Below are 376,634 nucleotides of genomic sequence, written 5' to 3' on the forward strand. Positions count from 1 at the left end.
CACGTAGGCATCCCCCGCATGCGTTGACAGGTGTCCATGTGTAACAGAGGGCACTGACACAAGCAGATCGGGCACAGAGATGGCCAGTTCCAAGATCTTGAGCGATCGCTATCGGTTATAGGTTTGACAGGATCGATCAATGTCGGTCCAGTAGGGGTCGTGGAAACCAAACGGGTGCTCGGGAACATCGCTGGTGTCGCCGTAGGGGACTTCTTCAATGGCCGACGTGAGGTGCTGGGCGCCAAGCTTCACCAGACCAACCAGAAAGGCATCTCCTGGCTCAAGGATGACCAGGATGACCTGCCAGTCGCGGACGCCATCGTGCTCAACGGTGGGTACGTGGATGACGACGACCAATGGACCTTCATGAGGTACACGGGGGCGTCGGAGGGAAAGGATCGGGACTCCACTACGGGCCGGCTTATGTGCAGCCAGTCGTGGGAGCTCGTCGACAACGCCGCCCTCAAGCGCAGCTACGAGCGCAAGTATCCGATTCGCGTCATACGTGGCTATGAGGGTGATAAGCGTTATTCGCCACTCAAAGGCTATCGGTTCGATGGTTTGTTTGGCATTACGGCCATTCGTACGGCCATTTCGACGTGGCCTGCGCCTAATGGGTCCCCAGTCGAAATTTGCCAGTTTGATCTGGAGCGACTGCCTGACTCAGAGCAAGCTCTCGTGCCTGCGGGGGAGCGAGACGCCGAAGCCCTCGAAGCGGTGGAACAAGTCCTCGACGAACCCGGTGAGGAGAACTATCCCGAGGTGCGAACCGTGGAGGTTCTGCGCCTCATGCGGAGCGTTGCAAGGTCACGTCGTGTGAAGGATCTCTACGGCGGACAGTGCCAACTCTGTGGCCTTCGTTTGCTTGGGCCGGATGGCAAGCCGCATAGCCAAGGTGCTCACATCAGGCCCTTGGGCAGGCCTCACAACGGACCCGATGTCGAGCCGAACATTCTCTGTGTCTGCCCCAACTGCCATGTCCGCCTGGACGTTGGGGCTGTCGTGGTGGACGAGGACGGGTCGATCATTGAGCGGATGGCAACGCTCGGAGCACCTATGTTGCCGAAGCTCAAGACCAAGGGTGCGCATCGAGTACACCCGGACTACCTGCGATATCACCGTGAGTGGTGGGAGAAGCGTGGGACATCCGAGCAGGGGTCGTAGAGCCTCACCTCACGGTACGGCCGCCAAGAACGCATCGAGCTTGGCGGCCGTAGAGCGCCCTGTGGATCAAAGTTGCTGGCCGTGACACTCCTCATACCCCCGCCCCGACCCACACCAACAAGAAGCCCCCCGCTGCGGCGGCCACACCACAGCCCGGCCCCGCGCAGCCAGTGTCGTGGCGTACTGCGGCAGCAGGTCGACGTCTCCCGGTGAGGTTCCCTCCGACGCGGCGAACGCCTCGTACGAGGGGACCGTTCCCGTCACGATGCCCAGGTTCGGGGTGCCCGAGGCGGCCAGCTCGCGCAGCGAACCCTCTATCGTCGCGAGGTGCTCCTCGTGCGACGGGTACTCCGCGGTGAGGGGCTCGTACGCCGCGACCAGTTCGGCCAACTCTCCCTCGGGCCAGTGGAGTACGGCCACCGGGAAGGGGCGCGACAACGCCTCCCGGTACGCGCCCAGCTCCGCCCGCAGCCGCGAGATCTCGGCCTCCAGCTCCGCCGGGTTGTCGGACCCGAGTGACCACACCCGCTTCGGGTCGTGCAGCTCGTCCAGCGACACCGACGACGAGTGCAGCGTGTCCGCCAGCGTGTCCCACTCGTCGTGCGACACGCCCAGCATGCGGCGCACGCGGTGTCGGCCGAAGAGCAACGGGTGGGTGGAGTAAGGGGGTTCGGGGATGTCGGTGAGGAGGAGGGTCACGGCCTCCGTGAACGTCTCCTGCGCCGCCTCCAGCTCGTCGTGGGACTCCAGGGACTCCGCGACGATCACCCACGGCGCCGGATCGCGCGGGGCTCCCGCGCGGATGCCGTCGATGATGGCCCTGGCCTCGGCCTCGTGGCCGTACTCCCAGAGGTTCGAGGCCTTGAGGGCCCGTACCAGATGCGGGGTTTCCAGGGACTCCGCCGACGACAGCAGGCGGTCGTAGAGCGCGGTGGCGGCGGGGCGGTCGCCGGCCAGTTCCAGGTGGGCCGCGGCCTGGAGGAGCAGGGCCTCGGCGTCCTCGGGGTACAAGGAGGCGGTCCGTTCGAGGCGGGCCGCTTCGGCGGGGTGGTCGACGTTCTCGGCGGGCGTGTCGGGGCGCATGAACGACACGGTACTGCCGATGCCCGCGCAGATGGAGGCAAGGGCGGAGATATGCCCAGGTCGGCCGGTGAGAGTGGGGTGAGGGTGGGGTGGGAGCGGAGGCGGCGTCGGCGCGGAGCCGCTCCGCTGGGAACACCGGGTGGCTTCCGGGTGTCCGCAGGTTTTACGACCGCCCGCCCCGCTCAACCCGTCCGCCCTCGCCCGTCTACGCCCCTTACCTCCCGCTGCCCCGCCGGCCCCGCACCTCTACGCCCCTCACCTCTCGCAGCCCGCCCGCCTCTCCCATCTGCCCTCTCCTTTCTGCCCTTTCCCTTCTCCACCTCCCACCCCTCCCACAGCCATCCACGCCGCCACCCCCATCACGCCCACCCCGGCCGTCACGATCCCCGCGCCCACGAACAAGGGAGCCGCGTACCCGAACCCCGCGCTGATCACGAGGCCGCCCGCCCACGCTCCGAGCGCGTTGCCCACGTTCGACGCGGAGACGTTCGCGCTCGCGGCCAGCGGTACGCCGCCCGCCGCGTCCGTGACCCGCGTGATCATCCCGGGGACCGTGGCGAAGCCGAACGCACCGAGGAGGAAGACCAGGACCACCGACGCCCCCCGGCTGCTCGCCAGCACGCCGAACACCGCCAACGTGGCCGTCAGGCCCGCCAGTGACACGAGCAGGGTCGCGTCGCGGTCGCGGTCCGCGCCCCGCCCGCCCGCGGCGTTGCCGACGACCAGCCCGGTGCCGTAGACCACCAGCAGCCAGGACACGTCCGTCGTCGAGAACCCCGCGACCCGCGTGAAGGTGTACGCGAGGTAGCTGAACGCGCCGAACATGCCGCCGTAGCCGAGGGCCGTGGCCGTCAGGGTCAGCCAGACCTGGGCGGAGCGGAAGGCGCGCGCCTGAGCGCGGAGGTCCGTCCGGCCACCCCTCGTCCCTGCCGCCGCCCCTGCGCCCGCGTCCGCCCCGTCGCCTCCCGTTCCCGCCCATCCCGGCACCAGGACCGCGATGCCGATCAGCGCCACCGCCCCGATCACCGTGATCGCCCAGAACGTCGCCCGCCACCCCCACCGTTCGCCGACGAGCGCGCCGAAGGGGACGCCCAGGACGTTGGCCACCGTCAGGCCGGCGAACATCGACGCCACTGCCCGCGAGGCCCGTTCGGGCGGGACCAGGCGGCGGGCGACGAGGGAGCCGATGCCGAAGAACGAGCCGTGGCACAGCGCCGCCACGACTCTGCCGAGCAGCATCACCCCGTACGTCGGGGCCAGCGCCGACAGCAGGTTCCCTGCGACGAACAGCGCCAACAGGCCCACCAGTACCGGTTTTCGGGCCAGGCCCGCCGTCGCCGCCGTCACCGCTATCGCGCCCACCGCGACCGTCAGGGCGTAGCCCGAGATCAGCCAGCCTGCCGTGGCCGTGGACACGGTGAGGCTCCGGGCCACCTGCGGCAGCAGTCCTGCGATCACGAACTCGGTCAGTCCGATGCCGAAACCGCCGAGTGCCAGCGCGGGCAGGCCCAACCGCCCGCCCGCGCGAGGGAGTTCGGCGGTCAGATCACCACCCCGTCGATCTGCAGCGTCTGCACCGCCCCGGCCGCGAACGCCGCACTCACCGTCTTGCCGCTCACGTATGTGTCCGAGTGGGCGGTGTACAGATCGCCGCCGCCACCGGTCACCGTGTTCCAGCGCGGGACCAGACCGCTCGAACCACCCGCCACCGTGGTGAACCTGGAGAGGTCGAAGGTCAGGGTCGTCGACGACGAGCCGGTGTTCGCGGCGACGATCACCAGCCGCTTCGCGCTCGCGTCGTAGGCCGCCGCCGCGTAGCTCACGCCCGTGTCGAGGATCGTCATGCCGGGTCGGATGTGGCGGCTGAACTGGGCCATCACGTAGTACTTCGTCTGCACCGCGCCCGCGGTGAGCGTGCTCTGGTCGTACGCGATCATCGCCCAGCCCGAACTCGGGTCCATGACCTGCCAGTACGTCCAGGCGGTGGGGTGCAGCCAGCGGAAGTCGTACAGCAGGTTGCTCGCCATCGTCAGGCCGGTGGAGTCGCTGTCGCCCGTCTCGGAGTTCCAGAGGGCCTTGCCCGCCGTCGTCACCACGTCCGTGTACAGGAGGTCCCTACGGCCGCCCGAGCCCTGGTAGCCATGGACGTTGACCCGGTTCACATACCCCTTCGTGGTCGCGCTGAAGGAGTTCCACGTGGTCCGCGCGAGGTCGTAACTCGTCTCGTCGGACGCCGAGATCTTCGTGCCCGTCAGGCCGCGGCTGTCCAACTCGCTGCGGACGTAGGGGAGTACGGCCGCCTGGACGGTCGAGTCCATGTGGCAGCCCTCCTGCGTACCGGTCGCCGTCCACCAGCTCGACGAGGGCTCGTTGAAGGCCTCGACCGTCGCGAAGTTCACGCCCCAGTTGTTCTTCGCGTAGAGGGCCACGGACGCCAGATGGGAGGCGTGCTGGCGGTAGTTCCAGGACTGGAGGTTGTTGCCGCCGCCGGACGCGCCCGAGGGGTTGTGGTTCAGGCACATCCACCACATGGGGGAGTTGGCGAAGAGTTCGGTCGTCGCCCCGCGCGCCGTCGCCTTCACCAGCATCGCCCGCTGGGTCGCGTCGGCGGTCCAGTCCCAGGCCGAGGACGTCGGGTCCTCGTTGTTCCAGTCCTGCCAGTAGCCCTCGATCTGCTTGAACGCCGGGATGTTGGCCGAGGCCACCATCGACTCGCCGTTCACCGTGTTCCAGCTGCACGCGCCGAGGTTGTACCGGGCGATGTTCAGGCCCAGGCCGGGCAGTGACGTGCCTTTGTACGTCGTCGACTTGGTGGTGAAGAAGATGTCGGCGAAGTCGTCCCGGGCGCCGAAGACGTTCGCCCACCAGGCGAGGGACGTGCCCCAGCCCTCCCAGGTGCCGTACGTCGTCCCCGGGTTGACCGCGATCGTCGCGTCGGCCCGTGCGGTGCCGGTCGCCAGGGCGGTGCCGAGGAGACCACCGCCCGCCGCGGCCAGCAGGGTTCTGCGTCGGATCATCTCTACTCCCGATTCGCTCAACCGCCGGTCGTCCCACCGGCGTCGGCCATCCCCCGGCTCGTGCCACCAGGAAGCATCGGGTGTGCCGCGTGAGGTTGTCGAGGGTTGTGACACCCCTTTCTAAAACCCGTGTACGAAGGATCGAACGGCCGCCCTCGCCGCCAACGGCCGCCGAATGTTCGGTGAGTTCGCGGGCGGATTCTCTGGTGAGTTCGCGAACCCGCCCTTATCGTGCGGCCCATGCGGGTCCCCGTCGTGCAGCACCACAGCCGTAGACGCCGTGCGCTGGGCCGACGCGCCCTGTGGACCGGCGGCGAGTTCCTCGTCACCGCCGGGGTGGTCCTGCTGCTCCTCGTCGTCCACCAGCTGTGGTGGACCAACCGGGAGGCGCGCCAGGGCGCGGAGCATCAAGTGCGGTCACTGGAACGGCAATGGGCGACCCAGGCGCCGGCACCGGGTGCGGTGAGCGGGGCCGCTCCGTCGGCCAACACGGGGACGGGCAAAGGCGGTTCGCCCGGCCGGAGCGCGACCGGCACCACGAACCCGGCCACCGTCACTCCCCACCGCTCCCAGGCCTACGCCGTCCTCACCATCCCCCGTCTCCACCTCCGGGTCCCCGTCGCGGAGGGTGTCAGCAAGCAGAACGTGCTGAACAAGGGGTACGTCGGCCACTACCCCGGCACGCAACAGCCGGGCCAGGAGGGCAACTTCGCGCTCGCCGGGCACCGCAACACCCACGGCGAGCCGTTCCGGTATCTCCCGAGCCTGCGGGTGAAGGACACCGTCCAGGTCGAGACGAGCGCGGCCGTCTTCACGTACACCGTCGACAAGATCCTCCCGCAGACCTCGGCCGCCGACTCGGGCGTCATCCGGCCGGTCCCGCGCTCGATCGTCAGACCGTCCTACGGCTACAGCCTGCCCGGCCACTACATCACCCTCACCACCTGCACCCCGGACTTCACCTCCCGGTACCGCATGGCGGTCTGGGGCACGCTCACGTCCACGCGCCCCCGGTGACCGAGCCGCCGGCGGGGCCGGTGGCGCCGACGAGACAAGGGAAGCCGTAAGTCCCGTACCACAGAAGCGAGTTCACGCCCGGTCCCGCAACCCCACCACGGTCACCGCGGCCAGCACCGCGAGTCCCGCCGACACCGTCATCGCGATGTCCGCCCCGCGCGCGAGACCGCTCCCCGCCGACGTGGCGATCGCGATGGTCAGCGCGACGCCCGCGCAGGACCCGATGTACCGGAACGTCTGCTGCGCCCCCGACCCCATCGCCGCGCGCGCGGCCGGCACGGACTCCACGGAGAGCAGCGGCAGCGCGGCGTTCAGGAGCCCGCTGCCGACGCCCGCGATCACCAGGCCCGGCAGCAGTCGTGGCCAGGAGCCGGAGTCCAGGGCGCCGAGCATCGTCAGGACGCCGGCCGCGTGGAGGAGGAATCCCAGGGCGAGTTGGTGCCGGGAGGAGACACGGCCCGCGAGGCGGCGGGCCTGGAGGGCGACGGCGAAGGACAGGCCCGACCAGAGGAGGAACAGCCAGGCCGTGTCCATCGCGGACAGGCCGAGTGTCTGCTGCAGCAGTGCCGGCAGGAAGCTGAAGAGGCCGATCACCGCGAGGCCCGTGAACAGGCCGCTCGCGGAGGAGGCCAGGAAGGGGCGGTGGCGCAGCAGGCTCAGGTCGATCATCGGGGTCGTGCCCCGGCGCTCGACCAGGGCGAAGACGCCGACCAGCACCACGGCCGCGAGCAGCAGCAGGCCCACCGGTGCGCGCAGCCAGCCGTCCCGGCCCAGGGTCAGCGCGGCGACCAGGGCGACCAGCGCGAGTCCGAAGGTGACGGCTCCGGCGAGGTCGGGGCGTCCGCCGCGCGGCGCGCGGGACTCGGACAGGGTGCGGACACCCAGGGCGGCCACGACGAGCGCGGCGGCGCCGAGGACGGCGTAGGCCACGCGCCAGTCGGGCATCGCGCCCGCGACGAGCGGGCCGACGGCTATGCCGCCGCTGACGAAGGCGCCCCAGACGCCGGTCGCGTGCAGACGGCCGCGCGGGGTCGGGAAGGCGTGCACGATCAGGCCCAGACCGCTGGCCAGCAGGGCGGCGCTGGACGCGCCCTGCGCGACGCGGGTCAGGGTGAAGAGCAAGGTCGAGGACGTGAGCGCCGAGAGCGCGGTGGTGATGCCCAGCGCGAAGGTGCCGGCGAGGAAGATCCGGCGGCGGCCGTAGTCGTCGGCGAGGCTGCCGGCGACCAGGAGCAGTGCGGCGAGGCCCAGCGGGGTGCCGTTCAGGAGCCAGGCCTGCGCGGAGAGCGGGGTGTGCAGGGCGGCGGCGACGTCGGGGAGCGTGACCATCGGAGCGGTGTACGTCATGAGCGCCACGGCGGTGGCCGCGCTGGTCAGGGCGAGGGTGGCGCGGGGGTGCGGCACGCCGGGGGCGGAGGCCCCGGGTGGCTCCGGTGCCGGGTGCGGTGCGGTCGTCTCGGAATCCTCGATGAGGGTTCGTTCATTGAACCTATCCATGAGGAGTACGGTAGCACCGTAGGTTCGTTCATTGAACCCAGTGTCGGAAAGTGGCTAAGGTGGAGGCATGGCACTCGGCAAGGACTACGCGGGACAGGACTGCTCGATGGCCCGCGCGCTGGAGGTGGTCGGGGAGCGCTGGACGCTGCTCGTCGTCCGGGACGCCCTCTACGGCGTGCGGCGCTACAACGACTTCCTCGGCCACCTCGGCATCCCGCGCGCGGTCCTCGCCGCCCGCCTCCAGGCGCTCACCGCCGAGGGCATCCTCGAGAAGCGCCGGTACCAGGAGTCCCCGCCGCGCGACGAGTACGTCATCACCGAGCGCGGGATCGCCCTGTGGCCGGTGGTGCGCTCGCTCGGCCTGTGGAACCGCGTGCAGTACGGGGAGACCCAGCGGCGCTTCTTCCGGCACGTGGACTGCGGCACCGAACTCGGCTCCTACGGCGAGTGCCCCGCCTGCGCCGTCGTCGTCCCCGTCGGCGACGTCGTCATGCACCCGGGTCCAGGACTCGACCAGGACCCGGGCGACCCGGTCGGCCGGGCACTCCTCAAGCCGAGGCGCCTGCTCGAACCGATCGAGGCCGATCCGGTATAACGGACCGTACGGGCACAGCAGTTGGAGAGGGGGCGGACCATGCGGCACAGCCGGACGATCGCCCTGCTGCTCCTGTTCCTGCTCCCGATGGTGCTGCTCGACACCGCCGGCCTGCCCGCCGCCGTCGCGCTCGCCGCGACCGGCACCGCCCTCGCCGTCTGCGCCCTTCTCACCGCGCGCAGCGCACCCGCCGTACCGCCCACCCGGGTCCGTACGGCCATCCGCGACCGGGCCCGCCGTACGGCCTTCCTGCCCCAGCGCGACCCCGACGCCTCGGGCCGGCCCCGCCCCCGAGCCCCCGGACACACCCTCCGGACGACCACCGCGTAGGCATCCATCGAAGCCTCTCCCGCCTCCGCGCGGGGTCGTCCCGTCGCCATGCCCACTCCCGGCACGACGAGACCCACGGAGGGCTCACCCATGTCCGTCTTCACCACCCTGGTCGAGCAACTCGCCGACCTGCTCCACCCGTTGTTCGGCGCGACCGCCGCAGCCGCCGCGATCGTCCTGTTCACCGCTCTCGTACGACTCCTCGTGCACCCCCTGGCGCGGGCCGCCGCACGCGGCCGGCGGGCGCGGGCCCGACTCCAGCCGCGCGTCGCCGAGTTGCGGAAGCGGTACGCGAAGCAGCCCGAGAAGCTGCAGAAGGCCGTACTGGAACTGCACGCGAAGGAGAAGGTCTCCCCGTTCTCCGGACTGCTGCCGAGCCTGCTCCAACTCCCGGCGTTCTTCCTCCTCTACCGCCTCTTCTCCGGCGGCGGCGACGGCGGCCTGCTCTCCCACCGGCTGTTCGCCGCCCCGCTCGACGGCCGCTGGGCCGACGCGCTCGCCGCCGACGGACCGTTCGGACCGGCCGGACTCGTCCACGTCGGCCTGTTCCTCGCCGTCGCCGCGGTCGCGACCTTCACCTACGTCCGCACCCGGCGCACGACAGCCGCCGCCCCGGCCGGCCCCGGCACCGGCGCCCTCGGCAAGGTGCTGCCCCTCCTCTCCTACGGCACGCTGGTCACCGTCGCCGTCGTGCCGCTGGCCGTCGCGCTCTACGTGGTGACCAGCGCGGCCTGGAGCGCCGTGGAACGGGTCGTGCTCTCCACCTGACCGGCCGAGGTGACGGTCCAGTCCGTGAACCGGGTATTGCGGACTGGACCGTGAGCTTGGAGGATCGACCAGTCCTCCGATGGCTGCACCCATCGGTCGACCGCCCGCGATCGATGGAGATGGTGAACATGAAGCTGCTGCGAGTCGGTACGGCAGGGGCGGAGCGGCCCGCGCTGCTCGACGCCGGGGGAACCCTGCGCGACCTGTCCGGCATCGTCCCGGACATCGACGGGCCACTGCTCGACGACAGCGCCGCGCTCGGCCGGATCCGCGCCGCCGCCGACGCCGGGGAACTGCCCGCGCTCGACGCCGACGGACTGCGGATCGGGCCGCCGCTGGCCCGGATCGGCAAGGTCGTGTGCATCGGGCTGAACTACCACGACCACGCCCGCGAGACCGGCGCCGAGCCGCCCGCCGAGCCGGTCGTCTTCTTCAAGGCCGCGGACACGGTGGTCGGGCCGCACGACACCGTGCTGGTGCCCCGCGGGTCGGTGAAGACCGACTGGGAGGTCGAACTCGCCGTCGTCATCGGGCGTACGGCCCGCTATCTGGAGTCCCACGAGGAGGCGCTCGCGCATGTCGCGGGGTACGCCGTCGCGCACGACGTGTCCGAGCGGGAGTTCCAGATCGAGCGGGGCGGGACGTGGGACAAGGGGAAGAACTGCGAGACGTTCAATCCGCTCGGGCCGTGGCTGGTGACGGCGGACGAGGTCCCGGACCCGCAGGCGCTCTCGCTGAAGCTGTGGGTGAACGGCGAGCTGAAGCAGGACGGGACCACGGCCGAGCAGATCTTCCCGGTCGCCGAAGTCGTCCGCTACGTCAGCCGGTTCATGACGCTCTACCCCGGGGACGTCATCAACACCGGGACGCCCGCGGGAGTCGCCATGGGGCAGCCCGAGCCCAAGCCGTACCTGCGGGCCGGTGATGTCGTGGAGCTGGAGATCGCGGGACTGGGCAGGCAGCGGCAGGAGTTCAAGGACGCCTGACGGGCGGGGCCCTGCCGGTTCGCGGGTGCGCGGCCGGTGCGGCCGGCCGCGCGGTTCCCCGCGCCCCTGAGGAACGCCTACTTCAGCAGGGAGGCGAGGGTGCGCCAGGCCTCTCGGGGAAGGTCTTCGCGGGAGCCGCCGTCCACGACCTGCAGGGCCACGTGGTCCGCACCCGCCGCCAGGAAGGCGTCGATCCGCGCGCGGATCGAGGATTCGTCGCCCCAGGCGAAGACCGCGTCGACCAGGCGGTCGCTGCCGCCGTCCGCGAGGTCGGACTCCGTGAAGCCGTTGCGGAGGAAGTTGTTGGTGTAGTTGGGCAGGGTCAGGTACATGGCCAGGTAGTCGCGGGCCAGGGTGCGGGCGCGGGCCGGGTCCGTCTCCAGGACCACCTTCAACTCGGGCGCCAGCAACGGGGCTTCGCCCAGGACGGCGCGGGCGTCGGCCGTGTGCTCGGGGGTGACCAGATACGGGATCGAGCCGGCCGAGCGGTCCCGCGCCAGCTCCAGGGTCTTCGGGCCCAGGGCGGCCAGCAGGCGGCGGTCGGCGGGGACTCCGGCGGTGTCCAGCGCGTCCAGGTAGGCCACCAGCGCCGAGTACGGGCGGCGGTACTGGTCCGCGAGCTTTGCGTGGCTCACCCCCAGGCCGAGCAGGAAGCGGCCGGGGTGGGCCGCCTCCAACTCCGCGTAATTTGCGGCGCTCTCGGCCGCGTCGTACTGCCAGATGCTCTGGATGCTGGTGCCGACGGCGAGCGTCGAGGTCGCCTCGATCAGCGGCACGGCGTGCCGGGCGGCGCTGCTGCCGCCCAACCAGACGGCGCCGTAACCGAGTTGCTCCAACTCGGCCGCCGCTTCCGCCAGTTCGCCGCGCCGGGCCGGATCCTCGGTGCGCAGGCCGACGCTCCAGATGCCGTGGCGTCCGACCGTCTCCCTGAGGTTCCCCGGTGTCTCGTTGCTCATCGCTGCTGTTCCCTCCGCCGTCGGGCCGTCCACGCCTGTGACCGTGCCAACCGGAGCCGGGCCCCGCTTAATCCCGGGGCGCGACGTCCAGGAACTGTTCCAGCGCCGCCACCACGAAACGGTGGTCCTGCAACTGGGGCAGACCGCTCACCGTCACCGTGCCGATCACACCGGCGCCCTCGACCCTGATCGGGAACGAGCCGCCGTGGGCCGCGTACTCGTCCGGGTCGAGACGGGAGGAGTCCTCGAACGTGGTGCCCTTCGCGCGGTAGCGGGTACCGACCAGGTAGGAGGCGGAGCCGAAGCGCTCGACCACCTTGCGCTTGCGGTCGATCCACGCGTCGTTGTCGGGCACCGAGCCCGGCAGCGCCGCGTGGAAGAGCTGCTGGCCACCGCGCCGGATGTCGATGGCGACCGGCGCCTGGCTCTCCCGGGCCCGCTCCACCAGGAGCGAACCCAGGGCCCACGCGTCGTCGTAGGTGAAGCGCTGGAACACCAACCGGCGCTCCTGCGCCTCCAGTTCCTCCACCGTCGGGGTGATCTCGGGGGCGATCCGCTGGGTGATCGCGGGCTTGTGCTGGGTCACAGGGTCACCGTCACTCCGTCGCGGGCGCTGCGGCGCGCGGCTTCCAGTACGTCGAGGGTGGCGGCCGCCTCCAGGGCGGTCACCGGGTTGGGGGCGCCGTCACGGAGGGCGGCGGCGACGGCCGCGTAGTACGCGGGGTAGTCGCCGGGGAGGGTCGGCTCGGGGCGGCCACCGCCGGTGAGCGGGGACTCGCCCGCGCCGACCCGGCCGTAGGCCGACTCGGGTTCCCGGCCCCAGCCGTCCGACGTGCCCGGGCGCCTGCCGTCGCGCAGGTCGGCCTCCTGGGGGTCGAGGCCGTACTTGACGTAGCCCGCCTTGGAGCCCAGCACGCGGAAGCGCGGGCCCAGTTGGGCGGTGGTCGCGGAGACGTACAGGTGGGAGCGGACGCCGTTCGCGTGGGTCACGGCGAAGAACGTGTCGTCGTCCGTCTCCGCGCCCGGGCGGCGGATGTCCGACTCGGCGTACACGGAGGCGGCGGGGCCGAAGAGGGCCAGGGCCTGGTCCACGACGTGGCTGCCGAGGTCGTAGAGGAGACCTCCGATCTCTGTCGGGTCGCCGGACTCGCGCCAGCCGCCCTTGGGCTGCGGGCGCCAGCGCTCGAAACGGGACTCGAAGCGCTGGACGTCGCCCAGCTCGCCCTCGGCGATGAGCTTGCGGAGGGTCAGGAAGTCGTTGTCCCAGCGGCGGTTCTGGAAGACCGAGAGCAGCAGGCCGTGCTGTTCGGCGAGGGCTGCCAGCTCACGGGCCTCGGCGGCGGTGCCGGCGATCGGCTTGTCCACGACGACCGGCAGACCGGCCTTCAGGGCCGTCGTCGCGAGCGGCACGTGCGTCTTGTTCGGGGACGCGACGACGACCAGGTCCAGGTCGTCGGCGCGGGCGAAGAGGTCGTCGGGGGTCGCGACGGTGCGGACGTCCGGGAACTCCGCGCGGGCCTGTTCCTGCCGCTCCGGGTTCGAGGTGACGACCGTGTCGAGGGCGAGGCCCTCGGTGGCGGCGATCAGCGGGGCGTGGAAGACGGAGCCGGCGAGGCCGTAGCCGACGAGGCCGACGCGGAGGGGTGTGCGAGTCGTACGTCCAGTCATGTCCACCACTTTCGCAACGCTGTTGCCAAAGTGCAAGTGGTGGGGAGAATGGGTGCGTGGACAACGGTGTGGTGGGTGGGGCAGAGGCGGGTGCGAGGACCCGGGTGGGTTCGGCCGGCGCCCGTGCGGGTGCGGGTGTCGTGGCGGGCCGGGGTGCGAGCGCGGCGGGGGCCAATCTGCCGGCCCTGCGCAGCCACAACACCGCGCTGGTCCTCGACCTGCTGCGGACGGCCGGTACGGACGGGATCAGCCGCCTCGAACTCGCCGACCGCACCGGGCTCACCCCGCAGGCCGTCAGCAAGATCACCGCCCGCCTGCGCGACTCCGGCCTCGCGGCCGAGGCGGGGCGGCGCGCGTCCACCGGCGGCAAGCCGCGCACGGTCCTGCGGCTGGTGCCGGGCGCCGGGCATGCGGTGGGCGTGCATCTGGACCGCGACGAACTGCGGGTGGTGCTCGTGGATCTCACGGGGGCGGTGGTGGGGGAGCGGGGCGCGCCGCTGGACCTGGGGGCGGGGGCCGCGGTGGTCGTGGAGGCGGTGGCCCGGGAGGTCGAGGGACTCGTCGGGGGCCTGGTCGGGGGCGGGGTCGGTGAGCCGCTCGCCCGGGGCGCTCGGTCGCCGGCGCCCGACCCGGTTCGGGGTCTGCTCGGGGTGGGTGTCGCGCTTCCCGGCCCCCTGGACCACACCCGTGGAGTGCTGCACCGCGTCACCGGGTTTCCCGAGTGGGACGGGTTCGCCCTGCGGGAGGCGCTGGCCCGGCGGCTCGGGGTGGCTGTCGTCGTGGACAAGGACACGAACGCCGCCGCGTTGGGGCTGGCCGCGGCCGGGGAGGGCGGGTCCTTCGCCTATCTGCATCTCGGGACCGGGCTCGGCGCCGGGCTGGTGATCGGCGGGGGCGTGCACCGGGGCGCGCGGACCGGGGCCGGGGAGTTCGGGCACCAGGTCATCCAGCTGGACGGGCCGCCCTGCGACTGCGGGAACCGGGGCTGTATCGAGGCCCTGTGCCTGGCCGCCGTGGCGCGAGGCGACCTGGGCGAGGCGGCGCGGGTGCTCGGTGCCGGCGCCGCGAACCTCGTGGGCCTGCTCGACATCGACCTGGTGCTGCTGGGCGGCCGTACCGTCGCCGCCGATCCGGAACCCTTCGTGCGCGGAGTCGCCGCCGTCCTCGGCGCACGCGCCCGGCGCGAGGGCGCCCGCGAGGCCGCCGTACCCGTACGGGTCGCCCCCGGAGGGGCGCGCGGGGTCGCGGAGGGGGCGGCGCAGTTGCTGCTCGCGCCGCTGTTCGGGCGGGCGGACGGGTAGCGGGTGGCCCGAGCGGCCGGGGTAGCCGGGGCGGCCGTAGTACGTCGGGGTGGCCGGGGCGGCCGTAACCGGTGGGTCGGCGCGGCCCCGGCGGGTCGGCGGAGGCCGCGCGCCTCCGCCGAACAGGCGTCCTCCCGCGCCCGTTCGAGGCATTCGCGGCCCCGGCCCGGCACGGCAGCCCTGATCGACCGCACCCGTCCGGCACGCTCATGTGCTTATGCGACTGCCCCTGAGACCGCGCACCCCACTGCGCGCACCCCTGTCCCTCTGCCTCGCCGCAGCCGCCCCCCTCCTCCTCACCTCCGTACCACCCGCCCACGCGGCAGCGGCCGTCCCCGCCTGCGCCGCCCCCGACGCCCACGCCTTCCCCCTCACCACCCGCATCCACGACGGCCCCGACTCCTACCCGGCCGGCGGCGACTACGGCACCTGGTATCTCGACCTCACCAACACCACCGCCCGCCGCTGCACGGCGATCCACCCGGTCGTCGTCCTGGTCGACCGGCGCCGCGCCCTGAAACCGTCGCAGGCCAGGCTCGACTTCTACGACGGCACCGGCGCCCGCCCCCACCCGGTCCGCTTCGAGCGGACCGACGAGGCCGAACTCGTCGGCGCCTTCGACGACGGCTTCCCGGGCTTCACCGTCGACCCCGGCAGGACCCTCACGGTGAAGGTGCGGCTCGCGCTCGCCCCGGACACCGCGGCGAACGAGATCACCGTCAACGCGGCCGTCGTGCAACGGCACGCCGACGACGGCGACTGGGTCGGCCAGTCGAACGACTACCGCTTCGACGTCGAACCCGCCGACCCCGCCACCACGGAAACCGCCCCCGCGGCCACCTCCCCGGCCACCCCGGTCCCCTCCGCCCTCCCCTCGCCCTCCGCCGGGGGAGACCTCTCCTTCGCCGACGAACTCGCCCGCACCGGCATCGGCACCGAACACCTCGTCCTCGCCGCCACCTCCGCCCTGCTCATCACCACCGGCGCCCTGCTCGTGGCCCGGAGGCGCCGCTGACGCACCCCGTCGCCTCTGCGACGATCTCCGTGTGGACTACCCCAACGACCAGGCCCCCGGCGCCCCCGTGCGCTCCGGTATCCCGGAGCACGGCCGAATCCCCAAGTACTACGCGGTGAAGGCCCAGATCGCCGCACTCCTCGACGAGTTGGGGGAGGGCGGCCTGATCCCGACCGAGCGCGACCTCTCCGAGCGGTACGAGGTCGCCCGCGAGACCGTGCGGCAGGCGCTGCGCGAACTCGTGCTGGAGGGCAGGCTGCGCCGGCAGGGCCGGGGCACGGTCGTCGCGGGTCCCAAGCTGGAGCAGCCGCTGTCCCTGGCCAGCTACACCGAGGGCGTACGGCGGCAGGGGCGCACCCCGGGCCGCAGCCTGGTCACCCTCGACCGCTTCCCCTGCACCGACGCACTGGCCGCCGAGACCGGGCTGACCCGCGGCGAACCCGTCTGGCACCTGGAGCGCGTCCTGCTCGCCGACGACGAGCGCGTCGGCCTCGAAAGCACCTACGTCTCCGTCGCCCGGGTCCCGCACCTCGACACCGACTTCGAGCCCGATTCGTCCTTCTACGGTTACCTCAACGCGCGCGGCATCCACTTCGGCGACGCCGACGAACGCATCGAGACCGTGCTCGCCACCCCGCGCGAGGCCCTCCTCATCGGCACCCCGCCCGCCCTCCCGATGCTGCTGATCCACCGGGTGTCCCGGGACACCGAGGGGCAGCCGCTGGAACGGGTCCGGGGCCTGTACCGGGGTGACCGCTTCTCCTTCACCACCCATCACAGGGGCTGACACCGGCCACAGCGGCTGACGCACCGGGCCGCCAAGAAGCTCTCGATTATCACGGATGCATAACGGGTCTAGCCCAAACGTGATGGGTCGTTCACGCTTTCGTTGGGAGCCGGACCTTTCCGGTTCCCGGATCCGGAGGAGCGTGACCGTCGTGAGAGTGACAGTCGTCGGAGGCGGCGTGGTGGGAACCATGCACGCCTGGCAAGCAGTGGAACGCGGCCACGAGGTCGTACAGATCGAGCGCGAGGCGGAGGCTCGCGGTGCTTCGTTGCGCAACTTCGGCCAGATCTGGGTGAGTGGCCGCGCAGGCGGTGAGGAACTCGAAACCGCCCTGCGCGCACGGGAGTTGTGGCAGGAGATCGGCGCCCGCGTCCCCGGGCTCGGCTTCCGTGCGAACGGATCGCTGACCCCGGTCAGGGGCGACCGCGAACTCGCCGTCGCCGAGGCCGCCGTGGCGCGGGAGGACTCGGCCGCGCGCGGCTACAAGCTCCTCACCCCCACCGAGGCCCGCGCCGTCAACCCCGCCCTGCGCGGCGACTTCACCGCCGCCCTGTACTGCGAGCGCGACGCGGCCGTCGAACCCCGCACCGCCCAACTCGCCCTGCGCGCCGAGCTGTCGAAGTCCCCGAACTACACCTTCCTGCCGGGCCGCGAGGTCCGCGAGGTCATCGGCGAGCACGCGGTGCGCGACGACCACGGCGACGTGCACGCCTCCGACACGGTCGTGCTGTGCACCGGCGCCTGGCTCGGCGGACTCGTCCGCGAACTCGCCGGGCCCGAACTCCCCGTCCGCCGCGTCCGGTTGCAGATGATGCAGACCGACCCGCTCGGCGAACCCCTCACCACCTCGGTCGCCGACGCGGACAGCTTCCGCTACTACCCCGCCTACCGCGGCCAGGCCCTGGACCGGCTCAACGCCGACCAACCGCAGCCGCCGACCCCGGCCGCGCACGCCATGCAACTCCTCATGGTGCAGCGCGCCGACGGCGGACTCACCATCGGCGACACCCACGAGTACGAGCACCCCTTCGCCTTCGACACCACCGAGGACCCCTACGACCATCTCGCCGAGGTCGTCGAGTCGTTCCTCGGCCGCCCGCTCCCGAAGATCCGCCGCCGCTGGGCCGGGGTGTACGCGCAGTGCACCGACCCCGCCCGCGTCGTCCACCGCCAACAGGTGCGCGACGGCGTCTGGCTGGTCACCGGACCGGGCGGCCGTGGCATGACCTGCTCCCCGGCGATCGCCGAGACCACCGCGAACGAACTGGACTGGTGACCCCCGTGACCTCCCTCATGAACCCCGTGACCCCCGACATCCGTCTCGTCGTCCTCGACATGGCCGGCACCACCGTCGCCGACGGCGGCCTCGTCGAGGAGGCGTTCACGGCCGCCGCCCGGCACCTGGGCGAGGAGCCCGCCGGCATGCTCGACCACGTCCGCGCCACCATGGGCGAGTCCAAGATCTCCGTCTTCCGCCACCTGTTCGGCGAGGAGAGCAGGGCCCAGGACGCCAACAAGGCCTTCGAGGCGGCGTACGCCGACCTCGTCGACGGCGGCCGGGTCGCCGCCCTGCCCGGCGCCCGCGAGACCATCGAGACCCTCAGGTCCCAGGGCCGTACGGTCGTGCTGACGACCGGCTTCGCCCGCGCCACCCAGGACGCGATCCTCGCCGCGCTCGGCTGGCAGGACCTCGCCGACCTCACCCTGTGCCCCGCCGACGCCGGCGGCCGGGGACGCCCGTACCCGGACATGGTGCTGACCGCCTTCCTCCGTACGGCGGTCGCGGCGGACGTACGCGAGACGGCCGTCGTCGGCGACACCTCGTTCGACATGCTCAGCGGGGTCCGCGCGGGCGCCGGTCTGGTCGCCGGTGTGCTGACCGGCGCGCACGGCGCGGACGCGCTGCGGGCGGCCGGGGCGCACCATGTCCTGGACGGCGTCGGGCAGTTGCCCGGAGTCCTCGCATGACGAACGGCATCCGCTTCGACTCCGTCACCGTCGCCTACGACGGCACCGTCGTCCTCGACGCCCTCGACCTCACCGTCGAACCCGGCGAGGTCATGGCCCTGCTCGGACCGTCCGGCTCCGGCAAGACCACCGCGCTGCGGGCGGTCGCGGGGTTCGTACGGCCGGTGTCGGGACGGGTGTTCCTCGGCGGCCGTGACGTCACCGGCCTGCCGCCCCACCGGCGGGGCGTCGGCATGGTCGTCCAGCAGTACGCGCTCTTTCCGCATCTGCGGGTCGAGGACAACGTGGCCTTCGGGCTCAAGGCACGGAAGGTGCCGCGGGGGGAGATCCGCCCGCGGGTCGCCGAGGCGCTGGAGATGGTCGGCATGGGCGAGTACGCCCGCCGCCATCCAAGGGAGTTGTCCGGCGGGCAGCAGCAACGGGTGGCCATCGCACGGGCGTTGGCCGTCCGGCCCGGGGTCCTCCTCCTCGACGAGCCCCTCTCCGCGCTCGACGCGCAGCTGCGCTCCGGGATGCTCGCCGAACTCGCGCGACTGCACCGCGAGTTGCCCGAGGTGTCGATCCTCTACGTCACCCACGACCAGGTCGAGGCGCTCACTCTGGCCGACCGGATCGCCGTCATGAACCGGGCCCGGCTCCAGGAGTGCGGGACACCGCGCGAGCTGTACCGGTCGCCCGAGAGCGAGTTCACGGCCTCCTTCGTCGGCAGCGCGAACCTGCTGCCGGTGAGCGTGGGGGAGCGGGGGGTGTTCCTCGGGGAGCGGCGGGTCGAGGCGCGGGGGGAGGTTCCGGGCGGCAGGGCGACCTTGTGCGTACGGCCGCATCTGGTCGGGCTCGGCGACGGGCCCAACCAACTCGCCGGTGTCGTACGGGAGATCCAGTGGCGCGGGGCCACGCACCGGCTGTACGTCGAGGTGGACGGGCGGCGGGTCATGGCCGACGTGCCGGAGCTGAGGAAGCCGCCCGTGTACGGGGACGAGGTGACACTGCACTTCGCGCCGGAGGACGCGGTGTTGCTCTCCGCCGGAGTCGGCGATGAGTGAGGTGGTCCGTCGGCCGCGCCCACGCGGTGGCAGCCGCATGCCGACCACGGCCCCGCGCTCCTGGGGATTCGCCCTGGTGCCCGTCGCCCTGCTCGGCCTCTTCTTCCTCTATCCACTCGCCCTCGTCGTCCGGCAGTCCTTCCAGCCGGCCGGCGCCTACGCCGACGTCTTCTCGTCCGAGTTGTTCCGTACCGCTCTGTGGACCACCGTGTGGATCGCCGTCGTGTCGACGATCGGGTGTCTGGTCCTCGGGTTCGTGCTCGCGCTGGTCATCGCGTTCGTGCCCTTCCCCGGAGCCAGGACGGTCGCCCGCTTCATCGACGTCTACCTCTCCTTTCCCTCCTTCCTCATCACGCTCGCCCTGCTCTTCATCTACGGCACGACCGGGATCGTCGGCTCGTTCCAGTTCCTCGCCACGCCGTGGGGGGTGCTGCTCGCGGAGATCACGTACTTCACGCCGTTCGTCATGCGGCCCCTGCTCGCCGCGTTCTCGCAGGTGGACACCGCGCAGCTGGAGGCGGCCAGTTCCCTCGGTGCGCGGGCTCCCCGGATCATCCGGCAGGTGATCCTGCCGGAGGCGCTGCCCGCGCTCGCGGCCGGCGGAAGTCTCGTGCTGGTGCTCTGTCTGAACGAGTTCGGGATCGTGCTGTTCACCGGCGCCAAAGGCGTCACGACGCTCCCCATGCTCGTCTACAGCAAGGCCATCCTGGAGTCGGACTACCCGGGCGCGTGTGTGGTCGCCGTCGTCAACGTCCTTCTGTCTGTGGGGCTCTACGGCCTCTACCGGGTGGTGAGCCGTCGTGCTGGTGCATAGCCGCAAGGCGAAGTGGACCGTGTGGCTGGTCTTCGCCGTCCTCTTCCTGCCGCTCTTCGCGCTGCCGCTCCTCGTCGTCCTCGGCGCCTCGTTCGCCACCAACTGGTCGGGTGTGCTGCCCTCCGGGTTCACCGGCTCCCACTACTCCGCCGCCACCCGGGGCGAGTCCCTCCAGGCGCTCACCACCAGCCTGCTCACCGCGCTCACCGCGAGTCTGCTGGCGCTGGGCATCGGGACCTGGACCGCGCTCGCCGCCGCAGGACTGGGCAAGCGCCAACGCCGCCTGATGGACGCGCTGTTCGTGCTGCCGGTCGCCGTGCCGTCCGTGGTGGTCGGGCTCGCGATCCTGGTCGCGTTCTCCAGGCCGCCGATGCTGCTCAACGGCACCCGGTGGATCGTGATCCTCGCCCACACCGTGCTCGTGACCGCCTTCGCCCACCAGTCCGTGTCCGCCGCGATCGTCCGGCTCGACCCGGCCTACGAACAGGCCGCCGCCTCACTCGGCGCCCGGCCGCTGTACGTCCTGTGGCGGATCCGGCTGCCGTTGCTGCTGCCGTCGCTCACCGCCGCCGCCGGACTCTGCTTCGCCCTGTCCATGGGGGAGTTGAGCGCCACGATGATGCTCTATCCGCCCGACTGGACCACGCTTCCGGTCCTCATTTACTCGGCCACCGACCGCGGTGCCCTGTTCGCCGGGTCCGCGCTCGCCGTGGTCCTCATGACGGCGACCCTGCTCGTGCTGCTCGTCGTCTCCCGGGTCCGGACCCGGGCCGTGTACCGCTGATCCCTTCGCACCACCTCAACCGACCTCACCACGCCAGGAGTTGGCCTCGCCATGCCCAGAACCACGCTCAAGATCGCCGTAGCCGTCTCGCTCTGCGCCACCCCGCTGCTCACCGCCTGCGGCGGCACCTCCGCCGCCTCCGACGCCAAGGTCGTCACCGTCTACAGCGCGGACGGCCTCAAGGGGGAGAACGGCGACGGCTGGTACGACCGGATCTTCAAGGACTTCGAGAAGCGGACCGGCATCCAGGTCAAGTACGTCGAGGGCGGCTCCGGCGAGATGGTGCAGCGCGCCGTCCGGGAGAAGAGCAACCCGCAGGCCGATGTCCTCGTCACCCTGCCGCCGTTCATCCAGCAGGCCGACGGCAAGGGGCTGCTGCAGAAGTACACCCCGGCCGGCGCCGACCGGGTGAGCGGCGCCGACAAGGCTGCCGACGGGACCTGGACGTCGGTCGTCAACAACTACTTCGGGTTCGTCTACAACAGGAAGCAGCTCACCCAGGCGCCGACCACCTGGGACGAACTCCTCGACGGCAAGTACAAGAACAAGCTCCAGTACTCCACGCCCGGGGTCGCCGGTGACGGAACGGCCGTCCTGATCAAGGCCATGCACGACTTCGGCGGCAAGGACGCGGCCCTCGCCTATCTGAAGAAGCTGCAGTCCAACAACGTCGGCCCGTCCGCCTCCACCGGCAAGCTCGCGCCCAAGGTCGACAAGGGTGAACTCCTCGTCGCCAACGGCGATGTGCAGATGAACTACGCCCAGTCCAAGACCATGCCGAACCTCGGCATCTGGTTCCCGGCGCAGCAGGGCGGCAGGCCCACCACCTTCGCCCTCCCGTACGCGGCCGGCCTCGTCACCAAGGCCCCGCACAGCGCCAACGGCAAAAAGCTCCTCGACTTCATGCTCAGCGCCGGGGCCCAGCAGCAGGTCAGCTCGATCGGCGGCGGCTTCAGCGCCCGCCAGGACGTCAAGGCCACCGACGCCAACGCGACCGCCCTGAGCGCGCTGATGAACGGCGTCGAGGTCTTCCAGCCGGACTGGGCGGACATCGAGAAGAACCTCACGTCGTACGTCGAGGACTGGCAGTCCGCCACCGGCAGCTGAGCAACGGCCCCTCAGGCACCGGCAGTTGATCCACCCGTCACCTACGGAGGTCCCCGTGTCGTCCCGTATGTCCCGCCGTACGTTCCTCGTCTCCGCCGCCGCGGTCGCCACCGCCGCCGGTCCGCTCAGCGGGCTCGTCCGCGCCGCGACCCGCACCCCCAAGGTCCTCGTCGTAGGACTCGACGGCTGTCTGCTCAGCCGCGTCAAGGACGCCGACGCCCCGAACCTGGACGCCCTGATGGCGGCCGGGCTCACCGCGCCCAGCAGCATCTACGCCGACCCGCTCGCGCCCACCCTCTCCGGGCCCGGCTGGTCCACGATCATCACCGGGGTCTGGCCCGACAAGCACCTCGTCAAGGACAACGCCTTCACCGGCGCCCAGTTCACCCGGTACCCCGACTTCCTCACCCGCGTCGAGACGGCCAAGCCCCAGCTCGTGACGTACGCGGTCGCGTCCTGGGCGCCGATCACCGACACCGTGTTCTCGTCCGCGGTGGACACCCGGGTCTCCACCCCGAGCGCCGAGTACGACACCGGCACCACCTCCCGCGCGGTCGCACGACTGCGGGACGGCAACCCGGACGCGGTGTTCGTGCACCTCGACAACATCGACCACGCGGGCCACAGTTACGGCGCCGCCTCCCAGCAGTACCTGGACGCCATCCACACCGCCGACGCCCAACTCGGCCAGATCGTCGCCGCGTTGAAGGCCCGGCCGACCTACGCGGCCGAGGACTGGCTGATCATGGTCACCGCCGACCACGGCCACACCGACCCGGGCGGCCACGGCGGCTCCACGCTCCAGGAGCGGCAGACCTTCCTGATCGCGAACGGGCCGACCGTGGCGGCCGGTTCGGTGCGCTACGACGTGAAGATGCCCGACGTCGCCGTCTCCGCGCTCGCCCACCTCGGCGTCGCCGTCGACCCGGCCTGGGGACTCGACGGGCGCCCGCTCCAGCAGCCGCAGCCGGACGAGTTCGACGCCCTGCGCGGCCGGCTGACGGCCCGCGTCGACGAGACCGGCATCCCCGCGGGCGTCCTCGGCTTCACCCACACCCCGCCGGCCGGCTGGTCGGTGGACAACACGGCGATGGGCACCGGCGGGGTCACCGAGTGGCGCGGCTGGTCCTTCACCACCGACGAGTTCTGGACCCAGGCCCAGCGCGACCAGAGCCGCGAGTCCAACGTCCGCGCCCGCAACGTCTTCGCGGTCGCCGACGGCGACGAGTGGAGCGACAAGGCACTCTCCGGCACCTTCGACTCCACCCTCGTCAGCCCGGCCTACCCGGTGACCGGCGGCCGGGCCGCGACCCTCACGTACACCACGTACTACCGGCAGGAGTCCCCGCAGAAGGGCGAGGTACTCGTCTCCTACGACGGCGCGGCGCCCGTCTCCGTCCGCACCTACACGGCCGACGTGCCCTCGCGCACCGAGACGGTCACGCTCCAGATCCCGGCCGGCGTGACCACGGCCCGGCTGCGTTTCCGCTACACCGGCGGCAACAACTGGTACTGGGTGATCGACGGAGTCCGGCTGAGCCAGTCCTGACTAGGGTGGGGGGCGTCGGTACGGCGCGGTTCCGGCACTCCCCGCCCACCGCAGGCACGCAACGCCAGGAGACAGAGCACATGGCAGACCGCAAGCCCATCGAATCGTGGCTCACCGACATGGACGGTGTCCTCATCCACGAGGGCGTACCGATCCCCGGCGCCGACGCCTTCCTCAAGAAGCTGCGGGAGTCCGGCCGGCCCTTCCTGGTGCTGACCAACAACTCGATCTACACCCCGCGCGACCTGCACGCCCGGCTGCGCCGGATGGGCCTGGAGGTGCCGGTCGAGTCGATCTGGACCTCGGCGCTCGCCACCGCCCGCTTCCTGGACGACCAGCGCCCGGGCGGCACGGCGTACGTCATCGGCGAGGCCGGTCTCACCACCGCGCTGCACGACATCGGCTACATCCTCACCGACCACGAGCCCGACTACGTCGTCCTCGGCGAGACCCGCACCTACTCCTTCGAGGCCATGACGAAGGCGGTACGGCTGATCGAGGCGGGCGCCCGCTTCATCTGCACCAACCCGGACGAGACCGGCCCCTCCACCGAGGGCCCGCTGCCCGCGACCGGCGCGGTGGCCGCCCTGATCACCAAGGCGACCGGCAAGCAGCCGTACTTCGCGGGCAAGCCCAACCCGCTGATGATGCGCACCGGGCTGAACGCGATCGGCGCGCACTCCGAGACCAGCGCGATGATCGGCGACCGCATGGACACCGACGTCCTGGCCGGCATGGAGGCCGGAATGCAGACGTTCCTGGTGCTCACCGGTCTGACCCGGCCCGAGCAGGTGGAGAACTTCCCCTACCGCCCGTCCAAGGTCGTCGACTCCATCGCGGACCTGGTCGACCGCATCTGACCCACCCCGTTCCGCACTCGCCCGTTCGGAGCAACGGAACGCCGTCAGGGATGCGCGCGGCGGCGGCGAGGAGGAGTCTCCAGATATCTGGAGGTTCACGATGGGTTCACTGAAAGTCACTCTCTGTGCCGGTGTCGCGGTGGTCCTCGCGGCACTCACCCCCACGGCGTACGCGGCGGACGGAGGCGGAGGCGGAGTCTCGGTGACCCCCGCCTCCCCGGCCCCCGGCGCCGACGTCGCCCTCAGGATCAGCGGCTGCGCCGGTACGACGGGCACCGCGGCCTCGGCCGCCTTCGTCGCCGACGCGCACCTCACGGGCGCGTCCGGCACCCTCGCCGGCGAGACCCGGGTCCGCGGCACGCTGGAGCCGGGCAGCTACGACGTGAAGATCACCTGCGGGAGCCTGACGGTCAAGGGCGCCATCAAGGTCGTGGACGGCGCCTCTCCGCCCGCGACGGCACAGCCCTCGGGGCAGCCGCCCGCCTCGCCCGTCGCCCCCGTGCACGCGGGCGGCGGCGGTACGGCACCCATGGCGGCCGTGGACGCGCGGGCCGCCGGTCCCGGGACCGCGCACGCGGTGGTGGGTCTCCTGCTGGCCGGTGTCGCCGCGGCGGCCGTGGCGCTGCGCAGCGCCCGCCGGAGCCGCAGGACGGGCTGACCCGCCATGTTCGATCACGACGGGCCCGCCGAGCACGGGCGCTCCGCCGGCACCGGACGGCTGCTGACCGGGGTCGCCTGGGCCGTGCTGCTGCTCGGGCTGTGGCTGTGGGGGCAGCACCTGACCGACATCCGGCAGGGAATGTCGGCGCCGGCGACCGGAGACATGGCGGCCGTCGGCCGGCCCCCGGAGGCCGAACTCCCGCCCGCCGCCAAGCCGTTGGGCAACGCGCTGCCGCAGCGCGTCGACATCCCCCAACTCGCCGTACAGGCACCGGTGGTGGCCCGCCCGCTCGACGCGCAGGGCGCGATCGATCCACCGCCCTTCGACCAGCCCGGCGTGGTCGGCTGGTACGCCGGCGGCGTACGGCCGGGCGCCGCGGGGACCGCGCTGCTGGTCGGGCACGTCGACACCGAGACCAGCCCCGCCGTGTTCTACAGGCTCAGCACGCTCCGTCCGGGCCGCACGATCCGGGTGATCCGCGACGACGGCAAGGTCGCCGAGTTCACCGTCGACGACGTACGCGTCCTGACCCGCGACCACTTCGACGCCCAACAGGCCTACGGCACACGGCAGTCGGGCCGGGCCGAGCTGCGGCTGATCACCTGCGGCGGCTCCTTCGACCGGGCCAGCCGCAGCTACACGGCGAACGTGGTCGTGTCCGCCTATCTCACCGGCACCGGAGTGTGACAACCGGGCCCGGCCGACGGCCCGCTCCCCCCTGAAGCCGCCGACCGGGCTGGTCCTCGACCGCACACGCACGGGCTGCGGGAGTAACCCGGCGAACGGTGCGGGAGGTCTGGAAAACTCGTGGACGAAGTGGACTGGCCGGGGGCCGGGGCCGTCGGAAAAGACTCTAGAACGAATGGGCGTCCGGGCCTAGAGGGCGAATGACCTCTCGTCCCGCACCAGTTGCTCTGTGTCATATGCGCTGGTCACTGTCGATCCGCCGGACCCCGCACCGAGCCACCGCGAACCCCGGACGGGTCCCTCCCCGCGCCCCGCCCGGACCACCCGCCAGCGCTCGGCGAGCATCCCCTTCGCCTGCTCGATCCGCACCCGGCTCGACAGGGCCTCCTGCAACTGCCCCGCCAGGGAACGGCATCGGGTGTACGCCCGCTGGTTCTCCAGACCCAGCGCGGCGGCGTCGGCGAGCGCCTGCGCCATCAGCACCTCCGAACTCCCCACGCCGGAAGCCCTGTCGGGCGTGCTCGGCACGAACACGTTGAGCGCGCCGAGCAGGGTGTCCCGCCGCCGCACCGGCACCGCGAAGGTCGCCACGATGCCGTGCCGCAGCGCCCGCTCGGTGAACTCCGGCGAGCGGGCCGCCGCGTGGGCAACACCGATCGCCACGGGCGGAACGGCGCGCCCGGAGCCGTAACACTCCAGACAGGGCCCGCCGGAGTGCTGGGCGGCCAGCAGATCGAGGGCGAGGTCCTCCCGGCGGCTGCTGCCGGCCAGCGACACCGGCTCACCGGCGTCGATCAGCATGACCCCGGCGGCCCGGGCGGGCACCAGCTCCACGCAGTGATCGGCCAGCCGCCGCAGATGGGCCCCGGTGTCGAAGCTGTCCGTCAGGGTGTCGGCGATCTCCAGCAGCGCCGCGGCGAACCGCCCCTCCCGGGTCCTGTGCTCCATGACGGCCGCCTCTCCCTGCCCGGCCCGAGGCCGGTGCAGGCGTCAACTCCTCGTGGGGCGCGGGTCATACGCGTTCGTTGGGGACGGCGCGGGGTTCCTGCGGCGCGGTCGTGGACAGTCGTGTGCGGACGTTGTCGAAGTGCTCCCTTATGGCGTTCTCGGCCCGCTTCGCATCCCCGGAGCGGACCGCGTCGAGGATCTCCCGGTGCTGGCGGCAGGTGACCCCGGGGTCCTGCGGGCCGGTCGCGAGATCGGTGTGGACGCGGTGGAAGGCGTCCCAGAACGCGTCCAGGACCTCGCTCAGCAGCGCGTTGTCCAGCCCTCGGTAGAGCGTGGCGTGGAAGGCGCGGTCGGTGGCCGCGAGACCGATCCCCTCGGCGGCCTCCCGCTCCATCCGCCGTACCAGCGCGTCGAGTTCGGCCAGGTCCCGGTCGGGCAGCCGTCCCGCGAGCCGGGCGACGAGGCCCGACTCCACGGCCTCCCGCAGTTCGAGCAGCTGGAGCAGGCTGTCCTCGCCCCGGTGGTGCCCGGCGACCGTACGGAACGCGAGGCCCTCGACCATCGGCGCGAGCGACATCGGGCCGACGTACGTCCCGAACCCGTGCCGGATCTCGACGATGCCCATCGCCTGCAGCGCCTTGAGCGCCTCGCGCACCGAGTTCCGGCTCGCGCCGAGGAACACCATCAGCTCGGGCTCGGTCGGCAGCGGGGCCCCGGAGGGCAGCCGACGGTCGAGGATGAGCTTCTTGATTCGCTCTTGCAGGTCACGGGCTGCCATGGCCAGAGGGTATCCGGCCAATCGGGGGGAGAGCGGTGTTCCGCCCGCACGGATGTTCCCGCCACCGGGAGACACCGCCCACGCAAAAGGCCCTCCGGCGATGCGGAGGGCCTTTGCTGTCTGTGCGCCGCCAGGGACTCGAACCCCGGACCCGCTGATTAAGAGTCAGCTGCTCTAACCAACTGAGCTAGCGGCGCCTGCTGACCTGGACAACTCTACCGGACGGTGAAGGGTGCTCCGGACCACGCTCCTCCCGCCGTCCCGGCCGGTGTACATCATTCGGACCGTCAACATGCGAGTCCGGAAGACAGTTGAGAAACTGGCGGACGTGCACGAGCGCGCATATTTCCACCTGGAGTGTGAGGGGCATCGCATGGAGACTCCGGTATTCGAGGAATTCGATCCCGCGAGCGATTGCGACTGCCCCGGATGTGTTCAGCGGCGACGCCTCACGCCGTGTTCCGCGACCGGCCGTACCGGCGGTCACCTCGCCACCCGGCGGGTCCTCGTGATCGCCGCCGCCGCGTCCGCCGCGATCACCGCGGGGCACACCGCACCGGCCGCGGCGGCCCCCCACGCACCGGCCCGACCCGGCGCTCCCGCAGCTGACAACGGTGACGAACCCGCCACCCCGCAGGGCACCAAGGCCCCCCTCCACGGCCCGGGCGGGAAGCCGGCCGGTGCCCTCAAGGCCCCCACGACCACCCGCGCGGAGATCATCAACCGGGCCAAGACCTGGATCGCGGCGCAGGTGCCGTACAGCATGAACGCGTACTGGTCGGACGGTTACCGGCAGGACTGCTCGGGGTTCGTCTCGATGGCCTGGGGGCTGCCGGGGAACGAATGGACCGGAAGTCTCGACCAGTACGGGGTGCGTATTTCCAAGGAGGAACTGGAGCCCGGCGACATTCTCCTGTTCCACAATCCGGCGAACCCCGAGAAAGGCTCGCACGTCGTCATTTTCGGCGGCTGGACCGACTACACGCACACCTACTACATCGCCCTGGAGGAGACCCCTTCGCACGCCCGCCGGCAGTCCACCCCGTACGCGTACTGGAGCCACTCGGAGAGCTATGTCCCCTACCGCTACAAGGGCCTGACGGGCGGCACGGAAGGGGCCACCCCGGTGACGCCGGTGGACGCCGGCAAGGTGACCACGCCGTATCCGGGAGCGTCGTTCTTCGGCCCCGGCGCCGACAACAAGTACGTCACCCAGCTCGGCACGATGCTCGTGGCCCGGGGCGCCGGCTCGTACTACACGTCGGGTCCCGGCCCGCGCTGGTCGGACGCGGACCGCCGGGCCACCCAGGCCTTCCAGCTCGCCCAGGGCTGGACCGGCGCGGACGCGGACGGCCTGCCCGGCCCGCAGACCTGGAACCTGCTCGTCACCGGCAAGGGCAGGAACATCGGCGGCACGGCGCCCGTGGGAGCGGCGGGCCCGCCCGCACCGTCCTCGCACGGTGTCCCCGGCTACCCGGGCAAGGCGATGTTCCGCCCCGGCGCGAACAACAAGTACGTCACCCAGCTGGGAAAGCAGCTGGTCAAGAAGGGCTTCGGCAGGTACTACACGACCGGCCCGGGTCCGCGCTGGGGCGAGCCGGACCGGCGCAACGTCGAGGCCTTCCAGCGCGCCCAGGGCTGGCGCGGCGGCGCGGCGGACGGCTATCCGGGCCCGGAGACCTGGCGCCGCCTCTTCTCGTGAGCCCACACACCCGAGCACTGTCATCACGCATCTGGCGCGGAGGCTGGAGGCACCTATGAGCACGACGACCACTTCACAGACGCCCGAGAACGAGGGCCCGCCCGAGGGGCCGAGCCGTCCCGCGCGGCTCATCCAGAACGAGGCGACCACCGAGATCCCCGTCCACCTGCTGTTCCGCGACGACCCCGACCCGGTCTCGGTGCCGCTCAGGCCCGCGGTCGTGGCGCGCCGCCGCGGCACCAGCGAGCAGCCCCGCTTCCGCCGCCCGGTCCCGGCCAGGCCGCGCCCGGCCCCGGAGGTCGACCCCGACCTGGTGGAACGTCCCGCCCGGGTGCTGCCGGGAGCGGCGGGCGTGCTCGCCGGTTCGTGCGGAGTGGCCGGCTGTCTCGCCACCTCGTGGTGGGCGGGCATGCTGCCCCCGCTCGCGACGGAGGCGCTGCGCCTGCCGTTCTACGCCGGTGCCGGACTCGGTCCCGCGCAGTGGGCCGCGTACGCCGGTGCGGGCGCGCTCGGGCTGTTCGGCTTCGGCGGGCTGGCCCGGGGCCGTACCGGGCGGGCCTGGGTGCTCGGTCTGTTCGGCCGCTACCGGGGGACCGTCCGGCGCACCGGCCTGATGTGGGTCAACCCGCTGCTGCTGCGCCGTCGGGTCGACGTCCGGCTGCGGCACTGGCGCGGTGAGCCGATGCCGGCGGCCGACGCGAACGGGGTCGCGCTGCGGGTGGTGACGCTGGTGGTGTGGCGGGTGCGGGACACCGCGCGGGCCACGCTCGGGGTCGAGGACCACGAGACGTATCTGCGCGAGTGCGTGGAGGCGGCGCTCGCCCGGGTGCCGGTGGAGCCGCCGGGCGGTGGCGCGAAGGGCGCCGCCGGCCTGGCCGCCGACGCGCTGACCCGGCTGGTCGCGGCGGACGCGGCGCCGGTCGGCATCGAGGTGTTCTCGGTGCGCCCGGTCCGGGTGGAGTACGCCCCGGAGGTCGCCGCCGCGATGACCCGCCGCCGTATCGCCACGCTGGACGCGCAGCAGCGGGCGACGATGCTCACGTCGGTCGTCGACTCCGTGGAGGACACGGTGACGCGGCTGACCATGCGGGGTCTGGTGGAGCTGGACGACTACGAACGCAAGGCGTTGGTCAAGGACTTGACCGTCGCGTTCTGCTCGGGACGGGGAGAAGCCACGCCGTGAGCGGTATGGACACGGTCAAGTAAGGGCAATAATCTGGGACTTGGTCTAGACCTGCACGGCTCACGGAACTCCCCACACGTTCTCCAGGAGCGGCAGCATGCGCAAAAAGACCAAGTGGTACGCCGGTGTGCTCGGGCTCACCACGGCCGGGGCCGTCGTGCTCTCGTCCGGTGCCGCCAGCAGCCACGGCTACACCGACCTCCCCATCAGCAGGCAGAAGCTCTGCGCCAACGGCACGGTGACGAACTGCGGTGACATCCAGTACGAGCCGCAGAGCGTCGAGGGCCCCAAGGGCTTCCCGGGGGCAGGCCCCGCCGACGGCCAGATCTGCAACGGCGGGATCAGCCGTTTCGCCCAGCTCAGCGCGCCGAAGACGCCGTCCGGCGGCGCGTGGCCGACGACCAGGGTGACGGGCGGTCAGTCGTACACGTTCCGCTGGCAGTTCACCGCGATCCACGCCACCACGGACTTCAAGTACTACGTCACCAAGGCGGGTTGGAACCAGAACCACAACCTGGCCCGCTCGGACCTCAACACCACCCCGTTCCTCACCGTCCCCTACAACGGCCAGCGCCCCTCGTCGTCCACCATCTCCCACACCGGCACACTGCCGTCCGGGCTCTCCGGCCACCACGTGATCGTCGCGGTGTGGACGATCGCGGACACGACCAACGCGTTCTACTCCTGCTCGGACGTCACCTTCTGAGCACCGCCTGAGCCGGTCCGGTGTCCTCCGGGGACGGGTTCCCGCCAACGGGCGGTTCCTGACCTCGGAGGACACCGGGGAAACGCCGACGACTTCCCGGGTCCGCGCTCTCCACATCTGACGGTACGTCAACTACCGTGCGCCTCCATGGAGTCCACGAGGCGTACCGTCGCGGAACTCGTCCGGGCGCGGTGGGGTGACCACCGGCCGGGGCTGTGGTGCGGACAGCGGGTGCTCACGCACCACGAGGTGGCGGCCGGCGCCGCGGCCAGAGCCGCGCTCCTCACCGACCTGCTGCCGCCCGGCGCGCCGCCGCACATCGGCGTCCTGCTCGACAACACCCCCGAATATCCGCTGTGGTTGAGCGCGGCGGCCCTCGCGGGCGCGGCCGTCGCCGGTGTCAACCCCACCCGCCGCGGTCCCGAGCTCGCCCGCGACATCCTGCACACCGAGTGCCGGATCCTGGTCACCGAACACACCCACCTCCCGCTCCTCGTGGACCTTCGACTCCCGGACGTGGACGTGCTGGTGACGGACTCCCAGCCCTACGCCGACCTCCTCGCCCCCTACGCGGACGCGCGACCGGACGCCTTCGACCGGGCCACCCCCGACGACCGCCTCCTGCTCTACTTCACCTCCGGTTCCACCGGCGCCCCGAAGGCCGCGATCTGCACCCAGGGCCGCCTGGCGGCAGCGGGGAAGTCCCTGGTCGACAGCTTCGGGGTCCGTCCGGACGACGTGCACTACGTCTGCATGCCGATGTTCCACGGCAACGCGGTCATCGCCGACTGGGCGCCCGCGCTGGCCGCCGGGGCGGGGGTGGCGCTGCGGCGGCGGTTCTCGGCGTCGCGGTTCCTGGACGACGTACGGACGTACAGGGCCACGTACTTCACCTACGTCGGCCGTGCCGTCCAGTACGTGCTGGCCACCGAGGAGCGCGCCGACGACCGGGACAACCCGCTGCGCATGGGCTTCGGCACGGAGGCGGGGGCGGTGGACGCGGCGGCGTTCGAGCGGCGGTTCGGGGTGCGGCTGGTGGAGGGGTACGGGTCCTCGGAGGGCGGGGCCGCGGTGCAGTGGTCGCCGGGGACACCGGCCGGGGCGGTCGGCCGGGCGGCGCCCGGGCTCGCCGTACTCGATCCGCGGACGCGGGCCGAATGCCCGCCCGCGGCCTTCGACGCGTCCGGGCGGCTGCTCAACGGGGAAGCGGCGATAGGGGAGTTGGTCAACCGCGCGCCCAACCCCTTCGAGGGGTACTGGCGCAATCCCGAGGCGGACGCGGAGCGGCGCAGGGCGGGCTGGTACTGGACCGGCGACCTCTTCTACCGCGACACCGACGGCTACCTCTACTTCGCCGGCCGCACCGACGACCGCCTCCGCGTCGACGGCGAGAACCTCGCCGCCGCAATGATCGAGAACATCCTCGCCCGGTACGACGGCGCCGATGCCGTGGCCGTCTACGCCGTACCGGACCCGGTCACCGGCGACCAGGTCATGGCGACCGTCGCGGGCCGCTTCGACCCCCTCGACTTCGCGGAGTTCCTGCTGGCCCAGCCCGACCTGGGCACGAAGATGGCACCCCGGTTCGTGCGGGTGGTCGAGCGGATGCCGGTCACCGCGACCAACAAGATCCACCGGGCGGGGCTCAGGAGGGAGGGGATCCGGTGCGCCGATCCGGTGTGGTGGCGGCCTGCGGGGGAGACGTCCTACCGTCGGCTGACCCCGGAGGACGCCGAAGCATGGTGTGCGCACACGACGACGGCGGGGCAGGTCCGCGTCGTCCGCGAACCTGCCCCGCCGTCGTCATCGTGCGCCGCCAGGGACTCGAACCCCGGACCCGCTGATTAAGAGTCAGCTGCTCTAACCAACTGAGCTAGCGGCGCGTGACTCACGCCTCCCGCTGGATCTGTGTCTCGCGGAGGGCGACGAGAAAATACTACCTGGTCCGGAGGGGTGCTCCGAACCAGGTCTCAGATGGTCAGGGAGAGCAGGAGCGGACCCGCCTCCCGGTTCAGGGTGTCGGCCGCCTGGCGCAGGCGGTGGGCGTGCTCGACCGGGAGCGAGAGGGCGAGGCAGCCCACCGAGGCACCGGCCGTGATCGGGACGGCCGCGCAGACCGTGCCCACCGCGTACTCCTGGAGGTCGAGGTGGGGGACGGTCGGCGGCTGGTTCTCCAGCCGGGAGAGCAGCAGCCGGTCACTGGTGATCGTGCGCGAGGTGAGCCGGGCCATCTTGTGCCGGGAGAGATGGTCCCGCCGGCCGTTGTGGTCGAGCTGGCCCAGCAGGCTCTTGCCGAGCGCGGTCGCGTGCGCGGAGACGCGGAAGTCGACCCACTCGTTGACCGCCGGGGTGGTGGGCCCGGCCGCGTACTGGGTGATCGTGACCTCGCCGTCGACGTACCGGCTGACGTAGACCGCCGCGCCGAGCGAGTCCCGCAGCCGGTCCAGGGTCCGCTGGACCTGCTCGCGCACCGCCAGCTCCCGGCCGGACGCGGAGCCGAGCCGGCTGAGGGACTCCCCGGTGACGTAGGCGCCGTCGCTGAGCTGCTCGACGTAGCCCTCGCGGCGCAGGGTCCGCAGCAGTATCGTCAGGCGGTCCTTGCCGAGGCCGGTGGTGCGGGCGAGTTCGGTGTCCGTGACACCGGTGGAGTGCCCGGCGACTGTCTCCAGGATGCGCAGTGCGTCCTGTACCGAGTGGTGGGGCGCGGTCGGCTCGTGCATCAGCGCCACGGTGTTTCTCCCTGCGCTCGCTTTTCTGGACCGTGATACCGGACAGCGAATCCCTTCCACGATAGCTGTCAAACGGCCGAAGTGGAGCGGCTGTTGGCGAGAATGTGGCCCGCCCCGCACCCTCCGAACTGCGGCGCGAATCCTTTGGCATATGTCTTCGTCATGCCACGTGACGTGGACCTTGGGTGTTCGAATGCTCACCCGACGTAGTTGAACAATTGTCAAAGAATGGCGCCGAGAAATTCCCGCGTCCGTTCTTGTTCCGGATCGCCGAAGATCCGCTCCGGCGGACCCGATTCGATGACCTTCCCCGAGTCGAACATCAGCACCTGGTCTGAAATGTCCCGGGCGAAATTCATCTCGTGGGTCACGCAGAGCATCGTGATGTCGGTGGTGCGGGCGATGTCCCGCAGCACGTCGAGCACGCCCGCGACCAGCTCCGGGTCGAGCGCGGAGGTCACCTCGTCCAGCAGGAGGATCTGCGGCCGCATCGCCAGCGCCCGCGCGATGGCGACACGCTGCTGCTGGCCGCCGGAGAGCTGGGTCGGGCGGGCGCCCGCCTTGTCGGCGAGGCCGACCAGGTCCAGCAGTTCCAGGGCGCGCGCCTCCGCCTCCTCCTTGGGCAGGCCGAGGACGGTGACCGGCGCCTCGGTGACATTGCGCAGCACGGTCATGTTCGGGAACAGGTTGAACTGCTGGAAGACCATCCCGATCTTCTTGCGGATCTCCCGGACCTGCTTCTCCGGCGCGGGGAAGAGCTGCTCGCCGTCGACGGTGATCGTGCCCTCGTCCGGCTTGGTCAGGGTCATCAGCAGCCGCAGGATCGTGGTCTTGCCCGACCCGGACGGTCCGATCAGCGTGACGTGCTTGCCGGACTCCACGGAGAAGTCGAGGTCGTCGAGCACGGTGTTGGACCCGAAGCGCTTGGTGACATGGTCCAGGCGGATCAACTCGCTGCCGTCCACCGGGGGGTTGGCGTGGGCGTCGGGTTCCTTCATCAGGGGCGTGTCAGCGGACAAGGCGTCGCTCCAGGGCTCGGATCAGCAGGGAGGCGGGATAGGAGATGAGGATGAAGGCCACACCGATCACCGTGATGGGCTCGGTGAACTGGAAGTGGTCCTGGGAGAACAGCCGGGCCCGGCCCATCAGTTCGAGCACGGTGATCACCATGAGGATCGGGGTGTCCTTGAGCATCGCGATCACGTAGTTGCCGAGCGCAGGGACCACCCGGCGGATCGCCTGCGGCAGGATCACGGCCGTCCAGGTCCTGCGCACCGGCAGGTTCAGCGCGGTCGCCGCCTCCCACTGGCCGACCGGCACCGCCTCGATGCCCGCGCGGTAGACCTGCATCGTGTACGTCGAGTAGTGCAGCCCGATCGCGCAGACACCGGTGGTCAGCGCCGAGAAGGTCAGGCCCCACTCGGGCAGCACGTAGAAGAGGAAGAAGAGCTGGACCAGCAGCGGGGTGTCCCGGACGAACTCGGTGACGATCCCGACCGGCCAGCGCACCCAGCGCGTCGGCGTCCGCATCAGCAGCGCCCACACCAGCCCGAGGGCGAACGAGATCAGCGATCCGAGGACCAGGATCTGCAGGGTGACCTTCAGGCCGTCCCAGAAGTACGGCATGAAGTCGCTCACGGCGTTCCAGTCCCACTTCACGAGACCCCACCTCCGACACCCACGGTCCGGCCCCGCCGGGACTCGGTGCTCGCGGGCCCCTTGCCGACGCCCGCCTTCAGCTTCTTCTCCAGCCCGCGCATCAGCCGGGTGAGGGCGAACGCGATCACGAAGTAGATCAGCAGGACGTACGTGTAGATCTCCGCGCTCTGCTGCAGCGCGAGGCGCACCAGGTTGGCGCTGAAGGAGAGATCGCCCATGCCCATGACCGAGACCAGGGCGGTGCCCTTGAGGAGTTCGATCAGGAGGTTGGAGAAGGGCGGGATCATCTCGGGGACCGCCTGCGGCAGCAGGATCAGCCGCATCCGCTGCCAGGGCGTGAAGCTCAGCGCGACCCCGCCCTCCTGCTGCGCCGGGTCGACCGCGTTCAGCGCGCCGCGCACGATCTCCGTGCCGTAGGCGCCGTAGGTCAGACCGAGGGCGAGGGTGCCGGCCCACAGGGGGACCAGCTGCCAGCCGAAGGCGACCGGGAGGACGAAGAACACCCAGAAGATCATGACGAGGGCGGAGGTGCCCCGGAACACCTCGGTGTAGAAGCCCGCGAGGAAGCGGACGATCCACAGCCGGTGGGTGCGGGCGATGCCGACGACGAACGCCACGGCGGTCGCCAACAGCGCGCTGAACACGAGGAGTTGGACGGTGGTCCAGACCCCCTTGAGGACGAGTTCCCAAAGGCCTGAGGTCATCCGCCGCAGAGCTCCTTCGCGGTGAGGTCCGTCATCTCGGCCTGGGTGAACCCGAAGGGCCGCAGAATACGGAGGAGTTCGCCGCTTTTCTTGAGCTTGCGCAGCTCGACGTTGAAGGCGTCCCGCAGCCTGGTCTCGGTCTGCCGGAACGCGAACGCGCCGCCGTCGATGTGGGGTTTGCCGTCGACCAGCGGTGCGAAGGCGTCGGTCGCCTCCGCCTTCGCCGACTTCCGCACGACCGCGCGGGTGGTGACCGCCGTACCGGCGAAGGCGTCGACGCGGCCCGCCTCCACGGCGTTCAGCCCGGCGACCTGGTCCGGCACGATCAGGATGTCGCTCTGCTTGTACCCGGCCTCGACCGCGTACTGGATCTCCGCGTACCCGGTCCCGGTCGCGAACCTGGCCTTCTTCTCGACGACGTCCTTGTAGGTGTGGAGCCCCTTCGGATTCCCCTTGCGGACGATGAAGGAGTCGAGCATCTGGTAGTCCGGGTCGGCGAAGATGACCTGCGCGCAGCGCTCCGGGTTCACGTACATCCCGGCGGCCACGACGTCGAACTGCTGCGAGTTCAGGCCGGGTATGAGGGAGCCGAACTCGGTGGGCACGGGCTGCACCCTGTCCACGCCGAGCCGCTTGAAGATCGCCTCGGCCAGCTTCGGCGCCTCACCGGTCAGCCGGCCGTCCTTGTCGATGTACCCGAACGGGATCTCGCCCGCGATCCCCAGCCGTACGACGCCCTGCGCCTTCAGCCGGGCGAGCAGATCACCGCCGTTCGCCGTCGACGCGGTGGCCACCCGGCTGCAGCCGGCCGCGCCCAGCGCACCGGCCGCCGCCACCCCGCCGAGCAGTGCCCGGCGGGTGGGGCCCGGCGTGTGACCGGATGTGTGTCTGTCGTTCCCAATTGGTGGAGCCATGGGCGCGCAGCTACCCGACCGCTCCCGGGTTATGCACCCTGGACGGCATGACGGATCACTTCATCGAGGTCTCACTCGCAAAGCGGAACGTCCATTGCCGGGCAGAACTGCTGGTGGAACGCGCGCCGCTGACGTGCGCGGCGATCTGGAACGCACTCCCGCTCGTCGGCGACGTCTACCACGCCAAGTACGCACGCAACGAGATCTACGCCCTTTTCCCGCCATTCGCGGAATCGGAACCCCCGCTGGAAAACCCCACGGTCACTCCCATACCGGGCGATCTCTGCTATTTCGCCTTCGCCGGCACGGAACTCGGCACGAAGGCCTACGGCTACGACCGCGAGGTCCGCGCCGGCACCACGGTCGTCGACCTGGCCCTGTTCTACGAACGCAACAACCTCCTCCTCAACGGCGACGTGGGCTGGGTCCCCGGCATCGTCTGGGGCCAGGTGGTCGAGGGCCTGGACGAGATGGCGGAGGCCTGCAACGACCTGTGGCGGACGGGGGCGGCGGGGGAGAGCCTCAGCTTCCGGCGGGCCTGACCTCGCAGGGCGCGGCCCCGTCCAGCGCGTGGGCCGCGCGCAGCACCAGCTCGTCCCGGTGCCGGGCCGCCACGATCTGCATCCCGACCGGCAGCCCGTCGCCGTCGCTCCCCACGGGGACGGTGACGGCGGGCTGCTGGGTCAGGTTGAAGGGATAGGTGAACGGGGTCCAGCCGGTCCAGCGGCGGTACCCGGAACCCTTCGGCACCTCGACCCCCGCCTCGAAGGCGGTGATCGGGAGCGTCGGCGTGACCAGGAGGTCGTAGCGCTCGTGGAACAGGCCCATCCTGCGGCCGAGTTCCATACGGGCGTCCACCGCCGCCAGATAGTCCAGCGCGGAGAGACGCGCTCCCGCCGCGCAGATCTCCCGCAGCCCGGGATCGAGCAACTCCCGCTGCCGCGGGGAGAGTTTCTGCGTTACCCGGGCCGCGCCGCTGAACCACAGCGTGTGGAAGGCGTCCACCGGGTCGCTGAAGTCGGGGTCGGTCTCCTCGACGTACGCGCCGAGCGCGGCCAGCCGCTCCACGCCCCGCCGTACCGCCGCCGCGACCGCCGGACGCACCGCGACCTGGCCGCCGAGCGACGGCGAGTACGCGATCCGCAGCCCGCGCACACCGTCCGCGAGGCCCTCGCCGTACCGGCCCGGCGGCCGGTCGAGGCCCGACCAGTCGCGGGCGTCCGGGACACCGATCACGTCCAGCAGCAGCGCCGCGTCCGCCGCGTCCCGCGCCATCGGCCCGACGTGCGACAGCGTGCCGAACGCGCTCGCCGGGTACAGCGGCACCCTGCCGTACGTCGGCTTCAGCCCCACGATCCCGCAGAACGAGGCGGGGATACGGACACTGCCGCCGCCGTCCGTGCCCAGCGACAGCGGACCGGCGCCGAGGGCAACGGCCGCCGCGCTCCCGCCACTTGAGCCGCCCGCCGTGCGCGCGGGGTCGTGCGGGTTGCGGGTGACGCCCGTCAGCGGGGAGTCCGTGACCCCCTTCCAGCCGAACTCCGGGGTCGTCGTCCGGCCGATGAACACCGCCCCGTGCTCCCGGAGCCGGGCCACGGAGGGCGCGTCCTCGTCCCAACTTCCCTGCTCGGCAATGGTCCTGGAGCCGCGCAGGGTGGGCGTGCCGCGCTGCAGCAGGATGTCCTTCACGGTGACCGGCACCCCGTCGAGGAGCCCGGCCGGTTCCCCGCGCCGCCAGCGCTCCGCCGACGCGGAGGCCTGCGCCAGCGCGCCCTCCGCGTCGATCCGTACGAACGCGTTCACGACGGGCTGGATCTCCTCGGCCCGTGCCAGGGTCGCCCGGGTCGCCTCCACGGGACCGAACTCCCCTCTGCGGTAACCGTCCAGGAGTTCCACGGCGGTCAGCTCGGTGAGTTCGGTCGTCATCCGGCCCTCCAGAGTGGGGAGTTCAGTGCCCCGGTACGTACCCGCGCTTCTTGTCGACCACGTTCGGCAGCGGCTTTCCCGCCTCCCATCTCTCGTACGCCGCGACGAACTGCGTCCCGAGCTCGTCCCGCCAGCCGACCGTGTCGCCGCTCATGTGCGGGGACACGATCAGCCCCGGGACCTGCCACAACGGGCTCTCGGGGGTGAGGGGTTCGGCCTCGAAGACGTCCAGGGCGGCGCCCGCGATCCAGCGCTTGGCCAACGCCTCGGCGAGCGCGTCCTGCACGACGAGTTGGCCCCGGCCGACGTTGATGAACCGCGCCGAGGGCTGCATGCAGCCGAAGCGGCGGGCGTCGAACATGCCCCGGGTGTCGTCGGTCAGCGGGGCCGCCGCGATCACCCAGTCGGCGCGGGCCATCAGCCGGTCGAGCTCGCCGGGGCCGTGGACACCGGTGCGCGGGGTGCGGCCGACGAGCGCCGTCGTCACCCCAAGTGCCTTGAGAGTGCGGACGATCGCCCGGCCGATCGGCCCGGAGCCGACCACGCAGGCGCGCGTCCCGGCCACCCGCTGCGCCTCGCGGTGCCGCCAGGTCCGTTCCCGCTGGAGCTCCAGCGTCCGGGGCAGGTCCTTGGCCATCGCCAGGACGAGGGCGGCGACGTACTCGGCGATCGGCTGGTCGAAGACGCCCCGCGCGTTCGTCACCACCGTGTCGGAGTCCGCGAGTTCGGGACACATCAGATGGTCCACCCCCGCGCTCGCCGTGTGCACCCAGCGCGGCCGGGGACCCTCGCCGGGCCACGCGGAGCGCACCGCGTGCGAGGTGAAGTCCCACACCAACAGGACGTCGGCGGACGGGAGTCGCTCGGCGAGGGTGGAGGCGTCGGCGTGCTCGACGCGCACCCGGCCGGTGAGCTTCCCGAGGCGGGGCAGCGGATCGGCGTCCAGCACGAGAACGGTGGGCAGGGCGGCGGGAGTTGCGGTCATGCGAAGCCGTTTCTCGCGGGGGAGCACAGGGCGCGGCCGTCTGACATGCGTGGATTGACCACGCTCGCACTCGAACCTACCTTCGTCAACACGGACGCCCGCACGGACCGTTGTCCCCCCGTTTCTCTCGGTGAGGCCGGTGTAGCCATGCATGTTTCCTTCCTGGGCGGACCCCACCCGCAGCGCGGTGTCGGTGTCGTCGCCCCCTTCGACTTCGCGCTGGACCGCGAGTTGTGGCGCTGGGTCCCCGACGACGTCTCCCTGCACCTCACGCGGACGCCGTTCGTGCCCGTCGAGGTCAGCCTCGACCTGGCCCGGCTGGTCAGCGAGCACGAGACGCTGCACGACGCCGTCCGCACGCTGAACGCGATCACCCCCGAGGTCGTCGCGTACGCCTGCACCTCCGGGAGCTTCGTCGGCGGGATCGCCGGGGAGCGCGCGATGTGCGAGGCGATGACCCGGGCCGGCGAGGTGCCGTCCCTGACCACCTCGGGCGCCCTGCTGGCCGCCCTCGCCGAACTGGGCGCCCGCCGGATCGCCCTGGTCACGCCGTACACGGTGTCCGTCACCCAGTCCCTGGAGGAGTACCTCGCCGAGGCCGGCGTCGCGGTCACCGGCCGCGCCTACATGGGCCTGACCCGGCACATCTGGAAGGTGCCGTACCGCGACGTCGTCGACATGGCCCACCGGGCCGTCACGGGCGCCGCCGACGCGCTCTTCATCAGCTGCACCAACCTTCCGACGTACGACGTGATCCCCCAGCTGGAGGCGGAACTGCGGATACCGGTCGTATCGGCCAACCAGGTCACGATGTGGGCAGCCCTCCGCCGACTGGGTACGCGTGCGGTGGGCCCCTATCAGGCACTGCTCGACGAGACGGCGCGCCACCGGGGGCCGGTACTGCCCGAAGAACACCAGGAAGGCTGGTCATGACCGCACTCGGATTCCTCTACCCGGGCCACTCCGCCGAGGACGACTACCCGCGCATGGAACAGCTCCTCGGCAGCGACGTCCGCCTCGACCTGGTCCACACGGACATCGGCGAGGACGCGCACCGCGTCGACGTGCTCCTGGAGATGGGCTCCCCCGAGCGGCTCACGGCCGGCGTCGAACAACTCCGCATGTCCGGCGCCGAGGCCGTCGTCTGGGCCTGCACCAGCGGCAGTTTCGTCTACGGCTGGGAGGGCGCCCAGGGCCAGGTCCGCGCCCTCGCCCGGTCCGCGGGCCTGCCCGCGTCGTCGACGTCGTTCGCCTTCGTGCACGCGGCGCGGGAACTCGGGCTGCGACGGGTGGCCGTAGGGGCCACCTACCCGGACGACGTGACGGCCCTGTTCGCCGCCTTCCTGCGCGCCGGAGGAGTGGAACCGGTCACCCTGCACGCCTCCGGCATCGTCACCGCCGCCGAGGTCGGCACCTGGGGCCACGACGAGGTGCTCGCCCTGGCCCGGGCGGTGGACGGCCCGGACGCCGAGGCGATCCTCCTCCCGGACACGGCCCTGCACACGGCCGCCCACCTCCCCGACCTGGAGAAGCAGCTCGGCAAGCCGGTCCTCACCGCCAACCAGGTCACCGTCTGGGAGGCCCTGCGGCTGACGGACCGCAAGGTCAACGCGCCGGATCTCGGCGCGCTGTTCACGAAGGAACCGCTGGTGCAGGCGGGCTGAGCCGCTGGCGGGGGCGCCGCGCCGCCCTCAAGGGGCGCGGGGAACTGCGCGACCAGCCACGGCGCAGCCGCACACACGGAACAACGCACCCCGCACCCCGCTCCGGGAATAAACCGGAGACAGCCTCCTGTTACGCGGTGAAGGAGCGGAGAACGACACCGCGCAGCTCACAACAGGAGGCACCCACCGTGGCGGCAGACGACGAGGTCCGGGGCACGGCCGACGAGATCCGGGGGACCGCACAGGGCACCGCCCCCGTCCCCCTCTCCGTACTGGACCTGGTGACCGTCGGCGCCGGCCGCACGGCCACGGACGCGCTGCGCACCAGCGTCCGGATCGCCCGCCTCGCGGAGTCCCGCGGCTTCCACCGCTACTGGGTCGCCGAACACCACTCGATGCCGGGCGTCGCCTCCTCCTCGCCCGCCGTGATCCTCGCCCACCTCGCCGCCCACACCGAGCGCATCCGCCTCGGCTCGGGCGGGGTCATGCTCCCCAACCACGCGCCGCTCGTCATCGCCGAACAGTTCGGCACCCTCGAAGCGCTCGCCCCGCACCGCGTCGACCTCGGCCTCGGCCGCGCCCCCGGCACCGACGGCGCCACCGCCGCCGCCCTGCGCCGCACCGACCGGCTGAACGAGGGCGCCGACGACTTCCCCGAACAGCTCGCCGAACTCACCCGCTTCCTGGACGACGACTTCCCCTCCGGCCACCCCTACGCCCGCATCCACGCGGTCCCCGGCCCGATCCAGTCGACCTCGCCCGGCGGCGTCCAGTCCCCGCACCGCCCGCCGATCTGGCTGCTCGGCTCCTCCGGCTTCAGCGCCCGGCTCGCCGGCATGCTCGGCCTGCCGTTCGCCTTCGCCCACCACTTCTCCGCGCAGAACACCATCCCGGCGCTCGACCTCTACCGCGAGTCGTTCCGCCCGAGCGCCGTGCTCGACGCGCCGTACGCCCTGATCGGCGTCTCCGCCCTCGCCACCGACGACGAGCGGGAGGCCCGCCGCCAGGTACTGGCCGCCGCCCTCAACATGGTCCGGCTGCGCACCGGCCGCCCCGGACTCGTGCCCACCCCCGAAGAGGCCGAGGCATACGAATTCAGCCCCATGGAGCGGGAGTTCATCACCTCCTGGAACGCCAACGTCATCCACGGCACCGCCGACGAGGTCCGATCGGGCCTCGACGACCTCCAGAAGCGCACGGGCGCCGACGAGTTGATGCTCACGTCGCACGCCCACAACGGTGACCTGCGCCTGCGCTCGTACGAACTGATCGCGGACGCCTACGGATTGACGGTGGATCAGGAAGCCTGATTGCAGGCTTCCGTCCCCAGCAGCTCGGAGATACGATCCGGCGCCACCGGACGGGAGTACAGCCACCCCTGTCCGGTGTCGCAGCCGATCCGGCGCAGCCGGGTCGCCTGCGCCGAGGTCTCCACGCACTCGGCGGTCACCGAGAGCCCCAGCCGGTGGGCGAGCTGGATCATCGCCTCGACGATGACCTCGTCCGCCGGGTTCGGCGCGACGCCCTCGCCCTCGTACTGGAAGCCGCGCACGAAGGAACCGTCCAGCTTCAGGACGGAGACCGGGAGCCGGCTCAGATACGCGAGGTTCGAGTAGCCGGTGCCGAAGTCGTCGATGGCGATGTGCACGCCCATGTCGCTCAGCGCCTGGAGCGCCTGCAACGGCCGCCCCGCCGACCCCATCACCGCGGACTCGGTCAGCTCCAACTGCAGCAGATGCGGGGCGAGTCCGGTCTCGGCCAGGGTCTCCGCCACATCCGCGACCAGGTCAGAGTCCCACACCTGCCGGACGGCCACGTTGACGCTCACGAAGATCGGCGGCTCGTCCGGGTGGTCCAGCTGCCACTGCCTGGCCTGACGGCAGGCGGTGACCAGGACCCAGCGGCCGAGCTGCACGATCGAGCCGTCCTCCTCGGCCAGCGCGATGAACCGATTCGGCGTCAGCATGCCGAACTGCGGGTGGTTCCAGCGCACCAACGCCTCGACACCGCGCAGCCGTCCGCTCTCCATCCCCACCAACGGCTGGTACTCCAGGGTGAATTCACCCCGCTCGATGGCGGGCCGGAGCGTGGACGCCAGCGCCTGACGGGTCATCCGGTGCGCGTTGCGCTCCGGATCGAACAGCGTCCAGCGGGACTTGCCGTCGGCCTTCGCCCAGTACAGCGTGGTGTCGGCGGCCTGCATCAGACCGGTGGCCGTCGTACCGGACGCGTGCCGCTCCACCACACCGATCGACGCCGACAGCGACAGCCGCTGCCCGGACAGGTCGAACGGCGCCTGCAACGCCTTCAGCACCGACTCGGCCAGATCGGCGAGTTGGTCGGTCCCGGTCGAGTCCTCGACGAGCAGCGCGAACTCGTCCCCGCCGAGCCGGGCCACCAGCGGCGAACTCGCCCGGGCGTACCCGGCCTCGTCCGCGCACCGCGTCAACCGCTCGGCCACGGCGGCGAGCAGCCGGTCGCCGACGCGGTGTCCGAGGGTGTCGTTGACCGCCTTGAAGCCGTCCAGGTCCAGATAGCACAGGCCGATCCGCCCGGTACCGCCCTGCTCGTACGACTCCGCCTCCAGCGCGGCCGACAGCCGCTCGAAGAACAGGGTGCGGTTGGGCAGCCGGGTCACCGGGTCGTGCATCTCCAAGTGCCGCAGCCGCGCCTGGAGTTCACGGCGGGCACTGATGTCGGTGAGCGACAGCAGCACACCGTGCTCCTCGGTGGCCAGCGGAGCGGCACTCACCTGCACCCACAGCACATGCCCGTCGGGATGCTTGACCCGCCGGGTGCAGCTCAGCTTGGCCTGCCGCCCGCGCAACACCTCGCGGTACGCGTGCCAGGTCCGCGCGTCCGACTTCAGATCCGTCAGCTCGGCCGCGACCAGCCCGACCAGCGCGGCCCCGGGCTTCCCGAGCAGCGAGCCGAACGTGTCGTTGGCGCTGACCACAAGACCGTCACGGTCCACGACGGCCATGGCGAGAGGAGCAGCGGAAAAGGCGGAACCGTAGCGCCCGGCGCCGGGGGAGCCGAGAGGCTCGCCGGGGTCAGCGAGCGCGCCGGACTCGACGGACGTGCCGGACTCGGCCGACTCGCAGGGTCCGTTGGACTCGACGGACGTGCTGGATTCGACGGGTGTCCCGTACGGGCCCGGACGGCTGGGGTCGCCGGGGTGGGCTGTTCCGGCCGGTTCGGCGGAACGGCTGGACCCGACCGGTTCGTCGGACGGCGGTCGCTCGGACGGCGGTCGCTCGGGCGGCTCGTCGGACGGGCCGGACCTGGGGGACCGGTCGGGATCGGGGAGACCGGACCGCTCGGACCCGGTGAAATCCGTGCGAGGTGATGCCCCGCTTTTACTCTCTGTGACGGCTGGCCGGATGAGGTCTGCCGCGGGCGCCGGCCCTTCGGACGTTCCGCTCACCGCTCGCTCCCGCAGTGCACTCGATCTTCGGATGGGTCTCGTCGGGATGGCCGACCGGGTGGGGGGCCGCCGTGCCGTGTCCGTGCAGGAAAGTGTGCCGATCATAGAGGTTGGCCCCCGGCCCTTCCAGCCACTCTCCAGTGTCCCGGAACAACGGCCCTTTCCGGCAGATCGATTCCGCCCGCACCTGGGCGGGTTCTTCAAATGGCCGATCACATGTGACGTTCCGTGAGTGTTTCCGGATGTGGGTCCGGGCGTGTCCTCGCCGTCCGGGCCCCGCCCCTCACCCTTCTGGTGCAGATAAACAGGGCGTACCTCAACAAACCCGCACAGGCTGGGTGTCGGTGTCCCGCGAACCCGCTCCCGGAGGTCCACGTGCCGTGTCAGCTCCCCCTCAAGGGGCTCTCCCGTACGGCGCTCAGGGGGCTCACCCGCTGGCGGACGCGACCCGGACTGCGCGGCACCGCCGCCGTGTTCACCACGATGTCCGCCCTCGCCGCGACCTCGATCATGTCCAGCCAGTCGGTCGCCGAGCCGTTCTCGACCACACCCTGTGCCCTCAAGCGCACCGAGGCCCACCACTCGGAGGGCGTGGACACCTGGAACTCCGCCTACGTGCGCCCCACCCGCCCGCTCAACGCGGTGATGGTCTTCCTCTCCTTCCCGGACGCGACCCCGCGGACCACCCCCGCCGAACTCGCCGCCGACCACTTCCCGGCCACCACCCGCTTCTACGAACGCGCCTCCTACGGCAGGTTCACGCTCCGCCCGCACCCGCTCCGGCACTGGATCCGCATGCCCCACCCGTCCACGTCGTACGCCATACAGCGCGACTGGAACCCGGTGAACCGGGCCGCGTACCTCCGCGACGCGCTCGCCGTCTCCGACCCCGAGGTCGACTTCTCGCGCTACGACATCGTCTACTTCGTCGCCGACCCGGACGCGCCCGGCGTCGACTCGGACGCGACGAAGGTCGTCAACCTGGACACCCCGCTGCGGGCCGACGGCACGGACATCCGACGGGTCGTCACGGTCTTCGAGAAGCACCCGCCGGACCGGCTCGTCCTCGCCCACGAGACCGGCCATGTCTTCGACCTGCCCGACCTCTACCACCGGCCGGTGGACGGCAAGGGCGACTGGGACACCTACGTCGGCGACTGGGACCTGATGGGCAGCCAGTTCGGGCTCTCCCCGGACCTGTTCGCCTGGCACAAGTGGAAGCTGGGCTGGCTGGATCCGCGCCAGGTGGTCTGCGTACGGGGCACCGCGCCGACCCGCCTGACCCTGGAACCCGTGGCCGCCGGACCGGGCACCTCGGGCGGCGGTACGGCGGGCTCGCCGGCGTTCGGGCTCGGCCTCGGGACCAAGCTCGCGGTGGTGCGCACCGGCACCGACAGCGCACTGGCCTTCGAGGCGCGCAGCCCGGTCGGCAACGACAGCACGGCCTGCAAGCAGGGCGTCCTCGTGTACCGGGTGCACGACGGCGCGGCCTCCGGGAACGGCCCGATCGAGGTCGTCGACGCCCACCCGCGCACCGAGGCCTGCTGGGAGACCTCGGTCTACCCGCCGCTCGCCGACGCCCCCGTCTCCCTCGGCGAGAGCTTCACCGTGCCCGGCGACGACGTGAAGGTCGAGGTCGAGGGCAGGACCGCCGCGGGCTCCTGGACGGTGGTGATCACCCCCGGCCCCGAGAGCTGAGGCACCGCTCGGCCGCGCGGCCGTCCGCTCCAGTCGTCCTGAGCCCGCGCTGTAGCGCTTCTGCTCATTCTTTCCGGAGGCGAGGCGACAGGGGTGGGGAGGCGGGCGGCATGGGTGGGGGAACCGGAGGCACGTGGTGGGGCCGGCGCGTGGCCGCGTTCCGCGCATGGTGCGACGACCTGCTGCTGGCGTTCGGACTGCCGTACCTCTGCGCGTGCGCCGACGACGATCTTCAGGAACCGCCTGCCGGACACCCGGAACGACTGCGTCCGGACCGCCCGCTCACCGCGTACGAGCTGTGGCTGACGGACCATCTCACCCAGGCCCCGGACATGCGAAAGGCGCCCTCGGATAACCGAGGACGCCCAGGTCAGCGACCTAATCGCTAGTGCGCCGCCAGGGACTCGAACCCCGGACCCGCTGATTAAGAGTCAGCTGCTCTAACCAACTGAGCTAGCGGCGCCTGCTGACGTCGTAGACCTTAGCATCCTGATCGGCGGGAGGAAAAATCGATATCCGTACGGCCGTCCGGGCCGCCCGTACGGCCGCCCAGAGCAGGATTTCGGCGCCGGGCAGCCAGGGCCGGCGGGTGTCCGGGGCGACCAGCCAGCGCGCGTCGAACGGGGCCGGTGCGGCCCCGCCCACCAGTGCCGGGACGGTCACCGCGTCGCCCTTGCCGTGACACAGCAGCGGCGGGACCGACCCCGTACGGGTGTGCTCCCCGGGATGCGTGCCCCACTCCTCCCACCCCAGCAGCGAGGGCAGCCGCTGGGCGGTGCCGGGGGTGGCGAACAGGAGCATCCGGCCCCGGTACGTGGCCACGGGTCCCGAGCCGGGGCCCTCCTCCCACAAGCGGTCGACCATGCGGCGGCCGAAGACCGCCGGGGCGCTCACGATGTCGAAGGCGGAGCCGCAGGGGAGGACGACCGGGGCGCCCGGGCGTTCCGTCCAGAGGGCGAGGGTGCTGCGCGGATACGTTCCTGCCGAGGCGAGCCAGGCGGCACCGTCCGAGGTGACGCCCGAGATGTCGAAGCGGTCGGCGAAGGGCTCGTCCTGTGTGCTGCTCATGCCGCATACATCTACCGGCCGTGACCGCCCGCTCTCCGAGGGTTGGCGGAAACCGGGACAGGAGGGGTGGGGAGGGAGTATCTTGCCCAACCGGCATATGCCAGAAATTCTTTCTGACACCGGGGCGGAGTCACACCGGGTCGACGGCTCCGCTGTCCCTGCCCTCGCTGCCGCGCAGCAGATCGCGGCCGAACTCGACCATCTTCTTCGCGTAGTCCTCGGTCCACTCGGCGCGCTCGGCGATGTCCGCCGTCGTCAGCCGGTCGAAGCGGCGCGGGTCGGCGAGCTGGGCCGCCGCGATGGCCTGGAACTCCACCGCGCGGTCGGCCGCGGCGCGGAACGCGTGGGTCAGCTCCGTCGCCCGCGTCAGCAGCTCGCGGGGGTCGTCCATCGACTCCAGGTCGAAGAAGTGCTCCGGGTCCTCGGCCGCCTGCGCGGGCTCGAAGAGCAGGGGCGCGGGGCGTAGCCGCGATTCATTGCGACGCGGCGTGTGCTCCGCCATGTCTTCTCCTCCTCGTACGTCATGAATGACCCGCCCGACGAGCCGGACCACCGTCCATTGTCCCCCGACCGCGCAAGTGGCCCTGGGCATACTCCCGAGGCACCGCTCCCGCACCGACTCCTTGCTGCCCAGCCGCCCGCCGCCCTATTCATCCCCGGCCGCCCGGACCCCGCGGAGCCGCCGGTCAGGGTCTCCAGACCACCCGATGTTCCGACAGGTGTGCGAGCACCGCGTGGTTGGCCTCCCAGCCGTCCGGGAACTTCACCGTGACTCCCAGTCGCACCGGCTCCGTCGACGGGTGGTCGTCCAGGAGGTCGGTCACGCCTGCGCGGCAGATGACGATGCAGGCGTGGCGGTGGCGGGAGGCGAGGACGCAGAGGCGGCCCGTCTCCAGGTGGAAGGCGGTGGCGTCGGGGCGGCCGGAGAGGGGGTGGAGGACCACCGTGACGTCGAACTCCCGGCCCTGGAGCCGGTTCGCGGTGTCCACGGTGACGTCCGTGACACCCAGCTCGCCCAGCGCCGCGCGGACCGCCGCCGCCTGGTCCCGGTGCGCGGTGCCCACCGCGATGCGGTCGGCGGTCAGGGGAGTGGGGTCCGGTGAGCGCTCCGACGTGGCCGCGCCGCCCCGGTCCAGGAGGCGTCGTACGACCGTCGCCACCGCCCGGACCGCCTCCGGGTCCGTACGGGGCGTGTGGCGGGCGGGGAGTTCCAGCAGGCCCCAGCCCGACTCCGCGGCCTCGTCGATGACCTGGTCGGGACCCGAGCCGTCCGACGGGACGCCGAAGGCGAGCCGCCGGTCGCCGTGGCCGGTGCCGCTGCGGAAGCGGGTGTACGGGTAGAACGCGTCCGACACGAGGGGCGCAGCCGACGCCGGGAGCCGCCAGGACACCGGCAGGCGGTGCTGCGGCAGTTCGGGGTTGTGGGCCAGGAGTGTCGTCACCGCCGAGGCCGAGGGGTCGTAGGACAGGCCCGCCCACTGCTCCGCGCCGACGATGGCGAACGGGTCCAACTGCCCCGGGTCGCCGACGAACAGCGCCCGCTCGAACAGCCCGGCCACGGCCAGCAGCGAGTCCGAGCGCATCTGGTACGCCTCGTCGACGATCGCGTGCCGCCACGGCTCGTCCACCGTGACGTGCGCCCACTTCGCCGCCGTGGAGATGACGACCGGCAGCCCGGCCAGCTCGCCCGCCTTCGCCGACTTCCGTACGTTCGGCAGGTCGTCCAGTGCCTTGTCGTACGGGTCGGCGTCACTGCTGTGGAGGCGGCCGACGGGCAGCTCGCCGTTCTTCTCGGCGAGGCGTACGACGAGGTCGTCGACCTGCGCGTTGGTCTGCGCGACCACCATCAACGGGCGCCCGGCGTCGGCCAGTTCGAGAGCCGCGCGGACGACGAGGGTGGACTTGCCGGCCCCGGGCGGGGAGTCGACGACGACTCCGCGTGCCGTGCCGTGCAGGGTGTCGTGCAGGATCGCGTCGGTGGCGCGGCCGGCCTCGGCACCGGGGTCGAACACGGTCGTCACAGGACGTCCTCCTCGGTCACCGGGTCGGCGGACTCCTGGACGGCGCTCTCCTCGCCCGGCGGGCCCCCGTGCGTCCACGGTGTCTCCTCCGGGTCGGGCAGTTTCGCGCCGCCCCGCTGCTCGTGCTCGAAGAGCGTGAAGCAGATCCGGTCGCCCTTCTCCGGGAGCGACCCGGTCTCCGGCTCCTTGCCGCGCCCCATCTTGTCGACGATCCGCAGCACGACCACGGCGCCGTCCTCCTCGTGTCCCACGAACTCCGCCGACTGCGGCTTCCCGTCCAGCGAGCGGAACACCTTCACCCGCTCCCCGAGATGCGGCCGGTCGTCCGTGCGCACGGTCACCAGCGGGCGCGGGCGGGGGCTCCTGCTCTCGCTGTACGCCATGACGACATCCGTGACCTCGCCCGCGAACGCCTCCCCGGCGAGCCGCCGCCCGGCCATCACCAGCGGGTCGTCCAGGGCCTCCTGGGCGTCCAGGCGGGCCTGTTCGCGCTCGCGTGTGGCCAGCTTGTTCGCCGCGGTGACCGCGTCGTCGCGGCGCGGCTGCGGGGGTTCGCCGGCGACGATCCGGTCCCGGTGGCCGGTGAACGACCAGCGGTCCCGGGTCCACCGGTCGGCGGCGTGCGCGCCCTCCGGCAGGGTCCTCAGCAGGTCGACGCCGTGCCACACCGCGTCCCAGGTGGGCCGGGTCCGGCTCTCGACGAGGGAGCTGATCTCCCGCTCGGCGGCGGTGAGTTCACCGAGCCGGTCGTCCGCCTCCAGGCCGTCCTCGGCGGCGGCGAGCGCGGTACGGGCGCGGTCGTAGCGCTCGATGGCCGGGGCGAGCAGCTTGTTGTCGAACGCCGGGTCCGTGGCCGGGCCGGCCGGTGGGCACACCAACTGGCCCTGGGCGTCCCGCCGCAGCTCCGCGTCGAGCGCCGCCTCGGCGCCGGAGCTGCCGTCCGGTGGGGCGATCCAGGCGAGGAGAGCGCCCAAGTGCTGGTCCTCCAGGCTGGATTGGCCGGTGGCCCAGTGCCGGCCGAGCACCTCGGTGAGCGCGAGCAGCAGCGCGGACCCGGGGACCCGGGCCCGCTCCCCGAAGTGCGTCAGCCAACGCCCCAGCAACGGCACGCGCGGAGGCGCGGGATGCGGGGTCTCCGGGTCCTGCTCGGCGGTCCTGCGGAACCGCATCGAACGCCCCAGCAGCCGTACCAGCTCGACGCCCGCACGGCTCGGCACGATCAACTGCGGTGCGTCCGCGCACAGTTCGACCTCGACCTTGACCCGCTTGCCGGTCTCGGGGTCGGTCTCGTTGCGCTCGGCGGCCTCCACGTCGTCCGCGAACGTGTCGATGTACGGCAGGACCACGTCCGCGAGTTCGGCCAGGAACGTGAACCTGAGGTCCCGGTCGCGCGGCTGCGGTACGACGAGCAGGCGCGGCGCGTCCCGGTCGGTGCCGACGAGCGCGCCGAGGGGCGCCCCGGCCTCACCGGCGGTGGTGAGCGGTACGAGGACGAGGGGCCGCGCGGAGAGGTGCCGGTGCAGGACGGTGGCGGTGGGCTGGGCCCGGCCGCTGTGGGCGGCCTCCAGGCGGGCGAGGGTCGAGATCAGCGACACGGGGTCCCCTCGGGGTGGGTGACCGGGAACGGGGTGCGGTGGCGCGGGGCGGGCGGGAGCGCGGGTGCCGTGTGGTGCGCTGCCGTGCCGTAGCGGATCACGGTCATCGCGCGCCACCGCCCGTCACGCTCTCCAGGGGGTCGAGCCGCGGTCCGGCCGGGTCTCCCGGCGACCGTCCTCGCCGCTCGGCCGCGTCCCTCAGCGCCTCGGCGCGCAGGGCCGCCGCCCTCCGCAGCGCCGCCACCGCCGGGTCGTCCGGGTCGCCGGACTCCCCGTGGGCCGCCGACAGCACCTCGTCGACCGTCGTCAGGTCGCCCAGATCGGCGCGCAGCGAGCGGCCGAGGGTGGTGACCGCGCCCGCGGCACGGGAGCGGTCGCGGCAGTGGAAGGCCAGCTCGCAGGCGGCCAGGCACTCGGGGGCGTAGGCCGCGGGGACCGACTCGACGGCGGCGGTCAGCTCGGCCGGCGGGCGGTCGGGGGCGAAGCAGATGCCCTCGGGGAGGGTGTCGGCGATGTCCTCGATGCGGGTGAGGCGGGCCAACTGGCGTCCGGTGACCGCGTGTTGCTTGCGGACGTCGACGGCGGACGCGGTCGGCAGGTTCGAGAAGTCCTTCGGGCAGACCAGCAGGACGCGGTGCCGGACCCGGGGCGCGGGCTCCAGCCGGGCCGCCACCTCCTCCAGGGCCAGCACGTACACCGCCGACTGGCGGGCGGCGGCGCCGACCTTCGCCGGGTCCGCCGAACCGTCCAGCATCGGGAAGGACTTGATCTCCACGACCGTCCAGCTGCCGTCCGGGTGCACCACCACCGCGTCCGGCTCCAGGAACGCCGGGGAACCCGCCACGTCCAGGGCGAGCATCGGATGGTCGAGCAGGGTCCAGGCCGCGGCCTCGGAGGCCTCGCGCAGCGCGAGCGCCGTACGCGCCGCGCGTCCCTCCGGGCCGAGCGCGGTCAGCTCGGGAACCCGCGCGCGGGTCGGCGGCTCGGCGCCCGGGTCCAGCTTCTCGTGCACCAGCCGCAGCAGCTCCGCGCCGCCGTCCGCCTTCACCCGGGCCTCGAACGCGTTGCCCCGCATGAAGGCGAACTGGGACTGACCGAAGGCCGAGGGGGAGCCGAGCGCGTCGGCCAGCACCGCCTTGTTCACCCCCGCGCCGTCCAGGATCGCGCGGCGCCTGCACCCCGGGTTCGCGGCCAGGGCCGCGAGGGCGCGCGCGTCCAGCGCCTTGGCCGGGACGTCGGGGCCGCGCAGCTCAGCGAGCCGTTGCCGGAGCGCCGTCCCCCGCGTCCGTGGGGGAGGCACCCGGCTCGGTTCCGGTACCGAGCTGTGACTCGCGCTGCCGTGGAATTCGCTCACCCGGGGAAGTCTGGCATCCGCCACTGACAATTGAGGTTTCTGAGCCGTGAGAGGCAGCACGGGAAGCGTCCCGGGCGGCGTCGCGCGAGCGGGCCGCGATGAACGAGCCGCGTCCCTCGAACCGTGTCCTGATCCGGTCCGCGGCCTTCATCACCCGCGGCGCCAGCACGAACCCGAGCCCCATCACGGCCACGCCCGCGACCGCGTCCAGGAGGTAGTGGTTCGCGGTGCCCATGACCACGATCGCGGTCAGCAGCGGATAGGCGACCCCGACGACCTTGGTCAGCCGGTTCCCGCCGTGGCGCCAGAGCATCACACCGCACCACAGGGCCCAGCCGCAGTGCAGGCTCGGCATCGCCGCGTACTGGTTCGTCATGCCGCCGAGCCCGCGCGGCGCGCTCGCGTCGCCGCCCCACCATCCGTACGAGCTGTACTTGGCCATCGTGTCGACGAAGCCGTAGCCGGGGGAGAGGAGGCGGGGCGGGCAGGTCGGGAGGAGGGTGAAGCCGATCAGGCCGATGAACGTGGACGTCATCAGCCAGGTGCGGGCCGCGCGGTAGACCTGCGCGCGCGACCGGAACAGCCAGATGAGGATCGCGGGGGTCACCAGGTAGTGCAGTGACGCGTACCAGAAGTCCGCGGGTATCCCGAGCCAGGCCTCGCGCGTGAACAGCCGGTTCAGCGGGTGCTCGGCGTTGATGTGCAGGACCTTCTCGATGCGCAGGATCGCCAGGCCGTGGTCGACGGCGCTCGCCGTGTCGCCCCTGGCCAGCAGCCGGCCCGCCGAGTACGAGGCGTACACCAGGAGGATCAGCGGCAGCTCGGTCCACCAGCGCAGCCGGCTTCGCCGGTCCGCCTCGATGCCTGGTGTCTCGGTCTGCGGCATCCGATCGCCCTCCCCCTTCTGTACTGGTGCGCTGCCATGGTCCGGCTTCCCGACAGCCCGGTCGGGACACTTTACGGCGTATGTGCGCGCCCTGTTTCGGGCGCCCCGGACCTCAAAGACGCAGAGATCGCCCCCTGGGTTGCCCTTCTCCAGGGTGAGCGATGATGGAGTGATCCGCCTCTCGTTTCTCCCGGATCTCCCGGAAAGGTCTCTCATGGCACCGCGCATCCTGCTGGCCCGGCACGGACAGACCGCATGGTCACTGTCCGGGAAGCACACCGGCAGGACCGACGTCCCGCTCCTCGAGGAGGGCCGGCGCGGCGCCAAGGTGCTCGGGGAGCGACTGCACCGGCCGCCTTTCGACGGCCTCCCCGGGGCGGAGGTCCGCACCAGCCCGCTGGCACGCGCGCGTGAGACCTGCGAACTCGCCGGCTTCGGCGACCGGGCCACCGACTGGGACACCCTCATGGAGTGGGACTACGGCGCCTACGAGGGCATGACCCCCGAGGAGATCCGTTCCGGACGCCCCGACTGGCTGATCTGGCGCGACGGCGTCCCCGAGGGGGAGACCCTCGCCGAGGTCACCGCCCGCGCGGACGAGGTCGTCGGCTGGGCCCGCGCCGAGGACCGCGACGTCCTGGTCTTCGCCCACGGCCACATCCTGCGCTCGATCGGCGCCCGCTGGCTCGGCCTGCCGATCGGCTTCGCGGCCCGGATACGGCTGAATCCGACGTCCCTGTCCGTACTGGGCTGGGCCTACGGAGACCCGGCGATCGAGAGCTGGAACGACGTGGGCCACCTGGTGGGCTGAGCGATCGAGCGCCCGGGCGACTAGACCGCGGTACGAGGCAGGCCCGAGTGTCTCTCCAGGAAGGCCGACACCCCCGACGCCCTCTTGTGCGGCAACAGCACCCGCGCGGTCCCCGCCAGCATGGTCTGGATCCGTGACGACTGCACCAGGTCCAGAAGATCCAGCACCCGCATCCCCGCGGTGGCCGCCTCGTCGGGACGCCCGCCTCGGGCGAGGTCGTCCGCGAGCTCGGCCGTGTACAGCGCGATGTTCCGGGTGAAGTGCGGGTCCTGGAGCTGCGCCGCCCGCCGGGCGTGCCGCGCCGCCCGCGGCCAGTCACCCAGGGTGGACCAGCACTGCGCTTCGAGCCCCTCCAGTTCGGCCTCTCCGTAGAAGCTCATCCACTCCGGGTCGGCGTCCGAGTGCCCCCGGGAGAACAGCGCCTGCGCCCGCGCCAGCGCCTGCTCGCAGCCGGTGCGGTCGGCGAGCCCGGCCCAGCCCCCGGCCTCCCGCAGCGCGAGCAGCGACATCAGGCGGGCGGACCCGAGCGGCCGTCCGACCCGCTGCGCGGCCTGCGCGGCGCGCACCGCCTCGCGCGGCCGGCCGGCGTCCCGCGCGAGGAACGCCGTGTTGCAGAAGGCGTGTGCCTCCAGGCCGGGGTCCCCGGTCATCCGGGCCGTGGCCAGGGCCTCCGCGTAGTGCGAGCGGGCGTCGTCGAAGCGGCCGGAGTCATGGGCCAGCCAGCCCACGGAGATGGCGAGTTCACCGGCGCCGGAGTGGAGTCTCTCGGCGACGGACTGCCGGGTGGTGCCCGCGTCGAGCAGGGCGTACGCGGCGCGCAGCGGGGCCGCCGCGCGCCGGTAGAGGCCGTCGGCGCCGTGCCGGTCGTCGAGCAGCCGGATTCTGCGGACGGCCTCTTCCAGGGCGCCCGCCTCGCTCGTACCGGGACGGCGGACGGAACGTTCCGCTGCCCCGGCGTCGAAGGCGAGCCCGAGCGGGCCCAGCGTGCCTGCGGCCACCGTGACGGTGCCGCCCCTCATGAATGCGCGACGCAGCACGTCGCTCTCCTCGTGGTTCTCGTGGTTCTCATGGTTCTCGTGCGCTTCGTACGGGTCCTGCGTGTCATACGGCTCGTACACCCTCCGCGTCTCATCCGCCCCGGCCGCGTCAGCCGTGACGAGGGCCGGGCTCGTGGGGTGTGCGGGGGGCGTGTCCTCGGCGGTGCGCGCCCCGCGTCCGCGTACGGACGAGCGGGGCGCGAAGCCGAGGTCCGCGAGCGTGCGGCCGGGGAACATGTGCAGGAACACCCGTTCGTACGCGTAGTTGGGGCAACGGATCTCACCGGCCTCGACCCGGCCGACGTAGCGCGCGTCGCAGCTGACCCGCTCGCCGATCTCCCGCGCGGACCGGCGTACGGCCGCGGCGAACTCCGCCGGTGAGCGCTGTCCGCGCAGCCGCCGGAAGGCGAGATTGGGTCGTGGTGGTCGGGGGAAAGGGGACGGGGTCACCATCGATGACGCCATGGCCGGGTCCTCTCGTGCGAACCGTCGAACCATGCCGGATTCAGGGTGACTTGTTGAGTGACGCCCTGTTTCCAGCGGGCAAGAACGTACCCGCTGTGCACGGTCCGCCACGCAGGGTTTGGCTACAAACCGGATATCCCATCCGCGATCTGCCATGAACTGCCATCCTTTGCGGCTGACGCCGGCCGTAGCCGTTGACGCCCCGGCGCGTTGAACTCCACGGACCGGGAGCCACCCGACTCCCGACCCGCTCGCCCAAGGAGGGGTTCCGTGGTGGAGACCGGGATGGAGACACGGCAGAGCGTCGATCCTCGAATGCCGAGCGCGGAGTGCAGTGCGCCACCGTTCGCGGACTCCGCCTGCGATCTGGTGACCGTGCCGACGCGGCAGGGCCTGGAGGCGGTGGACATCCTGCGGCGCGGCGCGTGCGACGGGGTCGGACCCGTTCTGCACGACGACGGCGACGACACCCTCGGCTTCCTGGTCCCGCCGGGCACGGCCGCCGCGTGGGACCTGCCGGGCAGCACGTGTACGGAGACCAATGGCCGGGGTCTGCGGCTCGTCCCCGACCCCGAGCCGCCGGTCGAGGGCTCCGACTGGCTGCTGCCCCCCGGGGACGCCGACCTGGCGACCGACCCGGAGGTGTTGCGGGCGGCGCTCGGCGAGGCGGCTCGGTTGATCGAGGCGGCGGACGGCTGCCGGTGATCAATCCGCCGGCCGGTGAGGGCCGGTCGCGCAGTTCCCCGCGCCCCTTGGGCGCCCGGATGTCGCGCCGGACCACTCCCGCCCGCCGATAATGGGCCAATGGGAAAGTCCAGGAACACGCGGCGCGGTGGTGCCGGCGCCGCCGAGGCCGTCGTCGAACCCGTCGACGGTGGACTCGCCGAGCTGATACCCGATCGGGAACGCGCGCGTGCCTGGACGCTGCTGATCGACGGGGCGCCGCAGTCCTACGTCGATCTCGACGACCCCGCGTACCTGTCCTTCGAGTACCAGCGCAGGCTCGGGCACGTCATCGATCTCGCCGCGCCCGCCGGGAAGCCGATCCACGCCGTGCACCTCGGCGGCGGAGCCCTCACCCTCGCCCGGTACGTCGCCGCGACCCGCCCCCGTTCCACCCAGCAGGTCGTCGAGTTCGACGCGGCGCTCGTCCAACTGGTCCGGCGCGAGCTGCCGTTGGACCCGAACGCGCGGATCAGGGTGCGGTCCACCGACGCCCGCGCGGGGCTCGCGAAGGTGCCCGACGGATGGGCCGACCTCGTCGTGGCCGATGTCTTCAGCGGAGCCCGCACACCCGCCCACCTGACGTCCACCGAGTTCCTCGACGAGGTGCGCCGGGCGCTCGGACCCGGCGGGATCTACGCCGCGAACCTCGCCGACGGGCCGCCGCTCGCGCATCTCCGGGGCCAGATCGCCACCGTGGCCGCTCGGTTCGCGGAACGCGCGCTGATCGCCGACCCGACCGTGCTGCGCGGCAAGCGGTTCGGCAACGCCGTGCTCGTCGCCTCCGAACACCCGCTGCCGATCGCCGAGCTGACCCGCCGCGCCGCCTCCGACCCGCACCCCGGCAGGCTCGAACACGGCCGGGAACTCACCGACTTCACCGGCGGCGCCGCCCCGGTCACGGACGCCGCGGCCGTCGCCTCACCGGCACCGCCCCCGTCCGTTTTCCGCTAGGTCCCACCCGGAACTCGCCGGGACGGGCTAGTAGTTGCCGATGTCCACCCGCGGCGCGCCGTCGTGCCACGTGCAGATCACCGACACCTTGTCCGTGTCCTTGGTGAACTCCACCCGCAGCCACGAGTCCGTCTTCCACACCTGCATCGCCCAGCCCGTGCCCGGCGTCGCCGACACCAGCGTCACGTAGTCCGGGGCGAGATCCAGCACCACCCGCCCGCCGTCCGTGGCGTAGCTCTTGACCTGGCCCGAGGCGGACGCGGACGTGGTCGGGGACGGGCTCGTGGCCGCCGTCCTCGTCGGGGCCGGGCTCGGGCTGCGGGTCGGCCTCGGGGTGCTCGACGGGCTCGGCGACGACTCGGGGCGCGGGGTCGCCGGGGCCGGCGGCGTCGCCTCCCGCGCGGTCGCGCCGGCCGCCGCGATGGGCAGGGCGCGCGGCGGGTCGTAGGCCGTGCCGGTCATGACCGTGTGGACGCCCCACCAGGACAGCGTGACGGCCGCGCCGGTGGCCAGTGACCACGCCAGCACGTGGACGAGTCCGTTGACGAGTCCTCTGCGCATCGCCGCCATACTGCCTCACGCGGCCCACAGGTGTCCCGTCGGCCTCCCCTCGGCCGTCCACAGGCGGGGAGTTGTCCACAGGCCCGGATGCCGGTCGCCCGCATGGCGTACGGTGCGGCGCATGGCAAGTGTGCTCGTGGTCGAGGACGACCAGTTCGTACGCTCGGCCCTCATCCGGCATCTGACCGATGCGGCGCACACGGTGCGCAGCGTCGGTACGGCCCTTGAGGCGCTGCGCGAGGTCGCCCATTTCCGTTTCGACGTGGTCGTCCTCGACCTCGGACTGCCCGATCTGGACGGGTCCGAGGCGCTGAAGATGCTGCGCGGGATCACCGACGTCCCGGTGATCATCGCCACCGCGCGGGACGACGAGTCCGAGATCGTCCGGCTGCTCAACGCGGGCGCGGACGACTACCTCACCAAGCCCTTCTCGGTCGACCACCTCTCCGCCCGCATGTCCGCGGTCCTGCGCCGCTCCCGCGCCACCACCGGCGAGGCACCCCCGTCCTCGGTGATCCGCGTCGGCGGCCTGGCCGTGGACCCGCTGCGCCGCCAGGCCGAGCTGGACGGCGTCCGACTCGACCTCACCCGCCGCGAGTTCGACCTCCTCGCCTTCCTCGCCGGCCGCCCCGGTGTGGTCGTCCCGCGCAAGGAACTCCTCGCCGAGGTCTGGCAGCAGTCCTACGGCGACGACCAGACCATCGACGTCCATCTGTCGTGGCTGCGCCGGAAGCTGGGGGAGACCGCGGCCCGGCCGCGCTATCTGCACACCCTGCGCGGGGTCGGCGTGAAGCTGGAGCCACCGGGAGCGGAGCCGCTGCGATGAGATGGGCGCTGGTCAGAGTCTGTCTGGCGATCGCGGCGATGGTCGTCGTCGCCTTCGCGGTGCCGCTCGGTCTGGTCATCAAGGAGATGGCCCGCGACCGGGCCTTCTCGAACGCCGAGCGGGAGGCCGCCGCCGTCGCCCCCGCCCTGTCCATCACCACCGACCGCACCGAGTTGGAGAAGGTCGTCGCCTCGGCGGGCTCGAATTCCGGCGCGGACTCAGGGATGGCCGTCCACATACCGGCCGGGGACGGCGAGGCCGCCGTCGACATCGGCCCGCAGCGCGCCGCCGACAAGGACATCGCGACCGTACGGAAGCTGGGCCGCGCCTCCACCACCGAGGTGCCCGGCGGCTCCGTCCTGCTCCAGCCGGTCGCGCTCAGCTCCGGCGAGATATCCGTCGTCGAGGTCTACGTCCCGGAGGCCGAGGTCAGCAACGGCGTGGGCACGGCCTGGGCGGTGCTCGCGGGCGTCGGCATCGCGCTGATCGTCGGGTCCGTCGCGGTCGCCGACCGGCTGGGCGTACGGATGGTGCAGCCCGCGCAGCGCCTGGTCGAGGGCGCGCACGAGCTGGGGGAGGGGAAGCTGGGCGCACGCGTCCCCGAGGAGGGGCCGACCGAACTGCGGCTGGCGGCGGTGGCGTTCAACTCCATGGCCGACCAGGTCGTACAACTGCTCGCCAATGAGCGGGAGTTGGCGGCCGATCTGTCGCACCGGCTGCGGACACCGCTCACCGTGCTGCGGCTCAACGCGGCCTCGCTCGGGGAGGGGCCCGCCGCCGAGCAGACGCGGACCGCCGTCGCGCAGCTGGAGAAGGAGGTCGACACGATCATCCGGACCGCGCGCGAGGCCAAGCCGCAGACCGTGGCGGCCGGACCCGGTGCCGGGTGCGACGCGGCCGAGGTGGTGCGCGAGCGGATGCGGTTCTGGTCCGCGCTCGCCGAGGACGAGGGCCGCAAGGTGCGGGTGGCCGGGGTGGAGCGGCCGGTGCGGATACCCGTGGCCCGCGCCGACCTGGTCGCCGCCCTGGACGCCCTGCTGGGCAATGTGTTCCGGCACACCCCCGAGGGCACGGCCTTCGCGGTCGACGTGCACAACGCCGAGGACGCGGTGATCATGCTCGTCTCGGACGCGGGCTCCGGGATCCGCGACCCCGAGGCGGCGATGGCCCGCGGGCGCGGTTCCGGCAGCGCGGGGTCGACCGGGCTCGGGCTGGACATCGTGCGCAGGCTCGCGGAGGCGACCGGCGGGGACGTCCGGATCGGTTCCTCGGTGCTCGGCGGCACCGAGGTGCGGATCTGGATCCAGCTCGACGGACGCGAGCCCGAGCGCAACGGCCACCGCGGAGCCGTACGACGGCGTCGGCGCGGCCGGTCGGCCCCGACCTTTAACCGTTCCCGATCTCTTCCTTAAGCGCACCCTAAGATCGCCAACCCCCGCCCGGAACAGGCGCTTTGCCTGATTCCGGATCGCTAGCGTGCTGCCGCACCCACCCCCGTACGGCGAAAGCAGGCACGCGATGAGCACCCACCGGCGCAGGATCAGCAAGCGGAACAAGGTGATCGGCGGAGTGGTCGCCGCGGCGGTGGTCGGTGGCGGCGCGATCCTGCTGACCGGCAGCGCCCAGGCGGCAAGCGTCGGCGCCGCGTACACCAGGACCAGCGAGTGGTCGACGGGATACACCGCGCAGTACGTCGTCACCAACACGACCGGTGCCAGAGAGAAGGACTGGACGCTGGAGTTCGACCTGCCGTCCGGCTCGACGCTCAGCTCGCTGTGGGACGCCGAGTCGAGCGTGAGCGGGCAGCACGTCACCGTGAAGCCGCCGAAGTGGGACACCGACGGTCTCGCGGCCGGCGAGTCCGTCACCGTCGGCTTCGTGGTCAGCGGCACCGGCCAGCCGACCGGCTGCCTCATCGACAACGCCAGGTGCTCGACGGACAGCACCGCGACCCCCGAGCCGAGCGGCCGCCCGACCGGGACGCCCACACCGACCGCCACCCCCACGGCCAAGCCGACCGCCACGCCCAAGCCCACCCCGACGCCCACCGCGTCCACCGCCTCCCCGACCCAGAGCAGCGGCACCGGCACGACGGCCGCCGGCGCGGGCTTCGCCCCGTACGTCGACACCTCCCTCTACCCGGCGTTCGACCTGCTCGGCAACGTCACCGCGACCGGCGTGAAGAACTACAACCTCGCCTTCGTCACCGACGGCGGCGGCTGCACCCCGAAGTGGGGCGGCGTCACGGACCTGGCGAGCGACGGCGTGGCCTCCCAGATCGGCGCGCTGCGCGCCAAGGGCGGCGACGTGCGGGTCTCCTTCGGCGGCGCGTCCGGCTCCGAGCTGGCGACGACCTGCGGTTCGGCGAGCGCGCTGGCGACGGCGTACGGCAAGGCCGTGGACGCCTACGGCCTCACCAAGGCCGACTTCGACATCGAGGGCGGCGCGCTGCCCAACACGGCGGCGAACACCCTCCGCGCCCAGGCGATAGCGAAGCTCCAGCAGCAGCACCCGAACCTGGACGTCTCCTTCACGCTCCCGGTCATGCCCGAGGGCCTCACCCAGGACGGCGTGAACCTGCTGTCCAATGCCAAGGCCAACGGCGTGAAGATCAGCACGGTCAACATCATGGCCATGGACTACGGCCCCGCGTACAGCGGCGACATGGGCACCTACGCCACCCAGGCCGCGACGGCGACCCAGGCCCAGGTGAAGAGCGTGCTGGGCCTGTCCGACAGCGCCGCCTGGAAGGCCGTGGCGGTCACCCCGATGATCGGCGTCAACGACGTCGCGTCCGAGATCTTCACGGTCGACGACGCGACCCAGCTGGTCGACTTCGCCAAGTCCAAGGGCCTGGGCGGCCTGTCGATGTGGTCCGCGACCCGCGACAAGCAGTGCGCCGGCGGCGCCAAGCCCGCGGCGGACGCGACCTGCAGCTCGATCGTCCAGGGCGCGAGCGCCTTCTCCAAGGCGTTCGCCGCGTTCCAGTAGGACCGCGGAGCGGGGAGGCCGGGCGCACCGGAGGTCACCGGTGCGCCCGGCCTCCGTGCCCACGGCACGGGTCAGCGGTGCAGCGCCCCCACCATCCCCTCCACGACCTCCAACACCTCACCGCTCCGCACGAGTTCGGCGATGTGCTCGATGTCCGTGTGGAAGACGCGGTCCTCGTCGACGGTCGGCACGGTCTCCCGGACGCGGGCCCGGAGCGCCTCCGCCGCCGGGGACGGGGCGAGCGGGGCGAGGAGATCGAGGGCCTGCACCGCGCACATCAGCTCGACGGCTATGACGTAGGCGAGTTTGCGGGTCGCGCGGTACGCCTTCAGGGCGGCCAGGTAGGCGTTGCCCACGGTGTCCTCCTGGTTGGCGGACGTGGTGACGTTGTCGGCGGACGCGGGAACGGCCAGGTTGCGCAGTTCCATGGTGAGGGCGGCGGCCGTGTACTGGGCGATCATGTAGCCGCTGTTCAGGCCCGGTTCGCGGACCAGGAAGGCCGGCAGTTCGCTGAAGTTGCTGTTGACCATGCGGTCGGTACGGCGTTCGGAGATCTTGGCGAGGACCGTCATCGCGTTGACCATGGTGTCGGCCTGGATGCCGACGTAGGTGCTGTCGCAGTTCGCCCCGCTCAGCGCGACCCCGTCCTCGCCCTCCTCCTCCGGATGGACGACCGGGTTGTCGCCCACGGAGTGCAGCTCCTCGACGACCACCTCCCGCGCCTGCGCCAGCGCCCGCTTCGCGCCGCCGTGCATCTGCGGAACGGCCCGCAGGGACAGGCTGTCCTGGAGCCGGTGGTCGACGAACTCGGCGCAGATCGCGCTGGATCCGGTCAGCCGCCGCAGGTTCTCGGCGACGGCGGCCTGCTCGGGGTGCCGCTTCCGCGCCTGGATCCGGGCGTCGTAGGCGCGGACCGTGCCCTTGAGCGCCTGCACCGAAAGGCTCGCGGCCACGTCCGCCGTGGTGGCCGCGATCCCCGCGTCATGGACGGCCAGTACGGCGATGGCGGTGACCGAGTGCGTCCCGTTCGTCAGCGACAGCCCCTCCTTGCAGGCGAGCCGGGCCGGCCGCTCGCCGATCCGGGCCAACGCCTCGGCGCCGGGCAGGAGTTCGCCGCCGTACCAGGCCCGGCCCTCGCCCAGGAGGACGAGCGCCATGTGCGCCTCGGGAGCCAGATAGCCGACGGAACCCTCGCCGGGGACGTACGGGGTGACCCCGGAGTTGAGCATCCGCCGGATCAGCTCCAGCGTCTCCAAGCGGATGCCGGAGAACCCCTCCCCGAGCCCGACCAGCTCCATCAGCGCGACGGCCCGGACGACCTCGACCGGCAGCGGCTCCCCGACCGACACGGCGTGCGACCGCACGATGTTCCGCTGCAGCCGCTCGGCGTCCGCCGGGTCGATCACCTCCGTGACGTTGTCGCCGAACCCGGTGGTGACGCCGTAGACCGGGCGGTTCTCGGCGAGGAAGCGTTCCACCAGCGCGCGGGACTTGTGGACCCGGTCGACGTAGACCGTGTCGAACTCGACCCGGGCGCCGTGCCGCGCGACCGCGACGAACTGCTCGACGGTGATCGGCTCCCGGCCCAGGGTGACGGCCACGGACATCTCCTCGCGCTTGACGTGTATCCATTCACTTGCCGGATGAATGAATCACTCTGTTAAGCGCGTGGCAAGGGCGGTACGCGCCGGGGCGCGGCACGCCCCCCATGGCATGCCGCGCCCCGCCCCCGTCCCCCGGTTTCCCCGTGGGTCAGGCGTCCTCCGCCGAGGGGAGCGTGCCCGTGCGGGCCGCCTCGCCGTACCACCGGGCGCTCGACTTGGGCGTACGGGCGAGCGTCGCGTAGTCGACGTGCACCGCGCCGAACCGCTTCTCGTATCCGTACGCCCACTCGAAGTTGTCCATCAGGGACCACAGGTAGTAGCCCCGCACGTCCGCGCCGTCCGCCATCGCCCGCCGCACCGCCGCCAGATGACCGCGCAGATAGGCGATCCGCTCCGGGTCGTGGACGTTGCCCTCCGGGTCGGGCTTGTCGTCGTAGGCCGCGCCGTTCTCCGTGACGTACAGCGGCAGGCCCGGTGCCTCCCGCGTGTACCGGTGGATCAGGTCGTAGAGGCCCGTCGGATCGATCGTCCAGCCCATCTCCGTGCGCTCGCCCGGGGTCTGGAGGAACGCCACGTCGTCCGCGCCCGGCCAGGGCGAGAACGCGCTCAGGCCGTGGCCGTCGGCGCGCGGACTGCCCGCCGGGGCCGCCTCGGTCGCCTCCACCAGGGTCGGGGTGTAGTAGTTCAACCCCAGCGCGTCCAGCGGCTGGTGAATGAGCGTCAGATCGCCGTCCCGGACGTGCGACCAGTCCGTGACCGAGCGGGTCGCGTCGAGCAGCGACTGCGGATACGACCCGTGCAGCATCGGCCCGTGGAACACCCCGTTGGCCAGGTCGTCGATCTTGCGGGCCGCCGCCAGGTCCTCCGGGGACAGCGAAGCGGGCCTGACCACCGAGGAGTTGAGGCTCACCGCGACCGAGCCGCGGGCCGGCAGCGCGGTGCGCAGCGCCGAAGTCGCCAGCCCGTGGCCCAGGTTGAGGTGATGCGCGGCCCGCAGCGAGGCCGCCGGGTCCGTACGGCCCGGCGCGTGCACGCCCGAGCCGTAGCCCAGGAACGCGCTGCACCAGGGCTCGTTGAGCGTGATCCACTGCTCCACGCGGTCGCCCAGCGCGTCGCCCACGATCTGCGCGTACTCGGCGAAGCGGTACGCCGTGTCTCGCTCGGGCCAGCCGCCCGCGTCCTCCAGCTCCTGCGGCAGGTCCCAGTGGTAGAGGGTCAGCGCGGGCTTGATGCCGCGCGCGAGCAGCTCGTCGACCAGGCGGCGGTAGAAGTCCAGGCCCACCTGGACCGCCGGACCGCGGCCGGTCGGCTGCACCCGCGGCCAGGAGACCGAGAAGCGGTACGCGGTCAGACCCAGGTCCGCCATCATCGCCACGTCGTCGCGGTAGCGGTGGTAGTGGTCGACGGCGACGTCACCGTGGTCACCACCGGCCGTGCGGCCCGGCGTATGACTGAACGTGTCCCAGATCGAGGGCGTACGGCCGCCCTCCCGCACCGCCCCCTCGATCTGGTAGGCGGAGGTCGCGGCGCCCCAGAGGAAGGCAGGGGGAAAGGCCGCGGTCGTCAGGTCGGGCATGGAACCGCTCCCATGGGTCGAGTGGCGCCCATTATGCATGGGAGCGCTCCCATGGGTAAAGGGGGTAGCACCCCCGACGTCTCCCGCGCCGACCCGGCGCCCTACGCCCGCGCCGACCCGGCGCCTTGCGTCCTCGCCGACCCGGTGCCTCACGCCCGCACCGCACCCGCGCCCGGCGACGCCACCGCTCAGGCGGCGCCATCGCTCACGCGAGGCTCCCGCTCACGCGGACTCCCGCACCACCAGCCGCGTGGGCAGCACCACTTGGCGGTGGCCGTCGCCGCGGTGGGCGATCTCGTCCAGCAGGATGCTCGCCATCGTGCGGCCCATCTCCTCCAGCGGCTGGCGGACGCTGGTCAGCGGGGGATCGATGTGCCGGGCCACGATCGAGTCGTCGAAGCCGACGACGGCGACGTCGTCCGGCACCCGGCGGCCGGACGCGCGTAGCTCCAGCACCGCACCCGACGCCATCACGTCGGACGCGGCGAAGACGGCGTCGAGACCGGGCCGTCTGCGCAGCAGCTCCCGCATGGCCGCGCGCCCGCCCTCCTCGCGGAAGTCGCCGTACGCGATCAGCTCCTCGTCGACGGTGCGACCCGTGCCCGCCAACGCCTCGCGGTAGCCGTCGAGCCGGGCCTGGGCGGCCTCCATGTCCAGGGGGCCGGTGATGGTGGCGACGGTCCGGCGCCCGGTGGCCAGCAGATGCTCGACCGCGATCCTGGCCCCGCCGTTGTTGTCCGCGCGGACGTGCCCCAGCGGCTCCCCGTGGCCGCGCCGGCCGGCCAGCACGGTCGGCACGGCGAGTTCGTGCAGCCGGTCGGGCAGTGTGTCGCCGCGGTGGACCGCGAGGATCAGTACGCCGTCCACGCGGTGCGCGGAGAGGTAGGTGGCCAGCCGTGCGTACTCCTTCTCGTCCGGTGTGAGGACCAGCAGCAACTGCATCTGGGCGATGGCGAGTTGGGCCGATACGCCACGGATGATGCCGGAGAAGTACGGCTCGGAGAAGAGCCGGTCCTCGCCCTCGGGGACGACCACGGCGACCGCGTCGGTGCGCCGGGTGGCCAGGGAGCGGGCGGCGGGGTTCGGGACGTAGCCGAGTTCGTCGATCGCCCGCTCCACGGCCGCGCGGGCGTGGTCGCTCACCTTGGGGGAGCCGTTGATGACCCGGGAGACCGTGCCGCGGCCGACGCCTGCGAGCGCGGCCACGGCGTTGAGCGTCGGGCGCCGGACGTCCGCGCGCCGGGGCGGCTGCTCGGCAGGGCTCATCGTTCACCTTCCGGCGATCAGTGGGGACTTGCCTCATTCTTGCCCAGAAATTCGCGTGGCGGCCCGGCCGGGCGGCCGAGCTGTCCGGCCCGCGCGGCGACGCCGTGGATCACCTGCGTGAATCCTGTGCGCGACGGGTCCGTGTCCGGCCCGTGACGTCAGGTGGAGCGACACATTCACGTGACGTACGGAACACGCTTGCGCAACAAGCCCGTTTTCAAGTCTTGACACCCGGCCCGGCACGAAGGAGTCTTCCGGCATGCCGCGTGGGAGCGGTCCCACGGAACCTCGGGGGCCTCCTCCCATGTGGAGGAAACCACCAACGGCCCGTCCCTCTAACTCGCATGGCACACCGTTGACCAGCACCTTTTCACTGCACGTCCAGTGCCGTGGGCTGGCCGCTGCTCGAAACGAGAGGGCAGGTCCGGATCGTCGAGCCCCGGCGGTCCGATTCCTGAGACCCCGTTCCCCACTGGAACAAGGAGTAGTGGAATGCGCATCACCCGTACCGGCGGCGGCCAAGGCCGCAGAGCAGCGGCCCTGACCACGACGGTCCTGACGGCCTCGGCCCTGTTGCTGACCGGCTGCAGTAGCGACAGCTCCTCGGACGCCAAGGACTCGAACGGGAACATCACTCTCACGGTGGCCGACTACGGGCAGTTCGGTTACAAGGAAGCCGGCCTGTTCGCCCAGTACCACAAGCTGCACCCGAACATCACGGTGAAGGAGAACGTCACCGCCAACGAGGCCGACTACTACCCGAAGATGCTTCAGCAGCTGAACACGGGCAGTGGCCTCGCCGACGTCCAGGGCATCGAGGTCGGCCGCATCAAGGAGGTCGTCGACACCCAGGCGGCCAAGTTCACCGACCTGAGCAAGTCGATCAACGTGAGCGACTGGGTCTCCTGGAAGGAGAAGCAGGCCACCGCGTCGGACGGCTCGGTCATAGGCGCCGGTACCGACATCGGCCCGATGTCCCTGTGCTACCGCTCGGACCTCTTCAAGGCCGCGGGCCTGCCGAGCGACCGTGACGCGGTCGCCAAGGCCGTCGCCGGCGGCTGGGAGGACTACCTCAAGCTCGGCGAGAAGTACAAGGCGAAGGCGCCCAAGGGCACCTACTTCATGGACTCCGCGAGCGCCATGTACAACGCGGTCGTCAGCTCCTCCGCGGAGCAGTACTACGACGCTTCCGGCAAGGCGATCTACAAGAACAGCCCGGCCGTGCAGCAGGGCTGGAACCTGGCCGCCGAAGCCGCGTCCAAGAAGCTGACCGAAGGCCTGCCCCAGTTCACCGACGCCTGGACGGCGGCCCTGCGCAAGGGCACCGTCGCCACCGTGGCGTGCCCCGCGTGGATGGCCGGCCAGATCTCCATCAACTCCGGTGACGCCTACAAGGGCAAGTGGGACATCGCCCGTGCGCCCGGCACCAGCGCGGGCAACTGGGGCGGTTCCTTCCTGGCCGTGCCCAAGAGCGGCAAGAACGTCAAGGCGGCCACCGACCTGGTCAAGTGGCTGACCGCTCCCGCGCAGCAGGCCGCGGTGTTCAAGGCGATCGGCGTCTTCCCGTCCAACAAGGGCGCCTACGACCTCGACAGCGTGAAGAACGCGACGCTGCCGTACTTCAACAACGCCCCGATCGGCCAGATCTACGCCGACGAGGCCAAGGCCATCCCCGAGGCCGTGCTCGGCGCGAAGGACGGCACGATCAAGGACACGATCTCCACGCAGATCAACAACATGGAGGAGCGCGGCACCAAGCCCGACAAGGCGTGGAAGGCCGCGACCGACTCGATCGACAAGGTGATCGGCTGACACAGGCCGCGGTGCGGGTGGCCCGGCGGCCACCCGCACCGCGCTGCGTGCGTGCGGCCGCGTGGCGGCTTCCGTCGTAGGCGCGGGGTCGTCCGCGGCGGCCCCGGTCGTCAACTGACGGTCTTCTCCGCGGTGTTCGGCGCACACTCACCGGACGCCGCCGCACCGTGTCCGCCGGACCGACGGCGACGACGTGTCCCGGGCCGGGTGCCCGGCCCCGCGCCCGCCCCCTGCCCGTACCCGGCCGAGATCCAGGGAAGGACCCCCTCCGTGGCAACCACAACCCCCACCCGGGGCGCCCCGACCCCGCCACCCGGCGGCGTCGGCGCCGTGCCGAAAGAACCCAGCGCGTGGCGCACCCGTCTGTGGCGCCTCGACGACAAGGCGTCGCCGTACGCGTACATCGCCCCCTTCTTCCTCATCTTCGGTGCCTTCGGCCTCTACCCGATGCTCTACACGGGCTGGATAGCCATGCACCGGGTGGAGATGACGAGCCTGAGCCAGTCCGAGTGGGTCGGCTGGGACAACTTCGCCAAGATCCTCCAGGACTCCGAGTTCTGGACGGCCGTCTCCAACACCTTCGTGATCGGCGTCATCTCGACCGTCCCGCAGCTGCTGATGGCCCTGGGCCTGGCCCACCTGCTCAACTACAAGCTGCGCGCCAGCACGTTCTGGCGGACGGTGATCCTCACCCCGTACGCCACCTCGGTGGCGACCGCGGCCCTCGTCTTCGCCCTGGTCTTCCGCGCCGACGGCGGCCTGCTCAACTGGGTGCTGCACTTCGTCGGCATCGGCAACACCGACTGGGGCAACGGCCAGTGGTCGTCCAAGCTGGCCATCTCGGCCATCGTGATCTGGCGCTGGACCGGCTACAACACCCTGATCTACCTCGCGGCCATGCAGGCCGTGCCCGCGGACCTGTACGAAGCGGCCTCGATCGACGGGGCGACGCGCTGGCAGCAGTTCCGCAAGGTGACCATCCCCTCGCTGCGGCCGACGATCCTCTTCACGATCGTCATCTCGACCATCGGTTCCATGCAGCTGTTCGGTGAGCCGCTGCTGCTGCAGGGCGGCACGCTCGGCTCCACCGGAGGCAGCGAGCACCAGTACGAGACGCTCAGCATCTACCTCTTCAACTACGGCTGGAAGCTCGGGCACCTGGGCCCGGCCGCTGCCGTCGCCTGGGCCATGCTCGTCCTCCTGCTGCTCATTGCCCTGATCAACCTGATCGTCGGCCGGGTCCTGCGCAAGAGCGCGGCGTGACGGGAGCGATATCGATGACCACGACCAGCACCACCCCGACCGCGCCCGACCTCGATCCGGCGCCGCTTCCCGTCACCCCCGGCACCGGCCGCCGACGCTTCAAGATCGGCGCGGGCCAGCAGCTCAAGGGCGGCCCGTTCACCTACGCGGCCCTGATCATCGTCGGCCTCGGCTCCGTGTTCCCGCTGTACTGGACGCTGGTGGCCGCCTCGCACGACCAGCAGCGGGTCCTCGACAGCCCGCCGCCGCTCCTGCCGGGCGGCCGGCTGTGGACCAACCTCCAGTCGGCCTGGGACCAGGCCCACCTGGGCAAGGCCATCGTCAACACCGTCATCGTGGCCGGCTCCATCACCGCGGCCACGCTGTTCTTCTGCACCCTCGCCGGGTACGCCTTCGCCAAGATGCGCTTCCGCGGCCGGGGCGCCCTGATGACCGCGGTCATCGCGACCCTGACGATCCCGCCGCAGCTCAGCGTCGTACCGCTGTTCATGATGATGGCGGACATCGGCTGGGGCGGAAAACTGGAGTCGGTGATCTTCCCGACCCTCGTCGGTGCCTTCGGCGTCTTCTTCATGCGCCAGTACCTGCTGGAGGCCCTGCCCTACGAGCTGATCGAGGCGGCCAAGGTGGACGGCGCGACCAACATCCGCATCGTCTGGAACGTGGTCCTGCCCGCCGCCCGCCCCGCGATGATGGTGCTCGGGATGCTCACCTTCGTGCAGGCGTGGAACGACTTCTTCTGGCCCTTCCTCGCGCTGAACCAGGACAACCCCACCATCCAGGTCGCGCTCGGCCAGCTCAGCGCCTCCTACACCCCCGACCAGAGCATCGTCATGGCCGGTGCGCTGATCAGCACCCTGCCGCTGCTCCTGGTGTTCGTGATCTTCGGCAAGCAGATCATCGGAGGCATCATGGCGGGCGCCGTCAAGGGCTGACCCGGGCTGCCGACCGCGCCCGAGGCGCGGTCTCCCCTCTCTTCTGGCCTTCCGTCCCTTCGTCCTTCCGTCCTTCCGTACGGCCCGCCGCGCACGCGGGCCGTACCCGGCCGGGCGCCCGCCGCCGTGCCCCGACCGCTTCCCCTCACCGCCGGACCACCGTCCGGCTTTTACTCACTCCACTTCGGGAGCGCTCACATGACCGCCGTACGACACGAGACCAAGGCCGAACCGGCCGCCGCCACCGCCTTCCCCCCGGGCTTCGTCTGGGGTGCCGCCACCGCCGCCTACCAGGTCGAGGGCGCCGCCGCGGAGGACGGCCGCACCCCCTCCATCTGGGACACCTTCAGCCACACCCCGGGGAAGGTGCGCAACGGCGACACCGGTGACATCGCCGCCGACCACTACCACCGGTACCGCGACGACGTGGCGCTGATGAAGGACCTCGGCCTGAAGGCGTACCGGTTCTCCGTCTCCTGGTCCCGGGTCCAGCCCACCGGCCGGGGGCCCGCCGTGGAGCGCGGACTCGACTTCTACCGCAGGCTCGCCGACGAACTCCTCGCGGCCGGCATCACCCCCGTCGCCACCCTCTACCACTGGGACCTGCCGCAGGAGCTGGAGGACGCGGGCGGCTGGCCGCAGCGGGACACCGCGTACCGCTTCGCCGAGTACGCCGAGATCATGGGCCGTGCCCTGGGCGACCGCGTCGGCCTGTGGACCACCCTCAACGAGCCCTGGTGCAGCGCGTTCCTCGGCTACGGCTCCGGCGTGCACGCCCCCGGCCGCACCGACCCGGCGGCCACCCTGCGCGCCGCCCACCACCTCAACCTGGGCCACGGCCTGGCGATCGGGGCCCTGCGCGAGGTGCTGCCGGCCACCGCGCAGACCTCCATCACCCTCAACCTGCACCAGGTGCGCGCCCTCACCGGCAGCCCCGAGGACGCGGAGGCCGCCCGCCGCATCGACGCGGTCGGCAACCGGATCTTCACCGGCCCGCTGCTCGACGGCGCCTACCCCGAGGACCTGCTCGCCGACACCGCGCACCTCGTCGACTGGACGGAGCTGGTGCGGGACGGCGACCTGGCCGAGATCTCCCGGCCCATCGACGTGCTCGGCGTCAACTACTACGCCCCGACCGTCGTCTCGGCCGGCTCCGGCGACGGCACCACCAAGAACGACGGCCACGGCGCGAGCGACCACTCCCCGTGGACCGGCTCCGACAACGTCGACTTCCACCTCGCCAACGACCAGCTCACGGCGATGAACTGGGCGATCGACCCCAGCGGCCTGCACACCCTGCTGACCGACCTGGCCGCCTCGCACCCCGGGCTGCCGCTGATGGTCACGGAGAACGGCGCCGCGTTCGACGACTACGTCTCCCCCGAGGGCCTGGTCAACGACCCGCAGCGCATCGCCTACCTCCACGCCCACCTCGACGCCGTCCGCAGGGCGGTCGCCGACGGAGCGGACGTCCGCGGCTACTTCCTCTGGTCGCTGCTCGACAACTTCGAATGGTCCTACGGCTATTCGAAGCGCTTCGGTGCCGTCTACGTCGACTACGCCACCCAGCGCCGCATCCCCAAGGCCAGCGCCCACTGGTACGCCGGGGTGATCCGGGCCAACGCGCTGCCCCCGGCCGGCGAGGCCGGGTGAGGCCCGGCCGCCCGGTCTGAGGGGCGCCGCCCGGGCAGCGAGGGTGTCCGGCGTCCCGCCGTGCCGATCCGCGGCCCGGCGGGCGGGGACCCTGGTCGACGAGGGACGATGGAGGCGGGGCGTCCGGGCCCCGGCTGTTACATTCCTGGCCTGAAAGCTGCGAACGGAAGGCGGCGACCATGGCGGTCAGCGGTGGGCGGAACCGGGGCGGCAGACGGCCGACCCTGGAGGAAGTCGCCGCCCGTGCCGGGGTGGGCCGCGGCACGGTGTCCCGGGTGATCAACGGCTCGCCCCGGGTCAGCGACGCGACCCGCGCCGCCGTCGAGGCGGCGGTCGCGGAGCTCGAGTACGTCCCGAACACGGCGGCCCGGGCGCTGGCCGCCAACCGCACGGACGCCATCGCCCTGGTCGTCCCCGAGCCGGAGACCCGCTTCTTCGCGGAGCCGTACTTCTCGGACATGCTCAAGGGCGTCGGCACCCAACTGGCCGACACGGAAATGCAGTTGCTGCTCATCTTCGCGGGCAGCGACCGGGAGCGGCAGCGTCTCGCCCAGTACCTGGCCGCCCACCGGGTGGACGGCGTCCTGCTGGTCTCGGTCCACGCGGACGACCCGCTGCCCGACCTGCTGGCCGACCTGGAGATCCCGGCGGTGATCAGCGGCCCCCGCTCGGCCACCGAACCCCTGACCTCCGTCGACTCGGACAACTACGGCGGAGCCCGCTCGGCCGTCGAACACCTGCTGTCCCGGGGCCGCACCCGCATCGCCCACATCACCGGCCGCCTCGACGTCTACGGCGCCCAGCGGCGCGTCGACGGCTACCGCGAGGCGCTGCTCGACGCGGGCCACGAAGTGGACGAACACCTCATCCAGCCGGGCGACTTCACCGAGGAGGGCGGCCGGCGCGCGATGACGGAACTGCTGGCCCGCCGCCCCGACGTCGACGCGGTCTTCGCCGGCTCGGACGTGATGGCGGCGGGCGCCCGCCAGGTCCTGCGCGAGGAAGGCCGCCGCATACCGGAGGACGTGGCCCTCGTCGGCTACGACGACTCGGCCATCGCCCGGCACATGGACCCGCCGCTCACCAGCGTCCGCCAGCCGATCGAGGAGATGGGCCGCTCGATGATCGACCTGCTGCTCGCGGAGATCGCGGACCGCCGCCCGGCCGCGACCGGCGGCCCGGAGCGCCGACAGGCGGTCCTGGCAACGGAGTTGGTGACGAGAGCGTCCTCGTAGGGGTCGCCGCGCGGCCGGTGCGGACCCCGGCCGCTAGCCGGGTCGTACGGCGTCCCAGCCCCGCTCCAGCAGGTCGAACGCGGCGTCCAGCGTGGCCCTCGGGTCCGGCGAGGACTCGGCGAGGGTGCGGGCCTCCAGGGCGAAGTGGGCCAGGGCCGCGCAGCGGGGGTCGTCGGCGGGGGCGCCGGAGGCCTCGGCGATCACGGCCGCCACCGCGTGCTGGTGGCGCATCCACATACGGCGGTGGTACTCGGTCAACGCCGGTGTGCCGCGCACGAGTCGGTGGAAGGTGGCGAGCTGCTCGCTGCCCTCGGCGGAGAAGAACAGCGCGCCCAGCAGATGATCGCGCAGCGCCCGCGGGACCGACGTCCCCGGGGCCCGCTCGCGCACCGCCGCGACCAGGGCGGCCTCCTGGTCCGCGTCCAGGTCGAAGACCAGCGCCTCCTTGCTGGGGAAGTGCTTGAAGAGGGTCGTCGTCGAGACGTCCGCCGCCTCGGCGACATCGCGGATGCTCACCTGGTCGTAGCCGTGCTCCAGGAACAGCTCCAGCGCCGCGTCGGCCAGCGCCTGCCGGGTGGCGGCCTTCTTCCGCTCGCGGCGGCCCATCGTCGGTACGGTGGTCGGCGTCTCGCTCATGGACTCCAGCCTACCGCTCGGTTGCCTCGCTCCAAGAGTCCACTCGTTCCACTTATGCGGTCCCTGTCCCTTCCCGGCGGCCCCACGGAAAGGAGCACTCCTCTGCCCGGTCCCCACCCCCTCCTCGGCGTCGACGGCATCCCCGCGACCGAGCCGTACCTCCGCTCGGTGGGCACACTCTTCCGGGCCTTCCGCGACCAGGACTCCGGCTGCGTCTCCTACGGCGTCCAACTCCCGGACGGCGAACGCTGGTTCGTGAAGGAGGCGACAACTCCCGCCGCCCAGGCCTCACTCGACCGCGCCTGGACCTTCCACCGCGCGGTCCGGCACCCGGCGATCGTCCCCCAGCTCCACCGCATCACCGTCGCGGGCGCCCACACGGCGGCCGTCATGCCCTGGCACCCCGGCGAGTCCCTCTACGGCCCCGCCCGCGCCCGCTTCCGCGCCCTGCCGCTGGCCTCCGTCCTGCGCGCGGTCGACCGCGTCCTGGACGCGCACCTCGCGGTGGAGGCCGCGGGCATGGTCGCCGTCGACCTCTACGACGGCGCCTTCCTGCACGACTTCGGCGCCGACGTCCTCCGCCTGATCGACCTCGACGAGTACCGCCCCGGCCCCTTCGTCCTCCAGGAGGACCGCCTCCCGGGCTCGGCCCGCTTCATGGCCCCCGAGGAGTGGCACCACGGCGCCCGCATCGACATCCGCACCACGGTCTACGCCCTCGCCCGCACCGCCCGCCTCCTCCTCGACGCCGGAGACGGCGAACGGGCCTGGCGCGGCACGCCGGCCCAGCTCGCCGTACTGGACCGGGCCACCCGCCCCGACCCGGCCGAACGCTTCGCTGGAGTAAGGGAGTTCACGGCCGCGTGGCGCGCCGCCACCTGATCTCGTCGCCGTGGGCCGCGCCGGAAAACGAATCAGCCGGTGACTCCGTTTCCGGAGTCACCGGCTGATTACTCAGGGTGAGTGACGGGACTTGAACCCGCGACTTCCTGGACCACAACCAGGTGCTCTACCAGCTGAGCTACACCCACCATGCCCGGTCGTTCACTCGAAGGCTTACCGACCGGCCGAGAAAAAGTGTACAGGGTCCGAAGGGGTGCTCGCGCACGCCTTTTACTGCGCCGGCAGGACGTGCTTGGCGGCGATCGTGCGGGCCGTCTCCGAGTCGGGTCCGGGCTGCGGGACGAAGATCGCCTCGCGGTAATAGCGCAGCTCGGCGATGGATTCGCGGATGTCGGCGAGGGCCCGGTGGTTGCCCTTCTTCTCGGGGCTGTTGAAGTACGCCCGCGGGTACCAGCGGCGGGCCAGCTCCTTCACCGAGGACACGTCCACGATGCGGTAGTGGAGGTACTCCTCCAGGGTCGGCATGTCACGGAGCAGGAAACCGCGGTCGGTGCCGACCGAGTTGCCGCACAGCGGGGCCTTGCCCGGCTCCTTGACGTGTTCCCGGATGTACGCCAGGACCAGTTCCTCGGCGTCGGCCAGCGTCGTGCCGCCCGCCAGTTCGTCGAGCAGGCCGGACGCGGTGTGCATCTGGCGCACTACGTCCGGCATCGTCTCCAGTGCCCGGTCCGGCGGGCGGACGACGATGTCCACCCCCTCGCCGAGCACGTTCAGCTCGGAGTCCGTGACGAGGGCGGCCACCTCGATGAGAGCGTCGTCTGACAGCGAGAGGCCGGTCATCTCGCAGTCGATCCACACCATGCGATCGTTCATGTGTCTCACCCTAAGGTGCGGGCCGCCCGGCTGGGCCGATCGTGCGCCCGCCTTGTGGTCCGGGGGCACGCGAAAACTCCCGGAGGCCCCTCGGGGAGGCCTCCGGGAGAGTCCCGTCACACCTGTGGCGGACCTAGGTCGCGCTCCGCTGGCCGGGCAGGCTCGCCGCCCGGCTGGTGGCGTACGCCTCACGGCCGTTCTCCACCGAGGCGGTGGTCGCCGCCGACAGCGCGCTCGCCGCCGTACGCCGTGACTGCATCGGCACCGGGCCGTCCGGGTGCAGCGCGGGCGGCAGGCCCGCCGGACCCAGCGACGCCGGGCCGCCGGGCTGGCCGGGAGTGCCGTCGGCGTCCACCTGCTTGTCGCCCTGGGGCCTGCGGGCCCGGTACGCGGCCCGGTAGGCGGCGGGCGACGAGCCCAGCTGCCGCCGGAAGTGTCCCCGCAGGGCCACCGGCGAGCGGAAGCCGCAGCGGCCCGCGACCTCGTCCACCGAGTAGTCCGACGTCTCCAGCAGGCGCTGCGCCTGGAGCACCCGCTGCGTGATCAGCCACTGCAGGGGAGCGCTCCCGGTGAGCGAGCGGAAGCGGCGGTCGAACGTACGCCTGCTCATGTACGCGCGAGCCGCCAGGGTCTCCACGTCGAACTGTTCGTGGAGGTGCTCCAGCGCCCAGGCGACGACCTCCGCGAGCGGGTCGGCGCCGATCTCCTCTGGTAAAGACCGGTCGAGGTAGCGCTCCTGACCGCCGCTTCGGCGCGGGGGGACCACCAGCCGGCGGGCGAGCGCGCCGGCCGCCTCGTTGCCGTGGTCCGTCCGCACGATGTGGAGACAGAGATCGATTCCGGCCGCCGTGCCGGCCGACGTCAGGACGTCCCCGTCGTCGACGAAGAGCTCTCTGGGGTCGACGTGCACCGACGGATAGCGCTTGGCCAGCGTCGGCGCGTACATCCAGTGGGTGGTGGCCGGGCGGCCGTCCAGCAGGCCCGCGGCGGCCAGCACGAAGGCGCCGGTGCACAGGCCGACGATGCGGGCCCCTTCCTCGTGCGCGCGGCGGATGGCGTCGAGCGCCTCCTCCGGCGGTGGCGAGGTGATCGACCGCCAGGCCGGCACGACGACGGTGCCCGCCCGTGAGATCGCTTCCAGCCCATGCGGTGTGGTGAGTTCCAGCCCGCCGGTGGTGCGCAGCGGTCCTTCTTCGCCACCGCACACAAGAAGGCGGTAGCGCGGAACCCCGGCGTCCTGCCGGTCGATCCCGAACACCGACAGCGGTATGGAACTCTCGAAGATGGGGCCGCCGCTGAACAGCAGCACCGCGACGATCTCCTTGCGGCGTCGCCCGGAAAGCTTCCGGGCAGCGGCTTCCGGCGCGGCAGTGGAGTCGTGGCTCATACTGCTAAGCCCCCCTCGGTGGTCGCGTCGCCCCTAACTTGTCGGGCTTGTCGCTCCAGCACGTTTCCCCTCGGTCCTGCACGAGTCCCCCGCCGTAAGACGTCAAGATCGAATCTACTGTGTCCAGTGGTGCCGGGGTGACCAGTTCGGCAACCGGCACATTGTCGACATGGCAACTTGGCGTGAAGCATTCGATCACGAAGCGTTGCACTCGTGGGCCGTGCAGGGAAGTACGCCTCGTCGTAGTGGCCAATCCCCGTAGGGTGCGCACGCCCTCCCAGACCCTTTCGGTGCAGGTGGAACGGGGGTTGGGGGGTGGTTCGGACAACAGATGTGCGGTGACCGGAAGTTGGCTGAAAAGCGTCGGGCGCGTGCGCGGAAACCGGTCAGTCGACCGGTGTACTTCCCCCGGCGCGCCGGCCGCCCCTGCGCGCCCCCGCCCCGGCCCGGTGCCGGTGGCCGCGGAGCGGGGGCTGTTCTTCGGCCAGCAGTCGTACGGTGCTCCGCTCGGACCGGCGCAGCAGCACCCGGCAGGCGGCGGTGACGGCTGCCAGGCCCAGTGCCGTCCCCGTGGCACCGGCGAGGGAGGTGCCGTACCAGAGGAGGACGAGGGGGACCAGGACACAGCTGAAGACCGCCCAGCGCACCACATCGGTCGCGGTGTCCGGGCCGGGGTGTGACTCGGAGGTCGTCGTACGGTGTCCGGACATGGCGTGCTCCCTGGGGCGGCGGCTCGCCGGGTTCAACGCGTGTTCGATCCGTCGGTCACTGTAGGGCAGTCCATCGGTGTGTGCGGATAAGTGAATCCTGTGCAAACCGCCTGTACGGGGCAGCAACCATTGCGTTACGGGCGCCCCTCGTGCATGCTCCGGGGAACTCCGCCGGAGCGTGCGCGGGATATGGGCTAAGGAGGAGTGCCGCCGTACCCTTGGGGGTATGGGCTTGGGAAGATGATTCCCGGACACAGCTCCGCCGCACCCTGCTGTCCCCTCCCAAGAGGATCAAAACGCCGAGACACCCATGGCCGGTCACGAATCTTTCGAACCCGCGGACCGCAAGCGGCCCGTCGCCGATCCCACGGCGGCCGAGCCCCTGGCGGCGGAAGAAGCACGTCATTCCTGCGACCCCGCGTTCAAGCACGGTGTGGTCGTCGGCTTCGACGGCTCCACGTCCAGTGAGCGTGCCCTCGCCTACGCGATCGGCATGGCCCACCGCTCGGGCTCGGGGCTGATCATCGTCCATGTCGCCAACCGGCTGCCCACCACGGTGTGGGCGGGCTGCGAGCCACCGGTCTTCGTCGACGTCCCGGACCACCGCACCGAGGTGCTGGGTCTGGAGCTGGCGTGCGCCGAGTACCTGGCGGAGGTGCCCTGGATCCTGGTCGAGCGCGGCGGCGACATCTGCCACGAACTCGAAGAGGTGGGGCGGGAGTACGAGGCGGACGCGATCGTCGTGGGCTCCACGCACGGCATCGTCGGACGCATCTTCGGCTCCGTCGCCGGGCGGCTCGCCAAGCGGGCGCAGCGGCCGGTCATCGTCATCCCCTGACCTGCCGCCGGGATGCCCCGCGGCCTTGTCCGCGTTCTTCGGCCGTCCCTGAATTCCCTGCTGCGCAGAGGTGTTTGTGCCCTTGTGAAGGGCATATATCGGTCACACGCACCAACGCGCATGCATGAAGGGAGCCCGCCGTGGACAATGACGTCTCCGCGGGAAGCACCACCTCGATCGTCGGCCGACTCGCCCTGGGAATCACCCTGTTGGCCTTCGGCCTCGGGTACACCGATGTCATCAACGGCGTCTCCACGGCTGATGCCGTGTCAGTCGCCCATTACGTGGGCGGAGTCGCCCTCTTCCTCGTCGGACTGCTCGCCTTCCGCGACGGCGACACGGCCAGTGGTACGGCGTTCACCGCGTTCGGCGCGCTCTGGTTCACCTGGGCCGTCTCCGCGGGCAACTCCGCGTCGGACAACGCGGCGGGGCTGTTCCTGGTCCTGTTCGCCCTCGTCGCGCTCTCGGTGACGCTCGCGGGCGGCGACCAACTCACGCAGGGAACCTACGGGTTGTTCTTCGTGTCGCTCGTGCTGCTCGCGATCGCCCAGTTCGCCGGGAACGACGGGCTGGGGAAGGTCGGGGGATGGTTCGGGGTCGCCGCGGGGGCTGTCGCCTGGTATGCGGCGACGGCGGCCCTGGCGCACTGGCCGACGGTTCTCCCTCGACGGGCTGCTGGTCGGGGCGTGACGGCGACTGGCTGACCGGCAGCTGAGAGGACCCCCGCGTGTGTGAGGCGACACGTGGGGGTCCTCTTTGTCTCGTCGGCCGGTGCGGGGACGCTTACTCCACCGTGACCGACTTCGCGAGGTTCCTGGGCTTGTCGATGTCCCGGCCCAGCGCCAACGCCGTGTGGTATGCGAGGAGTTGGAGCGGGATGCCCATCAGGATCGGGTCCAGCTCGTCCTCGTTCTTGGGGACGACGACGGTCTGGTCGGCCTTCTCCTGGTGCTGGTGGGCCACCGCGAGGATGCGGCCGCTGCGGGCCTTGATCTCCTCCAGGGCGGCGCGGTTCTTCTCCAGGAGGTCGTCGTCGGGGACGATCGCGACCGTGGGGAGGGCCGGCTCGATCAGCGCGAGGGGGCCGTGCTTCAACTCCGAGGCGGGGTAGGCCTCGGCGTGGATGTACGAGACCTCTTTGAGCTTCAGGGAGGCCTCGCGGGCCACCGGGTAGCCGCGGACCCGGCCGATGAAGAGCATGGAGCGGGCCTCGGCGTACTCGGCGGCCAGCTTCTTGATCTCCTCCTCCTGGTCGAGGATCTCGGTGATCTGGGCCGGGAGCTTGCGGAGGCCCTCGATGATGCGCTTGCCGTCGCGGACCGAGAGGTCGCGGGTGCGGCCGAGGTGCAGGGCCAGCAGGGCGAAGGCGACCGTGGTGTTGGTGAAGCACTTGGTCGAGACGACGCAGACCTCGGGGCCCGCGTGGACGTACATGCCGCCGTCCGCCTCGCGCGCGATGGCCGAGCCGACGACGTTCACCACGCCGAGGACGCGGGCGCCCTTGCGCTTGAGCTCCTGGACCGCCGCCAGCACGTCGTACGTCTCGCCGGACTGGGAGACCGCGATGTACAGGGTGTCCGGGTCGACGACGGCGTTGCGGTAGCGGAACTCCGAGGCGGGCTCGGCGTCCGCGGGGATGCGGGCCAGTTCCTCGATCATCTGGGCGCCGATCATGCCCGCGTGGTACGAGGTGCCGCAGCCGAGGATCTTGACGCGGCGGATCTGCCGGGCCTCGCGGGCGTCCAGGTTGAGGCCGCCGAGGTGCACGGTGGAGAAGCGGTCGTCGATGCGGCCGCGCAGCACGCGGTCCACGGCGTCGGCCTGCTCGAAGATCTCCTTGTGCATGTAGGTGTCGTGGCCGCCCATGTCGTAGGAGGCGGCCTCCCACTCGACGGTGGTCGGCTCGGACGTGGTGCGGGTGCCCTCGGTCGTGTATGTCCGGAAGTCGTCGGCCTTGAGGGTGGCCATCTCGCCGTCGTCCAGGGTCACGATCTGGCGGGTGTGCGTCACCAGTGCGGCGATGTCCGAGGCGACGAACATCTCCTTCTCGCCGATCCCGAGGACCACCGGGGAGCCGTTTCGAGCCACCACGATGCGGTCGGGGAAGTCCGCGTGCAGGACGGCGATGCCGTAGGTGCCCTCGATCACGCGGAGCGCGTCGCGGACCTTGTCCTCCAGTTTCTCCTGCTGGGAGCGGGCGACGAGGTGGGTGAGGACCTCGGTGTCGGTCTCGGAGAGGAACTCGACGCCGTCCGCCTCCAGCTTCTTCCGGAGGTCGGACGCGTTGTCGATGATGCCGTTGTGGACGACGGCGACCTTGCTGTCCGCGGACATGTGCGGGTGGGCGTTCACGTCGGAGGGGGCGCCGTGCGTGGCCCAGCGGGTGTGGGCGATTCCGGTGGTGCCCTTGAAGCGTGCCGGGACCTTGGCCTCCAGGTCGCGGACCCGGCCCTTGGCCTTGACCATCTTCAGGCCGGCCGTCTTCGGGGTGGTGACGACGATGCCCGCGGAGTCGTAGCCGCGGTACTCCAGCCGCTGGAGGCCCTCCAGCAGGAGCGGAGCCACGTCACGCCTGCCGATGTATCCGACGATTCCGCACATGTATAGGTATTCCTAGCCGTAGACGATCCGGCGCAGCTGCCGGAGCGTCAGCTCCGGCGGGGCCACGGCCCGGTATTTCAGGTCCGCCTCGATCCGGTCGAAGATCGTCGCGTTCACCAGGCCCTGGGCCTGGAGCTCGCGGTGGCGGCGACGGACGTATTCCTCGGTCGTCTCGTCGAAGTAGGCGAGCACGTCCTGGATCACCCGCAGTGCCTCGCCCCGGTTGAGGGTCGTGGAGCGCGTCAGATGATCAACGAGTTCGTCGTGCACCCGGTTGATCCTGGGGTACCGGAGGAAGGTTTGCAAGAATCCTGCCCGATATCGGGCAACGGGCTGTTGAAAGTCTTATGGGGCTCTGTTCGTAAGCTGTCCATCCTGTGTCTTGCGCGCGGTCGCCCATGTCGACGAGTTTCAGTCGCCATGGACATTCCTCGTATGGGAGTACCCGCCGAGCTCGCCGAGCGCATGAGCATGGCGGAACAGCACGAGTACCTGCGCGCGAGATTCTCGCGGCGCACGATGATCAGGGGCGGCGCCGTGACCCTCGGCGCCGTCGCGGGCGGCGTGTTCGTGCCGGGCGCCGTCGCCCAGGCGGCCGTCCCCACCCAGGCTTCTGCCACCTACGCCTCCGCCTCCACCGCGTCGGCGGCCGACGGCGCCCTCGTCTCCCCGTTCGGCCGGCACCTCGCCTTCGGCAACGACCCGGGCACGGAGGTGACGGTCTCCTGGCAGGTCCCGACCAACGTCAGGAAACCGTTCGTCCGCATCGGCGCGCACCCCTGGGACCTCTCCCGCAAGATCGAGGCCGAGGTGCGCACGCTGTACACCCCGGCGGGCGTCGGCGCGAGCGGTGACCACACCCAGTACTACCTGCACGCCAAACTGACCCACCTGCGCCCGGGCCGCACCTACTACTACGGCGTCGGCCACGCGGGCTTCGACCCGGCCGAGCCCCACCTGCTGGGCACCCTGGGCACCTTCACCACCGCCCCCGACCACAAGAAGCCGTTCACCTTCACGGCCTTCGGCGACGAGGGCGTCGGCTACCACGGCCTCGCCAACGACAGCCTGCTGCTCGCCCAGAACCCGGCCTTCCACCTGCACGCCGGCGACATCGCGTACGCCGACCCGGCGGGCCAGGGCCAGACCGCCGACACCGGCTTCGACTCGCGCATCTGGGACCAGTTCCTCGCGCAGACCGAGTCCGTCGCCAAGTCCGTGCCGTGGATGCCCGCCTACGGCAACCACGACATGGAGGCCTGGTACTCGCCCAACGGCTACGGCGGCGAGGACGCCCGCTGGAACCTGCCGGACAACGGCCCCGACAAGAAGAACCTGCCGGGCGTCTACTCCTTCGTCTACGGCAACACGGCGGTCATCTCGCTGGACGCCAACGACGTGTCCTTCGAGATCCCGGCCAACCTCGGCATCTCCGGCGGCACCCAGACCACGTGGCTGGAGGCGCAGCTCAAGAAGTTCCGCGCGTCCAAGGACATCGACTTCGTGGTGATCTTCTTCCACCACTGCGCGTACTGCACCTCGACGGCGCACTCCTCGGAGGGGGGAGTGCGCAACGAGTGGGTACCGCTGTTCGAGAAGTACACGGTGGACCTGGTCATCAACGGCCACAACCACCAGTACGAGCGCACCGACGTCATCAAGAAGAACGCGGTCACCAAGAAGCTGCCGATCGGCGGCACGGCGTACCCGGAGACCGAGGGCGTCGTCTACGTGACGGCGGGCGCGGCCGGCCGCAGCCTGTACGCGTTCTCCGCCCCCGACTCCTACGAGGGCCACCTCAACGAGGTCGACTCCGTCGCCGCCTTCATCAACACGAAGGACGGCAAGGTCAACGAGACGGTCGCCTGGTCGCGTGTGCGCTACCTCAACTACTCGTTCCTCCGCGTCGACGTCGAGCCCGCCCCGAGGGGCCGTACGACCACCCTGACGGTCCGCGGCATCGCCGAGACCGGCGCCGAGGTCGACCGCTTCACGGTCGCCCGCAAGGCCAAGTAGCCCTGAGACACCACGAGTTACGCCCGGAAGGCAGGGCGCGACCCGTCCGGCGGGCGGTCCTCACATACGTTTGAGGACCGCCTGTTTGGCCATCGCGAACTCGTCGTCCGTGAGCACCCCGTCCCGGTGCAGCTCCCCGAGCTCCCGCAGCCGCCGCAGCAGCGCGTCATGCCCGTCCCCCGCCGCGTCCGCCAACTGCCCCACGGACACCGGCTGTTCAGGGCGTACGTCGGCCTCGGCCGCAGGATGCGGCAGACGGGCCTGGACGGCCGCGGCGATCAGCGCCATCAGCGGATCCTTCTTGAAGCCCCACAGCTCGACCGAGTTGGGGTCGTACTTGGGCGGCGCCTTCGTCGGCGCGTTGCGCACGGTGAAGCGGATGTAGCCGTTCTCCAGACCGGCCGACGGCCGCCACTCCACGCCGACGAGATCCGCGACGGCCAGCGTGCGGACGCCGGCCGCGGACTTGGCGTCCTCGGTCTTCCAGTTCCACTCCAGCCGTACGCGCTCGCCGTCGAAGCTCGCCGTGCCGTCCCCGGCGGACACCGACAGCGGAACGGCCGGGCCCGGCAGCAGATACGCGTCCACCGGACCGGCCGGCACCCGGTCGAGCAGCAGGGCGCTCCGCACCTCGTCCACGAAGTACTCGGCGACCCCGTACCGGTCCGACTCGACGGGGAGCTGATACGGGTCGTCGCCCTCGGCGAGCCGGCCGCCGGTGGCGTGCAGCAGCGGGTCCGCGCCGTCGCGCAGCCGCAGTCTCAGCCGCCCGGACCTGCGGCCCTGCTCGAAGGAGACCCCCGCCAACGCGCCCAGCGGGACCACGAGTTCGCCGAGAGTCTTGCGGAACAGGCCGACGTTCTTGTCCCGCCCGGGAGTCAGCCGCAGGGCGTCGCCGTCGAAGACCCAGGTGCCGTCCTTCTGGATGATTTCCGCCATAGAGGGGATTGTTCCATCGCCCAGCCGACAGAATGGTCTGTACCTGTCCGGACGCACAGGAAGTCCAAAGGAAGGGACCGCTTGTGAGACACCTTGTGAGACAGCGCCGCCGGACGACCCGGCTCCTCGGTTCGCTGCTGCTCGTCGCCGCCGCGAGCGTCTCCGTCGCCGGTGCCGCACCCCCGGCCGGAGCCGCGGCAGCCGTCACCCCGCTGGGCCGGGTGATCCCCGCGCCCGCCAAGGTCGCGCCCGCCGGGCAGCCGTACCGGATCACCGGCGTCACCCGCATCCGGGTGGGCGAATCGCGGGAGTCGCGGCGGATCGGCGAGTACCTCGCGGGCATCCTGCGGCCCTCCACCGGCTACCGGCTGCCGGTCACCACCCGCGGCAAGGGCGGCATCCAACTCCGCCTGGCCAAAGGCACGTTCGGCGACGAGGGATACCGGCTCAACAGCACACCCGGCGGCGTCACCATCACCGCGAGCAGGCCCGCGGGACTCTTCCACGGCGTGCAGACCCTGCGCCAACTCCTGCCCGCCGCCGTCGAGAAGACCTCACGGCAGCCCGGCCCCTGGCGGATCGCGGGCGGCACCATCGAGGACTCCCCGCGCTACGCCTACCGCGGAGCGATGCTCGACGTCTCCCGGCACTTCTTCACCGTCGGCCAAGTCAAGCGCTACATCGACGAGTTGGCCCTCTACAAGATCAACGAACTGCATCTGCACCTCAGCGACGACCAGGGCTGGCGCATCGCCGTCGACTCCTGGCCCCGCCTGGCGTCCTACGGCGGCTCGACCGAGGTCGGCGGCGGCACCGGCGGCCACTACACCAAGGCCGACTACCGGGAGATCGTCCGCTACGCTTCCTCGCGCTTCCTCGAAGTGGTGCCCGAGATCGACATGCCGGGCCACACGAACGCGGCCCTCGCCTCCTACGCCGACCTGAACTGCGACGGCGTCGCACCCCCGCTCTACACGGGCACGGAGGTCGGCTTCAGCTCGCTCTGCGTCGGCAAGGACCTCACGTACCGCTTCGTGGACGACGTGGTCCGCGAGCTCGCCGCGATCACACCGGGCCGCTATCTCCACATCGGCGGCGACGAGGCGCACTCCACCAGCCATGACGACTACGTCAAGTTCATGGACCGGGTGCAGCCGATCGTCACCAAGTACGGCAAGACGGTGATCGCCTGGCACCAGATCACCGGCGCCCACCCCGTGCCGGGCGCCCTCGCCCAGTACTGGGGACTCGACGACACCGACGCCGCCGAGAAGGCACAGGTCGCCGAGGCCGCGCGGAACGGCACCGGGCTGATCCTCTCGCCCGCCGACCGCGTCTACCTCGACATGAAGTACACCGAGGACACCCCGCTCGGCCAGGACTGGGCCGGACTCGTCGAGGTCAAGCGGTCCTACGACTGGAACCCGGGCAACTACCTGGCCGGAGTGCCGGGTTCGGCGATCCGGGGCGTCGAGGCACCGCTGTGGTCGGAGACGCTGGTGACCAGCGCGAACCTCGATCACATGGCCTTCCCCAGGCTCCCGGGCGTGGCCGAGCTGGGCTGGTCGCCGGCGTCGACGCACGACTGGGACGCCTACAAGGTGCGGCTCGCGGCCCAGGCGCCACGCTGGGACGCGCTCGGGATCGACTACTACCGCTCGCCCCAAGTGCCCTGGCCCGCCCGGTAGTCGACACGCGAACCGCCTGATCACGGCGCAGGGGCGGGCACCCCGGGGGACCGTACCCCGGGGTGCCCGCCTGTCTGTGCGGTCAGAACCCGGCGATGGGGTTCTTCAGGGTGCCGACGAGCTGGAGCGCGCCGGAGGGGTCCGCCAGATCCACCATCTGCTGGTTGTCGCGCAGTTGGAGGCGGTTGAGGCAGGACAGCGAGAACTCGGGGGCGAACATGTCGTACTGCCGGAACTTGTCGGCGAGTTCGGGTGCCGCGTCCTGGTACGCGCGCGTGACGTCGGCGACCGTACGCCAGAAGGCGTCCTCCTCCAGGATGCCCTCGGCGGCCAGGTCGGCGGCGAGGAAGCGGAAGAAGCAGTCGAAGACGTCGGTGAAGATCGACAGCAGTTTCTTGTCCTCGGGAACCTCGACGCGCAGCCGCTCCACCGTCGGCGGCAGCACCGCGTCCGGGTCCATGACGGCGATCTCCTCGGCGATGTCCTTGTAGATCGCGCGCTCGACCACACCGTCCTTCAGGACGAGGATGACGTTCTCGCCGTGCGGCATGAACACCAGGTCGTAGGCGTAGAAGCTGTGCAGCAGCGGGGTGAAGTACGCCCGCAGATACCGCCGCAGCCACTCCACCGGAGTCAGCCCCGACCGCTCGATCAGCGCGCCGGCGAACGACGCGCCCTCGTGGTCCCGGTGCACCAGCGAGGCCATCGTCGCCAGCGACTCGCCCTCCCGGAGCGAGGAGACCGGGCTCTCGCGCCACAGCGCGGCGAGCATCTTGCGGTACGGCGAGTAGCGGTCCGTCGCCGCCTCGTACTCCAGGTGGCGGTAGCCGACGGCGGCCCGCTCGCGGATGATCGACAGGCCGGTGGACCTCAGCACCGGGTCGTTGTCGATGAGCTGGGCGAGCCAGTCGTTGATGGCCGGGGTCGCCTCCATGTACGCGGCCGAAAGACCGCGCATGAAGCCCATGTTGATGACGGACAGGGCCGTCTTCACATAGTGCTTCTCGGGGTTCGACCGGTTGAAGAAGGTCCGGATGGACTGCTGGGCGAGGTACTCGTCGTCGCCCTCGCCGAGGCACACGAGATGGCCGCGGGCGACCTCGGCGGCGAAGGTGACGGTCAGCTTGTTCCACCACTGCCAGGGGTGGACGGGGATGAGGAGGAAGTCGTCGGGGTCCAGGCCCCGGTCGGCCAGGGTCCGCCCGAACCGTTCGACGGTCCCGGCGCCCAACTCGGCCCGTACGAACGACTCGTACTCGATGCCCACACCCGCCGTGAACGCGGCCCGGGAGCGGTGCGCGGCCAGCCACACCAGCCGGACCGGGCTCGCGGTCTCGGGGGCGTACGAGAGGTACTCGTGGATGCCGAAGCCGAGGCGGCCGTTGTTGGCGACGAAGCAGGGGTGGCCCTCGGTCATCCCCGTCTCGATGGCCTGGAAGTCGCTCTTCACCAGCTCGGCGACCGGGAGCTGCGGCTTGGTGAGCTTGTAGCAGGTGCCGGAGAGGGTGGAGGAGATCTCCTCCAGGTAGACCGGCAGGATCTCCTCGCTCAGCCCGAGCGCCTTCTGCAGCTCGATGAAGAAGTCCAGCGCGGCCAGCGGGAGTTCGGCGCCGTCGCGGTGCCGGGTGATGGACTCGGCGTCGACCTGCCAGTGGTCGAGGGCGTACCGGGTGGCGGCGAACCGGTAGCGGGTCAGCCCGTCGTCGCTGCGGACGACGTACGAGCCGCCGTCCTTCTCGTCCGGTTCGGGAGTGATCAGCCGCTCGTGCGCGAACTCGGCGAGGGCCTTGCGGATCAGGAGGCGGTTGGCCTTCTCCCAGCGCTCGGGGGAGAGGTGGGCCACGGCGTCGACGAGGCTCATGAGGACACCGCCGTCGCCGCCGTCGCCGCCGTCGCCGCCGTCGCGGTCAGGAACTGCTCCCGTGTGCAGAAGCTCAACAAGGCTTTCTTCTCCGGCTTCCGGATCTCTCGCTCGGGCACGAACCCGACCGTCTCGTTCAGGGCGTGCACGGCGGTGTTCGACACGTCCGGCTCCACGACGACACGCGCCACGGCCGGGTCCTCGAAGAGCCGGGCCATCACCGCGGTGATCACCGCGCGCGTGAACCCGTGGACCGGCGCCTCGGTGGCCGGCGTCAGGAAGTGCATCCCGATGTCACCGGGCGACGGCTCGTACAGACCGACCAGTTCGCGGTGGCGCGGGTCGTAGTACTCCATCAGGAAGACGGGCACACCGTCCCCGTCGAGCCCCAGCAGCGCGTGCTGGTGCTCGTCGGCCGCGATCTCCATGTAGGCCCGCTCGACGTCCTCCAGCCGCGCGTCCTGCATCATCCAGTAGGCGGCTTTGGGATGGGTGACCCAGCGGTGCAGCAACTCGGCGTCCTGGAGGGGGTCCAGGGGGCGGAAGGTGAAGCTGCCGACGTGGAAGACGGCGCTCATCGGGGTCTCCTTGTGCTCTTTCATGAAAACAGCGCCAGGCCGCCGTGGGGACGGCTAGCGTTTGAAGAATGGAGACTCTGCGCGTGAAGCGGGCATTCAAGTACCGCTTCTATCCGACCACGGAGCAGGCTGTTGAGCTGCTCCGGACGTTCGGGTGTGTACGCAAGGTCTACAACATGGCATTGGACGTTCGTAGTCGGGCGTGGACGGAGGAGAAGCGGAGAGTCTCCTACGCGGCCACGTCTTCGATGTTGACGGAATGGAAGAAGGAAGAAGACCTGGCCTTCCTGGCCGAAGTGTCTTCTGTGCCGCTCCAGCAGTCGCTGAGACATTTGCAGGCGGCGTTCTCGAACTTCTTCACGAAGCGCGCACAGTACCCGCGGTTCAAATCGAGGAAGAAGTCTCGGGCGGCTGCCGAATACACCCGGTCGGCGTTCACGTGGCGCGACGGTCGTCTGACCCTCGCCAAAATGGACACTCCGCTCGATATCCGATGGTCGCGCCGTCTGCCCGACGGCGCGGAGCCGAGCACCGTGACCGTGTCGCGCGACTCGGCCGGGCGCTGGTTCGTGTCCATCCTGGTGGAGGATGCCGGAGTACGGGCTCTTCCTGCCGGGGACAGTGCCATCGGGATCGATGTCGGAATCAACAGCCTGATCGCTCTGTCCACGGGCGAGAAGGTGACCAACCCGAGATTTCACAAAAGAGACACGGCTCGTCTGGCCGCAGCTCAGAGAGAGCTCGCCCGTAAGGAAAAGGGTTCCAGGAACCAGGCGAAGGCCCGTGAGAAGGTAGCGAGAATTCACGCGCGGATCGCCGATCGGCGGCGTGATCACCTGCACAAGCTGACCACTCGACTCGTCCAGGAAAACCAACTGGTGGTGATCGAGGATCTGCCTGTCCGCGGCCTCATGAGAAATCACACGCTGGCACGCACCATCGCGGATGCCTCGTGGGCCGAGCTGCGGTCGATGTTGGACTACAAGTGTGCCTGGTACGGGCGCGAACTCGTCGTGGTCGATCGCTTCTTCCCGTCGAGCAGGACATGCGCGCTGTGCGGTCTGATCCGGGAGGCACTGCCGCTCGGCGTCCGGCAATGGACGTGCGAAGGATGCGGCACGTGCCATGACCGGGACCACAACGCCGCTGAGAACATTCTGGCCGCCGGGCTGGCGGTGTCGGCCTGTGGAGCCGGTGTGAGACCTCAACGGAATTCCTCCGGGCGGGCTGTCGGCGACGAAGCAGGAAAGACCATGGCGCAAGCTGTGGGAGCCCCGCCCCCAAGGGCGGGGAGACGTCAAACGGCGAACTCCTGGAAGGCGATGGTCTGTTCGACCGGGTAGTACTCGGTGCCGAGCAGTTCGCGGATGATGTACGCGTTGCGGTACGCGCCCATGCCCAGGTCGGGGGACGTGATGCTGTGGGTGTGGACGCCGGCGTTCTGGAGGAAGACGCCGCGGCCCGTGGTGTCGATGGAGTAGTTGCGCGCGATGTCGAAGTTGCCCCGTGAGTCGTAGCGCAGCCGCTCGTGGACGGGCTTGAGGAACTCCGGCTCGGCGTACTTGTAGCCGGTCGCGAGGATCAGGCCCTGCGAGCGCAGGCTGTAGTCCTTCTCCTGCTCCTCCTGGCGGAGGCCCAGTTCGTACGCTCCGTCGCGGTAGGTGGCGCTGTTCAGCGCGGAGTTGGTGAGCAGCCGGGTGGGGACGGCGCCGCCGACCCGCTTCTGGTAGAGCAGGTCGAAGATGTCGTTGACGAGGTCGCCGTCGATGCCCTTGAAGAGGCCCTTCTGCTCGGCCGTGAGGCGGTAGCGGGTCTGTTCCGGCAGCGCGTGGAAGTAGTCGATGTACTCCGGAGAGGTCATCTCCAGCGTGAGTTTCGTGTACTCCAGCGGGAAGAAGCGCGGCGAGCGCGTCACCCAGTTCAACTCGTAGCCGTGGACGTCGATCTCGCTGAGCAGGTCGTAGTAGATCTCGGCGGCGGACTGGCCGCTGCCGACCAGCGTGATCGACTCCTTGGCCTGCAGCTCCGCCTTGTGCTGCACGTAGCGGGAGTTGTGGATGAAGTCGCCGCCCAGACCCGCGACGGCCTCGGGGAGGTACGGCGGGGTGCCGGTGCCCAGGACCAGGTGCCGGGCGCGGAACACGTCGCCGGCCTCGGTGTGGACGACGTAGACCCCGTCCTCGTACGTCACCTCCGAAACCGTCGTGCTGAAGCGCACGTTGGTGAGCCGGTCGGCGGCCCAGCGGCAGTAGTCGTCGTACTCGACGCGCAGCGGGTAGAAGTTCTCGCGGATGTAGAAGGGGTACAGACGCCCCTTCTCCTTCAGGTAGTTGAGGAAGGAGTACGGCGAGGTCGGGTCGGCGAGGGTGACGAGGTCCGACATGAACGGCGTCTGGAGGTGGGCGCCGTCGAGGAACATCCCGGCGTGCCACTCGAAGGCGGGCTTCGAGTCCAGGAAGAGACCGTCGAGTTCGGCGATGGGTTCGGTGAGGCAGGCGAGGCCGAGGTTGAAGGGACCGAGCCCGATGCCCACGAAGTCGTGGACCGTGGTGGCGGGTTCAGGAAGCGCGGTCAAGGGAGTCTCCCAGGTACTGCTCGGCGTGGCCGGCGATCAGGTCGAGGACGGCGGCGATGTCGTCGGTCGTCGTCTCGGGGTTGAGCAGGGTGAACTTCAGGTAGTGGCGGCCCGCGACCTTGGTGCCCGCGACCACCGCGTCACCGGAGGCGAACAGGGCCTTGCGGGCGTAGAGGTTGGCGCGGTCGATCTCGGCCGGGTCGGTGACGGCGGCCGGGATGTAGCGGTAGACGAGCGTGGAGAGCGAGGGCTCGACGACGACGTCGAAGCGCGGGTCGGCGGCCAGCAGCTTCCACCCCTCGGCGGCCAACTCGCAGACCTCGTCGAAGAGTTGGCCGATCCCGTCGGCGCCCATCACGCGCAGCGTCATCCACAGCTTGAGCGCGTCGAAGCGGCGGGTGGTCTGGAGGGACTTGTCGACCTGGTTGGGGATGCGCTCCTGCACCATGCGGCGCGGGTTGAGGTAGTCCGCGTGATAGGTCGCGTGCCGCAGGGTGTCGGCGTCGCGGACCAGCAGGGCGGACGAACTCACGGGCTGGAAGAAGGACTTGTGGTAGTCCACGGTGACCGAGTCGGCGCGCTCGATGCCGTCGATCCGGTTCCGGTGCTTCAGCGAGGCGAGCAGTCCGCAGCCGTAGGCCGCGTCGACGTGCATCCACACGCCGAACTGCTCGCAGAGGGCGGCGATTTCGGGCAGCGGGTCGATGGAGCCGAAGTCGGTGGTGCCGGCGGTGGCGACGACGGCCATGGGGACCAGTCCGGCGTCCTTGCAGCGGTGCAGCTCGCGGGCGAGCGCGACCGTCTGCATGCGCTTGTCGGCGCCGACGGGTATCGAGACGACGGCGTCCGGTCCGAGGCCCAGCAGTTTCGCCGACTTCTTCACGCTGAAGTGGCTCACCTCGGAGGCGAAGACGCGCAGTGTGGCCGGGCTGTCGGTCTTGGCCTCCTCGCGGGCCAGCAGCAGCGCCTGGAGGTTGGACTGGCTGCCGCCGGAGGTGAACACCCCGTCGGCGTGCGGTCCGAGGCCGATCCGTTCGTTGGTCCAGTCGATCAGTTTGCGCTCGATGAGGGTGCCGCCGGCCGACTGGTCCCAGGTGTCCAGGGAGGAGTTGACGGCGGAGAGCACCGCCTCGCCGAGGACCGCGGGGATCACGACCGGGCAGTTGAGGTGGGCGAGGTAGCGCGGGTGGTGGAAGTAGATCGCGTCGCGCAGGTAGACCTCGTCCAGTTCGTCGAGCACCGCGGTGGTGTCGTGCAGCGGGCGGTCGAGGTCGATGCGGTCGATGAGGGAGGAGAGGGCGTCGACCGTGACGCCGGTGAACGGTCGTTCGGTGGTGGCGAGTTTGGCCGCCACCCGCTCCACGCCTTCCGTCACGGAGCGGCGGTAGTGCTCCGCAGTCGTGTCATTGAGCAGGTGCGAGCGCATGTGGGGGTCCTCCGGTGGGGAAGTCCGTGCGGGACAGTGAGCGGCGGGGTTCCGCAACATCAACTTAGGTAAGCCTAACCTAACTTAACGTCGAGACGGCGCACCGCTCCCGTGACAGCCGTCACTCACGCCACGGCGGTCCCGCGTGCCGTCACCCGGCCTCGCGCACCTGCTCCTCGCCGAACCCCTGCCGCCAGTACCCGGCAAAGGTCACCCGGCGCCGGTCGATCGCCCGCTCACCCGCGAAGTGCCGCCGCAGCGCCTTGACCTGACCGGACTCGCCCGCGATCCACACGTACGGCCGCTCGGCGGAGGGGGGCGGGCGGCACGAAGGGCGCCGAGAGCCAAGGGGGGTCCTCGCGGTCCCAGACCCGGGCGCGCAGGCCCGCGGGCGGCCCTTCGAGGATGGCGGACACGGCCGGCGGGGCGGTCTCGTCGCCCCGGGTGACTACCGGATCGGTGTCCTCCGGCGGCCGGAACCGGATCGCCCGGTTGTCCGCGACGACGGGCCCGAGCAGCACCACCCGGTCACCCGCACCGGCACGCGAGGCCCAGCGGGAGGCGGGCACGGAGTGCCCCGGATGCGGCAGGAGCAACGACAGGGACTGGTCGCACCCGTCGGAGAGGAAGGACGCCGGATCGTCCCCGGCGAAGGTCACCCGGACCAGGGACGGCCCGAGCCGCTCCGTCCGCACGACGTGGAGAGAGAAGATGCGGAACGGGGCGGCAAGGGCCGTGGTCATGGGGGTGACTCCTGGGTCGGCGTCAGGGATGCGCACCCGGGGGAGCGAGGAACCGCGCGACCGGCCGCCGCCGGCGCGCAGCGCCCCACCGGAGTGCGGCCACCTCAGGGCTAGCTGACCTTCTTCGCGCTCTCGATCGCCTTGGCCAGGTCCTCGAGCAGGGGCGCGCACTTGTCGTAGGACAGGATCGGCTCGGGGTTGCGGGCGATGACCTGCCCGGCCTTCACTGCGGGCAGCTTCTTCCAGGTGCCCTCGGTGATGTCGGCGGGCTGGATCGCCGAGGTCCGGTTGTCCATCATGATGACGTCCGCCCCGTACTTGTCGACGTTCTCCCAGCTCAGGTTCTCGTACCAGCCGCCACTCGCCTTGAGCGCGGAGGCGGCCGGCTCGACGAAGTTCACGCCGAGCGCCTTGAAGTACTCCAGGTCGATGGAGAGGTTGGACCCGGAGACGTAGAAGATGTCCTGGCTCGCGGACCCCACGAGCACCTTGATGCCGGGCTTGGCCTTGGCCGCGGCGCGCAGCCGGGCCGCCGCGTCCTCGAACCGCTTCTTCGCCGCGGTGATGGTGGCCGACGTGGTGTCCGCGCCGAGGGACTTGGCGAGTTCGAGCATCCGCTGCAACGGCGTCGGCAGCTGCACGTCGTACACCGAGATGCCGACGGACGGCGCTCCCACGGCGAGGATCTTCTTCTTCGACTCCTCCGGGACGTACCAGAGCGTGCCCGCCGAGTCGAACATCGTGCTGATGAGGACGTCGGGCGCCAGGGCCGCGTACTTCTCGATGTTGAACTGGCCCCACTCGTTGCCGATGACGGTGACCTTGCTGATGTCCAGGTCGCCGGCCTGCACGTCGGCCTTGCCGTCCTTCAGCCTGGTCGGTCCGAAGACGCCCTTGGACTCGATGCCGTAGTCGTGCAGCGCGGCGGCGACACCGATGAACGAGACGATGGTCGCCGGGGTCGTGTCCGTCCTCGCGGTCTGGCCGCGGTCGTCCTTGAAGGTCCAGGGGCCGGACTTGGCGGCCGTCGTCTCCTTGTCCGAGCCACCGCTTTTCGCGTCGTCGTCGCCGCAGGCCGCGAGCACGGCGCCGAGGCCGAGGGCGCCGCCCGCGGCGAGGATGCCGCGGCGGGAGAGGTGAGTGGCACGGGCGTTGGACATGTATGGCTGCTTTCGAACAGGGCGGAGCGCCCGCCGGACAATTCGAAGGTAGGTTAGCCTAACCTCACCAAGTGTCCAGTGGGCGGGTCGCCGCCGCCCTCGTCCACACCGCCCCTGAGGCCGCCTTCCGCCCGGCCCGCACCCGGCTCGTGGGTCGCGCCCCGGCCGATGTGGCCGTCAACCGCCTTGTCCCGCACACCCGTTGTGATCAAGATCCTGCACAGGGCAGTCAGCGCGCGGGTGTTCGGTCGTCGGCGGAGGGGCAACCACGATGGACGCGACGGACGTGCAAGCGGTCGTACGGAGTGACGCGGCCCTCCTGGAGGACGACCTCGCCGCGTTCCTCGACACGCTGACCGCCCCGGCGCGGGCGGCACCCGGCTCCGTCCACGACACCGCCCTGCGCCGCGCGCTCCACGAACCGGTCGCCGACGCCCTCGGCTCCAAGACCGGCCAGCAGGCGCTCGCCCCCGCGCCCGGCGCACCCGGCGGCCGGACCCCGCTGCGGCCCTCGCTGGTGTACTGGGCCTACCGCAACTACCGGGGTTTCCCCCAGGAGCCGGAGAGCGGCGCCGACCTCGCGGTGATCCGGCGCACCGCGGTCGCCGTGCGGATCCTGCTGAAGGCCGCGGTCGCCCTCGACGACATCCAGGACGGCAGCGACGTCCGCTACGGCGAACCCGCCCTGCACACCACCCACGGCACCCCGCTCGCCCTCAACACCGGCGCCTGGCTGATCATGTCCGCGCTCCGGCACGCGGCCGACCCCGCCGTCGTGGACAGCCTGGTGCGCGCGGTCGGCGACGGTTTCACCGGACAGGCCGCCGACCTGTCCTCGCGTACGGCGCTCACCCGCGCGGAGCTGTCGGCGGCCCCGCGCGCCGCCCGGGTCGACTTCTGGGAGTCGACGGCCGCCCTCAAGACCGGCACCCTGTTCCGGATGCCGCTCGACGCGGCGGTCGCCGGGCTGCGGGTGGTCGAGGACGACCGGCTCGCCCTGGACCGCGCGATGCGCCAACTGGGCCTCGCCAGCCAGCTGTTCAACGACCTCACCGTCTTCGTCCCCGAACTCGGCGGCGCGCACGCCCGCGAGGACGTCGACGGCCCGGGCAACCGGGTCGTCCTCGAACTCCTCGGCGCGGACGGCGGCCCGCCGCCCGGCGAGGACGTCACACCGCACGTTCTCGGCCACCCCCACCTGCGGCGCACGCTGCTCGCGCTCGCCGAGGAGGCCGTGACGCTGAAGCGGGCCGCGAAGGACACCGTGCACGGCGTGTGCCGCTCCGAGCGCAGCGCCGCCTACTTCGACGTGACGATCGAACGCAAGGGCCACCTCGTCGACCGTCTGCTCGCGACGCTCCGGCGGCGCGGCGGCGCGTGACGGACGGCGGCGCGGGACGGGCCCCGCCGGGCGCGTCGGCCGCGCGCCCGGCGAGCCCGTCGTACGGGAGAGGGCGGTGGCCGCCGTCTCCTCAGCCGACGAGGCCCAGCTCGCGGGCGATCAGCATCCGCTGGACCTCGCTCGTGCCCTCGCCGATCTCCAGGATCTTGGAGTCGCGCCACATGCGGGCCACCGGGTACTCGTTCATGAAGCCGTAGCCGCCGTGGACCTGGGTGGCGTCACGGGCGTTGTCGACGGCGATCGTGGAGGAGTACAGCTTGGCGAGGGCCGCCTCCTTCTTGAAGGGCTCGCCCGCGACCAGGCGGGAGGCCGCGTCGCGCCAGGAGAGGCGGGAGGTGTGGGCCTTCATCTCCATGTCCGCGATCTTGAACTGGATGGCCTGGTTGGCGCCGATCGGCCGCCCGAACGCGTGCCGTTCCCTGGCGTACTTCACCGACTCGTCGACGCAGCCCTGCGCGAGACCGGTCGCGAGCGCCGCGATGGCGATGCGGCCCTCGTCCAGGATGCGGAGGAACTGGGCGTAGCCGCGGCCCTGTTCGCCGAGCAGGTTGGCCGCCGGGACGCGGACGTCCGCGAAGGACAGCTCGCGGGTGTCCGAGGCGTTCCAGCCGACCTTCGAGTACGGTGCCGCGACCGTGAAGCCGGGCGTCCCGGACGGCACGATGATCGACGAGATCAGGGGCTTGCCGTCGGGCTTGCGGCCGGTGACGGCGGTGACCGTGACCAGGCCGGTGATGTCCGTGCCGGAGTTGGTGATGAAGCACTTGGAGCCGTTGATCACCCATTCGTCGGTGTCCGGGTCCAGGCGGGCCGTCGTCCGGGTCGCGCCCGCGTCGGAGCCGCCGTCCGGCTCGGTCAGGCCGAAGGCGCCGAGCATCTCGCCGGAGCAGAGCCGGGGCAGCCACTCGGCCTTCTGGGCGTCGGTGCCGAAGAGGTGGATCGGCATCGCGCCCAGCGACACCCCGGCCTCCAGGGTGATCGCGACCGACGAGTCGACCCGGGCCAGTTCCTCCAGGGCCAGGCCGAGCGCGAGGTAGTCGCCGCCCATCCCGCCGTACTCCTCGGGGAACGGCAGGCCGAACAGGCCCATGCGGCCCATCTCGCGGACGATCTCGTACGGGAACTCGTGCCGCTCGTAGAAGTCGCCGATCTTCGGCGCGACGACGTCGTGCGCGAACTCCTCGACCGTACGGCGGAGTTCTTCCAGCTCGGGGGAGAGACGGTGGTCCATGGCGGTCACTGGTCCTTGTGGGAGAGGGCGCGGACGGTGCGGGACGGGCTGGGTCGGCCCAGTTGATCGGCCATCCACACGCTGGTGGCGGTGAGACGGTCGAGGTCGACTCCGGACTCGATGCCGAGACCCCGGAGCATCCACACCAGGTCCTCGGTGGCGAGGTTGCCGGTGGCGGACTTGGCGTACGGGCAGCCGCCGAGGCCGCCCGCGGAGGCGTCCACGGTGGTGACGCCGTGCTGGAGAGCGGCCAGGGTGTTGGCGAGCGCCTGGCCGTAGGTGTCGTGGAAGTGCACGCCCAACACCGGGGTGGGGACGCCCTGTTCGTTGAGCGCGGCCAGCAGCTCCAGGACGTGGCCCGGAGTCGCGACGCCGATCGTGTCGCCGAGGCTCAGCTCGTCGCAGCCCATCTCCAGCAGGGACGTGCAGACATGGACGACCTGGTGGATCGGGACGGCGCCCTCCCAGGGGTCGCCGAAGCACATCGACAGATAGCCGCGCACCTGCGCGTCCGCCTTCTTCGCCCGCGTCACCACCGGCTCGAACATGGCCAGCGCGTCGTCCACCGTGCGGTTCAGGTTGGCCTTGGCGAAGGCCTCGGTGGCGCTGGCGAACACGGCGATACGGCGGGCGCCGAGCGCGAGGGCGCGGTCGAGGCCGCGTTCGTTCGGCACGAGCACCGGGAGTTCGACCCCGGGCAGATCGCGCACGAGCGGGAACAGCTCCTCGGCGTCCGCCAGTTGGGGAACCCACTTGGGGTGCACGAAGCTCGTCGCCTCGATCCTGGTCAGCCCCGCGTCGGCGAGCCGCCGGACGAACTCGGCCTTCACCTCCGTGGGCACGGTCGCCTTCTCGTTCTGCAGCCCGTCCCGCGCGCCCACCTCGTGGATGCGCACCCGGGCGGGCAGACCGGGGGCCGGCACGACCATCGGGAGCGCCTCCGGCCCGCCTGTCTCCGGCCCGTGTGTCTCCGGTCCGCGTGTCACTGGTCCTCCTCCACCGGGGTGACGACCGCCAGCACCTGGTCCATGGCGACCGTCGCGCCTGGCGTCACATCGAGTTCGGCGACCGTGCCCGCGTGCGGCGCGGAGACGACGTGCTCCATCTTCATCGCCTCGACCACCAACAGGCTCTGCCCCGCGGTCACTTGATCCCCCACGGCGACCTTCACCACGGTCACCGTCCCCGGCATCGGCGCGGTCAGCGAACCGGCGCCGGAGCGGTCGGCGCCGCTGAGCGAGGCGGCCACCGGGTCGTGGTCCCGTACCTGCCAGGCGTCCCCGTCCCGGCCCAGCCAGCTGCCGTCCGGCAGGGCGGTGAAGGTGTGCACGAGTCCGTCGAGCCACAGGGTGAACCGGCCGTCGGGCCCGGCCGCCCCGGAGCCGGCCAGGGGCTTCCCCGCGCCGTCCGGCAGCAGCTCGGTCCCGCCCCCGGGTGTGCGGCGCACGCGCACGGTCACCGGGTCGTGGCCCGGCACCTGGAGCGGATGCGCCGTCCAGGCCCGCTCCCCGCCCAGCCGCCAGCCGTCGGCGGCGCCGAACGGGTCGGCCCAGCCGGAGCCCCGCCCGGGCGCGAGCGCCGCGTGCCGCAGCAGCGCCGCCGCCGCGTAGACCTCCACCGGCACCTCGCCGGGCACCAGTCCGTCCGCCTCCCGCTCGACGAGCCCGGTGTCCAACTCGCCCGCCACGACCGCCGGATGGGCCAGCAGCCGCCGCAGGAAACCGGCGTTCGTCGGCACGCCCAGGGTCACCGTGTCCGCGAGGGCCGCCCGGAGTCTCCTGAGCGCGGTCGCGCGGTCGGGGCCGTAGGCGATGACCTTGGAGAGCATCGGGTCGTAGAGGCTGCCGACCTCGGTGCCCTCGGAGAGGCCGGAGTCGGTGCGGACACCGTCGCCGGAGGGCTCGTCCAGCTTCAGGACGGTCCCGCCGGACGGCAGGAACCCGCGCGCGGGGTCCTCCGCGCAGATCCGCGCCTCCACCGCGTGCCCGGTGAGGGTGATGTCCTCCTGCGCGAAGGACAGCCGCTCGCCCGCCGCCACCCGCAGCTGCCACTCCACCAGATCGAGCCCGGTCACCCACTCCGTGACCGGATGCTCCACTTGGAGACGGGTGTTCATCTCCATGAAGTAGTACGACGACGGGTCGTTGCCCGGGACGATGAACTCGACCGTGCCCGCGCCCGCGTACCCGCACGAGCGGGCCGCCTGTACGGCCGCCTCGCCCATCGCCGCGCGCGTGGCCTCGTCCAGCAGCACGCTCGGGGCCTCTTCCACCACCTTCTGGTGGCGGCGCTGCAGGGAGCACTCGCGCTCGCCGAGGTGGACGACGTTGCCATGGGTGTCGGCCAGCACCTGGATCTCGATGTGCCGGGGGCGGTCGACCCAGCGCTCGACCAGAAGGGTGTCGTCGCCGAAGGAGGCGCGGGCCTCGCGGCGGGCGGCGGCGATCTCCTCCTCCAGGAGGGCGAGGTCGCGGACCAGGCGCATGCCCTTGCCGCCGCCGCCCGCCGACGGCTTCAGGAGGACGGGTGCGCCCAACTGGTGTGCCGCCTCGGCGAGTTCGGGGTCACGGCCGCCGGGGACGACCGGGACGCCGGCCGCCTGGACGGTCTCCTTGGCGCGGATCTTGTCGCCCATGAGGGCGATCGCGTCGGCCGGGGGACCGATGAAGACGAGCCCGGCGTCGGCGCACGCGCGCGCGAACGCCGCGTTCTCGGCGAGGAAGCCGTAGCCCGGGTGCACGGCCTGCGCGCCGGAGCGGGCCGCCGCCTCCAGGAGCCGCTCGACCGACAGATAGCTCTCGGCCGCCGGCGCGGGACCCAGCCGCACCGCCGTGTCGGCCTCGCGGACGTGCCGGGCGTCCGCGTCGGCGTCGGAGAAGACGGCCACCGAGCGCACACCGAGCGAGCGCAGGGTGCGGATCACGCGGACCGCGATCTCGCCCCGGTTGGCCACGAGGACCGTGTCGAACATCCCGGGTGCCGCGGGCGTCCCGGAAATCGCGAAGCTGTCGACCATCTCGGGCATCCTCATCACATCCGGAAGACGCCGAACTGGGGGTCCCCCAGCGGCGCGTTGGCACAGGCGGTCAGGGCCAGACCCAGCACCTGGCGGGTCTCCGTCGGGTCGATGACCCCGTCGTCCCAGAGGCGGGCGGTCGCGTAGTAGGCGCTGCCCTGGCGCTCGTACTGCTGCCGGACGGGGGCCTTGAAGGACTCCTCGTCCTCGGCGGGCCACTCCTCGCCGCGCGCCTCCAACTGGTCCCGCTTCACGGTCGCGAGGACCGAGGCGGCCTGCTCGCCGCCCATCACGGAGATCTTGGCGCCGGGCCACATCCACAGGAAGCGCGGGGAGTACGCCCGGCCGCACATCGAGTAGTTGCCCGCGCCGTACGAGCCGCCGACCACCACCGTCAGCTTCGGCACGCGCGCGCAGGCGACGGCGGTGACCATCTTCGCGCCGTGCTTGGCGATACCGCCCGCCTCGTAGTCCTTGCCGACCATGAACCCCGAGACGTTCTGCAGGAAGACCAGGGGGATGCCGCGCTGGTCGCACAGCTCGATGAAGTGGGCGCCCTTCTGGGCGGACTCGGAGAACAGGATGCCGTTGTTGGCGACGACGCCGACCGGGTGCCCGTGGATCCGGGCGAAGCCGGTGACCAGGGTCTGCCCGAACTCGGCCTTGAACTCGGCGAAGCGCGAGCCGTCGACCACGCGCGCGATGATCTCCCGCACGTCGTAGGGGGTGCGGGAGTCGACAGGGACGGCGCCGTAGATCCCGTACGGGTCGACCTTCGGCTCCACCGGCTCCGTGACCTCCCAGGGGAGGGGCCCGCGCGCGGGGAGCGTGGCGGCGATGTTCCGGACGATCCGCAGGGCGTGCGCGTCGTCCTCCGCGAGGTGGTCGGTGACGCCCGACACGCGTGCGTGCACGTCGCCGCCGCCCAGCTCCTCGGCGGTGACGACCTCCCCGGTGGCGGCCTTCACCAGGGGCGGCCCGCCGAGGAAGATCGTCCCCTGGCCGCGGACGATCACCGCTTCGTCGCTCATGGCGGGGACGTACGCCCCACCGGCGGTGCAGGACCCGAGGACGGCCGCGATCTGCGGAATCCCCGCCCCCGACATCCGGGCCTGGTTGTAGAAGATCCGCCCGAAGTGCTCACGGTCCGGGAACACCTCGTCCTGCATGGGCAGGAACGCGCCTCCCGAGTCGACCAGATAGATGCAGGGGAGGCGGTTCTCCAGGGCGATCTCCTGGGCGCGCAGATGCTTCTTCACGGTCATCGGGTAGTACGTCCCGCCCTTGACCGTGGCGTCATTGGCGACGACCACGCACTCGCGCCCGCTCACCCGCCCGATCCCGGCGATGACACCGGCGGCGGGGGCGGCCCCGTCGTACATCCCGTCGGCGGCCAGGGGAGCCAGCTCCAGGAAGGGCGAGCCCGGGTCGAGGAGGGTGTCGACGCGGTCGCGGGGGAGCAGCTTGCCGCGCGCGGTGTGCCGGTCCCGGGCGCGCTCGCCGCCGCCGAGCCGGGCCGCGGCCAGCTTCCGGCGCAGCTCCTCGCCCAGCGCGCGGTGCGCCGCCTCGTTGGCCCGCCACGCGTCCGACGCGGGGTCCGCCGCGCTCGTCAGCTCCGGTGCCTCTTGCATTCTCTGGGTCCCCTCGCACAGCGATCGGCTGCTCTCGACCGTTAATGAGCGTTAACCATTTCCTTCAGGTTAACGACCGCTAACCTCCCTGTCTAGAATTGCTTCCATGACCACGAGAACCGACGCCCCCACCCGGCGCGAGCAGATCCTCAAGGAGGCCGCGCGGCTCTTCGCCGAGCGGGGTTTCCACGGCGTCGGCGTCGACGAGATAGGCGCGGCCGTCGGCATCAGCGGCCCCGGTCTGTACCGGCACTTCCCGGGCAAGGACGCGATGCTCGCGGAGCTGCTGGTCGGCATCAGTGGCCGGCTCCTGACGGGCGCGAAGCGCCGCCTGGCGGAGGCGGAGGGCGCGACCTCCGCCGGACCGCTCCTCGACTCGCTCATCGAGGGCCACATCGACTTCGCCCTCGACGACCGCCCCCTGATCACCCTGCACGACCGCGAGCTGGACCGCCTCCGCGACACCGACCGCAAGCTGGTACGCCAACTCCAGCGCCAGTACGTCGAGTTGTGGGTGGAGGTGGTCCGCGAGGTCTACCCGGACCTGGCCGAGCCCAGCGCACGGTCCGCGGTCCACTCGGTCTTCGGCCTCCTCAACTCGACCCCCCACCTGGGCCGCCCCGGCTCCCTCCCCGGCCGCGGCGCGACGGCGCGACTGCTGCACCGGATGGCGCGGGGAGCGTTCGGGGCGGCGGAGAGGGAGAGCTGAGGACCGGGGTCCGGGGCGGAGCCCCGTGGCGGGTGGGGTGCTGGGCCGGGTGGTCGTGGCGAGCCGCGGGGCTTGGGCGGGGTCCGGGGCGGAGCCCCGTGGCGGGGTGGCCTGGCCCGCCGAGTCGGTCGGGCGGGTGGGCAAGCGCGTGGAGGATGAGCGGGTCACGGCGTGACGAGCGTTACGTACAGGTTCCGCTGGACGCTGGATCTACTCGCCGGTACCGTGAACTTCTGAGCAAGCGCTTAGACATGGACCCCGAGCTAGCTGGAGGTGGCGGCGGTGCGCCGTACGGTGTTTGACGAGGACCACGAGGCGTTCCGGGAGACCCTCCGGGCCTTCATCGAGGCCGAGGTCGTCCCCGTCTACGACGAGTGGTTCGCGGCCGGCCAGGCGCCGCGCGACTTCTACTACAAGCTCGCCGAGCTCGGCGTCTTCGGCATCCGCGTCGACGAGGAGTACGGCGGCGCGGGCATCGACTCGTACAAGTTCGAGGCCGTCCTCTACGAGGAGACCGCGCGCGCGGGCGTCACCTTCGGCGGCTCCGGCGTACACGTGCTGCTCGGCCTGCCCTACATCAAGCTGCTCGCCACCGACGAGCAGAAGAAGCGCTTCCTGCCGAAGTTCGTCTCCGGCGAGGAGATGTGGGCGATCGCGATGACCGAGCCGGGCACCGGCTCCGACCTCGCGGGCATGAAGACCACCGCCAAGCTCTCCGAGGACGGCACGCACTACGTCCTCAACGGCGCCAAGACCTTCATCACGGGTGGCGTGCACGCCGACCGCATGATCGTCTGCGCCCGCACCTCCCCGTCCACCAAGGAGGACCGCCGGCACGGCATCTCCCTCTTCGTGGTGGACACCAAGGCCGAGGGCTACTCGGTCGGCCGCAAGCTCGACAAGCTCGGCCTGAAGACCTCCGACACCGCCGAGCTGGCGTTCGTCGACGTGAAGGTCCCCGCCGAGGACCTCCTCGGCGAGGAGAACAAGGGCTTCTACTACCTCGGCCACAACCTCGCCTCCGAGCGCTGGGGCATCGCCTTCGGCGCGTACGCGCAGGCCAAGGCCGCCGTCCGGTTCGCGAAGCAGTACGTCCAGGACCGCGTGGTCTTCGGCCAGCCCGTCGCCGCGTTCCAGAACACCAAGTTCGAACTGGCCGCCTGCCAGGCCGAGGTGGACGCCGCCGAGGCCGTCGTCGACCGCGCGACCGAGGCCCTGGACGCCGGTGAGCTGACCCCCGCCGAGGCGGCCAGCGCCAAGCTGTTCACCACCGAGGTCGCCCACCGCGTGATCGACCGCTGCCTCCAGCTGCACGGCGGCTACGGCTTCATGAACGAGTACCCGATCGCCCGCCTGTACGCGGACAACCGCGTCAACCGCATCTACGGCGGCACCAGCGAGATCATGAAGACGATCATCGCCAAGGACATGGGCCTGTAAGGTCCCGGCAATTACCGCCAGGTACAACTGAACGCCATGAACGAGGCACTACAGGATCTCCTCGATCTGCTCGACCTGGAGCAGATCGAGGAGAACATCTTCCGCGGCCAGTCCCGCTCCGCCGTCGTCCCCCGTGTCTTCGGGGGCCAGGTGGCGGCGCAGGCGCTGGTCGCCGCCGGGCGCACGGTCCCCGCCGACCGCCACGCCCACTCCCTGCACGCCTACTTCCTGCGCATGGGCGACCCGGGCGCACCCATCGTCTACAACGTCGAGCGCATGCGCGACGGCCGCTCCTTCACCACCCGCCGCGCGGTCGCCGTCCAGCACGGCCGGCCGATCTTCGCGCTGTCGGCGTCCTTCCAGACGTACGAGGAGGGCCTCGACCACCAGGCCCCCATGCCGCCCGCCCCCGACCCGGAGACGGTCCCCACCGGCCAGGAGCGACTGCTCGGCTACGACCATCTCGACCAGGGAATCGTTCAACGATTCCTGGAGGCGCGTGAGGCGATCGACCTCCGGTACGTCGACGACCCGCCCTACGGCCGCTTCGGCGAGCCCCGCGAACCGCACTCCCAGGTGTGGTTCCGCACCAACGGCAAGCTCGACGGACCCGTGGACCAGCCCCTGCTCCACGTGGTGCTCGCGACCTACGTCTCCGACATGACCCTCCTGGACTCCGTGCTCCTCGCGCACGGCCGCGGCGGCTGGGCCGTAGGCGATGTCGTAGGGGCCTCGCTCGACCACGCGATGTGGTTCCACCGGCCGTTCCGCGCGGACGAGTGGCTGCTCTACGACCAGGAGTCGCCGTCGGCGTCCGGCGGGCGCGGGCTCGGGCAGGCGCGGATCTACACCCAGGACGGGCGGCTGGCCGTCTCCGTCATCCAGGAGGGCGTGGTCCGGGTTCCTCGGGAACACTGAGGGCATGGCAGAGACAGAGGAGAACGACGGTGGCGGCGAGTCCACCGCCACCGTGATCGTCGCGGCCGTCGCCAACCTGGGCATCGCGCTCGCCAAGGCGGTCGCCGGCGTCATCAGCGGCTCCAGCGCGATGCTGTCGGAGGCCGCGCACTCCGTCGCCGACACCGTCACCGAACTCCTCCTGCTGACCGCCCTCAAGCGCAGCGGCAAACCCGCCGACGAGGACCACCCCCTGGGCTACGGCCCCGAACGCTACATCTGGGCCATGCTCGCCGCCGTCGCCACCTTCGTCGGCGGCGCGGTCTTCTCGATCTACGACGGCGTGCACACCCTCGTCGCCGGCGAGGACCTCGGCGACCCGCTCGTCTCGTACATCGTGCTCGGCGTCGCCTTCCTCCTGGAGGGCTACTCCCTGCGCACGGGCGTACGCCAGGCGCGCGGCGAGGCGGCCCGCTTCGACGCCTCCTTCAAGCGCTACCTCCGCTACACCCCCGACACCGCGGTGAAGGCCGTCGTCCTGGAGGACTCCGCCGCGCTCGTCGGCCTGGTCCTCGCGGCGGGCGGCCTGCTCGGCGGCCAGCTCACGGGCTCCGGCGCCTGGGACGGCGCCGCCTCGCTGTGCATCGGCGCCCTGCTGCTCTACGTCGCCTGGGTGCTGGGCCGCTCCAACGCGGAACTCCTCATCGGCCGCCCGCTGCCCAGGGCCGTGCGGGAGCGGATCAAGGAGGAGCTGCTCGGGGTCGAACACATCGAGGCCGTACTGGAGTTGACGACCCTCGTGCAGGGCCCGCGTGAGGCGCTGGTGGCCGCGAAGATCGACTTCCGGGACCGGTCGAGCGCCGCGCAGATCGAGTGGGCCTGCGAACAGGCCGAGCAGCGGCTGCGGGAGGCGTTCCCGGCGGTCAGCCGGGTCTACCTGGACCCGACGCCGGGCTACGCGCAGCGCCGGGCGGAGGGGCTCAACCCCTGGCCGTGACCGGGGACCCGAGCCCGGTCGCTCAGGCCGACAGCCCGGCCTCGGCCAGCAGATAGGCCGTCATCGGGTCGTAGTGCCGGGGGCTGACGACGTGGTCGTCGAGCGGGACCGCCACCTGCACGGTGCCCTCGGACTCGGCGAGGAAGAGCGCGGGGTCGTTGCAGTCGGCGTAGCCCACGGAGTCGACGCCGTGGCGCCCCGCACAGCCCGCCCAGCCGTGGTCGGCGACGACCAGGTCGGGCAGCGGGCGGCCCTCGCGCTCCAGGGCGGTCAGGATCGCCTTCATCGGCTCACCGGAGTGCGTGTGCCAGAGCGTCGCGCCGTGCTCCAGGACGGCCACGTCCGCGAACTGCATGACGTACCCCTCCTCCGTCTGCAGCCCCTCCGGGATCACGACGATCTCGCAGCCCGCCGTGCGCAGGGCGGCGGCCGTGGCGCGGTGCACGTCCAGCAGACCGCCCGGGTGACCGGTCGCGAAGAGCACCCGCTGCTGCCCGTCGGCCGCCTTGCGCAGCCGCGCCGCCATCCGGTCCAGGCCGTCGACGGTCAGCTCCGGGTCGATGGTGTCCTGGCCGTAGCGGTACTCGGGATCGTCGTTGACGCCCACCCGCTCCGCCATCACCGCGAGGACGTCCTGCTCGTCGGTCCAGCGGTTGCCCAGCTCCAGCCCGAGCCAGTAGTGACGGTCGCCGTTCGCGAGCTTGCGGTAGTGGGAGAGGTTGTTCTCGCGGGGCGTGGCCACCTCGCCCGCGATACGGGTCTTCACAAGGTGGTCGACGAGCTCGGCGCGGCTGGGTGTCCCGGGTATCGGCATGGTTCCCATTGTGAAGCAGAGGGCTGTGCCCGTGCCCGGCGTCCCGCACGCTGGGATGTGGATCACTCACGGCCGCCCGTCACAGCAGGCGCAGGCCGAACCACAGCTCCATCCGTACGTCCGGATCGTCGAGGTCCGTCTCCAGCAGCGCCGCGCACCGCGCGATCCGCTGCCGCACGGTGTTGCGGTGCACGGCGAGGGCGACCGCCGTACGGTCCCAACTCCCGTGCAGGGAGAGCCAGGTGCGCAGGGTCTCGACGAGAGCGGGGTGCGCGGCGAGCGGCGCGAGGAGGGTGCGGGCGTGTTCCTCGGCCGTGTCGCGCGGGAGCAGGTCGGCGAGCCCGGCGCGGCCGGAGGCGCCGTGCCGCACCAGCGCGGTACGGGTCGCACGCGCGCGGGCCAGGGCGCGGGCCGCCTGCCGGTCGGCGGCGGACCAGTCCTCCGGGGCGACGGGGGCGCTGACCCCCAGGGTCCAGCCGGGCTGCGGGGCGGGTGCGCGGTCGCCGGGGACGAGGACCCGTACGGCCTCCGGTGCCAGGTCGAGCAGCGCGGAACCGAGGGCGGCGCCCAGGGCGGAGGCGGCGACGGGGTCGGCGGCGGGGCCGGCTCCGGTGTCGGGCAGCGCGTGCACCACCAGCCACCGGTCACCGCCGAGCAGCGACGCCACGTCCGCCGGCGGGGCGCCCAGCAGCAGCCGTACCAGCGCCGAGGACCGGTCCGCTCCCGTGCGGCTCTGGTGCTCGCCGGTGAGGAGGGAGAGCAGGACGGCGGCGACGGAGGCGATGGTGTGGTCACCGGGCGCCCGCTGCGGGGCGGCCACCCCCAGGACGAAACCCTGGCCGGTCCCGAGGGCATAGGCCGCGAGGTGGATGCCGGAGACGGTGTCGGTGGCGGACGTGGGGGACGGGGCGGCAGCGGCGGAGGGCCGGACCACCCGCGCCAGCCCCGCCAGGGCCTCCCGCACCTCCCGCGCCTCCGTGTCGCTCGCCCCCGCGCCCCGTCCCGCCCCGGCGATCTCCGTCCCGTCGGGGCCGAACAACACGGCCTGGCCGCCGACCCGTTGGGCGAGCTGGCGCAGCACCGAGGGGAGCGGGTCGGGGCGGGAGGCCGCCGCGGCCAGGCTCTGCTGGGCCTCGGTGACGCGGCGGAGTTCGGCCAGGCGGGCCTGGGCCATCAGCTGCCAGACCGCGCGGGCCACACGGGAGAAGGGGGTGGGCGGCGGGACCTCCAGGAGGGGGAGGCCGTAGTGGTCGCAGGCGGCGACCAGGGCGCGCGGCACGGTGTCGTGGACCGGGGCCACGCCGAAGCCGAGGGCCACTCCGCCCGCCTCGACGATCCGGGCGACGTAGTCGTCGAAGTAGGTGCCCGAGCCGGCCGCGTCCGGGATGTGGACGCCCGCGGTGAGCAGCAGTTCGCCGCCGAGCAGATACGGATAGGGGTCCGTCATCTCGGACACGTGCGCCCAGTGGATCGCGATGCCGGGGTCGGCGGGCCCGGCGATCTGCCGCAGCCCCAGGTCCTCGCGGGCGAGCAGGGATGCGAGGGGCACGGGGGGAGTAGGAGGAGTGGGGGGAGTGGGCGGAGTAGGGGGACCAGAGGGAATCGTCGGGTCCGGCATGGTGGACGTTTCCTCCATCTCCTTGGGCTCGGATGGATGAAACGTACACTTCGCAGTCGCTTTCCGGCCACCTACTGTCGACGCAGACCAGGCAGCGAGCCCGCGAAGGAGGCCCCCCTTATGGCCGTCGACTACACCGTGATCGTCGTCTACCTGGCCGGCATGCTGGCCATGGGCTGGTGGGGCATGCGCCGCGCCAGGTCCAAGAGCGACTTCCTGGTCGCGGGCCGCCGCCTGGGCCCGGTCATGTACTCCGGCACCATGGCCGCGATCGTCCTGGGCGGCGCGTCCACCATCGGCGGAGTCGGCCTCGGCTACCAGTACGGCCTGTCCGGCGCCTGGATGGTCTTCACCATCGGCCTCGGCCTGCTCGCCCTCTCCGTGTTCTTCTCCGCCCGGATCGCCCGCCTGAAGGTGTACACCGTCTCCGAGATGCTCGATCTCCGGTACGGCGGCCGGGCGGGCGTGATCTCCGGCGTGGTCATGTGGGCCTACACCCTGATGCTCGCCGTCACCTCGACGATCGCCTACGCCACGATCTTCGACGTCCTCTTCGACATGAACCGCACCCTCGCGATCGTCCTCGGCGGCTCGATCGTCGTCGCGTACTCGACGCTCGGCGGCATGTGGTCGATCACCCTCACCGACATGGTGCAGTTCGTGGTGAAGACGATCGGCGTGCTCCTGCTCCTGCTGCCGATCGCGGTCGTCAAGGCGGGCGGCTTCGGCGAGATGAAGGCGAAGCTGCCCACCGGGTACTTCGACCCGCTGGGCATCGGCGGCGAGACGATCTTCACCTACGTCCTGATCTACACGTTCGGCATGCTCATCGGCCAGGACATCTGGCAGCGCGTGTTCACCGCGGGCAGCGACAGGACCGCCAGGTGGGGCGGCACGGTCGCGGGCACCTACTGCCTCGTCTACGCCGTCGCGGGCGCCGTCATCGGCACGGCGGCCAAGGTCCTCTACCCGGACCTCGGCAGCCCGGACGACGCCTTCGCCACCATCGTCAAGGACGAACTCCCCATCGGCGTAAGAGGGTTGGTGCTGGCCGCCGCCCTGGCCGCCGTGATGTCGACGTCGTCCGGCGCGCTGATCGCCTGCGCCACCGTCGCCAACAACGACATCTGGTCGCGGCTGCGGGGAGCGGCCAAGGGCCGGGACGGCGAGGAGGGGCACGGCGAGGACGGACACGACGAGGTGCGCGGCAACCGCGTCTTCATCCTCGTCATGGGCGTCGGCGTGATCGTCACGGCGATCGCCCTCAACAACGTCGTGGAGGCGCTGACCGTCGCCTACAACCTCCTCGTCGGCGGACTCCTCGTCCCCATCCTCGGCGGCCTGCTCTGGAAGCGCGGCACCGCACAGGGCGCACTCGCCTCGGTGATCGTCGGCGGCCTCGCGGTCGTCGGCCTGATGGCGGCCTACGGCATCCTCGCCAACGAGCCTGTGTACTACGGCCTGTTGCTGTCTCTGGCCGCCTATGTGACCGTCTCCCTCGCCACCCCGCCGACCGACGCGGCGGTCCTCGCCGCCTGGCGGGACCGGCTCGCCGGACGCGGCGCCCCCGAACGGGCGTCCGAACCGGTCGCCGTGCACCAGTAGAGTCGTAGCGGACGCGCAAACAGCCACAAGCTGCACGTAATCCATCCCATACGTCACGAAGCGTAGGAAAGAAGGCAGTCCCCATGACCAGCAACGAGACGCCCCGCGGCCCCGTCGACTCCTCGCGCTTCCCGCGGTTCGCCGGCCCCGCGACCTACGCCCGGCTGCCGCGCCTGGACGAGGTCGGGACCGCGGACGTGGCCGTGGTCGGGGTGCCGTTCGACGCCGGGGTCTCCTACCGGCCGGGCGCCCGCTTCGGCGGCAACGCGATCCGCGAGGCGTCCCGGCTGCTGCGTCCCTACAACCCGGCGCAGGACGCGTCCCCCTTCGCGCTGGCGCAGGTCGCCGACGCCGGGGACATCGCGGCGAACCCGTTCAACATCAACGAGGCCGTCGAGACCATCGAGGAGGCGGCGGACCAACTCCTCGACACCGGAGCGCGGTTGATGACCCTCGGCGGCGACCACACCATCGCGCTGCCGCTGCTGCGCTCGGTCGCGAAGAAGCACGGCCCGGTGGCCCTGCTGCACTTCGACGCCCATCTCGACACCTGGGACACCTACTTCGGGGCCGAGTACACCCACGGGACGCCGTTCCGCAGGGCGGTCGAGGAGGGCATCCTCGACACGGAGGCGCTCTCGCACGTCGGCATCCGCGGTCCGCTGTACGGCAAGCAGGACCTCAAGGACGACGAGAAGATGGGCTTCGGCATCGTCACGGCGGCGGACGTGTACCGCCGGGGCGCCGACGAGGTCGCCGACCAGCTGCGTCAGCGGATCGGCGACCGGCCCCTCTACATCTCCATCGACATCGACTGCCTCGACCCGGCCCACGCGCCCGGCACCGGCACCCCCGAGGCCGGTGGCCTGACCTCCCGCGAACTTCTGGAGATCCTGCGCGGCCTGGCATCCTGCAACCTGGTGTCGGCGGACGTCGTCGAGGTGGCACCGGCGTACGACCACGCCGAGATCACGTCGGTGGCCGCGTCGCACACCGCGTACGACCTGATCACGATCATGTCCCGTCAGATTGCCGAGGCTCGTTCGAAGTGACCCACGACCACGACCTGGAACTCCGCCCGACGGCCGCACAGATCTCCGCCGCCCTGAACCCGCCCCCCGGGCGCAACGGCGGTGACCTGGTCGTGGAGACCCTGGCAGGCCTCGGCGCCACGACGGTCTTCGGCCTGCCGGGGCAGCACGCCCTCGGCATGTTCGACGCGCTGCGCCGCTCCGACCTGCGGTACATCGGCCTGCGGGTGGAGAACAACGCGGGATTCGCGGCGGACGCCTACGGCCGCATCACCGGCGAGGCGGCCCCGCTGCTGCTGTCGACGGGCCCGGGCGCGCTGACGTCACTGGCCGCGCTCCAGGAGGCGAGGGCGGCCTCGGCCCCCGTCCTGGCGATCAGCAGCCAGATCCCGACGGCCGGCCTGGGCGGCGGCAGGCACGGCTACCTCCACGAACTCCCGGACCAGTCCGCCTCGTTCAGGGGTGTGGTGAAGTCCGTCCACACGGTCCGCACCCAGTCGCAGATCCCGTCCGCGATCGCCGAGGCCTGGAAGTCGGCGCTGACGGCCCCGCACGGGCCGGTGTGGGTGGAGATCCCGCAGGACGTGCTGCTCGCGCCGACCCTCCTCCCGGTGGTGACGGCGGTGGACGCGACCCCGGAGGACCTGGTCCCGCGGCCCGAACTCACCGCCGTGGCAGCGGACTTGCTGTCGCGCGCCGCCCGCCCGGCGATCATCGCGGGCGGCGGAGTCGTACGGGCGGACGCCTCGAAGAAGCTGCGGCAGCTGGCGGAGAAGATCAACGCCCCCGTCGTCACGACCCCCGGCGGCAAGGGCGCGTTCCCCTGGACGCACCCCCTCTCCCTCCAGTCCTGGCTGGAGGACCGCCATACGACGGACTTCCTGGAAGACGCGGACGTCGTCCTGGTGGTCGGCTCAGGACTGGGCGAACTCTCCTCGAACTACCACACGTTCAGGCCGCGCGGCCGGGTCGTCCAGATCGAGGCGGACCTCGGCAAACTGGAGTCCAACCACCCGGCGCTGGGCATCCACGCGGACGCCTGGCACGCGCTGCAGGCGCTGCTGGAGACGGTCACGGAGCGACCGGACGAGACCGCGGCCGAGCGGGTCGGCGAGGTGCTGACCCGGGTCCGCGAACGCATCGCCGCCCAGGAACTCACCCTGGAACAGAGCGTGTTGGCATCGGTCCGCAAGGCCCTCCCGCCCACCTCCCCCTCCTTCTGGGACATGACGATCCTCGCCTACTGGGCCTGGTCGGCCTTCGACGCGAAGGGCCCGAACCACCTCCACTCCGCCCAGGGCGCCGGCGGCCTCGGCTACGGCTTCCCGGCGGCGCTCGGCGCGGCGGCGGCCGACCCCACCCGCCCGGTGCTGGCGGTGTCGGGCGACGGCGGCGCGCTGTACTCCGTCGCGGAGCTGGCCACGGCCAGGCAGTACGACCTGAACGTCACCTGGCTCATCGTCGACGACGGCGGCTACGGCATCCTCCGCGAGTACATGACGGACGCGTTCGGCGAGGCCACGGCCACGGAACTGACCCGCCCGGACTACGTCGCGCTGGCGGAGTCGTTCGGGGTGCGGGGGACGCGCACGACCCCGGAATCCCTGGAGTCCGACCTGACGAAGGCACTGGCGGAACCGGGGCCCTCCGTGGTCGTACTCCCGGCGCTGCTGCGGATGTTCGCGGCCACGCACCTGGGGTGAGGGGCTCCTCCGCGACAGGAATGACCTGACGCCTGAACTCCCGCCGAAGCAGCGGGAGTTCAGGCCGGACGGCTGCTTCCTACCAGATCGCCTCGACCCACTCCGGGTGGTCGATGAACGGGTTGCGGTTGTGCTGGTAGGTGTCGTAGATGACCTGGTTGCGGTTCTCCTCGAAGGCGCTGGGCGGGTCCGCCGCGCTCCAGGCCTTAAGGACGGAGAGCTTGCCCATGTAGGGGTTGCTGCCGTTGTTGACCTTCTCGTTGGGCTCCAGGTCCGCGAAGCCGTCGTCGCCCTCGTAGCGCACGGCCATGTAGAGGATCATGCGGGCCACGTCGCCCCGGTCCGCCGCGCGCGGCGCGAAGGAGTCGGAGTCGACGGTGCTGCCGCCGCCGTTGGTGACCGCGCTGCCGCCGTTGTCGAAGTCGAGGTTGCCGCGGATGCTGTTGACCTGGACGTCCGCGGGACGCAGGTGGTGCAGATCCGTGCCGGGGCCGATCGACTCGCCGAAGTCGCCGTGGGACTTGGCCCAGGTGTGCTCGCGGTTCCAGTCGCCGACGTCGCCGCCGTTGAGGGACTTGGCGCGGGACACACCGCTGTACAGCAGGATCACGTTGTTGCTGTTGTTCGGGTCCTGGTCGGTGACCTTCAGCGCGTTCCACACCGCCGCGTACGAGATCTTCGTGACGTTGGTGCTGATGATCGTGTGCAGCGAGGACTTGAGGGCGGTGCCCGTCTTGCCGACCGCGTTCTTGTAGTACGTCGAGTCGTACGCGGTCGTCGTGGCCGACGCGGGGGTCGCGGTCAGGGTCGGCGCGGCGAAGCCGACCAGGACGGCGGCGGTCGTCAGCGCCACCGATTTCCAGCGGTGGATCCGTGTCCCAAGCATAAAGAGTGTCCCATCTACGCGGGTTGAATGGGGCGGTAGACGGGAGCGTGACATGTTCATGCGGCCCAGTAAATAAACGGGACGTGTCGATCCGGTGACCTGAAGCGACAATCTGCCCCGTGTCCAGGCGAGTTGACCCGACGAAACGGCCCCCGATCACAGAACTCGGCTGTGATCGGGGGCCGTTGACCGTCACCCACGGAGCGTCAGCCGACGTCCGACGGGTCCAGGCGGTAGAGCGAGGCGGTGGAGGACGTGGAGGAGGTCGACGTCGAACTCTTGCTGTACGCGCTCTCCTTGACCGCCGTACCGTGCTTCTTCACCCAGGTGGCGACCTCGGTGCTCAGGCTGTTGCCGCCGCCCATACCGCCGCTGCTGATCTGGATGTAGTGCAGCTCGCCCTTCTTCACGATCTCCTTGAGCTTGGCGACCGTCATCGCGTTGTCGGAGCCGGTGAAGCCCCACATGGAGATGACCGGCTCCTTGGCGCTCAGCTCGATCTGCGCGGAACTCTGCGAGTTGGACACCGCGAGCAGCCACTTGGCGCCGTCCTGGTGCTTCTTCAGGTACGCGATGAGTTCGGTGGACGCGCCACCGCCCATGCCACCGCCCCCGCCGCCGAAGCCGCCGCGCTGTCCGCCCGTGCCACCGCCGGGCGCCGTTCCGCCCGCCTCGCCGGTGCCGCCGGGCGCCGTTCCGCCGGTGCCGCCCGGAGCCGTGCCGCCGCCCTGGGGCAGCTCGCCGTTCCCGCCGCCCGGCATCATCCCGCCGCTGCCGCCCGGCAGTTCGCCGTTCTGCTGCCCGCCGCCGGGGAAGCCGCCCCCGGCCTCGCCGCCGGCCTGGCTGTTGCCGCCGCCCCGCTGGGTGCCGCCCGCCATGTCGCCGCCGGGGAAGCCACCGCGGTTGCCGCCGCCGGGTCCGCCGCCCATGCCGCCGCCCGTCGAGGGGCCGGCCGTCGGGTTGGTGCCGCCCATCATGCCGCTGGAGGAACCGAAGGCGGGCGAGGCCGCGTACGCCGTCGGGCCCGCGAGGGCCGCCACGACCGCCGCGGCGAGGGACGCGGTGAGCAGCCGCGCCTTGTTGCCGGAGCGGAAGACGAACAGGCCCACGATCGCGAGGACCATGACCACGGCGACGGCCGGCCACAGCCAGGTGTTCCAGCCGGAGGCCCGGCGCAGCAGCACGATCGCCCAGATCCCGGTGACGCCGAAGGCGGCCGGCAGCACCCACACCCAGCGCTTGTCGGCGCGGTGGGCCTTCAGCAGCATCACGCCACCGCCGCCGCACAGCGCGGCGATGCCCGGGGCGAGCGCGGTCGTGTAGTACGGGTGCATCGTGCCCTGCGCGGTCGCGAAGATCACGTAGTGCAGGAGCAGCCAGCCGCCCCACAGGACCAGGCCCATCCGGCGCCGGTCGGTGCGCGGGGCGCGCCCGCACAGCACCAGGCCGCCGATCAGGGCGATGGCGGAGAAGGGCAGCAGCCACGAGATCTGGCCGCCGAGGATGTCGTTGAACATCCGGCCGAGACCGGCGGAACCGGAGAAGCCGCCGCCACCACCGCCGCCTCCGCCACCGTTGCCCTCGCCGCCGAAGACGCGGCCGAGGCCGTCGTAGCCCATGATCAGGTCCCAGGCCGAGCCGTCCGTCGAGCCGCCGATGTACGGGCGGTCGGAGGCCGGGACGAGGGAGACGGCGATCGCCCACCAGAAGCTGGAGACCGCCAGGACGACCGCGGCCAGCAGCAGGTTGACGATCCGCTTCACCCAGGGCGCCTTCGACGCGTACAGGTAGAGCGCGAAGACGGCCGGCAGCGCGATCCAGCCCGCCAGCAGCTTGGTGTTGAAGGCGAGGCCGAAGCAGGCCGCCGCACCGAGCAGCGGAAGCAGCTTCTCGTCACGGGTGGCGCGGAAGGCGAGCGCGGCGCCCGCGACCATGAGGAGGACCAGGATCGTGTCGGGGTTGTTGTCGCGGTTGATGGCGACGGTGATCGGGGTCAGCGCGAGGACCAGCGCGGCGACCGTCGCCGCGCCGTGGCCCCAGATCCGCTTCACGTTCGTGTGCAGGATCCAGATCGTGCCGAGTGCGGCCCCGATCTGCGGCAGCATCATCTGCCAGGTCCCGAAGCCGAAGATCCGGCACGACAGGCCCATGACCATGAGGGCGAACGGCGGTTTGTCGACGGTCAGGAAGTTGCCCGGGTCCAGCGAGCCGAAGAACCAGGCCTTCCAGCTCTTCGTGCCGGCCCAGACGGCACCGCTGTAGAAGGTGTTCATGCTGGAGCCGCTCAGGTTCCAGGAGTACAGCACGGCCGCCAGGACCATGATCGCGGCCAGGGCGGGCAGCGACCAGCGGGGCGCCTTCTCGGGCGGCGCGTCGGCGGGTGGGGCCGGCGGCGGCCAGTCGGCGGACGCGGGTTCGGTGTGGGGGTGCGGATCGGTGGCAGATGTCACCCACGCATCGTGCGAAAGCAGGGTGGGAGGGTGCTGTGCCGTACCTGGCCGCCGCCTGTGAATTCGCACAGGGCCGGGTAATGCGTCGCACAACCGTTCTCCGACCCGTACAACCTTTCATGCCTTCCTGTGAGTCAACTCGGGCATGACTCAGTCTCATTGGACATCGCGCCGGGCCAGAGTGGTGGCCGTCGGCGTGGGCGCCGGGATGCTCATACCCGTCCTGGCCGCCGCGACGCCCGCTGCCGCGGCCACCCCGACGGTCAGCTGCACGTCCGCGAAGGCGGGGCTGGCCGCCAAGTTGAAGAAGGACATCACCGCCGCCCTCGCGACCCGTAAGGGAACCGTCGCGGTCGGCCTCTACGACCGGACCACCAAGACCACCTGCACCCTGCGGGCGACGAGCGCCTACGACTCGGCGAGCACCGTCAAGGTCACCGTCCTCGCCACGCTGCTCTGGGACGCGAAGAAGCACAACCGCCTGCTCACCTCGCGCGAGACGACGCTCGCCACCGCCATGATCACCAAGTCGGACAACGACGCGACCTCCACCCTGTGGAAGCAGCTCGGCCTGACGAAGATCAAGGGCTTCCTGTCCGCGGCCGGCATGACCCAGACCAAGCCCGGCGCGAACAACTACTGGGGTCTGACCCAGGAGACGGTGACCGACGAGCAGAAGCTGCTCAAGCTGGTCACCGCCAAGAACACGGTGCTGAGCGACAACTCCCGCGCGTACATCCTGAAGTTGATGAACCAGGTCGTCTCGTCGCAGCGCTGGGGCACCCCGTACGGCGCCCCGTCCAAGGTCACCGTGCACGTCAAGAACGGCTGGCTGCAGCGCTCCACGCACGGCTGGCGCGTCCACAGCCTGGGCACCTTCAACGGCGGCGGCCACGACTACATGATGTCCGTGCTCACCCAGGACAACAGCACGATGAGCTACGGCATCACGACGATCCAGGGTGTCGCGAAGGCGATCCACAAGGACCTGGCCTAGGTCGTGTCCGCGGCGGGCGCGGGGCCTGTGCCGGGGAAGCGCTTCACCGCGCGGTCTCCCGCAGGTCATCCGTCCGCCCTACGGTGACGCCCATGCGCCTGAGAACCGTACTCGCCACCGCGACCGCCGGCCTGGCGGCCGCCACCTGCCTCACCGCCGCCGGGCCCGCGACCGCCGTCAGTACCGGGAGCACCAACTCCCCTACCGCCAGAGCCTGTTCGTCGTCCGTGTCGATCGACCGCTTCTCCGACGCGCTCGACAAGACGACGTACGACGGCACCTTCGTCGGCAACTTCTCCGCGCTCGCGCTGGACCGGGACGGCTCGCTGGCCGCCCTGGAGGACCGTTCCTCGCTGTTCGACCTGAACGCGAGGACGCTCCAGCCCGAGCGGGCCGTCCACCTCACCGACGAGAACGGCGCCGACCTCGACTCCGAGGGCCTGGTCATCGATCGCGACGGCACCCGTCTCATCACCTCCGAGACCGAGCCGTCGATCCGCCGCTACTCCGTCGACGGCACGATCCTCGACCGCCTCCCGGTCCCCGCCCCGCTGCTGGTCGCCCCGGCCGGCCGGGCCGTCTCCAACCAGACCTTCGAGGGCCTGACCCTGCTGCCCGGCGGCCGCACGCTCCTCGCGTCGATGGAGTACCCGATCGCCGGGGACACCTCGGGCGCCGTCCGCTTCCAGACCTGGACCCGGACCAAGGGCGGCCACTTCAGGCTCGCCGCCCAGTACGCCTACAAGACCGACGCGGCCTTCCTCGGCGTGCCCGAGGTGCAGGCCCTGCCCGACGGCCGCCTCCTCGTCCTGGAGCGCGGTTTCACCAGCGGCGTCGGCAACACGGTCCGCCTCTACCTGGCCGACCCGCGCCGCGCGACGGACACCAGCGGCGTCGACCACCTCACCGGCCAGCCCGGGGTCCGCCTGATCAGGAAGACCCTGCTCGCCGACATCGCCGACTGCCCGTCCCTGGGCGCCACCGCGAAGCAGCCCCAGCCGAACCCCCTCCTCGACAACATCGAGGGCATGGTGATCACGGGCAAGGAGCGGGGCGCGAAGGGCCGCTACAAGGTGCTGCTGGTGAGCGACGACAACCAGAACACGGCCCAGACGACCCGCTTCTACTACCTCCGGGTCCGCGTGACCCCCGCTTTCTAGTCTTCCAGGGGCGCGGGGAACGGCGCGACCGGCCACGACGGCGCCGCACCCGGAAAGGGACCCCTCCGCGCGAAGCGCATTGTTGCGGAGGGATGAAATCCGCTTCGATCCGTGTTGGTGCCTTCCGTTAGACCGGCTGATCAGGGGCGAACGGAAGGCACCGCGTGGCAGCGAAACAGGGGGAGAAACAAGGCTGGGCCCGAAGGCTCGCCGGATACGCGTGGCGCCACCCCAAGGACGTGGTCCTCGCGCTGGGCGCCTCCCTCGCGGGCATGGCGGTCATGGCCCTCGTGCCCCTGGTCACCAAGGTGATCATCGACGACGTGATCACCGGCCACACCCGCTCCATGGCCCCCTGGGCAGGCGCCCTGATCGCCGCCGCGGTCCTCGTCTACGTCTGCGCCTACGTCCGCCGCTACTACGGCGGACGCCTCGCCCTGGACGTCCAGCACGACCTGCGCACCGAGATGTACGGGACGATCACCCGCCTCGACGGCCGCCGCCAGGACGAGCTGTCCACCGGCCAGGTCGTCGGCCGCGCCACCAGCGACCTCCAGCTGATCCAGGGCCTCCTCTTCATGCTCCCGATGACCATCGGGAACGTCCTCCTCTTCGCGCTCTCCCTCGCGATCATGGCGTCGCTGTCCCTCCCGCTGACCCTGATCGCACTGGCCGTCGCCCCCGCCCTCGGCGTCATCGCGAAACGCAGCCGCAGCAAGCTGCACCCCTCCACCTGGTACGCGCAGGCCCAGGCCGCCGCCGTGGCCGGTGTCGTCGACGGCGCCGTCAGCGGCGTCCGCGTGGTGAAGGGCTTCGGCCAGGAGGACCAGGAGACCGGAAAGCTCCGCGAGGTCGGCCGCCGCCTCTACGCGGGCCGCCTCCGCACGATCCGGCAGAACGCCCGCTACACCCCCGCCCTCCAGGCCGTCCCCGCCCTCGGCCAGGTCGCGATGCTCGCGCTCGGCGGCTGGCTCGCGGTGCGCGGGCACATCACGCTCGGCACGTTCGTCGCCTTCTCCACCTACCTCGCCCAGCTCGTCGGCCCCGTCCGCATGCTCGCCGTCGTCCTCACCGTCGGCCAGCAGGCCCGCGCCGGCACCGAACGCGTCCTCGAACTGATCGACACCGAGCCGTCGATGACGGACGGCACCAAGGAACTCCCCGCCGACGCCCCGGCCACGGTCGAGTTCGACGACGTCTCCTTCGGCTACGCCCACGAACGCCCGGTCCTCGACGGCCTCAGCTTCGAGATCCGCCCCGGCGAGACCCTCGCCGTCGTCGGCTCCTCCGGCTCCGGGAAATCGACCGTCTCCCTGCTCCTCCCGCGCTTCTACGACGTCAGCCACGGCGCCGTCCTCATCGGCGGCCACGACGTCCGCGAACTCACCCTCGACTCGCTGCGCGCCGCGATCGGCCTGGTCCCCGAGGACTCCTTCCTCTTCTCCGACACGGTCCGCAACAACATCGCCTACGGCCGCCCCGACGCGACCGAGGACGAGATCCTCACCGCCGCACGCGCCGCCCAGGCCGACCGGTTCATCCAGGTACTCCCCGCGGGCTACGACACGACGGTCGGCGAGCACGGCCTCACCCTCTCCGGCGGCCAGCGCCAGCGCGTCGCCCTCGCCCGCGCGATCCTCACCGACCCGCGCCTGCTGGTCCTGGACGACGCCACCTCGGCGGTCGACGCCCGCGTCGAGCACGAGATCCACGAGGCCCTGAAGCAGGTCATGCGGGGCCGCACCGCCCTCCCGTCGCCCGACCACCACCCCTCAACGAGCGCTGTCGCGCGCACCACCCTGTTGATCGCGCACCGCCGCTCCACCCTCAACCTCGCCGACCGCATCGCCGTCCTCGACGGGGGCCGCCTCGCCGACATCGGCACGCACGACGAACTCCAGCAGCGCTCCCCGCTCTACCGCCGCCTCCTCACCGACCCCGACGAACTCGGCGGCGTCTCGCCCGGCCACGCCCAGGCGGTCGCACCGGCCGAGGACACCTCCGTACGCGACGAGCTGGACGCGGAGTTCGACGCCGAGCGCGGGGTCACGCCCCGGCTGTGGAGCGGCGACCGCGAGCCCAAGGACACCGCGCTGTCCGGGATGCCCGCGACGCCCGAACTCCTCGCGCAGGTCGACGCGTTGCCCCCGGCGACCGACGTCCCCGACATCGACGAGGCGCGCGCCGTGCGGGCCGAGGACTCCTACGGGCTGCGCCGGCTGCTGCACGGGTTCGGCGCCCCGCTGCTGATCAGCCTCGGCCTGGTCGCCGTGGACGCGGGCATGAGCCTGCTGCTGCCGATCATGATCCGGCACGGCATCGACCAGGGCGTCAGCAAGCTGGCGATCGGCGCGGTCTGGTCGGCGTCGATCCTGGCCCTGCTCGCGGTGGCCGTGCAGTGGGCGGCCCAGCGCGGCGAGACCCGTATGACCGGCCGTACCGGCGAACGGGTCCTCTACACCCTCCGGCTGAAGATCTTCGCCCAGCTCCAGCGTCTCGGACTCGACTACTACGAGCGGGAGTTGACCGGCCGGATCATGACGAGGATGACGACGGACGTCGACGCCCTCTCGACCTTCCTGCAGACCGGCCTGGTCACGGCGTTCGTCTCGGTCGTCACCTTCTTCGGCATCATGGTCGCCCTGCTGGTCATCGACGTGCAGCTCGCGCTGGTCGTGTTCGCGACCCTGCCGCCGCTGGTCGTCGCCACCTTCTTCTTCCGCCGGGCGAGCGTGAAGGCGTACGAACTCGCCCGTGAGCGCGTGTCGTTGGTCAACGCCGACCTCCAGGAGTCGGTGTCGGGGCTGCGGATCGTGCAGGCGTTCCGGCGCGAGCAGGACGGCCGCCGGCGCTTCGCCGAGCGCAGCAGCAGCTACCGCGAGGCCCGCACCCGGGGCCAGTGGCTGATCTCGATCTACTTCCCCTTCGTCCAGCTGCTGTCGTCGGTGGCGGCGGCGTCCGTACTGATCGCGGGCGCGGGCAGGGTGGACGCCGCGACCCTGACGACCGGCGCGCTGGTCGCCTACCTCCTCTACATCGACCTGTTCTTCGCCCCGGTCCAGCAGCTCTCCCAGGTCTTCGACGGCTACCAGCAGGCGACCGTCTCCCTGGGCCGCATCCAGGAACTGCTGCGGGAACCGACGTCCACCCGGGCCGCCGACGAACCCCTCGACGTCCTCTCCCTCCGCGGCGACCTGGCCTTCGAGGACGTGCACTTCGCCTACGGCGACGAGGAAGAGGCCCTGGCGGGCGTCGAGTTGACGATCCCGGCCGGCCAGACGGTCGCCTTCGTCGGCGAGACCGGCGCGGGCAAGTCGACGCTCGTGAAGCTGGTCGCCCGCTTCTACGACCCGACCGGCGGCCGGGTCACCGTCGACGGCACCGACCTGCGCGCCCTGGACATCACGTCCTACCGCCGCCACCTCGGCGTCGTCCCCCAGGAGGCGTACCTCTTCCAGGGCACCGTCCGCGACGCCATCGCCTACGGCCGCCCCGACGCCACCGACGCCGAGGTGGAGGCCGCGTCCCGCGCGGTCGGCGCCCACGAGATGATCGCGACGCTCGACGGCGGCTACCTCCACGAGGTCGCCGAGCGCGGCCGCAACCTCTCGGCGGGCCAGCGCCAGCTGATCGCCCTGGCCCGGGCGGAACTCGTCGACCCCGACATCCTCCTCCTGGACGAGGCCACGGCAGCCCTGGACCTGGCCACGGAAGCCCAGGTCAACCAGGCCACCGATCGCCTCGCGGGCCGCCGTACCACCCTCGTCGTGGCCCACCGCCTGACGACGGCGGCCCGCGCGGACCGGGTCGTGGTGATGGACCACGGCAGGATCGTGGAGGACGGCACGCACGACGAGCTGCTCGCCCTCGACGGCTACTACGCCGAGCTGTGGAGGACGTTCGTCGGAGCGCCCGAGACGGAGGAGCCGGTCGCGGCGGCCGGCTGAGGGCCGCGCAACCATGTGACGTACGTCGTGCGTCCGTACATCAGTACGCTGTCCGGCTGCTGTGCGGGAGGGATGACTGTGGACATGGGTGCGCTACGACGGCGGGCGGCGCTCGGCGCGGCCGTGCTCACCACGTCCGGACTGCTCGCGCTCGCCGCCCCCGGCACCGCCCGGGCGGCGGCGGTCTGTCCGGGGCACGAGGTGGAGACGCTGCCCTTCTCCACCGGCACCGTCCACGTCCTCCGCCGGGGGGACTACGTCTGCGCGTACACCGTCCCGAAGAAGGCCGGCGCCAGGCGCACGATGTCGGTCAGCGTGCAGGCGCGCGGCAACCGCCCGGTCGTCGACCGCGGCCGGTACACGCGCCGGGCCGGACCCGTCACCGTGCACGCCGGCCACCGGTGCGTCCTGGTGAAGGGCTCCGTCGGCGGCGGCTCGGTCAGCTCGGGCTGGATGTGCTGAACCGCGCACCGGCCTCCTGACCGCACAACCTCCTCTGGTGTGACGGCAGTTGCTCCGCTAGCTTCGCGTTCACAACTGCCTCACAGGGGAGTGTGCATGCGCAAGGCGCTCAGATGGCTGCTCGCGCTCACCGTGCTCATAGGCACGCTGGGCACGGCCGGGGCGGCCACCGCCGTACCGGCCGGCCGAACCGCCCAGACCGCGGACATCAAGGACCGTTTGCTGGCGATACCCGGCATGAGCCTGGTCGAGGAGAAGCCGTACACCGGCTACCGCTACTTCGTCCTGAACTACACCCAGCCGGTCGACCACCGGCATCCGTCCAAGGGCACGTTCCAGCAGCGGATCACCGTGCTGCACAAGGACGTCTCCCGCCCGACGGTCTTCTACACCAGCGGCTACAACGTCTCGACGACACCCGGCCGCAGCGAACCGACCCGCATCGCGGACGCCAACCAGGTCTCGCTGGAATACCGCTACTTCACCCCGTCCCGCCCCGAACCGGCCGACTGGTCCAAGCTCGACATCTGGCAGGCGGCCAGCGACCAGCACCGCGTCTTCACGGCCCTCAAGCCGATCTACACCAGGAACTGGATCGCCACCGGCGGCTCCAAGGGCGGCATGACGGCCACCTACTTCGAGCGCTTCTACCCGCGTGACATGGACGGTGTCGTCGCCTACGTCGCCCCCAACGACGTGGTGAACAACGAGGATTCGGCCTACGACCGCTTCTTCACCGAGGTCGGCACCAAGGAGTGCCGCGACCGCCTGGACGCCGTACAGCGCGAGGCGCTGGTGCGCAGGGGCCCGCTGGAGCAGCGGTACGCGGCGTACGCGGCCGACAACGGCTACACCTTCACCACCGTCGGCAGCCTCGACAAGGCCTACGAAGCCGTCGTCCTCGACTACGTGTGGGGCTTCTGGCAGTACAGCCTGCTCTCCGACTGCGACACCGTCCCGGCGAACGCGGCGACCGCCACCGACGACGAGATCTGGACCTCGGTCGACACGATCTCCGGCTTCTCCTTCTACACCGACCAGGGCCTCGCCCCCTACACCCCGTACTACTACCAGGCGGGCACCCAACTCGGCGCCCCCACCATCCACTTCCCGTACATCGAGAAGAAGTACCTCCGCTACGGCTACCAGCAGCCCCGCACCTTCGTCCCCCGCTCCATCCCGATGCGGTTCCAGCCGCACGCGATGCGGGACGTGGACAGCTGGGTCCGCCACCACGCCGACCACATGCTCTTCGTCTACGGCCAGAACGACCCGTGGGGCGCCGAGCGCTTCGCCGTCGGCAAGGGCGCCAGGGACTCCTACGTCTTCACCGCGCCCGGCCTCAACCACGGCGCGAACGTGGCCGGCCTGGCCGCCGACCAGAAGGCACTCGCCACCGCCCGCATCCTGGCCTGGGCCGGAGTCCCGGCCACCGGCACGGCACAGGCCAAGCCCCTCGCACCGTACGACGCGAAGCTCGACCGGCAGGACGTGCGGCGCGAACCGGCGCTCCGTCCGTAGGCAACACCCCTGCCGCGCCCGGCCGTTGACAGTCAGCCGACTGCACCGGCCGGGCGCACGCCGGGCGTACGGGGGGCTTCGGGCCGGTGGAGGGACGTGTCCCTAGTACGACAGCCCGTGCCCCACGGGATACAGCACCTGTGTCGGATCGTCCGCGCGCTGCACCGCCACCGGGAGCTTCCCGCGCGGCCGGACCCGGCCGGCGATCACCCGTGCCGCCGCCCGGAGTTCGACGTCGGTCCAGGAGTAGGACGCCAAGCAGGCGGGGACTGAGGGCAGTTGGGCGACGTCGTAGGGGTTGCGGACGGCGACGGCCACCACCGGCCGCCCGGTGGCGACGAGTTGCTCCACGAGCGTCCGCTGCGAGCTGCCCGCCGTGACGTTGTACGTCGCCACGACCACCGCGTCCGACTCACCCGCCGCGGCCACGGCCGCCGCGACGGTGGCGGCGGAGGGGTCGGTGCCGGTCGGCCGGGCGGTCGCCGTGAACCCCAGCTCGCCGAGGGCCGCCGCGAGCACACCGGTGGGCGGACCCGTGGTGCCGGAGGGCGAGGCCGGATCGGCGCCGACCACCAGGACCTTCCCGTGCGTCCGGCGGTACAGCGGCAGCAGCCCCTTCTCGTTGACCAGCAGGGTGGTGGTCCGCTCGGCGATGCGGTCGGCGGCGGCGAGATGGGACCGGGTCCCGACCGTGCGGCTCACGCCCGCCCGGCTGACGTAGGCGTCCTGGAACAGCCCCAGCCGGGACTTCAGCCGCAGCACCCGCAGGATCGACTCGTCGAGCCGCGCCTCGGTCAGCTCCCCGTCCCGCACCGCCTTCAGGACGGCGTTCCAGGCGATGTCCAGGGACGGCGGGTTGAGGAGCTGGTCCACCCCGGCCTTGAGCGCGAGCACGGGCACCCTGTCGTCCCCGTACTTCTGCCGCACCCCCTCCATGCCCAGCGAGTCGGTGATCACGACGCCGTCGTAGCCGAGTTCGCCGCGCAGGATGCCGGTGAGGATCGGGTGGGAGAGGGTGGCGGGGTCGCCGGAGTCGTCGAGCGCCGGGACCATGATGTGGGCGGTCATGATCGAGTCGATGCCCGCCTTCACGGCCGCGCGGAAGGGCACGGCGTCGAGCTGCTCCCACACCTCCCGGCTGTGCGTGATGACGGGGAACCCGAAGTGGCTGTCCACGGCGGTGTCCCCGTGCCCCGGGAAGTGCTTGGCGGTGGCGGCGACCCGGGCCGACTGATACCCCTTCACCTCGGCGGCGACGAGGCCGGCCACCGCGTCCGGGTCGGCACCGAAGGACCGTACGCCGATGACCGGGTTGGCCGGGTTGACGTTCACGTCGGCGTCGGGGGAGTAGTCCTGGTTGACGCCCATCGCGCGCAGCTCGGCGCCGGAGATCCGGCCGAGGGTCCGGGCGTCCTCGCGGGAGCCGCCGGCGCCGATCGCCATCGCGCCCGGGAAGAGCGTCGCGGGGGCGCCGATACGGCAGACGATGCCGTGTTCCTGGTCGGTGGCGACCAGGACGGGCAGTCCTCGGGGCTGGCTCAGGGACGCCTTCTGGATGCCGTTGGAGAGGTCGGCGATCTGCTGGGGGTCGCGGGTGTTGTGCGCCCAGGTGAAGTAGATGATGCCGCCGACGCGGTACTTGGCGATCAGCTCGGCGGCCGTGCGGACGCCGAGCTCACTCAGGTTGGCGTCGATGTCGGCCTGGTCGGGGGCGGTCGCGGAGTGGCCGTAGACCCGCATCACGAACAGCTGGCCGACCTTCTCGGGCAGCGTCATACGGGAGATCAGTGAGCGGAGCCGGGTGTCGTCGGCGTGGGCGGTGCCGCCGACCGCGAGGGTCGCGGTGACGCCCATGGTCGCGGCGAGAACGGTACGTCTGGAGGGCACGTGCGCTCCTTCCGGAGGTGATCCGTTGAAGGAAACTTCCAAGATTTCACGAATATCCGGGAAGTTTCCGCCAGTCAAGGGAGCGCGCAGCAAATCGGCGGAGGGGCCGCCATCGGCGCAGTTGGAGGGGGGCGCGCCGATGACGGCTTGCTGTCGGCCGCGGTACGGAGGAGAGGGTTGGTCAGCGTTCGCAGCCAGTGGCGAGGCCGACGCCGTACCGCGGAGACTCGTCCGGCAGCATGCGTCTTGGACGGAGCGGAAGCGGTCCGGGTTCCCCGGTTCGCCCCGATCTCCGGAAGTTGGTGAACCCGTGCACAACGGGACGGATGCGGTCACGCACGGGTACCCGAGGGCGAACGGCGGCGGTCCATCCCGTGGACGCCCCGGCGGGCCGGACGGCCGCCGCCCGATCATGAGGGCATGCCCGTAGTCGACATCCCCGGTTCCAAGTCCATCACCGCCCGCGCGTTGTTCCTGGCGGCGGCGGCCGACGGCGTGACCACCCTCCGGCGCCCCCTCCGCTCGGACGACACCGAGGGTTTCGCCGAGGGCCTGACCCGCCTCGGCTACCGCGTCGGCCGGACCCCGGACGCCTGGCAGATCGACGGCCGCCCGGACGGCCCGGCGGTCGCGGAGGCGGACGTGTACTGCCGGGACGGCGCGACGACCGCCCGCTTCCTGCCCACCCTCGCCGCGGCGGGCCGCGGCAGCTTCCGCTTCGACGCGTCCCCGCAGATGCGCCGCCGCCCGCTCCTCCCGCTCACCCGGGCCCTGCGCGACCTGGGCGTCGACCTGCGGCACGAGGAGGCGGAGGGCCACCATCCGCTGCGGGTCGAGGCGGCGGGCGTGGAGGGCGGCGAGGTGGTGCTCGACGCGGGCCAGTCCTCCCAGTACCTGACGGCGCTGCTGCTGCTCGGCCCGCTGACCAGGAAGGGGCTCCGGATCAGGGTCACGGACCTGGTCTCCGCGCCGTACGTCGGGATCACCGTCGCGATGATGCGGGCGTTCGGGGCGGAGGTCCGCACCGAGGGCTCCGTCTACGTCGTCCCGTCCGGGGGCTACCGGGCCACCACCTACGGGATCGAACCGGACGCGTCCACCGCGAGCTACTTCTTCGCGGCGGCGGCGCTGACGGGCGGCGAGGTGACGGTCCCGGGCCTCGGCACGGGCGCGCTCCAGGGCGACCTGGGCTTCGTCGACGTACTGCGGCGGATGGGAGCGGAGGTGGAGACGGACGCGCGGGGCACCCGGGTGCGGGGGACGGGCGAACTGCGCGGCCTCACGGTCGCCATGCGGGACATCTCGGACACCATGCCGACGCTGGCCGCGCTTGCCCCCTTCGCCTCCGGGCCGGTGCGGATCGAGGACGTCGGGAACACCCGGGTGAAGGAGTGCGACCGGCTGGAGGCCTGTGCGGAGAACCTCCGGCGGCTGGGGGTGGAGGTGGCGACGGGGCCCGACTGGATCGAGATCCGGCCGGGGGCGGGGCGAGGGACCCGTGCTGGTGCGCGGGCCTCGGGTCTCGCGGGTACGGAGATCACGTCCTACGGCGACCACCGGATCGTCATGTCCTTCGCGGTCGCCGGGCTGCGGGCGCCGGGCATGTCGTACGACGACCCGGGGTGTGTGCGCAAGACGTTCCCCGGGTTCCACGAGGCGTTCGAGGCGCTGCGGGGCCAGTTGCCGGGATGACCGGACGGGCGGACGGACGGGCGGACGGGCGCGGGCGGGCTCACGGCCCGTCCGGTGCGGCCCGCGGGGCCTCGTCGGCCCTCGCCCCGGTCCGCAGCCCCGGCGTGGACGCGCCCACGCCCAGCACCGCCAGCACGCACAGCAGCCCGCCGCTGACCAGGGCCGTCGCGCCGGAACTCCAGCCGGCGACCAGGCCGCCCCGGAGGTTGCCGAGGTTGGGCCCCGCCTGGCCGACGATCTGTTCGGCGGCGGAGACGCGGCCCAGGAGGGCGTCCGGGGTGTGGGTCTGGACGATCGTGCTGCGGGAGATCACGGACAGGGAGTCGGCGGCACCGGCCAGCGCGAGACAGGCCAGGCCCGCCCACGGGTCCGTCATCAGGCCGAAGACCGCCAGTGCCACGCCCCACACGCCCGCACCGAGCAGCATCACCGGCCCGGGACGGCCCAGCCGGGTCACCGCGCCGGAGAACACGGACGCCGTGATCCCGCCGACCGAGATCGCCGAGAGGAACAGGCCCAGGGTGCGCGGATCACCCCCGAAACGCTCGGAGTTGACCAGCGGGAACAGGCTCGTCGGCATCGCCAGGACGGTCGCCGCGAGGTCGATGAGCAGCGCCCCGCGCACCGCGCTGTGGCCGGCCAGGAAACGCAGCCCGTCCAGGACACCGTGCAGTCCGCCGCGCGACGGCTCGCCCTCGGGCGGCAGCGCGGGCAGGCCGAACGCGCCGTGGAAACCGAGGAGGAAGGTGAGCGCGTCGACGAGGTAGCAGGCGCCGATGCCCGCCCAGCCGATCAGCAGGCCGCCGAGCGCGGGGCCGATGAGCATCATGGTCGTGAAGGACACCCTGTTGAGGGCCAGGCCCGCCGCGACCTGATCCTTCGGCAGCAGCCGGGGGACGAACACACCCGATGCCGGGCCGCCGACCGCGCCGAAGCACGACTGCACGGCGACCAGCGCGAGCACGCCGGGCACCGGGACGTGACCGGTGAAGCCCTGCACGGCGAGGAGCAGTGAACAGACCGCCTGCGCCACGGTGTTGAAGAGACAGATGCGCCGCCGGTCGCCCCGGTCCACCCACGACCCGGCGAACACCCCCACGACCACCGTCGGCACCGCGCTCGCCAGCCCGACCGCACCCGTCCAGACCGTGCTGCGGGTCATGTCCCAGACCTGGTACATGACGGTCACCAGGGTCATGAACCCGCCGAGCACGGAGACCGTCCGCCCGACCAGCAGGCGCCGGAACACCGGAGACGTCCGCAACGGCCGGACGTCGATCAGCGTCCGCCCGGGACCGGGACTCATGAGGACACGGAGGCGGACCCGCGCGCGGACACGGCAGCGCACGGAACGGCGGGTTGTCGGGGCACCGGGGGACCCTATAGGGCGGCTCCGGAACCGGGCGAACCGTTTTCCGCGACGGCACGCGCCGGTCTCCTACGACCGTGCCCGCCGGCTCTCCACGGCTACGGGTTCACGCCGAGTCGTTGAGCAGCCGTGCCAGATGGTTGCGCCCCGCGCCCAGCAGTCCGGCCAGCGGCGCCGCGGCCTCGTACCACCGCTTCTCGTACTCCCAGCACAGCCAGCCGTCCCAGCCGTGCCGGGTCAGCACCTCGACGCACTCGCCGAGCGGCAGCGCCCCCGCGCCGAGCGGCAGCGGAGTCGTGTCGTCGGCCGAGGCGATGTCCTTGACCTGGACGTATCCGAGGTACGGCCCGAGCGCGGCGACCGTCTCCGAGGGCTGTTCGCCGCCCAGCCAGGTGTGCATCACGTCCCACAGGGCACCGACCTGCCGATGCCCGACGGGACCGAGCACGCGCAGGGCGTCCGCGCCGGTGCGGTGCGAGTCGTGGGTCTCCAGGAGTACCCGTACGCCGAGGTCGGCGCCCCACTCCGCCGCCGTGCCGAGCCGCCGCGCGGCCGTCGCGTCGGCCTCCTCGACGGGCCGGTCGGTTCCGCCGCCCGGGAAGACGCGGATGAAGGGTGCGCCCAAGTCCCGAGCCAGTTCGAGCAGTTCACGGATCTCGGTGAGTACGGCGGCGTCGTCGCCCGGCGCGGCCACGCGTGCGTACCCGGCGAGGCCCAGGACTTCGACCCCGGCCGACTTGAACTCGGCGACCACATCGGCCCGTTGGGCGGCGTCGAGACCCGGGTGCACGGGTTCCTCGGGGTGCGCGCGCAGTTCGACTCCGTGGTAGCCGTGGGTGACGGCGAGGTCCAGGACGTCGGTCACGGGGAGACCGGGGACACCGAGGGTGGAGAACGCGAACTTCATGCCAGGGACCCTACTCGTCACCGCTCCCTACCGCCGCTGGTGCAGGTCGAGCCGCCAGTCCTGGCCGACGAGGTCCTGGCCGAAGGAGCGGTGCGGCTTCTCGGCGGTGAGCACGAAACCGTGCCGCTGGTAGATGCCGCGGGCGGCGCCGAGGATGTCGTTCGTCCACAGCACGAGGTCGCGGTAGCCGACCCCGCGCGCGAACTCGACGACCGCGCCCACCAGTCGGTCCCCGATCCGCAGCCCGCGCGCGTCCGGTTCGACGAGCAGCAGCCGCAGCCGGGCGGTCCCCGGGGCGTCGTCCCGCACGCACATCACGCATCCCACCGGCCGCCCGTCCAGCTCGGCGATCCACACCCGCTCCAGATGCGGATCGTGGTCCTCGGCGAAATCGGCGACGATCCGCGCGACGAGCCCCTCGTAGTCGGCGTTGAAGTCGTACTCGGCGGCGTACAGGGCCGCATTCCGCTGCACGATCCAGCCCAGGTCGCCGGGCCCCGGCTCGCGCAGCACGACGTCCTCGGGCCGCGGCCGGCCCCTGTCCGACGACGACAGCAGGGTCCGTACGGTACGCAGCGCCTCCGCGAGCCGCGGCCGGTCGGCGTCCGGCACGGTCGCGAGCAGCGCCCCCACGGACTCGTCCGCCCGCTCGGCCAGCAGGTCGGCGGTCTCCCGCCCGCGCGCGGTGAGCGTCACCTGCCGCCGTCGCGGATCCCGTTGCGAGGGCGCCCGCTCGATCAGCCCGTCCTGTTCGAACCGGTTCAGGATCCGGCTCAGGTACCCGGCGTCCAGGGACAGTTCGCCGCGGAGGTCGGCGGCGTCCGTCCGCGGGGAGTGCGCCAGTTCGTACAGCACGCGGGACTCGGTGAGGGTGAAGGGGGCGTAGAGGTGGCGGCTGTAGTCGAGGGCGCCGATGACGTTCGTGTAGAAGCGGTTGAAGGCGCGGATGTCCTGGACGGTCATGTTCGATCCCCGGTGCTCGCTCAGGGTAGTTGACTCAGTCAGAGGTCTGCTGTCGACGGTAGTACCGCGCCGACGGGATTGCCAAGGCCCCGGGACAGGTTGCCCGCCATGACCGGCCTCGGCCTCCTCGCCTGGCCCCCGCCCCGCGACGAGCCGGCGGCCGACCGCACAGGGGTCAGGGCTCGTTGCGCGGGTCCGGCGGCCGTGCTTGGCTCGACCGATGAACCTTCTGCTGACGGCGAGCGGCCTGCGCAACGACACCTTGCGGGACGCCCTGCGGGACATGCTGGGAAAGCCGTTCAGGTCGGCGAACGTCGTGTACGTGCCCACCGCGTCCGTCGCCGAACCCGGTGACCACGGGTGGTTCGTCGCGGACCTGAACCGGCTGCACGGCCTCGGCTGGCGCGAGTTCGACGTCCTCGAACTGAACGGCCTGCCGAGGCAGTCGGTGCTCGACCGGCTGCTCAACGCCGACGTCGTCTACGTCGAGGGCGGCAACCACTACCACCTCGCCCGCAGCATCACCGGCAACGGCCTCGCCGACGGCTTCCTCGACGCGCTGCGCGACCGGATCTACGTGGGCGTGAGCGCCGGATCCATGATCTTCAGCCGCCATCTCACCGGCCACTCCGCCGACGTCATCGGCGACACCGCCGACCTCCACGTGCTCGACGCGACGACCGTGGATCCCCCGTTCGGGCTCTTCGACTGGTACCTCAAGCCGCACCTGTACTCCCCGGACTTCCCCGAACGGGACGACGCCTGGGCCGACCGCATCGTCGAACGGGCCGACTTCCCGATCTACTTCATCGACGACGACACGGCCATCCGCGTCAGGGACGCCAAGGTCGACGTCATCTCCGAGGGCCGGTGGCGCTTCCACCCGTGAGGCTCCCGCCCCGCCGCGCGAGGAACGCGTCCTCGGCCGCGTAGTCGAGGTACTCCGTGAAGGAGTCGGCGTCGGCGGGGCGCCGGCCCCTGCGTGCCGCGTCCACCAGCCGGTCCAGGGCGGGCGCGATCGTGGTCGCGTAGGTGCCGGCGGGCCGGTGGCCGAGTGCCGTGGCGGCGGAGGTGTCGAGGACGATCGGGTGCGGGGAGTCCCAGGGCGTACGGCCGAGACCGGCAGGTGCCGTGTCGTCCAACAGGACCTCCTCCCACACGTGGCCCAGGTGTCCGGCGATGGTCCGGCAGATCTCCAGCGCGCTGGGCGCGTCCGGATCGGCGCAGTTGAGGACCCGGGTGCCGGGCCGGTGGGCGACGGTCTCGATGAGCGCGGCGAGATTCGCGGCGGCGGTGCCGTGCACGATCCCGGCCCCACACCGGGCCAGCAGCAGGACCGTACGCCCGTCCAGCACCCGCTTCACGACGGCCCATTCACGCGCCGGGGACGCCCCGATCCCGTGCATCCGGGACGCCCGCACCACGCTGACGGGCAGCCCGCTCTCCAGCACGACCTGTTCGGCGGCGACCTTGTTGGGGCCGTATCCCTCGCGCGACCGGTGGTCGGTGTCCGTCGCCGGAGCGAGGGTCGGCCGGTCTTCGGTGATGGGTGTGGCGAAGTGCGGCGGCACATCCGAGTTGACGTGACGGCCCGCCGCGTCGACGTAGACGGCGCGACTCGACATCACCACGGTGGAACCGGAGTTCGCGGCGAGCGGCAGCAACGACCTGGCGTCGGCGGCGGTGAAGCAGAGACAGTCGACGAGCAGGTCGGCACCGGATCCGAGCGCGGCCCGCGTCTGTGCCTGGTCGGCACGGTCCGCCTCGACGAACTTCCCACCGGCCGCCGTGAGTTCGGCCGGCATCCGGTCCGGGTCCCGGCCGACGACGTCCACCCGCCATCCGCTCTCCAGCAACCGCAGCGCGGTCGCCCGTCCGACGAGTCCGGTTCCGCCGAGGATGAGCGCACGAGGCATGAAGGGGATCGTAGGCCAGTACCGGCCGGTGCAGGCCGGTGCGGAGCACGGGAGTTGGTGCCGTTCGGGACCCTACGGCCGCGGGGACGGCGGGTGTGCCGCGGCGACGTCGTAGTGCCAGAACGGGCGGACCAGCAGTGCGGCCGTGATGACGACGACCACGCACAGCAGTGAACTGCCCGTCCAGGCGAGGCCGAGGCCCGTGGTGGAGGCCATGGCGCCGGCGCGGAGGTCGCCGAGGCGGGGGCCGCCCGCGACGACGACGGTGAAGACGCCCTGGAGACGGCCGCGCAGGGCGTCGGGGGCGTAGGTCTGGAGGATGGTCTGACGGTAGACGGCGCTGACGAGGTCGGCCGCTCCGGCCGCCGCCAGCAGGGCCGCGGCGGCGCCGAGCCGGTGGACCGTACCCGCGAGGGCGACGGCCGTGGCCCAGGCGACGACGGCGACGGCGAGCGCCCTGCCCTGGCGCCGTACGCGTCCTGTCCAGCCACTGAACAGGCCCGCCGTGACCGAGCCGATCGCGATGGCCGAGTACAGCAGCCCGACCCCGCCGCCGAACCGTGTCTGTGCCGCCTGCGGGAACAGCGCGGTCGGCATGGCCAGGGTCATCGCCGCGATGTCGACCGCGAAGGACATCCAGAGCACCGGGGCGACGGCGATGAACCGCAGCCCGTCGAGCACCGAGCGCAGCCCGCCCGTGGCGCCGGCTCCCTCGCCGGTCGGCTTGACCGAGGGGAGGCGCAGGGCGGAGCAGAGGAGGAGGGAGAACAGCGCGGCGTCGGCGCCGTAGGCCCAGCTGTAGCCATTCGGGAGGGAGATCAGGACGCCCGCGATCAGCGGTCCGACGACCTGTCCGATGTTGCCTGCGGTGAAGTAGAGCGTGTTCGCGGCGGGCACGAGCGGGGTCGGCACGACACGGGGGATGATCGCGCCCCGGGCCGCGGACGACACGGCGAAGGCGCCGGCCTGCACGGCGACGAGGCCCAGGACGAGCGGGACCGACCGCACGTCGGCGACCGCCTGGAACAGCAGGGCGAGCGTGACGGCCCAGGTCAGACAGGCCGAGGCGAGGTACAGCGTACGGCGGTCGAACCGGTCGGCGACGGCACCGCCGTACAGCCCGAAGACCACCAGCGGTACGAGGCCGGCGACGCCCGTCAGCCCCACGAACAGTGACGACCGGGACAGCCCGTACACCTGCACCGGGATGGTGACGTCGGTGACCATCGTCCCCACGTAGGCCGCGCTCTGGCCGATCAACAGGCGCCGGAACACGGGGTGTTGAAGGGGGCGGGTGTCGAGCGCGACACCGCGCATCCGGTCGGCGAGCCGGGCCTTCATCGGGGGTGGGGCGGTTGCGGGGGGTGTCGGGGGCATGGTGCTCACGCTGGCAGGACGGCCGGGCGGAGCGCTTCCGTTATTCTGCCGAGCTGTGTCGGAAAACGGACAGGCGGAGGCGGAGGCTGCGGCGGAGGCGGTGACAGAGGGAGCCGTCGAGCCCCGGGACACCACGCACGCGCACCTCGCGGGTGAGGTCATCGGCCGTCACCAGCACGGTTACCACCAGTTGCTCTACGTCAGTGCCGGTGTGCTGGCGGTGCGGACGGGCGAGGCGTCCTGGGTGGCGTCCAGCGCGCGGGCGATCTGGCTGCCCGCGGGCATCTGGCACCAGCACCGGGTGCACGGGCACAGTTCCGTGCACACCATCGGCTTCGCCGTCCACGACGTACTGCTGGACTCCGTGACGCCGGTCGTGGTCGCCGTGGACGCGCTGGTGCGGGAACTGATCATCGCGTGCAGCGAGGCGGACCTTCCGCGGGAGGAGTCGCGCCGGCTGCGCGCGGTCCTGCGGGACCGGCTGCGCCGCGCGCCGGTGGAACCGCTGACCCTGCCCGCCCCCGCCAACGCCCTTCTCCAGCAGGCGTGTTCACTGGTCACGGACGATCTGCGGCGACCTCGTACCGCCACCTGGCTGGCCCGCCGCATCGGCGTGAGCGAACGCACCCTGGCCCGGTTGTTCAGGACCGAGTTCGGCATGACGTATCCGCAGTGGCGGACCAACGTGCGGGTCTTCCACGCCATGGTCCTCCTGGCGGAGGGGGCGACGGTCAGCGAGACGGGGCGTCAGTGCGGCTGGGCCACGACCAGTGCCTTCATCGACACGTTCAGCCGCACGATGGGGCAGACGCCGGGCACGTACCGGACCGGACCCGGGACGCCTACGTCCGCGGCACCCCGGAGGAACCCCGCACCATCAACTCACCCCGGACCGTGGCGATCCCGCCCGGCGGCGGCTCCTCCCGACCCATGGCGATCCGACCCGCCCGGGCCCCCGCCTCGGACAGCGGCAGCCGAACCGTCGTGAGCGACGGCACCGCGTCCACGCTGAACGGCAGATCGTCGAACCCGGCGACGGAGACGTCGTCCGGAATCCGGCGTCCCGACTCGCGCAGCGCCGCGCACGCCCCCACCGCGACGGAGTCGTTCGCCGCGACCACGGCCGTCAGGGACGGATCCCGGCGGAGCAGCTCCAGCGTGGCCTCGTAGCCGGACCGGCGGTCGTAGCGTCCGTGCACGGTCCAGCGCGGGTCCTCCGTGATGCCGTGGGTCGCCAGCGCCTCCCGGTGGCCCTCCAGCCGGTGCCGCGTGGTCGTCCGTTCCTCGGGGCCCGCGATGTAGCCCAGCCGGCGATGGCCGAGGCCGATCAGGTGCTCGGTCAGTTCACGGCCGCCGCCGCGGTTGTCGAAGGTCAGCGCGAACGCCCCCGTGTCCGGCGCCGGAGGCCGCCCGCACAGCACCACCCGGGTCCCCGCCTCGCCCAGTTTCCGCAGCTTCGCCGCGACGGCCGCCGCGTGCGGCGCGTTCTCCATCGCCCCGCCGGTCAGGACGACCGCCGCCGCCCGCTGCCGTTGGAGCAGTGTCAGGTAGGTGAGCTCGCGCTCCGGGGAGCCTCCCGTGTTGCAGACGACGGCCAGTCGCTCGCCTCCCGCGCGGCCTCCGGGCCCGCCGATCTCGGACTGGATCGCGCTCGCCATGATCCCGAAGAACGGGTCGGCGATGTCGTTGACCAGGATGCCGACCAGGTCGGAGGTGGCCGCGGCGAGCGCGCTCGCGGGACCGTTCAGGACGTAGTCCAGCTCGTCGACCGCCCGCAGGACCCGCTCGCGCGTGGTGGCCGCGACCGGATAGTTGCCGTTCAGTACGCGCGACACCGTCGCGGGGGAGACCTGGGCGCGGGCCGCCACGTCCGCCAGGGTCACCGTCATGTTGTTCGTCCTCCGGTCGCGCATCGTGTCGTACGCCGTTGTACATAGGCTGCTCAAAGGAAGCCCCCGTCCGAGCAGACCATAAGGCCACCTACCCCGGTTGTTCGCCCCCTCGAACAACTCGACCCCGTCACGGTCTTGTACAGACCAGTGGGCAAAGGCTAGCTTCTGCATATATAGAAAGCGCTTGCTGGAATCGGGACATGCGCTGAGACATGCGGTGAGACGCATGCGGACGAAAGGAATCACGTGACACGCAAGACGGTGCGTATCGCCATGAACGGCGTGACCGGGCGCATGGGCTACCGACAGCACCTCGTCCGCTCGATCCTCGCACTGCGCGAGCAAGGTGGTCTAGACCTCGGCGACGGAACCGTGCTGTGGCCGGAACCGGTCCTCGTCGGTCGCCGCGAGCACGCGCTGAAGGCGCTCGCCGAGCAGCACGGCCTGGACCCGGCGAACGTCTCCACGGACGTCGACGCGGTCCTCGCCGACCCGACCGTCGAGATCTACTTCGACGCCCAGGTCACCTCGGCCCGCGAGGAGGCGCTCAAGAAGGCCATCGCCGCGGGCAAGCACATCTACACCGAGAAGCCGACCGCCACCGACTTCGACGGCGCCCTCGAACTGGCCCGCCTCGCCGACGCCGCCGGCATTAAGCACGGCGTCGTCCAGGACAAGCTGTTCCTCCCGGGCCTGCTCAAGCTCAAGCGGCTCATCGACGGCGGCTTCTTCGGCCGGATCCTCTCGATCCGGGGCGAGTTCGGCTACTGGGTCTTCGAGGGCGACTGGCAGACCGCCCAGCGCCCGTCGTGGAACTACCGCTCGGAGGACGGCGGCGGCATCGTCGTCGACATGTTCCCGCACTGGGAGTACGTCCTCCACGAGCTGTTCGGCCGGGTCAGGTCCGTCCAGGCCCTCGCGACCACCCACGTCCCGCAGCGCTGGGACGAGAACGGCAAGCCCTACGACGCCACCGCCGACGACGCCGCCTACGGCGTCTTCGAGCTCGACGGCGGCGCCGTCGCCCAGATCAACTCCTCCTGGACCGTCCGCGTCAACCGCGACGAACTCGTCGAGTTCCAGGTGGACGGGACGGAGGGCTCGGCGGTCGCCGGGCTGCGCAACTGCCGTGTCCAGCACCGCAGTTCCACCCCCAAGCCGGTCTGGAACCCGGACTTGCCCGCCACCGAGGTGTTCCGCGACCAGTGGCAGGAGGTCCCGGACAACACCGAGTTCGACAACGGCTTCAAGGCGCAGTGGGAGCTGTTCCTCCGCCACGTCTACGCCGACGCCCCCTATCACTGGGACCTCCTGGCCGGCGCCCGCGGTGTCCAGCTCGCCGAGCTGGGGCTGAAGTCGTCCGCCGAGGGCCGCCGCTACGACGTTCCGGAGATCACCCTGTGACCATCCAGCTCCCGGACAGCGGCGGGGCCCTGCGGGCGTACGAGCCCCGGCAGGAACCCCTCGCCGTCACCTCCGGCACCCCCTTCACCTCCCGTACGGTGTTCTCGGCCGCGCACGTCGTCGCCGACCCCTTCGCCGACACGAGCCCCGACTCGGCTGCCGCCGTCGACTGGGACGCCACCCTCGCCTTCCGCCGCCACCTGTGGTCCCACGGCCTCGGTGTCGCCGAGGCGATGGACACCGCCCAGCGCGGCATGGGCCTCGACTGGGCGGGCGCGGCCGAGCTGATCCGCCGGAGTGCCGCCGAGGCCAGGGCCGTCGGCGGCCGTATCGCCTGCGGTGTCGGCACCGACCAGCTCACCGGCCCGGCCTCCCTGGCCGACGTGCGGGCCGCCTACGAGGAGCAGCTGGCGCTCGTCGAGGCGTCGGGCGCGCAGGCCATCCTGATGGCCTCACGGGCCCTGGCGGCCGTGGCGAAGGGGCCCGAGGACTACCTGGAGGTCTACGGCCATCTGCTCCGCCAGGCCACCGAACCCGTCGTCCTGCACTGGCTCGGCCCCATGTTCGACCCGGCGCTGGAGGGCTACTGGGGTTCGTCCGACCTCGACGCGGCCACCGGCACGTTCCTCGACGTCATCGCCGCGCACCCGGACAAGGTCGACGGCATCAAGGTGTCGCTCCTGGAGGCCCGGCGGGAGATCGACATCCGGCGCCGGCTGCCGCAGGGCGTCCGCTGCTACACCGGCGACGACTTCAACTACCCCGAGCTGATCGCGGGCGACGAACAGGGCTTCAGCCACGCCCTGCTCGGCATCTTCGACCCGCTCGGCCCGCTGGCGGCGGAGGCGGTCCGCGTCCTGGACACCGGGAACACGGCCGGATTCCGTGAACTCCTCGATCCGACCGTCGAGTTGTCCCGCCATCTCTTCCAGGCGCCGACCCGCTTCTACAAGACCGGCGTGGTCTTCCTCGCCTGGCTCGCGGGCCACCAGACGCACTTCACCATGGTCGGCGGACTCCAGTCGGCCCGCTCCCTCCCGCACTTCGCCCGCGCCTACGAACTCGCCGACGGGCTGGGCCTGTTCCCGGACCCGAAGCTCGCCGAGGAACGGATGAAGAACCTGCTCGCCCTGTACGGAGTGACCCAGTGAGCAATCCCGACCTGGCCCGCTTCTCCATCAACCAGATGACGGTCAAGCAGCTGTCGATCCCCGAACTGGTCGATGCCTGCCTGGAGTCGGACGTCCCCGGCGTCGGACTGTGGCGCGAGCCCGTCCAGTCGTACGGCGTGGAGGCGACCGCGAAGCTGGTCCGTGACGCGGGGCTCACGGTGACAACGTTGTGCAGGGGCGGCTTCCTCACCGCGCTCGACCCGGACGAGCGCGCCCGCGCCCTCGACGACAACCGCCGGGCCGTCGACGAGGCCGCCGCCCTCGGCACGGACACCCTCGTGCTCGTGTCCGGTGGCCTCCCGGCCGGCTCCCGGGACCTGCACGGCGCGCGGGAGCGGATCGCCGACGCCCTGGGCGAGCTGGGCCCCTACGCGCAGGAGCGGGGCGTACGGCTGGCCATCGAGCCGCTGCACCCGATGTACGCCTCCGACCGCTGCGTGGTCTCGACGCTCACCCAGGCCCTCGACCTCGCCGAGCGGTTCCCCGCCCAGCAGGTCGGGGTCACGGTCGACACGTACCACATCTGGTGGGACGACCGGGCGCCCGAGCAGATCGCCCGGGCGGGCGCGGGCGGCCGGATCCACACCTTCCAACTCGCCGACTGGACCACCCCGTTGCCCGAGGGCGTGCTGAACGGCCGCGGGCAGATCGGGGACGGCGCGATCGACATGCGGGAGTGGCTGTCGTACGTCGAGGCCGCCGGCTACACCGGGTCCGTCGAGGTCGAGCTGTTCAACGACGGCCTGTGGGCCCGGGACGGACGCGAGGTGCTGGCGGAGACGGCGGCGCGGTTCGTGGAATACGTGGTCCGCTAGCGGGCCCGGCGCCCGGAGGGAAGGCGCTCTGCCCCACCCGGTCCGATCCGGGGCGGGGCAGGGCGCCGGGAGCACGCCGTACCCGCCCGGCCGCCGCGCTACTTCTTGGCCGCCCGTTTCGCCAGCACGGCCAGCACCGCCGGGATCAGCATCTCGACGACCCGTGCGACGGTCGCCGGCGGCAGCCCCGTCTTCTTGGCCACCGCGTTCGCCACCGGCCTGGCCGCCTTGGCCAGCACCCCGGCCATGAGCCCGCCGGTCGCGAAACCGCCCAGCGTGGCCACGCCCTGCAGCGGGGCCTCCTGAGGCGCCTGTGCGGGCTCCGCGGCCGCCGCCTCGCCGGACAGCGCCGACGCGGTCGTACCGACCACGTCCCGGGCGCCCGCCTCGTCCGTGCCCAGCAGCCCCGCGATCTCCCGCACCTTGTCGCCGCCCAGCTCGTCGAGGACGGCGCCCTGGAAGGTCGTAGCCGAGTCTTCGCTCATGTCTGAAACGCTACGTCCGCCCGGTTTGGTCGGCACCCGGAGCCCGTCCTGAAAAAATCTCGGGATGCCGTACAACCCTCTCCGGGGTCCGTGGGTCGTACTGGGCGTCAGGGCTCTTGGAGGGGGATCTGGGGGGATCACGAGGGGTTCTGATGCAGGAGGGGAAAACCCGAGGGGGCACGGTCGACGGACCGGGCCCCCTCGAATTTACGGTCCCGGACGGCCGCTAGAAGAACACCCCGCACCGCAGCAGCACGTTCGCGTACGGCCGCGCCTCGCCCGTGCGCACGATCAGCCGCGCGCCGGCCGACAGCTCCTTGAGCCGCTCGTGCGGGACGAGGTCCAGGCCGTCGGGGAACCGGGCGTCGAGCAGCGCGGCGGCCGTGCGGTTGGCGCCGCGCACCTCGCTCGCCGCCGTGGCACCCTCCACGACCAGCTCGGCCAGCAGCCCGTCCAGCACCTCCGCGAACGACGGCACCCCGGCCCGGAACGCCAGGTCCACCACCCGGGGACCCCGGGGGATCGGCATCCCGGCATCACACACCAGCACCCCGTCCCCGTGCCCCAACTCGGCCAGCGCGCCGGAGAGATGACGGTTGAGAATCCCTGCCTTCTTCACAGCGCGGCGACCTCGTCCGCCGTGGGGAAGGAGTCCTGGGCGCCCTCACGTGTCACCGCGACCGCGCCGACCCGGGCCGCGTACTCCGCCGCCTCGGCCAGCGACAGGCCCGCGCCCAGCTTCCAGGCCAGCGCGGCGGTGAACGCGTCGCCCGCGCCCGTCGTGTCCACGGCGTCGACATTCACCGGCGGCACCCGGGTCACCCCGTCCTTGGTGGCCACCAGCGCGCCCTCCGCGCCGAGGGTCACGACCACCGAACGCGGCCCCTTCGCCAGCAGGATCCGCGCCCAGTCCTCGGGCCGCTCGCCCACGCGCGCGTCCCCGAGGATCACCTTCGCCTCGTGCTCGTTGACGATCAACGGGTCGCAGGCGGCCAGGACTTCGGACGGCAGCGGCCGGGGCGGCGACGGATTCAGCACGAACCGGCTGCCCTCCGCGAGGTTCCGTACCACCTCCACGACCGTCTCCAGCGGGATCTCCAGCTGCACCGAGACCACCCGGGCGGCCTGGAAGAGGCACCCGGCGGCCTGGACGTCCACGGGGAAGAGCCGTCCGTTGGCACCGGGCGACACCACGATGCTGTTGTCGCCGGACGGGTCCACGGTGATCAGCGCGACCCCGGTCGGCGCGCCGCCGACCAGCACACCCACCGTGTCCACTCCCGCGGCCCGCTGCGAGTCGAGCAGCAGCCGGCCGTGCTCGTCGTCGCCGACCCGGGCCAGCAGGACCGTACGGGCCCCCAGCCGGGCGGCGGCGACCGCCTGGTTGGCGCCCTTGCCGCCCGGGTGGACGGCCAGGTCGGAACCGAGGACCGTCTCGCCGGCGCCCGGCCGCCGCTCGACGCCGATCACGAGATCGGCGTTGGCCGATCCCACGACCAGGAGGTCGTAGTCGTACATCAGTTGACTCCCCGCAGTGGTGACTTGGAGTGGTGCCCTGGAGCGTCGATCGGGTCGGCGCGGACCGGCCGAGGTCAGCCGGTGAACCCGGCCACGTTGCCCTGGGTGACGACCTTGACCGGCACCTTCACCGTCGTCTCCACCTTCTTGCCCTGGGCGGCGCGCAGCGCGTTGTCCACGGCGATTTTGCCCAACTGGCTGGGCTGTTGGGCCACGGACGCGTACAGAGTGCCCTGCTTGACGGCGGTCAGACCGTCCGGGGTGCCGTCGAAACCGACCACCGCGACCGACGTGCCCGCCTTGGAGCCGAGCGCTTTGATCGCGCCGAGCGCCATCTCGTCGTTGGCGGCGATGACGCCCTGGACGTCGGGGTGCGCCTGGAGCAGGTTCGACATCACGTCGAGACCCTTGGTGCGGTCGAAGTCCGCCGGCTGCTGGGCCAGGACCTTGATGCCGGGGTAGGCCTTGAGCCCCTTGGCGAAGCCCTCCGCGCGCTCACGCGCCGCCGACGTGCCCGCCTGGCCCTGGAGGATGACGATCCTGCCGGTGCCGCCGAGCTTCTCGGCGACGGTCTTCGCGGCGAGTTCACCGCCCGCGATGTTGTCGGAGGCGACGAGGGTGTCCACGGCCGCCTTGTTGACGCCCCGGTCGACGGCGACGACCGGGATCTTCGCCTTGTCGGCGGCCTTCACGGAGTTGCTCGCCGCGTCCGAGTCCACCGGGTTGACGATGATCGCGCCGTAGTTCGAACTGGTGAAGTTCTGCAGCTGGTTGGCCTGCTGCGAGGCGTCGTTCTGCGCGTCCGTGACGGTGAGGTCCAGACCCAGCCGCTTCGCCTCCGCCTGCGCACCCGACCGGATCTGCACGAAGAACGGGTTGTTGAGCGTGGAGAGCGACAGACCGAGCTTGGGCTTGTCGCTCGTGGCGGAGCCGTTGTGCAGGAAGGAGGTGGCCCCCACGATCGCGACCGTGACGACGGCGGCGAGCGCGTACGTCGTCGCCTGCCTGCCCCGGCCGCCACCGCTCGCGCCGGAGACGGGAGTCGCGCCCGCCTTGCGCCGCACGGTGTCCAGCAGGACCGCCAGCGCGATCACGACACCGATGACGACCTGCTGCCAGAACGCCGACACGGAAAGGAGGTTGAGGCCGTTGCGCAGCACCGCGAGGATCAGCGCGCCGATGAGGGTGCCGGACGCCTTGCCGGTGCCGCCCGCGAGGGAGGCGCCGCCGATGACGACCGCGGCGATCGCGTCCAGCTCGTAGCCGTCGGCGGCCTGCGGCTGCGCGGAGGAGAGCCGGGAGGCCAGCACGATGCCCGCGGCGGCGGCGAACACACCGGACAGGGCGTAGATCGCGAGTTTCTGCCGGGAGACCCGCAGCCCCGAGAGGCGCGCGGCCTCCTCGTTGCCGCCGATGGCGTACATCGAGCGGCCGATGTACGTACGGCCGAGGACGAAGGCCGCGACGAGACCCATCGCGATCATCACCAGGACCGGCACCGGCAGCCAGCCGCCGAGGGTGTCGCCGAGGTGCGAGACCGAGTCGGGGAAGGCGATCGGGGAGCCCTGCGAGATCACCAGCGACAGCCCGCGCGCCACCGACAGCATCGCCAGCGTCGCGATGAACGGCGGGAGTTTGCCGTAGGCGATGAGGAAGCCGTTGACGAGACCGGCCGCGATGCCGGTGGCGATCGCGAGGATCACGGCGAGGACGACCGGGACGCCGTGCTGCGTGGCGCTCCAGGCCAGCACGGTGGCCGAGAGGGCCGCCACCGAACCGACCGACAGGTCGATGCCCGCCGAGACGATCACGAAGGTGACGCCGAAGGCGAGGATGGCGGTCACGGCCGCCTGGACGCCGACGTTGAGGAGGTTGTCCGTGGTCAGGAAGTCGCCGGACAGCGCCGACATGGCGATGACCAGGACGATGAGGGCCGTCAGCGCCCCGTTGTCCAGGAGCAGTCGGCGGATTCCCGGGACGCCACTGGCGCCCGGCGTGCTCAGATGCGTGTCAGCGGCCACGGTGGCCCTCCACAGCGGTAGTTGCGTCGGTGGTCGCGTCGGCCGGGGTGCCGGTCGACGTGCTGGGTGTGCTGACGGCGAGCGCCATCACGGAGTCCTGCGTGGCCTGTTCGGCGGACAGCTCGCCCGCGATGCGCCCCTGGGCCATGACCAGCACCCGGTCGCTCATGCCGAGCACCTCGGGCAGATCGCTGGAGATCATGAGGACGGCGGCACCGGCGGCCGTGAGTTCGTTGATGAGCTGGTAGATCTCGACCTTGGCGCCGACGTCGATGCCGCGCGTCGGCTCGTCGAGGATCAGCACCTTGGTGTCGGCGAGCAGCCACTTGCCGATGACGACCTTCTGCTGGTTGCCGCCGGACAACGTCCGTACCTGCTGGCCGAGTCCGGCCATCCGCACGCCCAGCTGCTTCGCGATCCGCGCGGCGGCGGCCCGCTGCCCCCTGAGGTCGACGAGCCCGCCGTGGGTGGCGGCCCGCATGGTGACGAGCCCGAGGTTCTCCTCCACGGACTGGTCGAGGACGAGCCCCTGCCCCTTGCGGTCCTCGGGCACGAGCCCGATCCCGGCGGTCATCGCCGCGTTGACGTCGTGCCCGCGCAGCGCGGAACCGCCGACCTTCACGGCCCCGCGGTCGTAGGGGTCGGCCCCGAAGACGGCACGGACGACCTCGGTACGGCCCGCCCCGACGAGCCCGGCGATGCCGACGACCTCACCGGCCCGCACCTCGAAGCTGATGTCGTGGAAGACACCGTCCCGGGTGAGCCCCTCCACGGAGAGCAACGCGGCCCCGGTGTCGGCCCGTTCACGCGGGTACTGCTGCTCGATGGAGCGCCCGACCATCAGCCGTACCAGCTCGTTCTCGGGAGTGGAGGCGGGCACCTGCCCCACGCTCTTCCCGTCCCGGATGACGGTGACCCGGTCCCCGATGGCGGCGATCTCCTCCAGGTGATGGGTGATGAAGACGATCCCGACGCCGTCCGCGCGCAGCTGGCGCACGATGGCGAACAGCTTCTCGACCTCCTCCGAGGTGAGCACGGCGGTCGGTTCGTCCATGATCAGCACGCGGGTGTCGAGGCTGAGTGCCTTGGCGATCTCCACCATCTGGAGCCGGGCGATGCCGAGTTCACGGACCCGCGCGCGGGGAGAGACATCGACCCCCACCCGCTCCAGCAGAACGGCGGCGTCCGCCTCCATCCGCTTCCGGTCGATCATCCCGAGCCGACGCGGCTGCCGCCCCAGGAAGATGTTCTCGGCGACCGTCAGATCGGGAACGAGGTTGAACTCCTGGTAGATGGTGGCGATCCCGAGCCGCGCGGAGTCCTGCGCGTCATGGATGCGCACCTCCTCGCCAGCGGCCAGCACGCGGCCTCCGTCGGGACGGTAGGCGCCGGAGAGCATCTTGATGAGGGTGCTCTTCCCGGCGCCGTTCTCACCGAGCAGCACATGGACCTCGCCCCGGCGCAGATCGAAGTCGACGCCGTCCAGCGCGACGACACCGGGGAAGGTCTTGCGCATGCCCTCGATGCGCAGCAACTCGTCCTGGTTGCTCACGGCTGGCTCCTTCGGAGAGGGGAGGGGACGGGGGACTGCCCGGTGGGCGGTTCGCCGCACGAACGCCGTACGACCAGGCGGGCGGGAAGGGTGACGGACTGCGGCGCCCGTCCTTCGATCCGGTCGACGAGGGCGCGCACGGCGGCCCGCCCCAGCTCACTGGTCGGCTGCGCGATCGCGGTGACCGGCGGATCGGTGTGCACGAACCACCGGATGTCGTCGAACGCGGCCAGCGCGAGATCCTCCGGAACCCGCAGCCCCCGCGCACGTACGGCGTCCAGGGCGCCCAGGGCCATCAGGTTGTCGGCGGCGAACACGACCTCGGGCGGCTCGGGCAGGTCGAGGAACCCCTCGGTCACCCGCCGCCCGCTCTCGGCCTGGAAGTCGCCCTGCCCGATGTAGGCCTCGGGGAGCGGGATCCCGTACTCGGCGAGCGCGTCCCGGAAGGCGGCGACGCGCTCACTGCCGGTGGTCGTGGCGGCGGGTCCGGCGATGATGGCGAGCCTGCGGTGCCCGAGCCCGTGCAGATGGGCGACGAGATCCCGGATGGCGGCCCGCCCGTCGGCCCGCACGACGGGCACGTCCACGCCCGGGATCCACCGGTCCACGAACACCATGGGCGTCCCGGCCCGCGCCGCGTCCAGCATCCCGGGGGAGCCGCCGTCGGTGGGGGAGACGAGCAGTCCGTCGATACGGCGGTCCAGCAGCGTCCGCACGTGGTGGTCCTGCAGCTCCGGCCGCTCGTCGGCGTTGCCGATGATGACGCTGTACCCGAGCGCACGGGCCTCTTCCTCGACGGAACGGGCCAGCTCGGTGAAGTACGGGTTGAGCACGTCGCTGATGACCAGGCCGAGGGTGCGGGTCTGGTCGGTGCGCAGGGACCGGGCGACGGCGTTCGGGCGGTACCCCAGCGCCTCCACGGCGGCCAGCACGCGCGTCCGTGCGTCGTCACTGACCGACGGATGGTCATTCAGCACCCGCGACACCGTGGCCACGGAGACCCCGGCCCCGGCGGCGACGTCCTTGATGCTCGCCATCGCCGTTCCACCTCCTCGTGGAATCGATTACACGGAGGATTGGAATCGATTACACGGGTGTAAATCAAGACCCTGAGACCGGATCGTGATGTGGGGGAGGGGGGAAGGTGAGGGGGAGAAGGGGAGAGGGAGTGGTCCCGGGCTTTCGGGGTCCGCCGGGCGCGGGGTCGGCAGCGGGAGCCCGCTGTTCCGGGTGTGCTGGGAGAAGTCCACGGGCGTGGGGGCACCGTCGCGCCGTGGTGCCGTCAGGGCGTTGCGGGACACGGGAGTTGGGCCCGTGCGGGTGGACGGTGTCCGTGTCGGCGGACGCCAACTCCCGCGAGGAGTCTGCCGGTTGCCGGTTGCCCGGTGCCGGTTGTCGCGGGAGTTGGCGTTCGCCGTCCGGCCTCGCCGATCGGGCCGGGGTGAGCTGCCGTGCGGGAGGGCGGTCGATACGGCGTTCGTCCAAGTGCCTTTGCTGCGCCGGGATTTCGGCTGCGGTGGCCTCGCCCGGCAGCAAGGCGAAGGGACGGATCAGGGGATCGTCTCGGCGGGCGTCCGCACCGTCGGGTTTTCCGCGGCCGGTGGCCGGGCAGCCCCTATCAATCGGGGGGAAGCGTATGCGGCAACGGTCGACTCTGCTTCTGCGGATCACGGTTCTGGTCTCGGCGACCCTGATGGAGGTCGCGGTCAACTTCACGGCGAACGCCGTCCAGTCGCCCACCGTCCGGTTCCTCGGCCGGATCGCGCCGGTGGTGGTGGTCGTCCTGCTGGGCGTGACCATCGTGGGCGAGGTGGTGGTGCACCGGCAGGCCCACCCCCCGACAGCGCGGCCCGCCTGGGACCCGCGGCACACCCCCTACCCGGGTCTCGCCGCGTTCGGCCGGCAGGACGCGGCCGTGTTCTTCGGACGGGACACTGAGATCGCCCGGATCATCCGCCGGCTGAACGCGGCCACGCCGGAGCCGCAGGACAGGTTCGTGTGCATCACGGGCATGTCGGGAAGCGGCAAGAGTTCCGTGGTGCATGCCGGGGTCCTGCCGCGCCTGCTGAGGTCCCGGTGGACGGTCCTCCCCGTGATCGTGCCCGGTACCGACCCGTTGGAGAGCCTGGCCGACAGCCTGGTGCAGGCGAGCGGACGCGACCGCGAGGACGTCGTACGCCGACTGCGGGACGGCGACCTCGCGGACGTGCACAGGTCACGTACGACAGGTGGAGTGCTGCCGGGCCGCGTACTGCTGGTGATCGACCAGCTGGAGGAACTGATCACCTACGCTCCGGTGGCCGACCGGGAGAGGTTCCTCGCCGGTGTCTCGGCGGCGCTGGCGGCCGACCGCCGGCTGTGGGTGGTGGCCACTCTGCGCGTGGAGTTCCTCCAGGACTTCCTCTCCGGCGGCCAGCCCCAGCTGTTCACCTCGCCGATGGCGCTCGGGGTGATGAGCACGGCCGAGATCGTCGCCGTCGTCGAGCAGCCCGCACGACTGGCCGGGGTCACCTTCGAACCCGGGCTCGTCGCGCGGATCGTCGAGGACACCGGCACCGCGGACGCCCTGCCCCTGCTGGCCTACCTGCTGCGGGAGCTCTACCTGTCGATGGGCGAGTCGCGCCTCGCGACCACGGAGAGTTATCTGTCCCTCGGCGGCGTCACCGGCGCCCTCGCCCGCCAGGCCGACGAGGTCTTCGCCTTCGTGGTCGAGCAGTACGGCGCGGACACCGTGCTCGCGGTGCTGCTGCTCCTCGTCGGGATGGACGCGGGCGAACCGGTGAAGCGCCGGGTGCCGACGGCAGGCCTGTCGGACCGGGAGCGGGAGATCCTCGCTCCCTTCGACAAGGCCCGGCTGCTGGTCGTCACCCAGTTCGAAGGGGCTCCCGTGCTCCAGGCCGCGCACGAGGCCCTGTTCCGGCAGTGGCCACCGCTTCAGCAACAAGTGGCGGTCCGCACCGAGCAGTTGAAGAGCCGCAGCGAGCTGGAACGCTGGGCGTCCGACTGGCGGGCCTCCGGACGCAGTCCCGACTACCTCCTCACCGGGGAACGGCTCGCCCTGGCCCGAAGATGGCTGGCGGGTCTGGAGCCCGCCAGGGAGGCGACCGCGGACATGCAGGAACTGGTCACGGCTTCCCGGAGCCAGGACAGGGACTTCCTGCACCGGGTCTCCGAGTCGATAGGCCAGTACGTCCTGGCGAACGCCGAGCGGGAACCGGAGCTGGGCACCCTCCTGGCGGCCACCGCCCTCGCCGAGTGCCCGCCCACCGCCACCGCCGTCCGGGCGCTGCTGGCCTCGCTCGCCCACCACCACACGCAGGCCGTACTCACCGGCCACACCGCCGGCGTCCGCGCCGTGGCCTGGTCCCCCGACGAGGCATGGATCGCCACCGGGTCGCTGGACGGGACCGCCCGGGTCTGGGACGCGGCCGCGGGCGCGTCCGCCGTACTTCTGGAGGGGCATGCCGGAGGGGTGATGGCGGTGGACTGGTCGCCGGACTCCACGAGGGTCGCCAGTGCCTCGCGCGACCGCACCGTGCGGGTGTGGGATCCCGTCACCGGCGAGACCGTGACCGTGCTGGACGCCTTCGACGACACGGTCCGCGACGTCGCCTGGTCCCCGGACGGCTCCCTGCTGGCCGCCTGCTCCCGGGACCGGCACATCCGGCTCTTCGACACCGCCACCTGGCAGCCGACCGCCGTACTGGCCGGCCACCGCAACGAGATCTACCAGCTCTCCTGGTCCCCGGACGGCACCCGACTGCTCTCCGCCGCCTACGACCTGTCATACATCGTCTGGGACGTCGCCGCCGCACGTCCCCAGCGGGTCGTCGAGCGCTCGTACAACCACGCGACCCCCGTCTCCTGGACACCGGACGGCGGCTGCCTGCTCTCCGGCGAGGAGCGGGTGCGCGTCCTGGACGCCGGGACCGGAGAACTGCTGCGCACCCTTCCGGGGCCGGACGCGCTGATCATCAAGCTGCGATGCTCCCCGCGGGGCGACAGCTTCGCCATCGCCGCACGCGGGTCCGAGGTGTACGTCCGCACGCTCGCCCACGGGGACGAACTCGCCCACCTGTGCGGCCACACGGACCGGGTGGAGGCGCTCGCCTGGTCGCCCCGCGGCGACCGCATCGCCACCGGCGCCGAGGACGGCACGGCCCGCATATGGACCGTCGGCACGCGCAGCACCGAACTGCTCCAGATAGCCGAACACCCCGGCCCCGTCCTCGGCTTCGACATCAGCGCCGACGGCGGTCACCTGGCCGGCGGCGCCATCGACCACGACATACGGATCTGGCGGACCGGCGACGGCGAGAAGGTCAGGACCCTGTCCGGGCACACCGCGGGCATGAGGGCGGTGCGCTGGGCTCCCGACGGCCGCCGGCTCGCCAGCTGCGCCGACGACAACACCGTCAGGCTCTGGCAGCCGCTCGACGGTGACGGGCACCGGACCGTCTTCTCCGGGCAGGAGACGGTCGAGGCCCTCGCCTGGTCCCCCGACGGGACCCGGCTGGCCATCGCGGGACGCGACAACCGCGCCACCGTCCTCGACCCGGCGAACGGCACGGTCCTCGGGCGGTACGCGGATCACTCCCAGTGGATCTGCGCCCTCGCCTGGTCACCCGACGGGACGATGCTGGCGACCGGGTCGGACGACCACACCGCGCAGATCTGGAGCCTCGCCGGCCGGCGCCCGCTCCACCGCCTGACCGGTCATCAGAGCTGGGTCGACGCGGTGGCCTGGTCCCCGGACGGAACGCGGCTCGCCACCAGTTCCGGCGACTGGACGGTACGGGTCTGGGACACCGCCGACGGCACGCTCCTGCATGTGCTCCAGGGCCACGAGGCCCGTGTGCACGCGGTCGCCTGGTCCCCGGACGGCCGGATGCTCGCCACCGCCTCCACCGACCACACGGTTCGCCTGTGGAATCCACGGCACGGGGGAGAGGGCCGGATCATCGGGATCCACCGCGGCCGGTGCATCTACGTCGCGTGGCTTCCCGACAGCCGTCGCGTGGTCTCCGCCGCCGAGGACCGCACCATCCGCGTCTGGGCCGCCGAGGGCGACACCCAGGCCCTGCTGTCGGCGGCACGCGGCCGGATCTTCCGCTCACTGACACCCGAGGAACGCCGCACGCACCTACTCCCCGAGACCACCCCGGACCCGGCCCCCGGACCCCGGACCCCGTGACGGTCCACCGCCCGAACCGGTCCGCCCCGCAAGGTGGTTCCGCCAGGCCGCCGCCTCAAGCAGCGGCGAGCTCACACCACACCAGCTTTCCCCGGCTCCCGTTCCGGGACAGCGGCTGCCAGCCCTACTGATCGGCACAGGCCCGGACCAGTGCGAGACCGCGCCCGCCTTCTGCGTCACCGATTTCCGTCAACGGCCGTGGTGGCCCAGGTGGTTCAGGATCGGCGTCCCAGGCCCCGAGCCGCAGCACGCCCGCCGACCAGCCCACGCGCAGGGCGGCCGGCCCCTTCGCGTGGAGCACGGCGTTGGCGACCAGCTCCGCCGCGAGAAGCTCGGCCGTGTCCGCGAGCCGGATCAGCCCGTGCACGGTGAGGATCAGCCGGAGGGTGCGGCGACTGACGGTGACGGCCCGGATGTCGCCGGGGATGGAGAGGCAGTACTCCCAGGGGGCGGGCGGGATCTCGGGCATGCGGCTTCAACTCCGTTTCGGTGGTGGGGATTTCGGAGGGCTGCGGGTGTCGCGGGCGGTGGCAGTGCCACAGCCGTCGTGGCAGGACGGAGTGGTGCGCTTCCGGTGTCCCGGCATTTCCGCAGTGTGTGCGTCGCGTCACTGACGGTAGGGGTAACGTGTTACCCAGAGCAAGCTGATCGCGTAATCCGCCCCGAACGAGGAGCAGTTCATGGTCCAGAGGCGCGAGCCAACCGCACGACACATGCGCCTGGGGATCGAACTGCGCAGGCTCCGCGAGGCGGCGGGGCTCACAGCCGTCGAGGCGGCGGCGTTGCTCGGGGCGAACCGTGTTCAGATGAGCCACATCGAATCCGGACTCGTGGGCGTGAGTGAGGAACGGGTGCGCCGACTCGCTTCCCACTACGCCTGCACGGACAAGGAGTTCATCGACGCTCTGGTCGCGATGGCCACCGACCGCACGCGCGGCTGGTGGGAGGAGTACCGGGGCCTGCTTCCAACGTCGTTCCTGGACCTTGCCGAACTGGACCACCACGCCGCGTTTCTGCAGGAGGTGGCGATTCTGTACGTGCCGGGTCTGCTACAGACGGAGGACTACGCCCGCGCGGTCTTCTCTGCCAGAGTGCCCGAACTGACGGACAATGAGCTTGAGTTGCGCGTCAGTCACCGGATGAGACGCCAGCAGGCCACCATCCCGTACGAGTTGGTGATTCATGAGTCGGCGTTGCGGATCAGGGTCAGTGACCGCGCGGCCTCCCGGGCCCAACTCGCCAAGCTCCTCGAACTCTCCGAAGCGGACGGCATCTCCATCCGCGTCATCCCCTTCGACCTGGACGGTTTCGCCAGAGCCGCGAGCGCCATGACGTATGCGGGCGGCCAGGTTCCCAAACTGGACACGGTGGTGCGCGATGTGCCCCAGGGGTCGGCATTCATCGATTCCGAAGCACAGCTCGGCGCCTTTCGAACGCGCTTCCGTAAAGTGGAGACCGTGTCACTCGCCCCCGGACGGTCGCGTGACTTCATCGACAGGCTGGCGAAAGAGTTGTGAGGCATGCCATGGACACCTGGCGGAAGTCGTCCTACTCGGGCCCGGACGACGGCAACAACTGTGTGGAGATCGCAAACTCCGACACTCACGTAGCAGTTCGCGACTCCAAGACCCCGACCCGAGCCAGCCTCGGCTTCCCCGCAGAGGCATTCAGGACCTTCGTCAACAGGTTGGTCAAGGAGCTGTGAGCTGGCGTATGGGCACCTGGCGGAAGTCGTCCTATTCCGGCGAGGGTGACGGCAACAGCTGCGTGGAGGTAGCCCTCACCCGCACCCACTTCGCCGTCCGCGACTCAAAAGCCCCCACCCGAGCCACCCTCACCTTCCCAACCCCCACCTTCGCCCCCTTCCTCGAAGCCCTGAAATCCGGGCCCCTCCGCTGACTGTCAGTGCGGGCCAGTACCGTCGGGAGCATGGCTCAGCAGGCGACGAACTCCACCGGCGAGCGGCACCTCGCCGTTCTCGAAGGTGTCCTGGAGCGGATCACGTACGCCAACGAGGAGAACGGCTACACGGTCGCCCGGGTCGACACCGGGCGGGGCGCCGGCGATCTGCTCACCGTCGTCGGCTCGCTGCTCGGCGCCCAGGCGGGGGAGTCCCTGCGCATGGAGGGCCGCTGGGGCTCGCACCCCCAGTACGGCAAGCAGTTCACCGTGGAGAACTACACGACCGTCCTCCCGGCCACCATCCAGGGCATTCGCCGCTACCTCGGCTCCGGCCTGGTCAAGGGCATCGGACCCGTCTTCGCCGACCGCATCACCCAGCACTTCGGCGTCGACACCCTCCAGATCATCGAGGAGGAGCCGAAGCGCCTGATCGAGGTCCCGGGGCTCGGGCCCAAGCGGACGAAGAAGATCGCCGACGCCTGGGAGGAGCAGAAGGCGATCAAGGAGGTCATGCTCTTCCTCCAGTCCGTCGAGGTGTCCACGTCGATCGCCGTGCGCATCTACAAGAAGTACGGCGACGCGTCGATCTCCGTCGTCAAGAACCAGCCGTACCGCCTCGCCTCCGACGTCTGGGGCATCGGCTTCCTCACCGCCGACAGGATCGCCCAGTCCGTCGGGATTCCCCATGACAGCCCGGAGCGCGTCAAGGCAGGCCTCCAGTACGCCCTTTCGCAGGCCACCGACCAGGGCAACTGCTATCTCCCGGAGGAGCGGCTGATCGCCGACGCGGTGAAGCTGCTGCAGGTCGACACCGGCCTCGTCATCGAGTGCCTCGCCGAACTCGCCCTCCCGGACGAGGAGTCGGGGGACCCCGGTGTCGTACGGGAGAAGGTTCCCGGTCCCGACGGCAGCCCGGACCCGGTCACCGCCGTCTACCTGGTCCCCTTCCACCGTGCCGAACTCTCGCTCGCCGCCCAGCTCCGCCGCCTCCTGCACACCGACGCGGACCGCATGCCCGGCTTCCACGACGTGGTGTGGGACAAGGCGCTCGGATGGCTGAAGGGGCGCACGGGCGTGGAGCTCGCGCCCGAGCAGGAGGCCGCCGTCAGGCTCGCCCTCACCAAGAAGGTCGCCGTCCTCACCGGCGGTCCCGGCTGCGGCAAGTCCTTCACCGTGCGCTCGATCGTCGAGCTGGCCCGCGCCAAGAAGGCCAAGGTCGTCCTCGCCGCCCCGACCGGCCGTGCCGCCAAGCGGCTTGCCGAGCTCACCGGCGCCGAGGCCTCGACCGTCCACCGCCTCCTGGAACTCAAGCCCGGCGGCGACGCGGCCTACGACAAGGACCGGCCCCTGGACGCGGACCTGGTCGTCGTCGACGAGGCCTCCATGCTCGACCTCCTCCTCGCCAACAAGCTGGTGAAGGCCGTGCCCCCGGGTGCGCACATCCTCTTCGTCGGTGACGTGGACCAGCTCCCCAGCGTCGGCGCGGGCGAGGTGCTGCGGGACCTGCTCGCGGACGGCGGTCCGATCCCCGCCGTGCGGCTCACGCGCGTGTTCCGGCAGGCCCAGCAGTCCGGCGTCGTCACCAACGCGCACCGGATCAACTCCGGGCAGCACCCCGTCACCGACGGCATGAAGGACTTCTTCCTCTTCGTGGAGGACGACACGGAGGAGGCCGGCCGGCTCACCGTGGACGTGGCGGCGCGGCGGATTCCGGCCAAGTTCGGGCTCGACCCGCGCCGGGACGTGCAGGTGCTCGCGCCCATGCACCGGGGGCCGGCGGGCGCGGGCAACCTGAACGGACTGCTCCAGCAGGCGATCACCCCCGGCCGCCCCGACGTCCCCGAGAAGCGGTTCGGCGGCCGGGTCTTCCGCGTCGGCGACAAGGTCACCCAGATCCGCAACAACTACGAGAAGGGCGAGAACGGCGTCTTCAACGGCACGGTCGGCGTCGTCACCTCACTCGACCCGGTGGACCAGCGCCTCACCGTGCTGACGGACGAGGACGAGGAAGTGCCGTACGAATTCGATGAACTGGACGAGCTGTCGCACGCCTACGCGGTGACGATCCACCGCTCCCAGGGCAGTGAATACCCGGCCGTCGTGATCCCGGTCACCACGAGCGCGTGGACCATGCTCCAGCGGAACCTGTTGTATACGGCCGTGACCCGGGCGAAGCGGCTGGTCGTGCTGGTCGGATCGCGCAAGGCGATCGGGCAGGCGGTGCGCACGGTGTCGGCGGGCAGGCGCTGCACGGCTCTGGACTTCAGACTCTCGGGTCCGTGACCGTCGTAGCGGCGACTCATCACGAAAAATGATCGATCAAATGAGTCAGGAAGGTCACACAGCACTTCCAGTCGCCGGGGTGGAGGGGGCAGGATGAGTAAGTTGGCGGCACTCAGTGCCGCCAATAGGCCCAATGGTCGACCCCGAGTGCACTCTCCTGCGCCAAATGGGGGATGGTAGAGACAGTCAGGGCAACCTCGAAGAAGAGGCACAACGTCGGTGAGGGATGACGTGAGCGACAACTCTGTAGTACTGCGGTACGGCGACGGCGAGTACACCTACCCGGTGATCGACAGCACCGTCGGCGACATGGGCTTCGACATCGGGAAGCTCCGCGCCCAGACCGGTCTGGTGACGCTGGACAGCGGTTACGGGAACACCGCCGCCTATAAATCCGCCATCACCTACCTCGACGGTGAGCAGGGGATCCTCCGGTACCGCGGCTACCCGATCGAGCAGCTGGCCGAGCGCTCCACGTTCGTGGAGGTCGCCTACCTGCTCATCAACGGCGAGCTGCCGACCGTCGACGAGCTCACCGTGTTCAAGAACGACATCACGCAGCACACCCTGCTGCACGAGGACGTCAAGAACTTCTACAAGGGCTTCCCGCGCGACGCCCACCCGATGGCGATGCTGTCGTCGGTCGTCTCGGCGCTGTCCACCTTCTACCAGGACAGCCACAACCCGTTCGACGAGAAGCAGCGCAACCTCTCCACGATCCGGCTGCTCGCCAAGCTTCCGACGATCGCGGCGTACGCGTACAAGAAGTCGATCGGCCACCCGTTCGTCTACCCGCGCAACGACCTCGGCTACGTCGAGAACTTCCTGCGCATGACCTTCTCGGTCCCGGCGCAGGACTACGACCTCGACCCGGTCGTCGTCTCCGCGCTCGACAAGCTGCTGATCCTGCACGCGGACCACGAGCAGAACTGCTCCACGTCCACGGTCCGCCTGGTCGGTTCCTCGCAGGCCAACATGTTCGCGTCGATCTCGGCCGGCATCAACGCGCTGTGGGGCCCGCTGCACGGCGGCGCCAACCAGTCGGTCCTGGAGATGCTGGAAGGCATCCAGGCCAACGGCGGCGATGTCGACTCCTTCATCCGCAAGGTGAAGAACAAGGAGGACGGCGTCCGCCTGATGGGCTTCGGCCACCGGGTGTACAAGTCCTTCGACCCGCGCGCGAAGATCATCAAGGCGGCGGCGCACGACGTCCTCTCGGCCCTCGGCAAGTCCGACGAGCTGCTGGACATCGCGCTGAAGCTCGAGGAGCACGCGCTGTCGGACGACTACTTCGTCTCGCGCAACCTCTACCCGAACGTCGACTTCTACACCGGCCTGATCTACCGGGCCATGGGCTTCCCGACCGAGATGTTCACGGTCCTGTTCGCCCTGGGCCGCCTCCCGGGCTGGATCGCCCAGTGGCACGAGATGATCAAGGAGCCCGGTTCGCGCATCGGGCGCCCGCGCCAGATCTACACCGGCATCGTCGAGCGGGACTTCGTCCCGGTCGAGGGCCGCTGAAGCGAGTAGCTCCGCCGGGTCCGTCGTGCGGTTGCCGCGGGCCCGGCGGGAGCTGGTCGCACAGCTCCCGCGCCCCTAAGAGCACTCCCAGGCGCCCCTGAGATGACAGTGGCGCCCCATCAACGCACCCCGGACCACACAAAGACCGCGCCCCTTTTAACTCCCTCGCGACACGCGGCGAGTGAGCCGAAGGGGCGCGTCGGTGTTGAGAGCACGAACGCGCGGAGGCCCGAAGGGTCGAGCACGATCGTGCTCTCAACACCGACTTCGGCGCCCCGGAGGCGAACCGAGCTCGCAAAAAGAACGGGAAGAAGGCGCCCTGCCGACGGTCCCCCCACGGGCCGGCGTACAGGGCGCCTTCCCATGTCCCGGTGCGGATTCCCCCCACGGGATCCGGCCGGGCGCCTTTGAGAAACCAGCGCCTGAATCGCTGTCGTGCCGAAGCCCGATGGATCTTGGGCTTCGTTGAGTAGGACGGGCGGAACCGCTCGTACTACTGGGTGGTGCCAGTGATGTGTGCGATCTGCCGGGACACCGCACGTCGAGAGGGCCGCTCAAAGCTCCCCGGTGTACGTGTCCCGGCAACGCATCTCTGAGGAAGTCCCCCAAGACATCCCCAGATGCCAGTTCGCGCCCCCCAAGACGCTTACTGACATCGTCAACTTAGACCTTCGAACCCCTTCGATGGTTACGTTCACATCACTGTGATCTGCGTCTCTTGCATATGTCCGTTAGATGCGCAAGAGCCCCGATGTCGTGGTCGGGACCCCAGCGTAAGGATGATGCGCGAGCCTTGTGAAGAGCTTATGTGAGGCCGTCCTCGGTCTCTAGAGGGACTCTTACTTCAGGTTCCCGTAACTCCCGGTAACTTTGCGGAACTTCAGCGAAATGTCCTGAGTCTCAGGCTGTTGGTGACCACGAAGACCGACGAGAAGGCCATCGCGGCCCCGGCGATCATGGGGTTCAGCATGCCCGCGGCGGCCAGCGGGAGCGCCGCCACGTTGTATCCGAAAGCCCACACGAGATTGCCCTTGATGGTGCTGAGGGTCCTCCGGGAGAGCCGGATCGCGTCCGCGGCCACCCGGAGGTCCCCGCGCACCAGCGTCAGATCGCTCGCCTCGATCGCCGCGTCCGTCCCGGTGCCCATCGCGAGCCCGAGGTCGGCGGTGGCGAGCGCGGCGGCGTCGTTCACGCCGTCGCCGACCATGGCGACGCTCCGCCCCTCGCCCTGCAGCCGTCGTACGGCGGCGACCTTGTCCTCGGGGAGCACCTCGGCGATGACGTCCCCGGGGGCGATCCCGACGGCGGCGGCCACGGATTCGGCCACCGCGCGGTTGTCGCCGGTCAGGAGGACCGGGGTGAGTCCGAGGGCGCGCAGCTCCCGTACGGCCTCGGCGCTGGTCTCCTTGACCGCGTCGGCGACCGCGACGACTCCGCGCGCGACTCCGTCCCAGCCGACCACCACGGCCGTACGTCCGCCGCTCTCGGCCTCGGAGCGGGCGCGGGCCAACTCCTCCGGGAGATCGTCGTAGAGGCGCCCTACGGCCACCTCACGGCCCTCCACGCGGCCGCGGACGCCGCGACCCGGCACGTTCTCGAAGTGCTCGACCGGCGGCAGGGGGCCGACCCGCTCCTCCGCGCCGGTGGCGACGGCCCGTGCGACGGGGTGCTCGGAGGCGTGCTCCAGCGCGCCCGCGAGGCGCAGCAGCTGCCGTTCGTCGGTGCCTTCGGCGACACGGACCTCCTGGAGGGTCATGCGGCCGGTGGTGATCGTGCCGGTCTTGTCGAGAACGACGGTGTCGACGCGGCGGGTGGTCTCCAGGACCTCGGGGCCCTTGATCAGGATGCCGAGCTGGGCGCCGCGGCCGGTGCCGACCATGAGGGCGGTCGGGGTGGCCAGGCCCAGCGCGCACGGGCAGGCGATGATCAGTACGGCGACGGCCGCGGTGAACGCGGCGGCCGTGTCGCCGCTGACGGCGAGCCACACCCCGAAGGTGGCGACCGCGATCAGCAGCACGACCGGCACGAAGATCCCGGAGATCCGGTCGGCGAGCCGCTGCACCTCCGCCTTGCCGTTCTGCGCGTCCTCCACCAGCCGCGCCATCCGCGCGAGTTGGGTGTCCGAACCGACCCGGCTCGCCGCCACGACCAGTCGCCCGCCCGCGTTCACGGTCGCGCCGGTGACCGTGTCACCCGGTGCCACGTCCACCGGCACCGACTCGCCGGTCAGCATCGACGCGTCGACCGCAGAGACGCCCTCGACGACGGTGCCGTCGGTCGCGATCTTCTCCCCGGGCCGTACGACGAACCGGTCCCCGACCGCCAACTCGGCCACCGGGAGCCGTACTTCACGGCCGTCCCGCAGTACGGCCACGTCTTTGGCGCCCAGGTGCAGGAGCGCGCGCAGGGCCGCTCCGGCGCGCCTCTTGGAGCGGGCCTCCAGATAGCGGCCCAGGAGGATCAACGCGACGACTCCGGCGGCCACTTCGAGGTAGATCGTCGAGGCGCCGTCCGTGCGCGAGACGGTGAGGCGGAACTCGTCGTGCATGCCGGCCATGCCCGCGTCGCCGAAGAACAGCGCCCACAGCGACCAGCCGAACGCGGCGAGCGTGCCGACCGAGACGAGAGTGTCCATGGTCGCGGCGCCGTGCCGGGCGTTGGTGAACGCGGCCCTGTGGAACGGGAGTCCGCCCCAGACGACGACGGGCGCGGCGAGGGTCAGCGCGAGCCACTGCCAGTTGTCGAACTGCAGGGCCGGGACCATCGAGAGCAGCACGACGGGCAGGGCGAGGAGGGCGGAGACGGTCAACCGCTCGCGCAGGGAGGCGAGTTCGGGGTCGTCGTCCTCGGGGGTCTCCGGCTCGGGTTCCGGCGGAGCGGGTTCCTCGGCGGTGTAGCCGGTCTTCACCACGGTCGCGATGAGATCGGCGACCTGGATGCCCGCCGGGTAGCTGACCTTCGCCTTCTCGGTCGCGTAGTTGACCGTGGCGCTGACGCCGTCCATGCGGTTGAGCTTCTTCTCGACGCGGGCCGCGCAGGAGGCGCAGGTCATTCCGCCGATGAGCAACTCGACCTCGGCGGCGGGGACTTCGGGGGCCGCGGCTATGGGTGTCCCGGTGGTGGTGCTGGTCGCGGTGGTGCTGGTCATGTCCGGACTCCAGACATCGGACCGGACCGCACGGAGCCAGTATCAGCTGGTCGGCACGGCCCGGTCGGAGAACAGAAGTGTCGTACGGGTGCTGCTCGGGCTGACGTCGATGCCGGTACCGACACGGGCATCGACGGTGGTGCCGGTGCCGGTCAGGCCTGGCCGACGAGTTCGAAGCCCGCCTCGTCGACCGCCGCGCGGACGGACTCGTCGTCGAGCGGGGCGGCGGAGACGACGGTGACCTCGCCGGTCGACGCGACGGCCGTCACCGAGCTGACACCGGGCAGCCCGGAGATCTCGCCGGAGACGGAGCCCTCGCAGTGCCCGCAGCTCATCCCGCTCACCTTGTAGACGGTGGTGACGGAATCCTGGGTGTCGGTCTGGGCGGTCATGTCGTTCTCCTCGTGGAGGCGTGTGGGGTCGGAGTGGCCCACGGTGGCTCACTCTGTCCCCAGAGTATACCCCTAGGGGGTATTTCTCCAAGAGGGGTCGCGCTGCGCCAGCGACCGCACCCAGGCGATGCCGAGCAGGGCCACGAGCACCATCCCGCCCACCGAGAACGCCGTGAAGAGATGCTCCTGCTGGTCGGTCGGCCGGGGGATGTACCCCTGGGCGAACAGCTGTCTGTCGAGGCCCGTCCGCGAGAGCCGGGCCACCAGCCAGATGGCGATGCCGTGCGTCGAGTCCCACAGGGCGTGCAGCAGGGAGACGCCGAGATACGTTCCGACGACCGGGCCGGTGAAGCGGAAGCGGCCGTTCAGCTGCCGGTAGGTGAGCAGCACGCCACCCGCGATCGCCGTCCACAGGCCGTGCCCGAAGGGGGCGAGGACCCCGCGCAGGATCTCGGTCTCCAGGAGGGCCCGCAGATCGATGCCCCTCGTGGAGACGGCCGCGTTGAAGGCGTAACCGGCGCTCTCCAGGGCCGCGAAGCCGAAGCCGACGGTCGCGCCGAGGATCAGGCCCGCGCGCATCCCGTGCAGCCGCGGCTGCCGGCGCAGCACGAACATCAGCGCCCCCAGCTTCACGGCCTCCTCGATGAGGCCGACGCCGACGAACATCCACAAGGAGGGGTGCAGCAGGTAGTACTCCATGACCGAGGCGCCCAGCACCCCGAGCGTGCCGCCGGTCAGGAAGCAGCCCAGGATCACGCTGACGCCCAGATCGCGCCCGTGCCGCTCGTACGCCCACAGGACGAAGGTCACCGGCACCAGGAAGCTGCCGAGCAGGATCAGCGTCGGCAGGAGGGTGGTGTTCTTCGTCGCGTACGTGACCAGCGCGGTCAGCACCCACAGTCCCAGTCCGCCGCCCAGGCAGTGCTTCCACAGGCCGGTGCGGATCTGGGGGTACGTCGGCGGCGGCTGCTGCGGCCCGGGGATGCGGGCCCGGGGCGCGCCGGGCGGCGGAGAGTAGGTCACGGCAAATCCCCTCGTACTCCTACAGGGCAGATTTACCGGCACTTTATGGTAGGTAAGCGGCACACCGCAGTCCGGGACGGCCGGTCCGGTGAGGGGTGGAGCCGTGGTGCGGGAGAGGGGCCGTGCCCCGTACCTCAGGCCGAGCTCCGCGCCTCCGTGATCATGGGGGCCAGGTAGCGGATCAGGACGTTCTTCAACTCCCCGACGTAGGCCTCGCGTTCGGCGCCCTCGTGGGAAAGGATCAGTTCGAGGCCGGCCTTGTAGAGGCCCAGGCACATGTGGGCGGTGCGGGTGATGTCGGCCGCGGGGGCGGCGGGCAGGAACGCCGCGATCACCGCCTCGATCCCGGCGAGCAGGTTCGCGTGCAGCGCGTCGTGCTCCTCGGCGAGCCGGCCGGGGATGTCGGGGCCGTGCATCAGGGCGAAGAACACCGGGTGCCGGCAGTTGAACGCGGTGAAACGGTCGACGACCGCGCCGACCGCCTCCTCCACCGGGGTCGCCGGGTCGACCGGGGCGAGCGCCTCGCCGTACATGGCGCGCATCTCGTGCAGCAGCCGGTCGCCCAGCTCGATCGCGATCGCTTCCTTGTTCGGGAAGAACTGGTACAGCGTGCCCGGTGAGACACCGGCCTCGCGGGCGATGGCGTTGGTGCTGGATGCGGTGTAGCCCGTCGTGCAGAAGACGGACGCGGCGGCCTCCAGTAGCTGGGCGATGCGGCGCTCACCGCGGGCCTGGCGGCGCGGGCCGGCCTTCTCCTGGTCCACGGACACGAGTTATCCCCAGCTCTCCGAACGGCGTTGACAAACGCGAGTGGTCGCTCGCATTCTGATGTTCCGGCAAACGCGAGCGGTCTCTCGCGTTTTCCAGTCTATGACAAAACCGACCCGTGCCACCTGTTCGTGCCTGTCTGCGCGGAGGCCGGGTCAAGGTGAAGGGGAGCACCGCACGATGACCGAAGTCAACAGCCCACCACGCCTCGGCGGATGGACGCGTTTCGTGACCGCGCGCCCCCGGTTGTCCCTGCTCGTCGCCCTCGTGCTCACCGCACTGGCCGTGGTCGCCGGCAGCGGAGTCGCCGACCGGCTGGGCAGCGGCGGCTGGGAGGACCCGGCGGCCCAGTCGACGTACGCGACCAAGGCCCTGGAGCGCGAGTTCCCGGCCTCGCAGCCCAATCTCCTGCTGCTCGTCGACTCGGGCGGCGCCTCGGTGGACGACCCGGCGGTCGCCGCCGAGGCCGACCGCCTCACCGCGCGGCTGGCGGGCGAGAAGGGCGTCATAGGCGTCGGTTCGTACTGGCGGACCAAGTCCCCGGCCCTGCGCGCGAAGGACGGTCACGAGGCGCTGATCGCCGCCCACCTCACGGGCGACGAGAAGGCGACGAACGACACCCTGGACCGCATCGCCCCCGCCCTCCGCGGCACGCACGGCCCGGTGCACGTGAAGGTCGGCGGCATCGTCGCCGTGCGCCACGAGATGCAGACGATCATCAAGGAGGACCTCGCCCGCGCCGAGATGATCGCCCTGCCGGTGACACTGCTCCTCCTGGTGATGGTCTTCGGCTCCGCGATTGCGGCCCTCCTCCCGCTCGGCATCGGCATCGTCGCGATCCTGGGGACGAACGCGGTGCTGCGCGGTCTCACGGAGTTCACCGACGTCTCGGTCTTCGCGATGAACCTCACCACGGCCCTGGGCCTCGGACTGGCCATCGACTACGCACTGTTCATCGTCCGCCGCTTCCGCGAGGAACTCGCCACCGGCGCCGACCCGTTGACGGCGATCGCCACCACCCTGCGCACGGCCGGCCGCACGGTGCTCTTCTCCGCCCTCACGGTCGCGGTCTCCCTGGCCGCGATGCTCGTCTTCCCGATGTACTTCCTGCGCTCCTTCGCCTACGCGGGCATCGCCGTGGTCCTCCTGGCCGCCGCGGCGGCCCTGATCCTGCTCCCGGCGGCCCTCCTGCTGCTCGGCCACCGCGTGAACTCCCTCGACCTGCGACGCCTGTTCCGCCGACGCCGACCGACATCGGCATCGACATCGGCGCCGGCATCCGCGTCCGGGGAAGGCGCGGCCTGGGCCCGCCTGGCGAACCTCGTGATGCGCAGGGCCCCCTTCTTCGCCCTGGTCACCGCCGCGGTGCTCGTCCTGCTCGGACTGCCCTTCCTGGGCGTCAGGTTCGGCACGGCGGACGACCGCCAGCTCCCCTCGGGCGCGGAGTCCCACGTCGTGCAGCAGCACATCCGGGACGGCTTCCCCGGCAACCCGGGCGGCGGCCTCGAAGTGCTCGCCGAGGGGCGAGCGACGTCGGCGCAGTACACCGCGTACAAGACGGAGATCGCCCGGCTCCCCGAGGTGGCGGGGGTGGACGGCCCGGTGGTGAAGGGCGACTCCGCGTACTTCACGGTGCTGCCCAAGGGTGAGGCGGTCGACAGCGGGGCCCAGCGCCTGGTCGGTGAACTGCGCTCCGCGGACGCCCCGTTCACCACCAAGGTGACCGGCACGGCGGCCGTCCTGGTCGACTCCAAGCACGCGATAGGCACCCGGCTGCCCTGGGCCGCCGCCCTCATCGTCGTCGTCACCCTGCTCCTGGTCTTCCTCCTGACCGGCAGCGTCCTGATCCCGATCCAGGCGGTCCTGCTCAACGCGCTCAGCCTCACGGCGATGTTCGGCGCGGTGGTCTGGGTCTTCCAGGACGGTCACCTCTCCGGCCTCCTCGGCTTCACCAGCCCCGGTTCCATAGAGACCACCCTCCCGGTCCTGATGTTCTGCGTGGCCTTCGGACTCTCCATGGACTACGGCGTGTTCCTGCTCTCCCGCATCAAGGAGGAGTACGACCGCACCGGCGACCACAACGAGGCGGTCCGCCACGGACTCCAGCGCACGGGCGGCCTGATCACGGCGGCGGCGGTGATCCTGGCGGTGGTGATGGTCGCCATCGGCACGTCCCGCGTGACCAACACCAAGATGCTGGGCCTGGGCATCGCGCTGGCGGTCCTGATGGACGCGATGATCGTGCGCAGCCTGCTGGTCCCGGCGGTGATGAGACTGACGGGGACGGCGACCTGGTGGGCGCCGGGCCCGCTGCGGAGGTTCCACGAACGGTTCGGTGTCAGCGAGGGGGGAGAGAACCCACCTGGGGGCGACGGGCCGCAGCACCCCGTGACGCCGCCGCCGAGCGCGACCGGCCATGACGAACCCGCGGACGAGAACAGCGATGGGAGCCCACATGAAAGCGGTGGTGTTCGAGCAGTACGGTGAACCCGCCGAAGTACGGGAGGTGCCCGACCCCACTCCCGCACCCCACGGGGTGACCGTCCGGGTGGAGGCGACAGGCCTCTGCCGCAGCGACTGGCACGGCTGGCAGGGCCACGACCCGGACATCACGCTGCCGCACGTACCGGGCCACGAACTCGCCGGCGTGGTCGAGGCGGTCGGCGACCGGGTGACGGCCTGGCACACCGGCGACCGCGTCACCGTCCCGTTCGTCTGCGCCTGCGGAACCTGCGGGGCATGCGCGGCCGGCGACCAGCAGGTGTGCGAGCGCCAGACCCAGCCCGGCTTCACCCACTGGGGCTCCTTCGCCCAGTACGTCGCCCTGGACCACGCCGACGTGAACCTGGTCGCGATCCCGGACGAGATGTCCTACGCCACGGCGGCCTCGCTGGGCTGCCGGTTCGCGACGGCGTTCCGCGCGGTGGTGCAGCGGGGCCGGGTCGCACCGGGGGAGTGGGTGGCGGTGCACGGCTGCGGGGGAGTGGGCCTGTCGGCGGTTATGATCGCGGCGGCCTCCGGGGCCCGGGTCGTCGCGGTGGACATCTCGCCCCAAGCGCTCGCGCTGGCACGGAAGTTCGGGGCGGTGGAGTGCGTGGACGGCGCGAGCACCCCGGACACGGCGGAGGCTGTGCGCGAACTGACGGGCGGCGGCGCCCATGTGTCGCTGGACGCGCTGGGTTCCCCGGCGACCTGCGCCGCCTCGGTGAACGGCCTGCGCCGCCGGGGCCGCCACCTCCAGGTCGGCCTCCTGCCCTCCCCGTCCGGTACGACCCCGGTCCCCATGGCCCGCGCGATCGGCCTGGAACTCGAACTCCTCGGCAGCCACGGCATGGCGGCCCACACCTACCCGCCCATGCTGGAACTGGTCCGGTCGGGAGTGCTGCGCCCCGACCTCCTCGCCACCACCACCATCACCCTGGAGGAGACCCCGGCCGCCCTCGCCGCGATGGCCACGGCACCGGGAGCGGGGGTGACGGTCATCGAACCGTGGCGGTGAGGTGCGGCCGACGTGGCCCACGTGGCCCACGTGGCAGACATCGCCGACAGGAGCGGCCGGGGCGGTGCCGGCACCCGGCACCGCCCCGCCGTTTCCGGTCCGCTCAGTCCTCTCTGCGTGCCCGATTCCCCGGCCGGGAGGCGACCCAGGCCCGGACGGTGTCCGCGTACCAGTACGGCTTGCCGCTCTCCACGTGGTCGGGCGGGGGCAGCAGCCCGTGCTTGCGGTACGAGCGGACGGTGTCGGGCTGGACCCGGATGTGGGCCGCGATTTCCTTGTACGACCAGAGCCGTCGGTCGGTCATGAGTGCACCTCCCTGCGCGCGCCACGGCGTCGACCGGGGGCGGCCGTAGGGGGAGCCGGGCGCTGCGCTGGCGATCACAAGCCTGTGCCGGGTGAACGACACACGGTGAGGGACGGGCAGCGCCTGTCGACCGGGTGTGACGCAAAACCCGCGTACGCGCGATATGTGTGACACGAGGGGTGCTTTTGTGACACAGGTGACGCAAAGGCGCACGCGGGCGTGAGGGCGCGGCGCGTTGACTCGCGGGTCGGGGTGTGATGAGGCGTCGGCGGGGTGGTCGCGATCAGGAACGCCGACGGACCCGGCCCCCGCGACGAGCGCACCGGCACCCACACGTGGCCCGCGCCAGCTCCCGCGCCCTCCTCGGCTCCCACGCCCGTCCTCGCAACCGCACCCTCCTCCGCTCTCACACGCGCACCCGCACGTGGCCCGCGCCAGCGCGCACACCCTCCTCCGCCCTCACGCCCGCACCCACACGTGGCCCGCCCCCGTCCTCTGGTCCACCTCCGTCCGCACCCCGAAACCAGCCCGTCGCGCCCCGCGAAATGCAAGCCCTTACCCCCAACTCGCCCGCGTCTCGTCCGTATGTCTGGACAAAACATTGACAGGGCTCGGGGCGCGGGACTACAAACCGTGGAGAGCCGAAACGAAGCCGCTCCGTGTCCGGGCCTCAGGGGACCGCGCGCGGAGGGCGCGAAGGGAAGTCGATGGCGTACGACCTGATCACCATGGGGCGGCTGGGGGTGGACCTCTATCCGCTGCAGACGGGCGTGCCGTTGCCGCAGGTGACGACCTTCGGGAAGTTCCTCGGCGGCTCGGCGGCGAACGTCGCGGTCGCCGCCGCCCGGCTCGGCCGCGAGGTCGCCCTCGTCTCGCGCACCGGCGACGACCCCTTCGGCACCTACCTGCACGAGGCGCTGCGCGACTTCGGCGTCGACGACCGCTGGGTCACGCCCGTCGCGGAGTACCCCACGCCGGTCACGTTCTGCGAGATCTTCCCGCCGGACGACTTCCCGCTGTACTTCTACCGGCAGCCCAAGGCCCCGGACCTGGAGCTGGACGCCCACGACCTGGACCTGGACGCGATCCACGAGGCCCGTATCTTCTGGGTCACCGGCACCGGCCTGAGCGAGGAGCCCAGCCGTACGGCCACGCTCGCGGCCCTCGCCCACCGCGCGAAGTCCGGCACGACGGTCTTCGACCTCGACTGGCGCCCGATGTTCTGGCAGGACCCGGGCGCGGCCCGCCCCTTCTACGAGGAGGCCCTGCGCCACACCACCGTCGCCGTCGGCAACCTGGACGAGGTCGAGGTCGCCACCGGCGTCCGCGAACCGCACGCCGCCGCCCGCGCGCTCCTGGACGCCGGTGTGGAACTCGCCGTGGTGAAGCAGGGCCCGAAGGGCGTCCTCGCGGTCAACCGCGCCGGCGAGTCCGCCGAGGTGCCCCCGCTTCCGGTGACCGTCCTCAACGGGCTCGGCGCCGGTGACGCCTTCGGCGGTTCCCTCTGCCACGGCCTGCTCTCGGGCTGGGACCTGGAGAAGATCATGCGGCACGCCAACGCGGCCGGTGCGATCGTCGCCTCCCGCCTGGAGTGCTCCTCGGCGATGCCCACCGCCGCCGAGGTCGAGGACGCGATCGCCGCCGGAGCGGTGCTGTGAGGGCCGGCCGCGTGACAGGAGCCGACCACGAGGGCCAGTACGAGGGCGGGGACGGCGTGACCCACGCGCACGGCGGGCAGGCCGACGGGGACGACGTCTCCGGCCACGAGAGCAGCGCCACCGGCAACCGCGCCTCCGCCGGAACCGGCCCGTCCACCGGCCCCCGCGTGGACATCTCCGAACTGGTCCGCATCCGCACCCGCCACCCGGAGGCCATCGCCGAGGCCGCCGCCCGCCGGGTCCGCCGCCCGCTGCTGGGCGACGCGGGCCGGCTGATGGTCGTCGCCGCCGACCACCCCGCCCGCGGCGCGCTCGGCGTCGGCGACCGCAAGCTCGCGATGGCCAACCGCGCCGAACTCCTCGAACGCCTCTGCCTCGCGCTCTCCCGGCCCGGAGTCGACGGCGTCCTCGCGACCGCCGACATCCTCGACGACCTGCTCCTCCTCGGCGCCCTCGACGGCAAGGTCGTCATGGGCTCGATGAACCGCGGCGGTCTCCAGGGCGCGAGCTTCGAACTCGACGACCGCTTCACCGGCCACCGCGCCGAGGACATCGAGCGCCTCCGCTTCGACGCCGGCAAACTGCTGCTGCGCATCGACTACGACGACCCGGGCTCCCTGACCACCCTGGAGTCCACCGCCCGCGCCGTCGACGACATGGCCGCGCGTCGACTCCCGCTGTTCGTCGAGCCGTTCATCAGCCGTCGCACCGACGAGGGCAGGCTGCGGAACGATCTCTCCGCCGAGGCCGTCATCAGGTCCATCGCCATCTCCTCGGGCCTGGGCGGCACTTCGGCCTACACCTGGCTGAAGCTGCCCGTCACCGAGAACCCGGACGACATGGCCCGGGTCATGGAGACCTCCACCCTCCCCGCCGTGCTGCTGGGGGGCGAGGTCGGCGACGACCAGGACGGCGCCTACGAGAAGTGGCGCGGCGCCCTCCAACTCCCGACCGTGCGCGGCCTGGTGGTCGGCCGCTCGCTGCTCTACCCGCCGGACGGCGATGTCGCCGCCGCCGTCGACACCGCCGTAGGACTGCTGTGAGGGGCGCGTTATGACGACCGCCGGGCCGCACGTTCCCGAGCTGTATGTCCCGAGGGGCTCCGCCGCCAACGCGCAGTACGTCGTGGACATCGACCCGGAGCGGGCCGGCTGGACCCGCGGCAGTCTGCGGGTCGTCGAGCTGGGGCCCGACGGGACACACCACTTCACCACCGGTGACAGCGAGTGGATCGTGCTTCCGCTCGGCGGTGGATGTACCGTGCGAATTGCGGACGAAGAGTTCCAACTCCTGGGCAGGGAAAGCGTCTTCGCCGGGGTCACCGACTTCGCGTACGTCCCCCGAGACGCCCAGGTCAAGATCGCCTCCGGCGCGGGAGGCCGCTTCGCCCTGGCAGGAGCGAAGTGCGAGCGACGACTCCCCGCTCGCTACGGCCCCGCGCCGGAGGTTCCGGTGGACCGGCACGGCGACGGCACCGGCCCTCCCCCGCACGCGCTGAGCACCGCGCGCGGGGGGACCCGTACCGTCCGCGGGTTCGCCGCGGCCGACGCCTTCGTCTGCGACACGCTGCTCGCCGTCGAGGTCATCACTCCCGGTGGCAGCTGGTCCTCCTGTCCGCCGTATCCGTACGACGAGCAACGCGCGGGCGGGGAGGCCGAGTTGGAGGAGATCTACTACTTCGAGATCGACGGCCCGAACGGTTTCGGCCAGCAGCGCGTATTCCCCTCCCGTGAGGGCGGAGCAGATGTCCTCACGGAGGTCCGCTCCGGCGACGCCGTGCTCGTGCCCGACGGCCGGCACGGCTCGTCGGTCGCCCAGCCGGGTCACGACATGTACTGCCTGAACGTCATGGCGGGACCCGGCGAGGCGAGGGAGTGGCGGATCTGCTTCCACCCCGAGCACACGGAGGGTTACCGATGACCTCGACGACGAGGCTCACGGTCGCGCAGGCGCTGGTGCGGTTCCTGACCGCCCAGTTCACCGAGCGGGACGGCGTCCGGCAGCGGCTGATCGGCGCGACCTGGGGCATCTTCGGCCACGGCAACGTGGCCGGGCTCGGCCAGGCCCTCATCGAGTACGCCGATGGGATGCCGTACCACCAGGGCCGCAACGAACAGTCCATGGTCCACGCGGCGGTCGGCTACGCGCGCCAGTCGAACCGCCTCGCCGCACACGCCGTCACGACCTCGATCGGCCCCGGCGCCACGAACCTCGTCACCGGCGCCGCCCTCGCCACCGTCAACCACCTCCCGGTCCTGCTCCTCCCCGGCGACACCTTCGCCACCCGCCCCGCCGACCCGGTGCTCCAGCAGCTCGAAGTCCCTTACGCGGGCGATGTGTCGGTGAACGACTGCCTGCGCCCGGTGTCGAGGTACTTCGACCGGATCACCCGCCCCGAGGCGCTGATCCCGGCGGCGCTGCAGGCGATGCGCGTACTGGCCGACCCGGTGGAGACCGGAGCCGTGACCCTGGCCCTCCCGCAGGACGTGCAGGCCGAGGCGTACGACTGGCCGGACGAGTTCTTCGCCGAACGCACCTGGCACGTGCGGCGGCCGGCCGCCGACCCGGCCGAACTCGCCGCAGCCGTAAGGGCGGTCCGCGAGGCCAGGAGGCCGCTGATCGTCGCGGGCGGCGGAGTCCACCACAGCCGCGCCGAGGCCGTCCTCGCCGAACTCGCCGCCGCCACCGGCATCCCGGTCGCCTCCACCCAGGCCGGCAAGGGCTCGCTGAACCACGACCACCCGCAGGACGTCGGCGGCATCGGCCACACCGGCACCGCGACGGCCGACGAACTCGCCCGCCTGGCCGACCTGGTGATCGGCGTCGGCACCCGCTACACCGACTTCACCACCGCCTCCGGCACCCTCTTCGAGAGGCCCGGCGTCCGCTTCCTCAGCCTCAACATCGGTGCCTACGACGGCCACAAGCTCGCCGGACAGCCGCTGATCGCCGACGCGCGCAGCGGACTGGCCGCGCTGGCGGCGGAGTTGGGCCGGGACGCGTACCGGGTCACCGACTCGTACATCGCCGAGTACCGCGAGGACAAGGAGCGTTGGGAGCAACGCGTCGACGCCTGCTACGAGGCGGAGGAACCCGACGTACGCCCGACACAGCCCCAGGTGCTGGGCGCGCTCGACGAGATCGCCGACGCGTCGGACATCCTGGTCAACGCGGCCGGTTCGCTCCCCGGCGACCTGCACAAGCTGTGGCGGACGCGGTCGCGCGACCAGTACCACCTGGAGTACGGCTACTCCTGCATGGGCTACGAGATCCCGGCCGCGATCGGCGTGAAGCTGGCCGCCCCGGACCGGCCGGTGTGGGCGCTGGTCGGCGACGGCACGTACCTGATGATGCCGACGGAGATCGTGACCGCCGTACAGGAAGGCATCGCGATCAAGGTGGTGCTGATACAGAACCACGGGTACGCCTCCATCGGCGGTCTGTCGGAGTCGGTGGGCGGCGAGCGGTTCGGGACCGCCTACCGGCAGCGGGCCGACGACGGATCCCACACCGGGGCCCCGCTCCCCGTCGACCTCGCCGCCAACGCGGCCAGTCTCGGCATGCGGGTGCTGCGCGCGAAGACCGTCGGCGACCTGCGCGAAGCGCTCGCCGCGGCACGGGCCGCCGACACTCCCACTTGTGTCTACGTGGAGACCGAAACCGCAGACACTGTGTCGGGCGCGCCTCCCGCGCAGGCCTGGTGGGATGTACCCGTGGCCGCGACCGCGACCCGATCGTCCGCGGTCAAGGCACGTGAGCTGTACGAACGGCACGTCTCCACCCGACGCCGCCATCTGTGAAGGAGCATCTGGGCATGACGAAGATCGTCAACCACTGGATCGGCGGCAAGGCCGTCGACGGCGCGTCGGGCACGTACGGGCCGGTGACCGACCCGGCGACCGGCGAGGTCACCACCAAGGTCGCCTTCGCGACCGTCGACGAGGTCGACGCGGCCGTCGCCGCCGCCAAGGACGCCTACGCGACCTGGGGCACCTCGTCCCTCGCCAAGCGCACCGCGATCCTGTTCGCGTTCCGCGCGCTGCTCGACGCCAACCGGGACGCGATCGCCGAGCTGATCACCGCCGAGCACGGCAAGGTGCACAGCGACGCGCTGGGCGAGGTCGCGCGCGGCCTGGAGATCGTCGACCTGGCGTGCGGGATCACCGTGCAGCTGAAGGGCGAGCTGTCGACCGAGGTCGCCTCCCGCGTGGACGTGTCCTCGATCCGCCAGCCGCTGGGTGTCGTCGCGGGCATCACGCCGTTCAACTTCCCGGCCATGGTGCCGATGTGGATGTTCCCGATCGCCATCGCGACCGGCAACACCTTCGTCCTCAAGCCGTCCGAGAAGGACCCGTCGGCGGCCCTGAAGATCGCCGAACTGCTCGCCGAGGCGGGCCTCCCGGACGGCGTCTTCAACGTCGTCAACGGCGACAAGGTGGCCGTGGACCGCCTCCTGGAGCACCCGGACGTCAAGGCCGTCTCCTTCGTCGGTTCGACCCCGATCGCCCGCTACATCCACACCACGGCCGCCGCGAACCACAAGCGCGTCCAGGCCCTGGGCGGGGCCAAGAACCACATGCTGGTCCTCCCGGACGCCGACCTGGACGCGGCGGCGGACGCGGCCGTGAGCGCGGCCTACGGCTCGGCCGGCGAGCGCTGCATGGCCATCTCGGCCGTCGTAGCGGTCGGTTCGATCGGCGACGAGCTGGTGGCGAAGATCCGCGAGCGCGCCGAGAAGATCAAGATCGGCCCCGGCAACGACCCGGCCTCCGAGATGGGCCCGCTCATCACGAAGGTCCACCGCGACAAGGTGGCGTCGTACGTCACCGGCGCGGCGGCCGAGGGCGCGGAGGTCGTCCTCGACGGCACCGGGCTCACGGTCGAGGGCTTCGAGGGCGGCCACTGGATCGGCATCTCCCTGCTCGACAAGGTGCCGACCACCGCGAAGGCGTACCGGGACGAGATCTTCGGCCCGGTCCTCTGCGTCCTGCGCGTCGACACGTACGACGAGGGCGTGGCGCTGATCAACGCCTCGCCGTTCGGCAACGGCACCGCGATCTTCACCCGGGACGGCGGCGCCGCCCGCCGCTTCCAGCTGGAGATCGAGGCCGGCATGGTCGGCGTCAACGTCCCGATCCCGGTCCCGGTGGGCTACCACTCGTTCGGCGGCTGGAAGGACTCCCTCTTCGGGGACCACCACATCTACGGCAACGACGGCACGCACTTCTACACCCGCGGCAAGGTCGTCACCACCCGCTGGCCGGACCCGGCCGACGGCCCCTCCGGCGTGGACCTCGGCTTCCCGCGCAACCACTGAGAAAGCCCGAGAGACCCTGAACGGGGCCGTCCGCATTGCGGACGGCCCCATTTTTTCGGCTACGACGCCTGCGGTTCCCGTACCGACCCGAACCGGGACCGGCACTGCGCCAGAGCGTCGAACAGGTCACTCCAGGCGCCCTGGATCAACGGATTCCGTAGGTGAACACCCATTGACGTGATGGTTTCCGTCAATGTTCCATCAGCGCGTGACCGACACCCTCTCCACTGCCGGGGCCGCCGTTTCCGAGGCGACGTCGGACAGCCCCCAGAGCCAGAGTCAAAGCCAGAGCCAGGGCGGGAACCCGCAGCAGCTGAAGCGTTCCATCGGCATCGTCGGCGGCACCCTCCTCACGCTGTCCTGCGTGACACCGGCCTCCACGCTCTTCGTGGTCGTCCCCGACCTGTTCGGCTCGCTCGGCACCGCGACCGCCCTCACGATCGCGATCGGCTCGGTCCTCTGCATCGCCGTGGCGTTCTGCTACTCGGAGCTGGGCACCCTCATCCCCAGCGCGGGCGGCGAGTACGCGATGGTGTCGACGCTGGCGGGCCGCCTGGCCGGCTGGCTGGTCTTCGTCCTCTCGCTCCTGGTCGTGATGATCGTCCCGCCGGTGATAGCGATGGGCACGGCCGACTACCTGGCCCCGATCGCCCACCTCAACCCGGCCATGACCGGCGCCGGAGTGATGCTCCTGGCCACGCTGGCGGGCCTGCTGGACCTGCGCGCCAACGCCTGGATCACAGGCGTCTTCCTGGTCCTCGAGGTCATCGCGGCCGGAGTGGTGGCGCTGCTCGGCTTCACCCACAGCCGGCGGGGCATCGGCAGCCTCACCTCGATGCAGGTCGCGGGAACGGGCGGCCACACGGACACCGTGACGGCGATGCTGGTGGTCTCGGGCCTGGCGATCGCCCTCTTCGTCACGCAGGGCTTCTCGACGGCGGTGTACCTCTCCGAGGAACTGGAGAACCCGCGCCGCAACGTGGCCCGCACGGTCCTCGCCACCCTCGCGATCTCGACGGTGATCATCCTGGTCCCGGTCGTGGCGATCACGATGGGAGCATCGGACCTCTCGACCCTGACCGGCGGCGACATCGGCACCATGGTGACGGCGTGGTCCAACTCCGCGGTCGGCACCTTCGTCAGCCTCTGCGTGGCCCTCGCGATCATCAACGCCGGCATCGTCATGGTCATCCAGAACTCCCGGGTCCTCTTCGCCTCCTCCCGGGACAAGGCCTGGCCCCAGCCGGTCAACACCCTCTTCTCCAAGCTGGGCCGCTTCGGCTCCCCCTGGGTGGCCACCCTGGCCGTGGGCATCCCGGGCGCGATCCTCTGCTTCGTCAACCTGGACACCCTGTACGGCGTGACGGGCGTCTCGGTGACCGGCATGTACCTGCTCGTCGCGGTCGCGGCCCTGCTCTCCCGCCGCGGTCACCACCGCCACACCCACGCCTGGCGCATGCCCCTGTGGCCCGCGATGCCGATCCTCCTGATCGCGGTCCTGGCCTACATCCTGACCCAGCAGGAGACGACCTACCTGCTCTGGACGGGCGGCATCGTCACGGTGGCGACCCTCTACTGGGCCCTCTACCTCCGCCCCCGCAGGGAGACCCGCTGGCTGGTATCGATTCCTGAGGAGGACTGAGCCCCGAAGAGGCAGTCCTCCTCAGGGGCGCGGGGAACTGCGCCGTACTCCCAGCGCGGTACACGGTCATCCCCGGTTCACCCCAGGGTCTGCCCCAACTGTCAGAGACGCCCCGTACCGTTGAACGCATGGATCTTCGACTGCCCGGGCTGCAAGGCCTACGACGACCGAAACACCCCCGGCGCTGGTTGGCAGCCACCGCCGCGGTCGTCGTGCTGGCCGGTGCGGGCACCTGGACGGCCGCGGCCTCGGACACCGGACCCGCGGTCCACAGGACGGACCGGACGATGGCGATCGACGGCGTACGGCTGGACACCTCGTACTTCACGACGGGCGGATCGGCCCGCCGCCCGGCCGTCCTCCTCGCCCACGGCTTCGGCGGCAGCAAGGACGACGTACGAAAAGAGGCCGAGGACCTGGCCGGTGACGGCTACGCGGTCCTGACCTGGTCGGCCCGCGGCTTCGGCCGATCCACCGGGAAGATCGGCCTGAACGACCCGTCGGGCGAGGTCAAGGACGTATCGAAGCTGATCGACTGGCTGGCTAGGCAACCCGACGTCCAGCTCGACAAACCGGGCGACCCGCGCGTGGGCATGGCAGGAGGTTCCTACGGAGGCGCCATCTCCCTCCTGGCCGCCGGTCACGACGACCGGGTCGACGCCATCGCCCCCGCGATCACGTACTGGAACCTCGCGGACGCCCTGTTCCCGAACGGCGTCTTCAAGAAGCTCTGGGCCGGCATCTTCATCAACTCCGGCGGCGGCTGCGCCAAGTTCGAGCCCGCGCTGTGCCGGATGTACGACCGCGTCGCCGAGTCCGGCAAGCCGGACGCCCAGGCCCGCGCACTCCTGGAGGCCCGCTCCCCGTCGGCCGTGGCCACGCACATCAACGTGCCGACCCTGCTGCTCCAGGGCCAGACGGACTCCCTCTTCCCGCTCGGCCAGGCCGACGCCGCCGAGAAGGCGATCCGCGCGAACGGCGCCCCCGTGGACGTCGACTGGATCGCCGGCGGCCACGACGGCGGCGACATGGAGACGAGCCGCGTCCAGGCCCGCGTGACGTCCTGGTTCGACCGGTACCTGAAGGACGACAAGAACACCGACACCGGGCCCGCGTTCCGCGTCACCCGCACCGGAGGCATCGACTCCACGGACGGCGCCGCCCAGCTGCGCGGCGCGAGCGGCAGCGCCTACCCGGGCCTGGAGAGCGACCCGCGCTCCATCGCCCTGACCGGCCGCCGCGAGCAGTCCTTCACCAACCCGGCCGGCGCCAGCCCGCCCGCGATCTCGGCCCTGCCGGGCCTGGGCAGCACCGGCGGCCTGTCCCAGCTCTCCTCCCTGGGCATCGGCGTCTCCCTCGACTTCCCCGGCCAGTACGCCGCGTTCGACTCGGCCCGCCTCACCACCGGCCTCCGCATCACCGGCTCGCCCACGGTCACCGTCCACGTCAAGTCGACGAGCGACGACGCCGTCCTCTTCGGCAAGGTCTACGACGTGGGCCCGAGCGGCACCCAGCAGGTGCTCCCCTCCCAGCTGGTGACCCCCCTCAGGGTCGAGGGCGCCAAGGCCGGCAAGGATGTCACGATCACCCTCCCGGCCATCGACCACGACGTCCAGAGCGGCCACCACCTGCGCCTGGTCCTCGCCTCCACGGACCTCGGCTACGCCTCACCGGCCGCTCCGGCGACCTACACCGTCACCCTGAAGAGCGACCTCAAGGTGCCGACGGCCCCCGGCGTCACCACGGCGGCGGCGACCCTGCCGTCCTGGGTGTGGTGGCTCCCGCTCGCGGGCGCCGTGATCGCCGCGGCCCTGCTGCTGACCGGCCGCCGCCGCACCACCACCCCACCCCCCGCCCCCGAGCTGGCCGACGTCCCGCTCCAGATCACCGACTTGAGCAAGCGGTACGCGAAGTCGGCGGACCGGTACGCGGTGCGGGACCTGTCCTTCCGCGTCGAGAAGGGCCAGGTGCTCGGACTCCTGGGTCCGAACGGCGCGGGCAAGACCACCACCCTGCGCATGCTGATGGGCCTGATCAAGCCGGACGCCGGTGAGATCAGGGTCTTCGGCCACGCCGTCCGCCCGGGCGCCCCCGTCCTCTCCCGGGTCGGCGCGTTCGTCGAGGGCGCGGGCTTCCTCCCGCACCTCTCCGGCCGCGAGAACCTGGAGCTGTACTGGCAGGCCACCGGACGCCCGCCGGAGGACGCCCACCTGGAGGAGGCCCTGGAGATCGCGGGCCTCGGCGACGCCCTCGCCCGCGCGGTCCGCACCTACTCCCAGGGCATGCGCCAGCGCCTCGCCATCGCGCAGGCCATGCTCGGCCTCCCCGACCTCCTCATCCTGGACGAGCCGACCAACGGTCTCGACCCGCCCCAGATCCGCGAGATGCGCGAGGTGATGATCCGCTACGCGGCGGCGGGCCGCACGGTCATCGTCTCCAGCCATCTCCTCGCCGAGGTCGAGCAGTCCTGCACCCACCTCGTGGTCATGGACCGGGGCCGCCTCGTCCAGGCGGGCCCGGTCGCCGAGATCATCGGCGCGGAGGACACCCTCCTGGTGGGCCTCGCGGCGGACGTCCCGGACCCCTTGGTCGAGAAGGTGGCGGCCCTGCCCGGGGTCGAGTCGGCGACACGGGCGGACGGCGCCCTCCTGGTCCGCCTGGCGGCAGCGCCGCCCAGGGGCGCGGGGAACGGCACGACCGGCCCCGACGGCGCAGCAGACGCAAAGCTGCGAGCAGCCGCGCCCTCGGGCACCCTCGCCACCGCCACCCGCGAAACCGACGGCACGGAAACACTCACCGCCGCCCGCCTCCTCGTGGAACTCGTCCGCCTGGAGGTCCCGGTCTCCTCCCTCGGCCCGTACCGCCGACTCGAAGACGCCTTCCTCACCCTGATCGGAGGTGCCGCGTGAGCACGCTCGCCGAGCCCGTAGAGGTGGCCTCCGGCTACCGGGCGGCCCGCACCCTGCCCCTGAGGGTCGAGCTGGTCCGCCAGCTGAAGCGGCGCCGCACGCTGATCATGGGCGGCATCCTCGCCGCGCTGCCCTTCATCCTGGTCGCGGCCTTCGCCATCGGCGGCACCCCGGGCGAGCGCGGCTCCCAGGTGACCCTGATGGACACGGCCACCGCGTCCGGCGCGAACTTCGCCGCGGTGAACCTGTTCGTGTCGGCCGGCTTCCTGCTGGTCGTCCCGGTCGCCCTGTTCTGCGGGGACACGGTCGCCTCGGAGGCCAGCTGGTCCTCCCTGCGCTATCTCCTCGCGGCACCGGTCCCGAGAGCCCGCCTGCTGTGGTCCAAGCTGGTCGTCGGCCTGACCCTCAGCCTCGCCGCGATGATCCTGCTCCCGGTCGTCGCCCTCGCCGTCGGCACCGCCGCCTACGGCTGGGGCCCGCTGGAGCTGCCGACCGGCGGCGCGATCGGCGCGGGCACCGCGGCCCAGCGGCTGCTGGTGGTCGTCGCGTTCATCTTCGTGTCCCAACTGGTCACCGCAGGGCTCGCGTTCTGGCTCTCGACCAAGACCGACGCCCCGCTCGGCGCGGTCGGCGGCGCGGTCGGCCTGACCATCGTCGGGAACGTCCTGGACGCCGTCACGGCCCTCGGCCACTGGCGCGACTTCCTGCCCGCGCACTGGCAGTTCGCCTGGGCGGACGCCGTGCAGCCGCACCCCGAGTGGTCCGGCATGATCCAGGGCACGGCGGTCTCCGTTACGTACGCCATCGTGCTGTTCGCCCTGGCCTTCCGGGGTTTCGCCCGCAAGGACATCGTCTCCTAGGTCACCGGAGGATCTCCCACCGGTCTCGAAGGCCCTTGATCGCGACCCCTTCGAGACGCTTCCGCAACTCCCCGTAGCGCACGTTCCCGCCCCCTCCGCCGTCACAGTCGCAGAAGCCGACGTCAACGGACCGAGGGGGCACGGGAGATGGAGACCGACCGCACACGACCCGGGCAGGAGCACGCCCGCCACCGCATCCGGCACCCCCGGCGCCTGCGCGCCGCCCTGCTCGCCCTCACCGCGGCGGGCGGCCTGCTCCTCACCGCCTGCGGCGCGGGCGACGGCAGCGACTCCCACACCTCGAACGCGACCGGCCGCACCGGATTCCCGGCCCCCGCCAACACCTCAGGCGGCGCCAACAGCGGCGAGCAGGACGGCGAACGGACCGGCGCCTCCGCCGACGAAGTCGCCCCGTCCCCCGACCACCTCTCCACCTTCGCCCTCGACGTCGACACCGCCTCCTACGGCTACGCCCGCCGCACCCTCGCCGACGGCCACCGCCCCGACCCGTCGACGATCCGCCCCGAGGAGTTCGTCAACAGCTTCCGCCAGGACTACGACCGCCCCGACGGCAACGGCTTCACGGTCACCGTCGACGGCGCCCGCACCGGCCGGAGCGGCTGGTCGCTGGTCCGCGTGGGCCTGGCCACCCGCCCCCAGTCCCGGGAGACCACCACCGAAGACTCCGCTGCCGAACGCCCGCCCGCCGCCCTGACGTTCGTCATCGACGTCTCCGGCTCCATGAGCGAGCCCGGCCGCCTCGACCTCGCCAGGAAGTCCCTCGACGAGATGACGGACCGCCTCCACGACGACGACTCCGTCGCCCTCGTCACCTTCAGCGACGAGGCGGAGACCGTCCTGCCCATGACCCGCCTGGGCGGCCACCGAGGCCAAGTGCACCACGCCGTCGACGCGTTGGAGACCCAGTCCGCCACCAACCTCGCCGCAGGCGTCGAGACCGGCTACGCCACCGCCACCGAGGGCCTCCGCGAGGGCGCCACCAACCGCGTCGTCCTCATCTCCGACGGACTCGCCAACACCGGTGACACCAGCCCCGATGCGATCCTCGACCGCATCGCCCACGAACGCCGTGACCACGGCATCACCCTCTTCGGCGTAGGCGTCGGCAGCGACTACGGCGACGCCCTGATGGAGAAACTCGCCGACCGGGGCGACGGCCACACCGCCTACGTCGCGAGCGACGCCGACGCCCACAAGGTCTTCGTCGACCAACTCCCGCAGAACATCGACCTCACCGCACGCGACGCCAAGGCCCAGGTCGCCTTCGACCCCGAGACGGTCGCGCGGTTCCGCCTCATCGGCTACGAGGACCGCCAGGTCGCCGACGACGACTTCCGCGACGACAGGGTCGACGGCGGCGAGATCGGCCCCGGCCACACCGTCACCGCCCTCTACGCCGTCCGCACCAGGCCCGGCGCCGACGGCCACCTCGCCACCGCGAGCGTCCGCTGGCTCGACCCGAACACCCGCGCCCCGCACGAGGAATCGGGCCAACTGGAGACCGGCGCCCTGCACGACTCCCTGAACAGCGCCCCGGCCACCTTCCAAGTCATCGCCGTCGCCGCCTACTTCGCCGAGACCCTCCGCTCCACGGAGCTGCCCGGCACCCCCGGCCTCACCGAACTCGCCTCCCGGGCGCACGCATTGGCGAGGGAGACGGAGGACAAGGACGTGCGCGGGCTCGCCGAGGCGATCGACGAGGCACGCCGAACGGACTGAACCCGCCGGAACCGCACAGGCCCCATTGACCTTCCCCTACTTGCGAGTAAGTTGACGCCCCAGCCACCGTCTCACCGTCGACCGGGAGCAGTCGTCATGGGCGTACGCAAGGACCTGAAGCGGGCGCGGCAACGCACCGACCTGGCGGCCCGCACCCGGGTCGAACTCACCCGGGACGAGCGGGGCGTCGTACGGGAGGCGAGCACCGCGCCCCTCGTCCCGCGCCCGGCGACCGGCAGCACCGCCGACCTCCCGTTCACCAACGCGGCGGAGGCCTCCGACACGGTGGTCCTCCGACGCGAACGGCACGGCACCTGGCACCCCGTCACGGCCGCCGCCTTCGCGAGCGAAGTCACCGCCACGGCCAAGGGGTTGACGGCCGCGGGCCTCGAACCGGGCGGGCGCGTGGCCGTGATGTCCCGCACCCGCTACGAGTGGACGGTCCTCGACTTCGCCGTCTGGGCGGCCGGCGGCCAGACCGTGCCGATCTACGCCACCTCCTCCGCGGAGCAGGTGGAGTGGATCGTCCGGGACTCGGGCGCCCGCTTCGTCGTCACGGAGACCTCCGAGAACACCGACACGGTCACCACCGCCACGGCCCGCCACCCGCAACCCCCGCGCGTCTGGCAGCTGGACGCCGGAGCCCTGGCCGAACTCGCCGCACTGGGCGCGGAGTTGCCCGACGACGAGATCACCGAGCGCCGTGCCTCCCTCACCCCGGACACGATCGCGACGATCTGCTACACCTCCGGGACCACCGGACGCCCCAAGGGCTGCGTCCTCACCCACGCCAACCTGCACGCCGAGGCCGCGAACCTGGTCGAGCTGCTGCACCCCCTCTTCACGGAGGTCACCGGCCAGGTCGCCTCGACGCTCCTGTTCCTACCGCTCGCCCACATCATGGGCCGCACCCTGCAGATCGCCTGCCTGATGGCCCGTATCGAGGTCGGCCACTGCCCGAGCATCAAACCCGACGAACTCCGCCCGGCGCTCAAGGAGTTCAGGCCCACGTTCCTGGTCGGCGTGCCGTACCTCTTCGAGAAGATCCACGCCACCGGCCGCGCCACCGCCGAGAAGCTGGGCCGCGCCGCCTCCTTCGACCGCGCCGACCGCGTCGCGGTCCGCTTCGGCGCGGCCCACCTCGACAGGTTCCTCGGCACCGGCAAGGGCCCCGGCCCCGCCCTCCACGCCGCGTGGGCCCTCTACGACCTGCTGGTGTACCGCCGTATCCGCAAGGAACTCGGCGGCCGCATGCGGTACGCCATCAGCGGCGGCTCCCCGCTCGACCGCGACCTCAACCTCTTCTTCTCCGCCGCCGGAATCATCGTCTACGAGGGCTACGGCCTCACCGAGACGACCGCCGCCGCCACCGTCGTCCCGCCGCTGCGCCCCCGCCCCGGCACGGTCGGCCTCCCGGTCCCCGGCACCGCGATCCGCATCGCCGACGACGGCGAGGTGCTCGTCAGGGGCGGGGTGGTCTTCGGCGCCTACTGGAACAACCGGGCCGCCACCGACGCCGTGCTGAAGGGCGACTGGTTCGCCACCGGTGACCTGGGCTCGCTCGACGAGGACGGCTATCTGACCATCACCGGCCGCAAGAAGGACATCCTCGTCACCAACGGCGGCAAGAACGTTTCTCCGGCCGTGCTGGAGGACCGGCTGCGCAGTCGTGCCCCGGTCGGCCAGTGCCTGGTCGTCGGCGACAACCGCCCCTTCGTCGCCGCCCTGATCACCCTCGACCCCGAGGCCCTGGCCCACTGGCTGTCGGTGCGCGGGCTTCCCGCCGGCACCCCGCTCGCCGACCTCGTCGAGGACCCCCGCCTGCGCGCCGACGTCCAGAAGGCCGTCGACCACGCCAACCAGGCCGTCTCCCGCGCCGAGTCCATCCGCGCCTTCGCCCTGGTCGAGGGCGAGTTCACCGAGGAGAACGGCCTGCTCACCCCGTCCCTGAAACTCCGCAGGCAGGTGGTGACGGCGGCCTACGCGGAGGACATCGAGGCCCTCTACGCGCGGCCCGGGTCGCGGCAGCCGTAGCGGAGCCGGTGCCACGACACGGAAGAGCGGGCCGCCGATGTGCTCGGCGGCCCGCTCTCGTGGTGCTGGTGGGGTCAGCTGCCCACGGCGCCGTTGCCCGACAGGACCGGGATGTTGTCCAGGATGTGCGACAGCGGCTCGTCGCCCTTGGCCTGGGTGGAGTTCTCGGTGCACTGCTGGTTCTGCGGGGCCGAGAGGATCGGCACGTCCTGCAGCACGGTGACCGGCACGAGGCCGACCAGCGAGGCGGCGTTGACCTTGGCGGGCAGGCCGATGCAGGGCTTGTTCAGGGTGCCCTGGACCAGGGAGAGCTGGGGGCTCATGTCGCCCTTGGTCTCCTGGTTGCCGTACTTCTGCTCGGCGCCGTTGCCCTGGGTGGTGGTGACGCCGTCGTCGTTGCCGATCGCCATCGCCGGGGTGGCGACGGCAGCCGAGACACCGGCGATGGAGGCGGCAACAGCCGCGGTCGCCCACAGCTTCTTCATGTTCGATCCCTTTCGGAGGACGGACTCCCGTTGCGGAGCCGCGCGGTGATCAACCGGGTGCCCGCCGCTCTGGTTGCGGCGCGTGCACCGAATGGAGCAATAAGTCGGCTTACCTGCAGGCGAGTTGGCGCGCTCCGGGGCGGGTCGCTCGACGGGGGCCGCTGCCTGCGGGGAAAAGGTGTGACGTCCTGAACAGCAAACCAGCGGGCCGCCGGGAGTGCGGCGGCCCGCTGCGTACATCCGCGAGGTCAGCTGCCGGCGGAGCCGTTGCCCGAGAGGACCGGGATGTTGTCCAGGATGTGCGACAGCGGCTCGTCGCCCTTGGCCTGGGTGGAGTTCTCGGTGCACTGCTGGTTCTGCGGCGCGGAGAGGATCGGCACGTCCTGCGCGACGGTGACCGGCACGAGGCCGACCAGCGAGGCGAGGTTCGCCTTGGCGGGCAGGCCGATGCAGGGCTTGTTCAGCGAGCCCTGGATGAGCGCCATCTGCGGGCTCATGTTGCCGTACGTGGCCTGGTTGCCGTAGACCTGCTCGGCGCCGTTGCCGTTCGTCGTGGTGACGCCGTTGTCGTTACCGATCGCCATCGCCGGGGCGGCGACGGCAGCCGAGGCTCCGACGACGGAAGCGGCGACAGCCGCAGCAGCCATAACCTTCTTGATCACTTGCGTGGTCCCTTCTGGAGTAACCCCGTCCACCGGAGCGACCTGAACAACTGGCGCCGGGCCGCATGGTTGCTCCGATTCACTCCAATGGCCCAGATGAATCCAACCGGGTGAAGCCACGCAACCAATCCGGCCCACCCCTGTTGATGGGGGAGCAGGAATTGTGTCTCTGCCAGGAAAGGACCGCAGAAATGCTCAAGAAGGCAATGGCTGCGACGGCTGTCGCGGCTTCCGTCGTCGGCGTCTCGGCGACGGCCGCCCCGCAGGCGCTGGCCGTCGGCAACGACAACGGCGTCACCACGGTCAACGGGAACGGTGCCGAGCAGGCCTATGGCAACGCCAAGTCGGCCGGCAACATGAGCCCCCAGCTGACGCTCGCCCAGGGCTCGCTGAACAAGCTCTGCCTCGGCGTGCCGGTCAAGGCCAACGCGGCCTCGCTGGTGGGCGTGCTGGTGCCGGTCACCGTCCTGCAGGACGTGCCCGTCCTGTCGGCCCCGCAGAACCAGCAGTGCGCCGAGAACTCCACCCAGGCCAAGGGTGACGAGCCGCTGTCGCACCTCGCCGACAACATCCCGGTGCTGTCGGGCAACGGCGCGATCGGCAGCTGACGTACGCCTGAGAGTGACCCGGGCGGCCCGCGGGAATTTCCGTGCGGGCCGCCCGGCTTGCTGAACAAAAGCTGTTTTCCCTTGAAGAGGCACAAGAGAACCGTTTCTGCGTTGATGTCGTCATCCTGTCAATTCGGTGCGGACGATCGAGTGAATTGTCAGGTGACACGCGTTCTTCAGTTTCTTCCTGCGTCCGTCCCTCGTTTTACAGGCTGCAGGTCATGGTGCGAGCCGTCCAGGCTGTGCTCGCTCGGTTTCGGCCGTCATAGGGCATGACCGCAGAGAAGGGAACGTTCATGAAGAAGAGCGCTGCTGTTGTCGCTGGTGCGATCATGGCTCTCGGTATGGCCGCCCCGGCCTTCGCCGACGCCGGTGCCGAGGGTGCCGCCATCGGTTCGCCGGGTGTCCTCTCGGGCAACGTGGTCCAGGTCCCCGTGCACATCCCCGTCAACGTGTGCGGCAACTCGATCGACGTGATCGGCCTGCTGAACCCGGCGTTCGGCAACACGTGCGTCAACGACTGACGACGTAACACCCCAGCCGTTCCGGCTGTCTCATGGCCGGCCTTGGACAGTTTCCGCTTCCAAGGCCGGCTTTTCCCACTTCAAGCAGGAAGACAACGAGATTGCGACAGACCCTGGGTAAGGGAATGGTCGCGGCGGCCGCCGCGACAAGCATTCTGTCCCTGTGCGGCAGCCCCGCCGTGGCCGACACGTACGCCGGCGGCGCTGCCACGGATTCGCCGGGTGTCCTGTCCGGCAACAGCCTCAAGGTCCCGGTCGACGTACCGGTCAACGCCTGTGGCAACACCGCCGACGGGGTGTCCGGGCTCAACCCGACGTTCGGCAACTCCTGCGCCGGCGGCAAGGACCACCGGCACGGCGAGCACGCCTCCCACCCCGGCCACCACCGTTCACCCGCGCCGTCCTACGTCGACTCCTGGGTCGACTCCGACGACGACTCGGGCTACGGCTCCGGAGACGACTCGGGGTACGGCTCCGGGTACGGGCACGGGGATCACACGGGGTACGGCTCCGGAGATCACTCGGGGTACGGCTCCGGGGACCACTCCGGCTACGGCCACGGTCACCCCATGGGTCACGGCCACGGGGACCACGCGGGCTACGGCACCCCGGACTGCGAGGAGACGCCGCCTCCCACGGGCGGACACCACTCGCCTCCGCCGCACCACACGCCGCCGCCCCCGCACCACACCCCGCCTCCGCACCACACGCCGCCTCCCACGGGCGGTCACCACACGCCCCCTCCGCACCACACCCCGCCCCCTACGGGCGGACACCACACGCCCCCTCCCGGCGGTGGGCACCACACCCCGCCTCCCGGTGGTGGCGAGCACACTCCGCCCCCTCCCATGGGCGGGCACCACACGCCTCCGCCCTCCGGTGGGGAGCACGTCTCTCCGCCCGAGCTGGCGCACACCGGCAGTGAGGCCATGCTGGCCGCCTCGGCCGTCAGTGCCGCGCTGATCGCGGGTGGCACGATCCTCTACCGACGAGGCCGAGCCACGTCCCGTAGGTGATGCACGCGGGGTGCCGGACGTCTCCGCCCGGCACACCCGCACCGCCCGTGCCTCAGCGCCGGGCGAAGTTCGGCGTGCCCCGTCGTGCGGGTGCCGGGATCATGCCCGTGCGCGGCTCCGAGTGCAGCCGGCGCCGGACCCCCCGTACCAGCGTGCCCGCCGTGTAGGTGGCACCGTGCACGAAGCGCATCGCCGGGCCGAAGCCCGAGGCCGTCACCAGGCCCGCCATGAAGAGGCCCGGGTGCGAGGACTCGAAGTCCCGGGCCACCGCGGGCGAGCCGTCGCCCATCGTGGCCAGGGAGCCCCTCAACTCGCTGGAGAGCAGGCCGAGTCGGCCGGTCGCGGCCTTGAACCCCGTTGCCGCGATGACGTGTTCGGTGTCCAGGCGGCGGGTCCCGCCCTCCCGGCTCACCGTCTCCAGCCGTACCCCGCCCGGCACCGCGTCGGCGGCGGCGACCTCGTGACCGACGAGCACCTCCACCGCCGGTTCGACCCGGTCCCGTACCCACCAGGCGCCCGCGGGACCGAGGGCGTCGGCCGCGATCCCGGTCCGGGTCGACTCCGGGAGGCGGCGGAAGAGGCCGGGGCGCTCGGAGTAGAACCAGTTGCGCCAGCCGGGGCCCAGGCCGCTGTGCGGGGAGCGGACCGACTGCCACCACGGGCGCTCCCACGCGGGCGGCACGTCGTTCCAGGACAGGGCGTCGGCGCGGGCCAACACCCTTACCCGGGTGCCCTGTTCGGCGAGCAGCGCGGCCGTCTCCAGTGCCGCCTGGCCGCCGCCGATCACCGTGACGTCCTTGCCGCGGAAGTCGTCCAGGGTGCTGTGGTGGCTGCTGTGCGAGACGAGGGTGCGCCCCAACCCCTGGAGCGCGGAGGGGATTTCGACGAACGGCATGACGCCGACCGCGAGCGCGACGGTGCGGGCGTGCAGCACCGTGCCGTCGTCGGTGACCGCCTCGAAGCCGCCCGGCACCGGCGCGATGCGCTCCACCGTCCGTTCGTCGACCTCGGGCACGGCGTTGCGCGCGAACCACAGGCCGTAGTCGGCGAACATCTCGACCGGGATCGGCTCGCCGTGCCGGGATGTCACGCCCCGGCCCGCGCAGTACACGTCGAGCGGCCAACGGCCCTCGGGGTCCGAGAGGTTGGAGGCCCAGGGTTCCGACTTGAGGAACATGCCGCGGGGCATGTGGTCGCGCCAGGACGCCATCGGCCGGCCGAAGACGCGCAGGTTCAGCCCGGCGGCCGCGGCGTGGGACGCGATGGACAGGCCGTAGGGGCCCGCGCCCACCACCAGCAGGTCGTACATCAGCAGCTGCTCGCTTTCTCGTCGTCGCTCGACTCGGTCACCTTGGTCACCGGGGTCAACTCCGCCGGTTCGGCGGCTCTGTCGGCGTGGGGCCCGCCCGCCTGGCGCACCACCCGGGCCGCCGCCGGACGTGCCGCCGGGGCGGTTCCGCCCAGCCGTCCGCGCATCTTGCGCAGCACGTGCAGGGCCCACAGTCCCCACATCGCCCGGCCGGGTGCCGGGTCGTCCGGCGCGTGCCAGGCCAGCTCGCTTCCGCCGAGGGTCGGGCGCAGGGCGCTGAACGGCGCGTAGTTCTCGACGACGAACGTCCGGCCCGGCCGCGGTGACCCGTCCGGCGGCGGACGGTGGGTCAGGTCCAGGTGCAGGGCGCGGACGACGTCCAGGCCCGCGGTGTCGGCGAAGAGCCGGAACTGGGCGCCGGGCCGCGGGTTGAAGTCGAGCAGGTGGTAGCGGCCGGTCGTGCCGCAGCGGCGGAAGTCCAGGTCGAGGATGCCCCGGTAGCCGAGTGAGGCGGTGAGGCGTTCGGCGAGCGCCCGCACCTGCGGGTTGGGCGTCCAGCGGCCCACCGCCGTGAGCCCCGCGGTGCGCGGCCAGGCGCGCTGCTTGCGGCCGGTGCCGCCGCCGCGGACGGCGCCGGACCGGTCGGCGTACCCGTGGAAGAACCAGTCGCGGTCGTGCCCGGCCGGCAGGAACGCCTGCAACAGCAGCCTGCTGCCGGCCTCCTCGGCGCGCAGGAACAGCTCGCGCGCCTCCTGCGCGCTGTGCACCACCACCGTGCTGCGCAGCCCGGTCCCGGCCGGCACCAGCCAGGGCCTGCTCCATTTCGCGACGACCGGCAGCCCCAGTTGCCACGCGGCTGCGGCGGCCTGTGCCGGGCTGTCCGGGATCAGCGTCTCCGGGTGCGGGATGTCCGCGTCCGCGCACACGGCGGCCAGTTCGGCCTTGTCCGCGACCCGTTCGGGCAGCGCGCCGGGCTGATGCGGCAGCAGGTACGAGGGCGTCAGTTCGTCCCGCAGCCGGCCGACCGCGACGGCGCTCGCGTCGTCCATCGGGATCAGCACGGCGGGACGCGCGATGCCCGCGGCCACCCGCCGGAGCGTCCCGGTGATCTCGGCGGCCGACGCGCCGACGGGCGGCGGGGGGTGCATCCGGCAGACGAAGCGGGAGCTGCGTACGGGACTTGCGGCGGAATCGGCGACCACGTGCACCTCCACTCCCGCCCGGCCCAGTGAACGCACGGCCCCCAGCGTTCCGTGGTGAAAGGGATTCCGGTCGATCCGCAGCAGAACTGCGGGGACACGGACGTCAAGCAGCGACACGGACTGTTTCCTTCGGTTCGTTTCACCCGTGCGGGCGATAGGGGAACTCGGAAGCCGTAACGGCGGTGGCGTAATTCATATTCATATGACTGAGTGTCAGTGGAAGGAAAAGCGAAGACCGAACAGCGCACGAGAGTGGAGAGGAGCAGGCATGGCCCCACAGCAGCGACGGTCCCGGATCGGACGGCTGGCCCTCATCGCGGCCACGGCCGCCACGTCGGCGGCACTGGCGGCCGGTCCCGGTTTCGCGGCGGGGGTGACGCGGGTCACCGATCCGCCTGCTCCCACCACGGCGCCCACGACCAGCGCCCCCGCGACAACGACGCCCACGACCCCGGCCGTCGTGGAACCCGCGAAGACACCCGAGGCCACCAGGACACCCGAGGCCGCCAAGTCCCCCGAGCCCCGGCAGGCCCCCGCGTTCGGTGCCTTCCTCGACTCCGGGGCCCGCGGGGTGGCCCGGATGGCCGCGCTCAGCGCGTGGCTGGGCGGCGCCGACCTGCGCGTCGGCCACACCTACCTGCCCGGGAACCAGTGGAGCGACATCGAGGGTGCCCCCGGTCTCCTCGACGTGTGGGCGGACTGGCGGACCGAGAAGTCCGACCGGATGCTCGTGCTCAACGTGCCGATGCAGGAGCACAACGAGGACGGCGTCTCCGACTACCAGGTGCGGCGGCTGCTCCAGCAGGGCGCGGCCGGTGAGTTCGATCAGCACTTCAAGGCCCTCGCCCGGCGGCTGGTCGCCCTGAAGGTGCCGGACACGGTGATCGTGCTCGGCTGGGAGATGAACGGCACCACGTACACCTCTCGCTGCGGGCCGGACCCGGAGGCCTGGAAGAAGTACTGGAACAGGATCGTCACCACGATGCGCTCGGTGCCGGGCCAGAAATTCCGGTTCGACTTCACTCCGAGCCGCGGTCAGGACGCCGTGCCCTGGACGCAGTGCTATCCGGGGGACGACACGGTCGACATCGTCGGAATGGATTCGTACGACCAGCCTTCCGGGCTGACGTTCGACGAGCAGGTGAAAGAGCCCTACGGACTTCAGGCACACGTGGACTTCGCGAAATCCCACGGCAAGCCGATTTCCTATCCTGAATGGGGACTCTTCCGAAACGGGGACAACGCGGAGTACATGAAGCGGATGCTCGCCTGGATGGACGAGCACAAACCGCTGTACAACACGGTGACCGACTACTGCCCGCACGGTGTGTGGCAGTGCTCGCAGAACCCGAAGTCCTCCCAGGTCTACCGTTCGGTGCTCTCCGGCCGCACCGACGACCCGACCACGACACCGACCGCGCCCACCACACCCGCGGCGCCGACGGCCCCGGTCACCCCGGAGCCGACCAAGCCCGTCACACCGCCGACCCCGACGCACCCGGCCAACTGCTCGCCGGTCGACCTGGGCGACTGGGTGGAGTACTGGCTCGGCGGGAAGCTGTGCGTGAAGTTCGACTGGTGGCAGCGCGACCGCTGAACCGGAGGTGGCGGCGGACCGCTCACGGTCCGTCGCCACCGCGTTCCTTCCACTTCCGCACCAGCACCTTGCCCCGCCGGCGCGCGGCGACATCGCAGACGACCGCCCCCATCAGCGGCGCCGTGCGCCGCCGGGCCAGCAACAGCCGCTGGTTGACGACCGGTTCGGGCCGCCAGTGGTGCTTGTACGGCTCGTCCCCGCGCAGCAGGCTCAGCGTGCGCGGCTGGTCGGCACCGGTGTGCTCGGCACACGCGTCCAGCAGCATCACCGCGACATCCGCCTTCCGCTCCCGCAGCCGCGGATGCGCGCCGTAGAGATAGCCTCCCGCGAGCCGCCGCGACAACAGCGTCAGATCCACGGCGACCACGTCCTCCTCCAGCCGGAACTCGGTGACGACGGCGTCGCCGGAGCGGACCATCGGGCCGACCGAGCGGACCAGGTGTTCGCAGAACCGGGTCTGGAGGTGCTCGGTCGTCACCTTCCGTCCCTGCCACTGGAGCCGGTGCAGCTCCAGCAGCCGCCGCAGCGCGCCGTCCACCTCGTCCGGCGGTACGACGTGCCGCTCGACGCCGAGCGCGGCGAGCTTGCGGAGTTTGGCGCGGACACGCTGGGCCTTGGACGAGGGGAGCCGGGCGACCAGGTCGGCCATGGGCACCGCGGGCAGCTCCAGGCACAGCGAGTCGTGGACGCGGCGGCGCGGGCCGCGCCAGCGGTCGTAGACGCGTTCGACCGCGGCGCCGGGGCGTACCTCGCGGAAGTCGATCAGCGCGGTGCGGGCGGCGGACGCGAGGCCCTCGGTGAGCGCGGCGACGGCCGGGTCGCCGTGCTCGTCGTCCAGCAGGACATCGCCGTAGTCGGAGATCGCGCCGCCGAGCGGGACCAGGGAGGGGACCGGGCTGCGGACGAGCATCAGGGGTGCGGCGGCGGCGAGTTCGCGGCCGTCACGGACGACGAGCAGGCGCAGGCGGCCCGTTCGGCCGTAGGACAGCCACCAGGAGTGCAGCCAGGCGTGCGACTGGAACGGGGTCGCCGCGCCGCACCTCTGGTACAGCCGGCCCCAGGCCGGGGCCAGTTCGGCGAACTGCCGGGCGTCGGTGACGAGTTCGGTCGAGTACACCGGTGTCACAGCACGTCGGCCGCGGTGGCCGGGCCGGGGACGGAGGCGGGCCGGCCGGTCTCGTCGGTGGCGCGGCGCGGGCGGACGAGCAGCAGCAGACCGCCCAGGAGGCCGCCCGCGCTCGCGCCGACCAGGCCGGTCACCGCGGCCGAGGCGGAGGAGGGGCCGGCCGGCTTGATGGCGCGGGCGAAGGTCTGGAGTTCGACGTGGGTCGAGTCCTTGGCGTCGTTCGCGTGCACGGTCAGCGAGCGGGACACGGCGTTGGCCATGTCGGCGGCGAGGTCCGCGCGCGAGGAGGTGGCCGTGACGGCGACCATCGGCGCGTCCGGCGAGGTCGCCGTCTGCACGCTCGACTGGAGCGTCTTCACCGGCACGCCCGCCCACACCTGCGCGTCCCCGAGCACCGCGAGCTGGGTGGCGACCCGGCCGTAGGCCTGCGCGAAGCCGAGGGCGGTGGAGGAGTCGGCCTTGTCGGTGGGGACCGCGATGACATAGCTGGTCGCGGTGTACGTCGGGGTCTTGACGACGCCGTACGCCCCGCCGATCAGGCCGCCGGTCACGGCGCCGGCCGCGAGGAGGGTCCAGGCCGGGAGGGCTTTCGCGCGGCTGAGGGGGAGGTGCTGTCGGATCTCGGTCATGAGGAACTGGCTCCCTGGGGTACGGAGGACGGCGACGAGGCGGAGACCGCCGCGTACACGTCCACGAGGTGGGCGGCGCTGCGGGTGATGCAGTAGTGGTGGGCGGCGTCCGGGGCGGTGCGCGGACGCGGGCCCTGTGCGCGGGCCGCCGCCAGCGCGCGGGCGAAGACCTCGGGGCCGCCCTGCACCCGGCGGGCGGCGGGCGCGGCCTGCGGGGGGAGGTCCTCGATGGCGGGGCAGGACGCGTAGAGCACGGGCAGCCCGGACGCCAGACCCTCCACGACCGCCAGGCCGAAGGCCTCCTCGGGGGACGGCGACGCCAGCAGGTCCATCGCGGCGGTGAGGGAGGGCAGATCGGGGCCCGGGGTGCCGTCGGGCACGTAGGGGCGTTCGCCGGTGAACAGGACCCGGTCGGCGACCCCGTAGTCATGGGCCGTGCGGCGCAGCAGGTTCTCCTCGGTGCCGCCGCCCACCAGCAACAGCCAGTAGTCGTCCGGGAGGTGGGCCAGTGCGCGGACCAGGACGTCGAAGCGCTTGCCCGCCGCGAGACGGCCGATGCCGCCGATGACGTACGCGCCCTCGGGCAGGCCGAGGCGCTGGCGGGTGCGCAGGCGCTGGACCGGGTCGAAGCGGAAGCGGGCCAGGTCGATGCCGTTCGGGACGACTTCGATGCGCGGGCCCGGCACGCCCCAGCGCTTCAGGCGTTCGGCGACGGTCGGGGAGACGGCGACCGTGGAACGGCCCAGCCGCTCGCTGGCGAGGTACAGGGCGCGGACCCCGGCGCTGAGGTCGCGGCCCTCCATCTGCGAGTCGCCCAGCGAGTGTTCGGTGGCCACGACCGCCTTCACGCCCGCGATCCGGGCGGCGAGCCGGCCGTAGACGCAGGCGCGGTAGAGGTGGGTGTGGACGAGGTCGTAGCGGCCGGTGCGGATGAGGCGGACCAGGCGGGGGAGGGCGGCGAGGTCGCGGTTGCCGGTCATGCCGAGGTGGAAGACACGGACCCCGTCGGCGGTCAGGCCGTCGGCGACCGCGCCCGGGTTGGTGAGCGTCACGACATCGCAGTCGACCGGCAAGTGGCGCACCAGCAGCCGCAGTTGCTGCTCGGCACCGCCGACGCCGAGCCCGGTGATGATGTGCAGCGCCTTCATGCGAGCCCCTCCACCGGGCGACGGCGCAGCCGGTGCAGCCGGTACTTGAGGAAGAGGCGTACGGCGGTGTCGTTCTGGCCGATGTGGACGCGGGGGAGCGCGTGCGGGCCGTTGAGCTCGCCGGGGTCGATGGCGCAGGCGTAGGCGTAACCGGCCGCGCCGACCGCGTCCATCGCGCGGGCGTCGAGCGTGCCGTAGGGGTAACAGAAGCCGTGCACCGGGGAGTCGGTCAACTCCTGGAGCCTGGAACGGCTTTCGGCGACCTCGGCGCGCAGGGTGTCGTCGTCCGCCGTGGTGAGGTCGACGTGGGTGAGGCCGTGCGAGCCGATCTCCACTCCTCCGGCGGCGGCCCGGCGGATGCCGTCGGCGGTGAGGAGGGGCTTGCGGGGGCCCCGCGGGTCCCAGGCGTTCTCGCCGCCGAGCCTGCCGGGGAGGACGAAGAGCGTGGCGCCGCAGCCCCAACGGGTCAGCAGCGGAAGGGCGTTGTCGACGAAGTCGGCGTACCCGTCGTCGAAGGTGAGACCGACCAGGCCCTGCCCCTCGCCCCGGGCGCGGGCGGCGAGCAGCTCGGCCATGGAGACGCCCCGCAGACCGCGCCCGCGCAGCCAGCTCAGCTGCTGCGCGAGGCGGTCGGGGGACACCGTGATGCGGTAGGGGTCGTCGGAGCAGTCGCCCACCGAGTGGTACATCGCCACCCACGGGACCGAGCCCGTGACGCGTCTGCCGGTAGCCGGGGAATCAACGGGAGCGGCCATGCGAGAGCCTCCGTGTGACGGAACGTACGGATTCCAGTGCGGGTGCGAAGCCCTGGGCGCCCAGGGCCCAGCCGAGCAGGACGAAGACGACGGTGACGGTGGCGCAGCCGACGGTGAGACCGAGCAGCGGGGACGGCAGCGCGTGGGCGACGAACGCCCCCGCGACGGTGGCGACCACCGCCGCGCGCGCCGGCCGGCTCAGCTCGGTCAGGACCCGCCGGGTGCGGATCGGGACACTGCGCGGGCCCGACCCGTACAGCAGCAGGACGGCGGTGAAGGTGATGCCGGCGGCGTTGGCGACGGTGATGCCGATGACGCCCCAGGGGCCGACCGTCCAGGCGCCGATCCAGGTGGTCACGACGATGCCCGCGGCCATCGCGCCGACCGGGTACCAGGTGGGGCGGCCCGCCGAGAAGTAGGAGCGGACCAGGACGCCGACCAGGGTCTGGCCGAGCAGTCCGAGCGCGTACACCCGCATCACGCCGGCCGTGGCGGCGGTGTCGTGGGCGGTGAACGCGCCGCGCTGGAAGAGAAGATGGATGATCTGCGGGGCGCAGGCGATCACCGTGGCGGCGCCGAGCAGGACGAGGCAGGCGGCGACGGCGAGGTCCTGCTCCACGCGGTCGCGGGCCTTCTCCGTGTCGCCCTCGGCGAGCGCCCGCGCGACCACCGGGAAGGTGACCGTGCACAGCATCAGCGAGAGCACCATCGGCATCTGGGCGACCTTCTGCGCGTAGTTCAGATGCGAGATGGCGCCTGCCGGGAGGTCGGAGGCGAGGAAGCGCTCGATGAGCACCTGGGACTGGCGGCAGAGCGCGAAGAGGAGCACGGTGGCCATCAGGGCGAGGTTCATCGGGCGGGGCTCGGCGGGGCCCGTGGCCGGGGTGGCGGGCTTGTGGCTCGACAACTGGCGCCACAGCGAGGGCAGTTGGGTCAGCACCATCAGGAAGCCGCCCGCCGCCACGCCCAGGGCCGCCGAGCGGACGCCCCAGCGGGCGCCGAAGGCGTACATCCCGGCGATGATCCCGATGTTGTACGCCACGTAGATCGCGGCCGGGGCCACGAAGCGGCGGTGGGCTCGGAGGGCCGCGCTGCAGTAGCCGGCGAGGCCGAAGCTGAGGACGCAGGTGGCGGTGATACGGGTGCAGCTGATGGCCAGGGCCGGGTTCGGGAGGCCGGGGGCCAGGGCCTCCACCAGGTAGGGGGCGGTGCCGATGAGCACCGCCGAAACCGCGACGAACGCCAGGGCCAGGCGGGGGAGCGTGGTGGCGACCAGGGAGCGGACCGGGTCGCCCGGGGCGCCCTGGGCTCTGCGGGCGAGGGCCATGCTGAACGCGGGGATCAGGGCGAAGGCCAGGCCGTCCTCGATCAGGAGGGTGGCGGCGAACTCCGGGATGGTCCAGGCGACGAGGAAGGCGTCCGTCTCGCTGCCCGCGCCGAAGAGACCGGCCAGGGACTGGTCCCTGACCAGGCCCAGGAGGGAGCCGGTGAGGGAGAGGACGGCGGTGATCAGGGCGGCCTTGGCGAGGAAGCCGCGGGAGTCGGGGGCGGGGGCGTCGTCCGAGGCGCGGGCCGGGGGGAGAAGAGGGGGGTGAGCGGTGTGGGGGGCGAGGGGGGTGGTGTCGGTGGTCGCCCGGGTGTTGGTCGGTGTCGGAGGCTTCACCGTCATGGGGTCAGGGCCCCTTCGGCGGTCGCGGGGGCCGGAGTTGCCTCCGCGGGCGGCCGGTTCTCCTCGGCCGCTCCCACCAGGGACCACCAGGCCGCCAGGCCGAGGACGACTGCCGTGAGGACGGTGGACGGGCCGCCGATGTCCGCGTAGACGAAGTCGATCAGCTGCCAGATCAGCAGGCCGGTGGAGACCAACGCGCAGTCCAGGGACGGGATGTCGCCCCGGTGGACGCGGAGGAGGCCGCGGAGTGCGCACACCAGGAGGGCCAGCCAGCCGCCGGCCAGGGTGAGGAGGCCGAGCAGGCCCTGTTCGCTGAGGACCAGGAGGTACATGTTGTGGGGGGAGAGCAGGGGCTGCTTGAGGAACCCGGCGCCCGCGCCGTCCGTGTCGCTGCCCGAGGACAGGGCCAACGACGCGTTGCCGTCGCGGTGTTCGGGGAAGCCCTTCAGGCCGACGCCGGTCAGCGGGTGCTCGCGCCACATCGCGGTCGCCGCCGCCCACATCGTGTACCGGTCGGTCACCGACTGGTCGGGGGCGTCGGTGACCTGGGTGATGCTGTCGATCCGCTCCTGGAGCATCGTCGTACCGACGCCGAGGCCGCCGACCAGGACCACGGCCGCCGCCGTCACCGCCGCCGCCACCTTCAGGGCGCGGCGCAGGCCCGCCAGGGCCAGGAGCAGCGCGCAGGTCGCGGCCGTCGCGATCCACGCGCCGCGGCTGAAGGAGAGGGCGAGGGGGAGCAGCAGCGCGAGGCCGCAGGCCGCGGCAACCGCCCTCTGGCGGGCGTCGTTCCGGCCCAGGGCCAGCGCCAGCGCGCAGATCAGGCCGAAGGACACGACCGTCGCCATGCCCATCACGTCGGTCGGGCCGAAGGTGCCCACGGCGCGGATGTCCTCGCCCTGGTAGGAGGCGCCGGTCGCGGTGACGTACTGCTTGACGCCGATCGCCCCCTGCCAGAGCGCGAGCGCGACGAACGACCAGGCCAGGACGCGGAAGTCGCGGCGGTCCCGGATCAGCAGCACGACCGCCGCCGGGACCAGCACGAAGATCTGGAGGTAGCGGCCCAGACCGCTCAGGCCCGCGCCCGGTGAGGACGCGTCCATCGCGGCGACGGACAGGCCCAGCACCGGAAGTCCCATGACCAGCACGGCTGTCGGGGTCAGCGGGCGGCGGCGGTCGCGCAGCAGGCGGATCGCGCAGTACAGCACCACCAGACCGGAGACCGCGTCGGCCGGACCGGCGCCGCCCGCGCCCGGGGCGAGCGGCAGGCCGAGCAGGGCGATCACGGCGATGACCGGCAGGACGGGGGCGAAGGCAGGGACTCGGCGCGGCACGGTCAGCTCCCCGTCGGACGTGCGGACAGGGCGGTGGCGTGCTCGCGGCTTCGGTGGTTCACGGCTCAGCTCCCGGTCGGACGTACAAGCGCGGTCACCGTGCGGGCCAGGATGCAGACGTCCTGCCACAGCGACCAGTTGTCGATGTACGCGTTGTCGAACCGGCAGCGGTCCTCGATCGAGGTGTCGCCGCGCAGCCCCTGGATCTGGGCCAGGCCGGTGATGCCGGTCCGCATCCGGTGGCGGGCCGCGTAGCCGGGGTAGGTCTGGCTGAACTGGGCGACGAAATAAGGGCGTTCGGGGCGTGGGCCGACCAGGCTCATGTCGCCGGAGAGGACGTTCCACAGCTGGAGGAGTTCGTCCAGCGAGGTCTCGCGCAGGAAGCGGCAGAAGCGGCTCATCTGCGGCTCGCGCGCGACGCTCCAGCGGGTGGCCGCCTCGTGCTCGTCGACCGGGCGGTGGGTGCGGAACTTCAGCAGGGTGAAGGGGCGTCCGTCCTTGCCGATGCGCTCCTGGCGGAAGACGACACCGGGTCCGTCGGTGAGCCGGAGCACCACCGCGCACATCAGCAGCAGCGGGCTGACCAGGAGGAGCAGCGCGCCGGACACCAGCACGTCCAGGGTCCGCTTGCCGAGGCTGCCCGACCGCCGGGAGCCCAACTCCAGCCTGCGGCAGGCGAATCCGGCGAGCTGGTCGCGCACCTCGTAGGAGGGCGAGTCGGCGTCGACCTCCCAGACCGTGCAGCCCGACTCCGCCAACGCCCGCAGCAGCGGCCCGCGTTCGGACCGTACGGAGGGATGGACGGTGAGGACGGCCCGTACGCCGTTCTGGATGAGGGCCCGTTCGACCTCCTCGCCGGTGGTCAGTACGGGCAGGCCCTCGGTGCCGTCCGGGTGGTCGGCGACGATGCCGACCGGCTCGATCCCGCAGCCCGGGTGGCGCAGCACGGCCGCGGCCACCCGCTGCGCGGTCGTCGCCGGGCCGATCACCAGGGCCGAACGGGGGTGGCTGCGCAGGGCCTTGCGGCGGCGCCGGTGCACCGCGCCGCGGGCCGCGCAACTCGCCGCCGTCTGCAGGGCGAAGCCCAGGAGCAGGGCGCGCGGGGAGAGGGCACGGTCGGGGTCGTAGGCCGCGGTGAGGGTGCCGAGGGCGAGCCAGGCGACGGCGATCCGGCCGCAGACGGCGGGGAGTTCGTCGAGGACGCGCGGTACGGCCCGCGGAAGGTGCGGGCGCAGCAGTATCGACGCGGCGATCAGCAGGGCCGCCAGGAGCGGTCTGCGCCGGCCGCCGGTGAGCGCGAGGGCGCCCACCACGGCGGCGACGAGGTCCGCGCCGAGCAGCGGCAGCGGTGAGACCGGCCGCGCGGGCGGGCGGCGGACCGGGAACCGGAAACCGCCGCCGGTCCGGCGGGGGATGACCGAGACGTTCGAGAATCCGTGGTCCCGTGGCTGTCCGCCGGGGGAGGGGACGGTGCTTTCCGCGGTCACGAGTGGATGGACTCCCTGCACTCGGTGGGCACGACGGGCCGGCCGCCGAGGAGGTCGCGGTAGACGCCCGCGACCGCTTCGGCGGTGTGCCGCACGTCGTGCGTGGACTGGACGTACCGGCGTCCCTGGTGGCCGAGGGACTCGCGCAGCAGCGGGTCGAGCAGCAGCTCGGCGACGGCTCCGGACAGCACGGCGGGGTTCTCGGCCGGGACCAGGCAGCGGGGCGCGAGAGCGGCGGGCAGGCTCTCGCGGGCGCCGGCGACATCGGTGACGACGACGGGCCGCCCGCAGGCCATCGCCTCCAGTGGGGCCAGGGCCATGCCCTCCCAGCGCGAGGGCAGCACCACCAGGTCGGCGGCCTGGTACCAGGGCACGGGATCGGGGACGGCCCCCGCGAACAGCACGGAGTCCGGGGCGAGTCGGCGCAGCGCGTCCCGGTCGGGTCCGTCGCCGACGAGCACGAGCCGCGCCCTGGGCACCCGCCGCAGGACCTCGTCCCACGCCGCCAGCAGGACGTCCTGGCCCTTCTGCCGGCACAGCCGCCCCACGCACACCACCAGCGGCGCCGCCGGATCGACCCCGGCGAGCCGCTCGATCCCGGCCCGCACGGTGTCCACGGCGGCCGGATGGAAGCGCTCGGTGTCGATGCCGTTGGGGATCACGCTCCAGCGGCCCCTGACGCCGGCCCGCAGCCCGGTCGTACGCTCCGCCTCGCTCACGCACACCGTCCGGGTGGCCCAGCGGGCACCCCGGCGCTCCCAGCCGGTCGCGAGCGCCGCGGTGATCCCGCCGACCGCCTCGAACGACCAGGCGTGCGGCTGGAACACGGTCGGGATCCGCCCCCGCACGGCGAGCCGCCCGGCCAGTCCGGCCTTCGCGCTGTGCGCGTGCACCAGGTCGGGCCGCACCTCCTCGACCACCCGGGCCAGCCGCCGTACCTCGGAGGCGAGCGCGGGGCCCGGGGACCGGGTGGCCTCCCAGCGCCGTACGTCGGCGCCGAGCGTCCGGACCCCGTCCGCGAGGGCGCCGCCGGCCGGGCAGGCGACCGTGACGTGCAGGCCGGACGCGAGCTGGGCGCGGGTCAGATCCGTGACGACACGGGCGACCCCGCCGTCCACGGGCTGGGCGAGGTGCAGGACCCGTGGTCGAGGGTCGGTGGCTGGCTGGTGCATTGCGCGGTTTCCTCGCTCACGGGTGGCGCTCGGGACGGCGGGCGGGAACGCGCCTCACTGCTGGGCGTCGACGGCGACGAAGAGCGCCCCGCACCACGCCGCGTCCCGGTGGGAAACGAGCCGGACGGCCAGCTGGTCACCGCCGGGTCGCAGCGCCTTGCCGAGATCGAACACATCGGAGTCGTAGCCGAGCGTGTTCGCATACGCGGGCGCACGCTCCACGGGCGCCGCCCCCGGGTCGCTGATCGTGGAATTCAGCACGTCGTCACGGGGGTTGGCGCCGTCGCCGAGCGCGATGGCGTTCGTACGACCGGTCGAGAGGGTGAGCGAATCACCGGTGCGGCCGCGATCCCCGTTGTACGCCACCACGCCGGCGCGTCCCCCGGCGTGCGCGGGCACACGCACGCCGCGCACGCGGAGCTCCGCGCCGTTTCGCGCGCCCAGTGCGTCGAAGCCGTCCCACAACTCCAGCCGCCGCAGCGGCTCCTGCGGCTTCTCGTACGCGACGACCAGGGTCCAGCCGCCCCACGCGCCGGCCGCGGACTTGCCCATCGCCGTGTTGACCTGGGCCACGGTGTAGAGGCCCGAACCGCTCTCCCGGACCAGCTTCGTGACGTCCGCCGAGGCCTGGAACGCGTCGGCGCCGCCCGCCACCCGGTGGCCCACGACCGTGTCCGCGAGGACCGCCTTGTAGGCGCCGCCGGGCTCCGCGATCAGCACCCGCCCGTCGTCCTTGGGCGGCTTCTGCTCGCCGACGCGGAGGTTGCCGCCCCAGTACAGACGCGCGTACGTGGCCCGGGCGCCCTCGGGCAGCCGGACCTCCGCGCGCGAGGAGTTGTAGGTGTTGGGGTCGCTGTCGACGTCGACGTAGAACATGTCGAAGTCGCCGTTGACCGCGGCCTGTCCCTCGCGCACGGCGGGGCAGGCGGCCGAGGTCCGGCGGCAGCTGATGGAGGTGTTGGCCGCGCGGACGATGCCGCCGTGCTGGAGCGCGTGGTAGCGCTGGGCGAACGGGACGCGCCCGGCCTCGGGGGCGGGCGGGGCGGACGCGGCGGCGGCCGGGGCCCAGATCGTGGCGAGGGCGAGGGCGCCCGTGGACGCCCGGCGCAGCAGCGGGCCCAGGGAATTGCGCATGACCGGCGGTGCCCTTTCGGGAAGTACGGCCCCTATGTGCGATCTGATGGCTATAGGGGTACTTCGGGAGGTGCGCAACTCTAGTGGCTATCCGTATTAATCCCGCGAAACGCGACAAGTGTGTCGGAATGGTGAAGTTCGGCCTCCGGGAGATCACCCCATTGGCGGCACAACCCCCGTGGGAGTCGCGCGTTGACACAGCGCCGGGCATCCCCGTCCGGATGTTTGTTTCAACCCCAAGGAGCACCTCTCCATGTCGCGTATCGCGAAGGGCCTGGTCCTGACCTCCGTTGCCGCCGCCGCCATGGCGGGCACCGCCGGCATCGCCGCCGCCGACAGCGACGCGCACGGCGCCGCTGCCCACTCCCCGGGCGTGCTGTCCGGCAACGTCGTCCAGGTTCCGGTCCACATCCCGGTCAACGTCTGCGGCAACACCGTCAACGTCATCGGCCTGCTCAACCCGGCCTTCGGCAACACCTGCGTCAACGGCTGACGTCCGCGCGCATCCCTTCGGCCGGCCGTTCCCCCGTGGTTTCCGCGGGGGGACGGCCGGTTGGCGTTGGCGGGTGTTGCCCCGAATGGGCGGTAGCGGTTCCGGTCCGGCGCCACGCTCGTGACACGGCCCTCACCAGGCACGACGTCGGCCCCGGGCCTGACGGGCGGTCACCCGCTGTGTCCGACCGGTTGCAGATGGTGGTGAGCGCTTTCACGGTGGGCTCAAGATCCGAAGCACCACCGAAAGGAAACCCCCATGCGTGGTCTGCCCGCACGGCGCGTCGCGTCCTCCGTGCTCTGTGCCACCGTCCTGATCGGCATCGCCGGCCCCACGGCCGTCGCGGCCGACAACGACTCGGCGCGGAAGCACGTCCACGCCGCGTCGAGCGCGCCGGTCCCCAACGCTGACGCCCTGCTCGCCCAGGTCAAGAGCCTCGGCGGCGTCGGCGGCGTCCTCACCCCGGTCACCGATCTGCTGACCAAGACGCTCAAGGCCGACAACGGTCAACTCCCCGCCGACCAGGCGAAGTCGCTGGGCGACGCCGTCACCGCGGCCATCGCCAAGGCCGGCGCGGCGGCGCCGGCCGCCCCGGCGGTCCCCTCGGTCCCCGCGGCGCCCGTCGTGCCCGCCGCGCCCGCGGTTCCGGCCGCGCCCGCGCTGCCCTCGCTCAAGAGCGCCGACGACGGCAAGGCCAAGGCGCCCGCCGACGTCGCCGCCGACGCGCTCGCCTCGCTGCAGAAAGCGGTCACCACGCTGGTCGCCGCGGTCACCTCCGGCAATGTCGCCGGTGTCGTCCCGGCGGTCACCGGGGTGGTGACGGGCCTCGTCAACGTCGTCGCCGCCACGCTGCTCGGCGGCGGTCTGCCCGCGCCGAGCCTGCCCGGTCTGCCCGCGCTGCCGTCGCTCCCGTCGACGTCCTCGCTCCCGGCGGTACCGGCCGCTCCTGCGGTTCCCGCGGTTCCGGCGGTTCCCGCGGTTCCCGGCGTGTGACGCGAGCGGTCGCGAAAAGGCCGTCGGGCCGGTCCCCTTTCCGGGGCCGGCCCGACGGCCTTTTCCGTGTCACGGCCCTTTCATATGAGGATGGGAAACGCCGATGAGACACACTCCGCATTCGGGTGGGCAGCAGAAAATTTCTGCGCACGGGGTTTCCGGCCAGGTCGGAACTCGTTACACACGGCGACAGAATTCGCTCTGGTGACATGAGTTGCCGAAGAAAGGAACACGATGAAGTCCCTGAAGGCTGCCGCTGTCGTTGCCGGGTCCGTCGTCCTCGCCGGTGCCGCCGCGCCCGCGTTCGCCTACAGCCCCGCCGACGTGACGCCCACCAGCCTCACCGGCGCCGTCAACACCCTCACCAGTGGTCAGCTCCAGCCCGCCGACGTGATGCCGCTGCAGCACCAGTCGGACGCGCTCGACACCGAGAACAAGGGCTCCGCGCTCAACACCGTCAAGGGTGCGACCAGCGCGCTGAACCAGCACAACCCGCTGCTCGGCGGTCTCCCGCTGCAGAGCTGAGTCTCGCCGGGTGCTGTTCGAGGGGCGTCGAGAGGCGTCCCTCGTTCGTGTGGCGGGGCGACCGCACCATCGGCCGGACGGGTGAGAACGCGTCGGATCGTCTTCCGGCCCGTCGATAAGGTCGCGCGGTGACCTCAACCTCAAGCGAAACGCGCCCCTTCCGCGTCGCGGACCTTGGCACCCTCGTCGTCCTGGCCTGGAGCGGCGAGGCCCCCGACGGGGACATGCCCTACCTCCTCGCCTACACCCTGGGCGACGCCGCGGACGGCCCCGAGGCCGCCAGCGCCGCCGTGGAACGGCTGCTGACCGACAACCAGCTCCCGGTCGGCGGCAACGTCGTCGACGGCTCGACCAGGCCCAGCCTGCCGATCACCATGCTCGTCGAGGGCGGTCAGGCCGTCCTCAACATGCCGCAGCTCAACGCCCAGTGCGTGCCGCCGCCCGAGTGGATCGCGGCGGTCGGCGAACGCGGCTTCGCCTACCTGGTGTTCACCACCCGCCCGTGGCCCGAGGCCGAGCCGGGCAAGGCCGTCACCCCCGAGGCGCTGGCCGAGTTCGCCGGCTCCGAGGAGACCCTCAACGCCGCCGCGCACATCATCCTGCCCGCCCGCAGCCTGCGCGGCTGACGACCGGACAGCGGGCGGGAATCACCGGTTCCGGCCCGCTGGCGGTAAGTACGCGCCCGGCCCGTGAGCGGGAATTCCGGAAAGCCGACTACTACGGCACCCGGGGGAATCTTGAACTGATGTCCTCCCCGGCCTCGTTACCCGGTCAGCACGCAGAGCTTCCGCATTCCGAAAGGGACCGTACTCGAGATGAAGTCGACCACCCGAGGAACCATCGCCGCCGTCCTCACGGCCGTAGCGGCCGCGGCCGGTGCCGCCGCGACCCCCGCCGCCGCGCTCGGCTCGGTTCCCGTGCCCGTGCCGCTCGGGGGCGCGGAGAGCGCCCTCGGCATGGAACTCCCCCAGCTGGGCGGGGAGGTGCCGGTGCCCATGCCGGGTGCGCCCGAGGGCCCGCGGTACGTCGAGGGCCGCCTCATCCCCGAGCGGGTGCTGCCCCAGCTCCCGGTCCACGGCGGCCTTCCCGGCGCCGAGCTGCGCGCCCCGCTGCCGCACGTCCTCGGCGACGGCTTCGACCACCTCGGCGTCAGCGTGCCCGCCTCCGACCTGCGCACCGCGGCCCCCGGCCTGGCGCTGGACGCTCCGCTGACCCCGCCCAACCCCGACAACTTCGGCCTCCCGGACCTGAAGGCGCCCCAGCTGGGCGTCCTGGCCCCGGTGCTGCAGACGGTGCCGGGCGCGGACCTGGTCACGGGCGCCGGCCTCTGAGCCGTAGCGCGGGAAGGACGAGGGCGGCCGCGGGGCCGGAACGGATGAGGGCCCGGGCGGTGCGACCCGGGTCCTTCCGTTTGCCGTGCGGACGGTGACCGCACGGGGCGCCGGACGGTTAGGCCCTCGAACGAGCCGTACGGACGAGGGAGTTGGGCCATGACCGTGAGCGTCGGCGGGGTGCGGGTGGGCGGGGCGCCGGTGAGACCGGCGCCGGGGCGCAGGACGCGGCGGGAGGCGCTGCGCGGGGTGTTCGGCGCCGCGCTCGCGGTGGCCCTCGTGCCCGTCGTCGCGGCCTCGCGGTCCACGCGCTCCGGTGCGGACCCCCGGGACACCGCCTTCGACGAGACGTACCGGGGCCGTCGTCTCCACGGGGTGCTGAAGGACGGCTGGCACATCACCGTGGACGGGCGCCCGCTGCATCTGATGCGGCGGGCCGACGGCACCTGGCTGAGCATGGTCGACCACTACCGCTCGTACCCCACCGCCCTGGAGGCGACCCGCGCGGCCGTCGACGAGCTGAACCCCGGGCGGGAGCTGCGCGAGGCGGACGGGCCGATGCACATGGGGGGAGACCATGGCGTACACGCGTAAGGACGTCAGCACTCTCACCGCCGCCGAGAAGCGGCGGTTCGTGGCGGCGCTCCTGGAGATCAAACGGCGGGGCGAGTACGACGAGTTCGTGCGCACCCACATCGAGTACTTCGTGCCCGACGGGGAGTACGGACTGCGCTCCGCGCACATGGCGCCCTCCTTCCTGCCCTGGCACCGGCAGTTCCTGCTGGAACTGGAGCGGGCGCTGCGCCGGGTCGACTCCTCGGTGACCGTGCCCTACTGGGACTGGACGCGGGACCGCTCCGCGACCGCCCTGCCCTGGACGAAGGACCTGCTCGGCGGCACCGGACGGAGCTCCGACCACCAGGTGACGACCGGGCCGTTCGCGTACGCGGCGGGCAACTGGAAGCTCACGGAGAACATCACCGACGAGCCGTACCTCACCCGGGACCTGGGCCGCGCCGGCTCACCCATCGTGCTGCCGACGAAGAGCGACCTCGACGGAGCGCTCGCCGACCCGGTCTACGACGTCTCGCCCTGGGACTCGACCTGCCGCACGGGGTTCCGCAACCGGCTGGAGGGGTGGGGCACCGGCTCCGGCAGCGCGTCCTGGCGCAACCACAACCGGGTCCACAAGTGGGTCGGCGGTGTGATGCTCGGCGGCGCCTCCGTCAACGACCCCGTGTTCTGGCTCCACCACGCCTTCGTCGACCTGCAGTGGTCACGCTGGCAGAGCAGGCACCGCGGCGCCCGCTACCTCCCGGCGAAGCCCCCGGCGGCGGGCGACGATCAGGAGGGCCGGATCGTGGCCCGGCAGCAGAAGATGCCGCCGTGGGACGTGACACCGGAACAGCTGGAGGACGTCAGCGCCGTCTACCGCTACGGCTGACCGGACGCGGACACGGGAAGAGCCCCGGCGCCTTGAGGTGCCGGGGCTCTTCGCGTACGTCCGTCCGCGGGTGCGGTCGGGTCAGTGGCCGTAGCCGTTGCCGCCGTAGCCCGGGCCGGGGTGGCCGGGGTGGCCGTGGCCGCTCACGTTGGCGCAGGTGTTGCCGAACGCGGGGTTCAGCAGGCCGATCACGCTGACCGTGTTGCCACAGACGTTGACCGGGATGTGGACCGGGACCTGCACGACGTTGCCCGACAGGACGCCGGGCGAACCGACGGCCGCACCCTGCGCGCCCGCGTCCGCCATGGCCAGGCCGGCGCCGCTGAGCGCCACGGCACCCGTGCCGAGGGCGACCACGGCCGCCTTCGCGATGCGAGACATCACGTTCTCCTTTGGTTCGGTGAGCGCGGCGGCAGGACTCGCCACCGCACTTCGGGTTCAACGCGGCGGCGCGAGGCTGGTAACGGCGCGAACGTGGGGATCACTCTTGGGGAACACGGCTTCGAGCGCCGGGAGCGGGTGTTCGGCGGCCGGAAAACCGATCCCCCGGCGGCCGGAAGTCCACTAATCTCCGCCCATGGCAACCGACCAACTGTTCCGTCTGTTCGCCGAGCAGAACCGGGTGCGCGCCTTCGCGGCGGTCGCCCTGGGCGCCGAGACCTCCGAGCAGGTCGCCGAGGCGGCGGGCCTGACCCCGAAGGGCACGGCCCTCGCCCTCCTGCGGCTGCGCGAACAGGGCGTGGTGAAGACCCTGGACGACGGCGAACTCCGCGTCGACTACGACCTGTTCAGGAAGCTCGCCCGCGAGGACACCGAGCCGGTCGAGACCGGCCCGGTCACCGGCGACGAGCACACCGACATGATCCTGCGGACCTTCGTCCGGGGCGGTCGCCTCGTCCGCCTGCCCGCCCAGTGGACCCGCAAGCAGGTGGTGCTCCAGCACATCGCCGAGCAGACCTTCGTACCCGGCGTCGCCTACCCCGAGCGCACGGTCAACGAGAAGCTGCGCGCCTGGTGCGAGGACGGAGAGGTCGACCATGTGACGCTCCGGCGCTACCTGGTGGACCTCCACCACCTGCGCCGGAGCGAAGGCGTCTACCGGCGACCGACGGCGGCCTGACACCCGGCCCGCTGCTCTACGGCAGCTGCCGTACGGGTGAACCCGCCAGGTAGGCCCGGATGTTCTCGACCGCCTGGCCGTAGTACGTCGCGTAGTTGGCCCGCGACACATAGCCGAGGTGCGGTGTCGCGAGCAGGCGGGGTGCCGTGCGGAGCGGGTGGCCGGCGGGGAGGGGCTCGGTGTCGAAGACGTCGAGGCCCGCGCCGGCGATACGGCCCTCGTGCAGGACGGCCAGCAGGGCGTCCTGGTCGACGATCGCCGCGCGCGAGGTGTTGATCAGATACGCCGTCGGCTTGAGCAGGGCGAGTTCGGCGGGGCCGAGCAGGCCGCGGGTGCGGTCGCCGAGGGCGAGGTGGACCGAGACGAAGTCGGCGGTCGCGAGCAACTCCTCCTTGGACGCGGCGAGTTGGACACCCACCGCGTCCGCGCGCTCCTTCGTGAGGTGCTCGCTCCACGCCGTGACCCGCATGCCGAAGGCCAGGCCCACCTGGGCGACCCGGCTCCCGATCCTGCCGAGACCGAGCAGCCCGAGGGTGCGGCCGTGCAGGTCGGCGCCGACCGTCCGCTGCCAAGGGCCGCCGTCGCGCAGGGAGTTGGCCTCCTCGACGATTCCGCGGGCGAGGCCGAGCAGCAGGGCCCAGGTGAGCTCGACGGGAGGCGTCGAGGAGCTGGCCGTGCCGCAGACCGTGACGCCGTGGGCGCGCGCGGCGGCGTAGTCGATGACCGAGTTGCGCATGCCGGAGGCGATCAGCAGCTTCAGGCGGGGCAGGCGGGCGAGGAGCGAGGCGGGGAAGGCGACGCGTTCGCGCAGGGTGACGACGATGTCGGCGGTGGCGAGGGCGGCGGCCAACTCGTCGTCGCCGAGGTGTTCACGCAGGCTCACGACCTCCACGGTGGCCTCGACGGGCGACCAGTCGGCGAGTTCGGTCGCCACGTGTGGGTAGTCGTCGAGGACGACACAGCGCAGAGGCACGGCAGTTCCTTGGGTGGTTCCGGTTCCCGGTGATCGTCCGGAACGCTACTCCCTGCCGGGCGAGAGCGAGTTGGCCGTGCGGGTCGGCTTGCCCAGGGCCCAGAAGAGGACGCCCAGCAGCATGAAGCCGAGCAGCGGCACGGCCTCGGTCAGCAGGTACTTCCAGCGCTCGGCGTGCGTCCAGCCGTCCGGCGCGTAGTCGCCGCCGAACCAGTGGTCGCCGAGCCCCGGCGCGACCAACTGCACGCTGGCGAACAGGATGAGCAGGGTGAGGACCGTGCTGATGGTGCGGGGGAAGGGCGCCTTGTAGGGGCGGGGCACGTCCGGGGCCTTGCGGCGCAGCACCGCGAGGGCCGGGAAGATGCCCAGGTAGCTGACCAGCGTGGTGGACACGGCGAGACCGAGGACCGCGCCGAAGAGCTTCGCCGCGCTGCCGTGGGTGAGCTGGTGGGCCAGGACCAGGACCAGGGTGGAGACCAGGCCGCTGAGGATGTTGACCCGGACCGGTGTGCCGAAGCGGCCGGAGATGACGCCGAGGAAGCGCGGCGCGGCGCCGTCGTAGCCGGAGACGGCGAGGGCGCGGTCGGAGCCCATGACCCAGGTGACGCCGGAGGACAGCACCGTGAGGATGAACAGGACCGCGGCGATGTCCCCGAGGACCGTGCCGGCGCCGCTGCTGGCGACGGTGCCGTCGGCGGTCACGTCACCGCCGTAGACGGTGAAGACCTGGCGGATCGCGTCGAGGAAGCCGCCGAGGCCGGTGATGGCCTTGACCGGGAGGACGAGGAGGATGCCGAGGATGGGCAGGGCGTAGAGCAGGACGGCGAGGACGGCGCTGCGGAAGATCGCGAAGGGGACGTCCTTCTGGGCGTCGGTCATCTCGTCGCCCGCGGTGTTGGGGAGTTCGAAGCCGACGTAGTTGAACATCAGGACGGGGACCAGGCCGACGAAGCCCACGTAGGTCGGGGAGAAGTCGCCGGCGCCGAAGCCGTGCAGGCCGTGCTCGACGCCGTAGACGACGACGGTGACGGTGAACAGGCCGAGGAGGACGAAGCGGCTCCAGGCGCCGATGGTGGGGATCCACTTGCCGATGTCGAAGGAGAGGATCGCGGCGAGCACGCCGACCCAGATGAAGACGAGAGCGAAGACGTAGAAGGCGGGGGTGCTGAGGTCCTTGCCGTCGTTGAAGAACGTCGTGTAGGCCGTCACGGCGGAGACGGCGAGGGTGCCGCCGAGCCAGACCGGGTTGGTGATCCAGTACAGGAAGTTGTTGACGGCGCCCGCGAGGCGGCCGAAGGCGCGGCTGGTCCAGATGTAGGGGCCGCCCTCGTCGGGGAACGCGGCGCCTAGCTCCGCGATCAGCAGTGCCGAGGGGATGAAGAACACCGCGGCCAGCACGATGAGCCAGGTGAAGGCCTCGGCGCCGGAGGAGGCCACCGTGCCGATCGTGTCGACGCCGACGATCGTGCACAGGAGGAAGAACAGGATGTCGAAACGGCCGAAGTGCTTGCGCAGCTTCTCCCGCTCGGTCTGGGCGGCGGTCGGCGCACCGGCCGGCCCGGAGTCGATCTGACCAGCGGCCACCGGGGGCTCCTGGGGGTAGGGGGGACGGCACGGGGAGGGGAGGGGAAGGGAGGGCTGGGTGTGGGGGAGAGGCCGGGATTCGGCCAATGATCGGGCGCCCTGGGGGAAGCCACAAGTGGGTGGGGCCAAGTCTTGACCATTGCATATCCATCAGGACGTATCGGAAACCGTGTCGAAACACGGGGGAGATCGGGCCGGCGCCGGGGAATCGGGCCCCGCCCGGCCGGAACCGCGTCTTCGGGCAGGGCGCTTGGCCTTGGGGTGCCGTGCGCGCGGGCATAAAAAAGCCCTCTGCCCGGTCCTGCTGGTCAGAAGGTGTGTGCGCCCCCGGCAGGACTCGAACCTGCGGCCAAGCGCTTAGAAGGCGCCTGCTCTATCCACTGAGCTACGGGGGCCGGATGTGGTGGCCTCGGTCGTGGTGTGCCCGGGTGTGGGCCGGTCCGTGACGTTGCCGGGGACAAGGATAGGGCTCCCGGGTCCTTGTCCCTGTTGCTTCACCTGCGTGGCTCGATGTGGAGGTTCAGTGAAGCGGTCCTGATAATCGCAGGCAGGTACGAATCGTGCATTGCTTTTGGTGCCCGGCGCCACGGGTGTTGTGCACTCGTTATGCCTGGACTGTGCCCATGCCCCAGTCATCCCTTCCGTCCGTTGTGTTCTGTCGGCGCGCAGACATGCTCATATGCTTCAGAATTCCCCCAAAATTGGGCATTCTTCACATGTGGTGACCTTGGACGTACGGCCTCAGCTGCTCGACGCACTCTCCGCCCTGCGCGACCGTGTCGCCGCCGCACGCTTCCCGCTGCCCCTGGCGGGGGCTCCACGCGCGCGTGCCAACCGCGACGAACTGCTCGCCCAGCTCGACGACTATCTGGTGCCCCGCCTGAAAGAACCCGAAGCGCCCCTGCTGGCCGTCGTCGGCGGCTCCACCGGCGCGGGGAAGTCGACCCTCGTCAACTCCCTTGTCGGGCGCCGGGTCAGCGAGGCCGGCGTGCTGCGGCCGACGACCCGCACCCCGGTGCTCGTCTGCCACCCGGAGGACCATCACTGGTTCAGCGGCATGCGGGTGCTGCCCGACCTCACCCGCGTGTGGGTGCCTCATCAGGACCCGGGGGACGAGTTGCTCCTCCCCGGGGAGGACGGTATGCGCGTGCTGCGGATCGAGACCGCAGACACCCTCCCGCGCGGAGTCGCCCTCCTGGACGCGCCCGACATCGACTCCCTGGTGGCCGACAACCGCGAACTGGCCGCCGAACTCATCTGCGCGGCCGACATCTGGGTCATGGTCACCACCGCCGCCCGCTACGCCGACGCCGTGCCCTGGCATCTGCTGCGCACGGCCAAGGAGCACAACGCGACCCTGGTCACCGTTCTCGACCGGGTGCCCCACCAGGTGGTCTCCGAGGTCTCGCGGCAGTACGGCGCCCTCCTCACCAAGGCCGGCCTCGGCGACGTACCGCGCTTCACCGTGCCCGAACTGCCCGAATCCGCCTGGGGTGGTGGGCTGCTTCCGGCCAGCGCCGTCGCCACCCTGCGCAGCTGGCTCGTGCAGCAGGCCCAGGACCCCGGCGCCCGCCACCAGTCCATGGCCCGCACCGCCTACGGCGTCCTCGACTCCCTCAAGTCCCGGATGCCCGAACTGGCCAGCGCCGCCGCCGCCCAGTACGCCGCCGCGCTCCGGCTCACGGCTGCCGTCGACGGGGCGTACGACAGCGAGCACGCGCGTGTGCGGGGCCGTCTGAAGGCCGGGGCCGTGCTCGCCGGTGACGCCCTCAAGCGCTGGCGCGCCTTCCCGCTCGACTGCTCGGCCGGTGAACTGCTCGACGCCCTCGCGGAGAGCCTCGCCGCCCTCCTGCTCTGCGCCGTCACGGCCGCCGACGAGCGCGTGGACGACGCCTGGCGGCGCGAACCCGCCGCGGCCGCCCCCGGACTCACCGACCGCGATCCCTCGCTGGAGAGCGCCGAACACCGCATCGGGATGGCCGTACGGCGGTGGCGGCGCGAGCTGGAGGAGTACGCCGAGGAGGAGATCGGCGACCTCGACCGGAGCGTCGCGCCCGACGCCGAGGTGGTCGCCGCCCTCGTCGCCACCGCGCTGCTGGGCGGCCGCAGGGCACGCTCCGCGGGCGAGGGACTCGCTGAACGGATCGGCGCCCACGGCGCGTTGCGGCTCCGCGACCGGGCCGGACGGCTGCTCAACGACCACCTGGACCGGGTCCTGCACACCGAGCGCGAACGGCGGCTCGCCCCGCTCGACGCCCTTGAGGTGCACCCCGAACCCCAGGCCGAACTCATCGCCGCGCTGTCCGTACTGCAGAAGGAGAGGTGACCGGTGACTGCCGTCACTGACCAGGACCACACGGACGAGATGGACCACGCCGAGCACGCCGAGCACGTCGACCACGCCGACGATGCGGAGCACACCGGGGACGCCGACGCCTCCCAGGACGAACACCGTGACCACCACCGCGACCATGGCGACCGCCGCGAGAACAGCTCTCCCGTGGAGGGCGATCCGGAGGGAACTCCCGGTAACCGTCCTCCCGTGGACGACACGGAGGAGGTGAGCGACCCGAAGGACACCGACGACCACGCGCGCGTGCCGTCCGATGCCGGGGCCTCCGGCCGTACCGGGACCTCCGGCCGTACGGAGACACCCGGCCGTACCGAGGCCAAGGCGTCCGCGGACCCGGTCGACCCCGAGGAAGCGGCCGGTGCCTGGGACGACGGGCTGATCGCCCGGCGCGTCAACGAGACCACCGCCGCGCAGCAGGCCGCCGCCCTGGAGATCCGGGCCTCCCGCGCGCAGGCGACCCACGCCTCGCATGTCCCGTACGTCCCGGCCCCGTTGGCGTACGACGGGCCGCTGAGGTCCCGTCTCGACGCCCTGCGGGAACTCGTGGGGCTCTCCCGCACCCGGCTCGACAGCGGCACCCTCTCCGAGGCCGGACGGGTCCTCGACGAGGCGGCCGCACGGCGCAGGCTCTCCGGGCAGCACACCGTGGTCGCCATCGCGGGCGCCACCGGCAGCGGCAAGTCGCAGCTCTTCAACTCGCTCGCCGGAGTGGCGATCTCGGAGACGGGCGTACGACGGCCCACCACCGCCGCGCCCATCGCGTGCAGCTGGAGCGACGGCGCGGCCACCCTCATCGACCGGCTCGGCATCCCGGGACGGCTGCGCCGACGCCCCCTGCAGAGCGCCGAGATGGAGGCCCAGCTGCGCGGGCTCGTCCTGGTGGACCTGCCCGACCACGACTCGGCGGCCGTCGCGCACCGCGAGCAGGTGGACCGGGTGCTGGCCCTCGTGGACGCGGTCATCTGGGTCGTCGACCCGGAGAAGTACGCCGACGCGATCCTCCATGAGCGCTATCTGCGGCCGATGGCGGGCCACGCGGAGGTCATGTTCGTCGTCCTCAACCAGATCGACCGCCTCCCCGGGGAAGCCGCCGACCAGGTCCTCGACGATCTGCGACGCCTCCTGGACGAGGACGGCATCGCCCTCGGGGAGTACGGCGAACCCGGCGCGACCGTGCTCTCCCTGTCCGCGCTCACCGGGGACGGCATCCCGGAACTGCGCGAGGTCCTGGGCCAGTTCGTGGCGGACCGCGGAGCCGCCGCACGGCGCATCTCGGCCGATGTCGACGCGGCCGCCTGGAGACTGCGGCCCGTCTACGCCACGGGGCGGCGCACCGGGCTCAGCGAGGAGGCGCGGGACGAGTTCGCCGCGCGGCTCGCGGACGCGGTGGGCGCGACCGCTGCGGGCGAGGCCGCCGAACGCGCCTGGCTGCGCAACGCCAACCGTGCCTGCGGCACCCCCTGGTTGCGTCTGTGGCGCTGGTACAACGACCGCCGCGAACCCACCACCGGCCGTATGCCGATCCGTGCTCAGGCCGACGAGGAGGCCACGGCACGCCAGCGCGTCGAACAGGCCGTCCGTACGGTCGCCGACCGGGCGTCCAGCGGGCTGCCGGCGCCGTGGGCACAGGCGGTGCGCGAGGCGGCCGTCCGCGGGTCGCAGGGGCTGCCCGAGGCGCTGGACGAGTTGGCGGCGCGGGCCGGGCTGCCGGTGGGGCGGCCGCCGCGTCCGGGGTGGTGGCCGGCCGCCGTCCTGGCGCAGGCGTCGATGACGATCCTCCAGGTCGTCGGCGGGCTGTGGCTGGTGGGCCAGATCGTCGGGTTCATGGCGCCGAACCTGGGCGTGCCGGTGCTGCTGATGGTGGCGGGCATCATCGGCGGCCCGCTCGTCGAGTGGAGCTGCCGCCTGGCGGCCCGCGGCCCCGCCCGGCGCTACGGCCTCGACGCGGAGCGCCGCCTGCGGGAGGCGGCCGCGGGCTGCGGCCGGGCGCGGGTGCTCGATCCGCTGGCCGCGGAGCTGCTGCGGTACCGGGAGGTGCGGGAGCAGTACGCCCGGGTCACGGGGGCGGGCGTCGGGTGACGCGGGGTGGGTGATCGGGCGACGCGCAGTGGGCGACGCGGAGTGGGCGTGCGGGCTGGGCCAACGGGGTGAGGGGTAGGGCGGGTTGACCCCGGACGTCGTTCCCTCGTGCGGGTGACACGGTTTTCCACAGGTGGGCGGTGGTGCACAGCGCTCAGCGGGTCCGGCTCGGCGGAGGCAGTCTGACTGCAGCCGTACGGGACGGGCCCGTACGCGTTTCCGTCCGGCCTCGCGGGGCCGGGTCAGGGAGGGACGAGCGATGAACGACACCACGATCTGCGCGGTCGGCAATGTGGCGACCCAGCCGATCTACCGGGATCTGGCGACGGGACCCTCGGCGCGGTTCCGGCTGGCGGTGACCACGCGGTACTTCGACCGTGAGAAGAGCGTGTGGACGGACGGACACACCAGCTTCTACACGGTGTGGGCCAACCGCCAACTGGCCACGAACGTGGCGGCGTCGCTGTCGGTCGGCGACCCCGTCGTCGTCCAGGGCCGGCTGAAGGTGCGGACGGACGTGCGCGAGGGCCAGCCGAACCGGTCCTCGGCGGACATCGACGCCCTGGCGATCGGCCATGACCTGGCGCGCGGCACCTCGGCCTTCCGCCGGGCCAACAGGCAGGAGGCGACGGCCTCTCCGCCCCGCCCCGAGCCCAACTGGGAGACGCCGGAAGAGGATTCGGCACCGGATTCCCCCGCACCGGGTCGGAAGCGGTCCGGCCAACCGCGCGCGGAGCCCGCCATGGTGACGTGATGTCAGTGAATGCCCGCTGATGGGTCAGACTGCGGCTTATCGATGAATGCGCTCCGAAAGACCCGGTGGATTTGTCGATAAGCCCTGCTCGCAGGCGATCTTGGGGATAACGATTCCGAGTCGGATCGGTTATCCGATGACCCGACCGGGGAGGGCGGTGCGCGCGCGTCCCTAGGATGCCGGGCATGGCTCGGGCACAGTTCCCGGCGCTCTGATGGTGCTGGTGGGACCGCACCCCTACGTCGACGGGTCCTGCTCGAAGGGGAATTCCGTGTCATCTGCGTTGTCTGTTTTCTCCGCGCTGTCCCTGCGCGGCCGGGGCGTCGCGCGTCTCGTCGCCGCGACCTGGGCGTGCGGGCTCGTCGCCGCCGGAGTGCTGGCCACCGCGGGCCCGGCCGTCGCCGACGAGACACCGCAGACCCAGGGCGGGGCGACGGCCACGATAGGCGGGCTGAAGACGTACGGCGCGGCCGTGATCCACGACGGAAGCGGCAGCGATGTGCAGGTCTCCGCGGGCCTGTTCGAGATGTCCGTGGACGGCGGCGGCACCCTCCAGACCTACTGCGTCGACCTCCGCAACCCCACCCAGCGGGACGCCAAGTACCACGAGACCGCGTGGAGCGGGACCTCGCTGGGCGCCAACAGGAGCGCGGGCAAGATCCGTTGGATCCTGGAGAACTCCTACCCGCAGGTGAACGACCTGGCGGCGCTCTCCGCGAAGGCCGGCACCAAGGGCCTGACCGAGAGCGACGCGGCGGCCGGCACCCAGGTGGCCATCTGGCGCTATTCGGACGGCGCCGACGTCGACGCGGTCGACCCGCAGGCCGAGAAGCTCGCGGACTACCTGGAGAAGAGCGCGCGGAGCGTGGCGGAGCCGCAGGCCTCGCTGACCCTCGAACCGCCCGCCGTCTCCGGCCACCCCGGCGAGCGACTCGGCCCGGTGACGGTGCACACGAACGCGAGCGGGGTGACGGTCGCGCCGCCCGCCGACGCCGCGACGACCGGGGTGCGGATTGTCGACAAGGACGGCAAGGCCGTCACCTCCGCGACGGACGGCAGCCAGGTCTTCTTCGACGTACCGGAGGACGCGGCGGACGGATCGGGCGAGCTGACCGTGCAGGCGTCCACGACCGTGCCGGTCGGCCGGGCCTTCACCTCCGAGAGCAGAAGCCAGACGCAGATCCTCGCCGGTTCCAGCGAGTCGACGGTCGGCGCGGTCGCGAGCGCGGACTGGGCGCAGACCGGTGCCATACCGGCGCTGTCGGCGCAGAAGAACTGCGCCAAGGGGGGCGTGGACGTCACCGCGGCCAACAAGGGCGACGAGACGTTCACCTTCGAGCTGCTGGGTGTCGAGCACGGCATCGACGCCGGGACCACCCAGACGGTGACGATTCCGCTCCAGGAGGACCAGGCGTACGACTTCACGATCACGGCGCCGAACGGCTACGACAAGCGGTTCACCGGGGTCCTCGACTGCCGGACCCAGAGCGACGCGGGCGGTGCCGTGACGCAGACGCTCAGCGAGCCGAGCCCGGCGACGGTCGGCGGCACCGCCGTCGACACCAACCTCGCCGAGACCGGCGGCTCCGGCATCACCCCGATGATCACGGTCCTCGCCCTCGGCCTGGTCGGCATCGGCGCCACGACCCTGGTCCTGCTGCGCGACCGCAGGCCGAACCAGGGCTGACGGCCCACACCCCCGGCTCCCGGAGCGCGTCGACACCGCAGTGCAACCGTCGGCGGGCCCGGGAGGTCGTACCCGCCATGACCGAACCACGCGCACACCCCGGCCTGGAGCTGTCGCCCGGTCCCGGTGCCCTCACCGCGGCGGGCCTGGGGAGCCTGGCGACGGCCGCCCTGGCGGGCTGGAGCGACCTCCTGATGGTCGTCGGGGGCCATGTGGTCCCCGGCTGGGGCGCGAGCGCGGTCGTCCTGGGCCTCGCGCTCGTCCTATGGTGGATCTTCCTCCGGGCGGCCCGCCGGGAGGCGGCGCTGCGGCTCGCGGGGACGCCGGCCGGGTGGGTGCGGCCGGTGAGCCATGTGCTGATCGTCGTGGCGGTGTCCGGCATCGCGTGGGGAGCGCTGGCCGATCTGACCTGGACCGCGCGCTACCACGTGCTGCGCCCCACCGGCCCCGGCGGCTGCACCGTCGTCGTACGGGAGTCCACGTTCCTCCAGGCCTCCGGCGGCCAGGCCTACGCGGTGGGCCGCAGTGGCCTGGCGCTCGGCGAGGCGGGGTCGTGGACGGTCGACGACGGGTACCGGCCCGTCGAGCGAGGCACCTACGAACTGACCTGGCGGCGGGACGGCGGCCGGCTGGACATCGAGGGCATGCGAACCGACCCGGTGATGAGTGGAGGAGGGGCCGACATCGACTGCTGGTGGTGAGGTGAACGCCCACGGTCACCCGGCCCGGCGCCGGGGGCTGCCGAAGCCCCAGCTCACAGCCCCCCGCCCATACGCGTTTCCCCCCAGGGGCAGCGGTCAGGCAAGATGGTTAGGTCTGCCCACTCCAGATTTCAAGCTGCCGGACGGTTTCTCTTGGCTGAGTACATCTACACCATGCGCAAGACGCGCAAGGCGCACGGCGACAAGGTCATCCTTGACGACGTGACGCTGAGCTTCCTGCCCGGCGCGAAGATCGGTGTGGTCGGGCCGAACGGTGCCGGTAAGTCCACCGTTCTCAAGATCATGGCGGGCCTCGAACAGCCCTCGAACGGCGACGCGTTCCTGACTCCCGGTTTCAGCGTCGGCATCCTCATGCAGGAGCCGGAGCTGGACGAGACGAAGACGGTCCTGGAGAACGTCCAGGACGGCGCCGCCGAGATCATGGGCAAGCTCAAGCGCTTCAACGAGGTCGCCGAGCTGATGGCGACCGACTACTCGGACGCCCTGATGGACGAGATGGGCAAGCTCCAGGAAGACCTGGACCATGCCGACGCCTGGGACCTCGACGGGCAGCTGGAGCAGGCCATGGACGCCCTGGGCTGCCCGCCCGGCGACTGGCCGGTCGTCAACCTCTCCGGCGGTGAGAAGCGCCGCGTCGCGCTCTGCAAGCTGCTGATCGAGGCCCCGGACCTGCTCCTCCTCGACGAGCCCACCAACCACCTCGACGCCGAGTCGGTGAACTGGCTGGAGCAGCACCTCACGAAGTACGCGGGCGCCGTCGTCGCCGTGACGCACGACCGGTACTTCCTGAACAACGTCGCCGAGTGGATCCTCGAACTGGACCGCGGCCGCGCGATCCCCTACGAGGGCAACTACTCCACGTACCTCGACAAGAAGGCCGCCCGCCTCAAGGTCGAGGGCCGCAAGGACGAGAAGCGCGCCAAGCGGCTCAAGGAAGAGCTGGAGTGGGTCCGGTCCAACGCCAAGGGCCGGCAGACCAAGTCCAAGGCCCGTCTCGCCCGTTACGAGGAGATGGCGGCCGAGGCCGACAAGATGCGGAAGCTGGACTTCGAGGAGATCCAGATCCCGCCGGGCCCGCGCCTCGGCTCCATCGTCGTCGAGGTCGCGAACCTCTCCAAGGCGTTCGGCGACAAGGTCCTCATCGACGACCTCAGCTTCACGCTCCCGCGCAACGGCATCGTCGGGGTCATCGGCCCGAACGGCGCCGGCAAGACCACGCTGTTCAAGATGATCCAGGGCCTTGAGACCCCGGACTCCGGCTCCATCAAGGTCGGCGACACCGTCAAGATCAGTTACGTCGACCAGAGCCGCGCCAACATCGATCCCAAGAAGACGCTGTGGGCCGTCGTCTCCGACGAGCTCGACTACATCAACGTCGGCCAGGTCGAGATGCCGTCGCGAGCCTATGTGTCCGCCTTCGGCTTCAAGGGCCCGGACCAGCAGAAGCCGGCCGGTGTCCTCTCCGGTGGTGAGCGCAACCGCCTGAACCTGGCGCTGACCCTCAAGGAGGGCGGCAACCTGCTGCTCCTCGACGAGCCCACCAACGACCTCGACGTGGAGACCCTGTCGTCGCTGGAGAACGCGCTGCTCGAGTTCCCCGGTGCGGCCGTGGTCATCTCCCACGACCGCTGGTTCCTGGACCGGGTCGCGACGCACATCCTCGCGTACGAGGGTGAGTCGAAGTGGTACTGGTTCGAGGGCAACTTCGAGTCGTACGAGAAGAACAAGGTCGAGCGGCTCGGCGCGGACGCGGCTCGTCCGCACCGTGCCACCTACAAGAAGCTGACCCGGGGCTGATCTTCTTGCGCCACATCTACCGCTGCCCGCTGCGCTGGGCGGACATGGACGCGTACGGCCACGTCAACAACGTGGTCTTCCTCCGGTACCTGGAGGAAGCCCGTATCGACTTCCTGTTCCGCCCGGAGAAGGACTTCCAGCAGGGTTCGGTGGTGTCGCGCCACGAGATCGACTACAAACGCCAGCTCGTCCACCGGCACACCCCCGTGGACATCGAGCTGTGGATCACCGAGATCAGGGCGGCGTCCTTCACCATCACCTACGAGGTGAAGGACGGCGACCAGATCTACGTCCGGGCCTCCACGGTCGTCGTGCCCTTCGACTTCGAGGCACAGCGACCGCGCCGGATCACCGCCGAGGAACGCGAGTTCCTGGAGGAGTACCGGGACGACGACGAGGAGGAGGCCGTCGCAGCATGACGGTTCTCCACCTCGCCGACGAAGGGGAGGCGGCGGATCTCGCGGCCTTCCTCTCCCGGCTGATCCACTACGACCGCGCCGCCGCCGTCCGCCTCCAGGCGGCCGGCACGGCCCTCGCGGTCTTCGGCCGCCCGCCGTCCTTCGAGGTCCTCGCCATCCGCGCGGTGCGCCTGGCCAAGCCCTACGAGGACGGCCTCGACGTCACGCTCGACGTGACCGTCTCCGCCGGTGAACTCCTGGAATCCCTCGACGAGTCGGCGGCCACGGCCGGGGTGCCGGCCGCGGTGACCGGCCCGCCGTGGGCCGGGGTACTGCCCCCGCGCGGCGGCTGGACCCCCGAGTCCGGGCTGCCGGGCCCGCAGGCACTGCGCGGGATGATCGCGGCCGGAGTCGCCGAATTCCGGTCCCGTACGCAGGAGTTGGACCCGCAGGGCCGCACCCGCACCGAACTCGACCGGATCGGCCGGGAGATCTGGTCCCGCACGGTCGGCGAGACCTCCCTCCCGGTGCGCGCCGTGCACGCGGCGCAGTCGCTCGGATTCCTGCGCCCCGGCGGGGAGTCGGGCCTGTTCTCGTCGGGCGCGTGGCTGCGCCTGCGCACCCCCTACGGCTCGATCGCCGTCCGCAGGGCGGGAGTCGGCGCCCTGGGCGTCAGCGTGCGCTGAGCCGGGTCACCCCTGCCCGCTGTCGTCCGGCCAGACGCCGATGTGGTCCGGCTCCAGTTCCAGGGCCACCCGGTCCCGCATGTGCAGCGTCTCCGTGTACTCGGCGGGGAGCTGAAGCCGCCCCGCCCGGTCCAGCATCGCGTACTCCCGCGCCACGACCGTCTCGTGGCCCGTCGTCGCGTCGACCTCGCTGCGCCGCAGGACCTCGGTGGAGGTGCGGCCGTCGCGGATGGCGACCGTGCGGCGGACCTCGCTCGCCACCGCCTGGTCGTGGGTGACGATGACGATGGTGGTGCCGAGCCGTTCGTTGGCGGTGCGGAACGCGGCGAAGACCTGTTCGGCGGTGTGGGAGTCGAGTTCGCCGGTGGGTTCGTCGGCGAGCAGGACGGCCGGGGCGTTGGCGAGGGCCACCCCGATCGCCACCCGCTGCTGCTGTCCGCCCGACAGCTCGCGCGGACGCCGGTCGCGGCAGTCGGCGATCTCCAGCAACTCCAGCAGTTCCAGGGCGCGTTCGGCCTTCGCCCGGCGCCCGGAACGACGGCCGGACAACTGCATGGGCAGGGCGATGTTCTGAGCCGCCGTCAGATAGGGCAGCAGATTGCGGGAGGTCTGCTGCCAGACGAACCCGACGACCTCACGGCGGTAGGCGAGCCGGTCCTTCGCGGCCATCGCCAGCAGGTCCCGCCCGGCGACCCGGGCCGCGCCGGCGGTGGGCGTGTCCAGCCCGGCCAGGATGTTCATCAGCGTCGACTTGCCGCTGCCCGAGGCTCCCACCAGAGCCATCAACTCGCCCTCCCTGACGAGGAGATCGAGCCCCTGGAGCGCCTGCACCTCGACCCCGTCGGCGGTGAAGATCCGGACCAGCCGGTCGCAGGTGATGAGCGCGTCATGCCCGTAGGCGGGCCGCTCCCTGCGCTCGGCGGCGCGGTCGGCCAGGTCGGCGAGGGTGGGGTTCGTGGTCATCGACGCTCTCCTCGGTCACAACTGCCCTCGACGTACACCGTGCCGCTACGAGTCATCGCGCGTCCCCCGCTCTCAGCTCCCGTACGGACCCCCGCCGTCCGGACCACCACGCCTGCACCCCGGCGACCCCCACCGCCACCACCAGCACCCCGAGCGCGGGGACGGTCAGCGACACCGGGTCGGTCCTCAGGTGGGCCTCCCCGAGCGGGCTCTGCGCCGACGCCAGGGCCACCGAGGTCAGGTCGACGCCCGGCGCGAGCAGCCGGATCGTCGCCCAGCCGGTGAGCGCGCCGCCCGCCGCCGCCAGCAGCGCCTGCGGCAGCGACTCCAGGATGAGCAGGCGGCGGCCCTGGGCCCGGGTGAGCCCCATCGTGCGCAGGCGGGCCAGGAGCGCGGCGCGTTCCGGCGCGGCCCGCAGCAGGGACAGCAGGAGGGCGAGGACGGCGTAACCGGCGCCCGCCGCCACCGCCGCCGTGTAGACGCGCCCGGCGCCGGACTGGAGGGGCGAGTCGACGTACCGGGCGCGCTGCTCGGCGCGGACCGTGACACCGGCCGCGCTCCCGGCCGCCGAGCGCAGCGCGGCCCCGCTCACCCGGGCGCCGGTCACCAGCAGCGAGGTCGGCCGGGCCGCCGTACCGGGCAGTCCGGTGCGGTCGACGACGAGGAAGTCGGCGCCGGACAGGGCCGGGGTGGCGTCCCGGACGAGCACGATCCGTACGGTGACCGCGCTGGTGTCCGGCAGCCGGACGAGGAAGGGGCGGGTGCCGTACGCGCTCGCGACGGAGGGTGAGGCGAGCGCCGGGAGGACGGCATCCGAGCGCGCGGGACGTCTCAACTGGCCCTGGGGGAAGGCGCCCAGGCCGGTGCGGCTCGCCAACTCGCCGTAGGCGGCGGGGTCCGCGCCCACCAGCGGGACCGCCTCCAGGCCGTCCAGGGGCTTCGCGTCGTCGGTGATGCTCACCTCGGCGAGACCGCGCACGCCCGGCAACCGCCGTATCCGGTCGGGCAGTCGGGACGGCAGGGGTGCGGTCGCGTCCAGGCGGGCGTCCGCGCCGACGGAGAGCAGGGCCGCGTGGTCGCGGGCGTCGCTCACCCCGGCGAGGACCGAGCCGCCGAACGCGGCCGTGGTGAGCGCGGTGAGCAGGGCCAGCAGCGGCAGGACCGCGGAGGCGGACGTACGGCCCGCGCGGGCCAGCGACAGATGGGCCACCACGCCCCGCAGCCGGCCGGCCGGGCGGGTCAGCCCGCGGAGCAGGAACGGGTACCCGCGCACCAGCACCAGCGCCGCGATCACGCCCATCAACACCGGTGCCAGCGACACCAGTTGGTTGCCCGCCGCGCCGGACGTGCCGCTTCTGCGCAGGGCCTCCACCGCGCCGGCCGCCGGCACCAGCAGGGTGAGTTCGGCGACCGTGCGGCGCCGGGACGGGCGCAGGGTGGTCACGTCCTCGCGCGGGCCGTGGACGCGTACGGTCCGATGGGTGAGCGCGGCGCGCACCGGGAGCGCGGCGGACGCGACGAGGGTGACCGCGAGGGCCGCCCAGAGGGCGTGGCCGGCGCGCCCGGCCGGGACGGCCAGCAGCGCCACCGTCAGGCCGACCGCCCCCGCCGGTACGGCGATCACCGCGGTCTCGGCGAACAGCCGGGCGGTGAGGCCGCGCAGGGAGGCGCCCCGGGCGCGCAGCAGGGCGAGTTCGGTGCGGCGGCGGTCCGCGGCGAGGGCGCCCGTCATGAGCAGCACCACGACGGCGACCGTGCCGGTGCCGAAGGCCGCGACGGCCGTCAACGGCCGCACTCCGGAGCGGAGTTGACCGAAGCTGGTGAACACGTCGTCGAGGCCGGTGCTCACGTCGGTGTCGGGAGTCGTGTAGGTGCGGGCCAGTTGGAGGCCGGGCCCCGATTCGAGCGCGGCGACCGCGGTCCTCAGACGGTCCAGGTCGTGGGCGTGCAGGGCGGCCGGGTCCGGGGCCAACTGCCAGTACGGCACCGGCGCCGCGGTCGTGCCCAGGAGGGCCGGGGCCGCGTCCGGGGCCAGCAGCAGCGCGCCGAGCCAGTACTTCGGGCGGTCCGGTGTCGGCAGGGCCACCAGGGTCGGGGTGCGCAGCAGGGGCTGGGTCGACCAGTAGGCGCCGCCGGGGTCGCGCGGGGTGAGGATGCCGGTGACGCGCACGGCGAGCGGGGCGCGCTCCTCGCCGGGCACGTGGATCACCGCACCCACCGTGATGTGCAGGGCGTCGGCGGTCGCCGCGGTGACGGCGGCCTCCACCTCCGGCGTCCGCGCGGTGACCTGACCGGAGGCGCGGGGCAACCGGCCCTGCCGTACGGTCGCGTGTCCCGCGAGGTCGCTCTGGGTGGCCGGATGGACGTGCGCGGGCAGGCCGTTCGGCCGCGGTATCCATGCGTCCGGCACGGCCGGGTCGTCCGTCGGGCGCACACCGTACGCGGACTGGGCCGGGTCGACGACCAGGGGGCGGCCGGCCACGGTGCGGACGCGGTCGTAGCGCGAGCGCAGCGTGCCGGGGCGCAGGTCCGCCTCCCGCTGGTCCTCCGGGAGCGTCAAGTCGGCCTGTTGGCCGAAGAGTTGGAAGGAGGTCTTGCCCGGTCCCGCCTGCCGCGCGGCCTCCCGCAGCCCGGCGTCCTCGTACCGGTCGAGCACGCGCGGGAACGCGGCGGCCAGACACGCGGTCACCGCGACCAGTAGCGCCAGCGCCCATGCCGTACCCGGGGCGGAGCGCAGGCGGGTGCGGAGCCAGGGGGCGGTCACCGGAACGCCGGAACCCCCGGTCCCCGGCACGCCCCCGGCGCTCGCGTCCGCCATCTCACTCACCCCCCTGCTCGCGGAGCGAGGTCGCCGGATCGGCCCGCCGCAGCGCCAGCGCCGCCGTCACGATCAGCGGTGTCACCGACACCGCCACCAGCAGCAACGCCACCCGGGAGAGCGGCAGTTCGACCAGAACACGCGGTACCGGACGGGTCGCCTGGGCCGTGAGGACGATCAGGGGGATCACCGCGCGGGTCAGCACGGCGCCGAGGGCCGTGCCCACCACGAGGGCCAGCGCGACCAGGACGCCCTGCTCGGCGGCGATCGTCCGGGCCAGCTGGCGGCGCGGGGCGCCCAGCGCCCGCAGGACGGCGAACTCGGCGCCGCGCTCCCGCAGCGACCCCGCCGCGCTCACCGCGAAGCCGACCGCCGCGAGCGCCGCCGCCACCAGCGCCGCCGCGGCGAACGCCGCCTCGGGCCCGGCGCCGAACGGGTCGTCGCGCAGCTCCTGGGCGATCTCCTCGCGCACCACGACCTCCGTGGGATCGACATCGGGCAGCGCCCGCACCGCCGCGGCCACCGCCGCCGCGTCACCCGGCGCCGTCCGCAGCCACCACTCGGTGGGCGTCACCCCGGAGACGTAGCGGGCCGCCAACACCCGGTTCACGGACCGGAGATCGACCAGCAGCGCACCCCCGTCCTGCGCGCCCGACGCACCCGCGTCGCCGGTCGTGGGCAGTCCGCGCACCGCCGCCACGATCCGCACCGGCAGGTTCTCCCCGCCGAGGGTCACCTGCACCCGCTGCCCGGTGTGCGCGCCCGCCGAGGTCAGGTAGCGGTCGGTGGCGACGGCCGTGATCGCGGGCGGCGCGGGCTGCACGGCCTGGAGGCGCACCGTGACGTCGGAGACCGTCCAGATGTCCTTGCCCGGGATGTATCCCGTGCCGTAGTCGACGGTCAGGGGCTTCGTCGAAGTCACCTTCGGGGTGGGCGGGTTGGAACGCGAGCCGTACGACTCACTGGCCGCCGCCCGCCCCTTCCAGGCGGTGGGCAGCGGCAGCGCCCGGACCGTTCCCCGGGCGTCCGTGGCGCTCAGCCCGCCGACCGTGAGCCGGTGTCGGGAGGAGCGTTCGCCCGGCTGGGGCAGGTCGAGCTGGAGTCCGGTGAGGGTCAGCGGTCCCGGTGACGCGGAGACGTCCGCCGTCAGGTCGTACTGCCGCCCGTCGGTGGGGAGTTGGCCGAGTGGCTGCTGGTACGGGGTGCCGTAGCGGTCCTCGACCGTGGCGGTGACGTCGGCCGCGGTCCGCGGGCCCGTGCCGCTGATGGCCGCCCGCAGCGTCACGGTCCTGGTTCCCGCCGGGATCTCACCGCCCACCGTGCGTCCCGCCGGTCCCAGGCCGGCCAGCAGCGCATCGGCGGAGTGTCCCGGCACCAGGTCCCCGCGGATCAGGACCGCGTCCGACGCGTGGGCCGTGTCCAGGGCCAGGACGGTCGCCGTGCGGTCGCCGGAGAGGGACTGGGAGGTGCGGACGGCGGGGGCGGCCTCCCGTACGCCGGGCAGACCGGCGTAGGCCTCCGTGCGGCCCAACCCGCCCCCGCCGGCGGCCAGTACGCGCACCGGCACCCCGGCCCGGAAGTCGGCCTGGTCGCTCTGCGAGCGGTTCCACGAGGCGCTCTGCCCGATGGCGAGCATGCCCAGCGCCAGGGCGAGCACCAGCAGCAGCACCGGTCCGGCGCCGCGCATCGGACGGCGGCTGAACTGCCAGCCCGCCAGCGCCGCCGGCAGCCCCCGGCCGGCGGCGGCCCGGCGCTCGGCCAGCCGCGCCACCGGCGGCAGCAGCCGCAGCGTCAGGACCGTGCCCGCGAGAAGGGCGAGGGCCGGGGCCGCGACCAGCAGGGGGTCCACGCCCAGGGTCCCGGAGGTGTCGGTGCTGACGGCGCCCGAGGTCTGCCGGTTCAGCTGCCAGTAGGCGACCCCGGCCACCACCAGCAGGCCGAGGTCCGCGCCCGCGCGCAGCGGAGCGGGCACCGCGCGGGCCCGGCCGCCCTCGAAGGACGAGGTGAGGGCGGGCAGCATCACCGCGAGCGCGCAGCCCAGAGCCACGGCCGCCGCGACCGGCCAGACCTCCGCCCGGCCGCCCGCCGGAGTGTCCAGGTGCAGCCCGATGCGGGCCAACGCGCCGTGTCCGGCGAGGAGTTGGGTGAGCGGTCCGGCGAGCAGCGGGGCGAGGGCCGTGGCCGGCAGGGCGAGCAGCAGCGCTTCCGCCGCCGACAGCGCCGCGAGCCGCGCCCGCGAACCCCCGCGGGCCCGCAACAACCGGCTCTCGCCCGCCCGTTCGGTGCTCAGCAGCCGGGCCACCAGCAGCAGCGCGTAGCCCGCGAGCAGCGCGAGCTGGAGCGCGACGATCAGCAGGGTGGAGCGGGAGACGAGCAGCGAGCGGTCCAGCCGGTCGAGCACCTCCGGCAGCGAGGTCGTCGCGGCCGTGACTCCCTTGAGCGCACGCCCTGTCCGCAGCGCGGTACTGCCCGCCCCGGCGCTCTCCCGCAGGGCGCCGATCCGCCCGGTCGTCAGCGTGGAGAAGTCGGCCGACGCGAGCCACGCGGACGGCCCGGCGGTCAGCCGCCCGCCGGTGAGGGCCGAGGGGTCGGCGAGCAGCGGGCCGTAGGTCGTGAAACCGGCCGTGCTGAGGCCGCGCCCGCGCAGATCGTCGAGGAGCCAGTAGGCGCCGCTCGCGTCGGCGGGCCGGTAGACGCCGGTGACGAGGATGTGCGCCGCGGGCCCGCCGAGCCGGTCGGCGAGGGCGAGGCGGCTCCCCGGTCTCACCCCGAGCCCCTCGGCGGCCGTACGGGGCAGCGCGACCTCGACGTCCCCGGAGGCGGCGGCGCGCGGGAAGCGGCCCGAGACCAGCCGCACCTGCGTCCGGTCCAGCGCCCCGAAGAACGTGAGATCCGGGTCCCCGGACCGCGCGGCGGGCGGCTGCAGCGAGCGCGGCAGGGCGTAGGGGCCCGAGAGCACCAACGTCCGGACGGTGACCGGCAGTTGGTCGAAGGTACGCTCGGCGGCCTGCCGTACGGCGCGGTCGGCGGCGGTGCGCCCGGCGGCCGGGACGTCGGCCTTGACGACCAGCGAGGTGTCGGGGGCGTCGCGGGGATCGTTCAGGGAGTTCTGGAGCGCCGCGTCGCCGATCGCGCCCGAGTACGCGGTGAGCGTCGTCAGGACCGCGGTCGTCAGCAGGACGGTGAGCAGCGCGGCGGCGAGCAGCAGCCGGTGCGCCCGCGCGCGTACCAGGACGAACCCCACCCGGCCCCCCGCCGTAGTCCGGAACTCTTCCGGCGATGCTGTCAGAGGGGACCGGCCGCGAGTAACCGGTTGTGGGCACTGCTTGATCGGATCGTGACCGGATTCCGACGTCGGACGACCGGAATCCGACGTTCAGTGAACGGTGGTCAGCCCGGTGTGTTCACCATCGAGGCGGCGGCGTACGTCAGGTAGTTCCACAGCGTGTGCTCGTGCTCCTCGGACAGGCCGAGTTCGTCGACGGCGACGCGCATGTGCGCCAGCCAGGCGTCGTGCGCGGCCCGGTCCACCTGGAAGGGGGCGTGGCGCATGCGCAGCCGCGGATGGCCGCGGTTGTCGCTGTACGTCGTCGGGCCGCCCCAGTACTGCATCAGGAACAGGGCGAACCGCTCCTCGGCGGGGCCCAGGTCCTCCTCCGGGTACATGGGCCGCAGCAGCGGGTCCCCGGCGACGCCCTCGTAGAAACGGTGGACCAGCCGGCGGAAGGTCTTCTCCCCGCCGACCTGCTCGTAGAAGGTCTGCTCCTGAAGCGTGCCGCGCCGAATCTCTTTCACGCTCCCATGGTCTCAGACCCGGCGGCCGACGACTTGAGGCCTAGGACCACTCGCCCCGCGGCCCGTACGGCAGGACAGTGGACGTATGGGCGCGCACGCTCTCGACAAGGACCTCGACGCCGTCGCCGACTCCGCGCGGGCGGAACTGGTGCGGGAGATCGGACGGAGCGGCGCGTTCGACACGGACCCCCGGTGGCGGGCGGTGTTCGCGGCGGTGCCCCGGCACCTGTTCGTGCCGTACTACTACGCCGGTTCCGCGGACGGCCGCGGACAGGACCGGCTGTGGCGCGACAGCCCCGACCCGCACATCCGCGAACGCTGGCTGCGCGGGGTCTACGCCGACGGCCCGCTCGCCACCCGGCTCCGCGACGGCGAGCTGCTGTCCTCCAGCAGCCAGCCCTCACTGATGGCACGGATGCTGGCCGAACTCCGGGTCACGGACGGCGACCGCGTCCTGGAGATCGGCGCGGGCACCGGCTACAACGCGGCCCTGCTCGCCCACCGGCTCGGTGACGACCACGTCACCACCGTCGACCTGGAACCCGAGATCACCGACTCCGCCCGCGCCCACCTCGCCGACGCCGGCCACCACCCCGCCGTCGTCACCGGCGACGGCACCCGCGGAGTCCCCGAACACGCCCCCTACGACCGTGTCATCGCCACCTGCGCGCTGCCCACGATCCCCCTGGCCTGGCTTGCCCAGTGCACCCCGGGCGCCCGCATCCTCGCTCCTCTGGCCACCGGTCTGATCACCCTCACCGTCCACGACGGGACCCACGCGGAGGGCCCCTTCCTGGACACGGCGGCCTACTTCGTCCCCCTGCGCGGCACCGGACCGACACCACAGGGCGAGATCCCCCACCACCCCGGCGACGACGAACGCCTCCGCTTCCTGCTGACCCTCACCCACGGCGTCCTCGACCCGGGGGAGGCCCGGGACCTGTGGGAGCGCGAGGGCAGACCCGGCCGGGAGCGCTACGGCGTGACGGTCACCGGCGAAGGGGCGTGGGCATGGCTGGACGATCCGGAGACCCCCCACACCTGGCCGCTCCCTTAGGCGCACGGCCCCGCAAGGGGCGTGGGGAACTGCGCGCCCAGCGCGAACGGCTCAGCAGTCGACGAACAACGCGGCGGACCCGTGTCTCAACCCCGCCGCACGGTGATCGTCGTCCACGCTCCCACGTGCACCCGGTCCCCGTCCTGCAACGGCACCGGCACGAAGGGCTGGATCGGCTCCTCGCCCCCGTTGACCGTCGTCCCGTTGGTCGAGTTCTGGTCGACGACGGCCCAACTGCCGTCCGGCTGCTGCACCAGCACCGCGTGCTGATGCGAGACCCCCGGGTCCTCCGGCGGCACCGACAGATCGATGTCGGGGGATTCCCCGGTGGAGTGGCGCCGACGCCCGATGGTGATCTGGTTCCCGGTCAACTGCCGCTGCTGCTCAGGGGAGTACGCGGGCAGATTGAGCCCCGCGGCCTCCGGCCCCGAACGCTGCATCATCGCCATGAAGTACTCGCGGTCGGGCCCGATCGTCGCCAGCCAGGTGGTCGGCTGCTGCTGGTACGCGGGCCGTCCGGGCGGCGCCTGGGTGGAACCGGGCTGCGGATAGCCGTAGCCACCACCCTGACCGGGACCGCCGGGTCCGCCGGGTCCGCCTTGGCCGCCGGGACCACCCGGGGATCCGGGAGTCGGCGGGGAGATCACCCAGTCGTCGTCACCGCCGCCGAAGGGCGAGCCGCCCTGCTGCGGACGGTTCGTCTCCTGCGGGAACCCGGGCGGGGCCGGCGGCGCGGACTGCTGGAACGCCTGCGGGGCGCCGCTCGTCCGGCCGGGGCCCGAGGGCGGGGTCGGGCCAGGAGGCGGCGGGACCTGCCGGGAGGGGTCGGGGCCGCCGAAGTTCGGGGGGCCCTGCGGGTTCGAGGGCTCGTTGCCGAACGGTCCGGGCGGGCCCTGCCGCTCACCGCCGAAGGCGCCGGGCCGGCCGCCGCCGAACTCGTTCTGTCCGGGGCGCTCGTTGCCGAACGGGCCACCGCCGCCGGGGGACTGCTCGTTGCCGAAGGCTCCGGGCCGGCCGGACGCCTCGTTGCCGAAGGGCGGTCGCGGGGGACCGGACGCCTCGTTGTTGCCGAACGGGGGCCGCGGGGGACCGGACGGGTCGTTGGCGCCGAAGGCGTTGCCGCCCTGGCGCTCGCCGCCGAAGCCCTGCGCACCGGGGCCGCCCGGGTTGCGCGGGCCGCCGGGCCCGCCCTGCCGGTCGTTGCCGTAGCCCTGCGGGCCGGGGCCACCGGGGCCACCGGGGCCGCCCTGCCGGTCGTTGCCGTAGCCCTGCGCACCGGGATTTCCGGGACGCCCCGAGGGTTCGCCGCCGAACGGGGGTATGGGCTCGGCGGGCCGGTTCATCCGTGACGGCCGCGATCCCTGGTACTCGTAGGAGTCACCGCCGTACGTCGGACCGGGACCGGCACCAGGGCCCGCGCCGGGACCGGGCGGCTGCTGGAAGCGGGCCGCCGGGCTCGGGCCGGGGGAGGTGGGGCGCGGCGCGGCCGGGGTGTACGACGTCGCCGTGTTCGTGAGGAAGTTCCACCGGCACTCCTCGCAGAACGGCGCACCGCCCTCACGGGGCGTACGGCACTGCGGGCACAGCTCCGCCTCGGCGGCCGGGGTGCGGCCGGGCGCGGGCGGTGGGAAGCCGTAGCCGCCGCCGGGGGGCGGGGGAGGGGGCGGGGGTACGGCACCGGCCATGCGGTGACCGCAGACCTCGCACCAGTCGTCGGAACCCGACTGGTGTCCGTTCGGGCAGGTCGGCATGTCGGCGCGTCCCCCTTTCGCACAGGGTCGTTCTCGGTCTCACGGAGTCGTGCTTGCTAGGTCACTTCTTTACACGAACAGTCTTTGTGGACCGGGTCTCGAGAGTCATCTCGTCGGCCTCCGCGACCTTCGCCTTCAGTCGCACAGTACCCGCCGCGGCATCGACCACGTCCACCACCTTCGCAAGCAGTTTCGCAGTATCCGCGTTTCCGGAGACGCTGGCGAGCTGAACGGCCCGTCCCAGTTTGGCCGTTGCTCCGTCGACATCTCCCGATTTGCGGAGATCGAGCCCTTGTTGGATGACTTGTGCCAGTTCGGCCTGGCCGGTGTAGTGCGCGACCTGGGGGTTGATGGACGTGGAGGCCACCATGTCGTCGGTCCACACGGCCTTCACCAGCCCCTGGGCGCCCAAGTTGTGGAAACTTCCGTCGGGTTGCGGGACGACCAGCGAGACCCGGGCGGCCAGCATCTCCTGGCCGATCCCGGCCTCCGGGACCTCGACGCACACGTGGTAGTCACGTGACTCGTCTCCCCAGGACCCGGTGGGATAGTCCCCGGCACGGGGGCCCGCCTCGGTGCGCCGGTCGGTCAACTCCTCGACTCTGGGCGCTACTTGCTTGACGAACTTGATGGTCGTGCCCACCGGCGTCCACAGCCGCAGCGCGACGTCCGCGACCTCCTTGCCCATCGCCGTCTCCATCATCCTGGTGAAGTCGTCGGCGAGGTGCGCCGGGTCGGCGACGATGTCGGCGGTGCCGAGCAGCGCCGAGGCGATCCCTGTGACTTCTTTCACTTCCCAGTCGGTGCCGACGCCCCGTGCGTCACAGGTGAACCGTCCGGCGCAGGAGTCGAGCGCGGCCTTCAGGTCCTCCGGCGCCTCGTGCTCGTTGCGGCCGTCGGTCAGCAGGATGCCGTGGCGTATGGAGACGTCCGCCGAGGACAGCAGCCGGTCGGCGAGACGCAGCCAGGTGCCGATCGCCGTACCGCCGCCCGCGCTCAGCTTGCGCAGCGCCTGCTTGGCCTGGTCGCGGGTGCGGGCGTCCGCGACCGCGAGCCGGCCGCCGCCCGGGTAGACCTCCTTGGCGACATGCGTGCCGCCGACCACCGCGAAGTGCACCCCGTCCCGCAGGGTGTCGATCGCGGCGGCCGTGGCGTCGCGGGCGTTGCGCATCTTGGTCGGCGGGTAGTCCATCGACCCCGAACAGTCGACCATGATCGCCACGGCCGCGTCCGGGCCCTGTCCCGCCGAGTACAGATGGGGCGCCGCGACCGGGCTCCCGATGGTGCCGCCGCCGGTCGAGGTGACCGTGACGATCGCGTTGACCTCGCGCCCGCCCTCCGGCAGGTACTCGTTCTGGTACACGTCGACCGAGAACTGTGGCACGTTCGACTTCGAGAAATTGGCCATGCCTGCTCTGTTCCCCCTCAAGTGCCCCACCTGACCGGGGCGATGACTATGTGCGGACCGGTCCCCTCCGGTCCGCGCCCATCCCTGTTTGTACGGCCTCAGCCGGATACTGCCCCTTGTGGCGGGGCCGGGAACGGCACGACGGCCACTGTTACGTTGTCGTGGCCCCCGCCGTCCAGCGCGTGACCGACCAGCACCTGGGCGCTGTGCAGCGGACGGACCGCCGCGTCGGCGGGGACGACCTCGGCCATCTCCTCGGCGGACTCCGCGTAGTTCCACAGCCCGTCCGTGCAGACCACCACCACACCGGGGCGGTCCGGCTTGAACGAGGCGGTGTGCGGCTCCAGTTCGTACGCGTCCGCGCCGAGCCAGCCGGTGATCGCGTGGGCGCGCTCGTCGGCGTAGGCCTCCGCCTCGTTCATCAGGCCCGCGGCGACCATCTGGGCCGCCCACGAGTCGTCCTCGGTGAGCCGGGCCGGCGGTGAACTGCGGTCCACCGGGATCCAGTAGGCGCGGCTGTCGCCGACCCAGCCGACGACCAGCAGGGTCGGGGTGACCACGGAGCCGACCAGCGTGCAGGCCGGCGCGTTCTGGTGCGGGGCGTGCTCGCGGGCCGTCGCGGGCTCCTCCGCGAGGGAGTTGACCGCGTGCGAGGCCGCGATGATCGCCTCGTGCATCGCCGCCTGCGGATGCGTGCCCTGCGGCAGCGCGGCCAGCAACGACTCACCGGCCTGCCGCGAGGCCGCCAGCGAGGCCGCGTCGGGCCGCGTCGCCGAGGACACCCCGTCACAGACCACGGCGACCAGCGCGGGCGCCCCGTCCGGCAGCAGGCACTGGCCCACGGCGAAGGCGTCCTCGTTGCGGTGGTGCCGCAGCCCGCGGTCGCTGACCGCCGCCAGCGGGCCCAGGTCCTGCTCCATGTGGTCGCGTTCGCGGGGCTGGGCGTGTCCGCAGTTCTCGCAGTAGCCGTCCGGGTCCACCCGGCCCGAGCGGCAGGCCACGCACACCTTGACGCCCTCGCCCGCGGTCGGCGGATCGGCGGCGACCCGCGGGTCCGGCGCCTGCAGCGGGTAGTCGTCGGGCTCCGGCGGCCGGTCGAACCGTACGCCCGTCGCCGCCGGGACCGGTGAACCGGCGGGCGGCGGCGGGGCGTTGGACGGCAGCGGGGTGCCGCCGGAGTCGGTGCCGGGCAGGTCCGTCGGAAGGTGGACCGTCGGCGAGGTCTCGGAGCTCTCCGGCTGCGGCACCACCGGCCAGTCCACGTCCGCCGCCTCCTCGGGCGCGGGCGGCACCGCGCCGTTCATGGTGAGCGTCGGATGGTCCTCCGGTGGCGCGGGCACGGCGGACAGGTCGTATCCGCAGGCGCCGCAGAAGCGGTCACCCGACTCCAGCGGCTCTTCGCAGCTCGGGCAGGCGGAGAGCTGGGGCATCTGCGACATCAACTACACCCACGTCCGGGGGCGGTAACGGTTGGCACGTTCCACCAGGTCGATCCTCTCCTCGCCGTCCCGTGCCAGCCGGGCCAGCGTGCGGTACGAACGCTCCAGGCCGAAGCGGAGTCCCCGCTCGTCCAGTTCGCTGCCGAGCAGCTCCCGCCGCGTGAGCGGCACGGAACCCCGGCCTCCGGAGAGTATCCAGTCCAGCGCGCAGCCGAGGACCTCGGCCGACAACCGCTCGCGCCTGACCGCGTCCAGACCGTACCCCTCCAGCGCTTCCACCTGCCCGGCGGAGGCCGTCAGATCGTCCAGGAACGGCGTGTCGTCGGGCGCCGCGACCCGCTGCCGAAGCCGCGCCCGTACGGCGGCCACCCGCGCGGCCGTGTAGTGGATCGACGCCTCGGGCACCGACTCCAATGTCCGCACGGCCCCCTGCCGGTCGCCGGTCGCGAGCTGGACGCGGGCCAGCCCGAAGGCCGCGCTCACATAGCTCGGGTCCGTCGACCACACCAGGCGGTAGTACTCGGCCGCGTTGTCCAGCTGGTCCAGCACCTCGGCGCACAGGCCGAGCGCCAGCTTCGGCGCGGGCTCGCCCGGGAAGGCGTCGTAGATCGCGTCGAAGGACAGCGCCGCCGCCTCGTAGTCACGGGTCGCCAGCGCGGCCACGCCGGTGTACCAGACCACCCGCCAGTCGTCGGGCCGCTCGTCCTCCAGCTTCGCCAGGGCGTCCAGCGCGGTGTACGAGTCGCCGTTCTCCAGCCAGGCGCGGATCTGCCGCAGCCGGGTCTCCACGGACGGCGAGGGCGCGGACGCGAGCGCGCCGAGCAGTTCGGCCGCCGCGGTCGCCATCAGGCCCGCCAGGAAGCCCGCGTTCGGATCGCTCGGGTCGACGTGCGGAACGGGCAGGGCGAGCGCCACGGCGGGGGAGTCGACCTCCTTGACCAGACGCGGCGCACCGCCGTCGAGCCCGGCCGGCGCCGGTGCGCCGGGCGGCCGTTCGGCGAGTGCCGTGCCGGTACCGCCCCGTGGGGACCGCTTCGGCGGCCGGCCCGCTCTCGCCCCCAGCGCCGACACGTCACCGGCCAGCACCGGAACCAACTCCGTGTCCGTGACCTTCAGTTCGGGCCCGAACAGGGTGGACAGGGACGGGCGGGCCCGGCCGGTCTGCAGCGAGACGACCTCGCGCAGCACGCCCGTCAGCTGCTCCGCCATCTCCTGCGCGGAGGCGAACCGGCGCGCCGGGTCGGGGTCGGTGGCGCGGACCAGCAGCCGGTAGAACGACTCGTAGCGGCGGAAGACCTCGATGTTGTCCGGGTCGGGCAGGGAGTCCACGAAGACGTTCGTGTAGCCCTGGAAGTCGAAGGTCATCACCGCGAGCGTGCGGGCCACCGTGTACAGGTCGCTCGCCACCGACGGGCCGACCTCCGCGACCTCGGGCGCCTGGTAGCCCACCGTGCCGTAGATGGCCGACTCGTCGTCGTCCATCCTGCGCACCGCGCCCATGTCGATCAGCTTGAGCTGGTCCTCGGTCTGGATCGCGTTGTCGACCTTGAAGTCGCAGTACAGCAGGTTGCGGCTGTGCAGATGGCCGAGCGCCTCCAGGGCCTCGATGCCGTACGCGCAGGCCTGCTCCACCGGCAGCGGATCGCGCTTCCCGCTCTCCGTACGGCGGTCGTTGGCGATCTCCTTGAGGGACTTGCCGCCGACGTACTCCATGACGATGTAGCCGTCGAGCGAGCCCGTCCGCTGGTCCAGGTGCTCCACGAAGTTGTAGATCCGCACGATGTTGGCGTGCTCGATCTCGGCGAGGAAGCGCCGCTCGGAGATCGCCGCCTCCATCGCGTCCTGGTCGCCGGTGTCGAGCAGACCCTTGAGGACCACCCAGCGGTCGGAGACCGCGCGGTCCACGGCGAGATAGACCCAGCCGAGCCCGCCGTGCGCGAGACAGCCCACGACCTCGTACTGGCCGTGCACGATGTCGCCGGCCTCCAGCTTGGGCGAGAACGAGTACGGGTTGCCGCACTTCGTGCAGAAACCCTCCGTGCGCCCCGGGCTCTCCCCACGCGCCCGGCCCACCGGAGCACCGCAGTCCGAGCGCGAGCAGAACCGCTTCCGCTCCGGCACCTCCGGGTTCTCCAGCACCATCTCGCGCGGGTCGGGCCGCGGCACCCCCGGCACCTGCACCAGACCCACGCCGAGCCGGCCGCGGCTGGAGGTCCCCGACGACGAGCCGGAGCTGCGCACCGACACCGAACGGCCCGTCGAGCGGCCCGACTCGGAGCGCGAGAGCCGCCCCGACACCGAGCGCCGCGACTTCGACGACTGCGACGACGTCCGCGAACTGCGGCTGCTGGTACGGGAACTGCCGCTCCCCGACCCCCGCGAGCCCTTGCCGCTGGCCATCCCCGTGGGCGGTGAACTGATCGCCCCGGTCGCCGACACCACCGGCGCGAGACCGCACGTGTCGCAGTACAGCTCGCCGCCGCCGACATCCTCGTACGAGCCCTCGCAGCCCGGCCGTTGACACGTCCGCTGTGTCCCGCTCATGACCGACCCCGCTTCTTCCTCGTCACTCACGCGCCCGGTCCCTCCTGGTCCTCGGGACCGCCCTGCGGGCGCGCCCGCGGAGCACTGAACTGCTCGGCCGCCGCGTGCTGGTAGCGCAGCACCGCCTGCTCGGCGACCCGCAGGTCGCAGGGGGCGCTCCACAGCATGCGGCGGGCCGCGTCGTACCGCTCGACCAGCAGCGGGTCCTCCGCCAGGCCGTGCCGGGCCACCTTCGCCTTGTACGCGTCGAGCCGGCCGCGCAGCTCCGCGCGCACCGCCAGCGGCTGGGTGACCGCCGTCAACGACTCGCGGGCGCGCAGCAGTTCGTCCTCCGCCTTCTGCTCCAGGGACTCCAGGAGCGGGGACAGGCGGTGCCACTGGGCGTGTCTGCGGTACTCGGCGGCCGTCGACAGCTGCTCCTGGAGCACCGTCGGCGGGCCGCTGACGACCGGCACCTCCGTGGCCGCGATCTTCGCGAGGACCTCACCGCGCGCGGTGCGTGCCTCGGCGAGCGTGCGGTCCGCGCGCGAGAGGACGTCCCGCAGCTTCACCAGCCGCGCCTCCGCGTCCTGCCGGACGGTGAGCACGGCGTCGATCTCGCGCCGCACGTCCTCCAGGGCGCGCGCCTCCCGGTCGTAGACCGTGGTGTCCGGACGGCCGCCGCCCGGGGCCGAACTCCCCTGCGCCCGCACCCAGAAGGCCAGCGGGTCGGAGACCACGCGCTCGCGCAGGTCGGTCAGGACGCGGGTGATGCGCTCCAGGTCGTCGCCCGCGGGGTGTTCGCCCGGGCGGACGCCGACGGAGTGGGCGAGCCGTCGCGTGCGCTGCAGCTCCGCGGCCAGTAAATCGATCCGGGCGGGCAGCGCCGACCACACCGCGTCCGAGGTGACGACCATGTCCAGCGAGGTCGCGTACAGGTCGTTCATCTCGTCGACGAGGGCGCTCAGCGAGAACTGGTGACTCAGCTTGCTCGAACCACCCGTCAGGGTCGGCAGGTTGGCGGTCGCCGTGGTGGCGCCCGCGACCGTGACGGACTCGCCGCGCAGCAGCTCGGTCAGCTCGACCAGGTCCTCGCGGCTCGACCAGCGGCGCCGCGCCCGGATGCTCTGCGCGGCGTGGAACGCGTCCGTGTAGGCGTCGAAGTACGCCCACAGCAGGGTGATCGACGCGTCCGTGGCCGCCCAGCGCTCCTTGGTCGTGCCGGTCAGCTCGGCGCCTTCGAGGAGTCTGCGGCCCGCGTGGTCCTGCAGGGCGAGGAGCGAGGTCTCGATCGCCTCGTGCTCCGCGCCGAGCCGCGCCAGCGCACGGTCCACCTCGTCCCGGTCCATTACCGGCCCGGGGGGTCCCGTGACGCCCATCGATCACCTCTCGCTGCGTTGTGTTCTGTCGAAGTCCGTTGTGCGATGCCCTGGTTGACGGTCCGTCACGTGTAGTGCGGGGTCGGCGGGTCCGCCGACTCCGAATCCTTACCCAGCGTCGGCAGCAGCCATTTCGTGTACGACGCCCGCCAGCCGTCGGGGCTGGTGCGGTAGGTCTCCAGTATTCGGTTGACCCGGCGCACCAGATCGGTGGCGTCCTTGTTCATGGCCACGCCGTAGTACTCGGAGGTGAAGGTGGTGCCCTTCAGCTCCACCGTCGGGTCCTGCGCGGCCTGGCTCGCGGCGAGCGCTCCGTCGGTCACCACCGCGTCCGCCTGGCCGAGCTGGAGCTCCACGAGGCAGTCCAGCTGGTTGGCGACCGGGGGCAGGATCCGCACGCTGGAGGGCAGCTTGCCGCTCGCCTTGTCGTCGGTCAGCCGGTCGTTCGCCGTGGAACCCGACGCCGAGCAGACCCGCTTGCCGGCCAGGGACCTGTCGTAGCCGGTGATCGTCGACGCCTTCGGGGCGAGGACCTGCTGGCCGGTGAGGAAGTACGGGGCGGAGAAGGCGACTTGGCCGGCCCGGTCGCAGGTGATCGTCATGGTGCGGACCACCATGTCGACCTGCTTGTCCTGGACCGCCGGGATGCGCTGGTTGGTCGGTATGGCCAGGAACTGGACGCTGTTGGCGGTGTACGAGCCGCCGAAGATGTTCTTCGCGATGGCGGTGACCAGGTCGATGTCGAAGCCCTCCAGGTCACCGGAGGAGCTGTTGGGGTTGCGGTAGCCCCAGCGGTAGCTGTTCTGGTCGATGCCCACCTTCAGCACACCGCGCGCCTTGATGGCGTCGATCGTGGTGCCGTCGGCGTCCGAGGGGGACGGGCTCTGGTTCTGCACCGTGTTCTCGTCGCACTCGGGGGCCCGGGCCTGCGTGCCCTGGACCGTCCGCTGGCCGCCGAGGGCCGCGCCCGCCTCGCCGCGCGACTGGGTCAGCGGCAGCAGCAGCACGAAGGCGACCGCGAGGACGCACACGAGTGCCATCGCCCCCACCCCGCCCCAGCCGCGCAGGCTGGCCCGCAGCCGGCGCACACCGCCCAGCCGGCGAAGAAAGTCACCGCGTGCTCGCATCGTCACGCCCCCTTTCACCGGTACTCCGACAGCCTGCGCCCGATGCCCAGGACCGCGCCGGCCGCGCCGAGCGCCGCGAGCACCGCGGCCCCGACGGTGAGGCCGGTCATCGCGTCCAGGCCGTCGCCCGCGGACTTCCTGAATTCGCTCGTCTCGTGCTGGAGCGCCGTGTTCAGCGAGGCGTCCACGGCGGTGAAGCACTCGCCGGTCGCCCCGTCCTTGCCGATGACACCGTCACGGGCCTGCTGGTACAGGCCCTTCTCGTTGTCGGCGCTGACCTTCGTGTGGCGGGAGATCCACACCTTCATCGAGCTGTTGGCGACCGCGACCGGCTTGCGGCCCGCGGAGTCGTCGGCGAGGGAGTCGGCCAGCTTGAGGCCCTTGCCGAGCTTGGCTATCTCCTGGTCGTAACCCCAGTCGTAGGCGTCCACGACCGTCTTGTCCGGCAGCGTCTTCGTCTCCGCGCCCCGGCTGACCAGCGTGAGGTTCTCGTCGCTGCGCGCCTTCAGAGAGGCGATCCGGGCGTCGTGCAGTACGTTCAGCGACTTCACGCCGTGGTCGTACGAGGCGTTCAGTCCCGCGCGGGCGACGGTGTGGCCGACGACCAGCCACAGCAGGGCGACGGCGGTGGCGGCGGAGGCGGCGACCAGGCCGTGGTTCAACACCCGGTTCGTCCGCTGGTAGTTGCGCCGCTGGGCCCAGGCGAGACCGCCGAGCGCGAGGAGCCCGAGGGCGATCGCGAACCACGGGTACGGCGTCGCGTCCCCGTAGTCGTCGCTCAGCCGCTGGTTCTCCGTCGTGTAGAGGTCCTCGGCCTTGGGCAGCATCTTGTTCTGCATGGTGTCGTTGGCGGCCCGCAGATAGGCGCCGCCCACCGGGAAGCCCTGCCGGTTGTTGGCGCGGGCCGACTCGACCAGCCCCTTGTACTCCGGCAGGAGTTCGTTGAGCTGTCTGATGGTGGTCGCCGACGACGAGCCCGGGTCGGTGTTCGCGGCGGCCGTCACGAGCTTCGCCGCGGCCGTCCTGATGTCCGCCTCGTACTGGTCGCGGGTCGCCTGCGTCTCCTGGAGGCCCGCCAGATAGCCGCTCGCCGCCATGGTGTTGGCGTCGGCCAGCGAGCGGTAGATGTCCGCCGCGTCCGAACTGAGCGGCTGGCTGTGGTGGAGGACGTCGCCGGCCGCCGTCGCCCGGCTGTCGGTCTGCCAGGCGGCGATCACGCCGAACGCGACCACCAGCAGGGCCAGCAGCGCGCCGATCGCGCGCAGCCGGCCCGGCTCCGTGGTGGCGGCGGCGCGCAGCCGGTCGAGGCCCTCGGCGAGTGCCGTACGGCGCGCGGGCGCCGCGTCCGGCGTACGCCGGGGCGCGGGCGCCCCCGCTCCGGCCGGCTGCGGCGGAAGCACCGGCATCGTGGGCACGGCGGAGCCCGGTGGCGCCGTACTGCTCGTCGGCGGTTGTGTCACTGCTGACCTCCCCCAGGGTCATCCCGTCGCCGCAAGTATCGCCGCCAGGACTGACATTCCGCACGGGCCTTCACTGGATCTTGATCGGATCGCAGCGCGGCCACCGGATTTCCGGCACCACACAACGCCCCGCACCACCCCCCTGTCCATGAATACGCCGTGGGAATCTGTTCGGTTCCCGGCTGTCAGTGCTCGTAGGCGGCCCTGGCCCGCGCATGTGCCTCGGCCGGAGCGCCCACCTGGTCCAGACCCAGCAGGACGGCCCCGAGCACCGGCCGCGCGGTGACGACCGTGGCCACCGCCTTCGGCGCCTTGACGGCCAGCAACTCCCGTATGCGGTCGTCCAGTTGCGGATGCCGGGCGGCGAGGACGCTGCCGCCGAGCAGCACCGGCGCCTCCTCCTCCAGCAGGTCCAGGCGGGTCAGCGCGACCGTCGCCATCGCCACCACCTCCTCCGCCATCCGGTCCACGATCGCCCGCGCGACCGGGTCGCCGTCCGCGGCCGTGGCGAACAGCACCGGCGTCAGCTCGTGCCGCCGGTGGTGCGCGACGTGTTCGAGATGCAGCGCCTCGATGAGGCCGTACATCGAGTCCAGACCGAAGTACGCGGGCAGCGTGCGCGCCAGTGCCGTGGGGCCGCCGCGGCCGTCCTCGGCGCGGGCCGCGTGCCACAGGGCCTCCTCCGCGAGGCCCCAGCCGCCGCCCCAGTCACCGGAGATGCGGCCGATCGCCGGGAAGCGGGCGGTGCGGCCGTCGGGGCGCATGCCGACGCAGTTGATGCCGGCCCCGCACACCACGGCGACTCCGCGCGGTTCGGGGATGCCCGCCCGCAGGATCGCGAACGTGTCGTTGCGCACCTCGGTGCCGGAGCCCCAGCCGCGCGCGTGCAGCGCGACGGCCAACTGCTCCTCCTCCACCGGGAAGTCGGCGTTGGCGAGACAGGCCGACACATGCTCCACGGCGCTCACCCCCGCTTCCGCGAAGGCGCGGGCGACGGCTTCGGCGACGGTGTCGACGGCCGGGCCGATGCCCACGACCGGGGGCCGGAACCCGCCGCCGCGGGCGGTGGCGAGGACGGTCCCGTCGGCCGCCACGACCGCGACGTCGGTCTTGCTGTTGCCCGCGTCGACGGCGAGGACACTTGCGGTCAGGCCCACGCGAGGTGCTCCCGGTTGTGCGCGATCAGCTGGTCGGTCAGGGTGTCGGCGTACTCGTACTGGCCGATCAGGGGATGCGAGAGCAGCGCCCGGAACACCCGGTCCCGGCCGCCGCGCAGCGCGGCCTCCAGGGCGAGGTCCTCGTACGCGGTCACGTCGGCCATCAGCCCCGCGTACAGCGGATCGACGTCCGCCACCGCGAGGGGGGTCGCCCCCTTCGCGCCGACGGCGGCTTGCACCTCGATCACCGCGTCGTCCGGCAGGAACGGCAGAGTCCCCCTGTTGTACGTGTTCACCACCTGGTAGGGGCTGCCGCCCCCGCCGAGCAGCGAGGCGGCGAGGTCGACGGCGGCCTCGGAGTAGTAGGCCCCGCCCCGCTTGGCGAGCAGCGCGGGCTTCTCGTCGAGGGCCGGGTCGGCGTACATCTTCAGCAGCTCGCGCTCCATCTCCGCGACCTGCGAGGCGCGCGACGGCTTCGTGCGCAGTTCCCGCACGACCTCGTCGTGCGCGTAGAAGTACCGCAGGTAGTACGACGGGACGACACCGAGCCGGTCGATCAGGTTCCGGGGCAGGCTCAGGTCGGCGGCGACGGCGTCGCCGTGTTCGCCGAGCAGCTTGGGCAGCACGTTCTCGCCCTCGGGACCGCCCAGCCGCACACCGGTCTCCCAGGTGAGGTGGTTGAGGCCCACATGGTCGAGGTGCACATCGGTCGGGTCGACCCCGAGGAGTCCGGCGAACTTCCGCTGGAAGCCGATCGCCACGTTGCACAGGCCGACCGCCTTGTGGCCGGCCTGGAGCAGGGCGCGGGTGACGATCCCCACCGGGTTGGTGAAGTCGATGATCCAGGCGTCCGGGTTCGTCCGGCGGACCCGCTCCGCGATGTCGAGGACCACCGGTACGGTCCGCAGCGCCTTGGCGAGGCCGCCCGCGCCGGTCGTCTCCTGGCCGACGCAGCCGCACTGCAGCGGCCAGGTCTCGTCCTGCTCGCGGGCCGCCTGGCCGCCGACGCGGAGCTGGAGCAGCACCGCGTCGGCGCCCTCGACTCCGGCGTCCAGGTCGTCGGTCGTGACGATCCGGCCGGGGTGCCCCTGCCTGGCGAAGATCCGGCGGGCCAACCCGCCCACCAGTTCCAGGCGTTCGGGCGCGGGGTCGACGAGGACGAGTTCCTCGACGGGCAGGGTGTCCCTCAACCGGGCGAAGCCGTCGATGAGTTCGGGGGTGTAGGTCGAGCCTCCGCCGACCACGGTGAGTTTCATTCGGGGTTAGCCCTTCACTCCGGTGAGCGTGACACCCTCGACGAACGCCTTCTGCGCGAAGAAGAACACGAGGATCACGGGGGCCATGACCAGCACGGTCGCGGCCATGGTGAGATTCCAGTCTGTGTGGTGCGCGCCCTTGAACGACTCCAGGCCGTAACTCAGTGTCCAGGCGCCGGGGTTCTCGGACGCGTAGATCTGCGGGCCGAAGTAGTCGTTCCAGGCGTAGAAGAACTGGAAGAGCGCCACGGCCGCGATGCCCGGCTTGGCCATCGGCAGCACGACCCGCAGGAGGGTCTTGAACTCGCCGCAGCCGTCGACCTTCGCCGCGTCCAGGTACTCGTTCGGGATGGTCATCAGGAACTGCCGCAGCAGGAAGATGGAGAAGGCGTCACCGAACGCCATCGGGATGATCAGCGGCCACAGCGTGCCCGAGAGGTCCAGCTGCTTGGCCCAGAACAGGTACATGGGGATGATCACGACCTGCGGCGGCAGCATCATCATCGAGATGACGAGCATCAGCGACAGATTCCGGCCCCGGAAGCGGAACTTGGCGAGCGCGTACGCCACCGGGATCGACGACACGACGGTCAGGACGGTGCCGAGACCGGCGTAGATCAGCGTGTTCTTCCACCAGGTGAGGAAGCCCGGGGTGTCGAAGACCTTCCGGTAGTTGCCCCACTCCCAGGTGTGCGGGATGAGGTCGCGGCTCAGGGCCTGGCTGTCGCTCATCAGCGAGGTCAGGAACACGAACACGAACGGCAGCGTGAAGAAGAGCGCGGCGGCGACGCCGAGCGCGTGGACGGCGATCCACTCCATGAACGCCTTGCGGCGGGCGGTGCGCTCGGCGGGCGTCACCGGCGCCCTCAACTCCAGCGGCTTGTCCAGTACTTGGGCCATGCTCAGTCACCTGCCAGGTTGAGGCCGCCCCGGCGCCGCATCAGGAACGCGGTGAACACCATCGACAGGGCGAACAGGACGAGTGCCACCACGCAGGCCGAGCCGTAGTCGAAGCGCTGGAAGCCGAGGTTGTAGACGAGCTGGGGGAGGGTGAGCGTGGACTTCTCCGGGTAGCCGGGCTCGAACTGCGTGCCGGCGCCCTGGATGACACCGGACGCGACCTTTCCGGCGATGAGGGGCTGTGTGTAGTACTGCATGGTCTGGATCACGCCGGTGACGACGGCGAACATCACGATCGGCGAGATGTTCGGCAGCGTGACGTACCGGAACCGCTGCCAGGCCGAGGCGCCGTCCAACTCGGCCGCCTCGTACTGCTCCTGCGGTACGTCGAGCAGCGCGGCCATGAAGATGACCATCAGGTCGCCGATGCCCCAGAGGGCCAGCAGGGTGAGCGCCGGCTTGGACCAGGTCGGGTCGTTGAACCAGCCGGGCGCCGGGATGCCGACCTTCTCCAGGATCGAGTTGACCGGCCCGGTACCGGGGTTGAGGAGGAAGGCGAACGCCATCGTCGCGGCGACCGGCGGTGCGAGGTACGGCAGGTAGAACAGCGTCCGGAAGACCCCGGTGGCCGTCTTGATCTTGGTGATCAGCAGTCCGACGCCGAGTCCGAACACGACCCGGAGCGAGACCATCACCACGACCAGCCACAGGGTGTTGCGCATCGCGGGCCAGAAGTACGGATAGTTCTTGAAGACGTACGTCCAGTTCTTCGTCCCCACCCACGTCGGCGGCTTGAAGCCGTCGTAGTGCATGAACGAGAAGTAGACCGTCGAGATCAGCGGGTACGCGAAGAAGACCGCGAAGCCGATCAACCAGGGCGACATGAAGGCGAGGGTGCGAAGCGCCTGCTTCCGCTGTTTCGCGGCGAGGCCGGGCGGGCGGTGCTTCTTCGCCAGGGTGATGGTGCTCATGACGGGGCTACTTCGCCTGTGCGATGTCGGTGTCGATCTGCTTGGCCGTGCTCTTCAGGGCGGAGTCCAGGTCCTTCACCTTGCCGCTCTCGTAGTCGTAGCCGAGGTTCTGGATCGTCGTCAGGTACACACCGCCGTTGATGGAGGCGGGACTTGTCGTCGAGTTCTGGTTCGACGCGATGTCCAGGAACGTCTTGAAGCGCGGGTCGTACTTCAGCTTCGGGGACTTGAGGGCGGCGAGGGTGGAGGGCACGTTGTGGATGCCGTTGGAGAAGTTCACCACCGCGTCCGTGTCCGTGGTGATGTACTTGACGAACTCCCAGGCCGCGTTCTGCTTCTTGCTGGTCGCGGCGATGCCGGTGATGGTGCCGGTGATGTAGCCCTTGCCGTACTGGTCGGCCTGGTCGTCCGGCACGGGCAGCGGGGCGACTCCGATGTCCAGCTTGGGATTCGCCGCCATCGCCATTCCGAGCCGCCACTCGCCGTCCAGCTGCATCGCGACCTGGCCGGTGTGGAAGGGGTGCTTGTCGCCCCACTCGTCACCGAGCGTGGAGCGGTAGCTCTCCAGCTTCTTGAATCCGCCGAGTTCGTCGACGAGCTTCTTCTGCAGCGTGAAACCGGCCTTGAACGCGGGGTCCGTGGCGAGCGCCGACTTGCCGCTCTTGTCGAAGTACGTCGGCGAGAACTGCGCGAAGATGTGCTCGGTCGTGGTCTCCCAGCCGTGGTAGTCCGGCATGAAGCCGAGCTGGGAGTACGTGTCGCCCTTGCTGATCGTCAGCTTCTTGGCGTCCGTCTCGAACTCGGACCAGGTCTTGGGCGGGCTGGTGATGCCGGCCTTCGCGAACTCCGTCTTGTTGTAGTAGAGCCCGTACGCGTCGCCCAACAGGGGTGCGGTGCACCGGTTTCCGTCGAACTGGGTGTACTCGTTCATCGCCTTCGGGAACGTCGTCTCCGGGTCGATGCCGTCCTTCTTGAAGAAGGGGTTGAGGTCGACCAGGGCGCCCGAGGAACAGAACTTGCCGACGTTGTTCGTGGTGAACGACGAGATCACGTCGGGCGACTTGTCGCCGCCGGTGCGCAGCGCCTGGTTGATCTTGTCGTCGGTCATGTTGCCGACGACGTTCACATGGATGTTGGGATGCGCCTTCTCGAACCCGGCGACCAGCGACTTGACGGCGCTCAGCTCGGAGGCCGCGCTCCAGGCGTGCCAGAAGTTGATGGTCACGTCCTTCGAGGCGTCGTCGGACGCACCGGACGAGGACTGACCGGTACACGCGGTGGTCAGCAGGGCGAAGGAGGCGGATGCGGCGAGCGCGATGACCGCTTTCCGGGATATTCCGGGCATGACGAGGTCTCCCAAGGGCAGGGCGGGGTGAGGTGTGGTGGTCGAGGGGCGCCGGGTGGGGCGGGCGGTGCGGGTGGTTCGGGGTGTTCGGGACGGTGCGGGGTGGTTCGGCGGGCCGGGGGCGGATGGGTGGGGCGTGGGGTCAGCGGGAGGTGTCGAAGACCTCGTCGCGGGTGGTTGCCAGCGCGCTCTCCAACGCGCCGCGCAGCACGGGGTGTTCATGGACGTCGCCGACGACGAGCCGGGGCCGTGACGCGGCCAGCTCCTCCAGCTCGGCCTGGACCAGGGCACGCAGGGGTTCGCCGCCGGCGGCCAGCGAGCCACCGCTGAGGACGACGAGTTCGGGGTCGAGGACGGACACGAGCGAGGCGAGACCGGTCGCGAGGTGGGTCGCGTAGATCTCCAGCAGCCGCCGCTGGGGCCCGGTCGTGTGGTCGGCGGCGGTCGCGACGAGGGCGGCGGCGACCTCGGCGTACGGACCCGTCGGGATCTCGGTGATGCCGAGTTCCCTGGCGAGTCCGGGCAGGGCCTGCGAACCGGCCAGGGTCTGGTAACCACCGCTGTTGGCCTTGGTCACCTGGCGGACCAGGGGCGCGCCCGGCACCGGCAGGAAGCCGACCTCGCCCGCGCCGCCGGTCCAGCCGCGGTGCAGCCGACCGCCGAGGACCAGGGCGGCACCGAGGCCGCCCTCGTTCCACAGCAGCACGAAGTCGCCGTGCCCACGTGCCGCGCCGAGCCGCTGCTCGGCGATGGCGACGAGGTTCACGTCGTTCTCGTACTCCACCGGCATCGGCAGCGCTGCGGCGAGTTCGTCGAGCAGCGCGGGGGAGTGCCAGCCCGGCAGGTGCGAGGCGTAGCGCAGCCGGCCGGTGTTGGGGTCGAAGGCGCCGGGGGTGCCGATGACGAGGCGGTGGACGTCGTCCCGGGCGAGCCCGGCGGCTTTCACCGCACCGTCGAGGGCGTCCGTCACCTGTTGTACGACGGGCTGGGCGGGCCGCCGGCCGGGGGTGGCGAGCTCGAACTCTCCCACCGTCCGGCCGGTGACGTCGGCGACGGCGGCGCGGATGCGCTCCGGCGTGACGTCGAGCCCGGCGGCGTACGCGGCACCCGGATTGACCACGTACAGCTGGGCGTTGGGCCCCGGCCGCCCCTCGCTCGTCCCGGTGGCGAGCACCAGCCCGGCCGCTTCCAGCCGGGCCAGCAGCTGGGACGCGGTCGGCTTGGAGAGGCCGGTGAGCTTGCCGATCCGGGTGCGGGACAGCGGGCCGTGCTCCAGGAGCAGGTCCAGGGCGGCGCGGTCGTTCATGGCACGCAGGACGCGGGGGGTGCCCGGGGTGCCGGTGCCCGGGGTACCGGAGGTTCCTGCCATGTCTTACGCCACCTGCCTTTCGAACTCCCGAACCACACAGCGTGTCACGTGATCACTGTTAGGAAAGTTTCCAATTGGGTGGGAGGAACGTAAGCCCGGGACGAAGGGGGCGTCAATAGACACCACCCCGCAGGCAACAGACTCGTTACCTGCGGGGTGGTGGGGTCGGCCCGTACGGAGACGGGCGGGGGTGTACGGAGACGGGCGCAGACAGGCGGGGGCGGGCGCGGGGAGGCCGCGGCGGTCCCACGGGAAGCGGGGCGGGGCCGGACCGTTCCGTCCGTCCCCGCCCCGCACGCCTCGCCGCGCTGCTCGTGCTCCTACCGCGTCCCCGGCCCCCGCGGCGAGGAGATCGGCGAAGTGGCCGCCACCTGGGGCGAGTCCGCGTTGGAGTAGACGGACGGTGCCGCGACCGACTCCGTGGGGTCCGGCACGTCCTCCACCGGATCGGCCGTGGCGCCGCCCACGATGCGGATGTTCGCCTCGTCGAAGGCCCGCTTGACCCGCCAGCGCAGCTCCCGCTCGACGCTCACCGACTTGCCCGGCATCGTCCTCGCGGAGAGGCGGACGACCATCGAGTCGATCAGGACGCTGTCGAGGCCGAGGACCTCGATGGGGCCCCAGAGGAGCTCGTTCCAGGGCTCCTCCTTGCTCATCCGCTCCGTGACCGCGTCCAGGGTCTCCTTCACCAGGTCCAGGTTCTCGGACGCCTTCACCGTCACGTCCACGCCCGCCGTCGCCCAGCCCTGGGACAGGTTCCCGATGCGCTTGACCTCGCCGTTGCGGACGTACCAGATCTCGCCGTTGGCGCCGCGGAGCTTGGTCACGCGGAGGCCGACCTCGATGACCTCGCCGGAGGCGACGCCCGCGTCGATCTGATCGCCGACGCCGTACTGGTCCTCAAGGATCATGAAGACGCCGGAGAGGAAGTCCGTGACGAGGTTGCGGGCGCCGAAACCGATCGCCACACCCGCGACGCCGGCGGAGGCGAGGAGCGGGGCGAGGTTGATCTCGAAGGTCGACAGGACCATCAGCGCGGCTGTGCCGAGGATCACGAAGGACGCCACCGAGCGGAGGACCGAGCCGATCGCCTGGGAGCGCTGGCGGCGGCGCTCCGCGTTGACCAGGAGGCCGCCCAGGGCCGTGCCGTCCACCGATTCGACCGTGCGGTTCATCCGGTCTATCAGCTTGGTGATCGCCCGCCGTACCGTCATTCTCAGGACCGCCGCGATCACCACGATCAGCAGCACCCGGAGACCGATCGCCAGCCAGGTGGACCAGTTCTGTTCCACCCAACTGGCCGCGTTGGTCGCGCTCTCCTGGGCGTCCTGGAGCGTGGGCACGGTCACCGCGGTCTCCGAGGGACTCGGAGAGGGCGACGGCGTGGCGGCGGCCAGTAGGACGACGGGCAAGGACACGGCAGGTACCTCCAGGTGCTGCGTCCGCCCTCCGGCATGGTCCGACAGGGGCAAGGTCACGAATAGGTCACCAAGAGGGCGGGCCCACCACACTATCGGGGCAACGCGTGAGGATCGTTGCCGTGTTCGGGGGAGAGGCTGTGCTCGACCGGGAATGAACAGGTGGGACCGACCCGCAGCGGTCCCGGCCCCGCAGCACATGTGGTCGAAAACACTCCCAGCCCGTTACCGGGACATGGTGGCGCTTCCACCAGGCATGAGGGGAGACTGACTACAGATCGTCCCGGCGCGAGCCACGTGCCGCAGACGCACAAGGAGGCATCCGTGCCGCATGTCCTGGTCCTCAACGCGTCGTACGAGCCACTCGGCGTCGTACCGCTCCGCCGCGCGCTCGTCCTCGTCCTGGAGAACAAGGCAGTCTCCCTTGAGGAATCCGGCGCCTTTATGCACAGCGCGACCGTCACAGTCCCCGCACCCAGCGTGGTCCGGCTCAAGCGATTCGTACGGGTTCCCTACCGGGGGCCCGTTCCTCTTACCCGCCGGGCGCTCTTCGCGCGCGACGGGGGCCGGTGCATGTACTGCGGTGGCGTCGCAACCAGCGTCGACCATGTCATTCCGCGCAGCCGCGGGGGCAAGCACGTCTGGGACAACGTGGTGGCGTCCTGCCGCCGCTGCAACCATGTGAAGGCCGACCGGCACCTCTTCGAGATCGGCTGGCGGCTGCGCCACAAACCCGCCCCACCCACCGGCCTGGCCTGGCGCATCATCGGGACCGGACACAGGGACCCGCGCTGGCTGCCGTACCTGCAGCCGTACGGCGCGGAGGACGCGATGGCCCGGATCGACGGCATCTCCGCCTGACGGTCCGGGCTTTTGCGCACCCCGGTACGGCGTACAGAGGTACGGCGGTACGGAGTGGTCCGCCCCGGCAGCCCCGTGCTGCCGGGGCGGACCGTCATGCGTACCGCAGTTCGCCCGGCCGCACCGACCGCCGCAGCAGCGGCAGCGAGGTGGCCGCCGCCAGCACGCACGCCGCGTACACGCCGACCGGCACCAGCAGCGCCGCGAACGGCACCGGCACGTCCGTGTGCCGCGCGACGTCGGCGCCGTACCAGAAGCTGATCGCCGTGCCGCCGAGGCCCGCCACCGCGATCGCCGGGAACAGCGGCAGCGCGGTCTCCAGGAGGAGCGCGCGGGCCAGCACGGAGTGCGGCACCCCGGCCGCCGCCTGCGCGGCCAGGCCCCGGCGCCGGACGGCCAGGGACTCGGCGGTGCCCACGGCCAGGGCGGTCAGCACGAGCGCGAACGCGAGGAGGATCGCGACGGCCGTGAGGTCGATGCCGGTCGTGTAGTACGCCATGTGCGCGCCGAGGCGGCCCTTGCGGCGCATGTCCGCCAGGTCCGCGAGCAGGATCTGCCGTACGCCCGCGAAGCCCGAGCCCACGACCGTCACCAGCAGCAGCGCCGCGTGCGTGCGGGCGGTGGACCAGGGGTCCTCGCGCATCCGTTCCGCCGCGATCAGCAGCGCGGGGCGGGAGGTGCCGGCGGCGAAGCCCTCACCCAGCTGGCGGGACGAGGCCCCGGACAGCCAGACCGCGATCAGGCTGACCAGGGCGGCCAGGACGAGGACCGTCACCGGGCCGAGCCCGAAGGACACGGGGCTGCCGAAGACCGGGGTCAGCGCGAGGCCCGCCAGCGTCACCGCCAGCAGCCGGGTCGCCGCGGCGGACAGCCGGCCCGGACCGCGCACGGGCCGGGTGCGCCGGAGTCGCCCGAGCGGATCGGCCACCACCCGCCGCAGCGCCACCGCGCTCACGGCCGCCCCCGCCACCGGCACGGCGATCACGACGACCCCGGCCCAGGCGGTCGCGCGGGGCAGCAGCGGTACCGCGACCGCCGTCGCCACCACCGCACCGGCCAGGCACGCGAGCCCCGACTCCAGCGCCGCGATCCGCCGCACCTGCCACGGCCCGGCCCCCGCCAGCCGCAGCGCGGCCAGCCGCCGGTCCCGGTGCACCGCCCCGATCCGCGCGCACTGCCCGAGGAACCCGAGCACCGGGATCAGCAGCAGCCCGAGCGCCAGACTCACGTTCCGCCGGTCACCGGGGGAGTCGAACAGCCCGGACCCGAAGGACACGGAGTGGAACGCGTCCAGCGACAGCAGCGCCACGACGGCCAGCCCGATCGCCGTCGCCAGCGCGGCCCCGCACGCGGTGAGCCCCGCCCGCCACCACTCCCGCCGGTCCGACCCCCGGGTGAGCAGCCAGGCCAGCCGCAGGTCCGTGAGGAGCGCCCTCATACCGTCGCCTCCGCCGCCACGGTGCCGTCCGTCAGCCGCAGCTCGCGGTCCGCGTACGCCGCGACCTGTGCGTCATGGGTGATCAGCAGGACCGCCGTACCGGACTCGCGGGCCGCGGTGACCAGGGCCGTCATCACCTGCTCGCTCGCCAGGGAGTCCAGCGCGCCGGTCGGCTCGTCCGCGAAGACGACCTTCGGTGAGGTGACCAACGCCCGTGCCAGCGCGACCCGTTGGGCCTGGCCGCCGCTCAGCCCGCCCGGCCGCAGCTCGGCCTGCCCGCGCACCCCGAACCGCTCCAGCCACTCACCGGCCGCCGCCCGGGCCTCCGTGCGCGAGGCGCCCGCGAGCAGCAGCGGCAGGGCGACGTTGTCGACGGCCGTCAGCTCGGGTATCAGCTGCCCGAACTGGAAGACCACCCCGAACTCGGTGCGCCGCAGCCGGCTCAGCCGCTTCTCGGGCAGACCGTCCAGCCGCTGCCCGGAGTACGTCACCGTCCCCGTGTCGGGGCGGACGATCCCGGCCAGGCAGTGCAGCAGGGTGGACTTCCCGCTGCCGCTGGGGCCCGTGACGGCGAGGATCTCGCCGGTGTGCAGGTCGGCCGAGGCGCCGGTCAGCGCGCGGGTCCTGCCGTGCGCCTTGGCGAGGTCGCGGGCCGCGAGGAGCGGTGCCGCAGTACCCCCGTTGTCGCTCATGCTGGGTCGACCTCCGCGGTCAGAGTGGTCAGCCGGGCCGCCGTCGTCGCCATCCAACGGAGGTCCGCGTCAAGGTGGTTGAGGGCGTAGTCGGCCGAGAGCGCGGTCGCGAGGTCGGTGCCCTTGGCGGTCTTGACCGCCGTGAGTTCCCTCATCCGCTCCATGTGGGCGGCGCGTTGGGCCCGCAGATAGGCCTCCGGGTCGCCGTCGGCCAGGATCGAGACGACGACCTTGGCGAAGATCTCGTTCGTCACGAAGGGCGCGGGCGGTGCGATCTCCCCTGCCCAGCGGGCGAGTTCACGCGAGCCGTCCGGTGTCGAGCGGTACGCCGTACGCTCCGGGCCGCCGTCCGAGCCGGTGCCGTCGACCTCCGCGAGACCGTCCCTGACCAGGCGCTGCAGGGTCGTGTAGACCTGCCCGTACGCCAGCGGGCGGGCCTGCGGGAAACGCTCGTCGTGGCGTCGCTTGAGGTCGTAGCCGTGGCTCGGTCCTCCGGCGAGCAGGCCCAGCAGGATGTGGCGGGTGCTCATGGCGCTCAGTATGCACCGGATACATGTACTGAGTGAATAGTGATCAGCCGGAAAACACGGGGACCGGAGGGCGGGAGTGGCCGCGGTGCCGCCCGTCCCCCAACCTGGAGGTCTGCCGTCGCGTCCGCTGGGTAGGGCTTGCGGTGACCATCTCCCACGCTCGCCCGACACGACAAGGAGGCCCCCGTGGCCGCAGCATCGGCATCGCTTCCGCGCCCGGCCCGCTCCAAACGCACCCTGGAGCCGGCCGCCGACCTCACCCCCGACCTGTTCTTCGTCGACGCCGAGGGCGCCTGGGCCGAGGCCCCGCTGACCAGCGAACCGCCGCTGGCCGACGCCGAGCCCCTCACCAGCGAGCCCCCGCTCGCCGACGCCACCCCGCTCACCAGCGAGTCCGCCGACATGCCCGCCCCGCTGACCAGCGAGCCCGGCATGTCCGACGACCCGATGACGACGAGCGGTGAACTCGCCGCCCTGACCGACCCGTTCGCCGGCCCGGACGCGACGAGGCCCTAGATGACCGCACCCCGGCCGGCCGACACCCTCGGCGAGGACCTGGCGCACCTCGCCGAACTGCACGGCGTCGCCACCTCCTACAGCCCCTCACCGGACCGCGCGGTCCCCGCCTCGGCCGTCGCGGTCGTCGCCGTACTGGCCGCCCTCGGCGTCGACGCGAGCACCCCGCAGGCCACGGCCGCCGCGCTCGCCGCCCGCCGGCGGGAGCTGACGGAACGGCTGTTGCCGCCCACCGTCGTCGGCCGGCACGGCTCCGCGCCCGCCGCGCTCGACACGCTCCCCGAGGGCACCGCGCTGCACATCGAGACCGAGCGGGGCGAGGTGTGCCGGAGCGCCGACCGACTGCCTCCCGGCGTGCACCGCCTGACCGCCACCGCGCCGGACGGCCGCAGCGCCGAAGCCCATCTCGTCATCGCCCCGGACCGGTTGCCGACGCCCACCGGGCGGTCGTACGGACTGATGGCGCAGGTTTACTCGCTGCTCTCCCGGCACTCCTGGGGCATGGGCGACCTCGGCGACCTGGGGGAGCTGACCGCCTGGGCCGGACGTTCGCTCGGGGCCGGGTTCGTGCAGGTCAACCCGCTGCACGCGGCCGTGCCCGGAGCGCCCACCGACCCCTCGCCGTACCGGCCGTCCTCGCGCCGCTTCCCGGACCCGGTGTATCTGCGGGTCGAGGACGTCCCCGAGTTCGGCTACGTCGAGGAGAGCGCGCGCGAGCAGCTGCGCGGGGTCCTCGAACGGGCCGCCCGGCTGCGTGAATCCGTCCTGGAGAAGGACGCGCTGATCGACCGCGACGCCGTCTGGGAGCTGAAGCGCGAGGCGCTGGAACGCGTCCACGAGGTCCCCCTCGGCCCCGGACGACGGGCCGCCTACGTCGACTTCCTCGCCCGCGAGGGCGAGGCGCTGGAGGACCACGCCACCTGGTGCGCGCTGGCCGAGGTGCACGGCTCGAACTGGCGGCAGTGGCCGGCCGGCCTGCGCGACCCGCGCTCCTCCGAAACCGCCCGCGCCCGGGGCGAGTTGATGGACCGCGTCGACTTCCACTGCCGCCTCGCCTGGCTCACCGACGACCAGCTCACCGCCGCGCAGCGGGCCGCACGGGACGCGGGCATGCCGATCGGCGTCGTGCACGACCTCGCGGTCGGGGTGCACCCGGACGGCGCCGACGCCTGGGCCCAGCAGGCCTACTTCGCCGCCGGGATGTCCGTCGGCGCGCCCCCGGACGCCTTCAACTCCCTCGGCCAGGACTGGGGTCTGCCCCCCTGGCGCCCCGACCGCCTCGCCGAGTCCGGCTACGCCCCCTACCGCCGCCTGCTCCGCGCCCTCTTCCGCTACGCGGGCGCCCTGCGCATCGACCACGTCATGGGCCTCTTCCGCCTCTGGTGGGTCCCGCAGGGCCATCCGCCGACCGAGGGCACCTACGTCCGGCACGACGCCGAGGCCATGCTCGCCGTCCTCGCGCTGGAGGCCTCGCGCGCCGGGTCCGTGGTGATCGGCGAGGACCTCGGGACCGTGGAGCCGGGAGTGCGCGAGACCTTGCAGGAGCGCGGGGTGCTCGGCACGTCGGTGCTGTGGTTCGAGCGGGACTGGGAGGGCGACGGGCGTCCGCTCGCGCCGGAGGAGTGGCGCGCCGACTGCCTCGCCACCGCCACCACCCACGACCTGCCGCCCACCGCGGCCCGGCTCACCGGCGAACACGTCGAACTCCGCGACCGCCTGGGCCTGTTGACCCGGCCGGTGGAGGAGGAGCGGATCGAGTCCGCCACCGACGTCGGCGAGTGGCTCGCCCTGCTGGCCCGGCTCGGCCTCTACGAACAGCCCGGGGGCGGCGGACGCCCCGCGTCCGAGGAGGAGGCGGAGATCCACGCGGTCCACCGTTTCCTGCTGCGCACCCCGGCCCGCATGATCGGCGTCTGGCTCCCGGACGCGATCGGCGACCGGCGCCCGCAGAACCTGCCCGGCACGTGGGACCAGTATCCGAACTGGCGCCTTCCGGTCGCCGACGCGGAGGGACGGCCGGTGACGCTGGAGGAACTGGCCGCGGCGCCGCGGCTGCACGCGCTGGTGGATGTGCTGCGGGCGGGGCTGGGGGAGGGGGCGGAGGCCGGTGGAGAAGGGGGTCCGTGAGGGGCCCGCGACCCCTGCGGCACCCCACGCGGCACCCCGTACGGCACCCCGGGCGCGCGGCCCGTTCGGGCATTCGCTACGTTTGCGGTGTGGACAAGAAGAACGCCCTGCGCGCCGGCGCCCTGGCTGCCGGTACGACGCTGATGATGCTGCTCATGACGTCCCCCGCGCTCGCGCTCACCCGCGACGACGGTGACGACCCGGGCAAGGGCCTGAGCGTCGCCGAGACGCTGGGGCTCTACGTCCTGATCCCGCTGGCCCTGTTCGCGATCATCGCGGGCCTGGTCATGGCGCTGGACAAGTCCAAGGACCGCGCGCCGAAGGCCAAGTCCGGCAAGACCGGCGCCGCCGTCGACGCCAAGGTCTGACCTCACCTCTTCCGGAAGGCGCCCCCATCACCCAGCACGGTGAGGCGGGCGCCTTCGGTATGTCCTGCGGCGGGCACCCGCTGCCGCCGAACAGGCCCGCACGGGGCGGTCATCGCTCGGTCGAGGCCAGCAACTTCCTCAGCAGGTCGGCCAATTGGTCGGCCTCCTCGCCGGTCAGGCCGGACAGGGCCGCCGTCTGTGTCGCGAGACCCGAGCCGACCGCCGCGTCGATCAGCGCCAGCCCCTTCTCCGTCAGGGTGACCTGGAGACCCCGGCGGTCGTGCGGGTCGGGGGAGCGGCGGAGCAGGCCGGCCCGCTCCAGTTTGTCGAGGCGGCCCGTCATGCCGCCGGTGGTGAGCATCAGGGTCGCGGAGAGCTCGCGCGGCGAGAGGGTGTACGGCTCGTCGGCCCGGCGCAGGGTCGCGAGGACGTCGAACTCGCCGCGCGAGATGCCGTGCGGGACGTACGCCTTCTCCATGCGGTCGCCCATGGCCCGGGCGAGCCGGAAGATCCGCCCGAAGACCTCCATCGCGGCGGTGTCGAGGTCGGGCCGCACCGCCGCCCACTGCTCGACGATCGCGTCGACGGGGTCCTTGTCGTTCATGGGGTGAGTATCCGCCGGTCAGCAGGTCGGTCGCAAGAAAGTGGATCACGAGCGAGTGGATCAGGGGTCGGTTGATCATGAGCCAGTGGCTTGACGATAAGTAGCTTGGCGCTAAGCTAATTAGTGTCGACCTACTTCGGAAGGTGCCTCCCCATGGCCAGTCGCCCGGTCCTGACGGCCGCCCTCACCGCCCTCGCCCCCATCTCCTGGGGCACCACCTACGCCGTCACCACCCAGTTCCTCCCGCCCGACCGCCCCCTGTTCACCGGCCTGATGCGCGCCCTCCCCGCAGGTCTCGTGCTCCTCACGCTCACCCGGGTGCTGCCGCGCGGCGCCTGGTGGTGGAAGTCGGCGGTGCTCGGCGCGCTGAACATCGGCGCCTTCTTCCCGCTGCTGTTCCTCTCCGCGTACCGGCTCCCCGGCGGCATGGCGGCGGTCGTCGGCTCGATAGGCCCGCTCTTCGTGGTCGGCCTCTCCGCGCTGCTGCTCGGACAGCGGCCCACGGCCCGCAGCGTGCTCACCGGCACCGCCGCGGCCTTCGGCGTCAGCCTCGTCGTACTCAAGGCGGCCGGGGCGCTCGACCCGGTCGGCGTGCTCGCGGCCCTCGCGTCCACCGCGTCGATGTCCACCGGCACCGTGCTCACCAAGCGCTGGGGCCGCCCCGCCGGTGTCGGCCCGCTCGCCCTCACCGGCTGGCAGCTCACCGCGGGCGGGCTGCTGATCGCGCCGGTCGCCCTCCTGGCCGAGGGGGCGCCGCCCGCGCTGGACGGCCGGGCGATCGGCGGCTACCTCTACCTGGCGCTGGCGAACACGGCGATCGCCTACTGGCTCTGGTTCCGCGGCATCGGCCGGCTCTCCGCCACCCAGGTCACCCTCCTCGGCCCGCTCTCCCCGCTGACCGCGGCCGTCGTCGGCTGGGCCGCGCTCGGCCAGGCGCTCACTCCGGTGCAGCTGGCGGGGATGGCGCTCGCGTTCGGGGCCACGGTGTTCGGGCAGACCGGGCCGCGTCCGTCCGCCGTGCGGGTCGGGGAGGTAGCGTCACGCGGGAACACCGTGACGCAACGCCGGAGGCGCTCGTGGCCGAAGACTCCTGCCCCAGCTGCGGCAAGCCGCTCACCGCACGCGCGGGCCGTACCGGTCGGCGCTCCGTCTACTGTTCCGCCGCCTGCCGGCAGAAGGCCTACCGGGAGCGGCAGGGCGGTGGCGGGGCCGGAGTCGACGGGCTGATCAAGGAGATCGGGCGGCAGGTGGAACAGCTGGTGCCGCAGCCGCCTTCCGTCCTCTACTCCGGCGTCACGGAACTGTCGTCGTCCGTCGCCCGGTTGCGGCGGGTGGCACGGACCGCGCGGGAGACGGCCCGGGACCGGACCCCGGAATCCGTCACCCGGAAAACCGTTACGGAACCCCATGTCCCCGTCGGCGAAGGCGACTTCGCCGCCCTCGTCGAGTCCCACCGCCGGGAGATCCAGGTCCACTGCTACCGCATGACCGGGTCGTACGACGACGCCGAGGACCTGGTCCAGGAGACCTTCCTGCGGGCCTGGCGGGCCCGGGACACCTTCGAGGGCCGGGCCGGCGCCCGGACCTGGCTGTACCGCATCGCCACCAACGCCTGCCTGGACTTCCAGCGCCGCACGGCCCGCCGACCCCAGCGCTACGAACCGCTGCCCGGCATGAACCACGGCGGCGGCGAGCCGCCCGCCCGCGTCACCTGGCTCCAGCCGTACCCCGACGACGAGTTGCCCACCGCCGAGGAGCAGCCGGAGGCCGCCGCGGTCTCCCGCGAGACCCTCGAACTGGTCTTCCTGGCCGCCGTCCAGCACCTCCCGCCGCGCCAGCGCGCGGTGCTGGTGCTGCGGGACGTGCTCGGGCTGACCGCCGCCGAGACCGGCGAGGCGCTCGACATGACCGTGGCCTCGGTCAACAGCGCGCTGCAACGGGCCCGCCCCACCCTGCGCGACCGGCTCCCCGGCCGCCGCGCGGACTGGACGGCCACCGAACCCACCGACCACCAACGCGTCCTGGTCAAGCGGTACATGGCCGCCGCCGAGCGCCTCGACCTGTCCGAGGTCGCCGCCCTGCTCAGCGAGGACGTCACGCTCACCATGCCGCCGAACCCGTTCTGGTTCACCGGCCGCGACGCGCTCCTGGAGTTCCTGCGCACGAGCCTCGACGTCGGCTCGCCCCTGTTCTTCGGCCACTGGCGCCACCTGCCCGCCCGCGCCAACGGCCAGCTGGCGGCCGGAGGTTACGTCCGCCGGCCCGGCACGACGGTCTACCGCGCCCAGGTCCTCGACGTGCTGCGCTTCGACGCCGACGACCGGATCGTGGAGATCACCTCCTTCGAACCGCATCTGTTCCCGGCCTTCGGACTGCCCCTGCGGCTGTGACCGATGAGCGGCGGGGCGCGCGTGCGTCTGTACAGCCGACTCGAACGACCCACGACCCGCAAGGAGAACCACCATGCTGCTCACCGACAAGACCGCGGTCGTCTACGGCGCCGCAGGCTCGATCGGCAGTGCGGTCGCCCGCGCCTTCGCCGCCGAAGGGGCCCGCGTCCACCTCGTGGGACGCACCCGGGAGACGCTGGAGGCCGTGGCCGCCGACATCAAGGACGCCGAGGTGGCCGTCGTCGACGCCCTCGACGAGAGCGCCGTCACCGAGCACCTCGCCCGCGTCGGCGACATCGACGTGTCCTTCAACCTCGTCTCGCGCGGCGACGTGCAGGGACTCCCGATCACCGAGATGCCGGTCGACGCCTTCCTCGCGCCGGTGATCAACGGCACCCGCGCCAACTTCATCACCGCCCGCGCCGCCGCCCGCCGCATGGCCGAACGCGGCCGTGGTGTCGTCCTGACCCTCAACAGCGGCTCCGCGCACGGCAGTCCGATGATGGGCGGCACCGGCCCCGCCGACGCGGCGACCGACAGCCTGGTGCGCAATCTGGCGATGGAGCTGGGCCCGCGCGGGGTGCGCGCCGTAGGACTGTGGGCGGCCGGCGTCCCCGAGACCCTGACCGTCGAGAAGCTCGGCAAGGTCAACCCCGACCTCAACGAGGCCGCGGTCCAGGGCATCCTCGACCAGCTGTCGACCCTGCGGATGACCCGCCGCAACCCCACCCTCGCGGAGATCACCGCGACCGCCGTGTTCCTCGCCTCCGACCACGCGGCGGGCATCACCGGCACGTTCGTGAACGTCACCGGCGGGATGTTCCCGGGCTGAGCGGCGCACGCGAAGGGGCGCCCGGCACGATGCCGGGCGCCCCTGGTGGCCGTGACGGGACCGGCTACGCCGCGGTCGCGTCCGCGGCCTGGGCCTTCAGGGCACGCTCGACGCCCGAGCGGGACTCCGAGACCAGACGGCGCAGGGCCGCGTTGGGCTCGGCGCTCGCCAGCCAGGCGTCCGTGCGGTCCAGGGTGTCCTGGGCGACCTGGACCGCCGGGTAGAGGCCGACCGCGATCTGCTGGGCGATCTCGTGCGACCGGGTGTCCCAGGCCTCCTTGACGGCGGCGAAGTACTTCTCCGTGTACGGCGCCAGGAGTTCACGCTGGTCCGTCTGCACGAAGCCCGAGATCACCGCCTCCTGAAGGGCGTTGGGCAGCTTGTCTGACTCGACGACCTGCGCCCAGGCCTCCGCCTTCGCCTCGGCGGTCGGGCGGGCGGCACGGGCGGTCGCCGCGTGGCGCTCACCGGCGGCCGTCCTGTCCCGCTCGTACTCGCCGGCGATCTCCGACTCGTCGAACCGGCCGACGGACGCGAGGCGTTCGACGAACGCCCAGCGCAGGTCGGTGTCGACGGCCAGCCCCTCGATCGTCTGGGTGCCCTCCAACAGGGCTTCCAGCAGGTCGAGTTGCTCCGGCGTACGGGCCGTCGCCGCGAACGCGCGGGCCCACGCCAGCTGGTGGTCGCCGCCCGGCTCGGCCGACCGCAGATGCGCCAGGGTGGCGTCCGTCCAGCGGGCGAGCAGGGTCTCCCGGGCCGCCGGGTCGGCGTACAGCTCGATCGCCAGCTTCACCTGCCGGTGCAGCGACTGCACGACACCGATGTCGGACTCCTTGCCGATGCCCGACAGGACCAGCGACAGATAGTCACGGGTGGCGAGTTCGGCGTCCCGCGTCATGTCCCAGGCCGAGGCCCAGCACAGCGCGCGCGGGAGCGAGGACTCGAAGTCGCCGAGGTGCTCGGTGACGAACGCGAGGGACTGCTCGTCGAGACGGACCTTCGCGTACGACAGGTCGTCGTCGTTGAGCAGGACCACGTCCGGACGCCGCTTGCCCACCAGCTGCGGCACGGCGGTCAGTTCACCGTCCACGTCCAGCTCAAGCCGCTCGTCGCGCACCAGCTTGCCGGTGTCCTCGTCGAGTTCGTACAGGCCGACGGCGATGCGGTGCGGGCGGAGCGTCGGCTCGCCCTTGGCGCCGGCGGGCAGGGCCGGGGCCTGCTGGCGGATCGCGAACGCGGTGATGACACCGTCCGCGTCCGTCTCGATCTCCGGGCGCAGGACGTTGATCCCGGCGGTCTGCAGCCACGCCTTCGACCAGGTCTTCAGGTCGCGCCCCGAGGTCTCCTCCAGCGCGCCCAGCAGGTCGGACAGGCGCGTGTTGCCGTACGCGTGGCGCTTGAAGTACGCCTGCACGCCCGCGAAGAACTCGTCCATGCCGACGTAGGCCACGAGCTGCTTGAGGACGCTCGCGCCCTTCGCGTACGTGATGCCGTCGAAGTTGACCAGGACGTCGTCCAGGTCGCCGATCTCGGCCATGATCGGGTGCGTGGACGGCAGCTGGTCCTGCCGGTACGCCCACGTCTTCATCGAGTTGGCGAACGTCGTCCACGAGTGCGGCCAGCGCGAGTCGGGGGCGTAGGCCTGGCAGGCGATGGAGGTGTAGGTGGCGAACGACTCGTTCAGCCACAGGTCGTTCCACCACTCCATGGTCACGAGGTCGCCGAACCACATGTGGGCCAGCTCGTGCAGGATGGTCTCCGCGCGCACCTCGTACGCGGCGTCGGTCACCTTGGACCGGAACACGTACTGGTCGCGGATCGTCACCGCGCCCGCGTTCTCCATCGCGCCCGCGTTGAACTCCGGGACGAACAGCTGGTCGTACTTCTTGAAGGGGTACGCGTAGTCGAACTTCTCCTGGAACCAGGCGAAGCCCTGCCGGGTGACCTCGAAGATGGCGTCCGAGTCGAGGTACTCGGCGAGCGAGGGCCGGCAGTAGATGCCCAGCGGCACGCTCTGCCCGTCCTGCTCGTACACGCTGTGCACGCTGTGGTACGGCCCGACGATCAGCGCGGTGATGTACGTCGAGATGCGCGGCGTCGGCTCGAACACCCAGGTGTCGTCCCGGGGTTCGGGCGTCGGGGAGTTGGAGATGACGGTCCAGCCGGTCGGCGCCTTCACCGTGAACTGGAAGGTCGCCTTGAGGTCGGGCTGCTCGAAGCTCGCGAACACGCGGCGCGCGTCCGGGACCTCGAACTGGGTGTAGAGGTACGCCTGTTGGTCGACCGGGTCGACGAACCGGTGCAGACCCTCACCGGTGTTGGTGTAGGCGCAGTCCGCGACGACACGCAGGACGTTGGGTCCCGCCAGCAGTCCCGGGAGCGCGATCCGGGAGTCCTTGAAGACCTCGTCGGGGTCGAGCGGGTCGCCGTTCAGCGTCACCTCGTGGACCGTCGGGGCGACCAGGTCGATGAAGGACTCGGAGCCGCCCTCCGTCACGTCGAAGCGCACCGTCGTCGCGGACCTGTAGGTCCCGCCCTCCTGCGCGCCGGAGAGGTCGAGATCGATCTCGTACGAGTCAACGGTGAGCAGCGTTGCCCGCTGCCGCGCCTCTTCGCGAGTCAGGTTTGTGCCAGGCACGCGGTCATCTCCTCGTTATGTGTGGGTTGCGCCATCCTTCCACGGGAGGTGAGGCGAGCGCGATGTCCGTACGCGCCGGTGAGCGGGCGTGCCGGGGCTCCGCCGTGCTCCGGGTGTCCTCCCACGGACGTCCATCCCACAGCCCGCCGTTCCCGGGGGCTCCGCCCCCGGCCCCCGGAACGGGGTTCGGGGCGGAGCTCCGGCGGGGTCGAGGAGAGTCCCCGGTCAGCTCTTGAGTTCGGCGGCCACCAGCTCCGCGATCTGGACGGCGTTCAGCGCAGCGCCCTTGCGGAGGTTGTCGTTGGAGATGAACAGCGCGAGCCCGTGCTCGACCGTCTCGTCCGCGCGGATGCGGCCGACGTAGGACGGGTCCTGGCCCGCGGCCTGGAGGGGGGTCGGGATGTCGGTCAGGGCGACACCGGGCGCCCCGCCGAGCAGCTCCGTGGCCCGCTCGACGGAGAGGGGACGGGCGAACCGGGCGTTGACCTGGAGGGAGTGCCCGGAGAAGACCGGGACGCGGACGCAGGTGCCGGAGACCTTGAGGCCGGGGATCTCCAGGATCTTGCGGGACTCGCTGCGGAGCTTCTGCTCCTCGTCGGTCTCGTGCAGCCCGTCGTCGACGATCGACCCGGCGAGCGGCAGCACGTTGAACGCGATGGGCCGCTTGTAGACCTGCGGCTCCGGGAAGTCGACCGCCGAACCGTCGTGCGTGAGCTTGTCCGCGTCCGCGACGACCTTCAGCGCCTGCCCGTGCAGCTCGGCCACACCGGAGAGCCCGGACCCGGACACCGCCTGGTACGTGGCGACGACCAGCGCCTCAAGCCCCGCCTCGGCGTGCAACGGCTTCAGCACCGGCATCGCGGCCATCGTCGTGCAGTTCGGGTTCGCGATGATCCCCTTGGGCCGGTCGGCGACGGCGTGCGGGTTCACCTCGGAGACGACCAGCGGTACGTCGGGGTCCTTGCGCCAGGCGGAGGAGTTGTCGATGACGACCGCGCCCTGCGAGGCGACCTTCTCGGCCAGCGCCTTCGACGTCGCACCGCCCGCCGAGAACAGCACGATGTCCAGCCCGGAGTAGTCGGCGGTCGCCGCGTCCTCCACCGTCACGCCGTCCAGGACCGTCCCCGCCGAACGGGCCGAGGCGAACAGGCGCAGCTCGGTGACCGGGAAGTCCCGCTCCACGAGAATCCTGCGCATGACCGTGCCGACCTGACCGGTGGCTCCGACGATTCCGACCCTCACAGCGACTCCTTCATGTGTCCGTACGCATCCGTGCATGTCTGCGGCATTTCCATCATCCTGCCGATCCTGGTGTGCCTGTCCAATTCTTTGCCGCGCATGCCCGAGGAGTGGGACGCGGCCCGGCCGGTGTGACGCACTCCTCGGGCTTCTCGGGGTTCTCGGGCATGCTTCGGGTCTCCGCCGAACGTTTCCGCCCTCTGCCGCGTCGTAGAGGAAACGCGGTGAGGGGGGTGGCTTGTGCTGCGCAGGAAGGCCCGCCGGGTCCAGGAGGGGGACGATCCTCTGGACCCGGCCCAGGAACGCCGGGTACGGGCGGTGCTCGCGCTCGGCGGGGTGCCGCAGGCGGATCTGCCGGACGGTGTCCAGCAGGTGCGGCTGCGGTTGCTGGAGCGGGCGGCGAAGGGCGACGAGGCGCCGCGTGACGTGTCGGCGTGGGCGGCGGTCGTCGCCTCGAACCTCGCCATGGACTGGCACCGGGCCAAGCGCCGGCAGGAGCGGGTGGGGGAGCGGCTGGCCTCCCTGCGTCGGCTGGAGCATCCCTCCGGCGAGGACACCAGCGTGCTGTCCCTGGCGGTGGCGCAGGGCCTGGACGAACTGCCGGACCAGCAGCGCCAGGTCCTCGTCCTGCGTTTCTTCGCCGACCTGTCCGTGCGCGGGATCGCCGAGGAACTCGGCATCCCGGAAGGCACGGTCAAGAGCCGGCTGCACTCCGCGGTCCGCGCGCTGCGCGACCGCCTGCACGAGGACGAGGTGGTGTGAGGTGGCCGCGGAGCGGAACGAACACGACGGCGTGGACGCGCTGATGGCCGCGATCACGGGCGAACCGCTGCCGGACGCGGCCCGCGCGGACGCCGGGTTCATGGCCGAACACGCGTCCGCGACGGCCGAAGTGGCCCTGCTGCGGGAGCAGTTGGGCCTCATCGGGGAGGCCCTGTCGGCACCCGCCGCGCCGACGGCACCGCACCCCGTGACCCGTTCGGTCCAGGCCCGCCCGGCCCGTCCATCCACCCTGACCCGCCCGGCCCGGCGCCGCCATCCCGTTCTGCGTGTCCTCGCCTACGGCACGCTCGCCACGGCCGTGATCGCCGGGCTGGTCACCGGGGTCGCCTGGCTCGGCGCCCACGACGGTGGTGCCACCGCCGACTCCTCGGCCGCCCAGGGCAAGTCCGACGCCTCCGCCAGGATGTCCGGGGACGGTCCGCCACCCGCCGACCCGGAGGCGGCGCTGGCCTGCGACCGGCTCGTCGTCGAGGGCACGGTGGCCCGGGTGGAGACACGGGCGGACGATCCGTGGACCACGGTCGTGCTCACCGTGATCCGCTCCTTCAAGCCCGCCAGGAGCCCGTCCCAGGTGTCGTTCCTCCTCGACGGCGGAGCGGACCCGAAGCCGCGCGCGGGCCAGCACGTACTGGTCGCGGTCGGCCGGGGCAGGCAGAACGCGAGCCTCTGGGCCGTCGGCGACACCCGCGTCGCCGCGAACCGCGCCTGGATCGCCGAGGCGCTGCCCGGCTCCCTGCACACGGCCTGCCCGCCCGGCTGAACGCGCGAGGGGCGGGCGCCCGCACGGACGCCCGCCCCCCTCACCGTCGTATCAGCGCTACGAGGTGACCTTCTCGATCTTCACGCTGCCCAGGCCCGCGACCGTGCCGCGCGCGTTGACCAGCTGGACCTGGCCGAAGAACTCGCGTCCCGCCGGGGCGGGGGCCAGGGCGGTGACGCTGCCGGAGACCGTCGCCGAGGCGCCGGTGGCGAGCTTCACCGGGGCCGAGGCGTCGACGCCGACCGTGCCGAGCGCCGGGGAGAAGAACACGTCCCGGTAGTCGTACGCGGTCGAGCCGGACGGCACCGAGTAGCCGGCGACCTCGACCGTGTAGGTGCCGGTGGCCGGGTTGGCGATGGTGACCGCCTCCTCCGAGTCGCCGTCGGCGGAGGTGCCGACGACCTTGCCGGTGGCGTCCTTCACCGTCAGGTCCAGGTCCGCCGCCGCGTCCGACACGTTGCCGATGGCGACGTTCAGGGAGGTGGCGCCGGCGGGCACGTCGACCGTGGTCGTCTGGGTGACGCCCTCGGTGATGGTGGGCCGCGCGGTCAGCGAGGAGCCGAGCGGGCCGCCCTTCAGCGTGCCGGTGAGGGCCGCGTACTTGTTGGTCACCTTCCAGGAGGCGGTGGCCGGGGTGCCGACCTTCGCCTCGGGCACGGTCACGGTCTCCGGGTCGAAGACCGCGCCGAGGACGGTGGCGTCGAGCTTGTACGGGTTGTCGAGCAGCGGCGAGGTGCGGCGCGCCTCGACCTCGATCTCCCAGACACCGGCCTGCGGGTCGGCGTACGAGCGCACGTCGGGCTTGCAGCCGTTGCCGTCGAGGTAGTTGTTGTAGCAGTACGGGGTGCCGGTGTCCTCGACCGGGACGCCGTACGGGTGGATCGAGATGAACCGCGTCTGGCTCTTGTCCTTCAGCCCGCTCATCGCGATCTCCAGGGCCTTGGCGCCCTCGGGGACGGTCAGGAAGTACGACTGCGTGCTGTTGCGCTGCACCGAACTCGACTCGTGGACGGTGTAGTTGACGGGCTTGGAGACCACGACCGTGGCGAGGATCTGCTTGTCGACGCCCTCGGTCCGCGGGTCGTCGACCTCAAGGATCGCGCTCTTGATGCCCGAACTCTTCGGCGCCGCCTGCACCTTGACGGTGACCGGCTGGTTCAGCGGGAGCCTGACCTCGTCGGAGCCGACGATCCGGAAGGTGCCGCCGGCGTTGTTCGCGATGCTCAGCTCGTGCCGGACGGGCTTGCTGGAACCGGTGGTTCGCGTGATGACGACGTCGTACGTCTTCTTCGCGCCGGCCTTGAGGCCGCCCTCGCGGTCGTAGAGGCCGGTGCCGAAGCCGGGGGTCTTCAGCGCGTAGTCGATCGCGGTGTCGACGGGGGCCTTGACCGTGTACTCGTGGGCGGTGGCGCCGTTCCTGATGGACTTCCACGCGTCCAGGATGTTGATGAGGCCCGCGCCCTCGGCGTAGGCCTGGACACCCTTGATGTGATCGGCCGTCGAGGTCAGCGCCGTGCGCAGGGTCGCCGGGGTGAGGGCGAGGTGCTTCTGCTTCGCGGCGCTCAGCAGCAGCGCCGAGGCGCCCGCCGCCTGCGGGGAGGCCATCGAGGTGCCCTGGAGCATCGAGTAGCCGGCCGGCAGGGTGTACCCGGCCTCGGGGACCGGGGAGCCCGGCAGCCAGGTCTGGGTGGTGTTGATCGCGGCGCCGGGCGCGACGAGCGTCGGCGTGAAGCCGCCGTCCTCACGCGGGCCGCGCGAGGAGAACGGCAGCAGCTGGTACGAAGTCGCCACCTGCGAGCCGTAGTTGGCGGCCCAGGTCTGCTTCGAGATGGAGGCGCCGACGGAGATCACCTTGTCGGCGAGACCGGGGTCGCCGATCGTGTTGGCGCCGGGACCGGAGTTGCCGGCCGAGATCACGAGCTGCACGCCGTAGGTGTCGATGAGCCGCGTGTACAGCGCGGCGCGCGCGTTGTTGCCGTCGTTCAGCGCGGGCAGGCCGCCGATGGACATGTTGACGATGTCGACACCGCGGTTGGCGACGAGGTCGATCATGCCCTCGGTGAGCGCCACGTTGGTGCAGCCGCCGGTCCAGGTGCAGGCGCGGGACGACACGATCTTCGCGCCGGGCGCCTCGCCGTTCATCTTTCCGCCGAACAGACCGTTCGCGGCGGTGATGCCGGCGACGTGCGTGCCGTGCTCGGACTCGATGACACCGATGTTGACGAAGTCGGCGGTCTTGCCGACCCAGGACCCGCCGTACGGGTCCATCGGGACGTCCTTGCTGATCTGCACGACGAACGGCTGCCGTTCGACGACGTCCGTCGCCGGGTTGTCGGTCCCGAAGTACCCGATCTGGTAGCCGTCCTTGTACGGCTTCATCGGGGTGTCGTCGCCGAAGTCGTGGTTGTTGTTCAGGTCGACCGTCACCGTGCCGGCCGCCGGGTCGTACAGGACGCCCCACGAGTCGGTGGTGTCCCCGTCGCGGTTCGCGTCGCCCGCCGCGTCACCGCCGGTGGTGTACGACTCCTTGAACGTGCTGATCTCGTACGACCCCGTCGGCGCCTTCCAACTCGCGCCGTCATACGTGAAGTTGGGGCCGGAGACCGCTGTCACCATCGGGCGCCAGGTCTGGTCGCCGTCGACGATCGGGTCGGTGGAGGTGACCCAGTCGACGATCTTGCGCTCGCCGGTGGTGGTCTTCTGCAGCGCCGGGTGGCCGAGGTCGACGCCGGAGTCGAGGATGCCGATGGTGATGCCGCGGCCGTCCGCCTTCGGGTTCTTCTTCACGAAGTCGACGGCGCCCGTCTCGAAGGACGGGTTGTACGGGTTCGCGGCGGGGGTGTTCTTGTTCGGCGCGGAGTAGGTTGCCCTGCCCGTCGCCTTGGCGGCGCCCTTCGCGGTGTCCGCGCTCGGGGTCGGGTCGTCGAGGGCGATCTCCTGGCGGAGGTCGATGGCCTGCACCGAGGACAGCTTCGAGGCGGCGGCGATCGCCGAGTCGGCCTTGCCGGTCGGGACGGTGGCGCGGACGTAGCCGAGCTTGTCGTAGGTGCGGCCCACGGAGCCGCCCTTGACCGCGTCCAGCTGCCGGGCGACCTGCTCGGTCGCGCCCGGCGCGGTGGCGATCATCATCGTGACGTTCTTGTCGCCGTCGGCCTTGGCGGTGGCGAGGAGGTCGGCGTCGTCCGAACCGAGCTTGGCCGCGGCGGACTTGACGGTCGGGTCCGCGGGCGCGGTGGCGGAAGGCGAGTCGGCGGAGAAGGCCAGGGGTATCGGCCCGGCCGCGGAGAGCGCGGCGACGAGACCGGCGGCCACGGATATTCGGGCCACGCGTCTCTGGTGGGAGAGGGTCATCGGCATCCCTTGTAGGTGAAGAAATCCAGTGCCGGACGAGGGCACAGCTTTACCCAAGGGACGGTTGTTTGGGAAGTGTTGACCGAAACGCTATGAACGTATGGGGAAAACCCCCTATTGGCTCGGGGTGCTCGTCCGTGCGTAGTGGCGGGACGCCTTCGCGCGGTTGCCGCAGGCCGCCATCGAGCACCAGCGCCGGGTGCCGTTGCGCGAGGTGTCGAAGAACCGCAGCACGCAGGCCTCGTGGGCGCAGCGGCGGATGCGGTCGGGGGCGGAGAGCAGCTCCAGATAGCTGCGGGCGGCGAGCCAGCCGGGCCCCCAGGCGGGGTCGTCGAACTCGGGCAGCTCGCCGGGTCCTTCGGCGGTGAGGGTGGGCCGGATGCGTCCCGTGCCGAGCACGGCGTCGAGGTCGCCGGTGCGGCCGTCGTCCAGGGCCAGCTTGAGCGCGGCGCGTGTGCTGTGGAGGTGCGTCAGGGTGACGGCGTCGGCCGGGAAGCGCTCGTCGAGGCCGTTCGACCGGAGCCACACGGTGAGTCCGCCCGGGAGCGCGAGGAGGTCCTGGAGGACTCCGTCCCGCATCCACCACGTGTTGAGCAGGTCGAGCGCGAGCGGCTCGCCGACGAGCGGCCGGGGGTCCTCGGTGAGGGGCGTCGGCTTCGGTGCGGGCTTCGGCATGGCGGGTGCCTCTCTTCCGATCTAACCGCTCAAGAGTACGTGACCGGTTGCCCCCTCCGGCTCTAACCGTTAAAGTCACTGACAACGGTTATACCAGCGAAGGGCTTCCCATGACCCTGCACCTCGGCCACACCGGCCTGAACGTCACCGACCTCGACCGCTCCCTCGCCTTCTACCGCGACGTCCTCGGCTTCGCGGTCCTCGCCGAGGGCAAGGAGCGGGACCGCCGGTACGCGTTCCTGGGCGACGGCGACGGCGACGGCCACCCCGTGCTCACCCTCTGGCAGCAGGCGCGGGGGACGTACGACAGCGACCGCGCCGGCCTGCACCACCTCGCCTTCGCGGCCGACTCGATCGAGCGGGTCCAGCGGTACGAGGAGGCGCTCAGGGCCTACGGCGCCGAGTTCGCGTACGAGGGTGTGGTCGCCCACCGCGAGGGCGGCACCTCGGGCGGCATCTTCTTCCACGACCCGGACGGCACCCGCCTGGAGATCTCGGTGCCGACCGGCGCGGAAGAAGCCCCGGCCCCCGACTCCTCCGCCCCGACCTGCGGTTTCTTCTAGCCATGGCAGCCGCTGAGGCCATGGAGACCTATCACGCGGGCTCCCGCGCCGTGCAGGACCGGGTCGGCGTGCGGGAGTTCGCCGACCACGTCGGCCGGATCATCGGCCAGGGCATCAAACCGGTGGCCGCCGCCTTCCTGGAGATCCAGCCGATGCTGATCCTGGGCGCGGCCGACCCCGCGACGGGCCGGGTGTGGGCGTCCCCGCTCACCGGCACCCCCGGCTTCGTCCGCGCCACGGGCCCGCACCGGATCTCGATCACCGGCGCCCCCCGCCCCGACGACCCCCTCGCGCGGGCCCTCGCCGAGGCCGACGACCTTCCGGTCGGCACGATCGCCCTCGACCCCCGCACCCGCCGCCGTATGCGAGTGGACGGCCGGCTCCGGCGTACGGAAAGAGGGTCGGTGATCGACGCCGAGCGGGTCTTCGCCAACTGCCCCAAGTACATCCAGCGGAGGGAGTCCTACGAGACGGTCGCCGACCGCGCCCCCGCCTGCCCCCGGCCCGGCACCGAACTGACCCCGTCCCAGGCCGGGTTCATCGCGGCGGCCGACACCTTCTTCCTCGCCACCGTCCACGGACACGGCGCCGACGCCAGCCACCGGGGCGGCAACCCCGGCTTCGTGCGGGTGACGTCACCCCGCGAGCTGGTCTGGCCCGACTACACCGGCAACGCCATGTTCCTCAGCCTCGGCAACCTCCTCGCCGACCCCCGCGCCGGACTCCTCTTCCTCGACTGGACCACCGGCACCACCCTCCAGCTCACCGGCGAGGCACGGCCGGAGTTCGACGAGGACGGGGAGCGCAGGGTGCGTTTCACCCTCACCGGGGCGGTCGAGACCCCCGCCGCGCTCCCTCTGCGCTGGTCCGCCCCCGAATACTCACCTGCCAATCCGGACCCGGGACACTAATGTCTGCCGGATGCGCAAGAAGCTGAGGGTCGCCGCCTACGCCGTCTGCGTCCGGGACGGACAGCTCCTGCTGGCCCGTTCACCCGCGGCCGGCGGCGGCCACGAATGGGTGCTGCCCGGCGGCGGCATGGACCACGGCGAGCACCCGAACGACACCGTCGTACGGGAACTGGAGGAGGAGACCGGCTACCACGTCGAGGTCACCGGACTGCTCGGCATGGACAGCCTCCACCACGTCGTCCCGTGGAGCTACCGCCGCAAGGTCGACCACCACGGCCTCCGGATCGTCTACGAGGCGAGGATCGTCGGCGGCGAACTGCGCGACGAGGTCGGCGGCTCCACCGACATGGCCGCCTGGCATCCGCTGGACGACGTCTCCGGCCTCACCCGGGTCCCGCTGATCGACACCGCGCTGCGCCTGTGGCGGGAGCGACCGTCCGTCGGACGGGTCGACCCCGCCCCGAAATAGCTCCGGGACAGCTTCAGTACCCCGGCAGATGAACACGGAGTAGCGGCTTCCCGGCGGCCCGACGAGCGTTCACGAACGCACAGGGGCCGCCAAGATCCACGTACCGCGATCGGCGCTGCACGTTGCCGTCTCGTTTACGCGCAGGTCATCCCCGATGCCAAGCATCCAGTACGAGCGGGGACTTCGCGACCGCGATCGAAAACCGATCGCCGCGGACACCCGCGACCACTGCCGACGCAGTTCGTACTCGGGGAGATCGCGCCATGTCGCGCACACGCTCTGTCGCCAGCTCCGTGCTGGGGGTCAACCGCCGTACCGTCCTCGCCGCCACCGCGGCCGTGTCCGTCTCCGCAGGCGTCGGGTACGCCCTGCGGCCCACCGACAGCGAGGCCGCCACGGCCGACGCCGCCGAGGCGCCCGTCGCCCAGTCCCGCAAGGCACCGGCCGCGCCCCTCGCCCCGTACACCAAGGGCACCACCCTCGCCACGGTCGCCGCCCCGCGCACCGGCTCCGGCTACCGCCGGCTCGGCGACGGCGCCGGCTGGAAGCGCGTCGTGCGCGGTGACCTCGCCGCCGCCAAGTCCGGGCGCGCGGGCCGCCGTACGGCACTCGCGTCGTTCGTGCAGTTCACCGATCTGCACCTGATGGACACTCAGCACCCGCTGCGGCTGGAGTACTTGCGCTCCACCGACAAGCACGCGTGGCGCCCGCACGAGGCGTTGACCGTGCAGGGCGGGATCTCGCTGGTCGAGCGGGTCAACGCGCTGCGCGGGGCCCCGGTGACCGGCTCCCCGCTGCACTTCGTGATGACCACCGGCGACAACACGGACAACAACGCGAAGTCCGAGCTGGAATGGTTCATGAAGATCATGAGCGGCGGCCGGTTCACCCCCAACACCGGTGACCCGCGCCACTACGAGGGCGTCCAGAACAGTGGCCTCCCGCTGTACTGGCAGCCGGACTCGACCGTCCGCGACGGTGACAAGCGGGTCGGCTTCCCGCATCTGAAGGGCTTTCTGGCCGCCGCGATCCGCGAGGTCCGCAGCCCCGGCCTCAACCTGCCCTGGTACTCCACGGTCGGCAACCACGACGCGCTGCCGCTCGGCTGCTTCGGCTCGCACGCCGACCCGTACCTCACCGAACTGGCCATCGGCGGCAAGAAGTTGATGACCGCGACGGCGGCCGAGGCGAAGAAGCTGCAGAACGCGATCCGCGACGCCAAGGACCCCAAGGGCTCCGGCTACCGCGACTTCCTCAAGGCGCACGCCCGCTCCGCGCGGTCGGTCACGCCGGACGAGAAGCGCGCCCCGTACACCTCCGCCGAGTACCTCAAGGCCCACCTCGACCCGGCCCACCAGGGCCTCGGCCCGGTCGGTCACGGCTACTCCTCGGCGAACCTCGACGCGGGCACGCAGTACTACGCGTTCCGCATCGCCGACGACGTGATCGGCATCAGCCTCGACACCACGGACGCGGGCGGCCACTACGAAGGGTCCATCGGGGCGACGCAGCTGAGGTGGCTGGACAAGACACTCCGCGACAACAAGGACTCGTACGCGGTGATCTTCAGCCACCACACCAGCAAGACGATGGACAACACCCGCCCCGACCCGGCGCACCCCACCGAGCGCCGCTACGAGGGCTCGGCGGTCGTCGCCCTCCTCGGCAGCCACCCGAACGTGCTGGCCTGGGTCAACGGCCACATCCACCGCAACGTCATCACCCCGCACTCGGCGCCCGACGGCCGCAGCTTCTGGGAGATCTCGACGGCCTCGCACGTCGACTATCCCCAACTCGCCCGTGTCATCGAGCTGGTGGACAACAAGGACGGCACGCTGTCCCTCTTCACCACGCTGATCGAGTCCGCGGCCCCGCACCGCACCGACTTCTCCGACCTCACCCAGACCGGCCTCGCGGCCCTCTACCGCGAACTGTCGTACAACGCGCCGGGCTCCAGCACGGTCCTGGGGGGCGACGCGAAGGACCGCAACACGGAACTGATCCTCAAGAAGGGCTGATGCCCGCGCCCCCGGCGCCGGCGGCGGGAAGGAGGGCCGTGCTCACGGGAGGGCCGCGCGGCCCTGGCCAATTGACCACGGGATAACCAACCGGACCCGGACACGAGACGCCCAGTTCATTCGTGTGAAATGTCCGTGCCGCCTCATAACGCCTAACCCGCTGTTCACGGGGATGGCTCGATTCATACGCAAGGCGGGTGGTCGTGTGCGCGCTCGACACGAGCTGCACGTGCTGTCGGTCTACGAGGGGTTCTTCTCCGGAGGAGCCCGCATCGTCCACAGCGACGTCGTACGGGGACTGGTGGAGGGCGGCCAGCACCATACGGTGCTCAGCATCCACGGAGAAGTGCACCGAGAGGCGACCCGGCAGGCCATGGAGGACGACGCCTGCTACCAGCAGCTGACCGCGGCCGGCGTCGGCGTCTCCACCCTCGGCCGCAGCTTCCGCGGCGACGGCGATCCGGTCACGGAGGGGTTCCGCGGCCCCGAGCTGGCCGACACCGCCCGTGCCCTCGCCGGCGCCGACGTCGTCCTCTCCCTCAAGGAGCAGCCGCTCTCCCTGCTCAACCAGGCGGGCCTGCCCCGCCGCCCGATCGTCGCGTGCCTGCACCGCTCGGACCCCGAGCACTCCGGCACGGCCCTCGACGACCTGAAGGCCGCCATCGCCGACGGCAAGGTCGTCGCCGCCGTCTGCTGCGCGGAGTCCACCCGCGACGCCTACCGGGCCGCCGGCATCCCGCCCGAGGTCCTCCACGTCATCCCCAACGGCGTGGACCTGCTCCGCTTCCGCCCCGACCCGGCCCGGCGGCTCGCCCTCCGCGCCTCCCTCGGCATCCCGGACACCGCTCCCGTCGTCGTCTTCGCGGCCCGCTACGCCACGATGAAGAACATCCCCCTCTTCCTCCGCGCCGCCCGCGCGTGGCTGCGGCGCGAACCCGCCGGCCATGTGCTGATGTGCGGCGCGGGCATGACCGGCCACGACCAGCCGGCCCTCTCCGCCGACATCGACGACGCCTTCGGGACGGAGCGGGAACCGCTCGCCGGCCGGCTCCATCTCCTCGGCGTGCGGCGGGACATGGAGACCGTCTACGCCGGCTCCGACGTCGTCGCGCTCACCTCGTCCTTCGGCGAGGCCGCACCCCTCTGCCTGATCGAGGGCATGATGTGCGGCGCCGTCCCCGTGGCCACCGACGTCGGCGACAGCGCCTCCATCGTCGCCGGGCACGGCATCGTCACACTCCCCGACCCGGACGCCATCGCCTCGGCCTGGACCGCGGCGGTCGCGGGCCGCCCGGAGTTCGCCGAAGCCCACGCCCGCAGCCGCGAACGGTTCAGCCGTACGCGCATGATCGCCTCGTACGCCGCCCTCATCGACGGCCTGCACACGGGACACACGGCGACCAGCGCCACCCCGCCGCCGCTGCCCGAACCCCTGTAGGACGGACGGCACGGACACGAGGAGGGGCCACCGACCCCCGGTGGCCCCTCCTCTCCCCTCCTTGCCCCGCCCTGGCCCCGCCCTGATCCCGCCCTGGTCCGTCACTACCGGGGCAGCACCACGACATACGCGGCCGGATCGCGGTCGGCCGCCGCCATCAGCGCCGTACGGACCACCGCCGCCTGTTGCTCCAGGCCCTCGCGGAGCTTCCTGGGGGTGATGTGGACGACCGTGATGCCCAGCCGCTCCAGGTGCTCGCGCTTACGGGCGTACTCCGACCACAGCGCGTCGTCGTCCTGCCGGTGGCCCGGCCGGGGCGCGCGTGTGTCCAGCTCGACCGCGACCGCCTGCTCGGGCCAGTACGCGTCGAGGCCGCCGAGGTGCGGGCCGCCGGGAAGGCGCAGGTCGACGTTCCAGACCGGGTCGGGCAGGCTGTACTCGGTCACCATCCGGTAGAGGCGGTCCTCGGCGATGGCGCGGCCCTCGGCCAGCAGCGAGTCCACCGCGTCCACCACGTGCGGGCGGCCGAGCAGCTTGGCGTTGTTCAACTCCCGTACCACCGCGGCCGGTTCGCAGTGTCCGCCGCGTACCGCCTCGGTGAGCAGCCCGCGCACCGCGTTCGCGTCCGACAGCTCGGCCACCGCGTCGGCGAGGGCCCGCGGCACCGGGGCGACCGGGACGCCCCTCACCTGCTGCGGGGCGGGGAGCGAGACGGTGCGGATGATCCGCGCGCAGCCCGCCGAGCGCAGCCGGCGCATCCGGGGGACCAGCACGTCGAGCTGCTGGAGGGAGGCCGGCTCCGGGGCGGAGCTGAAGCCGTGCAGGGCCAGTGCGGCCATGCCGGTCAGCATCGCCTCCGCGTACGTCACCCGGTGCGGCTCCTCCGCGCCGGGCTGGACCGGGACCCCCGCCGTCCGCTCCCGCGCCGCGTACAGCAGCACCGCGTGCAGCCGCTCCTCGCCGGTCGGCGGGCCGGAGTGCAGCAGGACCACGCCGGGGAGGAACTGCTGCCACGGCCCGTCGGGTCGGCACTGCTCGTTCACCTCGGCCGCCGGGACACCGTGCGCCCGGAGCTGAGCCGTCGTCAGAACCCGGCGGTGGACCTCGGTGAGGTGGCTGAGGGGGCGGGGGGAGAGGGGGGTGTTGTGGTTCATGCAACGGGGTTTCCCGCGCCGGATCCGCTCCCTAACCGCTGTTACACGCTCGTCGGCAAATCCGGACAACGCGGCACTAAAGGACAGGCGTTCGGATGCCGAGTAGGCGCCGGAAACCCCTGGTCCTGATGGAGCGGACCAGGGGTTACGGGGAGGATTGCCTGTATTCGGTAACGGTCACGCAGAGGCCGATCCCAGGCCAGGGATCAGCCCTGGGCGCCGCGCCCCTCGTTGTCCGCCGCCTGCGCCCGCAGCGCCCGCGCCAGATCGTCCCGCGCCTCCAGCACCAGCCGCCGCAGCGCCGGCGCGGCCTCCTCGTGGGACGTCAGCCACGCGTCCGTCGCGTCCAGCGTCGCCCGCGCGTCGTCCGCCGCCGGGTGGGCCGGGAACAGCCCCCGCACCACGTCCACGCCGATCTGGATCGACCGCTCCGCCCACACCCGCTCGATCGCCGCGAAGTACTTCTCCGTGTACGGCGCGAGCAGCTCCCGCTGCGACGGCTGCGCGAACCCCGCGATGGTCGCCTCGACGAGCGCGTTGGACAGCGCGTCCGACTCCACGACCTGCGCCCACGCCTGCGCCTTGACGGCCGCCGAGGGCCGGGCGGCGAGACAGCGGACCTGGTGGCGCTTGCCCGACGCGGTGTCGTCCCGGGCCAGTTCGGCGGCCACCGCGGCCTCGTCGGCGCCGTGCGCGGCCAGCGGCTCCAGGAACGCCCAGCGCAGCTCCTGGTCGACGGCCAGGCCCTCGATCTGCTCCGTGCCGTCCAACAGGGCCTGCAGCAGGGCGAGTTCCTCCGGCGCCGACGCCACCGACGCGTAGAACCGCGCCCACGCCAGCTGGTGCTCGCTGCCCGGCTCGGCGTCCCGCAGGTCCCGCAGCGCGACGTGCGCCAGGAGCTTCGCGCCGGTCTCGCGCCACCACGGCGGCGAGTAGTTGACCAGCGCCGAGTTCGCCCAGGCGTGCAGCATCTGGAGCACGCCGATGTCGGTCTCCCGGCGCCCGAACCGCATCACCAGGTCGATAAAGTCGGGCGCGAGCAGCAGCGCGTCCCGCGTCATGTTCCACAGCGCCGACCAGCACAGCGCCCGCGCCATCGGGTCGGTGAGCGCCCCGAGGTGCTCGCGCAGGGTGTCCAGCGAGGTCGCGTCGAAGCGGGTCTTGCAGTACGTGAGGTCGTCGTCGTTGACGAGCACCAGCTCCGGCGCGTCCGCACCGGCCAGCTCCACCACGACCGTGCGCGGCCCGTCGACGTCCACCTCGGCCCGCTCGTACCGGACCAGCCGGTCGCCCTCCATCCGGTAGAGGCCCACCGCCACCCGGTGCGGGCGGAGTTCGGGGTGCGACTCGGCGGCCTCCTGGAGCACGGTCAGCTCGGCGACACGGCCGCCCTCCACGTCCAGCACCACCTGCGGAGTGAGGGAGTTGACCCCGGCCGTCTGCAGCCAGGACCGCGCCCAGGACGTCATGTCCCGCCCGCTCGTCTCCTCCAGGACCGACAGCAGGTCGCCGAGGCGCGTGTTGCCGTACGCGTTCCGCTTGAAGTAGCGGCGGGCGCCCTCCAGGAACGCGTCCTGCCCGGCGTACGCCACCAACTGCTTCAGCACGGACGCACCCTTGGCGTACGTGATGCCGTCGAAGTTGAGCTTGGCGTCCTGGAGGTCGCGGATGTCGGCGGTCACCGGGTGCGTGGAGGGGAGCTGGTCCGCGCGGTAGGCCCAGGCCTTGCGGCGGTTGGCGAAGGTGATCCAGCCGTCGGTGAAGCGGGTCGCGCCGACCAGCGCGAACGCGCCCATGAAGTCGGCGAACGACTCCTTCAGCCACAGGTCGTCCCACCACTCCATGGTGACGAGGTCGCCGAACCACATGTGGGCCATCTCGTGCAGGATCGTGTTCGCCCGCCCCGAGTAGGACGCCTGCGTGACCTTCCCCCGGAAGATGTACTCCTCGCGGAAGGTGACGAGCCCCGGGTTCTCCATCGCCCCGAGGTTGTACTCCGGGACGAACGCCTGGTCGTACTTCCCGAAGGGGTAGGGGTAGTCGAAGTGGTCGTGGAAGAAGTCCAGGCCCTGCTTGGTGATCAGGAAGACGTCGTCGGCGTCGAAGTGCGGCGCCAGCCCCTTGCGGCACATCGCGCCGAGCGGGATCTCCAGCGTCGTACCGTCGTCGAAGGTGCGCGTGTACGTGTCCGTGACGTAGTGGTACGGGCCCGCGAGGAACGCCGTGATGTACGTCGAGATCGGCTTCGTCTCCGCGAACTTCCATACGCCGTCGGTCAGTTCGCCGACGCCGTTGCTCCACACCGTCCAGCCCTCGGGGGCCTTCACCTCGGCACGGAACGGCGCCTTCAGGTCGGGCTGCTCGAAGGTGACGAAGACGCGGCGCGAGTCGGCCGGCTCGTACTGCGTGTAGAGGTAGACCTCGCCGTCCTCCGGGTCGACGAAGCGGTGCATGCCCTCGCCGGTGCGGGAGTACGCGCACTGCGCGTCGACGACCAGCTCGTTCTCGGCGGCCAGGTCCTCCAGCTGGATGCGCGTGCCGTCGAAGACCGCGCCCGGGTCGAGGTCCTTGCCGTTCAGCGACACGGCGGTCACGGCCGGGGCGATCAGGTCCGCGAAGCTCGCCGCGCCCGGCTCGGCGCAGCGGAACCGGACCGTCGTCACCGACCGGAAGGTGCGCGGTCCCGTACCGGCGTCGTCACCGACCGCCGAGCGCAGGTCGAGGGACACGTCGTACCCGTCGACGGACAGCAGGGCGGCCCGCTCGCGGGCCTCGTCGCGGGACAGATTCTCACCGGGCACGGAGGCACTCCCTCGGATGGTGTTCGATATGCGGTCAGGCCGATCCTGCCATGCGCCCCTGACCGTGGGCACCCGGGAATGAGGGGTGGAAGAGCGGTGTTGCGAGAAGGAAACGGCCGTATTCCGAGGAGCGTCATGTCTGAGACCGCCAAGACCCCCGTGGACTTCTGGTTCGACCCGCTGTGCCCGTGGGCCTGGATGACCTCCCGGTGGGTGCTGGAAGTGGAGAAGGTCCGGGACATCGAGGTCAGCTGGCACGTCATGAGCCTCGCCGTCCTCAACGAGAACCGCCTCGACGAGCTGCCCGAGCAGTACGCGGAGAACATGCGCCCCGGCGGCAAGTCCTGGGGCCCCGTCCGCGTCGTCATCGCCGCCCAGCAGCTGCACGGCGACGAGGTCACCGGCAAGCTCTACACCGCGCTCGGCACCCGCATCCACAACGAGGGCCTGGGCGTGACCCCCGAGTCCATCGCGCTCGCCCTGTCCGACGTGGGCCTGCCGGCCGACCTGATCGAGTACGCCGACAAGGACACCTACGACACCGAGCTGCGCGCCTCCCACAAGGAGGGCATCGACAAGGTCGGCCAGGACGTCGGCACCCCGGTCATCGCCGTCCCCGGCGCCGACGGCGAGCAGATCGCCTTCTTCGGCCCGGTCGTCACCCCCGCCCCCAAGGGCGAGGAAGCGGCCCGCCTCTGGGACGGCACCGTCGCGGTCGCCTCGGTCCCCGGTTTCTACGAGCTGAAGCGCACCCGCACCAAGGGCCCGGACTTCAGCAACCTCTAGGCCCGCGCATCCGCCCTCAGGCCTTCGCGTCCGGCTTGGGGAAGTAGCCGCCGTCCCGCCAGTTGAGCTGCCGCTGGTAGCGCCGACACCCCGGGACGGCACAGCGTATGTACGCCTCGGGGGCGAAGTCCTTCTTCTCCGCCCGGACGAACGCCAGCTCGTCGGCGTCCCGCAGCCCGCAGAACTCACGCAGCGGCCCACGACAGCCGGGGCACCACTTGTAGACCATGCAGAACCTCCACGAGACCCGCCCGGAGCGACTCGGCGCCCCGGCCCCGCGAGCGTAGACGCCCACGGGACCGGGGCGCAGCCGGTCACCCGCGATGCGCGGGACGGACCCCCGGCCCCCGGTCCCGCTCCGGCCTACCGCTCCCGTCCCCGTGCCACCGCCAGCCGGGCGAGGTGGTCCTCGAAGCCCTTGGTGTAGGCGGCGGCCCGGCCCGCGTCCGGTTCGACGATCTCCGTCGGCCGGGTCCAGGCCTCCGTGTCCAGCGGCACCCCGTACCGTTCGGCCGCCGCGAGCACCGCGCCCCGCGCCCCCACCTCGCCCTCGACGACCCGCAACGGCCGCCCCAGCACATCCGCGAGCAGCCGCATCCAGGCCGGGCTGCGGGTGCCGCCGCCGCACACGGCCAGCGAGCCCGTGAGGCCGGCCGCCTCCAGACAGTGCCGGGCCGCGAAGCCGATGCCCTCGCAGGTCGCCCGGATCAGGTCGGCGGGGGTCGACTCCAGGGAGACGCCGGTGAGTTCGGCCCGCAGCCGGGGCTCGACGAAGGGGGCACGCTCGCCGGACGGCGCGAAGTACGGCAGCACCCGCACCCCGTTCGCGCCGGGCGGGGTCGCCGCGAGCAGCGCGTCCACCTCCGCGTGCCGGACACCGGTCGTCGACAGCACCCAGTCCAGGGCGGCCGTGCCGACCATCGCCGGCATGGCCCGCAGCCAGTGCCCCGGCCGGTCGAGGGAGATGTACAGCCCGGCCGGTTCACCGCTCAGGTCCAGCTCGGTGGTCGCCACCAGACTCGCCAGGCACGTCCCCACGATCAGCAGCCCGTCCCCCGGTTCCGTCACCCCCGCGCCGAGCGCGCACGCGGGCAGGTCGTAGGGCCCGTTCGCGATCCGGGTTCCGGCCGGCAGTCCCTCGCCACGCGTCTCGGCCGTGGCGAGGGGGTCGGCGACCGGCGCCAGCAGCCCGCGCCGCCGGGTCAGCCCGAGCAGCTCGACGACACCGTTGTCGTACGACCGCGTCCTGGGGTCGAGGAACGGCATCGACGCGTCCGAGACATCCGTGGTCGCCCGCGCCCCCGTCAACCGCTGGAACACCATGTCCTTGCAGTACAGCGCGGTGGCCGCCGCGTCGAGCGACCGGGGCTCGTGCGCCGCGAGCCAGGCCAGCAGCGGCCCCGGACAGCCGGGGAACATCGCGCTCCCGGTCCGCCGGAACACCGTCTCGAAGGTGCCGTCCGCGAGCCACTGGTCGAGCAGTTCGTGCGCCCGCCCGTCCATCCAGGACGCCGCCGCCCGCACCGGCCGCCCCTCCCGGTCCACCAGCCACACCCCGTCGCCCTGCCCGGTCAGCCCGGCCAGCTCGACGGTCCCGTCCGTCCCCGCCGTGACCTCGTCGAGCACGGCGACGACCGCGCCGTAGACCTCGTCCATGTCCTGCTCGACGAACCCGCCGTGCATCGACAGCTCCACCGGCCGTGCGGCCACGGCGAGTTCACGCCCTGCACCGTCGAAGGCGGCGGCCTTCACCGTGGACGTGCCGACATCGATTCCGACGTACATAACGCCTCCTCGGAGTAGGTGACGATCCTCAGGTCAGGCTGTGCGCGAGCGGCTCCCGACGCGCCCACCGTCCCACCTCCGCCGCGGCGATCCGCGCCGCCTTCTCGGCCACGGCCCGCGACGCGCCCCCGAGATGCGGAGTCAGGACGACCCGGTCGGCGAACCCGAACAGCCGCGCCCCGGCGGGCAACGGCTCGCGCGCGTAGGTGTCGAGGGCGGCGGCCGACACCTGCCCGCTCTCCAGCGCGTCGCACAGCGCGTCCTCGTCCAGCAGCGGACCCCGCGCCACGTTGACCACCACCGCGCCCGGCCGCAGCAGCGCCAGCTCGCGGGCCCCGATCAGCCCCCGCGTCTCCGCGGTCAGCCGGGCGTGCAGGGTGATGACCTGGGACCGGCGCAGCAGTTCGTCCAGCGCCCCGACCCGGAGCCCGTGGATCTCGCCGTGCACATACGGGTCGTGGACCATCACCCGCGCCCCGAACGCGCACAGCACCCGCGCCACCCGGCTGCCCACGGCCCCGTACCCGACGAGCCCGACCGGCAGGTCCTCCAGCTCCGACCCGCTGCGCTCGTACGTGTAGTAGGCCGCCCCGTCCGCCCAGCTCCGCCGCCCGGCGAGGAGTTCGTGCGCCTGGGGGATCCGGCGCAGCGCGGCCAGCATCATCCCGACGGTGAACTCGGCGGTCGCGGCGGCGTTGCGCCCCGGCGCGAAGCACACGCGTACGTCGTGGGTCTTCGCCGCGTCCAGGTTGACGTTGACGGGTCCGCCCCGGCACACGACGACCAGCCGCAGCTCCGGGCAGGCCGCCAGCACACGTTCGGTGACGGGCCCCATCTGGGTGACCAGCACCTGCGCCCCGCTGTCCCGCAGGGCGTCGGTCACCTCGTCCTCGGCGTCCTCGGCCTCCTCCACCTCGGCGACGGGCCCGAACGGTCGCAGAGGCCAGCCGAGTTCCAACTCTCTTACGGTGAAGGGGCGTTCGCGCAGTTCCTCGGCGATGGCCGCCGTGATCAGCGACGGCAGTACGAAATGGTCACCGGCGGCGACGACACGCAGGGTCTCGGTCATCGTGGGGCTCCCTCCCTCTCCGCCACGATGAACGGGGAATGCCGAATGCGTAACCCCTGAGGGAGGTCCGGATGATGTTCGAGGGCGCAGCGGACGCGTGGCTGGGGATCGACCTGGGCACGCAGAGCGTCCGCGCCCTGCTGGTCACGGCCGACGGCACGGTCCTCGGCAGCGGGTCGGCTCAACTGGCGGGCCGCAGGGAGGGCGTACGGCACGAGCAGGACCCGGGGGAGTGGTGGGAGGCGGTGTGCACGGCGTCCCGGGCCGCGCTCTCCTCGCGGGCCTGGGGAAGCCGGATCGGCGGGCTCGCGGTGTGCGGCACCTCCGGGACGGTCCTGCTGACGGATACTCAAGGCCGCCCGCGCACACCGGCGTTGATGTACGACGACGGCCGCGCGGTGGACGAGGCGGCACGGCTCGGCATGCAGACGAGCTGGGCCCTCCCCAAGGCGCTGTGGCTGCTGGACGCGTACGGCCCCGGCCGCGTGACCCACCAACCCGACGTGATCACGGCGCGGTTGACGGGAGAGCCGGTCCCGACCGACTCCAGCCACGCCCTCAAGACGGGCTACGACGCGGAGCGCGAGGCCTGGCCGCCCCAACCGGCCCATCTGGCAGAGCGGTTGCCGGAGGTGGTCCGCCCCGGCGCGAGGCTCGGCGAGGTCTGCCGGGCCGCCGCCGAAGCGACGGGCATCCCCGCGGGCACCCCGGTCGTCGCCGGGATGACGGACGGCTGCGCGGCCCAGATCGCGTCCGGGGCGCTGCGCTCCGGCGCCTGGAACTCGGTCCTGGGCACCACCCTGGTCCTCAAGGGAGCATCCCCGGCCCCGGTCCGGGACGACGCCGGAGTGGTCTACAACCACCGTGCGCCGGACGGCAGTTGGCTGCCGGGCGGGGCGTCCAGCGTAGGGGCGGGGGCGCTGCCGCCGGGACCGGACCCGGCGGAGATGGACAGCCGGGCGGCGGCCTACGAACCCTCGGGCGCCCTGACCTACCCGCTGGCCTCACCCGGCGAACGCTTCCCCTTCCTGGTCCCCGAGGCCACCGCCTTCACCCTGGGCAGCCCGGCGTCGGAGGCGGACGGCTGGGCGGCGGTGCTCCAGGGCGTGGCGTTCACGGAGCGCCTGTGCCTCGACTACCTCCACCACCTGGGCGCCCCGATGGACGGCCCCCTCACCTTCACGGGCGGCGCGGCCCGCAGCGCGTACTGGAACCAGCTGCGCGCCGACATCCTGGGCCGTCCCGCCCGGGTGCCGGAACAGATCGAACCGGCCCTGGGCATGGCGGTGCTGGCGGCGTACGGCACCGGAGCGGGCGGGGGACTGGCCGAGGTGGCCGACCGCATGGTCCGCATCCGCACGGTCCTCGAACCCCGCGCGTCCCGTACGGCCCGCTTCACCGGCCCGTACGCTCGCCTGGTGGACGAACTGGAGACCCGGGGCTGGCTGCCGGCCCCGGTCGCCGCCCATGCCCGCACCCGCCTGAACCAGGACACGAGCGCCTCATGACCACCACCCTCCTGCTGGCCCGCCACGGCCAGACCGTCTGGCACACCGAGAACCGCTACGCCGGCATCAGCGACGTCGCCCTGACGGACACGGGCGTCGCCCAGGCGCGGGCACTGGGCCGCTGGGCCGAGGCCCACCCGGTGGACGCGGTCTGGACGTCCCCGCTGTCCCGGGCGGTCCTGACGGCGGCCCCCGCCTGCCGGGCCCTGCACCTCACCCCGCACACCGAACCGGCCCTGCGCGAATGCGACTTCGGGGTGGTGGAGGGTCGTACGCTCGCCGAGTTCGAGACGGAGGACCCCGAGGCGGCGGAGGCCTTCCGGTCGGACCCGGTGGCGCATCCCTTCCCCGGGGCCGAGGACCCGGCGGAGGCGGCGGCCCGGGGGACGGCCGCGCTGCGGCGCATCGCGGCGGCGCACTCCGCGGAACGCGTCCTGGTCGTGGCCCACAACACCCTCTTCCGGCTGGTGCTGTGCCGGGCCCTGGGGATCTCCCTCGGCGAGTACCGGCGGGTGTTCCCGAGGCTGCGGAACGCGGCGGTGAGTGAACTCCGGGTGCGGGACGGGGCGTTCGCGCTGCTCTCGCTCAACGTGCCGTGCGAGGACGAGGGGTGACGGGACCGGTCGCAAGGAGAACCCCCGCGAGTCACGTCCTCGCGGGGGTTCTCCTCTTCATCCGCCCGCCCGCGTGAAGGTTGAGAAGACGATCACGAGGCAGGACGCCGTGGCCGGCTCCGTGGGTCAGCCGGGCAGGATCGTGGTGCGGGACTTCGCGGCCTCGTGGCGCCGGGCCACGTCCTGCCAGTCGACGACCGCCCACATGGCGTCGATGAAGTCGACCTTCTGGTTCTTGTACTGGAGGTAGAAGGCGTGCTCCCAGGCGTCGAAGACCAGGAGGGGGGTGGAGCCCTGGCCGACGTTGCCCTGGTGGTCGTAGACCTGCTCGACGATCAGCCGGCCGCTGAGCGGCTCGTGGGCGAGGACGCCCCAGCCCGAACCCTGGGTCGTCGCGGCGGCCTTGGTGAGCTGGGCCTTGAAGCCGGCGAAGGAGCCGAACGAGTCGGCGATGGCGTCCGCGAGACCGCCCACGCCGTCGGCCGCGAGGGGTTCGCCGCCGCCGTCGCCGGTCATGTTGTGCCAGTAGATGCTGTGCAGGATGTGGCCGGAGAGGTGGAAGGCCAGGCTCTTCTCCAGCCCGTTCACCGAACCCCACTGCTCCTTGTCGCGCGCCTCCGCCAGCTGCTCCAGCGTGTCGTTCGCGCCCTTCACGTACGCCGCGTGGTGCTTGTCGTGGTGCAGCTCGATGATCTCGGGGCTGATCACGGGAGCGAGTGCGGCGTAGTCGTAGGGCAGGTCAGGAAGCGTGTAGACGGGCATGGCGGATCGGTCCCCTCCGGACTTCTTATTGCACATAGCTTGCAACTACAACCTAGCAGCGAAAAGGCTCGGTGTGGCCACTCCGGCACCGGCGTGCCGCGGCGGGCCGGGTTCGCCCGCCGACGGCCGGTGTGCGGGAGGGCACGGCGTCCGCGTGACCGGCATCACGCCCCGGCGCGTGTAACAGGCATCCTTTGTCCGGAGCCCACCAAGTCCCCGATCCCGCCTTTGTCGAACGCTGACGGTGATCGGCCCGAGAGGCCTGGGGTAGCGTCACGAAGTCCCCCTGCACCCCGTCAACCTGCGGAGTCCCCTTGAGTACCGCCGTCGCCACCACCCGCCCGGGCCAGGTCCTCGCCGACCTGCTGCCCGCCTCCCGTGTGCGGGACATCGCCCTCGTGCTCGGCGGCGCCGCGCTCACCGGCCTCGCCGCACAGCTCGCCGTGCCCGTGCCGGGCTCCTCGGTCCCGGTCACCGGCCAGACCTTCGCCGCCCTCCTCGTCGGCACCTCCCTCGGCGCCGGCCGCGGCTTCCTCTCGCTCGCCCTGTACGCGCTGCTCGGCCTGGCCGGCGTCCCGTGGTTCGCCGGGGGCACCGCCGGCGCCGGCGCCTCCTTCGGCTACATCGCCGGCATGCTCCTCGCCTCCGCCGCCGTCGGCGCCCTGGCCCGCCGCGGAGCCGACCGCTCCGTCCTGCGCATGGCCGGCACGATGCTGCTCGGCGAGGCGATCATCTACGCGATCGGCGTCCCGTACCTGGCGCTCAGCCTCCACCTCTCGGCCGGCGCCGCGCTCGCCGCGGGCCTCACCCCCTTCCTCATCGGCGACGCCCTGAAGGCCGCCCTGGCGATGGGCGCGGCCCCGGCGGCCTGGAAGTTCGTCAACAAGCAGCGCTGACAAGGCCGTCACCGCCGGAAGAGGTTCGCCGGGTCGTACGACGACGTGATCCCGGCGAGCCTCTTCCGCGTCCGCGCGTCGTACAGCCCGTCGGTCCGGTCACCGGCCCCGAACGCGAAGTTCACCGTCCGCCCGAGCGTCTGCGGCCCGAGCAGCGCGAACGGGGTCGGCGGGGTGGACGGTGAGCGGCTGTGCGGTGTGGTTCATGGGGGTCATGCCGGCCGCACGACATGACATGTGCCGTCAGGTTTTCCGGCACGTCGGAGGGCGTTCCGGTACGCGCGGGAGGGAGGGCCGGGTGCTCCCGCAACCCGGCCCTCCCTGCTCCAGCCCGCCCGGCCTCAGCCGCCCGGCCTCAGCCGGCCGGCCCGCCCGGCGTCGGCGGGTCAGCCCCGCAGGGCCTGCCGTCCAGGCCGCCGCTGCGACCAGTACAGGCCCGCCGCGCCCGCCGCGATCAGGGCCGCGCCGGCCGCGCCCAGGGGCAGGACGTCGTCGCCGACGCCCGTCTTGGGCAGCGTGTCGCCGCCCGGCGCCACCGGCTTGTTGTCGGTGCCGAGCAGCAGCGGGGTGGCCGGGGCGTTCGGCGACGGGTTCGCCGTACCGAACGGGACCGGGCCCTGCTGCCAGAACGTCTTCTTGCCGTCGGCGGACATCACCGGCAGACAGATCTTCCCGGCCTTGCTCAGGTCGTACGTCGCGTCGACCGCGTACGACTTCGACCTGCCCGCGGCGAGAGCGCCCACGGAGCACGTGAATCCGCTGTTCGAACCGGCCGGCAGATCCTTTTCGGCGATTGCCGAACAGCCCTGCACGCCATTGACCTTGAGGCCGTCGAAACCGACGACCAGAAGCTTGACATCGCCGCTCGCCTTGGTCCCCTCATTCTTCACGGTGGCGGTGATCGCCGTCTTTTTCGAACTGTTGTCGACCGAGATCTTCGACGGCAGGAGCGTGGTCAGTTTCACTCCGGCCGGAGCCGCGTCCACGGCCTTTCCGCCTTTTCCGCTGCCCGGCCCCTGGTCGTCCGCCGAGGCACTGAAGGAAAGGATCATCACCGCCGAGAAAGACGCGGTGAGCAGCGATCCTGTGATGGCCATGGTCGTAGCACGACGAGAACCCATGTTCGTCCCCCTTGTGTTCCCTTGTGATTCCCTGCGTTCCCCTGTGTCCCCCTGGGACTGCGCCTGAATTCGCAGTACTTGAAGAGGTACCACAAGATTTCTCCGCACTATGCTGGTACGGCATGAAGTGTGACCATTGTGGGGGTGCAGCGGATTGCCGGGGAATACGGGGAACATGAGGGGCGGCGGAATTCCGGGGCTGTTGGTGACCGGACGCTATCGGCTGGTCGAAAGTATCGGCCAGGGGGGAATGGGGCGGGTGTGGCGAGCCGCCGACGACATGCTCGACCGGCAGGTCGCGGTCAAGGAAATGCGCATCGACGGCCTCGACGCGGAGGACGCCCGCACCCGCCGCGAGCGCACCCTGCGCGAGGCCAGGGCGACGGCCCGCATCGACCACCCCAACGTGGTGCGGGTCTACGACGTCGTCGACGAGGGCGAACGCCTGTGGATCGTCATGGAGTTGGTCGCCGGGCGCTCCCTGGAACGCGTGCTGGCCGACGACGGCGCGCTCGGCCCGCGCGAGGTGGCCCGCGTCGGGCTCGGCCTGGTGGCGGCGCTGCGTCAGGTGCACGCGGGCGGCGTCCTGCACCGGGACATCAAACCCGGCAACGTGCTCGTCGAGGACGGCGGCCGACGTGTCGTGCTCACCGACTTCGGCATCGCCGCGATCCAGGACGCCACGGCGCTGACCGTGGTCGGCATGCTGGTGGGCTCGCCCGACTACATGGCACCCGAGCGGATCTCCGGGCGCCCGCAGGGACCGCCCTCGGACATCTGGTCGCTGGGGGCGACGCTCTGCGCCGCGCTCGGCGGGCGGTCACCGTTCTCCCGGGACACCACGCTGGCCACGCTGCACGCCGTGCTGTACGAGGAGCCCGAACTCCCGGCTGCGGCGGGCCCGTTGCGGGACGTGCTCGCGGCACTGCTGGAGAAGGAGCCGTCGGTGCGGCCGGGGCTGGAGGAGGTGGAGGAGGCGCTGACCCGGGTGGCGTCGTCGGCTGAGGAGGCGGAGGAGGCCGAAGGGCCCGCGGAACTCGCCGCGCCGGAGACGGAGTCGGAGTCGGAACAGGAGCCGCCTCCCGAGGCCTACCGGGAGTCGCCGACCCCGGTGTTCCTGGACCCGTCGCTCGTCCGCGCGGCACGCGATCCCCGGGTGCACGACCCCGACCGCGATCTTCGCCCGCACCCGCACCCGGTCGAGGACGCGATACCGACGCAGCGTCCCGCCACGGAGGAACCGGTCCCCGCCGCCGAAGCGGTCTCCGAGGCCGCGTCGGAGCCGAGTGCGGAGGCCCCGTCCGGCAACTCCCGGGAATCCGCGCCACGGCGGACGGGCGTCTCCTTCGTGCGCGCCGACCGAGGCGAGCGAACCGAACCCGCCGCACCGGCCGAGCCCGGCGCGGACGCCCGACTCGCCGAACGCGCCCAGGCGTTGACCGAGCGGAAGCCCGTGCCGCTCCCCGCCCACCCGCCGGCCCCGCGCCCGGCGCCGCCGCACTCCGCAGCCGAGCGCCCCGACCTGGGTCCCCACCCGGCTCGCGTGTCCCGCCCCGCGGCCCCGCCGCCCGAGGGCGGACTCCCGGGCCCCGCGCCCCGCCCCCGCCGCCGTGTCGCATTGATCGCCGCCGCGGCCGTCGTGGTCGCCGCCGCGGTCACCGGAACGGTCCTCGCGAACTCCGGCGGCTCGTCCGGCACTTCATCGGCTGCCGCGTCGGCGGGCTCATCGGCGGGCTCATCGGCATCGACCGAACCGTCCGCCTCACCGACCACGTCCTCGACCTCGTCCTCGTCTTCGTCCACGGCGGCCTCTCCCTCCCCGTCCCCCACGGTCGAGGGCACCTCCCGGCCCCCGAGCCTGCCCCCGGGTACACACCAGGAGGCGGGCGGTTTCGCCTGGGCGACGCCCGCCGGATGGCGCCGGGACCTGAAGACGGGTGCCGAGGTGCACTACACGTCACCGGACGGAAGCCAGGAACTCGTCGGCAAGTCGGCGCTCGCGCGCGGTGACCTTATGGAGACCTGGGAGGCGTCGGAGCGCAACGCCCAGCAGGGGCAGGACTATCGGAAGATCCGGCTCGAAAGGACGACGTTCCGCGGTTTCCCCGCGGTGACCTGGGAGTACACGTTCACGCTCAAGGGCGTCGCCTGGCACGCCCGGCTGCTCGGGTTCGACGAGGACGGGAAGTCGTACCAGATCAACACCTGGTACCAGCCGGGCGTGGAGGCGCAGGCCCTGGAGACCTACGACCGGGTCAGGAACAGCTTCGTCGTGCTGTGAACCCGCTCAGCCCACGGACACCTTGTCGGTGTCGGTGTCGGTGACAGCGGTCGCCCGGCCGCCCCGCACGCGCTCCTTGACCACCGAGACCACCACCACGGCCAGCGCGACGAGCAGGGACAGCAGCACGGTCGTACGGCCGCTGCTCTCGCCCTTCGTGTCGGTGAGCATGTAGCCGAGGACGAACACGATCAGGGCGATCGTCGCCCAGGTCAGATACGGGTACAGCCACATCCGTACGACGAGCTTCTCCGGCGACTCGCGCTCGATGATCCGGCGCATGCGCAGCTGGGACGCGCAGATGACCAGCCACACGAACAGGGCCACGGCACCGGAGGAGTTGACGAGGAAGAGGAAGACGGTGTCGGGATAGGCGTAGTTGAAGAACACGGCGACGAAGCCGAAGGCGACGGAGGCGATGATCGCCGCCATCGGGACACCGCGGGACGTGGTCCGGGCGAACGCCTTCGGGGCGTCCCCGCGACCGCCGAGCGAGAAGGCCATGCGGGAGGCCGTGTAGAGCCCGGAGTTGAGGCAGGACAGCACGGAGGTCAGCACGATGAAGTTCATGATCTGGCCGGCGTGCGCGATGCCGAGGGAGTCGAGGGCGGCGACGTAGGAGCCCTGCGCCTTGATCGACGGGTCGTTCCACGGGAGCAGGCAGACGACGATGAAGATCGAGCCGAGGTAGAAGACGCCGATACGCCAGATGATGCTGTTGGTCGACTTGGTGACGGCGCGCTGCGGGTCCTCGGACTCGCCGGCGGCCAGCGTGGCGATCTCGCTGCCCATGAAGGAGAAGACGACGAGCAGGACGCCGGTGAGGATCGCGCCGGGGCCGTTCGGCAGGAAGCCGCCGTGGTCGGTGAGGTTGCCGAGGCCCGCCTTGTCGGTGTGGGCGCCGGGCAGCACGCCGAAGATCGCCAGCGCGCCGACGGCGATGAACGCGCCGATCGCGACGACCTTGATCCCGGCGAACCAGAACTCGAACTCGCCGTAGGAGCCCACCGACACGAGGTTCGTGGCGGTCAGCACCACCATCACGATGAGCGCCCAGCCCCACTGGGGTACGGCCGGTATCCACCCTTCGAGGATCTTGGCGCCCGCGGTCGCCTCGACGGCGAGGACGACGACCCAGAAGAACCAGTACAGCCAGCCGATGGAGAAACCGGCCCAGCGGCCGAGCGCGCGGTCGGCGTGTGCGGAGAACGAGCCGGACGTGGGGTTGGCGGCCGACATCTCACCGAGCATGCGCATCACCAGCACCACGAGCGTGCCGACGAGCGCGTAGGAGAGCAGGATGCCGGGGCCCGCCGTCGCGATGCCCGAACTGGAGCCGACGAACAGGCCGGCGCCGATGACGCCACCGATGGCGATCATCGAGAGATGCCGGTTCTTGAGTCCTGCCTGAAGGCCAGAACCAGAAGTCATGGGGGGATTTCCTTTACGCCGGTTGGGATGCCGGTGGGGGATGCTCGTACGAGCGGCGAACGAGTCGGTCCAGTGAATCGGAGGTAAAGGAATTCCTGAACCTTTGAATCCAGATCGTTACTTGAGGTTCTCTTGAGGTTGTTAGGAGTTGCCGGTAATTAACGCGGTCGGGCCCCGGAGCTGCTGCCCGGAAACAGCCGTGTCACACTCGACGCATGCGCGTGTATCTCGGCTCCGACCATGCGGGCTTCGAACTCAAGAACCACCTCGTCGAGTGGCTGAAGGAGGCGGGACATGAGCCCGTCGACTGCGGTCCGCACATCTACGACGCCCAGGACGACTACCCGCCCTTCTGCCTCCGCGCCGCCGAGCGCGCCGCCGCCGACCCCGAGGCCCTCGGTGTCGTGATCGGCGGCTCCGGCAACGGCGAGCAGATCGCGGCGAACAAGGTCAAGGGCGTCCGTGCGGCCCTCGCCTGGAGCGAGGAGACCGCGTCGCTCGGCCGCCAGCACAACAACGCCAACGTCGTGGCCGTCGGCGCCCGGATGCACACGACGGAGGAGGCGACGAAGTTCGTCGAGACCTTCGTCGGCACGCCGTTCTCCGAGGACCCGCGGCACATCCGGCGCATCGACATGCTGACGGCGTACGAGGAGACGGGCGAGCTGCCGGAGATCCCGGCGCACCACCCGCAGCAGTAGGCACGCCGTTCGAGGCCCACCCGTCGGCCGGTCCGGACGGGTGGGCTGCTGGGAAAGGGAGTCCGTCAGGTGCCAGAAGGGCACACGATCCACCGGCTCGCGCTGGACTACGGCGCCCGGTTCGCCGGCCGGGCCGTTCACGTCACCAGTCCCCAGGGCAAGTTCAGTGACTCCGCCGCACTGCTGACCGGCAGGGAACTCACCCGCACCGAAGCCCACGGCAAGCACCTGTTCCTCGGCTTCCGGGACGAGGAGTGGATCCACATCCACCTCGGCCTCTTCGGCAAGGTGACCTTCGGCGGCACCTCCGCGCCCCCGCCCACGGACACCGTCCGCCTGCGCCTCGCGAACGACACGTCGTACGTCGATCTCCGCGGCCCCACCACCTGCGCCCTGATCACCGACACCGAGAAGCAGGCCGTCCACGCCCGCCTCGGCCCGGACCCGCTGCGCCCGCCCGAGGACACGGACCCGGGCGCCGCCTACCGGCGCATCTCCCGCAGCCGTACGACGATCGCGGCCCTGCTGCTGGACCAGAAGGTCATCGCGGGCGTCGGCAACGTCTACCGCGCGGAGGTCCTCTTCCGGCACGGCATCGACCCCTACCGCGCGGGCAAGGACCTCACGCCCGCCGAGTTTGACGCCCTCTGGGCGGACCTCGTCGAGCTGATGCGCGAGGGCGTCCGCCACAACCGCATCGACACCGTCCGCCCCGAGCACACCCCCGAGGCGATGGGCCGCCCGCCCCGTGTGGACGACCACGGCGGCGAGGTGTACGTCTACCGCCGGGCCCACCAGCCCTGCCACCTCTGCGGCGGCGAGATCCGCACCGCCGATCTCGCCGCCCGCAACCTCTTCTGGTGCCCCGACTGCCAGCAGGCGTAAGGGCGTTCAGCCCCTAGAACCCGTGCGGCAGCCAGGGCGCGGCCGCCGACCCGAACGCCAGTGACGCCTCCGCCAGCGCCCCGGCCCGCAGCTCCCGCACCCGCCCGGCGCCCGCGAGCGACGCGAGGGACACCCCGCCGAGATACGCGGCCCCCAACTCCCGTACGGACAGCGCGAGATCGGCCGGATCGCCGGTCCGCTCGCAGGACGCGCCCTTCGCGTCGCCGGTGAGCCGCCAACGCCCCTCGTTCCAGGGGCAGAAGGCGTCCTCGACCTCGAACACGACGTCCATGGGCGCCTGATACGTCCGCGCCTCCAGCGCGGCCCCCAGCTCCACCAGCCGTACGTGCAGCGAGTCCCGCTGCCGGATCGAGCACCGGCGGACGTCGGAGACGAGATGCTGCCAGAAGTCGTCGACGGGCCGGCTGTGCGTCGTCACCTTCCCGGTCAGGTCGATCTCGCAGAGGAACCGCCACAGCGCCGCGTACACCGCCGGGTCCAGCGCCTCCAGATCCCGCAGTCGTACGGCACCCTTGGGGCCCTGCGCGTCCCACTCGGGCTTGACGAAGTACCGCGTGTAGCCGACGACTTCACCGTCCCGCTCGGCGACCACGCAGCGCAGCGGCGACGCGCCCTCGCGCTCGCTCTCCGGGTCCAGCAGCGGCAGGTTCTCCCACCCGGGCCGGCGCGCCAGCATCCCGGGCCGCCGGGCCACCAGCCGCGCGTACACCGCCTCGCACGCGTCGCGCACGGCGGCCGGCTCGGCGTAGCGCAGGCGGACGTCGTCGGTGCCCGGCGGCACCGCGAGGCGCACCCGGTCCGTGTCGATCTCGGCGGACATGTTCATCGTCGCGATGCCGTACCCGAAGCGGCCGTAGATCGCCGGCTCGGAGGCCGTCAGGACGGCCAGCGGCTCGCCCCAGGCGCGGACGTCGTCGAGCTGGCGCCGCATCATCGACCGCAGGATGCCCCGCCGCCGGTGGGTGGCGGCCACGCTGACCATCGTGACGCCCGCCACGGGCACCGAGGCGCCGCCGGGCACGGTGAGCCGGAAGCTGAACGCACCCGCCGTCCCCACACACGTCCCGCCGTCCCAGACACCGATGGAACGGTCGACCTCGGTGAGCGCCCGCCACAGCTCGCGCTCCTCGGGCGGCTCCGGGGTCCCGCCGAAGGCGTCGATGAGCTCGTCGTACCAGGTGTCCCACTCCTCCTCGCGCAGTACGCGCAGCTCGGTGGGCTCGGCGGGCGTGTTCTTCGTGACTGTCCCCATGTGCCATGCCTACCAGGGCATTGCGGGACGAGCCAGGGAATTTCCGCTCGACGCCACCGCGAACGCCTCCGGTGAAGTTCACTGTGAAGTTGAACCTCGCAGGGGGGACAAGTGGGACCTCCCGTGCCAAGCGGCTGGTCGGATGGATAGGGTCCCGAACTAATGGCAGCAGGACGAGAGCGGCGCGCGGAGGCCGACACGTTCACGGCCCGGTTGAAGAAGCTGGCTCACCGGGTCCGCACCGGCCTGCGCAGAAGTGCCGTCGACTACTTCCGCGGGGACGGCTCGGACTGGGTCGCGCTGGCCGGACTGCTGATCACGATCCCGGTGATCGTGGCCATGACGCTGGCCAACGCGGTGTGGTTCTCGGCCGCCGCGCTGGTCCTGCCGATCGTCGCGGGCGGCCTGCTGCTGCGCCCCGCGAGCCTGCTCGGCCTGTACGCGGCGGCGGCCACCGGTCTGATCGTGGAGTCGGTGAAGCTCGGCCCGTACACCGAGGGCCCGGCGCGGGTGACCCCGGGCGTGGTGCTCGTGGTGGCCGCGTGCGGTTTCTTCGGGCTGCTGATCGCGCAGTTCCGCAGCCGGGTGGGCGTGCCCTGGCGGCGCGGCGGCACCATGCTCTTCGACCTCCGCGAGCGGATCCGGGTGCAGAGCAAGCTGCCCCAGCTCCCGCAGGGCTGGCACCGGGAGATGGCGCTGCGTCCCGCGGGCGGCCAGTCGTTCTCCGGGGACTTCGTGGTCGCGGCCCGCACGAACGGTGGTCGGACCATGGAGGTGGTCCTCACGGACGTCTCCGGCAAGGGCATGGACGCGGGCTCCCGCGCCCTGCTCCTGTCCGGCGCCTTCGGCGGCCTGCTCGGCTCGCTGCCCCCGCACGCGTTCCTGCCCGCCGCCAACGGCTACCTGCTGCGCCAGGACTGGGACGAGGGCTTCGCGACCTCGATCCACCTCGTCCTGGACCTCGACTCCGGCGACTACGAACTCTTCTCCGCGGGCCACCCGCCGGGCCTCCAGCTCAGCGCCGGCAGCGGACGCTGGGAGGAGAAGGCGGCCGAAGGGCCCCTGCTCGGCGTGTACGACGGCGCCCAGTTCGACCCCGTGAAGGGATCGCTGCGGCCCGGGGACGTGCTGATGCTGTTCACGGACGGCCTGGTGGAGACCTCCGACCGGGACATCGTCGAGGGCATCGACCGTCTCACCGGCGAGGCCGACCGCTATGTGGCCGGCGGCTTCCACGGCGCCGCCTGGCACCTCATCGAGGCGGTCGCCAAGGACGTCAACGACGACCGGGCCCTGCTGCTGGTGTGCCGCGAGGGACCGACCGCCGCGGCCCAGGCGCTGCCCCGGTGACCGCGCACCTCACCGAGGCCGAGGTCGAGACCCTGGCCCGGGCCGCCCACGAGGGCCAGACCGACAAGGCGGGACGGCCCTACGCCGAGCACCTCCGGGCGGTGGCCGAGGGGGTCCGGCTGCGGGGCGGGGACGCCGAACAGATCGCGGCGGCCTGGCTGCACGACTCCGTGGAGGACGACGCGCTCACCGAGCGGTGGCTGCGCGAGGCCGCGCTGAGCCGTCGTACGAAGGACATCGTGCTCGCGGTCACCAAGCGGGCGGGGGAGTCCCCGGAGGCGTACGCCGAGCGGGTGCTCGCGACCCCCGGCGCGCTGCTGGTGAAGGAGGCGGACCTGGCGCACAACGCGGACCCGGCCCGCCTCGCGGTCCTCGACGGGCCGACCCGGCGGCGGCTGACCGAGAAGTACGCACGGATGCGCGCGCTCCTCGGCCTGGCCGGCACCGGCCAGCTCCACGGCCAAGCCCCCGACTAGGCCTCCCTGCCTAGGCGTTGACCTTCTCCCGCACCACGGGCTGCTCCAACTGCTCCCGCTCCCGGGCCAGTTGGACCGCGTCCCGCTTGAACGCCCAGTCCATGCCCGGCTCGATCACGAAGCGGAACACCCGGCGTACGGGCGGGGTGCACAGCAGGGTGACGACCGTGGCCGCGAGGACGGTCACCAGGGCGACACCGTACGGCCGGTGCAGCCAGGCGTGGTCGAACAGGCCCGCGTAACCGGCCCCCTTGATCACGAAGCCGTGCAGCAGATAGCCGTACAGGGTGCCCGCGCCGAGCGCCGTGAACCAAGTCCGCCGGCTCGGCACCCAGGAGTAGAAACCGGCGGTCAGCAGCAGCGAGCAGCCGAACATCGCGAGCATCATCACCGGCCCCACCCACCAGGGCGCGGCGAACTCCTGCGCGGAGTCGTGGTGGTAGAACCAGCTCGCGTTCATCCGCGGCACCGCCCAGTAGCCGAGGACCACCGCGCTCGCGAACACCGGCACCGCCAGGACCCGCGTCCCGCGCCGCCGCACCCACTGGAAGTGCTCGGGCCGCAGGACGAGACCGAGCACGAAGTACGGCAGGAACTGGGCCGTCCGCTGCAGGTCGAAGTCGTCGGTCAGCTCCGGGGTGCAGGAGGCGAGCATGGCGATGCCGAGGGCGACCGCCAGCGGGTGCCGGACCAGTTTCCAGATCGGGGTGGTCAGCCGCCAGATGAACAACGAGCAGAGGAACCAGGTGAGATACAGCGGGTCGAGCAGGGTGATCTTCTGGTGCGGGTCGTCGTTGGCGTAGCGGCTGAAGAGCGAGTACGCGATCTCGAAGAGGACGTACGGCACCGCGACGCCGGTGAGGAGACGCTTCAGACGGGCCGGCCGCATGTCGAAACTGCGCGAGAAATAGCCGGAGATGACGATGAACGCCGGCATGTGGAAGGCGTACACGACCATGTACAGCCCCTGGAGCACTCTGCTGTCGCCCTTGAGCGGCTCCCAGGAGTGCCCGATGGCGACCAGCAGGATCGCCAGGTACTTCGCGTTGTCGAAGAACGCGTCGCGCGGTGTGGTCTGTTCGTTCTGTTTGCTCTGTTCGTTCTGGCCCGCGGGCGTGTCAGCGTGGAACATCTGAGGCACCCTAGCGTTGCCCGCGGGAATCGGTGAAACCATCGAGCGCGCGTCCGGAATCTCTTCAATATGTCACGATTCATCCCGACCAAAAGGCGCAAAAGGGCACCCGAGAAAAGCCCGTTCGTGTGCGTGTGCCAATTATTCGAACGACCTGCGAACGCGTCTCTTCCGAACCTTTGCAACCAACGATGCGTCACCCGCCGCATACGTGGGCCGCGTTGGTGGCACGATGGACCTGGCGGGGGTGCGCGGGGTCGCGTCCCCGGGCCGGGAGAGCGGACCGACCGAGGGTGTGATCAGTTGTGGCCATTTCACTGTCTGTGGTGCTGCTGTTGGCGATCATCCTGGTGGTGTTGATCCGAGGGGGATCGATCAAGGCGGGCCCAGCCATAGTCGCCATCCTCTTCGGCTTCTTCCTCGCCTCGACCGGCATGGCACCGTCCATCAACCGGTTCCTGAACTCGATAGCGGAGACGATCAACTCGATCAGCTTCTGAGTCGTGACAACGACTCAGGGCCAGGCCGGGGAGTCATCCACCGGGCCTGGCCCTGAACTGCCTGGAGCGGGCGACGGGAATCGAACCCGCGTAGCTAGTTTGGAAGACTAGTGCTCTACCATTGAGCTACGCCCGCACATGACGCGCCGCAGGTCAGACGACCGCGGCACAGAGAGCATCGTAGCGGGTCGGGTGCCCTCCGCGCACACCCCGTTCCCCACGCCCCGCCCGGCACCCCGGTGCCCGTGAAATGCGGCGGCTCCACCGCCTGCGGGCATGTACCCTACGTGTCGCACCAGACGGGGTGTGGCGCAGCTTGGTAGCGCGTCCGCTTTGGGAGCGGAAGGCCGTGGGTTCAAATCCCGCCACCCCGACCACCTGCCGGACCTCCGGGACCGGTATCACACCAGTACCTCGCGCGATCGCCTTTTGGGGCGTCCTGCCGCTGCGGCTACTATGCAAGCTGCGCGCCCGTGTGTCTCTCACACTCTGAAGTCCTCCGGGCGACCAGAAACCGCCGGACCTGTCTGGGTCCGCAAACCAAGAAGTCAGCCCCCAAGGAGACCGAACCGTGAAGAGCGCCGTGGAGACCCTGAACCCGACCCGGGTTCGGCTCAGCATCGAGGTGCCCTTCGAGGAGCTCAAGGACAGCCTCGACGCGGCGTACAAGAAGATCAACCAGCAGGTCACGGTGAAGGGCTTCCGGAAGGGCAAGATCCCGGCGCGCGTCATCGACCAGCGGTTCGGCCGCGGTGCGGTCCTGGAGGAGGCCGTCAACGACGCGCTTCCGAAGTTCTACACCGAGGCGGTCAACGAGGCCGAGCTCAACGTCCTGGGCCAGCCCGAGGTCGACATCACGGACCTGAAGGACGGCGAGACGCTGAACTTCACCGCCGAGGTCGACATCCGCCCGGCCATCGAGATCCCGGACTACTCCGGCATCGAGGTCGAGGTCGACGCCGTCGAGGTCAGCGAAGAGGACATCGACACCTCTGTCGAGCAGCTCCGCGAGCGCTTCGCCTCGACCTCCCCGGTCGAGCGCGCCGCCGCCGAGGGTGACGTCCTCACCCTCGACCTGGAGGCCAAGGTCGACGGCGAGGTCCTGGAGGACGGCGTCGCCGAGGGCGTCTCCTACACCATCGGTTCCGGCGAGCTGCTCGACGGCATCGACGAGGCCGTGACGGGCCTGGAGGCCGGTGGCGAGGCCACCTTCGCCTCCGAGCTCAAGGGCGGCTCCGCGGCCGGCCGCGAGGCCCAGGTCACCGTCAAGGTCACCCAGGTCGCCGCTCGCGAACTGCCCGCGCTGGACGACGAGTTCGCTCAGCTCGCCTCGGAGTTCGACACCCTGGAGGAGCTGCGCGCCGACAGCCGCAAGCGCCTCGAGAACATGAAGCAGTACGACCAGGCCACGCAGGCCCAGGAGCGCGTCCTGGAGAAGCTGCTGGAGCTCGTCGAGGTGCCCGTCCCCGAGAAGCTGCTCGAGGACGAGATCAACACCCGCAAGCACAACCTGGAGCACCACCAGCTCGGTCAGATGGGCCTCGACCTCGAGAAGTACCTCGAGATCCAGGGCAAGACGGCCGAGGAGTTCGACGCCGAGACCAAGGAAGCCGCGGTCAAGGGCATCAAGACGCAGTTCGTCCTGGACGAGCTCGTCAACAAGGAGAAGCTGAACGTCAACCAGGAGGAGCTCACCGAGCACCTCATGCGCCGCGCGGCCTCCTCCGGCATGTCCCCCGACCAGTTCGCCCAGGCGGTCGTCGAGGGCGGCCAGGTTCCGCTCCTGGTCGGCGAGGTCGCCCGCGGCAAGGCCCTGGCCGTCGTCGTCGAGGCCGCCACGGTCAAGGACACCAACGGCGAGGTCGTGGACCTGGACGACGAGGAGGAGGCCACCGAGGCCGCCGAGTCGACCGAGGCCGCCGAGGAGCCGACCGAGGCGTAAGCAGTCGCACACGAGGGCCCCGGGGACGTCTAACCCCGGGGCCCTCTTGTCGTACGCCCCCCGGACGCGGGCCGAAGGGGCGCGGGGAACCGCGCGACGAGCCCCCGCCCGTTCGCGGCCCGAGGCGACCGCACCCACCCCCACCGCGGGGAATCCGCTCAGGCCAGCGGGGCGCATGCGCTGACAGCGAACAGTTCCCTTTGCGGGATTCCCCGGAGGGACCCGCGCGTTAGGGTCCATGAATACGAGGGCAGGGGAGTCTCCGTTGCCCTCGGCAGTACACGTGAGACGGCCCGGCGCCGTCGTAAAGACGAGCAGGTGGATACGTGACGAATCTGATGCCTACAGCCGCCGGCGAGCCCTCCATCGGTGGCCTCGGCGACCAGGTCTACAACCGACTGCTCGGTGAGCGGATCATCTTCCTCGGCCAGGCGGTCGACGACGACATCGCGAACAAGATCACCGCACAGCTCCTGCTCCTTGCCGCTGACCCCGACAAGGACATCTACCTCTACATCAACAGCCCCGGCGGCTCGATCACGGCCGGCATGGCGATCTACGACACCATGCAGTTCATCAAGAACGACGTGGTGACCATCGCCATGGGCCTCGCCGCCTCCATGGGCCAGTTCCTTCTCAGCGCGGGTACCCCGGGCAAGCGCTTCGCGCTGCCGAACGCCGAGATCCTGATCCACCAGCCCTCCGCCGGCCTGGCCGGTTCGGCCTCCGACATCAAGATCCACGCGGAGCGGCTGCTGCACACCAAGAAGCGCATGGCCGAGCTCACGTCCCAGCACACGGGCCAGAGCATCGAGCAGATCACCCGCGACTCCGACCGCGACCGCTGGTTCGACGCGCTCGAGGCCAAGGAGTACGGCCTCATCGACGACGTGATTCCCACGGCCGCCGGTATGCCGGGCGGCGGCGGTACCGGGGCCTGAGGCCCCAGGACAGCCCCCAGCCGACCGCACAGCCTCTAGGAGAGAGACAGTGAACGACTTCCCCGGCGCCGGCCTGTACGACCGCGCACGCGCCGAATACACGGCTCCCGCCGCCGAGTCCCGTTACGTGATCCCGCGCTTCGTCGAGCGCACCTCGCAGGGCGTCCGCGAGTACGACCCGTACGCGAAGCTCTTCGAGGAGCGCGTGATCTTCCTCGGCGTCCAGATCGACGACGCGTCGGCCAACGACGTCATGGCGCAGCTGCTGTGCCTGGAGTCGATGGACCCCGACCGTGACATCTCCATCTACATCAACAGCCCCGGTGGCTCCTTCACGGCCCTCACCGCGATCTACGACACGATGCAGTTCGTGAAGCCGGACGTCCAGACGGTCTGCATGGGCCAGGCCGCGTCCGCCGCCGCCGTCCTGCTGGCCGCCGGTACGCCGGGCAAGCGCATGGCCCTGCCGAACGCGCGCGTGCTGATCCACCAGCCCTACAGCGAGACGGGCCGGGGCCAGGTCTCCGACCTCGAGATCGCGGCCAACGAGATCCTCCGCATGCGCGGTCAGCTCGAAGACATGCTGGCCAAGCACTCGACGACCCCGCTGGAGAAGATCCGCGAGGACATCGAGCGCGACAAGATCCTCACGGCCGAGGACGCCCTGTCGTACGGCCTGATCGACCAGATCATCTCCACCCGGAAGATGAACAACGCCGACGTCCGCTGACCCGGACCTGTATCGTCCACCACCCCTCGGCACGGTCCACGTGGAAGTGAACCGTGCCAAGGGGGGCCCGAACGGGGGGCCCGGCAAGGTACCGTCGGACATAAGGCAGCACCAGGAGTCGCTGTACCCAGGCGGCTCCCAGGCGAAGGGGAAGCACACCGTGGCACGCATCGGTGACGGCGGCGATCTGCTCAAGTGCTCGTTCTGCGGCAAGAGCCAGAAGCAGGTCAAGAAGCTCATCGCAGGGCCCGGTGTGTACATCTGCGACGAGTGCATCGACCTCTGCAACGAGATCATCGAGGAAGAACTCGCGGAGACGAGCGAGGTCCGCTGGGAGGAACTCCCCAAGCCCCGCGAGATCTACGAGTTCCTCGAGGGATACGTCGTCGGCCAGGAGTCGGCGAAGAAGGCACTCTCGGTCGCGGTGTACAACCACTACAAGCGCGTCCAGGCCGGTGAGAACGGCGGCGGCCAGAGCCGCGAGGACGCCATCGAGCTGGCGAAGTCCAACATCCTGCTGCTCGGCCCCACGGGCTCGGGCAAGACCCTCCTCGCGCAGACCCTGGCCCGCATGCTGAACGTGCCGTTCGCGATCGCCGACGCGACCGCGCTCACGGAGGCGGGCTACGTAGGCGAGGACGTCGAGAACATCCTGCTGAAGCTCATCCAGGCCGCCGACTACGACGTCAAGAAGGCCGAGACGGGCATCATCTACATCGACGAGATCGACAAGGTCGCCCGGAAGAGCGAGAACCCGTCGATCACGCGTGACGTGAGCGGAGAGGGCGTCCAGCAGGCCCTGTTGAAGATCCTGGAGGGCACCACGGCCTCCGTCCCGCCGCAGGGCGGCCGGAAGCACCCGCACCAGGAGTTCATCCAGATCGACACGACGAACGTCCTGTTCATCGTGGGCGGTGCCTTCGCGGGCCTGGAGAAACTCATCGAGTCCAGGGCCGGCGCCAAGGGCATCGGCTTCGGGGCGACGATCCGCTCCAAGCGGGAGCTGCAGTCCAAGGACCAGTTCGAGGACGTCATGCCCGAGGACCTGGTCAAGTTCGGCATGATCCCCGAGTTCATCGGGCGTCTCCCCGTCATCACCTCGGTCCACAACCTGGACCGCGAGGCCCTGCTCCAGATCCTCATCGAGCCGCGCAACGCACTCGTCAAGCAGTACGAGCGCCTCTTCGAACTCGACGGCGTGGAGCTGGACTTCGAGCGCGAGGCGCTGGAGGCCATCGCCGACCAGGCCATCCTCCGCCAGACCGGTGCCCGCGGCCTGCGCGCCATCATGGAGGAAGTCCTCCAGGGCGTCATGTACGAGGTCCCGTCCCGCAAGGACGTGGCCCGGGTCGTCATCACGGCGGACGTCGTCCTGTCGAACGTCAACCCGACCCTGATCCCGCGCGACGCGCGCGGCCGGGGCCCGGGGGAGCAGAAGACGGCGTAACAGCCTTACCGGGCAAGGTACTTGCCACCACACGAAGGGCGCCCGGTCCTCAACGGACCGGGCGCCCTTCGTTGTCGAGTCCCCGAGGTCAGATCTTGACCCGGACTTCCTTGCGCAGCTTGGTCGTCATGGAGACGGCGGTGTCCTTGGACACGTCGGCCGTGTTGTCGCCGGGGGAGACCATCGCGATGGTGCTGTAGTCGGCCCAGGCGCAGAACCAGTCGGTCTGCGTCTTCTTGGTCACCTGGTTGGTGCCCTTGGCCGCCTGGCACTTCATGACCGCGCCGTCCACGTCGACCGACTCGGGGTCACCGACCAGCTTGCTGCCGCCCGAGGAACTGCTGGAGGAGCCGCTCTGGTCGACGTCCTTCTGGATGTCCGCGAAGAACGCGTCCAGGGCCTTCTGCGGATCGGCGATCTTGCCGTAGGCGCCGATGAGGGAGATGCCCTTGGCGGTGAGCAGTTCGGACGCGCTGGGCGCGGTGGACGGGTCGCTCGGGTCGTAGCCGCTGAGGTCGGCGGTCGAGTAGGCGCCGAAGACGGCGGTGCCGTTCTTGACGCCGCTCTTCTCCAGGTCCTTCACGGTCGAGGAGCCGCTGTCGCTGGTTTCGCCGTCCTTGGTCGCCCGGTTGTAGTCGCCGAGCACCTTCGCCGGGGTCGTCAGCTTGTGGGCACCGTCGTCCGAGAGACCGGAGGACCCGGTGTACCCGAGGACGAAGTACACGCCCACGCCGATGGCGGCCAGGACCGCCACCCCGCCGATGATGAGCCCGGTCCTCTTCTTCCCGCCGGGCGCCGGGGGCTGCGGAACACCGTACGGGGCCTGCCCGTAAGGGGGTTGGCCGTAGGGCTGCTGGCCGTACGGCTGCTGCGGCTGGCCGTAGGGGCCCTGCTGCGGGACGCCCTGCGGGGGCTGCGGGTAGCCGTAGCCGGGCTGGGCGGGGGGAGCCTGCTGGGGGTAGCCGTAGCCGGGCTGAGGCGCGCCCTGCGGCGCCTGCTGGGGAGGCTGCCCGTAGGGGCCCGGCTGACCGTACGGTCCGGGCTGCTGAGGCTGCCCGTCGTACGGGCCCGGCTGGTTGTAGCTCATTTCTGGGTTCCCCTCCAGGTGCTTATGTGTTCCCGACATCCTGACCCAGTCACAGGAAGCGCAGAGCATCGGGGGCCGCACCGTTACAGAACAAACGCGTTTCGGGACACCCCCGCGACACCCCTAAACTGGGCCCGTGACCGAGAACGCTCAGCAGCAGCCACCAGCGCCCGACTCCGAACTGCCGACCCAGTACGCGCCGGCCGATGTAGAGGGGCCGCTGTACGAGCGCTGGGTGGAGCGGGGTTACTTCGAGGCGGACGCGAAGAGCGAGAAGCCGCCGTACACCATCGTCATCCCGCCGCCGAACGTCACGGGCTCGCTCCACCTGGGGCACGCCTTCGAGCACACGCTCATCGACGCCCTCACGCGCCGCAAGCGCATGCAGGGGTACGAGACGCTGTGGCAGCCCGGCATGGACCACGCCGGCATCGCCACGCAGAACGTCGTCGAGCGCGAGCTGGGCAAGGAGGGCAAGTCCCGGCACGACCTGGGCCGTGAGGCCTTCGTCGAGCGCGTCTGGCAGTGGAAGGGCGAGTCCGGCGGCCAGATCTCCGGCCAGATGCGCCGCCTCGGCGACGGTGTCGCGTGGTCGCGCGAGCGCTTCACCATGGACGAGGGCCTCTCCCAGTCCGTCCAGACCATCTTCAAGCGGCTCTACGACGACGAGCTGATCTACCGCGCCGAGCGCATCATCAACTGGTGTCCCCGCTGTCTCACCGCGATCTCGGACATCGAGGTCGAGTACCAGGACGACGACGGCGAGCTGGTCTCCATGAAGTACGGCGACGGGGACGAGACCATCGTCGTCGCCACGACCCGCGCCGAGACCATGCTCGGTGACACGGCCGTCGCCGTTCACCCCTCGGACGAGCGGTACAAGCACCTCGTCGGCAAGCTCATCCGGCTGCCGCTGACCGACCGTTCCATCCCGGTCGTCGCGGACGAGCACGTCGACCCCGAGTTCGGCACGGGTGCCGTCAAGGTCACCCCGGCCCACGACCCGAACGACTTCGAGATCGGCCAGCGGCACGACCTCCCGGCCATCACGGTCATGGACGAGCACGCCGTCATCACCGTCCCCGGCCCCTTCCAGGGCCAGGACCGCCTGGAAGCCCGCTCGGCGATCGTCGCCGCGCTGCGCGCCGAGGGCCGGATCGTCGCCGAGAAGCGGCCCTACGTCCACTCGGTCGGCCACTGCTCGCGCTGCAAGACGACCATCGAGCCGCGGCTGTCCATGCAGTGGTGGGTCAAGGTCGCCCCCCTCGCGAAGGCGGCCGGCGACGCGGTCCGTGACGGCCGGGTCAGGATCCACCCGCAGGAGATGGAGAAGCGCTACTTCGACTGGGTCGACAACCTCCACGACTGGTGCATCTCACGGCAGTTGTGGTGGGGCCACCGCATCCCGGTCTGGTACGGCCCGAACGGCGAGGTCGTCTGCGTCGGCCCCGACGACGCGGCCCCCACGGGTGAGGGCTGGCACCAGGACACCGACGTCCTCGACACCTGGTTCTCCTCCGGCCTGTGGCCGTTCTCCACGCTCGGCTGGCCCGAACGGACCGAGTCGCTCGCGAAGTTCTACCCGAACTCCGTCCTGGTCACCGGCTACGACATCCTCTTCTTCTGGGTCGCCCGGATGATGATGTTCGGCCTCTACGCGATGGACGGCACCCCGCCGTTCCACACCATCGCCCTGCACGGCATGGTCCGCGACCAGTTCGGCAAGAAGATGTCCAAGTCCTTCGGGAACGCGGTCAACCCGCTCGACTGGATGGACAAGTACGGCTCCGACGCGCTCCGCTTCACCCTCGCGCGCGGCGCCAACCCGGGCGTCGACGTCCCGATCGGCGAGGACTGGGTCCAGGGCTCCCGCAACTTCGCCAACAAGCTCTGGAACGCGACCCGTTTCGCCCTCATGAACGGCGCGACGGTCGAGGGCGACCTGCCCGACGCGTCGGAGATGTCGGCGACGGACCGCTGGATCCTGTCCCGGCTGAACTCCACGGTCGCCGAAGTCGACGCGCTCTACGAGGACTACCAGTTCGCGAAGCTCTCCGACGCGCTGTTCCACTTCGCGTGGGACGAGGTCTTCGACTGGTACGTCGAGCTGTCGAAGACGACGTTCATGGCGGGCGGCGAGCCGGCGAAGGTCTCCGGCCGCGTCCTGGGCGAGGTCCTCGACGTCACCCTCAAGCTCCTGCACCCGATCGTCCCGTTCGTCACGGAGACCCTCTGGACGACGCTGACGGGCGGCGAGTCGGTCGTCATCGCCGACTGGCCCACCGACAGCGGGTTCCGCGACCCGGCCGCCGAGAAGGAGATCGGGACCCTCCAGCAGGTCATCACCGAGGTCCGCCGTTTCCGCAACGACCAGGGCCTCCAGCCCGGCCAGCGCGTCCCGGCCCGCCTCACGCTGGACGGCACGGCCCTCGCCCCGCACGAGGCCGCCATCCGCCAGCTCCTCCGGCTCCAGCCGGAGGGCGACGCCTTCACGGCCACGGCGACCCTCCCGGTCGGCGGCGCCACGGTCGCCCTCGACCTCTCCGGCACGATCGACATCGCGGCGGAGCGCAAGCGCCTCGCGAAGGACCTCGCCGCCGCCGAGAAGGAGAAGGCCCAGGCGACGGCCAAGCTCGGCAACGAGGCGTTCCTCGCGAAGGCCCCGGACAACGTGGTCGACAAGATCCGCGTCCGCCTCTCCAAGGCCGACGAGGACATCACCCGCATCACGGCCCAGCTGGACGCCCTGCCGGAGGCGTAAGGGTCATGGACGGACGAGGAGCCCCGGTGCCGGCAGGCACCGGGGCCTTCGTCGTCCTGGGGCGCGGGGCCGTATCGGCATGCGGCTCCGCCGGGTGGGCGCGCCCGGCCTCCACCGGGCCCGCAGACGCACCACGACCGAACCTCCGTAGACTGTCCCGTGTGACTGACAGCGACCCGTTCGACGAGATCATCGAGGCCGAGACAGACCGCGACCCCGACCTCGCGGTCATCGAGGCCGGCAGCCGCACCCTCCGGGCCCAGGGCACCGGCGCCCCGCAGGCGGACGTCCCCGGCCGCCCCGAGGACCCCGCCGTGGACAAGGCCCTCCGCGACGTGGAGGCCGAGCTGGCGACCCGCTGGGGCGAGACCAAACTCGAACCCTCCGTCAGCCGCATCGCCGCCCTGATGGACGTCCTCGGCGACCCGCAGCGCTCGTACCCCTCGATCCACATCACGGGCACGAACGGCAAGACCTCCACGGCCCGCATGATCGAGGCCCTCCTCGGCGCCTTCGAGCTGCGCACCGGCCGCTACACCTCGCCCCACGTCCAGTCGATCACCGAACGCATCAGCCTCGACGGCGCCCCGATCTCCGCCGAGCGCTTCATCGAGACGTACGAGGACATCAAGCCGTACGTCGGGATGGTGGACGCGCAGCAGGAGTTCCGGCTGTCGTTCTTCGAGGTGCTGACCGGCATGGCGTACGCGGCGTTCGCGGACGCGCCCGTCGACGTGGCCGTCGTCGAGGTCGGCATGGGCGGCACCTGGGACGCCACGAACGTCATCGACGCCACCGTGGCGGTGGTCACCCCCATCGACCTCGACCACACCGACCGGCTCGGCGGGACGACCGGTGAGATCGCCACGGAGAAGGCCGGCATCGTCAAGCAGGACGCGACCGTCATCCTGGCGCAGCAGCCGGTGGACGCGGCGCAGGTGCTGCTGAAGAAGGCGGTGGAGGTGGACGCGACCGTGGCTCGGGAAGGCCTTGAGTTCGGGGTCGTGTCCCGGCAGGTCGCCGTCGGCGGGCAGCTGCTCACCCTGCGCGGGCTCGGCGGGGAGTACGAGGAGGTCTTCCTCCCCCTGCACGGCCCGTACCAGGCGCACAACGCGGCCGTGGCGCTCGCCGCCGTGGAGGCGTTCTTCGGGGTGGGGGCGCAGCGGCCCGATCCGCTCGCCATCGACACCGTGCGGAAGGCCTTCGCGTCCGTGACCTCGCCCGGGCGGCTGGAGGTCGTGCGGCGGTCGCCGACCGTCGTGCTGGACGCGGCGCACAACCCGGCGGGCGCCCGTGCGACCGCCGAGGCGGTGGCGGAGGCGTTCGACTTCAGCCGGCTGATCGGCGTCGTCGGGGCCAGTGGCGACAAGAACGTCCGGGGTGTCCTGGAGGCGTTCGAGCCGATGTTCGCCGAGGTCGTCGTCACCCAGAACTCCAGCCACCGCGCGATGGACGTGGACGAGCTGGCCGCGATCGCCGTCGAGGTGTTCGGCGACGAGCGCGTGCAGGTCGAGCCGCGGCTGCCGGACGCGCTGGAGGCCGCGATCACGCTGGCCGAGGAGGAGGGCGAGTTCGCGGGCGGCGGTGTGCTCGTCACCGGTTCCGTCATCACCGTCGGCGAAGCCCGACTGCTCCTGGGGAGGGGCTGACTTTCCGTGCGTACGCTCTGTTCTTCGACGCTGATCGGCGAGTTCTTCGTGATCGGCTTCGCCGGTCTGGTCGCCATGAAGGATCCGGATCTGACCACCGCCACGGTGTGGACGGTCTGCGGGATCGCCATGTTCCTGTCGGTCGCGCTGTGCGCGGTGGTGACGCGGCCGGGCGGCATCGCGCTCGGCTGGGCGCTGCAGATCGCGCTGGTCGTGTCCGGCTTCGTCGTGCCGTCCATGTTCTTCCTCGGGGCGATCTTCGCGGCCCTGTGGTGGGCGTCGGTGCACTACGGCCGGAAGATCGACGAGGCGAAGGCGAGGTTCGCCGCGCAGGCCGCGCAGACCGACTCCCCTACACCTGACGCTGCGTAATGGGCGCAGGGACACGCCCTGTAGCCTCGGGCCTGTCGTGAGACGTCCCGCACCATCATGATCCGAAGGAGTCCTGTCGTGACCCAGCGCACCCTCGTCCTGCTCAAGCCCGACGCCGTACGTCGTGGCCTGACCGGCGAGATCATCAGCCGCATCGAGCGCAAGGCCGGCTGGCAGATCACCGCGCTGGAGCTGCGCACCCTGGACCAGGACACCCTGGAGCAGCACTACGGCGAGCACAAGGGCAAGCCCTTCTACGAGCCGCTGATGGAGTTCATGGCCTCCGGTCCGGTGCTGGCCCTGATCGTGGAGGGCGACCGGGTCATCGAGGGCGTCCGCCAGCTGGCCGGTCCGACCGACCCGATCGCCGCGGCGCCGGGCTCGATCCGCGGGGACTTCGGTGTCATCGTCCGGGAGAACCTGATCCACGCGTCGGACTCGGAGGAGTCCGCCGAACGCGAGGTGAAGATCTTCTTCCCGGGGCGTTCCTGAATCTCCATCAGTAACCCACATGCCTGACCAGGGACGGCCGCGTTCTTCCGGCCGTCTCTCGGCATATGCGTGCCGATCGTCGGCATATGCGTGCCGATCGGGGGAACGCGTGCCCCCGTTGGGCCGTCTCCACAAGCGAGGCGGCGCCTCACATGCTGACAATGGCGAAGACCCTCGCGCAGTGTTCGTGCAGGCGCGTCTACGATGTAAGCCTTCACGTCACAGCACCCACTTCGCCGACCTGAAAAGCCCTCAAAAGCTCCCAGGAAGGCCAGACGAATCCTGATGGGGAACTCAATGTCGTTCATCGGCCGTGACATGGCTGTCGACCTCGGGACCGCCAACACGCTGGTGTACGTCAGGGGTCGCGGGATCGTACTCAACGAGCCGTCCGTCGTCGCGATCAACACCAACACCGGTGGCATTCTCGCGGTCGGCTCCGAAGCCAAGAAGATGATCGGGCGGACGCCGGGCAACATCGTTGCCGTGCGCCCGCTGAAGGACGGTGTCATCGCCGACTTCGAGATCACCGAGCGCATGCTCCGCTACTTCATCCTGAAGATCCACAAGCGGCGCTATCTGGCCCGCCCCCGCGTCGTCGTCTGCGTGCCCTCGGGCATCACGGGCGTCGAGCGCCGTGCCGTCATCGAGGCGTCGTCCCAGGCCGGCGCCCGCCAGGTGCACATCATCGAGGAGCCCATGGCCGCGGCCATCGGTTCCGGCCTGCCGGTCCACGAGGCCACGGGCAACATGGTGGTGGACATCGGCGGCGGCACCACGGAGGTCGCGGTCATCTCGCTCGGTGGCATCGTCACCGCCCAGTCCATCCGCGTCGCGGGCGACGAGTTGGACAACGCGATCATCCAGCACATCAAGAAGGAGTACTCGCTCCTTCTGGGTGAGCGGACGGCTGAGCAGATCAAGATCACGATCGGTTCCGCGTACGACCTCGACGACGACCAGCACACCGAAATCCGCGGCCGGGACCTGGTCTCCGGTCTGCCCAAGACCGTTGTCATCTCCGCCGGCGAAGTCCGCAAGGCGATCGAAGAGCCCGTCAACGCGATCGTCGACGCGGTGAAGACGACCCTCGACAAGTGCCCGCCGGAGCTGTCCGGCGACATCATGGACCGAGGAATCGTTCTGACCGGCGGCGGAGCCCTGCTGAAGGGCCTGGACGAGCGGCTGCGCCGGGAGACCGGTATGCCGATCCACATCGCCGAGGACCCGCTGGACAGCGTGGCGCTCGGTTCCGGCAAGTGCGTCGAGGAGTTCGAGGCGCTCCAGCAGGTGCTGGACGCCCAGCCGCGCAGATGACGTAACGCTTCGATTCCGCCGTACGGGATGATCTCCTCTCGTGCGGCGGATCGTTGATATGGAGGCATAGGCTCCGTCATGAGCCTCCGCTCACGACCCACCACACCTGCATACCTGTACCTCTGCACATTTCTATGAGGAAGGCACGGCCGCCGCACGTGAGGGACACACGAGAGAGCCGGCTGCTCCTGGTGCTGCTGATCGCCGTAGCGTTCGCGTTGATCACGGTGGACATCCGGGGAGGGCAGGACTCGCCGGTCGAGGGAGCCCGCCGGGCCGCGGCCACCGTGTTCGGTCCGATCGAGAACGGCGTGTCGTCGGCCGTCGACCCGGTGGGTGACGCGGTCTCCGCGGTCCGCGACTCGGGCGAGCGGCACGACCGGCTCGCCGTCCTGGAGAAGGAGAACGCGGCCCTCAAGGCGAAGCTCGGCAGCGACGACCGCAACCGCAGCCGCCTGACCCAGCTCGACACGATGCTGAAGGTGGCCGGCGAGGGCCAGTACGGCATCAAGGGCGCCCAGGTCATCGCGATAGGAGCCGCCCAGAGCTTCTCCTGGACGATCACCATCGACGTCGGCGCCAACGACGGCATCAAGCGCGACATGACCGTCCTCAACGGCAACGGACTCGTCGGCCGGGTCACCACCGTCGGGCCCGACGCCTCCACCGTCCTGCTGGCCAACGACCCCGACTTCACCGTCGGCACCCGCATGGAGGGCAGCGACGAACTCGGCTTCGCCTCCGGCGAGGGCGACGGCCCGCTGCGCGTCGAACTCCTCAACGGCAAGGCCGAGGTGCACAAGGGCGACCGGCTGGTCACCTTCGGCTCGCAGTCCGACAAGCCGTTCGTGCCCGGCGTCCCGGTCGGTGTCGTCTCCCGCGTCGACCCCTCCGGCGGCGGCCTGACCCGCACGCTCTACGTCACGCCGTACGTCAACTTCACCAAGCTCGACATCGTCGGCGTGGTCGTGGAGGCCCCGAAGAAGGACCCGCGTGACACGGTCCTGCCCGCGAAGCCCAAGCCGACCCCGACCCCGACGGTGACCGTCACGGTCACCCCGTCCGCGAACGCGCCGGTCGACGGCCAGCAACAGCAGTAGGAGCTCATCCCCATGCGTGTCAACCGGATCCTCCTCTCCGTGCCGCTGGTCGTCGTCGCCCTGGTGATCCAGGTGAGCGTCCTCGCCCGCCTCCACCTCCCGGGCGCGGTCCCCGACCTGCTGCTCCTCACGGTCCTCGGCCTGGCCATGGTCTACGGCCATGTTGCGGGCGCCCTCATCGGCTTCGGCGCGGGCCTCCTCGCCGACCTGGCCCCGCCCGCCGACCACGCGGCCGGCCGGTACGCCCTCGTCCTGTGCGTCATCGGCTACCTCGCGGGCCTGGCCAAGCCGGAGAACGGCCGCCTGAAGTCGGCGACCGGCCCGATGGCCGTCGTGGTCGCCGCCGCGATCGGCGCCACCCTGCTCTACGCCGGTGTCGGCGCCCTCGTCGGCGACACCGCCGCCCGCCATGTCGGCCTGGTCAGCCTGCTGTTCACGGCCTCGCTGTACGACCTGCTGCTCGCCCCGTTCGTGGTCCCCGGGATCATGGCGCTGGCCCGGCGCGCCGACAACGACCCGCTCGCGGAGACGAACGCGGCCAAGTCGGCCGACATCTCCTCGGGCTGGCTCTCCTCCGGCACCGGGCTGCGGATCGGCGGCCAGCGCGGCGGCCTGAAGCTGAAGACCGCGCGCGCCCGGGTGGCCCGCGCGGGACGTATCAAGGGGGTCAAGAGGCTTTGATCTCCTGGGAGTCGGCGTACCGCCTCACAGGCGGTTCGGATATGACTCATCCACGCACCGACGCGTACACGTACTGAGAGGGGGAGGCAGCACCACATGACCAACATCCCGGAGACCGGTCGGACTCCACGGGTTCAGATCAGGCTCGTCGTCATCCAGATTCTCGTCCTCTCCCTCCTCGGCACCCTCGGCGGGCGCCTCTGGTACCTGCAGATCCGCGAGGGCTCCGCGTACCAGAAGGAAGCGTCCGGCAACCACGTCCAGCAGGTCGTCGAGCCCGCGGTGCGCGGTTCGATACTGGACGCGCGCGGGGTGCCCCTCGCCGACAACGAGACCCGGCTCGTGGTCTCCGCCTCCCGCACCGACCTGCTGAAGCAGGCGGACGACGGCAAGGCCGTCCTCACCAAGCTGGCCGGCGTGCTCGGGCTGAAGCCCGCGGACGTCATCCAGAAGGTCCGGCTGTGCGACGCGAAGACCCCGCAGCCCTGCTGGAACGGCTCGCCCTACCAGCCGATCCCGATCACCGACGAGGCCACCGCCAAGCAGGCCCTGCAGATCCGCGAGCGCGCCGAGGACTTCCCCGGCATCACCGCCGAGCCCGAGGCCGTACGGCGCTACGCGGCCCCCGGCGACGCCAACGTGGCCCAGGTCCTCGGCTACCTCTCGCCGGTCACCGACGACGAGATCACCCAGGCCAAGGACAGCGACTCGCCCTACCTCCGCTCCGACCAGGTCGGCCGCTCCGGCCTGGAGCGCGAGTACGACAAGCAACTGCGCGGCAAGGCCGGCGTCACCCGCTACGAGGTCGACAACCTCGGACGCGTCATCGGCAAGGCCAAGTCCGATGCCCCGGAGCCCGGTTCGAACCTCGTCACCAGCATCGACGCCCGGGTGCAGCGGGTCGCCGAGTACCAGCTCGACAAGGCGATGAAGAGCGCCCGCCAGCAGTTCGACAAGATCACCGGCGAGAACTACAAGGCCGACTCCGGCGCCGTCGTCGTGATGGAGGCCAAGACCGGCCGGATCGTCGCCATGGCGTCCGCGCCGACGTACGACCCGAACGTCTGGGTCGGCGGCATCTCCGCCAAGGACTACAAGCAGCTCACCGGCAAGAACTCCGACTACCCGCTGCTCAACCGGGCCATACAGGGTCAGTCGGCGCCCGGTTCGACGTTCAAGGTGGTCTCCACGGCCGCCGCGGTCGAGGCCGGCTACACCTGGGACGGCGGCTACCCCTGCACGAGTTCGTACTCGGTGGGCGGCCAGGTCTTCAAGAACTTCGAGGGCGAGAACTTCGGCCCCATCTCGCTGGGCCGGGCCCTGGAGGTCTCCTGCGACACCGTCTTCTACGGTCTCGCCGACGCCCAGTGGAAGAAGGACGGCGGCATCAACCCGAAGAAGGGCGAGCCGAAGGACTACTTCTACAAGGCGGCCCACCAGTTCGGCCTCGGCAAGATCACCGGCGTCGACCTCCCGAACGAGGTCACCGGCCGCGTCCCGGACCGCAAGTGGAAGCAGGAGACCTGGGAGGCCAACAAGGCCTACTGGTGCAAGACCGGCAAGAAGGGCGGCACGTACGTCCAGCAGATCGCGTACGAGAACTGCCTCGAAGGCAACAAGATGCGCGAGGGCGACTCGATCAACTACTCCATCGGCCAGGGCGACACCCTCGTCACGCCGATCCAGGAGGCCATGATCTACGGCGCCCTCGCCAACGGCGGCACCGAGTACGTCCCCACCATCGGCAAGGCGATCGTCAGCGCCGACGGCAAGACGGTCCAGGAGATCAAGCCCCAGGTGAAGGCGAAGCTGCCGATCAGCGCGGCCACCCACAAGGGCATCGACAAGGCCCTCGCGGGCGTGGTCACCAGCGGTACCGCCGCCTGGAAGTTCCAGGGCTGGCCGCAGGACAAGATCGAGCTGCACGCCAAGACGGGTACGGCGGAGGTCTACGGCAAGCAGACCACCTCCTGGTTCGCCACCTACACCAAGGACTACACGGTCGTCATGACGATCGCGCAGGCCGGTACCGGTTCCGGCGCCTCCGGTGAGGCCGTGCGCAACATCTACAACGCGATGTACGGCGTCCAGGCCGACGGCTCCATCGACAAGAAGAAGGCGATGCTGCCCACGCCGCAGACGAGCCTCCCGAAGGTCCGCGCCGACGGCACGATCGCCTCCCCGAAGATCACCGCCGACCCGGCCAAGGAGCTGGAGAAGCAGCAGGAGAAGGCGACCGAGCAGGGCGTCACCGCCACGGACGACACCCAGCCGCCCGCCACCTCGCCGACCGCGAACACGACCAACAGCAACACCCGCAGGCGTCCGCGCAGAAGGGGTGGCCGGAGGATGCTCACATGACCGGCAACAGCTTCTCCGTCTCCGGATACGGTCCCGAACGGGCCGGCTGGACACGGGTCTTCGCCCGTGACTCGCTGGCCCGCCGGCTGGACTGGCCGATACTGCTCTCCGCGGTCGGCCTGTCCCTGATCGGCTCGCTGCTGGTCTACTCGGCGACCCGCAACCGCACCGAGATCAACCAGGGCGACCAGTACTACTTCCTGATCCGCCACCTCATGAACACCGGCATCGGCATCGCCCTGATGATCGGCGTCATCTGGGTCGGCCACCGCACCCTGCGCGTCGTCGTCCCGTTCCTCTACGGCGCCTCGGTGTTCGGCATCCTGCTGGTGCTGACCCCGCTCGGCTCGACGGTCAACGGCGCGCACTCCTGGATCGTGCTCGGCGGCGGCTTCTCGCTCCAGCCCTCGGAGTTCGTGAAGATCACGATCATCCTGGGCATGGCGATGATCCTCGCCGCCCGGGTCGACGCGGGCGACAAGCCCTACCCCGACCACCGCACGGTCCTCCAGGCGCTCGGCCTCGCCTCGGTCCCGATGATGATCGTCATGCTGATGCCCGACCTCGGCTCGGTCATGGTCATGGTCATCATCGTGCTCGGCGTCCTGCTCGCCTCCGGCGCCTCCAACCGCTGGGTCTTCGGCCTGCTCGGCGCGGGCACCCTGGGCGCCGTCGCCGTGTGGCAGCTGCACTTCCTGGACGAGTACCAGATCGCCCGCTTCGCCGCCTTCGCCAACCCGAGCCTCGACCCGGCGGGCGTCGGCTACAACACCAACCAGGCCCGCATCGCCATCGGCTCCGGCGGCCTCACCGGCGAGGGCCTGTTCCACGGATCGCAGACAACAGGCCAGTTCGTCCCCGAGCAGCAGACGGACTTCGTCTTCACCGTCGCGGGCGAGGAACTGGGCTTCGTCGGCGCGGGCCTGATCCTCGTCCTCCTCGGCGTGGTCCTGTGGCGCGCCTGCCGCATCGCCCGCGACTCGACCGAGCTCTACGGCACGATCGTCGCCGCCGGGATCGTCGCCTGGTTCGCCTTCCAGGCCTTCGAGAACGTCGGCATGACCCTCGGCATCATGCCCGTCACTGGTCTGCCCCTGCCCTTCGTGTCCTACGGCGGCACATCGATGTTCGCCGTGTGGCTCGCGGTGGGGCTGCTCCAGTCGATCCGCGTGCAACGCCCGATGTCCGCCTAGTCCCTTTCCTCACCCCGTCATGACCACCCGGTTTGCCCGAGTTTCCCGGGGGTTCATTTCGGACGCCCTCTGCCATCCCGGCTCGTCAGCAACTAGATTCGGTGCATGGCGGACACACAGCGGGAGATCGAGCGCAAGTACGAGTCCGACGACAGCGGTCTGCCCGACCTGACCGCCGTCGCCGGCGTCGCGACCGTCATCGACAAGGGCGTCATGAGCCTCGACGCCGTGTACTACGACACGGCCGACGAACGCCTCGCCGCCGCCGAACTCACCCTGCGCCGCCGCACCGGAGGCTCCGACGCCGGCTGGCACCTGAAGGTGCCGGTCGCGCCCGGCGTCCGCGACGAGATCCGCGAACCCCTCTCCGACACCCTGCCGCGCACCCTCGCGGGCCTGGTCCGCGCCCGCGTCCGCGAGGCCGAGCTGGCGCCGGTCGTCCGCCTGCGCTCCGACCGCGACGTACGCCACCTCGTCGACGCCCAGGGCGGACTCCTCGCCGAGGTCAGCGTGGACGCCGTCCGCGCGGAACGCCTCACCGAGGGCGGCGGCACCGCCCAGTGGACCGAGATCGAGGTCGAACTCGCCGACGGCGGCGACCCGGTGTTCCTCGACAAGGTGGAGAAGCGGCTGCGCAAGGCGGGCGTCCGGCCGTCCTCGTCCTCCTCCAAACTGGCCAGGGCGCTGCGGGAGACGGCTCCCGGGTCCGCGAAGAAGAAGCGCAAGGCCTCCGCGACCGCCCCGCGCGACCCGGTCACCGCGGGCGACCACGTCCTCGCCTACGTCCGCGCCCAGCGCGACGCGATCCTCGAACTCGACCCGGCCGTACGGCAGGACGCCTACGACTCGGTGCACCGGATGCGGGTCGCCACCCGGCGGCTGCGCAGCACGTTCCGGTCGTTCGGGAAGGTCCTCGACCGCGCGGCCACTGACCCGATCGGCGAGGAACTGAGATGGCTGGCAGGGGAGTTGGGCGTCGACCGGGACCGCGAGGTGATGACCGAACGGCTGACGACGGTCCTTGGCGAACTGCCCCGCACCCTGATCTCCGGCCCCGTCCGTACCCGGCTGCGCACCTGGGCCAACGCCCGGCGCGGCGGCTCGCGACGGCGGCTGATCGGCGTCCTCGACTCCCGGCGGTACCTCGCGCTCCTCGACACCCTGGACGCGCTGATCGCCGAACCGCCCCTGCTGAAGGACGCCGCGGGCAAGCCGGAGAAGGCGGTCGCCAAGGCTGTGCGCAAGGACTTCGGGAAGGTCTCCGCGCTCGTCGCGGAGGCGCTGGAGGCGCCGCCCGGCGCGGACCGTGACCTCGCGCTGCACGAGGCGCGCAAGAAGGCGAAGCGCACGCGGTACGCGGCGGAGGCGGCGACCCCGGCGCTCGGCGCCTCGGCCCGCGCGCTCGCCAAGTCCATGAAGTCCCTGACCAGCCTGCTCGGTGAGCACCAGGACAGCGTGATGGTCCGGGTGACCCTGCGGGAGCTGTCCGCGGTCGCGCACGCGGCGGGGGAGAGTTCCTTCACCTACGGGGTGCTGTACGGACGCGAGGAGCAGCGGGCGGCCGGGGTGGAGGCGGCCCTGCCGGAGGCCTGGAGGACGATCGTGGCGGAGGGGCCGGGCCAGGGGTGATCCCTGGTGCGTACGGGTGAGGTCCGGGATCGCGTTAGTCTGGATGGTCACCCGTCCGTCCAGCCCCGCTCACAAAGGTTCGCGAGATGCCTGCCGAAGTCGCTGCGGCCGCAGAGTCCGTTTTCCCGCAGCTCGAAGCCCTGCTCCCGCAGGTGCAGAAGCCGATCCAGTACGTCGGCGGCGAGCTCAACTCCACCGTCAAGCCGTGGGAGTCGTGCGACGTCCGCTGGGCACTGATGTACCCGGACGCCTACGAGGTCGGCCTGCCCAACCAGGGCGTCATGATCCTCTACGAGGTCCTGAACGAGCAGGAGGGCGTCCTCGCCGAGCGCACGTACAGCGTGTGGCCGGACCTGGAGGCGCTGATGCGGGAGCACCGGGTCCCGCAGTTCACGGTCGACAGTCACCGCCCGGTGGGCGCGTTCGACGTCTTCGGCCTGAGCTTCTCCACCGAACTCGGCTACACGAACATGCTCACGGCCCTGGACCTCGCGGGCATCCCGCTGGAGTCGAAGGACCGGACGATCGACGACCCGATCGTGCTCGCCGGCGGCCACGCGGCCTTCAACCCCGAGCCGATCGCCGACTTCGTCGACGCGGTCGTCATCGGCGACGGCGAGCAGGCCGTGCTCGACATGACGAAGATCATCCGCGGCTGGAAGGCGGAGGGCCGCCCCGGTGGCCGCGAGGAGGTCCTCTTCCGCCTCGCGAAGACGGGCTCCGTCTACATCCCCGCGTTCTACGACGTCGAGTACCTGCCGGACCACCGCATCGCGCGGGTCGTACCGAACAGGAGCGGTGTCCCGTGGCGGGTGTCGAAGCACACCGTCATGGACCTCGACGAATGGCCGTACCCGAAGCAGCCGCTGGTCCCGCTCGCCGAGACGGTCCATGAGCGGATGTCGGTCGAGATCTTCCGCGGCTGCACGCGCGGCTGCCGCTTCTGCCAGGCGGGCATGATCACCCGCCCGGTGCGGGAGCGGTCGATCACGGGCATCGGCGACATGGTCGAGAAGGGCCTCAAGGCGACCGGCTTCGAGGAGGTCGGCCTGCTCTCCCTGTCCTCCGCGGACCACTCGGAGATCGCCGAGGTCGCGAAGGGCCTCGCGGACCGCTACGAGGAGGACAAGATCGGCCTGTCCCTCCCGTCGACCCGCGTGGACGCGTTCAACGTCGACCTGGCGAACGAGCTGACCCGCAACGGACGGCGATCGGGCCTCACCTTCGCCCCCGAGGGCGGCTCGGAGCGCATGCGCAAGGTCATCAACAAGATGGTCTCGGAAGAGGACCTGATCCGCACGGTCTCGACGGCGTACGGCAACGGCTGGCGCCAGGTGAAGCTGTACTTCATGTGCGGCCTCCCGACCGAGACCGACGAGGACGTCCTGCAGATCGCCGACATGGCGATGAACGTGATCGCCGAGGGCCGCAAGGTCTCCGGCCAGAACGACATCCGCTGCACCGTCTCCATCGGCGGCTTCGTCCCCAAGCCCCACACGCCGTTCCAGTGGGCCCCGCAGCTGAGCGCGGAGGAGACGGACGCCCGCCTCACCAAGCTCCGCGACAAGATCCGCGGAGACAAGAAGTACGGCCGCTCGATCGGCTTCCGCTACCACGACGGCAAGCCCGGCATCGTCGAGGGCCTGCTCTCCCGCGGCGACCGCCGCATCGGCGCGGTCATCCGCGCGGTCTACGAGGACGGCGGCCGCTTCGACGGCTGGCGCGAGCACTTCTCCTACGACCGCTGGATGCGCTGCGCGGAGAAGACGCTGCCCGCGTTCGGCGTGGACGTCGACTGGTACACCACCCGCGAGAAGACCTACGAGGAGGTCCTCCCCTGGGACCACCTCGACTCCGGCCTCGACAAGGACTGGCTCTGGGAGGACTGGCAGGACGCCCTCGACGAGACGGAGGTCGAGGACTGCCGGTGGACACCGTGCTTCGACTGCGGGGTCTGCCCGCAGATGGACACGGCCATACAAATCGGCCCGACGGGCAAGAAGTTGCTGCCGCTGACGGTCAAGAACGCGGGTCCTTCGCCTGCTGCGAGCGGTCACTCTCACTGAGGTGAGTGAGGTGTTGGGGCGGATCACGGAGGTACTCGGGGACGGCGGCGAGGAAGAGGCGGCTGCCGTCCTGAGGGCGCTCGGGGCGCAGTCTGGACGGCAGCCCATCGTGCGGCAGATGCCGTGGACGCCGCTGCCGCCGCCAGGACCCTCCTTGGGGATTCACTCTGAGGTGGTGGAGTGGGTCTGAGGTCCGCGAGGCTCTTAGCTTGAGATGTGAGGCGCTGCACGGCTGAAGTGCGGCCTGGTCCATGTGCTCAGCTGGCGGACCGGTCCTGCGGCTGCCATTCACGGGGTCAGTTCCGGGATGGCGGAGGGGGCTCGGTGACCCCCAAGTCATGCCGGGCCAAAGTGTAGAACGCGTCGGGTTTCTGGTTGACCCGCTGTGAGCCGCGGATCCATCCCTCCGGGTCTTGCCTCTGCTCTCGTGCAGAGGATGGCGGGCGATCGCGGATCGCGGCCGCCGCCGAGGCGAGTGTTGTTGCTTCTACTGCGGGTAGCCCTGTTCGCCCATGCACTGCTTGAAGATCTTCTCGTGCATGGTGGCGCTGTAGGCATCGGTGAGGGTGTCGAGTGACTGGTCGCCGGTGTTACCCCCGCTGGGGTAGGCGCGGTCGGCGACTGTCTCGCAGTGGGCGCGTGCCTCGGTCTCGGTGAGCTGCACCTGGGGGTTGCTCGGGATGCTGGCGGTTCCGATGGCGTCTTGCCCATCCTTGCCGTCTTTCCCTGCTGGCCCGGTGAGGCCGATCGGTCCGGGTGGACCTGCTGGTCCGGGAGGCCCTGAGGGGCCGGAGCGGCCGGGCCGGCTGGCCTTGTGTTCCAGGTTGCTGATCTGTGTCTGTTGGACGATGAGTGCGGTGGATTGTGCGGCGAGGACGGCGATGAGGACGCCCGTGAGGATGACGTGCCTCCGCGATCTTCGCGCGGAAGTGGTGTCGCTGCTCATTTACCCCCCAGGGTGTGTGGCGAAAGTGTAAGGGGGTGTGGCGACGCCGTGGCGTCGTAGTCGAGGCATCGCACGTCTGCCTTGAGCCTGGCCTTTTGGTTGAGGCCGGGGCGCTCGTGCGGCCCTCTACATGGTGGGAAGCTGTCCGGGCTTGGCCTCGATGATCTTTGTTTTGGTGCAGCCCTCGGCCCCGAGTGCCCGTTTGCGTGCGCCCGCAGATGGACACCCACATCCAGATCGGCCCGACGGGCAAGAAACTGCTCCCGCTGACGGTGAAGCAGCCCGCGGGGACGGGGGGCGGGCACGCGCACTGAGGTGGCCCTCTTGTGAGAGCCTGACCCGCATGGGGGATGTGCCGGTCGATCAGGCTGCCAGGGCGTTTCTGGCGGCGATCAAGGTCGGTGATCTCCGCTCGGGAACGATTGCGGCGGTCACGCGGTCCGAGGTGACGGTGATCCTGGACGGTTTCGCTGCCTCGCCGCTGGGGTGGGTGGGGGCGCTGGACGGCTCCTGGCGCCGGCGCTTCGCCGAGGTGGCGGAGGTAGGACAACGGATCACTGCCGAGGTGATGGCTGTGGATGCGGGTCAGGCACGGCTGTCGATGGCGGCCACCGAAAACCCGGAACTCTGGGCGTTCCTCAAGCGGCTTCGGCCTGGTGAGATTCTGACCGGCACGGTGGCGTCGATCGAACGCTTCGGTGTGTTCGTGGCACTGGACGAGGGCCCTGCCCACCCGATCTATCCCGGCGTCGGTTTCATCACGTACCCCGAGTTGTCCTGGCGTCGTTTCGAGGCGGCGACCGAGGTCGTCGAGGTCGGGCAGCGCTTGTCGTGTGAGTTCTTGCAGTTCGACACATGGAACGGGGAGGCGCGCCTGTCCCTGCGGGCGATGCAGCCGGACCCCTTCCCGGGGTTCGTCGACGGCGTCGTGGTGGGACAGAAGCTGAACGGGCGGGTGACGAAACTCGTCCCGTTCGGTGTCTTCGTGGAGGTCGCCGACGGCATCGAGGGCATGGTGCATCTGTCCGAGCTGAGCCCGGTGCCCGTGTCCGCGCCGGAGGACGTCGTCCAGGTCGGCGATGAGCTGACGGTCGTCGCCGTGGACATCGACCGGGAGCGGCGCCGGCTGTCGCTGTCCCGGCGGCAGGTCTGAGCGGTTGCGGTTCGGACCGAGCCCGGCCTCTCCGCCACGTGGAGTGACGCGCCGCCTGGCCGGGCCCGGTCGCCGGTCTGTCGTGTCCTCAGCCCGGGTGGGGGCCGTACAGCGCCGCGATGTCCTTCGAGCCTGCCCAGCCGCTGTAGGTGGGGGACTGGGGCCAGCCGGTGGGGGAGTCCTGCCACTGCTCCTGGCGGCCGTAGGGCAGGAGGTCGATCAGGGCGAAGGTGTGGGTGAGCTGCTCGGTGCCGCGGCCGTCGGTGTGCCAGGTGCGGTAGACGGTGTCCCCGTGGCGGAGGAAGACGTTGACGGCGAAGCCGCCGTCGGGCGGGGCGCCCACGTCCGTGCCGAAGGGGCTGTTCGCCGTCGAGTACCAGGGCATCCGGTTGCCGACGCGCTCCTTGTAGGCGAGGGCCTCGTCGATCGGGCCCTGGGTGACGATGACGAAGCGGGCGTCGTAGTTGTCCAGGAACTCCAGACGTGTGAACTGCGAGGTGAATCCGGTGCAGCCCGGGCACTGCCAGTCCTTGTCGGCGAACCACATGTGGTTGTAGACGATCAACTGCCGCTTGCCGTCGAAGAGTTCCGCCAGCCGTACGGGGCCGTCCGCGCCGTCGAGGGTGTAGTCGGGCATCTCCACCATCGGCAGCCGACGGCGCTCGGCGGCGATGGCGTCCAGCTCCCGGGTCGCGGCCTTCTCCCGAGTACGGAGAGCCGCGAGCCGGGACTCCCACGTGGCGATGTCCACGACGGGCGGCAGTGCGTCGGCGGTCATGATCCCTCACATTGCTTGTGGTGTGGGCAGGGTTGTCCCCTGGTACGGGGTGGACTCCGCCGCGTGCCGGAACTCATCGGTCGGTGGGGGTGGGCCGGTGTGGGTGTCTAAAGGTGTGCCCCACCTGGGGCACCGCGGGGCCCCCTGCGCAGGTGCGCCGGGGAGTCACCCGCCGGACGGTGAAGCCGGTGGGTGGCTCGGGTGCAGGGTGGGGGAGAGCGGGGGCAGGTCCGCGCACAGTGCCGTGGGGAACGCCGGTTCCGCGCGCCGTACGGCCGCGCAGCCACCCGTCGCGCTCGACGTGATCGGTGCCCAGCCGGCGGGCTTCGCGCGGAAGAACCAGCGGTCGCCCAGCCGGGACGTGCAGCCGGACGGGGTCGCGGTCGTGTCGCCGCAGACCGGGCCCGTGCGCCAGGAGAAGTCGAGCACCAGCCACTTGCCGTCGCAGTGTTCCGCGTCGCGGTAGGTGTGCGCGGGGGCGTCGGCCGCGATGAGCGCCTGGTCGTAGGAGGCGGTGGTGCAGCCGGTGGCCGGCGGGTGACAGCCGAGTTCGCCGCACAGGCGCAGCGCGGGCAACTGGGCGCCGTCGGTGGTGAATTGACTTTCGGTGTCGACGACCAGCTTCTGGTTTCCCAGGGGCCGAGGCAGCCGGACCCGTGTCGCGGCCGTTCGTTCCCTGGTGCAGCCGGAGTTCCGGTCCCCCGAGGGGGAGGAGAAGGTGATCTGGACCCACACGGTGTCGTTCTCCGTGTCGGTGACCACGGCCTTGAGCCCCCGCACGCACGGGCGCCTGCCGTCGGGTACCTGGGCGGTCAGGGTCAACGTGCGCTGATCGTCGTCCAGTTGGGCCCCCAGGACCCGGGAGGGTTCCTCCGTTGTCCAGGGGATCGGCCCGGTCGGTGTCGCCCCGTCCGTACCGCCCGCACTGCCCGCGAGCCGCGTCCCGCAGGCGGCGAAGACCAGGACGGCGGCCACGGCGCAGAAGGCGGCCAGTACGGCCGCTCCGCGTGTTCTGACTGGTCCCACGAGCGCTCAATCCCCCCGGATCGCTGAGCCGTTGACCTCGGGCCGGTGTGGACGGGAGTCCCGCACCGGCCTCAAGTGCCCGCCTCAATATAGGGAGTTCAGTGCGCGGCGACCCACTCGGCCACGGTCGTCACCTCCGCCTGCCTCGGGAACACCTTCTCCGTGAGGACGCGGTGGACCTCCGGGTCGTTGTCGAGGCAGCCGTCGGACAGGACGGTGAGGGTGAAGTCCAGGTCGGCGGCCTGGCGAAGGGTGGACAGGACGACCCCGCTGGTGGCGATGCCCGTCAGGACCAGGTGGTCGATGCCCTTCGCCCGCAGCACCATGTCGAGGTCGCTGCCGGCGAACGCGCTGACACGGCGCTTGGTGACGACGATGTCGTCGGGGCCGGGCGCCACGTCCGGGTGGATCTCGTTGGCCTGGGCCGACGCGGGGGCGCCCGCGAGTCTGCCGAACATCTTGTTGCGGGGGCTGATCTCCGGGGCGCCCGGGCGGAATCCGACGGTCACATGGATCACGGGGACGCCGTTCGCGCGGGCCGCGCCGATCGCCTCGCGCAGGCGCGGCAGATACGCCGGGTCCGGATAGCGGTCCACGATCATCTGCTGGACGTCCATGACGAGAAGGGCTTGCTGGGACACCGCGTGCCTTTCGAGGTGGGGAGGGAGAACAGGGGGCAGGGGAGTAGGGGAGCCGGGGAGGAGGGAGAGGCGACTAAGTCATCAAGTGATTACTTGCCTAACGTAATCATGCCCTGTAGTCATGTCAACGAGTGATGACTTGAGCTGACTTGAGCTGGCCGAGGGTGCTGGAGGGAGGCCGCCGGTGGTGACGGGCGAGCTGCGTGACGAGGGTGGAGCGGGCGATCGCGAGGGCGTGAGTGAGGGCGGGAACGCGGGCGACGGGCGTCGTCGGCGGGACGCGGCGGCGACCCGGCAGGCGCTGCTGGAGGCCGCGAGCAGCCGTTTCACCCGGCTCGGCTACGACCGCACGACGCTGCGGGACGTTGCCGCCGACGTCGGCGTCAACCTGGCCCTGATCAAACGGTACTTCGACTCGAAGGAGGGCCTGTTCAAAGCCGCCCTCGCCTCGACTCCCCGCTTCCTGGGCCGCGATGAGCGGTTCCCCTCGGACCGGGCCGGCCTCGCCGAGGCGCTCAGCCACCAACTGTCCGCGGGCGCCTGGCCGGAGTTCGGCGAACACCCCGTCCTGATGCTCCTGCGCGGCTCCGGCGACGAACGCGTGGACGCCCTGCGCCGCAAGGCCCTGGACGACTTCAGCCACCAGATCCTCCAGGCGTCCGGCGAGGGATCGGAGGGTGAGGCCGGGGAGGCCGGGGAGGACGAGGAACGGCTGCTGCGCGCGGAACTCCTCGTCGCCCTCGGCGTGGGCGTCGCCGTCGTGCGCTCCGCCGTGGGCCTGCGGCCGTTGCGCGACGCGACCGCCGACCAACTGGCCGCGCCGCTGCGGGAGATCGTCGACGCGCTGCTGTCGCCGACCGCCGACCCGGCACCCTGACCGATGGCCCGACTGATCCTGCCCGACGCGCGGTTCCGGGTCTCGTTCCTGGACGCGGTGCGCGAGCACGTCACCGAGGACGACTTCTCCGCCGGTGCCCTGGCACGTGAGCTGCGGGAACACGGGGAAGCGTGGCGGCGGCCCGAGGGGTTCGCGCGGTATGTCGAGGCGGTGCGGCAGGAGTCGGCCGAGGACGGGCGGCGGCCGGAGGGGTTCGTGCCGCACACCTGGTACTGGTACGTGGACGGCGACACCTACCTCGGCCGTATCCAGATACGGCACCGGCTCACTCGATGGCTGCTCGACCACGGCGGTCACATCGGGTACGGCGTCCGGCCCGGGGCCCGGCGGAGGGGCCACGCGACCGCGATGCTGCGTGACGTGCTGCCGTACGCCCGGGCGCTGGGTCTGGAGGAGGTCCTCGTGACCTGTGATGTCACCAACGTCGCGTCCCGCAAGGTGATCGAGGCCGTCGGCGGGGAGTTCGAGGACGAGCGGGGCGGAAAACTGCGGTACTGGATACGGACAGGGCGCTGAGGCGTCCTGGTTGATATGGACGCCCCTACGGAAGTTGATGTGGACGCCGCTGTGGAATCCGAGAAGCAGCCGATCCTCGCGAGGCCGTCGCCGCGGCCGCCCGAGGGGTGTCTCGCCGTCGCGATCCGCGTCCCGGTGCGCATCGTCGTGCTCGTGCTCGTCGTGCCCGTGCGGCTGGTGTGGGACGCGCTGGTGGTCGGCGGGCGGTTCCTGTACCGGACCGTGCTGCGACCGGTGGGCCGCGCGGTGTTCGTGTGGCCGTGGGTGGCGCTGTGGCGGTACGCGGTCGTGCCGATGTGGCGGTACGTGGTCGTGCCGCTGGCCAAGGGGCTCGGCCTCCTCGTCCATGCTCTTCTCCTGGTGCCGCTCGGCTGGCTGTACCGGTACGTGTTCACCCCGCTCGGGCACGGCCTCGTCTGGAGCGCCGGGCGGATCGCGGCCGGTCTGGCGTGGGTCTACGCGCGCGTGCTCACTCCCGTCGGGCACGCGTGCGCGTGGGCCCTCAACGGGGTGGCCGCCGGTGTGGCGTGGGTGGCGGGCGGGGTCGCCGTCGCCGTGGCCCGGCTCGGGCGCTGTCTGTTCGTCGTGCCCGCCGGATGGCTGTACGTCTGGGTCCTCACGCCGGTCGGGCGGGCCCTCGCCCAATGCGGGCGGGGTGCGCTGCGGCTGGTGCGGGCGGTCGGTACCGGATTCGGGTTCGTCCTCTACTGGACCGCCCGGATCCTGCTCGTGCTGCCCGCCGTCGGTCTCTGGCGCTGGGTGCTGACCCCGGTCGGGCGCGTGCTCGCCGTCGTCGGGCGGGAGGTGCGGGACGCCCTCGGGCACGCCTGGCGGATCGCCGGGCATGTCTCGCTCGCCGTGGGGCGGGCCCTCGCGACCCTCTTCCGGTGGATCTTCGTCGCGCCCGTGAGCTGGGTGTACCGGACGATCCTCACCCCGGTCGGACACGTCGTACGGGACCTCGTGCTGCGGCCGGCCGCCGAGGCCGCGCGCGCTGTGGGACGGGTCACCCGGCAGGTGCTGACCGCCGTCCGCGACTCCGCCCGGCAGGCCCGCGCCGACGTCCGGCGGATGGTCTTCGGTGAGCCGCGGGTGCCCCGGCCGGTGGAGCCGCGGGAACCGATGAGCGACGACACACGTACTCTTGGTAGAAGTACGACCGTTCTCACGAAGGACTAGGACACTGGGCAAGCGACAGCCCGAAGGCCCGCCGCCCGCACCCGCGGTGCAGCGCATCCGACTGCGCTACACCAAGCGCGGCCGCCTCCGGTTCACCAGCCACCGTGACTTCCAGCGCGCCTTCGAGCGTGCGCTGCGCCGCGCCGAGGTGCCGATGGCGTACTCGGCGGGGTTCACGCCGCATCCGAAGGTGTCGTACGCCAATGCCGCACCCACCGGCACGGGCAGCGAAGCGGAATACCTGGAGATCGCGCTCACGGCCGAGCGCGACCCCGACAAGCTGCGTGAGCTGCTCGACGAGTCGATGCCCGTGGGCCTCGACATCGTCGACGCGGTCGAGGCCCGTACCTCCGGGCTCGCCGACCGGCTCACGGCTTCCGTGTGGGAGCTGCGGCTCGACGGGGTGGCACCCGAGGACGCCGAGCGCGCGGTGGCCGCGTTCAACGCGGCCGAGAGCGTCGAGGTCCAGCGCATGGCCAAGAACGGCATGCGCACGTTCGACGCCCGCCCCGCCGTGGCGAGCCTCGACGCCATGTCCGTGACGCCCGATGCACGGCCCGCCGCAAGCGGCGGCTCCACTGGAGCGGCTGAAGCCGCGCCCCTTGATGGGCCTAACGACCAGGCCTGTGCGATACTGCGGCTGGTTGTTCGGCACGTGACGCCTGCCGTTCGACCCGACGACGTCCTGTCCGGTCTTCGCGCCGTGGCCGACCTGGCGCCGCCGGTCGCCGCAGCGGTGACCAGGCTGGCGCAGGGGCTGTTCGATGAAGAGACCGGCACGGTGACCGACCCGCTCGCGCCCGACCGCGAGGCAGCAGAGACCGCGCACCGCGCGGTCGCCGAAGCCGCCGCCGCGAAGGCGCCGGCGTAGGGAAGGTTCCGCGTAGGACGGACGTCGTAGCGCAGCCCTCGGACTCGGGAGCCACCTGGGTCGGGCGGCGCACCGACCACAAGACTTTCGCCAGGCCGTCCGCATCTGGGCGTACGGAACCGGCGAGACAGGACACAGAGAGCTCCCGTGCGGCGCCCGCGCCCCGGACGGCGGCACCGCGCAACGCGCGAGCCGCGGACGTCACCGGCATCCATGCCGGGCCAGGCGCGGCGCCCGGGAGCCTGACGGGAGAAACGCCCGCATGCTCGAACCGACCGAACCCGCAGAGGGTTCCGAACTGAACAGCCCGAGCGACACGCTGCCGCCGCGCCGCAGGCGCCGCGCCGCGTCTCGCCCAGCGGGACCGCCGACCGCCGCCGAGGGCGCGGTCGAGAACAGCGCTCCGGCCATAGCGGCCGAGGTGAGCGCCGCAGAAGAGAAGAGCGGGGCCGACGAGAGCGTCGTGGCCCCCGCTGCCGCTCAGCCACCGGTTGCGGACGAGGCGGCGCCCGCCGGGCGCCCGCGTCGGCGTGCCACTCGCCGGGCGTCTGCGCCCGCCGGTGCGCCCGAGGCGAGCGAGGTGCCCGAGGCGGCCGAGATCGTGGTGCCGGCCGTTGCCGCGCCCGCCGCCGTGGAGGAGGAGGCGCCGGCCGTCGCGTCCGACGAGGACGCCGCGCCGAAGCGCAGCCGCCGTCGTGCCACCCGCCGGGTGACCGCGCCGGAGACCGTCGCGCCCGAGGCCGTCGCACCGGCCGCCGTGACCGAGCCGGAGCCGGTGGCGGAGCCCGCCGCCGAGCCCGTCGTCGCCGAGGCGCCCGCTGTCGTGGAGGAAGCGACCGGCGCGCCCGCCGGGCGTACGCGCCGGCGTGCCACGCGCCGGGTGTCCGCGCCCGCCGGTGCGCCCGAGGCCGCCGTCGAGACCGCCGAGGTCGCCGAGGCTGCCGGGAGTGTCGAACCCGCCGCAGTGACCGAAGAAGTGACCGAAGGTTCCGCCGCCGCCGCGTCCGACGAGGATGCCGGGCCGCGTCGGAGCCGTCGTCGCGCCACGCGCCGTGTGTCCGCGCCTGCCGGGACGCCCGTGGGCGAGGAGGCCCCTGTGAACGACGAGACCAGCACGGAGACCAAGGCGGACGCCGAGCCGGCCGAGGAGACCGCCCCGCGCCGTCGCCGCCGGGCCGTGCGGACCGCCGCCGGAGGGTTCTCCGCGCCCGCGCCCAAGAACGGGAACGCCGCCGAGGAGGAGGACGGCCCGCGCCGGCCCCGCAGGCCCGCCGTGGCCGTGTTCCAGGCGCCCGTCTTCACCGAGCCGATGTTCCAGACGCCGGAGCGCGCCGCCGCTGCCGCTGCCGCCGAGGCCGTGGAGGACGACGAGGAAGAGGTCGTCGCCGTGGCGGAGCCCGCCGTGGTCGAGGCCGTCGAGGAGGAGACCGGCGGTCGCCGTCGGCGTCGTCGCCGGGGTGCCGCCTTCGAGGCCGAGCCCGAGGCGCCCGCCGCCGCCGTCGAGGCCGTCGTCGTGGAGGAGGAGCCCGAAGAGGCCGACGAGGCCGAGGATTCCGCCGACGGTGACGAGGCCGAGGAGACCGGTTCGCGCCGTCGCCGCCGTCGCGGTGGCCGGCGTCGTCGCCGTGGCGAGTCCGCCACCGGTGAGGACGAGGGCGAGGACGGCGAGGAGTACGCCGAGCAGGCCGCGCAGGACACCGCCGAGCAGGTCGAGGAGGACGCCGAGGAGGCGGACGACGACCAGGGCGGTTCCGGGTCGAGCAGCAGCCGTCGCCGCCGTCGCCGGCGTCGTCGCGCCGGTGACTCGGGCGGCGACAGCGAGTCGAACGCGTCGTCGGACGACCCCGAGCGCACCGTCGTCAAGGTCCGCGAGCCGCGCGCCAAGAAGGACGACCACCCCAGCGACGAGGTGCAGTCCATCAAGGGCTCCACGCGTCTTGAGGCCAAGAAGCAGCGCCGCCGTGAAGGCCGCGAGCAGGGCCGCCGCCGCGTCCCGATCATCACCGAGGCGGAGTTCCTGGCCCGCCGCGAGGCCGTCGAGCGCGTGATGGTCGTCCGGCAGACCGGCGAGCGCACGCAGATCGGCGTCCTGGAGGACGGCGTGCTCGTCGAGCACTACGTCAACAAGGAGCAGTCGACCTCGTACGTCGGCAACGTCTACCTGGGCAAGGTCCAGAACGTGCTGCCCTCCATGGAGGCCGCGTTCATCGACATCGGCAAGGGGCGCAACGCCGTCCTGTACGCCGGTGAGGTCAACTTCGAGGCGCTCGGCATGGCCAACGGGCCGCGCCGCATCGAGTCCGCCCTGAAGTCCGGCCAGTCGGTCCTCGTGCAGGTCACCAAGGACCCGATCGGGCACAAGGGCGCACGTCTGACCAGCCAGGTCTCCCTGCCGGGGCGGTACCTCGTGTACGTCCCCGAGGGCTCGATGACCGGCATCAGCCGCAAGCTGCCCGACACCGAGCGGGCCCGGCTGAAGACCATCCTCAAGAAGATCGTCCCCGAGGACGCGGGCGTCATCGTGCGCACCGCCGCCGAGGGCGCGAGCGAGGACGAGCTGCGCCGTGACGTCGAACGCCTCCAGGCGCAGTGGGAGGACATCCAGAAGAAGTCGAAGAGCGGCAACGCGCCGACGCTGCTGTACGGCGAGCCGGACATGACCGTCCGTGTCGTGCGCGACATCTTCAACGAGGACTTCACCAAGGTCATCGTCAGCGGCGACGAGGCGTGGGACACCATCCACGGCTATGTCGCGCACGTCGCCCCCGACCTCGCCGACCGGCTCTCCCGCTGGACCTCCGAGGTCGACGTCTTCGCGACGTACCGCATCGACGAGCAGCTGATGAAGGCGCTGGACCGCAAGGTCTGGCTGCCGAGCGGCGGTTCGCTGGTCATCGACAAGACCGAAGCGATGATCGTGATCGACGTCAACACCGGCAAGTTCACCGGTCAGGGCGGCAACCTCGAAGAGACCGTGACCAGGAACAACCTGGAGGCGGCCGAGGAGATCGTGCGCCAGCTGCGGCTGCGCGACCTGGGCGGCATCGTCGTCATCGACTTCATCGACATGGTCCTGGAGTCCAACCGGGACCTGGTCCTGCGCCGGCTGCTCGAATGCCTCGGGCGCGACCGCACGAAGCACCAGGTCGCCGAGGTCACCTCGCTGGGCCTGGTCCAGATGACCCGCAAGCGCGTCGGCCAGGGCCTGCTGGAGTCCTTCTCCGAGACCTGCGTCCACTGCAACGGCCGCGGTGTCATCGTGCACATGGAGCAGCCCACCTCGGCCGGTGGCGGCGGCAAGCGCAAGCGGCGCGGGCGCGGTGGTGACGGACAGGCGCACGACAGCCACGACGGTCACGACACGCACGAGCACGAGCACGACGTGGTCGACGACGAGGTCGAGACCGAGGCGGAGGTGGCGGCCGAGGTCGCCACGCCGGTTCCGTTCACCGAGTCCCCCTCGGCGAAGCCGCAGGCGGACACCTTCCGGCCCGACGAGGACCTGTACAGCAGCGCCGCCGAGGCGGAGGCCGCGGCCACCCGTGGTGGGCGTTCGCGGCGCCGGACGAGCCGGCGGGCGTCGGCTCCGGCCGGTGCGCCGCGGGGCGAGCGGCAGTCGCGCGAGGTGCGTGAGGAGGCCGAGCCGGCCGCCGTCGCGCAGGCCGAGCCGGTCGCCGTGGAGGACCCGGTGGTCGAGGCTCCGGCGGTCGAGGAGACCCCGGCGCCGGTCGTCGAGGCTCCCGTGGCCGACAATGCCGCGCCCAAGGGGCGTACGCGCCGTCGTGCGACCCGCAAGGCGACCGCGCCCGCCGGGTCTCCGGCCGGGTCTGAGGAGGCCGCCGTGGTGACGGTGACCGAGGCGCCCGCTCCGGTGGTCGTCGAGGCGCCCGTGCCCGCCGAGCAGCCCGAGCCCGAGGCGCCCGCCGAGAGCGCGGCTCCGGCCCGCCCGAGGCGTCGTGCCGTGCGCAAGGCCACCGCGCCGACCGCGTCCGAGGAGGCGGCCGTGACGGTCGTACCGTCGGCCGCGGCGGAGGCACCGGTCGCCGAGGCCGATGTCGCATCCGATGTCGAGGCCGCGCCTCCGGTCAAGAAGACGGCCGCTCGCAAGGCCGCCAAGAAGGCCCCGGCGAAGAAGGCGGTCGCCAAGAAGACGGCGGCCACCAAGACCGCGGCCAAGAAGACGGCCGCGAAGAAGACGACGGCCAAGAAGGCCGCCAAGACCACGTCGAAGAAGACCGCGGCGGCGGAGCGGACGAGCCCGTCCTCCGTCACCGCCTCCACCGACGAGGGCTGAACCCAGGGAGGGTGCGGCCGGTCCGTGTGACCGGTCGCACACCTCCAGGGGCCCGGTTTGACCCGTTCGGCTGCGGCCCCGTAACCTTGACCGTCGGCGTGTCCACAGGTGACACGCCACATCCCCGTAAACCTCTTCCTCCCGGGCGTGTTCCGCCGGGAGAGGCCGTCTGCTCCGCAGGGCGGCTGGACTGCGGGGGTGCCGTCCCAGAGCGAGAGAGTGAGATCCGCGTGTACGCCATCGTGCGCAGCGGTGGTCGCCAGCACAAGGTTGCTGTCGGCGACATCGTTGAGGTTGACAAGATTTCCACTGCCAAGGTTGGCGACACGGTCGAGCTCTCGACCCTGCTCGTTGTCGACGGCGACGCTGTGACCAGCGACCCGTGGGTGCTGGCCGGCATCAAGGTCCAGGCCGAGGTCGTGGACCACCACAAGGGCGTCAAGATCGACATCCTTCGCTACAAGAACAAGACCGGCTACCGCCGTCGTCAGGGCCACCGCCAGCAGTACACGGCGATCAAGGTCACTGAGATCCCCGCGGCTGCGAAGTAAGGGACTGAGGAGACATGGCACACAAGAAGGGCGCATCGTCCACCCGGAACGGTCGCGACTCCAATGCCCAGCGGCTCGGCGTGAAGCGCTTCGGCGGTCAGGTCGTCAACGCTGGTGAGATCCTGGTCCGCCAGCGCGGCACCCACTTCCACCCCGGTGCGGGCGTCGGCCGTGGCGGCGACGACACGCTGTTCGCGCTGAACGCCGGTGCGGTGGAGTTCGGTACGCACCGTGGCCGCAAGGTCGTGAACATCGTTCCGGTCGCCTGAAGCATCAGGTAACTGATTCAGGCAGCTGATCGGAAGCTTTCGCGAGGCGGACCTCACTTCCCTTCCGGGAAGCGGGTCCGCCTTTCGCGTGTTTCTACTGGTAGCAGTACGTGGCTGCACCCCCAAGACTTTCTTGTACGTAACTGGAGGCACATCCCATGACCACCTTCGTGGACCGCGTCGAGCTGCATGTCGCCGCGGGTAACGGAGGCCACGGCTGTGCCTCCGTCCACCGTGAGAAGTTCAAGCCGCTCGGCGGCCCGGACGGCGGCAACGGCGGACGCGGCGGCGACGTCATCCTCGTCGTCGACCAGTCCGTGACCACGCTGCTCGACTACCACCACTCCCCGCACCGCAAGGCCACCAACGGCAAGCCCGGCGAGGGCGGCAACCGCTCCGGCAAGGACGGCCAGGACCTGGTCCTGCCGGTGCCGGACGGCACGGTCGTCCTGGACCGCGCGGGCAACGTGCTCGCCGACCTGGTCGGCCAGGGCACCTCGTACGTCGCCGCGCAGGGCGGCCGGGGCGGCCTCGGCAACGCGGCGCTGGCCTCGGCCCGCCGCAAGGCCCCGGGTTTCGCGCTCCTGGGCGTCCCCGGTGACCTCCAGGACATCGTCCTCGAACTGAAGACGGTCGCCGACGTGGCCCTGGTCGGCTACCCGAGCGCCGGCAAGTCCTCGCTGATCTCCGTGCTGAGCGCGGCCAAGCCGAAGATCGCCGACTACCCCTTCACGACCCTGGTCCCGAACCTCGGCGTGGTGACGGCGGGCGAGACGGTCTACACGATCGCCGACGTCCCCGGCCTCATCCCCGGCGCGAGCCAGGGCAAGGGCCTCGGCCTGGAGTTCCTGCGCCACGTCGAGCGGTGCAGCGTGCTCGTGCACGTCCTGGACACCGCGACGCTGGAGTCCGAGCGCGACCCGGTCTCCGACCTCGACACGATCGAGGAGGAGCTGAAGCAGTACGGCGGCCTCGACCGGCGTCCGCGCATGGTCGTCCTGAACAAGATCGACGTTCCGGACGGCAAGGACCTGGCCGAGATGGTGCGCCCCGACCTGGAGGCGCGCGGCTACCGCGTCTTCGAGATCTCGGCGGTCGCGCACACGGGACTGCGTGAACTGTCGTTCGCCATCGCGGAGTTCGTCGCCGCGTCGCGTGCCGCGAAGCCGAAGGAGGAGGCGACCCGGATCGTCATCCGCCCGAAGGCCGTCGACGACAGCGGCTTCACGGTCGTGCAGGAGGAGGACGGTCTCTTCCGCGTGCGCGGCGAGAAGCCCGAACGCTGGGTCCGCCAGACCGACTTCAGCAACGACGAGGCCGTGGGCTACCTCGCCGACCGGCTCAACCGTCTCGGTGTCGAGGACGCGCTGATGAAGGCGGGCGCGCGCTCCGGCGACGGCGTCGCGATCGGCCCCGAGGACAACGCGGTCGTCTTCGACTGGGAGCCGACCGTCATGGCCGGTGCGGAGATGCTGGGCCGGCGTGGTGAGGACCACCGCTTCGAGGCCCCGCGCCCGGCGGCGCAGCGGCGTCGTGACAACCAGGCCGAGCGGGACGAGGCGGCGCAGGAGTTCGACGACTTCAAGCCCTTCTGACCGACCCGCGCGTCACGCCTTTCTGACCGATCCGCGGCTTCATCCCCTCCTTCCCTCCCGGCCGGCCCGTCCGGGAGGGCGCCGGTGCCCGGCCGTTCGGCCGTTCGGCGTGAAGATCATTCGGCGGCGTGACCAAAGTGGCCGAGACCCGTTGCTTCCGGAGTAACGGGTCTCTTGCTGTGCGCTCATTTGTCATGGACGCGATACTTACTGTTCAACAGGTGGGACTCCGCGCACTGTGAGGCTTCCAAGTGACCCAAGAGGCCAACGTCGCAAGGGAGTTCACCGATGACCGGAGCCGTATCACCCGATCGACGACGTTTTCTCGCGGCCGGCGCGGCGGTGCTCGGGGCCGCCGCCTCCGCCCAGCTCTGGCTGCCGACCTCGGCCCGGGCTGCCGAAACCCCGCTCCCCGACGGTGTGTTCAGCCTCGGCGTCTCCTCCGGCGACCCGCTGCCCGACGGCATCGTGCTGTGGACGCGGCTCGCCCCGGACCCGCTGAACGGCGGCGGGATGCCCGACCGCGTGGTCCCCGTGGAGTGGGAACTCGCCGAGGACGCCCGGTTCAGAAAGACCCTGCGCCGCGGGATCGCCCCCGCCCGGCCCGAGTTCGGGCACAGCGTCCACGTGGACGTGCGGGGACTGCGGCCCGGCCGCGAGTACTGGTACCGCTTCCGCACCAGCGGCCAGCTCTCCGCCACCGGCCGCACCCGCACCGCGCCGCACGCGACCAGCTCCGGCGGCCGGCTCCGCGTCGCGCTCGCCTCCTGCCAGAACTGGCAGAACGGCTACTTCACGCCGTACGCCGACATGCTGGCCCAGGACCCCGACTTCGTGCTCTTCGTCGGTGACTACATCTACGAGTCGGCGCCCTCGAACGCCGGGCCGCGCCGGCACGAGGGGACCGGGGAGCCGTACAGCCTGGTGCAGTACCGCAACCGGTACGCGCAGTACCGCAGCGACCCCGATCTGCTGGCCATGCACGCCCACACTCCCTGGGTGGTGACCTTCGACGACCACGAGGTCGACAACGACTGGGCCGGAGAGGTCCCGCAGGACCCCGACAAGCAGTCGCACGACGCGTTCGTGGCGCGGCTGACGGCGGCCTTCCAGGCGTACTACGAGCACATGCCGGTGCGCGCGAGCGCCGTACCGAACGGGCCGCACATCCAGATGTACCGGCGGCTCGAATTCGGCCGCCTGATGCGCCTGAACGTCCTCGACACCCGGCAGTTCCGCAGCGACCAGGCGACCACGCAGGCCGGTGCCGAGGACCCGGCGATGACGATGATGGGCGCCGAACAGAAGGCATGGCTGCTCAAGGGGCTGAAGCACTCGCCCGCGCGCTGGAACGTCATCGCCTCGCAGATCATGATGGCCGAGACGGACATCCTGCTCGGCCCGGGCAAGGAGTGGTTCTACGACGCCTGGGACGGCTACCAGGCCGAGCGCAACGCGCTGCTGGAGGACTTCACGTCTGTCCGCAACCCCCTGGTGCTCAGCGGCGACCGCCACCTCACGATGATCAGCGACCTCAAGGAGGACTTCGCCGATCCGGACTCCGACGTCGTCGGCGCCGAGTTCGTGGGGACGTCGATCTCCAGCAACGGCGACCAGGACCAGGCCGCCTTCCACGCCCAGTGGGACCCGCTGATGGCGGACAACCCGCACTGGAAGGTGATCGACGCCCACCGCGGCTACCACCTGTTCGACATCCGCAAGGACGGCGTCGACGCGAAGGTGAGAGTCGTGGACACCGTGCTCAGGCCCACGGCGACCCCGAGCACGTACGCCTCGCTCCGGGTGGAGTCGGACGACCCGGGCGTCAGCGTCGTATAGAGGCACGGGTGCTGGTGTCGGTGTCGGTGTCGGTGCCGTTGGGATGAGCGTGAACCCTGTGTGACGGGAGCCTGGGACTCATCTGTGTCCCAGGCTCCTCTCAGGTCAAACTCAGGAACAACTCTTACCGTCCGTTAACCATGGAGACGGATTGTATTAAGGAAGCGCTGCCCGTCGGGACCCGGCTGCTGCACATCGGACCGCACAAGACCGGGACCACCGCCATCCAGGGCGCGCTGTTCGCCGCGAAGGACACGATGCCCGCGCACGGCGTCGACTTCCCCGCGCACAGCAGGCACCCGATGGAGGCGGCCCTCGCCGCCTGCGCCCGGCCCGCGATGATGGGCGACACCGTGCCCACCGACAAGCACTGGACGCGCCTCCTCGACGCCGTGCACGCCACCGGCGGACGCACCTCGGTGATCAGCAGCGAGTTCTTCGCCGACGCCCAGGACGACGAGACCCTCGCCAGGATCGTGGAACAGCTCGGCGGCGAGCGCGTGCACGTCCTGATCACCCTGCGCCCGCTGGCGAGGGTCATGCCCTCGCAGTGGCAGCAGTACGTGCAGAACGGCCTGCGCATGGGCTACGGCGACTGGCTGGAGCACATGCTGCGCAAGGCGCCGTACGAGCAGCCCAACCCCAGCTTCTGGCGGCGGCACCGGCACGACCGGCTGGTCGAGCGGTGGGCCCGGGCCGTGGGCCCCGAGCGGGTCACCGTCGTCGTGGTCGACGACAGCGACCGGGACGGACTGCTGCGCACCTTCGAGGCGCTGCTCGGACTGCCCGCCGATCTGCTGCGGCCGGTGCCGGACGCGGCGAACCGTTCCCTCACCCTCGCCGAGACCGAAATGCTGCGGAAGCTGAACGTGGAATTCCGCGGGAATGGACTCCCCGACGAGCTGTATTCCAAGCTCGTGCGCAACGGCGCGGTCATGCATATGAAGAATGCGTGCAGCCCGACTCCGCGGGACGTGAAGATCACCACGCCGCAATGGGCCGTCGAGGCGGCGGGCGCGATCGGCGCCGAGATGGCCGCGACGATCACCGCCGCGGGCGTCCGGGTCGTCGGCGACACGGCACTGCTCTCGGCCGTACCGGAGGCGGCGGAGAAGGCGCCCGGGGAGCCGCGGATCGCGCCCGAGGTCGCCGCGCAGGCGCTCTACGGGGCGCTCGCGGCGGCGGCCTCGGCGCCCGTGCGGCACTCCGCGCCGGCGAAGGCGCGGACCGTTCACCAGACGTCGTCGAAGGAACTCGTGCGTGTTCTCGGACACCGTTGTCTGAAGCGGTTGCGCCGCCGCTGAACGTGTCATCGCCCGGTCACCGGCAGTGCAAGATGAATGACAGGTGTCGCGCACCTATGCGGCGGAGGTCACTCGCCTTGCACTGCGGTAACCGCGAGTGGGACCATTTGCGAGTTCCCCGTTGTCCCGAGGTAGGTCAAGGTCACCTGTGTCGCACATAGCCAAGCCCCGCACCACCGCAGTGATCCTGGCCGGCGGTACCGGCCAGCGGGTGGGTCTCTCGATCCCCAAGCAGCTGCTGAAGATCGCCGGCAAGGCAGTCATCGAGCACACCCTGACCACCTTCGAGAACGCCGACTCGATCGACGACATCATCGTGCTGATGGCTCCGGGTTACGTCCCGGACATCGAGAAGATCGTCGCCAAGGCCGGCTTCAAGAAGGTCACCCGGATCATCGAGGGCGGCTCGACGAGGAACGAGACCACCGAGCGCGCCATCGCCGCCCTCGGTGAGGGCCTGGCCGAGGGCGAGGACCGCAATGTCCTGTTCCACGACGCCGTGCGCCCCCTGCTCTCGCGGCGCGTGATCGACGACTGCGTGGTGGCCCTGGAGCGCTTCCAGGCCGTGGACGTGGCCATCCCGTCCGCCGACACCATCATCGTGACCCGCACCCACGGCGACGACGGCGAGTTCATCACCGAGATCCCGGACCGCTCCCGGCTGCGCCGCGGCCAGACGCCCCAGGCGTTCAAGCTGTCCACGATCCGCCGCGCCTACGAGGTCGCGGCCGGCGACCCCAACTTCCAGGCCACGGACGACTGTTCGGTCGTGCTCAAGTACCTGCCGGACGTGCCGATCCACGTCGTCGCGGGCGACGAGTACAACATGAAGGTCACCCAGCCCGTCGACGTCTTCATCGCCGACAAGCTCTTCCAGCTCGCCTCCACCGCCGCGCCCGAGCAGGTCGACGAGGCCGCCTACCGCGAGCTGCTCACCGGCAAGACCCTGGTCGTCTTCGGCGGCTCCTACGGCATCGGCAAGGACATCGCCGAGGTCGCCGAGGGCTACGGCGCCACGGTGTACGCGCTGGGCCGCTCGACCACCGGCACGCACGTCGAGAACCCCGAGGAGGTCGACGACGCGCTGTCCAAGGCGTACGGCGAGACCGGGCGCATCGACTACGTCATCAACACCGCGGGCGTGCTGCGCATCGGCAAGCTGGCCGAGACGGACAACGCGACGATCGAGGAGGCGCTGAAGGTCAACTACCTGGCGCCCGTGCAGATCGCCCGTTCCGCGTACAAGTACCTGGCCGAGACCAAGGGCCAGCTGCTGCTCTACACCTCCAGCAGCTACACGCGCGGTCGCGCCGAGTACAGCCTGTACTCCTCGACCAAGGCCGCGATGGTCAACCTCACGCAGGCCCTGTCGGACGAGTGGGCCGCCGACGGCATCCGGGTGAACTGCATCAACCCGGAGCGCACCGCCACCCCCATGCGCACCAAGGCCTTCGGCCAGGAGCCCACCGGCACGCTGCTGTCCTCCGAGGCCGTGGCCCGCACCTCGCTCGACGTGCTGCTGTCCGAGCTGACCGGCCATGTCATCGACGTCCGCCAGCAGGACCCGACGGCCGGCGCGGCCAGGGCCTCCGGCTTCGAGGCCGCCCTCGCCTCGGTCCTGGACGTCCAGGACGGCGTTTAATCAAGCCTGACTCTGAGCTCCCGGTAAATTACTCGAAACCCCCAAGAGCAGGTTTATCAGTGATTTCCACCGCTATTCGCGTGGCCAGGGTGGGCAGCGCGGCTGAGCTGGCCGCCGCCGTCCTCATGATCCTGGGATACCCGGCCCTCATGCTGGCCGCCCTCGTCCCGAGCGTGCCCGCCTTCGCCGCCGCGGCCGTCGTCACCTATGTCGCGGACCACTACCTCCACCGCCAGTCCAGCTACCTGATCAACCGCCTCAGCAAGGTCAGGGCGGGCCTCTCCATCCGCTTCCTGATCCGCCAGCTCCTGCTGATCCTGCTGCTGGCCCGCATGGACCTCTCCGACAACCTCATCTTCTACGGCGCCATCGCCTGCTTCATCGCCTTCTACGGCCTCCAGGCCCCGCACGGCGCGGTCGTCACCCTGATCCGCAACCGCCGCCGGATGCCGGTCGCCACCCGCAACGTCGACCTCGGCGCGCGCATCCGCATCCCGGACGCCCCCAGGTTCGGCCTGCTGGAGCGCTCCGCCGAGAAGATGCTCCACCTCGACCTCTTCGCCGTCGTGGGCCTGCTGATCTCGGCCCAGCTCGACTCGGCCGTCGCGGGCTTCATCGGCATCGGCATCACCCTGGTCCTGGGCAGCCTCTACGTCCTCGCGCTGCTGCCGTACATAAGGGGTACGAAGATCCCGCCGACGGCCCAGGTCATCCTCGCCGCCGTCGACGACTGGCTGCGCGAGTACAAGCCGCAGACGGTGCTCTACTTCTCCGGCTCCAAGGACTCGGCGTACCAGGTCAACATGTGGCTGGAGACCATGGAGGAGCTGGACACCCGGCCGCTCGTCCTGCTCCGTGAGCGCGTGATACTGCAGAACCTCGCCCCGACCAAGGCCCCGGTCGTCTGCGTGCCCGGCGGTGTGCACCTGATGAACATGGACCTGTCGACCGTGCGCGTCGCGCTCTACGCGGCCAACGTCGGCAAGAACATCCACCTGCTCCGCGTCCCCACCATGAAGCACGTCTTCATCGGCCACGGCGACAGCGACAAGCTGGCCAGCGTCAACCCGTTCAGCAAGGTCTACGACGAGGTGTGGACCGCCGGCCGCGCGGGCCGCGACCGCTACGCCATCGCCGACGTCGGTGTCCGCGACGACGACATCGTCGAGGTCGGCCGCCCCCAGCTCGCCCCCATCCAGACCTGGCGGGGCGTCCCCGACGACCGTATCCCCACGGTCCTCTACGCGCCCACCTGGGAGGGCTGGGACAACGACCCCGGCAACACCTCCCTGCTGCTGGCCGGCGAGAACATCGTGAAGAAGCTGCTCAAGGCCGACCCGCCGGTGCGGGTGCTGTACAAGCCGCACCCCTTCACCGGCACCGTCAGCTCCGCGGCCGGCTCCGCGCACCGCAAGGTCATCGCCCTCGTCGAGAAGGCCGCCGCCCAGCGCGCGACCGACCCGCGCTTCCAGGCCGACGCGGCCGTCCAGACGAAGGCCAAGGCCGACCTGGCCCGCATCGAGGCCCGGATCGCCGAGCTGACCGGCGGCGTCGACAAGGGCGACGAGGCCGAGATGACCCGGGACGGCGTGGTCGACCTGGCCAAGTACGAGGAGCTCGCCCGGCTGCGCGCCGAGTGGAACACCGCGTACTGGAACTCCTTCGGCACCTTCGAGCACCGCGTCATCGCGGGCCCCGAACCGCGCCTGTACGACTGCTTCAACGTCTCCGACGCGATGGTCTCCGACATCTCCAGCGTGGTCTCCGACTTCATCGCGAGCGGCAAGCCGTACGCGGTCACGGACTCCGCGCAGCTGGGCGTCGAGGAGTTCAAGCGGCAGAACACCGCGGTGCGCGCGGCCGTGATCCTCTCCAACAAGGCGACGGAACTGGGCGAGTTGCTCGCCGCGTTCCGCACCCCGGAGGCCGACCCGCTGGCCGAGGACCGCAAGGAACTCAAGGAGTACCTGCTCGGCCCGGACGAGCCCACGTCGATCGAGCAGTTCAACGCGGCCGTCCGCGACCTCGCGGTCACGTCCGAGACGCGGAACATCGGCCAGGAACGGGCGGCGGCGAGCGGAGAGCCGACGAGCCCGACCGAGGCGCAGCTGTCGGCGGACCCCACGGTCGGCTGACCGGAGGCGGCTCTCGGCCAGGATTTGGTCAAGAAGGGCCCGGTTTCCGAGGAGTGATCCTCGAAAACCGGGCCCTTCTGCGTATCCCCTGCTGACGGGAAGGCAACCTGCCGGTGCCTCCGCCCGTCTTCCAGTCGGCGATCCAGTGAATACGGGGAGAACGCCCCGTGGACGAAGGGGGACGCGTGACCGTGCCACAGCCTGATGTGACCGTGGTCATCGGGGCGTACGAGGCGATGCCCTACCTGGTCGAGTGCCTGCGCTCGGTCGAGGCGCAGACCCTGGACCCGGCCCGGATCGAGGTCGTGGCCGTCGACGACGGCTCGACGGACGGCACGGGGGAGTACCTGGAGGAGTTCGCGGCCCGCGCCGCGGCCCACGTCACCGTGATCCGCCAGGAGAACTCCGGCGGCCCCAGCTCCCCGCGCAACGTCGGCCTCGGCAAGGCGAGCGGGCGCTACGTCTTCTTCCTCGACGCCGACGACCGGCTGGCGCCCGAGGCGCTGGAGCGGATGGTCGCGATGGCCGACCGCAACGGCACGGACGTCGTGCTCGGCCGGGTCGAGGGCATCAACCGGGTCCCGCCCAGGGCCGCGTGGGTCGAGACCCTGGAGCGCACCGACGTCTTCCACTCCAACGTCAAGTTCACGCTGAGCGCCCAGAAGCTGTTCCGGCGGGCGCTGCTGGAGCGGCACAGCATGCGGTTCGACGAGTCGCTGTTCACCGGCGAGGACGCGCTGTTCACGATGGAGGCGTATCTCCGGGCCGACGGTGTCTCCGTGATCGCCGATCACACCTGCTACTACCTGGTGGGCCGGGACGACGGCAAACACGTGACGAAGAGCGGGAGTTACACCCTCCGCTTCGACTCCGCGCGTGCCCTGATGAACCTCATCGCGGAGATGGTCCCGCCGGGGGTCGAGCGCGACAAGCTGATGGTCCGGCCGTTCCTGGTGACCCTGCTCCCGCAGTTCGGCCCCAAGTACGCGAAGGACAGCGAACAGGTGCGGCGCCACAAGTTCGAGCTGGCGAAGCCGCTGATGGCCGCCCACTGGACGGACGAGGTGGCCGTGCGCCTCAAGGTCGACGAGCGGCTCCGGCTGCGGCTGGTCGCCCAGGAGCGCCCCGAACTCCTGCTGGACGTCGTCGAGTTCATCAAGGCGAAGAAGCGGCCCGAGGCGGTGGTGGAGAAGCGGGGGAGGCGGGTGTACCTGGCGTATCCCCACTTCCGGTCCGGCGAGGCCGGGCTGCCGGACTCCGTCTACCTGGCCGAACCCCGCGAGGCGCGTGCGGTGAAGGGATACCGGGAGGGTGGAGCGGGTGCCTTCCTGCGCCGGGTGGCGCGGAAAGCACGCCGCCTGCGGACCGGCGGAGGCGCCCCGCGCCGCTGAGGACGGCCGGCACCCGAGACCCGGCCCCGCTGTCCGCGACCTGGACGAACGTGCGCGGGGCAACCCGGTTCGCGTAGATTGCCACCCCGACCTACCCGAGGGGACCGCGCACGTGGCAGGGGCAAGGCAGGCCGTGACCGAGGCCCGCAGGATCGTCGTCAAGGTGGGTTCCTCCTCGCTGACCACCGCCGCGGGCGGACTGGACGCCGACCGGGTCGACGCCCTCGTGGACGTCCTCGCCAAGAGCCGCGGCGGGGGAGAGAAAGAGGTCGTCCTCGTCTCCTCCGGCGCCATCGCCGCCGGCCTCGCCCCGCTGGGACTGCGCCGCCGCCCCAAGGACCTCGCCCGGCAGCAGGCCGCCGCCAGCGTCGGCCAGGGACTCCTCGTCGCCCGCTACACCGCCTCCTTCGCCCGCTACGGCATCCGCGTCGGCCAGGTGCTGCTCACCTCCGACGACATGAGCCGCCGCTCGCACCACCGCAACGCCTCCCGCACCCTCGACAAGCTCCTCGCGATGGGCGCCCTCCCGATCGTCAACGAGAACGACACGGTCGCCACCGACGAGATCCGCTTCGGCGACAACGACCGCCTCGCCGCCCTCGTCGCCCACCTCGTCCACGCCGACCTGCTGGTCCTCCTCTCCGACATCGACGGCGTCTACGACGGCGACCCGAGCAGGCCCGGCACCTCGCGGATAGCGGAGGTCAGGGGCCCGCAGGATCTCGCGCACGTCGAGATCGGCAGCGCGGGCAAGGCGGGCGTCGGCACCGGCGGCATGGTCACCAAGGTCGAGGCGGCCCGTATCGCCGCCGCCGCCGGTATCCCCGTCGTGCTGACCAGCGCGGTCCACGCGGCCGACGCGCTGACCGGCGGCGACACGGGGACGTACTTCCACGCCACCGGAAAGCGGTCCGCGGACCGGCTGCTGTGGTTGCAGCACGCGTCCACCCCGCAGGGCTCGCTGACCCTCGACGACGGTGCCGTGCGCGCGGTCGTGCAGCGCCGGATGTCGCTGCTGCCGGCCGGGATCGCCGCGGTCGAGGGCGAGTTCAGCGCGGGCGATCCCGTCGAGCTGCGGGACGGCGCGGGGCAGGCGGTGGCCCGGGGGCTCGTCAACTTCGACGCCAAGGAGATCCCCCAGCTGATCGGCCGCTCCACCAGGGAACTGGCGCGGGAGCTGGGACCGTCGTACGAGAGGGAAGTCGTACACAGGGACGACCTGGTGATCCTGCACCCGTAAAACAACCGAAACGTCCGCCTCCCCGCGGTGGACCTTCCGTAAAAGGGCCACGCGGACGGCTTCGGCCTGCTCAACTTTGTCTCGGGGACAAAGTCCGCGCGAGCACACCGCAGCTCGACCATTGCGTAAGGAGGCCGTCGTGAGACGAGTGCGCCCTGGGGCGGCGGCGTCCCGCGGTGGTACCACCTCCCGCGCGCCCGGCGAGGAGCGCACGCTGACGAGCGTCGCGCCCGGCGCCCGGTACGAGGGCGAGGAACCCGCGTACCTGCCCCGGCTGTGGCACGTCACCCTCAGCGTCTCCGGCGACGAGGCCCCGCTGAAGGAGGTCCGGCGCGGCCTGGAACAGCTCGCCCACGACCACCCCTTCCTGCTGACCAGCCGCTACGCCAACGACCACGCGGAGATCCGCTACTGGGAAGAGGCCCGCGACCTGCACGACGCCGCCGCCGTCGCGCTGCGCCTGTGGGGCGAGCACCGCCAGACCGCGAAGCTGCCCCCGTGGGAGATCGTCGGCCTGGAGGTCATCGACCGCGAGACCTACCACCAGCGCATCTCCGAGGGGTACGGCCCGCTGCCCGCGACCCCCGTCGGCGTCCATCCGTTCTGAGTCCGCTTCGGACCCTTCTGGGCGTGTCTCGCGCTGTGGGATAGCCGGTGGACGCCTCCGCCCGGCGCACTACCCTTCCCTCATGACCACGCTCTCGCCGTACGACGCCATGTCCCCGGTCACGCAGGCCGCCTACCGCGCCAAGTCCGCCGCCGCCGACCTCGCGCCGCTCCCGCGCGCCGAGAAGGACGACGCGCTGCTCGCCATCGCGGACGCGCTGGAGGTCCGGACGAGCGAGATCGTCGAGGCCAACGCCAAGGACATCGCCAAGGCCCGCGCGGCCGGCACCAGCGAGGCCATCATCGACCGGCTGACGCTCACGCCGGAGCGCGTGCGGGCCATCGCCTCGGACGTGCGGGACGTCGTCGCGCTGCCCGACCCGGTCGGCGAGGTCGTCCGCGGCTCGACCCTCCCGAACGGCATCGACCTGCGCCAGGTCCGCGTCCCCCTCGGCGTCGTCGGCATCATCTACGAGGCCCGCCCGAACGTCACCGTGGACGCCGCCGCCCTCTGCCTCAAGTCCGGCAACGCGGTCCTCCTGCGCGGCTCCGCCTCCGCCTACGAGTCCAACACCGCCCTCGTGCGCGTCATCCGCGACGCCGTCGGCGGCGCCGGACTCCCCGCCGACGCCGTGCAGTTGGTGCCCGGCGAGAACCGCGAGAGCGTCCGCGAGCTGATGCGCGCCCGGGGCCTGGTCGACGTGCTCATCCCGCGCGGCGGCGCCTCCCTGATCCAGACCGTCGTCAGCGAGTCGACCGTCCCCGTGATCGAGACCGGCGTCGGCAACTGCCACGTCTACGTCGACGCCGACGCCGACCTCGACATGGCGATCGACATCCTGATCAACTCCAAGGCCCAGCGACCCAGCGTCTGCAACGCCGCCGAGACCCTCCTCGTCCACCAGGACATCGCCCCCGAGTTCCTGCCGCGCGCCCTGGACGCCCTCGCCGAGGCGGGTGTCACCGTCCACGCCGACGAACGCGTCCTCGCCTACGCCAAGGACTCCCGGGCCACCGTCGTCGAGGCCACCCCGGAGGACTGGGACACCGAGTACCTCTCCTACGACATCGCCGCCGCCGTCGTCGACTCCCTCGACAAGGCCGTCCAGCACATCCGGCTGTGGAGCTCCGGCCACACCGAGGCGATCGTCACCACCTCCCAGCAGGCCGCCCGCCGTTTCACCCAGCTGGTCGACTCCACCACCGTCGCCGTGAACGCCTCCACGCGCTTCACGGACGGCAGCCAGTTCGGCTTCGGCGCCGAGATCGGGATCTCCACCCAGAAGCTGCACGCGCGGGGCCCGATGGGCCTGCCGGAGCTGACGAGCACCAAGTACATCGTCACGGGCGACGGCCACGTCCGCCGCTGAGGACACCCGTCCGGCATATGCGCGGGGCATACGGCGACGTCCTGGCCGAGACGTCTCACCCAGCGGATGAATTTCCGGACCGTCTGCCCAAATTGACCCCCCAGGTCTACTCTGGAGAGGTGCCGGAGGACGTGGGGGGCACGCCGTTCCCTGACGGCTCGGAGCCCGACGACGACCACGACCGCGGAATGTCGGACGAAGAGTTCGCATCCGTGGTGTTCGACGAGGCCTTCGTACAGGCGGCCGCGGTACACGAGCCGACCGCCGTCGAACGCCTTCTGGCGGCCGCGCAGGCCCGGGCCGAGGCCTCCGAGGCCGAAGCCCGCCGCGCGCAGCACGGCAGACGCGCACGAGGCGACGACGACTCCTTCGAAGACGTCTACGGACGCGAATTCGGCCATGATCCGGAACTCGACGACCTCGACGACGCCGACCTCGCCGACGGCCGCTACGGCGCCCCCGGGACCTACGGCAAACAGGTCCGCTGGCACCGCCCCGTCGCCTGGCTGCTCGCCGTCGTGATGGGCATCGGCATGGTCGCGCTGGCCTTCTCGGCGGTCTACCGGGGCGGCTCCTCGGGCGGCCGTGACCGCGTCCCGCCCCCCGCCTCCACCGGGGTGGAACAGGGCACGGCGACGGCTCCCTCCGCTTCCGCCGACAACTCCCGGCCACCGCTGTCCGCCGCCCCGCGCACGCCCTGAGCGACCTGTGGCGGACTCGGTGAGAACCTGTCAGAACTTGTCGTGTAGCAGGGCGTTTACCTGAGGCTCCAGAGACCTACTCTGAAAGTATGGGCGGTCCAGGAGACCCACCTGAGGGGACGTCCGAGGGCGCTTCCGGTGGTGGTGAGGACGAGTACCGATCCGTCGTCTTCGACGAGTCGTTCGTCCGCGCTGCCCGCCTCCAGGAGTTCTCCGCGCAGGAGCGCATGGCCGACCACGCGCCCGCCGTCCGCCGCCGCCCGACCCTGCGCCGCGGTCTCTCCCGCCAGGCCCTGATCCTCGTCATGCTGGTCGCGGTCGCCTTCGGCACCGCGATCTACATGGGCGTACGGCACCCCTACACCACCCCGACGGCCCAGCAGCCCGCCGAGCCGCTGCGGATGACCGTCATACCGCTGTCCCCGCAGGGCAAGGTCCCGGGGGCGGCCGACGCCGAGTACCTCTACGCGCACAGCCCCGCCGCGCAGTTCGGCATCGGCGGCGAGGGCGTGCCGCTGCCGGCCGCGCGACGCACCGCGCACTTCTCGGACAGCCAGGTCATCGCCGCCCTGAGCACCGCCAAGGACTTCATCGTGGAGTCCTCGCTCTATCCGGCCGTCCTCACCGGCGCGCAGATCCGCCCGGCGCGTGTCCTGGTCGACCCGGACCAACTCGACCAGTTCGACCAGAGCTTCGAGCACCCGACCGCCGACGGCCGGCACGAGCCCACCGGATGGCTGGTTCGCTTCGACCCCGCACGCGTCCAGCTCGCCGACCGGAAGATCCGCGTCCAGGGCACTCTCGAAGCCACCGAGGCCGACTCCTCCACCCTGGAGGTCACCGCCGACGGAACCTTCGTCTACGCGCTACGGCCCACCGACTCGGCGGCCCCCGCGTCGGCGTCGGCCTCGGCGTCGGCCTCCGCCGGCTCCGGCGCCCAGGCCCAGGTGTCCCTGTTCACCGTCCGCCGCGAACTGCGCTTCCGCTTCGACCGCGACGACCTGCGCATGCACCAGGCCCAGGTCATCGTCTCCTCCGTCCAGGCCGGGCCCCTGTCCTGCGCCGACGACTCCGTGACCTACCTCCGCCCCCTGCTCGCCGGACAGACCGCCAAGGCGGGCGGCCCGGCGGGCACGGACCCCTACGCGACGAGCGGGGCGACGGCGCTGTGCGGGACGCTGGCGGCGGGGGCGCAGCCGAAGGTGTGAGTTTCCTGAGTTCTCACCACCCGCACCGTCGGCTGCGCGGCCGTCGTACGTGAGACGGGCCGGTCCTCAGTCCCGCGGCGGTGTGCCGTCCGAGGGCGGCTGCTCCGTGCCGTTGGTGCCCGAGGGCCGCTCGTCCTGCGGGGCGGAGCCGGTGAAGCCGCCGAAGCCGCGCCTGACCCGGCCGCCCAGGTCGCCCGCACCGCCCGCGAAGTCGCTGACCAGCTTCATCAGCGGGTCCTTGGAGCTCTTGACGTTGCTGGCGTAGCTCGCCGCCGACTCGCGGAACGAGTCCGTGACCGAGGTGTCCTTGTCCTCGCTGCGCCGCGGGTAGTGGCCGTCCATGATCCGCTGGTGGTCGCGGGACTCGGCCCACTTCTTCAGCTCGGCCGCGCGCACGGTGGTGAAGGGGTGGGAGCGGGGCAGCACGTTCAGGATCTTCAGGACCGAGTCGCGGAGGTCGCCGCCGGACTCGAACTCCTCGGCCTGCTTGAGGAAGGCGTCCACGTTCATCTCGTGCAGGTGGTTGCCGCCGGCGATCTTCATCAGGCCGCGCATCGAGGCCCGAAGGTCCTGGCCGACCAGCAGTCCCGCGCGGTCGGCGGACAGCTCCGACTTGCGGAACCACTCGCGCAGCGCCGTCACGATCGCCAGGATCGCGAGGTTGCCCAGCGGGATCCAGGCGACCTTCAGGGCGAGGTTGGTGAGGAACAGCAGGATCGTGCGGTACACGGAGTGGCCGGACAGGGCGTGGCCCACCTCGTGGCCCACGACCGCCCGCATCTCCTCCTCGTCGAGCAGCTCGACCAGGCCGGTGGTGACGACGATGATCGGCTCGTCCAGGCCGATGCACATCGCGTTGGGCTGCGGGTCCTGGGTGACGTACATCGGCGGGACCTTCTCCAGGTCCAGGATGTAACAGGCGTCCCGCAGCATGTCGTTGAGGTGCGCGAACTGCTGGTCCGACACGCGCACCGAGTCGGACAGGAACAGCAGCCGCAGACTGCGCTCGGGAAGCAGCCCGCTGAGCGCCTTGAACACCGTGTCGAACCCGGTCAGCTTGCGCAGCGCCACCAGGGCGGAGCGGTCGGCCGGGTGCTCGTACGCACGCGAGGAGATCCCCGGGAAGCGCCTGCGCTGCCTGCTCGGTACGTGCTCGTGCCCGTTCTGCTCGTGGCCGTCTTCGGACATGTGGTCCCCCAAGTGCGTGTGTGTGCCCTGAGTGCCCCCGAAGCAGACCCCAGCCTAGGCGGAGATACCGTGGACGGGCAGTACAGCGAAGGAGTCAACGCATGGAGCCCCATTCCGCAGCCGCCTGGCTCGCAGAGGCCGCGAACGCGGCCCCCCGGCAAGGGTCGGGGGACCTGCTCAAGGTCGTACTGATCGTCATGTTCCTCGGCTGCATCCTGACCGCGTGGTTCCTGCTGCGCGGGTACAAACAGAAGGACGACTGAGGCGCCCGTCGAGTTCCCGGCCGGAGCACCGGGCGCGTTCCCAATGGCGGAGTCGGCGTGATCGCCGCGGGGACGCCCGATTACCATGGGCCGACATCTTTATCCCGCCCACACCGGATAGGTCTGCTGAGATGAGCTTCCACGGCACCGCTGCCCAGTTGGTCACCCTTGCCGCCGAGGGGGAGGGCGGAGGCAATCACGAGAGCCTCCAGCCGATCATCACCGGTGGCGGCGCGTTCATCGTCCTGATGCTGCTGCTGTGGATCACCACCCGTTTCAACCGCGACCGCTGAGGTCCGTCGGCCGGACGGGTCACGGGGGCTTCACACCGGGCCGGTAGGGTCTGCTCGCATGGGAGAGCAGGACATGCCTACCGGTCCGGCGAACGACACGACGCGTGGCACGGAGATCCGCATGGCGAACGGCCCGCGCAACAACGGCCCGTCGAACCCCGGCAAGCGCCGTCTCGGCGTCATGGGCGGAACGTTCGACCCGATCCACCACGGGCACCTCGTGGCGGCCAGTGAGGTCGCCGCGCAGTTCCACCTGGACGAGGTGATCTTCGTCCCGACCGGCCAGCCGTGGCAGAAGACCGACCGCAAGGTCGCGCCGGCCGAGGACCGCTACCTGATGACGGTCATCGCGACCGCCGAGAACCCCCAGTTCTCGGTGAGCCGGATCGACATCGACCGCGGCGGCCCCACCTACACCACGGACACCCTGCGCGACCTGCGTGCGCTCAACCCCGACGCGGACCTCTTCTTCATCACCGGCGCCGACGCCCTCGGCGCGATCCTGACCTGGCGGGACGCGGAGGAGCTGTTCTCCCTCGCGCACTTCATCGGAGTCACCCGCCCCGGCCACACGCTGACCGACCCGGGCCTCCCGGAGGGCGGTGTCTCCCTGATCGAGGTGCCCGCGCTCGCGATCTCCTCCACGGACTGCCGGGCGAGAGTCGCGAAGGGGGATCCCGTCTGGTACCTGGTGCCCGACGGAGTCGTGCGCTATATCGACAAGCGCGAGCTGTACCGCGGCGAGTGAGCCGAGAGGGGCACCGGTGAACGACCGATACGACGCCGGGTACGGCGGCGACCAGTACGAACTCGTCGGCTACGACGAGTACAACCAGCCTGTCTACCGGCAGGTCCCGGCCCAGCAGGCCCAACAGCCCCCGCAGCAGCAGCCGTACGACCCGTACGGACAGCAGCAGCACCAGCAGGGCTACGCCTACGACCCGTACGGGACCGGCACCCAGCAGCAGCCGCCGGCCTACGACACCGGCGCCTACGACACGGGCCGGCAGGCCCCGCAGCCCGGCTACGACCCGTACGCCACCGGGACGACGACGGCCTACGACCCCTACGGGCAGACCGCGAGCCGCGGGCAGCAGCCCCGGGCCGCCGAGCAGACCGCCTACATCCCGCAGCAGGGCGGCCCGGCCGAGGACACGCAAGCCCCTCACGCCCCGGAGACCCCGCACACCCCGGAGACGGGCGAACGGGACTACCGCACCGAGCAGTTCGCCTTCGTGGAGGAGCCGACCGACGACTCCGAGGACGTCATCGACTGGCTGAACTTCACGGAGAACCGCACCGAGCGCCGCGAGGAGGCCAAGCGCCGCGCCCGCGGCCGTATGGTCGCCCTCGTCGTGGTGCTCGCGCTGGTCGTGGCCGGCGGTGTCGGCTACCTCTGGACCGCCGGGAAGCTCCCCGGAGTCTCCTCGTCCGGCTCGAAGTCGGGCACCACGACGGCCGTCGGCGCCCAGAACCGCGACGTGATCGTCGTCCACCTGCACAACACCTCGAAGGGCGGCACCTCTTCGGTGCTCCTCGTCGACAACACGACCCTGAAGCAGGGCACCACCGTGCTGCTGCCCAACTCCCTCGCGCTCACGGACGACGACGGCAACACGACGACGCTGGCCAAGTCGGTCGGCGACGACGGCACCTCCGGGACCGTCGACCAGCTCAACACGGTCCTCGGCACCGACATCGAGGGCACCTGGCGGCTGGACACCCCCTACCTGCAGAACCTGGTCGACCTCGTCGGCAACATCGACCTCGACACCAACGCCGACGTCCCCGACCCGGACGCCACCAAGAAGAACGCCGCGCCCCTCGTCCACAAGGGCAAGGACCAGACCCTCAGCGGCAAGATGGCCGTCGCCTACGCCACCTACCGCGCCTCCGGCGAGGGCCAGAACGCCCAGCTGGAGCGGTTCGGCCAGGTCATGCAGGGCGTGCTGCGCCAGCTGACCTCCGACCCGACGGCGGCCACCACCACCGTGCAGACCCTGGCCCAGATCCTGGACCCGCCCCTCACCGACAAGGACCTCGGCACCTTCCTCGCGAAGCTCGCCGACCTCGCCAAGAGCGGCGACTACAAGACGGCCCTGCTGCCCGTCCAGAACGACGGCACCCTGACCGCGCAGGCCTCGGCCAGCGTCGTCAAGGACATCCTGGGCGGCACCGCGAAGAGCCCCGACGAGGGCTCGGCGGTCCGGGTCGCCGTCCAGAACGCCACCGGCGTCAAGGACGACACCGAGAAGGCCCGCGTGGTCCTCCTCAACGGCGGCTTCACCTTCCTGGAGGCCGGCACGGCGTCCGGGACCTCGGCCACGACCAAGATCACGTACTCCGACGCGGCCGACAAGGAGAACGCCACCGAGGTCGCCAAGACCCTGGGCCTGCCCACCAGCACCGTGACCAAGGGCACCGTCTCCGCGAACGCGGACGTCTCGGTGGTCCTCGGAACGGACTACAAGCCGTCGTCGTCCTGACGGGGGCCCGGTGACCGTGAGCGCGGTGACCGTGTGACGGAGAGCACGCCCCGGAGGGCGGAGCCGGTGTCCGACCGGCTTCCGGGGCGTGATCCGTTATTCACGTGGGGCCCCGTCCGCGGTCCGTGAGACCCTTGAGGTCTGTTGACCGCCGACCGAAAGCCGCGTAGTGACCGCCACTGACCGCTCCATCGAGCTCATCTCCGCCGCCGCCCTGGCGGCCGCCGACAAGCTCGCGCACGACATCATCGCCTACGACGTCAGCGACGTGCTGTCGATCACGGACGCCTTCCTGCTGGCCTCCGCCCCCAACGACCGCCAGGTCAAGTCGATCGTCGACGAGATCGAGGAGCGGCTCAGCAAGGACCTCGGCGCCAAGCCGGTGCGCCGCGAGGGCGACCGCGACGCCCGCTGGATCCTGCTCGACTACGTCGACATCGTCGTCCACGTCCAGCACAGCGAGGAGCGCGTCTTCTACGCCCTGGAGCGGCTGTGGAAGGACTGCCCCGAGCTGGACCTCCCCGCCGAGGCCAAGGCCACCCGCGGCAAGGCTGCCGAGCACGCCAAGCTGCAGGCCGAGGAGGACGCCTCCGAGTTCGGGGAGGTGCGGTGACCGCCGGGGCCGACGGCCGCAGGGCGGGCCGCGGCCGCCGCGTCATCCTGTGGCGGCACGGCCAGACCGCGTGGAACGTGGAGCGCCGCTTCCAGGGCACCACGGACGTCGAGCTGACCGAGACCGGCGTCGGCCAGGCCCGCCGGGCCGCCCGGCTGCTGGCCTCCCTCAAGCCGGACGCGATCGTCGCCTCCGACCTGAAGCGGGCGGCGAACACGGCCGCCGAGCTGGCCGCCCTCACCGACCTCGACGTCACGCACGACGAGGGCCTGCGGGAGACCTACGCGGGCGTCTGGCAGGGGCTGACGCACGAGGAGATCATCACCCGCCACGGCGAGGAGTACGCCGCGTGGAAGCGCGGCGAGCCGGTGCGCCGCGGCGGCGGCGAACTGGAGAGCGAGGTGGCCGACCGGGCCGCTCCCGTCGTGCTCCGGCACGCCGACAAGCTGCCCGAGGACGGCACCCTCGTGGTGGTCAGCCACGGCGGCACGATCCGCACCACCATCGGTCGTCTCCTCGGTCTGGAGTCCCAGCACTGGGAGAGTCTCGGCGGCCTCTCCAACTGCTGCTGGTCCGTGCTCGGCGAGGGCGCCCGCGGCTGGCGCCTGCTGGAACACAACGCCGGCACGCTCCCGGAACCGGTGCTCGGCGACGACGACTGAGCGGCCCTCCAGGGCCCCGACCCCGGATTTCGCTTTCCGGCAGGTCGCAGGCTAAAGTTCTTCTTGTTCGCCCCGCCGAGCGGGAAGAACGCAAGGGGCTATAGCTCAGTTGGTAGAGCGCCTGCATGGCATGCAGGAGGTCAGGAGTTCAATTCTCCTTAGCTCCACAGATCGACACTCTTGAGTTGTCAAGGATCGAGAGTCGTTCACGGTCGAGTCGATGAGATCCCGTCCCTTTCAGGGGCGGGATTTTTCGTCGCTGTCAGCGCCGCCGCACGCAGCCGGGTCTCCTCGTCTGCCGGGGTGTAGACCACGATCCGGCACTCCGGCATCCCGTGGACCGACAGCGACACCGACGTCATCCGCATCTCGCCCACCTCCGTGTGCCGGAACGTCTTCACCCGCCGACCCGGCTCCGCCACGTCCCCGCTCCGCCACAGCCGCGCGAAGAGCGGGCTCGCCGCCGACAGCCCGCGTATGAACTCCTCCCAGACCGGCTCGCCGGTATGCAGTCCGTAGGCCGAGCGCAGCGTCGCCACCATCACCGGCAGCTCCGTGTCCCGGTACAGCAGCGGGCACTCCTCCTCCGGCACCGTGAACAGCCTCCACAGCGCGTTCGGCATGGGGCCCGGCGGCAGTGGCTCCACCCAGAACACCGTCCGGTAGGGGGAGTTGGTGGCGAGGATGTCGTACCGCGAGTTGTAGACCACCGCCGGGCGCGGCTCCAGGGCGTCGAGGATGCCCTGGATCTCCGGGCCCACCGACTGCACGACCGCCTCCGGAGGATGCGCGTACGGCACCTCGGCCAGGTGGTACAGATGCTCCCGCTCCGGCGCGTCGAGCCGGAGCGTGCGCGCCACGGCGTCCAGGACCTGCGCCGACGCGTTGATCGGGCGCCCCTGTTCGAGCCACGTGTACCAGGTGACGCCCACCCCCGAGAGCTGCGCGACCTCCTCGCGGCGCAGTCCCGGCGTACGCCGTCGGAAGCCCGGCGGCATGCCGACGTCGTGCGGTGTCACCCTCGCGCGCCTGCTGCGCAGGAACGCGGCCAGCTCGGGCCGGCGGCGCTGTGTCGTCCCCATCCCCATCGTCACATCCCCCATGCTCGACGCCCGGGTCGGTCCGTGCCAGGTGCTGGCGGTACCAGCATCAGCGGGCTCTCGGCACCCGTACCGGAGCGCCCCCACGCTCGACCGCATGACGACCTCACCCCGTACGGAACCGGATTCCGCACCCGTTCCGACTCCTGCCACCAGTAAAGACCCTGGCACTGACAATCGCCGTGGGCCGATGCTCGCGGTGCTGCTCGCGGCCCTGTTCATGGCGCTGCTCGACGTGTTCATCGTGAACGTCGCCGCTCCCACCATCGGCACCGAACTCCACGCGTCCGGCGCGGACCTGCAGCTGGTGATCGCCGGCTACACCATCACGTACTCGGTGCTGTTGATCACCGGCGCCCGGCTCGGCGACCGGCTCGGCCACGCCCGGGTCCACCTCGCCGGACTCGCCCTCTTCACCGCGGCCTCGCTCGCCTGCGGACTGGCGCAGGGCTCCACCGAGTTGATCGTGTTCCGGCTGATCCAGGGCTCCGGCTCGGCGCTGATGATCCCGCAGGTGCTGAGCCTGATCCAGCGCCACTTCGTCGGCGAGGCCCGGATGCGGGCGCTCGGTGTCTACTCGGCGGTCATCGCCGTCGGCGCCGCCGCCGGGCAGATCCTCGGCGGGGTCCTCGTCAGCGCGGACCTGTTCGGCGCGAGCTGGCGGCCGGTGTTCCTCGTCAACGTGCCCGTGGGCGTCGTACTGCTGGTCCTCGGCAGGCGGGTGCTGCCGCGGGACGGCGGGGCCGAGCCGGAGCGGGCGCGGGCCTTCGACGTGCCGGGTCTCGTGCTGCTCGCGGCGGCGGTCTCGCTGCTGACGGTGCCGCTGGTGCTGGGCCAGGAGGAGGGCTGGCCGCTGTGGTCGTGGCTGTCGCTGGTCGCGGCGGCGGTGCTCTTCGCGGCGTTCTGCGGCTACGAGTCCCGGCTCGCCCGGCGCGGTGGAGCCCCGCTGATCGCGCCGCGTGTGCTGCGTCACCCGGGGATGGGCCTCGCCGTCTTCCGGATCCTGGCCGTGATGGCCGTCAACGCCGGTTTCCTGTTCGCGCTCACCCTGCACGTCCAGGGCGGCCTCGGGTTCAGCGCGCTGCGCGCCGGTCTCACCTTCGCGCCGACGGCGGTCGTCTTCGGGGCCGTCGGGCTGACCTGGCGCAGGTGGCCGGCGGCCTGGCAGCGGGCGCTGACCCCGCTCGGATTCCTCATCACGATCCCGGCCGTCGTGGGAGTCGGCCTTGCGTTCGAAGGCGGCGACCGCGGCGGGGCCGTACTCTACGTGGCGTACGTCGGCGTGGGGGCCGGGCTCGCGCTCGCCTTCAGCCCGACGCTGACACGGGCTCTCGCCACGGTGCGGCCCGAGGACGCGGCGGACGCCAGCGGACTGCTCTCCACGGTCGCGCAGCTGGGTCAGCTGCTCGGGGTCGCGGTTTTCGGCACACTGTTCTTGAACCGGCTTGAGTCACTTGGGGCCCCGGGGGCGTATACCTCTGCGAAGGCGCTTTTGGCGTGCATGTTCGCACTGGCCGGGACGGCCGCGGTGGGTGCCGTGTCCGGACTGGTACTGAGGCGTCGCTGACCGTATTGGTCCGGCCGTGGCAGAATCAAACGGCCGGAGGGGGCGCGGCCCGACGGGAGGGAGTAGCGATGCCTGCGAGCATCATCGAGGAGGTCGACCACCTCTTCGATGCGGCGTTGATACGGGATACGATCACCCGCCTGAGCTGCCCTTCCTGCGGTTCCGCCCATGTGGCGCAAGTCCTCGGTGACAACGGCGGAGTTTCCTACGTGTGCACGGCCTGCGGCCACAGCTGGAGCTGATCGATGGGTGCACACAGGCGAAAGTGCGACTGGTGCGGCAGTGGGACGCCGATCGTCCGCGACATGGAACCGGTGAATCCCGACTACCAGTACTGGTGCGAGGAGTGCGCGCGGGCGCTGATCATAAAAGGCGACCCGATCGAGACGTACCGCGAACTCGAGGGCGAGCCGATCTACGGTCGACTCCTCGAAGAGCACTGCACGTTGAAACGGTTCTATTCCTTCGTCACCGCCTGACCCCGGGCGGGACCCGGCGAGGAGGTCCCGGCGACGACGGCCACGATCATGGGGCGACGCAAACGATTTGGTGGTCCACCGGGTCGCCCGGTAATGTTTGCGTCGCAGCCGGGGAGACCCGGCAGCACACCGCACGGGGCTATAGCTCAGTTGGTAGAGCGCCTGCATGGCATGCAGGAGGTCAGGAGTTCAATTCTCCTTAGCTCCACAGAAGTCGAAGGCGGATCATCCCTCGGGATGATCCGCCTTCGCTGTGTTCAGGGGGAAGTTGGCGCCGCTCGGGAACGGGAAGGCCGCCCCTTCTTGAAAGAAGAGGCGGCCTTGTCGCGTGTGGGCTCAGCGGCCCAGGGCCCGCCGGCCGCGGCCCTGGGAGAGGACCGGCAGGTTGCGGGACGGGGTCTTGTCCCGGGGGGCCTCCTCCTCCAGGCGCAGGGCGAGCGCCGGGCAACGCCGCACCGCGCGCAGTGCCTTCGCCTCCGCGTACCGCGGCACCTGGGCCTGCGCGACGGTGGGGAAGCCGTCGGCGCCGAGTTCGAAGACCTCCGGGAGGATGTCCGCGCACAGGCCGTGGCCCCGGCACAGCGTCCAGTCGACGTAGATCTTCTGGCGGCTGGGACCGTTCTCCTCGGCCGCTATGCCGCTCGTGATGCCCGCGGGGAGCTGGCCGCCCTCGAAGAGCGGCAGAACGCCCTCCACGGGCCTTCCGCAGCCGTTCCCGAGGACGTGGGCGGCGAGGTCGTCCGTGAACGCCTTGATGGTCGACTCCAGGAACATCGCGGAGCCGTCCGGGTGCGAGCACGCGCCGCGCCGCTTCACGGCCTTGGCGACCTGCTTGAGCGCCTCCAGGGCGGCCGGGCCGCCGCCGTTGAGGATGTCCTCCATGCCGCGCGCGGCGGCGGGCAGGCCGAGGTAGCAGGGGCCGCACTGGCCCGCGCTCTCGTCGGCCAGCCACTGGGCCACGCGCAGTGACTCGCCCAGCGGGCAGGTCTCCTGGGTGATCGGCATGATGGCGCCCGCGCCGAGCGCACCGCCCACCGCGTCCAGGGAGTTGCGGGAGACGATCGCCTCGTTGACCGTCGCCGCGTCGATCCACTTGCCGTGGTAACCGCCCGTCAGCACACCCTGGGGGACCGGCGGGGCGCCGGCCAGCTGCAGGACGTAGCGGAGTGGTACGCCGGTGGGGACCTCGATCACCATGGGGCGCGCGACCGCCCCGGAGACCGTGAGCATGACGGTGCCGGGCTCGTCGTAGAGGCCGGTGTTGCCGTAGCGCTCGGGGCCGATGCGGGCGGCGATGGCGAGTTGGGCGAACGTCTCGGCGTTCGACAGCAGGGTGGGGGCGCCGCCGACGCCGTTCTGGGAGGCGCTGACCTTGCGGCCGGGCGGGATCGCCGGGCCGCCGTCGATCGAGCGGATCAGCGACGCTGCGGCACCGGTGACCATGCGGACCGGGTTGCGCTGGACGAACGCCTTCAGCGCCGAACGGCGGGTGTTGCTCAGGCCGCGCTCCGAGAGTGCCGCCTCCATGGAGCGCTGCGTCGACTCCCTGGTGACCCCCACCACGAGCGTGCGGGCACCCAGCGCCTCGGCGACCAGGAGGGCGCCGTCCAGGATGAGGTGCGGGGCACGGTTGATGAGCACCGTGTCCTTGCGGCAGGCCGGTTCGTCCTCACTGCCGTTGACGACGACGACCGGCCGTACGCCGCGTTTGATCGCCGCCTCGGCGACCGACCGCAGCTTTTTGTGGAAGGGGAAGCCCGCGCCGCCGCGGCCCTTCAGGTTGATGGCCTCGGAGAGCTTCGCGAGCTGCTCCCCGCCCATCGGTTCGAGCGGCCCGTGCACCTTCAGGTGCATGGGCAGGTCGAGTCGCTCGACAAGGTCGAAGCCTGACGTGAGCTGCGGAAGTCCGACGACGCGGACTTCCGGGACGTCGGGCAGGGCCTCGTTCACCTATAGCCTCCGGAAGGCGTGTTCCAAGGTTCGCCCGAGCCGCCCTGCGCGTCGAAGCCGTACGAAGCGTTGGGCGTTTGATCGGTGGCGGGACCGCTGTTGTACGTGTCATTGGGGTTGTACGTACCGGAGGTGCCGTTCGACTCACCGGTGGGGTAGGTGTATCCCTCCCCATAGCCGCCTGCGCCCGAATTATTGTTGTACGTAGGGATGTTGTACCCGGTGTCCTGGAGCGGGTCGTAGGCCGACGGGGGCGCCTCGCCGACCGGCGGCGGCGACGGGATCGGCCAGCTGCCCGAGGTGCTGCCGCCGTTGTCCGCGCGCGGGACGGCCTGGGTGTTCTGCATGTCCATCGGCACGTTCATGCGCGAGGTCTGGTCGGTGATGTACGGCATCTGGCCGGTGGACTCCGGGGTGGCGGTGCGGTAGGCGGCCGCGAAGTCGTTGTTGGCGGTCTCCGGGGTCATGGACCTCGTCTCGTACCCGGCGCCGGGGTCCATGCGCGGGACCGACCCGGTGTCGGTGAACGAGGGCTGCCGCGCGCCCCGTCGGCCCTCGTCCGGCCGCCGGCTCTCGAAGCCCGCCGACGCGGACTCGCCCACGCGGCCCCGGCTCGCGTCGAGTTCGTCCAGGCCGGGACGCTCCTCGTTGCCCAGGAGGCGGGCCACCTTGTCGGCGAACTTCCGCTTGAACGGGCGGGGCGCCGAGCGCAGGGCGAGGGCGGCGGCCACCCCGACCAGGCACAGCTCGTACGAGATCATGAAGAACGGCTTCGCCGCGCGGCCCGCGAACAGGCCGTGGACCAGGGCCGCGCACCAGGCCGGGTAGGCCAGCATGTGCATCGCGCGCCAGCGGGCGGCGACGGGCGCGGGGGACGCGAACTGGTTGCGCAGGGCGCCGGTGATGCCCACGAAGATCATGAGGAGGCCGGCCAGGGAGCCGAGGCCGATGAGCCCTGCGCTGCCCTTCACGCCGAGGCTGAAGGGGATCAGCGCGGCGATCAGGACGGTGTGGTCGAGTGCCAGCTTGACCGTGATGTGGATCACCAGGAAGGCGATCGAGCCGACGGCGGTCACCCGGTGGATGCCCTGGGCGACGATCCGCTGGCGGATGTTGAGGATGACCCGGTCCTGGGCGACGAGCCCCCAGATGACCGAGCAGGTGAGCGACACGAGCGAGAGGACGCCCGCACCGAAGTTGAGGAAGTCCTGTACCTGGCTGCCTCCGGCCAGCACGAACACGGGTATGAAGATCAGGACGACGAGGCTCACCACGCCATAGGCCGAACGGCCCGGCTTGGGGAGCGAACTGGTACTACGACGAGCGTTCATGGGGGCAACTCCGAGCAGTATCGGGAAAGCGGTCCCGCTGCCGAACTCTAAGTGGCTCCATACCGGTGGGTACGAGGTTTGAGTTATTGCGTTGTTATCAAACGACAATGCGCTTGCTGTGATGTCCCGTAGGGGCTGGTACGCGAAGGTAGTCCTTGAACTTGGTTCAGTCCGGGCCGGTGTGGTCAGGGTGCCAAGGGTGATACGGAAGCGCGTCGCGTTGTGCTCAAGGGCTGCGGTACTCTGACGCCATGCGTGCTGTACGCCTTCTGCTTAGCGAGCCGCGCTGATCAGTCCCGGCCACCGGCGAACGGTGAGGTCGGAATCGGCGCGGCGTCCCCTCCTGTGCGAGGGGATTTTTCATTTGGTGGATGTCACAGCCTGAATGTCGCAGCCGCTGGCAGAGACGATCGATGGAGCTTTGAGGATCATGAGCGAGACGAACCCCGCTGCCACCGCCGAAGTGGTCGCGCCGCACCGCTACACGGCCGCCATGGCCGCGGACATCGAGGCACGCTGGCAGGACTTCTGGGATGCCGAGGGCACCTACGAGGCGCCGAACCCGAGCGGTGACCTGGCGGGCGACCCCGAACTGGCCGCGCGCCCCAAGAAGTTCATCATGGACATGTTCCCGTACCCCTCCGGTGCGGGCCTGCACGTAGGCCACCCCCTGGGGTACATCGCCACCGACGTGTTCGCCCGGTACCAGCGGATGACCGGCCACAACGTGCTGCACACCCTGGGCTTCGACGCCTTCGGCCTGCCGGCCGAGCAGCACGCCGTCCAGACGGGCGAGCACCCCAGGATCACCACCCTGGCCGCCATCACCAACATGAAGTCCCAGCTGCGCGCGCTGGGCCTGGGCCACGACAAGCGCCGGTCGTTCGCCACGATCGACCCCGAGTACTACAAGTGGACCCAGTGGATCTTCCTGCAGATCTTCAACTCCTGGTACGACGACGAGGCCGGCAAGGCCCGCCCGATCGCCGAGCTGGTCGCCCAGTTCGAGACCGGTGAGCGCGCCGTACCGGGCCACACGCGCGCGTGGGCCGAGCTGAACGCCACCGAACGCGCCGACGTCCTGGGCGGGTTCCGCCTGGCCTACGCCTCCGACGCGCCCGTCAACTGGTGCCCCGGGCTGGGCACCGTGCTGGCCAACGAGGAGGTCACCGCCGACGGCCGCTCCGAGCGCGGCAACTTCCCCGTCTTCAAGGCCAAGCTGCGCCAGTGGAACATGCGCATCACCGCCTACGCCGACCGGCTGCTGGCGGACCTGGAGGAGCTGGACTGGCCCGAGGCCATCAAGCTGCAGCAGCGCAACTGGATCGGCCGCTCCGAGGGCGCCCGCGTCGACTTCCCTGTCGACGGCGAGACCATCACCGTCTTCACCACCCGCCCCGACACCCTGTTCGGCGCGACCTACATGGTGCTGGCGCCCGAGCACCCCCTGGTCGACACGTTCACCCCGGCCGCCTGGCCCGAGGGCACGCGTGACGCGTGGACCGGCGGTCACAGCACCCCGGCGGAGGCCGTCGCCGCCTACCGCGCGCAGGCCGGCACCAAGTCCGACGTGGAGCGCCAGGCCGAGGCCAAGGAGAAGACCGGTGTCTTCACCGGCGCGTTCGCGACCAACCCGGTCAACGGCGACAGCGTCCCGGTCTTCATCGCCGACTACGTGCTGATGGGCTACGGCACCGGCGCGATCATGGCCGTCCCGGCGGGCGACCAGCGCGACTTCGACTTCGCGCGCGCCTTCGAGCTGCCGATCACCTGCATCGTGGAGCCCACCGACGGCCGCGGCACGGACACGTCCACCTGGGAGGACGCTTTCGGGTCGTACGACGCGAAGATCATCAACTCCTCGAACGGCGACATCTCCCTGGACGGCCTGCCCGTCGCCGAGGCCAAGGCCCGCATCACGGAGTGGCTGGCCCGCAAGGGCATCGGCGATGGAACCGTCAACTTCCGCCTGCGCGACTGGCTGTTCAGCCGCCAGCGCTACTGGGGCGAGCCCTTCCCGATCGTCTACGACGAGGACGGCATCGCGCACCCGCTGCCCGAGTCGATGCTGCCCCTGGAGCTGCCGGAGGTCGAGGACTACTCGCCCCGCACCTTCGACCCGGACGACGCCGACACGTCCCCGGAGACGCCCCTGTCCCGCAACGAGGACTGGGTCGCCGTCACCCTGGACCTGGGCGACGGCCGCGGCCCCCAGAAGTACCGCCGCGAGACCAACACCATGCCGAACTGGGCCGGTTCCTGCTGGTACGAACTGCGCTACCTGGACCCGCACAACGACCGGCAGCTGGTCGACCCCGCCATCGAGCAGTACTGGATGGGCCCTCGCGAGGGCATGCCGCACGGCGGCGTCGACCTGTACGTCGGCGGCGCCGAGCACGCCGTACTGCACCTGCTGTACGCCCGCTTCTGGTCCAAGGTGCTGTTCGACCTGGGGCACATCTCGTCCCCGGAGCCGTTCCACAAGCTGTTCAACCAGGGCATGATCCAGGCCTACGTCTACCGCGACAGCCGCGGCTTCCCGGTACCGGCCGCCGAGGTGGAGGAGCGCGACGGCGCCTACTACCACCAGGGCGAGAAGGTCTCCCGGCTGCTGGGCAAGATGGGCAAGTCCCTGAAGAACGCGGTCACTCCGGACGAGATCTGCGACGAGTACGGCGCCGACACCCTGCGCCTGTACGAGATGGCCATGGGCCCCCTGGACGTGTCCCGGCCGTGGGACACGCGCGCGGTGGTGGGCCAGTACCGGCTGCTGCAGCGGCTGTGGCGCAACATCGTCGACGAGACGACCGGCGAGGTCACGGTCGTCGACACCGAGCCCGACGAGGACACGCTGCGTGCCCTGCACAAGGCGATCGACGGAGTGCGCCAGGACCTGGCGGGCCTGCGCTTCAACACGGCCATCGCCAAGATCACCGAGCTGAACAACCAGCTGACCAAGGCGGGCGGCGCCCTCCCGCGCCCGGTCGCCGAGGCGCTGGTGCTGCTGATCGCCCCGCTGGCCCCGCACATCGCCGAGGAGCTGTGGCGCAAGCTGGGCCGCACCGACACGGTGGTCCACCAGGACTTCCCGGTCGCCGACCCGGCCTACGTCGTCGACGAGAGCGTGACCTGCGTCGTGCAGATCAAGGGCAAGGTCAAGGCGCGCCTGGAGGTCTCCCCGGCAATCTCCGACGCCGAGCTGGAGAAGGTCGCGCTGGCCGACGAGAAGGTCGTCGCCGCGCTGGAGGGCGCGGGCATCCGCAAGGTCATCGTGCGGGCGCCGAAGCTGGTGAACATCGTTCCGGCGTAGCTCGTCAGCTCACTGGCTCCGCGGTTCCGCGAGGGCCGTCGACGGGGTCGGGGCGTGGTCGGGGCCGGGCCGGTGGTGGCCGGCCCGGCCGGTACTTCGCCGGGCCGGGGCCGTCGCCTCGGGGTAGTCCCCTACGGGCAGGTTCGGGGTTCCTGTGGAACTCGGGACCTGCCCGTTGCGTTTACCTTGGAAGAGCGGCGCGGTGTGTGCCGCACGGAGCCGGTGGAGGAGCGTTGGAAGTCGTGATCACAGTCTTCGCCCTTCTCTTCCTGCTGTTCGTGGTGCTCGGCGGCTACGCCACGGTGAAGGCGATCGGCGCCGCCAAGCGCGGCGTCGACCGCACGGTCGCGCAGGCCCGGCGCTCGGTCGAGGACCACACCCTGCGCGCCAAGTCCTTCGCCCAGCCCGGCCCGCAGGGACAGGTGGCCCAACTGCGCCTCGCCCTGCGGACATCGATGCGCGCGACCCAGGACGCACTGCACGCGGGCGTGACCGAGGACGAGTCCCTCAAGGAGTCCCTCGGCCTCTTCGAGCGGCTCAGCGCGCACGGCCGCGAACTCGACGGCGAGCTGAGGCGCTTGGAGTCCGAGCCCGACCGCAGGACCCTCGCCGAACGGCTGCCCGCCCTGCGTGAGCGCACCGAGCGCATCACGAAGTCGGCGGACTCGTTGCGATGGGCCGCCCGGGACCGGGCCGGTCGCTTCGCGGAGGACGACCTGGACGCGCTCAGCGCCCAGATAGACGTGGAGGCAGGCGCCCTCCGGCACTGGACGAAGGCGGACCACACCCAGCCTCCGTGGCCCGACGCCCCGGCCGCCGACGCCACCACGTCCCGGCAGACCTGGCCCGAGCCCCCGCGCTCCCGCCCCGCTCCCGAGGAGCCGGCCCCGTCCGCCATCACCCCGCCGGGACGACGCTCCACCTACCCGTGGCAGAAGAAACCCCGCCCGGAGAGCACGACTTGATCGCGCGGCACGGTGCGCGTGTGTGACGTGTGAGGATCCGGCCGGTTCCGGCCCAGGTGAAAGGGGTCGGGCTGCCAACCGGCCGCTACGGCAGGTAACCTCCAGCTCATGTCCCGCCATGTCGCGATCGTCACCGATTCAACGGCCTACCTGCCGCCGCTGACGATGGAGCGCCACGGCATCACAGCGGTGCCGCTGACCGTGGTCCTCGGCGACCGGGCGCTCGACGAGGGCACCGAGATCTCCACCCGCTCCCTGGCCCAGGCCCTCCAGAAGCGACGCCCGGTCACCACCTCGCGCCCCAGCCCCCAGCTCTTCGCGGAGACCTACCGCAAGGTCGCCGAGTCCGGCGCCACCGGCATCGTCTCCCTCCACCTCTCCGCCGAACTCTCGGGCACCTACGACGCGGCCGTCGTCGCCGCGCGTGAGGCACCGGTGCCGGTGCGGGTCGTGGACACCGGGATGGTCGCCATGGCGCTCGGCTTCTGCGCCCTCGCCGCGGCCGAGACGGCGGAGGCCGGCGGCACGGTGGACGAGGCGGTCACGGCCGCGGAGAAGCGGGCCGCCGGTACCTCCGCCTACTTCTACGTCGACACCCTCGACTATCTGCGCCGGGGCGGCCGAATCGGCGCGGCCCAGGCACTGCTGGGCTCCGCGCTCGCCGTGAAGCCGCTGCTCCAGCTGGAGGGCGGGGGCATCGAACTCCTGGAGAAGGTACGGACGGCGTCGAAGGCGATCGCCCGGCTTGAGGAACTCGCGGCGGACCGGGCGGGCAGCGCGCAGGTCGACATCGCCGTTCACCATCTCTCCGCACCCGAGCGGGCGTCGGCACTCGCGGACCGGCTGCGGGCGCGGGTGCCGGGGCTGGCCGATCTGCATGTGAGCGAGGTCGGGGCGGTGATCGGGGCGCATACGGGGCCCGGGTTGTTGGGGGCTGTGGTTTCGGCTCGGTGACGGGTTCTGCCCGGGGTGGGGCCTCAGGGTTGGGGTTTGCCACGGAGGCGTCCGTCGGGGATGTCCATCGGCATCGGTGAGGTGCGTGATGCGTCGGGCCGGTGTGCCGGCCGGCGTCTTGTGCGGGGACGCCCGTATGGGTGACGGAGTTATCCACAACTGGGCCGTCGTCCCCGGGAATTGACCAAGATCATCGCGAAATCGCGGGATGTCCGATGCTCGCCGCATGGCACTTCGATCACGCTCACACACAGCGACTGCGACCAGCGGCCCGGGCCGCGCCCCGTTCTCCGACAGCCGGACTCGGTACCGCCGACCGGCGACACGGGGGCGGGCACATCGACAGGCTTCGGCGGAGGAACTTCGACGCCGGGCAGAACTGCTCTTCGGTGAACGAGCCGGGGAGCGAGGGGAGTTGGGGAGTGGACCGCCGGGTGGAAGCGGGGGTGGCGAAGGTGGGGGAGCGGGCGCTTGTTCGTCGGGGGTGGAGGGGGCGGGGTCTTCTGTTTCGGCTGGGGCTGGGGCTGGGGCTGGGGCTGGGGCGAGGGCGCGTGCCGTTCCGCCGGTGTCCGAGGCGAGGGGGTATGCGGTTCCGCCTGTGGTGAGGGCGGCGGGGCTTGGTTCTCCAGCGCGTGTCGATGCTGGACCGTGGGCTGTTCCGGAGTCGGAGTCGGAGTCGGAGTCGGAGTCGGAGTCGAGGCCTCAGCCTGAGCCCGATGGCTTCTCGAACGGCGGTGCCGCTGAAGTGCCGGTGGGCGGTGGAGACTTGGCGGAACCCGGAGACTTCGCCCGTGCCGGTGAGGCAGGTACCCGACGGGACCGGGTCGGGGCGGCTCTGCGGGAGCGGATGCCGGTGTGGGTGCAGACGCGGTGCGGGCTGGAGCGGCGGAATGTGATCGCGCTCGGTGTTCTGCTCCTGGTGGCCGGGGTCTTCGCCGTGCAGCACTTCTGGGTGGGCCGGACCCAACCTGTTCGCGCACCGGAGGTCGTCCACGCGGCGGCTCCCTTTGGAGACGAGGGCGGGGCTGCGGGCAAGGGGGCCGGTGCGCGGGGCGCTTCGAGTACTGCCGGAGCCGCAGGCGGGGCCGGAGCTGTCGGTGCAGCCGGTTCCGAGATCGTCGTGGACGTCAGTGGCAAGGTTCGGGAGCCCGGGGTGCATCGGCTTCCGGGCGGTTCGCGGGTGACCGACGCGCTCCGGGCGGCAGGTGGGGTGCGTCCGGGGACGAACACCGAGGGGCTCAACCGCGCGCGGTTCCTCGTGGACGGGGAGCAGATCGTCGTCGGCGGTCCGGTTCCGGCTGCGGTGCAGGGCGCGGGTGGCGCGAACACCGCAGGAGTCACGGGTTCCGCTGCGGGAGCGGCACCTGCGGCCCCGGTCTCGCTCAACACGGGCACCGCGGATCAGCTCAACACCCTGCCCGGCGTGGGCCCGGTGCTCGCGCAGCACATCATCGACTACCGCACCCAGCACGGCGGATTCCGCTCGGTGGACGAGCTGCGCCAGGTCAACGGCATCGGCGACCGCCGTTTCGCCGACCTACGGGATCTGGTCCAGCCGTGATCCGGGTCCAGGACGACTCACCCCAGCCAGGGCCAGGCCTGAGGCCAAGAGTCGAGCCCGCGCACGCCGCCTCCGGCGACGAGTGGAGCACCACCCACCCCCGACCAGAAGGCCCGACAGACCTACGACTGGTACCGCCCGCACTCGCGGCCTGGGCGACGGCGGCACTGGCCATCGACGCGTCACCGGCGTGGGTGACGGGAGGAGCGCTCGCGGCTCTGTCGGTGGCGCTCGTGCTGCTGCTCACGAAGCGGCGACAGACCACACGGAGGCAGCGCACACGGCCACAGTCCACACCGCGACGAACCACACAGAGGCAGCCCGTAGGGAGGCAGCCCACACAGAGTCAGCCCACATGGAGGCATGCCGCCTGGCCCCGCGTCTCGATCGCCGCCCTGCTCCTCTCCGTCGCCGCGGCCGCGGCCTCCGCCGGGCTGCACGGGGCGGATCTGCGGCGTGGGCCGGTGCCCGAGTTGGCGGGGGAGTACGCGACCGTGACCGCCGAGGTGGAGGTCGGTTCCGATCCGAGGCTGACCCGGCCACGGATCAGTGGGGATCATGCGGCGCCGGTCTCTGTGCTGATCGACGGCGAGGTGCGGCGGGTCCAGGAGATGGACGGGACGGTCGTGCGGACACGGACGCCGGTGCTGTTGATCGTGGACCCGGGTTCGTCAATGAAGGGAGTGACCGGGAAGGGGGTGAGCGCGGAGGGAGGGGACGCGAGGGGAGGGGCACGGGGCGGCCCGGAGCATTCGCCGTGGCTCGGGCTGCTTCCCTCCACGCGAGTCAAGGTGACCGCGCGGTTGGCACCCTCGCTGACGAGCGGGGACCGGGTCGCGGCCGTGCTCCGGGTACGGAACCAGCCGGTGCCGGAGGTGGTGGGGGAGCCGTCCGGGGCGCAGCGGTTCGCGGGCCGGTTGCGGGCGGGGCTGCGTGAGGCCACCGACGGATTGCCGGGCGACGCGCGGGCGTTGTTGCCGGGGCTGGTCGTCGGGGACACCGCGCGCATCACACCTGAGTTGGACCAGGCGTTCAAGGAGACGGATCTCGCGCACACCCTCGCCGTGTCCGGAAGCAACCTCACCATCCTGCTCGCCCTTCTCATCGGCCCACCGGGTCTCGCCCAGCACATCGAGCGCCGGGGTCTGGCACCGCGCCTGGGCATCTCCCTCCGGGCGACCGCGCTGCTCGGTGGCGTGCTCACCCTCGGCTTCGTCGTCGTGTGCCGCCCAGATCCGAGCGTGCTGCGGGCCGCGGCCTGCGGAGCCGTGGCGCTGCTCGCCCTCGCGACCGGGCGCCGCAGATCACTGATCCCGGCCCTGGCGACGGCCGTCCTGCTGCTGGTGCTCTACGACCCGTGGCTGGCCCGGAGTTTTGGCTTCCTGCTCTCCGTGCTCGCGACCGGTGCGTTGCTCACGCTCGCGCCGCGCTGGAGCGAGACGCTGCGTCGGCACCGGGTTCCGCCGCGGCTGGCCGAGGCGCTGGCCGCCGCCGCTGCCGCGCAGGCGTTGTGCGCGCCGGTCGTGGCCGTGCTGTCGGCGCGGGTGAGTCTGGTGGCGGTGCCGTGCAATCTGCTCGCGGAGATCGCGGTCGCGCCGGCCACCGTCTTGGGTTTCGCCGCGCTGATCGCGGCCCCGATGGCGATGCCGGTGGCCAAGGTGCTTGCGTGGGGCGCGAGTTGGCCCACGGGGTGGATCGCGGACGTCGCCCGGACCGGTGCGTCGCTGCCCGGCGGGGGAGTGGAGTGGCCGGGGAGTTGGACCGGGGCGCTGCTGCTCGCGGTTGCGGTCGCGGCCTTTGTGCTGGTCGGGCGGCGGCTGCTGAAGTACCCCTGGCTGTGCGGGGTTTGTGGGTTCGTGCTGCTGCTGATCGTGATGGCGCCGGCGCCGTTGACCCGGGTGATCACGGGATGGCCGCCGCCGGGTTGGCGGTTCGCGATGTGTGATGTCGGGCAAGGGGACGCGACGGTGCTCGCGGCGGGCAAGGGCGCCGGCGTGGTCGTGGACGCCGGACCCGATCCGAAGCCGGTCGACCAGTGCCTGCGTACGCTTGGCATCACCAGGATCCCGCTCGTCGTGCTCACCCATTTCCATGCCGACCATGTGGCTGGGCTGCCCGGGGTGTTGCGGGGTCGTTCGGTGGGTGCGATCGAGACGACGTCCTTCGAGGAGCCCGCAGACCAGGTCGAGTTCGTACGCAGAGCGGCGGCGGAGCGGCACATCCCGATCACCCGGGCCGTGGCCGGCGAGGAGCGGCGCACCGGTCCTCTGGCCTGGCAGGTGCTGTGGCCTCCAGCGCCCTCCACGCGCCCGGGGCCCGACCTGGACGGGCCGAACGACGCGAGCATCGCCCTGCTGGTGAGGACGGCCGGGCTGCGACTGCTCCTGCTCGGAGACCTCGAACCCCCGGCCCAGCAGGAGCTGTTGAGGTCACCGGCAGCCGCACTGCTCGGGAACGTGGACGTCCTCAAGGTCGCCCATCACGGCTCGGCCTATCAGGACCCGGAGCTGATACGCAGAGTCGCTCCGCGGCTGGCGCTGATCTCCTGCGGCGAGCACAACGTCTACGGTCACCCCGCCCCGAGTACGGTCGCGGCGCTGCGGGCCATGGGCGCGGTGGTGCTGCGGACGGATGTGGACGGGGCGTTGGCGGTCGGCGGAAGCGGGGAGGGGTTGCGGGTGATACGGGAGTGAGGGGTGGGGTGGGGCGGTGAGCTGGTCGTCTGCCTGGTCATCGTCCTGGGCGACGGCCCCGCCCTGGAGTGAGACTGGGGGCATGAACTCCGCACAGACCGACGCCTACCTCCGCCGCCTGGGCCTAGCCCGCCCGGCCGCGCCCACCGCCGACGCCCTGCGCGAGCTGCACCTGCACCATCTGCGGGCCGTGCCCTTCGAAAACCTGTCGGTGCACCTGGGCGAGGAGATCGTGCTGGACGAGGACCGGTTGCTGGACAAGGTGGTGGGCGCGCGCAGAGGCGGGTTCTGCTACGAACTCAACGGCGCCTTCGGGGCGTTGCTCACCAGCCTGGGTTTCGAGGCCACGCTCCTCGCCGCGCGGGTGCACGGGGACGAGGGGCGGCTCGGTATCCCGTACGACCATCTGGCGTTGCGCGTCGGGACGGCGGACGGGAGCGTGTGGCTGGCGGACGTCGGGTTCGGCAGGCACAGTCACTACCCGCTGGCGTTCGCGGAACCGGGTGCGCAGCGGGACCCGGGCGGCACGTTCAGCCTGGTCGAGGTGGGCCCCGACCTGGACGTCGTTCATGACGGCAAGCCCCAGTACCGTCTGGAGACACATCCCCGGGAACTCGCCGACTTCGTGGCCGGCGCGTGGTGGCACAGCACGTCACCTGCCTCCCACTTCACCCAGTCCCTGGTCTGCTCCCGGCTTCTGGAGGACGGCGGAAGAATCACCCTGGCCGGCCGGACCCTCACGGTGACCAACGAGGAGGGCACGCGGGACGTACGTGAACTGACCGCGGACGACGAGGTGCTGGAGGTGTACCGGGACCGGTTCGGCATCGAGCTGGGGTCGGTTCCGGAGGCGCGGAAGCGGGGGTAGAAAATATCCCGTGTGAGCGATGTGAGACATGTGCTGGTGCTGCCCGACCGAGACGCGGCCCACGAGGCGGCGGAGGCGCTCGGCGAGCGGTTCCCACTGGACGAGGAACCCCAGTTGGTACGGGGGACGCCCTGGCCGGCGAGGACGACGCCGAGGACGCCCAGTGGCTCCTGGTCCTGCGGGACGAACACGGCCGCCTCGACCCCGGAGAGCTGGACGCGTTCGCGGGGGAGTGGGACGGCTGGCGCGAGGAGCCGTAGGGGCGACGGATCCCAGGGTTCGCGTAGTCGTGCCCGTCTCCGGCAGGCCCGTCCCCGTTCGCCGGTTGGCCTCGCACTCGGAACCACTCCCGATTCCGAACTCGGACGGCCACCCGGCCCCCAGCTCTACCGCGCACTTGAGCCCCACCTGATCCCCGCACGCACTTGAGCCCGACCCTGCACTCAGCCCCGCACGGCGACCTGAGCGCGCCCGGGGCCCTGGGCCTGCACGCACATCTGAGCCGGGCCCGCACCCAGCCCAGCAGTTGCATCCACCTGACCCTGCGCCCCGACCCCGAGCCCGACCCGGACCCCCGAAACAGGCTCCCGAGCCCGCCTCCGGCCATGGGTCTGCGCGCGCACCTGAGCCGGGCCGCGCACCTCGCCCCGCACGCGCACCCCGCACGTCACCCGCCCGAGCCCGCACCTAGACCCCGAGCCCGGGCCATACCCCCGACCCCGACCCGAACCCCAAGCCGACCCCACACCCCAGACCAACAACCCCCGCACACGCCACCCCGCCCCCGTTGTCAGTGCCGCATGGGATGCTTTACGCAATGGCCAGGAAGACTGCGAATGACGACCCTCTCGCCCCGGTGACGCTTGCCGTGGGCCAGGAGGACCTCCTGCTCGACCGTGCCGTGCAGGAGGTGGTGGCCGCCGCTCGGGCCGCCGACGCCGACACGGACGTACGTGACCTCACGTCGGACCAGTTGCAGCCCGGCACGCTCGCCGAGCTGACGAGTCCCTCGCTCTTCGCGGAGCGCAAGGTCGTGATCGTACGCAATGCGCAGGACCTGTCCGCGGACACGGTCAAGGACGTGAAGGGGTATCTCGGCGCGCCCGCCGAGGAGATCACGCTCGTGCTGCTGCACGCGGGCGGGGTCAAGGGCAAGGCGCTGCTCGACGCCGCGCGCAAGGCCGGGGCGCGGGAGGTGGCCTGCCCGAAGATGACCAAGCCGGCGGACCGGCTGGCGTTCGTGCGGGGCGAGTTCCGGGCGACCGGAAGATCGGCCACGCCGGAGGCCTGCCAGGCGCTCGTCGACTCCATCGGCAGCGATCTGCGGGAACTGGCGTCCGCGGTCTCCCAGTTGGTCGCCGACATCGAGGGGACCATCGACGAGGCGGTCGTCGGCCGGTACTACACGGGCCGGGCCGAGGCATCGAGCTTCACGGTCGCGGACCGGGCCGTGGAGGGGCGCGCGGCGGAGGCGTTGGAGGCGCTGCGCTGGTCGCTGTCCACCGGGGTCGCGCCGGTGCTGATCACCAGCGCGCTGGCACAGGGCGTGCGGGCGATCGGGAAGCTGTCGTCCGCGCGCGGGGGACGGCCGGCGGATCTGGCGCGTGAGCTGGGGATGCCGCCGTGGAAGATCGACCGGGTGCGGCAGCAGATGCGGGGCTGGACACCGGACGCGGTCTCCGTCGCGCTGCGCGCGGTGGCCGAGGCGGACGCGGGAGTGAAGGGCGGGGGAGACGATCCGGAGTACGCGCTGGAGAAGGCGGTCGTCACGATCGCCCGGGCGGCCCGGTCACGGGGACAGTCGTAAGAGTCGTAGCGGGGCGCGGGGCCGTCGTAGCGGAGTCCTGGACGGTCGTGGTGGAGCCTCGGCGTCACGGCGGGTGGGCACGGTGGGTGCGCGCTACGGCGGGTGGGCGAGGCGAGCGGGCGCTACGGCGCCACCGGGGGCGGACACAGCAGTGCCCCCGAAGTGGGTCCGGGGGCACTGTACGTGGCGTGGCGACCACGATGTCTGTCCGTGAATCGAGGTAGAGGGCTCGATATGGTCCTCACGGTGGATTGCTACTGGTCCGGTCCGCGCGAGCGCGGGCCGAGGCAAGTGCGGAGGATCAGCCCTTGAGCGCGGTGACCTTGGAAGCAAGCGCCGACTTCTTGTTGGCGGCCTGGTTCTTGTGGATGACGCCCTTCGCGACGGCCTTGTCGAGCTGACGCGCGGCAGCGCGCTGGTACTCGGTGGCCTTCTCGACGTCACCCGCGGCAGCGGCTTCGCGGGCCTTGCGGATCGCGGTCTTCAGGGAGGACTTGACGGCCTTGTTGCGCAGCCGAGCCTTCTCGTTGGTCTTGATCCGCTTGATCTGGGACTTGATGTTCGCCACGAATGAGCCTTTGCAGGTTCTGGCACGGGGCCGCACGGGTCCCGGGCCGATGATTTTCTTGGGTTGAGCCTCGTGCCGAGAGGGCATGAGACACAGTCGCCCAGGCTACCAGCCGCCCACCGGCCCACCCAAACCGGTCCCCGGGAGGCCTCCGGCGCACCCCTCGCACCGTCCCCACCCGGACCGCACCCCTTGCCCACGGGCCCCGGCCCAGCCCACCCGTCCCCCGAAGTGGACCTCCGGGCAACCCCGGTCCCTCAACCTCCCACGCTCACCCACCTGCATTGGCCCCACCCGGACCCCCTCAAGCCGGTCCCCGAGCAACCCCGCATCCACCCGGATTTCCCCGACCCGCCTCCGACCTCCCGACCCCCCTCCGACACCCCCAGACCTTCTCCGCCCTCCCCGCCCCTCCGACCTCCCGGAACCACGCCAGCCGCCGCCCCGACCCCGCTCAGGAGACCGCCCCCACCTCCCGGCTCACCCCCCGCTCACCCACCCGCACCGGCCCAAACCGGACCACGCCTCCCGCGCGTGGGACGATGGAGACTACGTATAGATCCGACCCGAGACCGCAGACACTGCGGACGCCTCAAGAATCAGGACCCTGCGTGCCCGCGATCCCCAGCCATGTGCCCGAGCCGAGCCGTACCGACCCGGCGTTGATCCGCAATTTCTGCATCATCGCGCACATCGACCACGGCAAGTCCACGCTCGCCGACCGGATGCTCCAGCTGACCGGAGTGGTCGACCAGCGGCAGATGCGTGCTCAGTACCTCGACCGCATGGACATCGAGCGCGAGCGCGGCATCACGATCAAGTCCCAGGCGGTCCGACTGCCCTGGGCCCCCACCGAAGGGGCCGACAAGGGCAGTACCCACATCCTCAACATGATCGACACCCCGGGACACGTCGACTTCACGTACGAGGTCTCGCGCTCCCTCGCCGCCTGCGAGGGCACCGTGCTGCTCGTGGACGCCGCCCAGGGCATCGAGGCCCAGACCCTCGCCAACCTGTACCTGGCGATGGAGAACGACCTCACGATCATCCCCGTACTGAACAAGATCGACCTGCCGGCCGCGCAGCCCGAGAAGTTCGCCGAGGAGCTGGCGAACCTGGTCGGCTGCGACCCCGACGACGTCCTCAAGGTCTCCGCGAAGACCGGCCTCGGTGTCGACGCGCTGCTGAACAAGGTCGTCCAGGAGATCCCGGCGCCCGTCGGGAGCGCGGACGCGCCCGCCCGCGCCATGATCTTCGACTCCGTCTACGACTCCTACCAGGGCGTCGTGACGTACATCCGTGTCGTCGACGGCCAGCTCACCAAGCGCGAGCGGATCCGGATGATGTCGACGAACGCCACGCACGAGCTGCTGGAGATCGGCACCAACTCGCCGGAGATGCTCGGCGCGGACGGGCTCGGGGTCGGCGAGGTCGGCTATCTGATCACGGGTGTGAAGGACGTCCGCCAGTCCAAGGTCGGTGACACGATCACCACCCTGCACCAGGGCGCGACCGAGGCGCTCGGCGGCTACAAGGACCCGAAGCCGATGGTCTTCTCGGGCCTGTACCCGCTGGACGGGTCCGACTACCCGGAGCTGCGCGAGGCCCTCGACAAGCTCCAGCTCAACGACGCGGCCCTGGTCTACGAGCCGGAGACCTCCGCGGCCCTCGGCTTCGGCTTCCGCGTCGGCTTCCTCGGGCTGCTGCACCTGGACGTGATCCGGGAGCGGCTGGAGCGCGAGTTCGGGCTCGACCTCATCGCGACCGCACCGAACGTGGTGTACCGGGTCGACATGGAGGACGGCAGCGAGCACATCGTCACCAACCCGAGCGAGTTCCCCGAGGGGAAGATCGACAAGGTCTACGAGCCCGTCGTGCGCGCGACGATCCTCGCGCCGTCGGAGTTCATCGGCTCGATCATGGAGCTGTGCCAGACCCGGCGCGGCACCCTGCTCGGCATGGACTACCTCTCCGAGGACCGCGTCGAGATCCGCTACACGCTGCCCCTCGCGGAGATCGTCTTCGACTTCTTCGACCAGCTGAAGTCCAAGACCCGCGGCTACGCCTCGCTGGACTACGAGCCCACCGGCGAGGTGACGTCCAGCCTGGTCAAGGTCGACATCCTGCTGCACGGCGACAAGGTGGACGCCTTCTCGGCGATCACGCACAAGGACGCGGCGTACGCGTACGGCGTGCGGCTGGTCGCCAAGCTGCGCGAGCTGATCCCGCGGCAGGCCTTCGAGGTGCCCATCCAGGCCGCGATCGGCTCCCGGGTCATCGCCCGCGAGACCATCCGCGCCATCCGCAAGGACGTCCTCGCCAAGTGCTACGGCGGTGACATCTCCCGTAAGCGGAAGCTGCTGGAGAAGCAGAAGGAGGGCAAGAAGCGGATGAAGATGGTGGGTTCCGTGGAGGTTCCCCAGGAGGCCTTCATCGCGGTGCTGTCCAGTGACGACAACGGTGGCGGCGGCAAGGGCAAGAAGTAGCGGTCCTATACACCGAAATTCCGGACGGCAACCGGTGACGCACGGGGCCCGTGGCGCTTTCGCGCGGCGGGCCCCGAGTCTTCGCCCCTCCGGCGTGGTCCCGACTCCGCGGGAAGTGACCGTCCGCCGCCCCTTACGCACCGGCCGGTCGCGGCTTACTCTGATCACTGCTCCATAGTTACTCGTGAGTTAAACAACAGCCGCAGGGGCTACCAGTCGCCCTGCGGCCGGGGCCACACTGAGTCACCAGCCACACAGAGCCAACCGCCGCAGCAACAAGCCAAGCCAGCAGCCGCACCGTCGCGGGCCCGGAGGATGTCGTGAGCGACACACAGACCCTGATCGAGAACCGTCCGCCGTCCGTGGCGGGCCTCTTCCTGGAGCGGGTGGCGGCCACGCCGGACGCGGAGGCCTACCGCTACCCGGTGCCGGCGGCCTCCGGCGAGGGCCCCGACGCATGGAAGTCGCTGACCTGGGCCCAGTCCGCCGAGCGGGTCTTCGCCATCGCCGCCGGCCTGATCGAACTGGGCGTACAGCCCGAGGAGCGCGTCGCGCTCGCCTCCGCCACCCGCGTCGAGTGGATCCTCGCCGACCTGGGCATCCTGTGCGCGGGCGCCGCCACGACCACGGTGTACCCGCAGACCAACGCCGACGAGTCGACGTTCATCCTCGCCGACTCCGGCAGCAAGGTCCTCATCGCGGAGGACGCGGCCCAGCTCGCCAAGGCGCAGGCGAAGCGCGCCGAACTGCCCGAGCTGACCCACGTCGTGGTCATCGACCCGGCCGGCGTCGAGACCGGCGACGGGGTGCTCACCCTCGCCGAGCTGGAGCAGCGCGGCGCCGCGTACCTGGAGAAGAACCCGGGCCTGATCAAGGAGCGGGTCGCGGCCATCACCAAGGACCAGCTCGCGACGATCATCTACACCTCGGGTACGACCGGCCGTCCCAAGGGCGTCCGCCTCCCGCACGACAACTGGTCGTACCTCGCCAAGGCCATCTCCGCGACCGGCCTGCTCGGCCCGGACGACGTGCAGTACCTGTGGCTGCCGCTCGCCCACGTCTTCGGCAAGGTGCTCACCTCCGGGCACATCGAGATCGGGCACGTCACCGCCGTCGACGGCCGCGTCGACAAGATCATCGAGAACCTGCCGGTCGTGCAGCCGACGTACATGGCCGCCGTCCCGCGCATCTTCGAGAAGGTCTACAACGGGGTCGCCGCCAAGGCACGCGCGGGCGGCGCCTCCAAGTACAAGGTCTTCCAGTGGGCCGCCGAGGTCGCCCGCGAGTACGCCAAGGTCACCCAGGACAACTTCCGCCGCACCGGCACCGCCGGCGCGCCCTTCGGCCTCACCGCGAAGCACAAGGTCGCCGACGCGCTGGTCTACGCGAAGATCCGCGAGGCCTTCGGCGGCAAGCTGCGCGCCTGCGTCTCCGGATCGGCGGCGCTCGCACCGGACATCGGCTACTTCTTCGCCGGCGCCGGCATCCACATCCTGGAGGGCTACGGCCTGACCGAGTCCTCGGCGGCCTCCTTCGTGAACCCCGGCGAGGCCTACCGCACCGGCACCGTCGGCAAGCCGCTGCCCGGCACGGAGGTGCGCATCGCGGACGACGGCGAGATCCTGCTGCGCGGCCCCGGCATCATGGAGGGCTACCACGGCCTCCCCGAGAAGACCGCCGAGGTGCTGGAGTCGGACGGCTGGTTCCACACCGGCGACATCGGCGAGCTCTCCCCGGACGGCTACCTCCGCATCACGGACCGCAAGAAGGACCTCATCAAGACCTCCGGCGGCAAGTACATCGCCCCCGCCGAGGTCGAGGGCCAGTTCAAGGCCGTCTGCCCCTACGTCTCCAACATCCTGGTCCACGGCGCCGACCGGAACTTCTGCACCGCCCTGATCTCCCTCGACGAACCCTCCATCCTGGAATGGGCCAAGGAGAACGGCCTGGAGGGCAGGTCCTACGCCGAGGTCGTCGCCGCGCCCGTCACGGTCGCCCTCGTCGACGCCTACGTCAAGGAACTCAACGAGGGCCTCCAGCGCTGGCAGACCATCAAGAAGTTCCGCCTCCTGCCCCGCGACCTCGACGTGGAACACGGCGAGATCACCCCGAGCCTCAAGCTGAAGCGCCCGGTCGTGGAACGCGAGTACAAGCACCTCATCGACGAGATGTACGCGGGCTCACGCGAGGCGTGATCCCTGACGGGCCCCGCACCCCGAAAGGGCAGCGGGGCCCGTCAAGGGCGCGGGGAACCGCGCGACCGGCCCCCCGCCGGGCCGGGCCCGCATCCGACGACGCGCCATCTGCGTCCCTAGCGCCGTCGCATGTCCCGCACGATCCGGCCCATCTCCCGCACCCGCATCCGGAGTTCCCCCACCTCGGCGACGGAACTCGCGGCCATCCGCGCCTCGATCTCCTTGAGCCGCGACGCCAGTTCGTCGAACTGCCCCTGTTCCCGGGCCAGCATCCGCTCCAACAGCTGGTTCTTGCGGTGCAGTTCGAGGAACACGGTCACCTTGGCCCGCAGGACCCAGGGATCGAACGGCTTGGTCAGGTAGTCGGCGGCACCCGTCGCGTACCCCCGGAACGCGTACCCCGCGTCGGAGTCCGTCCCGGTCAGGAAGATGATCGGCACGTCCTTGGTCTGGTCGAGCCGCTTGATGTTGGCCGCGGTCTCGAACCCGTCCATCCCCGGCATCCGGATGTCCAGCAGGACCACGGCGAACCGCTGCCGCAGCAGCGCCTTCATCGCCTCCTCGCCCGAACGCGCCCGTACCAGCGGCTCGTTGAGGGACCCCAGGACGGCCTCCAGCGCGACCAGGTTGTCCTCCATGTCATCGACCAGGAGGATGCTCGCGCGCTCGTCGGTCGTTGCCTCAGCGCTCATGATGGCTGTGCCTCACTCAGTCGTCGGCGGTGCCGCCGTCTCCCCTGGCGTACCCGGATCCGCCCCCGTGACGTCCCCGGACCCGCCCCCGGCCTCGGGGTCCAGGAGCGTGCACACGACGGTCAGCAGCTGGTCGACGTCGACCGGCTTCGGTACGTAGTCGTTGGCGCCCCGCGCGATGGACTTCTCCCGGTCGCCCGGCATCGCCTTCGCGGTGAGCGCGACGATCGGCAGCCCGGTCCAGCGCGGGGCGCGGCGGATGGCGGCGATGGTCTCGTACCCGTCCATCTCCGGCATCATGATGTCCATCAGCACGAGTTCGACGTCCGGGTTGCGCTCCAGCGTCTCGATGCCCTCGCGGCCGTTCTCCGCGTACAGCACCGGCATCCCGACCCGCCCCAGCACATGGGTGAGCGCGAAGACGTTGCGGATGTCGTCGTCGACGATCAGCACCCGCCGCCCCGGGAGCACCTGCCCCGCGCGCCCGGTCATCCACGCCTCCAGTTTGGTGGGTGCGGGCCAACTGTCGTCCACCTCGTGCGCGGTGAACGACTCCGACGACAACTGCGTCGGCGGCAGCGGCAGTTCACGGTCCTCGGTGAGCGGCGCGCCGCCCGCCGCGTGCCCGGGGCTGACGACGGGGACGTAGAGAGTGAAGGTGGAGCCCTGTCCCGGCTCGCTCTCGGCGACGATACGGCCGCCCAGCAGGCCGGCGATCTCGCGGCTGATGGACAGCCCGAGACCGGTGCCGCCGTACTTGCGGTTGGTCGTGCCGTCGGCCTGCTGGAACGCCTCGAAGATCACCGGGAGTTTCTCGGCGGCGATGCCGATCCCGGTGTCGGAGACGGCGAACACGATGACCTCGTCACTGTCGTCGCAGTAGCGGTGCTCGGGGTCCTTGACGCGGGTCACACGGAGTTCGACGCTGCCCGTCGCGGTGAACTTGATGGCGTTGGACAGCAAATTGCGCAGGATCTGCTGGAGCCGCTGCTCGTCCGACCACAGCTCGCGCGGCACGTCCTCGCCCACCGACACCTCGAACGCGAGCCCCCGGTCCAGGGTGAGCGGACGGAACGTGGCGTGGACGTAGTCCAGCAGCTTGATGAGCGGAAGGCGCTTGGGGCGTACGTCCATCCGGCCGGCCTCGATCTTCGACAGGTCGAGGATGTCGTTGATGAGCTGGAGCAGGTCCGAGCCGGAGCGGTGGATCGTGGTCGCGAACTGCACTTCCTGGTCGGAGAGCCGGCCGTCCGGGTTGTCGGAGAGCAGCCGGGCCAGGATCAGCAACGAGTTGAGCGGCGTGCGGAGTTCGTGCGACATGTTCGCCAGGAACTCCGACTTGTACTGCGAGGAGGTCGCCAACAGGGCCGCTTTCTCCTCCAGTTCGGCGTTCGAGCGCTGCAACTCGGCCTGCTGCTTCTGGAGTTCGTCCGACCGTTCCTGGAGCTGCATCGCGAGGCGCTGGGACTCGCCGAGCAGGGACTCCGTGCGGGAGTTGGCGATGATGGTGTTGATCGCGACGCCGATGGTGTTCACGAACTGGTCGAAGAACGCGAGGTGGACGTCCGAGAAGCGGGAGAAGGAGGCCAGCTCGATCACGCCGAGGAGCCGGTCCTCGAAGATGATCGGGATGATGACCACGCTCGCCGGAGAGGCCTCGCCGAGCCCGCTGTTGATCTTGATGTAGCCGGGCGGCGCCTCCTCCACCAGGATCCGCTTCTTCTCCCGCGCCGCCTGCCGCACCAGCCCGTGCACCGGCATCCCGCCCGTGTCCACGGTCGCGCCCTGCGCCGCCCCGTACCCGGCGATGAAGGCAAGTCCCTTGGTGGGAAGGGCCGTTCGCAGGCTGTCCTCGTCGGGATCGGCCAGGAAGAACGCCCCGTACTGCGCGTTCACCAGCGGCGTCAGCTCGCGCAGGATCAGGTCGGCGACCTCCATCAGGTCCCGGTGACCCTGCATCAGCGCGGCCAGGCGCGCGAGGTTGGACTCCAGCCAGTCCTTCGCGCGGGTCGTCTCGCGGAGGTTGGCCACCATCAGGTTGATGTTGTCCTTGAGCTCGGTGACCTCGCCCTGGGTCTCCACCGTGATCGAGCGGGACATGTCGCCCTGGGCCACCGCCGAGGCGACCTCGGCGATCGCGCGGACCTGCGTGGTGAGGTTCAGCGCGAGTTCGTTCACGTTGGTCGTCAGGCGCTTCCAGGTGCCGTAGACGCCCTCCACCCGTGCCTGGCCGCCGAGTTGGCCCTCGGAGCCGACCTCGCGGGCCACCCGGGTGACCTCGGACGAGAACGACGAGAGGGTGTCGACCATCGTGTTGATGGTGGTCTTGAGCTCCAGGATCTCGCCGCGCGCGTCCACGTCGATCTTCTTCGACAGGTCGCCCTGCGCCACCGCCGTCGCGACCTGGGCGATGTTGCGGACCTGCGAGGTCAGGTTGTCGGCCATGTAGTTGACGTTGTCGGTCAGGTCGCGCCAGACGCCGGAGACGCCCAACACCTGGGCCCTGCCGCCGAGTCGGCCGTCGGTGCCGACCTCACGGGCCACCCGGGTGACCTCGTCGGCGAAGGCGCGCAGCTGCTCCACCATCGTGTTGACGGTGTCCTTCAGTTCGAGGATCTCGCCGCGCGCGTCGACGGTGATCTTCTTCGACAGGTCGCCGTTGGCCACGGCGGTCGTCACCTGCGCGATGTTCCGCACCTGGGAGGTCAGGTTCAGGGCCATGAAGTTGACGTTGTCGGTGAGGTCCTTCCAGACCCCGGACACGCCCCGCACCTGCGCCTGCCCGCCGAGGTTGCCCTCGGTGCCGACCTCGCGGGCGACGCGCGTCACCTCGTCGGCGAAGGCGGAGAGCTGGTCGACCATCGTGTTGATGGTCGACTTCAGCTCCAGGATCTCGCCCTTGGCCTCCACCGTGATCTTCTTGCCGAGGTCGCCCTGCGCGACGGCCGTCGACACCAGCGCGATGTTGCGGACCTGCGAGGTCAGGTTGTCCGCCATGAAGTTGACGTTGTCGGTGAGGTCCTTCCAGACCCCGGACACGCCCCGGACCTGCGCGCGCCCGCCGAGGTTGCCCTCGGTGCCGACCTCGCGGGCGACGCGCGTCACCTCGTCGGCGAAGGCGGAGAGCTGGTCGACCATCGTGTTGATGGTC

The 376,634-nt window shown here is 71.5% G+C and carries 309 protein-coding genes, 9 tRNA genes and 4 pseudogenes (1 of these 322 running past the window's edge); 183 read left to right on the top strand and 139 right to left on the bottom strand.

The window, feature by feature from the left end; translation table 11 throughout:
- Nucleotides 1–3, bottom strand: partial view of a DUF3427 domain-containing protein gene (locus ACIPTO_RS11830; RefSeq protein ID WP_401191039.1) — the 5' portion only. 3,159 nt of this gene lie to the left of the window's left edge; the window shows 3 of its 3,162 coding nt (coding positions 1–3); its start codon is at nucleotides 1–3; its stop codon lies off the left edge, out of view.
- A gap of 156 nt (nucleotides 4–159) precedes the next feature.
- Between ACIPTO_RS11830 and ACIPTO_RS11835 the strand changes: the two genes are divergently transcribed.
- A complete protein-coding gene (locus ACIPTO_RS11835) occupies nucleotides 160–1,164 on the top strand; it encodes a YDG/SRA domain-containing protein (RefSeq protein WP_401191041.1) in 1,005 nt (334 codons plus the stop codon).
- 66 nt (nucleotides 1,165–1,230) lie between these two features.
- Here the strand turns inward: ACIPTO_RS11835 and ACIPTO_RS11840 are convergent, their stop codons facing one another.
- The 3 genes from ACIPTO_RS11840 to ACIPTO_RS11850 form a co-directional block, all read right to left on the bottom strand.
- Entirely contained in the window at nucleotides 1,231–2,247 is a 1,017-nt protein-coding gene (locus ACIPTO_RS11840; protein ID WP_401191043.1) for an SEC-C domain-containing protein, read from the bottom strand.
- A 255-nt stretch (nucleotides 2,248–2,502) separates the two neighbouring features.
- A complete protein-coding gene (locus ACIPTO_RS11845; RefSeq protein WP_401191045.1) occupies nucleotides 2,503–3,759 on the bottom strand; it encodes an MFS transporter in 1,257 nt (418 codons plus the stop codon).
- A gap of 29 nt (nucleotides 3,760–3,788) precedes the next feature.
- Nucleotides 3,789–5,264, bottom strand: a complete 1,476-nt coding sequence (locus tag ACIPTO_RS11850; RefSeq protein ID WP_401191047.1) for a beta-1,6-galactanase — start codon at nucleotides 5,262–5,264, stop codon at nucleotides 3,789–3,791.
- Nucleotides 5,265–5,504: 240 nt separating this feature from the next.
- On the opposite strand from ACIPTO_RS11850, the gene ACIPTO_RS11855 reads away from it, so the two are divergent.
- Complete coding sequence (locus ACIPTO_RS11855) at nucleotides 5,505–6,281, top strand: class E sortase (RefSeq protein ID WP_401191048.1); 777 nt, start codon at nucleotides 5,505–5,507, stop codon at nucleotides 6,279–6,281.
- A gap of 72 nt (nucleotides 6,282–6,353) precedes the next feature.
- On the opposite strand, the gene ACIPTO_RS11860 is transcribed toward ACIPTO_RS11855, so the two are convergent.
- Nucleotides 6,354–7,778, bottom strand: coding sequence for an MFS transporter (locus ACIPTO_RS11860; RefSeq protein WP_401191050.1), 1,425 nt, complete (start codon nucleotides 7,776–7,778; stop codon nucleotides 6,354–6,356).
- Nucleotides 7,779–7,845: 67 nt separating this feature from the next.
- Here ACIPTO_RS11860 and ACIPTO_RS11865 point away from each other — a divergent pair, with 67 nt between their 5' ends.
- From ACIPTO_RS11865 to ACIPTO_RS11880, 4 genes are all read left to right on the top strand, one after another.
- Complete coding sequence (locus ACIPTO_RS11865; RefSeq protein WP_366313073.1) at nucleotides 7,846–8,373, top strand: helix-turn-helix domain-containing protein; 528 nt, start codon at nucleotides 7,846–7,848, stop codon at nucleotides 8,371–8,373.
- A gap of 39 nt (nucleotides 8,374–8,412) precedes the next feature.
- Complete coding sequence (locus ACIPTO_RS11870; RefSeq protein ID WP_366313075.1) at nucleotides 8,413–8,703, top strand: DUF6412 domain-containing protein; 291 nt, start codon at nucleotides 8,413–8,415, stop codon at nucleotides 8,701–8,703.
- A gap of 90 nt (nucleotides 8,704–8,793) precedes the next feature.
- Complete coding sequence (locus tag ACIPTO_RS11875) at nucleotides 8,794–9,471, top strand: YidC/Oxa1 family membrane protein insertase (protein ID WP_401191053.1); 678 nt, start codon at nucleotides 8,794–8,796, stop codon at nucleotides 9,469–9,471.
- A gap of 128 nt (nucleotides 9,472–9,599) precedes the next feature.
- Complete coding sequence (locus ACIPTO_RS11880) at nucleotides 9,600–10,457, top strand: fumarylacetoacetate hydrolase family protein (RefSeq protein WP_401191055.1); 858 nt, start codon at nucleotides 9,600–9,602, stop codon at nucleotides 10,455–10,457.
- A 77-nt stretch (nucleotides 10,458–10,534) separates the two neighbouring features.
- Here ACIPTO_RS11880 and ACIPTO_RS11885 read toward each other — a convergent pair whose 3' ends face one another.
- The 3 genes from ACIPTO_RS11885 to ACIPTO_RS11895 form a co-directional block, all read right to left on the bottom strand.
- Nucleotides 10,535–11,413 carry an LLM class F420-dependent oxidoreductase gene (locus tag ACIPTO_RS11885; protein WP_401191057.1) on the bottom strand — a complete coding sequence of 293 codons (879 nt, stop codon included), beginning with the start codon at nucleotides 11,411–11,413 and terminating at the stop codon, nucleotides 10,535–10,537.
- Between the two features lie 67 nt (nucleotides 11,414–11,480).
- Nucleotides 11,481–11,999: a heme-degrading domain-containing protein gene (locus ACIPTO_RS11890; protein WP_401191059.1), complete on the bottom strand. Its 519-nt coding sequence runs from the start codon at nucleotides 11,997–11,999 to the stop codon at nucleotides 11,481–11,483.
- Nucleotides 11,996–13,081: a Gfo/Idh/MocA family oxidoreductase gene (locus tag ACIPTO_RS11895; protein WP_401191061.1), complete on the bottom strand. Its 1,086-nt coding sequence runs from the start codon at nucleotides 13,079–13,081 to the stop codon at nucleotides 11,996–11,998. The genes ACIPTO_RS11890 and ACIPTO_RS11895 overlap by 4 nt, the downstream gene beginning before the upstream one ends.
- A 56-nt stretch (nucleotides 13,082–13,137) precedes the next feature.
- On the opposite strand from ACIPTO_RS11895, the gene ACIPTO_RS11900 reads away from it, so the two are divergent.
- The 13 genes from ACIPTO_RS11900 to ACIPTO_RS11960 all read left to right on the top strand — a co-directional run bounded on the left by ACIPTO_RS11900 (nucleotide 13,138) and on the right by ACIPTO_RS11960 (nucleotide 25,657).
- On the top strand, nucleotides 13,138–14,382 hold the full coding sequence (locus ACIPTO_RS11900) for an ROK family protein (protein ID WP_401191063.1): 1,245 nt from the start codon (nucleotides 13,138–13,140) through the stop codon (nucleotides 14,380–14,382).
- A 217-nt stretch (nucleotides 14,383–14,599) separates the two neighbouring features.
- A complete protein-coding gene (locus ACIPTO_RS11905) occupies nucleotides 14,600–15,397 on the top strand; it encodes a hypothetical protein (RefSeq protein ID WP_401191065.1) in 798 nt (265 codons plus the stop codon).
- Between the two features lie 31 nt (nucleotides 15,398–15,428).
- Nucleotides 15,429–16,184: a GntR family transcriptional regulator gene (locus ACIPTO_RS11910; protein WP_366313089.1), complete on the top strand. Its 756-nt coding sequence runs from the start codon at nucleotides 15,429–15,431 to the stop codon at nucleotides 16,182–16,184.
- A gap of 151 nt (nucleotides 16,185–16,335) precedes the next feature.
- Nucleotides 16,336–17,460: a TIGR03364 family FAD-dependent oxidoreductase gene (locus ACIPTO_RS11915; protein WP_401191067.1), complete on the top strand. Its 1,125-nt coding sequence runs from the start codon at nucleotides 16,336–16,338 to the stop codon at nucleotides 17,458–17,460.
- Nucleotides 17,461–17,477: 17 nt separating this feature from the next.
- Nucleotides 17,478–18,152 carry a phosphonatase-like hydrolase gene (locus ACIPTO_RS11920; RefSeq protein ID WP_366314436.1) on the top strand — a complete coding sequence of 225 codons (675 nt, stop codon included), beginning with the start codon at nucleotides 17,478–17,480 and terminating at the stop codon, nucleotides 18,150–18,152.
- Nucleotides 18,149–19,195 (top strand): ABC transporter ATP-binding protein, encoded by a 1,047-nt coding sequence (locus ACIPTO_RS11925; protein WP_366313093.1) that lies wholly within the window; start codon nucleotides 18,149–18,151, stop codon nucleotides 19,193–19,195. Before ACIPTO_RS11920 ends, ACIPTO_RS11925 begins: the two co-directional genes overlap by 4 nt.
- A gap of 37 nt (nucleotides 19,196–19,232) precedes the next feature.
- Nucleotides 19,233–20,009 carry a 2-aminoethylphosphonate ABC transporter permease subunit gene (locus tag ACIPTO_RS11930; RefSeq protein ID WP_366313095.1) on the top strand — a complete coding sequence of 259 codons (777 nt, stop codon included), beginning with the start codon at nucleotides 19,233–19,235 and terminating at the stop codon, nucleotides 20,007–20,009.
- Complete coding sequence (locus tag ACIPTO_RS11935) at nucleotides 19,996–20,793, top strand: ABC transporter permease subunit (protein WP_366313097.1); 798 nt, start codon at nucleotides 19,996–19,998, stop codon at nucleotides 20,791–20,793. Before ACIPTO_RS11930 ends, ACIPTO_RS11935 begins: the two co-directional genes overlap by 14 nt.
- A 51-nt stretch (nucleotides 20,794–20,844) precedes the next feature.
- Nucleotides 20,845–21,900, top strand: coding sequence for a 2-aminoethylphosphonate ABC transporter substrate-binding protein (locus ACIPTO_RS11940; protein ID WP_401191070.1), 1,056 nt, complete (start codon nucleotides 20,845–20,847; stop codon nucleotides 21,898–21,900).
- Nucleotides 21,901–21,967: 67 nt separating this feature from the next.
- Nucleotides 21,968–23,449, top strand: a complete 1,482-nt coding sequence (locus ACIPTO_RS11945) for an alkaline phosphatase family protein (RefSeq protein ID WP_401192097.1) — start codon at nucleotides 21,968–21,970, stop codon at nucleotides 23,447–23,449.
- A gap of 80 nt (nucleotides 23,450–23,529) precedes the next feature.
- Nucleotides 23,530–24,309, top strand: a complete 780-nt coding sequence (locus ACIPTO_RS11950) for an HAD-IIA family hydrolase (RefSeq protein WP_366313101.1) — start codon at nucleotides 23,530–23,532, stop codon at nucleotides 24,307–24,309.
- Between the two features lie 100 nt (nucleotides 24,310–24,409).
- Nucleotides 24,410–24,967, top strand: a complete 558-nt coding sequence (locus ACIPTO_RS11955) for a hypothetical protein (protein ID WP_401191072.1) — start codon at nucleotides 24,410–24,412, stop codon at nucleotides 24,965–24,967.
- A 6-nt stretch (nucleotides 24,968–24,973) separates the two neighbouring features.
- A complete protein-coding gene (locus ACIPTO_RS11960; RefSeq protein ID WP_366313105.1) occupies nucleotides 24,974–25,657 on the top strand; it encodes a class F sortase in 684 nt (227 codons plus the stop codon).
- 189 nt (nucleotides 25,658–25,846) lie between these two features.
- Here the strand turns inward: ACIPTO_RS11960 and ACIPTO_RS11965 are convergent, their stop codons facing one another.
- The 3 genes from ACIPTO_RS11965 to ACIPTO_RS11975 form a co-directional block, all read right to left on the bottom strand.
- Nucleotides 25,847–26,605: a GAF domain-containing protein gene (locus ACIPTO_RS11965; RefSeq protein ID WP_401191074.1), complete on the bottom strand. Its 759-nt coding sequence runs from the start codon at nucleotides 26,603–26,605 to the stop codon at nucleotides 25,847–25,849.
- 64 nt (nucleotides 26,606–26,669) lie between these two features.
- Entirely contained in the window at nucleotides 26,670–27,383 is a 714-nt protein-coding gene (locus ACIPTO_RS11970) for a FadR/GntR family transcriptional regulator (RefSeq protein ID WP_401191076.1), read from the bottom strand.
- Between the two features lie 123 nt (nucleotides 27,384–27,506).
- A tRNA-Lys gene (locus ACIPTO_RS11975) sits at nucleotides 27,507–27,580 on the bottom strand.
- Between the two features lie 176 nt (nucleotides 27,581–27,756).
- On the opposite strand from ACIPTO_RS11975, the gene ACIPTO_RS11980 reads away from it, so the two are divergent.
- The 4 genes from ACIPTO_RS11980 (at nucleotide 27,757) to ACIPTO_RS11995 (ending at nucleotide 32,822) form a co-directional block, all read left to right on the top strand.
- Entirely contained in the window at nucleotides 27,757–29,085 is a 1,329-nt protein-coding gene (locus ACIPTO_RS11980; protein WP_401191078.1) for a peptidoglycan-binding protein, read from the top strand.
- 55 nt (nucleotides 29,086–29,140) lie between these two features.
- Nucleotides 29,141–30,268, top strand: coding sequence for an SPFH domain-containing protein (locus ACIPTO_RS11985; RefSeq protein WP_401191080.1), 1,128 nt, complete (start codon nucleotides 29,141–29,143; stop codon nucleotides 30,266–30,268).
- Between the two features lie 97 nt (nucleotides 30,269–30,365).
- Nucleotides 30,366–30,974, top strand: coding sequence for a lytic polysaccharide monooxygenase auxiliary activity family 9 protein (locus ACIPTO_RS11990; RefSeq protein ID WP_366313115.1), 609 nt, complete (start codon nucleotides 30,366–30,368; stop codon nucleotides 30,972–30,974).
- A gap of 147 nt (nucleotides 30,975–31,121) precedes the next feature.
- On the top strand, nucleotides 31,122–32,822 hold the full coding sequence (locus tag ACIPTO_RS11995; RefSeq protein ID WP_401192099.1) for an AMP-binding protein: 1,701 nt from the start codon (nucleotides 31,122–31,124) through the stop codon (nucleotides 32,820–32,822).
- On the opposite strand, the gene ACIPTO_RS12000 is transcribed toward ACIPTO_RS11995, so the two are convergent.
- From ACIPTO_RS12000 to ehuB, 6 genes are all read right to left on the bottom strand, one after another.
- Nucleotides 32,784–32,857, bottom strand: a tRNA-Lys gene (locus tag ACIPTO_RS12000). The genes ACIPTO_RS11995 and ACIPTO_RS12000 overlap by 39 nt on opposite strands.
- A gap of 87 nt (nucleotides 32,858–32,944) precedes the next feature.
- Nucleotides 32,945–33,703, bottom strand: a complete 759-nt coding sequence (locus tag ACIPTO_RS12005) for an IclR family transcriptional regulator C-terminal domain-containing protein (protein ID WP_366313117.1) — start codon at nucleotides 33,701–33,703, stop codon at nucleotides 32,945–32,947.
- A gap of 221 nt (nucleotides 33,704–33,924) precedes the next feature.
- Entirely contained in the window at nucleotides 33,925–34,701 is a 777-nt protein-coding gene (ehuA, locus tag ACIPTO_RS12010; protein WP_366314442.1) for an ectoine/hydroxyectoine ABC transporter ATP-binding protein EhuA, read from the bottom strand.
- A 10-nt stretch (nucleotides 34,702–34,711) separates the two neighbouring features.
- The gene (gene ehuD, locus ACIPTO_RS12015; RefSeq protein ID WP_366313119.1) at nucleotides 34,712–35,362 is read right to left on the bottom strand and encodes an ectoine/hydroxyectoine ABC transporter permease subunit EhuD; all 651 of its coding nucleotides are present in this window, start codon (nucleotides 35,360–35,362) and stop codon (nucleotides 34,712–34,714) included.
- Nucleotides 35,359–36,066: an ectoine/hydroxyectoine ABC transporter permease subunit EhuC gene (gene ehuC / locus ACIPTO_RS12020; protein ID WP_366313121.1), complete on the bottom strand. Its 708-nt coding sequence runs from the start codon at nucleotides 36,064–36,066 to the stop codon at nucleotides 35,359–35,361. The genes ehuD and ehuC overlap by 4 nt, the downstream gene beginning before the upstream one ends.
- Nucleotides 36,063–36,980 (bottom strand): ectoine/hydroxyectoine ABC transporter substrate-binding protein EhuB, encoded by a 918-nt coding sequence (ehuB, locus tag ACIPTO_RS12025; protein WP_366313123.1) that lies wholly within the window; start codon nucleotides 36,978–36,980, stop codon nucleotides 36,063–36,065. The genes ehuC and ehuB overlap by 4 nt, the downstream gene beginning before the upstream one ends.
- 47 nt (nucleotides 36,981–37,027) lie before the next feature.
- Here ehuB and ACIPTO_RS12030 point away from each other — a divergent pair, with 47 nt between their 5' ends.
- Nucleotides 37,028–37,522, top strand: a complete 495-nt coding sequence (locus tag ACIPTO_RS12030; protein WP_366313125.1) for a DUF3830 family protein — start codon at nucleotides 37,028–37,030, stop codon at nucleotides 37,520–37,522.
- Here ACIPTO_RS12030 and ACIPTO_RS12035 read toward each other — a convergent pair.
- Both ACIPTO_RS12035 and ACIPTO_RS12040 read right to left on the bottom strand, forming a co-directional pair.
- Nucleotides 37,503–38,906 (bottom strand): amidase, encoded by a 1,404-nt coding sequence (locus ACIPTO_RS12035; protein WP_401191084.1) that lies wholly within the window; start codon nucleotides 38,904–38,906, stop codon nucleotides 37,503–37,505. The genes ACIPTO_RS12030 and ACIPTO_RS12035 overlap by 20 nt on opposite strands.
- Nucleotides 38,907–38,928: 22 nt before the next feature.
- On the bottom strand, nucleotides 38,929–39,891 hold the full coding sequence (locus ACIPTO_RS12040; protein ID WP_401191086.1) for a D-2-hydroxyacid dehydrogenase: 963 nt from the start codon (nucleotides 39,889–39,891) through the stop codon (nucleotides 38,929–38,931).
- A 147-nt stretch (nucleotides 39,892–40,038) separates the two neighbouring features.
- Here ACIPTO_RS12040 and ACIPTO_RS12045 point away from each other — a divergent pair, with 147 nt between their 5' ends.
- From ACIPTO_RS12045 to ACIPTO_RS12055, 3 genes are all read left to right on the top strand, one after another.
- Nucleotides 40,039–40,824, top strand: coding sequence for a decarboxylase (locus tag ACIPTO_RS12045; RefSeq protein ID WP_401191088.1), 786 nt, complete (start codon nucleotides 40,039–40,041; stop codon nucleotides 40,822–40,824).
- Nucleotides 40,821–41,555, top strand: a complete 735-nt coding sequence (locus ACIPTO_RS12050; protein WP_401191090.1) for an aspartate/glutamate racemase family protein — start codon at nucleotides 40,821–40,823, stop codon at nucleotides 41,553–41,555. The genes ACIPTO_RS12045 and ACIPTO_RS12050 overlap by 4 nt, the downstream gene beginning before the upstream one ends.
- Before the next feature lie 188 nt (nucleotides 41,556–41,743).
- Nucleotides 41,744–42,865: an LLM class flavin-dependent oxidoreductase gene (locus tag ACIPTO_RS12055; protein ID WP_401191092.1), complete on the top strand. Its 1,122-nt coding sequence runs from the start codon at nucleotides 41,744–41,746 to the stop codon at nucleotides 42,863–42,865.
- On the opposite strand, the gene ACIPTO_RS12060 is transcribed toward ACIPTO_RS12055, so the two are convergent.
- The gene (locus ACIPTO_RS12060; RefSeq protein ID WP_401191094.1) at nucleotides 42,853–44,982 is read right to left on the bottom strand and encodes an EAL domain-containing protein; all 2,130 of its coding nucleotides are present in this window, start codon (nucleotides 44,980–44,982) and stop codon (nucleotides 42,853–42,855) included. The genes ACIPTO_RS12055 and ACIPTO_RS12060 overlap by 13 nt on opposite strands.
- Before the next feature lie 375 nt (nucleotides 44,983–45,357).
- On the opposite strand from ACIPTO_RS12060, the gene ACIPTO_RS12065 reads away from it, so the two are divergent.
- Nucleotides 45,358–46,680, top strand: a complete 1,323-nt coding sequence (locus ACIPTO_RS12065; protein ID WP_366313139.1) for a M6 family metalloprotease domain-containing protein — start codon at nucleotides 45,358–45,360, stop codon at nucleotides 46,678–46,680.
- A gap of 389 nt (nucleotides 46,681–47,069) precedes the next feature.
- Here ACIPTO_RS12065 and ACIPTO_RS12070 read toward each other — a convergent pair.
- The 7 genes from ACIPTO_RS12070 to ACIPTO_RS12100 all read right to left on the bottom strand — a co-directional run bounded on the left by ACIPTO_RS12070 (nucleotide 47,070) and on the right by ACIPTO_RS12100 (nucleotide 53,604).
- Nucleotides 47,070–47,143: transfer RNA gene (locus ACIPTO_RS12070), tRNA-Lys, on the bottom strand.
- On the bottom strand, nucleotides 47,134–47,748 hold the full coding sequence (locus tag ACIPTO_RS12075; RefSeq protein ID WP_401191096.1) for a bifunctional DNA primase/polymerase: 615 nt from the start codon (nucleotides 47,746–47,748) through the stop codon (nucleotides 47,134–47,136). Before ACIPTO_RS12075 ends, ACIPTO_RS12070 begins: the two co-directional genes overlap by 10 nt.
- 130 nt (nucleotides 47,749–47,878) lie before the next feature.
- On the bottom strand, nucleotides 47,879–48,250 hold the full coding sequence (locus tag ACIPTO_RS12080) for a hypothetical protein (protein WP_266769010.1): 372 nt from the start codon (nucleotides 48,248–48,250) through the stop codon (nucleotides 47,879–47,881).
- Nucleotides 48,251–48,434: 184 nt separating this feature from the next.
- The gene (locus ACIPTO_RS12085) at nucleotides 48,435–49,769 is read right to left on the bottom strand and encodes an AAA domain-containing protein (protein WP_401191098.1); all 1,335 of its coding nucleotides are present in this window, start codon (nucleotides 49,767–49,769) and stop codon (nucleotides 48,435–48,437) included.
- Entirely contained in the window at nucleotides 49,766–51,364 is a 1,599-nt protein-coding gene (locus ACIPTO_RS12090; protein WP_366313145.1) for a hypothetical protein, read from the bottom strand. Before ACIPTO_RS12090 ends, ACIPTO_RS12085 begins: the two co-directional genes overlap by 4 nt.
- 103 nt (nucleotides 51,365–51,467) lie before the next feature.
- Nucleotides 51,468–52,664 (bottom strand): hypothetical protein, encoded by a 1,197-nt coding sequence (locus ACIPTO_RS12095; RefSeq protein WP_401191100.1) that lies wholly within the window; start codon nucleotides 52,662–52,664, stop codon nucleotides 51,468–51,470.
- Nucleotides 52,615–53,604, bottom strand: coding sequence for a phosphatase PAP2 family protein (locus ACIPTO_RS12100; RefSeq protein ID WP_401191102.1), 990 nt, complete (start codon nucleotides 53,602–53,604; stop codon nucleotides 52,615–52,617). The genes ACIPTO_RS12095 and ACIPTO_RS12100 overlap by 50 nt, the downstream gene beginning before the upstream one ends.
- A gap of 214 nt (nucleotides 53,605–53,818) precedes the next feature.
- Here ACIPTO_RS12100 and ACIPTO_RS12105 point away from each other — a divergent pair, with 214 nt between their 5' ends.
- Nucleotides 53,819–54,415 carry a histidine phosphatase family protein gene (locus ACIPTO_RS12105; RefSeq protein ID WP_401191104.1) on the top strand — a complete coding sequence of 199 codons (597 nt, stop codon included), beginning with the start codon at nucleotides 53,819–53,821 and terminating at the stop codon, nucleotides 54,413–54,415.
- Nucleotides 54,416–54,435: 20 nt separating this feature from the next.
- Here the strand turns inward: ACIPTO_RS12105 and ACIPTO_RS12110 are convergent, their stop codons facing one another.
- The gene (locus tag ACIPTO_RS12110; protein ID WP_366313153.1) at nucleotides 54,436–55,917 is read right to left on the bottom strand and encodes a hypothetical protein; all 1,482 of its coding nucleotides are present in this window, start codon (nucleotides 55,915–55,917) and stop codon (nucleotides 54,436–54,438) included.
- 270 nt (nucleotides 55,918–56,187) lie between these two features.
- On the opposite strand from ACIPTO_RS12110, the gene ACIPTO_RS12115 reads away from it, so the two are divergent.
- Nucleotides 56,188–56,622, top strand: a complete 435-nt coding sequence (locus ACIPTO_RS12115; RefSeq protein WP_366313155.1) for a hypothetical protein — start codon at nucleotides 56,188–56,190, stop codon at nucleotides 56,620–56,622.
- Between the two features lie 99 nt (nucleotides 56,623–56,721).
- Complete coding sequence (locus ACIPTO_RS12120) at nucleotides 56,722–57,594, top strand: fused MFS/spermidine synthase (RefSeq protein WP_366313157.1); 873 nt, start codon at nucleotides 56,722–56,724, stop codon at nucleotides 57,592–57,594.
- A gap of 27 nt (nucleotides 57,595–57,621) precedes the next feature.
- On the opposite strand, the gene ACIPTO_RS12125 is transcribed toward ACIPTO_RS12120, so the two are convergent.
- The gene (locus ACIPTO_RS12125; protein ID WP_401191107.1) at nucleotides 57,622–58,164 is read right to left on the bottom strand and encodes a hypothetical protein; all 543 of its coding nucleotides are present in this window, start codon (nucleotides 58,162–58,164) and stop codon (nucleotides 57,622–57,624) included.
- Between the two features lie 112 nt (nucleotides 58,165–58,276).
- Here ACIPTO_RS12125 and ACIPTO_RS12130 point away from each other — a divergent pair, with 112 nt between their 5' ends.
- The 3 genes from ACIPTO_RS12130 to ACIPTO_RS12140 all read left to right on the top strand — a co-directional run bounded on the left by ACIPTO_RS12130 (nucleotide 58,277) and on the right by ACIPTO_RS12140 (nucleotide 61,972).
- The gene (locus ACIPTO_RS12130; RefSeq protein ID WP_366313161.1) at nucleotides 58,277–58,981 is read left to right on the top strand and encodes a response regulator transcription factor; all 705 of its coding nucleotides are present in this window, start codon (nucleotides 58,277–58,279) and stop codon (nucleotides 58,979–58,981) included.
- Nucleotides 58,978–60,393 (top strand): ATP-binding protein, encoded by a 1,416-nt coding sequence (locus ACIPTO_RS12135; RefSeq protein ID WP_401191109.1) that lies wholly within the window; start codon nucleotides 58,978–58,980, stop codon nucleotides 60,391–60,393. The genes ACIPTO_RS12130 and ACIPTO_RS12135 overlap by 4 nt, the downstream gene beginning before the upstream one ends.
- A gap of 106 nt (nucleotides 60,394–60,499) precedes the next feature.
- Nucleotides 60,500–61,972: a cellulose binding domain-containing protein gene (locus ACIPTO_RS12140; RefSeq protein WP_401191111.1), complete on the top strand. Its 1,473-nt coding sequence runs from the start codon at nucleotides 60,500–60,502 to the stop codon at nucleotides 61,970–61,972.
- Nucleotides 61,973–62,043: 71 nt separating this feature from the next.
- Here the strand turns inward: ACIPTO_RS12140 and hutH are convergent, their stop codons facing one another.
- From hutH to ACIPTO_RS12155, 3 genes are all read right to left on the bottom strand, one after another.
- Entirely contained in the window at nucleotides 62,044–63,579 is a 1,536-nt protein-coding gene (gene hutH / locus ACIPTO_RS12145) for a histidine ammonia-lyase (protein WP_401191113.1), read from the bottom strand.
- Nucleotides 63,580–63,724: 145 nt separating this feature from the next.
- Nucleotides 63,725–65,152 carry a GH1 family beta-glucosidase gene (locus tag ACIPTO_RS12150; protein ID WP_401191115.1) on the bottom strand — a complete coding sequence of 476 codons (1,428 nt, stop codon included), beginning with the start codon at nucleotides 65,150–65,152 and terminating at the stop codon, nucleotides 63,725–63,727.
- A 222-nt stretch (nucleotides 65,153–65,374) separates the two neighbouring features.
- A complete protein-coding gene (locus ACIPTO_RS12155; protein ID WP_366313171.1) occupies nucleotides 65,375–66,418 on the bottom strand; it encodes a LacI family DNA-binding transcriptional regulator in 1,044 nt (347 codons plus the stop codon).
- A gap of 492 nt (nucleotides 66,419–66,910) precedes the next feature.
- On the opposite strand from ACIPTO_RS12155, the gene ACIPTO_RS12160 reads away from it, so the two are divergent.
- The 5 genes from ACIPTO_RS12160 to ACIPTO_RS12180 all read left to right on the top strand — a co-directional run bounded on the left by ACIPTO_RS12160 (nucleotide 66,911) and on the right by ACIPTO_RS12180 (nucleotide 73,316).
- Complete coding sequence (locus ACIPTO_RS12160) at nucleotides 66,911–68,230, top strand: extracellular solute-binding protein (protein ID WP_366313173.1); 1,320 nt, start codon at nucleotides 66,911–66,913, stop codon at nucleotides 68,228–68,230.
- Nucleotides 68,231–68,500: 270 nt separating this feature from the next.
- Nucleotides 68,501–69,493, top strand: a complete 993-nt coding sequence (locus ACIPTO_RS12165; RefSeq protein ID WP_401191118.1) for a carbohydrate ABC transporter permease — start codon at nucleotides 68,501–68,503, stop codon at nucleotides 69,491–69,493.
- 14 nt (nucleotides 69,494–69,507) lie between these two features.
- Entirely contained in the window at nucleotides 69,508–70,428 is a 921-nt protein-coding gene (locus ACIPTO_RS12170; RefSeq protein WP_366313177.1) for a carbohydrate ABC transporter permease, read from the top strand.
- 198 nt (nucleotides 70,429–70,626) lie between these two features.
- Nucleotides 70,627–72,081, top strand: coding sequence for a GH1 family beta-glucosidase (locus tag ACIPTO_RS12175; protein ID WP_366313179.1), 1,455 nt, complete (start codon nucleotides 70,627–70,629; stop codon nucleotides 72,079–72,081).
- Between the two features lie 179 nt (nucleotides 72,082–72,260).
- Nucleotides 72,261–73,316: a LacI family DNA-binding transcriptional regulator gene (locus ACIPTO_RS12180; RefSeq protein WP_366313181.1), complete on the top strand. Its 1,056-nt coding sequence runs from the start codon at nucleotides 72,261–72,263 to the stop codon at nucleotides 73,314–73,316.
- Nucleotides 73,317–73,349: 33 nt separating this feature from the next.
- On the opposite strand, the gene ACIPTO_RS12185 is transcribed toward ACIPTO_RS12180, so the two are convergent.
- Nucleotides 73,350–73,952 (bottom strand): TetR/AcrR family transcriptional regulator, encoded by a 603-nt coding sequence (locus ACIPTO_RS12185; RefSeq protein ID WP_401191121.1) that lies wholly within the window; start codon nucleotides 73,950–73,952, stop codon nucleotides 73,350–73,352.
- Between the two features lie 54 nt (nucleotides 73,953–74,006).
- On the opposite strand from ACIPTO_RS12185, the gene ACIPTO_RS12190 reads away from it, so the two are divergent.
- Nucleotides 74,007–74,834: a serine/threonine protein kinase gene (locus ACIPTO_RS12190; RefSeq protein WP_401191123.1), complete on the top strand. Its 828-nt coding sequence runs from the start codon at nucleotides 74,007–74,009 to the stop codon at nucleotides 74,832–74,834.
- Nucleotides 74,835–74,910: 76 nt separating this feature from the next.
- On the opposite strand, the gene ACIPTO_RS12195 is transcribed toward ACIPTO_RS12190, so the two are convergent.
- The 4 genes from ACIPTO_RS12195 to ACIPTO_RS12210 all read right to left on the bottom strand — a co-directional run bounded on the left by ACIPTO_RS12195 (nucleotide 74,911) and on the right by ACIPTO_RS12210 (nucleotide 77,765).
- Nucleotides 74,911–74,983: transfer RNA gene (locus ACIPTO_RS12195), tRNA-His, on the bottom strand.
- Nucleotides 74,984–75,065: 82 nt separating this feature from the next.
- Nucleotides 75,066–75,668, bottom strand: coding sequence for an oligoribonuclease (orn, locus tag ACIPTO_RS12200; protein WP_366313187.1), 603 nt, complete (start codon nucleotides 75,666–75,668; stop codon nucleotides 75,066–75,068).
- Nucleotides 75,669–75,801: 133 nt separating this feature from the next.
- Nucleotides 75,802–77,055 (bottom strand): helix-turn-helix domain-containing protein, encoded by a 1,254-nt coding sequence (locus ACIPTO_RS12205; protein WP_366313189.1) that lies wholly within the window; start codon nucleotides 77,053–77,055, stop codon nucleotides 75,802–75,804.
- A 386-nt stretch (nucleotides 77,056–77,441) separates the two neighbouring features.
- The gene (locus ACIPTO_RS12210) at nucleotides 77,442–77,765 is read right to left on the bottom strand and encodes a hypothetical protein (protein WP_401191126.1); all 324 of its coding nucleotides are present in this window, start codon (nucleotides 77,763–77,765) and stop codon (nucleotides 77,442–77,444) included.
- A 310-nt stretch (nucleotides 77,766–78,075) separates the two neighbouring features.
- On the opposite strand from ACIPTO_RS12210, the gene ACIPTO_RS12215 reads away from it, so the two are divergent.
- Both ACIPTO_RS12215 and ACIPTO_RS12220 read left to right on the top strand, forming a co-directional pair.
- On the top strand, nucleotides 78,076–78,603 hold the full coding sequence (locus ACIPTO_RS12215) for a universal stress protein (RefSeq protein WP_366313193.1): 528 nt from the start codon (nucleotides 78,076–78,078) through the stop codon (nucleotides 78,601–78,603).
- Nucleotides 78,604–78,743: 140 nt separating this feature from the next.
- The gene (locus tag ACIPTO_RS12220; RefSeq protein ID WP_401191128.1) at nucleotides 78,744–79,307 is read left to right on the top strand and encodes a GPR1/FUN34/YaaH family transporter; all 564 of its coding nucleotides are present in this window, start codon (nucleotides 78,744–78,746) and stop codon (nucleotides 79,305–79,307) included.
- Nucleotides 79,308–79,386: 79 nt separating this feature from the next.
- On the opposite strand, the gene glmS is transcribed toward ACIPTO_RS12220, so the two are convergent.
- Both glmS and ACIPTO_RS12230 read right to left on the bottom strand, forming a co-directional pair.
- Nucleotides 79,387–81,204 (bottom strand): glutamine--fructose-6-phosphate transaminase (isomerizing), encoded by a 1,818-nt coding sequence (gene glmS, locus ACIPTO_RS12225; protein ID WP_366313197.1) that lies wholly within the window; start codon nucleotides 81,202–81,204, stop codon nucleotides 79,387–79,389.
- 12 nt (nucleotides 81,205–81,216) lie between these two features.
- Nucleotides 81,217–81,474, bottom strand: a complete 258-nt coding sequence (locus ACIPTO_RS12230; RefSeq protein ID WP_266768966.1) for a hypothetical protein — start codon at nucleotides 81,472–81,474, stop codon at nucleotides 81,217–81,219.
- A 165-nt stretch (nucleotides 81,475–81,639) separates the two neighbouring features.
- Here ACIPTO_RS12230 and ACIPTO_RS12235 point away from each other — a divergent pair, with 165 nt between their 5' ends.
- The gene (locus ACIPTO_RS12235) at nucleotides 81,640–83,220 is read left to right on the top strand and encodes a metallophosphoesterase family protein (protein WP_366313199.1); all 1,581 of its coding nucleotides are present in this window, start codon (nucleotides 81,640–81,642) and stop codon (nucleotides 83,218–83,220) included.
- 60 nt (nucleotides 83,221–83,280) lie between these two features.
- On the opposite strand, the gene ACIPTO_RS12240 is transcribed toward ACIPTO_RS12235, so the two are convergent.
- Nucleotides 83,281–84,159: a DUF4429 domain-containing protein gene (locus ACIPTO_RS12240; RefSeq protein WP_401191131.1), complete on the bottom strand. Its 879-nt coding sequence runs from the start codon at nucleotides 84,157–84,159 to the stop codon at nucleotides 83,281–83,283.
- Between the two features lie 95 nt (nucleotides 84,160–84,254).
- Between ACIPTO_RS12240 and ACIPTO_RS12245 the strand changes: the two genes are divergently transcribed.
- Nucleotides 84,255–85,847: a beta-N-acetylhexosaminidase gene (locus ACIPTO_RS12245; RefSeq protein WP_401192102.1), complete on the top strand. Its 1,593-nt coding sequence runs from the start codon at nucleotides 84,255–84,257 to the stop codon at nucleotides 85,845–85,847.
- A gap of 82 nt (nucleotides 85,848–85,929) precedes the next feature.
- Here ACIPTO_RS12245 and ACIPTO_RS12250 read toward each other — a convergent pair whose 3' ends face one another.
- Entirely contained in the window at nucleotides 85,930–87,708 is a 1,779-nt protein-coding gene (locus ACIPTO_RS12250; RefSeq protein WP_401191133.1) for an IucA/IucC family protein, read from the bottom strand.
- The gene (locus ACIPTO_RS12255; protein ID WP_401191135.1) at nucleotides 87,705–88,286 is read right to left on the bottom strand and encodes a GNAT family N-acetyltransferase; all 582 of its coding nucleotides are present in this window, start codon (nucleotides 88,284–88,286) and stop codon (nucleotides 87,705–87,707) included. The genes ACIPTO_RS12250 and ACIPTO_RS12255 overlap by 4 nt, the downstream gene beginning before the upstream one ends.
- 68 nt (nucleotides 88,287–88,354) lie before the next feature.
- On the opposite strand from ACIPTO_RS12255, the gene ACIPTO_RS12260 reads away from it, so the two are divergent.
- Nucleotides 88,355–89,629, top strand: a complete 1,275-nt coding sequence (locus tag ACIPTO_RS12260; RefSeq protein ID WP_401191137.1) for an RNA-guided endonuclease InsQ/TnpB family protein — start codon at nucleotides 88,355–88,357, stop codon at nucleotides 89,627–89,629.
- On the opposite strand, the gene ACIPTO_RS12265 is transcribed toward ACIPTO_RS12260, so the two are convergent.
- From ACIPTO_RS12265 to ACIPTO_RS12280, 4 genes and pseudogenes are all read right to left on the bottom strand, one after another.
- Nucleotides 89,584–90,861, bottom strand: coding sequence for a SidA/IucD/PvdA family monooxygenase (locus ACIPTO_RS12265; RefSeq protein WP_366313207.1), 1,278 nt, complete (start codon nucleotides 90,859–90,861; stop codon nucleotides 89,584–89,586). The two genes, ACIPTO_RS12260 and ACIPTO_RS12265, sit on opposite strands and share 46 nt — an antisense overlap.
- Nucleotides 90,845–92,287, bottom strand: coding sequence for a lysine decarboxylase DesA (gene desA, locus ACIPTO_RS12270; protein WP_401191139.1), 1,443 nt, complete (start codon nucleotides 92,285–92,287; stop codon nucleotides 90,845–90,847). Before desA ends, ACIPTO_RS12265 begins: the two co-directional genes overlap by 17 nt.
- A 151-nt stretch (nucleotides 92,288–92,438) precedes the next feature.
- Nucleotides 92,439–93,030: pseudogene (locus ACIPTO_RS12275) on the bottom strand (siderophore-interacting protein).
- Nucleotides 93,031–93,140: 110 nt separating this feature from the next.
- Nucleotides 93,141–94,190, bottom strand: a complete 1,050-nt coding sequence (locus tag ACIPTO_RS12280; RefSeq protein ID WP_401191141.1) for an ABC transporter substrate-binding protein — start codon at nucleotides 94,188–94,190, stop codon at nucleotides 93,141–93,143.
- 271 nt (nucleotides 94,191–94,461) lie between these two features.
- Here ACIPTO_RS12280 and ACIPTO_RS12285 point away from each other — a divergent pair, with 271 nt between their 5' ends.
- Entirely contained in the window at nucleotides 94,462–95,571 is a 1,110-nt protein-coding gene (locus ACIPTO_RS12285) for a polyprenyl synthetase family protein (protein ID WP_401191143.1), read from the top strand.
- A gap of 91 nt (nucleotides 95,572–95,662) precedes the next feature.
- On the opposite strand, the gene ACIPTO_RS12290 is transcribed toward ACIPTO_RS12285, so the two are convergent.
- The 4 genes from ACIPTO_RS12290 to ACIPTO_RS12305 are packed head-to-tail and all read right to left on the bottom strand — an operon-like array spanning nucleotide 95,663 to nucleotide 101,470.
- Nucleotides 95,663–96,823 carry an acyl-CoA dehydrogenase family protein gene (locus tag ACIPTO_RS12290; protein WP_366313217.1) on the bottom strand — a complete coding sequence of 387 codons (1,161 nt, stop codon included), beginning with the start codon at nucleotides 96,821–96,823 and terminating at the stop codon, nucleotides 95,663–95,665.
- 5 nt (nucleotides 96,824–96,828) lie between these two features.
- Nucleotides 96,829–97,752, bottom strand: a complete 924-nt coding sequence (locus ACIPTO_RS12295) for a hydroxymethylglutaryl-CoA lyase (RefSeq protein WP_366314447.1) — start codon at nucleotides 97,750–97,752, stop codon at nucleotides 96,829–96,831.
- Between the two features lie 53 nt (nucleotides 97,753–97,805).
- Entirely contained in the window at nucleotides 97,806–99,794 is a 1,989-nt protein-coding gene (locus tag ACIPTO_RS12300; RefSeq protein WP_401192105.1) for a biotin carboxylase N-terminal domain-containing protein, read from the bottom strand.
- Between the two features lie 59 nt (nucleotides 99,795–99,853).
- On the bottom strand, nucleotides 99,854–101,470 hold the full coding sequence (locus tag ACIPTO_RS12305; RefSeq protein ID WP_401191145.1) for a carboxyl transferase domain-containing protein: 1,617 nt from the start codon (nucleotides 101,468–101,470) through the stop codon (nucleotides 99,854–99,856).
- A 106-nt stretch (nucleotides 101,471–101,576) separates the two neighbouring features.
- Between ACIPTO_RS12305 and ACIPTO_RS12310 the strand changes: the two genes are divergently transcribed.
- From ACIPTO_RS12310 to ACIPTO_RS12325, 4 genes are all read left to right on the top strand, one after another.
- On the top strand, nucleotides 101,577–102,179 hold the full coding sequence (locus tag ACIPTO_RS12310) for a TetR/AcrR family transcriptional regulator (RefSeq protein WP_366313221.1): 603 nt from the start codon (nucleotides 101,577–101,579) through the stop codon (nucleotides 102,177–102,179).
- 282 nt (nucleotides 102,180–102,461) lie between these two features.
- On the top strand, nucleotides 102,462–103,619 hold the full coding sequence (locus ACIPTO_RS12315; protein ID WP_401191147.1) for an acyl-CoA dehydrogenase family protein: 1,158 nt from the start codon (nucleotides 102,462–102,464) through the stop codon (nucleotides 103,617–103,619).
- Nucleotides 103,620–103,655: 36 nt separating this feature from the next.
- Nucleotides 103,656–104,537, top strand: coding sequence for an acyl-CoA thioesterase (locus ACIPTO_RS12320; protein ID WP_401191149.1), 882 nt, complete (start codon nucleotides 103,656–103,658; stop codon nucleotides 104,535–104,537).
- Between the two features lie 4 nt (nucleotides 104,538–104,541).
- Complete coding sequence (locus ACIPTO_RS12325; RefSeq protein WP_366313227.1) at nucleotides 104,542–105,513, top strand: cation diffusion facilitator family transporter; 972 nt, start codon at nucleotides 104,542–104,544, stop codon at nucleotides 105,511–105,513.
- A 22-nt stretch (nucleotides 105,514–105,535) separates the two neighbouring features.
- On the opposite strand, the gene ACIPTO_RS12330 is transcribed toward ACIPTO_RS12325, so the two are convergent.
- Entirely contained in the window at nucleotides 105,536–106,327 is a 792-nt protein-coding gene (locus ACIPTO_RS12330; protein WP_366313228.1) for a phosphatase, read from the bottom strand.
- 79 nt (nucleotides 106,328–106,406) lie between these two features.
- Entirely contained in the window at nucleotides 106,407–107,963 is a 1,557-nt protein-coding gene (locus ACIPTO_RS12335) for a PucR family transcriptional regulator (protein ID WP_401191152.1), read from the bottom strand.
- A 102-nt stretch (nucleotides 107,964–108,065) separates the two neighbouring features.
- Between ACIPTO_RS12335 and ACIPTO_RS12340 the strand changes: the two genes are divergently transcribed.
- From ACIPTO_RS12340 to ACIPTO_RS12350, 3 genes are all read left to right on the top strand, one after another.
- Nucleotides 108,066–109,550: a sodium:solute symporter gene (locus ACIPTO_RS12340; RefSeq protein ID WP_401191153.1), complete on the top strand. Its 1,485-nt coding sequence runs from the start codon at nucleotides 108,066–108,068 to the stop codon at nucleotides 109,548–109,550.
- Between the two features lie 83 nt (nucleotides 109,551–109,633).
- Complete coding sequence (gene speB, locus ACIPTO_RS12345) at nucleotides 109,634–110,602, top strand: agmatinase (protein ID WP_366313234.1); 969 nt, start codon at nucleotides 109,634–109,636, stop codon at nucleotides 110,600–110,602.
- Nucleotides 110,599–112,284: a thiamine pyrophosphate-binding protein gene (locus ACIPTO_RS12350; protein WP_401191155.1), complete on the top strand. Its 1,686-nt coding sequence runs from the start codon at nucleotides 110,599–110,601 to the stop codon at nucleotides 112,282–112,284. The genes speB and ACIPTO_RS12350 overlap by 4 nt, the downstream gene beginning before the upstream one ends.
- Nucleotides 112,285–112,363: 79 nt before the next feature.
- On the opposite strand, the gene ACIPTO_RS12355 is transcribed toward ACIPTO_RS12350, so the two are convergent.
- Together ACIPTO_RS12355 and ACIPTO_RS12360 are read right to left on the bottom strand one after the other, a co-directional pair.
- On the bottom strand, nucleotides 112,364–113,170 hold the full coding sequence (locus tag ACIPTO_RS12355; RefSeq protein ID WP_366313244.1) for an endonuclease: 807 nt from the start codon (nucleotides 113,168–113,170) through the stop codon (nucleotides 112,364–112,366).
- A gap of 206 nt (nucleotides 113,171–113,376) precedes the next feature.
- On the bottom strand, nucleotides 113,377–115,620 hold the full coding sequence (locus ACIPTO_RS12360; protein WP_401191157.1) for an ArnT family glycosyltransferase: 2,244 nt from the start codon (nucleotides 115,618–115,620) through the stop codon (nucleotides 113,377–113,379).
- 145 nt (nucleotides 115,621–115,765) lie between these two features.
- Between ACIPTO_RS12360 and ACIPTO_RS12365 the strand changes: the two genes are divergently transcribed.
- The 5 genes from ACIPTO_RS12365 to ACIPTO_RS12385 all read left to right on the top strand — a co-directional run bounded on the left by ACIPTO_RS12365 (nucleotide 115,766) and on the right by ACIPTO_RS12385 (nucleotide 123,707).
- The gene (locus ACIPTO_RS12365) at nucleotides 115,766–116,617 is read left to right on the top strand and encodes a serine hydrolase (protein WP_401191159.1); all 852 of its coding nucleotides are present in this window, start codon (nucleotides 115,766–115,768) and stop codon (nucleotides 116,615–116,617) included.
- A gap of 92 nt (nucleotides 116,618–116,709) precedes the next feature.
- Nucleotides 116,710–117,777: an esterase-like activity of phytase family protein gene (locus ACIPTO_RS12370; RefSeq protein ID WP_401191161.1), complete on the top strand. Its 1,068-nt coding sequence runs from the start codon at nucleotides 116,710–116,712 to the stop codon at nucleotides 117,775–117,777.
- A 164-nt stretch (nucleotides 117,778–117,941) separates the two neighbouring features.
- Entirely contained in the window at nucleotides 117,942–121,724 is a 3,783-nt protein-coding gene (locus ACIPTO_RS12375; protein ID WP_401191163.1) for an ABC transporter ATP-binding protein, read from the top strand.
- Between the two features lie 72 nt (nucleotides 121,725–121,796).
- The gene (locus ACIPTO_RS12380) at nucleotides 121,797–122,186 is read left to right on the top strand and encodes a hypothetical protein (RefSeq protein ID WP_401191165.1); all 390 of its coding nucleotides are present in this window, start codon (nucleotides 121,797–121,799) and stop codon (nucleotides 122,184–122,186) included.
- A gap of 96 nt (nucleotides 122,187–122,282) precedes the next feature.
- Nucleotides 122,283–123,707, top strand: a complete 1,425-nt coding sequence (locus ACIPTO_RS12385) for a S28 family serine protease (protein ID WP_401191167.1) — start codon at nucleotides 122,283–122,285, stop codon at nucleotides 123,705–123,707.
- Nucleotides 123,708–123,809: 102 nt separating this feature from the next.
- Here ACIPTO_RS12385 and ACIPTO_RS12390 read toward each other — a convergent pair whose 3' ends face one another.
- Entirely contained in the window at nucleotides 123,810–125,594 is a 1,785-nt protein-coding gene (locus tag ACIPTO_RS12390) for a glycoside hydrolase family 3 protein (RefSeq protein ID WP_401191169.1), read from the bottom strand.
- 420 nt (nucleotides 125,595–126,014) lie between these two features.
- Between ACIPTO_RS12390 and aroA the strand changes: the two genes are divergently transcribed.
- Nucleotides 126,015–127,286: a 3-phosphoshikimate 1-carboxyvinyltransferase gene (gene aroA, locus ACIPTO_RS12395; protein WP_401191171.1), complete on the top strand. Its 1,272-nt coding sequence runs from the start codon at nucleotides 126,015–126,017 to the stop codon at nucleotides 127,284–127,286.
- Between the two features lie 40 nt (nucleotides 127,287–127,326).
- Here aroA and ACIPTO_RS12400 read toward each other — a convergent pair whose 3' ends face one another.
- From ACIPTO_RS12400 to ACIPTO_RS12410, 3 genes are all read right to left on the bottom strand, one after another.
- Nucleotides 127,327–128,592, bottom strand: coding sequence for an MFS transporter (locus ACIPTO_RS12400; protein ID WP_401191173.1), 1,266 nt, complete (start codon nucleotides 128,590–128,592; stop codon nucleotides 127,327–127,329).
- Nucleotides 128,593–128,761: 169 nt separating this feature from the next.
- The gene (locus ACIPTO_RS12405; RefSeq protein WP_401191175.1) at nucleotides 128,762–129,562 is read right to left on the bottom strand and encodes a sugar phosphate isomerase/epimerase family protein; all 801 of its coding nucleotides are present in this window, start codon (nucleotides 129,560–129,562) and stop codon (nucleotides 128,762–128,764) included.
- Nucleotides 129,563–129,589: 27 nt separating this feature from the next.
- A complete protein-coding gene (locus ACIPTO_RS12410) occupies nucleotides 129,590–130,525 on the bottom strand; it encodes a GNAT family N-acetyltransferase (RefSeq protein ID WP_401191177.1) in 936 nt (311 codons plus the stop codon).
- A gap of 220 nt (nucleotides 130,526–130,745) precedes the next feature.
- Here ACIPTO_RS12410 and ACIPTO_RS12415 point away from each other — a divergent pair, with 220 nt between their 5' ends.
- Nucleotides 130,746–131,414 (top strand): Type 1 glutamine amidotransferase-like domain-containing protein, encoded by a 669-nt coding sequence (locus ACIPTO_RS12415; protein ID WP_366313264.1) that lies wholly within the window; start codon nucleotides 130,746–130,748, stop codon nucleotides 131,412–131,414.
- Here ACIPTO_RS12415 and ACIPTO_RS12420 read toward each other — a convergent pair.
- Nucleotides 131,380–132,441, bottom strand: coding sequence for an NAD-dependent epimerase/dehydratase family protein (locus ACIPTO_RS12420; protein WP_401191180.1), 1,062 nt, complete (start codon nucleotides 132,439–132,441; stop codon nucleotides 131,380–131,382). The genes ACIPTO_RS12415 and ACIPTO_RS12420 overlap by 35 nt on opposite strands.
- 72 nt (nucleotides 132,442–132,513) lie before the next feature.
- Complete coding sequence (locus tag ACIPTO_RS12425; RefSeq protein ID WP_401191182.1) at nucleotides 132,514–133,818, bottom strand: MFS transporter; 1,305 nt, start codon at nucleotides 133,816–133,818, stop codon at nucleotides 132,514–132,516.
- Between ACIPTO_RS12425 and ACIPTO_RS12430 the strand changes: the two are divergent.
- Nucleotides 133,817–134,587 (top strand): annotated as a pseudogene (locus ACIPTO_RS12430) (helix-turn-helix domain-containing protein); the annotation flags it as partial. The gene ACIPTO_RS12425 and the pseudogene ACIPTO_RS12430 overlap by 2 nt on opposite strands.
- Nucleotides 134,588–134,660: 73 nt before the next feature.
- On the opposite strand, the gene ACIPTO_RS12435 reads toward ACIPTO_RS12430, so the two are convergent.
- Nucleotides 134,661–135,707, bottom strand: coding sequence for a LacI family DNA-binding transcriptional regulator (locus ACIPTO_RS12435; RefSeq protein ID WP_366313270.1), 1,047 nt, complete (start codon nucleotides 135,705–135,707; stop codon nucleotides 134,661–134,663).
- Nucleotides 135,708–135,956: 249 nt separating this feature from the next.
- Here ACIPTO_RS12435 and ACIPTO_RS12440 point away from each other — a divergent pair, with 249 nt between their 5' ends.
- Genes ACIPTO_RS12440 through ACIPTO_RS12450 form a run of 3 tightly spaced genes read left to right on the top strand, consistent with a single transcriptional unit; the run spans nucleotide 135,957 to nucleotide 139,101 of the window.
- The gene (locus ACIPTO_RS12440) at nucleotides 135,957–137,114 is read left to right on the top strand and encodes a Gfo/Idh/MocA family oxidoreductase (RefSeq protein WP_366313272.1); all 1,158 of its coding nucleotides are present in this window, start codon (nucleotides 135,957–135,959) and stop codon (nucleotides 137,112–137,114) included.
- Entirely contained in the window at nucleotides 137,111–138,265 is a 1,155-nt protein-coding gene (locus ACIPTO_RS12445) for a dihydrodipicolinate synthase family protein (RefSeq protein WP_401191185.1), read from the top strand. Before ACIPTO_RS12440 ends, ACIPTO_RS12445 begins: the two co-directional genes overlap by 4 nt.
- 35 nt (nucleotides 138,266–138,300) lie before the next feature.
- Nucleotides 138,301–139,101 carry a sugar phosphate isomerase/epimerase family protein gene (locus ACIPTO_RS12450; RefSeq protein ID WP_401192107.1) on the top strand — a complete coding sequence of 267 codons (801 nt, stop codon included), beginning with the start codon at nucleotides 138,301–138,303 and terminating at the stop codon, nucleotides 139,099–139,101.
- Between the two features lie 98 nt (nucleotides 139,102–139,199).
- On the opposite strand, the gene ACIPTO_RS12455 is transcribed toward ACIPTO_RS12450, so the two are convergent.
- The 6 genes from ACIPTO_RS12455 to ACIPTO_RS12480 form a co-directional block, all read right to left on the bottom strand.
- On the bottom strand, nucleotides 139,200–139,586 hold the full coding sequence (locus ACIPTO_RS12455) for a DUF937 domain-containing protein (protein ID WP_401191187.1): 387 nt from the start codon (nucleotides 139,584–139,586) through the stop codon (nucleotides 139,200–139,202).
- A gap of 226 nt (nucleotides 139,587–139,812) precedes the next feature.
- Nucleotides 139,813–140,205, bottom strand: coding sequence for a D-ribose pyranase (rbsD, locus tag ACIPTO_RS12460; RefSeq protein WP_401191189.1), 393 nt, complete (start codon nucleotides 140,203–140,205; stop codon nucleotides 139,813–139,815).
- The gene (locus tag ACIPTO_RS12465; protein ID WP_401191191.1) at nucleotides 140,202–141,104 is read right to left on the bottom strand and encodes a ribokinase; all 903 of its coding nucleotides are present in this window, start codon (nucleotides 141,102–141,104) and stop codon (nucleotides 140,202–140,204) included. The genes rbsD and ACIPTO_RS12465 overlap by 4 nt, the downstream gene beginning before the upstream one ends.
- 74 nt (nucleotides 141,105–141,178) lie before the next feature.
- Nucleotides 141,179–143,125 (bottom strand): substrate-binding domain-containing protein, encoded by a 1,947-nt coding sequence (locus ACIPTO_RS12470; protein WP_401191193.1) that lies wholly within the window; start codon nucleotides 143,123–143,125, stop codon nucleotides 141,179–141,181.
- The gene (locus ACIPTO_RS12475) at nucleotides 143,115–144,677 is read right to left on the bottom strand and encodes a sugar ABC transporter ATP-binding protein (RefSeq protein ID WP_401191195.1); all 1,563 of its coding nucleotides are present in this window, start codon (nucleotides 144,675–144,677) and stop codon (nucleotides 143,115–143,117) included. The genes ACIPTO_RS12470 and ACIPTO_RS12475 overlap by 11 nt, the downstream gene beginning before the upstream one ends.
- Nucleotides 144,674–145,714: a LacI family DNA-binding transcriptional regulator gene (locus ACIPTO_RS12480; RefSeq protein ID WP_366313288.1), complete on the bottom strand. Its 1,041-nt coding sequence runs from the start codon at nucleotides 145,712–145,714 to the stop codon at nucleotides 144,674–144,676. Before ACIPTO_RS12480 ends, ACIPTO_RS12475 begins: the two co-directional genes overlap by 4 nt.
- A 599-nt stretch (nucleotides 145,715–146,313) precedes the next feature.
- Between ACIPTO_RS12480 and ACIPTO_RS12485 the strand changes: the two genes are divergently transcribed.
- On the top strand, nucleotides 146,314–149,871 hold the full coding sequence (locus ACIPTO_RS12485; RefSeq protein ID WP_401191197.1) for an AAA family ATPase: 3,558 nt from the start codon (nucleotides 146,314–146,316) through the stop codon (nucleotides 149,869–149,871).
- 55 nt (nucleotides 149,872–149,926) lie between these two features.
- On the opposite strand, the pseudogene ACIPTO_RS12490 reads toward ACIPTO_RS12485, so the two are convergent.
- Nucleotides 149,927–150,340, bottom strand: a pseudogene (locus ACIPTO_RS12490) (ATP-binding protein).
- A gap of 211 nt (nucleotides 150,341–150,551) precedes the next feature.
- Here ACIPTO_RS12490 and ACIPTO_RS12495 point away from each other — a divergent pair.
- From ACIPTO_RS12495 to ACIPTO_RS12515, 5 genes are all read left to right on the top strand, one after another.
- Nucleotides 150,552–151,388 (top strand): helix-turn-helix domain-containing protein, encoded by an 837-nt coding sequence (locus ACIPTO_RS12495; RefSeq protein WP_401191199.1) that lies wholly within the window; start codon nucleotides 150,552–150,554, stop codon nucleotides 151,386–151,388.
- An 8-nt stretch (nucleotides 151,389–151,396) separates the two neighbouring features.
- Complete coding sequence (locus tag ACIPTO_RS12500; RefSeq protein ID WP_401191201.1) at nucleotides 151,397–151,576, top strand: DUF397 domain-containing protein; 180 nt, start codon at nucleotides 151,397–151,399, stop codon at nucleotides 151,574–151,576.
- A gap of 8 nt (nucleotides 151,577–151,584) precedes the next feature.
- Entirely contained in the window at nucleotides 151,585–151,770 is a 186-nt protein-coding gene (locus ACIPTO_RS12505; protein WP_401192109.1) for a DUF397 domain-containing protein, read from the top strand.
- 30 nt (nucleotides 151,771–151,800) lie between these two features.
- Nucleotides 151,801–154,056: an ATP-dependent RecD-like DNA helicase gene (locus ACIPTO_RS12510; RefSeq protein ID WP_366313298.1), complete on the top strand. Its 2,256-nt coding sequence runs from the start codon at nucleotides 151,801–151,803 to the stop codon at nucleotides 154,054–154,056.
- A gap of 231 nt (nucleotides 154,057–154,287) precedes the next feature.
- A complete protein-coding gene (locus ACIPTO_RS12515; protein WP_366313300.1) occupies nucleotides 154,288–155,577 on the top strand; it encodes a citrate synthase in 1,290 nt (429 codons plus the stop codon).
- Nucleotides 155,578–156,457: 880 nt separating this feature from the next.
- On the opposite strand, the gene ACIPTO_RS12520 is transcribed toward ACIPTO_RS12515, so the two are convergent.
- The 4 genes from ACIPTO_RS12520 to ACIPTO_RS12535 all read right to left on the bottom strand — a co-directional run bounded on the left by ACIPTO_RS12520 (nucleotide 156,458) and on the right by ACIPTO_RS12535 (nucleotide 160,910).
- The gene (locus ACIPTO_RS12520; protein WP_401191204.1) at nucleotides 156,458–158,725 is read right to left on the bottom strand and encodes a heavy metal translocating P-type ATPase; all 2,268 of its coding nucleotides are present in this window, start codon (nucleotides 158,723–158,725) and stop codon (nucleotides 156,458–156,460) included.
- A gap of 152 nt (nucleotides 158,726–158,877) precedes the next feature.
- Nucleotides 158,878–159,117 carry a heavy-metal-associated domain-containing protein gene (locus ACIPTO_RS12525; protein ID WP_401191206.1) on the bottom strand — a complete coding sequence of 80 codons (240 nt, stop codon included), beginning with the start codon at nucleotides 159,115–159,117 and terminating at the stop codon, nucleotides 158,878–158,880.
- Nucleotides 159,118–159,189: 72 nt separating this feature from the next.
- Entirely contained in the window at nucleotides 159,190–160,140 is a 951-nt protein-coding gene (locus tag ACIPTO_RS12530; RefSeq protein ID WP_401191208.1) for a PrsW family intramembrane metalloprotease, read from the bottom strand.
- 134 nt (nucleotides 160,141–160,274) lie between these two features.
- Entirely contained in the window at nucleotides 160,275–160,910 is a 636-nt protein-coding gene (locus tag ACIPTO_RS12535) for a TetR family transcriptional regulator (protein ID WP_401191210.1), read from the bottom strand.
- Nucleotides 160,911–161,088: 178 nt separating this feature from the next.
- On the opposite strand from ACIPTO_RS12535, the gene ACIPTO_RS12540 reads away from it, so the two are divergent.
- A complete protein-coding gene (locus ACIPTO_RS12540) occupies nucleotides 161,089–163,395 on the top strand; it encodes an MMPL family transporter (RefSeq protein ID WP_401191212.1) in 2,307 nt (768 codons plus the stop codon).
- The gene (locus ACIPTO_RS12545; protein ID WP_401191214.1) at nucleotides 163,364–164,407 is read left to right on the top strand and encodes a zinc-dependent alcohol dehydrogenase family protein; all 1,044 of its coding nucleotides are present in this window, start codon (nucleotides 163,364–163,366) and stop codon (nucleotides 164,405–164,407) included. Before ACIPTO_RS12540 ends, ACIPTO_RS12545 begins: the two co-directional genes overlap by 32 nt.
- A 103-nt stretch (nucleotides 164,408–164,510) precedes the next feature.
- Here ACIPTO_RS12545 and ACIPTO_RS12550 read toward each other — a convergent pair whose 3' ends face one another.
- On the bottom strand, nucleotides 164,511–164,711 hold the full coding sequence (locus ACIPTO_RS12550; RefSeq protein ID WP_366313314.1) for a MerR family transcriptional regulator: 201 nt from the start codon (nucleotides 164,709–164,711) through the stop codon (nucleotides 164,511–164,513).
- Nucleotides 164,712–165,418: 707 nt separating this feature from the next.
- Here ACIPTO_RS12550 and iolC point away from each other — a divergent pair.
- The 10 genes from iolC to ACIPTO_RS12600 all read left to right on the top strand — a co-directional run bounded on the left by iolC (nucleotide 165,419) and on the right by ACIPTO_RS12600 (nucleotide 180,871).
- Complete coding sequence (gene iolC / locus ACIPTO_RS12555) at nucleotides 165,419–166,369, top strand: 5-dehydro-2-deoxygluconokinase (protein ID WP_401191216.1); 951 nt, start codon at nucleotides 165,419–165,421, stop codon at nucleotides 166,367–166,369.
- Between the two features lie 167 nt (nucleotides 166,370–166,536).
- Nucleotides 166,537–167,412 (top strand): deoxyribose-phosphate aldolase, encoded by an 876-nt coding sequence (locus ACIPTO_RS12560; RefSeq protein ID WP_366314455.1) that lies wholly within the window; start codon nucleotides 166,537–166,539, stop codon nucleotides 167,410–167,412.
- A gap of 10 nt (nucleotides 167,413–167,422) precedes the next feature.
- The gene (gene iolB / locus ACIPTO_RS12565) at nucleotides 167,423–168,289 is read left to right on the top strand and encodes a 5-deoxy-glucuronate isomerase (RefSeq protein ID WP_401191218.1); all 867 of its coding nucleotides are present in this window, start codon (nucleotides 167,423–167,425) and stop codon (nucleotides 168,287–168,289) included.
- A complete protein-coding gene (gene iolD / locus ACIPTO_RS12570; RefSeq protein WP_366313320.1) occupies nucleotides 168,286–170,169 on the top strand; it encodes a 3D-(3,5/4)-trihydroxycyclohexane-1,2-dione acylhydrolase (decyclizing) in 1,884 nt (627 codons plus the stop codon). Before iolB ends, iolD begins: the two co-directional genes overlap by 4 nt.
- A gap of 14 nt (nucleotides 170,170–170,183) precedes the next feature.
- Entirely contained in the window at nucleotides 170,184–171,686 is a 1,503-nt protein-coding gene (mmsA, locus tag ACIPTO_RS12575) for a CoA-acylating methylmalonate-semialdehyde dehydrogenase (RefSeq protein ID WP_401191220.1), read from the top strand.
- A gap of 208 nt (nucleotides 171,687–171,894) precedes the next feature.
- Nucleotides 171,895–173,328, top strand: coding sequence for an APC family permease (locus ACIPTO_RS12580; protein WP_401191222.1), 1,434 nt, complete (start codon nucleotides 171,895–171,897; stop codon nucleotides 173,326–173,328).
- Nucleotides 173,329–173,456: 128 nt separating this feature from the next.
- Entirely contained in the window at nucleotides 173,457–176,237 is a 2,781-nt protein-coding gene (locus ACIPTO_RS12585; protein WP_401191224.1) for a CocE/NonD family hydrolase, read from the top strand.
- The gene (locus ACIPTO_RS12590) at nucleotides 176,234–177,097 is read left to right on the top strand and encodes an ABC transporter permease (RefSeq protein ID WP_366313328.1); all 864 of its coding nucleotides are present in this window, start codon (nucleotides 176,234–176,236) and stop codon (nucleotides 177,095–177,097) included. Before ACIPTO_RS12585 ends, ACIPTO_RS12590 begins: the two co-directional genes overlap by 4 nt.
- A 147-nt stretch (nucleotides 177,098–177,244) precedes the next feature.
- The gene (locus tag ACIPTO_RS12595) at nucleotides 177,245–178,837 is read left to right on the top strand and encodes a von Willebrand factor type A domain-containing protein (protein ID WP_401191226.1); all 1,593 of its coding nucleotides are present in this window, start codon (nucleotides 177,245–177,247) and stop codon (nucleotides 178,835–178,837) included.
- 96 nt (nucleotides 178,838–178,933) lie between these two features.
- Nucleotides 178,934–180,871: an AMP-dependent synthetase/ligase gene (locus ACIPTO_RS12600; RefSeq protein ID WP_401191228.1), complete on the top strand. Its 1,938-nt coding sequence runs from the start codon at nucleotides 178,934–178,936 to the stop codon at nucleotides 180,869–180,871.
- 74 nt (nucleotides 180,872–180,945) lie between these two features.
- Here ACIPTO_RS12600 and ACIPTO_RS12605 read toward each other — a convergent pair whose 3' ends face one another.
- Nucleotides 180,946–181,356 (bottom strand): rodlin, encoded by a 411-nt coding sequence (locus tag ACIPTO_RS12605; protein ID WP_366313334.1) that lies wholly within the window; start codon nucleotides 181,354–181,356, stop codon nucleotides 180,946–180,948.
- A 248-nt stretch (nucleotides 181,357–181,604) separates the two neighbouring features.
- Entirely contained in the window at nucleotides 181,605–182,018 is a 414-nt protein-coding gene (locus ACIPTO_RS12610) for a rodlin (RefSeq protein ID WP_200711929.1), read from the bottom strand.
- Nucleotides 182,019–182,209: 191 nt separating this feature from the next.
- Here ACIPTO_RS12610 and ACIPTO_RS12615 point away from each other — a divergent pair, with 191 nt between their 5' ends.
- From ACIPTO_RS12615 to ACIPTO_RS12625, 3 genes are all read left to right on the top strand, one after another.
- Nucleotides 182,210–182,626 carry a rodlin gene (locus tag ACIPTO_RS12615; RefSeq protein ID WP_366313337.1) on the top strand — a complete coding sequence of 139 codons (417 nt, stop codon included), beginning with the start codon at nucleotides 182,210–182,212 and terminating at the stop codon, nucleotides 182,624–182,626.
- A 296-nt stretch (nucleotides 182,627–182,922) separates the two neighbouring features.
- Nucleotides 182,923–183,150: a chaplin ChpD gene (gene chpD, locus ACIPTO_RS12620; RefSeq protein WP_026178071.1), complete on the top strand. Its 228-nt coding sequence runs from the start codon at nucleotides 182,923–182,925 to the stop codon at nucleotides 183,148–183,150.
- Nucleotides 183,151–183,251: 101 nt separating this feature from the next.
- Nucleotides 183,252–184,166 carry a chaplin gene (locus ACIPTO_RS12625; protein WP_401191231.1) on the top strand — a complete coding sequence of 305 codons (915 nt, stop codon included), beginning with the start codon at nucleotides 183,252–183,254 and terminating at the stop codon, nucleotides 184,164–184,166.
- Between the two features lie 52 nt (nucleotides 184,167–184,218).
- On the opposite strand, the gene ACIPTO_RS12630 is transcribed toward ACIPTO_RS12625, so the two are convergent.
- Entirely contained in the window at nucleotides 184,219–185,475 is a 1,257-nt protein-coding gene (locus ACIPTO_RS12630; protein WP_401191233.1) for an NAD(P)-binding domain-containing protein, read from the bottom strand.
- Nucleotides 185,475–186,794 (bottom strand): ATP-grasp domain-containing protein, encoded by a 1,320-nt coding sequence (locus tag ACIPTO_RS12635; RefSeq protein ID WP_401191235.1) that lies wholly within the window; start codon nucleotides 186,792–186,794, stop codon nucleotides 185,475–185,477. The genes ACIPTO_RS12630 and ACIPTO_RS12635 overlap by 1 nt, the downstream gene beginning before the upstream one ends.
- 151 nt (nucleotides 186,795–186,945) lie before the next feature.
- On the opposite strand from ACIPTO_RS12635, the gene ACIPTO_RS12640 reads away from it, so the two are divergent.
- Nucleotides 186,946–188,274: a glycoside hydrolase family 26 protein gene (locus tag ACIPTO_RS12640; protein ID WP_401191237.1), complete on the top strand. Its 1,329-nt coding sequence runs from the start codon at nucleotides 186,946–186,948 to the stop codon at nucleotides 188,272–188,274.
- A 22-nt stretch (nucleotides 188,275–188,296) separates the two neighbouring features.
- Here ACIPTO_RS12640 and ACIPTO_RS12645 read toward each other — a convergent pair whose 3' ends face one another.
- From ACIPTO_RS12645 to ACIPTO_RS12685, 9 genes are read right to left on the bottom strand one after another with little or no spacing between them, the layout of a single operon-like run.
- The gene (locus tag ACIPTO_RS12645; RefSeq protein WP_401191239.1) at nucleotides 188,297–189,391 is read right to left on the bottom strand and encodes a GNAT family N-acetyltransferase; all 1,095 of its coding nucleotides are present in this window, start codon (nucleotides 189,389–189,391) and stop codon (nucleotides 188,297–188,299) included.
- A 5-nt stretch (nucleotides 189,392–189,396) separates the two neighbouring features.
- Nucleotides 189,397–190,029 (bottom strand): lipopolysaccharide biosynthesis protein, encoded by a 633-nt coding sequence (locus tag ACIPTO_RS12650; RefSeq protein WP_401191241.1) that lies wholly within the window; start codon nucleotides 190,027–190,029, stop codon nucleotides 189,397–189,399.
- Nucleotides 190,026–191,177 carry a glycosyltransferase gene (locus tag ACIPTO_RS12655; RefSeq protein WP_401191243.1) on the bottom strand — a complete coding sequence of 384 codons (1,152 nt, stop codon included), beginning with the start codon at nucleotides 191,175–191,177 and terminating at the stop codon, nucleotides 190,026–190,028. The genes ACIPTO_RS12650 and ACIPTO_RS12655 overlap by 4 nt, the downstream gene beginning before the upstream one ends.
- Nucleotides 191,174–191,932 (bottom strand): polysaccharide deacetylase family protein, encoded by a 759-nt coding sequence (locus tag ACIPTO_RS12660; protein WP_401191245.1) that lies wholly within the window; start codon nucleotides 191,930–191,932, stop codon nucleotides 191,174–191,176. The genes ACIPTO_RS12655 and ACIPTO_RS12660 overlap by 4 nt, the downstream gene beginning before the upstream one ends.
- Nucleotides 191,916–193,601, bottom strand: a complete 1,686-nt coding sequence (murJ, locus tag ACIPTO_RS12665; RefSeq protein WP_401191247.1) for a murein biosynthesis integral membrane protein MurJ — start codon at nucleotides 193,599–193,601, stop codon at nucleotides 191,916–191,918. The genes ACIPTO_RS12660 and murJ overlap by 17 nt, the downstream gene beginning before the upstream one ends.
- Complete coding sequence (locus ACIPTO_RS12670; RefSeq protein WP_366314457.1) at nucleotides 193,598–194,941, bottom strand: O-antigen ligase family protein; 1,344 nt, start codon at nucleotides 194,939–194,941, stop codon at nucleotides 193,598–193,600. The genes murJ and ACIPTO_RS12670 overlap by 4 nt, the downstream gene beginning before the upstream one ends.
- A gap of 59 nt (nucleotides 194,942–195,000) precedes the next feature.
- Nucleotides 195,001–196,422: a sugar transferase gene (locus tag ACIPTO_RS12675; RefSeq protein ID WP_401191249.1), complete on the bottom strand. Its 1,422-nt coding sequence runs from the start codon at nucleotides 196,420–196,422 to the stop codon at nucleotides 195,001–195,003.
- Nucleotides 196,419–197,594 carry a glycosyltransferase gene (locus ACIPTO_RS12680; protein WP_401191251.1) on the bottom strand — a complete coding sequence of 392 codons (1,176 nt, stop codon included), beginning with the start codon at nucleotides 197,592–197,594 and terminating at the stop codon, nucleotides 196,419–196,421. Before ACIPTO_RS12680 ends, ACIPTO_RS12675 begins: the two co-directional genes overlap by 4 nt.
- 54 nt (nucleotides 197,595–197,648) lie before the next feature.
- Entirely contained in the window at nucleotides 197,649–198,728 is a 1,080-nt protein-coding gene (locus tag ACIPTO_RS12685) for a DUF3344 domain-containing protein (protein ID WP_401191253.1), read from the bottom strand.
- Nucleotides 198,729–198,981: 253 nt separating this feature from the next.
- Between ACIPTO_RS12685 and chpG the strand changes: the two genes are divergently transcribed.
- From chpG to ACIPTO_RS12720, 7 genes are all read left to right on the top strand, one after another.
- A complete protein-coding gene (gene chpG / locus ACIPTO_RS12690; RefSeq protein WP_266768802.1) occupies nucleotides 198,982–199,221 on the top strand; it encodes a chaplin ChpG in 240 nt (79 codons plus the stop codon).
- Nucleotides 199,222–199,479: 258 nt separating this feature from the next.
- Nucleotides 199,480–200,214, top strand: a complete 735-nt coding sequence (locus tag ACIPTO_RS12695; protein WP_401191255.1) for a hypothetical protein — start codon at nucleotides 199,480–199,482, stop codon at nucleotides 200,212–200,214.
- 234 nt (nucleotides 200,215–200,448) lie between these two features.
- Nucleotides 200,449–200,739, top strand: a complete 291-nt coding sequence (locus tag ACIPTO_RS12700) for a hypothetical protein (protein WP_366313365.1) — start codon at nucleotides 200,449–200,451, stop codon at nucleotides 200,737–200,739.
- A 128-nt stretch (nucleotides 200,740–200,867) separates the two neighbouring features.
- A complete protein-coding gene (locus tag ACIPTO_RS12705) occupies nucleotides 200,868–201,365 on the top strand; it encodes a DUF5949 family protein (protein WP_366313367.1) in 498 nt (165 codons plus the stop codon).
- 189 nt (nucleotides 201,366–201,554) lie between these two features.
- The gene (locus tag ACIPTO_RS12710) at nucleotides 201,555–202,070 is read left to right on the top strand and encodes a hypothetical protein (protein WP_366313369.1); all 516 of its coding nucleotides are present in this window, start codon (nucleotides 201,555–201,557) and stop codon (nucleotides 202,068–202,070) included.
- A 159-nt stretch (nucleotides 202,071–202,229) separates the two neighbouring features.
- Nucleotides 202,230–202,664 carry a tyrosinase family oxidase copper chaperone gene (locus ACIPTO_RS12715; protein WP_401191258.1) on the top strand — a complete coding sequence of 145 codons (435 nt, stop codon included), beginning with the start codon at nucleotides 202,230–202,232 and terminating at the stop codon, nucleotides 202,662–202,664.
- On the top strand, nucleotides 202,648–203,514 hold the full coding sequence (locus tag ACIPTO_RS12720; protein WP_366313373.1) for a tyrosinase family protein: 867 nt from the start codon (nucleotides 202,648–202,650) through the stop codon (nucleotides 203,512–203,514). The genes ACIPTO_RS12715 and ACIPTO_RS12720 overlap by 17 nt, the downstream gene beginning before the upstream one ends.
- Before the next feature lie 81 nt (nucleotides 203,515–203,595).
- Here the strand turns inward: ACIPTO_RS12720 and ACIPTO_RS12725 are convergent, their stop codons facing one another.
- Nucleotides 203,596–203,895, bottom strand: coding sequence for a chaplin (locus ACIPTO_RS12725; protein WP_366313375.1), 300 nt, complete (start codon nucleotides 203,893–203,895; stop codon nucleotides 203,596–203,598).
- 196 nt (nucleotides 203,896–204,091) lie between these two features.
- Here ACIPTO_RS12725 and ACIPTO_RS12730 point away from each other — a divergent pair, with 196 nt between their 5' ends.
- Nucleotides 204,092–204,634: a DUF2087 domain-containing protein gene (locus tag ACIPTO_RS12730; RefSeq protein ID WP_366313377.1), complete on the top strand. Its 543-nt coding sequence runs from the start codon at nucleotides 204,092–204,094 to the stop codon at nucleotides 204,632–204,634.
- Between the two features lie 16 nt (nucleotides 204,635–204,650).
- Here the strand turns inward: ACIPTO_RS12730 and ACIPTO_RS12735 are convergent, their stop codons facing one another.
- The 3 genes from ACIPTO_RS12735 to ACIPTO_RS12745 form a co-directional block, all read right to left on the bottom strand.
- Nucleotides 204,651–205,607, bottom strand: a complete 957-nt coding sequence (locus tag ACIPTO_RS12735) for a D-2-hydroxyacid dehydrogenase family protein (RefSeq protein ID WP_401191261.1) — start codon at nucleotides 205,605–205,607, stop codon at nucleotides 204,651–204,653.
- A 45-nt stretch (nucleotides 205,608–205,652) separates the two neighbouring features.
- A complete protein-coding gene (locus ACIPTO_RS12740) occupies nucleotides 205,653–207,191 on the bottom strand; it encodes an APC family permease (protein ID WP_401191263.1) in 1,539 nt (512 codons plus the stop codon).
- Nucleotides 207,192–207,513: 322 nt separating this feature from the next.
- A tRNA-Arg gene (locus ACIPTO_RS12745) sits at nucleotides 207,514–207,586 on the bottom strand.
- Nucleotides 207,587–207,909: 323 nt separating this feature from the next.
- Here ACIPTO_RS12745 and ACIPTO_RS12750 point away from each other — a divergent pair.
- The 8 genes from ACIPTO_RS12750 to ACIPTO_RS12785 all read left to right on the top strand — a co-directional run bounded on the left by ACIPTO_RS12750 (nucleotide 207,910) and on the right by ACIPTO_RS12785 (nucleotide 217,667).
- Nucleotides 207,910–209,517: a dynamin family protein gene (locus tag ACIPTO_RS12750; protein WP_401191265.1), complete on the top strand. Its 1,608-nt coding sequence runs from the start codon at nucleotides 207,910–207,912 to the stop codon at nucleotides 209,515–209,517.
- Nucleotides 209,518–209,520: 3 nt separating this feature from the next.
- Complete coding sequence (locus ACIPTO_RS12755) at nucleotides 209,521–211,623, top strand: GTPase (RefSeq protein WP_401191267.1); 2,103 nt, start codon at nucleotides 209,521–209,523, stop codon at nucleotides 211,621–211,623.
- Between the two features lie 259 nt (nucleotides 211,624–211,882).
- Nucleotides 211,883–212,377 carry a single-stranded DNA-binding protein gene (locus ACIPTO_RS12760; protein WP_401191269.1) on the top strand — a complete coding sequence of 165 codons (495 nt, stop codon included), beginning with the start codon at nucleotides 211,883–211,885 and terminating at the stop codon, nucleotides 212,375–212,377.
- Between the two features lie 271 nt (nucleotides 212,378–212,648).
- Nucleotides 212,649–214,064, top strand: coding sequence for a Cys-Gln thioester bond-forming surface protein (locus ACIPTO_RS12765; RefSeq protein WP_401191271.1), 1,416 nt, complete (start codon nucleotides 212,649–212,651; stop codon nucleotides 214,062–214,064).
- A 77-nt stretch (nucleotides 214,065–214,141) separates the two neighbouring features.
- Nucleotides 214,142–214,765: a hypothetical protein gene (locus ACIPTO_RS12770; RefSeq protein ID WP_401191273.1), complete on the top strand. Its 624-nt coding sequence runs from the start codon at nucleotides 214,142–214,144 to the stop codon at nucleotides 214,763–214,765.
- Between the two features lie 153 nt (nucleotides 214,766–214,918).
- Entirely contained in the window at nucleotides 214,919–216,583 is a 1,665-nt protein-coding gene (gene ettA / locus ACIPTO_RS12775) for an energy-dependent translational throttle protein EttA (RefSeq protein WP_366313394.1), read from the top strand.
- 5 nt (nucleotides 216,584–216,588) lie between these two features.
- The gene (locus tag ACIPTO_RS12780) at nucleotides 216,589–217,002 is read left to right on the top strand and encodes a thioesterase family protein (RefSeq protein WP_366313396.1); all 414 of its coding nucleotides are present in this window, start codon (nucleotides 216,589–216,591) and stop codon (nucleotides 217,000–217,002) included.
- On the top strand, nucleotides 216,999–217,667 hold the full coding sequence (locus ACIPTO_RS12785) for a hypothetical protein (protein WP_366313398.1): 669 nt from the start codon (nucleotides 216,999–217,001) through the stop codon (nucleotides 217,665–217,667). The genes ACIPTO_RS12780 and ACIPTO_RS12785 overlap by 4 nt, the downstream gene beginning before the upstream one ends.
- A 6-nt stretch (nucleotides 217,668–217,673) precedes the next feature.
- Here the strand turns inward: ACIPTO_RS12785 and ACIPTO_RS12790 are convergent, their stop codons facing one another.
- The 4 genes from ACIPTO_RS12790 to ACIPTO_RS12805 all read right to left on the bottom strand — a co-directional run bounded on the left by ACIPTO_RS12790 (nucleotide 217,674) and on the right by ACIPTO_RS12805 (nucleotide 225,243).
- Entirely contained in the window at nucleotides 217,674–218,630 is a 957-nt protein-coding gene (locus tag ACIPTO_RS12790) for an ABC transporter ATP-binding protein (protein ID WP_401191276.1), read from the bottom strand.
- Between the two features lie 52 nt (nucleotides 218,631–218,682).
- Nucleotides 218,683–221,448, bottom strand: a complete 2,766-nt coding sequence (locus ACIPTO_RS12795; protein WP_401191278.1) for an FtsX-like permease family protein — start codon at nucleotides 221,446–221,448, stop codon at nucleotides 218,683–218,685.
- Nucleotide 221,449: 1 nt separating this feature from the next.
- Nucleotides 221,450–224,692: an FtsX-like permease family protein gene (locus ACIPTO_RS12800; protein WP_401191280.1), complete on the bottom strand. Its 3,243-nt coding sequence runs from the start codon at nucleotides 224,690–224,692 to the stop codon at nucleotides 221,450–221,452.
- A gap of 146 nt (nucleotides 224,693–224,838) precedes the next feature.
- Nucleotides 224,839–225,243 (bottom strand): globin, encoded by a 405-nt coding sequence (locus ACIPTO_RS12805; protein ID WP_366313406.1) that lies wholly within the window; start codon nucleotides 225,241–225,243, stop codon nucleotides 224,839–224,841.
- A gap of 85 nt (nucleotides 225,244–225,328) precedes the next feature.
- Here ACIPTO_RS12805 and ACIPTO_RS12810 point away from each other — a divergent pair, with 85 nt between their 5' ends.
- Complete coding sequence (locus ACIPTO_RS12810; RefSeq protein ID WP_401191282.1) at nucleotides 225,329–226,300, top strand: methyltransferase domain-containing protein; 972 nt, start codon at nucleotides 225,329–225,331, stop codon at nucleotides 226,298–226,300.
- 86 nt (nucleotides 226,301–226,386) lie between these two features.
- Here ACIPTO_RS12810 and ACIPTO_RS12815 read toward each other — a convergent pair whose 3' ends face one another.
- The 14 genes from ACIPTO_RS12815 to ACIPTO_RS12880 form a co-directional block, all read right to left on the bottom strand.
- Entirely contained in the window at nucleotides 226,387–228,051 is a 1,665-nt protein-coding gene (locus ACIPTO_RS12815) for an FHA domain-containing protein (RefSeq protein WP_401191284.1), read from the bottom strand.
- 61 nt (nucleotides 228,052–228,112) lie between these two features.
- Nucleotides 228,113–229,459, bottom strand: coding sequence for a VWA domain-containing protein (locus ACIPTO_RS12820; protein WP_366313412.1), 1,347 nt, complete (start codon nucleotides 229,457–229,459; stop codon nucleotides 228,113–228,115).
- A gap of 98 nt (nucleotides 229,460–229,557) precedes the next feature.
- Nucleotides 229,558–230,901 (bottom strand): PP2C family serine/threonine-protein phosphatase, encoded by a 1,344-nt coding sequence (locus ACIPTO_RS12825; protein WP_401191286.1) that lies wholly within the window; start codon nucleotides 230,899–230,901, stop codon nucleotides 229,558–229,560.
- Nucleotides 230,902–233,442, bottom strand: a complete 2,541-nt coding sequence (locus ACIPTO_RS12830; protein WP_366313416.1) for a tetratricopeptide repeat protein — start codon at nucleotides 233,440–233,442, stop codon at nucleotides 230,902–230,904.
- Between the two features lie 26 nt (nucleotides 233,443–233,468).
- Entirely contained in the window at nucleotides 233,469–234,800 is a 1,332-nt protein-coding gene (locus tag ACIPTO_RS12835; protein WP_401191288.1) for a hypothetical protein, read from the bottom strand.
- 65 nt (nucleotides 234,801–234,865) lie between these two features.
- Nucleotides 234,866–235,927, bottom strand: a complete 1,062-nt coding sequence (locus tag ACIPTO_RS12840; RefSeq protein ID WP_366313420.1) for a glutamate ABC transporter substrate-binding protein — start codon at nucleotides 235,925–235,927, stop codon at nucleotides 234,866–234,868.
- 14 nt (nucleotides 235,928–235,941) lie between these two features.
- Complete coding sequence (locus ACIPTO_RS12845; protein WP_366313422.1) at nucleotides 235,942–237,387, bottom strand: hypothetical protein; 1,446 nt, start codon at nucleotides 237,385–237,387, stop codon at nucleotides 235,942–235,944.
- A 185-nt stretch (nucleotides 237,388–237,572) separates the two neighbouring features.
- Nucleotides 237,573–238,544, bottom strand: a complete 972-nt coding sequence (locus tag ACIPTO_RS12850; protein ID WP_366313424.1) for a BadF/BadG/BcrA/BcrD ATPase family protein — start codon at nucleotides 238,542–238,544, stop codon at nucleotides 237,573–237,575.
- The gene (locus tag ACIPTO_RS12855; RefSeq protein WP_366313426.1) at nucleotides 238,535–239,800 is read right to left on the bottom strand and encodes a 6-phospho-beta-glucosidase; all 1,266 of its coding nucleotides are present in this window, start codon (nucleotides 239,798–239,800) and stop codon (nucleotides 238,535–238,537) included. The genes ACIPTO_RS12850 and ACIPTO_RS12855 overlap by 10 nt, the downstream gene beginning before the upstream one ends.
- Before the next feature lie 6 nt (nucleotides 239,801–239,806).
- Nucleotides 239,807–240,700, bottom strand: coding sequence for a carbohydrate ABC transporter permease (locus ACIPTO_RS12860; RefSeq protein ID WP_366313428.1), 894 nt, complete (start codon nucleotides 240,698–240,700; stop codon nucleotides 239,807–239,809).
- Nucleotides 240,701–240,702: 2 nt separating this feature from the next.
- Nucleotides 240,703–241,671 carry a sugar ABC transporter permease gene (locus ACIPTO_RS12865; RefSeq protein ID WP_366313430.1) on the bottom strand — a complete coding sequence of 323 codons (969 nt, stop codon included), beginning with the start codon at nucleotides 241,669–241,671 and terminating at the stop codon, nucleotides 240,703–240,705.
- 7 nt (nucleotides 241,672–241,678) lie between these two features.
- The gene (locus ACIPTO_RS12870; RefSeq protein ID WP_366313432.1) at nucleotides 241,679–243,016 is read right to left on the bottom strand and encodes an ABC transporter substrate-binding protein; all 1,338 of its coding nucleotides are present in this window, start codon (nucleotides 243,014–243,016) and stop codon (nucleotides 241,679–241,681) included.
- Between the two features lie 142 nt (nucleotides 243,017–243,158).
- Nucleotides 243,159–244,385 (bottom strand): ROK family transcriptional regulator, encoded by a 1,227-nt coding sequence (locus ACIPTO_RS12875; protein ID WP_366313434.1) that lies wholly within the window; start codon nucleotides 244,383–244,385, stop codon nucleotides 243,159–243,161.
- Between the two features lie 320 nt (nucleotides 244,386–244,705).
- The gene (locus ACIPTO_RS12880; protein ID WP_401191292.1) at nucleotides 244,706–245,803 is read right to left on the bottom strand and encodes a mechanosensitive ion channel family protein; all 1,098 of its coding nucleotides are present in this window, start codon (nucleotides 245,801–245,803) and stop codon (nucleotides 244,706–244,708) included.
- A 324-nt stretch (nucleotides 245,804–246,127) separates the two neighbouring features.
- On the opposite strand from ACIPTO_RS12880, the gene ACIPTO_RS12885 reads away from it, so the two are divergent.
- On the top strand, nucleotides 246,128–246,664 hold the full coding sequence (locus ACIPTO_RS12885; protein ID WP_020116449.1) for an HNH endonuclease: 537 nt from the start codon (nucleotides 246,128–246,130) through the stop codon (nucleotides 246,662–246,664).
- 94 nt (nucleotides 246,665–246,758) lie between these two features.
- On the opposite strand, the gene ACIPTO_RS12890 is transcribed toward ACIPTO_RS12885, so the two are convergent.
- From ACIPTO_RS12890 to ACIPTO_RS12900, 3 genes are read right to left on the bottom strand one after another with little or no spacing between them, the layout of a single operon-like run.
- Entirely contained in the window at nucleotides 246,759–248,102 is a 1,344-nt protein-coding gene (locus tag ACIPTO_RS12890) for an ABC transporter permease (RefSeq protein WP_401191295.1), read from the bottom strand.
- Nucleotides 248,099–248,794 carry an ABC transporter ATP-binding protein gene (locus ACIPTO_RS12895; protein WP_401191297.1) on the bottom strand — a complete coding sequence of 232 codons (696 nt, stop codon included), beginning with the start codon at nucleotides 248,792–248,794 and terminating at the stop codon, nucleotides 248,099–248,101. Before ACIPTO_RS12895 ends, ACIPTO_RS12890 begins: the two co-directional genes overlap by 4 nt.
- Entirely contained in the window at nucleotides 248,791–249,324 is a 534-nt protein-coding gene (locus ACIPTO_RS12900; RefSeq protein WP_401191299.1) for a PadR family transcriptional regulator, read from the bottom strand. Before ACIPTO_RS12900 ends, ACIPTO_RS12895 begins: the two co-directional genes overlap by 4 nt.
- Before the next feature lie 237 nt (nucleotides 249,325–249,561).
- Between ACIPTO_RS12900 and ACIPTO_RS12905 the strand changes: the two genes are divergently transcribed.
- From ACIPTO_RS12905 to ACIPTO_RS12915, 3 genes are all read left to right on the top strand, one after another.
- Nucleotides 249,562–249,840, top strand: a complete 279-nt coding sequence (locus ACIPTO_RS12905) for a hypothetical protein (protein WP_366314459.1) — start codon at nucleotides 249,562–249,564, stop codon at nucleotides 249,838–249,840.
- Nucleotides 249,841–251,967 (top strand): 4-alpha-glucanotransferase, encoded by a 2,127-nt coding sequence (gene malQ / locus ACIPTO_RS12910; protein ID WP_401191301.1) that lies wholly within the window; start codon nucleotides 249,841–249,843, stop codon nucleotides 251,965–251,967.
- Nucleotides 251,968–252,056: 89 nt separating this feature from the next.
- Nucleotides 252,057–252,335 carry a hypothetical protein gene (locus tag ACIPTO_RS12915; protein ID WP_366313447.1) on the top strand — a complete coding sequence of 93 codons (279 nt, stop codon included), beginning with the start codon at nucleotides 252,057–252,059 and terminating at the stop codon, nucleotides 252,333–252,335.
- Between the two features lie 109 nt (nucleotides 252,336–252,444).
- Here the strand turns inward: ACIPTO_RS12915 and ACIPTO_RS12920 are convergent, their stop codons facing one another.
- Nucleotides 252,445–252,939: a MarR family winged helix-turn-helix transcriptional regulator gene (locus ACIPTO_RS12920; RefSeq protein WP_401191303.1), complete on the bottom strand. Its 495-nt coding sequence runs from the start codon at nucleotides 252,937–252,939 to the stop codon at nucleotides 252,445–252,447.
- Between the two features lie 153 nt (nucleotides 252,940–253,092).
- Here ACIPTO_RS12920 and ACIPTO_RS12925 point away from each other — a divergent pair, with 153 nt between their 5' ends.
- The 3 genes from ACIPTO_RS12925 (at nucleotide 253,093) to ACIPTO_RS12935 (ending at nucleotide 256,161) form a co-directional block, all read left to right on the top strand.
- On the top strand, nucleotides 253,093–254,166 hold the full coding sequence (locus ACIPTO_RS12925) for an EamA family transporter (protein WP_401191305.1): 1,074 nt from the start codon (nucleotides 253,093–253,095) through the stop codon (nucleotides 254,164–254,166).
- Entirely contained in the window at nucleotides 254,163–255,329 is a 1,167-nt protein-coding gene (locus ACIPTO_RS12930; RefSeq protein WP_401192113.1) for a sigma-70 family RNA polymerase sigma factor, read from the top strand. The genes ACIPTO_RS12925 and ACIPTO_RS12930 overlap by 4 nt, the downstream gene beginning before the upstream one ends.
- A 73-nt stretch (nucleotides 255,330–255,402) precedes the next feature.
- A complete protein-coding gene (locus tag ACIPTO_RS12935) occupies nucleotides 255,403–256,161 on the top strand; it encodes an SDR family NAD(P)-dependent oxidoreductase (RefSeq protein WP_401191307.1) in 759 nt (252 codons plus the stop codon).
- 64 nt (nucleotides 256,162–256,225) lie between these two features.
- Here the strand turns inward: ACIPTO_RS12935 and pepN (ACIPTO_RS12940) are convergent, their stop codons facing one another.
- The gene (gene pepN / locus ACIPTO_RS12940; protein ID WP_366313455.1) at nucleotides 256,226–258,799 is read right to left on the bottom strand and encodes an aminopeptidase N; all 2,574 of its coding nucleotides are present in this window, start codon (nucleotides 258,797–258,799) and stop codon (nucleotides 256,226–256,228) included.
- 225 nt (nucleotides 258,800–259,024) lie between these two features.
- Complete coding sequence (locus tag ACIPTO_RS12945) at nucleotides 259,025–260,041, bottom strand: aspartate-semialdehyde dehydrogenase (protein WP_401191309.1); 1,017 nt, start codon at nucleotides 260,039–260,041, stop codon at nucleotides 259,025–259,027.
- Between the two features lie 237 nt (nucleotides 260,042–260,278).
- Here ACIPTO_RS12945 and ACIPTO_RS12950 point away from each other — a divergent pair, with 237 nt between their 5' ends.
- Both ACIPTO_RS12950 and ACIPTO_RS12955 read left to right on the top strand, forming a co-directional pair.
- Entirely contained in the window at nucleotides 260,279–260,800 is a 522-nt protein-coding gene (locus ACIPTO_RS12950; protein ID WP_401191311.1) for a sigma-70 family RNA polymerase sigma factor, read from the top strand.
- Between the two features lies 1 nt (nucleotide 260,801).
- Nucleotides 260,802–261,581 (top strand): hypothetical protein, encoded by a 780-nt coding sequence (locus ACIPTO_RS12955; protein WP_401191313.1) that lies wholly within the window; start codon nucleotides 260,802–260,804, stop codon nucleotides 261,579–261,581.
- 57 nt (nucleotides 261,582–261,638) lie between these two features.
- On the opposite strand, the gene ACIPTO_RS12960 is transcribed toward ACIPTO_RS12955, so the two are convergent.
- Together ACIPTO_RS12960 and ACIPTO_RS12965 are read right to left on the bottom strand one after the other, a co-directional pair.
- Complete coding sequence (locus tag ACIPTO_RS12960; RefSeq protein WP_401191315.1) at nucleotides 261,639–264,932, bottom strand: S8 family serine peptidase; 3,294 nt, start codon at nucleotides 264,930–264,932, stop codon at nucleotides 261,639–261,641.
- 114 nt (nucleotides 264,933–265,046) lie between these two features.
- On the bottom strand, nucleotides 265,047–265,607 hold the full coding sequence (locus ACIPTO_RS12965) for a CGNR zinc finger domain-containing protein (protein ID WP_401191317.1): 561 nt from the start codon (nucleotides 265,605–265,607) through the stop codon (nucleotides 265,047–265,049).
- A 110-nt stretch (nucleotides 265,608–265,717) separates the two neighbouring features.
- Between ACIPTO_RS12965 and ACIPTO_RS12970 the strand changes: the two genes are divergently transcribed.
- The 5 genes from ACIPTO_RS12970 (at nucleotide 265,718) to ACIPTO_RS12990 (ending at nucleotide 271,006) form a co-directional block, all read left to right on the top strand.
- Nucleotides 265,718–266,170, top strand: coding sequence for a VOC family protein (locus ACIPTO_RS12970; protein WP_401191319.1), 453 nt, complete (start codon nucleotides 265,718–265,720; stop codon nucleotides 266,168–266,170).
- A 20-nt stretch (nucleotides 266,171–266,190) separates the two neighbouring features.
- The gene (locus ACIPTO_RS12975) at nucleotides 266,191–267,081 is read left to right on the top strand and encodes a pyridoxamine 5'-phosphate oxidase family protein (RefSeq protein ID WP_401192115.1); all 891 of its coding nucleotides are present in this window, start codon (nucleotides 266,191–266,193) and stop codon (nucleotides 267,079–267,081) included.
- Between the two features lie 10 nt (nucleotides 267,082–267,091).
- The gene (locus ACIPTO_RS12980; RefSeq protein ID WP_401191321.1) at nucleotides 267,092–267,550 is read left to right on the top strand and encodes an NUDIX hydrolase; all 459 of its coding nucleotides are present in this window, start codon (nucleotides 267,092–267,094) and stop codon (nucleotides 267,548–267,550) included.
- A gap of 263 nt (nucleotides 267,551–267,813) precedes the next feature.
- Nucleotides 267,814–269,568 carry a TIGR03767 family metallophosphoesterase gene (locus ACIPTO_RS12985; protein WP_401191323.1) on the top strand — a complete coding sequence of 585 codons (1,755 nt, stop codon included), beginning with the start codon at nucleotides 267,814–267,816 and terminating at the stop codon, nucleotides 269,566–269,568.
- Nucleotides 269,569–269,797: 229 nt separating this feature from the next.
- Nucleotides 269,798–271,006: a glycosyltransferase gene (locus tag ACIPTO_RS12990; RefSeq protein WP_401192118.1), complete on the top strand. Its 1,209-nt coding sequence runs from the start codon at nucleotides 269,798–269,800 to the stop codon at nucleotides 271,004–271,006.
- 104 nt (nucleotides 271,007–271,110) lie between these two features.
- Here ACIPTO_RS12990 and ACIPTO_RS12995 read toward each other — a convergent pair whose 3' ends face one another.
- The gene (locus tag ACIPTO_RS12995; protein ID WP_401191325.1) at nucleotides 271,111–272,160 is read right to left on the bottom strand and encodes a hypothetical protein; all 1,050 of its coding nucleotides are present in this window, start codon (nucleotides 272,158–272,160) and stop codon (nucleotides 271,111–271,113) included.
- A 206-nt stretch (nucleotides 272,161–272,366) separates the two neighbouring features.
- Nucleotides 272,367–274,961, bottom strand: a complete 2,595-nt coding sequence (pepN, locus tag ACIPTO_RS13000) for an aminopeptidase N (protein WP_401191327.1) — start codon at nucleotides 274,959–274,961, stop codon at nucleotides 272,367–272,369.
- 135 nt (nucleotides 274,962–275,096) lie between these two features.
- Here pepN (ACIPTO_RS13000) and ACIPTO_RS13005 point away from each other — a divergent pair, with 135 nt between their 5' ends.
- Complete coding sequence (locus tag ACIPTO_RS13005; RefSeq protein ID WP_366313477.1) at nucleotides 275,097–275,747, top strand: DsbA family protein; 651 nt, start codon at nucleotides 275,097–275,099, stop codon at nucleotides 275,745–275,747.
- Between the two features lie 16 nt (nucleotides 275,748–275,763).
- Here ACIPTO_RS13005 and ACIPTO_RS13010 read toward each other — a convergent pair whose 3' ends face one another.
- The 3 genes from ACIPTO_RS13010 to ACIPTO_RS13020 all read right to left on the bottom strand — a co-directional run bounded on the left by ACIPTO_RS13010 (nucleotide 275,764) and on the right by ACIPTO_RS13020 (nucleotide 278,601).
- Complete coding sequence (locus tag ACIPTO_RS13010; protein WP_366313479.1) at nucleotides 275,764–275,976, bottom strand: hypothetical protein; 213 nt, start codon at nucleotides 275,974–275,976, stop codon at nucleotides 275,764–275,766.
- A gap of 134 nt (nucleotides 275,977–276,110) precedes the next feature.
- Nucleotides 276,111–277,532 (bottom strand): FGGY family carbohydrate kinase, encoded by a 1,422-nt coding sequence (locus ACIPTO_RS13015; RefSeq protein WP_401191329.1) that lies wholly within the window; start codon nucleotides 277,530–277,532, stop codon nucleotides 276,111–276,113.
- 28 nt (nucleotides 277,533–277,560) lie between these two features.
- Complete coding sequence (locus ACIPTO_RS13020) at nucleotides 277,561–278,601, bottom strand: 2-hydroxyacid dehydrogenase (protein WP_401191331.1); 1,041 nt, start codon at nucleotides 278,599–278,601, stop codon at nucleotides 277,561–277,563.
- 71 nt (nucleotides 278,602–278,672) lie between these two features.
- On the opposite strand from ACIPTO_RS13020, the gene ACIPTO_RS13025 reads away from it, so the two are divergent.
- Together ACIPTO_RS13025 and ACIPTO_RS13030 are read left to right on the top strand one after the other, a co-directional pair.
- A complete protein-coding gene (locus ACIPTO_RS13025; protein ID WP_401191333.1) occupies nucleotides 278,673–280,109 on the top strand; it encodes an FGGY-family carbohydrate kinase in 1,437 nt (478 codons plus the stop codon).
- Complete coding sequence (locus ACIPTO_RS13030) at nucleotides 280,106–280,723, top strand: histidine phosphatase family protein (protein WP_401191335.1); 618 nt, start codon at nucleotides 280,106–280,108, stop codon at nucleotides 280,721–280,723. Before ACIPTO_RS13025 ends, ACIPTO_RS13030 begins: the two co-directional genes overlap by 4 nt.
- Nucleotides 280,724–280,849: 126 nt before the next feature.
- On the opposite strand, the gene ACIPTO_RS13035 is transcribed toward ACIPTO_RS13030, so the two are convergent.
- Nucleotides 280,850–281,485: a superoxide dismutase gene (locus tag ACIPTO_RS13035; protein WP_401191337.1), complete on the bottom strand. Its 636-nt coding sequence runs from the start codon at nucleotides 281,483–281,485 to the stop codon at nucleotides 280,850–280,852.
- A gap of 314 nt (nucleotides 281,486–281,799) precedes the next feature.
- Here ACIPTO_RS13035 and ACIPTO_RS13040 point away from each other — a divergent pair, with 314 nt between their 5' ends.
- Nucleotides 281,800–282,381 carry a biotin transporter BioY gene (locus tag ACIPTO_RS13040; protein ID WP_401191339.1) on the top strand — a complete coding sequence of 194 codons (582 nt, stop codon included), beginning with the start codon at nucleotides 281,800–281,802 and terminating at the stop codon, nucleotides 282,379–282,381.
- 386 nt (nucleotides 282,382–282,767) lie between these two features.
- Here the strand turns inward: ACIPTO_RS13040 and ACIPTO_RS13045 are convergent, their stop codons facing one another.
- Complete coding sequence (locus ACIPTO_RS13045) at nucleotides 282,768–283,478, bottom strand: LPXTG cell wall anchor domain-containing protein (RefSeq protein ID WP_366313493.1); 711 nt, start codon at nucleotides 283,476–283,478, stop codon at nucleotides 282,768–282,770.
- A 229-nt stretch (nucleotides 283,479–283,707) separates the two neighbouring features.
- On the opposite strand from ACIPTO_RS13045, the gene ACIPTO_RS13050 reads away from it, so the two are divergent.
- On the top strand, nucleotides 283,708–285,783 hold the full coding sequence (locus ACIPTO_RS13050) for a serine/threonine-protein kinase (protein ID WP_401191341.1): 2,076 nt from the start codon (nucleotides 283,708–283,710) through the stop codon (nucleotides 285,781–285,783).
- 6 nt (nucleotides 285,784–285,789) lie between these two features.
- On the opposite strand, the gene ACIPTO_RS13055 is transcribed toward ACIPTO_RS13050, so the two are convergent.
- Nucleotides 285,790–287,214, bottom strand: a complete 1,425-nt coding sequence (locus tag ACIPTO_RS13055) for an amino acid permease (protein WP_366313495.1) — start codon at nucleotides 287,212–287,214, stop codon at nucleotides 285,790–285,792.
- Between the two features lie 215 nt (nucleotides 287,215–287,429).
- Between ACIPTO_RS13055 and ACIPTO_RS13060 the strand changes: the two genes are divergently transcribed.
- On the top strand, nucleotides 287,430–287,915 hold the full coding sequence (locus ACIPTO_RS13060; RefSeq protein ID WP_366313497.1) for a ribose-5-phosphate isomerase: 486 nt from the start codon (nucleotides 287,430–287,432) through the stop codon (nucleotides 287,913–287,915).
- A gap of 69 nt (nucleotides 287,916–287,984) precedes the next feature.
- Nucleotides 287,985–288,800, top strand: coding sequence for an Fpg/Nei family DNA glycosylase (locus ACIPTO_RS13065; protein ID WP_401191344.1), 816 nt, complete (start codon nucleotides 287,985–287,987; stop codon nucleotides 288,798–288,800).
- Nucleotides 288,801–288,813: 13 nt separating this feature from the next.
- Here the strand turns inward: ACIPTO_RS13065 and ACIPTO_RS13070 are convergent, their stop codons facing one another.
- On the bottom strand, nucleotides 288,814–290,073 hold the full coding sequence (locus tag ACIPTO_RS13070) for a GNAT family N-acetyltransferase (protein ID WP_401191346.1): 1,260 nt from the start codon (nucleotides 290,071–290,073) through the stop codon (nucleotides 288,814–288,816).
- A gap of 162 nt (nucleotides 290,074–290,235) precedes the next feature.
- On the opposite strand from ACIPTO_RS13070, the gene ACIPTO_RS13075 reads away from it, so the two are divergent.
- Nucleotides 290,236–291,423 (top strand): PP2C family protein-serine/threonine phosphatase, encoded by a 1,188-nt coding sequence (locus tag ACIPTO_RS13075; RefSeq protein WP_366313503.1) that lies wholly within the window; start codon nucleotides 290,236–290,238, stop codon nucleotides 291,421–291,423.
- Nucleotides 291,420–291,899, top strand: a complete 480-nt coding sequence (locus ACIPTO_RS13080; RefSeq protein ID WP_401191348.1) for an HD domain-containing protein — start codon at nucleotides 291,420–291,422, stop codon at nucleotides 291,897–291,899. The genes ACIPTO_RS13075 and ACIPTO_RS13080 overlap by 4 nt, the downstream gene beginning before the upstream one ends.
- A gap of 10 nt (nucleotides 291,900–291,909) precedes the next feature.
- Here ACIPTO_RS13080 and ACIPTO_RS13085 read toward each other — a convergent pair whose 3' ends face one another.
- On the bottom strand, nucleotides 291,910–293,031 hold the full coding sequence (locus tag ACIPTO_RS13085; RefSeq protein WP_401191350.1) for an acyltransferase family protein: 1,122 nt from the start codon (nucleotides 293,029–293,031) through the stop codon (nucleotides 291,910–291,912).
- 305 nt (nucleotides 293,032–293,336) lie between these two features.
- On the opposite strand from ACIPTO_RS13085, the gene ACIPTO_RS13090 reads away from it, so the two are divergent.
- Complete coding sequence (locus ACIPTO_RS13090; RefSeq protein WP_026178055.1) at nucleotides 293,337–293,531, top strand: hypothetical protein; 195 nt, start codon at nucleotides 293,337–293,339, stop codon at nucleotides 293,529–293,531.
- 62 nt (nucleotides 293,532–293,593) lie between these two features.
- On the opposite strand, the gene ACIPTO_RS13095 is transcribed toward ACIPTO_RS13090, so the two are convergent.
- Nucleotides 293,594–293,667 (bottom strand) — tRNA-Gly (locus tag ACIPTO_RS13095).
- A 164-nt stretch (nucleotides 293,668–293,831) separates the two neighbouring features.
- Here ACIPTO_RS13095 and ACIPTO_RS13100 point away from each other — a divergent pair.
- From ACIPTO_RS13100 to clpX, 5 genes are all read left to right on the top strand, one after another.
- Nucleotides 293,832–293,908, top strand: a tRNA-Pro gene (locus tag ACIPTO_RS13100).
- A 194-nt stretch (nucleotides 293,909–294,102) separates the two neighbouring features.
- Nucleotides 294,103–295,473, top strand: a complete 1,371-nt coding sequence (gene tig / locus ACIPTO_RS13105; RefSeq protein WP_366313508.1) for a trigger factor — start codon at nucleotides 294,103–294,105, stop codon at nucleotides 295,471–295,473.
- A 338-nt stretch (nucleotides 295,474–295,811) separates the two neighbouring features.
- Nucleotides 295,812–296,414 (top strand): ATP-dependent Clp protease proteolytic subunit, encoded by a 603-nt coding sequence (locus ACIPTO_RS13110; protein WP_033285987.1) that lies wholly within the window; start codon nucleotides 295,812–295,814, stop codon nucleotides 296,412–296,414.
- A gap of 49 nt (nucleotides 296,415–296,463) precedes the next feature.
- Nucleotides 296,464–297,144: an ATP-dependent Clp protease proteolytic subunit gene (locus tag ACIPTO_RS13115; RefSeq protein ID WP_366313510.1), complete on the top strand. Its 681-nt coding sequence runs from the start codon at nucleotides 296,464–296,466 to the stop codon at nucleotides 297,142–297,144.
- A 160-nt stretch (nucleotides 297,145–297,304) separates the two neighbouring features.
- Nucleotides 297,305–298,591: an ATP-dependent Clp protease ATP-binding subunit ClpX gene (gene clpX / locus ACIPTO_RS13120; protein WP_266768669.1), complete on the top strand. Its 1,287-nt coding sequence runs from the start codon at nucleotides 297,305–297,307 to the stop codon at nucleotides 298,589–298,591.
- An 88-nt stretch (nucleotides 298,592–298,679) separates the two neighbouring features.
- On the opposite strand, the gene ACIPTO_RS13125 is transcribed toward clpX, so the two are convergent.
- The gene (locus ACIPTO_RS13125; RefSeq protein WP_366313512.1) at nucleotides 298,680–299,678 is read right to left on the bottom strand and encodes a hypothetical protein; all 999 of its coding nucleotides are present in this window, start codon (nucleotides 299,676–299,678) and stop codon (nucleotides 298,680–298,682) included.
- Between the two features lie 136 nt (nucleotides 299,679–299,814).
- Between ACIPTO_RS13125 and ACIPTO_RS13130 the strand changes: the two genes are divergently transcribed.
- The 11 genes from ACIPTO_RS13130 to ACIPTO_RS13180 all read left to right on the top strand — a co-directional run bounded on the left by ACIPTO_RS13130 (nucleotide 299,815) and on the right by ACIPTO_RS13180 (nucleotide 315,299).
- Nucleotides 299,815–302,439, top strand: a complete 2,625-nt coding sequence (locus ACIPTO_RS13130; protein ID WP_401191354.1) for a valine--tRNA ligase — start codon at nucleotides 299,815–299,817, stop codon at nucleotides 302,437–302,439.
- A 161-nt stretch (nucleotides 302,440–302,600) separates the two neighbouring features.
- Nucleotides 302,601–304,088 carry a folylpolyglutamate synthase/dihydrofolate synthase family protein gene (locus tag ACIPTO_RS13135; RefSeq protein ID WP_366313516.1) on the top strand — a complete coding sequence of 496 codons (1,488 nt, stop codon included), beginning with the start codon at nucleotides 302,601–302,603 and terminating at the stop codon, nucleotides 304,086–304,088.
- 6 nt (nucleotides 304,089–304,094) lie between these two features.
- Nucleotides 304,095–304,460 (top strand): DUF4233 domain-containing protein, encoded by a 366-nt coding sequence (locus tag ACIPTO_RS13140; protein WP_366313518.1) that lies wholly within the window; start codon nucleotides 304,095–304,097, stop codon nucleotides 304,458–304,460.
- A 78-nt stretch (nucleotides 304,461–304,538) separates the two neighbouring features.
- The gene (gene ndk, locus ACIPTO_RS13145) at nucleotides 304,539–304,952 is read left to right on the top strand and encodes a nucleoside-diphosphate kinase (protein WP_366313520.1); all 414 of its coding nucleotides are present in this window, start codon (nucleotides 304,539–304,541) and stop codon (nucleotides 304,950–304,952) included.
- A 297-nt stretch (nucleotides 304,953–305,249) separates the two neighbouring features.
- Nucleotides 305,250–306,269 (top strand): rod shape-determining protein, encoded by a 1,020-nt coding sequence (locus ACIPTO_RS13150; RefSeq protein ID WP_019065566.1) that lies wholly within the window; start codon nucleotides 305,250–305,252, stop codon nucleotides 306,267–306,269.
- Between the two features lie 158 nt (nucleotides 306,270–306,427).
- Nucleotides 306,428–307,369 carry a rod shape-determining protein MreC gene (gene mreC / locus ACIPTO_RS13155; protein WP_401191357.1) on the top strand — a complete coding sequence of 314 codons (942 nt, stop codon included), beginning with the start codon at nucleotides 306,428–306,430 and terminating at the stop codon, nucleotides 307,367–307,369.
- Between the two features lie 12 nt (nucleotides 307,370–307,381).
- A complete protein-coding gene (gene mreD / locus ACIPTO_RS13160; RefSeq protein ID WP_366313525.1) occupies nucleotides 307,382–308,050 on the top strand; it encodes a rod shape-determining protein MreD in 669 nt (222 codons plus the stop codon).
- Nucleotides 308,051–308,146: 96 nt separating this feature from the next.
- Complete coding sequence (mrdA, locus tag ACIPTO_RS13165; protein WP_401191358.1) at nucleotides 308,147–310,411, top strand: penicillin-binding protein 2; 2,265 nt, start codon at nucleotides 308,147–308,149, stop codon at nucleotides 310,409–310,411.
- A complete protein-coding gene (rodA, locus tag ACIPTO_RS13170) occupies nucleotides 310,408–311,604 on the top strand; it encodes a rod shape-determining protein RodA (RefSeq protein ID WP_366313529.1) in 1,197 nt (398 codons plus the stop codon). The genes mrdA and rodA overlap by 4 nt, the downstream gene beginning before the upstream one ends.
- Nucleotides 311,605–311,709: 105 nt before the next feature.
- Nucleotides 311,710–313,233, top strand: coding sequence for a CHAD domain-containing protein (locus tag ACIPTO_RS13175; RefSeq protein ID WP_401191360.1), 1,524 nt, complete (start codon nucleotides 311,710–311,712; stop codon nucleotides 313,231–313,233).
- A gap of 86 nt (nucleotides 313,234–313,319) precedes the next feature.
- Nucleotides 313,320–315,299 carry a TIGR03960 family B12-binding radical SAM protein gene (locus tag ACIPTO_RS13180; protein ID WP_401191362.1) on the top strand — a complete coding sequence of 660 codons (1,980 nt, stop codon included), beginning with the start codon at nucleotides 313,320–313,322 and terminating at the stop codon, nucleotides 315,297–315,299.
- A 487-nt stretch (nucleotides 315,300–315,786) separates the two neighbouring features.
- On the opposite strand, the gene ACIPTO_RS13185 is transcribed toward ACIPTO_RS13180, so the two are convergent.
- Nucleotides 315,787–315,963 carry a hypothetical protein gene (locus ACIPTO_RS13185; protein ID WP_401191364.1) on the bottom strand — a complete coding sequence of 59 codons (177 nt, stop codon included), beginning with the start codon at nucleotides 315,961–315,963 and terminating at the stop codon, nucleotides 315,787–315,789.
- A gap of 625 nt (nucleotides 315,964–316,588) precedes the next feature.
- On the opposite strand from ACIPTO_RS13185, the gene ACIPTO_RS13190 reads away from it, so the two are divergent.
- Nucleotides 316,589–317,398: a S1 RNA-binding domain-containing protein gene (locus tag ACIPTO_RS13190; RefSeq protein ID WP_401191366.1), complete on the top strand. Its 810-nt coding sequence runs from the start codon at nucleotides 316,589–316,591 to the stop codon at nucleotides 317,396–317,398.
- An 88-nt stretch (nucleotides 317,399–317,486) separates the two neighbouring features.
- On the opposite strand, the gene ACIPTO_RS13195 is transcribed toward ACIPTO_RS13190, so the two are convergent.
- From ACIPTO_RS13195 to ACIPTO_RS13205, 3 genes are all read right to left on the bottom strand, one after another.
- A complete protein-coding gene (locus ACIPTO_RS13195; RefSeq protein WP_366313537.1) occupies nucleotides 317,487–318,176 on the bottom strand; it encodes a DUF899 family protein in 690 nt (229 codons plus the stop codon).
- Nucleotides 318,177–318,341: 165 nt separating this feature from the next.
- On the bottom strand, nucleotides 318,342–319,202 hold the full coding sequence (locus ACIPTO_RS13200; RefSeq protein WP_401191368.1) for a hypothetical protein: 861 nt from the start codon (nucleotides 319,200–319,202) through the stop codon (nucleotides 318,342–318,344).
- Between the two features lie 98 nt (nucleotides 319,203–319,300).
- On the bottom strand, nucleotides 319,301–319,843 hold the full coding sequence (locus ACIPTO_RS13205; RefSeq protein ID WP_401191370.1) for a cysteine hydrolase family protein: 543 nt from the start codon (nucleotides 319,841–319,843) through the stop codon (nucleotides 319,301–319,303).
- Nucleotides 319,844–320,027: 184 nt separating this feature from the next.
- On the opposite strand from ACIPTO_RS13205, the gene ACIPTO_RS13210 reads away from it, so the two are divergent.
- The 18 genes from ACIPTO_RS13210 (at nucleotide 320,028) to ACIPTO_RS13295 (ending at nucleotide 343,452) form a co-directional block, all read left to right on the top strand.
- On the top strand, nucleotides 320,028–320,720 hold the full coding sequence (locus ACIPTO_RS13210; protein ID WP_401191372.1) for a TetR/AcrR family transcriptional regulator: 693 nt from the start codon (nucleotides 320,028–320,030) through the stop codon (nucleotides 320,718–320,720).
- A gap of 3 nt (nucleotides 320,721–320,723) precedes the next feature.
- Nucleotides 320,724–321,257: a GNAT family N-acetyltransferase gene (locus ACIPTO_RS13215; RefSeq protein WP_401191374.1), complete on the top strand. Its 534-nt coding sequence runs from the start codon at nucleotides 320,724–320,726 to the stop codon at nucleotides 321,255–321,257.
- A 15-nt stretch (nucleotides 321,258–321,272) separates the two neighbouring features.
- Entirely contained in the window at nucleotides 321,273–322,436 is a 1,164-nt protein-coding gene (locus tag ACIPTO_RS13220; protein WP_401191376.1) for a hypothetical protein, read from the top strand.
- 46 nt (nucleotides 322,437–322,482) lie between these two features.
- Nucleotides 322,483–323,307 (top strand): TIGR03936 family radical SAM-associated protein, encoded by an 825-nt coding sequence (locus tag ACIPTO_RS13225; protein WP_401191378.1) that lies wholly within the window; start codon nucleotides 322,483–322,485, stop codon nucleotides 323,305–323,307.
- 262 nt (nucleotides 323,308–323,569) lie between these two features.
- Nucleotides 323,570–327,601 (top strand): Rne/Rng family ribonuclease, encoded by a 4,032-nt coding sequence (locus ACIPTO_RS13230; RefSeq protein ID WP_401191380.1) that lies wholly within the window; start codon nucleotides 323,570–323,572, stop codon nucleotides 327,599–327,601.
- A 230-nt stretch (nucleotides 327,602–327,831) separates the two neighbouring features.
- Nucleotides 327,832–328,152, top strand: a complete 321-nt coding sequence (gene rplU / locus ACIPTO_RS13235) for a 50S ribosomal protein L21 (protein WP_007381993.1) — start codon at nucleotides 327,832–327,834, stop codon at nucleotides 328,150–328,152.
- A gap of 14 nt (nucleotides 328,153–328,166) precedes the next feature.
- On the top strand, nucleotides 328,167–328,421 hold the full coding sequence (rpmA, locus tag ACIPTO_RS13240) for a 50S ribosomal protein L27 (protein WP_007381992.1): 255 nt from the start codon (nucleotides 328,167–328,169) through the stop codon (nucleotides 328,419–328,421).
- Nucleotides 328,422–328,579: 158 nt separating this feature from the next.
- Nucleotides 328,580–330,016 carry a GTPase ObgE gene (gene obgE / locus ACIPTO_RS13245; protein WP_366313554.1) on the top strand — a complete coding sequence of 479 codons (1,437 nt, stop codon included), beginning with the start codon at nucleotides 328,580–328,582 and terminating at the stop codon, nucleotides 330,014–330,016.
- A gap of 288 nt (nucleotides 330,017–330,304) precedes the next feature.
- Nucleotides 330,305–331,855, top strand: coding sequence for an alkaline phosphatase D family protein (locus ACIPTO_RS13250; protein WP_401191383.1), 1,551 nt, complete (start codon nucleotides 330,305–330,307; stop codon nucleotides 331,853–331,855).
- A gap of 140 nt (nucleotides 331,856–331,995) precedes the next feature.
- On the top strand, nucleotides 331,996–333,159 hold the full coding sequence (locus tag ACIPTO_RS13255) for a hypothetical protein (protein ID WP_401191385.1): 1,164 nt from the start codon (nucleotides 331,996–331,998) through the stop codon (nucleotides 333,157–333,159).
- Nucleotides 333,160–333,307: 148 nt separating this feature from the next.
- On the top strand, nucleotides 333,308–334,801 hold the full coding sequence (locus ACIPTO_RS13260; protein WP_366313560.1) for a bifunctional cytidylyltransferase/SDR family oxidoreductase: 1,494 nt from the start codon (nucleotides 333,308–333,310) through the stop codon (nucleotides 334,799–334,801).
- A 59-nt stretch (nucleotides 334,802–334,860) separates the two neighbouring features.
- On the top strand, nucleotides 334,861–336,936 hold the full coding sequence (locus tag ACIPTO_RS13265; protein ID WP_401191387.1) for a hypothetical protein: 2,076 nt from the start codon (nucleotides 334,861–334,863) through the stop codon (nucleotides 336,934–336,936).
- Between the two features lie 185 nt (nucleotides 336,937–337,121).
- Nucleotides 337,122–338,327: a glycosyltransferase family 2 protein gene (locus ACIPTO_RS13270; protein WP_401191388.1), complete on the top strand. Its 1,206-nt coding sequence runs from the start codon at nucleotides 337,122–337,124 to the stop codon at nucleotides 338,325–338,327.
- Nucleotides 338,328–338,460: 133 nt separating this feature from the next.
- Nucleotides 338,461–339,567, top strand: coding sequence for a glutamate 5-kinase (gene proB, locus ACIPTO_RS13275; protein ID WP_366314469.1), 1,107 nt, complete (start codon nucleotides 338,461–338,463; stop codon nucleotides 339,565–339,567).
- A gap of 139 nt (nucleotides 339,568–339,706) precedes the next feature.
- The gene (locus ACIPTO_RS13280) at nucleotides 339,707–340,174 is read left to right on the top strand and encodes a hypothetical protein (RefSeq protein WP_401191390.1); all 468 of its coding nucleotides are present in this window, start codon (nucleotides 339,707–339,709) and stop codon (nucleotides 340,172–340,174) included.
- Between the two features lie 82 nt (nucleotides 340,175–340,256).
- A complete protein-coding gene (locus ACIPTO_RS13285; protein WP_401191392.1) occupies nucleotides 340,257–341,543 on the top strand; it encodes a glutamate-5-semialdehyde dehydrogenase in 1,287 nt (428 codons plus the stop codon).
- A gap of 119 nt (nucleotides 341,544–341,662) precedes the next feature.
- Entirely contained in the window at nucleotides 341,663–342,244 is a 582-nt protein-coding gene (locus ACIPTO_RS13290) for a hypothetical protein (RefSeq protein WP_401191394.1), read from the top strand.
- A gap of 89 nt (nucleotides 342,245–342,333) precedes the next feature.
- Nucleotides 342,334–343,452 (top strand): hypothetical protein, encoded by a 1,119-nt coding sequence (locus ACIPTO_RS13295; RefSeq protein WP_401191396.1) that lies wholly within the window; start codon nucleotides 342,334–342,336, stop codon nucleotides 343,450–343,452.
- 66 nt (nucleotides 343,453–343,518) lie between these two features.
- Here ACIPTO_RS13295 and ACIPTO_RS13300 read toward each other — a convergent pair whose 3' ends face one another.
- Nucleotides 343,519–344,640 (bottom strand): M48 family metallopeptidase, encoded by a 1,122-nt coding sequence (locus ACIPTO_RS13300; RefSeq protein ID WP_366313572.1) that lies wholly within the window; start codon nucleotides 344,638–344,640, stop codon nucleotides 343,519–343,521.
- Between the two features lie 101 nt (nucleotides 344,641–344,741).
- On the opposite strand from ACIPTO_RS13300, the gene ACIPTO_RS13305 reads away from it, so the two are divergent.
- From ACIPTO_RS13305 to ACIPTO_RS13335, 7 genes are all read left to right on the top strand, one after another.
- Nucleotides 344,742–344,903 (top strand): hypothetical protein, encoded by a 162-nt coding sequence (locus tag ACIPTO_RS13305; protein WP_019063257.1) that lies wholly within the window; start codon nucleotides 344,742–344,744, stop codon nucleotides 344,901–344,903.
- 131 nt (nucleotides 344,904–345,034) lie between these two features.
- Nucleotides 345,035–345,196, top strand: a complete 162-nt coding sequence (locus ACIPTO_RS13310) for a hypothetical protein (RefSeq protein WP_328831469.1) — start codon at nucleotides 345,035–345,037, stop codon at nucleotides 345,194–345,196.
- A 58-nt stretch (nucleotides 345,197–345,254) separates the two neighbouring features.
- Entirely contained in the window at nucleotides 345,255–345,944 is a 690-nt protein-coding gene (nadD, locus tag ACIPTO_RS13315) for a nicotinate-nucleotide adenylyltransferase (protein WP_366313575.1), read from the top strand.
- A gap of 16 nt (nucleotides 345,945–345,960) precedes the next feature.
- Entirely contained in the window at nucleotides 345,961–347,682 is a 1,722-nt protein-coding gene (locus tag ACIPTO_RS13320; protein ID WP_401191399.1) for an LCP family protein, read from the top strand.
- 169 nt (nucleotides 347,683–347,851) lie between these two features.
- Nucleotides 347,852–348,295: a ribosome silencing factor gene (gene rsfS, locus ACIPTO_RS13325; protein ID WP_366313579.1), complete on the top strand. Its 444-nt coding sequence runs from the start codon at nucleotides 347,852–347,854 to the stop codon at nucleotides 348,293–348,295.
- Nucleotides 348,292–348,957: a histidine phosphatase family protein gene (locus tag ACIPTO_RS13330; protein ID WP_401191401.1), complete on the top strand. Its 666-nt coding sequence runs from the start codon at nucleotides 348,292–348,294 to the stop codon at nucleotides 348,955–348,957. Before rsfS ends, ACIPTO_RS13330 begins: the two co-directional genes overlap by 4 nt.
- Before the next feature lie 94 nt (nucleotides 348,958–349,051).
- Nucleotides 349,052–349,124 (top strand) — tRNA-Ala (locus ACIPTO_RS13335).
- 39 nt (nucleotides 349,125–349,163) lie between these two features.
- Here ACIPTO_RS13335 and ACIPTO_RS13340 read toward each other — a convergent pair.
- Entirely contained in the window at nucleotides 349,164–350,039 is an 876-nt protein-coding gene (locus tag ACIPTO_RS13340; protein ID WP_401191403.1) for a helix-turn-helix transcriptional regulator, read from the bottom strand.
- A 208-nt stretch (nucleotides 350,040–350,247) separates the two neighbouring features.
- Here ACIPTO_RS13340 and ACIPTO_RS13345 point away from each other — a divergent pair, with 208 nt between their 5' ends.
- The 4 genes from ACIPTO_RS13345 (at nucleotide 350,248) to ACIPTO_RS13360 (ending at nucleotide 352,311) form a co-directional block, all read left to right on the top strand.
- A complete protein-coding gene (locus ACIPTO_RS13345) occupies nucleotides 350,248–351,624 on the top strand; it encodes an MFS transporter (protein WP_401191405.1) in 1,377 nt (458 codons plus the stop codon).
- 68 nt (nucleotides 351,625–351,692) lie between these two features.
- The gene (locus ACIPTO_RS13350; RefSeq protein ID WP_019063265.1) at nucleotides 351,693–351,866 is read left to right on the top strand and encodes a hypothetical protein; all 174 of its coding nucleotides are present in this window, start codon (nucleotides 351,693–351,695) and stop codon (nucleotides 351,864–351,866) included.
- 3 nt (nucleotides 351,867–351,869) lie between these two features.
- Complete coding sequence (locus tag ACIPTO_RS13355; RefSeq protein WP_003976229.1) at nucleotides 351,870–352,103, top strand: hypothetical protein; 234 nt, start codon at nucleotides 351,870–351,872, stop codon at nucleotides 352,101–352,103.
- Nucleotides 352,104–352,238: 135 nt separating this feature from the next.
- Nucleotides 352,239–352,311: transfer RNA gene (locus tag ACIPTO_RS13360), tRNA-Ala, on the top strand.
- Nucleotides 352,312–352,439: 128 nt separating this feature from the next.
- Here ACIPTO_RS13360 and ACIPTO_RS13365 read toward each other — a convergent pair.
- The gene (locus ACIPTO_RS13365) at nucleotides 352,440–354,053 is read right to left on the bottom strand and encodes an NADH-ubiquinone oxidoreductase-F iron-sulfur binding region domain-containing protein (protein WP_366313588.1); all 1,614 of its coding nucleotides are present in this window, start codon (nucleotides 354,051–354,053) and stop codon (nucleotides 352,440–352,442) included.
- Nucleotides 354,050–355,384: a cytochrome b/b6 domain-containing protein gene (locus ACIPTO_RS13370; protein WP_401191408.1), complete on the bottom strand. Its 1,335-nt coding sequence runs from the start codon at nucleotides 355,382–355,384 to the stop codon at nucleotides 354,050–354,052. The genes ACIPTO_RS13365 and ACIPTO_RS13370 overlap by 4 nt, the downstream gene beginning before the upstream one ends.
- Nucleotides 355,385–355,814: 430 nt before the next feature.
- On the opposite strand from ACIPTO_RS13370, the gene leuS reads away from it, so the two are divergent.
- The 8 genes and pseudogenes from leuS to holA all read left to right on the top strand — a co-directional run bounded on the left by leuS (nucleotide 355,815) and on the right by holA (nucleotide 367,542).
- Entirely contained in the window at nucleotides 355,815–358,694 is a 2,880-nt protein-coding gene (gene leuS / locus ACIPTO_RS13375) for a leucine--tRNA ligase (RefSeq protein ID WP_401191410.1), read from the top strand.
- Nucleotides 358,695–358,927: 233 nt separating this feature from the next.
- Nucleotides 358,928–359,659, top strand: coding sequence for a hypothetical protein (locus tag ACIPTO_RS13380; RefSeq protein WP_401191412.1), 732 nt, complete (start codon nucleotides 358,928–358,930; stop codon nucleotides 359,657–359,659).
- A gap of 108 nt (nucleotides 359,660–359,767) precedes the next feature.
- Nucleotides 359,768–360,613 carry a DegV family protein gene (locus ACIPTO_RS13385; RefSeq protein ID WP_366313596.1) on the top strand — a complete coding sequence of 282 codons (846 nt, stop codon included), beginning with the start codon at nucleotides 359,768–359,770 and terminating at the stop codon, nucleotides 360,611–360,613.
- A 745-nt stretch (nucleotides 360,614–361,358) separates the two neighbouring features.
- On the top strand, nucleotides 361,359–362,174 hold the full coding sequence (locus ACIPTO_RS13390) for a helix-hairpin-helix domain-containing protein (protein WP_401191414.1): 816 nt from the start codon (nucleotides 361,359–361,361) through the stop codon (nucleotides 362,172–362,174).
- 38 nt (nucleotides 362,175–362,212) lie between these two features.
- Nucleotides 362,213–364,867 carry a ComEC/Rec2 family competence protein gene (locus ACIPTO_RS13395; RefSeq protein ID WP_401192121.1) on the top strand — a complete coding sequence of 885 codons (2,655 nt, stop codon included), beginning with the start codon at nucleotides 362,213–362,215 and terminating at the stop codon, nucleotides 364,865–364,867.
- An 82-nt stretch (nucleotides 364,868–364,949) separates the two neighbouring features.
- A complete protein-coding gene (locus tag ACIPTO_RS13400; protein ID WP_401191416.1) occupies nucleotides 364,950–365,735 on the top strand; it encodes an arylamine N-acetyltransferase in 786 nt (261 codons plus the stop codon).
- Between the two features lie 12 nt (nucleotides 365,736–365,747).
- Nucleotides 365,748–365,995, top strand: a pseudogene (locus ACIPTO_RS13405) (hypothetical protein).
- 557 nt (nucleotides 365,996–366,552) lie between these two features.
- The gene (gene holA, locus ACIPTO_RS13410) at nucleotides 366,553–367,542 is read left to right on the top strand and encodes a DNA polymerase III subunit delta (protein WP_366313606.1); all 990 of its coding nucleotides are present in this window, start codon (nucleotides 366,553–366,555) and stop codon (nucleotides 367,540–367,542) included.
- Between the two features lie 301 nt (nucleotides 367,543–367,843).
- Here holA and rpsT read toward each other — a convergent pair whose 3' ends face one another.
- Nucleotides 367,844–368,110 carry a 30S ribosomal protein S20 gene (rpsT, locus tag ACIPTO_RS13415; protein WP_043676462.1) on the bottom strand — a complete coding sequence of 89 codons (267 nt, stop codon included), beginning with the start codon at nucleotides 368,108–368,110 and terminating at the stop codon, nucleotides 367,844–367,846.
- A gap of 611 nt (nucleotides 368,111–368,721) precedes the next feature.
- On the opposite strand from rpsT, the gene lepA reads away from it, so the two are divergent.
- Together lepA and ACIPTO_RS13425 are read left to right on the top strand one after the other, a co-directional pair.
- Nucleotides 368,722–370,596 (top strand): translation elongation factor 4, encoded by a 1,875-nt coding sequence (gene lepA, locus ACIPTO_RS13420; protein WP_401191418.1) that lies wholly within the window; start codon nucleotides 368,722–368,724, stop codon nucleotides 370,594–370,596.
- Between the two features lie 320 nt (nucleotides 370,597–370,916).
- Complete coding sequence (locus tag ACIPTO_RS13425) at nucleotides 370,917–372,791, top strand: AMP-dependent synthetase/ligase (RefSeq protein WP_401191420.1); 1,875 nt, start codon at nucleotides 370,917–370,919, stop codon at nucleotides 372,789–372,791.
- A 116-nt stretch (nucleotides 372,792–372,907) separates the two neighbouring features.
- Here the strand turns inward: ACIPTO_RS13425 and ACIPTO_RS13430 are convergent, their stop codons facing one another.
- Both ACIPTO_RS13430 and ACIPTO_RS13435 read right to left on the bottom strand, forming a co-directional pair.
- The gene (locus tag ACIPTO_RS13430; RefSeq protein ID WP_401191422.1) at nucleotides 372,908–373,483 is read right to left on the bottom strand and encodes a two-component system response regulator; all 576 of its coding nucleotides are present in this window, start codon (nucleotides 373,481–373,483) and stop codon (nucleotides 372,908–372,910) included.
- A gap of 12 nt (nucleotides 373,484–373,495) precedes the next feature.
- Nucleotides 373,496–376,634: HAMP domain-containing protein (locus tag ACIPTO_RS13435; RefSeq protein ID WP_401191424.1), on the bottom strand; the 3,139-nt coding region annotated here is incomplete at its 5' end.

This window comes from Streptomyces sp. NPDC090083, from assembly GCF_044747445.1.
Lineage (GTDB): Bacteria > Actinomycetota > Actinomycetes > Streptomycetales > Streptomycetaceae > Streptomyces.

Excerpts from the sequence above, each read along its gene's own strand:
- ACIPTO_RS11840 (WP_401191043.1), bottom strand. The coding sequence starts at position 2,247 with ATGCGCCCCGACACGCCCGCCGAGAACGTCGACCACCCCGCCGAAGCG.
- ACIPTO_RS11850 (WP_401191047.1), bottom strand. The coding sequence starts at position 5,264 with ATGATCCGACGCAGAACCCTGCTGGCCGCGGCGGGCGGTGGTCTCCTC.
- ACIPTO_RS11855 (WP_401191048.1), top strand. The coding sequence starts at position 5,505 with ATGCGGGTCCCCGTCGTGCAGCACCACAGCCGTAGACGCCGTGCGCTG.
- ACIPTO_RS11860 (WP_401191050.1), bottom strand. The coding sequence starts at position 7,778 with ATGGATAGGTTCAATGAACGAACCCTCATCGAGGATTCCGAGACGACC.
- ACIPTO_RS11865 (WP_366313073.1), top strand. The coding sequence starts at position 7,846 with ATGGCACTCGGCAAGGACTACGCGGGACAGGACTGCTCGATGGCCCGC.
- ACIPTO_RS11870 (WP_366313075.1), top strand. The coding sequence starts at position 8,413 with ATGCGGCACAGCCGGACGATCGCCCTGCTGCTCCTGTTCCTGCTCCCG.
- ACIPTO_RS11875 (WP_401191053.1), top strand. The coding sequence starts at position 8,794 with ATGTCCGTCTTCACCACCCTGGTCGAGCAACTCGCCGACCTGCTCCAC.
- ACIPTO_RS11880 (WP_401191055.1), top strand. The coding sequence starts at position 9,600 with ATGAAGCTGCTGCGAGTCGGTACGGCAGGGGCGGAGCGGCCCGCGCTG.
- ACIPTO_RS11885 (WP_401191057.1), bottom strand. The coding sequence starts at position 11,413 with ATGAGCAACGAGACACCGGGGAACCTCAGGGAGACGGTCGGACGCCAC.
- ACIPTO_RS11895 (WP_401191061.1), bottom strand. The coding sequence starts at position 13,081 with ATGACTGGACGTACGACTCGCACACCCCTCCGCGTCGGCCTCGTCGGC.
- ACIPTO_RS11905 (WP_401191065.1), top strand. The coding sequence starts at position 14,600 with ATGCGACTGCCCCTGAGACCGCGCACCCCACTGCGCGCACCCCTGTCC.
- ACIPTO_RS11920 (WP_366314436.1), top strand. The coding sequence starts at position 17,478 with ATGAACCCCGTGACCCCCGACATCCGTCTCGTCGTCCTCGACATGGCC.
- ACIPTO_RS11925 (WP_366313093.1), top strand. The coding sequence starts at position 18,149 with ATGACGAACGGCATCCGCTTCGACTCCGTCACCGTCGCCTACGACGGC.
- ACIPTO_RS11930 (WP_366313095.1), top strand. The coding sequence starts at position 19,233 with ATGCCGACCACGGCCCCGCGCTCCTGGGGATTCGCCCTGGTGCCCGTC.
- ACIPTO_RS11940 (WP_401191070.1), top strand. The coding sequence starts at position 20,845 with ATGCCCAGAACCACGCTCAAGATCGCCGTAGCCGTCTCGCTCTGCGCC.
- ACIPTO_RS11945 (WP_401192097.1), top strand. The coding sequence starts at position 21,968 with ATGTCCCGCCGTACGTTCCTCGTCTCCGCCGCCGCGGTCGCCACCGCC.
- ACIPTO_RS11950 (WP_366313101.1), top strand. The coding sequence starts at position 23,530 with ATGGCAGACCGCAAGCCCATCGAATCGTGGCTCACCGACATGGACGGT.
- ACIPTO_RS11955 (WP_401191072.1), top strand. The coding sequence starts at position 24,410 with ATGGGTTCACTGAAAGTCACTCTCTGTGCCGGTGTCGCGGTGGTCCTC.
- ACIPTO_RS11960 (WP_366313105.1), top strand. The coding sequence starts at position 24,974 with ATGTTCGATCACGACGGGCCCGCCGAGCACGGGCGCTCCGCCGGCACC.
- ACIPTO_RS11965 (WP_401191074.1), bottom strand. The coding sequence starts at position 26,605 with ATGGAGCACAGGACCCGGGAGGGGCGGTTCGCCGCGGCGCTGCTGGAG.
- ACIPTO_RS11970 (WP_401191076.1), bottom strand. The coding sequence starts at position 27,383 with ATGGCAGCCCGTGACCTGCAAGAGCGAATCAAGAAGCTCATCCTCGAC.
- ACIPTO_RS11980 (WP_401191078.1), top strand. The coding sequence starts at position 27,757 with ATGGAGACTCCGGTATTCGAGGAATTCGATCCCGCGAGCGATTGCGAC.
- ACIPTO_RS11985 (WP_401191080.1), top strand. The coding sequence starts at position 29,141 with ATGAGCACGACGACCACTTCACAGACGCCCGAGAACGAGGGCCCGCCC.
- ACIPTO_RS11990 (WP_366313115.1), top strand. The coding sequence starts at position 30,366 with ATGCGCAAAAAGACCAAGTGGTACGCCGGTGTGCTCGGGCTCACCACG.
- ACIPTO_RS11995 (WP_401192099.1), top strand. The coding sequence starts at position 31,122 with ATGGAGTCCACGAGGCGTACCGTCGCGGAACTCGTCCGGGCGCGGTGG.
- ehuA (WP_366314442.1), bottom strand. The coding sequence starts at position 34,701 with ATGAAGGAACCCGACGCCCACGCCAACCCCCCGGTGGACGGCAGCGAG.
- ehuC (WP_366313121.1), bottom strand. The coding sequence starts at position 36,066 with ATGACCTCAGGCCTTTGGGAACTCGTCCTCAAGGGGGTCTGGACCACC.
- ehuB (WP_366313123.1), bottom strand. The coding sequence starts at position 36,980 with ATGGCTCCACCAATTGGGAACGACAGACACACATCCGGTCACACGCCG.
- ACIPTO_RS12030 (WP_366313125.1), top strand. The coding sequence starts at position 37,028 with ATGACGGATCACTTCATCGAGGTCTCACTCGCAAAGCGGAACGTCCAT.
- ACIPTO_RS12035 (WP_401191084.1), bottom strand. The coding sequence starts at position 38,906 with ATGACGACCGAACTCACCGAGCTGACCGCCGTGGAACTCCTGGACGGT.
- ACIPTO_RS12040 (WP_401191086.1), bottom strand. The coding sequence starts at position 39,891 with ATGACCGCAACTCCCGCCGCCCTGCCCACCGTTCTCGTGCTGGACGCC.
- ACIPTO_RS12045 (WP_401191088.1), top strand. The coding sequence starts at position 40,039 with ATGCATGTTTCCTTCCTGGGCGGACCCCACCCGCAGCGCGGTGTCGGT.
- ACIPTO_RS12050 (WP_401191090.1), top strand. The coding sequence starts at position 40,821 with ATGACCGCACTCGGATTCCTCTACCCGGGCCACTCCGCCGAGGACGAC.
- ACIPTO_RS12075 (WP_401191096.1), bottom strand. The coding sequence starts at position 47,748 with ATGAGCAGCACACAGGACGAGCCCTTCGCCGACCGCTTCGACATCTCG.
- ACIPTO_RS12080 (WP_266769010.1), bottom strand. The coding sequence starts at position 48,250 with ATGGCGGAGCACACGCCGCGTCGCAATGAATCGCGGCTACGCCCCGCG.
- ACIPTO_RS12100 (WP_401191102.1), bottom strand. The coding sequence starts at position 53,604 with ATGCCGCAGACCGAGACACCAGGCATCGAGGCGGACCGGCGAAGCCGG.
- ACIPTO_RS12105 (WP_401191104.1), top strand. The coding sequence starts at position 53,819 with ATGGCACCGCGCATCCTGCTGGCCCGGCACGGACAGACCGCATGGTCA.
- ACIPTO_RS12110 (WP_366313153.1), bottom strand. The coding sequence starts at position 55,917 with ATGGCGTCATCGATGGTGACCCCGTCCCCTTTCCCCCGACCACCACGA.
- ACIPTO_RS12120 (WP_366313157.1), top strand. The coding sequence starts at position 56,722 with ATGGGAAAGTCCAGGAACACGCGGCGCGGTGGTGCCGGCGCCGCCGAG.
- ACIPTO_RS12125 (WP_401191107.1), bottom strand. The coding sequence starts at position 58,164 with ATGGCGGCGATGCGCAGAGGACTCGTCAACGGACTCGTCCACGTGCTG.
- ACIPTO_RS12130 (WP_366313161.1), top strand. The coding sequence starts at position 58,277 with ATGGCAAGTGTGCTCGTGGTCGAGGACGACCAGTTCGTACGCTCGGCC.
- ACIPTO_RS12135 (WP_401191109.1), top strand. The coding sequence starts at position 58,978 with ATGAGATGGGCGCTGGTCAGAGTCTGTCTGGCGATCGCGGCGATGGTC.
- ACIPTO_RS12140 (WP_401191111.1), top strand. The coding sequence starts at position 60,500 with ATGAGCACCCACCGGCGCAGGATCAGCAAGCGGAACAAGGTGATCGGC.
- hutH (WP_401191113.1), bottom strand. The coding sequence starts at position 63,579 with ATGTCCGTGGCCGTCACCCTGGGCCGGGAGCCGATCACCGTCGAGCAG.
- ACIPTO_RS12150 (WP_401191115.1), bottom strand. The coding sequence starts at position 65,152 with ATGCCCGACCTGACGACCGCGGCCTTTCCCCCTGCCTTCCTCTGGGGC.
- ACIPTO_RS12155 (WP_366313171.1), bottom strand. The coding sequence starts at position 66,418 with ATGAGCCCTGCCGAGCAGCCGCCCCGGCGCGCGGACGTCCGGCGCCCG.
- ACIPTO_RS12160 (WP_366313173.1), top strand. The coding sequence starts at position 66,911 with ATGCGCATCACCCGTACCGGCGGCGGCCAAGGCCGCAGAGCAGCGGCC.
- ACIPTO_RS12170 (WP_366313177.1), top strand. The coding sequence starts at position 69,508 with ATGACCACGACCAGCACCACCCCGACCGCGCCCGACCTCGATCCGGCG.
- ACIPTO_RS12175 (WP_366313179.1), top strand. The coding sequence starts at position 70,627 with ATGACCGCCGTACGACACGAGACCAAGGCCGAACCGGCCGCCGCCACC.
- ACIPTO_RS12180 (WP_366313181.1), top strand. The coding sequence starts at position 72,261 with ATGGCGGTCAGCGGTGGGCGGAACCGGGGCGGCAGACGGCCGACCCTG.
- ACIPTO_RS12185 (WP_401191121.1), bottom strand. The coding sequence starts at position 73,952 with ATGAGCGAGACGCCGACCACCGTACCGACGATGGGCCGCCGCGAGCGG.
- ACIPTO_RS12190 (WP_401191123.1), top strand. The coding sequence starts at position 74,007 with ATGCGGTCCCTGTCCCTTCCCGGCGGCCCCACGGAAAGGAGCACTCCT.
- orn (WP_366313187.1), bottom strand. The coding sequence starts at position 75,668 with ATGAACGATCGCATGGTGTGGATCGACTGCGAGATGACCGGCCTCTCG.
- ACIPTO_RS12205 (WP_366313189.1), bottom strand. The coding sequence starts at position 77,055 with ATGAGCCACGACTCCACTGCCGCGCCGGAAGCCGCTGCCCGGAAGCTT.
- ACIPTO_RS12210 (WP_401191126.1), bottom strand. The coding sequence starts at position 77,765 with ATGTCCGGACACCGTACGACGACCTCCGAGTCACACCCCGGCCCGGAC.
- ACIPTO_RS12215 (WP_366313193.1), top strand. The coding sequence starts at position 78,076 with ATGGCCGGTCACGAATCTTTCGAACCCGCGGACCGCAAGCGGCCCGTC.
- glmS (WP_366313197.1), bottom strand. The coding sequence starts at position 81,204 with ATGTGCGGAATCGTCGGATACATCGGCAGGCGTGACGTGGCTCCGCTC.
- ACIPTO_RS12235 (WP_366313199.1), top strand. The coding sequence starts at position 81,640 with ATGGGAGTACCCGCCGAGCTCGCCGAGCGCATGAGCATGGCGGAACAG.
- ACIPTO_RS12240 (WP_401191131.1), bottom strand. The coding sequence starts at position 84,159 with ATGGCGGAAATCATCCAGAAGGACGGCACCTGGGTCTTCGACGGCGAC.
- ACIPTO_RS12250 (WP_401191133.1), bottom strand. The coding sequence starts at position 87,708 with ATGAGCCTCGTCGACGCCGTGGCCCACCTCTCCCCCGAGCGCTGGGAG.
- ACIPTO_RS12255 (WP_401191135.1), bottom strand. The coding sequence starts at position 88,286 with ATGAGCGCCGTCTTCCACGTCGGCAGCTTCACCTTCCGCCCCCTGGAC.
- ACIPTO_RS12260 (WP_401191137.1), top strand. The coding sequence starts at position 88,355 with ATGGAGACTCTGCGCGTGAAGCGGGCATTCAAGTACCGCTTCTATCCG.
- desA (WP_401191139.1), bottom strand. The coding sequence starts at position 92,287 with ATGCGCTCGCACCTGCTCAATGACACGACTGCGGAGCACTACCGCCGC.
- ACIPTO_RS12280 (WP_401191141.1), bottom strand. The coding sequence starts at position 94,190 with ATGTCCAACGCCCGTGCCACTCACCTCTCCCGCCGCGGCATCCTCGCC.
- ACIPTO_RS12285 (WP_401191143.1), top strand. The coding sequence starts at position 94,462 with ATGGACGCGACGGACGTGCAAGCGGTCGTACGGAGTGACGCGGCCCTC.
- ACIPTO_RS12290 (WP_366313217.1), bottom strand. The coding sequence starts at position 96,823 with ATGGACCACCGTCTCTCCCCCGAGCTGGAAGAACTCCGCCGTACGGTC.
- ACIPTO_RS12295 (WP_366314447.1), bottom strand. The coding sequence starts at position 97,752 with ATGGTCGTGCCGGCCCCCGGTCTGCCCGCCCGGGTGCGCATCCACGAG.
- ACIPTO_RS12300 (WP_401192105.1), bottom strand. The coding sequence starts at position 99,794 with ATGTTCGACACGGTCCTCGTGGCCAACCGGGGCGAGATCGCGGTCCGC.
- ACIPTO_RS12305 (WP_401191145.1), bottom strand. The coding sequence starts at position 101,470 with ATGCAAGAGGCACCGGAGCTGACGAGCGCGGCGGACCCCGCGTCGGAC.
- ACIPTO_RS12310 (WP_366313221.1), top strand. The coding sequence starts at position 101,577 with ATGACCACGAGAACCGACGCCCCCACCCGGCGCGAGCAGATCCTCAAG.
- ACIPTO_RS12320 (WP_401191149.1), top strand. The coding sequence starts at position 103,656 with ATGAACGAGGCACTACAGGATCTCCTCGATCTGCTCGACCTGGAGCAG.
- ACIPTO_RS12325 (WP_366313227.1), top strand. The coding sequence starts at position 104,542 with ATGGCAGAGACAGAGGAGAACGACGGTGGCGGCGAGTCCACCGCCACC.
- ACIPTO_RS12330 (WP_366313228.1), bottom strand. The coding sequence starts at position 106,327 with ATGCCGATACCCGGGACACCCAGCCGCGCCGAGCTCGTCGACCACCTT.
- ACIPTO_RS12335 (WP_401191152.1), bottom strand. The coding sequence starts at position 107,963 with ATGGAGGAAACGTCCACCATGCCGGACCCGACGATTCCCTCTGGTCCC.
- ACIPTO_RS12340 (WP_401191153.1), top strand. The coding sequence starts at position 108,066 with ATGGCCGTCGACTACACCGTGATCGTCGTCTACCTGGCCGGCATGCTG.
- speB (WP_366313234.1), top strand. The coding sequence starts at position 109,634 with ATGACCAGCAACGAGACGCCCCGCGGCCCCGTCGACTCCTCGCGCTTC.
- ACIPTO_RS12355 (WP_366313244.1), bottom strand. The coding sequence starts at position 113,170 with ATGCTTGGGACACGGATCCACCGCTGGAAATCGGTGGCGCTGACGACC.
- ACIPTO_RS12365 (WP_401191159.1), top strand. The coding sequence starts at position 115,766 with ATGACTCAGTCTCATTGGACATCGCGCCGGGCCAGAGTGGTGGCCGTC.
- ACIPTO_RS12370 (WP_401191161.1), top strand. The coding sequence starts at position 116,710 with ATGCGCCTGAGAACCGTACTCGCCACCGCGACCGCCGGCCTGGCGGCC.
- ACIPTO_RS12380 (WP_401191165.1), top strand. The coding sequence starts at position 121,797 with ATGACTGTGGACATGGGTGCGCTACGACGGCGGGCGGCGCTCGGCGCG.
- ACIPTO_RS12385 (WP_401191167.1), top strand. The coding sequence starts at position 122,283 with ATGCGCAAGGCGCTCAGATGGCTGCTCGCGCTCACCGTGCTCATAGGC.
- aroA (WP_401191171.1), top strand. The coding sequence starts at position 126,015 with ATGCCCGTAGTCGACATCCCCGGTTCCAAGTCCATCACCGCCCGCGCG.
- ACIPTO_RS12400 (WP_401191173.1), bottom strand. The coding sequence starts at position 128,592 with ATGAGTCCCGGTCCCGGGCGGACGCTGATCGACGTCCGGCCGTTGCGG.
- ACIPTO_RS12405 (WP_401191175.1), bottom strand. The coding sequence starts at position 129,562 with ATGAAGTTCGCGTTCTCCACCCTCGGTGTCCCCGGTCTCCCCGTGACC.
- ACIPTO_RS12410 (WP_401191177.1), bottom strand. The coding sequence starts at position 130,525 with ATGACCGTCCAGGACATCCGCGCCTTCAACCGCTTCTACACGAACGTC.
- ACIPTO_RS12415 (WP_366313264.1), top strand. The coding sequence starts at position 130,746 with ATGAACCTTCTGCTGACGGCGAGCGGCCTGCGCAACGACACCTTGCGG.
- ACIPTO_RS12420 (WP_401191180.1), bottom strand. The coding sequence starts at position 132,441 with ATGCCTCGTGCGCTCATCCTCGGCGGAACCGGACTCGTCGGACGGGCG.
- ACIPTO_RS12425 (WP_401191182.1), bottom strand. The coding sequence starts at position 133,818 with ATGCCCCCGACACCCCCCGCAACCGCCCCACCCCCGATGAAGGCCCGG.
- ACIPTO_RS12435 (WP_366313270.1), bottom strand. The coding sequence starts at position 135,707 with ATGACGGTGACCCTGGCGGACGTGGCGGCCCGCGCCCAGGTCTCCCCC.
- ACIPTO_RS12450 (WP_401192107.1), top strand. The coding sequence starts at position 138,301 with ATGACGGTCAAGCAGCTGTCGATCCCCGAACTGGTCGATGCCTGCCTG.
- ACIPTO_RS12455 (WP_401191187.1), bottom strand. The coding sequence starts at position 139,586 with ATGAGCGAAGACTCGGCTACGACCTTCCAGGGCGCCGTCCTCGACGAG.
- ACIPTO_RS12465 (WP_401191191.1), bottom strand. The coding sequence starts at position 141,104 with ATGTACGACTACGACCTCCTGGTCGTGGGATCGGCCAACGCCGATCTC.
- ACIPTO_RS12480 (WP_366313288.1), bottom strand. The coding sequence starts at position 145,714 with ATGGCGAGCATCAAGGACGTCGCCGCCGGGGCCGGGGTCTCCGTGGCC.
- ACIPTO_RS12485 (WP_401191197.1), top strand. The coding sequence starts at position 146,314 with ATGCGGCAACGGTCGACTCTGCTTCTGCGGATCACGGTTCTGGTCTCG.
- ACIPTO_RS12495 (WP_401191199.1), top strand. The coding sequence starts at position 150,552 with ATGGTCCAGAGGCGCGAGCCAACCGCACGACACATGCGCCTGGGGATC.
- ACIPTO_RS12500 (WP_401191201.1), top strand. The coding sequence starts at position 151,397 with ATGGACACCTGGCGGAAGTCGTCCTACTCGGGCCCGGACGACGGCAAC.
- ACIPTO_RS12505 (WP_401192109.1), top strand. The coding sequence starts at position 151,585 with ATGGGCACCTGGCGGAAGTCGTCCTATTCCGGCGAGGGTGACGGCAAC.
- ACIPTO_RS12510 (WP_366313298.1), top strand. The coding sequence starts at position 151,801 with ATGGCTCAGCAGGCGACGAACTCCACCGGCGAGCGGCACCTCGCCGTT.
- ACIPTO_RS12520 (WP_401191204.1), bottom strand. The coding sequence starts at position 158,725 with ATGACCAGCACCACCGCGACCAGCACCACCACCGGGACACCCATAGCC.
- ACIPTO_RS12525 (WP_401191206.1), bottom strand. The coding sequence starts at position 159,117 with ATGACCGCCCAGACCGACACCCAGGATTCCGTCACCACCGTCTACAAG.
- ACIPTO_RS12540 (WP_401191212.1), top strand. The coding sequence starts at position 161,089 with ATGACCGAAGTCAACAGCCCACCACGCCTCGGCGGATGGACGCGTTTC.
- ACIPTO_RS12545 (WP_401191214.1), top strand. The coding sequence starts at position 163,364 with ATGAAAGCGGTGGTGTTCGAGCAGTACGGTGAACCCGCCGAAGTACGG.
- ACIPTO_RS12550 (WP_366313314.1), bottom strand. The coding sequence starts at position 164,711 with ATGACCGACCGACGGCTCTGGTCGTACAAGGAAATCGCGGCCCACATC.
- iolC (WP_401191216.1), top strand. The coding sequence starts at position 165,419 with ATGGCGTACGACCTGATCACCATGGGGCGGCTGGGGGTGGACCTCTAT.
- iolB (WP_401191218.1), top strand. The coding sequence starts at position 167,423 with ATGACGACCGCCGGGCCGCACGTTCCCGAGCTGTATGTCCCGAGGGGC.
- iolD (WP_366313320.1), top strand. The coding sequence starts at position 168,286 with ATGACCTCGACGACGAGGCTCACGGTCGCGCAGGCGCTGGTGCGGTTC.
- mmsA (WP_401191220.1), top strand. The coding sequence starts at position 170,184 with ATGACGAAGATCGTCAACCACTGGATCGGCGGCAAGGCCGTCGACGGC.
- ACIPTO_RS12585 (WP_401191224.1), top strand. The coding sequence starts at position 173,457 with ATGGATCTTCGACTGCCCGGGCTGCAAGGCCTACGACGACCGAAACAC.
- ACIPTO_RS12595 (WP_401191226.1), top strand. The coding sequence starts at position 177,245 with ATGGAGACCGACCGCACACGACCCGGGCAGGAGCACGCCCGCCACCGC.
- ACIPTO_RS12600 (WP_401191228.1), top strand. The coding sequence starts at position 178,934 with ATGGGCGTACGCAAGGACCTGAAGCGGGCGCGGCAACGCACCGACCTG.
- ACIPTO_RS12605 (WP_366313334.1), bottom strand. The coding sequence starts at position 181,356 with ATGAAGAAGCTGTGGGCGACCGCGGCTGTTGCCGCCTCCATCGCCGGT.
- ACIPTO_RS12615 (WP_366313337.1), top strand. The coding sequence starts at position 182,210 with ATGCTCAAGAAGGCAATGGCTGCGACGGCTGTCGCGGCTTCCGTCGTC.
- chpD (WP_026178071.1), top strand. The coding sequence starts at position 182,923 with ATGAAGAAGAGCGCTGCTGTTGTCGCTGGTGCGATCATGGCTCTCGGT.
- ACIPTO_RS12630 (WP_401191233.1), bottom strand. The coding sequence starts at position 185,475 with ATGTACGACCTGCTGGTGGTGGGCGCGGGCCCCTACGGCCTGTCCATC.
- ACIPTO_RS12640 (WP_401191237.1), top strand. The coding sequence starts at position 186,946 with ATGGCCCCACAGCAGCGACGGTCCCGGATCGGACGGCTGGCCCTCATC.
- ACIPTO_RS12650 (WP_401191241.1), bottom strand. The coding sequence starts at position 190,029 with ATGACCGAGATCCGACAGCACCTCCCCCTCAGCCGCGCGAAAGCCCTC.
- ACIPTO_RS12655 (WP_401191243.1), bottom strand. The coding sequence starts at position 191,177 with ATGAAGGCGCTGCACATCATCACCGGGCTCGGCGTCGGCGGTGCCGAG.
- ACIPTO_RS12660 (WP_401191245.1), bottom strand. The coding sequence starts at position 191,932 with ATGGCCGCTCCCGTTGATTCCCCGGCTACCGGCAGACGCGTCACGGGC.
- murJ (WP_401191247.1), bottom strand. The coding sequence starts at position 193,601 with ATGACGGTGAAGCCTCCGACACCGACCAACACCCGGGCGACCACCGAC.
- ACIPTO_RS12680 (WP_401191251.1), bottom strand. The coding sequence starts at position 197,594 with ATGCACCAGCCAGCCACCGACCCTCGACCACGGGTCCTGCACCTCGCC.
- ACIPTO_RS12685 (WP_401191253.1), bottom strand. The coding sequence starts at position 198,728 with ATGCGCAATTCCCTGGGCCCGCTGCTGCGCCGGGCGTCCACGGGCGCC.
- chpG (WP_266768802.1), top strand. The coding sequence starts at position 198,982 with ATGTCGCGTATCGCGAAGGGCCTGGTCCTGACCTCCGTTGCCGCCGCC.
- ACIPTO_RS12695 (WP_401191255.1), top strand. The coding sequence starts at position 199,480 with ATGCGTGGTCTGCCCGCACGGCGCGTCGCGTCCTCCGTGCTCTGTGCC.
- ACIPTO_RS12700 (WP_366313365.1), top strand. The coding sequence starts at position 200,449 with ATGAAGTCCCTGAAGGCTGCCGCTGTCGTTGCCGGGTCCGTCGTCCTC.
- ACIPTO_RS12710 (WP_366313369.1), top strand. The coding sequence starts at position 201,555 with ATGAAGTCGACCACCCGAGGAACCATCGCCGCCGTCCTCACGGCCGTA.
- ACIPTO_RS12715 (WP_401191258.1), top strand. The coding sequence starts at position 202,230 with ATGACCGTGAGCGTCGGCGGGGTGCGGGTGGGCGGGGCGCCGGTGAGA.
- ACIPTO_RS12720 (WP_366313373.1), top strand. The coding sequence starts at position 202,648 with ATGGCGTACACGCGTAAGGACGTCAGCACTCTCACCGCCGCCGAGAAG.
- ACIPTO_RS12725 (WP_366313375.1), bottom strand. The coding sequence starts at position 203,895 with ATGTCTCGCATCGCGAAGGCGGCCGTGGTCGCCCTCGGCACGGGTGCC.
- ACIPTO_RS12730 (WP_366313377.1), top strand. The coding sequence starts at position 204,092 with ATGGCAACCGACCAACTGTTCCGTCTGTTCGCCGAGCAGAACCGGGTG.
- ACIPTO_RS12760 (WP_401191269.1), top strand. The coding sequence starts at position 211,883 with ATGAACGACACCACGATCTGCGCGGTCGGCAATGTGGCGACCCAGCCG.
- ACIPTO_RS12770 (WP_401191273.1), top strand. The coding sequence starts at position 214,142 with ATGACCGAACCACGCGCACACCCCGGCCTGGAGCTGTCGCCCGGTCCC.
- ACIPTO_RS12785 (WP_366313398.1), top strand. The coding sequence starts at position 216,999 with ATGACGGTTCTCCACCTCGCCGACGAAGGGGAGGCGGCGGATCTCGCG.
- ACIPTO_RS12790 (WP_401191276.1), bottom strand. The coding sequence starts at position 218,630 with ATGACCACGAACCCCACCCTCGCCGACCTGGCCGACCGCGCCGCCGAG.
- ACIPTO_RS12795 (WP_401191278.1), bottom strand. The coding sequence starts at position 221,448 with ATGGCGGACGCGAGCGCCGGGGGCGTGCCGGGGACCGGGGGTTCCGGC.
- ACIPTO_RS12810 (WP_401191282.1), top strand. The coding sequence starts at position 225,329 with ATGGGCGCGCACGCTCTCGACAAGGACCTCGACGCCGTCGCCGACTCC.
- ACIPTO_RS12815 (WP_401191284.1), bottom strand. The coding sequence starts at position 228,051 with ATGCCGACCTGCCCGAACGGACACCAGTCGGGTTCCGACGACTGGTGC.
- ACIPTO_RS12820 (WP_366313412.1), bottom strand. The coding sequence starts at position 229,459 with ATGGCCAATTTCTCGAAGTCGAACGTGCCACAGTTCTCGGTCGACGTG.
- ACIPTO_RS12830 (WP_366313416.1), bottom strand. The coding sequence starts at position 233,442 with ATGAGCGGGACACAGCGGACGTGTCAACGGCCGGGCTGCGAGGGCTCG.
- ACIPTO_RS12835 (WP_401191288.1), bottom strand. The coding sequence starts at position 234,800 with ATGGGCGTCACGGGACCCCCCGGGCCGGTAATGGACCGGGACGAGGTG.
- ACIPTO_RS12840 (WP_366313420.1), bottom strand. The coding sequence starts at position 235,927 with ATGCGAGCACGCGGTGACTTTCTTCGCCGGCTGGGCGGTGTGCGCCGG.
- ACIPTO_RS12855 (WP_366313426.1), bottom strand. The coding sequence starts at position 239,800 with ATGAAACTCACCGTGGTCGGCGGAGGCTCGACCTACACCCCCGAACTC.
- ACIPTO_RS12860 (WP_366313428.1), bottom strand. The coding sequence starts at position 240,700 with ATGGCCCAAGTACTGGACAAGCCGCTGGAGTTGAGGGCGCCGGTGACG.
- ACIPTO_RS12865 (WP_366313430.1), bottom strand. The coding sequence starts at position 241,671 with ATGAGCACCATCACCCTGGCGAAGAAGCACCGCCCGCCCGGCCTCGCC.
- ACIPTO_RS12870 (WP_366313432.1), bottom strand. The coding sequence starts at position 243,016 with ATGCCCGGAATATCCCGGAAAGCGGTCATCGCGCTCGCCGCATCCGCC.
- ACIPTO_RS12875 (WP_366313434.1), bottom strand. The coding sequence starts at position 244,385 with ATGGCAGGAACCTCCGGTACCCCGGGCACCGGCACCCCGGGCACCCCC.
- ACIPTO_RS12890 (WP_401191295.1), bottom strand. The coding sequence starts at position 248,102 with ATGAGGGCGCTCCTCACGGACCTGCGGCTGGCCTGGCTGCTCACCCGG.
- ACIPTO_RS12895 (WP_401191297.1), bottom strand. The coding sequence starts at position 248,794 with ATGAGCGACAACGGGGGTACTGCGGCACCGCTCCTCGCGGCCCGCGAC.
- ACIPTO_RS12900 (WP_401191299.1), bottom strand. The coding sequence starts at position 249,324 with ATGAGCACCCGCCACATCCTGCTGGGCCTGCTCGCCGGAGGACCGAGC.
- malQ (WP_401191301.1), top strand. The coding sequence starts at position 249,841 with ATGACCGCACCCCGGCCGGCCGACACCCTCGGCGAGGACCTGGCGCAC.
- ACIPTO_RS12920 (WP_401191303.1), bottom strand. The coding sequence starts at position 252,939 with ATGAACGACAAGGACCCCGTCGACGCGATCGTCGAGCAGTGGGCGGCG.
- ACIPTO_RS12925 (WP_401191305.1), top strand. The coding sequence starts at position 253,093 with ATGGCCAGTCGCCCGGTCCTGACGGCCGCCCTCACCGCCCTCGCCCCC.
- ACIPTO_RS12935 (WP_401191307.1), top strand. The coding sequence starts at position 255,403 with ATGCTGCTCACCGACAAGACCGCGGTCGTCTACGGCGCCGCAGGCTCG.
- ACIPTO_RS12960 (WP_401191315.1), bottom strand. The coding sequence starts at position 264,932 with ATGACCCTCTCCCACCAGAGACGCGTGGCCCGAATATCCGTGGCCGCC.
- ACIPTO_RS12965 (WP_401191317.1), bottom strand. The coding sequence starts at position 265,607 with ATGCCGAAGCCCGCACCGAAGCCGACGCCCCTCACCGAGGACCCCCGG.
- ACIPTO_RS12970 (WP_401191319.1), top strand. The coding sequence starts at position 265,718 with ATGACCCTGCACCTCGGCCACACCGGCCTGAACGTCACCGACCTCGAC.
- ACIPTO_RS12975 (WP_401192115.1), top strand. The coding sequence starts at position 266,191 with ATGGAGACCTATCACGCGGGCTCCCGCGCCGTGCAGGACCGGGTCGGC.
- ACIPTO_RS12980 (WP_401191321.1), top strand. The coding sequence starts at position 267,092 with ATGCGCAAGAAGCTGAGGGTCGCCGCCTACGCCGTCTGCGTCCGGGAC.
- ACIPTO_RS12985 (WP_401191323.1), top strand. The coding sequence starts at position 267,814 with ATGTCGCGCACACGCTCTGTCGCCAGCTCCGTGCTGGGGGTCAACCGC.
- ACIPTO_RS12995 (WP_401191325.1), bottom strand. The coding sequence starts at position 272,160 with ATGAACCACAACACCCCCCTCTCCCCCCGCCCCCTCAGCCACCTCACC.
- ACIPTO_RS13005 (WP_366313477.1), top strand. The coding sequence starts at position 275,097 with ATGTCTGAGACCGCCAAGACCCCCGTGGACTTCTGGTTCGACCCGCTG.
- ACIPTO_RS13010 (WP_366313479.1), bottom strand. The coding sequence starts at position 275,976 with ATGGTCTACAAGTGGTGCCCCGGCTGTCGTGGGCCGCTGCGTGAGTTC.
- ACIPTO_RS13015 (WP_401191329.1), bottom strand. The coding sequence starts at position 277,532 with ATGTACGTCGGAATCGATGTCGGCACGTCCACGGTGAAGGCCGCCGCC.
- ACIPTO_RS13020 (WP_401191331.1), bottom strand. The coding sequence starts at position 278,601 with ATGACCGAGACCCTGCGTGTCGTCGCCGCCGGTGACCATTTCGTACTG.
- ACIPTO_RS13025 (WP_401191333.1), top strand. The coding sequence starts at position 278,673 with ATGATGTTCGAGGGCGCAGCGGACGCGTGGCTGGGGATCGACCTGGGC.
- ACIPTO_RS13030 (WP_401191335.1), top strand. The coding sequence starts at position 280,106 with ATGACCACCACCCTCCTGCTGGCCCGCCACGGCCAGACCGTCTGGCAC.
- ACIPTO_RS13035 (WP_401191337.1), bottom strand. The coding sequence starts at position 281,485 with ATGCCCGTCTACACGCTTCCTGACCTGCCCTACGACTACGCCGCACTC.
- ACIPTO_RS13045 (WP_366313493.1), bottom strand. The coding sequence starts at position 283,478 with ATGGCCATCACAGGATCGCTGCTCACCGCGTCTTTCTCGGCGGTGATG.
- ACIPTO_RS13055 (WP_366313495.1), bottom strand. The coding sequence starts at position 287,214 with ATGACTTCTGGTTCTGGCCTTCAGGCAGGACTCAAGAACCGGCATCTC.
- ACIPTO_RS13060 (WP_366313497.1), top strand. The coding sequence starts at position 287,430 with ATGCGCGTGTATCTCGGCTCCGACCATGCGGGCTTCGAACTCAAGAAC.
- ACIPTO_RS13070 (WP_401191346.1), bottom strand. The coding sequence starts at position 290,073 with ATGGGGACAGTCACGAAGAACACGCCCGCCGAGCCCACCGAGCTGCGC.
- ACIPTO_RS13075 (WP_366313503.1), top strand. The coding sequence starts at position 290,236 with ATGGCAGCAGGACGAGAGCGGCGCGCGGAGGCCGACACGTTCACGGCC.
- ACIPTO_RS13085 (WP_401191350.1), bottom strand. The coding sequence starts at position 293,031 with ATGTTCCACGCTGACACGCCCGCGGGCCAGAACGAACAGAGCAAACAG.
- ACIPTO_RS13110 (WP_033285987.1), top strand. The coding sequence starts at position 295,812 with ATGCCTACAGCCGCCGGCGAGCCCTCCATCGGTGGCCTCGGCGACCAG.
- ACIPTO_RS13125 (WP_366313512.1), bottom strand. The coding sequence starts at position 299,678 with ATGAGCTACAACCAGCCGGGCCCGTACGACGGGCAGCCTCAGCAGCCC.
- ACIPTO_RS13150 (WP_019065566.1), top strand. The coding sequence starts at position 305,250 with ATGTCGTTCATCGGCCGTGACATGGCTGTCGACCTCGGGACCGCCAAC.
- mreD (WP_366313525.1), top strand. The coding sequence starts at position 307,382 with ATGCGTGTCAACCGGATCCTCCTCTCCGTGCCGCTGGTCGTCGTCGCC.
- mrdA (WP_401191358.1), top strand. The coding sequence starts at position 308,147 with ATGACCAACATCCCGGAGACCGGTCGGACTCCACGGGTTCAGATCAGG.
- rodA (WP_366313529.1), top strand. The coding sequence starts at position 310,408 with ATGACCGGCAACAGCTTCTCCGTCTCCGGATACGGTCCCGAACGGGCC.
- ACIPTO_RS13175 (WP_401191360.1), top strand. The coding sequence starts at position 311,710 with ATGGCGGACACACAGCGGGAGATCGAGCGCAAGTACGAGTCCGACGAC.
- ACIPTO_RS13180 (WP_401191362.1), top strand. The coding sequence starts at position 313,320 with ATGCCTGCCGAAGTCGCTGCGGCCGCAGAGTCCGTTTTCCCGCAGCTC.
- ACIPTO_RS13190 (WP_401191366.1), top strand. The coding sequence starts at position 316,589 with ATGGGGGATGTGCCGGTCGATCAGGCTGCCAGGGCGTTTCTGGCGGCG.
- ACIPTO_RS13195 (WP_366313537.1), bottom strand. The coding sequence starts at position 318,176 with ATGACCGCCGACGCACTGCCGCCCGTCGTGGACATCGCCACGTGGGAG.
- ACIPTO_RS13215 (WP_401191374.1), top strand. The coding sequence starts at position 320,724 with ATGGCCCGACTGATCCTGCCCGACGCGCGGTTCCGGGTCTCGTTCCTG.
- ACIPTO_RS13220 (WP_401191376.1), top strand. The coding sequence starts at position 321,273 with ATGGACGCCCCTACGGAAGTTGATGTGGACGCCGCTGTGGAATCCGAG.
- ACIPTO_RS13230 (WP_401191380.1), top strand. The coding sequence starts at position 323,570 with ATGCTCGAACCGACCGAACCCGCAGAGGGTTCCGAACTGAACAGCCCG.
- rpmA (WP_007381992.1), top strand. The coding sequence starts at position 328,167 with ATGGCACACAAGAAGGGCGCATCGTCCACCCGGAACGGTCGCGACTCC.
- obgE (WP_366313554.1), top strand. The coding sequence starts at position 328,580 with ATGACCACCTTCGTGGACCGCGTCGAGCTGCATGTCGCCGCGGGTAAC.
- ACIPTO_RS13250 (WP_401191383.1), top strand. The coding sequence starts at position 330,305 with ATGACCGGAGCCGTATCACCCGATCGACGACGTTTTCTCGCGGCCGGC.
- ACIPTO_RS13255 (WP_401191385.1), top strand. The coding sequence starts at position 331,996 with ATGGAGACGGATTGTATTAAGGAAGCGCTGCCCGTCGGGACCCGGCTG.
- ACIPTO_RS13285 (WP_401191392.1), top strand. The coding sequence starts at position 340,257 with ATGACCACGCTCTCGCCGTACGACGCCATGTCCCCGGTCACGCAGGCC.
- ACIPTO_RS13295 (WP_401191396.1), top strand. The coding sequence starts at position 342,334 with ATGGGCGGTCCAGGAGACCCACCTGAGGGGACGTCCGAGGGCGCTTCC.
- ACIPTO_RS13300 (WP_366313572.1), bottom strand. The coding sequence starts at position 344,640 with ATGTCCGAAGACGGCCACGAGCAGAACGGGCACGAGCACGTACCGAGC.
- ACIPTO_RS13305 (WP_019063257.1), top strand. The coding sequence starts at position 344,742 with ATGGAGCCCCATTCCGCAGCCGCCTGGCTCGCAGAGGCCGCGAACGCG.
- ACIPTO_RS13310 (WP_328831469.1), top strand. The coding sequence starts at position 345,035 with ATGAGCTTCCACGGCACCGCTGCCCAGTTGGTCACCCTTGCCGCCGAG.
- nadD (WP_366313575.1), top strand. The coding sequence starts at position 345,255 with ATGGGAGAGCAGGACATGCCTACCGGTCCGGCGAACGACACGACGCGT.
- ACIPTO_RS13340 (WP_401191403.1), bottom strand. The coding sequence starts at position 350,039 with ATGGGGACGACACAGCGCCGCCGGCCCGAGCTGGCCGCGTTCCTGCGC.
- ACIPTO_RS13345 (WP_401191405.1), top strand. The coding sequence starts at position 350,248 with ATGCTCGCGGTGCTGCTCGCGGCCCTGTTCATGGCGCTGCTCGACGTG.
- ACIPTO_RS13350 (WP_019063265.1), top strand. The coding sequence starts at position 351,693 with ATGCCTGCGAGCATCATCGAGGAGGTCGACCACCTCTTCGATGCGGCG.
- ACIPTO_RS13355 (WP_003976229.1), top strand. The coding sequence starts at position 351,870 with ATGGGTGCACACAGGCGAAAGTGCGACTGGTGCGGCAGTGGGACGCCG.
- ACIPTO_RS13370 (WP_401191408.1), bottom strand. The coding sequence starts at position 355,384 with ATGAACGCTCGTCGTAGTACCAGTTCGCTCCCCAAGCCGGGCCGTTCG.
- leuS (WP_401191410.1), top strand. The coding sequence starts at position 355,815 with ATGAGCGAGACGAACCCCGCTGCCACCGCCGAAGTGGTCGCGCCGCAC.
- ACIPTO_RS13385 (WP_366313596.1), top strand. The coding sequence starts at position 359,768 with ATGTCCCGCCATGTCGCGATCGTCACCGATTCAACGGCCTACCTGCCG.
- ACIPTO_RS13400 (WP_401191416.1), top strand. The coding sequence starts at position 364,950 with ATGAACTCCGCACAGACCGACGCCTACCTCCGCCGCCTGGGCCTAGCC.
- holA (WP_366313606.1), top strand. The coding sequence starts at position 366,553 with ATGGCCAGGAAGACTGCGAATGACGACCCTCTCGCCCCGGTGACGCTT.
- ACIPTO_RS13430 (WP_401191422.1), bottom strand. The coding sequence starts at position 373,483 with ATGAGCGCTGAGGCAACGACCGACGAGCGCGCGAGCATCCTCCTGGTC.